This is a genomic window from Brevibacterium sp. SIMBA_078 (assembly GCF_046534565.1).
Classification (GTDB): domain Bacteria; phylum Actinomycetota; class Actinomycetes; order Actinomycetales; family Brevibacteriaceae; genus Brevibacterium.
The window spans coordinates 400,855-747,229 of sequence record NZ_JAWRYQ010000002.1 but is presented as its reverse complement, the minus strand read 5'-3'; the positions used below and the strand labels follow the sequence as shown (position 1 = coordinate 747,229).

General features: G+C 64.4%; 322 protein-coding genes, 2 tRNA genes, 1 pseudogene and 1 riboswitch (1 of these 326 cut by a window edge). Of the genes and pseudogenes, 191 read left to right on the top strand and 134 right to left on the bottom strand.

Annotated elements, in window-relative coordinates; genetic code table 11:
- Positions 1 to 220: 220 nt before the first annotated feature.
- On the bottom strand, positions 221 to 886 hold the full coding sequence (locus SB749_RS11755; protein WP_410710492.1) for a GNAT family N-acetyltransferase: 666 nt from the start codon (positions 884 to 886) through the stop codon (positions 221 to 223).
- Positions 887 to 1,012: 126 nt separating this feature from the next.
- On the opposite strand from SB749_RS11755, the gene gdhA reads away from it, so the two are divergent.
- On the top strand, positions 1,013 to 2,359 hold the full coding sequence (gene gdhA / locus SB749_RS11750; RefSeq protein WP_410710491.1) for an NADP-specific glutamate dehydrogenase: 1,347 nt from the start codon (positions 1,013 to 1,015) through the stop codon (positions 2,357 to 2,359).
- A gap of 147 nt (positions 2,360 to 2,506) precedes the next feature.
- Here gdhA and SB749_RS11745 read toward each other — a convergent pair whose 3' ends face one another.
- On the bottom strand, positions 2,507 to 3,022 hold the full coding sequence (locus tag SB749_RS11745) for a flavin reductase family protein (RefSeq protein WP_410710490.1): 516 nt from the start codon (positions 3,020 to 3,022) through the stop codon (positions 2,507 to 2,509).
- Between the two features lie 31 nt (positions 3,023 to 3,053).
- Here SB749_RS11745 and SB749_RS11740 point away from each other — a divergent pair, with 31 nt between their 5' ends.
- Both SB749_RS11740 and SB749_RS11735 read left to right on the top strand, forming a co-directional pair.
- The gene (locus SB749_RS11740; protein WP_035320920.1) at positions 3,054 to 3,308 is read left to right on the top strand and encodes a DUF3039 domain-containing protein; all 255 of its coding nucleotides are present in this window, start codon (positions 3,054 to 3,056) and stop codon (positions 3,306 to 3,308) included.
- Positions 3,309 to 5,102: a DEAD/DEAH box helicase gene (locus tag SB749_RS11735; protein ID WP_410710489.1), complete on the top strand. Its 1,794-nt coding sequence runs from the start codon at positions 3,309 to 3,311 to the stop codon at positions 5,100 to 5,102.
- Positions 5,103 to 5,214: 112 nt separating this feature from the next.
- On the opposite strand, the gene SB749_RS11730 is transcribed toward SB749_RS11735, so the two are convergent.
- Positions 5,215 to 6,534 (bottom strand): nicotinate phosphoribosyltransferase, encoded by a 1,320-nt coding sequence (locus tag SB749_RS11730; protein WP_410710488.1) that lies wholly within the window; start codon positions 6,532 to 6,534, stop codon positions 5,215 to 5,217.
- Between the two features lie 52 nt (positions 6,535 to 6,586).
- Here SB749_RS11730 and clpS point away from each other — a divergent pair, with 52 nt between their 5' ends.
- From clpS to SB749_RS11680, 10 genes are all read left to right on the top strand, one after another.
- Entirely contained in the window at positions 6,587 to 6,892 is a 306-nt protein-coding gene (gene clpS, locus SB749_RS11725) for an ATP-dependent Clp protease adapter ClpS (RefSeq protein ID WP_101545203.1), read from the top strand.
- Between the two features lie 3 nt (positions 6,893 to 6,895).
- A complete protein-coding gene (locus tag SB749_RS11720; protein ID WP_173157875.1) occupies positions 6,896 to 7,474 on the top strand; it encodes a DUF2017 family protein in 579 nt (192 codons plus the stop codon).
- Positions 7,471 to 8,292, top strand: a complete 822-nt coding sequence (locus SB749_RS11715) for an MBL fold metallo-hydrolase (protein ID WP_410710487.1) — start codon at positions 7,471 to 7,473, stop codon at positions 8,290 to 8,292. Before SB749_RS11720 ends, SB749_RS11715 begins: the two co-directional genes overlap by 4 nt.
- Before the next feature lie 58 nt (positions 8,293 to 8,350).
- Complete coding sequence (gene rph, locus SB749_RS11710) at positions 8,351 to 9,073, top strand: ribonuclease PH (RefSeq protein WP_410710486.1); 723 nt, start codon at positions 8,351 to 8,353, stop codon at positions 9,071 to 9,073.
- Positions 9,070 to 9,675: an RdgB/HAM1 family non-canonical purine NTP pyrophosphatase gene (gene rdgB, locus SB749_RS11705; RefSeq protein ID WP_410710485.1), complete on the top strand. Its 606-nt coding sequence runs from the start codon at positions 9,070 to 9,072 to the stop codon at positions 9,673 to 9,675. Before rph ends, rdgB begins: the two co-directional genes overlap by 4 nt.
- Positions 9,676 to 9,801: 126 nt before the next feature.
- Positions 9,802 to 11,307: an ABC transporter substrate-binding protein gene (locus SB749_RS11700; protein WP_410710484.1), complete on the top strand. Its 1,506-nt coding sequence runs from the start codon at positions 9,802 to 9,804 to the stop codon at positions 11,305 to 11,307.
- Between the two features lie 12 nt (positions 11,308 to 11,319).
- Complete coding sequence (locus SB749_RS11695) at positions 11,320 to 12,267, top strand: ABC transporter permease (RefSeq protein WP_410710483.1); 948 nt, start codon at positions 11,320 to 11,322, stop codon at positions 12,265 to 12,267.
- A gap of 134 nt (positions 12,268 to 12,401) precedes the next feature.
- On the top strand, positions 12,402 to 13,217 hold the full coding sequence (locus SB749_RS11690; RefSeq protein WP_410710507.1) for an ABC transporter permease: 816 nt from the start codon (positions 12,402 to 12,404) through the stop codon (positions 13,215 to 13,217).
- Positions 13,168 to 14,985: a dipeptide ABC transporter ATP-binding protein gene (locus tag SB749_RS11685; RefSeq protein ID WP_410710482.1), complete on the top strand. Its 1,818-nt coding sequence runs from the start codon at positions 13,168 to 13,170 to the stop codon at positions 14,983 to 14,985. The genes SB749_RS11690 and SB749_RS11685 overlap by 50 nt, the downstream gene beginning before the upstream one ends.
- Positions 14,986 to 15,034: 49 nt before the next feature.
- Positions 15,035 to 16,453 carry an amidase gene (locus SB749_RS11680; protein ID WP_410710481.1) on the top strand — a complete coding sequence of 473 codons (1,419 nt, stop codon included), beginning with the start codon at positions 15,035 to 15,037 and terminating at the stop codon, positions 16,451 to 16,453.
- 136 nt (positions 16,454 to 16,589) lie between these two features.
- On the opposite strand, the gene SB749_RS11675 is transcribed toward SB749_RS11680, so the two are convergent.
- Complete coding sequence (locus tag SB749_RS11675) at positions 16,590 to 18,401, bottom strand: hypothetical protein (RefSeq protein WP_410710480.1); 1,812 nt, start codon at positions 18,399 to 18,401, stop codon at positions 16,590 to 16,592.
- Positions 18,402 to 18,516: 115 nt separating this feature from the next.
- On the opposite strand from SB749_RS11675, the gene SB749_RS11670 reads away from it, so the two are divergent.
- Positions 18,517 to 19,824: a DUF6350 family protein gene (locus SB749_RS11670; RefSeq protein ID WP_410710479.1), complete on the top strand. Its 1,308-nt coding sequence runs from the start codon at positions 18,517 to 18,519 to the stop codon at positions 19,822 to 19,824.
- Positions 19,825 to 19,941: 117 nt separating this feature from the next.
- On the opposite strand, the gene SB749_RS11665 is transcribed toward SB749_RS11670, so the two are convergent.
- The gene (locus SB749_RS11665; protein ID WP_101545186.1) at positions 19,942 to 20,394 is read right to left on the bottom strand and encodes a hypothetical protein; all 453 of its coding nucleotides are present in this window, start codon (positions 20,392 to 20,394) and stop codon (positions 19,942 to 19,944) included.
- Between the two features lie 102 nt (positions 20,395 to 20,496).
- On the opposite strand from SB749_RS11665, the gene purN reads away from it, so the two are divergent.
- The 4 genes from purN (at position 20,497) to SB749_RS11645 (ending at position 23,375) form a co-directional block, all read left to right on the top strand.
- Positions 20,497 to 21,120, top strand: coding sequence for a phosphoribosylglycinamide formyltransferase (gene purN, locus SB749_RS11660; RefSeq protein WP_410710478.1), 624 nt, complete (start codon positions 20,497 to 20,499; stop codon positions 21,118 to 21,120).
- 48 nt (positions 21,121 to 21,168) lie between these two features.
- Complete coding sequence (purH, locus tag SB749_RS11655; RefSeq protein ID WP_410710477.1) at positions 21,169 to 22,713, top strand: bifunctional phosphoribosylaminoimidazolecarboxamide formyltransferase/IMP cyclohydrolase; 1,545 nt, start codon at positions 21,169 to 21,171, stop codon at positions 22,711 to 22,713.
- A gap of 1 nt (position 22,714) precedes the next feature.
- Positions 22,715 to 23,056, top strand: coding sequence for a hypothetical protein (locus tag SB749_RS11650; protein WP_410710476.1), 342 nt, complete (start codon positions 22,715 to 22,717; stop codon positions 23,054 to 23,056).
- 136 nt (positions 23,057 to 23,192) lie between these two features.
- On the top strand, positions 23,193 to 23,375 hold the full coding sequence (locus SB749_RS11645; RefSeq protein ID WP_139469677.1) for an antitoxin: 183 nt from the start codon (positions 23,193 to 23,195) through the stop codon (positions 23,373 to 23,375).
- A gap of 188 nt (positions 23,376 to 23,563) precedes the next feature.
- On the opposite strand, the gene SB749_RS11640 is transcribed toward SB749_RS11645, so the two are convergent.
- Both SB749_RS11640 and SB749_RS11635 read right to left on the bottom strand, forming a co-directional pair.
- Positions 23,564 to 26,107 (bottom strand): UvrD-helicase domain-containing protein, encoded by a 2,544-nt coding sequence (locus tag SB749_RS11640; protein WP_410710475.1) that lies wholly within the window; start codon positions 26,105 to 26,107, stop codon positions 23,564 to 23,566.
- A 121-nt stretch (positions 26,108 to 26,228) separates the two neighbouring features.
- Positions 26,229 to 26,621 (bottom strand): hypothetical protein, encoded by a 393-nt coding sequence (locus tag SB749_RS11635; RefSeq protein WP_410710474.1) that lies wholly within the window; start codon positions 26,619 to 26,621, stop codon positions 26,229 to 26,231.
- 64 nt (positions 26,622 to 26,685) lie between these two features.
- Here SB749_RS11635 and SB749_RS11630 point away from each other — a divergent pair.
- From SB749_RS11630 to pth, 6 genes are all read left to right on the top strand, one after another.
- Positions 26,686 to 26,757, top strand: a tRNA-Gln gene (locus tag SB749_RS11630).
- A 32-nt stretch (positions 26,758 to 26,789) separates the two neighbouring features.
- On the top strand, positions 26,790 to 28,247 hold the full coding sequence (glmU, locus tag SB749_RS11625) for a bifunctional UDP-N-acetylglucosamine diphosphorylase/glucosamine-1-phosphate N-acetyltransferase GlmU (protein ID WP_410710473.1): 1,458 nt from the start codon (positions 26,790 to 26,792) through the stop codon (positions 28,245 to 28,247).
- Positions 28,240 to 29,211 (top strand): ribose-phosphate diphosphokinase, encoded by a 972-nt coding sequence (locus SB749_RS11620; RefSeq protein ID WP_025777652.1) that lies wholly within the window; start codon positions 28,240 to 28,242, stop codon positions 29,209 to 29,211. Before glmU ends, SB749_RS11620 begins: the two co-directional genes overlap by 8 nt.
- A gap of 144 nt (positions 29,212 to 29,355) precedes the next feature.
- Positions 29,356 to 30,372, top strand: coding sequence for an alpha/beta fold hydrolase (locus SB749_RS11615; protein ID WP_410710472.1), 1,017 nt, complete (start codon positions 29,356 to 29,358; stop codon positions 30,370 to 30,372).
- Between the two features lie 148 nt (positions 30,373 to 30,520).
- A complete protein-coding gene (locus SB749_RS11610; protein ID WP_410710471.1) occupies positions 30,521 to 31,165 on the top strand; it encodes a 50S ribosomal protein L25/general stress protein Ctc in 645 nt (214 codons plus the stop codon).
- Positions 31,166 to 31,353: 188 nt separating this feature from the next.
- Entirely contained in the window at positions 31,354 to 31,953 is a 600-nt protein-coding gene (gene pth / locus SB749_RS11605) for an aminoacyl-tRNA hydrolase (protein WP_410710470.1), read from the top strand.
- Positions 31,954 to 31,978: 25 nt separating this feature from the next.
- Here the strand turns inward: pth and SB749_RS11600 are convergent, their stop codons facing one another.
- Both SB749_RS11600 and SB749_RS11595 read right to left on the bottom strand, forming a co-directional pair.
- Complete coding sequence (locus SB749_RS11600; RefSeq protein ID WP_410710469.1) at positions 31,979 to 32,695, bottom strand: rhomboid family intramembrane serine protease; 717 nt, start codon at positions 32,693 to 32,695, stop codon at positions 31,979 to 31,981.
- Positions 32,696 to 32,810: 115 nt separating this feature from the next.
- Positions 32,811 to 34,289 carry an arylsulfotransferase family protein gene (locus SB749_RS11595; RefSeq protein WP_410710468.1) on the bottom strand — a complete coding sequence of 493 codons (1,479 nt, stop codon included), beginning with the start codon at positions 34,287 to 34,289 and terminating at the stop codon, positions 32,811 to 32,813.
- A gap of 98 nt (positions 34,290 to 34,387) precedes the next feature.
- Here SB749_RS11595 and mfd point away from each other — a divergent pair, with 98 nt between their 5' ends.
- The 5 genes from mfd to eno all read left to right on the top strand — a co-directional run bounded on the left by mfd (position 34,388) and on the right by eno (position 41,063).
- The gene (gene mfd / locus SB749_RS11590; RefSeq protein ID WP_410710467.1) at positions 34,388 to 37,990 is read left to right on the top strand and encodes a transcription-repair coupling factor; all 3,603 of its coding nucleotides are present in this window, start codon (positions 34,388 to 34,390) and stop codon (positions 37,988 to 37,990) included.
- Between the two features lie 120 nt (positions 37,991 to 38,110).
- Positions 38,111 to 38,305: a CsbD family protein gene (locus tag SB749_RS11585; protein ID WP_410710466.1), complete on the top strand. Its 195-nt coding sequence runs from the start codon at positions 38,111 to 38,113 to the stop codon at positions 38,303 to 38,305.
- A gap of 61 nt (positions 38,306 to 38,366) precedes the next feature.
- Positions 38,367 to 38,867, top strand: a complete 501-nt coding sequence (locus SB749_RS11580) for a MazG nucleotide pyrophosphohydrolase domain-containing protein (protein WP_410710465.1) — start codon at positions 38,367 to 38,369, stop codon at positions 38,865 to 38,867.
- A complete protein-coding gene (locus SB749_RS11575; protein ID WP_410710464.1) occupies positions 38,864 to 39,706 on the top strand; it encodes a tyrosine-protein phosphatase in 843 nt (280 codons plus the stop codon). The genes SB749_RS11580 and SB749_RS11575 overlap by 4 nt, the downstream gene beginning before the upstream one ends.
- Positions 39,707 to 39,782: 76 nt before the next feature.
- Positions 39,783 to 41,063: a phosphopyruvate hydratase gene (gene eno / locus SB749_RS11570; protein WP_264801084.1), complete on the top strand. Its 1,281-nt coding sequence runs from the start codon at positions 39,783 to 39,785 to the stop codon at positions 41,061 to 41,063.
- 487 nt (positions 41,064 to 41,550) lie between these two features.
- Here eno and SB749_RS11565 read toward each other — a convergent pair whose 3' ends face one another.
- Positions 41,551 to 42,558 (bottom strand): DUF559 domain-containing protein, encoded by a 1,008-nt coding sequence (locus tag SB749_RS11565; RefSeq protein ID WP_410710463.1) that lies wholly within the window; start codon positions 42,556 to 42,558, stop codon positions 41,551 to 41,553.
- Positions 42,559 to 43,070: 512 nt separating this feature from the next.
- Between SB749_RS11565 and SB749_RS11560 the strand changes: the two genes are divergently transcribed.
- From SB749_RS11560 to SB749_RS11540, 5 genes are all read left to right on the top strand, one after another.
- Complete coding sequence (locus SB749_RS11560; protein ID WP_410710462.1) at positions 43,071 to 43,565, top strand: septum formation initiator family protein; 495 nt, start codon at positions 43,071 to 43,073, stop codon at positions 43,563 to 43,565.
- Positions 43,565 to 44,092: a DUF501 domain-containing protein gene (locus SB749_RS11555; protein ID WP_410710461.1), complete on the top strand. Its 528-nt coding sequence runs from the start codon at positions 43,565 to 43,567 to the stop codon at positions 44,090 to 44,092. The genes SB749_RS11560 and SB749_RS11555 overlap by 1 nt, the downstream gene beginning before the upstream one ends.
- An 8-nt stretch (positions 44,093 to 44,100) precedes the next feature.
- Positions 44,101 to 45,048, top strand: coding sequence for an exopolyphosphatase (locus tag SB749_RS11550; protein ID WP_410710460.1), 948 nt, complete (start codon positions 44,101 to 44,103; stop codon positions 45,046 to 45,048).
- The gene (locus SB749_RS11545) at positions 45,045 to 46,289 is read left to right on the top strand and encodes a S8 family peptidase (protein WP_410710459.1); all 1,245 of its coding nucleotides are present in this window, start codon (positions 45,045 to 45,047) and stop codon (positions 46,287 to 46,289) included. Before SB749_RS11550 ends, SB749_RS11545 begins: the two co-directional genes overlap by 4 nt.
- A 91-nt stretch (positions 46,290 to 46,380) precedes the next feature.
- A complete protein-coding gene (locus SB749_RS11540; RefSeq protein ID WP_410710458.1) occupies positions 46,381 to 47,754 on the top strand; it encodes an NAD(P)/FAD-dependent oxidoreductase in 1,374 nt (457 codons plus the stop codon).
- 161 nt (positions 47,755 to 47,915) lie between these two features.
- Here the strand turns inward: SB749_RS11540 and SB749_RS11535 are convergent, their stop codons facing one another.
- The gene (locus tag SB749_RS11535) at positions 47,916 to 48,521 is read right to left on the bottom strand and encodes an NAD(P)-dependent oxidoreductase (RefSeq protein WP_410710457.1); all 606 of its coding nucleotides are present in this window, start codon (positions 48,519 to 48,521) and stop codon (positions 47,916 to 47,918) included.
- Positions 48,522 to 48,635: 114 nt separating this feature from the next.
- Here SB749_RS11535 and SB749_RS11530 point away from each other — a divergent pair, with 114 nt between their 5' ends.
- The gene (locus SB749_RS11530) at positions 48,636 to 49,025 is read left to right on the top strand and encodes a winged helix-turn-helix transcriptional regulator (RefSeq protein ID WP_410710456.1); all 390 of its coding nucleotides are present in this window, start codon (positions 48,636 to 48,638) and stop codon (positions 49,023 to 49,025) included.
- Here the strand turns inward: SB749_RS11530 and SB749_RS11525 are convergent.
- Positions 49,013 to 49,492, bottom strand: a complete 480-nt coding sequence (locus tag SB749_RS11525; protein WP_410710455.1) for a hypothetical protein — start codon at positions 49,490 to 49,492, stop codon at positions 49,013 to 49,015. The two genes, SB749_RS11530 and SB749_RS11525, sit on opposite strands and share 13 nt — an antisense overlap.
- Before the next feature lie 71 nt (positions 49,493 to 49,563).
- Here SB749_RS11525 and bioB point away from each other — a divergent pair, with 71 nt between their 5' ends.
- Genes bioB through bioD form a run of 4 tightly spaced genes read left to right on the top strand, consistent with a single transcriptional unit; the run spans position 49,564 to position 54,059 of the window.
- The gene (gene bioB, locus SB749_RS11520; protein WP_410710454.1) at positions 49,564 to 50,784 is read left to right on the top strand and encodes a biotin synthase BioB; all 1,221 of its coding nucleotides are present in this window, start codon (positions 49,564 to 49,566) and stop codon (positions 50,782 to 50,784) included.
- A gap of 13 nt (positions 50,785 to 50,797) precedes the next feature.
- Positions 50,798 to 52,123, top strand: coding sequence for an adenosylmethionine--8-amino-7-oxononanoate transaminase (locus SB749_RS11515; RefSeq protein WP_410710453.1), 1,326 nt, complete (start codon positions 50,798 to 50,800; stop codon positions 52,121 to 52,123).
- Positions 52,120 to 53,253 (top strand): aminotransferase class I/II-fold pyridoxal phosphate-dependent enzyme, encoded by a 1,134-nt coding sequence (locus tag SB749_RS11510; RefSeq protein WP_410710452.1) that lies wholly within the window; start codon positions 52,120 to 52,122, stop codon positions 53,251 to 53,253. The genes SB749_RS11515 and SB749_RS11510 overlap by 4 nt, the downstream gene beginning before the upstream one ends.
- Positions 53,250 to 54,059: an ATP-dependent dethiobiotin synthetase BioD gene (gene bioD, locus SB749_RS11505; RefSeq protein ID WP_410710451.1), complete on the top strand. Its 810-nt coding sequence runs from the start codon at positions 53,250 to 53,252 to the stop codon at positions 54,057 to 54,059. Before SB749_RS11510 ends, bioD begins: the two co-directional genes overlap by 4 nt.
- A 68-nt stretch (positions 54,060 to 54,127) precedes the next feature.
- On the opposite strand, the gene SB749_RS11500 is transcribed toward bioD, so the two are convergent.
- Positions 54,128 to 54,204 (bottom strand) — tRNA-Leu (locus tag SB749_RS11500).
- Positions 54,205 to 54,294: 90 nt separating this feature from the next.
- Here SB749_RS11500 and SB749_RS11495 point away from each other — a divergent pair.
- Together SB749_RS11495 and ppk2 are read left to right on the top strand one after the other, a co-directional pair.
- A complete protein-coding gene (locus SB749_RS11495) occupies positions 54,295 to 55,581 on the top strand; it encodes an MFS transporter (protein WP_410710450.1) in 1,287 nt (428 codons plus the stop codon).
- 66 nt (positions 55,582 to 55,647) lie between these two features.
- Entirely contained in the window at positions 55,648 to 56,550 is a 903-nt protein-coding gene (gene ppk2 / locus SB749_RS11490; protein WP_410710449.1) for a polyphosphate kinase 2, read from the top strand.
- A gap of 307 nt (positions 56,551 to 56,857) precedes the next feature.
- Here the strand turns inward: ppk2 and SB749_RS11485 are convergent, their stop codons facing one another.
- From SB749_RS11485 to SB749_RS11465, 5 genes are all read right to left on the bottom strand, one after another.
- Positions 56,858 to 58,048: a TIGR01906 family membrane protein gene (locus SB749_RS11485; protein ID WP_410710448.1), complete on the bottom strand. Its 1,191-nt coding sequence runs from the start codon at positions 58,046 to 58,048 to the stop codon at positions 56,858 to 56,860.
- A gap of 71 nt (positions 58,049 to 58,119) precedes the next feature.
- The gene (locus SB749_RS11480) at positions 58,120 to 59,046 is read right to left on the bottom strand and encodes an AEC family transporter (RefSeq protein WP_410710447.1); all 927 of its coding nucleotides are present in this window, start codon (positions 59,044 to 59,046) and stop codon (positions 58,120 to 58,122) included.
- Between the two features lie 123 nt (positions 59,047 to 59,169).
- Positions 59,170 to 59,487 carry a hypothetical protein gene (locus SB749_RS11475; protein WP_229663872.1) on the bottom strand — a complete coding sequence of 106 codons (318 nt, stop codon included), beginning with the start codon at positions 59,485 to 59,487 and terminating at the stop codon, positions 59,170 to 59,172.
- A 71-nt stretch (positions 59,488 to 59,558) separates the two neighbouring features.
- Positions 59,559 to 59,906: a DUF202 domain-containing protein gene (locus SB749_RS11470; protein ID WP_410710446.1), complete on the bottom strand. Its 348-nt coding sequence runs from the start codon at positions 59,904 to 59,906 to the stop codon at positions 59,559 to 59,561.
- Positions 59,906 to 60,298, bottom strand: a complete 393-nt coding sequence (locus tag SB749_RS11465) for a YidH family protein (RefSeq protein WP_264801104.1) — start codon at positions 60,296 to 60,298, stop codon at positions 59,906 to 59,908. Before SB749_RS11465 ends, SB749_RS11470 begins: the two co-directional genes overlap by 1 nt.
- A 51-nt stretch (positions 60,299 to 60,349) precedes the next feature.
- On the opposite strand from SB749_RS11465, the gene SB749_RS11460 reads away from it, so the two are divergent.
- From SB749_RS11460 to hrpA, 3 genes are all read left to right on the top strand, one after another.
- The gene (locus SB749_RS11460) at positions 60,350 to 60,937 is read left to right on the top strand and encodes a DinB family protein (protein ID WP_410710445.1); all 588 of its coding nucleotides are present in this window, start codon (positions 60,350 to 60,352) and stop codon (positions 60,935 to 60,937) included.
- Between the two features lie 183 nt (positions 60,938 to 61,120).
- The gene (locus SB749_RS11455) at positions 61,121 to 62,443 is read left to right on the top strand and encodes an Nramp family divalent metal transporter (protein ID WP_410710444.1); all 1,323 of its coding nucleotides are present in this window, start codon (positions 61,121 to 61,123) and stop codon (positions 62,441 to 62,443) included.
- Between the two features lie 51 nt (positions 62,444 to 62,494).
- Complete coding sequence (gene hrpA, locus SB749_RS11450) at positions 62,495 to 66,802, top strand: ATP-dependent RNA helicase HrpA (RefSeq protein WP_410710443.1); 4,308 nt, start codon at positions 62,495 to 62,497, stop codon at positions 66,800 to 66,802.
- A gap of 224 nt (positions 66,803 to 67,026) precedes the next feature.
- Here hrpA and SB749_RS11445 read toward each other — a convergent pair whose 3' ends face one another.
- Complete coding sequence (locus tag SB749_RS11445; protein ID WP_410710442.1) at positions 67,027 to 67,395, bottom strand: hypothetical protein; 369 nt, start codon at positions 67,393 to 67,395, stop codon at positions 67,027 to 67,029.
- Between the two features lie 162 nt (positions 67,396 to 67,557).
- On the opposite strand from SB749_RS11445, the gene SB749_RS11440 reads away from it, so the two are divergent.
- The 11 genes from SB749_RS11440 to SB749_RS11390 all read left to right on the top strand — a co-directional run bounded on the left by SB749_RS11440 (position 67,558) and on the right by SB749_RS11390 (position 80,351).
- Positions 67,558 to 69,150, top strand: a complete 1,593-nt coding sequence (locus SB749_RS11440; protein WP_410710441.1) for a peptide chain release factor 3 — start codon at positions 67,558 to 67,560, stop codon at positions 69,148 to 69,150.
- 152 nt (positions 69,151 to 69,302) lie between these two features.
- The gene (locus tag SB749_RS11435; protein WP_101545123.1) at positions 69,303 to 70,388 is read left to right on the top strand and encodes an inositol-3-phosphate synthase; all 1,086 of its coding nucleotides are present in this window, start codon (positions 69,303 to 69,305) and stop codon (positions 70,386 to 70,388) included.
- A 288-nt stretch (positions 70,389 to 70,676) separates the two neighbouring features.
- Complete coding sequence (locus tag SB749_RS11430; RefSeq protein ID WP_410710440.1) at positions 70,677 to 72,260, top strand: AbgT family transporter; 1,584 nt, start codon at positions 70,677 to 70,679, stop codon at positions 72,258 to 72,260.
- A 217-nt stretch (positions 72,261 to 72,477) separates the two neighbouring features.
- Positions 72,478 to 73,260, top strand: a complete 783-nt coding sequence (locus SB749_RS11425) for a Bax inhibitor-1/YccA family protein (protein ID WP_410710506.1) — start codon at positions 72,478 to 72,480, stop codon at positions 73,258 to 73,260.
- 217 nt (positions 73,261 to 73,477) lie between these two features.
- A complete protein-coding gene (locus SB749_RS11420; protein ID WP_410710439.1) occupies positions 73,478 to 74,374 on the top strand; it encodes a dihydrodipicolinate synthase family protein in 897 nt (298 codons plus the stop codon).
- Positions 74,371 to 75,888 (top strand): aldehyde dehydrogenase family protein, encoded by a 1,518-nt coding sequence (locus SB749_RS11415; RefSeq protein WP_410710438.1) that lies wholly within the window; start codon positions 74,371 to 74,373, stop codon positions 75,886 to 75,888. Before SB749_RS11420 ends, SB749_RS11415 begins: the two co-directional genes overlap by 4 nt.
- Before the next feature lie 53 nt (positions 75,889 to 75,941).
- Positions 75,942 to 76,268, top strand: a complete 327-nt coding sequence (locus SB749_RS11410) for a hypothetical protein (protein WP_410710437.1) — start codon at positions 75,942 to 75,944, stop codon at positions 76,266 to 76,268.
- Positions 76,269 to 76,291: 23 nt separating this feature from the next.
- Positions 76,292 to 77,866: a molybdopterin-dependent oxidoreductase gene (locus tag SB749_RS11405; protein WP_410710436.1), complete on the top strand. Its 1,575-nt coding sequence runs from the start codon at positions 76,292 to 76,294 to the stop codon at positions 77,864 to 77,866.
- Between the two features lie 145 nt (positions 77,867 to 78,011).
- Positions 78,012 to 78,218, top strand: coding sequence for a hypothetical protein (locus SB749_RS11400; RefSeq protein ID WP_167194909.1), 207 nt, complete (start codon positions 78,012 to 78,014; stop codon positions 78,216 to 78,218).
- Positions 78,215 to 79,753 carry a sodium/proline symporter gene (locus SB749_RS11395; RefSeq protein WP_410710435.1) on the top strand — a complete coding sequence of 513 codons (1,539 nt, stop codon included), beginning with the start codon at positions 78,215 to 78,217 and terminating at the stop codon, positions 79,751 to 79,753. The genes SB749_RS11400 and SB749_RS11395 overlap by 4 nt, the downstream gene beginning before the upstream one ends.
- Position 79,754: 1 nt before the next feature.
- Positions 79,755 to 80,351 (top strand): hypothetical protein, encoded by a 597-nt coding sequence (locus tag SB749_RS11390; protein WP_410710434.1) that lies wholly within the window; start codon positions 79,755 to 79,757, stop codon positions 80,349 to 80,351.
- Positions 80,352 to 80,367: 16 nt separating this feature from the next.
- Here SB749_RS11390 and SB749_RS11385 read toward each other — a convergent pair whose 3' ends face one another.
- Positions 80,368 to 80,790: a VOC family protein gene (locus SB749_RS11385; protein WP_410710433.1), complete on the bottom strand. Its 423-nt coding sequence runs from the start codon at positions 80,788 to 80,790 to the stop codon at positions 80,368 to 80,370.
- Positions 80,791 to 80,808: 18 nt separating this feature from the next.
- Between SB749_RS11385 and SB749_RS11380 the strand changes: the two genes are divergently transcribed.
- Complete coding sequence (locus SB749_RS11380; protein ID WP_410710432.1) at positions 80,809 to 81,708, top strand: DUF6597 domain-containing transcriptional factor; 900 nt, start codon at positions 80,809 to 80,811, stop codon at positions 81,706 to 81,708.
- 85 nt (positions 81,709 to 81,793) lie between these two features.
- On the opposite strand, the gene iadA is transcribed toward SB749_RS11380, so the two are convergent.
- The 7 genes from iadA to SB749_RS11345 all read right to left on the bottom strand — a co-directional run bounded on the left by iadA (position 81,794) and on the right by SB749_RS11345 (position 89,919).
- Positions 81,794 to 82,948 (bottom strand): beta-aspartyl-peptidase, encoded by a 1,155-nt coding sequence (gene iadA, locus SB749_RS11375; protein WP_410710431.1) that lies wholly within the window; start codon positions 82,946 to 82,948, stop codon positions 81,794 to 81,796.
- A 51-nt stretch (positions 82,949 to 82,999) separates the two neighbouring features.
- Positions 83,000 to 83,836 carry an ABC transporter ATP-binding protein gene (locus tag SB749_RS11370; protein WP_410710430.1) on the bottom strand — a complete coding sequence of 279 codons (837 nt, stop codon included), beginning with the start codon at positions 83,834 to 83,836 and terminating at the stop codon, positions 83,000 to 83,002.
- Positions 83,833 to 84,624 (bottom strand): ABC transporter ATP-binding protein, encoded by a 792-nt coding sequence (locus SB749_RS11365; RefSeq protein WP_410710429.1) that lies wholly within the window; start codon positions 84,622 to 84,624, stop codon positions 83,833 to 83,835. Before SB749_RS11365 ends, SB749_RS11370 begins: the two co-directional genes overlap by 4 nt.
- Positions 84,621 to 85,553, bottom strand: a complete 933-nt coding sequence (locus SB749_RS11360) for an ABC transporter permease (protein WP_410710428.1) — start codon at positions 85,551 to 85,553, stop codon at positions 84,621 to 84,623. Before SB749_RS11360 ends, SB749_RS11365 begins: the two co-directional genes overlap by 4 nt.
- Complete coding sequence (locus SB749_RS11355) at positions 85,550 to 86,662, bottom strand: ABC transporter permease (protein ID WP_410710427.1); 1,113 nt, start codon at positions 86,660 to 86,662, stop codon at positions 85,550 to 85,552. Before SB749_RS11355 ends, SB749_RS11360 begins: the two co-directional genes overlap by 4 nt.
- Before the next feature lie 2 nt (positions 86,663 to 86,664).
- Positions 86,665 to 88,227, bottom strand: coding sequence for an ABC transporter substrate-binding protein (locus SB749_RS11350; protein ID WP_410710426.1), 1,563 nt, complete (start codon positions 88,225 to 88,227; stop codon positions 86,665 to 86,667).
- A gap of 210 nt (positions 88,228 to 88,437) precedes the next feature.
- Complete coding sequence (locus SB749_RS11345) at positions 88,438 to 89,919, bottom strand: malate:quinone oxidoreductase (protein WP_410710425.1); 1,482 nt, start codon at positions 89,917 to 89,919, stop codon at positions 88,438 to 88,440.
- Positions 89,920 to 89,983: 64 nt separating this feature from the next.
- Here SB749_RS11345 and SB749_RS11340 point away from each other — a divergent pair, with 64 nt between their 5' ends.
- A complete protein-coding gene (locus SB749_RS11340; protein ID WP_410710424.1) occupies positions 89,984 to 90,895 on the top strand; it encodes a LysR family transcriptional regulator in 912 nt (303 codons plus the stop codon).
- 3 nt (positions 90,896 to 90,898) lie between these two features.
- Here SB749_RS11340 and SB749_RS11335 read toward each other — a convergent pair whose 3' ends face one another.
- From SB749_RS11335 to SB749_RS11325, 3 genes are all read right to left on the bottom strand, one after another.
- Positions 90,899 to 93,034 (bottom strand): iron ABC transporter permease, encoded by a 2,136-nt coding sequence (locus SB749_RS11335; protein ID WP_410710423.1) that lies wholly within the window; start codon positions 93,032 to 93,034, stop codon positions 90,899 to 90,901.
- A gap of 3 nt (positions 93,035 to 93,037) precedes the next feature.
- On the bottom strand, positions 93,038 to 94,081 hold the full coding sequence (locus SB749_RS11330; protein ID WP_410710422.1) for an ABC transporter substrate-binding protein: 1,044 nt from the start codon (positions 94,079 to 94,081) through the stop codon (positions 93,038 to 93,040).
- A gap of 85 nt (positions 94,082 to 94,166) precedes the next feature.
- Positions 94,167 to 94,991, bottom strand: a complete 825-nt coding sequence (locus SB749_RS11325) for an ABC transporter ATP-binding protein (RefSeq protein ID WP_410710421.1) — start codon at positions 94,989 to 94,991, stop codon at positions 94,167 to 94,169.
- Positions 94,992 to 95,113: 122 nt separating this feature from the next.
- On the opposite strand from SB749_RS11325, the gene SB749_RS11320 reads away from it, so the two are divergent.
- Together SB749_RS11320 and SB749_RS11315 are read left to right on the top strand one after the other, a co-directional pair.
- Positions 95,114 to 96,247, top strand: coding sequence for a metallophosphoesterase family protein (locus tag SB749_RS11320; RefSeq protein ID WP_410710420.1), 1,134 nt, complete (start codon positions 95,114 to 95,116; stop codon positions 96,245 to 96,247).
- Positions 96,244 to 98,847, top strand: coding sequence for an AAA family ATPase (locus SB749_RS11315; RefSeq protein ID WP_410710419.1), 2,604 nt, complete (start codon positions 96,244 to 96,246; stop codon positions 98,845 to 98,847). The genes SB749_RS11320 and SB749_RS11315 overlap by 4 nt, the downstream gene beginning before the upstream one ends.
- A gap of 21 nt (positions 98,848 to 98,868) precedes the next feature.
- Here SB749_RS11315 and SB749_RS11310 read toward each other — a convergent pair whose 3' ends face one another.
- From SB749_RS11310 to SB749_RS11295, 4 genes are all read right to left on the bottom strand, one after another.
- Positions 98,869 to 100,587, bottom strand: coding sequence for a class I adenylate-forming enzyme family protein (locus tag SB749_RS11310; RefSeq protein ID WP_410710418.1), 1,719 nt, complete (start codon positions 100,585 to 100,587; stop codon positions 98,869 to 98,871).
- A gap of 85 nt (positions 100,588 to 100,672) precedes the next feature.
- A complete protein-coding gene (locus tag SB749_RS11305; RefSeq protein WP_410710417.1) occupies positions 100,673 to 101,878 on the bottom strand; it encodes an acyl-CoA dehydrogenase family protein in 1,206 nt (401 codons plus the stop codon).
- An 83-nt stretch (positions 101,879 to 101,961) separates the two neighbouring features.
- Complete coding sequence (locus SB749_RS11300) at positions 101,962 to 102,756, bottom strand: SDR family oxidoreductase (RefSeq protein WP_410710416.1); 795 nt, start codon at positions 102,754 to 102,756, stop codon at positions 101,962 to 101,964.
- Positions 102,753 to 103,775, bottom strand: a complete 1,023-nt coding sequence (locus SB749_RS11295; RefSeq protein WP_139907412.1) for a phosphotransferase family protein — start codon at positions 103,773 to 103,775, stop codon at positions 102,753 to 102,755. Before SB749_RS11295 ends, SB749_RS11300 begins: the two co-directional genes overlap by 4 nt.
- Positions 103,776 to 103,951: 176 nt before the next feature.
- Here SB749_RS11295 and SB749_RS11290 point away from each other — a divergent pair, with 176 nt between their 5' ends.
- Complete coding sequence (locus SB749_RS11290) at positions 103,952 to 104,923, top strand: NADPH:quinone oxidoreductase family protein (RefSeq protein WP_410710415.1); 972 nt, start codon at positions 103,952 to 103,954, stop codon at positions 104,921 to 104,923.
- A gap of 12 nt (positions 104,924 to 104,935) precedes the next feature.
- On the opposite strand, the gene SB749_RS11285 is transcribed toward SB749_RS11290, so the two are convergent.
- Positions 104,936 to 106,102: an acyl-CoA dehydrogenase family protein gene (locus SB749_RS11285; RefSeq protein ID WP_410710414.1), complete on the bottom strand. Its 1,167-nt coding sequence runs from the start codon at positions 106,100 to 106,102 to the stop codon at positions 104,936 to 104,938.
- 230 nt (positions 106,103 to 106,332) lie between these two features.
- Between SB749_RS11285 and SB749_RS11280 the strand changes: the two genes are divergently transcribed.
- Positions 106,333 to 106,971, top strand: coding sequence for a TetR/AcrR family transcriptional regulator (locus SB749_RS11280; RefSeq protein ID WP_410710413.1), 639 nt, complete (start codon positions 106,333 to 106,335; stop codon positions 106,969 to 106,971).
- Between the two features lie 42 nt (positions 106,972 to 107,013).
- On the opposite strand, the gene SB749_RS11275 is transcribed toward SB749_RS11280, so the two are convergent.
- The 9 genes from SB749_RS11275 to SB749_RS11235 form a co-directional block, all read right to left on the bottom strand.
- Positions 107,014 to 107,181, bottom strand: coding sequence for an ATP-binding domain-containing protein (locus SB749_RS11275; RefSeq protein WP_410710412.1), 168 nt, complete (start codon positions 107,179 to 107,181; stop codon positions 107,014 to 107,016).
- A gap of 33 nt (positions 107,182 to 107,214) precedes the next feature.
- Positions 107,215 to 108,630: an NERD domain-containing protein gene (locus tag SB749_RS11270; protein ID WP_410710411.1), complete on the bottom strand. Its 1,416-nt coding sequence runs from the start codon at positions 108,628 to 108,630 to the stop codon at positions 107,215 to 107,217.
- A gap of 131 nt (positions 108,631 to 108,761) precedes the next feature.
- Positions 108,762 to 110,144 carry an MFS transporter gene (locus SB749_RS11265; protein ID WP_410710410.1) on the bottom strand — a complete coding sequence of 461 codons (1,383 nt, stop codon included), beginning with the start codon at positions 110,142 to 110,144 and terminating at the stop codon, positions 108,762 to 108,764.
- A gap of 302 nt (positions 110,145 to 110,446) precedes the next feature.
- The gene (locus SB749_RS11260) at positions 110,447 to 111,292 is read right to left on the bottom strand and encodes a transporter substrate-binding domain-containing protein (protein WP_410710409.1); all 846 of its coding nucleotides are present in this window, start codon (positions 111,290 to 111,292) and stop codon (positions 110,447 to 110,449) included.
- A 352-nt stretch (positions 111,293 to 111,644) separates the two neighbouring features.
- Entirely contained in the window at positions 111,645 to 113,102 is a 1,458-nt protein-coding gene (locus SB749_RS11255) for an amino acid permease (protein WP_410710408.1), read from the bottom strand.
- 162 nt (positions 113,103 to 113,264) lie between these two features.
- Entirely contained in the window at positions 113,265 to 113,990 is a 726-nt protein-coding gene (locus tag SB749_RS11250) for a DeoR/GlpR family DNA-binding transcription regulator (RefSeq protein WP_410710407.1), read from the bottom strand.
- Between the two features lie 66 nt (positions 113,991 to 114,056).
- On the bottom strand, positions 114,057 to 115,103 hold the full coding sequence (pdxA, locus tag SB749_RS11245) for a 4-hydroxythreonine-4-phosphate dehydrogenase PdxA (protein WP_410710406.1): 1,047 nt from the start codon (positions 115,101 to 115,103) through the stop codon (positions 114,057 to 114,059).
- Positions 115,104 to 115,168: 65 nt separating this feature from the next.
- On the bottom strand, positions 115,169 to 116,578 hold the full coding sequence (locus tag SB749_RS11240) for a four-carbon acid sugar kinase family protein (RefSeq protein WP_410710405.1): 1,410 nt from the start codon (positions 116,576 to 116,578) through the stop codon (positions 115,169 to 115,171).
- Entirely contained in the window at positions 116,575 to 118,020 is a 1,446-nt protein-coding gene (locus tag SB749_RS11235; protein WP_410710404.1) for a GntP family permease, read from the bottom strand. The genes SB749_RS11240 and SB749_RS11235 overlap by 4 nt, the downstream gene beginning before the upstream one ends.
- A 333-nt stretch (positions 118,021 to 118,353) precedes the next feature.
- Here SB749_RS11235 and SB749_RS11230 point away from each other — a divergent pair, with 333 nt between their 5' ends.
- Both SB749_RS11230 and SB749_RS11225 read left to right on the top strand, forming a co-directional pair.
- A complete protein-coding gene (locus SB749_RS11230) occupies positions 118,354 to 119,148 on the top strand; it encodes a MerR family transcriptional regulator (RefSeq protein WP_410710403.1) in 795 nt (264 codons plus the stop codon).
- Positions 119,149 to 119,225: 77 nt separating this feature from the next.
- On the top strand, positions 119,226 to 119,939 hold the full coding sequence (locus tag SB749_RS11225; protein ID WP_410710402.1) for a CPBP family intramembrane glutamic endopeptidase: 714 nt from the start codon (positions 119,226 to 119,228) through the stop codon (positions 119,937 to 119,939).
- Between the two features lie 30 nt (positions 119,940 to 119,969).
- Here the strand turns inward: SB749_RS11225 and SB749_RS11220 are convergent, their stop codons facing one another.
- Positions 119,970 to 121,031 (bottom strand): 2,3-butanediol dehydrogenase, encoded by a 1,062-nt coding sequence (locus SB749_RS11220; protein WP_410710401.1) that lies wholly within the window; start codon positions 121,029 to 121,031, stop codon positions 119,970 to 119,972.
- A gap of 214 nt (positions 121,032 to 121,245) precedes the next feature.
- On the opposite strand from SB749_RS11220, the gene SB749_RS11215 reads away from it, so the two are divergent.
- Positions 121,246 to 123,390, top strand: a complete 2,145-nt coding sequence (locus SB749_RS11215) for a heavy metal translocating P-type ATPase (RefSeq protein WP_410710400.1) — start codon at positions 121,246 to 121,248, stop codon at positions 123,388 to 123,390.
- 92 nt (positions 123,391 to 123,482) lie between these two features.
- Here SB749_RS11215 and SB749_RS11210 read toward each other — a convergent pair whose 3' ends face one another.
- Complete coding sequence (locus SB749_RS11210) at positions 123,483 to 124,442, bottom strand: VOC family protein (RefSeq protein WP_410710399.1); 960 nt, start codon at positions 124,440 to 124,442, stop codon at positions 123,483 to 123,485.
- A 184-nt stretch (positions 124,443 to 124,626) separates the two neighbouring features.
- Here SB749_RS11210 and SB749_RS11205 point away from each other — a divergent pair, with 184 nt between their 5' ends.
- Positions 124,627 to 125,142, top strand: a complete 516-nt coding sequence (locus SB749_RS11205; RefSeq protein ID WP_410710398.1) for a hypothetical protein — start codon at positions 124,627 to 124,629, stop codon at positions 125,140 to 125,142.
- On the opposite strand, the gene rraA is transcribed toward SB749_RS11205, so the two are convergent.
- The 5 genes from rraA to SB749_RS11180 all read right to left on the bottom strand — a co-directional run bounded on the left by rraA (position 125,133) and on the right by SB749_RS11180 (position 129,121).
- On the bottom strand, positions 125,133 to 125,621 hold the full coding sequence (rraA, locus tag SB749_RS11200) for a ribonuclease E activity regulator RraA (RefSeq protein WP_410710397.1): 489 nt from the start codon (positions 125,619 to 125,621) through the stop codon (positions 125,133 to 125,135). The genes SB749_RS11205 and rraA overlap by 10 nt on opposite strands.
- 38 nt (positions 125,622 to 125,659) lie before the next feature.
- Positions 125,660 to 126,682: a D-cysteine desulfhydrase gene (locus SB749_RS11195; RefSeq protein WP_410710396.1), complete on the bottom strand. Its 1,023-nt coding sequence runs from the start codon at positions 126,680 to 126,682 to the stop codon at positions 125,660 to 125,662.
- 83 nt (positions 126,683 to 126,765) lie between these two features.
- Positions 126,766 to 127,206, bottom strand: coding sequence for a hypothetical protein (locus SB749_RS11190; protein ID WP_410710395.1), 441 nt, complete (start codon positions 127,204 to 127,206; stop codon positions 126,766 to 126,768).
- A gap of 211 nt (positions 127,207 to 127,417) precedes the next feature.
- Entirely contained in the window at positions 127,418 to 128,725 is a 1,308-nt protein-coding gene (locus SB749_RS11185; RefSeq protein ID WP_410710394.1) for a dicarboxylate/amino acid:cation symporter, read from the bottom strand.
- Between the two features lie 168 nt (positions 128,726 to 128,893).
- On the bottom strand, positions 128,894 to 129,121 hold the full coding sequence (locus tag SB749_RS11180; RefSeq protein ID WP_096641259.1) for a hypothetical protein: 228 nt from the start codon (positions 129,119 to 129,121) through the stop codon (positions 128,894 to 128,896).
- Positions 129,122 to 129,325: 204 nt separating this feature from the next.
- Here SB749_RS11180 and SB749_RS11175 point away from each other — a divergent pair, with 204 nt between their 5' ends.
- Positions 129,326 to 131,152, top strand: coding sequence for an acyl-CoA dehydrogenase (locus SB749_RS11175; protein ID WP_410710393.1), 1,827 nt, complete (start codon positions 129,326 to 129,328; stop codon positions 131,150 to 131,152).
- A 6-nt stretch (positions 131,153 to 131,158) separates the two neighbouring features.
- Here the strand turns inward: SB749_RS11175 and SB749_RS11170 are convergent, their stop codons facing one another.
- Entirely contained in the window at positions 131,159 to 131,893 is a 735-nt protein-coding gene (locus tag SB749_RS11170) for a phosphatase PAP2 family protein (RefSeq protein WP_410710392.1), read from the bottom strand.
- A gap of 460 nt (positions 131,894 to 132,353) precedes the next feature.
- On the opposite strand from SB749_RS11170, the gene SB749_RS11165 reads away from it, so the two are divergent.
- Complete coding sequence (locus SB749_RS11165; RefSeq protein WP_410710391.1) at positions 132,354 to 133,562, top strand: acyl-CoA dehydrogenase family protein; 1,209 nt, start codon at positions 132,354 to 132,356, stop codon at positions 133,560 to 133,562.
- A gap of 199 nt (positions 133,563 to 133,761) precedes the next feature.
- Here SB749_RS11165 and SB749_RS11160 read toward each other — a convergent pair whose 3' ends face one another.
- Entirely contained in the window at positions 133,762 to 135,078 is a 1,317-nt protein-coding gene (locus SB749_RS11160; RefSeq protein ID WP_370036210.1) for an MFS transporter, read from the bottom strand.
- A 313-nt stretch (positions 135,079 to 135,391) separates the two neighbouring features.
- Between SB749_RS11160 and SB749_RS11155 the strand changes: the two genes are divergently transcribed.
- The 4 genes from SB749_RS11155 to SB749_RS11140 all read left to right on the top strand — a co-directional run bounded on the left by SB749_RS11155 (position 135,392) and on the right by SB749_RS11140 (position 139,316).
- Complete coding sequence (locus SB749_RS11155; RefSeq protein ID WP_410710390.1) at positions 135,392 to 136,240, top strand: methylenetetrahydrofolate reductase; 849 nt, start codon at positions 135,392 to 135,394, stop codon at positions 136,238 to 136,240.
- A gap of 12 nt (positions 136,241 to 136,252) precedes the next feature.
- Positions 136,253 to 137,128 (top strand): formyltetrahydrofolate deformylase, encoded by an 876-nt coding sequence (gene purU / locus SB749_RS11150; protein ID WP_098730745.1) that lies wholly within the window; start codon positions 136,253 to 136,255, stop codon positions 137,126 to 137,128.
- Between the two features lie 124 nt (positions 137,129 to 137,252).
- Entirely contained in the window at positions 137,253 to 138,656 is a 1,404-nt protein-coding gene (locus SB749_RS11145; RefSeq protein WP_039207262.1) for a vanillate/3-O-methylgallate O-demethylase, read from the top strand.
- Between the two features lie 78 nt (positions 138,657 to 138,734).
- Positions 138,735 to 139,316 carry a PadR family transcriptional regulator gene (locus tag SB749_RS11140; RefSeq protein WP_098730746.1) on the top strand — a complete coding sequence of 194 codons (582 nt, stop codon included), beginning with the start codon at positions 138,735 to 138,737 and terminating at the stop codon, positions 139,314 to 139,316.
- A 60-nt stretch (positions 139,317 to 139,376) separates the two neighbouring features.
- Here SB749_RS11140 and SB749_RS11135 read toward each other — a convergent pair whose 3' ends face one another.
- The 6 genes from SB749_RS11135 to SB749_RS11110 are packed head-to-tail and all read right to left on the bottom strand — an operon-like array spanning position 139,377 to position 147,106.
- Entirely contained in the window at positions 139,377 to 140,261 is an 885-nt protein-coding gene (locus tag SB749_RS11135; protein WP_410710389.1) for an amidohydrolase family protein, read from the bottom strand.
- A gap of 42 nt (positions 140,262 to 140,303) precedes the next feature.
- Positions 140,304 to 141,263, bottom strand: a complete 960-nt coding sequence (locus tag SB749_RS11130; RefSeq protein ID WP_410710388.1) for a 3-hydroxyacyl-CoA dehydrogenase NAD-binding domain-containing protein — start codon at positions 141,261 to 141,263, stop codon at positions 140,304 to 140,306.
- A gap of 5 nt (positions 141,264 to 141,268) precedes the next feature.
- Positions 141,269 to 143,335 carry an acetoacetate--CoA ligase gene (locus tag SB749_RS11125; RefSeq protein ID WP_410710387.1) on the bottom strand — a complete coding sequence of 689 codons (2,067 nt, stop codon included), beginning with the start codon at positions 143,333 to 143,335 and terminating at the stop codon, positions 141,269 to 141,271.
- Between the two features lie 2 nt (positions 143,336 to 143,337).
- Positions 143,338 to 144,162 (bottom strand): crotonase/enoyl-CoA hydratase family protein, encoded by an 825-nt coding sequence (locus SB749_RS11120; RefSeq protein WP_410710386.1) that lies wholly within the window; start codon positions 144,160 to 144,162, stop codon positions 143,338 to 143,340.
- Positions 144,159 to 145,736 (bottom strand): acyl-CoA synthetase, encoded by a 1,578-nt coding sequence (locus tag SB749_RS11115; protein ID WP_410710385.1) that lies wholly within the window; start codon positions 145,734 to 145,736, stop codon positions 144,159 to 144,161. The genes SB749_RS11120 and SB749_RS11115 overlap by 4 nt, the downstream gene beginning before the upstream one ends.
- Positions 145,733 to 147,106 carry an MFS transporter gene (locus SB749_RS11110; protein WP_410710384.1) on the bottom strand — a complete coding sequence of 458 codons (1,374 nt, stop codon included), beginning with the start codon at positions 147,104 to 147,106 and terminating at the stop codon, positions 145,733 to 145,735. Before SB749_RS11110 ends, SB749_RS11115 begins: the two co-directional genes overlap by 4 nt.
- Positions 147,107 to 147,255: 149 nt before the next feature.
- Between SB749_RS11110 and SB749_RS11105 the strand changes: the two genes are divergently transcribed.
- Positions 147,256 to 148,053: a PaaX family transcriptional regulator C-terminal domain-containing protein gene (locus tag SB749_RS11105; protein ID WP_410710383.1), complete on the top strand. Its 798-nt coding sequence runs from the start codon at positions 147,256 to 147,258 to the stop codon at positions 148,051 to 148,053.
- Positions 148,054 to 148,274: 221 nt separating this feature from the next.
- Here SB749_RS11105 and SB749_RS11100 read toward each other — a convergent pair whose 3' ends face one another.
- Positions 148,275 to 148,940, bottom strand: coding sequence for a response regulator (locus SB749_RS11100; protein ID WP_410710382.1), 666 nt, complete (start codon positions 148,938 to 148,940; stop codon positions 148,275 to 148,277).
- Positions 148,941 to 149,008: 68 nt separating this feature from the next.
- Positions 149,009 to 150,430 (bottom strand): sensor histidine kinase, encoded by a 1,422-nt coding sequence (locus SB749_RS11095; protein WP_410710381.1) that lies wholly within the window; start codon positions 150,428 to 150,430, stop codon positions 149,009 to 149,011.
- 159 nt (positions 150,431 to 150,589) lie between these two features.
- On the opposite strand from SB749_RS11095, the gene SB749_RS11090 reads away from it, so the two are divergent.
- Positions 150,590 to 151,405, top strand: a complete 816-nt coding sequence (locus SB749_RS11090; RefSeq protein WP_410710380.1) for a DUF4352 domain-containing protein — start codon at positions 150,590 to 150,592, stop codon at positions 151,403 to 151,405.
- A 2-nt stretch (positions 151,406 to 151,407) separates the two neighbouring features.
- Here SB749_RS11090 and SB749_RS11085 read toward each other — a convergent pair whose 3' ends face one another.
- The gene (locus SB749_RS11085) at positions 151,408 to 152,196 is read right to left on the bottom strand and encodes a fructosamine kinase family protein (RefSeq protein ID WP_410710379.1); all 789 of its coding nucleotides are present in this window, start codon (positions 152,194 to 152,196) and stop codon (positions 151,408 to 151,410) included.
- 44 nt (positions 152,197 to 152,240) lie between these two features.
- On the bottom strand, positions 152,241 to 152,984 hold the full coding sequence (locus SB749_RS11080; protein WP_410710378.1) for a 3-keto-5-aminohexanoate cleavage protein: 744 nt from the start codon (positions 152,982 to 152,984) through the stop codon (positions 152,241 to 152,243).
- Positions 152,985 to 153,165: 181 nt separating this feature from the next.
- Here SB749_RS11080 and SB749_RS11075 point away from each other — a divergent pair, with 181 nt between their 5' ends.
- Together SB749_RS11075 and SB749_RS11070 are read left to right on the top strand one after the other, a co-directional pair.
- The gene (locus tag SB749_RS11075; protein ID WP_410710377.1) at positions 153,166 to 154,200 is read left to right on the top strand and encodes a formylglycine-generating enzyme family protein; all 1,035 of its coding nucleotides are present in this window, start codon (positions 153,166 to 153,168) and stop codon (positions 154,198 to 154,200) included.
- A 78-nt stretch (positions 154,201 to 154,278) separates the two neighbouring features.
- The gene (locus SB749_RS11070; protein WP_410710376.1) at positions 154,279 to 155,784 is read left to right on the top strand and encodes an acetyl-CoA hydrolase/transferase family protein; all 1,506 of its coding nucleotides are present in this window, start codon (positions 154,279 to 154,281) and stop codon (positions 155,782 to 155,784) included.
- A 30-nt stretch (positions 155,785 to 155,814) separates the two neighbouring features.
- Here SB749_RS11070 and SB749_RS11065 read toward each other — a convergent pair whose 3' ends face one another.
- Positions 155,815 to 157,080 carry an SLC13 family permease gene (locus tag SB749_RS11065; RefSeq protein ID WP_410710375.1) on the bottom strand — a complete coding sequence of 422 codons (1,266 nt, stop codon included), beginning with the start codon at positions 157,078 to 157,080 and terminating at the stop codon, positions 155,815 to 155,817.
- 311 nt (positions 157,081 to 157,391) lie between these two features.
- Here SB749_RS11065 and SB749_RS11060 point away from each other — a divergent pair, with 311 nt between their 5' ends.
- The 5 genes from SB749_RS11060 to SB749_RS11040 all read left to right on the top strand — a co-directional run bounded on the left by SB749_RS11060 (position 157,392) and on the right by SB749_RS11040 (position 162,593).
- Positions 157,392 to 157,871 (top strand): YybH family protein, encoded by a 480-nt coding sequence (locus tag SB749_RS11060; protein WP_410710374.1) that lies wholly within the window; start codon positions 157,392 to 157,394, stop codon positions 157,869 to 157,871.
- Positions 157,868 to 159,241, top strand: coding sequence for a purine-cytosine permease family protein (locus SB749_RS11055; protein ID WP_410710373.1), 1,374 nt, complete (start codon positions 157,868 to 157,870; stop codon positions 159,239 to 159,241). Before SB749_RS11060 ends, SB749_RS11055 begins: the two co-directional genes overlap by 4 nt.
- Positions 159,242 to 159,385: 144 nt before the next feature.
- The gene (locus SB749_RS11050; RefSeq protein ID WP_410710372.1) at positions 159,386 to 160,666 is read left to right on the top strand and encodes a sensor histidine kinase; all 1,281 of its coding nucleotides are present in this window, start codon (positions 159,386 to 159,388) and stop codon (positions 160,664 to 160,666) included.
- Complete coding sequence (locus SB749_RS11045) at positions 160,663 to 161,313, top strand: response regulator transcription factor (RefSeq protein ID WP_410710371.1); 651 nt, start codon at positions 160,663 to 160,665, stop codon at positions 161,311 to 161,313. Before SB749_RS11050 ends, SB749_RS11045 begins: the two co-directional genes overlap by 4 nt.
- A gap of 122 nt (positions 161,314 to 161,435) precedes the next feature.
- The gene (locus SB749_RS11040) at positions 161,436 to 162,593 is read left to right on the top strand and encodes a fatty acid desaturase family protein (protein ID WP_410710370.1); all 1,158 of its coding nucleotides are present in this window, start codon (positions 161,436 to 161,438) and stop codon (positions 162,591 to 162,593) included.
- A gap of 84 nt (positions 162,594 to 162,677) precedes the next feature.
- On the opposite strand, the gene SB749_RS11035 is transcribed toward SB749_RS11040, so the two are convergent.
- The gene (locus SB749_RS11035; protein ID WP_410710369.1) at positions 162,678 to 163,505 is read right to left on the bottom strand and encodes a hydrolase; all 828 of its coding nucleotides are present in this window, start codon (positions 163,503 to 163,505) and stop codon (positions 162,678 to 162,680) included.
- A gap of 105 nt (positions 163,506 to 163,610) precedes the next feature.
- A complete protein-coding gene (locus SB749_RS11030; protein WP_410710368.1) occupies positions 163,611 to 164,795 on the bottom strand; it encodes an ABC transporter permease in 1,185 nt (394 codons plus the stop codon).
- A 91-nt stretch (positions 164,796 to 164,886) separates the two neighbouring features.
- Here SB749_RS11030 and SB749_RS11025 point away from each other — a divergent pair, with 91 nt between their 5' ends.
- Positions 164,887 to 165,489: a TetR/AcrR family transcriptional regulator gene (locus SB749_RS11025; RefSeq protein ID WP_410710367.1), complete on the top strand. Its 603-nt coding sequence runs from the start codon at positions 164,887 to 164,889 to the stop codon at positions 165,487 to 165,489.
- Between the two features lie 31 nt (positions 165,490 to 165,520).
- On the opposite strand, the gene SB749_RS11020 is transcribed toward SB749_RS11025, so the two are convergent.
- From SB749_RS11020 to SB749_RS11005, 4 genes are all read right to left on the bottom strand, one after another.
- Positions 165,521 to 166,267, bottom strand: coding sequence for an MgtC/SapB family protein (locus tag SB749_RS11020; protein ID WP_410710366.1), 747 nt, complete (start codon positions 166,265 to 166,267; stop codon positions 165,521 to 165,523).
- 114 nt (positions 166,268 to 166,381) lie between these two features.
- The gene (locus SB749_RS11015; RefSeq protein WP_410710365.1) at positions 166,382 to 167,116 is read right to left on the bottom strand and encodes a DsbA family protein; all 735 of its coding nucleotides are present in this window, start codon (positions 167,114 to 167,116) and stop codon (positions 166,382 to 166,384) included.
- Between the two features lie 43 nt (positions 167,117 to 167,159).
- Positions 167,160 to 168,236, bottom strand: coding sequence for an Rv2578c family radical SAM protein (locus SB749_RS11010; protein ID WP_410710364.1), 1,077 nt, complete (start codon positions 168,234 to 168,236; stop codon positions 167,160 to 167,162).
- A gap of 61 nt (positions 168,237 to 168,297) precedes the next feature.
- Positions 168,298 to 168,828: a flavin reductase family protein gene (locus SB749_RS11005; protein WP_167195074.1), complete on the bottom strand. Its 531-nt coding sequence runs from the start codon at positions 168,826 to 168,828 to the stop codon at positions 168,298 to 168,300.
- A gap of 294 nt (positions 168,829 to 169,122) precedes the next feature.
- Here SB749_RS11005 and SB749_RS11000 point away from each other — a divergent pair, with 294 nt between their 5' ends.
- From SB749_RS11000 to SB749_RS10975, 6 genes are all read left to right on the top strand, one after another.
- Entirely contained in the window at positions 169,123 to 170,454 is a 1,332-nt protein-coding gene (locus SB749_RS11000) for an MFS transporter (RefSeq protein WP_410710363.1), read from the top strand.
- Positions 170,455 to 170,517: 63 nt separating this feature from the next.
- Positions 170,518 to 171,897: an LLM class flavin-dependent oxidoreductase gene (locus tag SB749_RS10995; RefSeq protein ID WP_410710362.1), complete on the top strand. Its 1,380-nt coding sequence runs from the start codon at positions 170,518 to 170,520 to the stop codon at positions 171,895 to 171,897.
- Positions 171,898 to 171,985: 88 nt separating this feature from the next.
- Positions 171,986 to 173,269 (top strand): MFS transporter, encoded by a 1,284-nt coding sequence (locus tag SB749_RS10990; RefSeq protein ID WP_410710361.1) that lies wholly within the window; start codon positions 171,986 to 171,988, stop codon positions 173,267 to 173,269.
- A 113-nt stretch (positions 173,270 to 173,382) separates the two neighbouring features.
- Positions 173,383 to 174,873: an MFS transporter gene (locus SB749_RS10985; protein ID WP_410710360.1), complete on the top strand. Its 1,491-nt coding sequence runs from the start codon at positions 173,383 to 173,385 to the stop codon at positions 174,871 to 174,873.
- 375 nt (positions 174,874 to 175,248) lie between these two features.
- Positions 175,249 to 176,724: an NCS1 family nucleobase:cation symporter-1 gene (locus SB749_RS10980; RefSeq protein WP_410710505.1), complete on the top strand. Its 1,476-nt coding sequence runs from the start codon at positions 175,249 to 175,251 to the stop codon at positions 176,722 to 176,724.
- Between the two features lie 13 nt (positions 176,725 to 176,737).
- Entirely contained in the window at positions 176,738 to 177,556 is an 819-nt protein-coding gene (locus SB749_RS10975; protein WP_410710359.1) for an aspartate/glutamate racemase family protein, read from the top strand.
- On the opposite strand, the gene SB749_RS10970 is transcribed toward SB749_RS10975, so the two are convergent.
- On the bottom strand, positions 177,454 to 178,221 hold the full coding sequence (locus SB749_RS10970) for a GntR family transcriptional regulator (protein ID WP_410710358.1): 768 nt from the start codon (positions 178,219 to 178,221) through the stop codon (positions 177,454 to 177,456). The genes SB749_RS10975 and SB749_RS10970 overlap by 103 nt on opposite strands.
- Before the next feature lie 13 nt (positions 178,222 to 178,234).
- The gene (locus SB749_RS10965) at positions 178,235 to 179,908 is read right to left on the bottom strand and encodes a DUF885 domain-containing protein (RefSeq protein ID WP_410710357.1); all 1,674 of its coding nucleotides are present in this window, start codon (positions 179,906 to 179,908) and stop codon (positions 178,235 to 178,237) included.
- A 118-nt stretch (positions 179,909 to 180,026) separates the two neighbouring features.
- On the opposite strand from SB749_RS10965, the gene SB749_RS10960 reads away from it, so the two are divergent.
- The 3 genes from SB749_RS10960 (at position 180,027) to SB749_RS10950 (ending at position 182,890) form a co-directional block, all read left to right on the top strand.
- A complete protein-coding gene (locus SB749_RS10960) occupies positions 180,027 to 181,223 on the top strand; it encodes an MFS transporter (protein ID WP_410710356.1) in 1,197 nt (398 codons plus the stop codon).
- Positions 181,224 to 181,335: 112 nt separating this feature from the next.
- Positions 181,336 to 182,133: a carbon-nitrogen hydrolase family protein gene (locus SB749_RS10955; RefSeq protein WP_410710355.1), complete on the top strand. Its 798-nt coding sequence runs from the start codon at positions 181,336 to 181,338 to the stop codon at positions 182,131 to 182,133.
- A gap of 61 nt (positions 182,134 to 182,194) precedes the next feature.
- Positions 182,195 to 182,890, top strand: a complete 696-nt coding sequence (locus SB749_RS10950; RefSeq protein WP_410710354.1) for a TetR/AcrR family transcriptional regulator — start codon at positions 182,195 to 182,197, stop codon at positions 182,888 to 182,890.
- 37 nt (positions 182,891 to 182,927) lie between these two features.
- Here the strand turns inward: SB749_RS10950 and SB749_RS10945 are convergent, their stop codons facing one another.
- Together SB749_RS10945 and SB749_RS10940 are read right to left on the bottom strand one after the other, a co-directional pair.
- Positions 182,928 to 183,308: a hypothetical protein gene (locus SB749_RS10945; protein WP_410710353.1), complete on the bottom strand. Its 381-nt coding sequence runs from the start codon at positions 183,306 to 183,308 to the stop codon at positions 182,928 to 182,930.
- Positions 183,305 to 184,885, bottom strand: a complete 1,581-nt coding sequence (locus SB749_RS10940; RefSeq protein WP_410710352.1) for an acyl-CoA carboxylase subunit beta — start codon at positions 184,883 to 184,885, stop codon at positions 183,305 to 183,307. The genes SB749_RS10945 and SB749_RS10940 overlap by 4 nt, the downstream gene beginning before the upstream one ends.
- Before the next feature lie 67 nt (positions 184,886 to 184,952).
- On the opposite strand from SB749_RS10940, the gene SB749_RS10935 reads away from it, so the two are divergent.
- Together SB749_RS10935 and SB749_RS10930 are read left to right on the top strand one after the other, a co-directional pair.
- Positions 184,953 to 185,825 (top strand): biotin--[acetyl-CoA-carboxylase] ligase, encoded by an 873-nt coding sequence (locus SB749_RS10935; RefSeq protein ID WP_410710351.1) that lies wholly within the window; start codon positions 184,953 to 184,955, stop codon positions 185,823 to 185,825.
- Positions 185,825 to 187,555, top strand: coding sequence for an adenylate/guanylate cyclase domain-containing protein (locus SB749_RS10930; RefSeq protein ID WP_410710350.1), 1,731 nt, complete (start codon positions 185,825 to 185,827; stop codon positions 187,553 to 187,555). The genes SB749_RS10935 and SB749_RS10930 overlap by 1 nt, the downstream gene beginning before the upstream one ends.
- A 137-nt stretch (positions 187,556 to 187,692) precedes the next feature.
- Here the strand turns inward: SB749_RS10930 and SB749_RS10925 are convergent, their stop codons facing one another.
- The 3 genes from SB749_RS10925 to SB749_RS10915 form a co-directional block, all read right to left on the bottom strand.
- Complete coding sequence (locus tag SB749_RS10925) at positions 187,693 to 190,455, bottom strand: DNA topoisomerase (ATP-hydrolyzing) subunit A (RefSeq protein ID WP_410710349.1); 2,763 nt, start codon at positions 190,453 to 190,455, stop codon at positions 187,693 to 187,695.
- A gap of 147 nt (positions 190,456 to 190,602) precedes the next feature.
- A complete protein-coding gene (locus SB749_RS10920) occupies positions 190,603 to 191,157 on the bottom strand; it encodes a TetR/AcrR family transcriptional regulator (protein ID WP_410710348.1) in 555 nt (184 codons plus the stop codon).
- Positions 191,158 to 191,434: 277 nt separating this feature from the next.
- A complete protein-coding gene (locus tag SB749_RS10915) occupies positions 191,435 to 194,107 on the bottom strand; it encodes a GNAT family N-acetyltransferase (protein ID WP_410710347.1) in 2,673 nt (890 codons plus the stop codon).
- A gap of 80 nt (positions 194,108 to 194,187) precedes the next feature.
- On the opposite strand from SB749_RS10915, the gene SB749_RS10910 reads away from it, so the two are divergent.
- From SB749_RS10910 to manA, 9 genes are all read left to right on the top strand, one after another.
- Positions 194,188 to 194,775 (top strand): DUF5998 family protein, encoded by a 588-nt coding sequence (locus tag SB749_RS10910; RefSeq protein WP_101546592.1) that lies wholly within the window; start codon positions 194,188 to 194,190, stop codon positions 194,773 to 194,775.
- Positions 194,775 to 195,965 (top strand): alkaline phosphatase family protein, encoded by a 1,191-nt coding sequence (locus tag SB749_RS10905; RefSeq protein ID WP_410710346.1) that lies wholly within the window; start codon positions 194,775 to 194,777, stop codon positions 195,963 to 195,965. The genes SB749_RS10910 and SB749_RS10905 overlap by 1 nt, the downstream gene beginning before the upstream one ends.
- A gap of 53 nt (positions 195,966 to 196,018) precedes the next feature.
- Complete coding sequence (locus tag SB749_RS10900) at positions 196,019 to 197,290, top strand: methyltransferase (RefSeq protein ID WP_410710345.1); 1,272 nt, start codon at positions 196,019 to 196,021, stop codon at positions 197,288 to 197,290.
- Positions 197,291 to 197,356: 66 nt separating this feature from the next.
- Positions 197,357 to 198,559, top strand: coding sequence for a 5-(carboxyamino)imidazole ribonucleotide synthase (locus tag SB749_RS10895; protein WP_410710344.1), 1,203 nt, complete (start codon positions 197,357 to 197,359; stop codon positions 198,557 to 198,559).
- A 77-nt stretch (positions 198,560 to 198,636) separates the two neighbouring features.
- Positions 198,637 to 199,164 carry a 5-(carboxyamino)imidazole ribonucleotide mutase gene (gene purE, locus SB749_RS10890; protein ID WP_410710343.1) on the top strand — a complete coding sequence of 176 codons (528 nt, stop codon included), beginning with the start codon at positions 198,637 to 198,639 and terminating at the stop codon, positions 199,162 to 199,164.
- A 38-nt stretch (positions 199,165 to 199,202) separates the two neighbouring features.
- Entirely contained in the window at positions 199,203 to 200,351 is a 1,149-nt protein-coding gene (locus SB749_RS10885) for an acyl-CoA dehydrogenase family protein (RefSeq protein ID WP_139470308.1), read from the top strand.
- A 346-nt stretch (positions 200,352 to 200,697) separates the two neighbouring features.
- Positions 200,698 to 202,218, top strand: a complete 1,521-nt coding sequence (locus SB749_RS10880; protein WP_410710342.1) for an LCP family protein — start codon at positions 200,698 to 200,700, stop codon at positions 202,216 to 202,218.
- A 265-nt stretch (positions 202,219 to 202,483) separates the two neighbouring features.
- Positions 202,484 to 205,258: an NlpC/P60 family protein gene (locus SB749_RS10875; protein WP_410710341.1), complete on the top strand. Its 2,775-nt coding sequence runs from the start codon at positions 202,484 to 202,486 to the stop codon at positions 205,256 to 205,258.
- A gap of 292 nt (positions 205,259 to 205,550) precedes the next feature.
- Positions 205,551 to 206,870: a mannose-6-phosphate isomerase, class I gene (gene manA / locus SB749_RS10870; protein WP_410710340.1), complete on the top strand. Its 1,320-nt coding sequence runs from the start codon at positions 205,551 to 205,553 to the stop codon at positions 206,868 to 206,870.
- 302 nt (positions 206,871 to 207,172) lie between these two features.
- Here manA and SB749_RS10865 read toward each other — a convergent pair whose 3' ends face one another.
- The 4 genes from SB749_RS10865 to SB749_RS10850 are packed head-to-tail and all read right to left on the bottom strand — an operon-like array spanning position 207,173 to position 210,470.
- Positions 207,173 to 207,835, bottom strand: coding sequence for a 3-oxoacid CoA-transferase subunit B (locus SB749_RS10865; protein ID WP_410710339.1), 663 nt, complete (start codon positions 207,833 to 207,835; stop codon positions 207,173 to 207,175).
- Positions 207,836 to 207,847: 12 nt separating this feature from the next.
- Positions 207,848 to 208,618: a CoA transferase subunit A gene (locus SB749_RS10860; RefSeq protein WP_410710338.1), complete on the bottom strand. Its 771-nt coding sequence runs from the start codon at positions 208,616 to 208,618 to the stop codon at positions 207,848 to 207,850.
- On the bottom strand, positions 208,606 to 209,298 hold the full coding sequence (locus SB749_RS10855) for a hypothetical protein (RefSeq protein WP_410710337.1): 693 nt from the start codon (positions 209,296 to 209,298) through the stop codon (positions 208,606 to 208,608). Before SB749_RS10855 ends, SB749_RS10860 begins: the two co-directional genes overlap by 13 nt.
- 44 nt (positions 209,299 to 209,342) lie before the next feature.
- Positions 209,343 to 210,470 carry a coenzyme F420-0:L-glutamate ligase gene (locus SB749_RS10850; RefSeq protein WP_139470278.1) on the bottom strand — a complete coding sequence of 376 codons (1,128 nt, stop codon included), beginning with the start codon at positions 210,468 to 210,470 and terminating at the stop codon, positions 209,343 to 209,345.
- 349 nt (positions 210,471 to 210,819) lie between these two features.
- Here SB749_RS10850 and SB749_RS10845 point away from each other — a divergent pair, with 349 nt between their 5' ends.
- The 3 genes from SB749_RS10845 to SB749_RS10835 are packed head-to-tail and all read left to right on the top strand — an operon-like array spanning position 210,820 to position 215,809.
- Positions 210,820 to 211,260, top strand: a complete 441-nt coding sequence (locus SB749_RS10845) for a WhiB family transcriptional regulator (RefSeq protein ID WP_276330045.1) — start codon at positions 210,820 to 210,822, stop codon at positions 211,258 to 211,260.
- Positions 211,257 to 214,355, top strand: a complete 3,099-nt coding sequence (locus SB749_RS10840; RefSeq protein ID WP_410710336.1) for a glycosyl transferase — start codon at positions 211,257 to 211,259, stop codon at positions 214,353 to 214,355. Before SB749_RS10845 ends, SB749_RS10840 begins: the two co-directional genes overlap by 4 nt.
- Positions 214,352 to 215,809, top strand: coding sequence for a DUF5719 family protein (locus tag SB749_RS10835; protein WP_139470282.1), 1,458 nt, complete (start codon positions 214,352 to 214,354; stop codon positions 215,807 to 215,809). The genes SB749_RS10840 and SB749_RS10835 overlap by 4 nt, the downstream gene beginning before the upstream one ends.
- A 101-nt stretch (positions 215,810 to 215,910) precedes the next feature.
- On the opposite strand, the gene SB749_RS10830 is transcribed toward SB749_RS10835, so the two are convergent.
- Positions 215,911 to 216,273, bottom strand: coding sequence for a metallopeptidase family protein (locus SB749_RS10830; protein WP_410710335.1), 363 nt, complete (start codon positions 216,271 to 216,273; stop codon positions 215,911 to 215,913).
- An 88-nt stretch (positions 216,274 to 216,361) separates the two neighbouring features.
- Between SB749_RS10830 and SB749_RS10825 the strand changes: the two genes are divergently transcribed.
- The 3 genes from SB749_RS10825 (at position 216,362) to ahcY (ending at position 219,847) form a co-directional block, all read left to right on the top strand.
- Entirely contained in the window at positions 216,362 to 216,718 is a 357-nt protein-coding gene (locus SB749_RS10825; protein ID WP_139470312.1) for a DUF3499 domain-containing protein, read from the top strand.
- Complete coding sequence (gene manB / locus SB749_RS10820; protein WP_410710334.1) at positions 216,715 to 218,199, top strand: phosphomannomutase/phosphoglucomutase; 1,485 nt, start codon at positions 216,715 to 216,717, stop codon at positions 218,197 to 218,199. The genes SB749_RS10825 and manB overlap by 4 nt, the downstream gene beginning before the upstream one ends.
- Positions 218,200 to 218,386: 187 nt before the next feature.
- A complete protein-coding gene (gene ahcY / locus SB749_RS10815; protein ID WP_410710333.1) occupies positions 218,387 to 219,847 on the top strand; it encodes an adenosylhomocysteinase in 1,461 nt (486 codons plus the stop codon).
- 125 nt (positions 219,848 to 219,972) lie between these two features.
- Here the strand turns inward: ahcY and SB749_RS10810 are convergent, their stop codons facing one another.
- Complete coding sequence (locus tag SB749_RS10810) at positions 219,973 to 220,797, bottom strand: RDD family protein (RefSeq protein ID WP_248284099.1); 825 nt, start codon at positions 220,795 to 220,797, stop codon at positions 219,973 to 219,975.
- Between the two features lie 113 nt (positions 220,798 to 220,910).
- Here SB749_RS10810 and SB749_RS10805 point away from each other — a divergent pair, with 113 nt between their 5' ends.
- Complete coding sequence (locus tag SB749_RS10805; RefSeq protein ID WP_410710332.1) at positions 220,911 to 221,909, top strand: stage II sporulation protein M; 999 nt, start codon at positions 220,911 to 220,913, stop codon at positions 221,907 to 221,909.
- Positions 221,910 to 221,950: 41 nt separating this feature from the next.
- Here the strand turns inward: SB749_RS10805 and SB749_RS10800 are convergent, their stop codons facing one another.
- From SB749_RS10800 to SB749_RS10780, 5 genes are read right to left on the bottom strand one after another with little or no spacing between them, the layout of a single operon-like run.
- Positions 221,951 to 223,237: a DUF58 domain-containing protein gene (locus SB749_RS10800; RefSeq protein ID WP_410710331.1), complete on the bottom strand. Its 1,287-nt coding sequence runs from the start codon at positions 223,235 to 223,237 to the stop codon at positions 221,951 to 221,953.
- Positions 223,238 to 224,323 (bottom strand): AAA family ATPase, encoded by a 1,086-nt coding sequence (locus tag SB749_RS10795; RefSeq protein ID WP_410710330.1) that lies wholly within the window; start codon positions 224,321 to 224,323, stop codon positions 223,238 to 223,240.
- Complete coding sequence (locus SB749_RS10790; RefSeq protein ID WP_410710329.1) at positions 224,320 to 225,579, bottom strand: DUF4350 domain-containing protein; 1,260 nt, start codon at positions 225,577 to 225,579, stop codon at positions 224,320 to 224,322. The genes SB749_RS10795 and SB749_RS10790 overlap by 4 nt, the downstream gene beginning before the upstream one ends.
- On the bottom strand, positions 225,576 to 226,304 hold the full coding sequence (locus SB749_RS10785; RefSeq protein ID WP_410710328.1) for a DUF4129 domain-containing protein: 729 nt from the start codon (positions 226,302 to 226,304) through the stop codon (positions 225,576 to 225,578). The genes SB749_RS10790 and SB749_RS10785 overlap by 4 nt, the downstream gene beginning before the upstream one ends.
- Positions 226,301 to 227,350, bottom strand: coding sequence for a hypothetical protein (locus tag SB749_RS10780; protein WP_410710327.1), 1,050 nt, complete (start codon positions 227,348 to 227,350; stop codon positions 226,301 to 226,303). Before SB749_RS10780 ends, SB749_RS10785 begins: the two co-directional genes overlap by 4 nt.
- 332 nt (positions 227,351 to 227,682) lie before the next feature.
- Between SB749_RS10780 and mtrA the strand changes: the two genes are divergently transcribed.
- From mtrA to secA, 7 genes are all read left to right on the top strand, one after another.
- Complete coding sequence (gene mtrA / locus SB749_RS10775; RefSeq protein WP_264801242.1) at positions 227,683 to 228,363, top strand: MtrAB system response regulator MtrA; 681 nt, start codon at positions 227,683 to 227,685, stop codon at positions 228,361 to 228,363.
- Positions 228,360 to 230,303 (top strand): MtrAB system histidine kinase MtrB, encoded by a 1,944-nt coding sequence (mtrB, locus tag SB749_RS10770; RefSeq protein ID WP_410710326.1) that lies wholly within the window; start codon positions 228,360 to 228,362, stop codon positions 230,301 to 230,303. The genes mtrA and mtrB overlap by 4 nt, the downstream gene beginning before the upstream one ends.
- The gene (locus tag SB749_RS10765) at positions 230,300 to 232,030 is read left to right on the top strand and encodes an LpqB family beta-propeller domain-containing protein (protein ID WP_410710325.1); all 1,731 of its coding nucleotides are present in this window, start codon (positions 230,300 to 230,302) and stop codon (positions 232,028 to 232,030) included. The genes mtrB and SB749_RS10765 overlap by 4 nt, the downstream gene beginning before the upstream one ends.
- A 138-nt stretch (positions 232,031 to 232,168) precedes the next feature.
- Positions 232,169 to 232,891 carry a ComF family protein gene (locus SB749_RS10760; RefSeq protein ID WP_410710324.1) on the top strand — a complete coding sequence of 241 codons (723 nt, stop codon included), beginning with the start codon at positions 232,169 to 232,171 and terminating at the stop codon, positions 232,889 to 232,891.
- 66 nt (positions 232,892 to 232,957) lie between these two features.
- Complete coding sequence (hpf, locus tag SB749_RS10755) at positions 232,958 to 233,620, top strand: ribosome hibernation-promoting factor, HPF/YfiA family (protein ID WP_410710323.1); 663 nt, start codon at positions 232,958 to 232,960, stop codon at positions 233,618 to 233,620.
- Positions 233,621 to 233,706: 86 nt separating this feature from the next.
- Entirely contained in the window at positions 233,707 to 234,948 is a 1,242-nt protein-coding gene (locus tag SB749_RS10750) for a winged helix-turn-helix domain-containing protein (protein WP_410710322.1), read from the top strand.
- 54 nt (positions 234,949 to 235,002) lie between these two features.
- The gene (gene secA / locus SB749_RS10745) at positions 235,003 to 237,693 is read left to right on the top strand and encodes a preprotein translocase subunit SecA (RefSeq protein WP_410710321.1); all 2,691 of its coding nucleotides are present in this window, start codon (positions 235,003 to 235,005) and stop codon (positions 237,691 to 237,693) included.
- 18 nt (positions 237,694 to 237,711) lie between these two features.
- Here secA and SB749_RS10740 read toward each other — a convergent pair whose 3' ends face one another.
- Both SB749_RS10740 and SB749_RS10735 read right to left on the bottom strand, forming a co-directional pair.
- On the bottom strand, positions 237,712 to 238,182 hold the full coding sequence (locus SB749_RS10740) for an Rv3235 family protein (RefSeq protein ID WP_410710320.1): 471 nt from the start codon (positions 238,180 to 238,182) through the stop codon (positions 237,712 to 237,714).
- Positions 238,179 to 239,075, bottom strand: a complete 897-nt coding sequence (locus SB749_RS10735) for a hypothetical protein (RefSeq protein WP_410710319.1) — start codon at positions 239,073 to 239,075, stop codon at positions 238,179 to 238,181. The genes SB749_RS10740 and SB749_RS10735 overlap by 4 nt, the downstream gene beginning before the upstream one ends.
- Before the next feature lie 149 nt (positions 239,076 to 239,224).
- On the opposite strand from SB749_RS10735, the gene SB749_RS10730 reads away from it, so the two are divergent.
- Entirely contained in the window at positions 239,225 to 239,740 is a 516-nt protein-coding gene (locus SB749_RS10730; protein ID WP_410710318.1) for a hypothetical protein, read from the top strand.
- A gap of 37 nt (positions 239,741 to 239,777) precedes the next feature.
- Here SB749_RS10730 and SB749_RS10725 read toward each other — a convergent pair whose 3' ends face one another.
- The gene (locus SB749_RS10725) at positions 239,778 to 239,999 is read right to left on the bottom strand and encodes a helix-turn-helix domain-containing protein (protein WP_025780784.1); all 222 of its coding nucleotides are present in this window, start codon (positions 239,997 to 239,999) and stop codon (positions 239,778 to 239,780) included.
- 159 nt (positions 240,000 to 240,158) lie between these two features.
- Between SB749_RS10725 and SB749_RS10720 the strand changes: the two genes are divergently transcribed.
- The 3 genes from SB749_RS10720 to SB749_RS10710 are packed head-to-tail and all read left to right on the top strand — an operon-like array spanning position 240,159 to position 242,570.
- Positions 240,159 to 240,806, top strand: coding sequence for a flagella basal body P-ring formation protein FlgA (locus SB749_RS10720; protein WP_410710317.1), 648 nt, complete (start codon positions 240,159 to 240,161; stop codon positions 240,804 to 240,806).
- On the top strand, positions 240,806 to 242,083 hold the full coding sequence (locus SB749_RS10715; protein ID WP_410710504.1) for a CpaE family protein: 1,278 nt from the start codon (positions 240,806 to 240,808) through the stop codon (positions 242,081 to 242,083). Before SB749_RS10720 ends, SB749_RS10715 begins: the two co-directional genes overlap by 1 nt.
- Before the next feature lie 10 nt (positions 242,084 to 242,093).
- A complete protein-coding gene (locus tag SB749_RS10710) occupies positions 242,094 to 242,570 on the top strand; it encodes a DUF6912 family protein (RefSeq protein ID WP_410710316.1) in 477 nt (158 codons plus the stop codon).
- Positions 242,571 to 242,590: 20 nt separating this feature from the next.
- Here the strand turns inward: SB749_RS10710 and SB749_RS10705 are convergent, their stop codons facing one another.
- A complete protein-coding gene (locus SB749_RS10705) occupies positions 242,591 to 243,055 on the bottom strand; it encodes a DUF2505 family protein (RefSeq protein ID WP_410710315.1) in 465 nt (154 codons plus the stop codon).
- A gap of 141 nt (positions 243,056 to 243,196) precedes the next feature.
- Here SB749_RS10705 and SB749_RS10700 point away from each other — a divergent pair, with 141 nt between their 5' ends.
- Positions 243,197 to 248,077, top strand: coding sequence for an NAD-glutamate dehydrogenase (locus SB749_RS10700; RefSeq protein ID WP_410710314.1), 4,881 nt, complete (start codon positions 243,197 to 243,199; stop codon positions 248,075 to 248,077).
- Between the two features lie 236 nt (positions 248,078 to 248,313).
- The gene (locus SB749_RS10695; RefSeq protein WP_410710313.1) at positions 248,314 to 249,831 is read left to right on the top strand and encodes a sensor histidine kinase; all 1,518 of its coding nucleotides are present in this window, start codon (positions 248,314 to 248,316) and stop codon (positions 249,829 to 249,831) included.
- Between the two features lie 238 nt (positions 249,832 to 250,069).
- On the opposite strand, the gene SB749_RS10690 is transcribed toward SB749_RS10695, so the two are convergent.
- A complete protein-coding gene (locus SB749_RS10690; RefSeq protein ID WP_009374875.1) occupies positions 250,070 to 250,318 on the bottom strand; it encodes a WhiB family transcriptional regulator in 249 nt (82 codons plus the stop codon).
- Positions 250,319 to 250,601: 283 nt separating this feature from the next.
- Between SB749_RS10690 and SB749_RS10685 the strand changes: the two genes are divergently transcribed.
- The 4 genes from SB749_RS10685 to SB749_RS10670 all read left to right on the top strand — a co-directional run bounded on the left by SB749_RS10685 (position 250,602) and on the right by SB749_RS10670 (position 254,432).
- Positions 250,602 to 251,153 (top strand): gamma carbonic anhydrase family protein, encoded by a 552-nt coding sequence (locus SB749_RS10685; RefSeq protein WP_410710312.1) that lies wholly within the window; start codon positions 250,602 to 250,604, stop codon positions 251,151 to 251,153.
- Between the two features lie 114 nt (positions 251,154 to 251,267).
- Complete coding sequence (locus SB749_RS10680) at positions 251,268 to 252,692, top strand: NAD(P)H-quinone dehydrogenase (RefSeq protein ID WP_410710311.1); 1,425 nt, start codon at positions 251,268 to 251,270, stop codon at positions 252,690 to 252,692.
- A gap of 121 nt (positions 252,693 to 252,813) precedes the next feature.
- Positions 252,814 to 253,155 (top strand): YciI family protein, encoded by a 342-nt coding sequence (locus SB749_RS10675; protein WP_410710310.1) that lies wholly within the window; start codon positions 252,814 to 252,816, stop codon positions 253,153 to 253,155.
- Positions 253,155 to 254,432 carry an RNA polymerase sigma factor gene (locus SB749_RS10670; protein ID WP_410710309.1) on the top strand — a complete coding sequence of 426 codons (1,278 nt, stop codon included), beginning with the start codon at positions 253,155 to 253,157 and terminating at the stop codon, positions 254,430 to 254,432. Before SB749_RS10675 ends, SB749_RS10670 begins: the two co-directional genes overlap by 1 nt.
- A 73-nt stretch (positions 254,433 to 254,505) precedes the next feature.
- Here SB749_RS10670 and SB749_RS10665 read toward each other — a convergent pair whose 3' ends face one another.
- The 3 genes from SB749_RS10665 to SB749_RS10655 form a co-directional block, all read right to left on the bottom strand.
- Positions 254,506 to 256,317 (bottom strand): acetyl/propionyl/methylcrotonyl-CoA carboxylase subunit alpha, encoded by a 1,812-nt coding sequence (locus SB749_RS10665; RefSeq protein WP_410710308.1) that lies wholly within the window; start codon positions 256,315 to 256,317, stop codon positions 254,506 to 254,508.
- A 123-nt stretch (positions 256,318 to 256,440) separates the two neighbouring features.
- Positions 256,441 to 257,178: a Maf family protein gene (locus tag SB749_RS10660; protein WP_410710307.1), complete on the bottom strand. Its 738-nt coding sequence runs from the start codon at positions 257,176 to 257,178 to the stop codon at positions 256,441 to 256,443.
- A complete protein-coding gene (locus SB749_RS10655) occupies positions 257,175 to 258,206 on the bottom strand; it encodes an SGNH/GDSL hydrolase family protein (protein ID WP_410710306.1) in 1,032 nt (343 codons plus the stop codon). Before SB749_RS10655 ends, SB749_RS10660 begins: the two co-directional genes overlap by 4 nt.
- 64 nt (positions 258,207 to 258,270) lie before the next feature.
- Here SB749_RS10655 and SB749_RS10650 point away from each other — a divergent pair, with 64 nt between their 5' ends.
- Entirely contained in the window at positions 258,271 to 259,677 is a 1,407-nt protein-coding gene (locus tag SB749_RS10650; protein ID WP_410710305.1) for an AI-2E family transporter, read from the top strand.
- A gap of 52 nt (positions 259,678 to 259,729) precedes the next feature.
- On the opposite strand, the gene greA is transcribed toward SB749_RS10650, so the two are convergent.
- Both greA and SB749_RS10640 read right to left on the bottom strand, forming a co-directional pair.
- Positions 259,730 to 260,224, bottom strand: coding sequence for a transcription elongation factor GreA (greA, locus tag SB749_RS10645; protein ID WP_101546580.1), 495 nt, complete (start codon positions 260,222 to 260,224; stop codon positions 259,730 to 259,732).
- A gap of 258 nt (positions 260,225 to 260,482) precedes the next feature.
- Positions 260,483 to 260,908: a DUF4307 domain-containing protein gene (locus SB749_RS10640; protein WP_410710304.1), complete on the bottom strand. Its 426-nt coding sequence runs from the start codon at positions 260,906 to 260,908 to the stop codon at positions 260,483 to 260,485.
- A gap of 123 nt (positions 260,909 to 261,031) precedes the next feature.
- Here SB749_RS10640 and mca point away from each other — a divergent pair, with 123 nt between their 5' ends.
- Both mca and SB749_RS10630 read left to right on the top strand, forming a co-directional pair.
- Positions 261,032 to 262,042: a mycothiol conjugate amidase Mca gene (gene mca, locus SB749_RS10635; RefSeq protein ID WP_410710303.1), complete on the top strand. Its 1,011-nt coding sequence runs from the start codon at positions 261,032 to 261,034 to the stop codon at positions 262,040 to 262,042.
- Positions 262,039 to 262,422, top strand: coding sequence for a hypothetical protein (locus SB749_RS10630; RefSeq protein WP_410710302.1), 384 nt, complete (start codon positions 262,039 to 262,041; stop codon positions 262,420 to 262,422). Before mca ends, SB749_RS10630 begins: the two co-directional genes overlap by 4 nt.
- A 113-nt stretch (positions 262,423 to 262,535) precedes the next feature.
- Here SB749_RS10630 and trhA read toward each other — a convergent pair whose 3' ends face one another.
- Positions 262,536 to 263,321: a PAQR family membrane homeostasis protein TrhA gene (gene trhA, locus SB749_RS10625; protein WP_410710301.1), complete on the bottom strand. Its 786-nt coding sequence runs from the start codon at positions 263,319 to 263,321 to the stop codon at positions 262,536 to 262,538.
- A gap of 103 nt (positions 263,322 to 263,424) precedes the next feature.
- Between trhA and SB749_RS10620 the strand changes: the two genes are divergently transcribed.
- Together SB749_RS10620 and SB749_RS10615 are read left to right on the top strand one after the other, a co-directional pair.
- A complete protein-coding gene (locus SB749_RS10620) occupies positions 263,425 to 264,186 on the top strand; it encodes an isoprenyl transferase (RefSeq protein ID WP_410710300.1) in 762 nt (253 codons plus the stop codon).
- A gap of 211 nt (positions 264,187 to 264,397) precedes the next feature.
- Complete coding sequence (locus tag SB749_RS10615) at positions 264,398 to 265,705, top strand: PhoH family protein (RefSeq protein ID WP_139466815.1); 1,308 nt, start codon at positions 264,398 to 264,400, stop codon at positions 265,703 to 265,705.
- 80 nt (positions 265,706 to 265,785) lie between these two features.
- Here the strand turns inward: SB749_RS10615 and SB749_RS10610 are convergent, their stop codons facing one another.
- The 3 genes from SB749_RS10610 to glpX form a co-directional block, all read right to left on the bottom strand.
- Positions 265,786 to 267,189, bottom strand: a complete 1,404-nt coding sequence (locus SB749_RS10610; RefSeq protein WP_410710299.1) for a class II fumarate hydratase — start codon at positions 267,187 to 267,189, stop codon at positions 265,786 to 265,788.
- A 91-nt stretch (positions 267,190 to 267,280) separates the two neighbouring features.
- The gene (locus SB749_RS10605) at positions 267,281 to 267,907 is read right to left on the bottom strand and encodes a carbonic anhydrase (RefSeq protein WP_410710298.1); all 627 of its coding nucleotides are present in this window, start codon (positions 267,905 to 267,907) and stop codon (positions 267,281 to 267,283) included.
- A 60-nt stretch (positions 267,908 to 267,967) separates the two neighbouring features.
- A complete protein-coding gene (gene glpX / locus SB749_RS10600; protein ID WP_410710297.1) occupies positions 267,968 to 269,092 on the bottom strand; it encodes a class II fructose-bisphosphatase in 1,125 nt (374 codons plus the stop codon).
- Between the two features lie 198 nt (positions 269,093 to 269,290).
- Here glpX and SB749_RS10595 point away from each other — a divergent pair, with 198 nt between their 5' ends.
- Positions 269,291 to 269,860, top strand: a complete 570-nt coding sequence (locus tag SB749_RS10595; RefSeq protein WP_410710296.1) for a DUF4245 domain-containing protein — start codon at positions 269,291 to 269,293, stop codon at positions 269,858 to 269,860.
- A 39-nt stretch (positions 269,861 to 269,899) separates the two neighbouring features.
- On the opposite strand, the gene SB749_RS10590 is transcribed toward SB749_RS10595, so the two are convergent.
- Positions 269,900 to 270,139 (bottom strand): exodeoxyribonuclease VII small subunit, encoded by a 240-nt coding sequence (locus SB749_RS10590; protein WP_062861443.1) that lies wholly within the window; start codon positions 270,137 to 270,139, stop codon positions 269,900 to 269,902.
- A 52-nt stretch (positions 270,140 to 270,191) separates the two neighbouring features.
- On the bottom strand, positions 270,192 to 271,499 hold the full coding sequence (xseA, locus tag SB749_RS10585) for an exodeoxyribonuclease VII large subunit (protein ID WP_410710295.1): 1,308 nt from the start codon (positions 271,497 to 271,499) through the stop codon (positions 270,192 to 270,194).
- A gap of 91 nt (positions 271,500 to 271,590) precedes the next feature.
- On the opposite strand from xseA, the gene SB749_RS10580 reads away from it, so the two are divergent.
- Positions 271,591 to 272,607 carry a 4-hydroxy-3-methylbut-2-enyl diphosphate reductase gene (locus SB749_RS10580; protein ID WP_410710294.1) on the top strand — a complete coding sequence of 339 codons (1,017 nt, stop codon included), beginning with the start codon at positions 271,591 to 271,593 and terminating at the stop codon, positions 272,605 to 272,607.
- Between the two features lie 6 nt (positions 272,608 to 272,613).
- Here the strand turns inward: SB749_RS10580 and SB749_RS10575 are convergent, their stop codons facing one another.
- On the bottom strand, positions 272,614 to 273,810 hold the full coding sequence (locus SB749_RS10575) for a DNA recombination protein RmuC (RefSeq protein ID WP_410710293.1): 1,197 nt from the start codon (positions 273,808 to 273,810) through the stop codon (positions 272,614 to 272,616).
- A 72-nt stretch (positions 273,811 to 273,882) separates the two neighbouring features.
- Here SB749_RS10575 and ychF point away from each other — a divergent pair, with 72 nt between their 5' ends.
- A complete protein-coding gene (ychF, locus tag SB749_RS10570) occupies positions 273,883 to 274,968 on the top strand; it encodes a redox-regulated ATPase YchF (protein WP_410710292.1) in 1,086 nt (361 codons plus the stop codon).
- 23 nt (positions 274,969 to 274,991) lie between these two features.
- On the opposite strand, the gene SB749_RS10565 is transcribed toward ychF, so the two are convergent.
- Positions 274,992 to 275,381: a VOC family protein gene (locus SB749_RS10565; RefSeq protein ID WP_410710291.1), complete on the bottom strand. Its 390-nt coding sequence runs from the start codon at positions 275,379 to 275,381 to the stop codon at positions 274,992 to 274,994.
- Positions 275,382 to 275,545: 164 nt separating this feature from the next.
- Between SB749_RS10565 and SB749_RS10560 the strand changes: the two genes are divergently transcribed.
- From SB749_RS10560 to SB749_RS10535, 6 genes and pseudogenes are all read left to right on the top strand, one after another.
- Complete coding sequence (locus tag SB749_RS10560) at positions 275,546 to 275,827, top strand: type II toxin-antitoxin system RelE/ParE family toxin (protein WP_410710290.1); 282 nt, start codon at positions 275,546 to 275,548, stop codon at positions 275,825 to 275,827.
- Positions 275,814 to 276,116 (top strand): HigA family addiction module antitoxin, encoded by a 303-nt coding sequence (locus tag SB749_RS10555; protein WP_410710289.1) that lies wholly within the window; start codon positions 275,814 to 275,816, stop codon positions 276,114 to 276,116. The genes SB749_RS10560 and SB749_RS10555 overlap by 14 nt, the downstream gene beginning before the upstream one ends.
- Positions 276,113 to 276,571, top strand: a complete 459-nt coding sequence (locus SB749_RS10550; RefSeq protein WP_410710288.1) for a phosphotransferase — start codon at positions 276,113 to 276,115, stop codon at positions 276,569 to 276,571. The genes SB749_RS10555 and SB749_RS10550 overlap by 4 nt, the downstream gene beginning before the upstream one ends.
- A 103-nt stretch (positions 276,572 to 276,674) precedes the next feature.
- Entirely contained in the window at positions 276,675 to 277,268 is a 594-nt protein-coding gene (locus tag SB749_RS10545) for a hypothetical protein (RefSeq protein ID WP_410710287.1), read from the top strand.
- Entirely contained in the window at positions 277,261 to 277,701 is a 441-nt protein-coding gene (locus tag SB749_RS10540) for a HEPN domain-containing protein (RefSeq protein ID WP_410710286.1), read from the top strand. Before SB749_RS10545 ends, SB749_RS10540 begins: the two co-directional genes overlap by 8 nt.
- A gap of 25 nt (positions 277,702 to 277,726) precedes the next feature.
- Positions 277,727 to 277,911: pseudogene (locus SB749_RS10535) on the top strand (DUF933 domain-containing protein); the annotation flags it as partial.
- 453 nt (positions 277,912 to 278,364) lie between these two features.
- Here SB749_RS10535 and SB749_RS10530 read toward each other — a convergent pair.
- Both SB749_RS10530 and SB749_RS10525 read right to left on the bottom strand, forming a co-directional pair.
- Positions 278,365 to 279,405, bottom strand: a complete 1,041-nt coding sequence (locus tag SB749_RS10530; protein ID WP_410710285.1) for a methionine synthase — start codon at positions 279,403 to 279,405, stop codon at positions 278,365 to 278,367.
- Positions 279,406 to 279,422: 17 nt separating this feature from the next.
- On the bottom strand, positions 279,423 to 280,415 hold the full coding sequence (locus tag SB749_RS10525; protein WP_410710284.1) for a putative oxygenase MesX: 993 nt from the start codon (positions 280,413 to 280,415) through the stop codon (positions 279,423 to 279,425).
- A 123-nt stretch (positions 280,416 to 280,538) separates the two neighbouring features.
- On the opposite strand from SB749_RS10525, the gene SB749_RS10520 reads away from it, so the two are divergent.
- Positions 280,539 to 281,486, top strand: a complete 948-nt coding sequence (locus SB749_RS10520; protein ID WP_139907516.1) for a LysR family transcriptional regulator — start codon at positions 280,539 to 280,541, stop codon at positions 281,484 to 281,486.
- Positions 281,487 to 281,798: 312 nt separating this feature from the next.
- On the opposite strand, the gene SB749_RS10515 is transcribed toward SB749_RS10520, so the two are convergent.
- A complete protein-coding gene (locus SB749_RS10515; protein WP_410710283.1) occupies positions 281,799 to 282,653 on the bottom strand; it encodes an NAD(P)H-binding protein in 855 nt (284 codons plus the stop codon).
- A gap of 167 nt (positions 282,654 to 282,820) precedes the next feature.
- Here SB749_RS10515 and SB749_RS10510 point away from each other — a divergent pair, with 167 nt between their 5' ends.
- The 4 genes from SB749_RS10510 to SB749_RS10495 all read left to right on the top strand — a co-directional run bounded on the left by SB749_RS10510 (position 282,821) and on the right by SB749_RS10495 (position 286,031).
- Positions 282,821 to 283,414 (top strand): TetR/AcrR family transcriptional regulator, encoded by a 594-nt coding sequence (locus SB749_RS10510; RefSeq protein WP_410710282.1) that lies wholly within the window; start codon positions 282,821 to 282,823, stop codon positions 283,412 to 283,414.
- A 252-nt stretch (positions 283,415 to 283,666) separates the two neighbouring features.
- Positions 283,667 to 284,851 carry an alpha/beta hydrolase gene (locus SB749_RS10505; protein ID WP_410710281.1) on the top strand — a complete coding sequence of 395 codons (1,185 nt, stop codon included), beginning with the start codon at positions 283,667 to 283,669 and terminating at the stop codon, positions 284,849 to 284,851.
- Between the two features lie 255 nt (positions 284,852 to 285,106).
- Entirely contained in the window at positions 285,107 to 285,427 is a 321-nt protein-coding gene (locus SB749_RS10500; protein WP_410710280.1) for a DUF1801 domain-containing protein, read from the top strand.
- Positions 285,428 to 285,590: 163 nt separating this feature from the next.
- Positions 285,591 to 286,031, top strand: a complete 441-nt coding sequence (locus SB749_RS10495; protein WP_410710279.1) for a YtoQ family protein — start codon at positions 285,591 to 285,593, stop codon at positions 286,029 to 286,031.
- Positions 286,032 to 286,122: 91 nt separating this feature from the next.
- On the opposite strand, the gene SB749_RS10490 is transcribed toward SB749_RS10495, so the two are convergent.
- On the bottom strand, positions 286,123 to 286,596 hold the full coding sequence (locus SB749_RS10490) for a phage tail protein (RefSeq protein WP_410710278.1): 474 nt from the start codon (positions 286,594 to 286,596) through the stop codon (positions 286,123 to 286,125).
- Positions 286,597 to 286,770: 174 nt separating this feature from the next.
- Here SB749_RS10490 and SB749_RS10485 point away from each other — a divergent pair, with 174 nt between their 5' ends.
- Genes SB749_RS10485 through SB749_RS10475 form a run of 3 tightly spaced genes read left to right on the top strand, consistent with a single transcriptional unit; the run spans position 286,771 to position 289,170 of the window.
- Positions 286,771 to 287,742 carry an alpha/beta hydrolase gene (locus tag SB749_RS10485; RefSeq protein ID WP_410710277.1) on the top strand — a complete coding sequence of 324 codons (972 nt, stop codon included), beginning with the start codon at positions 286,771 to 286,773 and terminating at the stop codon, positions 287,740 to 287,742.
- A 34-nt stretch (positions 287,743 to 287,776) separates the two neighbouring features.
- A complete protein-coding gene (locus SB749_RS10480) occupies positions 287,777 to 288,304 on the top strand; it encodes a GNAT family N-acetyltransferase (protein WP_410710276.1) in 528 nt (175 codons plus the stop codon).
- Between the two features lie 2 nt (positions 288,305 to 288,306).
- On the top strand, positions 288,307 to 289,170 hold the full coding sequence (locus tag SB749_RS10475; protein ID WP_410710275.1) for a GNAT family N-acetyltransferase: 864 nt from the start codon (positions 288,307 to 288,309) through the stop codon (positions 289,168 to 289,170).
- Between the two features lie 6 nt (positions 289,171 to 289,176).
- On the opposite strand, the gene SB749_RS10470 is transcribed toward SB749_RS10475, so the two are convergent.
- The 4 genes from SB749_RS10470 to SB749_RS10455 all read right to left on the bottom strand — a co-directional run bounded on the left by SB749_RS10470 (position 289,177) and on the right by SB749_RS10455 (position 291,405).
- A complete protein-coding gene (locus SB749_RS10470; RefSeq protein ID WP_410710274.1) occupies positions 289,177 to 289,671 on the bottom strand; it encodes a mycothiol transferase in 495 nt (164 codons plus the stop codon).
- A gap of 68 nt (positions 289,672 to 289,739) precedes the next feature.
- Positions 289,740 to 290,183, bottom strand: coding sequence for an alternative ribosome rescue aminoacyl-tRNA hydrolase ArfB (gene arfB, locus SB749_RS10465; RefSeq protein WP_410710503.1), 444 nt, complete (start codon positions 290,181 to 290,183; stop codon positions 289,740 to 289,742).
- Between the two features lies 1 nt (position 290,184).
- Positions 290,185 to 290,790: a 1-acyl-sn-glycerol-3-phosphate acyltransferase gene (locus SB749_RS10460; protein ID WP_410710273.1), complete on the bottom strand. Its 606-nt coding sequence runs from the start codon at positions 290,788 to 290,790 to the stop codon at positions 290,185 to 290,187.
- A 33-nt stretch (positions 290,791 to 290,823) separates the two neighbouring features.
- Positions 290,824 to 291,405: a hypothetical protein gene (locus tag SB749_RS10455; protein ID WP_410710272.1), complete on the bottom strand. Its 582-nt coding sequence runs from the start codon at positions 291,403 to 291,405 to the stop codon at positions 290,824 to 290,826.
- A gap of 87 nt (positions 291,406 to 291,492) precedes the next feature.
- Here SB749_RS10455 and SB749_RS10450 point away from each other — a divergent pair, with 87 nt between their 5' ends.
- The gene (locus SB749_RS10450) at positions 291,493 to 292,179 is read left to right on the top strand and encodes an SDR family oxidoreductase (RefSeq protein ID WP_410710271.1); all 687 of its coding nucleotides are present in this window, start codon (positions 291,493 to 291,495) and stop codon (positions 292,177 to 292,179) included.
- 114 nt (positions 292,180 to 292,293) lie between these two features.
- Here SB749_RS10450 and SB749_RS10445 read toward each other — a convergent pair whose 3' ends face one another.
- Positions 292,294 to 292,932, bottom strand: coding sequence for a dihydrofolate reductase family protein (locus tag SB749_RS10445; RefSeq protein WP_410710270.1), 639 nt, complete (start codon positions 292,930 to 292,932; stop codon positions 292,294 to 292,296).
- Between the two features lie 120 nt (positions 292,933 to 293,052).
- On the opposite strand from SB749_RS10445, the gene SB749_RS10440 reads away from it, so the two are divergent.
- Complete coding sequence (locus tag SB749_RS10440; RefSeq protein WP_410710269.1) at positions 293,053 to 293,544, top strand: winged helix-turn-helix transcriptional regulator; 492 nt, start codon at positions 293,053 to 293,055, stop codon at positions 293,542 to 293,544.
- 11 nt (positions 293,545 to 293,555) lie between these two features.
- Here the strand turns inward: SB749_RS10440 and SB749_RS10435 are convergent, their stop codons facing one another.
- Complete coding sequence (locus SB749_RS10435; protein ID WP_410710502.1) at positions 293,556 to 294,416, bottom strand: sigma-70 family RNA polymerase sigma factor; 861 nt, start codon at positions 294,414 to 294,416, stop codon at positions 293,556 to 293,558.
- Positions 294,417 to 294,493: 77 nt separating this feature from the next.
- On the opposite strand from SB749_RS10435, the gene SB749_RS10430 reads away from it, so the two are divergent.
- The 3 genes from SB749_RS10430 (at position 294,494) to SB749_RS10420 (ending at position 295,782) form a co-directional block, all read left to right on the top strand.
- Positions 294,494 to 294,883 carry a DoxX family protein gene (locus tag SB749_RS10430; RefSeq protein ID WP_410710268.1) on the top strand — a complete coding sequence of 130 codons (390 nt, stop codon included), beginning with the start codon at positions 294,494 to 294,496 and terminating at the stop codon, positions 294,881 to 294,883.
- A gap of 103 nt (positions 294,884 to 294,986) precedes the next feature.
- Complete coding sequence (locus SB749_RS10425; RefSeq protein WP_410710267.1) at positions 294,987 to 295,319, top strand: VOC family protein; 333 nt, start codon at positions 294,987 to 294,989, stop codon at positions 295,317 to 295,319.
- A complete protein-coding gene (locus tag SB749_RS10420) occupies positions 295,312 to 295,782 on the top strand; it encodes an SRPBCC domain-containing protein (RefSeq protein ID WP_410710266.1) in 471 nt (156 codons plus the stop codon). Before SB749_RS10425 ends, SB749_RS10420 begins: the two co-directional genes overlap by 8 nt.
- On the opposite strand, the gene SB749_RS10415 is transcribed toward SB749_RS10420, so the two are convergent.
- A complete protein-coding gene (locus SB749_RS10415) occupies positions 295,772 to 296,674 on the bottom strand; it encodes a carbohydrate kinase family protein (protein ID WP_410710265.1) in 903 nt (300 codons plus the stop codon). The genes SB749_RS10420 and SB749_RS10415 overlap by 11 nt on opposite strands.
- A gap of 119 nt (positions 296,675 to 296,793) precedes the next feature.
- Between SB749_RS10415 and SB749_RS10410 the strand changes: the two genes are divergently transcribed.
- The 5 genes from SB749_RS10410 to SB749_RS10390 are packed head-to-tail and all read left to right on the top strand — an operon-like array spanning position 296,794 to position 301,559.
- Positions 296,794 to 297,252 (top strand): DUF2695 domain-containing protein, encoded by a 459-nt coding sequence (locus SB749_RS10410; RefSeq protein WP_410710264.1) that lies wholly within the window; start codon positions 296,794 to 296,796, stop codon positions 297,250 to 297,252.
- A gap of 27 nt (positions 297,253 to 297,279) precedes the next feature.
- Positions 297,280 to 298,440, top strand: a complete 1,161-nt coding sequence (locus SB749_RS10405) for a nucleoside hydrolase (protein WP_410710263.1) — start codon at positions 297,280 to 297,282, stop codon at positions 298,438 to 298,440.
- Positions 298,437 to 299,315, top strand: coding sequence for a histidine kinase (locus tag SB749_RS10400; protein WP_410710262.1), 879 nt, complete (start codon positions 298,437 to 298,439; stop codon positions 299,313 to 299,315). Before SB749_RS10405 ends, SB749_RS10400 begins: the two co-directional genes overlap by 4 nt.
- The gene (locus SB749_RS10395; protein ID WP_410710261.1) at positions 299,312 to 300,151 is read left to right on the top strand and encodes an energy-coupling factor transporter transmembrane component T family protein; all 840 of its coding nucleotides are present in this window, start codon (positions 299,312 to 299,314) and stop codon (positions 300,149 to 300,151) included. The genes SB749_RS10400 and SB749_RS10395 overlap by 4 nt, the downstream gene beginning before the upstream one ends.
- Position 300,152: 1 nt before the next feature.
- The gene (locus tag SB749_RS10390; RefSeq protein ID WP_410710260.1) at positions 300,153 to 301,559 is read left to right on the top strand and encodes an ATP-binding cassette domain-containing protein; all 1,407 of its coding nucleotides are present in this window, start codon (positions 300,153 to 300,155) and stop codon (positions 301,557 to 301,559) included.
- A 39-nt stretch (positions 301,560 to 301,598) separates the two neighbouring features.
- Here the strand turns inward: SB749_RS10390 and SB749_RS10385 are convergent, their stop codons facing one another.
- Positions 301,599 to 301,889: a YrhK family protein gene (locus tag SB749_RS10385; protein WP_410710259.1), complete on the bottom strand. Its 291-nt coding sequence runs from the start codon at positions 301,887 to 301,889 to the stop codon at positions 301,599 to 301,601.
- 109 nt (positions 301,890 to 301,998) lie between these two features.
- Here SB749_RS10385 and SB749_RS10380 point away from each other — a divergent pair, with 109 nt between their 5' ends.
- The 5 genes from SB749_RS10380 to SB749_RS10360 all read left to right on the top strand — a co-directional run bounded on the left by SB749_RS10380 (position 301,999) and on the right by SB749_RS10360 (position 305,133).
- Complete coding sequence (locus SB749_RS10380) at positions 301,999 to 302,640, top strand: hypothetical protein (RefSeq protein ID WP_410710258.1); 642 nt, start codon at positions 301,999 to 302,001, stop codon at positions 302,638 to 302,640.
- A 60-nt stretch (positions 302,641 to 302,700) separates the two neighbouring features.
- Positions 302,701 to 303,273 (top strand): DinB family protein, encoded by a 573-nt coding sequence (locus SB749_RS10375; protein WP_410710257.1) that lies wholly within the window; start codon positions 302,701 to 302,703, stop codon positions 303,271 to 303,273.
- Positions 303,274 to 303,286: 13 nt separating this feature from the next.
- On the top strand, positions 303,287 to 303,748 hold the full coding sequence (locus SB749_RS10370) for a VOC family protein (protein WP_410710256.1): 462 nt from the start codon (positions 303,287 to 303,289) through the stop codon (positions 303,746 to 303,748).
- An 82-nt stretch (positions 303,749 to 303,830) separates the two neighbouring features.
- A complete protein-coding gene (locus tag SB749_RS10365; RefSeq protein ID WP_410710255.1) occupies positions 303,831 to 304,511 on the top strand; it encodes a PepSY domain-containing protein in 681 nt (226 codons plus the stop codon).
- Positions 304,504 to 305,133 carry a thymidine kinase gene (locus SB749_RS10360; RefSeq protein WP_410710254.1) on the top strand — a complete coding sequence of 210 codons (630 nt, stop codon included), beginning with the start codon at positions 304,504 to 304,506 and terminating at the stop codon, positions 305,131 to 305,133. The genes SB749_RS10365 and SB749_RS10360 overlap by 8 nt, the downstream gene beginning before the upstream one ends.
- On the opposite strand, the gene SB749_RS10355 is transcribed toward SB749_RS10360, so the two are convergent.
- A complete protein-coding gene (locus SB749_RS10355; protein WP_410710253.1) occupies positions 305,130 to 305,774 on the bottom strand; it encodes a mismatch-specific DNA-glycosylase in 645 nt (214 codons plus the stop codon). The two genes, SB749_RS10360 and SB749_RS10355, sit on opposite strands and share 4 nt — an antisense overlap.
- A 23-nt stretch (positions 305,775 to 305,797) precedes the next feature.
- Here SB749_RS10355 and SB749_RS10350 point away from each other — a divergent pair, with 23 nt between their 5' ends.
- Positions 305,798 to 306,313: an SRPBCC family protein gene (locus SB749_RS10350; protein WP_410710252.1), complete on the top strand. Its 516-nt coding sequence runs from the start codon at positions 305,798 to 305,800 to the stop codon at positions 306,311 to 306,313.
- Positions 306,314 to 306,413: 100 nt separating this feature from the next.
- Here SB749_RS10350 and moeB read toward each other — a convergent pair whose 3' ends face one another.
- From moeB to thiO, 4 genes are all read right to left on the bottom strand, one after another.
- Positions 306,414 to 307,604, bottom strand: coding sequence for a molybdopterin-synthase adenylyltransferase MoeB (moeB, locus tag SB749_RS10345; protein WP_410710251.1), 1,191 nt, complete (start codon positions 307,602 to 307,604; stop codon positions 306,414 to 306,416).
- Complete coding sequence (locus tag SB749_RS10340) at positions 307,601 to 308,368, bottom strand: thiazole synthase (RefSeq protein WP_410710250.1); 768 nt, start codon at positions 308,366 to 308,368, stop codon at positions 307,601 to 307,603. Before SB749_RS10340 ends, moeB begins: the two co-directional genes overlap by 4 nt.
- Position 308,369: 1 nt before the next feature.
- On the bottom strand, positions 308,370 to 308,627 hold the full coding sequence (gene thiS, locus SB749_RS10335) for a sulfur carrier protein ThiS (protein WP_410710249.1): 258 nt from the start codon (positions 308,625 to 308,627) through the stop codon (positions 308,370 to 308,372).
- A complete protein-coding gene (gene thiO, locus SB749_RS10330; protein WP_410710248.1) occupies positions 308,624 to 309,781 on the bottom strand; it encodes a glycine oxidase ThiO in 1,158 nt (385 codons plus the stop codon). The genes thiS and thiO overlap by 4 nt, the downstream gene beginning before the upstream one ends.
- Positions 309,771 to 309,874: riboswitch (TPP riboswitch) on the bottom strand. (Overlaps the previous gene by 11 nt.)
- Positions 309,875 to 309,885: 11 nt before the next feature.
- Between thiO and thiE the strand changes: the two genes are divergently transcribed.
- Positions 309,886 to 310,569, top strand: a complete 684-nt coding sequence (thiE, locus tag SB749_RS10325) for a thiamine phosphate synthase (protein ID WP_410710247.1) — start codon at positions 309,886 to 309,888, stop codon at positions 310,567 to 310,569.
- Positions 310,566 to 311,531, top strand: coding sequence for a ketopantoate reductase family protein (locus SB749_RS10320; RefSeq protein ID WP_410710246.1), 966 nt, complete (start codon positions 310,566 to 310,568; stop codon positions 311,529 to 311,531). The genes thiE and SB749_RS10320 overlap by 4 nt, the downstream gene beginning before the upstream one ends.
- Here the strand turns inward: SB749_RS10320 and SB749_RS10315 are convergent.
- The gene (locus tag SB749_RS10315; RefSeq protein ID WP_410710245.1) at positions 311,485 to 312,708 is read right to left on the bottom strand and encodes a DedA family protein; all 1,224 of its coding nucleotides are present in this window, start codon (positions 312,706 to 312,708) and stop codon (positions 311,485 to 311,487) included. The two genes, SB749_RS10320 and SB749_RS10315, sit on opposite strands and share 47 nt — an antisense overlap.
- 153 nt (positions 312,709 to 312,861) lie before the next feature.
- Here SB749_RS10315 and SB749_RS10310 point away from each other — a divergent pair, with 153 nt between their 5' ends.
- Genes SB749_RS10310 through SB749_RS10300 form a run of 3 tightly spaced genes read left to right on the top strand, consistent with a single transcriptional unit; the run spans position 312,862 to position 315,997 of the window.
- The gene (locus tag SB749_RS10310; RefSeq protein WP_410710244.1) at positions 312,862 to 314,058 is read left to right on the top strand and encodes a sensor histidine kinase; all 1,197 of its coding nucleotides are present in this window, start codon (positions 312,862 to 312,864) and stop codon (positions 314,056 to 314,058) included.
- Between the two features lie 29 nt (positions 314,059 to 314,087).
- Positions 314,088 to 314,747: a response regulator transcription factor gene (locus SB749_RS10305; RefSeq protein ID WP_410710501.1), complete on the top strand. Its 660-nt coding sequence runs from the start codon at positions 314,088 to 314,090 to the stop codon at positions 314,745 to 314,747.
- Complete coding sequence (locus SB749_RS10300; RefSeq protein WP_410710243.1) at positions 314,744 to 315,997, top strand: alpha-hydroxy acid oxidase; 1,254 nt, start codon at positions 314,744 to 314,746, stop codon at positions 315,995 to 315,997. Before SB749_RS10305 ends, SB749_RS10300 begins: the two co-directional genes overlap by 4 nt.
- Before the next feature lie 7 nt (positions 315,998 to 316,004).
- On the opposite strand, the gene SB749_RS10295 is transcribed toward SB749_RS10300, so the two are convergent.
- A complete protein-coding gene (locus tag SB749_RS10295; protein WP_410710242.1) occupies positions 316,005 to 316,613 on the bottom strand; it encodes a TetR/AcrR family transcriptional regulator in 609 nt (202 codons plus the stop codon).
- 119 nt (positions 316,614 to 316,732) lie between these two features.
- Here SB749_RS10295 and SB749_RS10290 point away from each other — a divergent pair, with 119 nt between their 5' ends.
- The 3 genes from SB749_RS10290 (at position 316,733) to SB749_RS10280 (ending at position 320,786) form a co-directional block, all read left to right on the top strand.
- Positions 316,733 to 318,145, top strand: a complete 1,413-nt coding sequence (locus SB749_RS10290; RefSeq protein ID WP_410710241.1) for an FAD-dependent oxidoreductase — start codon at positions 316,733 to 316,735, stop codon at positions 318,143 to 318,145.
- Positions 318,146 to 318,251: 106 nt separating this feature from the next.
- Complete coding sequence (locus SB749_RS10285) at positions 318,252 to 319,730, top strand: amino acid permease (RefSeq protein WP_410710240.1); 1,479 nt, start codon at positions 318,252 to 318,254, stop codon at positions 319,728 to 319,730.
- 99 nt (positions 319,731 to 319,829) lie between these two features.
- Positions 319,830 to 320,786: an iron-siderophore ABC transporter substrate-binding protein gene (locus SB749_RS10280; protein ID WP_410710239.1), complete on the top strand. Its 957-nt coding sequence runs from the start codon at positions 319,830 to 319,832 to the stop codon at positions 320,784 to 320,786.
- Between the two features lie 49 nt (positions 320,787 to 320,835).
- On the opposite strand, the gene SB749_RS10275 is transcribed toward SB749_RS10280, so the two are convergent.
- Positions 320,836 to 321,294, bottom strand: a complete 459-nt coding sequence (locus SB749_RS10275; RefSeq protein WP_062861477.1) for an NUDIX hydrolase — start codon at positions 321,292 to 321,294, stop codon at positions 320,836 to 320,838.
- Between the two features lie 93 nt (positions 321,295 to 321,387).
- Between SB749_RS10275 and SB749_RS10270 the strand changes: the two genes are divergently transcribed.
- From SB749_RS10270 to SB749_RS10240, 7 genes are all read left to right on the top strand, one after another.
- Positions 321,388 to 321,876 carry an SRPBCC family protein gene (locus SB749_RS10270; protein WP_410710238.1) on the top strand — a complete coding sequence of 163 codons (489 nt, stop codon included), beginning with the start codon at positions 321,388 to 321,390 and terminating at the stop codon, positions 321,874 to 321,876.
- Positions 321,877 to 321,885: 9 nt separating this feature from the next.
- The gene (locus SB749_RS10265) at positions 321,886 to 322,674 is read left to right on the top strand and encodes an alpha/beta fold hydrolase (RefSeq protein WP_410710237.1); all 789 of its coding nucleotides are present in this window, start codon (positions 321,886 to 321,888) and stop codon (positions 322,672 to 322,674) included.
- A gap of 72 nt (positions 322,675 to 322,746) precedes the next feature.
- The gene (locus SB749_RS10260; protein WP_410710236.1) at positions 322,747 to 323,655 is read left to right on the top strand and encodes a sulfurtransferase; all 909 of its coding nucleotides are present in this window, start codon (positions 322,747 to 322,749) and stop codon (positions 323,653 to 323,655) included.
- The gene (locus tag SB749_RS10255) at positions 323,655 to 324,140 is read left to right on the top strand and encodes a SufE family protein (RefSeq protein WP_410710235.1); all 486 of its coding nucleotides are present in this window, start codon (positions 323,655 to 323,657) and stop codon (positions 324,138 to 324,140) included. The genes SB749_RS10260 and SB749_RS10255 overlap by 1 nt, the downstream gene beginning before the upstream one ends.
- Before the next feature lie 96 nt (positions 324,141 to 324,236).
- The gene (locus tag SB749_RS10250; RefSeq protein WP_410710234.1) at positions 324,237 to 325,304 is read left to right on the top strand and encodes an iron chelate uptake ABC transporter family permease subunit; all 1,068 of its coding nucleotides are present in this window, start codon (positions 324,237 to 324,239) and stop codon (positions 325,302 to 325,304) included.
- An 86-nt stretch (positions 325,305 to 325,390) separates the two neighbouring features.
- A complete protein-coding gene (locus tag SB749_RS10245) occupies positions 325,391 to 326,404 on the top strand; it encodes a FecCD family ABC transporter permease (RefSeq protein ID WP_410710500.1) in 1,014 nt (337 codons plus the stop codon).
- Positions 326,401 to 327,228, top strand: a complete 828-nt coding sequence (locus SB749_RS10240; protein WP_410710233.1) for an ABC transporter ATP-binding protein — start codon at positions 326,401 to 326,403, stop codon at positions 327,226 to 327,228. The genes SB749_RS10245 and SB749_RS10240 overlap by 4 nt, the downstream gene beginning before the upstream one ends.
- A 19-nt stretch (positions 327,229 to 327,247) precedes the next feature.
- On the opposite strand, the gene SB749_RS10235 is transcribed toward SB749_RS10240, so the two are convergent.
- The 3 genes from SB749_RS10235 to SB749_RS10225 are packed head-to-tail and all read right to left on the bottom strand — an operon-like array spanning position 327,248 to position 329,055.
- Positions 327,248 to 328,258 (bottom strand): DUF808 domain-containing protein, encoded by a 1,011-nt coding sequence (locus SB749_RS10235; protein ID WP_410710232.1) that lies wholly within the window; start codon positions 328,256 to 328,258, stop codon positions 327,248 to 327,250.
- Positions 328,259 to 328,579 (bottom strand): META domain-containing protein, encoded by a 321-nt coding sequence (locus tag SB749_RS10230; protein WP_410710231.1) that lies wholly within the window; start codon positions 328,577 to 328,579, stop codon positions 328,259 to 328,261.
- A complete protein-coding gene (locus SB749_RS10225) occupies positions 328,576 to 329,055 on the bottom strand; it encodes an META domain-containing protein (protein WP_410710230.1) in 480 nt (159 codons plus the stop codon). Before SB749_RS10225 ends, SB749_RS10230 begins: the two co-directional genes overlap by 4 nt.
- A gap of 246 nt (positions 329,056 to 329,301) precedes the next feature.
- Here SB749_RS10225 and SB749_RS10220 point away from each other — a divergent pair, with 246 nt between their 5' ends.
- The 9 genes from SB749_RS10220 to tpx all read left to right on the top strand — a co-directional run bounded on the left by SB749_RS10220 (position 329,302) and on the right by tpx (position 339,996).
- Positions 329,302 to 331,260 carry an LPXTG cell wall anchor domain-containing protein gene (locus SB749_RS10220; RefSeq protein ID WP_410710229.1) on the top strand — a complete coding sequence of 653 codons (1,959 nt, stop codon included), beginning with the start codon at positions 329,302 to 329,304 and terminating at the stop codon, positions 331,258 to 331,260.
- 266 nt (positions 331,261 to 331,526) lie between these two features.
- A complete protein-coding gene (locus SB749_RS10215; RefSeq protein ID WP_410710228.1) occupies positions 331,527 to 333,749 on the top strand; it encodes a S1 family peptidase in 2,223 nt (740 codons plus the stop codon).
- Between the two features lie 110 nt (positions 333,750 to 333,859).
- Entirely contained in the window at positions 333,860 to 334,075 is a 216-nt protein-coding gene (locus tag SB749_RS10210) for a hypothetical protein (protein WP_410710227.1), read from the top strand.
- Positions 334,076 to 334,117: 42 nt separating this feature from the next.
- Positions 334,118 to 334,936 (top strand): thioesterase family protein, encoded by an 819-nt coding sequence (locus SB749_RS10205; RefSeq protein WP_410710226.1) that lies wholly within the window; start codon positions 334,118 to 334,120, stop codon positions 334,934 to 334,936.
- Between the two features lie 107 nt (positions 334,937 to 335,043).
- Positions 335,044 to 335,415 carry a VOC family protein gene (locus SB749_RS10200; protein ID WP_264801362.1) on the top strand — a complete coding sequence of 124 codons (372 nt, stop codon included), beginning with the start codon at positions 335,044 to 335,046 and terminating at the stop codon, positions 335,413 to 335,415.
- Positions 335,416 to 335,470: 55 nt separating this feature from the next.
- The gene (locus tag SB749_RS10195; protein WP_410710225.1) at positions 335,471 to 335,989 is read left to right on the top strand and encodes a DinB family protein; all 519 of its coding nucleotides are present in this window, start codon (positions 335,471 to 335,473) and stop codon (positions 335,987 to 335,989) included.
- A gap of 44 nt (positions 335,990 to 336,033) precedes the next feature.
- Positions 336,034 to 337,041, top strand: coding sequence for a DUF368 domain-containing protein (locus SB749_RS10190; protein ID WP_410710224.1), 1,008 nt, complete (start codon positions 336,034 to 336,036; stop codon positions 337,039 to 337,041).
- A 115-nt stretch (positions 337,042 to 337,156) separates the two neighbouring features.
- Positions 337,157 to 339,355 (top strand): bifunctional metallophosphatase/5'-nucleotidase, encoded by a 2,199-nt coding sequence (locus tag SB749_RS10185; RefSeq protein ID WP_410710223.1) that lies wholly within the window; start codon positions 337,157 to 337,159, stop codon positions 339,353 to 339,355.
- A gap of 140 nt (positions 339,356 to 339,495) precedes the next feature.
- The gene (gene tpx, locus SB749_RS10180; RefSeq protein WP_139907565.1) at positions 339,496 to 339,996 is read left to right on the top strand and encodes a thiol peroxidase; all 501 of its coding nucleotides are present in this window, start codon (positions 339,496 to 339,498) and stop codon (positions 339,994 to 339,996) included.
- Between the two features lie 147 nt (positions 339,997 to 340,143).
- Here tpx and SB749_RS10175 read toward each other — a convergent pair whose 3' ends face one another.
- Positions 340,144 to 340,860, bottom strand: coding sequence for a PIG-L deacetylase family protein (locus tag SB749_RS10175; protein ID WP_410710222.1), 717 nt, complete (start codon positions 340,858 to 340,860; stop codon positions 340,144 to 340,146).
- A gap of 104 nt (positions 340,861 to 340,964) precedes the next feature.
- Between SB749_RS10175 and SB749_RS10170 the strand changes: the two genes are divergently transcribed.
- Positions 340,965 to 341,627, top strand: coding sequence for a hypothetical protein (locus tag SB749_RS10170; protein WP_410710221.1), 663 nt, complete (start codon positions 340,965 to 340,967; stop codon positions 341,625 to 341,627).
- On the opposite strand, the gene SB749_RS10165 is transcribed toward SB749_RS10170, so the two are convergent.
- From SB749_RS10165 to SB749_RS10150, 4 genes are all read right to left on the bottom strand, one after another.
- Positions 341,597 to 342,832: an NAD(P)-binding domain-containing protein gene (locus SB749_RS10165; protein ID WP_410710220.1), complete on the bottom strand. Its 1,236-nt coding sequence runs from the start codon at positions 342,830 to 342,832 to the stop codon at positions 341,597 to 341,599. The two genes, SB749_RS10170 and SB749_RS10165, sit on opposite strands and share 31 nt — an antisense overlap.
- A gap of 91 nt (positions 342,833 to 342,923) precedes the next feature.
- The gene (locus tag SB749_RS10160; protein WP_410710219.1) at positions 342,924 to 343,673 is read right to left on the bottom strand and encodes a hypothetical protein; all 750 of its coding nucleotides are present in this window, start codon (positions 343,671 to 343,673) and stop codon (positions 342,924 to 342,926) included.
- Between the two features lie 122 nt (positions 343,674 to 343,795).
- Positions 343,796 to 344,392, bottom strand: a complete 597-nt coding sequence (locus SB749_RS10155; protein ID WP_410710218.1) for a hypothetical protein — start codon at positions 344,390 to 344,392, stop codon at positions 343,796 to 343,798.
- Between the two features lie 201 nt (positions 344,393 to 344,593).
- The gene (locus SB749_RS10150) at positions 344,594 to 345,181 is read right to left on the bottom strand and encodes an HhH-GPD-type base excision DNA repair protein (protein WP_410710217.1); all 588 of its coding nucleotides are present in this window, start codon (positions 345,179 to 345,181) and stop codon (positions 344,594 to 344,596) included.
- A gap of 53 nt (positions 345,182 to 345,234) precedes the next feature.
- On the opposite strand from SB749_RS10150, the gene SB749_RS10145 reads away from it, so the two are divergent.
- The 3 genes from SB749_RS10145 to SB749_RS10135 all read left to right on the top strand — a co-directional run.
- The gene (locus SB749_RS10145) at positions 345,235 to 345,618 is read left to right on the top strand and encodes a YchJ family protein (RefSeq protein ID WP_410710216.1); all 384 of its coding nucleotides are present in this window, start codon (positions 345,235 to 345,237) and stop codon (positions 345,616 to 345,618) included.
- 195 nt (positions 345,619 to 345,813) lie between these two features.
- Positions 345,814 to 346,293, top strand: coding sequence for a DUF2087 domain-containing protein (locus SB749_RS10140; RefSeq protein WP_410710215.1), 480 nt, complete (start codon positions 345,814 to 345,816; stop codon positions 346,291 to 346,293).
- 59 nt (positions 346,294 to 346,352) lie between these two features.
- Positions 346,353 to 346,375 carry the beginning of a phosphoribosyltransferase gene (locus SB749_RS10135; protein ID WP_101544866.1) on the top strand. It continues 481 nt past the right edge of the window, so only the first 23 of its 504 coding nucleotides appear in the window; the start codon lies at positions 346,353 to 346,355; the stop codon falls past the right edge of the window.

Sequence of the window (346,375 nt, the reverse complement as noted above, 5' to 3'; positions counted from 1 at the left end):
CGGTAGCTAAGCCCATTCGCGCTGATGGTACTGCAACTTGGTGGTTGTGGGAGAGTAAGTGACTGCCGCAATATTTTTTAGTGGGGGAGGCCTCATCTGACCGTTTGGTCGGGTGGGGCCTTTCTTCTGTTCACGGGTGGAATGGTCGGGCCTATTGGTACGCGCTCTATTGCTACCTGGCGGGGGCGCAGCTACCTGGCGCGGGGTTGCTGCACCCCCGTCAGGTAGCAATTGTGAGGAAGGTTCGGAAGGCGTCGGCGCCGGTGACTTGTAGGTCACTGTCCGTGTGGACGTAGTTCTCGGAGTGGAGCACCATGTGATGTTCGGTGAGGACTGTGCCGTTCTGTCCGACTACGCTGCGATTTCCATTGGGAGAGTACCCGAGCTTCTCCGATACCCGCCGGCTGGCGTCATTGCCGTCGAAGTACGCTGTGTCGAATCGAGAGGCACCGAAGTATCTGGTGAAGGTTTCGACGATCATCCTCCGCATCCTGGTGCCGTATCCGCAGCCCTGTTCAGGCAGCGCCAACCACGATCCCGTCGAGACTGTCCCCGTCAGTGGAAACCGATGTCCATTCACACCCTGCACTCCGATCGCGCGGCCATTGATCCTGACCGTGAACTCGATCGTCCACTCATCAACGGAGAAGTTCGCCCGAGTGGACCAGTGATACTGAGCGAGGCTCCGTGCTACCTGCTCATCGGTGCCCGAATCCCAATTGACGAGGAACGCTTCGATTCCGTCACGTCTCACTCCGCCTCGCGCGATCTGTGCGAGTTCAGGAATATCGGCCTCTCTTACGGGCGAGAGCTCCATATCATCTGATCGCAGATGAAGTGCGAACGGCGGCCAGATCTCCGAGATGTCCATGTGCCTTGTGCCCATTCTTTCCTGTTCAGTGGCCCTGGAACTGCGCGGAAGTCTTATATCCCACTTGAAGTGACCGGACAACGCTGTCCATTATCTGGTCGCTTGGATTGTTGTTATGCGGGTCACGGTATGTTTGTGCGCATGAGTCTACATCCGTCACTGCAGCCAATCTTCGACACAGTTCTCCAACGTAACCCTGGAGAGTCGGAGTTTCACCAAGCGGTACAGGAAGTTCTCTATTCCCTGGGCCCTGTCGTGGACAAGCACCCCGAATACCTGGAACTCTCCGCGCTCGAGCGGCTCTGCGAGCCCGAACGCCAGATCATCTTCCGGGTCCCCTGGATCGATGACTCCGGAATCGTGCAGATCAACCGCGCCTTCCGCGTGCAGTTCAACTCGGCACTCGGCCCCTACAAGGGCGGACTGCGATTCCATCCCTCGGTGAACCTCGGCATCGTCAAATTCCTCGGCTTCGAGCAGATCTTCAAGAACGCCATCACCGGCCTGCCCATCGGCGGCGGCAAAGGCGGAGCTGACTTCGACCCGAAGGGCCGCAGCGACCGCGAAGTCATGCGGTTCTGCCAGTCGTTCATGACTGAGCTGTACCGTCACATCGGTGAATACCGCGATGTGCCCGCAGGCGACATCGGCGTCGGTGGTCGAGAGATCGGCTACCTCTTCGGCCAGTACAAGCGCATGACGAACTCCTATGAAGCAGGTGTGCTCACCGGCAAGGGACTGTCCTACGGCGGTTCCATGGTCCGCACCGAAGCCACCGGCTTCGGCGTCGTGTACTTTCTCAAGGACATGCTCGCCGCTGCGAAGAAGAACATCGACGGTCGCACTGTCTCGATCTCCGGATCCGGAAATGTCGCAGTGTTCGCCGCAGAGAAGGTCACGTCCTTCGGCGGCACCGTCATCACGATGTCCGATTCGGCCGGCTTCATCCATGACCCGGACGGAATCGACACCGAACTCGTCAAGCGCATCAAGTTCGAAGAGCGGGGCCGCATTTCCGAGTACGTCGCTCAGCGCGGCGGACGCGCGACCTATCACGAGGGCGGAAACGTCTGGGACGTCGAGGTCGACGTCGCACTGCCATGTGCGACTCAGAACGAACTCGACGGAGACTCGGCCGCGACTCTGGTCAAGAACGGAGTCATCGCTCTCGCCGAAGGCGCGAACATGCCCTGCACGCCGGAAGCCGTGAAGATCTTCTCCGAGGCCGGCGTCCTCTTTGCCCCCGGCAAGGCCGCTAACGCCGGCGGTGTCGCGACCAGTGCGCTCGAAATGCAGCAGAACGCCAGCCGCGACTCGTGGGACTTCGACTTCACCGAGGCGCGCCTGGCCGAGATCATGGGCGATGTCCACGACAGCTGCGCCGCCGCTGCCGACGAATTCGGCCAGCCCGGAGACTACGTCGCCGGTGCCAATATCGCAGGTTTCATCCGCGTCTCCGAGGCGATGCTCGCCCAGGGAGTCGTCTGATCGCCTGATCCGCCGTCGGTCGAAACTGACGACGAGACCTACAAGACAGACCCTGCTCATGATCGACGAGTATCTCCTCGAAGCTCGATGATCCGGAGCAGGGTCTCTGTCATACCTGGCGAGGTGGCGCCGAGACAGACGAGACGGTCAGCGTTGTCCGATGGTTCCGTAGCCTTTTCGCCAACGCAGAAGGGGCCGTCTCGTTCCCGCATCGGCGCCCGCCCCTATGGATACCACCTCGCCGACGACGAGATTGTGGGTCGCGACCTCGAGAACCTCGGTGAGTTCGAGCTCGAACCAGGCGATCGCCTCGGTGAGCACCGGCTGTCCGGCGTGCGGGGCGGGAACAGTATCGATGCCTTTGAGAGAACCGTACAGGGGTTGGCCCGAAGCGCCGAGGCGTTCGGAGATGTCGCGCTGATCGGAGTTGAGCAGCGAGATCGCAAAGTGGGAACTCGTCTCCAGAGTCTCCATCATCCGTGAGCCCGAATAGACGCTGACCGCCATCGTCGGCGGGTCGTACGACACGTCGAGAAACGAATCGACGGTGATCGCATGCAGGGCGCTGCCGCGGGTAGCGGAGACCACGGCGACCGCCGCAGCGATGTCGTCACTGAGCTCGCGGTAGCGTTCTGTGAGGGAATCGTCGTAGGCCTGGTCCATGACTCTCATTCTAGGGAACTACAATGGAGTCATGACCATTCCAGCTTCAGGCGGTTCAGCAACGATCGAGCGCGAGCAGTCCGAGCAGCTAGTCGAGCCCGGCGACCACGAGCGCTTCAGCCACTACGCGCCCAAGGACAAGATCATGGAGTCCATGGTGACCGGGACTCCGCTGATCGCCTTGTGCGGAAAGGTGTGGGTCCCCACGCGCGACCCCGAGCGGTTCCCGATCTGCCCCAAGTGCAAAGAGATCTACGAGACGATGTCCGAAGGACCGCAGGAGTAGATGTCCGCGGATCGTCTCCCAACAGCACCAGGGACCTCCGCGGCAGAACAGCTTCCACCGGCATTCCCCGAGCGCGCAGCGTGGGGAACGGCGGGAAAGCTGCGTGCCTGGCAGGCGGAGGCTCTCGAGCTCTACTTCCAGAAGCAGCCCAAGGACTTCCTCGCGGTCGCGACCCCTGGAGCAGGTAAGACCACCTTCGCTCTGCGGCTGGCGGCCGAACTGTTGGCCAGGCGAGTCGTCAACCGTGTCACCGTCGTCGCTCCCACCGAACACCTCAAGGTGCAGTGGGCCGACTCGGCGGCACGCGTGGGCATCAAGCTCGACCCGCACTTCAAGAACTCCCAGGGCAAACACGCACCCGGCTACCACGGCGTGGCTCTGACCTACGCGCAGGTCGCTGCCAAACCCGTGCTCCACCACAACCGGACGGCCGCCGGTCGCACTCTGGTCATCCTCGACGAGGTCCACCACGGAGGTGACGCCCTGTCGTGGGGCGATGCCGTACGAGAGGCCTTCGGTCCCGCGGTCCGCCGACTGTCCCTGACCGGAACACCGTTCCGTTCGGACACCTCACCGATCCCATTCGTCACCTACGCTCCCGACGAGAACGGCATCCGCACCTCGGTGGCGGACTATTCCTACGGCTACGGACGGGCGCTCAAGGACTCCGTCGTCCGCCCCGTCCTCTTCCTCGCCTACGCCGGCGCCATGACCTGGCGGACCAAGGCCGGCGACGAGATGTCGCACGTGCTGGGCGAGGAGACGACGAAGGACATCAACTCGCAGGCTTGGCGCACGGCCCTCGACCCGAAGGGCGACTGGATCCCGGCGGTCCTCAAAGCCGCCGATATGCGATTGACCGAAGTCCGACGCACCGTCCACGACGCCGGCGGCCTCGTCATCGCCACCGATCAAGAGGCGGCCCGGGCGTACGCCAAACGGCTGCACGCGATCACCGGTGAGAAGCCGACCGTTGTGCTTTCCGACGAGGCGGGAGCCTCGGAACGGATCGAACAGTTCCAGAATTCCACCGACCGGTGGATGGTCGCTGTGCGGATGGTCTCCGAAGGCGTCGACGTTCCCCGACTGTGTGTCGGCGTCTACGCGACCTCGTCATCGACGCCGCTGTTCTTCGCGCAGGCCATCGGGCGTTTCGTGCGTGCCCGCAAACGCGGCGAGACCGCCTCGGTGTTCCTGCCCTCTGTGCCCGTGCTGCTGGCCCTGGCCAACTCGATGGAAGCCGAACGAGACCATGCCCTCGATCGCCCGAAGAACGAGGACGAGAACGATGTCGTCGTCTTCGACGATCAGGCCATGGAGCAGGCGAACCGGAACGAGGGCGCCTCGTCGGACCAGCTCGGCTCCTTCGAAGCACTCGGCGCCGAAGCCCTGTTCGACCGTGTCCTCTACGACGGCGGTGAATTCGGCACCGGCGGAGCCATCGGCTCCGAGGACGAACTCGACTTCATCGGCATCCCCGGCCTGCTCGAACCCGATCAGGTGCGGGAGCTGCTGAGCACTCAGCAGGCCCGGCAGGCGAAGCGCAAAACAGCGGCGGCCCCTCCTGCCCCTGAGACGGAGACGAGCGAACTCGAACACCGAGCGATGAAGGAAGAGCGCAACCAGCTCCAGAGCCTCGTCGGCGCCTGGTCCAGACGCACCGGAACACCGCACCAGAACGTCCACGTCGAACTGCGCAAGGCATGCGGGGGACCGGCCGTCGCCCAAGCCACGCGGGAGCAGATCCAGGCTCGGATCAAGAAGCTGCAGGGTTGGTTCGTCGGCAAGAAGTGAGCACCGGATGTCGGCAGGGGAGACCTGGCGAGCGTGAGAACGACGAAGCCGCCGAGGCAGACAGTGCGTCTGCCTCGGCGGCTTCGTCGATTCGTGGTGGTCCGGCTGCGGGTCAGGCGGAGTAGAACACGGTGGGAATTGCGGGCTCGCCGTCCTGCAGGCGCCTGGCCGAACGCGGCAGCTCCGCCAAGGACTCGTCATGTCGGGCGCAGGCCTTCTTCACTCCTGCCGCACCGATGAACGACTCATCGACCTCACCGTCGACGACGAGATCGACGCTGAGCCGACGTCCTTCGCCGAGATCATCGGGCAGGCTCGGAATGCCGACGGCTTCCTCCACGGCGATCGGACCGTCGATGAGGCGCAGCGCCTCCTTGTGTCCGCCGCGTGAGGGCTTGCCGGAGGAGTTCTTGGCCACCGAGGTCCACTCGCCGGCCTCATCGGCACGAGCCACGAGCTTGTACACCAACCCGGCGGCAGGGGCACCCGAACCGGTGACCACCCGCGTGCCGACACCGTAGGAGTCGACGGGGGAGGCGGCCAATGCGGCGATCGCATACTCGTCGAGATCGCTCGTGACGGTGATCGTCGTGTCGCGGGCACCGAGGCGGTCAAGGCTCTCGCGCACCTCACTGGCCTGTTCGATGAGATCACCGGAATCGATGCGCACTCCGCCGAGGTTCGGCCCGGCCAGTTCGATCGCCGTGGTCAGCGCCTCCTCGACGTCGTAGGTGTCCAGGAGCAGAGTCGTATCGGTGCCCAGCGACTTCAGCTGAGCGGCGAAGGCCTCTCGCTCGGAATCGTGGAGGAGAGTGAATGAGTGGGCCGAAGTGCCGATCGTGCGCAGACCGTACTGCAGGCCGGCCGCCAGGTTCGACGTCGAGGCGAAGCCGCCGATGACCGCGGCCCGAGCCGCCGCCACGGCCGCATGCTCGTTCGTGCGTCGACCGCCCATCTCCGCGCAGGGCCGATCGCCGGCCGCCTGAGCCATGCGGGACGCCGCCGAGGCGACCGCACAGTCATAGTTCATCGCCGACAGGATGAGCGTCTCCAAGATGACGCCCTCGGCGAACGTCGATTCGATCGTCATCAGCGGTGAGCCGGGGAAGTAGATCTCTCCCTCGGCATAGCCGCGGATATTGCCGGAGAACCGATAGTCAGCCAACCAGTCGATGGTGCGCTTGTCGACGATGTTCTCCCTGCTGAGGAACGAGAGTTCGGCATCGTCGAAGCGGAAGTCGCGGATCATCTCGAGGATCCGACCGGTGCCGGCGACGACACCGTAGCGGCGACCTGCGGGAAGACTGCGGCCGAACACCTCGAAGAGGCTCTTGCGGTGAGCGGCACCGGATTCCAGGGCCGCCTGCACCATCGTCAATTCGTACTGATCCGTGAAGAAAGCCGTCGAATCGGTCCGTGTGAGATCACTCATAGGCGCGATCTTACGTCACGACAGCGTCAGTGTTCTGCCGTATGGTGGAAACGTGAGCAACCCAACGACACCAGTCCTGGAGCCGGAGGTCGACGTCCGACCCTCCGAGAACCTGGCCAAGCCCTGGCGGACCGTGGTCTTCAATGACCCGGTCAACCTCATGAGCTATGTCAGCTTCGTGTTCCAGACCTACTTCGGATACTCCGAGGAGAAGGCCCACTCACTCATGCTCGAAGTCCATGAGAACGGGCGCTCCGTCGTTGCCACCGGAGGCCGTGAAGCCATGGAACGAGACACCCAAGCGATGCACGAGTACGGCCTGTGGGCCGCGTGCCAACCCGATTCAGGATCCGACTGACACATGGCCGCTATCGACGCACGAGGGGACGATGTCGTCCTCACCCTGCAAGACAACGAACGCTCGCTCATGCTCACCGTCTTCACCGATCTCGCGGCACTCCTGGCCGAAGACAGTGACGGCGATGACGACCGACCGGACTCGGAGAACTGGGAAGCCCGGCTCGGACTCGTCGACCGTCCCCGTCCGGAGGACCCGGCGCTGCTGCGGCTGCTGCCCGACGTCGATCCCGAGGACGACGAGCGATCAGCAGAGTTCCGCCGCCTCACCGAGTTCGACCTCAAACAGGCCAAAGCACACAATGTGCGCATCGTGCTGCTGGGACTGAGCAAGGGCAATGACATCTCCCTGACACGGGACGAGGTGCTCGCCTGGATGAAGGGCCTCAACGACCTGCGACTCGTCCTCGCCGTCCGCCTCGGGATCGACACCGAGGAGGCGCAGGAGGAGAAGTACGCCCACCGTGAGGACCTCTCCGAATCCGAAGACCTCACCCTGACCCTGTACGACTTCCTGACGTGGATTCAGGACCGACTGACAACGACCTTGCTCGACCAGACGCAAGGGGATGACGAGATATGAGACTCACCGCAATCGGCACCGCAGGCTCCTTCCCGGGACGCGGCGCACTCGCCAGCTGCTACCTCATCGAAACCGATGAGGACACACCCACTCGCATCATCCTCGACCTCGGGTCCGGTGCGCTCAGCCCCCTGCAGGACACGATCGACACCGATCGTCTCTCCGGAATCGTGCTCAGCCACCTCCACCCGGATCACTGCATGGACATGACCGGCCTCTACGTCAAACACTGCTTCGACCCGAAGTTCTTCAACGGCGACATCTCCGACACCGGAACGATTCGCACACGCACCCCGGTGTTCGCTCCGGCCGGCGCGAAGGAACGCCTCTCCCGGGCCTATTACACGGATCCCGGAAAGTCCCCGGTCGCCAACGGGGGAGACGACTCGAACTTCGACCACGCCTTCGAGTTCACCGACATCGACCACGGCAGTCGGCACCAGATCGGTTCCCTGACCATCGAATCCTTCCTCGTCGACCACCCCGTCGAGGCCTACGCCCTGCGGATCACGGATGCGGCCGGCAAGGTCATCACGTATTCGGGCGACAGCGATGAGTGCGACAACCTCGTCGCAGCGGCGAAGGACGCCGACCTGTTCCTCTGCGAAGCCGCCTTTCAGGAAGACCGCGACACGGCGCGCGGCATCCACCTCACCGGCAAGCGCGCCGGACGGGTGGCGCAGAATGCCGAAGCGTCCGCGCTCGTGCTCACCCACATTCCGGTCTGGACCGACTGCTCCATCGTTCGCGGTGAGGCAGCCGGGGAGTACCGTGGACCCATCGAGCTGGCGAAGCCCGGAGCCACCTGGACCGTGTGAACCGGCGACGATCGCCGGCGACCAGCAGACACCCCCACCGAGACGAAAGAGGCAGACAGTGCGAGCAGACGGCCGTGCAGCAGACGAACTCCGTGAAGTCCGGATCACTCCGGACTGGATCAACACCGCCGAAGGATCCGCGCTCGTGGAATTCGGCAACACCCGCGTCCTCTGCGCGGCCTCGCTGACCGAAGGCGTGCCGCGTTGGCTCAAGGGCCAGGGCCGCGGCTGGGTCACCGCCGAATACGCCATGCTCCCGCGAGCCACCGATTCCCGCAGCACCCGCGAGTCGGTCAAGGGCAAACAGGGCGGACGCACTCACGAGATCTCCCGACTCATCGGCCGCAGCCTGCGCGCCGTCATCGACATGGACAAGCTCGGAGAGAACACCCTCGTCCTCGACTGCGACGTCCTCCAGGCCGACGGCGGCACCCGCACCGCCTCTATCACCGGTGCCTATGTGGCGCTGGCGAAAGCCATCGACAAGGGGCGCTCGACCGGGCTGATCCCCGCCGCCCACCAGCCGCTCATCGACTCGGTGGCGGCCGTCAGCGTCGGCATCATCGACGGTCAGCCCCTCCTCGACCTGCCGTACGTCGAGGATTCCCGCGCCGAGACGGACATGAACGTCGTCATGACCGGGTCCGGAAAGTTCATCGAAGTCCAGGGCACCGCCGAGGGAGCACCGTTCGATCGCGACGAACTCGCCAAGCTGCTCGATCTTGCCGGCCACGGGTGCACCGAACTCACCCGCATCCAGTCCGAAGTGCTCGCCGGATGACGACCTTCGTCCTCGCCACTCACAATGAGGGCAAGAAGCGCGAGCTGCTGACCATCCTCGGGCCCGTCCTCGGTGCCGACACCCAGGTGCTCACCGCCGCCGAGGCGGGACTCGGCGATGTCGCCGAAACCGGAGTCACGTTCACCGAGAACGCGCTGATCAAGGCGCGTGCCGCGGCCGCTGCGACAGGGCACACCGCCATCGCCGACGACTCGGGAATCAGCGTCGACGTGCTCGGCGGTGCACCGGGCATCTTCTCCGCTCGCTGGTCCGGCCGGCACGGAGACGATCGTGCGAACCTCGAACTCCTGCTCGCTCAGCTGGGCGACATCGCAGCCGAACACCGCGGAGCGCAGTTCCGCTGCGCGGCGGCCGCTGTGACAGCCGACGGACGTGAGTTCACCGCCGAAGGAGTCATGCCCGGGCGCCTGGCCACCGAACCCAAGGGCGAGAACGGCTTCGGCTATGACCCGATCTTCGTCCCCGAGGGTTCCGAACTCAGCGCCGCCGAGATGAGTGCTGAGGAGAAGAACTCACGCTCCCACCGCCGGTTCGCCTTCGACGCACTGGCCGCGATTCTCGCCGACGAATCGAATCTCTGAACCTCCTCCTCGAAACGCTCAGCATCTGAACACAGCCGCCTCACCAGCTGAGAACTTCGGATACACTGACGATGTTTGAGTGTTGGAGAACGACCCTCTTCGTGGTCGGCGAAATCGAGGAGAACAATGAAGACTCCGCGCATCATGACGTGGGTGGCGGCAGCAGCCGCCACGAGCCTGCTGATCACAGGCTGTTCGGCCGGAGCCTCCGACACCGGAGGCGATGCGCAGAAGAAGGACTCGATGACGATCGCCTTCACCGCCGAACCGGTCAACCTCGACTTCACCTCCACCTCGGGAGTCGCCATTCCCGAAGCGCTGATGGAGAACGTCTACGAATCGCTCGTCCGGCTGGACGGCGAGGGGGAGATCCAGCCCGCACTGGCCAAGGACTGGACACTGTCCGATGACCGCAAGACCTACACCTTCGAACTCCAGGATGGTGTGAAGTTCTCCAACGGTGCGGACTTCACCAGTGAGGACGTCAAGTACTCCTATGAACGAGTGCAGAAGGACTGGAAGAACGCGCTGAAGTCGAAGATGGACATCGTCGAGTCCATCGAGACCCCGGACGACTCCACCGTCACGATCGAACTGAAGAAGCCGTCGAACACCTGGCTGTTCAACCTCACCAGCCTCGTCGGAGCCGTCTTCGACACCGAGGGAACCGACGACCTGGCGAACGAAGCCATCGGCACCGGTCCCTTCGCGATCGAGAAGTTCACACGCGGACAGTCCATCGACTTCGCCGCCCGCGACGACTACTGGGGTGAGAAACCATCCCTGAACTCGGTCCAGTTCAAATACTTCAAGGACGCGGTATCGGCCTCGAACGCCCTGAAGTCCGGAGAGATCGACCTCGTCTCCAACCTCCAGGCACCCGAACTGGCCGGAGAGTTCCAGAGCGATGACTATCAGATCGTCTCCGGCACCACGAACGGCGAAGTCGTGCTGTCGATGAACAACGCCGAAGGCATCTTCAAAGACAAGAAAGCCCGCGAATCCGTGATGCACGCGATCGACCGCAAGGCCGTCCTCGACACAGCCTGGGCAGGATACGGCGAACTCATCGGCTCGATGGTGCCCCCGACCGATCCGTACTACGAAGACCTCACCGGAGAGTGGAAGTACGATCCGAAGAAGGCCAAGCAGCTCGTCGACGAGGCCGGGATCAAGGGGGAGGAATTCGCCTTCACCGTGCCGAACCTGCCGTACGCGAAGGCGATCTCCGAAATCGTCTCCGCACAGCTTGAAGAGGTCGGGCTGAAGGCGAAGATCTCGACTCAGGAGTTCCCGGCCGTGTGGTTGGACAAGACCTTCACCGAGCACGATTACGACATGTCGGTGATCAACCACGCCGAACCGCGCGACATTCTCACCGTGTTCTCGAAGGACTACTACATCGGCTACGACGATTCGACGATCAAGAAGCTGGCGGACAAAGCCGATACCGGCACTGAAGACGAGTACATCTCGGGAATGAAGAAGATCGCGCGGACGATCACCGAGGATGCCGCCTCGGACTTCCTGTTCCTGTTCCCGAATCTCGTCATCGCCAAATCCGATATCGAGGGGATACCCGCCAACCGCGTCTCCGACGCGTTCAAGATCGCCGACCTCAGCTGGGCCTGACCGCGAACGCCGATGCTCACCTACGCGATCAACCGCGCGATCCAGTTCGCGCTGTCCCTCCTCGTCGCCTCGGTGGTGATCTTCGCCCTGATGAGCCTGCTGCCGGGCAATGCGGCACAGGTGGCGCTGGGAACGAACGCCACCCCGGAGGCAGTGGCGATGCTCGAAGCCCAATACGGGCTTGATCGGCCACCTGCCATCCGGTACTTCGACTGGATGGGAGGAATGCTCACCGGAGACTTCGGCACCTCCTACGTCACCGGTGCCGAGATCACTCCCGTCATCGTCGACAGCGTCCAGGTCACGGCGATCCTCGTCATCGCCGCCATCGCCGTGTCCATCCTCATCGCCGTGCCGCTGGGCACCTTCGCCGCCCTCGAGCAGCGCAACTGGATCGGCGTGACGATCTCGGCGATCAGCCAGGTCGGCATCGCGATCCCGAACTTCCTGGCCGCGATCATCCTCGTCATCATCTTCTCGCTGACCCTCGGCTGGTTCCCGTCCCAAGGCTGGATGGCCCCGATCGAAGGCCTCGGAGGCTTCCTTCTCCGCCTCGTCCTGCCGGTCGTGTCGTTGGCACTCGTGCAGGCGGCGATCCTCACCCGCTACGTTCGGTCGGCCGTGCTCGATGTGATGCGGGAGGACTATATCCGCACCGCCCGCGCCAAGGGACTGACCAAGACGAAGGCACTGTTCGCACACGGCCTGCGCAATGCGGCGATCCCCGTCATCACCGTCGCGGGAGTCCAACTGGCCACCCTGCTGGTCGGGGCCGTGATCATCGAACAGATCTTCGTACTGCCCGGAATCGGCTCCGAACTCGTCCGCGCCGTCGCCAACCGCGACCTCGTGGCGGTGCAGGGAATCGTCATGGTCCTCGTCCTGCTCGTGCTCATCATCAACCTCATCGTCGACATCCTCGTGCCCGTCGTCGACCCCCGAATCAGGAACGCAGCATGAATCTGTCCCCGACCGGTGCCCAGAGCCCCAGCGGCCACGTCGATCCCGTCGCTCACGACGCGACCGACCCGACCGCCTCGGCGAAGATCGGGCCGGCCCGGTCCCGCAGGAGCGGACGGCGGGCGAACGCATCGATGGTCATCGGTGCAGGCCTCGTCGTGCTCATCGTCGGACTCGCCCTCATCTCCTTCGTGTGGACCCCGTACGACCCGACCACGATCGACCCCGCCGCCCGATTGCAGAGCGGCAGCCTCACCCACCCGTTCGGCACCGACACCTTCGGACGGGACACGCTGACCTGGGTGATGGTCGGGGCACGGATCACGTTGCTCGTCGGGGTCGTCGCAGTCGGCATCGCCCTGCTCATCGGCACCCCGATCGGAATCATCTCCGCCTTCTTCGCGAAGCAGCCGTGGGGAATGTGGATCGACGCGGTGATCATGCGGGCCAACGACATCCTGTTGGCCTTCCCCGCCCTGCTGCTGGCGATCATCTTCGCCGCCGTCTATTCACCGGGGACGGGCCCGGCCATGGTCGCCGTCGGCATCGCCGCGATCCCCGGGTTCGCGCGCGTCGCACGCTCCGGGACGCTGCAGGTGCTGGGCTCCGAATACGTGCGCGCCGCGCGAGCCTCGAACCGTCGGATCCCGGCCATCGCCGTCGTCCACGTGCTGCCGAACATCGCCGGAATGGTCATCGTCCAGGCGTCCGTGGCGTTCGCGATCTCCGTCCTCGCCGAGGCGGGGCTGTCCTTCCTCGGACTCGGCACCCAGGCCCCGACTCCGTCGTGGGGCCGGATGCTGCAGGAGTCCCAGCAGTACCTGTCCACCCACCCCGAACTCGCGCTGTGGCCGGGAGTGTTCATTGCACTCGCCGTGCTCGGGTTCAACCTCTTGGGCGATGGACTGCGCGACCGGTTCGACCCGAAGATGGAGGCCCGAGGTGCCTGAGAACCTGCTCGAGGTCCGTGACCTCACCATCACCCCTGCCGGAGCGGACGCTCCGGTGCTCCACGATGTCAGCCTCAGCCTGGCGCAGGGGGAGCGAGTCGGGCTCATCGGCGAATCCGGGTCGGGGAAATCGCTGACCGCCCAATCCGTGATGGGCCTGCTGCCCGAAGAGCTGAACGCCCGTGGCCAGGTGCATCTGCACGGGCATTCCGGGAACCTCCTTGAGTCGAACGAGAAGACCCTGGCCGGGCTGCGCTCGGACATCGTGTCCATGGTCTTCCAGGAACCCATGAGCGCCCTCAACCCGCTCATGCGCATCGGCGATCAGATCGCCGAAGTGCTGCGCATCCACGGCAAGGCGCCGAGAGGGCAGATTCCGACACGTGTGCGCGAACTGCTCCGCGACGTCCACATGCCCGACCCCGACAGCGCCCGGTTCGCCTACCCGCACCAGCTCTCGGGCGGGCAGCGGCAGCGCGTCATGCTCGCGATCGCTCTGGCCAATTCGCCGAGGCTGCTCATCTGTGACGAGCCCACCACCGCCCTCGACGTCACCGTGCAGAAGCATATGCTCGACCTCATCGCCGAAAGGGTCTCGGCAGTGGAGGCTGGGCTGCTGTTCATCACTCACGATCTTGCGGTCGTGGCCGGAGTCTGCGATCGGGTCATCGTCATGTACCGCGGCCGCATCGTCGAGTCCGGCAGCGTCGACGAGATCTTCACCGCACCCAAGCACGAGTACACGCGAGGGCTCCTGGCATCCTCGGATCTCGAAGCCACCGACGACCGCGGCCGACTCTTCACGCTCAAGACCGCGCTCGCCTACTCGGGGCCGCAGATCGGCGAAGCAGAGGCTTCGGCCGACGTGGGGGAGTCGGGGGATGACGGCGTCGGGGCCGCCTCGGCGAAGGATGACCACCGTACCGCCTCAGCGGGGGACGGCGTCGGGGCCGCCTCGGTGAGGGAATCGGCACCGCTCATCGAGGTCTCGGACGTCACCCGGGTCTTCCGCGGACGCGGACTCTTCGGCCGCAGACGATCGGACGTCACAGCCCTGGGCGGGATCGACTTCAGCGTCGCGGCCGGAGCGCGGCTGGGCATCGTGGGGGAGTCGGGATCGGGGAAGTCGACGCTGCTGAGCATCCTCTCCGGCCTCGACCGACCGACCACCGGGCATGTGCGCGTCGGTGACATCCGGGTCGAAGCTGCGAGCTCACAGGCTCTGCGCCGCCTGCGCGAGAACCTGCAGATCGTGTTCCAGGATCCGTTCGCCTCGCTCGACCCGCGGATGCGCATCGCCGACATCGTCGCCGAACCGCTCATCGCCGCCGGAGTCGACAAGGACGAACGCGCAGCACGGGTCGAGGAGATGATCGCAGCCGTCGACCTCGACAAGGACTCCCTGCGCCGGTACCCGCATCAGTTCTCCGGCGGGCAGCGACAGCGCATCTCGATCGCCCGGGCCCTCGTGACCAGGCCGCAGATCCTCGTCGCCGACGAACCGGTCTCCGCCCTCGACGTCTCGGTGCGTGCGCAGGTCCTCAACCTGCTCACCGACCTCGTCGACGAGTACGCGCTGACTCTTCTCTTCGTCTCCCACGACCTCGGCGTCGTCAAACACCTGTGCTCCGAGGTCATCGTCATGAGAGCCGGACAGATCGTCGAATCGGGTGCGACGGAGGACATCTACGCGAACCCGCAGGAGGAGTACACGCGGCGACTCATCGCCGCCACCCCGAGCCTGGCCGAAGCGCTCGCAGCCGGATAGACCGGCTCGCGGTCGGGACGCGACGAACCACCGAGAGAAAGGGCAGCATATGACCACATCGCTTGCCGACCGCAGTGCGGCCGAAATGGCAGCCGGATTCGCCGGCGGGGACTTCGACCCGATCGAGGTGCACTCCGCGGTCGTCGACCGCATGGATGCATGCGAACCGACCATCAACGCCCTGTTCCACCGCGACGACGAACGCTCCCGAGACGCAGCCGCCGCCAGTGCGGCACGCTGGCGAGAGGGACGCCCGCTGAGCGGCCTCGACGGGGTGCCCGTGACGATCAAGGAGAACATCGCCCGCCGCGGAGTCCCGCTGCCCAGCGGCCACGCCTGGGTTGAGATGCCGGTGGCAGGCCACGATGCCCCGATCACCGAGCGTCTCGAAGAAGCCGGAGCCGTCATCCTCGGGTCGACGACGATGCCCGACTGGGGAATGCTCTCCTCGGGAGTGTCCTCTCTGCATGGAATCACCCGGTCGCCGCTGGACCCGAGCCTGACGACCGGAGGGTCGAGCGCCGGAGCCGGAGCCGCGGCAGCCGCCGGATACGGGCCCATCCACATCGGCTCCGACATCGGCGGATCCATCCGCCTGCCGTGCACGTGGCTCGGCCTGGCCGGGCTCAAGCCCAGCTTCGGCCGCGTGCCGCTCGACGCCCCCTACCTGGGCAGATGCGCGGGACCGCTGGCACGGACGATGGCCGACGTCAAAGCCGCCATGGACATCATCTCCGCCCCGGACGATCGCGACTATTCGCGGCTGCCGCGCTTCGCCGCCGATGATGCGCAGTCTCTGCCGGGCAGCGACTCGGCCGAAGCCTTCGACCCACGGGGACTGCGCATCGGCGTGCAGCTCGACGCCGGGTGCGGGGTCGCCGCAGAGGCGCAGGTGCGCTCGGCCGTCACCGAGGCTGCCGAGCGCTTCTCTGCGGCCGGAGCCGAAATCGTCACGCTCGATCCTTTTATTGACGATGATCTGCTCCGCGACATGGATCTGTTCTGGCGGGTCCGGTCGTGGGCCGACCTCAAAGCGCTGCCCGTCGACGAACAGGCGCTCATCCTTCCCTATATCCAGCAGTGGGCACAGGACGGAGCCGATACCAGCGGAGTCGACCTGATGCGCTGCTATCACAGCGTTCAGGAGATCCGGCGGCGGACGACCGACGCCACTGCCGAGTTCGACCTGGTCATCTCGCCGACAGCTCCGGATGCGGCGTTTCCGGCCGAGCAGCCGATGCCGTACCCGCAGGTGCACGAACCGATGGGGCATATCGGTTTCACCATGCCGTTCAACATGTCAGAACAGCCGGCGGCGACGGTGCTGGCCGGATTCATGGACAATGGTCGGACCATCGGTGTGCAGATCGCCGGGCGTCGGTTCGCCGACGAACTCGTCATGGCCGCCGGTGCCTGGTTCGAAGCCGCGGCCGACCTCGAGCTGCCGACTCGGTCGGTCGGGGTCTGAGAGAACGACGACAGCGGGCCTGTGACGACCGGGAATCGGTCGTCACAGGCCCGCTGTGACTAGAACGCCGCCTCGGCGACGGTGGTGTCTCACCTCGGGGAGGTGGGGTGGACCGTGTCGGCGGTGGACCCTGGGATCAGAAGTCGAAGAATTCGACCGAGAGCTTGTCTCCGTCGATCTTCACGCTTCCGGACACCGACAGGGAGTTGCCGTTGGAGAAGTACGAGGAGCCGGCCCTCTTGCCGTCGACGGAGAAGTTGAACTTGCCGGGCTTCTCGGTGAAGAATGAGCCGGTGTTCGTGTCTCCGGCACCGAAGCTGGCCTTCACCTTCGGCATCTCCTTCATGTCCCACTTGGCGGTGTCCTTCTTCGCCAGATCATCGAGCTTCTTGTCCGAACCGCCGACGGGGATCTCGGTCGGGTCGTACTTGATGAAGTCGCACTTCGGCTCGATGCTCTTGTTGTCGAAGCACTTCTTGAGCTCCTTCTCGACCTGTTTCTGGACTTCCTTGTCGAAGGCGCCGGTCGGGGACAGATCGAGGTTGAGGGTGGTGGGCGACACCTGGCCCTTGTTCGGCTGTCCGCCGGGGGCGAAGGCCTTCGGGAAGTTCACCTTGGCCGTATCGGAAGCCTCGGAGATCCACTTGCTCTTCGGAATCGTGAAGTCGTAGCTGCCGGGGTAGACAGCGAACGACGTGGTGCCCGACTTCGCCTTGTAATCCTTGCCGTTGACTGCGAGACCGTCGGCAGCGGGAATATCGAGTGAGATGACGTTGAGGTCGGGGCCCTTCATCGTCCACTTGTCGAAGAACAGGTCCTGTTTGCCGTCCTTCGTCGCGGCGAGCTCCACATTGTAGGGGCTGCCGTCGAGCTCGTAGGACACGACGACGGTGCCCTTGTCCCCGTCGGTCTTCGAGGATTCGACCTTGGCCTTCTCGATCTTCGCCGATGAAGAATCGGTGAATTCCTTCTGCAACAGATCGAGGTTGGTGCCCTCAGGCCGTGTCGAAGGGGCGATCTTCTCCGCGGCCGCGAAATCACCCTTGTTCAGGGCTTCGACGTAGTCCTCGGCGACCTTGTCGGGTCCGTACTTGTTCTTGTTCACGCTGCCGACGACGAAGAACCCGACGAGGACGAGGACGATGACCAGTGCGACCGCGCCGAGGGTGATGAAGAGCGGAAGCTTGCTCTTCTTCTTATCGGGGCGATTCTCGGCACGCGTCGCGGTGCTCTGACCGCCGGCGAAACCCGGAGCCGGTGCCGGCTGCGGAATCGCCTGCGACGGACCGGATCCGGTCTGTTGGGCGTTCGGACCCGACCCCGTCTGGTACTGCCCGGACTGGTTCTGGGCGGAGTTGTACTGGCCCGGCTGGTTCTGAGCGCCGGGGTACGGGGGCTGATTCGACGCCCCGGGGTATGCCGCATTCGAATACTGGCCGCCTGGCTGCTGGCCGCCCTGCGGCTGAACGCCTTGCGGTTGAGCCCCGGGGTAGCCGCCGTTCGGCTGCTGCGGGCTCTGGTACTGGTTGTTCAGATACTGTCCGTTCTGAGGCTGGTCACTCGGAGACGGGGCACCGGGATAGTGGCCCGACTGTGGGCCGCCCTGACCATTCGCTCCGCCCTGCTGGCCGGAGTTGAAGGACTGAGCGTTCTGGGCGCCGGGGCCCGAATACTGAGGCGGTTCGTTCTGCTGAGAAGCAGCCGGAGCGACCGTCGGTCGCGACGGCGCATCGCTGTCCGGAGCTCCCAAAGGCGGTGCCTGGTCATCGGGTACCGAGGAACCGCTGCCGGACTGAGCCGGCCCGTCGGCTGCGGTGGGGGCGTCATCGGAGACCGAGTTCGGAAGGCCCTCATCCGTCGGCGGCTCCGACTCAGGCTTCGGTCCGCCGTTCTCCGGAGGCTCGCTCGGTGGTGGCGGGAAATTGGGGTGATCGTTCCCGTTGCTCATCGTGGGGTCATCCTTTGCGTGTACAAGCCTGTCCTGGCGCAATTGTACTTCCCGGAGCAGGGAATCGCGTGGTCAATACCGGGAAGCCGAGCCGGGTTAAGCGAAAATGGTCCTGATGCACACTTCTCCTCACCCTCAGCCCTACCGTCGGACGATCTTCGCCGCCCTCATGGAAGTCGTGAAGATCGACCTCATCGTCGTCCCCGCCGGATTCGTCGTCGCCATCGCTTTCTGGATCATCGGGCTCGGCTCGCAGCTGCCGTACTCGGCGATTCCCGAATGGGCGTTCGCACTGTGGGCGACGGTGTCAGGACTGAGTGTCTCGACCCTCGGATTCGACTTCTCGCTGGCGCCGAGCCTCGTGACTGTCGGCCTGTGGCTGCTGGTGGCAATGGGGGCCAAACGAGTCGCCCGCAGCACGGCAGCGGACAGCCCGACCGAGAGCGACGAAGATCCCGGCGGATGGTGGGCGCTCATGGGGACGGCTCTGGGCACTTTCGTCGTGGCTTACGCCGGTCCTCTGCTCGTCGTGGCGATCCTGGTCGGCCAGGCCACGGTGACTCCGCTCGGATTCCTTCGGCTCTTCCTCTTCCTCGTCACGGCTGTGGCGTGGGCCTTCATTCGGGTTCGAGGCATCGGTGACATCCCCGGACTGGCTGTGATCGCCGGCGACACCTGGATCGTCGCCGCCCGTCTCGCACGCCGGATGCTGTGGGCCGCTGCGGCACTCGGTGCGATCGTGCTCGTCGTCGGAATCGTGATCCGTTGGAGCGATGTCGCCGGCACCGTGCAGGTCTACAGCTCGCCGGTCGCCGCGGGCATCGGCCTCATCGTCGTTCAGGCGCTCTTCGCCCCGAGCATCGTCTACTCGGCCCTGTCGTGGTCCGCCGGGACGGGGGTGAGCATCGGTGGGGCCGGGGCGAGCTCTGCATTCATCTCCTCCACGGCACCCGTGCCCGATGTGCACGTGCTGAAGCTGCTGGAAGGTGACTATCCGGCGTGGACGGCGGCCGCACCGGCACTTCTCGTGCTGCTCGGCCTGCTGTGCGTCATCCTCGGCCGCGACCGAGCCCGCGACATCGCCGCACAGTCGTGGTTGGGACTGGGGCTTGCGATCGGGATACTGTTCGTCGCACTCGAGGTACTCGCACTGTTCGCCGGTGGGGCCTTGGGTCCGCTGGGTCTGTCCGGATTCGGACCCTCGGCACTGACGTCGGCGCTGGCGATCACGGGGTGGATCGCTGTGGGAATGGCCGCCGGCCTTCTGCTGATCAGACTCTCCGGCCTGCACACCGAGTATTCCGAATTCGATGAGGATGACGAAGAGGACGTGGACTACGAGGACGACAATGCGGGCGGGTTCGACGAGGACGATTCGGAACCGGTCGCCGACGACGTCGTCAGCGAAGACGAACCGCGGTAGACGAAGGAGCCGCCTCGGTGAGGGGGCAGACGTTGACCGGTGACGGGTCGGGCGTGAACCGAGGACATCCTCGGTGAAGGGATCAGCGCTGAATGATCGGGGCCGTCGCCCCGCGGATCACTTGGTGCCGGGCAGGTCGAGATCCTGGCCGGTGACCTGCTTGAACCAGTCACCCAGACCCGACTGATACTCACTCGAGCACGAGAGCTGCGCCTGCTGCGTGATCGCATCGCGCAGACATTCCTCATACTTCGACTGCACCGGCCAGAGGATGACCGAGGACATTGTGGAGAAGATGAGGTAGATGCTGAGCAGACCGCCGAGGATGCCCAAGGACATGTTCCGGCGCTGTTTGGTCTTGACGACGGCGACGATGTACTTCACCGACCAGACGACGGCGGCGATGGCGAAGCCGATGGCGGCGAGCTTGAACGGCAGCTGATACGTGAACGTCAGCACTGAGGCGAGGATCAGCAGTATCAGGACGAGCCCGTGTCGTGCCGGTGCGGCCTGTGCCTCCTCTTCGGGAGTCGGCGCCTTCTTCTCTTCGGTATTCTGCGGTGACGTCACCGGATCAGTTTCTCACAGTCGACTGACAAATGCCTCGGCGGGCCGTGTCCGCACGATGACAGCAGGGCATCGTCCATGTGCTGCAGACGTTAGACTGTGCGGGTGCGCATCGTTCTTCTGGCATCAGGATCCGGTACCCTCACGCAGTCCGTCATCGACGCCTTCGCCGACGGGACCCGCGGAGTCGACATCGTCGCCATCGGGGCCGACTCGGTCACCGCAGGGGTTCTGACCCGAGCCGAACAGCATGAGATTCCCTCCTTCGTCGTCCGGCCCAAGGACTTCGCCGATCGCGACGAGTGGAACCTGGCGCTGAAGGACACGGTGGCCGAGCTCGCCCCGGACTGGGTGGTCTCCGCCGGTTTCATGCGCATCCTCGGTCCCAGCTTCGTCGATGCCTTCCCGTCCCGGATCATCAACACCCACCCGGCTCTGCTGCCGTCGTTCCCGGGCGCACACGGTGTCCGCGACGCGCTCGCCCACGGGGTGAAGCTGACCGGCGGAACCATCCACCTCGTCGACACCGGAGTCGACACCGGACCGATCATCACTCAGTACGCGGTGCCCATCGGCGATGACGACACCGAGGAGACCGTGCACGAGAACATCAAGGCCCGGGAACGCGAAGAGCTCGTGCGCCTGCTGGCACATCTGGCCCACACCGACCTCGTCGTCGACGGTCGACATGTCCGCGGATATGTCGCCTCGGCGATGACCGCCCACTGACCCCGCCGTGAGAAGAACCGACCGGCAACCGAACCTCGAGGAGGATCTGTGACAGGAACCCGCGCGATCAAGAGAGCGCTGATCAGCGTCTACGACAAGACCGGGCTGGAGGAGCTGGCGCGCGGCCTCCACGCCGCCGGAGTCCAGATCGTGTCGACCGGATCCACGGCAGCGAAGATCGCCGAGGCGGGAGCCGCGGTGACGAAGGTCGAAGAGCTCACCGGGTTCCCCGAATGCCTCGAAGGGCGGGTCAAGACCCTTCACCCGCGCGTCCACGCCGGCATCCTCGCCGACTCCCGCAAGTCTGAGCACCTGGAACAGCTGTCCGAACTCGAGATCGAACCCTTCGACCTCGTCGTCGTCAACCTCTACCCGTTCGCCGACACCGTCGCGAGCGGAGCCGGCTTCGACGACTGCATCGAACAGATCGACATCGGCGGACCCTCGATGGTGCGTGCTGCGGCGAAGAACCACCCCACGGTCACCGTCGTGACCGATCCGGCCGACTACTCGGCCGTGCTCGATGCCGCCGCCGGGGACGGTTTCGATGTCGATGCCCGCCGCACCTTCGCCGCCCGCGCCTTCGCCCACACTGCGGCCTACGACTCGGCCGTTGCCTCGTGGTTCGCCTCAGAACTCGCCACCGATGAGAAGGCCGCATTCGCCGGCCTCACCGGAGAGAAGATCGCCGACCTGCGCTACGGAGAGAACCCGCACCAGGCTGCAGCCGTGTACTCCGACGGCACCGTCGGAATCGCGGGTGCGAAACTGCTCGGCGGCAAAGCGATGTCGTACAACAACTACACGGACACCGATGCCGCTATCCGCGCGGCGTTCGACTTCGAGCAGCCGGCTGTCGCCATCATCAAGCACGCGAACCCCTGCGGAATCGCCGTCGGAGAGACCGCTGCCGCAGCGCACAAGGCAGCCCACGAATGCGATCCGCTGTCGGCCTACGGCGGTGTCATTGCCACGAACCGCGAGGTCGATGCAGAGCTTGCAGCATCGATCAAGCCGATCTTCACAGAATGCCTGGCCGCTCCGTCGTTCAGCGCCGAGGCGCTTGAGATCCTCACGACGAAGAAGAACCTGCGACTGCTCGAACTCGGAGACATCGATGTGCCCGCCGCCGAGATCAAGCCGATCAGCGGTGGATTCCTCGTGCAGGACCGCGACGCCTTCCAGGCAGAGGGTGATTCCGTCGAGAACTGGACCCTGGCTGCGGGCCCGGCCGCCGCACCTGAGGTCCTCGCGGATCTCGAATTCGCGTGGAAGGCCGGACGGGCCGTGAAGTCCAATGCGATCCTGCTCGCCAAGGGCGGTGCCTCGGTGGGTGTCGGCATGGGCCAAGTCAACCGCGTCGACTCGGCGAAACTCGCCGTCGAACGCGCCGGAGCCGAACGCGCCACCGGTGCCGTCGCCGCCTCGGACGCCTTCTTCCCGTTCCCCGACGGTCTGCAGATCCTCATCGACGCAGGAGTCACCGCTGTGGTGCAGCCGGGCGGATCGATCCGCGACGATGAGGTCATCGCGGCCGCGGAGGCGGCAGGAATCACGATGTACCTGACCGGGAGCCGCCATTTCTTCCACTGAGATGAAGCGACCTCAACCCCGCCATGCACGGCGGGGGAGAGGACCGATCGCGAAGCGATGGATCTACTGGAAACGGCGATACGCGCATCCCACCCGGCGTGATTGGGTGCTGCTCGGCTGTCTCCTCGGAGTCGCCGCCGCCGCGGCGTGCTCCGTCATCGACTTCCGTCTCGGTGCTGTCGTCCTCGCCGTCGTCCCCGCCGGTCTCGCCGGGTTCCGTGCGATGCCGCCGCCGTGGACCGAGGTGTGGGCGAATCGGTCGAAGGCCGTCGACATCACGACCTGTCTGCTGTTCGCCGGACTGCTGGTCGGGCTGGCGTTCCTCGTGCCGCTCACCCGCTGAGGAGAATGTCTCTGCGAAGTCCTTTATGTGCATTGGCTGAGAAATAGGACGCACAGGTGTCGTCACGTCGGTAACAGTGGCAAGGTGAGTGGCGTCAGAGGTTCGCTTCGAACCTTTTCCGATGAAAGGAGACAGCATGGGACTCGACGATCTTACTAACAAAGCCAAGGACGCCTTGAATAGCGATAAGGGTGAAGAGATCAGCGACCAGGGCCTGGACAAGGCCTCGGACGCAGCCAACAATGTCACCGGTGGAAAGTTCGAAGACCAGATCAATCAGGGTCGCGACGGAGCCGATGACAAGCTCGGCAACGAATGATCTTTAATCCATAGCCTCGTCCGGCATGGATGAGCGCCGAGGAGAATGTGATTCTCCTCGGCGCTTTTTTATGCTCCGGCTAGGGTCAGGCGATATCAGTCATCGGGGTACGGGCGGCATCGCGGCGCCAGCGAACGGCTGGGCACGGTGGGTGCACAGTTCAGCCGTGCACCCACCCAGCAGTCGCCTCAGCTGAGTTTTTCGATCGGGGCGTATCGCAGCAGCAGTCGCTTCGACCCGGCTGAACCGAAGTCGACGACGGCCACGGTCTTGTCTCCGACGCCGTTGACCTCGGTGACGGTGCCGAGTCCGAAGGACTCGTGCGAGACCTTCTCCCCGACCTCGACGGAGATGACCTCACGATTGGGCCGGATCCGATTGGGGAATCCGGCGACCGGCGTCGACGAACTCGCATTCGAGCGCGAGCGGGAGCTGCCGCTGGACGACCGTGAAGACCCGAAGCTTCGTGATCCTCCCGAGTATCCGGACGAATAGCCGCCGGAGCCGAAACCTCCGGAGCCGAAGCCGCCCGAACCGAAACCTCCGGAGAAGCTGCCTGTGTTCTCCCAATTGATGAGGTTCTCCGGGATCTCGGACAGGAACCGGCTCGGCGGATTGTACTGAGGCTGACCCCACATGCTCCGAGTCTCGGCGCGAGTGACGAGCAGACGCTGCCGTGCGCGCGTGAGCCCGACATACGCCAGACGCCGCTCCTCCGACAGCTCCTGCGGATTCTCGAAGGAACGCGAATGCGGGAATCCTCCGTCTTCCAGTCCGGTGAGGAATACCACCGGGAACTCGAGTCCCTTGGCCGTGTGCAGGGTCATCAGCGTGACCTGACCGAGTTCGGCATCGGGGATCTGATCAGTGTCCGAGGCCAGAGCCACCTGTTCGAGGAACTGATCGATGGCGGAGGCTCCGACGCCAGGGGGCGTGGAGGCGTCGGCGGAACCGAGGTCATCACCGTTGGGATCGACCGCCTCGGCGGCGGTTTCGGTTCCTGTGTCTCTGGGTTCCGGGGCGGCGGTCGCCTCGGTGTCGGTGCCGTCGTCTGTGTCGTCCGGGGTCTCCGGCTCGGCAACCGCGGCGGCCTCCCGCGTGGCGACGAAATCCTCGGCCACGGCGACGAGTTCGGCGAGGTTGTCGACACGGGATTCGTCCTGAGGATCGGTGCTCTTCTGCAGCGATTCGAGGTATCCGGACTGTTCGAGGATCGCCTCGATGACCCGCGAGAGCGGGGAGGATTCGGCGGTGGAGCGCAGATCCTGCATGAGGTCGTAGAACTTCTGCACCGAGGTCAGGGCGCGCGAACTCAGGTGAGGGATCTCGTCGAGGCGGCCCAGCGCGGTGAAGAAGCTGATGTTCTCCCGGTCGGCGAAGTCGGCGATGATGCCCTCGGTGCGGTCGCCGATGGAGCGCTTGGGCACATTGAGGATGCGGCGCAGATTGACGTCGTCATCGGGGTTGGCGACGACGCGCAGGTAGGCGAGGGCGTCCTTGATCTCCTTGCGCTCGTAGAAGCGGGTGCCGCCGACGACCTTGTACGGGATTCCGGAACGGACCAGCGCATCTTCGATGGCGCGCGACTGAGCGTTCGTGCGGTAGAACACGGCGAAGTCACCGTAGGTGTACTTCTCCTCGTCGATGAGGTCATCGATGCGGTCGACGATGAACCGGGCTTCACCCTGTTCGTTCTCGGCGACCCAGCCGACGATCTGCTCGCCGGAGCCCTCCGAGGTCCACAGCTTCTTGTCCCGGCGGTCGTCGTTGTTCGCGATCACGGCATTGGCGGCGTCGAGGATGTTCTGCGTCGACCGGTAGTTCTGCTCCAACAGAATGGTGTCCGCGTTCGGGAAGTCCTTCTCGAACTCGACGATGTTGCGCACCGTGGCGCCGCGGAAGGCGTAGATCGACTGGTCGGCGTCGCCGACGACGGTGAGCTCGGCACCCGTCGGCCCTCCTGCGCCGTCACCGGCCAGCGCCTTGATCAGGGCGTACTGTGCGGGGTTCGTGTCCTGGTACTCGTCGACGAGGATATGGCGGAACCGGCGACGGTAGGAATCGGCCACCTCGGGGAAGGCGCCGAAGAGGTGAACGGTCTCCGCGATGAGGTCGTCGAAGTCGAAGGCATTGGCCAGGCGCAGACGGGAGGTGTAGCGCTTGAAGACGTCGGCGAGCACCTCATCGGCGGGATTGTTGGGCCGCGGGATGAAGTCGTCTGGGGTCTGCAGTTCGTTCTTGAGGTTCGAGATCCGGTGCAGGATGGCCCGCGGGGCGTACTTCTTCGTGTCGAGGCCGAGCTCCTTGAGGATCTGGGCGACGAGTCGCTGCGCATCCTGGGCGTCGTAGATCGTGAAATTCGACTTCATGCCCAGCACCTTCGCCTCGCGGCGGAGGATGCGCACACACGAGGAGTGGAAGGTCGAGACCCACATGGCGCGGGAGGCAGGGCCGACGATCGAGGACACGCGTTCGGCCATCTCTTTCGCAGCCTTGTTCGTGAACGTGATCGCCAGGACTTCGCCGGGATGGGCGCGACCGGTCGCCAAAGCGTAGGCGATGCGTCGGGTGAGCACGGTCGTCTTGCCCGATCCGGCCCCGGCGACGATGAGCAGCGGTGATCCCGTATGGATCACGGCCTCGCGCTGCCTGGGGTTGAGTCCGGTGAGGAGTTCGGCCGCCCGGGAGTCGGCGCCGGCGGCATGGTCGGTGTGTTCGGCTGCAGCAGTCATGTCGCCCCCAACGATACCGTCAGCCTCGGGCACGAGCTCACACCCCTCAGAACTACCTGACGGCGGCTCAGCAACCTCGCGCGAGGTTGCTGAGCCGCCGTCAGGTAGCAATTGGGGAGGGTCAGTGGATGAAGACGGCCGCGATGACGTTGATGACCGCGAAGGCCACCACCAGATGGGCCATGGTCGCCGACGGGTTCGCCACCTTCACGCCTGCACCGCCCTCAGCCGGGGCAGAAGCGGCGAAGGCCTTCTGCTTCTTGTTGCCGATGAAGGCGAAGACAGTGACGAGGATCGCCACGACCAGCTTGATGCCGATCTTCATATGGTTGACGTCGCCATCGCCCATCTCGGCGAGACCCACGAGCAGCAGGCCGGTGACCAGCTGCAGATAGGCGCCGTGCAGCATTCCCGGCATGACTTTGGGGGAGCGGATGACGGTGAAATAGCCACCGACGATGATGGCCATACCCAGCAGATGCAGGGTCAGAAGAATCTCGCGTAGAATTTCCATACAGTTAATCGTAGTGGCATGATGGTGTCTCGTGAGCGCGGGCCCCTCTACTGGTGCACGCTGTTCCGCCCTGGTGTAATGGCAGCACGCCGGCCTTTGGAGCCGTGCAGTATAGGTTCGAATCCTATGGGCGGAGCTGGCCCAACCCGACATGCGAAGGATTCAACTATGTCGCAGACTCATCCGACCGCCGTCATCGTTCTGGCAGCGGGCCAAGGCACTCGAATGAAGTCGGCTCTTCCCAAGGTGATGCATCCCATCGGCGGACGCTCCCTGCTCCATCACTCCGTCGCCGCAGCGGCCGGAACCTCTCCCGACCACCTCATCGTCGTCGTCCGCCACGAGCGCGATCAGCTCGTCGCCCACCTCGACTCCCTGCCCGTGTCCTCCCAGCGAACCCTGCTCATCGCCGATCAGGACGAGGTTCCGGGCACCGGCCGCGCCACCGAATGTGCGCTCGCCCAGCTGCCCGAGGACCTCAGCGGAACCGTCGTCGTCACCTACGGCGATGTGCCGCTGCTGACGACGGAGACCATCAACGGCCTCGTCGAGATCCACGAATCCAACGCCAACGCCGTGACCGTCCTGTCCGCCGAGGTGGACGACCCGACCGGATACGGACGCATCGTCCGCGACGCGAACGGTGCCCTGCAGCGCATCGTCGAGCAGAAGGACGCCGGCGAGACCGAACGGGCAATCCGTGAGATCAACTCCGGCATCTACGCCTTCGACGCCGCGGCGCTCAAGGAGGGCCTGGCCTCGCTGACGACCGACAACGCACAGGGTGAGAAGTACCTCACCGACGTCATCGGCCATTCCCGTGAGGCGGGCCGCCCCGTCGCCGCCACCGCCACCGACGACCTGTGGCAGGTCGAGGGCGCGAACGATCGCGTACAGCTGGCGAACCTCGGCAAGGAGCTCAACCGCCGGCAGTGCGAGAAGTTCATGCGTGCCGGTGTCTCCATCATCGACCCCGACACCACGTGGATCGACGTCGACGTGTCCATCGCCGCCGATGCGACGATCCTGCCCGGCACCCAGCTTCTGGGCGCCACCGACATCGGCGCCGGTGCCGTCGTCGGCCCCGACACCACCCTCAAGGACACCGAGGTGGGGGAGAACGCCAAGGTCGTGCGCACCCACGGTGAACTCGCCGTGGTCGGCCCGGGCGCCAACGTCGGACCGTTCGCCTACCTGCGTCCGGGCACCAAGCTCGGTGAGTCCGGAAAGATCGGCACCTTCGTGGAGACGAAGAACGCCGATATCGGCAAGGGTGCGAAGGTGCCCCACCTCTCCTACGTCGGCGATGCGGAGATCGGGGAGGGCTCGAACATCGGAGCCGCCTCGGTGTTCGTCAACTACGACGGCGTCAACAAGCACCGCACCGTCATCGGCAAGCATGCACGCATGGGCTCGGACAATATGTATGTCGCCCCTGTCACCGTGGGCGACGGCGCCTATTCGGGTGCAAGCACGACGGTGCGCAAGGATGTCCCTGCAGGAGCGCTGGCCATCTCGGTGGCCCCACAGCGCAACCTGGAGGGCTGGGTTCAGACAAACCGTCCGGGCACGCCTGCAGCGCAGGCGGCCGAAAACGCATCCGAAGGGGAACGGATCAGTGAATGAGATAACGACGGCGGGCGATAAGAAGCTCGTCTTGGTGAGCGGTCGGGCAAATCCCGAACTCGCCGAGCAAGTCGCGGAGAATCTGGGGACCGAACTCCTCCCCACCGACATCTACAACTTCGCGAACGGCGAGATCTACGTCCGCTACTCCGAGTCAGTGCGCGGCAGCGACGTCTTCGTCCTCCAGTCCCACTGCGCTCCCATCAACGAATGGCTGATGGAGCAGCTGATCATGGTCGACGCCCTCAAGCGTGCCTCGGCCAAGCGCATCACCGTCATCGCACCGTTCTTCCCGTACGCCAGGCAGGACAAGAAGCACCGCGGACGCGAGCCCATCTCCGCCCGCCTCGTGGCCGATCTGTACAAGACCGCCGGCGCCGACCGCATCATCACCGTCGACCTGCACACCGCGCAGATCCAGGGTTACTTCGACGGCCCCGTCGACCACCTCATCGCGATGCCGATCCTCGCCGGCTACGTCAAGGACAAGTACCCCGGCGACCTCGCCGTGGTCTCGCCCGACGCCGGCCGCATCAAGGTCGCGGAGAACTGGTCGAACTCACTGGGCGGAGTGCCGCTGGCCTTCATCCACAAGACCCGTGACATCACCCGACCGAACGAGACCAAGGCCAACCGCGTCGTCGGTGAGGTCGAGGGCCGCACCTGCGTGCTCGTCGACGACATGATCGACACCGGCGGCACCATCGTCCAGGCCGCCGATGCCTGCATGGCCGCCGGCGCCAAGGGCGTCATCGTCGTGTCCACCCACGCCGTGTTCTCCGGTCCGGCCGTCGAACGCCTGTCGAACTCCGTGGCCGAAGAGGTCATCGTCACGAACACTCTGCCGCTGAGCGAGGACAAGATCTTCGACAAGCTCACCGTGCTCTCGATCGCCCCGCTCATCGCTCGTGCCGTGCACGAGGTCTTCGAAGACGGATCGGTCACGAGCCTCTTCGAGGTCTGATCTCGAAGGCTTTGGCCCCGTGATCCGCGCAATCGCGCCGGATCTGATGCGCACCCCGAGTCGATGCGGCTCGGGGTTCGCATCGTCTGGACTGCCGTGAGGTCCTACACTGGAGGCAAGACTTCGGCGAAGGGATCAGGGACGATGTCCTCACACGATTACAACCGGTACCGCGTGGACGTCCCCGGCGGACAGCTGTCCGTGGGAGTGTGGGAGCCGGTGGCGAGCGGCCCCGGGCGTGTGCCCACCGTGTGCGTCATCCACGGCATCACCTCCAACCACCTGTTCTTCGCGGGCCTCGTCTCCGCCCTGCCCGGCGTCCGCGTCATCGGGCCCGACCTGCGCGGACGAGCCGACTCACGCACCCTGCCCGGCCCGTTCGGGATGGCCGCCCACGCCCAGGATGTCACCGCCGTTCTCGATGCCTTCGCCCCGGAGGGCCCGGTCACCCTGGTCGGGCATTCCATGGGCGGGTTCGTCGCCATGACCCTGGCCGGAATGTCGGATGAGCAGAACGTCGACACCGGCGCCGAGGCGGCCCGCCGTTTCCGCGGACCCGTCCTCATCGACGGGGGACTTCCCCTGCCCGTGGGGCAGCCCCACGGAGACGGCCCCGTCGATGACCTCAACGATGAGGACCTCGACACCGATGATCTCATCGCCGCCGTCCTGGGCCCGGCCGCCGAGCGGCTGTCGATGACCTTCGGCAGCGTCGAGGAGTACTTGGCGTTCTTCGCCGCTCACCCCGCTTTCGTCGACGGCCTCGACACCGTGGCGACCGAGAGCTTCGTCTACGATCTGGCGGCCAAGGACGACCATTCGTTCCAACCGTCGACGTCGGTGGAGGCGATGCAGGCCGATTCGGCCGACATGTACACCGGCTCCGCCTACCGTGATGCCCTGGAGACGATCATGGGCAGTGACGATTCCCAGTCCGAAGTGGTCTTCCTCTTCGCCGAGCGCGACCTCGTCGCCGCCGAACCGGGCCTGTACCCGCCGGAGACGACCAGCGACTTCGCTCGGCAATGGCCGCAGATGGACATCGTCGATGTGCAGGGGACGAACCACTACGACATCCTCCTCACCGAAACCGGAATCGATGCGTGCGCTGCTGCCGTGACCTCTCGGATTGGTGCCGAAACGGACGGTGCCGTAGAATAGTCGGGTTGCCTCGGCGAGGGAGACTGATGTCTCCGTGATCGACGCGGTCCTGCCCCACGAAACGAACCCAGAGGGTTCGTGATTCGCGTGGGTGCTCAGGCTGTTTCGCCGTGGTGCTCGAAGGTAAGTTCACCACGAAGGAGAGAAAATGGCTGACTTCAAACTTCTGGCCGAAGCTCGCAACGAGTTCGGCAAGGGCGCAGCGCGCCGCATCCGCCGCGCGGGACGCATCCCCGCTGTCATCTACGGCCACGGCGGAGACCCCGTGCACGTGTCCCTCGAGGGCCACGCCACTATGCTGGCTCTCAAGCACGCCAACGCGCTGCTCGAGATCGAAAGCACCGACGGATCGAAGAACGTCCTCGCCATTGCGCGCGACGTCCAGATCGAGCCCGTCCGTCGTGATATCGAGCACCTCGACCTCATCATCGTCAAGCGCGGCGAGAAGATCGAGGTCGACGTTCCCGTCCACGTCATCGGTGAAGCCGCACCCGGCACCATGGTGTCGCAGGAAGAGTCGACCATCGCCGTCAAGGCCGATGCGACCAAGCTGCCCGAGCTCATCGAGGTCTCCATCGAAGGCCGTCCCGCCGGCGAACACGTCCTGGCCGGTCAGGTCGAACTGCCTGCAGGCGTCGAGCTCATCGCCGACGAAGAGCAGCTCATCGTCAACGTCTCCGAAGAGATCGAGATGGACACCGAGTCCGACGCCGAGGAAGAGACTGCTGAAGAGTCGACCGAGGAAGAGGCCGCTGAGGAGTCCGGTGAGGAAGAGGCTTCCGAGGAGGAGTGATCTTCTCTCCTGACGGCACTCAACGTGCCGTGAGGAGCACTGACTGACTACGCTGTTCGGTGGGTCGCCTGTAGGGCGGCCCACCGAATGCGTTTCTCAAGCGAGAACCCGGCACGTGTCTCGCCCGGCGGCGAGCAGAAACTTCACCACCCGGTCAGCGGGCAAGGACAGGACGGACAAGGACGGCAATGTCGAACGAAGCATGGTTGGTCTTCGGACTGGGCAATCCCGGACCCAAGTACGAAACGACACGGCACAACATCGGACAGATGGTCGTCGCCGAACTCGCCTCCCGCATCGGAACCACGCTGACGCGGACGAAGCTGCGCGCGAACGTCGGCACCGGGCGGCTGTCTGGTGGCAGCGTCCCGGGACTGCCCGGTCCGCGGGTGGTGTTGGCCACCTCGACGGGATATATGAACGAATCCGGCGGACCGGTGCGCGCGCTGGCCGACTTCTACGGAATCGCCACCGACCGGATCATCGCCGTCCACGACGATGTCGATATCCCCTTCGACGCCATCAAAGCCAAGCTCGGCGGGGGAGAGGGCGGGCACAACGGTCTGCGTTCGATGACCTCGGTGCTGGGGACGAAGGACTATCTGCGGGTGCGAGCGGGAGTCGGACGCCCTCCGGGGAGACAGGACACCGCCGATTATGTGCTGCGCCCGTTCTCGAAGGACGAACGCACGACGCTGCCGATGTTCGTCTCCGACCTCGCCGATGCCGTCGAAGAGCTCATCGCCAAGGGGCTCACCGATATGCAGCAGAAGTTCCACTCCCGCTGATCAGGCAGCGGGCGCTGCCCGGGACTCAGGCGGACTTCTGTGTCTCCGGGCGGCGGTGCAGCCACCATGCGGCGAAGATGCCGCCGGCGAATCCGAACAGGTGGCCCTGCCAGGAGATGTCATTGGTCTGCGGCAGCATGCCGAAGATCATCGATGCTCCGTAGGTGACGAAGATGAACAAACCGATGGCGAAGTAGATGATCTTGCGCAGCAGGTCATCGGTGAACCAGGTGCGCAGCGCGAGGTAGCCGAAGAATCCGAAGACGATGCCCGACGCACCGACGATGTGCTGGCCTGGCAGTGTGGTCAGCCACGCCCCGAACCCGGAGCTCAGCGCGGTGATGCCCGTGACTGTCCAGAAACGCCGCTTGCCTTCGAAGGCAATGACGATGCCGAGGACGAGGAATGGGAAGGTATTGGCCAGGAGATGGCCGAATCCCGAATGCAGCAGCGGCGAGGTGACAAGGCCGTAGAGCGAGAGCGGATTCCATGACTGCAGACTGAAGACGTCGAGGTCGACCGGGAGGATCGTATCGACGATCTCGATGACCCACATGACGGCCAGGACGATCAGCACCGGAGCGAACCGGGAGAGCAGATGCGGCCGGTCGACGGTGGTGTTCAGGTGTGCAACCGGGGGATTCGCGGAACGGCCGGAGCGGGGAGATCCGGAGTCGGTGGAGTCGGGGCCGAAGAGGAGTCGGGATTCCTCGGCGGAGAAACGGGGGGAGTGGTCGGTCATGCTCCAATTGTGGGCGATGAAGATTGGAGAACCCCGAACATCCGGGGCCCCAGAACAATCGTGATCGTTCCGTTAGCCCCGTCATCGCCTCGAAATATTCTGCGCCGGGACCGAACTACTTGCTTTGGGATTCCGCTCTGGTCGACCCGAGTGACTTGCCGTCGGCGTCGAGAGCTTCGACGACGATCGTCGAACCGTTCGGGGTGATGTCCGCCGCCGTCTCGAAGCCGGTGCGCTCGACCTCGGTGTTCTCGACGAGGTGCTCCTCGTCGTCACCGCTGAGCACCCTCCATGAAGCCACCTCGGTGGCACCGTTCCAACTCATGTGCACCCGAGTGATGTCGGCCTGCGGCTGCGACTTCGTGGCGGTCGGGGGAGCGGTCGGCTGGGCATGCCAGTCGAAGCGATAGGCCCGGTAGTTCGAGCCGCCGGTGAAGGTGAGGTCGGCGAGCAGCTTCCCGTCCTTGGAGAACTCGGAGACGTAGGGCTCCGAACCCCAGCCGAGGACGACGTTGCCGTTGGGCAGCTCCTGGAAGTTGCCCTGACTGCCCGACGAACGGTCGTCGGGGGCGGGATACTCCGTGACCACCTCGGCGCGTTTCTTCTTCTCATCGACGTCGAGGCGCAGACCGCGGGTGTCACCGAGTCGAGGCGCCGCATGATTGTCGAACAGGGTCAGCGTGCCATCGGAGCGGCGCTGGGCATCGTGCTGCCAGGCGAACTGTGCGCCCTCGCCCATCTCGAAGTCCGAGGCCTTGCCGCCGAGGACCCAATTGAGATCGGCACTCTTCCGGTCGAGCTGGTACACCGCATGGGTATTGCGCGCCGAGACGAGGAGGGCCCTGCCGTCGTCGTCCTCGGACACGGAGTTGAGGTGGATGTAGTCGAAGGGCTCGTCCTTCGTGCCCTCACCCTCCTTGAGCTCCGTCTCGGTCTGGTCGATGGGCACGGCGTCGAGGGAGTGCCATTCGAACAGGGGATCACCGGTTGCGATGTCGACTTCCTGGACGATGCCCTCCCAGGCCCAGCCGTCCTCGTCTCCGCCGACTGAGCTGAGATCCGTCTGCGTCTTCACATAGGAGATGAGGAACATGGTGTCATCGGCGGTGATCGTCGTCTCGTGCAGGTCGGAGGTGTCCTTGGGGAGCTCCCCGCCCATGCCCACGCGGGCGATCTCCTGGTACGAGGAGTCGAGGACGACGACCTCACCGGCGGTGTGCGGGGTCTCGGCCAGTCCCTCCCACCAGGTGAGCACCGGTTTCCCCTGATATTCCTGGACGCGCAGGTCCCACAGAGCCTCGGCGTCGTCTCTGATCCACACCGGGTCCCCAGCGGAGTCGAGGATGAGGCCGCCCACCCAGGACTTGTCGTCGGTCTGCGTCTGTCCCTTCGGGGCGAGGAAGGTCTCCAGGTCGCCGTTGTCGTCGGGGAAGGCCCCGGAGTCGATATCGACCTTCGGCGGGGCGAGTTCGGGGCGGGAATGGAAGTCCCACCGTTCGGCGACTGCGATGTCGTCATCGGCATCGGCCGTGCACCCTGCGAGCAGGAGCGTCGCCGCAGCCAAACCTGCAAGGACGGTTCTCTTCATGGCCATATGCTCATCCTCACACGTTTTCGACTCCCGTGCTCCTCTGGCTCATCGGAACCGAGCACCGAATGGGTCGTGTCAGCCGCGTGGCCTAGACTGTTCGGGTGCTCAACGGACTCGATCTCACCCGCCGGAATCCCACCATCACCGAACTCGTCGCGGCCTTCAACGACGCGAACACCGACGGTGGCACGATCGATGCGATCAAGGGACTGTGGCCGTCGATCCTGCGCCGCACTGTCACCACCGATGGTGCCGCCTCGGCGCCTCAGCTCATCGTCACCGCCACGACACGTGAGGCCGAAGACCTCGCTCAGGCGCTGGCCGACTGGGTGCCGTCGGCGTCGATCGCGATCTTCCCCAGCTGGGAGACCCTGCCGCACGAGAAGCTGTCGCCGCGGTCGGACACCGTCGGCCAGCGTCTCGAGGTGCTGCGTCGCCTCGCCCACCCCACTCCCGGCCGGGAACTGACCTTCATCATCGCGCCCGTGCGCGCCTTCCTCCAGCCCCTGGCCAAGGGGCTCGGCGACATCGAACCGGTCGAGCTCGCCGTCGGCGACGAATACGAGATCGACGACCTCGCCGAACGACTCACCGAACTCGCCTACTCCCGAGTCGACATGGTCTCCAGACGCGGCGAATTCGCTGTGCGCGGCGGAATCGTCGATATCTTCCCGGCCACCTCGGAGCGAGCGCTGCGTGTGGAGTTCTTCGGCGATGAGGTCGACGAGATCCGCGAATTCTCCGTCAGCGACCAACGCTCCATCCCCACCGACGACGGTGACGAACCCCTGCGACTGTCGGCACCGCCGTGCCGGGAGCTGCTCCTGACCGATTCGGTGCGGAAGCGGGCCGCGGAACTCGCCGAGGATGTGCCCAGCGCCGCAGATATGCTCGACAAGATCGCCGGCGGAGTCGCCGTCGAAGGGATGGAATCGCTCTCCGCCGTCCTCGCCGACGGAATGGAGCCGATGATCGCTCTGCTGCCGGCCGGATCGAAGATCATCATCACCGAACCCGAACGCGTCGACGCCCGTGCCGCGGACCTCGTGGAGACGACGAACGAATTCCTCGAGGCCGCCTGGACCGGAGCAGCCGGCGGGGGAGAGACCCCGATCGACCTGTCTGCCGCCAGCTTCCGCACCGTGGCCGAGATGGCCGAAGGCGCTCGTCTCATCGGCCTGGCCTGGTGGGAGATCGGCGGATTCGCCACCGACGAGGAGCTCGCCGGTCCCGAGGAGAACATCTTCTCCGTCCCTGCCCGCATCCCGAAGGGCTATGCCGGAGACGTCGAGGCGATCCTCGCCGACGTCAAGGCACTCATCCACGACAAGTGGCGCATCCTCGTGCTCACCGAAGGCCAGGGCCCGGGCCGACGCATGGTCGAGGTGTTCTCCGAAGCCGGAGTGCCCGCCTCCTTCGTCGACGACCCGACCGATCTGCCCGAAGCCCTGGTGACCGTGACGACGGCCGCGTCCTTCGGCGGCTTCGTCTTCGACGATCTCAAACTCGCCGTGCTCACCGAGGCGGATGTGCTCGGTCGGGCTGCGGCCACCTCGACGCGGGATATGCGCAAGCTGCCTACCCGTCGTCGACGCAACCAGGTGGACCCGCTCAACCTGGCTCCCGGCGACTACGTCGTCCACGACCAGCACGGCGTCGGACGATTCGTCGAAATGACCCAGCGGACCACAGGGCGAGGTGCGAACAAGCACACCCGCGAATACCTCATCATCGAATACGCGCCCGCCAAACGCGGACAGCCCGGTGACCGCCTCTACGTTCCCAGCGATGCTCTCGACCAGGTCACCCGCTATGTCGGCGGGGAGAGCCCGAACCTCAACAAGATGGGCGGCGCCGACTGGCAGACGACGAAGGCGAAGGCCCGCAAGGCCGTCAAGGAGATCGCCGGGGAACTCATCCGACTGTATTCGGCCCGTCAGGCCACCGTCGGCCACGCCTACGGACCGGACACCCCCTGGCAGCGCGAACTCGAAGACGCCTTCCACTATGTCGAGACCGCCGATCAGCTGACCACCATCGACGAGGTCAAGTCGGACATGGAGAAGACCGTGCCGATGGACCGTCTGATCTGCGGCGACGTGGGCTACGGGAAGACGGAGATCGCGGTCCGTGCCGCATTCAAGGCGATCCAGGACGGCAAACAGGTCGCCGTGCTCGTGCCGACCACTCTGCTCGTCCAACAGCACTATGAGACCTTCGCCGAACGCTACTCGGGATTCCCCGTCACCATCGGCGCCCTCTCCCGGTTCCAGACCAAGCAGGAATCGGAGAAGGTCAAGGAGGATCTGGCCGCCGGCAAACTCGACCTCGTCATCGGCACCCACCGACTGCTCAGCGGCGAAGTGCGTTTCAAGGAACTCGGACTCGTCATCATCGACGAGGAGCAGCGCTTCGGCGTCGAACACAAGGAGACGCTCAAGGCACTGCGGACGAACGTCGACGTCCTCGCCATGTCGGCGACCCCGATCCCGCGCACCCTGGAGATGGCGGTGACCGGCATCCGTGAGATGTCGACCCTGGCCACACCGCCGGAGGAGCGGCACCCGGTGCTGACCTATGTCGGCAAACGCGAAGACAAGCAGATCAGGGCCGCGATCCGACGCGAGCTCATGCGCGAAGGCCAGGTCTTCTACATCCACAACAGGGTCCGCGATATCGAAGCCGTCGCCGGACACATCGCCGAAATGGTGCCCGAGGCGCGAATCGCCATCGCCCACGGAAAGATGAACGAGACCCGACTCGAACAGGTCATCGTCGACTTCTGGGAGAAGAAGTACGACGTGCTCGTGTGCACGACGATCGTCGAAACAGGAATCGACATCGCCAATGCGAACACGCTGATCATCGACAACGCCGACAAATACGGGCTCTCCCAGCTGCATCAGCTGCGCGGACGCGTGGGACGTGGACGCGAACGCGCCTACGCCTACTTCCTCTACCCGCCGGACACTCAGCTGACCGAGACCGCACACGACCGTCTGACGACCCTGGCCGCGCATACCGAACTGGGTGCCGGAATGCAGGTGGCGATGAAGGACCTCGAGATCCGCGGGGCCGGCAATCTGCTCGGCGGTCAGCAGTCCGGCCATATCGAAGGCGTCGGCTTCGACCTCTATGTCCGACTCGTCGGTGAAGCCGTGGCGAAGTTCCGCGGCGAGGAGACCGAACCCGAGGCTGACATGCGCATCGAACTGCCCGTCGATGCTCACCTGCCGGCCGACTATGTCGACCACGAACGACTGCGTCTCGAGGCCTACCGAAAGCTGGCCGCGGCGACCGACGAAGCACAGCTGCAGGAAGTCCTCGACGAACTCATCGACCGCTACGGCCCCTATCCGGAACCCGTCGGTGTCCTCGCCGATGTCGCCAGGCTGCGCATCCGCGCCCGTGCCTCCGGGGTCAACGACATCGTCATGCAGGGCAACTTCATCCGCTTCGGACCCGTCGAACTCTCCGACTCCCAGGTGGTCAGGCTCAAGCGTCTGTATCCGAAGTCTCTGCTCAAACCGGCACTGCGCTCGGTCCTCGTCCCGAAACCGATGGCGGGCACCGGATTCGACTCCAAGGAGATGACCGATTCGGACATCCTGCGGTGGGCACATCAGTTCCTCGACGCCATCCTGCCTGTTGTCGCGTCCGAAGCCACCGAGGTCAAGGAAGCCGGTGTCGAGAAGAACGGTTGAGAACTCTCCGACTGTTCTTCGCCGACCGGCCCACGAGCCGAGACTGTGGCGTAGAGTGCGAAGCGCGGAGGCATCCGCAGCAAGTGCATTTCGCTCAGCCGTCTGCGAAGGAGAATCACCATGGGTGTTGACGACAAGTTCGAGAACAAGGCCGAGGACCTCGGCGGTCGGGCCAAGGAGACCATCGGCGATGTGACCGGTGACGACGAGCTCAAGGCCCAAGGCGCCACCGATCAGCTCAAGGCCAAGGCCAAGGATGTCGGCGAGTCGGTCAAAGACTTCGGCGCATCGGTCAAGGACAAATTCTCGAAGTGATCGACGAATCGGCCCTCACCGCTTGTGGTGAGGGTCTTTCGTGCCGACAGGAGGGTGATTCGTGGGGGATCGTGACGGGCAGGAGTCGGTCGACCAGGGTGCAGTCGGACCGGGCGCGGGCCAGGCCGCACCAGAACTGCAGCCGGTGATCGAAGCCATGGCGACTCTGCGGCGACGCTGCCCCTGGTCGAGCCGGCAAGATCATCAGAGCCTCGAGAAATACGCACGGGAAGAGACCGACGAACTCATCGTCGCCCTCGAGGATTTCACCTCAGAACCCAGTGCTGAGAACCGGGCGGCCGTCGTCGAAGAGCTCGGCGACGTGTTCTACCAAGTGCTCTTCCACTCCGCCCTGCTTGATGAAAGCAGCGGGCAAGCCTACGGCCACAGCCTCGGCGCCATCATCGATGGCCTCGAGGCCAAGCTCATCCGCCGTCACCCCCTGGCCTTCACCGACGATCCCGGGGAGGAGATGGCATCTCTGGAAGACGTCGAACGCGAATACCGACGGATCAAAGCAGAAGAGAAGGCCGCGGTGCGGGGCGAGGATGGAACCCGATGAGTCTGGAGAGGCTCGAGATCGAAGGCACGTTCAACTTCCGTGACCTCGGCGGGCCCGCCACCGAGGCGGGGGAGAGCCGAGTGCGATCCGGGAAGGTGTTCCGCGCCGACGGTCTGGCGCACCTGAGCGATCGGGCGCGTGCCGAAATCGGCGAACTCGGCATCGGCACGGTCATCGATCTGCGCGATATCGGCGAGAGGGCGAAGCTGCCCGATGCGCTCGACGGCCTCGACATCCGACATATCGAGCTGCCCGTCTTCGACGACCATTTCTTCCCCAGCAGACCATTGAGCAGGGAAGAGATGAAGGCCGCCGCCGAGGCGACAGGAATGGATCTCAGTGACCGGAGCCTCAGCCGCATCTACGACCTCATGATCACGCACTTCGGCCACCGGCTGGCCGCCGCCGTCGACCTGATCGCCGATCACTGCAGCGAGGGCGTGGTGTTCCACTGCTCTGCCGGGAAGGATCGCACCGGAGTGATCGGAGCGTTCCTGCTCGACCTCCTCGGCGTGGGCCGACAGGAGATCGTCGACGAATATGCGATCACTTCCACCCACCTGTCCGGGGGTTTCCTCGAGGCGATCACCAGGAACTTCTCCGATGCCGGGATCTCCGGCAACCTCGCCGCGACCGCCACCGCTGCTCCTCCCGCACTCATGCACGAGGTCCTCGATCGGATCGAGGCCGAGCACGGGACCGCCTCGGCGAAGGTCGGGGGACAGCCAGGGGGAGTGGAGGCCTATCTGCTCGCGCACGGGATGGACCCGGCGACGCCCGAGCGACTGCGGCAATGCCTGCTCGAATCCGAGTCCAACCGGGGCTCGGACCGAGGGTGAGCCTGGGCGCGCGGTGCATTAAGCTGTCCTGCAGGCACATGTTCCCCATGTGAAACCAAACGCTAAGGAGTACTCAGTGGCCGAGATCGTTGCCGCAAATGCCCGTGAAATCCTGGATTCCCGGGGAAATCCCACCGTCGAGGTGGAAGTGCTGTTGGCCGATGAGTCCGTCGGTCGCGCCGGCGTTCCCTCCGGTGCCTCCACCGGAGAATTCGAAGCCGTGGAGCTGCGCGACGGAGATCCCGAGCGCTACCTGGGCAAAGGCGTCACCCAGGCTGTCGACGCTGTCGTCGACGAAATCCACGAAGTCATCGTCGGGCTCGAAAGCGACGATCAGCGTCTCGTCGACCAGGCGCTCATCGAACTCGACGGCACCGACAACAAGTCCCGCATCGGCGCGAACGCGATGCTCGGCACCTCGCTGGCCGTGGCCCGCGCAGCAGCGGTCTCGGCGGATCTGCCCCTCTACCGCTACCTCGGCGGACCGAATGCGCACGTCATGCCCGTGCCGATGATGAACATCCTCAACGGCGGATCCCATGCCGACTCGAACGTCGACATCCAGGAATTCATGATCGCCCCGATCGGCGCCGCCAGCTTCCACGAAGCACTGCAGTGGAGCGTCGAGGTCTACCACGCGCTCAAGGGCGTGCTCAAGGAACGCGGACTCTCGACCGGACTCGGCGATGAGGGCGGATTCGCTCCGAACCTCGACTCGAACGCCGCGGCGCTCGACCTCATCATCGAGGCCATCGACATCGCCGGGCACCGACCCGGACGCGACATCGCCGTCGCCCTCGACGTGGCGTCCTCGGAGTTCTACACCGACGGAGCCTACGAGTTCGAAGGCAGCAAGAAGACCGCCGAGGAGATGGCCGCCTACTACGAAGAGCTGCTGGCCAAGTACCCGCTCGTGTCGATCGAGGACCCCCTCGATGAGAACGACTGGGACGGCTGGGCGACCCTGACGGAGACGATCGGTTCGAAGGTGCAGCTCGTCGGCGACGATCTGTTCGTGACCAACCCCGAGCGTCTGCAGCGAGGAATCGACAACGCCACGGCGAACTCGCTGCTGGTCAAGGTCAACCAGATCGGCACCCTGACCGAGACTCTCGACGCTGTGTCCCTGGCGCAGACGAACGGCTACACCACGATGATCTCGCACCGTTCCGGCGAAACCGAGGACACGACCATCGCCGACCTGGCCGTGGCGACCAATGCCGGTCAGATCAAGGCCGGTGCCCCGGCACGTTCGGAGCGCGTGGCGAAGTACAACCAGTTGCTGCGCATCGAAGAGCAGCTCGGCGATGCCGCACGCTACGCGGGCCGCAGCGCCTTCCCGCGCTTCGAAGCCTGAGGCCAGCAGGGTCCTGAACTCCCCTAGGCGGGGCCGGGCGATCACAACGATCGCCCGGCCCCGCCTCGGTGTTTCCCGGTTCGGCTGTTCCCTCATCCAGGCTTCTCGCTTCGAGTCTTCCCGCCGTCGGGTCTTCGTCCATCCGGGGCTGCACTTCTCACCGCGAAGTCTCCTCATTGCGACGATTCTCCGCTGCAGGGCCCGGCTCTCCGCGCCACCATCTGTCACCGGTGGTCTCATATCCGCCGCTTGGGGGCTAAGTCACGCGTTCCTCGCAAATGGCACCGGTGCACCACTCTGACGAGTCACTGCGGGTGAGGGGCGGCCGAGCACCTGTAGGAATTGCCAGCAACGGTGCAGGATGAAACTCTCCGCAACGCGCCCTTTACGCCCAAATGCCTGACGCAAAGGGAGTGTGTGACAGCAACGGTGCACGATGTGCCTGCGGTTGGCGATGCATTGAGGGCATAGAAGACCGCGGCGGGAATCAGGCGGTGGCGTTCTGGGTACGGCGGATGACGCGGAGGATGTCATAGAACTTCGCCTCTTCGAACAGTTCCTTCCAACTGATCCGAATCACCTGCCAACCTTGGTCGCGCAGCCACTGCTCGCGGCGGCGTTCCTGTTCGAGTTCCTCGCGGGGGACACCTGAGCCCAGATAGAGCTTGCCGATGCCGTCGATCTCGACGATGAGACGAGCCCGACGGTGACAGAAGTCGACACGGATATTCCGGTTCAAGTTGTCGGCCCGGAACGTGACCTGCGGCTCCAGCCCCGTGATCCTGTGTTCGTAGAATCGCACCGCGGCGACCGCCTCGGCGGGTGATTCGCGACGTGAATCAGCCAGATCGATGGCCAATCGCACTTTCGCGGAACTGCGCTTCTCCAAGCATTGGGCGAACGTCGTGAGGATCTTCTCTCTGGTTGTCAGTTCGCGGTGCAGCGCATCATCGATCATCGGCACGGAGACGTCGAGATTGTAGCTGCGGGCGACGTCGATGAGTGTGCGTTCGAGCGTGGTCACCTCGGCCCCGTCGATCGTGGCGCGATGGTTCTTCGGGATGCGGCTGCCGCGGACGTGGATGGTCTTGAACTTGCGGTTGGTGCCGGGCCGGACGACCTCGACTTGGTGAGTGACAGGGTGGGAGATCGGCAGATTGTGGATGAGGGCCGCGGATATGTGCGAGAAGATCTCCGCCGGTGGATTCGGTTTCGCATCGTCGGTTCTCTGATCGGAACGTTGAGTGAAGTGAGCCATCACCGAGGCGCTGAGATCGTTGACCTCGTCCCGAATGTCTCCATGTTCGATGAAGACCTGGTGGATCTGCTCATCGATGCTCGCCCAGAGCGGGCGATGGAAGTCCAGCTCGCAGACACGGCGGACCAGATATGTGCCCCGTGACAGCCGCCGCAGACAGCACCTGCGGGCGCGCCTGATGTCGCCATGATTGAATCCGAGCCGAAGGATGTCATCGGTGCTCAATAGTTTATACATGCATCTAAAATGCATTAAACCACATCAAATGGCAACGAATGATTGCACGTCTGTGGATAACTGTGTGGATGGAGCGCTGATCGGGCGGAGCTTTCGCGAGATAACTGGTCGCAGGTCAGGTGATCGCCGGTGGCAACCTGCGGGCATCCGTCACCCGGAGGCGCATAGCCCACCGCAGGAGCGAGGTGGTTTGCTGCCAAGGGAGAGGGGTGCCGTCGTGGGTGTAGGAGCTGGGACTGCGGGGAGGGGGAAGCAGCAGAGGTGAGAGATGCCTGGGGGCGGCGAGGGTGAGAGATGCGTCAGCAGGTGTAGGAGAAGCGACTGTCGTGAGGATTCAGCGGTGAAGGTGAGGGATGCGCTGCGGCAGTCGGGAAGAACGTGAGACGTGATCGAAGATACGTGAGAATCGAACACGCCACGTGTCCGAAATCCTCGCGCAGGGAATGCGGACACGGCACACTTGGAGATGTTGCGACACTCTTCCCTGATCCCCAGTCGCAGAGGAAAGAAGCATGGTCCCGAGCAAGCCCAGACGAAGTGCCCCGAAATCGGCTCCTGGCAAAGCCACCCCTCGTCGACGCCCGAAACCGGTCATCGAAGCCGATGCCGGCATGGACGCCGAGGCGCGCGGCCGCCGCATGTCGGTGCGCACGGGCATCTTCCTTCTTGTCGTCGCAGCCGTCCTCCTCGCATTCCTCTCGCCCCTGAACTCCGCGCTCAAGCAGGCCCAGCAGATCGCGGCATTGAATAACGAGATCGAGACGACGAAAGCCGAGGTCAAGAGCCTCGAAGAGAAGAACGAGAACCTCAGAGACCCCGCCTACATCAAGCGCAAGGCCCGCGAAGACCAGTACTACGTGGAAAAGGGCAAGAACGCGGTCATCGTCACGAATCAAGAGGCCGTCGACGAGGAATCCGAGCCCGAACGGCCGGTTCGCAAGCAGGCCTGGTACCTTGAGTTGCTGGAGTCCATTCAGGAGACCGGCAACACCGTGGAGAAGAGCTGATGATCACAGAGTGCACCGAGGCGGATTTCGCTGTCCTCCAAGACCAACTCGGACGCATTCCCCGAGGCGTGGTCGGCATCGCCGCCCGCAGCGCATCCGGTGAGCCTCTCGTCGTCGCCACGGCTCCGCGCCTCGAGGACGGCACACCGTTCCCGACGACCTTCTACCTCACCCACCCCGCCTATGTGGCCGAATGCTCGCGGCTGGAAGCCTCGGGGATCATGGCCGAATGGACCACGGAGATCGGCGAAGACGACGAGCTCGCCGCCGCCTACGCCGCCGCGCACCGGGCCTACCTCGACGTCCGCTCTGAGATCGGTTCTGCAGCGGGCCTGGCGGAAGTCGAAGAGATCAAGGACTACTCCGCGGGCGGAATGCCGAACCGGGTCAAATGCCTCCACGCCCTCGTTGGCCACTCGCTGTCCGCCGGGCTCGGCGTCAACCCGATCGGCGACCGCGCACTGTCGTTCATGAACGATGTGCCGCCGCTGGCCGAGACCGCTGCCACCACCGAATCCACCGACTAGGACCTGCCATGCGTGTTGCTGTCTTCGACTGCGGGACGAACTCCCTGCGCCTGCTCATCGCCGATGTCGCCGCCGACGGCACCCTCACTGACCTGCGTCGCGAAACCCGGATCGTCCGCCTCGGCCAAGGCGTCGACGCCACCGGCGAGTTCGCACCTGAGGCGCTCGAGCGGACCTTCGCCGTGGCGAAGGAATTCGCCGAGGTGGCCGCCGAGTACCAGCCGGAGAAGCTGAGGTTCGTCGCGACCTCGGCCAGTCGCGACGTGAAGAATCGCGATGAGTTCTTCGCCGGGATCTTCTCGATCCTCGGCATCGTCCCCGACGTCATCGCCGGTAAAGAAGAGGCCCGGCTGTCCTTCCTCGGCGCCACTGTCGGCCTGACAGATGCTGATGGACCGTATGTCGTCATGGACCTCGGCGGCGGCTCGACCGAGCTCGTCCTCGGCCGAGACGATGTCCAAGCGGCAGTGAGCATGGACATCGGGTCGGTGCGTCTGACCGAAAGGCACATGCCGGTCGAAACCCCCAGCCAGGAGCAGATCCAGGCGGCTCTGAGCGATATCGACGCCCAGCTGGACCAGGCCGCGCAGATCGTCGACTTCTCCGCCCCGCGCACCTTCATCGGAGTCGCCGGCACCGTCACCACGATCACCGCAGGCATCCTCGGACTCGAGAGCTACCAGCGAGAGCGCATCCACGGAGCACATATCAGCGTCGCCGACGTCGCAGATGAATCCCGAAGACTTCTGGCGATGGACCGCCAGGCACGCACGGAGCTGCCGTATATGCATCCCGGACGCGTCGACGTCATCGGCGCCGGATCGCTGCTCTTCGCCAGGATCGTCGCCCGCTTCGACCAAGCCGTGGCAGCCGCCGGAGGCTCGCTGGATATTCGTATCTCCGAAACCGACATCCTCGACGGGACCGCGCTCGACCTCGCGCTGACGAGCTCGTGAGAGCCGCCGCGCGACTCCTCGCCGTCACGACCGTCGTCCTCGGACTCGTCGTCGGTACCACCCAACCCGTCATGGCCGCGCCGAAGGCCGGACCCGGCCAATGGTTCATCAAAGACTACGGAATCGACAAGGTCTGGAAGAAGTCCACGGGCAAGGGCGTCAAGGTCGCAGTGATCGACTCCGGCGTCAACTCCGACCACGAAGACCTCAAAGGCGTCGTGAAGAAGTCCAAGGACTTCAGCGGGCTGGGCAAGGACGGCAAGACCCCGCTCGGCGGAAAGACCACGATCCACCACGGCACCGCCGTCGCCGGCGTCATCGCCGGCCGAGGAGTCGGTGCCGGGCCGACCGGCGTCGCCCCGGACGCAGAGATCCTGTCGGCATCGATGTGGCTGGGCCCCGACCGCCCCAAGGAATCCGGATCGACTCGAGAACAGGCCGATGAGGCCATCAGATGGGCTGTCGACTCCGGTGCGAAGGTCATCAACATGTCTTTGGGATGGGACGATCCGGGCTGGCCCGAGAGCTGGGACGAATCCTTCGCCTACGCGTACAAGAAGGACGTGCTCGTCGTCGCCTGCGTCGGCAACGCTTCGCAGGGAGCGACCCAAGCGTGGTCGCCGTCGACGGTTCCGGGCGTCATCGGGGTGGGCGGACTCGACCAGAACGGGAAGGTCCTCGACGACTCCACCGCCCCCGGCACCGCCGTCGACCTCATGGGTCCGGCCAAGGACATTCCCATTCCGTACTACAGCGGCGGCTACGCCGAAGGCCAAGGCTGCTCCTTCGCCTCACCCGTCGTGTCCGGTGTGGCAGCGCTCATCCGATCCGAGAACCCCGACCTCAGCGCCGATGAGGTCCGAGCCATATTGCAGTCGAGTGCCAAACCGGTGGACGGTCACAAGGGCGTGAGCAAGAAGGGCAAGCCCGACCCGATCGTCGGCTGGGGGCGCGTCGACCCGCAGAGCGCCATCAAGGCGAAAGCGCCCAAGAACGTCGCCTCCGCCGAGGATGAGCTTGCAGACTGGGTGAAGATGCATCGCCGTGGAGATGCGAAGGCGGAGGAGACGGAAACCGCCGCCCCGGACGAGACCGAGAGCCCGAAGGCTCTCGCCCCGACCGATATCGTCGCCACGCAGTCGACGCCGATGCTCGGCTTCGCCGTCCTCGGTGCCGGAGCCCTGATCGCCGTGGTCCTCATGATCATCTCGATCGTCTCCTTCGCCCGCCGTCGCCACTGAGGCCAGGTGCAGAAACTGCTCTGATCTGGGGCGTTCGAGTCCGTGAGACAAACAATTAGTGAAAGTTTTCACAAGGGTCTAGCATGGGATTATGGCACTCATCAGAAACTCAAAACTGCGTCCACGAATCCTCGTCGTCGGTGGCGGCTCGGTCGGCCTGCTCGCCGCTCAGAATCTGCTGAAGAACCTAGGTCGGGGCGAAGCCACCGTCACCGTGGTCGATCCCAACCCGTACATGACCTACCTGCCGTTCCTTCCCGAGGTGGCAGCCGGATCGATCGAGCCTCGTCACGCTGTGGTGCCGCTGCGCCGCAACCTGCCGGGTGCCGAGGTCATCACCGCGAAGGTCACCTCGATCAACCACGCCGAGAAGTTCGCCACCATCGAACCCGAGAACGATGAAGCGTTCGAACTCGACTACGACCACATCGTCCTCGCCTCCGGTTCGGTTGCCCGTGCGCTGCCTATCCCGGGCCTGAAGGAGAACGCGATCGCGCTCAAGCGCATCGAAGAAGCTGTCGCCCTGCGCGACCACCTCCTCTCCCGCCTGGCCGACGCCGCTCTGATGGAGGACGACGAAGAGCGCCGCAAGGCTCTGACCTTCGTCTTCGTCGGCGGCGGATTCGCTGGCATCGAGCTGCTGACCGAACTCGAGGACATGGTCCGTTCGGCCATCGCACAGTACGAGACGCTGACTGAAGCCGATGTCCGCTTCGTCCTCGTTGAGGCCCTCGGCCGCGTCATGCCCGAGGTCGGCGAAGCTCAGGCCCGTTGGGTCGTCGAGCACATGCGCGAACGGGGAATCGACGTCTACCTCGAGACCTTCCTTCAGGACTGCACCGACAAGCACGTCAAGCTCTCGAACGGCGAAGAGTTCGACGCCGACACGATCGTGTGGTCCGCCGGTGTCAAGGCCAACCCGGTGCTCATCGACTCCGACCTGCCGATCAACGAACGCGGCAATGTCACCGTACGCGCCGACTTGCGGGTCGAGGGCGATGACGGTGTCGTCGAGGGCGCTTGGGCGGCCGGCGACAACGCCGCTGTTCCCGACCTGTCCGGCGGCGGAGTGGCAGGCTTCTGCGTGCCCAACGCTCAGCACGCTGTGCGCCAGGCTCCCGTGCTTGCTGCCAATGTGCTCGCCGCACTGCGTGGAGAGACCGAGTTCAAGCAGTACTTCCACAAGACCATCGGTACGGTCGCCGGTCTGGGTGTGTACAAGGGTGTTTCGCAGATGGGTGACTTCGAAGCCCGCGGACTCCTCGCTTGGCTCATGCACCGCGCCTACCACGGCTACGCCATCCCGACCATGGACCGCAAGGTCAGGGTCTTCGGCAACTGGTTCGTCAGCGCCGTCCTCGGCCGCGACGCCACGCCGCTGGCAGACCTCGATGTTCCGCGCAAGAACTTCGTCGAGGCTGCCAACTCGAAGCCGGCTCCGAAGAAGGAACCTGCCAAGGCTTGATTCGAGGCGGCCGGTGCCATCCGGTCACCTGTCCTGGTGAGACGACAGCGCCGGGGATGCATTGTGCATCCCCGGCGCTGTCATGTTCGCATGACCGCGAGCGACTGGCTTTCCTCTGGGTGTCAGGAGCCGCCGCGCATGGTCATCGACCGTCAGTTCGGTCAGTTCGCGACGGTGAACCGGACGTCGATGTGCTTCGGTTCAACGATCTCGTCGACCATGGCGACCGCGAAGTCCTCGGCCGAGATTGCGTCACCGGCCGGGACCTCCAGCTCGGTCTTGTACGAACCCGTGCGTTCCCCGGGGGCGATCTCCGGTGCGGGGGAGATGAGCGTCCAGGGCGACCAGTTGCCTGTCCGCAGCAGCTCGAGCGCTCGGGTGCCGGTCTCCGATTCGGCCTTGTAGCTCGCGGGGAAGCCCTCGGTGTCCTTGAGCATGGTGTCGCCGACCCACAGGGAACCGGCGCCGCCGACGACGAAGATGCGGGTGTTGCCGCTGTTCTCGGCCAAGGTCTTCAGGGCGTCGAGCCACTCCTGGTGGTCCCCGCCGGTGCGGCTGGGACCGGTGGTGGAGACGATGATGTCGTGTTCGGCGGCGATGCGGGCGTCGAACTCGGCATCGGCCATATCGCCCTTGATGCTGCGGGCGGCACCGGGCACGTCGGTGCCCGAGCGGGTGATGCCGGTGATGTCGAGGCCGCGGCCGGCCGCCTCGGCGGTGACGCGGGAGCCGATCATTCCGGATGCTCCGAAGAGTGCGATCTTCATGGTGTGTCCCTTTCTGCTGCGGCGTCGGGTTCGCGGCGCCGAGGTGGTTCCTGCTGTGATGACATCATGACACTATCGTTTGGAAAGGGAGTACCTCAAAGATACTATTGGGATATGAAAATCAGAGATTCTTGGGAAGGCGATGCCTTCGATCCGGAGTGCCCCACCCGAGTCATCCTCGATCGGGTCGGTGACAAGTGGACGGTGCTCATCATCGAGATCCTCGATGACAGCCCAAAGCGCTTCGGAGAGATCCGACAGGCGATCGGGGGCATCACCCCGAAGGTGCTCACCTCGACGCTGCGATCACTCGTCGCCGACGGCTTGGTGACCAGGCAGTCGTTTGGGGAGGTGCCCCCGCGGGTGGAGTATTCGCTCACCGATCTCGGTCGCTCGCTGCAGGCTCCCGTGACTGCGCTGCGGAGGTGGGCCGAGCGCAATGTCGCCGAGTTGATCGACAATCGTGATCGCCAGGCTGAGATGGATGATGCTCAGGCGCGCTGATCGGCCCTGCGGGTGAGTTCGCCGAGGACGGTGATGAGCTCTCTCAGGCGGCCCGCGGCGCGGTAGGTGCGCGGTGAGCCCGAGTAGACCCAGTTGTTCGTGATGATCGAGGCGCTGCCGTTGTTCGTCGCCACCTTGAACTCTCCGACAGCGAGCGTCGCGAGGTGATCCTCGACGAGGCGGCGCCGCAGCTCCGGTCCCATCTGCTCCCAATGATCGGCGGCCTCGAAATCAATGTCCGACCAGTCGGCTCCCGACTCGCGGAAGGCGAGAGGACGGTAGGGGGCGTCGATGCATGCGTTGAGTGACGGCGCCTCGGTGCCGATGTCAGGGCCGGAATCGGAGTCGTCGGCAGCGCTGTCGACGGCGATGAGCACGGCGGGCCCGGCCGCCTCGGCGAGGTTCGGATCATCGGTGCCGTCGACGAACCGGGGATGATCGCCGGCGGTGAGAAGTACGAAGGTCATAACACCATTCTGCCTGTTCGGGCGGAGAGTGTGATTTGGCACTCTATTGAACAGTGTTCAATAATGACAACATGGATAGCTATCAAACACTCGCCGAGCGCGTGCTCGCCGGCGATCCGGCCACCGCCTCCGATGCCCGCACGATCCTGTCGTCGTCCGACGAGGACCTCCTCGACCTTGTCGCCGCTGCCTCCCGGCTGCGCCGCGAACATTTCGGCAATCGCGTCAAGGTCAACTACCTCGTCAACCTCAAATCGGGACTCTGCCCGGAGGACTGCGGATACTGCTCGCAGCGATTGGGCTCAGAAGCAGACATTCTCAAGTACTCATGGCTGCCGAAGGATGAGGCGAAGCGGCAGGCGGAATTCGGTCTGGCAGGGGGAGCCTCGCGGGTCTGCCTCGTCGCGTCCGGACGCGGTCCTTCGAACCGGGACGTCGAGCGCGTCTCGGGGATGGTCGAGGAGATCAAGACATCCAGTCCCGACGTCGAGGTCTGCGCCTGCCTCGGGTTCCTCAAGGACGGTCAGGCACAGCGACTCAAGGACGCCGGTGTCGACGCGTACAACCACAACCTCAACACTGCCGAATCTCTCTACCCCGATATCTGCAGGACTCATACGTTCGCCGACCGTGTCGACACCGTGGACAAGGCGCGTGGTGCAGGGCTCTCCCCGTGCTCAGGGCTGATCGTCGGAATGGGGGAGACGGACGAGCAGATCATCGAGGCGATCGAATCGCTCAAGGCCGTTGACTCCGATTCGATCCCGGTCAACTTTCTCATTCCCTTCGACGGCACACCGCTCGAAGGAACCTGGACGCTGACCCCGCAGCATTGCCTGCGGATTCTCTGCGCCGTGCGATTCCTGTGCCCGGACCGCGAGCTGCGCATCGCCGGAGGTCGGGAGATGCACCTGCGTACGCTGCAGCCGCTGTCGCTGCATGTGGCCAATTCGCTCTTCCTCGGCGACTATCTGACCTCGGAGGGGCAGGCCGCCGAGGAAGACCTCGACATGATCGTCGACGGAGGCTTCGAGATCGTCGGAGCAGAGAGTGCCGAACGACTGCGTGATGAGCTCAAGGCTCACCGGGCAGCCCATCAGGCCGCCTTCGCCGAGGTGGCGCCCGGTGACATGAAGAGCGACGGAACGTCCGCTGAGGCAGCAAAGACCGCGAGCACCCTGCCGTGCGGCAAACCTCTGCCGACGGCTGGTCAAGAAGCCGACGACTCCGGAGTGATGATTCCGACGATCCGGCGCCGCGGCGCGGGCACAGAGCTCACACCCAATGTCTGAGGCGGGACTGCGGATGCCGACGAGCACGCTCGAGCGCGATTCCGGCCTGCTGTGGCACCCCTACGGTCCGCTCGACGCCGGCGCGCACTTCTCGGTCACCGGCGCAGATGGGCCCTATGTGGAGTTGCGCGATGCTTCGGGATCGACGCATCGCCTGCTCGACGGGATGAGCTCGTGGTGGTCGGTCGTCCACGGATACCAGCATCCGGTCATGGATGCGGCACTGACCACCCAGATCGGATCGTTCTCGCACGTCATGTTCGGCGGTCTCACCCATGAACCGGCCGTCGAACTAGCCGAGCGGCTCGTCGCAGTCACACCGGACGGACTCGACCATGTCTTCCTCGCAGACTCGGGTTCGGTCTCGGTCGAAGTCGCGCTCAAGCTCGCCATCCAATACCAGCTGGCCCGCGGCCGCGACCGCAGGCGCTTCCTTGCCCTCGAAGGTGCCTACCACGGTGACACCACCGGGGCGATGAGCGTGTGCGACCCAGTTGGGGGAATGCACAACGATTTCGCCGGGCTGCTCGCAACCCAGCTGTTCCTGCCTCGTCCGCCGTTGCCGGAGGCATCCGCTGCCGAGGTGCACGAATGGTTGGTCAAGGCTGAAAACCTCGTCGATGCGCACGGGGCAGAGATCGCCGGCATCATCGTCGAACCCCTCTTCCAAGGTGCCGGAGGTATGCGGCCGTATCACCCCGCCGCCCTGCAGTCATTGCGGCGGTTGGCCACCGAGATCGATGCCATACTCATCGCCGACGAGATCGCCACCGGCTTCGGACGCACGGGCTCTGACTTCGCCTGTCGGGCCGCGGGGATCACCCCGGACGTCATGTGCCTGGGCAAGGCTCTGACCGGCGGCTATCTCACATTGGCGGCGCTGCTGTGCAGTGGACCAGTTGCCGACGTCATCACCACTTCGTCCCATCGGGCGCTCATGCACGGGCCCACGTTCATGGCGAATCCCCTGGCGTGTGCTGCGGCAAATGCGTCGGTCGGCCTCCTCATCGATGACGAGACGAGCGGCTGGGAGCCGGCCATTGGACGGATCTCTCAGGCCCTCGAAACGGGCCTCGCTCCTGCCAGGCGGCTGGATCATGTCATCGAAGCGCGGGTGACCGGTGGCATCGGCGTCGTCGAACTCGACCGCCCGGTCGACGTGGCGCTGACCACGCGCATAGCCACCGAACACAGGGTATGGCTGCGGCCGTTTCGGCAGCACATCTATACGATGCCGCCCTATATCTCGACTCCGGCGGTGGTGGACACCATCACGACGGCGATTGTCGCGGCAGCCGCGGCACACGGGGACGGGTGTGAGTTCGAGGTTGCATCGTGAACGCGCTCTTCTCCCGCCTTTCCGCCGCCGCCGAGCGCCGAAGTACTGCCGGTCTTGATCGCAGTGACCTCGTGCTCGACGGACTCGACCTCGCCTCGAACGACTACCTCGGGCTCTCGGCGCATCCGCTGGTGCGTGCCGCAGCGATCGAGGAGATCGAACGCAGCAGCACCTCGGCCAGCGCATCGCGACTCGTCACCGGGACCACACACGTCCACCACCGATTGGAAGCTGCGCTGGCCGAACGGCTGCGGCACCCTGCGTGTGTGACCTTCTCCAGCGGCTACCTGGCTAACATCGCCGCCGTCACTGCTCTGGCCGGTCCAGATACTCTCATCATCTCCGACGCCCACAACCATGCGTCACTCATCGATGCCTGCCGTCTGGCAAAAGCTTCGACGAGCATCGTCGCCCACAACGACCTGGACGCCGTTGAAGCCGCTTTGGCTGGTCGTCAGCAGTCAGAGGCGCTTGTCGTCGTCGAATCTGTGTACTCCGTATTCGGTGACACCGCGGACCTGCCTCGTCTTCTTGACCTCTGCGTTCGTTACGACGCTCTGCTGCTCGTCGACGAAGCGCACGGGATCGGCGTGACCGGCGCCGAGACAGCCGTCGGAATGGGGGCGGCCGCCGCGGTGAGCGGTTGCCGCGACCGCCTCGTGGTCACAGCCACGCTGTCGAAAGCGCTCGGCGCCCAGGGAGGGGCTGTGCTGGGAGCCGGTCTCGTCCGAGATGCTGTGGTCAACACGGCTCGTACCTTCATCTTCGACACCGGTCTTTCCCCTGCCATGGCGGCCGCAGCGGGTGCGGCTCTCGACCTCGTTACCGCTGAGCGGGTGGCGTCGATGAAGGCGGCCCGCGCACAACTGGCAGCCGTGCTTGATGTGCCGGTCCCGGCCGGTGCCGTGCTGTCCGTTCCCATGCCGAGCCCGGAATCAGGCGTCCGGGCGCGCGAACTGCTGTGCGAGGAGGGCATCCTCGTCGGCTGTTTCCGCCCACCTTCGGTGCCCGACGGCATCACGCGTCTGCGGCTGACAGCTCGTGCCGGACTCAGCCCTGGGGATCTGGCCAATGCCTGTGAGCGCATTCGAGCGATCACCGAAATCTGCGCTGCGGAGTCGGTGGCATGATCCCGCGCTTTCTGCTCGTCACGGGAACGGACACCGGCGTCGGCAAGACCATCGCCACCGCGGCGTTGGCCGCGGCACTGAATGCGGCTGGGCGTCGAGTGATCATGTGCAAGCCGATCCAGACGGGGCATATCAGGGCCGACGACCCTGAACGTGAGCAGCTCGAGTCCGATTACAGCGACGTCGTCACAGAATCCGACGCGGAGGCAGTGGCTCGGCTGACCGGCATCCAAGCGTTCACGAACACTACCCTCCGCCTGCCGATGGCTCCGGTTCCGGCCGCCAAAGCCGAATGGGACGAGTTCAAGTCGGTCGATGATGAGTCAGTTGGCGCCGTACCATCCGGTCCGGACTCCTCAGGGGCCGACAGAGTCTCGAATCTGCCGAGCGCAGCCGAGCACGTGGACTTCATCTGTAGGGCACTCGCACGAACCGATGCCGACCACGTCCTCATCGAAGGGTCCGGGGGAGTCCTCGTCGATTTCGGAGAGCATACCGTCGCAGACATCGCAGCCGGACTGTCGGAAGGAGAGAACTCGGTCGGTGCCGCTATCGTCGTCCGCTCCCGCCTAGGGACCCTCAACCACACTGCTCTCACCGCTGAAGCCCTTGAGAGCCGGCGGGTTTCGACCACCGGCATCATCATCGGTTCGTGGCCCGAAAAGGCGTCTCCGGTTGACCGTGACAATTGGGCTGCACTGTCGGCGATGGCACCTGTCCTCGGAGCGATTCCCGCCGGAGTCGGAGACAGGCTCGATCGGAACGAGTTCTCTGCCCGGGCACCTGGGTGGCTGCGCCTGTCCTGATCGCAGAGGCGGTGAAGGAATCAGCCTGGTCCTCGCTGCGAAACGTCTCAGGTCAGCTCAAATATCTCTGGTCCCCCCAGTGGGACTCGAACCCACACTGAATCGATTTTAAGTCGACTGCCTCTGCCGATTGGGCTATAGGGGGAATGCTCAGAACACACTTTATCGGCAAAGCCCGGCCACCGCGATCTGAGACATCCCGCGGACGATCCGGTCACACGGCTAACCTGGAGCGATGACGACGAACGGACCCACCAGACAGGCCTGGGTGATCCTCGTCGTCGGCGTCCTCACGCAGATGGCGGCGACCATCGCGATCGCCGGACCCGCCTTCCTCATCCCATACATGCACTCCGACCTCGGGTTCACACTCACCCAGGCCGGCACCGTCGCTGCCGCACCGAGCTTCGGACTCATCCTCACCCTCATCGCCTGGGGCGCATTCGCCGACCGTTTCGGCGAACGTCTGGCGATGACTTTGGGGAGCGGGCTGACCGCTGCGTTCTCGGCCGCCGCTGTGCTCGTCGTCGACTCACCGATCTGGATGGTCATCGTCATCGCCGCTTCCGGTGCCGCGGCCGCCTCGGTGAACTCTGCATCCGGCCGCGTCGTCATGGGCTGGTTCCCCCGCCACCGCCGAGGACTGGCCATGGGCATCCGCCAGATGTCCCAGCCCCTGGGCACAGGCGTGGCCGCCGTGACCATCCCGGGGATCGCCGCGGCCGGCGGATTCCCCGCCTACCTGTGGTTCGTCGCCGCCGTAACTGGTGTACTCGCCCTCGTCTGCTTCGCCCTCATCCGCAACCCCCCGGACCCGACGCCCACCCGCGCCGAGGTGGCCGACCCCGACCGCGACACCGAACCGGAGACGGAACGCCACGGGCAGAACGAACCGGGCACCACCTCGGCGGGGGAGGGGAAGCCCAGCGCCGCCTCGGCGATCAATCCCTACCGCAGCGATTCCTTCCTGTGGCGCATCCATGCGGTCTCCGCGCTCCTCGTCGTCCCGCAGTTCGCGTTCTCCACCTACGGACTCGTCTGGCTCATCGTCGTCCAGGGGATCGGCGCGGGCGCCGCCGGAGCGATCGTCGCGATCGCGCAGATCGTCGGCGCAGTCGGTCGCATGGTCGTCGGCGCTCTCTCCGATCGCACGGGATCCCGCGTCGGCCTCATGCGCATCGTCGCCGTCGCGGCGGTGATCGTCGTCGTGGCCATCGCCATCCTGTCGCTGACGGAGCTGCCCGCCGTCGCCGCAGTCGTCTTCATCCTCGCCTCGGCCGTCTCCGTGGCCGACAACGGACTGGCCTTCGCCTCGGTGGCCGAAGCCGCCGGACCACGGTGGTCGGGCAAGGCGCTGGGAACCCAGAACACAGGACAGTTCGTCATGTCGGCCCTGCTCGGCCCCGGATTCGGTGCCCTGGTGACGGCATTCGGCTATCCGCTGTCCTTCGGACTCATCGCGCTGGCCCCACTATTGAGCGTCGGAATCATCCCGCGACGCGACGTCGATCGCATAACCTGATATTCATCTCGGCACATTATCGTGCACGAGGCACACCCGGTGTCGACAGCGAAAGGGAAGGATCTCGTGAACAATCTGTTCCAAGAGAATCTGCGGGAGTACATCGACAAACTCCGCCTCGAAGGGTACACCGTCGAGGACAGTCAGACCACGGATCCGCACCTCATCGACCCCATGGGCCGGGCCGTCGAAACCTGGCGGGAAGGGTACCCGTACGACGAACAGATGGACCGCGAAGAGTACGAACTCGAGAAGTACAAACTGCAGGTCGAACTGCTGAAATTCCAGTACTGGGGTCAGGACACCGGCGCCAAACACGTCATCGTCTTCGAAGGTCGTGACGCCGCCGGCAAGGGCGGAACGATCAAACGCTTCACCGAACACCTCAACCCGCGTGCCGCCCGCGTCGTCGCACTCAACAAACCCTCCGACCGCGAAGCCGGACAGTGGTACTTCCAGCGCTACATCTCCCACCTGCCCACGAGCGGGGAGATCGTCATGTTCGACCGCTCCTGGTACAACCGGGGAAATGTCGAGAAAGTCATGGGATTCTGCACCGACGACGAATACGAGACTTTCATGGAACAGGCTCCCGTGTTCGAGAAGATGCTCATCGACTCCGGAGTCCACGTCACGAAGTTCTGGTTCTCCGTGACCCAGAGAGAACAGCGGACCCGGTTTGCGATCCGTCAGATCGACCCGGTGCGGCGGTGGAAGCTCTCACCGATGGATCTCGAATCCCTCGATCGCTGGGACGACTACACGGAGGCGAAGGAAGAGACTTTCCGCCGCACGGACACCGACCACGCTCCGTGGATCACGATCAAGAGCAATGACAAGAAACGCGCCCGCCTCAATGCGATGCGCTACTTCCTCAACCAGTTCGACTACGAGGACAAAGACCCGTCGGTCGTCTACGAAGCCGACCCGCTTCTGGTCCGCCGCGGCCGCGACGCCGTCGACGACTAGTCAGCAGTCGTCCACCGTCACCGAGGCGGGGGATCGGTGATCCGGGCAGCGTGCCTGTCTCCTGTGAGTGGTTCCACCGCGGAATCCGCTCCGTGATCGAGGTGAATTCACCCACAGGAGACGCCCCAGCCGAGACACGGTGATCGGGGGATCGGTGGTCTCGTCGAATGATTCCGGACAGGAATTCGGCCGGGTGGAAGGGGAAAGACCACCCGGCCGGAACCGTGGAGCGGGACTCGAACCCGCTGTGCAGTGACGTGCTGCTGTGCCGCCGGACGCCGATGCTCCGGACTGCGGCGAAACCGAATCAGCTCTCTGCTTCGGCGTCCTTCCGTGCCTTGCGCAGCGCCCGGCGCTTCTTGTGACCGGTGAAGCTGAGCAGGAAGAGGATGATCGCCAGAAGCACGAAGAGTCCGCCGCCGGCGATGCCCGCATCGACCCAGAACTGAGGGGGGAAGAGGCGGATGAGCGAATCATCGGCGTAGAACTCCCAGGTCCCATCGGCGAAGAACACCTTGTGGAAGCCGCGGAAGAAGCTGTCCCAGCCGAGGACGGCGACGACGGCGACAGCGGCCATGAAGATGATGCTGAAGATCGACCCCAGGCGCACGCCTGCATGGATGCCCGATCCGTTCTTGCGGCACATGTAGATGCCGAACAGCACGGATCCGATGATGCCGACAAGAGCCACGAGGTAGAGCAGCGAGATCAGACCCTTGACGTCAGCCATATGGCTGAGCTCGTCGGAGATGAAGATCGGCTCCCCGTTGGGCATGACGATATCGGCGAGGTAGCGCCGGGAATCGAAGTTGTGCAAGTAGTCGATGACATAGGTCCCGTAGTGCTCACGGTCGGCGGCACTGAAGCCGAACTGATCGGCCGGGAAGCCGGGCCGGAAGTACTCGAATTTGAGGAAGATCCCCGAGGCGACGAAGCGCACCGCCAGAGCCAACAGGACGAAGGGGGTGGCGAGCATGATCCAGATCGTGCCGATGACATCGAGCACGGACCGACGTCGTTCGGGCACCTCGGGGTCACGGGCATCGGTCGACGTCGCCGCCTTCGACACCGCAGCCCAATCGGCTTCGCTCATCACCGCGGTGCGCGCATTCTGCGGCACCTCGCGTGTGGCACCGGTAACGGTCGAGGATGATGCGCCGGTCGTCGATGCAGCGGTGGCCGAACCCGTGCCGGCGGACTTCTGCGCGGCGGTGTGTTCGGCGGTGCGCGTGCTCGCGGTCGCGGGCTGAGAGGCAGGATTCGTCGAATGGGCGGGAGTCACCCTCACCGGGCCCGTCGAGGGCTTCGCGTCCGCGGAATGCTTGGGGGCATCCTCGGCGATGGGATCCGTGATCGGATCAAACGCCTCGGTGTCGGTCGAGGGATCATTGGCCGCCTCCAGAGGGGCCTGCGACTGCTTATCGGCAGCACTGGCAGACCCTGAACTCATCCGCCTGCTCAGGAGGTCTTCGGTCTCGTTCTTCTCGTCTCTGGACACATCCCCATTGTCAGTGACCACGGGGTCCAAGCCCGGGAGGACACGCCACGGCGGCGGATTTCGCCGGGTCGCTAGCCGAGGAGGGCGGCGATGATGACGAGAGCCGGAACGGACAGGACCGTGGTGATGAAGACGGCATCGCGCATGAGCGCCTCGGATTGTCGGTACTGCATCGAGTAGATGTAGACGTTCTGTGCGGTCGGCAGGGCGGAGGTGACGACGATGGCGAAGAGGTCGATCCCGTCGTAGCCGAGCAGAGGGCCGCCGATGGCCCAGGCGATGACCGGCTGAGCGATGAGTTTGGCGCCGGTGATGTAGCTCAGCTGTGCGCGGCTGCCCTTGACGGGGATTCCCCACCCGTCCTTGAGCGAGATGCCGAACGCCAACAGGGCACCCGGGACCGCGGTCGCGCCGATCATGTCGATCGGTTCGAAGACGAATCGCGGCAGCTCGAAGCCCGTCGCCGAGGCGGCCACACCGGCTGCGGCTCCGAGGACGATGGGGTTCTTGAGCACTTGGAGGACTGCGGAGTACCAGTGCGAATCATGCTGCTTCTTGCCCGCTCCGTCGAGCACGGCCATGCCGATGGGAGCGAGGACGAGCAGCTGGAAGAGCAGAACCGGGGCGACATAGCCGATGTCGCGGAGGACATAGGCGGCGATCGGGATGCCGAGGTTGCCGATGTTGACGTAGCTGGTCGCCCACGCGGAGAACATCGCCTCACCCGTGCTGCGCTTTCTGATCCACTTGGTGAGGACGAACAGGGCGGCACCGACGATGAGTGCGGACCCGCCGGTGGCGAAGAGGGCGGTGTTGAAGATCAGCCCGAGGTCGGTGTCGGCGACGGTGACATAGAGCAGGGTCGGGGTGCCGGCGTAGAAGACGAGCTTCGCGATGACCTGCTGGCCGTGGGGACCGAGAACTCCGGAGCGGCCGAGGACGAACCCGACCAGAATGACACCGGCGATGACGGCGAAACCTTCGAATACGGCCAGCATGGGCTGCTCGGGTCCTCGCTTCCTACGTCTGGGAGTGCTGCGGTCGGTCTGGTGCGGCTGGTGTCAGTCCCGAAGGGCGGGTATCGGTGTGGGACGGCTAGGGTCGGAGCCGTCGGGTCAGGGTCAGTCCGCCTCGGCGATATCGGAGACGACATAGGAGGCTGCGGCGCTGACCGCACTGACGGCGAACACGGCCGGCCATGCGCCGATCTTCTTCGCCAGGGGATGGGAGGCGCCGAACCCGCCGAGGTAGGCCAAGCTCAGTCCGGTGGCGGCCGGCCAGCCCTTCTTCACATACCAGGAGCGGGCGGCGTAGGCGCCCGCTGCGGCGAGGACGACTCCGCCGAGGGGGCGGATCCCGGTCTCGCGGGCGGTGAGGAAGCCGCCGATGAGGCCGACGGCGACGAGCGGGGCGGTGGAGACTTCGCGTGCATCCTTCATACGGACCAGTTTAGGCGTGCAGGTCAGCGGACCGGACGGCGGTCTCATAACGAGGAACGAGAGGTGCGGTCTCAGAACAGGCTGATCTTGATCACCGAGGCGACGCTCAGCACCGAAATGAGGCACACCGAGGTGGTGAGGAAGATGACCGCCCACGGCGACGGCCGGCCGCGTTCGGCCCGAATCGAGACCGAACCGAGCCGGTAGCGCCTGACCTGCATGGCGATGGCGACGATGGCCATGCCCATGCACACGACGAAGAGCGCCACCGACCAGCCTTGGAAGACGTTGATGAAGCGCATGAAGATGAGGCTGACGACCGTCATCGTCAGACTCGTGCGCAGCCAGGATTGGACGGTGCGTTCCGGCTGCAGAGCCGGATCGTCATGCGGCTGCGGTCGCGGTGAGCGGGTCGGCATCACAGCAGGCCGGCGAACACCAGGACGAGGAGACCGGCACCCAGCGCCGAGGCGAGGCTGACGATGGGGATGATGAGCGGCAGCGGCAGCGAGGTCTTGCGACGCATCGCCGATTCGATGCGATGCCAGCGGACGGCGGCACCGGCGGCGAGGATGAAGCCGATGACCATGAGCACGATCGACAGGGTCGCCCGCAGACCGGAGCCGAAGATCTCCGAGGTGAAGGCCTCGACGGCGATTCCGCCGCCGATGAACGCCAGCGCGGTGCGGATCCAGGACAGGAAGGTCCGCTCGTTGGCCAGGGTGAAGCGAGGATCGGGGTCGACTCCGTCGGGGAAGACCCGTCGGGCGATGCGACTGCGGGAGTCCTGCGATGAATTGTTCTCACTCACCCTTCGAGGATAGCCGTAGACGGCGCAGAGATGGTGTGGAAGCCTGTGCTCATGAGCGACGACGAGACGATGAAGTCCTTCCTGCAGCAGTCCCTGCGCCGCGGTCGGACGAACCTGCGATGGAAACTGTCCGGACTCGACGAAAGATCGCTGAGGTGGCCGCGCACCCCGACCGGATTCAACCTCCTCGGTGCGCTCAAACATATGGCGCAGGTCGAGATCGTCTACTTCGGCGACACTTTCGGCCGCGCATGGCCGAACCGGGAAGAGGTCGTCACCGATGCGGACATCGACCTCGATCCGCAGGCAGACTGGTGTGCGACCGAGTCCGAGACGACCGCGTATCTGCTCGACTTCTACACCCGCGTCGCCGACTTCGCCGACGAGACCATCGACTCGCTCAGCCTTCATTCGCCGGGACGGGTGCCGCATTGGCCCACGGGCCGCGACGAGACCACCTTGGGACAGATCATGGTCCACGTCCTCGTCGACCTGACCCAGCACCTGGGCCAAGTCGACATCGTCCGGGAAGGCATCGACGGGTTCGCCGGACTCTCGGAAGGGGCCCCGAACCTGCCGGAGGACTTCGACCACGACGCGTATCTCAAACGTCTGCGAACAATTGCCGACCGCTTCTGAGCGGCGGGCCGGGGTCGGCCGTCGCGAAGGGTGGTGACCGATGACACGACAGCGCCGGTGTCACCTATTATGACTGTGGACATGCTGAGACCGCTGCGCCGCCGATATGCGGGAGAATCCGATGGAGGATCCCCGACCACACGGTGAGTCGGTGCGCGGCCGACGATGAAAGCGAATATCTCCATGAGTGAGCAGTCGAACGGTTCCGGCCCCGGCGACGCGGGCGACGCAGAGACCGTTTCCGGAATCGAAGAGGCCTCCGGCCCGGCCAAATGGAAGGTCATCGGTCCCGGCCTCGTCGTCGCGGCCACCGGCGTCGGCGCCGCGGATATGGTGGCGACCCTGGTGGCCGGCAGCCAGTTCGGCTACGGACTGCTGTGGGCGGTGATCGTCGGCGTCATCCTCAAGATCGTCCTCGTCGAAGGAGCCGGCAGGTTCAGCCTCGCGACCGGAAAGACGATCTTCGAGGGGTGGCGATCGCTCGGCCGCTGGACCACGTGGTACTTCGGGCCGTACATCATCATCTGGGGCTTCGTCTACGGAGCCACGGCGATGAGCTCTGCGGCGCTGCCGCTGGCCGCGCTCTTCCCCGGCCTCAACCTCACAGCGTGGTCGGTGCTCATGGGCCTGGCCGGCTTCGCCATGGTGTGGTTCGGCCGCTACGCCGTGTTTGAGAAGATCACCGCCGTCCTCGTCGGGATCATGTTCATCACCGTCGTGGGGCTGGCGATCATCGCCGCCCCGAACATTCCCGATATGCTCACCGGACTGATCCCGATCATCCCCGAAGGCGGAGTGATCTACACGCTCGCGCTCGCCGGAGGCGTCGGCGGCACCATCACGCTGGCCGCCTACGGCTACTGGCTGCGTGAGAAGGGCTGGCACACTCCGAAGTGGATGCGGGTGATGCGCATCGACAACTCGATGGCGTACGTGATGACCGGCATCTTCGTCATCGCCATGCTCATCGTCGGCGCCGAGGTGGTCCGGGCCGCGGGCGTCTCGATCTCTGCCGAGGACAAGGGACTGCTCGACCTCGCAGACGTCCTGAAAGCCCGCTACGGCGAGGTCGTGGGCATCGGCTTCCTCGTCGGATTCTGGGCCGCTTCCTTCTCCTCCATCATCGGAGTATGGAACGGAGTGTCCCTGATGTTCGCCGACTTCTGGGGGCATATGCGCAAGAAGCCGGGCGGACACCCCGACACCCTGACCGGCGGCAAGTACTTCAAGTTCTATGTGCTGTGGCTGACGTTCCCGCCGATGCTGCTGTTCATCCTCGGCAAACCGATCGGCCTCATCCTCGCCTACGGCGTCCTCGGCTCGCTGTTCATGCCGTTCCTCGCCGTCACCCTGCTCGGCCTCCTCAACGGCAAGAAGATCCCGAAGGAATGGGCGAACAAGCTGCACACGAACATCGCTCTGGCGATCACAGCACTGCTGTTCATCATCCTCGGCGTCCAGCAGCTCTACTCGGCGCTCGCCCCTCTCTGGGGCGGCGGGGAGTAACCCGCCTCGACGGGGCCGGGCCCGGGCATTGCCGCTAAGCTGGGAGACGCAATGGCAGAAGAGAACCCGACCCCGTCAACCACTCCAGCGAACACGAATCCAGGACGGCCGCCTCGGCGCGGGAAGAACGGACGTGGGCGTTCGCAGCAGCGACGCAGAACCACGGCAGCACACCATCAGCAGCGCCGAGCCCGGCTCAAGGACGCCCGCGCTGCCCATCCGGTCGCCGTCACCTACCCCGAGGATCTGCCGGTCACCGCGGCAAAGGACGAGATCGCCGAGGCGATCCGGGACAACCAGGTCGTCATCATCGCCGGTGAGACGGGATCGGGAAAGACCACCCAGCTGCCGAAGATCTGCCTCGACCTCGGCCTCGGGGTCGACGGACTCATCGGCCACACCCAGCCCCGGCGCATCGCCGCCCGGACCGTGGCCGAGCGCATCGCCGACGAACTCGACGAAGAGCTCGGCAGCACCATCGGCTACCAGGTGCGGTTCACCGCGCAGGTCGCCGATTCCACCCGGGTGAAGGTGATGACCGACGGCATTCTGCTGTCCGAGCTCTCGCGCGACAAGCTGCTGCGAGATTATGAAGTCATCATCATCGACGAGGCACACGAACGCAGCCTCAACATCGACTTCCTCCTCGGCTACCTCAAAGAAGTGCTCGACCGACGTCCCGACCTCAAGGTCATCATCACCTCGGCGACGATCGACCCCGAATCGTTCTCCGCTCACTTCGATGACGCTCCGATCATCTCCGTCGAAGGCCGCACCTTCCCCGTCGAGGTCCGGTACCGGCCTCTCGGGGACGATCCTGCCGATGACGACGTCGACGGTCCCGGCGAATCCGGGAACTACGAAACCGGAGTCGAGGAGCAGACCGACGGAATCATCGCCGCCGTCGACGAACTCGCGGCCGAGGCACCCGGTGACATCCTCGTCTTCCTCTCCGGTGAACGGGAGATCCGCGACACCGCAGATGCCCTGACCGACCACCTGCGCAGACGTCCGCGGATGAGCAATTGGGAGGTCGTGCCGCTGTTCGCCCGACTCTCGGCGGGGGAGCAGCAGAAGGTCTTCCAACCCCATTCACGACCCCGCATCGTCCTGGCCACGAACGTCGCCGAAACCTCGCTGACGGTGCCCGGAATCAAATACGTCATCGACGTCGGCACCGCCCGCATCTCCCGCTACTCCAACCGCACCCGAGTGCAGCGACTGCCGATCGAGCGGATCTCCCAAGCAAGTGCGAACCAGCGCAAGGGCCGCTCGGGGCGCACCAGTGACGGCATCTGCATCCGCCTGTACTCGGAAGGCGACTTCGAGTCACGTCCCGAATTCACCGACCCGGAGATCCTGCGCACGAACCTCGCCAGCGTCATCCTGCAGATGGCCTCACTGGGATTCGCCGCAAGCGATCAGGAGATCCTCGACTTCCCGTTCCTCACCCCGCCAGAGGCCAGAGCCGTCCGTGACGGACGGACGATGCTCACCGAACTCGGGGCGCTGACCAGCGACTCGGCAGGGAAGATCCACGTCACCGAGATCGGTCGGAAGCTCACCGTGCTGCCGATCGACCCCCGCCTGGCTCGGATGGTCATCGCCGGGGCAGAGGCCGGCTGCGGGGGAGAGGTCACCGTCATCGTCGCCGCGCTGTCCATCCAGGACCCCAGGGAACGTCCGGCGGAGGTCCGAGCCGCCGCCGATGAGAAGCACGCCCGATTCACCCACCGGGGCAGTGACTTCCTGTCCTACCTCAATCTGTGGAACTACCTGCAGAATCTGCAGGCGGACATGGGATCCTCGAAGTTCCGTCGCCGCTGCAAGGACGAGTTCCTCAACTTCGTGCGCATCCGCGAATGGCAGGACCTCGTCGGTCAGCTGCGCTCTCTGCTCGGTTCGGCCGGCATTCGCATCGAGAAATCCGTCTGGCAGCCGGGCGGCGATGCCGACATGGCCGGATCCGCTCTCGATGGCGAGGGCGGCAAGGTGAATGCAGGGGGGCCCGGTGACGGTTCCGACCGCGGTCGAGGCGGTCGCAGCGGTCGTGGTCGTGAGGGTCAGAATGCTCCTGGCGGTCAGGGCACCCGTGGCGGTCGGGGCGAAGGAAGTGCTCAGGGCGGACGAGGTGCGAACGGCAAGATCGGATTCGCCGAACTCAGCGCCGCCAAACGCAGTGCGAAGAAGCAGGGCGCGACCGGTCCGGCCGGGGACACCGGGAAGCAGGTGGCAGCTGCCAAACTCGACCCGCATGCCGCCGCCATCCACCGGTCCCTGCTCACCGGTCTGCTGACGATGATCGGGTCACGGTCGGAGCGGCACAAGGACTATCAGGGAGCTCGCGGCACCCGGTTCGCGATCTTCCCCGGATCCGGACTCTTCAAGGTCAATCCGGACTTCGTGATGGCTGCCGAACTCGTCGAGACCTCCCGCCTGTGGGCACGCACCGTCGCCGCGATCGATCCGGACTGGGTCGTCGAAGCCGCCGGTGACCTGGTCACCCGCCAACATTCGGATCCGCACTGGTCGACGAAGGCCGGCGCGTCGATGGTCTACGAGAAGATCTCCCTCTACGGGGTCACTCTTGTCAGCGACCGTCGCGTCGGCTACGGCACCATCGACGCCGAGGCCGCCCGGGACGCGTTCATCCGCAAGGGTCTTATCGAGGGCGACTGGCACGAACGCTTCGGCTTCCTCGACCACAACGCGGCCGTCATCGACGAGGCCGAGGAGCTGGCGTCGCGGACACGGAACCGTCGCGTGCTCGACCAAGACGATGCCCTCTACGAATTCTTCGACGAACGGATTCCGGAGGGGATCACCTCGGCGGCGGATTTCCGGGGCTGGTGGAAGAAGCAGAAACGGCGGGACGCGCACCTGCTCGACCTCACAACCTCGGTGCTGCTCAGCGACGACAGTGAGGAGCTGACCGCCTCGGTGGCCTCGGATTTCCCGATGGAATGGGAACTGGCCGATGGCACGCGGGCGAAGCTGCGCTACTCCTTCGACCCCGGCAGCACTGAGGACGGGGTGACCGTGGAGATCCCCGCCGAGGCGGTGCCCGCGGTCGACGCGGACGAATTCAGCTGGCAGGTCCCCGGCCTGCGCGAAGAACTCGTCGCCGCCTATATCCGGTCATTGCCGAAGAGCAAACGCCGATACTTCGTTCCCGCTCCCGACGTCGCCCGCGAGATTCTGCCGGCGCTCACCCCGTACCAGGGAAGCCTGCCGGACGTGCTCGCTGCGTACTTGAGCGAACGCGCCGGCGGGGGAGGGCTGAACGATCTCGTGCCGATCACGGTCACCGCCGACGATTTCGACCGATCGCGGATACCCGCCCATCTGCGGCTGACCTTCCGGGTCGTCGATGGGAAGAAGACCGTCGGTCTCGGCGAGGACCTGGCTGCTTTGAGGACGAAGGCCACACCGCAGGTGCGCAAGGCCCGCCAGAAGCAGAGCGCGTTCACCCCGAAGACGGGTCTGACGGACTGGTCGTTCGGTGAGCTGGCCGATCCTGATCAGGCTGCGGCCGGCGTCGTTCCGGGCCTTGCGGACCGTGCGACATCGGTCGACCTCGTCGCCTTCGACACCGCAGTGCAAGCGCGCCTGGCCACGCGAGAAGCGATCATCACTCTGCTGGGCCAGCACACGTCTGATGCACTGAAGTACCTGCAGGACGGGCTGACCACTCAGGAGAAGCTCATCCTCGCCGGTCATCAGAAGACCGCCGACGAGCTGCTGGGCGGGCTGATTCGTGTCGGGGTCCGCGGTCTCGTCGTCGACAGGTTGGGGCCTGCCGAGACGTCGTGGGTGGCTACCGCCGATGAGTTCGCGCAGCTGCGCAAGGACGTCGACACCGGGCTGCCGCTGACCTGTTCATCGCTGCTGCCGTCGCTGATGAAGGCGCTGCAGGCGGCGACCGAGCTCGACAAACTCGTGTCGAGGGCCTCCTCGTTGGCGATCCTGTCGAACCTCGCCGACGTGCAGGCGTGGCGAGCCTCCCGAACGAGTGCCGCCGCCATTGCGGCGATGACTCCGCAGATGCTGCGTGAGCTGCCCCGCTGGGTACAGGCCGAAATGGTGCGCATCGGCGGAATGCAGGACTCGCCGATCCGTGACAAGCAGCTCATGGATCGAGTCACCGGCTGCAGCAGCGACGTGGTCAAGAAGATCGGCAACCGATTCCCGGCGCTGGCGAAGGCCGAGTGGTCGCAGCTGATCGTGTCGCTGCCTGCCGAATGGGTCGAGGTCGTTGTGATGCTCGAAGAGCTGCGAGTGTCACTGTTCGCGAATTCGCTGGGCACGGCACATCCGGTGTCGGAGAAGCGCATCGCGAAGGCCCTCGCCCAGCTCTGACCCGAGCATCCCTCACCGGCAGCGGCACAACACCGCGTTGCAGAGGGGCGTTGTGTCACGAAGAGTGACGGACGCGCGAGCACCTGTAGGAGAAGCCGCTTGCGGGAGGATTAGTCGCGAAGGGGTGGTTCTACCGCGACGGGTGGGGGCTGCGAGTCCGGGGCTCGCGAAAGCTGGAAGTCTGGATGGGCGGGGCTCAGCCGAGGCCGGCCCGACGGCGAAGGTCAGACGTCGGCGAAGAAGCCGCTGAAGAGCCACCACAGCGGCAGAGCTCCGGCGGCAAGAAGGGTGGCGACACTCCACCAGATGCGCCACTTCCACGTGCGACGGCGAGTGCCGATGAAGAGGAACGCGAGATAGAAGATGAGGCAGAAGGCCCCCGACAGGCTGAGCAGCACCATCCCGGCCGCCTCGGTGCCGGAGGTGCCGAGATCGAAGAGGTACTTCGTCGTCTGCGCGATCTGCCAGGAGAACCAGATCGCCGCGCACAGCAGCGGGACTCCCAGGACCCCCGCGATGATGAGCGGCAAGGCTTTGAGCCAGCGTTCCTTCGGCTCCGAACGGCCGGCGTATTCGACGAATTCCTCAGACATCGCACCCCAGCATATGGGCCGATTCCGACAGGACGCTGGATGCAACGCCCACAGGTCACCCCGCACATACGGTTCCGGGTACCGGACGCCCGCCACAAGCTGGCCCCACACTGTGACTGAGCGGACACGCCGGATGGGCGCGAAGAACGATAGGATATTGCGGTGACTTCTGGCCAGTATTCCGTTAAGGACATCCGACACGAGGCGTCCCGCCGCCGCACGTTCGCTGTCATCTCCCACCCCGACGCGGGCAAATCGACGACCACCGAGGCGCTCGCCCTCCACGCTCGCGCCATCGGCCAGGCCGGAGCCACCCACGGCAAAGCTGGTCGCCGCGCCACCGTCTCCGACTGGATGCAGATGGAGCAGGACCGCGGAATCTCGATCTCCTCCGCCGCCCTGCAGTTCGAGTACCGCGACGCCGTGTTCAACCTCGTCGACACCCCTGGCCACGCCGACTTCTCCGAGGACACCTACCGTGTGCTCTCCGCCGTCGACTGCGCCGTCATGCTCATCGATGCCGCCAAAGGCCTCGAGGCGCAGACGATGAAGCTCTTCGAGGTCTGTGCCCATCGCAACATCCCGATCATCACGGTCGTCAACAAGTGGGACCGTCCCGGCCTCGACGCCCTCGAACTCATGGACGAGGTCCAGCAGCGCACCGGCCTCCTGCCCACCCCGATCACTTGGCCCGTCGGCCAGTCCGGAGATTTCCGCGGAGTCCTCGACCGCACCAGCGGCGAGTACACGAAATACACCCGCACCGACGGAGGCGCCACGATCGCCGGTGAGGACACCTACACGTCCGAGGCGGCCGCCGACCTCGAAGGCGATGCCTGGACGACCGCTGTCGATGAGTCCGATCTGCTGGAGATGGAAGATCAGAACCACGACCAAAAGACGTTCCTCGCCGGCAAGTCGACCCCGGTGATGTTCGCCTCGGCCGTGCTCAACTTCGGCATCCACAAACTCCTCGACCTCCTCGTCGACCTCGCCCCGCCCGCCGAGGCCCGCCTGGACAAGGACGACCAGCCCCGCCCCGTCGACGATCCCTTCTCCGGATTCGTCTTCAAGGTGCAGGCCGGCATGGACTCCCACCACCGCGACCGACTCGCCTACATCCGAGTCTGCTCGGGGGTCTTCGAACGCGGAACCGTGCTCACCCACGCCAGCACCGGCAAACCCTTCGCCACGAAATACGCTCAGCAGGTCTTCGGTCGCGACCGCGATGTCGTCGACGAAGCGTTCCCGGGAGATGTCGTCGGATTGGTCAACGCCTCAGCCCTGCGCGTCGGTGACTCCCTCTACCTCGACAAGAAGGTCGAGTTCCCCGGCATCCCTACGTTCTCACCCGAACACTTCATGGTCATCCGTGCCAAGGACTCCTCGAAGTACAAACAGTTCCGACGCGGCATCGAACAGCTCGACCACGAAGGCGTCATCCAGGTGCTGCGCTCGGACCTGCGCGGTGATCAGGCACCCGTGCTCGGCGCCGTCGGGCCCATGCAGTTCGAAGTCGCCGAAGACCGGATGACCAACGAATTCAACGCTCCCTGCACCCTGGAGCGTCTCAACTTCTCCCTCGCCCGACGCACCACTCCCGAATGCGTGCCGACCCTGGCACGGGAACGCTCGGTCGAGGTCCTCCACCGTTCCGACGGAGAGCTGCTGGCGCTGTTCTCCGACCGGTGGCGGCTGCAAGGCGTGCAGAAGAACCACCCCGACCTGGTTCTCGAACCTCTGGTCGTCAGCTGAGACGAGCACTGCCGCGTTCGAAGGCCGGTGTCCGGCATTTTGACGCGGAGATTATTATGGATAGCTGGGGCCGAAGCGAAGCCCTACAGGGCCAACCGCCCGCGTGGGACATTCCCGCCGCTCGGTGAAACCCAAACAGACAAAGGAGAATTGTGGGAACGAAATCGATTCGAGTCGCGATTGCCGGACTGGGCAACTGCGCCTCGTCCCTGATCCAAGGCGTGGAGTACTACCGGAACGCGTCGCCCGGGACGAAGGTTCCCGGCCTCATGCACGTGGAGTTCGGGGACTATCACGTCGGTGACATCGATTTCGTTGCCGCCTTCGACGTCGACGGCAAGAAGGTCGGCGTCGACATCGCCGAGGCGATCACTGCCAGCGAGAACAACACCATCAAGCTCGCCGACGTGGAGCCGACCGGCATCGAGGTCCTGCGCGGACCCACCCTCGACGGACTCGGCGAGTACTACCGCGACACGATCGTCGAATCCGACCGCGAGGCCGTCGACGTCGTCAAGGCCCTCAAGGACGCCGAGGCGGATGTGCTCGTGTGCTATCTGCCCGTCGGTTCGCAGAAGGCCGTCGAGTTCTATGCTCAGGCCGCGATCGACGCGAAGGTCGCCTTCGTCAACGCCCTGCCCGTGTTCATCGCCGGCACCAAGGAATGGGACGAGAAGTTCCGTGCCGCTGGTGTCCCGATCGTCGGCGACGACATCAAGTCCCAGATCGGTGCGACCATCACCCACCGTGTGATGGCGAAGCTGTTCGAAGACCGCGGCGTCGTCCTCGACCGGACCTACCAGCTCAACGTCGGCGGCAACATGGACTTCAAGAACATGCTCGAGCGTCAGCGCCTCGAATCGAAGAAGATCTCGAAGACCCAGGCCGTGACTTCGAACACCTCCGCCCAGCTGTCCGACCGCGACGTCCACATCGGACCCAGCGACTACGTCGAATGGCTCGACGACCGCAAGTGGGCCTTCGTGCGCCTCGAAGGCCGCAACTTCGGCGACGCTCCCGTTTCCTTGGAATACAAGCTCGAGGTGTGGGACTCGCCGAACTCCGCCGGCGTCATCATCGACGCCGTGCGTGCGGCGAAGATCGGCCTCGACCGCGGAATCGGCGGTGCCCTCATCTCCGCCTCCTCGTACTTCATGAAGTCGCCCCCGGAGCAGCAGGACGACGACGCCGCCCACGAGGCCGTCGAAGCGTTCATCCGCGGCGACCTCGAGCGCTGATATCGCCGAGGCGGCCCACCCTGATCTGAGATGCTGAGTCGCCTGCCGGCTGAGAGGGCGCCGATCGCAGAATCTGCGGTCGGCGCCCTCGGCTATTCACTGCGGTCGGTGAGAACGGAACCGCAGGGCCACCTCGGCGAGGGAAGGATGCTCACGGCATCCGGAATATGAGATTCCCGTGACACAACGCCGATTGTCCATGACACTTGCTCCTTAAGGTGATCGCTCTCACAGGGGCGAGAACCTGCTCAACGCATTCGCAAGCGCCGCCCTGACCGAGGAGAACCGATGTCGAGCACCACACCTGCAACCGCAGAGAAGAGGAAAGACAGTTCCGAGCTGAGCTGGCTGATGCGCGTCCTCGTCATCATCGAGAAGGCCGGCAACAAACTGCCCCACCCGTTCTGGCTGTTCCTCTCGCTGGCCGTCATCGTCATGATCCTCTCGGCGATCTTCGCGTCCACCGGACTCAACGCCGTCAATCCGGCCACGGACGAGAAGGTGACGGTGACGAACCTCTTCTCCACCGAGTCGCTGCGTGAGATCGTCGCGGGAGCCACGAACAACTTCGTCACCTTCCCGCCGCTGGGACTCGTTCTCATCGTGCTCATCGGCGTGGCCGTGGCCGAGCAGTCCGGGCTCATCCCGGCGATGCTGCGCGGAACCATCGCCGGTGCTTCTCCGAAATGGATCACGTTCATCGTGGCCCTGGCCGGAACCGCCTCGTCGATCGCCTCGGACGCGTCCTACATGATCATGATTCCGCTCGGCGGACTCGCGTTCAAAGCCGTCGGCCGCAATCCGCTGCTCGGCTGCCTCGTCGCCTATGCCGCGACCTCGGGAGGCTATTCGGCCGCGCCCATGGTCAACTCGCTCGACACGATCCTCGGCGGCCTGTCGACCTCGGCCGCACAGATCATCGACGCCGACTACTCGGTCAGCCCGGTCGCGAACTTCTACTTCAACTTCATCTCCATGTTCGTCGTCGCCGCCGCGGTGACCCTGGTGACCGAGCTGGTCCTGTCCAAGCGAGCCGACCAGATCGAACTCGACGAGGAGACCGACGACGATCCGGACAACTTCGACGTCAAGATGGCCCTCGACGCCCACGAGAAGCGCGGGATCATCATCGCCGTCGTCGCCATCGTCATCTGCGCGGCGGTGCTGTTCGCCCTCGCCTGGCCTGCCGGATCGTTCCTCCGCGATGAAGCCGGAGGCTTCGGTCCTGAATCGGGTCTGATGGCCGGAATCGCTGCGATCATCGGCTTCGGCTTCTTCATCGTCGGCATCGTCTACGGCTACGCCACCGGATCGATCAAGCACACCGCCGATATCCCGGAGATGATGGGCAAGGGGCTGCTGCCGTTCGTGCCGGTGATCGTCCTGTTCTTCGCTGCCAGCCAGTTCCTTGCGCTGTTCAAGATGTCCAACCTCGGCGAGATCTTGGCTATCAAGGGTGCCGAGGTCTTCGGCGCACTCAACACCGGACCGTTCGTCATCCTCGTCGGCGGGTGGCTGCTCGTGGCACTGGGCGCACTGTTCCTCACCTCAGGTTCGGGGCTGTGGACGCTTATGGCACCGGTGCTCGTCCCGATGTTCATGCTGCTGTCGATCTCCCCGGAGACCACACAGGCTCTATACCGCATCGGTGACTCGACGACGAACATCATCTCCCCGATGAGCCCGTACTTCGTCGTCGTCCTCGGCTTCATCCAGCGATACAAGAAGGATGCCGGCATCGGCACGGTGCTCTCGTTCACGATCCCACTGTCCTTCGCCATGTTCATCCTCTGGGGACTGCTGTTCTTCGTCTGGTGGGCCACCGGAATTCCGTGGGGACCGGGCTCGGCCACTCACTATCAGATGGGCTGAGCCGATCACCGGATGGGCCGATGCGGGAATTCTCCCGCCTGATCAGGTGTTGTCCACCACAGCATCACGATCGTGCAACGTCGGACGCTGCAGGCGGGAATCCTCAGTTCCCGTCCAGACCGTCCGGTTAGACTGTGACTGTGAACGATCATCCGCGCAGCCTCCCGGCTGCGCACCTTCTACTCAGATCGAAAGGATCTCGACCGTGAGTAACCCCATGATGAACCGGGCGATCAACCAGGGAGCCCAGGCCGGACGCAACCAGCCGGTCATGTCCGATCAGGAACTCAACAACCTGTTCAACCAGCCTGCCGCGGAGAACCGCAACGCAGGCCCCCAGGTCGCCGACCGTGCGATGACCTATGACGATGTGATGATGAAGACCGGTGTGCTCTTCGCCATTCTCCTCGCAGGTGCCGTCGTCGGCTGGCTCGTGCCGATGCTCGCCCTCCCTGCGATGCTCATCGCGCTCGTCCTCGGCCTCGTCAACGCCTTCAAGAAGGAACCGAGCAAGGCTCTCATCATCGGCTACGCCGCATTTGAGGGTGTCTTCCTCGGCGGAATCTCCGCGATCTTCGAGTCCATGTACCCGGGCATCGTCGTTCAGGCCGTGCTCGCCACCTTGAGTGTCTTCGGCGTCATGCTCGCCCTGTTCAAGTTCAAGGGCGTGCGCTACGGCTCCAAGATGATGAAGTTCATGGTGATCGCCGTGGGCGGCTACGCGGTCTTCTCGATCATCAACTTCTTCTTCGCCATGTTCACCGGCTCCGGCGGCGCCCGCAGCATCGAGATCTTCGGAATGCCGCTCGGAATCGTCATCGGCATCGTCGCCACTGTGCTCGCTGCCATGACCCTGATCATGGACTTCCAGATGATCGAAGAGGGCGTGAAGCACAAGATCCCGGAGAAGTACTCCTGGATGTGCGCCTTCTCGCTCATGGTCACCCTCGTGTGGCTCTACATCGAAATCCTGCGCCTCATCTCCTACTTCAGAGACTGAGAGACGTGACCGTCCCACGCACGTGGGCTGCGGCCGAACGCTGAACGAAGGGCGGATCCCCAAGGTGGGGGTCCGCCCTTCGTCGTGCGTTGCGAACTGCCCATTGCTTGTGATCACTTTTCTGCCTATCGTCTGAGGTACCGACGAGAAGCGTCGGCGGACCGTCTTCATCGATGAAGCGCGGTCCAAGGACCTCATGGCCTGAGAGGACGATTCGATGACGAATCCGATGCGCGGTGTGTTCGCCGTTCCGACGACCCCCTATTCCGACGACGGAGACCAGAACCTCGACGCCCTGGGCGGTCGCATCGAGGAGGTGCTCGCCTCAGGAGTGACCGGGCTTCTCGGCCTCGGCGCTACGGGGGAGGCGCTGGCACTCAGCGCCGCCGAGCGGGAGGCACAGATCAGGACCATCGTCTCCGCTGTCGACGGCCGGGCGCATGTGGTCATCGGCTGTATGGCCTACACTCCGGCGCAGATGTCGGCCCAGATCTCGAATGCCGCCAGCTGGGGCGCCGACGCCGTCATGGTCACTCCTCCCTTCTACGGCGGACTCGAACCCGATGCCGTCATCGCCGCCCTGCGACCGGTGCTGACCGAGTCCGCACTGCCGGTCATGGTCTACAACAATCCCCACTCCACCGGCACCGATCTGCTCCCGGACCACCTCGCCGGCCTCCAGGACACCGGCCGACTCTGGAGCGTCAAAGAGACCTCCGGCGAAGCCACACGGATCCGGGAGCTGCGCGACCGCCTCGGTGACGACACCGAGATCTTCGTCGGGGCAGACGGCATCGCCCTCGAGGGCTTCGCCCAGGGCGCCAGCGGCTGGGTGGCAGCCTCGGCGTGGCTGCTGCCCGATCACTGCCAGAGACTGTGGGAGTTGGCCGACAGCGGTGACTGGGCCGGAGCCGTCGACCTGTGGAGAAGCCTCGGGCATGCCCTCGGACTCATCGAGGGCGACTCCGCCTTCATCTCACTCATCAAACGGGCGCTCACCCATTCCGGCCGGGAACAGGGACCCGTGCGTCCACCCCTGCCGACCGCCGACACCGAAGCACTGGCGTCGCTGCTCGACGCGATCGCCGAACTGGAGAGGAAACCCGCAGCATGAGCACTACGACTTCAACTGACAGCACCCTCATCGACCGTGGCCGAACCGCGCTGCGGGACATCATCGACGGCGACTTCGGACAGTGGATCGGCGGCCGCGCCGTCACCGGCACCGGCGACGAGATCGGTCTCATCTCACCGAGCGACGGAACAGTGATCGGAAGCCTGTCCGCGGCGAGCGTCGAGCAGCTCGATGACACCGTGGACACAGCGCGCACGGCCTTCGACGAGGCCGACTGGGCAGGAGACGCGAAGCTGCGGGCGCGAGTGCTGCGTCGCCTCGCCGACCTCGTCGAAGCCGATGCCGAAGAGATCGCCTACCTCGACGGCATCGAAGCCGGGAAGGTCGCCCTCGGCAGCGTCGACGAAGACGTCCCCGACGTCGCCGCGAACCTCAGACTGAGCGCCGACCTCATCTCCCGCGATGACGGACGCTACCTGCAGATTCCTGACGGCTGGGGCTGGGTGACGAAGGTGCCCAGCGGAGTCGTCGGTGCGATCCTGCCGTGGAATTATCCTGTGGCCATGCTCGGCTGGAAGGTCGCCCCGGCGCTGGCCGCCGGCAATGCGATGGTCGTCAAGACCTCTGAGGATTCGACGCTCAGCGCCCTCCACCTCGCCAGGCTCGCCACCGAGGCAGGGGTGCCCGACGGCATCGTCAACGTCCTCACGGGCACCGGCTCAGGCATCGGCGCCGCGATGGGCCTGCACAACGACATCGACGTGCTCACCTTCACCGGTTCGGGACCCGTCGGCAGGTCCCTCCTCGAGTCCTCGGCCCGGTCGAACCTCAAGAAGGTCTCCCTCGAACTCGGCGGACGGGCCGGCTACATCGTCGACTCCGCACACGCCACGGACTTTCCCGCCATCGTCGCCGACATCGCCGGTGCGTCCTTCGGCACCAGCGGCCAGAACTGCACCGCCGCCTCGCGGGTGATCTACGTCGGCGACGATGACGAGCGGTTCGCCGAGTTCCGCACCGCACTCATCACCGCGACCGAGGCACTCACCGTCGGCGATCCGTTCGCTGCCGAAACGGACGTCGGACCGGTGATCAATGCTCGCGCGCGCGACCGCATCACCTCGTGGGTCGACGAAGCGGTGGAGAAGGGAGCGCGAATCCTCAACACCCGTGCCGACGTCCCCAGCACCGGCACCTGGTACCCGCCGACCGTCATCGAGAACGTGCCTGACAACAGCGAACTCGGCCGCGGAGAGATCTTCGGCCCCGTCACCCAGCTGCTGCGACGCACCGACAGAGACGACGCCGTCGACCTCATCAACGGCGAACCCTATGGGCTGGCCTCGAGCGTGTGGTGCGAGGACATCGCCCGAGTCCGATGGTGGGCCAGCCGGATCCGCGTGGGCACGCTCGCCGTCAACGGCTACAGCGAAGGCACCGAAGCCACTCCGTTCGGCGGAATGCGACAGTCCGGATTCTGGGGCCGCGACAACGGCCCGGAAGCGCTGGAGACCTATCAGGAGACCATGACCGTATGGGTCGCCGACTCCTGAGCATCGTCTGAAGTTCCGCCGCGGCCGCCACTCCTGAGGACTATCATGGGTCCATGACCACAGCAGCGGCGGAACTCGAGACCGAGGTGCGTCGTCTGCGGATCCGAATCATCTCCCTGACCACTGCCCAACTCGACGAGGCGGCCCCACCGGCGTCGAGCAGACGTGCAGTCATCCGTGAGGCCCTGGCCGAATTCTCATGGATCGGATCCGAGGCCCGGCCGGTCCCCGAACTCGGAGATCAGAACCTCGCGGACCAGGTCGTCGTCCTCCTCGAACACGGACTTCGTTCGGCGCAGACCCTGCCCGAACCCGATCGCGAGAACCGGATCAGCACCCTCACCGAGGCGGCCGTGCGCCTGCGTCGAAACCTGGCCTGAGCATGGGGGAGACGGAGGGTCTGGTGGGGAGCACTCAGCGCATGTGGCCGTCCGTGCTCGCCGGGGTCGTCGCGACGCTCATCTATTTCGGCGCGGCCGAACTCATCGCCCGCAGCCTGGACGTGGCGTCGGCCCCTGCTCTGCTCATCGGCCAGGCGCTCATCCCGCTGATGCCGACCGTGCTCATCAAGTCCGCGATCGCGGTCTTCGGCACTCACGACAAACTCGCCCTCGCCATCACCATCGTGGCAGGAGGGGCGGGGTGCGGTGCGATCATCGGGTGGATCGGCGCTCGCCGTCGCGCTCTGGCGCTCGTCCTGCTCATCGGTTTCGGGCTGCTGCCTGCCGTCGTCGGCTTCAGCTCCGGTGCCGGGCTTGTGGCCACCCTGCCGAGCCTCGGCGGAATCGCCGCCGGGGCCGCAGCCTTCCTCGTCCTCCTCCACCTCGCCGAGGCTCCGACTCGAGCCGGACAAGGCACGGCCGGCACGCCCTCGGAAACCACGTCATCTCCGACCCGACCCGGGCGGAGGGCCTTCTTCGGGCTGGCCGCGGGACTGAGCGCGGTCGGCATCTCCGCCGTCGCGGCCGGACAGTCCGCGGCCACACTGGCGCGCAGTGCGGCAGGAACGGTGACGAAGCTCGTCCTGCCACGGCCGGCCGCCTCGGCGCCGGAGATCCCCGCGGGCGCCGAACTCGACGTACCCGGACTGACCCCGCTGGTCACGGAGACCTCTGACTTCTATCGCATCGACACGGCGCTGTTCCCGCCGTCGATCGATGCGGGAACGTGGATGCTGCGCGTCCACGGAATGGTCGAGAACGAGTTCACGATCTCCATGGCCGAACTCCTCGAACTTCCACTCCAGGAGCATTATGTGACCCTGGCCTGCGTCTCGAACGAGGTCGGCGGCGATCTCGTCGGCAATGCGAAATGGCTGGGCTATCCGATCCGGGATCTGCTCGCCAGGGCGAAACCGCACGCCGGCGCGGACATGGTGCTCTCGGGCTCCGATGACGGATTCACCGCCTCCACCCCGCTCGAAGTGCTCACCGATGACCGGGCGGCCCTGCTGGCCGTGGCCATGAACGGCCACGCCCTGCCACGCGACCACGGATACCCGGCCCGGCTGGTCGTCCCGGGACTCTACGGGTACGTCTCGGCCACGAAATGGGTGACCGATATCGAGGTGACGAGGTTCGCGGACAAGGAAGCATATTGGACGACCCGCGGCTGGTCCACCCACGGACCCGTGCTGGTGGCCTCCCGCATCGATGTGCCCCGCCCCGGCGCCACCGTTACGCCCAAGAGCGGCGACCGAATCGTCACCGCAGGCATGGCCTGGTCGCAGCACACCGGCATCGAGAAGGTGCAGGTGCGCATCGACAACGGGGACTGGACCGAAGCGGAACTGAGCGAGGAACTCACCGCCGATACGTGGCGGCAGTGGCGGTGCGAGCACACGGGACTGAGCACGGGCACGCATACCGTCAGCGTCCGCGCGATCGACCAGGACGGAAACGTGCAGACCTCGGAGCGCAGACCCGCCATTCCCGGTGCCGCGACGGGACTCCACGAACGCCAGTTCACCGTCGAATGACGCCGCGCACCAGGTGGGAAAGGACTCGAGTCTGACCAGCACTTCCCACCATGCGAGCCCGGTGCGGCAGTCTCAGGCTTCTCGCGATACGTTGTAATCTCACTCACAGAAGCTGTTCTACTTACGTCACAACGAGGTGGTCAACGTGTTCGGTCTCCCGACGGCGACGGTCGTCATCATTGTCGGCATCCCTGCGATCTGGGTGATCTACACCCTTGTCTTCGTCTTCCTCTCCCGCGGATGGAAGGCCGAGGACGTGGCCGAGGATCAGGCACTGGCGCGAACCGCGAACGGCACGGACGGACGAGACGGCGGGGCCGCCTCGGCGAACGGGAACGGGGGAGCGGCATGAACATCGAAACCTGGTTCCTCGTCATCTACTTCGTCGCCATGGGCGGGATCGGCGTGTGGACGCTCAAGATCGGGTCGAAGGGCAGCGAGGGATATCTGCTGGGCGGCCGCAGCTTGGGCGCCGCGGTCACGGCTCTGCGTCTGCAGTCGTCGTCGATGTCGGGGTACATGTTCCTCGGTGCGGGATCGCTGGCCTATACGAAGGGCTACTTCTCACTCTGGTACGCGATGGGTGACATCGGCGGCGGCGTCCTCAATCTCTCGATCCTGGGCCGGCGGATGCGCAAGCTCTCGCAGATCCTCGGATCGCTCACATCGATCGAATACCTCGAACATCGGTATCCGTCGAAGTGGATCCGCGCGATCGCCGCACCGGTCGCGCTGTTCTGCATCTTCTTCTATGTCATGAGCCAGTTCATCGCCGGCGGACGCGGCCTCGAGATGGTCACCGGCGTCCCCTACGCCTGGGCTCTGCTCATCGCCGTCGGCGTCATCGTCTTCTACACCTTCCTCGGCGGCTACCTCGCCGTGGCCTACACCGACTTCGTGCAGGCGATCATCATGCTCATCGGCATGGTGTGGATCCTCATCGCCTGTCTGCAGGCCGTGGGCGGATGGACGGCCGGCAACGAGGCGGTCGGGCAGATCAATCCGAACCTGCTGACCATGTGGGGACCCGATGGAATCGAATCCGTCCAATGGGGAGTCATCGTCGGCGCCGTCCTCGTCTTCTCCATCGGCTATATGGGCTGGCCGCACGTCAACGTCAGCCATATGGCGATGAAGCGGCCCTCGGTGGCCAGGCGCGCCAGCCTCTACGCCACCGGGTTCAACCTGCTGTTCATCCCGGCCCCCTATATCGTCGGCATCATGGCGCTCGTCCTGTTGCCGACCCTGGACAACCCGGAACTCGCGGTCTTCCAAGTCGCTGACACGGTGCTGCCGGACTTCGCCGTGGGCATCGTCATGGCCGGAATCATGGCCGCGATCATGTCCACCGCGGACGCTCTGCTGCTGCAGTCGGGCACGATCGCCAGCCAGGACCTGTTCCAGCGCTTCTTCAAGAAGGACATGTCCGACCAACAGTCCGTCTGGGTCTCGCGGTTCACCGTCCTCGTGCTGGCGATCATCGGCTACTTCGTCGCCGTGAACGATCCGCCCGCAGTCGCCGAGGTGGTCATCTTCTCCACCACGGTGCTCGGCGCCGCATTCGTCCCCGTCTACATCGCCGCCGCGTGGTGGAAGAAGGCGAACGTGCCCGGTGCGATCACCTCGATGATCGCCGGCACCGTGTCCTCCGTCGTCTGGCAGCTCACCGGACTCGTCGACGTCACCGGAATCGACCCCATGGGAATCGGCATCGTGTGCTCGACGCTGGCTCTCATCCTCGTCTCCCTGGCCACCCAGCGTTCGCATCCGGTGCCTGCCCACGTGCTTGAGGCCATGAAGGAGACCGACAAGATCGGTGCGGTTCCCGCGCACATGCTCACCGGTCAGAACGATTCCCTGGCCGGTCAGGTTCCGAAAGACGCCTGAGATGAGTGCTGAGATCGGAACCGGGCACCCGGTCGGCCCGGACCTGCAGGTCGAGGATCCGGTGCGAATGGAACCGCACGTCACCACCGCCGAGGCGCTCGCAGCCTTCCAGCGCAAGCTCCCGGGCGCTGTCGCCGAGGCGAGAATCGTCCACCATCCGTTCTGGTGGGCCGCCCTCGATGTGCACACTCGTGGATTCTTCCGTCGGGGTGCGGCCGGGCCGGGGCAGCGCATCGACGTGCTCGTCAATGCGGTGTCCGGGCGGGGCATGATCGCGGACTTCACCCCTCGCGGCGCCTCCGCGGACCCTGAGGAGTGGTCGAGTCTGATCGGCGAGCAGGCGGGACCGCTGCCGAGCCCGGGGGCGGCCGAGCGGACCGCACGATCATTGGCCCGTGCGAAGGTCGTCAAGACGGTCAAACTCGGGATGGGCATCGACATCACGCCCGCCGACGGTCTGCGCGGTGTGCTCAAACCTAACTGGATCGTCACCGGAGGGAATGAGAAGCATTCGGCGACGATCCTCGTCGATGGTCTCGACGGGTCTCACTACATCGTGCGGGTGGACAAGGCAGGGCGGAGCCGAGAGATCGGCTGAACGACAGCCGGGATGCTCAGCCCCAGTTCTTGGCGTCCGTGATGCAGAACGGATGACCGGCCGGGTCGAGGAGCACGACCCAGGTCTCGCCCGGCTGCGGTTCGGCTCGGGAGGCACCGAGTGCGACACAGCGATCGGCTGCCGCTTCGATGTCATCGGCGGCGAGGTCGAGGTGGAACTGCTTGTGTCCGTCGTCGGGCCATCTCGGTCGCTGATAGTCCGGGATCGTGCCGATGCCCAGGGCATGGCAGGGGCCGGTGAGCATCGCATAGTTCTCGTCCGAATAGGCGATGGGCCAGCCGAGGACGGCGGAGTAGAACTCTCCGAGAACGGCTGCGTTCGGGGCGTCGAGGGTGACCATCGCCAGAGTGGCGACAGGTGCTGTGGCGGAGTTGTCGGCGGTGGCAGCCGCGGTGTCGGTCTTCTGTGTTTCAGTCATGTCTGACATTCTTGTGCCATGGACGACGACGTCACTAGGAAAAATGCGTCACTGCCGCAGCACTTCTTCGGACGTGTGCTCAAACCGGGGGAAATGCTCGAGCATGCGCGCTATTCGTCCGTTCGTGTCGTCGCCGAGCGCCTGCGCCCCTTCGTCAAACGCTATTGGGCCGTCGAATGGGATCTGCCGGAGGGCGAGAGCTATCAGACGGCGACTTTGTCCGAACCGACCATCCATCTGACCTTCGAGTTCGGCAACAGCCGGCGGGCACACGTGGACGGCCCCGGGGCATGGGTGACCGGTCCGGTCACCAAACGGCGCTTCGATGTGGGAATCTTCGGACGCGGCGGAGTCTTCGGCGTGAACTTTCAGCCGGGTGCGACACTGGCATTCTCCGAGGAGAAGCCGGCGAGCATCCGTGATTCGACCGTCCCTGCCGCACTGTGGTTTCCGAGGTTGGATGCCGACCTCGGACTGACCGAGATGTTTGCGCAGTCTCAGAGATCCGGGGCGCCCGACTTCAGCGAACTCGCCGCTTCGGTGGAAAGCTGGCTGCTGTCCTGGCGGCCGCAGATGACCCCGTCGTTCGAACGGCTGAAACGAGTGCTCGACATCCTGTCCGATCCCGAAGTCGTGAGCCTGAAGATTCTCTCGGAGAGAGCCGATATCGGTGAGCGGACGCTGCAGCGGATATTCGCAGACTTCTGCGGAGTCGGAGTGAAGAAGGTCTTGGCCAGGGCGCGGATCATCGACACGGTCGCAGCGATCGACCGCGGGTGGGACGGAACTCTGGCCGACCTCGGCGCACACTTCGGATGGTTCGACCAGTCGCACTTCAGCATGGATTTCGTTCGCGTCACCGGTTTCAGCCCCGCCGAGTACGCGCAGCGGAAGTCCGCGCGGGTCACGCGAGGCTGACCGGGGACAGACCGACCAAGTCACCGGCCTCGCCGCGCGGGCGGGCGAACGCCTCAGCGGTCTGGTCGGTGCGGTCGGTACCGGTTCAGCGTGGCGTCTGATCGAATGTGCTTCTGACCAGCAGCTCGCCCCTGCTGATGGTCGGCCGGCCCAGTGCGAAACCGTGCTCGATGGAGTGCCTTTCGTCGACGAGCAGCAGATCGGCGTCACAGCCCGGACGGATCCGTCCCTTGCGTGGGAGCTTCAAGGCGTCTGCAGTGTTGGCGGTGACGAACGAGAGGACCTGCGACAGAGGCAGGCCGCTGGAATCAGCGCACGCCCACACCTGGTCGAACAGCGTCGACTGGTCTGCCACCTGCAGTTCCGTCAGGCGTCCCTGAGCATCGAACTTCGGCAGGCTGCCGTTGGCGTCCGAGGACAGGGTGAGCCGGTTGAGACTGCCGCCGAATTCGACGAACTTCTTCACCGCTTCGACGGTGGACGCTCCGGCGGTCATGTCGACGAAGGCGCCTCTGGCCGCGAGGTCGACCGCCTCGGCGATGAGCTCGTCATCACGGGTGATGTGGGTGGCATACACGGCGGGCGGGGCAATCGGATAATCGTCGAGGAGCCGAAGAAGGGGCGCGAGCCGAGTCGAATGCGATCCGACGTGGAAGTGAGTGACACCGGCCTTTCCGCTGAGCAGGCCTCCGACATGGCATTGGCTGACGATATCGGCGAGGTCTTCGATCGTCGGTTGGAACGACCGTCTTTCGGAGATGGCGATCTCGCCGGCCCCGATCACCTTGTCGATGAGGACGATATCGTCAGCGACGGAACCGGTGACGGTTCGTGCCGGAAGCTGGTAGCTGCCGGTGTAGACGAAGGTCGTGATGCCCTCTTCTTCGAGGCCTCGTGCTTTGGCGAGGAGACCGCGGTGAGAGCGGGTGATGGAGTCGGTGCCGAGGCAGCCGACGACAGTGGTCACTCCTGCGCGGATGATGTCGCCGATGTCGATCTCGGGAGTGCGCGTCGCGTATCCGCCTTCGCCTCCGCCTCCGATGATGTGCACATGGGGGTCGATGAAACCGGGTACGGCAGTCAGCCCGTCGGCCTCGATGATTGCCGAATCCGGCAGTTGCGCGACTATGTCGCGATCCACCTGGCCGAGGTGGGCGATACGTGAGCCCTCTACGAGGATGTCGCGCACTCCGAGCGGTTCGGGCGCACAGATCTCCGCCCCGCGAATCAGGATGACCATGACTCTCGTGTCCTTTCGATGCCGCTTCGCGTCCGCCGGCTGCTCGGCAGGTCAGTCGCTGCCGGGGATGATCCCCTTGCCGTCGACCTTGGGAATCGCGGCCAGCAGCTTCTTCGTATACGGGTGCTCCGGGTCGTTCCAGATCTGGTCGGTCGGAGCGACTTCGACGATGCGTCCGGCTTCCATCACTGCGACCCTGTCTGCAATATCGCGAACGACCGAGAGATCGTGGCTGATGAAGATCATCGAGGCACCGGAGTCGATGGCGAGGTCGCGCATCATGCGAGCGATCCGTGCTTGCAGGAACGCATCGAGTGAGGCGATGGGCTCATCACCGACGAGCACTTTCGGGCCTGCAGCCAGGGCCCGAGCGATGGCGATACGTTGTCTCTGTCCGCCGGAGAACGAATGCGAATAGCGCTGGGCGGAGTCGGCCGGCAGGTCGACGGCTTCCAACAGCGATTCGACGGTCCACGTGCCGTCAGGGTTGAGCGCCAGCGCATCGTCGAGCTGGTCGCGGATCCGCCTGCGCGGATTGAGCGACGCGTAGGGGTTCTGGAAGACCATCTGAATGCCGAGCAGTTCCTTCGCTCTCTTCTTCAACCCGAGCGCTCTGACCGGATGACCGTCGAAGGTGATGGAGCCGTCTGCCGGCTTCTCCAACCCGCAGATGAGTTTGGCCAGCGTCGATTTGCCGCAGCCGGATTCGCCGACGAGCCCGAGCACTTCCGAGCGACCCAGTTGCAGAGACACTCCGTTGACGGCGCGGAAGCGGCCGCCGCCGTCGAGTTTGTATTCGCATGCCACTGAATCGAGTTCCAGGAGCGGAGCACCTGATGCGGGGGAGTGAGCGGTGGCGGCGGCCGGGGCCTGGTCGATCGACGTCATGGGGAGACCTCCGCTCCTGGCAGCGATTCGATGAGCGAACGCGTGTATTCGTGTTGAGGAGCGGTGATGACCGCCTCCCGTTCACCGGTTTCGACGACGACTCCGTTCTTCATGACCACGATGGTGTCCGCGACCGAGGAGAGCACTCCGAAGTCGTGGGTGACCAGCAGCACGGCGAGGTCGAGATCGTCGCAGAGTTCACGCAGCAGCCGAAGGATGCCTGCCTGCACGGTGACATCGAGTGCTGTGGTTGGTTCGTCGGCGATGAGCACCTTCGGATCGCAGATGATCGCCGAGGCGAAAGCGATTCGCTGCAGCTGTCCGCCGGAGAACTGGTGCGGGTACTTCTTCACCGCCTCCTCCGGGTGCGGCACCCTGGTTCGGCCGAGGATCTCGACGGCTTTGGCCAGGGCAGCTGTCTTCGACACTTTCTGGTGGTGTCGAAGGTGGTCGGTGATCTGGTCGCCGACTGTGAGCATGGGATGGAACGCCGAGGCCGGATCCTGAAAGACCATCGACAGCTGCACTCCGCGCAGGCGGTTGTGCTGCTTGGCAGGCATCCCCACCAGTTCGACCCCGTCGAAATCGATGCTTCCGCTCAGCTCCGCGCCCGTGGGCGAGAGTCCCATGACGGCCAGACCGGTCTGGGTCTTGCCGGACCCAGACGCACCTGCCACACCGGTGATGCGACCTGCTTCGAGGTCGAACGAGACGTCTTTGAGGATGTGGGTGGTCTTCTTGCCTGCAGTGACCGACAGATTGAGGTCTCTGATGCTGATCATGCTCATGAGGTCGTCTCACCGACTTCCTGGGCGGTATGGGGATCGAGGGTGTCGCGCAGACTGTCGCCGATGAAGTTGAACGCCATGACGATGGTGAGGATGCAGAGGCCGGGGAAGAAGGCGATCCACCAGGCAGCGAACTGAGAGACGCCTTCGCTGATCATTGCGCCCCAATCGGGGGTCGGCGGAACGGCACCGAGAGACAGGAACGACAGTCCTGCCATGGTGAGGATCGCCGAACCGACATCGAGGGTGGCGAGCACGACGACGGGAGAGATGACGTTCGGTGCAATTTCGCGGGCCAGTGATCTGCCCGCGCTGAATCCGAGCAGGCGTCCGGCGATGACGTACTCACTGCCCCGCGCGGTCATCACCAGCGATCTGGTGACACGCGCGTAGGACGGCCAGGAGACGAGCAGGATCGCGATGATCGCGTTCTTCAGGCCCGGGCCGAGGGCGGCTGCGATGACCATGGCGAGGATGATCGTGGGGAAGGCGAACACCAGATCGGCGATGCGCATGATGATCTCGTCGACGGCTCGACCGAAGTATCCGGCAATGGCACCGAGCACCGAGCCGAGCAGCGCCGAGCAGATGACGACGAACACCGCGGCGGGCAAGGTGGTGCGGGCGGCAACGAGGATGCGGGAGAGCACGTCTCGGCCCAGTGTGTCGGTACCGAGCAGATTCTCCCCGTTGGGAGCCGAGAGCCTCGGAAAGTTCTGCGCCAGAGCATCGAACGGGGCCAGCAGCGGTGCGAAGATCGCTGCGATCAGCCAGAGCGCGAGTATTCCTGCGCCCACGAACCCCAGGGGAGTGCGCAGGGCTTTCGGGAAGCGGATCTGCCACCTTTTGAGTCCGGGGTCGACGGGATCGCGGCGGACCGCCTCGGTGGTGGGGGCATTGGTGGGTTGCTTCGGGGTGCCGATGCTCATCTCACCCTCACCCTCGGATCCACGAAGCCGTAGATCAGGTCGACGATGAAGTTCACGAGGATATAGACGATGCCGATGACGAGGCCGACGCCCATGATGACGGGCAGGTCGAGCGTCGTCGCTCCGCGGTAGGCATACTGGCCGAGTCCGTTCCAGGCGAAGACGGTCTCAGTCAGCACAGCTCCGGAGAGCAGGGAGCCGAATGCCAGACCGACGACGGTGATGATCGGGACCAGCGCACCGCGGAAGATGTATTTGAAGACCACTGTCCGTGCCGGCAGCCCTTTCGCCTTCGCGGCGGTGACGTAGTCGAGTCTGATGATGTCGAGGACGCTCGAGCGGCTGAACCGTGTGAGCAGGCCGATGGTGAAGAGGGCGAGCACGCACGACGGCAGAATGAGGTGGCCCAGCGCATTGGCGAAGGTTGCCATCTGTCCCGCCAAGAGGGAGTCGAGCGTGTAGAGGCCGGTCACTTTCGGCGGCGGGGTGATCCACGGGTCGAGTCGTCCGGCGCCGGGGACGACTCGAAGTTTGAAGAAGAACACGAAGTAGGCGACGGTGGCGATCCAGAATGTCGGTGCCGAGATGCCGATGAGGCTGAGGGTGCGGATGGCGTGGTCGACGAGGCTGTTCTGTTTGAGAGCACTGAGCAGACCGAGCAGGAGTCCGAGGATCACTGAGATGAGGATCGCCCCGATGCCGAGCTCGATCGATGCGGGGAAGACCTGCCCGATCGAGGCGAGCACGGGTGTGCGGGTCTGATTGGAGACTCCGAGATCTCCCTGCAGCAGATTGCCCAGGTACGTGAAGTACTGGACGAGGAGCGGTTGGTCGAGTCCGAGCTTCTCCCGTGTCTGCGCGACGATCTCGGGATCTGCCGCGGCCCGGTCGCCGAGGATGGCGGCGACCGGGTCGGTGGGCACGAGGTTGGTGAGCAGGAACGTCACCACGGTCACGCCCCAGATCAGGATGAGCGAGATCCCGATCCGAATGAGGATGAACCGGAGCAGAGGGTGGAGCTTCGGCGGTTTGACTCGCTGCGCCGCGTCCGTCTCAGCAGTTGCGGACGCGGCATCAGCATCGTGAGGTGCTGTGGTGGCTTCCGCCATCCTCACTCTGCCTTTGCGAAGTCGAACGAGATGTCGGCGTTGGAGACGAACTTCTCAATGCTCGAACCGACGGCGACGGTGCTGACCGGCTGGACAAGCGGGATCCACACCGCGGTGTCGGTGGTCGCCTTGAACAGCTTCGCGTAGGCGGCATCGCGCGCATCACCCTTCGCCTTGGCCGCTTCGTCCGCGAGCTTCTTCAGCTTCGGGTCGGCGCTCCAGTTCACGCGATCGGCAACGTCGCCGCCGGGAATGAAAACGTTGTAGTTCGTCGGATCGGGGAAGTCCGCACCCCAGGTTCCGATGCCCATCGGCTGTTTGGCCGAGCGGAAGCCGTCGAGCTGAGTCGAGCTCGGGGCAGGTTTGAGATCGAGGTTGATGCCGGCCTCCTTCAGCTGCGCCTGCAGGGTTTCGGCCAGCTGTGCGAGGTCGACTCCGTTGACAGCCTGATCACTCGAGTAGTGGAAGGGAACCTTCTCTCCGTCGTAGCCGGCCTCCTTGAGCAGCTTCTTCGCCTTGGCGAGGTCACGTTCGGGAGCCTCGTCCTTCGGGACGGCGCCGACGAACTCGTTCGGCACGAGACTGGCCATGCGCTGGGATCCCTTCCCGGCGAGATCGATGAGTTTGTCGTAGTCGATCGCCGCCATGACGGCCTTGCGGAAGTTCGGGTCTGCTGCGGGGCCGCCGATCTTCTCATCCGTGTTGTTGAAGATGTAGAGGCTGCGAGTCGAGGGCAGGCTGGAGATCTTGCCCATCGATTCATCGATCTGCTTCGCCTGATCGGCGTTGAGGTCGTAGGCGACCTGAGCCTGGCCCGACTGGATGTCGGTCAGCTGGGTCTCGGCAGAGACATTGCGCAGGACCACTCGCTTGTACTTCGGTTCCGGACCGTTGTAGTGCTCGTTCGCGGTCAGCACGACCTGGCTGTCGGCGTCGTACTTCTCCACCTTGTACGGTCCCGAGCCCTGCGAGTTCTCATTGAGGAACTGTTCGGCTCCGTCCATCTCATCGGTGGTTCCCTCGTTCTCCTTGACCACCTTCGAATTGACGATGCCGATCGAGGAGTTGGGGAGGATGTAGGGCAGTGCAGGGTTGGGTTCTTCGCTGGTGAGCGTGACCGTCTTGTCGTCGACCTTCTTCACCTTGACCCCGTCGAGGAAGAACGAAGGGTTGCCTTTGATGCCCTGCAGCCGTTCGAAGGAGAAGACGATGTCGTCGGCGGTGACGGGGTCGCCGTTGGAGAATTTCGCATCCTCGTCTTTGAGGGTCAGCGTCATCTCCTTGTTGTCCTCGGACATTTCGAAGGAGCAGAGGCCATCGGTCGGTTTGGTGAGGTCACCGTCCTCGAATTCGAGAACCGTCTGGTAGATGGCGCTGTCGATCGTCGAACCGGTGAATTCGAATTGTCGGTGCGGGTCGATCGTCTTGAGGTTGAAGGCGGTCTCGGCCACGATCGTGTCGCCGGCGCCGCCTGCTTCGTCGGAGCCGCTGCCGCAGGCGGCGAGTCCGGCGGTCAGTGCGAGGGTGGAGCAGATTGCGACGAAATTGCGGGTCAGACGCCTCATGTGTGATCTCCCTAACGGTAAGTGTTGTGAGTCACATTAGAGTCGAAATGCCTCCCATGCAATTCAACCTGCCACAAAGCTGAAGGATTTCCACTGTGCACTTCCGCCAACGTCCCGGGCCGCGAAATGAGATCTCAGATCTGCGGCTTCAGACGGTGGCTGTTTTCCTCGACCGACGCGGGGCAAGCCCGCAGCGGAAGACCGCGCGGGTCACCCGAGGCTGACCGGGGACAGACCGAGCGCCTCATCGGTCGTGGCATGGGAGCGGGCGACCGCCTCTGCGGTCCAGTCGGAGCGATCGAGGTCGGGGACCGCCTCGGCGATCTGGGACTTCCAGTCCCCGTGCCATTGGGCGGGGAAGGCCTGCTTGAGCAGATCGACCATGATCGGCACCGCCGTCGATGCGCCGGGGGAGGCCCCGAGCAGACCCGCGATCGAGCCGTCGGCGGAGACGACGAGTTCGGTGCCCTGCTGGAGGACGCCGATCTTCTTCCGATCCGGTTTGACCAGCTGGGCCCTCTGCCCGGCCGGCAGCAGGGTCCACTCATTGCGTCGGGCCAGCGGCAGATAGCGTCGCAGCTGCGCGAACTTCCGCGACGGGCTGGCGGCGAGCTCCTTGACGAGGAACGACACGAGGCTGAGGTTCTGCAGACCGGCGGCCGCGATGACGTGCAGGTTGTCGGGCCGCACCGTCGCGAAGAAGTCGGTAAGGCGGCCGTGCTTGAGCAGCTTCGTGCTGAAGGTCGCATACGGACCGAACAGCAGATGCTCCTTGCCGTCGACGACTCTGCGGTCCAGATGCGGCACCGACATCGGCGGGGCGCCCACATCGGCCTGACCATAGACCTTCGCATCATGGCGGGCGACGACCGCCGGAGTCGAGCACCGGTAGAAGGCGGCCCCGACAGGCAGAACCGCGTAGCCGCGGACTTCGGGGATCCTCGCTTTCTGCAGGAGTCGCAGCGCGAAGCCGCCGGCCCCGACGAACACGGTCTTCGCGTGCACGGCGAACTGTCCCGCCGGCGTCGAACCGCTGACCGTCCAGCCCGATACGCGCGATTCGAGCCCGGTCACCGTGTGACCCGTGCGCACCTCGGTGGACCCGATGTTCAGCAGCGCCGACGTCAGAGCGCCGAAGTCGACGTCGGTGCCGCGCGGGTGCCGGGCCGCCGCCATGGGCTCTTCCGTGTCGGCTCGTCCCTCCATCGTCAGGGGAGCCCACCGGGCGATGGTGTCCAGATCCTCTGTGTACTCCATTTCGGAGAACAGCGGGTCGGCTTTCAGGGTGTCGACGCGTCGACGCAGGTAGGTGACGTCCGTGTCCCTGAAGACGAGGTTCATATGTGGGGCCGAGTGGATGAAGTCCGCCGGGTCGAGGAGTCCGAGTCGGACGAGGTGGGCCCACCATTGTCGGGTGAGGTGGAACTGTCCGGCGATCTCTGCCGGTTTCGCGCCATCGGCAGGATCAGGCATGTAGTTGAGTTCGCAGTACCCCGAATGCCCGGTGCCGGCATTGTTCCACGGGTCGCTGCTCTCTCCGGCGATGTCCTCGGCCTGCTCCAGAACGAGGATCCGCAGATCGGGATCGAGCAGAGTCAGCATCGAACTGAGAGTCGCGGACATGATGCCCGCGCCGATGAGGACGACATCGGCGTCCGGCAGCTGGTCGGTGTGCTTGGGGTTCGCAGTCATATTCTCACCATGCGCCCCCATGAATCATCCGTCCAATGAGCGGTTGGAACTGTATCATCCGAATATGGAACGACCATCCGATTCCCGCACGGCGCCGCCGACGGCGCTGCGGGAACTCGTCGAACTGGCCGATCAGGACGGGCATCTGACCGAGGCCGCCGCCGCCCTCGGAATACCCCAATCCACGATGAGCCGACGTATCCGCGCCCTCGAAAGCCACCTCGGGGTGCCGCTGACTGTTCCGCGCGGACGCGCCATCGGTCTGACGACGGCGGCACTGGATCTCGTGGCCGCGGTGCGTGCCCCGCTGACGGAGATCGAAGCGGCGCTGGTCGATCTCGCCGAGGCGGCCGATCCCGAGCACGGCACGATCCGGTTCGGATTTCCGCTGACGATGGGAGCCGGCGAGGTTCCCGACCTGCTTGCGGCCTTCAATCGGGCTCATCCCGGCATCCGCCTCGATCTCAAACAGGCCCACGGTGCCGAGCTCGTCGCTGATCTGCAGCGGGGCACTCTCGATCTGGCGATCATCATTCCTCCGCCGCCCGAGGTCAGCCACGAGGTGCTCGCACGGCAGACGATCATCGCGGCGCTGCCCGAGGTGCACCCGCTGGCAGGCGTCCGCAGCATCACCCTGGATCGGCTGGCAGACGAGGCATTCATCGCCACCCCTGCGAGTTACAACCTGCGGGTGCTGACCGACCGCTGGTGTCGGGCCGGCGGATTCGAGCCGGAGGTGAAGATCGAGGTCACCGAGTTCTCGACGATCCGCGAATTCGTCGGCCGCGGAATGGGGGTGGCGTTGATTCCGCCCGCGGTGCGTCCGGTCGACGGAATCACCGAGGTGGCTCTGGACGGATTCGACTATGTCCGTGAGATCGCGCTGTGCTCGGCCGTGCGCCGACCCGGTCGGGTCGTCGAGCGCCTGCGCGACTTCATCCGCGAGCACGCGGCCGCGTGGACGCGCGGGGACTGACGGTCACGCGCGGGTGCGTGCCAGCAGGTAGACGAAGTACGGGGCGCCGATGAGGGCGACGATGAGACCGGCCGGTATCTGCGCCGGAGCGATGACCGTGCGCCCCACGGCGTCGGCGACGACGAGGCCCACGGCTCCGAGCAGCATCGCCGTGGGCACGACCCGGATGTGACGGGCGCCGACCAGGGCGCGCGCAGCGTGCGGGGCGACGAGGCCGATGAATCCGACGACGCCGACCGCCGATACGCTCACCGCAGCGAGCACGGCCGCGGTGATGAGCACCGCCAGGCGCACCGGTTCACGCGGAACCCCGACCAGCCGTGGCGTGTCATCGTCGAGGGCGAGCAGGTCGAGCTCGCGCGTCCACACGAACGCCAGCGGCACGGCGACGAGCAGGGCGAGGGCGACCGGAGCGATGTCCGCCCACGCCCTTCCGTACGTCGATCCGGACAGCCAGGTGAAGAGAGCAGGCGTGTCCCAGGGGTTCGCCCGGACGAGGAACAGCGTGGTCAGGGCGGTGAACCCGAACCACAGGCCGATGCCGATGAGGACGAGACGATCGGTATTCATTCCGCCCCGCCACGAGAGCCCATAGACGATGGCGAAGGCGACCAGGGCGCCCACGATGCCGACCGCAGAGACGAGCCCGACCCCGGCGCCGGGGATGAGGGTGACGACGATGACGGCACCCAGCCCGGCTCCACCGGTGATGCCGAGCAGGCCGGGTTCGGCCAGAGGGTTGCGCGCACTGGCCTGGACGAGAGTGCCGGAGAGTCCCAGCGCGGCACCGGCGGCCAGGGCAGCGGCGACGCGGGGCGCCCGAGAATCGAAGGCGAAATCGATGACGGGTGCCGCCCGGTCCTGGAACCACAGCAGCACATCGCCGAGGAGGTAGAACCGTTCCCCGGTGAGCAGACCGATCGCGGCGACGAGGACGAGGACCACGACTCCGATGCCGATGACGAGGGCCGCTCGTCGCGGACCGACGACGGTCGAATTCGCCGCCGAGGAGGCCGCCGCCGGTGATACCGTGCGCATCGACCGTGCCAGCAGAACGAGGACGATCGCCCCGAGCACGGTCGTCGTCACTCCCGACGGGAGCGTGATCGCCTCGGTGGCGCCGACGATCGCGCGCAGCAGGGCATCGGCGACGATGACGATGATCGCACCGATGAGACCGGCGGCGGGAAAGAGCACGGCATGACGGCCGAGGCTCGGTACGACGCGGGCGAGGAGTCGGGCGATGACCGGGGCACAGAGGCCGACGAAGCCGATCGGACCGGCCAGGGTCACCGCAGTGGCGGTGAGCATGACGGCGAGGAGGATCCCGATGGCCCGCGTCGACCTGACCGGAACCCCGAGCACCGAGGCAGCGTCGTCTCCGAGCCCGAGCAGGTCCAGACGCCTCGACAGCAGGATCGCACCGCCGGCGATGACGACGATGACGGGAATGCTGCGCAGGGCCGCGCTGCCATCGAGCTGATTGAGAGTGCCCGAACCCCAGGAGAAGAGACTCGTCGTCTCTTCGGCGAAGAGGATGAGCAGAGTCGATGTCGCCGCCTGAAGCGCCATCGCCGTGGCCGTGCCCGCCAGCACGAGACGAGTCGTCGACGCTCCCGCGCCTCCGGCCAGGCCGAGGACCAGGGCTGCGGCAAGCAGGCCGCCGAGGAAGGCGACCCCTCCCGAGGCCCAGATCGGAATCGCGATGCCGAAGGCGGTGACCACGGTGACGGCGAAGTACGCACCGCCGGTGACCGCCAGCGTGTCCGGCGACGCCAAGGGGTTGCGCGCCAGTGATTGGAACAGGGCGCCGGCCACACCCAAGGCGAGGCCGACGAGGATGCCCGCCCCCACGCGCGGCAGCCGGGACCCCAGCAGGATGTCACGGGCGCTGGGGCCATCCTCGGCGGGGGAGAGCGTGTCGGTCGCGGCCGTGAACAGTTCCCTGATGCCGATGCCCGAGGTTCCCTGCGTGATATGCCAGGCGGAGGCGATGACGAGGACGGCAACGAGGCCGAGCAGCGCGGCGGCGGTCGACAGGGCGCCGACGACTCCGCGGCCGCGGACCGGAACCATGGTCGGTTCCGGTGCCGCAGCCGTCTGCTGGGAGGTGTTCGGACGGGTCAGGGGAGAGGCCACGGTCTACTTGGTCAGTGCGTCGACGTAGGCGTCGAGGGCCTGCTCGGACGACTTGGGTCCGCCGAAGGTCCAAATGCCTGCCGGGAAGGCCGTGGTGCGGTCGTCCTTCACTGCGGGGATGTTCGCCCAGATGTCGTTCTTCTTCAGCAGCTCCACATAGTCCTCGGACTCAGGGTCCTCGGTCCCGGTGTAGAAGAAGTTCGCGTCACCGACCTTCGAGATGCCTTCGATATCGGTCTGTCCGAGGCCGTACGCGGGGTCGACCTCACCGGTCCACGCGTTCTTCAGGCCCAGCTCCTCGCCGAGTTCGCCGATGAGCGAACCCTGGCCGAAGGGACGCAGCGCCACGTTCGAACCGTTGACCCAGCCGTCGAAGTAGACGAATTCGGTGGTGGCCGGGTCCGCCTCGGCGATGGCCTTCTTCGATTCTTCGAGCTTCGCATCGAAATCTCCGAGGACGGTGTCGGCGCGCTCGGTGCGACCGGTCGCCTCGGCGACGGTGGTGAACGTGTCCTTCATGTACTTGACGGGATCCTTCCCGTCGGCGCCGGCCATCGCCATCACGGGGATTCCCTGCTTCTCGAGCTGACCGACGATCTTGTCCTTGCGGTTCGTCGTTTCGATGATGACGAGATCCGGATCGGCGGACAGGATCGATTCGACGTTGGGTTCCTGGCGAGTGCCGACGTCGGTGGTGGAGTCGGGCAGCTTCTCTGCCGTGTCCCAGGTGGTGAAGCCCTTCGCATCGGCGACGGCGGCGGGATCGACGCAGAGGGAGAGGAGATCCTCGGTGTACTGCCATTCCAGGGAGACGACCTTCGCGGCCGGCTTGTCCAGTTCGATCTCGTGGCCGGTGTCGTCGGTGACGGTGACCGGATCCGCCGAGGTGGGGCTCGAGTCGTCCGTGCACGATGCGGAGGTCTGTCCCTTCGCATCAGCAGGAGCGTCGGTATCGGTGGTGCCGCATCCGGTCAGGGCCAGTGCGCAGACCGCCGTTGCCGAGGCGAAGGCGGCGAACGAGGTGCGCGACAGAGGAGTTCTGGTCATGGTGTTCTTTCTGTGAACCGATCGGCGATCGGAGATGAGGTGGTGCGATTTCTGGGTGTGACTGTCAGAAGGTGGGGTGGTGCGCTCAGAGGGCTGCGGCCGGGCGACGAGTCCGTCGGTGGAGGGCTTCGACCCGGACCAGGCCGGTGTCGGCATCGATCCGGGTCGAGATGGGCAGCCCGTAGACCTCGCTCAGCGTCTCGGCGGTGAAGACGTCTTCGCAGGTGCCGACCGAGCGGATGCGCCCCTGTTCGAGCAGGACCACGTGATCGGCGACGGTGGCGGCATGTTCGAGGTCATGGAGGACGACGCCGACGGCGATGGAGTGGTCGTCGGCGAGTTCACGTATGAGGTCGAGGATCTCCGCCTGGTAGCGCAGGTCGAGATGGTTCGTCGGTTCGTCGAGCAGGAGGACTCCGGTGTCCTGGGCCAGACAGGTCGCTAACCAGACGCGTTGGAGTTCGCCGCCGGAGAGCTGGTCGACCGGACGGTCGGCCATCACCATGGTGCCGGTGAGGGAGAGTGCGCGATCGACAGCAGCGCGATCGACGTCGGTGAGCCCGGCGAAGCGCTTACGGTGCGGGTGGCGGCCGAAGGTGACGATCTCACGGACGCTGAGACCCGACGGATGCGGGCGCGACTGGGACAGCAGGGTGACGAACCGGGCGAACTCTCTGGCCGTCAGAGTGCTCGACGGAGTGTCTGCGTCAGCCTCGGTGATGACGACATCGCCCGAGGTGATCGGGTGCAGCCCGGCCAGTGAGCGCAGGACGGTCGACTTGCCCGACCCATTGGGTCCGAGCAGGGCGGTGACCCGTCCGGGGACGATCGTCAGGCTCACGTCATGGACGACCTCGGTGCGGTCGTAGCCCAGATTGAGGCCGGTGGCAGTCAGTGCAATCGCGTTCACAAATGATTAGCCTAACCTAAGTCGACGCTTGAGGGTATGTGTGTGGTGCAGATCACTTGTGTCAGCGCCTGCCGATAGTGTGGGCCTGCGACCGTAGGATGGGACCGATCGAGGAGGAGCAGATGAGATTCATCGCCACGGGGGACTGGCAGCTCGGCATGACCGCGCACTACCTCAGCGACGAGGCGCGCCCGAGGTTCCACCGCGCACGCCTCGATGCCGTGGCTCGCATCGGTGCGCTCGCCGCCGAGACGGGCGCGGAGTTCGTCCTCGTCTGCGGAGACGTGTTCGAAACCAACCAGCTCGACCGCGCGATCATCGCCCGGACCTTCGAAGTCCTCAACGCGTTCACCGTGCCGGTCGTGCTGCTTCCCGGCAACCACGACCCCTTGGACGCCGCATCGATCTACGACTCCCCAGCCTTCTCCTCGCGAGTGCCCTCCCATGTGCATGTCCTGCGCGACAGCGACCCCTTCACCGTCGTTCCCGGGGTCGAGATCATCGGCGCCCCATGGTCCTCCAAACATCCCCAAGGGGATCTCGTCGCCGCAGCGACGAAAGACCTCGCCGAGGTGGCGGCCGGTGATATCCGGATCATCGCCGGCCACGGAGCCGTGAGCGTCCTCGACCCCGATCGGGAATCGCTGGCCACAATCGACACCGACCATCTGCGGGCACTGCTGCGCGACGACCGTGCCCAGTTCGTCGCACTCGGCGACCGACACGCAACCTTCGAGGTCGCCGACCGCATCTGGTACCCCGGAGCACCGGAGGTGACCTCACGGCGGGAGACCGATCCGGGCAACGTGCTCCTCGTCGACATCGACGCCGACACCCACCGGGCCGAGGTCGAGAAGATCCACGTCGGCACATGGGCCTTCACCGTCATCGAAGCCGACCTCAACTCCGCCGAGGATGTCACCGAGTTCGAAGAGCAGATGAATGCCGTTCCCGACAAGGACCGCACGGCGGTGTGGCTGATCCTGCGCGGCACTCTGCCGACGGCGGCGAAAGCCCGACTCGACGAACAGCTCGACCATTTCTCCGACCTGTTCGCGCTCGTCTCACTCTGGGAGCGGCACATGGACCTGGCCGTCGTCGCCGCCGACGACGACTTCGCCGATCTCGGACTGAGCGGATATCTGCAGGAGACTCTTGACGAGCTCTCCGCACGAGCCACAGCAGACGACGACTCAGCAGTCACGGCCCAAGACGCACTCGGCCTGCTCTTTCGATTCGCCAGGAGCGGCTCATGAGACTCCATTCCATCCGCCTCATCGACTACCGCGCCATCAGCGACGCCACCGTCGACTTCAGCTCCGGGGTGACGATCGTCGAGGGCCCGAACGAGGTCGGGAAGTCTTCGATCCATCAGGCCATCACACAGCTGCGCGAGGACAAGGACAGCTCCCGCAAGGCCAGCGTCAAAGACACCCAACCGGTCGGCTCCGATGTCGGTCCGCAGGTCGAACTGCACCTGAGCACCGGGGACTACGAACTCCGATACAGCAAACGCTGGATCAAACAGCCCTTCACCGAGCTGAGCGTTCTCAAACCCGTCCCCGAACAGCTCAGCGGCAGCGAAGCACACGAACGGTTCTTGGCGATCCTCGACGAAACCGTCGATGTCGACCTGCTCGACGCCCTCGACGTCGCTCAGGGACGCAGCCTCGATCAGGCCTCCCTGGCCGAGATCAAGGCACTGCACGGTGCTTTGGGCGAGGCCGGGGAGGAACCGGCTGACCACGATGCCTTCCTCGACAGAGTCGAAACCGAATACCTGAGGTTCTTCACGGCAAAGGGCAAGGAGACGGGTGAGCTGCGCAGACTCACCGAAGAACTCCCCGGTGCCGAAGAGCAGCATCGTGAACTGAAGGCGCGCAGCGCCGATATGGACGGGCTCGTCGACCGGCATGCCCGAGCAGCCGAGAGGCTGACGAATGGGCGCACTCAGCTGGCATCGGCCGTGACCGAACGCGAAGAGGCTGAACAGGCTGTGCAGTCCGTGTCCGGGCTCAAGGCCGAACTCGATCGAGCTCTCGAACGCGCGGGCGTCGCACAGAGAGAACGTCAGCGTGCCGAGGAGGCGCGAGACCGACGTCAGGCACTCATCACCGAGGTCACCACGGCCGAAGAGTCGGTGAAGACTGCCGACGATGCACTCAAGACGGTCACGACCGCACAGCAGGAAGAGGACTCGTCTCTCGCCGAGGCGCAGAAGGGCCTCGAGGCCAAACAGGCCGCACTTCTCACCGCTCAGGTTGAAGCGAAGACCGCAGCCGCCGATCTCGCTCGGGCCCGCGCACGCAGAGAGGTCGACACTCTGCGGAAGAGGCTGGCCGACATCCGCGACCAGGAACGCAGAGCAGCCGAGGCGAAAGTGACGATCGGGTCGATCACCGTGACCGCGAAAGACGTGGAGAAACTCGGAGGACTGTTCACCGAGCTGCGCATTGCGCAGAACGCGAAGACCGCGGCCGCCGCACAGATCGTCGCCCGCCGCCTCGGCGATACCGCCGTGAGCATCGACGGAACCGATGTGCCCAAGGGGTCCGCCGAGGAATTCGCCGTCACCTCGGACCTGCAGATCCTCGTCGACTCCGTCGTCGACATCACTGTGCGACCGGGACAGTCACCAGCCGAACTCGACCGGGCCCTCGACTCCGCACAGACCTTTCTCGATGCGGAACTCGACCGGCTCGGCGTGACCTCCCTAGAACAGGCACGCGAACGCAGCGAGGTGCGCACCGATGCCGAGGCCGTGCTGGCCGAAGCCTCATCGACTCTGCGGGTGCTCATCGGCGACGACGACCGCGACGGACTCGATGCCGCGCTCACCCGAGCCGAACACGTGGCGGGGGACCCCGCTGATACCACCGGAACCGCCGCATCGATCGACGACCTCGAAGCACTGGTCGAATCGACGTCAGCAGCCGTTGACGATGCGACCGCGCAGGTCGAGACGGCTAGGACCGTGCTCGAACGCATTCGCACCGACCGGGATGAGGCACGGGTGTCAGCCGTGCGTGCACAGTCGACGCGCGAACAGGCGGCGACGACGCTGCAGAACCTCAGCACCCGCCTGAGCATGGACAGGGAAGCGAACTCCGATGAGTCCCTCGACGAAGCACTGACCGCTGCCACGGCGACACAGACACAGGCTGAGGACGAAGCCGCTGCCGCACGCTCCGCATACGAGGCCGCCGACCCCGAGACTCTTGAGATGCGACTGCAGAACGCTCTCCAGCTCGTCGACAGCAAACAGAAGCAGCAGGAGAAGGACCGGCAGGAGGTCGATCAGCTCTCGGCTCTCATCGATGACCGTGCGGCCGAGGGCATCTACGACAAGCTCAAAGCTGCAGAGCAGAACGTGGAGTCCATTCGGTCGAAGCAGGCTCGCATGCAGCGGCAGGCAAATGCGATCCGACTGCTGCGCGACACCGTGCTCGCACACAAGGAAGAGGCTCAGCGGAGGTACGTCGCCCCGTTCAAGGAGGCGATCGAGAAGCTGGGTCGGGTGATCTTCGGTCAGGGACTGTCGGTGGAGATCTCCGAGAATCTCGAAATCGTCTCCCGCACGCTCGACGGACGCACCGTGGCCTTCGACGCGCTTTCGGGCGGGACGAAGGAACAGCTGGCGCTCATCGGGCGACTCGCCGTCGCCACCCTCGTCGATGCGGAAGCCGGAGCACCGGTCATCCTCGACGATGCCTTCGGCTTCTCCGATGAGCAGCGCCTGTCCGCCCTCAACGTCATCCTCGGCAATGTCGGCCGCACGGCCCAGGTCATTCTGCTCACCTGTCAGCCCGACCGCTTCGCCTCCATCGGCGGCGCCGAAACCGTCAGCCTGGGCTGAATCTCAGCCCCGACCTCAGCCTCAGTCGGCAGACCCCGCTGCCGCTTTGGTTGCCTGGGCGGCTTCGACGGCATCGGCGCGGATGGTCCGCCGCAGGATCTTGCCCGAACTCGTCTTCGGCAGCTGATCGATGAACGTCACCTGGTGCGGAGCCTTATAGGAAGCGAGCTTCTGCCGGCAGAATGACATGATCTCCTCAGCGGTCGCCTCGGCGCCGGGCTGCAGGGTGACGAACGCCGACACATCCTCGCCGCGGTAGTCATCGGGGATGCCCACGACAGCTGCCTCTTGGATGGCAGGGTGCATGTAGAGCACATCCTCGACTTCCCGCGGCCAGACTTTGAAGCCGGAGGCATTGATCATGTCCTTCTTCCGGTCGACGATGAACAGCCACCCGTCTTCATTCATAAACCCGACATCGCCCGTGTGCAGCTCGCCGTTGGGGATCTGCTCTGCGGTGGCCTGCGGGTTGTTGAGGTAACTGGAGACCACTTGCGGTCCGGAGATCGCAACCTCTCCGACCTCCCCGGGGCCCACGGGCTGACCGTCGTCATCGAGGATGCGGATCATCACATCCGGCTGCGGAAGACCGCAGGCGAGGTTCCCGCTGTCCGGGTCGACCGGGGCTTGGAAACCATGCGGCACGGTGGCGACCTGAGCGCAGGTCTCCGACAGGCCGTAGCCCTGACCGACATAGATCTCGGCACGCTCTTCGAACTTGTTGACCAGTCCTTCGGGCAGCGGTGCACCGCCGGACATGAGGGACTTGAAAGATGCGAACTTCTCGGCGCTGAAGTCGGGGTGCGCCATCATCGCCGTATATATCGTGGCCGGGCCAGCCATGTACGCAGGCTTCTCCCGATCACACAGAGCGATGAGCGAACCAGGTTCGAAACGATAGTTGAGGATGAGCCGGGCACCACCGGCCACAGCCGCAAGGAACTGGCAGATGAATCCAGTGATGTGGAACAAGGGAGCCAGTGAGACGTAGCCGTCGCCGGGACCCAGGATCGGGTTGCGCAGGCAGTAACGCGAGTTGCTCGAGATATTCGCATGAGTCGCCGCCGCTCCCTTCGACCGTCCCGAGGTGCCTGACGTGTAGGCGATGAGACCGAGGTCCGACGGAGCAGGGGAGTGCGGGGTGAAATCGGTATCGAGGTAGCCCTCCACCGCCTCTGCGAACGCGAAACGTCCCTCGGCGGGCGGCAGCTCCTCGAACCGCGGAAGCTTGTCGAACATCGCATAGATCGCATCAGGGCCATCCGCCTGGAAGCTCCGGTCATCACTGAGCACAACCAGTGGCAGGTCCGCCGTATAGTCCTTGACCCGGTCGAGATAGGCGGCCTGAGAGACGATGAGTCCCTTGACCTCGGAATCGGCGAAGATGTGATCGAGCTCGCCGCGGTACATGGGGTTGAGGGGGACGACGGTGCCTCCGGCCTTCCAGATCCCATAGGTGGAGATCACGAACGCGGGGGTGTTCTGGTCATAGATGCCGACACGGTCGCCGGGCTTGATCCCGTGGGCCGAGAGGAAGGCAGCGAAAGCCGTCGACCAGCGGTCGAACTCCGCCCAGGTCAGGGTGAATCCGTAGTAGTTGATGCCTTCCTCGTCGCCACGGGCGTCGACCGTGTCAGCCAGATCGGCCAAGGGCGTGGAATCCCGCAGGACATAGGGCTCCTGAGCGAGATCGCCCAAAGTGGTGATCCATGGGCGCTCCTCAAACCAATTGTTCGTCATTGAACATCCTTTCGCAGGCTGTGCCAGGCCCGTGCACTCTGCTGCGGGCGCGGTGGGGTCTCACTGTATCGCGGAAGAGTCGACCTCAAGCGCGGTATTTCCTGATCTCATTGCGGGCGATAGAGCGCTTGTGCACTTCATCCGGTCCATCGGCCAGACGCAGGGTGCGCATATGCGCCCACATCCGGGCCAGTGGGAAGTCCTCGGTGACTCCGCCGCCGCCGTGGACCTGAACCGCCCGATCGATGACCTTCAGCGCCATCGTCGGTGCGACGACCTTGATCTCAGCGATCTCGTTCTTCGCCACCTTGTTGCCGTACTTGTCCATCATGTCCGCGGCGTGCAGGGTCAGCAGGCGAGCCTGATCGATTTCGATCCGGGACTCGGCGATCCAGTCCTGGATGTTCGCCCGGTTCGACAGCTTCTCACCGAAAGTCACGCGGGATTCTGCGCGCTTGACCATGAGTTCGAGCGCCCGCTCGGCGGCTCCGATGGCACGCATGCAGTGGTGGATCCGGCCCGGACCCAGGCGCGCCTGACTGATGGCGAAGCCTTCGCCCTCGCCCTTGAGAATGTCCTTGAACGGCACGAGCACGTTCTCGAAGACGATCTCGGCATGGCCCTCCCGGTCGGCGTAGCCGTATACGGGCAGGTTGCGCACCACGGTGACTCCGGCGGCATTGATCGGCACGACGAGCATCGACTGCTGACGGTGCACCTCGGCGGTGGGATCGGTCTTGCCCATGACGATGAGCACCCGGCAGTTCGGGTGCATCGCGTTCGACGCAAACCACTTGCGGCCGTTGAGCACGAATCCGTCGTCGGTGCGCTCCATGCTCATCTCGACGTTCGTCGCATCGGAGCTGGCCACGGCCGGCTCGGTCATGGCGAAGGCCGAAGCGATCTCACCCTCGAGCAGGGGCCGCAGGTACTTCTCCTTGTGGTCATCGGTGCCGAAGACCGTGAAGACCTCCATATTGCCGGTGTCCGGCGCATTGCAGTTGATCGCTTCCGGGGCGATCTCCAGGCTGCGTCCGGTGATCTCGGCCAATGGAGCGTATTCGAGGTTCGTCAGCCCGGGTCCCCATTCCGGGTGCGGGTGGAAGAGGTTCCACAGGCCCTGCTTCTTCGCTTCGGCTTTGAGGTCTTCGAGGATCTGCGGCTGTGTGTGGGGGCTGGCCGCCGCGGCCATCTGCTCGGCGTAGACCGGCTCGGCCGGGTAGACGAATTCGTCCATGAAGGCGTTCAGACGCTCCTGATACTCGCGTCCGCGTTCGCTGATTTCCAACACGTGGGCTCCTTGCTTCTCGGTGGGTCTCACACTGCTGTGAGGTCTGGTCTCGGGCGAGTCTCACTCGTTGGTGGGGCTCGGTGTCACTGTTCGCTGAGTCGGGATTGGTATCGGGACATTCCGCGCAGCCAGCGGTCGTAGTCGCTGCCTTTCATCCGGTACATCTCGAGCACTTCGGGGTGCGGCAGGATGAGGAACTGCTCGTTCTCGACGGCGTCGAGGACGATGGCGGCCACCTCGGCGGGCTCCAGGACGGTCCCGGCTGAGGTCACGGCCCTCTGGGCGGCGCCGCCGGCGGATCCGGCGTCGTCGAGCAGATTCGTGTTCACTCCCATCGGGCAGACCACCGAGGCGCGGATTCCGTCGTCGCGATAGGTCATGGCCAACCATTCCGCGAATCCGACTGACGCATGCTTGGTCACCGAATATGCGGCCGAGCCGATCTGCGTGAGCAGCCCTGCCGCCGAGGCGGTGGCGACGAAATACCCGGAACCGGCCTCTTGCCAACGGGGGACGAGTGCCTGCGCGGCGCGGACATGGGCGCGCGTGTTGACGTCGATGATCGTGTCCCAGTCGGCGTCGGATTCTCCGAGCATCGCCGGACCGATGATTCCGGCATTGGCGAAGTAAAGATCGATCCCGCCGAGGCTGTCGTCGGCAGATTCGATGAGCGCACCGATTCCTTCGACCGATGACACGTCGCCTGTCCACGCGAATGCCGAGGTGCCGAGTACGGCGGCGGTGTCGCCGACCGTGGGGGAGAGGTCCGCGAGAACGACTGACGCACCGCGTTCGATGAGCTCGGCGGCCAAAGCGGCGCCGATTCCACCGGCGGCCCCGGTGACGACCGCACGCTTGCCGACCAGGGATGAGGTCATGATCTCTCCAACAGGTCGAGGGCTTGGCGAGCGAGGTCTTCGACCCCGGCTCCGGCCTCTTCCGGGTCGAGATCGAGGTCGCCCATCTTGCCTGTCGCCAGTCGTGTGTAGACGCCTTCACGGATGCAGGCCAGTTTCCACATCGCGAACGCCGAGTAGTAGCTGACATCGTGGACTTCGTGCCCGCTGACTTCCTGATAGCGGTCGATGAGTTCGTCTGTGGTGGGGAAACCGTCGTCGGCTCGGGGCACCCAGATGCTGGTGTACTGTTCGGGCACCGTGAGCATGGCGACGAAATAGCCGAGGTCGGTGAGCACCTCGCCGATGGCTGTCAGCTCCCAGTCGACGACGGCGTTGACCGACCCCGACGGCGCGAAGATCATATTGTTCGGTTTGAAGTCCCCGTGTGCAATTCCCACGGGCGAGCCCGCAGGGTCGGGCATGGCCTCGCGGAGGACATCGTGGACTTCGTGGATTGTCGGAGTCTCGCGCATCGCGATCTTCTCGACCTGCCCGATCCAACGACGCAGCTGCCGGTCGATGAGTCCGCCGGGTCGACGCAGATCGGACAATCCGACAGCATCGACGTCGACGGAATGGATCGCCGCCAGCGCGTCGACCATGCCGAATGCACAGTCGCGGCGGTTCTCAGGTGGGATGGACTCCCACTCGGTGGGAGTGTTGATCGGGAATCCCGGGCAGTGATCCATGAACACGAAGGGCACATCGAGGACCTCGGGGTCGTCGACGATGTCGAGGACGGTCGGCACCGGAACGTCACTGTCATTGAGCGCTGCCATGATCCGGCCCTCGCGGGCGACATTGTGAGCGCTGCCGCCCTCGTGGCCCAGGGGAGGGCGGCGCAGGACCCAGCGTGGGTTGCCGTCGACGAGGATGGTGAACGTCAGATTCGACCGACCGACCGACATAACTTCGACGTCGAAATCGCTGATCCCGAATCTCCGCTCGATCCATCTGCCGATGCTGTCCGCATCGAACCCTGCCGGTGATTGTGTCATCCTTGACCTTCCCGAGTGAACAGTCGTTCAGTAGAGTTCACAGTATTCATCCCGAGCGGGGGAGTCAAGCCGTGAAAGTGATCACGGTCATAGCCGCTCGGTGTGATAGAGGTGAGAAGACCGCCGACACCGGAGCTCGAGTGTTCCGTGTGCGTCACAACGATAGCGAGGAAACTATGAAAGCCATTCGCGTCACCGCTCTGACCGGCCCCGCTGATGTGGAGCATCTCGATGTGGAGCGCCCGTCGCCGGGGCCGGGCCAGGTGCTCATCAAGGTCGCATATGCCGGCGTGACGTTCCCCGAAGTCCTGCAGACTCGCGGAATGTACCAGGTCAAGCACGACCTGCCCTTCACTCTGGGTTCCGAGGCCTCCGGCGTCGTCGCCGAGGTGGGTCCGGACTCCCGCTACTCCGTCGGGGACCGCGTTGCTGCGATCACCGGAAAGGGTACCTTCGCCGAATACCTCGTCGCCGGTGACGAGGCCACCGTGAAGGTCCCGGATTCGGTTTCCTTGGCCGATGCCGCAGGCATGCCGATGAACGTGCTCACCGCTGACTTCGCACTGCGGGTGCGCGCGAATGCCCAGCCTGGCCAGAGCCTCCTCGTCCACGGAGCCGCAGGCGGTCTCGGTTCGGCCGCAGTGCAGCTGGGTCTGGCGATGGGCCTCGAAGTCATCGCCGTCGTCTCGACCCAGGCGAAGGCTGAAGCGGTTCGCGAGATCGGCGCCACGCATGTCGTCCTCGCCGACGGCTTCAAGGACGCGGCGAAGGAGATCTGTCCGGGCGGCGTCGATTTCGTCTTCGACCCCGTCGGCGGCGACCGATTCACCGATTCGACACGAGTGCTCGCTCCGTTCGGTCGGCTTCTCGTTCTCGGCTTCACTGCCGGTGAAATCCCCTCGATCAAGGTCAATCGCCTGTTGCTGAAGAACATCTCTGTCGACGGCGTCGCTTGGGGCGCGGCGGCCTGGGGTCACCCGAACTTCATTCACGAGCAGTGGGACGCCGTCCTCGGGCACGTTGCCACAGGTGACCTCAACCCGCGCATCCACGCGAACTACCCGCTCGCCGAGGCCTCCTCGGCGATCAGGGAACTCGACGGCCGTGCCGTGATGGGCAAGGTCCTCCTCGAAGTCGCGGGAGAGTAGCCGCAGGCGTCATCACCTCTTGCGGTGGCGCTTGGCGATATCGCGTCCGATGAGTTCCTTCATCACTTCATTCGCTCCGCCGAAGATCGCCTGGATGCGGTTGTCCTTGTAGGCGCGAGCGATGGGGAACTCGAGCATGTAGCCGTAGCCGCCGAAGAGCTGCAGGCAGCGATTGACGACCTCGATCTCGAGGTCCGAGCCCAAGTACTTCGCCTTGGCGGCGTCGACCGCAGTGAGTTCGCCTTCGTTGAGAGCCAGGGCACAGCGGTCGACGAACGCCTCCAGGGCGTCTACTCGGGTTTCGAGCTCGGCGAGTTCGAAACGGGTGTTCTGGAAGTCGCCGATGGTCTGACCGAAAGCGGGGCGGTCGAAGACGTACTCGGCCGTCCATGCCAGCGCTGCCCGCGCCGATGCCAGGGTTCCCGATCCGATGAGGAGGCGTTCGGTGGGGAGGTTGACCATGAGGTGGATGAACCCCTGATCGAGTTCGCCGAGGAGGGCATCGGCCGGCACCCGGACATCGGTGAACGAGAGTTCGGCAGTGTCCTGGGCGTCCAGGCCGAGCTTTTTCAGTTTGCGGCCCTTCTCGAACCCAGGTGTGCCTGCCTCGACGATGAACAGCGAAGTGCCTTGAGACGCCTTCGCCTCCGGGTTAGTGCGGGCGACGACGATGACGAAATCACAGTGGATGCCGTTGGTGATGAAGGTCTTGGCGCCGTTGATGATCCAATCGTCGCCGTCGCGGACAGCCTTCGTGGTGATGCCCTGCAGATCCGAACCGGCATCCGGTTCGGTCATGGCGATCGCCCCGATCATCGCGCCCGAGGTCAGTCCAGTCAGATACTTCTGTTTCTGCGCCCGAGTGCCCAACTCCATGAGATAGCCGGGGACGATTCCGTCTGAGACGCCCCAGCCGCTCGTGGCCGCACCGACGCCACGGCGGGCGATCTCTTCGGCTCGCACCATCTCGAACCGGAAGTCGGAGACGCCGCCACCGCCGAACTCCTCGGGGATGGCCAGGCCGATGATGCCCGACTGCGCTGCCTTGCGCCACATTTCCCGATCGACGAGGTGGTTCTCCTCCCAATCCTCGAAGTGGGGGACGACTTCGCGGTCGAGGAACGCAGCGACCGATCCTCGGAATGCCTCGTGATCCTCGTTGTACAGATTCCTCTTCATCGATTGCGTCCTCTTCTCAAGCAGTGGTTGTCGCTGGGCGGGCAGACAGGCCGGTCTTCGGGCCGAGGCGATGATGTGTGCCCGGTCACTGAGCGTGCGTTCAGTCTGGCATCCGCCTGAAAAACAGTCAATACAGACTGGATCTGTGAGATAGTCGGAAGCAGCCCGTTTCGACCGCAGTTCTGCGGTGTCGAACAGCTCCAGAACGGAACACGGCAGAAGGGGATGCGATGGATGCCGGCAACCAGGCCGAACGCACTGCGCGCTCACGCGACCTCATCCTCGATGCCACGATCGAATGCCTGCTGCGCGAAGGATATGCGGCGACGACGACGGTGAGAGTCCAATCGATCGCGGGGGTGACTAGGGGGCGTCTGCTCCACCACTTTCCCTCAAAGCAGGATCTGCTCACGGCTGCAGTCAGCCGCCTCGGCGAACAGAGACTCAGCCTACGGCTGGAGGACCAGGACGACGAATTCGGTCGGATACTGGAAACGGAACGACCCGACGCCGCCGACGCCAGAAGCGATTGGGCGATTCGGACCCTGTGGACGGGGCTGATGCACGGCAGCTTCTTCTCTGCCCTCGAACTGTGGACGGCTTCGCGCACCGACGATGAACTGGCCGGAAACGTCCGTGAGCACGAGAAGATCGTCCTCGACCGCGTCAGGGACAATGCCCGTGAGCTCTTCGGATCGGCGGTCACGCGGAACCCGGAGTTCGATGAGGTCTTCACGATGATCTTCGCGAGCATGCGCGGAATGGCCGTGACCTACACCTTCTCCCGACGTGACCCACACCGGGAGCCGATGCTCACCACCTGGCAGCGGACCGCGCGAACCCTGCTCTTGGGTGCGGCACCGGACTGAGATCGCAGACCCACCGACGAGAGCCGGTGAGAAGCTGAGCGATCAGTTGTCGTAGATCTCGTCGAAGATGGTCAGGTCGCCGACGACGATGAGCTTCGTCGTCGCTCTCGACATACCGACGTAGAGCATGTCGATGGCCCGCTGGGGGTCTCTGAACCCGTTGAGGCTGAGCACCACGGCGGGCCTTTCGAGTCCTTTGAATCCGAGCACATGCCCGTAGAAGACGTCCTCTTCAGCGAAGAACTAATCCCAGTAGGCTGCGATCCCTTCGCTCTCCACGATGTTCTTCTGCTCCGGATGCCTGGATCCGGTGGTCAGCAGCGCGACCTGGCCGGCGTTCCACCCGGCATCCATGAGTGCTTCGACCTGCCCATCCGCTTCGGCTACGGCATCCTCGAGGCCGACGTCGATCCACTCGATTTCGTCGCCGGGTCCGTTGCGTGCGATCGGCGGTTCCAACGCGAGGTCGGCGATTCCGGCGACGATCTGGGATGAGTTGCGCAGATTCTCGTCGAGCTGGATGGGGTTCATCGTGATCGGTGATGCGCCGTGACGGTCGAAGATCCGTTGGCGCTCATCGGTGAAGACGTAGAGGGTGTCGGCAAGCTGATTGCGCAGGCAGGATTGGACGGCTTCCCACCACAGCAGGCTGAAGTCCTGGCCTTCGTCGATGACGATGGCGTCGAAGAGGCTCTTGCGCGGACGCTCGTCGGCGAGTTCCTTGAGCATCGTGGGCAGTCGCTGTTCCCAGTACTCCGAGTCGTCGTCGCTGCCGGTGGGCGCACCCCAGCTGATGGGCAGGTCGTGGAAGAGCCCAACGAACGCGGGCCGGTCGACTTCGGGCCATTGTGCGGTGAAGAGCTGGAGGAAGCGGCCGAGCCCGCGGGAATAGCACATGAGGGCGACCTTCTTCCCCTCCTGCGTCAGCGCTCTGGCCTTGAGCAGGGCCAGATAGGTCTTGCCCGATCCTGCACCGCCGCTGATCTCGGCACGATTCTGGTGGCGGAGGATGCGGATGAGCTTCGCCTGCTCACGGCTGAGGGCATCGGCTCGGTCAGAGATTTCGGAGGCTCTGAGCTTGAGATTCTCCACCGCCTGGTTGGTCCTGCGGAGGTTCTTCAGCACGAACTCGTGGCCGGCCGTGGGGTCGTGGCGTTCGGGGTCGAAGTCGAAGCGCAGCTGAGTGGCGATCTTCGATGCCAGGGAACCGATCTCGGTGCCGTCGACGAGCTGACGCCTCGGCGCGTCCGGCTGGTCCCAGTCGCTCGGCAGTTCCGTGTAGGGGAGGACCGCAAGGTGGCTGATCGGTCCGGGGAGGCGGGAGAGCCGCGGGCGCAGATAGTCCACGAGGGTGTGCTTGGCGATCATCGCCTGCTCGAGGGGAGAGGTGGGCAGTCGGTTTCGCTTTCCCTGGGCGCCGGAGGTGAACCAAGCGCCGTCGACGACGTCGACGCGTCCGCCTTTGACCTCGACGACGGCGATGCCGGCGCCCGGCCACAGGATGAGGAAATCGATCTCGACATCCTTGTCATCGCCGGTCAGTCGTTGACCATGGATGATCGCCGCTGCATCGGGCAGCTGCCGGCACAGAGCATTCCACACGAGCTCCTCGGCCGTAGATCCATTGAAATCTGGCTGTTCGGGAATCAACGTGACCATGACACGAGATTAACCCAGACTCAGTCGCAGAAGACCGGCGACACTGCAACGGAAGTTCCGCTGTAGTGCCGCCGGTCTGCTCTGCCGTAGGTGACGCGTCACTCAGATGCGGTCACGAGGGGTCCGGACGGTCATTTCGCGTCGTCGACGAGCTCCGATTCGTCGAGGATGACGTCCGCGCCGGTCTCGGGGAGGCCGCAGCCGCGCAGCGAGGCACCGTTCGTCTCCTTCATGAAGATCGTGGCAATCAAACCGATCGCGCATGCAGCCATGACGAGGTAGGCGGGAATGATGGTGTTTCCCGTCGCGCCGATGAGTCCATCGCTGATCGAGGGGGCGGTGCCACCGAACAGTGCAGTGGAGACGTTGTAAGAAATAGCGAAGCCTGCGAAGCGCACAGGTCCGGGGAACATCGCCGGGAACGTCGCCGAGATGGTCGAGATCTGCGGGATGTAGAGGACACCGAGGACGGCCAGTCCGACGAGTGCCCACACGAAGCCATTGGCCATGAGCATGAACATCGGAATCGCCGCGACGAAGAGGCTGATGAGCGAGAAGTACCAGACGGGCTTGCGCCCGACCTTGTCCGAAAGCATTCCGCCGAACGGGATGAGGATCATCATGAATGCCTGGGCGAGGAACATCACGGTCAGTGAGGCGTTCGCGCTCATGCCGACTGGGTTCTGCAGGTAGGTGGGCATGTAGGACAGCAGCGTGTAGTTGACCACGTTGACCGCGACGACCATGCCGCCGAGGACGAGGAGCTGCTTCTTGTAGTTCGCGAACAGGGTCGCGAAGACCTCCTTGACGGACTTGCCTTGATCGCTGTTGTCCAGCTCTTCATAGACAGGGGATTCGTCGAGCTGTGAGCGCAGGTACAGGCCGACGACGCCGAGCACACCGGCGAAGACGAACGGAATCCGCCATGCCCAGTCCGTCATCGTCTGTTCGCCGAGTCCGAGCTGCAGAAGGAGGACGAAGAGCGAACCGGCGGCCATTCCGGCCAGAGTGCCGAATTCGAGGAAGCTGCCGAAGAATCCGCGCCGGTTGTCCGGGGCGTATTCGGCCATGAAGGTGGCGGCACCACCATACTCACCGCCTGAGGAGAAGCCTTGGATGACGCGGAGCAGAACGAGGATGATGGGTGCGGCGACGCCGATCGTGGCGTAGGACGGCAGCAGCGCGATGCAGAATGTGGAACCGGCCATGAGCAGAATCGTCAGCGCCAATACGCGTTTGCGGCCGAGGCGATCGCCCATCGGGCCCCAGATGATCCCGCCGAGTGGGCGGAAGATGAAGGACACGGCGAACGTCAGCAGCGCCATCAGCTGAGCATGCTCGCCGGGGAAGAAGTGCTGAGCGAGATAGGTCACTGAAACGGCGTAGAGACCGTAGTCGAACCACTCCGTCGCATTGCCCAGGGCGGAGGCGGCGACGGCCTTGCGGACCGTCTTGAGATCAGGTTCGGGCGGGGAAGCAGGTGATGCGGATCCTGAGGTATAGGGAATACTCATGAATTCCTCCAGTCATGTGGACCACAGTCGAAGTGATCCTTCATTCGAACCGAAGCCACGTTACGAGCCAGTGCTCAGCTTCTCAATCGAAGAATCCTGTCAAATCATCGGCGTGTCATTAGGAGAATATTCGGTTTTGGCGTATCTGACCTGGAAGGACGCTCTGCGTCGTCAATATCGGAGCGGCAAATCTTCTTCACAGGGAACAGTGAAGTTATCGTTATGGCAATCGGGTTGACAGAAAACTTAATCAATGACCGAATTTGTCTGTGCAAGCGAAAAGAGTAGTCTTCTCTTTCGAGCTATCCGAACCATTTCTTTTCGGCCCCGGCATAGGTGCCGTCATGCTGGGTGATACGCAGCCAAGTGTTGAGGTATTCAAGCATCTGGTCGTCGCCTGAACGTATTGCATAGCCCTGTTCGTTGAAGTTCAAGGGTTTGTCCGGGTTGACGGCGCAGAGTTCCGGTTCTTCATGGGCTACCCACTTGGTCTCTGGTGCGTCGGTCACCATGACATCGGCCTCGCCTTTGATGATCTGGTCGAAGATCGTATTGTTGTCGTCCCATTTGATGACCTTGGCCTCGGGAAAGTGCTCCGCGGCGAACTCTTCGTTGGTGCCACCTTTTGGCGTGATGACTTCAACATCGTCATCGTTGATCTTGTCAATCGAGTCGTACTTGTCCACCTTCCCACACTGGGTGATGGGAGTCTTACCGTCCTGCGCGGTCGGATCCGACATATACAGTTGTGCGGCCCGCTCTGTGGTGATAGAGAGCCCTCCCATGCCTATGTCGCACGCGCCTTTTCGAATCTTAGATGGGAATTCGTCCCAGCCGATTTTGACGAATTCTGGTTTCGCGTCGAGGTCGTCGGCGAAAGTGCGACCCATGTCGACGTCAATGCCCGACCATTCCTTCGCCTTCGGGTCGAAATAGGTGAAAGGACGGTAGTCCCCGGTAGTACAGATCTTCACGACTCCCGACGATTCGATTCGGTTCAATGTCGGAAAAGACCCCTGCGACTCTGCCGGCGTCGAATCTTCGGCTGCGTTCTGATCGGATGCGCCAGTTGATGTACACCCGGCAAGAGCAAGTGCGACCGCACAGAATCCAGCGATGGTGGGAGCGAACTTACTTGTGAAATGCATGACTTCGATGTCCTAGATGTGGCTGGCATGCCGGTTCGGCGGTTCATGTCTGAGTAAAGTCTAGCCCGATGCATCGGGGAGACGGGTTAGTCTATCTGCGGTCAGGAAGGCGACCGATCTCATCCGCATGGCAGTTCCCACCTCCGCCGATGCCGGTGCCCATAGCCGACGGCCGACGGCACCTGCACCGGCTCATCCGGTGGACGATACCCTCATTTTTGCGCCGAGCGCCGTAGATCGGATCGAAAACGTCGAGATCAGATGAATGAGTGGAGGGAACGCGCATATGCACGGTCCCTTCACTCAATCGACTCAGGCCGAATGGCTCAGATGTCCGAACTGCGGTGCTGGATCAGGAGGCCGCAGATTCCTCTACCGCGGCTGCTGCACGCTGATCCATCGCCGGAGACGTATCGATCCCGCGAGCGTTGAGGCGACGCTTGACGAGCGGCCACACGGCGAAGAGCACCGCAGTGGCGACTAGGCTCGTCCACACCTGTGCCCGGCCGTCCTCGCTGAGGAGCATGATGATGACGACGCCGATGACGACGATGATGAGGAAGATGTTGAGGATCGGCGTCAGCCACGATTTCAAGGTCAGAGCTTCTCGCTCGGCCGGGCTGAGTTTGAGTCGCATGCGCCACTGGGCGAGGGCAATGAAGACATAGACGAAGAGGGCTACGAGACCGCCGGAGTTCATGATGAAGTCGAAGATCCCCGACGCCGGGACGGTGAAGTTGGCGACAACGGCCGCCAGCGCACCGAGGCTCGAAGCGATGAGAGCTGCCACCGGGACGTTCGTCTTCGAGCGCTTGCGGATGAGCGCCGGCGCATACCCTTTGTCGGCCAGGGAGGCGAACATGCGGGAGGCCGAATAGAGGCCGGAGTTGAGCACCGAGATGACAGCGGTGAACAGGACGATTGTCATGATCGCCGAGGCACCTGGCAGACCGAAGAGACCGTAGACATGAGCGAACGGAGCGATCGTATCGGGATCGGGCAGCTCATCCCAGGGAACCGCGGTGACGATGATGAGCACGCCGCCGACGAAGAACAGCATGATCCGCCAGATGACGGTCCGGGTGGCCTGGTTGATGCCGCGAGCCGGATCGACTGACTCGGCCGATGCCATGACGGCGATCTCGGTGCCGAAGTAGCTGAAGATGACGGTGGCCACGCCGATCATCACGGCGCTGAAGCCCATGGGCATGAAACCGCCGTGGTCCCACAGGTTGGATACGGAGTTCGTCGCGTTGGGCCAGGCGCCGAGCACGAAGAGTGCACCGACGATGAGGAAGACGACGATCGTGATGACCTTGATGCTCGCGAGCCAGAACTCGACCTCACCGAAGACGCGGACCGAGAGGACGTTCGTGCCGATGAAGACGATGACGAGGAGGAGGGACCAGAGCCAGGTGGGAATCGCGGGGAACCAGCCTGACATGATTCCGCCGCCGACGACCGCTTCGTAAGCGATGACGCCGACCCAGAAGTACCAATACAGCCAGCCGACGAGGTAGGCGGCCCATCCGCCCAAGGACTCGTTCGCGTACTCCATGAAGGAGCCGACGGCAGGTCGTCGTGCCGACATCTCACCGAGCATCCGCATGGCGAGGAAGACGAGAAGTCCGCCGATGAGATAGGAGAGGATGGCAGCCGGTCCCGTCGAGCGGATGACGTTTCCGGATCCGACGAAGAGGCTTGCACCGATGATGCCGCCGAGCGTGATCATGGTGATGTGCCGGTTGCGCAGCTTGCCGCCCCCAGCGGCGTTGTCAGTGTCAGCACCCGAGTTGTGGGGTTCGCTCATAGAGCTTTCTCCTTGTGAGACCAGGGCTCGGATTTCGCACGAATGCCGAGCCTCCAGGCAGTCACTGTTGAAACTGCCTCCGGGATTCTACACAGAAGTCGCGAGAATCAGATGTCGTCGATCACACGGTGGTCGGCGAATGGAGTCGTCAGCGCAGTATTGTCAATCGTGCCGGTGGGACGCGTGCTCGTCGATCCACGTCCAGCCGGGCGGCATCGGTGCCCAGGCGGCGACATCGCGACCGGATTTCGAACTGTCGGCGAGGACGACGACTGCTCCGGCACGCTCGGCGATGAGCTCTTTCGTCCGCGCTTCGTCGAGACTCGGTTCGCCGAGGCCCCGTGCCGGATCCACGGCATCGGCGCCGAGGAATGCGATGTCGACATGGATGCGCGACAGCGCATGATCGGACAGCGCGCCGGTGGTGCCGTGCGACAGTGTCGAGACTTCGCCGCCGACCATGATCACTGTGGGGCCGGCGGGGTGAGCCAGAGCCAGCGCGATCTCGAGTCCGCGAGTGAACACGGTGAGCTCTTTGCGGTCCCTGATCCGCTCGGCCAAACGCACGGTCGTCGAACCGGCGTCGAGGAAGACGGTGCGCACTCGGGCGTCGTCGAGTCGTTCGAGCGCTCGTGCGGCGATCATGTCCTTCGCCTCCGCCTGCTGCTCCATCCGCTCGCCCAAAGGCGGTTCGACATAGCCGGCGGCTGTGGCTCCGCCGATGGTGCGGATGATCTCGCCGTCGGCGGCCAACTCACGCAGGTCGCGGCGGATCGTCGATTCCGAGGTCTCGAGTTCCTCGGCCAGGCGAGGGATGCTCCACGAACCAGTTTTGAGCAGGCCGAGAATGGCTTCGCGGCGGCGCTGGGTCCCCGAGCGGATCGCCATCTGTTCTCCCTCTCCTTCGGCAGTGATCCGGCCGCAGCGACGCCGCGGCCGGAGATACGACTCAGCCTACTGCGGCAGGTACTCCGCGCGGATGCCGTCGACGAACGGAGCGTAGCCGATGGCCGCGCGGTAGGCCGAGCGCATGGTGCCCGCATCGGCGATTCCCTGACCGGCGATGTCGAAGGCGGTTCCGTGATCGACGGACGTGCGCAGGATCGGCAGTCCGACGGTGACCGAGATGGTGCCGTCGAAGTCGAAGGTCTTCGATGCGATGTGCCCCTGATCGTGGTACTGCGAGAGGATTCCGTCATAGCGGCCGGTCAGCCCTTGGTGGAAGACAGAATCCGCCGGGATCGGTCCGGCGACTTCGAAGGCGCCACCCGCATTGACCTTCTCCACGGCCGGGCGGAGGATCTCGATCTCCTCGTCGCCGAAGGCACCGTTCTCGCCACCGTGGGGGTTGAGCGCGGCGACGGCCAGTCTCGGCGAGGCGACGCCGTAGAGCTGGAGGGCACGGTGGGCGCGTTCGATGGAGTCGATCTGTGTGTCCACGGTCAGGGCGTCGAGAGCCTTGCGCAGGGACATGTGGCGGGTGGCGAAGAAGATCTGGAGTTTGTGGTCGGGGACCTTCGTGTTCTCCACGACGAACATCGTGTCCTGCTTCGTCACTCCGGTCAGCTCACCGAGCATTTCGGTGTGCCCGAGGTGCTGCGAACCGGACTTCCATACGGCTTCCTTGTTGATGGGGCCGGTGACGATGCCGGCGATCTGCTGATCCATGGCCGCCTTGGTGGCGAGCTCGATCGCGGCCACCGAAGCCTTGCCGGCGCGGGCATCGACGACTCCCCAGTCGGGAAGGTCATCCCCGAGAACGCCGATATCGAAGACGTCGATGACGCCTTCACCCGCCGACGGGGTCGACCAGTCGGAGATGGAGCGCAGTTCGACGTCGAGTCCGAGGACGTCGACGGCCCGTTTCATCACGGCCAGATCCGCCACAGCGATTCCGTGCTGGTCGTCTCTGCCGGCGAACTCCGCAAGCACCGTGGCGGTGATCTCCGGTCCGATTCCGACCGGGTCACCCACGGTCACGGCGAGTGCTGGTGCTGTCATTTCTGTCTCCTCAGATGGTTAGGATGGATGTCGGTGGGTGGGGTGGTGGGGTCGTCGTGCACGATTCAGTCTCGCCTGACGCGAGTAGTCGTCGACAGGAATTCGAGGCAGTCGACGGCGGTGCCGGTGTCGCCGATGAGCCCGCCTTTCGTGACGATCGGCAGTCCGTCAGCGCTTCCGCCGACGAGGCGACCGCCCACGGCCAGAGGCACGATCTCCTTGTCGATCTCCATCCCCATCGCACCGAGCTCGCGCATCACCGTGGCGGTGACGTCCCCGCCGGTGGTGTAGAGGCCGGAGACCGGGATGGCGGACATGATCGCCGAGGCGATCACTGCCAGGCGCCGTGTCGTCTCTTCGGATTCAGCATCGGTGAGGTCGCGCAGGTCGCTGGTCTCGAGGACGGTGGCGATGATGATCGCCCGCGCCGAGGCGGTCCGATCGATGAGGCCGAGTGTGGCCTCGACATCGGGCAGTCCCGCATCGTCCAAAGGTGCGCGCAGGACCGTGATCGTGGGGTCTTCGGCCACTGCTGCGAGCTGTGCACGGGTGACCTCAGTGGCCGATCCCGAAATGCCGAGCAGAATGCCGTCGGCGCGAGTCGGCAGCCGAGACCGAGCCAGGGCGAGGCTGCCCGGTCCGGGGTCGATGGTCACCCAGTCCAACCGCTCTCCGTCGGCCAGACCTGCCCGGTCACGGATGTCGGGGGAAGCCGCCTCGGCGAGTTCGTTGCTGATCTCGGCGATGACGGACCCGACGAGGTCGATGTGGTCGGTGGTCAGGGCATCGGCGATGAGCACGTCGGTCCCTTCTCCGATGGCGTCGAGTACGGCGGTGCGGATGGCGTCACGGCCGGCCAGCACCGTGGCGATATCGATGAGGCGGCTGGTGAGTTCCGTGCCGGCGGCGAGGATGTCCTCGATGACGGAGGTGCGCATGGGGGAGCGGACGTCATGGGCGAGCTCGGTGTGTTCGAGCAGTCGGCCGCCCAGCAGCTGTCGCCCCTGTACGGTGGTTCTGCCGGCGGCAGGGAACGCCGGCACGCACAGGCCGAGTACGCGATGCTGGGGACCGTCGGTCGCGGCGAGAGACCGTCTGCGCGCCGAAATGGCGGCGGCCGCTGCCGGTCCGACATTGCCGCGCAGGGTGGTGTCGATTCGGCATGCCACGAGGTCGACGGTCCCGGCGGATTCGATGAGTGCGGTGTAGAGCTCACTTGCCTGCTGTGCGGGCAGGTGCCGGGAGTCGGTGTTGACCACGACCGCGTCGAAGTCATCGAGCAAGCCGCTGAGGTCGACGCCGCCAGCCGGGCTGGTATCGGTGACGGTGATCGGCCGCAGCCCCGCCTCGGCGAACAGAGCTCCGCACGCATTTCCGCCGGTGAGGTCGTCGGCGACGATGAGGATGCGCGGGCTCGCCGGCGTCGAGGCGGCGGCTGCGGTCGTTTCGGAACCGGACATGTGGGAGGCGCTCATACGACCAAGTCGAGCACGAACAGCAGCGGAAGGGAACAGATCCACACGGCGGTGGTGATTCCCGACCAGCCCTTGATGGCGTTGATTCCGTCGAGGCCGGTGAACCGGGTGACGACCCAGAAGTAGGAGTCGTTGAAGTAGGAGAAGACCATCGAACCGGCGGTGCAGGCCATCACGGCCACGAGCGGGTCGAGCCCCAGCGGGGCGATGAGCGGAGCCGTCACCGAGGCAGCGGTGATCATCGCGACCGTGCCCGATCCCTGAGCCAGACGCACGAGCGAGGCGATGAGGAACGGGACGAGGAGGGCCGGCAGGCTGATCGAGGCGATCGCCTCGGCGAGGGCGTCACCGACGCCCGATTCGCGCAGCACCAGACCGAAGCTGCCGCCGGCGCCGGTGATGAGCAGGATGAGTCCTGCCGAGGCGGCGCCGTCGGCCAGCCAGCTCTGAACCTGATTGCGTGGGGTCACGCGGGGCAGAAGCGTGTAGACGGCGAGGACGAGGCCGATGATCAGAGCGACGACGGGGTTGCCGAGGAAGGCCAGAGGCGCGACCCAAGCGGAGGGCTCGTAGGCATCTCCGGCAAGTTCTCCCTGAGCGTTCTTGTCGATCGCCGTGCTCACGGTGTTGGCGACGATGAGCAGCAGCGGGACGATGAGGGGCAGGAAACCGAGGAAGGCGCCGGGCTTCTTACCGGTGCTCGGGGTGGAATCGGTGCCGGCGGAGTCTCCGCCTTCGGCGGTGAGGACGCTGCCGCCAGCGGATCCGGATGCTGTGTCGACGACCGCCTCGGTGTAGACATCATGCTTGACCTGGGCATTGAGGACAGGTTCGAGTTTCGGCCCGATCCAGCGGGCGTAGATGACGACCACGGGCAGAAGGATGACGGTGAAGACGATACCGGCGAGGATGACGGCGCCGATATCGGCACCGAGGATGCCGGTGGCCGCAAGTGGGCCGGGCGTCGGCGGCACCATGTGGTGCGTCAGCGTCATTCCGCAGCCGAGAGCCAGGGCGAGGGTGACATAGCCGCCCTTCTTCACGCGGGCGATCGAGCGGGCCAGCGGGTTCATGATGACGTATCCGGAGTCGCAGAAGACCGGGATGGAGACGAGGGAGCCGACGGTGCCCATCGCCCAGGGCTCCCGGCCCTTGCCGAAAGCGCGCAGGAAGGCTCGAGCCAATGAGTCGGCGGCGCCGGAGACTTCAAGGATCTTGCCGATGCCGACACCGAGACCGATGACGATGCCGATGCTGGCCAGGGTGTCACCGAAGCCCGTGGTGATGGAGTCGATGATGGAGAGCAGGTCCTGACCGGCGACGATGCCGGTGACGACGGCTGCCAGGAGCAGAGCGATGAAGGCGTCGAGCCGGGTCGCGAGCACGATGACGACGATCGTCGCGATTCCGGCGATCAGCGCCAGGATGAGTTGCAGGTCCATATGGTCCTCCGCAGTGAGGCCGGCTCAGGGAGCCAGGGTGTGTGGTTCTCAATGGCTTCGAGCTGACGTGCGATGCCCGCAAGGCAGTCGGCGATCAGCATCGAAGTTGAACAGTATGAGCAAGTATGTGTCATAGATGCGCATACATGCAATGTTGAGTGTGTGGGCGTGTTCCTCCTGGCTCGGTGAATGCACTGAGGAGCACGGTCCGGATAGGCTTCGTCACGAAGGCGCGAAGACTTCGTCGCGCGGCTCTGGCAGCGAACCGCTCGAACTCCGCGCAGTCGGATAGCCGGGAGGAGGCCGTCGCAGTTGGCATGGAGTACTCGTGAATTGGCGGATCTGGCCGGTACGACGGTCAAGACGGTGAGGCATTACCACGGTCGCGGACTGCTGGCCGAGCCGGAACGCGCGGCGAACGGCTACAAGCAGTACCGTGCCGAGCACCTTGTGCGGCTGCTGCAGATCAGGCGGCTGAGCGAACTCGGCTTCTCGCTCAACCAGATCCGTGACTTCGATCCGGCGTTGGACATCGATGGCTCCGGACCGACGGAGCGGGCCGGCGAGCAGGGCGCGGCCGTGGAACCGATGCATTCGACCCTGGTGGCGCTAGACGAGGAGTTGGCCGCAGACATCGCTCGCCGACAGCAGATGCGCGACGATATCGCCGCCATACTCGAGCACGGCATCGCCGTGGACCTTCCGAGCGGATTCGGTGCCGTCAGAGGCGCTCTCACCGAGGCGGATCGGGGGCTGCTGCTCGTCTACTCCCAAGTCCTCGACGAGAAATCGATCGCCTCGCTGAGAGCGATGCTCGCCGAAGTGAATTCGACCGAGGCATCTCGAGAATTTCAGCTCCTCCCCGCGGATGCGGACGAACAAGCGCGCAGGGAGCTGGCTCTGCGCTATGCTCCGCAGGTCAAGGCCATCGGCGAGAAGTACGGATGGGCGGATCTCCTCGACGACGTTCCGCGTCGGAAGCGCAGGCGGATGCAGCAGACGATCGGTGAGGCCATGGTCCGGCTCTGCAATCCCGCTCAGATCGACGTGCTGGTGCAGGTTGAGGAGATCAATGGGACGGCGGGCGAGGTTCGAGCACCGGCCGAGTCCGAAGAAAGTTCTGACTGAACCCTTGACCCTGCCCTTAGGGCACAGTTTCTGCTGGGGGTGTCAAGCAGTTCGGAGCACTACGGAAGGACCGAGTCATGCAACTCCAGATCGACACCTCAGTTCAATCGCCCAACCGGGCCAACCGCCCCGGCTGGTCCGAGATGATCGTCGGACTCATCGCCTATGTGTTCGCATTCGGTGTGGTCTTCCTCATCCTCAAGATGATCCCCGATGATCTCTCCGAGCTGGGCGGCGTCATTCAGCTTGCGCTGTCCGGGATCATGGGACTGGCCGCATTCGCCGCCGCCTTTGCGATCAAGCGCCGCGGACTCGCCGCCTTCGGGCTGCAGAAAGCGTCCTGGAAGTCGCTTCTCCTCGGAGCCGGACTCGGCGTGGTCTGCTGGATCCTCGGCGCGATCGTCTCGCTGATCACCTACTCGATCAACGGGGGAATCGAGAACGTGCAGGGCGACTATCAGGCTGCCGCCGCCGGTGGAGTGCTCGCGGTCATCGGCACGGTGATCATGGGGTCAATACTTACCCCACTCGGCGAAGAGCTCTTCTTCCGCGGTGTGCTCACATCGGGGCTGCTGCGGTTCGGGCCGTGGATCGGCATCGTCGTCAGCGCAGCGATCTTCGCTCTCGCTCACGGAATCAACCCCGTCCTTCCCGTTGCGTTCATCGTCGGAGTCATCAACGGAATTCTGTTCCACAGGACCGGATCGGTCTGGCCGGGAGTCGTCTCCCATGCCTTCAACAATGCCTGCGCGGCATTCGTCCCCGTGGTTCTTGCCGTTTCCCTGGGCTGACGGAGGGCTGGAGTGCTTCTCGTCGTGTGCTCAGCCACGCGGGTCGACGATGATCTTCACGTGCTGCTCGTTGTTGTTGATGAGTTCGTCGAAGCCGCCAGAGATGAGCTCATCAAGGCCGATGCGTGCGGTGATGAATGCCGAAAGATCGATGGTTCCGCTGGAGGCGAGTCTGATCGTCTCGGGATGGTCACCGGAGTAGCCGATCGTCCCCCTGAGGTCGATCTCTTTGAGGACAAGCTTCGGCATGTCGACTTCGGGCTTATGTCCCCAGATGGAGACGTTGACGATGACGCCGCCGGGTCGGACGGCGTCGATAAGCATGTCAAGCACTACGGGGACGGAGGAGCATTCGAATCCCACGTCGGCTCCTCGCCCACCCGTGCGCTCGCGGACGGTACTTGCGACGTCGGATTCACGCGGGTCGAAAACCTCGTCGGCAACTCCTGTCGACAGGGCCATTTCCTTCCGCGCCTCAGAGACTTCGGAAATGTAGACGGTCAGCCCCTTGGCTTTGAGGACGGCTGCAGTGAGGAGGCCGATCGGACCTGCGCCGCCGACAACGGCGATCTGGCCGGCTCCAGCTTCAGATCGCACAACTGCATGGTGCGCGACTGACAGCGGTTCGATCAGTGCAGCTTGATCGAGCGGAATGTCGCCGATGGGGTGCACCCAGCGACGCTGGACGACGATCTTCTCCGCCAGCCCGCCACCGCGGCCGCCGAGGCCGATGAAATTCATATCCTTTGACAGCTGATAGCTCTGGCCGGGGCCGGTGTCGACGTCGTCGGCAATGATGTAGGGCTCGACGACGACGTTCTGGCCGACCTCCAGATCGCTGACTCCGTCACCGAGTTCGGTGATCGTGCCGGAGAACTCATGTCCCATAGTCACCGGCGCGGATTCGCCGGAGATCGGGTGAGGGTGGCCCGACGGTGGGACGAAGATCGGCCCTTCGAGGTATTCGTGGAGGTCGGTTCCGCAGATCCCGCACCATGCCACGTCGATGGCGACCGTGCCCGGCAGCAGTTCGGGCTCTGGAATATCGTCGATCCGGATGTCTTTGCGTGCGTGGAACCGTGCTGCTCTCATGCTGAGTCCTTTCATGAGGCCTATATGAGCCGTTCGGCGTTCTTCGAGGCTAGAGCCCTTGCGCCATGAGAGCCAGGGTTGCATGGGATTGCACGTGAAGGGAATCACCGTTGATTTATACCCCAAGGGGGTATATGTTCGAGTTATGGACAACCAGCAGAATCATCAGCATATGCGGCCCGATGAAGCGGGGCATTCCGGGCATGTTGAGGCCATGGACCATACCGATCACGTTCAGCATGACCACGACGGACATGGCGAGCACTCCGGTCACGGGGGCCACCCGGGGCAGGGCGGCCACGGTGGCCACGAAGGCCACGAAGGCCACGGCGGGCACGAAGGGCATGCGGGTCATGGCGATCACGTCGCGCAGTTCCGCCGCCTGTTCTGGATCATGCTCGTCATCGCTGTGCCCGTCGTCGCATTCAGCCCGATGTTCGGCCACCTCGTCGGCTATGAGATTCCAGAAACCGGCATCCTCGGTGCACTCCGATGGCTCGCGCCGATCCTCGGCACCGTCATGTACGTCTGGGGCGGCAAACCCTTCCTGACCGGCGGCCTCGACGAGATCAAGGGGCGCAGCCCAGGAATGATGCTGCTCATCGCCTTGGCTATCACGGTCGCCTTCATCTCCTCCTGGGGCTCGTCGTTGGGTCTGCTCGATCCGCAGCTCGACTTCTGGTGGGAGCTGGCTCTGCTGGTCGTGATCATGCTCGCCGGTCACTGGATGGAGATGCGCTCTCTGGCACAGACCACCTCGGCGCTGGACAGCCTCGCCGCACTGCTGCCCGATGAAGCGGAGAAGATCGTCGATGGGGAGACGGTGAGCATCGCGCCGGGCGAGCTTGTCGTCGGTGACATCGTCCTCGTCCGTCCCGGCTCCTCGGTTCCCGCCGACGGTCGGATCATCGACGGTTCGGCCCATATGGACGAATCCATGGTCACCGGAGAGTCCGCCACGGTCCGACGAGGCGAAGGCGAACCCGTCGTGGCAGGCACCGTCGCCACGGATTCCGGACTCCGGGTCGAGATCACCGCGATCGGTGATGACACCACGCTGGCGGGAATCCAGAAGCTGGTCTCCGACGCTCAGAACTCTTCGTCGCGTGCTCAGCGCATCGCCGACAAGGCTTCGGCTTGGCTGTTCTGGTTCGCTCTCGGCGCTGCCGTGATCACCGCGGTCGTCTGGTCGCTCATCGGTATGCCGGACTCGGCGGTCGTGCGCACGATCACCGTGCTCGTCATCGCCTGTCCCCACGCCCTGGGCCTGGCCATTCCTCTGGTCGTGTCCATCGCCACCGAGCGCGCGGCCCGTGCCGGTGTCCTCGTCAAGGACCGGCTCGCACTCGAGACGATGCGCACGGTCGATTCCGTGCTCTTCGACAAGACCGGCACCCTGACGAAAGGTGAGCCGACGGTCACCGGCATCGAGGCTGTACCGAGCGCTGGGACCGCGCGGACCGAGGATGAATTGCTCGGTCTGGCCGCCGCGGCCGAAGCCGACAGCGAACACCCATTGGCCACCGCCATCGTCAAGGCAGCCGCTGCGCGAAGGATCGACGTGCCGACAGCGTCCGACTTCTCCTCATCACCCGCGGTCGGTGTCAGAGCCGTCATCGCTGGCGAAACGGTCGAGGTCGGTGGGCCCAGGCTCCTCGAAGCGCACAATGCCCCCGAGGCGAAGGCCGCGGGGGCCTGGAGAGCCGAAGGCGCCATCATCCTCCATGTGCTCGTCGACGGAGCCGTTGTGGGTGCACTGCGGTTGGCCGACGAAATTCGGCCGGAATCGCGCGATGCCGTCGATGCCCTCCACGCCATCGGCGCGCAGGTCGTGATGATCACCGGAGACGCCGAGGCGGTCGCGCAGTCGGTTGCCTCCGAGCTCGGCATCGACCGTGTCTACGCAGGTGTCCATCCCGCTGACAAGGCGGCGAAGGTCTCCGAGCTGCAGGGGGAGGGTCGCCGTGTGGCGATGGTCGGTGATGGCGTCAACGATGCGCCTGCTTTGGCGCAGGCCGATGTCGGCATCGCCATCGGGGCCGGAACCGATGTGGCCATCGGCTCTGCCGGAGTCATCCTCGCCTCCGACGATCCGCGTTCAGTACTCTCCATCGTCGAGCTTTCTCGCGCGACTTACCGGAAGATGAAGCAGAACCTGTGGTGGGCGGCCGGATACAACCTGCTGTCGGTGCCGTTGGCGGCAGGAATCCTCGCTCCCATCGGGTTCGTCCTGCCGATGAGCGTGGGCGCGATCCTGATGTCGATCTCGACGATCGTCGTCGCCCTCAACGCTCAGCTGCTGCGCCGACTCGACCTGCATCCGCAGGCGGCTGTCGAGCGAGTGCATTCCAAGAGCTGATCTCAGCGGAGGCAACTGAGGCGGGTGATGCCGATGAGCATCACCCGCCTCAGCGTGTTCTGACCGGTGGAGCTAATCGCACCGGCGGAGTGTCAGCGCGCCAGCGTCTCGTCGATGGAGCTGGTCCCGGTGGCCAGAGTGACCTGCGTGCCCCACGGGTCGACGACTCGCACCGAACGTCCGTCATCGGCGAAATCGAGGCTGTGCGCACGCAGACGCGCGACCAGGGCATCGAGATCCTCGCGGCCGGGAACGGTGATCGCCACGTCCCCGAGACCGAGGCTGGCCGCCCGCGGACCGGCACCGCGGCTGTTCCAGGTGTTCATGGCCACGTGGTGGTGGTATCCGCCGGCCGCAGCGAAGAGGACACCGGGCATCGACGACAGCGACGGCTCGAAGCCGAGGGCATCGACGTAGAATTCACGGGCCTGCGGAATGTTGCCGACCTGCAGGTGGACGTGGCCGACGATTCCGGGCTCGGTGGCGGTGTTCGCGAGGACGTCCTGGTTGAGGTGGCGTTCGAGGAAGCGGTTCGGATCGAGGTAGAGCGTGTCCATCTGGACCTCACCGTCGAGTGAGTGAGTCCATTCCGAACGGGCTCGGTCAATGTAGAGCTCGATGCCGTTGCCTTCGGGGTCGGTGAAGTAGAAGGCCTGGCTGACCAGGTGATCGCTGGAGCCGACGAAGGTGCTGTTGGTGTTCTGCGCGGCGTGGGCGACCGTGGCTGCCAGAGCTTCCTTGGTGTCGAACAGGAACGCGGTATGGAAGAGCCCGGCCTGCTTGGGGTCGACGCCGGGCAGGTTCGGGGCAGCCACGAGTTTGACCAGGGGGGTGGTGCCGCGACCGAGCACGCGGTGGACCTCGCCGTCGCGAGAGGTCTCCTCGAGGGGCTTCATGGCGAGGGCGTTCGAGTAGTAGTTCGACATCTTCTCGAGATCGCCGACGCGCAGGGTCACGGCGTCCATTCCGGTTGCCGCGCTCAGTCGCCTCTCATCGACGGCGGGAGTCTGCAGGTCGGTGGAGGTCGGTGCCTGGGTGGGTGTGGTGGTCATGCTGTTCTCCTGAACGGATCGGCTGTTGTCTCGAGTGTAGATCAATTTAGTTTAAGATTCAACTAACAGAACGAGGAATCTGTTCCCGATCGGCGCCGAGGCGACTCGGATCCCTCTTGAGCACCGCGATCTATGCAATCGAGGCGATGCGGTACCAGCACGCGCCCGCCGATAGGCTGGTGCCATGAGGTTCGAATCGAAGTCCGCCCCTGCTCTCACCATCGCTGGGCTCCTGACCGCAGCACTCATCAGTCTCAGCGGCTGTGGCTCCGATTCCGGCTCAACATCGGATCCCGAAATGACGCCGACGGCGACACTGGATGTCGTAGAGCAGGGTTTCGATTCCCTCGACGAGCTCTCGGATTATGTGGGGCAGTCCTTGGACGGGGTCGAGGTGAGTCTCGAATCTGAGACGAACCCCGACTTCAACCAGGAGACCGAACCCGAACGCCTCCATGTCCACTTCGCCTCGACCGAGGACAAAGTCAAGGACTTGGAAGCCACGGCGTTCATCGTCCAGGCGACGTCACGGGCGGGCTTCGACTATGACATCCTCGTGGTCACCGGGGTCGTGTCGGCAGGGGAGTGGGCGTACCTCTACGACCGGTCGACTGTCGAGCAGCTCACCGCTGATGGTCAGATCGATGTTGCCGACATCTGGGACTCCGCCGAACAGAGCTTCGACACCATTCACCGCTGAGTCTCTGCCGCCTGCTTCTCGACGGCGACACCGTCGGCATCGGCGAAGATCATCGCTCCCGGGCGGATCGGCGCGCCGCCGATCTCCACGGTCACGTCGATCTCACCGGCACCGTCCTTCGCGCTCTTGCGCGGGTTGCTGGCCAGAGCCTTGATCCCGAACTCCATCTCGGCCAGTGCCTCACGGTCGCGGACGGCACCGTTGATGACGACACCGTTCCAGCCGTTTCGGACTCCCGCCTCGGCGATCATGTCACCCATGAGGGCGGTGGCGATCGATCCGTCACCGTCGATGACGAGCACGGCGCCGTCGCCGGGCTGGTTGAGTGTCTGCTTGACCAGTCCGTTGTCCTGGAAGCAGCGGATGGTGCGGGCCGGTCCGGAGAACGACGTTTTGGCACCGAAATCGCCGAAGTTCAGGGCGATCGAATAGAGCTCGTCGCCGCGTTCGTCCCACAGGTCTGCTGTCGAAACTGTCATCTGTGTGCCTTCCGTTGGTGGTGGGAGCTGAGTGGTGCTCAGGCGAACGCCTGGGCGCGGGCGTAGAGTCCGGGGACTCCGCCGGAGTGGATGAAGACGACCTTGTCCTCGGAAGAGAAACGGCCGGATCTGATGAGGTCGATGAGGCCAGCGGCTGCTTTGCCGGTATAGACCGGGTCGAGGACGATGCCCTCGGTGCGGGCGAAGAGACGCACAGCCTCGACCATCCCGCGGGTCGGCAGAGCGTATCCCGTCCCGACATAGTCGCCGAGTCCCACTGTGGCGTCGCGAGGGACTGGGGTCAGATCGAGGAAGTGCGCCGTGGAATCGACGAGGTCGACGATCTTCGGTTCCTGCTCCGCCTGTGTCCGGCTGACGTTGATGCCGATGACCGGGTCGTCGCTTCCTGCGCTGTGGAGGCCGACGATGAGTCCGGCCTGCATTCCGGCCGAACCGCTGGGCGTGACGATCGTGGGCGAATCCAGCCCCGCCTCGGCGAATTGGTCGAGGATCTCAACAGCACAGTCGACGTAGCCGAGCGCACCGATCGGATTCGACCCGCCCACCGGGATGACGTAAGGCTTCCTGCCCTCGCCGCGCAGCTTCTCGGCCAGATTCTCAGCCTCTCCGAGGAGGTCGGCCCCGTGGCCGAGCACCGTGACCGAATCCGCGCCGAGGAGGTCGAAGAGCAGGAAATTTCCCGTGTACTCCGGCGGGTTCGACCCTGCTGGGCCGAGGGTGCTGCCGTCAGGTCCGAGGTCCTCTTCGACGATGAGGTGACAGTCGAGACCTTCGACGCGTGCAGCCGACAAGGTCAGCCGACAGTGATTGGACTGCACTCCGCCGACGGTGATGAGCGTGTCCGCGCCCTGATTCAGGGCATCGGCGATGAGGAACTCGAGCTTGCGCGTCTTGTTGCCGCCCTGGGTCAGCCCCAGCTGGTCATCGCGTTTGATCCAGATCTGCGGTCCGCCGACCTCGGCGGACAGGCGCTGCAGATGTTGGAGGGGCGTCTGACCCTCGGTGTAGCTGCGGCGTGGGACTTCGTTCAGTGCGACCATGATTCCCGAGTCTACCGAGCTGGTCAGCCTTGCTGACAAGACGCCGACCAGAATTCGGGCAACGGGACGGCACCAGGTCGCCCTCAGCCGACGAACTCGACCTCTCGGACAGCGTCGCCGTCCTTGCCCGCGGCGGCCGCGTTTCTCACCGTAAGGTTCATGACGTCATATGTGTCCAGGTTCGTGTAGGACACCCAGGTGTATCCCTTGCCGGAATCGGCTGACGTGCGATGCCAGCGTTTGGCGTGACCGTCGTTGTGCTCGGCGAGGGCCGCGACGACGTTCTTCGTGGCGAGCTGATCCACGACCACGGCATCACCGATGCCGTAGGCGGTGATCAGTCTGTCCGCGTAGTTGACAGCACTCTTCGGGTGTCCCGAACTCTGGGGTGCCTGAGCGGCACTGGATTCGGGTGGGGAATCGGCGGAGGCCGATGCCGGACCGACTGCGAGACCGAGGGACACGAGGCCGGCAAATGCGGCGACGCCCCACTTTGCGGCGCGAGTGCTGATGAAGGCGGGCATGGTGACTTCTCCTCTTCCAGATCAGGAACATTGCTGGAATCGAGTATCGTCAGCCCAGGTGAGAGCCACTTGCTCGAATCTGAACAGAAGCTGAGATGCCGAGTCGCAAATGCGGAAGTTCTATTGCGTTCCTATGACATCTCCGAGACATTCGGCCAGAAGGAGCCTTGTCTGAATCTACGAGCTCGGGAGTGTGACAGATTCACTGAGCTTACGGAACCGAATCGTGATCCCTGTCGGTCTTGTCCATCCAGTCCTTGCCGTCGAGGATGCGGGCGACCATCATCGAACTCGCCTGATCGCCGACAGCATTGACCGTGGTGGCCGGAGGATCGATGACGGTTCCGATGATCTGGATGATCGGCAGCGCCGCGGCCGGGAAACCGTAGAGGGTGATGATCATGAGCTCGCCGATGAAGCCGCCGGAGGGGATTCCGGCCATGACCATTCCGGCCAGCAGCGCCACGGCGATGCCGATGAGGATGTTCTCCAGAGTGAAGAAGTCGCGCTGGAACACGGCAAAGAGGAACGCGATCTTGAGGATCGCCGACAGGCTCGATCCTTCCATGTGGATCGTGGCACCGATCGGCACGATCGTCTCCCGGATATCCCGTGGAACTCCGATCTTCTCTCCGGCGCGCAGGTTCGCCGGGATCGCCGCCACCGAGGAGGACGTGCCCAAGGAGATCGCCGTGGGTTCGAGGATATTGCCCCAGAACCGAGCGACGCCTCGGCGGCCGCCGGCGAGGAAGGAGTAGAACGTGAACGCCAGGATGAAGTAGGCGATCGCCACCGGGTAGTAGACAAGGAAAGCGCGAACATAGTCCCCGACGAGCTGGGAGCCGAGGTCGCCGATGAGAGCGGCGAAGTAGGCACCGAGGCCGATCGGGGCGTAGTACATGACGATCGAGGTGAACTTGAGGAACACCTCGGTGCCGGAGTTGAGGAACTGGGCGAACGGCTTGCCCGCGTCGCCGATCCTGCTGGTGGCGAAGCCGACGATGACGGCGAACACGATGAGTGCGAGCACGTGCTCGGCGGAGAGGATCTTCGAGAAGTCGTCGACGACAACGGTCTGGACGAGCTGGTCGCCGATGGACCCGACGTCCTCGACGTTCTTCGGCTCCTGCATCTCCACCTGGACGCCGTCCGTGGCGTTGAAGATGCGCAGTGCGGCGACCATGACGATGGAGGCGATGATGCCGGTGACGGCGAAGACTCCGAGCATGCTGCCCATGATCTTGCCCAGTCGTGCGGCCGAGGACATTCCCGCGACCGCAGAGGCGATGGAGAAGAACACGAGCGGCACGACGAGAGTGAACATCATGTTGATGAACAGCGTGCCGAACGGTTTGATGACTGTGGCACGTTCCCCGAAGACGAGGCCGATGATCGCTCCGATGACCACTCCGGTGAGGATGAAGAGCGGGAAGCGGTAATTGCGGAGGATCCGCAGGAAACCCGACGACTGCGGCTTCGAATCGGTCGCCTGGGTGGGAGAGGCAGCAGAGGAGGGCATAGGCTCTGCCTTTCATTTCAGCATCGTTGTTCCGCCGACTGGTCGGCGTGGCATCATGGCCCTGGCGATCCTACCTGGGACACAGAGAAACTCGGCACGCGGATAGCCGTGTACCGGGCTGTTGATGTTCGGTCGAGCAGACGAATCAGCTCTCAGGCTGATCGATGATCAGTCGTCGTAGCTCGAGTGGGATTCGTCGACAGCGAGATGAGAACCGTCGGGATTGCGGTAGAGCTTCACTCCCTCGTGTTCAGCCGTGGCTTGCAGCCGTTCTTCGGAGCTGTCTTCTCGGTAGCCGACCTTCTGCCCCTGGCCGATGTTGGCGCTCTTGAACGCCTTCGAGAACTTTTCGATCGTCTCGGCCAACTTCGACGATCGATGCGTTTCTGCGGTCATGATCTTTCGCCCCATTTCCACGCAGATTGTAGAGAGAATTATAGCTCTCGCGGGGGCCGCAACCCAGGGATGAGGAGCGTTTGGCGGACCTCACAAGTGGTCAATAGCCAAACCCTTGCACTGTGAGAAGGTGAATCGCTTTACTTAACGAACGTTTAGCTTTAGTTTGGTCTTGTGACTGAACAGAGCAAAGGCAATGGCGTCTTGACGACTGCGACAGAATCCATCCTCTCCGCCAAGGACATCGAGTTCCAACTCTACGACTGGCTCAAGGTCGACGAACTCTGCGAACGGCCTCGCTTCTCCGACCATTCGCGTGAGGTCTTCGACTCCGTGCTCGACGCCAGCGAGGAGCTTGCCAAGGAGCGGTTCGCGACCCATGCACGCAAGTCCGACCTCAACGAACCGACCTTCGACGGAACTGCGGTGACGCTGATTCCAGAGATCAAGTCTGCGCTTGACCAGTTCGCCGGCATCGGCCTGCTGTCGGCGACGATGGATGAGAGCGTCGGCGGAATTCAGCTGCCGCAGACGGTCGCGAAGGCCTGTTTCGCCTGGTTCCAGGCGGCCAATATCGCGACAGCCAGCTACCCGATGTTGACCATGGCCAACGCCAATCTGCTGCTCGAGTACGGTACCGAGGAGCTGATTGAGAAGTACGTTGTGCCCGAGCTCGACGGCCGCTTCTTCGGCACCATGTGCCTGTCCGAACCCGATGTCGGCTCCTCGCTGGGAGATGTCACGACGAAGGCCGTTCCGGATCCTGCCGGTGGGGGCAACGCCTTCCGCGTCCACGGCACGAAGATGTGGATCTCCGGCGGCGATCACGAACTCTCGGAGAACATCGTCCACCTCGTCCTGGCCCGTGCCGAGGGTGACCAGCCAGGGGTCAAAGGTCTGAGTCTGTTCCTCGTCCCGAAGTACCTCGTCACCGACGATGGCAGCCTCGGTGAACGCAATGATGTCGTTCTGTCCGGGCTCAATCACAAGATGGGGTGGCGCGGAACGACGAACACTCTGCTCAACTTCGGTGAGGGCACGCATACGCCGGCCGGTTCCGCTGGTGCTGTGGGCTACCTCGTGGGGGAGCGGGGCAAGGGTCTGGCCTGTATGTTCCACATGATGAACGAGGCTCGCATCGGTGTCGGAGCCGGTGCGGTTGGACTGGGGTACCACGGGTACCTCGATGCCCTCCGCTATGCCCGCGATCGCCGCCAGGGTCGTCCCGACGGTGCGAAGGGATCCGATGGTGAGCCGATCCCGATTGCGGAGCACTCCGATGTCCGGCGCATGCTGCTGTCGTCGAAGAGCTACGTCGAGGGCGGGCTCGGGCTCATCCTCTATGCCGCACGTCTGCTCGACGAATCCGAAACTGCTGATTCCGAGGCCGAGCGTGATCGTGCGGCACTGCTGCTCGATGTGCTCACCCCGATCGTCAAGACCTGGCCGAGCGTGTGGTGCCTGAAGGCCAACGACCACGCCATTCAGGTGCTCGGCGGAGCCGGATACACTCGCGATCATGACGTCGAACAGCTCTACCGCGACAATCGACTCAATCCGATCCACGAGGGCACGCACGGCATTCAGGCCAAGGATCTCCTCGGCCGCAAGGCCATTATGCAAGGCGGGGCCGGTCTGCAGGTGCTGCTGGAGCAGATGCGGGAGACCCTCGCCGAGGCGGCCGACCGCTCCGATTGGTCCGCTGAGACCGCGGCGCTGACATCAGCCGTCGAGCGTATCGAATCCGTGACCGCCGCAGTGTGGTCGAGCGGGGATCCAACGGTGGCACTCGACAATGCGTGGACCTATTTGGAAGCAGTGGGCCACACGGTCATGGCGTGGCTGTGGCTTCAGCAGGGAATGGCTGCCGAGGTGACCATCGATGAACGTGGCGACTCTGCTTTCCTCAAGGGAAAGATCGCCGCGGCGCGGTATTTCTTCACCCACGAACTGCCGCAGACCGGCCCATGGTTCGATCTCGTGGAGAGCAGGGCGACGACATTCACGGACCTCGACGACTCCTGGCTGTGAGAGCCGTCAGGTTCTGGGGTCAGGTATTCGCTTGTCGGCGATGATGAGCAGTCGTAAGAAGAATCCGCCGATCAGCAGACCTCCGATGAGGTCGGTGGCCCAGTGCCAGCCGAGGGCGAAGGACACGACCACGGAGTTCACGCTGACCGCTGCGACGCCCCAGCACAGCAGGCGCACGGTTCTGGTAGTGACGTTGCTGTAGGTCGCGATGAGGTAGGCGACCGCTCCGTAGATGAGTACGGCTTCGGCCGCGTGCCCTGACGGGTAGCTGATTCCGCGGCCGCCGATCTCGATGAGACCGCCTTGGAAGAACCGCGGGTCATGCAGTGTGGTCGCCGGTCGGGCGAGGAGGACCTTGAGTGAGCCGATGCCGAGGTAGAAGGCTGCTTCGACGGCGATCGCGAAGACGATCGGTCGCCAGGACCGACGTTTGCGCGACAGCACGATCGCGGCGATCGCCAAGACGGGAAGACAGACCGCCTGGCCTGCAATGGGGTCGAGGATGTGCTGAACGAACCAGACGAGATCGGGTTCGAAGAGGTAGAGCCACCGTCGATTGAGCTTGTAGTCCCAGACTCGCAGCGGACCGGCTGCGGCGAATGTGACAACGATGAAAGCGGCGCCCAAGACCCAGAATGAGGTTGCCCAGGACAGCAACCCCTGTGCTCGTTCTGTCCACTGACTGCGATCTGAGGGGTTGCTGATCAGCTTCTCGGATTCCACATAGGGTTCAGCAACCATCAGAGTCGATTTTAGACGGAGTCGACAATCACTTCTGCGGTGAGGGATAAAGAAACGGTGAATTTTGTTCTCTATCCGGTGGTTGCCTTCGACTGCAGCACCTGATGCTGCTCCGCCGCGAACTCAGGTTGCTCGGGAGCGAATCCACTCCTGCGCCAGCGTGTCGTAGCCCGGGTTTCGTCCTGCAAGAGTTCCGAACACTTCATGGTGGGAGGTGCGGTACTAGGACGCAGGCGGCAATTCTGCTCAAATTTCGTCGAGAGCGCGAACTGACCTGCCGGAGATGACTCATTGAGGTTGGCGGTCTGGGCGAGCAAGGTGAGCCGATGCCCGCTGGGATTTGGAACTCGTCAGGTGTACATGTTCGCATTTCCGGTTTATTTCTCAGAATTATTCTGCTTTTGGTTTCATGTGAACCCACTCACACTGGACACAGACCTAAGGAAGGAAGTACTGCAGAATGCCGATCATCGACTCGGAGACGACTATCGGACTTGATCCGTACGGGTTTGCCTCGATGCATCTGAGCCAGGCCGCAAGAGACACACTCGATAATCTACGTGCGGTACTCGCAGAGGAGGTAGCTCCGCTGATGCCTCGGGCCTGGGAATCGGCGTCGATGCCGCCCTCTGTACGCGAGACCCTGGCGTCACTTGACCTCATGCGGCCCGAAGGCGTCGAGGAAGTCGAAGCCGATTCGAGTATGTTCTCCGGCTTCCGTAACTATGTCCTCGCACGCACCGACGTGTCTGTGGCGACGATGTACAACGGCCAGTCTGGACTCTTCCGGGCCACTGTCCGCCACGGCGGCGCGCCCGAGCAGGTCGTAGACCTCGACCCGAAGGTGCGTTCCTTCGCGCTCTCAGGAGCCTTTGCTCTGACCGAGCCCGATCACGGGTCCGACATCGCCGGAGGTCTTGCCACCACGGCGCGATTCGACGAGGAAGCAGGCAACGGCGAAGGCCGGTGGATCATCGACGGCGCGAAGCGATGGATCGGAGGCGCGGCGACGGCGGACCTGATCGCGGTCTTCGCCCGCGACGTCGCGGACTCCCAGGTCAAAGTCTTCCTGGTACCGCGTGCCAGCTGGGGTTTGAGTATAGACACCATGGTCGGCAAGGTCGCTCTGCGTCCAATGGAGAACTCTACGATCAGGTTTGCAGGTGTAGAGGTCCCCGAATCGGCCCGACTGCGTCAGGTGAATTCCTGGCGCGACGTCAACCGAATTCTGCGTGTAATGAGATCGGATGTGGCGTGGATCGCCACCGGTCTGCAGGCGGGAGCCCTTGACGCCGCCCTGGCGTATGTGAAGAAGCGTGAACAGTTCGGCCGTCCGGTCAGCGGCTACCAGCTGGTCCAGGAGAAGCTCGCTCGGATCCTGGGCAATCTCACTGCATCCTTGGGTATGGTCGTCCAGCTTTCGGCACAGCAGGACGCCGGCAACTACGTCGATGTGAATTCTGCCTTGGCGAAGATGCAGACTGCTCGCATGGCGCGTGAATCCGTGGCGCTGGCTCGAGAGGTCCTCGGGGGCAACGGGATCCTGCTCGAGAACGACGCGGCGCGATTCTTCGCCGATGCTGAGGCCGTCTATTCCTATGAGGGTACCCACGAAGTCACTGCGCTCATCGTCGGACGGGCGCTGACGGGGGAATCTGCATTCGTCTGAGCTGCAGACGTGTTCGCCTCGCAATTCCCGGGGCGGCGATGCGATTCCCTTGGTGGGCTCCACTCTCCGGCGAGGACTATGGAAGTGGTGGTCAAGTCATGCCCGGTCCATCCGCACACAAGAGTTGGCAGGGGCCGACAACCTCGATGTCGGCCCCTGCGCCTGCGTTTGATTCGAACTTCTGAGGAGGAGAAACTCCCTAGGGGGCAGAGCTGGTCACGGGCTCCGGCTTTCGATTCGCCTCGACATCGATGCCGCGCATGCCGAGCAGCGCGAGCGCAGCCAGTAGCAGGATGGCGCCGACGAGCACGTAGATTGCCTGCGGGCTCCAGCCTCCGTCGAGCAGAGCGCCGGTGGCTGTCGGAGCGATGATGGCACCGAAGCGTCCGATGCCGATTCCCCAGCCTGACCCCGTCGACCGCATCGACGCTGAGTAGGACTGTGGTGTGAGGACATAGAGACCGGCGATGCAGCCGTTGGTAAACATTCCCACCAGCACACCGAAGATGATGACGATCGCCAGCCACTGTGCAGTGAAGACGAAGACCGCCATGAATATCGCGGCCAGGACAGAGAAGCTCATCAGGACGGTCCGGGTCGACCAGCGTGAGGTGAAGAGTCCGAAGACCACCGAACCGATGGCCCCGCCTACAGTCAGCCCCACAGTGACAACCATCGACAGTGACTCGCTGAGCCCTGTCTCATTCATCAGCCGTGGAGTCCACGAGTTGACGAAGTAGAACCCGAACATGACGATGAAGAAAGTAGCCCAGACGACGAGGGTAACTCGACGATTGCGGCGGTTGAGCAGTGAGCCCACACCTTTGCCGGTGCCTGCACCGGATTCCATATCCGATTCTGTTGCAGAGAGGTCGACCGGTTCATTGTGTCCGAGTTTCGCGGCGATGGTGTCCAGCCGCTTCTGCGCGTTGACCGGCCTCTTGTTGTAAAGGTACGACGCGGACTCTGGCACCAGCCAAATGACGAAGACCAACGACACAATCGTCAAACTGCCGCCGAAGACGAAGACTGACCGCCATCCGAATGCTCCGATGAGGCTGATCATTATGCTGCCGCCGACGGCAGCGCCGATCCCGTAGCCGGCGGCGTAGATGCTGATCGCCAGACCGCGACGGCGACGCGATGCGTATTCGGCCGAGATGACGTTGGTACTGACCAGGATGCCGCCGATGCCCAATCCTGTGATGACGCGCCAGAGCCCGAGCTCAGCAGCCGACGATGAGGTGGCGGTGAAGAACAGCCCGACGGCGTTGACGCCGAGCGCGATCATCATCATGTTCTTGCGTCCGATCCGATCGGCGACCGGACCGAGTACCAGTGCGCCGACCGCCATGCCGAGGAGTGCCGCGCTCATGACAAGTCCCAATGTGGTCCCTGACAGGGCGAATTCGTCGCTGACTTCGTTCGACGTGAATGAGATGGCCAGGACGTCGTACCCGTCGAGTGCATTGAGGAAGGTGCAGATTCCGACGATCAGCCATTGATAGGCCGACATGTGAGAGTTGTTGATTCGTTCTCGTAGATCCACGCATTTCTCCGATTCAGATATATCGGCTGGAGCCGCCTCGCTGCGACATACCTATACCGATAGGCAAATGGTGATGTGGTGCACACTATCAGCGTCCTTTTGCGTCGGCAATGCCCGACTGTCGTCTGTTTGCCTCTGCGGGTGGTGTCGACGACTCCTCTCCATGCGGGTCAAGCAGGAATCGATTGCCTGACGATTTACCTATGGACATAGGTAAGTGCCTATGCATATAGTGATCTGGAGAACACGAAGCAGTGTTGACGAAAGGACTTTCACCGTGGTGTCACTTACTGCAACGGGCCTACTGGACGACTTCTCGCTTGAGATGACTGGGAAGGACATTCCCAATCTCAGAGAGGCAGCCCATGCGATCCCGCAGCGGACTCGGATCAATGTCACCTTCCTCGGCAATGAAGATCTCCCGATGCGAGTCGAGGCGTCGAAGGCCGTCGCTGATATGGGATTCGTTCCGGTTCCGCACATCTCCGCCCGTCGGCTCAAGTCCGAACGGGAGCTCAGAGATTTCCTCGATGCGCTGCAGCAAGTCAATGCGACGAATCATGTATTCGTCGTCGGGGGCGATCCCGCTACGCCGGAAGGTCCCTACGAGGACTCGCTGTCGGTTATTCGTACCGGAATCCTGCAGGATTATGGCGTTGCCGAGGTCGGCGTCGGCGGCTATCCCGAGGGGCATCCCGATATCAGCGACGACGATCTCTGGTATCACTTGGACGCAAAGACGTCTGCGTTGGCTGAACAGAATCTGGACCAGGTTGTGCTCACCCAGTTCGCATTCGACGCGCAGCGCGTCAGCGAATGGGTCAGAGATGTTCGCAATCATGGCATCGAGTCGGTCATCCGGATCGGCACACCTGGTCCGGCGGGTATCAAGAGACTCCTCGGCTACGCCCGACGATTCGGTGTGGGAACGAGTGCCGGAATCGTCAAGAAGTACGGATTCTCACTGACGAATCTCGTCGGCACCGCCGGTCCAGACAAGTTCGTTCGAGACTTGTCTGACCGGGCTGAGGGGCTGGAATCACCGGAGACCCTGAAGACGCACTTCTATACCTTCGGCGGACTGCTGGCCACCGCCGAGTGGGCGCACAAGTTCGCCGATGAATCGTGAGGTGGTGATCAAATGACCGACCTCGCCGAAAAACGCAAAGACTACGCAACCCTGATCGTCACCGGCCCCGATCAATCGGGACTGGTATCAACCGTCACTTCGCTCATTGCCCGAAACAACGGCAACATAGTCTCCCTCGACCAGTACACGACCGATCCGGAAGGCGGGGACTTCTTTCAGCGCGTCGTCTTCCACAAGGAGGGGCTCTCTGCCGCGGTTCCTGAAATTCAGACGGACCTTGCGTCCACTCTCAATCCCCTCGGAGTGCAATTCCGCCTTGTGGAGCAGAAGGCTCTCAAACGCATGGCTGTGCTCGCCTCGAAGAGCGATCACTGTCTGCTCGAACTGCTGTGGAGGCATCAGCGCGGTGAGCTGCCGGTCTCGATTCCCCTGGTGATCTCGAACCACACCGACGTCGCCGAGGCAGTGCGAAGCTTCGGTGTCCCGTTCTTCCACGTACCTTCGCAGGGGCCGGACAAATCCGCAGCAGAAGCACGCATCATGGAGCTGCTGGCCGGCAACGTCGATCTCGTCGTCCTTGCCAGGTACATGCAGATCCTGTCCGAGTCGTTTCTCGATGATGTCGAAGTTCCTGTGATCAACATCCACCATTCGTTTCTGCCCGCGTTCATCGGAGCAGGGCCATACCGGAAAGCCAAGGAACGTGGTGTGAAGCTCATCGGTGCGACCAGCCACTACGTGACGAAGGATCTCGACGAGGGTCCGATCATCGAACAGGATGTCACCCGAGTCGACCACACGATGACTTCCGGAGACATGCAGGCGAGAGGCGCCTACGTGGAACGGGCGGTGCTCTCGAAGGCAGTACGACTGCACGCCGATGACCGCGTTATTCGGCATGGCAATCAGACCATCGTGTTCGACTGATCTGAGGTCTGTGGCCATGTAGGTCGAAGTCGGCCACATCAACGCATCAATTCCCGACCAACACCAAAGAAGAACGGATGTTTCAGAACGGAGCATCCTTGACAACAAGAGAGGTTCATCGACGATGACTGACAATCTCCAGCAGATTCTCGACAAGAACAATCCTGTCGAACTGCTCCGCAACTCGCAGATCGGATCCTATATCTATCCTGTCGTTCCTGCGGACTTCTCGAACTGGATCAAGGAACAGCGTGCTTGGCGAGAAACGGCTGTCCTCTACGACCAGTCGCACCACATGGACAATGTCTTCTTGCGCGGTTCGGACGCCATCAAGCTGATTTCCGACACCGCAATCAACTCGGTTGCGAAGTTCGCTGTCAACAAGGCCAAGCAATACGTGCCGACTACAGCGTCGGGACACGTCATCGGCGACGGAATCCTCTTCCACGAAGCAGAGAACGAGTACGTCTACGTCGGTCGTGCGCCGGCGTCGAACTGGCTGATGTTCCACGCGGAGACGGGCGACTATAAGGATCTCGACATCGAGGTCGACCGTCGATCGCCGTCGCGTCCCTACGGTGATCCCGTCAGCCGTCGCTACTACCGCTACCAGATCCAAGGCCCCAAAGCGTGGGACATCATCGAGAAGCTCAACGGCGGACCGTTGGAGAAGATCGGCTTCTTCAATATGGCTTCGATGACCATCGCCGGTAAGCAGGTGCGCACACTGCGTCACGGAATGGCAGGCGCTCCCGGCTTGGAGCTGTGGGGACCATATGATGACCACAAGGTCATTCGCGACGCTATCGTCGAGGCCGGCAGTCAGTTCGGCATGCTCCAGGTCGGTTCGCGCGCCTACCCATCGAATACCCTCGAATCGGGATGGATCCCCTCCCCGCTGCCCGCGATCTACACCGGCGAGGAAGAACGGACATTCCGCGAATGGCTCGGTGCCGACAGCTACGAAGCGACCGGAACTCTTGCTGGTTCGTTCGTCTCCGAGAACATCGAAGACTACTATCTGACGCCTTGGGAACTCGGCTACGGATCGTTCGTCAAGTTCGACCACGAGTTCATCGGCCGCAGCGCCCTGGAGAAGATGGATCCTGCCGCGCAGCGCAGGAAGGTCACCCTCGCGTGGGACGCTGACGATCTCGGCAAAGTGCTCTCTTCGCCGCTGAACGTTGATGGTCCGAACTACAAGTACTTCGACCTTCCGCTGGCGAACTACGGTTCAGCCAATTACGACAAGGTCATCGACGCCGACGGCAACACGGTCGGCTTCTCGATGTTCACCGGCTACTCGGCGAACGAGCGTCGGGGGCTTTCCCTGGCAGTCGTTGATCCTGACGTTCCCGAAGGCGCCGAGCTCAAGGTCGTCTGGGGCGAACCGGACGGCGGGACCACCAAGGCTTCCGTCGAGCCACACGAGCAGACTGAGGTTCGCGCGGTAGTCAGCCCCGTGCCGTACTCGACTGTTGCGCGTCAGACCTATCAGGGAGGATGGCGTACCGGCTACAAAGCCTGAGAACGGTAATGTGAGAGGGTCCGGGCTGAACAGCCCGGACCCTCTTCGTCTTCGGATAAACAGAACAGGACCAACGAGATGAGTCTACGAAGTGCCATCCTTGCGCTTCTCCGGATCGAACCGATGTCGGGCTACGATCTGGCCAAGCAGTTCTCACAATCGGTGGGCCACGTCTGGCATGCACCTGACTCGCAGATCTATCCGGAACTGCGCAAGATGGCCGAAGAAGGGCTCATTCTTCCCGAAGAGCAGACGCGTGGAACCGCTGGGATGCGTCGGATGTATCACGTCACCGAGGCAGGAGAGGAATCGTTCCTCGAGTGGATGAATTCTCCTCTGAAGTATCAGCGCACACGCGATGCTTCTCATCTGAAAGCCGCCTACCTCGAGTCCGCGAACCACGAAGCGCGGATTTCCTTCCTTCGCAATCACATCGAAGTATGGACGGGTGAACTCGAGTACATCGAAGACGAGATCGCCAATATCGATGCGCTCGAATCCCCGATGCTCAACCGTCGACTTGCGGTCACAGCCGACAAGGACCGTGAGATGACGATCGGCTACAAACGGTTCGCCTACGAAGGACTGGCTGATCGAGCCCGCAGCGAGATTGAGTGGGCTCAGCGAGGGCTGAAGTTGACCGAGCACCTCGATGGGTGAAGGTGAGCTTCTCGACCGATAATTGTGTCGATCGGGTCCGACAGCAGCCTGGTTCGACTCTCACAGGCTCAGTACGCGCAGAGCATTCTCCTTCATGATCAGCGGCACTGCGTCTTCCTTGACACCCAGCTTCTCGAAGTCGTTGATCCACCTCTCGGGAGTGATGAGTGGGAAGTCGGAGCCGAAGAGAGCCTTTTCCTTGAGCATCGATCCGATAGCCCGGGTCAGCTGTGGCGGGAAGTACTTCGGCGACCATCCGGAGAGGTCGATGAAGACGTTGGCCTTGTGGGTGGCGATCGAGATCGATGCGTCTGCCCAGGGCACAGATGGGTGAGCGAGGATCATAGTCAGATCTGGAAAGTCTGCGGCGACGTCGTCGAGGAGCATCGGGTCCGAATACCTCAGCTTGATCCCGCGGCCTCCGGGCAGCCCGGCGCCGATTCCGGTCTGGCCGGTGTGGAAGAGCGCGACGAGTTCGTGCTCGGCACATGCCTCGTAGATCGGGTAGTAGGCGGAGGCGCTCGGATCGAATCCCTGCAGACTGGGATGGAATTTCATGCCTCTGACTCCGTAGTTCGTCGCGAGGTCATGGATGCGGCCGACCGCGTCGGCAGGCTTTCGAGGATCGACAGATCCGAAGGGGATGAGGACGTCGTTGTGTTCCGCGGCCTGCTCGGCGATCATCTCGGATGAAACCGGCGGATGCCCGCCGAGCGCTGTTGTGGCGTCGACTGTGAAGATCACTGCCGCCATCTTCCGTTCGCGGTAGTAGTCGGCAAGATCAGCAACAGTCGGGGTGCGTGGAACCGATGCCCGAAAATAACCCGCAGAAGCGTCGAGGAGCTCTTGGTCGAGCGAGGTGTGTTGGTGGGCGTCGGCTTCGACGTGGGTGTGGACGTCGATGGCAGTGATCGCCTCGGTGTCGATGGCTGGTTGGTAGATCATTGGTGTCTTTCCTCGTGACGGTGTGAACAAGGGCTGTGCGATTCAGGGAAGCTCCTCATAGCGATGCTTGAGCTCGAGCAGGCGGATGAGCATCTCATCGCGTTGGCGAGCGATGGCGGCGGAGTCTCTGCCCACGAGTTCGTCGTCGACTCCGGCAATGAGTTTCTCCTTGAGGCCTTCGTCGAGATGCACCTGCTTGAGGTCGTGCATCCAGACCTCTTGCGGTGGTCCGAGATGGTCGAGGACGTGACGCATCCCGCCGATGCCGCCGGACAGCGCCTGCTGAGCCAACGGCCCGAGGATCGCCCATCGCAGCCCGGGGCCGTATGAGATCGCGGTGTCGATGTCTGACACAGAGACCACGCCCTCATTGACCAATGAATAGGCTTCCTGCCACAACGCAGCCTGCAGACGGTTGACTACGTGGCCGGGGAGCTCGGCTCGAACGAGGATGGGTTTCTTCCCTATGGTCCGGTAGATCGTCAGAGCCCGGTCGACGAGCGCGGGGGAGGCTCCGGGCGTGGGGACAACTTCTACCAAGGGGATGAGGTGGGCCGGGTTGAAGGGGTGCCCGACGATGATGCGGCTAGGAGCTTTTGTCGCTTCTGCTGAGATCTCGCTCGGGGCGAACCCCGAAGTCGACGAGGCGATGATTGTCGCCTCGGGTGCCGCTGTGTCGATCTCGGCAAGCATCGCCTGCTTGACCTCGAGGCGCTCCGGACCGTTCTCCTGGACGAAGTCGACTGAGCCGACCGCCTCGGCGATGGTGGGGGCAAAGGTCAGACGGTCCAGTTGCGAGTCTCTGACTCCGGTAGTCACCTCGAGGTTGCTCTTCACCTGCTCAAGCAGTCGTTCCTCGGCTCCTTCAGCAGGGTCGAAGGCGGTGACGCTGTGCCCTGCGGCGAGGAAGCCCGAGACCCAAGCGGCCCCTATTACTCCGGTGCCGACGACGGCGATAGCGAATTCTTCACGAGTGTCATTCGACGACTCTGTGTTCTCCACAGCGTTCATGCTGAATCCCTTTCCCTCCGTACTTCGGCGAAAGCGACGTACTCGTCGAGCGAGTTCGGATCCTGTAGAGCGCCGGGGCTTGCGACCTCGTCGAGTGCGGCACCCTGGACGATGCGTTTGACTGGGACTTCGAGCTTTTTGCCCGTGCGCCCGAGCGGCACCTTCGTCACCGGAACGATCTCGTCAGGAATGTGCCGTGGGGAGAGTCGGGTCTTGAGTTCCCTGCGGACGCGCATTGACAGCTCACCTGTTAAAGGCACGCCGGATTCGGTCTGGACGAAGACCACGAGTTCTCCCATTCCGCCGTCGGGATCCTCCAGATGGATCACCAGGGAATCGGCCACTTCGTCGAGCGTGTCGAGGACGGAATAGAAGTCCGCAGTGCCGAGCCGCACCCCGCCGCGGTTAAGGGTAGCGTCGGATCGGCCGGTGACGACGACTCCGCCGTCAGAGGAGAAGCGCACCCAGTCGCCGTGCTGCCAGACGCCGGGAAACTTCTCGAAGTATGCTTTCTCGAATCGGTCGTCGCCGTCCGCTCCCCAGAAGGTCACGGGCATGGAGGGAACCGGCTCGGTGATGACGAGCTCTCCGAGTTCGTCGAGGACCTCCTGGCCGTTGGAGTCGTAGGCTTTGGCGGCAAATCCGAGCGAGGGCGCCGTCATCTCACCGGAGTACACCGGGGCCAGTGGTGAGCCCTGGAGGATTCCGGTGCACACATCGGTGCCGCCGCAGCCAACATTGACCAACACATCCTGCCCGAACTGCTCCACAAGCCATTCGAAACCCTCGGCCGGAAGCGGCGAACCGGCCGCGCCGAACTGTTCGACGGTGGCCAGATCGAAGTCCTCCCCGGGGCAAATGCCTTCCTTGCGTGCGCTCATGATCGCTCCGGGAGCCATACCCATGAGCGTAGTGCGAGCTTTCGCCGCAATGCGCCAGAGCTCCTTCGAATCGGGGTAGTTCGGGTTGCCGTCGATCATGACTATCCCCGAGCCGACGACGAGCCCGCCGACCAGAGCGTTCCACATCATCCACGCGGTCGTCGAGAACCAGCAGAACTGGCTGCCCGGGCCGAGGTCGAAGTGAAGACCGTGGTTCTTCAGCGTCTCGAGCAGGATGCCGCCGTGGCTGTGCACTATGGCTTTCGGCTTCCCCGTTGTTCCGGATGAGAAGAGGATGAAGAGGGGGTGATCGAACGGGACCGGCTCGAATTCGAGTCCGGTGAGTGCTGTGTCCGGTGAACTTTCGTCCGTATTCAACACATCGACTCCCGCAGAAAGGGCCCCTAGCTCCGCGTAGTCGACGACGGCGATCGGATGGTCGAGTCCGGTTCCTGTGATGAAAGCGTCGCGAAATCCTGAATCGAGACTGAACAGTCCGTAGTCGACGTGTACGAGGTGAGTAAGGGTCGGTAAGGCGGCGACCACCTCGGCGAGTTCGTCGGAGCGTTCAACGTCCTTGGCCCCGTATCTGTAGCCGGAGATCGCCAGCAGCACAGTGGGCTCGACCTGGGAAAAGCGGTCGATGACCGACTGGGTGCCGAACTCGGGGGCGCAGCTGGCCCAGATCGCGCCGAGACTCGCAGCGGCAAGGAACGCCACGAGTGCCTCGGGCTGGTTGGGCAGGTAGCCCACGACACGATCTCCTTTGGTCACACCGAGTGAGATGAGACCGGAACGGACCCGAGCGACCTCGGCGCGCAGTTCGTCGAAGGTCAAGGTGAAGTCGTCGCGTGTCTGGGAGACCGCGGTGACCGCGAGGTCGGCCGCCTGCTCGGGGGCGCCGAGAGAGTGCTCGGCATAGTTGAGCGTGGCACCGGTGAACCATTTCGCATGGGGCATGACACGTTCCTCGAGCACCGATTCATACGGTGTGTGGCTGGAAACGTCGAAATAGATCCACACGGACGCCCAGAAATCCTCGATGTCGGTGACCGACCAGGTGTAGAGCTCACTCCAGTTGGTGAGAGACATTCCGTGCTTTTCGTTCACCCAGGACAGGAAATCGCCGATCCTGCTGTTTCCGATTGCGTTCGAGGGGACTTCTCGAATGATTGACGACATGTTCACTTCCTCACCTTGGGGCCGGTGCCATCGAGAAAGGCACGCATGAGCTCCTTCGCCTCGGTACTTGACTGGGCGACGGAGGCCATGAGCGCCTCCAGCATGTAGCCTTCGTCGCGGCCGGTTTCTGCGATGCGCGGCAGCGCTTGGGTGATTGCATAATTCGTGACCGGGGAGTTCGACGCGATCGACGCCGCAAGTTCTCTGGCCTTGGCCGGTCCTTCACCGCCGGGGACGCAGTAGTTGACGAGCCCTATGCTCTCGGCCTCGGCAGCGTCGAACCGGCGTCCGGTGAGCATCATGTCCTGGACTCGGCTGAGTCCGATGAGACGGGGCACCCGAACCGAGGCGCCTCCGCCGACGAAGAGTCCGCGTTTGCCCTCCGGCAGGGCGAAGTATGCGGACTCCTCGGCCACCCGCAGGTGCGCTGCGGTTGCGAGTTCGAGGCCGCCGCCGATGACTCCGCCCTGGAGTACGGCGATGACGGGGATCTCGGATTCGGTGATCGCATTCATCGTCGCGTGCCAGGAACGTGAGTGGTGGAGTCCTCCCACAGCGTCTCGCTCGGCCATCTCGGAGAGATCGAGGCCCGCACAGAAATGCTCGCCGACGGAAGTCAGCACGATGGCTGAAACGTCGGGTGGGGTGCGGAAGAATTCGCCGAGCGCGGCGACCGTCGCATCGTCGAGGGCGTTGCGTTTGGCAGGCCGATCGAGGGTGAGGACTCCGATGGCGCCCTCGGCGGTGAACCGGAGGGACTCGGAGCTGTCGGTCGACTTCGGCTGTTCGGAGACGTCGGCGAGGTGGGATGAGGGGAAGTGTGTCATTTGTGGTCCTTCGGTGGTGCGGATGATGCTGGATTCTTTGCGGTTCTGGCCGTCGGTGCGGGACTCGAGTGTGCGCCGAGCGCATCTCCGCTGCGCAGGGAGACCTTGTGTATCTTGCCCGAGCCGGTGCGTGGGAGTTCGTCGACGAGGCTGAAGTACTTCGGCACCTTGTATTTGGCAAGGCGGGCGAGCAGGAAGTCGCTCAGTTCATCCGGCGTCGGCCGGGTCTCCGACTCAGCTGCGACGATGAAGGCATGGCCGACCTCGCCCCACCGCTCGTCGGCTGCGGCGACGACCGCAGCTTCGCTGACACCTGGATGCTCGAAGAGAGCAGACTCCACCTCGGCAGGATAGACATTCTCTCCACCGGAGATGAACATGTCCTTGAGCCGGTCGACGATGAAGAGGAATCCGTCGTCGTCGAGGTAGCCGATGTCGCCGGTATGGAACCACCGGCCTGGGGAGAACGCCTGATCGGTGGCATTCGGGTTGTTCCAGTAGCCATGGGTGACATTGGGGCCACGAGCGACGATTTCGCCCTTGACTCCGGGGGAGCAGGAATTTCCGGAGACGTCGCGGACTTCGACTTCGGTGAATGGCACGGCACGTCCGGCCGATCCTGCCTTGTCGAGGGCGTGCTCAGCAGGCAGGAAGGTGCATCCGGGGGAGGTCTCGGTGAGTCCGTAGCCTTGGCAGAACATGATGCCCCTCGCCTGGTAGCTCTTGATCAGGGAGACAGGGATCGGGGCACCGCCGGAATTGACGAATCTCAGCGACGACAGGTCAGCACTCGCCCATCTTGGTGATTGCAGCATGTCCGCGAACATTGTTGTGACCCCTGCCATCCAGGTCAGCCCCTCGTGTTCGACGGCGTCGAAGGCGCGGTCGACGTCCCACCGAGGTTCGATGAGCATGTGTGACCCACGCAGGTAGCTGGTCATCACCTGCTGGTTGAGGCTGATGACGTGAAAGAGCGGCGCAGTGACAAGGGTGACGTCGTCGGTGGTGAGATCCGTGTTGAGAAGGAGATTGAATGAATTCCACATCAGGTTGGCGTGGGAGAGGACCGCGCCTTTGGGTCGCCCGGTTGTCCCCGATGTGAAGAGCAGGAACGCCGGGTGGTTGCCGTCGACGTCGGCTGACGGCAAGAGCGAACCCGTCGACGAGGCGGGCGTATCTTGCCACTGCACCTCTTCCTGGACCACATTGGTTTGCAGCCCGGCTGCCGTCTTGGCCGATTCGGGCGCTACGTACAACAGAGACACTTCTGTGAGAGTGAGCTGGTAGTCGAGCTCGGGCGGCGCTAGTCGCCAATTGAGTGGGATGAAGATCGCGCCGAGGCGGAGGCAGGCGAGCAGGACGATGATTAGGGCGGGGTGGTTGGGGCCGAGGTAGGCAACGCGGTCACCTCGACGGACTCCCTGAGCGTGCAGCTCTGCCGCGCAGGTCAAGGTGCGTTCGTGCATTTCGGCGTAGGTGTATTGGACACCGGCGAAGGTGATCGCTGGCTTGCTGCCGTGGTCGATGGCCTGGATTTCAGAGAGCCGGGTCAGAGTGGGGTGGGAGAAGGTCACAGGGATTCTCCTTCCGTTGCTGCCGGCGGAGTGCCGGTTTCGGTGCTGGGTTGCGTCTCGCCGGGGCTCTGTTCTGACAGGTTCCGGGATGTCGTCTCGCCGAGCCTCCAGATGCAGAGGATGCTGATGGCGGCGACGACCGCGATGACGATCGATAAGGGGATCGTGGAGGGAGAATCGGTCGAGCTCATGATTGCGGCGAACAGGACAGGCGAAATGCCTGCGCCGATTCCGGCGATCTGGTAGCCGAGGGATGCCCCGGTGTAGCGGTGCTCGGTGTCGAAGAGTTCGGAGTAGAGACCGGCCAAAGGTCCATAGATCATCGGGTGGATGACGCCCTGGCCGATGATCATGCCGATGGTGATGATGAGGCCGTCCTTCGTCTCGATCATCGGGAAGAGAACGAAGCTCCACACGGCAATGAGTACGGCACCGGCGACGACCAGTGGTCGACGGCCGATCGTATCGGACAGTCGGGACCAGCCGATGATGCCGAAGATCGCGAAGAACGAGGAGAATGACAATGCGTTGAGTATCGTCTGCTGTTCGATGCCGATCTGCACGCCGTAGGCCACGGAATAGGTAGTCAGCAGGCCCTGGAACATGAACGCGGACAGGCCGACTCCGACGGCGAACAGCAGGGTCACAGGCTGCCCGCGCAGAGCCGCGATGATCGGAATGCGACGGGTGGGCGTGCGTGCCTTCGCCGCGAGGAACTCAGGAGATTCGGCGACAGCGGAGCGGACGATGATGCCGACGACGAGCAGAAGGATCGAGGCGAGGAACGGCAGTCGCCAGCCCCAGGCGATAAAGGCTTCGGGGCCCATGATCGCCAACACTGCGGCGATGACCAGTGCAGAGACAAGTTGCCCGGTGGGCGCGCCCGCACTGGTGAAGCTGGCCCAGAAGCCGCGGTTCTTCGTCGAGTGCTCAGCGGACATGAGCATGGCTCCGCCCCATTCGCCGCCGATTGCCACGCCCTGGACGACGCGGATGAGGATGAGGAGAACTGGACCGATGAGGCCCGCCTGCTCGTAGGTCGGCAGCAAGCCGATCGCCGTTGAGGCGATTCCGATGGTGAACATGCTCAGCACGAGCATGCGTTTTCGGCCGAGTTTGTCCCCGAAGTGCCCGAAGACGACGCCTCCGAGGGGACGGGCCAGGTAGCCGGTGGCGAATGTGGCCAGACTGGCGAGAGTGCCGACCGCAGGGGAGAGGTTGGAGAAGAACACGTCCTTGAATACGAGGGCGGCGCAGACCGAGTAGACGAAGAAATCGTAGTATTCGATGACGCTGCCAAGGTACGCCGAGGCGGCAGCTCGCTTGAGCATCGGTGTTGATTTGCTTGAGGTGGAGTTCGCGGAAGCCATGTAATCCTCGCTGACTGAACGGCTCTTTTGGCTGAAGGTTTGATCGGCGGTGATCGAACCGGTTCGATACTATGCAATGTGCAGACGGAGCGTCAATAGATTGCGGTATATATGCGCTTTCGAGTGGAGGGTGCACATAGAATCGGGGTATGGACTTTCGCCCGCAGTCGCTTTTCTTCGCCCTCGTCGGTGAACACCTGCTTGGATCGACTCGTCCCCTCAGTGGAGCTTCGATCGTCTTCGTTATGAATAGGCTCGGCGTCGGTGAGACCGCAGCGAGGTCGGTGCTGCAGCGAATGACTGCCAAGGGATTTGTATCCCGTCACAAGGAGGGTAGGAAGACGTTCTACGCGTTGACCGAGACCGGGTCTCAGATCCTCGGTGAAGGTGGCCGCAAAATGTTCACGGGATGGCGGTCACAGGACTGGGATGGCGCTTGGACGATGGTCAGGATTCAGGTGCCTGAGTCGCGGAGATCACTACGGCAGAAGATCTGGTCCCAGCTGTCGTGGGCGGGTTTCGGTCAGGTCGACGGCGGCACTTGGGTGGCCCCGGGGGAGCGGGAGCTGATGTCTGTGCTGGACGCCGAGCAGCTCGAAGTCTCCCCAATCGTCATCTGCGGCCGACCTCAACCTCCTACGACTGACGACGACCTTGTGGGGGCCTTCGATCTTGATGCTCTCTCCGCTGAATACGCTGCTTTCGGCGACCGGTGGCAGGTTTTCGACTCCGACGCTATGGCGCCAGTGGAGGCTTTGGTGGCGCGAGTGAAGCTGCAATGTGAATGGCTGGGCCTGACCCGGTTGGACCCGCAGCTGCCTGCCGTCCTCCTGCCGCAGGATTGGCCCGGAACGATGCAGGCTCAGTTGTTCGGCGAGCTCGACCAGCGCCTTGGCAAAAGAGAAGCGCCTGTCCTCGACGACTTCTTCGCCGGCACGCTCGAGTAGACGCGCCCTGATGAAGGTTCTGCCGATGTAGTCCTATCGTCTCCGGTCAGATCCACTCCTGCGCCAGCGCGAATTCGATGAGTGCCTGCACCCTAGGCGCGATCGTGGAATGCGCAGGCCAGGTGGCGAACGAAAATGAGCAGAGTGCCGGGACGTGGCGGATCGCGCAACGCTGAATCGGCCGAGCCGAACCTGCTGGGGCCGGGCAGGCCGGGGGAGCGTCAGTTCCTCTGAGCTCTGACGACCATCGTGGCGATGCGCACGCGATTGTTCGTGTCCAGTTTGACGTTGATCCGGTTGAGGTGAGTCTTGACCGTTGCCAGACTCATGAACGTCTCCTCGGCGATCTCCTGATTCGACAGGCCGTCGGCCACGAGTTCGGCGATCTGCCGCTCGCGGTCGGTGAGCCCTGCTAACAGCTCCACAGCCTCCCGCTGCAGGCGATGATCGGAGTTCGACCTGACCTTGGCGATGACCTGTCGCATCGACTGCGGAGCAAGAATGGGCTCACCGGCGTGGACCTTGCGTACCGCAGCGGCGAGATCCACAGGGCCGATGTCCTTGAGGAGGTATCCGGCGGCACCTGCCTCGAGAGCCCTGAAGAGGTAGTCGTCGCTGCTCATGCTCGTCAGGGACACCACTTTCGGCGGCCGGACGCTGTTGAGCAGACGCTGGGTGGCTTCGATCCCGCCGATTCCCGGCATCCGTATGTCCATGAGCACGACATCGGGATAGTGCAGAGACGCCTTCTCGATGGACTCTTCCCCGCTCAGCGCCGAGACGACGACGTCGATACCGTCGGCGGCCTGGAGGATTCCCCGGATCCCGGTGATGACCATGGGATCGTCATCGACGACCATGACTCGGATCGGGGCGGCTTGGTTCATGATCGTCACAATACCCGAGGCCCATGACACGGACCGGCGCGGCGCGGAAGTCCCTGTTCCGCATCGCCTCAGGTCTGGGGTGAGAGGGATCGAAAGCACACCTGGACACGGAACTCATTGCCGAACACCCCGATCGACGCTTCGCCGCCGAACATCTCGGTGCGCTCGCGGATGCCGACCAGACCGGATCCCGATCCGGTCGATCCCAACTGAGCGTCCTGCGGACCCGGGCGGTGACCGGCCGGTCCCGGTCCGTGATCGGGCGCGCCGGCACCGGCCCCTCGCGCCGGTCCCGGCGCATATCGTGGGCGCGGCGGAACATCGACTGGGCCTGGAGCGCTGGGGAGCGGATTGCTCACCGAGATCCGGATGCCGCGGGCCGCCGAGACTGCGATGTCCACCGTCACCGGCAGATTCGGCGCATGTTTCATCGCGTTCGTCAGTGCCTCCTGGACGATTCGATAGGCCGCACGGTCGAGCGCGGGCGGGCACGAGTCCACGTCCTGGATGACGATGAGTGGACGGATGACCGTGCCGGTGGACGCCACGGAGGAGATGAGTTCGGGAATCGCAGCCATCGTTGCGCGGCTCGGAGGGGACGAGTTCTCATGGCCCGGCCGCGGATCAGCCAGATCGCCGTTCCTCACGCCACCCACCAGATGACGCAGATCCTCCAGTGACGCGCGGGCCTCCTCCCGCAGAGCTGACGCCGTCGAAGCGACCTCGGGGTCGGTCTGTGCTCCGACCTCAAGGGCGCCGGTGTGCAGCGAGATCACCGATAGGCGGTGGGAGAGCGTGTCGTGAAGTTCGCGTGCCAAGAGCTCTCGTTCGGACTGCCGCGCGATCTCGGCCGTGAGCGACTCATTGCGCTGTGCTTGCCGTTCGGCGATCGACTCGACCGCTCTCATCCTCCGCGTCCGACGCAGAAGTGCGCCGACCCCCAGCGCCGTACACAATCCGATGACGCCGGCTGCGATCGTGATGATTCTGATCGCCAGGTGCGAATCCTCCGGAGGGATGGTCGCCTCGAGTCCCGTGACCTGTGCCGGGTCGGGCAGGAAGAAGATGCTGAACGGATTGTGCTCCGGCGGTGCCAGACACATCCTCACCGTGGAGAACGCCATCAGTCCGGTACTCACCGCCGAGGCGATGATCGCCTGCCGCCGGGGTGTTCGGATGACGAGGTGGAAGACCGCAATGAGGAGCATCAGCGCATCGCCCCACCCCGCTGTGAGCAGTGCTCCGGCGACGAAGGGCACCCAGGGCCATCTGTGTCGGAGGAAGACGAGTCCCCACACGAGGAACAGCAGCAGGACGGCCACGAGCCCCGTGTCATTGAGTTCCCCGTCGGAGAAAGCCCAGGCGTTCGCGGTCAGCGCCATCGACGAGGTGAAGAACCCGAAGAGATAGGCGATGACACCGATGAGGATGCTGCCGGCGATGCGCACACCGCGCGGGATCCTGCGGCGAGGGACGGTTTGTTCTGACACAAGAGAATCGTAACCGCGGGGGCTGACACGCGTAGTCCGCCTTCAGGCTGGAGGAGGTCAACCGATCGGCTGGCAGGATCCAGCCCGAGTGTGGACGCGCTGAAGCGCGGACGGGACGAAGCTGGAGCAGTCAGCCAGATCCAGCTTCGAAGGAGCGTCATGTCCCATCCCCAGAATCCCCAGAACACCCCGCAGCAGCCGCAGTCTCCACAGCCCCAGCATCAGTGGTCCCCGCAGCACCAGCCCCCTCACAACGCCCAACACCAGACCTCGCCGCAGAACTTTGGCCCCCAGCAGTGGGGACCGGCACAGAACGCACCGGCCTACGGGACCGGCGGCTACCCGCAGCAGCCCTACGGTCAGAAGCCGCCGAAACAGAAGAAACCGCTGCTCAAACGCTGGTGGTTCTGGCTGCTCGTCGTCATCGTCGTCATCGCCATTGCCAGCGCGCTCGGCGGCGGGGGAGAGGACACCGGCACATCGGAGAGCGGCTCGTCCGACGCCCAGCAGTCGGGGGAGTCCGCGGAGAAGAAGCCAGCGGAGAAGGAGGCTGCGGACAAGGCCGCGGAGGAAGCATCTTATGGAATCGGAGACACTGTGGCTGCCGATGACTGGGAGGTCACCGTCGCCAAGGTCGAAGACGGAGTCTCACAGGTCGGCGACGAATTCCTCAACGCGCAGGCTCAGGGACAGTTCGTCCAGATCGAACTGTCGGTGAAGAACACCGGATCGGAACCGAATTTCTTCTTCGAAGACGACATCAAACTCGGTGATGATGCCGGCAACACCTACTCTGCCGACTCAGAAGCCGGTATCTATGCGGCCGAGAACAACATCCTCTTCCTCGAAGAGATCAATCCCGGAAACACCGCCGACGGCGTCCTCGTCTTCGACGTTCCCGAAGACGTCGATCCGAGCAAGCTGACCTTCGCCGGCGGACTGTTCTCCGACCCGGTGGAGATCTCCTTGAAGTGACCTCACCGGTCCAGCTGTTCCGCCCGGGCGATGATCGACCGGGCGGCACGGACCGTCTGTCCGAGGAATCCGCGTCCGAACAGTCGGATATGAGCGAGCAGAGCGAAGAAGCTGTGCGCCGGCAGGTCATCCCGCCACCCGTCCGGCATCGGATGGGTCTGTTCGTAGCCGGAATAGATCTCGTCGAGATGTGCGGTTCCGAAGAGGCCGAGCAGGGCGAGGTCTTCCAGCCGGTGACCGCCGTGCGCGGCCGGATCGATGAGCGTCACCCCGGTCGGTGTCCACATGAGGTTTCCCGCCCACAGGTCCCCATGGATGCGCGCAGGTGCCTCCTTGCCTTCACCGCAGATGCCGGCGAAGGCGCCAGACGCGATGGCATCGATCGCCGAGGCGACCGTCGCCCGGTCCTCACCTCTGAGATCCCCGGCAACCGCAGTGACCAAAGGACGCAGACGCTGCTCGACCCAATAGTCGGTGAAGTCGTCGACGGACTCGGCAGGCACCTCGAAGGGACTGTCGAGGGGGCCGAAGAATGACTGTGGGGTCGGTGACCAACCGAAACCGGGAGCACCCGCATCGTGGAGCCGGGCGAGGGCACGACCGAAGGCGGCGGCCGCCTCGGCGTCGGGACCGGTCTCTCGGAGGCGGCGCAGCCGCAGAAAATCCGGCCCGTGCTCGAGCACTTCGACGACCGAGGCCACGCCTGGTTCGGCCAGCCACCACAGCCCGGCGGCCTCGGCCGCGAAGAAGCCGTCCGGGGCGGACTTCCGCAGTTTGAGGAAATCAGTCATGGCCACAGGTTAGTCGGGGGAGCCGTTGTCCGTGTGTCCTCGGGTCAGGTTCCGAGCTCGGCGAGGAGACCGGCGGCAACTGCAACGAGCTCTCCGTTGCCGGCTGCCTGAGTGCCGTCGATGAGGACCGGAGTGTCCTCCAAGCCAGTGCGGATACCGTGGCCGCGCCTGATGGCTCGGGCATTGACGACCCAGGAGGCGATGCCCTCCCCATGGTGGACCTGCGGCAGTTCGATGCCCGCATCGGCAAGGACCCGTTCGATCGCGGCGGCCTCAGCCAAGGCGCGATCCGGATCGGTGTCCGTGGGTTCGACGAGCACGCGTTCGCAACGGGCCGCCACGCCCGAACCGACGAATGACGCTGCATTGTCGACGCTGAGCAGACCTGCCTCGATTCGGACACCCCGCTCGATGAGCAGCTCGCAGACTTCGCGAATTCCCGACTCACCTTGATTGGCACTGACCAAGTCAGGCAGCTCCGTCCATTCGCCGATGAGCGTCAGACGGACCTGCGGATCGGGTTCGATCTCGGCTGCGGTGCTCAAAGAGATCGGAATCCCCGGGCACGCGGCACGCACCTCACGAATCGTGGCCGAGACCGGTTCAGCATGAAAGGTCTGCCGGCCGGTCGCATCGAAGGGATGGAGGTGGATGACCTGAGCACCTGCTGCCACGGCGGCGGCCGCCTCGGCGGCGATGGACTGCGGTGTCCGCGGAGTCGCCGGGTGGTCGCGATCACCGTTGAGGGCGGCATGCAACAGCGGTTCGTGCGAAGCTGATCCGTTCATCTGGCCACTGTCTCGCATTCGTGACGTCGAGTACAGGTTCTCGCGGCAGGACCGTGAGAAGTCAGCCTCTTCACCTGACCGGCAGGTTCCGAACTGTCCCCAGCCCCGGCCGAGGTCATAGGGTGATCCCAGAGCCCGCCCAGCATCGAGGCGGACCTGGAGAGAAAAGGGGCGCCCACACGTGACGAAGAACGGAGATCACGCCGCCGCCGAAGCGCAGAACGGCCACTCATGCTGCGCTCCAGCGACCAACCGCGCCGAGGCGGGGGACAGCCAACCAATGGATCTTGCGGTTGGTCGTGCCGTGAGTTCCGAGTCGAACCTTGAGTTCAGCTTCGATTTCGTCGCCGTCGGCGGCACCTTCGATATGGGAGATCCTTTCGGCGACGGGCATCCCACCGACGGTGAGGGACCACGTCACCGCGTGGACCTCACCGAATTCGAGATCGCGACGACGAGCGTGACGAATGACGACTTCGCCCGGTTCGTCGCCGACACCGGGTTCGTCACCACCGCGGAGCGTTTGGGCACCTCGGCGGTCTTCGCCATGCTCTTGGAGACCAATCCGGGAGCAGAGGCTCACATCCTCGGTCAGGCTCCGGGCGTGCCCTGGTGGGTCGAAGTCTCCGGGGCGAGCTGGGCCGCGCCCGAAGGTCCAGGGTCGACCATCGACAACCGAAGAGACCATCCTGTCGTGCACATCAGCTGGGACGACGCCCAGGCCTATTGCGCCTGGTCCCGGACACGGCTGCCGAGCGAAGCCGAATGGGAGCTCGCTGCTCGCGGGGGCCTCAAGGGACGCCGCTATCCGTGGGGCAATCGGCTGCTGCTCGACGGGGAATGGAACTGCAATATCTGGCAGGGCGAGTTCCCGCGTACGAACACCCTCGACGACGGCTTCATCGGCACCGCACCGGCCCGACACTTCGCGCCCAATGGGCTGGGCCTGTTCAACACCGTCGGCAATGTCTGGGAATGGTGCGCCGACTGGTTCGCCCGCGACTACTACCAGCATTCCCCGCAATCCGATCCCCAGGGTCCGGACATCGGAGACAAGCGGATCATGCGCGGAGGATCGTTCCTGTGCCACGACTCCTACTGCAATCGCTACCGGGTGGCCGCCCGCTCCTCGAACACTCCGGACTCATCGGCGTCGAACATCGGATTCCGAGTTGTCCGAAACCTCGGCCGGGACACTGCCTCGAGCAGGGAATGAGGCGGAGCCGACCCCGCAGTCCTCGGGCGGTGGGGCCACCTCGTTGAGTGAGGTTCCTTGCCCGATAGACTGCGAGTCATGTCGAGAATCAACTGCCCCGAACTGAGCACGAAGACCGTCACTGCTGAGGCAGCAGCCCGCCATATCGACAATGGCCAACGCGTGGCGATGAGCGGTTTCACCGGTTCCGGGTACCCGAAGGCAGTGCCGGGGGCGGTAGCCGCACGCGCTCGGGCCGCCCACGATCGGGGTGAGGACTTCCGCATCGAACTGTGGACGGGAGCATCGACGGCGCCGGAACTCGACGGGGTACTCGCCGAAGCGAACGCGGTGAGCAAACGGCTGCCGTTCCAATCCGATCCGGCGATGCGGGCCTCGATCAATTCGGGTGACACCGCGTATGTCGACACTCACCTCAGCCATTCGGCTCAGCAGGCGTGGTTCGGGTTCTACGGCAACCTCGACGTCGCCGTCGTCGAAGTCGCGGCGATCCTGCCCAACGGTCTGCTGGTTCCCGGCAGCTCGGTCGGGAACTCGAAGACCTGGCTCGACCTGGCCGATAAGGTCATCCTCGAAGTCAATGACTGGCATCCGCGCGGGTACGAAGGCTTCCACGATGTCTACTACGGAACCCGGCGTCCGCCAGAGCGGCTGCCGATCCAACTGCTCGAGCCGATGCAGCGCATCGGTGACCCCTATCTGCGCGTCGACCCGGCGAAGGTCGTCGCCGTGGTGGAGACGAACGCTCCGGACCGGAACCTGCCGTTCAAACCTGCCGACGAGGACTCGAAGGAGATCGCCGGCCACCTCGTTGATTTCCTCCGTCATGAGATCGCCGCAGATCGGCTGCCGCCGGAACTGCTGCCGCTGCAGTCAGGCGTCGGCAATGTCGCCAATGCGGTGATGGGAAATCTCGCCGACAGCGAGTTCGAGGGACTGACCGCCTATACGGAAGTCATCCAGGACGGAATGCTCGACCTCATCGACAGCGGAAAGCTCACCTCGGTGTCGGCGACGGCGTTCTCGCTCTCGGCCGAGCGGGCAGAGGATTTCAATGACCGGATCGAGTCGTACAAGGGCAGGATCCTGCTGCGCACTCAGGAGATGTCGAACCACCCGGAAGCCATTCGCCGCCTCGGCATCATCGCCATCAACGGAATGGTCGAGGCCGATATCTACGGCAACGTCAACTCCACGCATGTGACCGGTTCGTCGATCATCAACGGCATCGGCGGCTCCGGTGACTTCGCCCGCAACGCCTACCTCAACTTCTTCGTGTCGAACTCGCAGGCCAAAGCGGGAGCGATCTCTGCGATCGTGCCGTTCGCCAGCCATATCGACCACACCGAACACGACACTCAGATCATCGTCACCGAACAGGGCCTGGCCGATCTGCGCGGACTGCCTCCGGTGGCCAGGGCACGGAAGATCATCGACAACTGCGCCCACCCGGACTACCGAGATCGCCTCACCGACTACCTCGAGCGTGCGATCACGGCGAACCCGACCGGTCGGCATACCCCGCACATCCTGGCCGAGGCTCTGTCCTGGCATGAGACGTTCCTGTCGACCGGGCATATGTGAGAGAGCGCGGGTTCCCACGACCCCGACTGCTCAGCCGCTGATCACGGTCGGCGCTGCGGCGACCACCCAGGCAAGTCCCGGTCCGATGAGGCACATGAGGCCGGCGTAGCCGATCATCTGTCTGTAGTAGCGGTCGCGGATGCTCGGATGGACATTGGCCAGGAGCATCGCGCCGTTGGTCGAGAACGGACTGATATCGACGATGGTTGCGGCGATCGCCAGCGCCGCGACGAACCCTCCGACATGCACGTCGCCCGACTCGAGGAACGGCACTGCCAGGGCGATGACGACGCCGATGATCGCCAAGGACGACGCCAGCGCAGAGATCAGACCGGACATGTAGAACAGCAGCAGAGCCGCCAGCAGAGGGACGCCGATCGCTGAGATGCCCGCCGAGACCCATTCGACGGTTCCGGCCTCCTGCAGCACGGCGATGTAGGTGAGCACTCCGCAGATGAGGATGACAATCGACCATGAGACCTTCGACATGGCGGCCTTGCCGGCGGCAGGGTCGATGACGGCGAGCACAACCGAGATCGTGATGGTCACCAGGCCCACATCCCAGCTGAAGATGATCACAGACAGTGCCATCGCGATGAGTCCGATCAGGGTCGGGAGCTGAGAGCGTGTGAGACGGATGGTCGTCCCGCGCTCGGACGCGGCCTCATGTTCCGCGAGACCGTCGTCGGCGGCGGTGCGCAATCCCGGCCGGCGACGGAGGACGAACCAGACGACGACCGCGAACACGGTGTTGAACACCAACGGGGCGAGGAACAGTGTCAGAGGGGTCGGGATGAGATCGTTCTTCGTCAGATAGTCATTGATGAAGATGCCGTAGACACTGATCGGAGAGAAGGCCCCGGCCAGTGCTCCATGCACGACCAGCAGACCGACCATGAACTGATTGATCCGATGCCGGCGTGCGAACGACAGCGCCAGTGGAGCGATGATGGCCACAGCGAAGAGCGCCCCCAGCGAGATGAGTATCGCCGTGAGTGCGAAGAAGATCCAGGGCATGAGCCCGATCCGCCCGCCGACGAGCTTCACACACCAGCGGACGATCACTTCGATCGCGCCGTTGTTCTGGGCGAAGCCGAAGAGGTAGGTCAGACCGACGAGCGTGAGGAAGAGGTCGACGGGAAAGCCTGCCAGGAACTCTTCGGGTGCCTGGTGCAGGACGAGGCCGCCGACGCCGGCGGCTGCGATGAAGCCGAGCAGGCCCATATTGATGTCCCGCCAGGTTCCGATGACGAACATCAGTCCGAGGACGATAACGCAGATCAGTTCTGCACTCATGGGTTTAGCTTCTCCTTCGAACGTCAGCCGGCGAATGTCCGGCGGCACAAGGGCACGCGACACAAATTAATGCATGTCACCTGGTGCGATCAGGTCCATTCGGCATATGAACTCACAGCGACACTCAGCGGAAGGACTCCGCCGCCGATTCGCCGTCTCGTATAAAGGAGAGCAGAATTCGTCCATCGCGGATAGTGCGGACGATCACAGACTCGTTAGTGTGTCATTCAGCTTCATCGGGCCGCACGCGAATCACTTGGACTCAACGCGGCCTCCTCCGTTTCTCAGTCTGCGAAAGGTCGCCGTCGATCATGAACGAATCCACACCGGAGCCCAGCGAATCAGATGTGCTCACGGCCGCCTCGGCGATCGTCGATGCCTTCGCCGCCACGGACACTCAGTCGTACTTCTCCCGATTCGCCGAGGACGCCTCCTTCGTCTTCCACCCCGAAGCGCGACGCCTGAACACTCGTGCGGAATATGAAAGGGAGTGGGCTTCGTGGTTGGCCGACGGCTGGTCAGTGGCCGCCTGCGCCTCATCGGACCAGCTCGTCCAGACTTTCCCCGGCGGAGCCGTGTTCTCCCACACCGTCGATACGACCGTGAACACCGCAGACGGGCGGGAATCATACCGGGAACGCGAATCGATCGTCTTCCGCCGCCTCGGTGACGGTGAACTCATCGCCATCCACGAACACCTCTCCACGGTCCCGGACCCTGCCGACGGCTCGTCACCGACTGAGGCCGGTGCCGCCGAGAGCGCACCCGACACCGAGGAGGTCGCGCAGTGAACTGGTACCGCCGTTTGGAACAGCGATTGGAATCCGGCCACGATTCCGGAGTCATCCGCGGCTCCCTGAGCGGGGGACGGATGTTCATGATCTGGCTGGCCGCGAACCTCGTGGTCACGACCCTGTTGACCGGAACCCTGTTCGTCCCCGGCGTCGACTTCACCACAGCGGTCATCGTCATCATCGTCGGCACGATCATCGGCACCATCGTGCTCACGCTCATCGGCAACATCGGCACCCGCACGGGCCTGGCGACCATGGCCATCACCCGCGGTGCCTTCGGCGCCAAGGGCAGCTTCCTGCCGGTCGCCGCCAACGTCATCATCCTCATGGGGTGGAGCTGGGTGCAGGCTATGCTGGCGGGAATCAGCGTCAACTACGTCGTCGCCCAGACGACGGGATTCTCCAACCCGATCCTCTTCTCCGTGCTCTGCCAGGCGCTCGTTGTCGGACTGGCGATCCTCGGCCACGAAGGGATCGAGAAGGCCGAACCCTGGTTCGCTCTTCTCATCCTGCTGGTCATGGCCTACGTCTTCGTCATCGCCTTCACTGGACACTCACCCGACGAATACGCAGGAATCGAGAGCCTGCCGGAACTTGAGTTCACTCCGGTCCTCGCACTCGATATCGTCATCTCCACAGCCATCTCCTGGACCGTGCTCTCCGGCGACCTCAACCGATTGGCCGGGACTCAGAAGGCCGGAATCGTCGGATCGGGTCTGGGCTATCTGACCTCAACCGTGCTGGCCATGCTGCTGGGTCTCACCGCGTTCAGCTTCATCCTGCTCGACGGGGGAGACCCGGCCGAATTCGACCCGACGGTCCTGGCCGCGGAATTCGGGTGGGCACTGGCCATCGTCATCTTCCTCTCGGTCATGGCCACGAACACGATGGTCGTCTACGGAATGGTCAACTCCGTCGTCGGCGCACAGAGCAGGACGAAGCTGAAGTTCCTGCCGACGGCCCTCATCCTCGGCGCGATCTCGATCATCGGTTCGACCTGGCTGGCCTTGCTCGACCAGTACACCGACTTCCTCACGATGATCGGGGCGTTCTTCGTCCCCGTCTTCGCCATCCTCATCGTCGACTACTACATCATCAAACGCGGTGCCTACTCACCCGACATCCTCAAGGACTCCGGCGGCCTCTACTCCTACACCCGCGGAGTCAATTGGGCGGCCGTCGGTGTGTGGGGCCTCGGGGCACTGGCGTCCTATGTGCTCACCTACGCCTATCCGAGCCCGATCGGAGCGACGATTCCGTCCTTCGCCATCTCATTCGTGGCCTACCTCGCGCTGTCCTGGGGCAGCCGTGCGAAGTTCGCAGGAACTCGACATGCGCACCTGTCCGACGGGATCCGCGGAAGCTGAACGCGGCCTGTCTGTTTACGGTCGTAGCCTGACCACCATGTGCCGTTCCCAGGTGATGAAGCAGTCCACACGCTATGATCGCACCGGTCGGCCGGAATCACAGAAGGGAACCCGGTGTCTGTGATGGTAATCTTCGACAGGTTCATGCCACCGAACCGTCGACTCAATCCCGAGGCGCTGGCCTGGGTTGCGGTGATCGTTCTCGCCATCGTCATGCTCGCGGTGGAATCGTCGATCGCCGTCTCGGTCAACGAGGCCCCCGTCGCACTGGCCTTCGTCGTCACCATCGTCCATGTCGGGTCCATGCCACTGTCCATGCTGCGACCGCTGTTCGGCACTATCATGTCGATCGGCGCCTGCACGGTGCTGCCGCTGTTGGGGCCTCACGTGTCCGGTGTGCCGTGGCCGTGGATGGTTCCGATGATGATCACGCAGATCGTCATCATCCTCATCATCGGACTCCGGGCCCACTGGGGAGTGGCCTTGGCCGCACTGCTCGGCAGCATCGGGGGCTCGGCAGCCGCGGTGCTCATCACTCATCTGCTGGTGGCAGACACCCGTACCGACGGCGCAATCGTCAACATCCTCATCTACTCCTGCATCGCCGGCGGCGTGTATCTCGCCGCAGTCATCGTCCAGCAATGGCAGCTCATCCGCTCCCAACTGGTCCAGGAGAAGGAGAACACCGCGGAGGAGCACTCCAAACGCGTGACCATCGAGGAGAAGGCGCGCATCGCCCGGGAACTCCACGACATCGTCGCCCACAGCATGTCGATCATCAACATCCAGGCCTCCAGCGCGCCGTTCCGCCATGCCGGAATCGACGCGGAGGTGGCCAAAGAGTTCGAAGACATCTCCACTTCCGCCCGCACCGCGCTGACAGAGATGCGCGGACTGCTCAGCGTCCTGCGCAACGATGAGGGCGGAGGCGAACTGGCACCGCAGCCGAAGTTCTCCGAGATCGATGCTCTCATCGAGAAGGCCCGACAGGCCGGAGTGCAGGTCAGCGTTGAACGCAGCGGCGAACCGATCGACCACCTCATGCGCGACAGCACCGGACTCGCCGGCTACCGCATCATCCAAGAGGCCCTGAGCAACGCGATACGCCACGCCCGCAACTCCGCCATCGCCATCCGCATTCGTGGGGCCAGCTCAGCCGTCTGGATCAGCGTCACCAACGACCACGGCGACGGTCCCAGCGAAGCGGCGAAGCACGACAAGCACGACCGGCAGGGACTGATCGGCATGCGCGAACGCGCAGCCTCCGTCGGTGGCGAGATCCGCAGCGGAGCCACCCCCGAGGGAGGCTTCGAAGTCGAAGCAGTGCTGCCGCTTTCGCCCCGCGGACGCCCGACCGACGACAGCGAACCGAGCGCCGACACACCGGTCACGGACACTTCGGTCACGGACAAGGAGACCCCATGATCAGGATCGTCATCGCCGATGACCAAGCGATGGTGCGAGCCGGCTTCGCCGCGCTGCTGAGCGCTCATGCAGATATCGAGGTCGTCGGACAGGCCGAAGACGGTGCACAAAGCGTCGATCTCGTCGCCGACCTTGCCCCCGACATCGTCCTCATGGACGTCCGGATGCCGCTCATGGACGGAATCGAAGCGACTCGCACGATCGTCGCCGCGAATGCCGCGACCCGGATCATCATGCTCACCACCTTCGACATCGACGACTATGTCTTCGACGCCATCCGTGCCGGGGCCAGCGGATTCCTCCTCAAGGATGCTCCGCCCGCTGAACTCGCCGAGGCGGTCCGCATCGTCGCGGGAGGCGAAGCGCTGCTGGCCCCGAGCGTGACCAAGCGAGTCATCGAGCACTTCGCTACCGGTGGGAAGACGGCCAACCGCACAGCGCTGCCCGAACTCACGGACCGGGAACGCGAGATCCTCATCCAAGTCGCACGCGGAGCTTCGAACACAGAGATCGCGTCGAGCCTGCACATCGCGGTGCAGACCGTGAAGACCCACGTCTCCCGGATCCTGTACAAACTCGATGCCCGCGACCGCGCCCAAGCAGTCATCGCCGCCTACGAATCCGGTCTCGTCATTCCCAACAGCTGAGTCCGAGCGCTCGTCTTCGTCTCGCACCCCCTACCCGAGTAGGGGGTGAAGAACGGCTCCCTGGGGTGACGAAAAACCGGGCGGATCTCCATACGGTGGGAACCATGAACCCGTCTGACCTCATGACAACTGAACCGACTTCCCCAGCTGCGACGCCGTTGTCGACTCCGGCACCGGATCGCGCGTCCCGGGCCGAGGTGCTCGAACGCAGGCGAGCGAAGAGGGGAACCGCCGAACAGGAATTCACCAGCGACTTCAGCGCGCTGATGGCTCAGGTCAAGGAAGCGGGACTGCTGGCCAGGCGGCCGGGTTGGAACACGCTGCGCTTCGTCCTCCTCGGGCTCGGCTACGTCGCATCTTTCGCCATGCTCTTCCTCATCGGTGAGAGCTGGTGGCAGATGGCGACCGCAGTCGTCTTCGGCGCGCTGTTCACCCAGACTGCCTACGTCGCCCATGACGCAGCACACCGACAGATCTTCACCAGCGGGAAAGTGGGGGAGTGGGTGTCGACGATCATCGGCAACCTCTTCATCGGACTGAGCTACGGATGGTGGCTGAAGAAGCACAATGCGCTTCACCACGCCAATCCGAACAAGGCCGGAGTCGACGGAGACATTGCTCCCGGCGCACTGGTCTTCACTCCTGAGGATGCACGTGAACGCACAGGCCTGGCCAAATGGTTCGCAGCACGTCAAGGCTGGTTCTTCCTGCCGCTGCTGACCCTGGCCGGCCTCCAGCTGCACGTCGAATCCGTCAAGGCCATCGTCCGGGGACAGTCGTCGATCAAACGTCGTTGGATCGAAGGCGTCTTCATCGGCATCCGCCTCATCGGTTTCCCCGCGCTCGCCATCTGGGCGGCAGGTCCCCTCATCGGCAGCGTCTTCTTCCTCGTCCAGCTCGCCGTCTTCGGCGTGCATATGGGCGGATCCTTCGCTCCCAACCACAAGGGTCAGCCGATCGTTCCCAAAGACGTGAAGATCGACTTCCTGCGCCGTCAGACGCTGATGTCACGCAATATCTCCGGCGGTCGCTTCATGGGATTCCTCATGGGCGGTCTGAACTATCAGATCGAACACCACCTGTTCCCCAGCATGCCGAGCGTCAACCTGCACCGGGTGCAGCCGATGGTCCGCGAATACTGCCGCCAGAAGGACATCACCTACACCGAGACGACTCTGCTCGAGTCCTACAAGATCATCATCGCCTACCTCAACCGGGTGGGCCTCGGCGAAGCAGACCCCTTCGACTGCCCCGTCACCGCGCAGTTCCGGTCTCGCTGACTGGCGGGGCACATTCAGTTGCGGTCCCGCAGGCTGAAGGCCTCACAGTCACCTCCAGCGCTGCGGGCCGGACGAGAAAGAAGCTCAGGTGAGCCGATCGTGTTCACCGGAGACCCATTCGGCATAGCGCTCGGCCGACGTCTGCACCGCTGAGTGAGCTTCGGAGGCGATCGACTGGCCGAAGTTGCCGTACATGCGGTCGAAGTCGAGATCGTTCACCGAGGCTGCGATGCGCCGAACGACTGCCGCCGACAGCGGCAGGTAGTTCGGGAAGCTGCGCATGAATGTCACCCATCCCGACCGCGCCACCGGACCGATGGAATCTCCGCTGAGCATGACCCCGGTGCCGTCGGCGCCCGTCCATACCGCTACAGCGCTGCCCGGGAAATGACCGCCGGTGCGTCGGAGCCTCACTCCGGGGACCGGTTCCGCCTCGTGGAAATAGGGGCAGATGGCCCGCCCGGTCCGCTGCACCCAGTCGAGATCGGCTCGGCACACGAAGACGGGGGCATCGTCGAAAGCGGCACTCCACTCCAACTGGGTGCCGAACATATGCGGGTGGCTGGCGGCGATGCCGGCGACTCCGCCGAGGTCACGGACCGCTGTAACCGCCTCGGCGTCGATATAGGCGGGCACGTCGAAGAGCATATTGCCGGCATCGGTGCGGGCGAGATAACAGGTCTGGCCGATTCCGAGCTTCGGTTCGACGCGGATGGCGAAGAGGCCGGGTTCGCGTTCGGAAATGGTGAGGCGGTGGCCCTCGGACTCGAGTTCCGTCCGCGTCGTCCACTGCTGGCCGGAGGCAGGGACCCACTGCCGGTCATCCTCGCAGATCGGGCACAAGTCGGGCAGAGGGGGCGTCGTCTCCACCCCGCAGGTGCGGCAGATCGTCACATCGGATAATGCCACCATGTCATCCTCTCGGTCCCACACGTGAAACCACAGACTCCCACCGAGCCTAGTCCTCACATGAAGTGAAGACCAGGATCGGTGGGAGTCCCACCGCTGCGCGGCCCGTCAGTGTGCGGCGGCGTGCGCCTTCCTGTGGGCGATGACATGGCCGACGAGGATGAGCGCGATGCCGCCGGCGAGCCAGGCGCTGAGCACCCACCACTGGAGCGACATGGACGCGTCCGGGAAGTAGGAGAAATTGCGCAGGAGCGTGCCGGCCGCGCCCGGGACGAAGAACTGGCCGATGTCACCCCAGGAACCGGCGAGGAACTCCTTCGGCTGGTTGAGCGAGGCGATCGGGTTGCCGATCAGCATCGTCAGCACCGCACCGATGGCGATGCCGGCAGGACCGATGAGCGAAACGAAGCCGTTGATCAGCCCGACCGTCGCCGCGATCGAGAGCCCGATCGCCAGTGCGTTGAGGCCGAAGTTCCCCTGCAGGATCCCGAACCAGGTCTGCATGATCAGCGCCAGGGCCAGTCCGCCGACGATTCCGTAGACGACGGTGCCGACCAGGCGCATCCGCCGCGAGCGGATGCCCATGCTGGTGAGCACACCTCCGACGATTCCGCCGAGGGTCAGGGGCAGTCCCGCGATGGCCAGTCCCGCGCCGGAGGGATCGTCATCGGAGAGCGGAACGACGTCGGTGATCTTCACCTGCGGAATCTCCATCGCCGAGGCGCCCGGATCGGCGCCTTCTCCCGCCGGGTTGCCCTGGGGTGGGGCCTGGCCGGCGGCCGCGGCTTCGAGGGCCTTCTGCATCTGCTCCTGCATCTTCTTCGTGCCTTCCTGAAGGCCCGAGATCGCCTGCTGGTCGATGTTGTGCTGCATCTGGGTGCCGATTCCGCTGAGCTGCTGCGCGACTGCTGGGGAGGCGGCCTTGGCGATGAGGATCTCCGGTTCGTCCTCGAGGACGAAGGCTCCGTAGACCTCACGCTCCTTGATGAGCTGCACCGCCTCGGCGCGGGAATCGACGCGCTTGAGATCGAGCATGCCGTCGGGGGCGTTGCCGGAGATCCGGTCGATCTGCTCTTCATCACCGACGGCGGCGATCGGCAGATCCTTGGGACCCGAGGTCACGGTCGGCCAGCTGAAGGCGAGCAGTACGAGGCTGACGACGGCTGCGGCAAGGACGGCGACGAGGACGGCCCGTCCGAACTGCGGGGGAGCATCCTGGGCTGTCGTCGCCGGTGTCGTGCTCGCGGCCGAACGGTCGGCCGCGTCTTCTCGGCTGAGTATCTGGGTCGGCATGTCTGTCCAATCATCGAAAACGAATACTCGTTCATTATGAAACCATCGGCTAGGATATATCAAGAATGGCCATTCGTTTTTAGGGGGAGAAGTGCCGAAGGTCACCGAGGAGCACAAGGCCGCGATGCGTACCAGGATCCAGGATGCGGCTCTGACATGCTTTGCCCGCAAAGGATTCGCCGGTGCGTCGATGGCCGATATCGTCAAGGAGGCGGGGCTGTCGGCCGGAGCCGTCTATGTCTACTATGCGTCGAAGGCCGACCTGATGATCGACGTCGCCCGCCGGGTGATGGGGCCGCGCATGGCGGTGCTCGATGCAGCCAAATCCGGTGGTGAGGTGACGGCTCCTGCGGAGGTGTTCGTCGAGATCATCGATTCACTGCTCATCGACAACCCGTTCTCACCGGTGATGGTTCAGGTGTGGGGTGAGTCCTCCTACGACATGGAGTTCGCGAATTTCGCCAGGGGTACCTTCGAAACGCTCATCGCAGAGTTCACCGACTACCTCGCTCTCTACCTGCAGGACCAACGGGGAGTGGATGCAGAGACCGCGCGGGCTCGGGCCGCGGTTCTGGTGCCCGGCCTGCTGGCCATGATCCAGGGCGCAGTCGTCCAGTCGACCGTCTTCGGCGAACCCTCCAGAGTGCGAGTCCGTGCCGGAATCGAAGCCGTGCTCTCCAGCATCGAGTTCTGAGTCAGCGTCGACTTCTTCGTTCCTCCGCTGCTCAGACGGAGTCGCCGTCGTCATCGACCGAATGGACGCGGTCTTCGCGCATGCTCACCGTTTCGACTCCGTTCAGCTCCATGAGCGGGGCCACAAGCAGGTGCAGGGGTCGCTTTCCGTCGAATCTCACGTCGACCTGGACCATCCGCGTCCCGTCGGCGGACTCGAACCGCCGCGAATCGACGATGGTGTTCTTGAATCCCATTTGGCCGGCGAGGGCGAGGATCTCGCGGAGGACTCCCGCTCCGTCGCGGTAGGACACCCGCAGCAGTTTGCGGTGGTCGCTGTTGGGGATCTTGCGGATCAGGGGAGCGATGACGAAGAGCGTGAACAGGTGGAGGGCAGTGAGCATCGTCGCCAAGAGCAGCATCCCGGCGCCGCAGGCCATACCGACGGCGGCCGTGACCCAGATCGTCGCGGCAGTGGTGAGCCCGCGGACCATGTTGCGTCCCTTGAAGATCACTCCGGCGCCGAGGAAGCCGATGCCGGAGACGATCTGCGCGGAGATCCGTGAAGGATCGAGGCGGACGTCGTTGTCGAGCACGCCTTCGAACCCATAGGCGGAGATCAGCGTGAAGGCGCAGGTGCCGATGCCGACGAGCACGTGGGTGCGGTAGCCGGCAGCCTTCTGCCTGAACTGTCGTTCGAAGCCGATGAATGAGCACAGGACGAAGCTGGCCAGCAGCAGACCGGCCTGGAGCAGTCCTGCGCTGCCCAGGATGTTCTCAAACGACGAGGAGTTGACCATAGTTACTTCACCATAGCCCCACCCAACCCCCTAGTTACTACCTGACGGCGGCCCAGCAACCTCGCGCGAGGTTGCTGGGCCGCCGTCAGGTAGCAATTAAGGGGAGGGGGGCTTTTAGTGGCAGCCGTCCGGGCCGCAGACTGCGCCCTCGGTGAGTTCATCTGCCTTGTCTTTGTCGGTTGACTGCGGAGGGCCGGCGAGCACGGTGAGCTTCTGGCCCTCATCCCATGCCGTCTCGAGGGCCTGGGTGAAGACGTCGGCCGGCTGTGCCCCGGAGATGCCGTACTTGCGGTCGATGACGAAGAACGGGACGCCGTTGGCGCCGAGCGAGCGGGCCTCATTGATATCGGACCGCACCTCCTCGGAGTACTCATCGGTTGCGAGGACACGTCGGACTTCGTCGGAATCGAGGCCGATCTCACGCCCCACCTCGGCGAGATAATCGATGTCACCGATGTCGCGCCCCTTCTCGAAGTGCCCCGACAGCAGAGCTTCCTTGGCCTGTGACATGAGCCCGTGGGTCTTGGCGAAGTGGAGGAAGCGATGGGCGGTGAAGCTGTTGGCCACGACGATCGAATCGAAGTCGTAGTTCAGGCCGACTCCGGCAGCCTGCTCTGTGACATGGTCGAACATCTGCCGCACCTGAGCGGCGGGCATGCCCTTCATCTGGCTGAGGTATTCGGTCTCGGTGCCGTCGAAGTGATCGGGCAGGCTCGGATCGAGCTGGAAACTGCGCCATTGGACATCGACGTCGTCCCCGTGAGCGAAGCCATCGAGGGCATCCTCGAAGCGACGTTTTCCGATATAGCACCAGGGGCAGGCGATGTCCGACCAGATCTCAATCTTCATATGAGTGCCAACCGCGCCCGACGCGCGGATATTCCGGTCCGATTCAGAACAGCGCCTGCTGCGCCGGGGCGGCGAACTGCTGGGCCGGTGCCGTCTGCAGGTTTGTCTGATGCGGGGTTCGGTTCGATTCCCTGCGTCCGCGCATCAGGGAGGTCGCCGGGTAATCGTCATCGCTGCGGCCTCGCAGTCCGAAGCGGTCGATGAGCGGGTTGATGCGCTCACCGAGCCATCGTCGATACTCCTTCGACACGTAGGGGGACCGGGCATACATCGTGCGGTAGCGGGGGAGGAGCTCGGGGTGTTCGCGTTCGAGCCATTCGAAGAACCATTCGCGGGCGCCTGGACGCAGGTGCAGCGCCCCGTAGACGACTCGTTCGGCACCCGCGTCCTTGATTGCTCGGAGTGCGGACTCGAGGTGGTCGCGGGAGTCGGTGAGCTTCGGCATGATCGGCATCATGAAGACGGTGACGTCGAATCCGAGCTCGGCGGCCGCGCGTACGGTGGCCAGTCGGGCCTTCGTCGTCGGCGTGCCGGGCTCGATGCTCTGCTGCAGGGCGTCGTCGTGGACGGCGATCGACATGTTGATCTCCACCGGAGCGTCTTCGGCGACGCGGGCCAGCAGCGGCAGATCGCGGCGCAGCAGTGTGCCCTTGGTCAGAATCGACATCGGTGTCGACTGCTCGGCCAGGGCAGTGATGATTCCCGGCATCAGGCAGTAGCGGCCTTCGGCCCGCTGATAGGGGTCGGTGTTCGTGCCCAGGGCGACATGGTCACGCGCCCACTTCGGGCGTGCCAGTTCGGCGGCGAGGACTTCGGCGACATTGACCTTGACGACAACCTGGCGATCGAAGTCCGTCCCGGAGTCGAGATCGAGGTAGCGGTGGGTGTTCCTTGCGAAGCAGTACACGCAGGCGTGCGAGCAGCCGCGGTAGGGGTTGACCGTCCAGGAGAACGGCATCGAACTCGATCGCGGGACGCCGTTGAGAGCGGACTTCGCCAGCACCTCGTGGAAGGTGATTCCTGAGAATTCCGGCGTCTGCACCGACCGGATCAGTCCCTTCGTTCCGAAGAGGACCGGGGAGCTCGAGCCGGTGCCGTCACTCACTTCGTTCCACCGCATGACTTCATTCGAACATGAGTTCGAATCAGAGTCAAGGGTGGGGCGCCGTGGTCAGGCAGGGTCAGGAGACGCGCAGGCCTTTGAACTCGCTGCGGTGGAAGACCAGAGCCTCGGGTCCGTCGTCGTTGCGGGTGCCGAGGATCTCGAGCAGGGCCACGGTATGGTCACCGGCTGCGACCTCTTCGTAGAGACGAGTCCAGAGGAATGCGGAGCTGCCGGGGATCGTCAGTCCGCCTCCGGCCGTGACTTCGGGGCTGACGCCGGTGAAGCGTCGGCTGCGGTCTTTCGCTGCCAGCTGCCTGGCCAGGTGCTCCTGGTCGGTGCCGAGCAGGGAGATCCCGAGCTCGGGCGCCCGGCGCAGGGTGGGCCAGGTGGTCGATGAGTTCTGGATCGCGACGCTGACCAGCGGTGGGTCGAGGGAGACGCCGACGGTGAGGGTGGAGGCGACGAGGCCCAGGGGCGCCGCATCGACCTCGGCCCCGATGAAGGCGACGCCCTGAGGGAAGTGGGAGAAGGTCTCGCGGAGGGTCTCAGGTGTTGCGGGGGTCACCGGTGCCGGTGCTTGTGTGGTGGGGTCTGCCAAGAGTGTCATTCCTTCACCTCTGTCTTCGTGCGGTCGTCGGAGTCTCGGGCGCCTGCTGATCTGTTGAGCAGACAATGTAGACGAGGCCGTCTGCGCGTGCCTATGAAGTCGATCATTGCAAAGCGGAAGCGTTTCCGTCGTGGCCAAGGTCATACGAAGACGACTTATGACCACATATGACGCTGAGCGTCAGGACGTGACACAAAAGCGCCGGTGACGGCGACGTCCGGGCATAGATTGCTCAGCGAAACACGGACTCGTCTGGCCGCGAGCCGCCCGAACCCCGCCGCAGAGGAGCATCACATGACGCAGACTTCGGTCACCGCACCGAGAACCCAGGACCCACCGCAGCGGCTCCTGTCGGGAAAGAAGCGGGTGCTCGCCTCGGCCTTCGCCGGAACGACGATCGAGTGGTACGACTTCTACCTCTACGGCACCGCAGCAGCCCTGATCTTCAATGTCCAGTTCTTCCCCAGCCACAGTGAGCTGGGCAGCAGCCTCGCCGCCTTCGCCAGCCTCGCCGTCGGCTTCTTCGCCCGACCACTGGGCGGCATCATCGCCGGCCATCTCGGCGATCGGGTGGGCAGAAAGGCTCTTCTCGTCGTCTCCCTGCTGTCCATGGGAATCGCGTCGACGCTCATCGGACTCGTCCCGAACTTCAACGCGATCGGCTGGTGGGCAGCTGCTGCCCTCGTCGTCCTGCGCATCGTGCAGGGACTCTCAGCCGGAGCGGAATGGGGCGGCTCGGCACTGCTCTCGGTCGAACACGCACCGGCGAGCAAGCGCGGACTGTTCGGCTCCTTCACCCAGATCGGCTCCGCCGCGGGAATGCTTTTGGCCACCGGCGCCTTCTTCACCGTCCAGAGCCTGCTCACCGACGAACAGTTCGAAGCCTTCGGCTGGCGCATCCCCTTCCTCGCCTCCGCTCTGCTCGTCGCGCTGGGACTCTGGATCCGCCTCGGCGTCTCCGATGCTCCGGAATTCCAGGAGCTCAAGGCCTCCGGCAACGTCGCCAAGGCGCCCCTGCGCGACGTGCTGACCAAACACCCACGGGTCCTCCTCGTCACCATCGGACTCCGCCTGGCGCAGAACAGCGTCTTCTACCTCATCACCGTCTACATGCTCAGCTACCTGTCGGAGAACCGCGGCGACTCGACCTCGGGTGTCACGGCCGTCATGATCGCCTCGGCGATCGGACTGTTCACCGGGCCTCTCTGGGGGTGGGCCTCGGACAAGGTCGGTCGCAAACGCGTGAGCATCGGCGGCATCATCGGCGTCGCTGTCTTCGGCTGGATCTTCTTCGCCTTCCTCGACTCGGGCCCCTTGGCGTTCCTGCCCATCATCGTCATCCTCGGCATGAATCTCGCCCACGATGCGATCTACGGCCCGCAGGCCGCGTGGTTCGCCGAACAGTTCCCCATCGAGGTCCGCTACTCGGGCGTGAACATGGGCTACCAGCTGGGCACCGTCATCGGCGGCGGAATCATGCCGATGGTCGCGGCCCTGCTCTACGTTGCCGGCGGCCACTCGCCGTGGCTCATCTGCGGCTATCTCACCCTGTTGTGCGTCCTCTCGCTCATCGCCGCCATCGGCGCAAAGGATCCTGCCCGAGCGCTCGCCCGCACCGCGGCCTGAACACCCCCGCCGATACGTCGGCCCGCACTCATTGCACCACCACACCGAACACAGGAGACTCCCATGACGAAACCGATCCTGCTCAATGCCTTCGACATGATGACCCCGGTCCACCAGTCGCCCGGACTGTGGCGCCATCCGGAATCGAGAGTCGACGAGTTCACCCAGCTGTCCTTCTGGACGGACCTGGCCAAGACCCTCGAGGACGGCGGATTCTCCTCTCTCTTCCTCGCCGACATCCTCGGCGTCTACGACGTGTACGGCGGCAACGCCGATGTCACGAACCGTGGGGGAGTGCAGTTCCCGCTGCTCGACCCCCTCGTCGCAGTCCCCGCTATGGCCGCAGCCACGACGACGTTGGGATTCGGGGTGACCGCCTCGGTGACCTATGAGAAGCCCTACCTGCTCGCCCGCACCCTGACCACTCTCGATCACTTCACGAACGGGCGGGTGGCCTGGAACATCGTCACCAGCTATGTCGACTCCGCCGCCCGCAATCTCGGGCTCAAGGGCCAGATCCCGCACGATGAGCGCTACGACCGGGCCGATGAGTTCATGGAGGTCATGTACAAGCTGTTCGAGGGCTCGATCACCCCTGACGCGCTCAAAGCCGATGCCGACGCCAACGTCTTCGTCGACCCGAATGAGGTCCACGACATCGGCCACGACGGCAAGTTCTTCACCGTTCCCGGTCAGGCGCTCGCCGTCCCCGGACCGCAGGGCACCCCGCTGCTCTTCCAGGCCGGTGCGTCCAAGCGCGGCCAGGAATTCGCACTCGACCACGCCGAGGCGATCTTCTTCTCCGGACCGACCCCGGAGATCCTGCGCAGCTGGGTCGACAAGGTCCGCGACGGACTCGAAGAGCGCGGACGCGCCCGTGACGCGGTGAAGATCTTCGCTCTGGCCACCGTCATCGTCGACGACACGGACGAAGCCGCCGAGGCTCGCCTGGCCGACTATCGCCGCTACGTCGACACCGAATCCGCGCTGTCCCTGTTCGGCGGATGGACCGGGGTCGACCTCTCGGGAGCTGACCCCGAGGACACCCTCGAATACGTCTCGACCGAAGCCAACCAGTCGGCGCTCGCCTCCTTCACCACCATGGCCGGAGACAAACCCTGGACGATTCGGGACCTCGCGGAGTTCGTCGCCCTCGGCGGACGCGGACCGGTCATCACCGGATCACCGGAGACCATCGTCGACGAATTCGAACGCTGGATGACCGAAGCCGATATCGACGGATTCAACATCGCCGCGGCCGTGCGCCCGGCCGATGCCGAACGCTTCGCGAAGTATGTCTCACCCGAACTGCGCCGCCGCGGACTCCTGCCCGCACCGACCGCAGGTGCCACGGTCCGCGAGCAGCTCACCGGGGCCGGCCCCCGCCTGGCCGAGGACCACACGGGTGCCCGGTACCGCCTCGGCGAGGGTGCCCGCGTCTGATCGGACGGGCCCGACGAATCGGAGAACGGCCGTGAGGCATAATGGTCTGCGGCCGTTTTCCAATCCGCGAACCGAACTGAGACCGCGAATGAGTGCATCGACTCCGCTGACCACCACTGATCATTCGGACGATCGCGGATACCGGCGCAGAGCGCTCGTCGCCGCGGCTGTCGGCTATGGACTCGACGGCTTCGACCTCCTCATCCTCAGCTTCGCCCTGTCGGGCATCATCGCCTCATTCGGGCTCAGCGACGTCGAGGCCGGGTCCCTGTCGACGATCACTCTGCTCGGCGCCGTGGTCGGCGGAATCGTCTTCGGTGCCCTCGCCGACCGTCACGGACGGGTACGGGTGCTCACCTGGACGGTTCTCATCTTCGCGGTGTTCACCGGACTGTCGGCATTGGCGCAGGGGTACTGGGATCTCGCGGCCTACCGGTTCATCGCCGGAATCGGAATCGGCGGTGAGTTCGGCATCGGCATGGCCCTGGCCGCCGAGGCGGTGCGTGCCGACCAGCGAGCGCGGGCCACATCATGGGTGGGAGTGGGGTTCCAGCTCGGCGTGTTCGCCGCAGCCGTCGTCTCGGCTCCCGTCATCGCCCTGTGGGGCTGGCGGGCACTGTTCGTCATCGGACTTGTGCCCGCAGTCTTCGCCTTCGTCATCCGTCGCGGAGTCGAGGAGCCGGAGACCTTCGTTCGGGCCCGGGAACACGAGCAGACGGAGGCCGAAGCCTCCCGTGGGAACCTCGATACGAACGGAGCGCCGACCTCCTTCGGTGCGAAGATCGCCGCTCTGTTCAAGGATCGGGACACGGTGAAGATCACCCTGGCCCTGACGATTCTCACCAGCGTGCAGAACTTCGGCTACTTCGGCATCATCACCTGGCTGCCGAACTACCTGTCCGAGCAGATGGATCTGGGAGTCACCAAGGGTTCGCTGTGGACGGCGGTGACGGTCATGGGAATGCTCGCCGGGATCCTCATCTTCGGCCAGGTCGCCGACCGCCTCGGTCGACGACCCGCCTTCTGGATCTTCCAGGCCGGAGCCATCGTCACCATCCTCGCCTACAGCCAGTTCACCGATCCGAGCGCTCTGCTGGCCGGCGGATTCTTCATGGGCGCCTTCGCCAACGGAATGCTGGGAGGCCATGGGGCGCTGCTTGCCGAGCTCTATCCCACGGCGATCAGGGCGACGGCGCAGAACGTCATCTTCAACATCGGCCGTGCCATCGGGGGACTGGCCCCGGTCGTCATCGCCCTTCTCGCAGGGCATCTCGGCTTCGGCTTCGCTCTGGCGCTGCTGCCGATCATCTACCTCATCCAATTCCTCGCTATGTTCCTCATTCCGGAGCGCCGCGGCCACCGCCTCGACTGAGTTGTGAATCCGAATGCAGCGTGCCAGGGTGCGCTGTGCCTGCCCCGGTGTTCGTGACGAGCTGTGACGTCAAGTGACAGCGCGCGGCCGCCGCGACACCATACTTGTCGACTGTGACTTCGACAGATCCCGCCGCAAACACGGCACAGACACCCTCCGCGGTCGCTCGGAACGGGCAGGCCGGAATGCAGACTCCGCGCATCGTCTCCTCGGCGGCCGATATCCATTCGATCCTCGCTGAATTCGGCTCGCAGGGGACGAAGACGACGGCGGTGATCATCCTCGCGCTCGGCGGGATCTTCATGGACGCCTACGACTTCTCCTCCCTGGCCTTCGGCATCACCGCCATTCAGGAGCAGTTCGGCCTCAACGGCTTCATGACCGGACTCGTCAACGCCTCGATCATGGTCGGTGCCGTCATCGGCGCCCTCTTCGGCGGCTATCTCGTCGACCGGTTCGGGCGGTACCGCCTCTTCATGGCCGATATGGTCTTCTTCGTCGTCGCCGCCATCGGCTGCGCCGTGGCACCGAACGAATGGGTCCTCATCGCCTTCCGGTTCGTCATGGGCATCGGCGTCGGACTCGACCTGCCGGTGGCGATGGCCTTCCTCGCCGAATTCTCCAAGCTCAAAGGCAAGGGGAACCGCTCGCAGCGGGTCAACGCCTGGTCTCCGGCCTGGTACTTCGCCACCGGTATGGGCTACGTCATCGTGCTCATCATCTTCATCACCCTGCCCTACGACCAGCACGACATTCTGTGGCGCATCGTCGTCGGCTTCGGTGCCGTGCCCGCGCTCATCGTCCTCCTCGTCCGTCGCCGCTACCTTGCCGAATCACCCGAATGGCTGGCCAACCAGGGCGATCTGCGCGGCGCCGTCGAAGTCATGCGCAGCCATCACAACCTCAATGTCGAACTCGCTCCCGAAGGGGAACGCGAGGTCGCGAATGCCTCTGACAGTTCGGTAAAGGGCGGACGGTGGGCCGGGTTCGCCGAACTCTTCTCCCCGCGCTATCGGGTCCGCACGATCGTCGCACTCTGCGTCTCCGTGTTCTCGACATTCGGGTACAACGCAGTCGCTTACGGTACGCCGCTCATCATCACCACGCTCTTCCAGCAGACTCCGCTGATCACGATCATCGCCTCTCTGGTCATCAACCTGGGCTTCGGTACGCTCGGCGGTCTGTTGGGCATGAGCATCGTCAACCGCTTCGGGACTCGGAAGATCACCCTGTTCGGATTCGTCATCCAAGCCGTGGCGCTGGGAACGCTGGCCCTTGTGGGCATCCCGAACGGTGCTCTCGTCCTCGTCGCAGTGGCCATGCTCGCGGCCTTCGTGTTCGCTCAGGCCGGGGGACCGGGGGCGAACCTCATGAACTATGCGACCCTGTCGTATCCGACGCGGCTGCGCGGAATCGGCATCGGGTTCAACCAGTCGGTCCTGCGTGCCTTCTCGATCGTCTCACTCATCATGTTCCCGATCCTTGCGGCTTCGCTGGGCACAGGAGTGTTCTGGATCGTCGCCTGCGCACCGCTGGCGGGCGCGATCGCCGTCGGCATCGTCGCTTGGGACCCGACGGCCAAGGACGTCGAGCACGAAGCCTGAGGCCCGCGGCCGGGGGCGACTGCCCAGAGCAGCGCACTTCGCGTATGACGAGCCGGAGCGGTCATGACCAGCGGGAACGGTTACGTCGGGGATGAATGGTATGCCATCGATTGAAATGCTCGTTCGGCCGATCCGCAACCGCGCTCCTGCACGGCCCGGATGCGGTTGCGAGCCGCATATGCAAGGGCTCAGCGAAATCGCCCGCCTCGACTCATTGCCAGCGACGTGTGAGCTGGGTTACTCTGAATCGGTCAGATGAACGGTGCCACAGGGCTGAGTTTACTTTTTTGGTATCCCAGTTTGGGCTTTGACCGGATCCAAGGAGTGGACTGCATGAGGAAGACCGAATCAGCGGAGGCGCCAGTGCCGACCCGCATGGGGCCCAGCCCCGAACAGTTGGCGGCCCATCGCATCAGTCCGCGCTTCTACAACGCCGATCTCGCCCCGTCCCGCAAGGAGGGGCGCAGCTGGACGGCCTACAGCGTCTTCACCCTGTGGGTCAACGACGTGCACTCTCTGGGCAACTACGGCTTCGCTCTCGGACTCTTCGCACTCGGCCTCGGAGCCTGGCAGATCCTCGTGGCCTTCCTCGTCGGTGCGGCTCTGCTGTTCTTTCTGCTCACCCTCTCCGGTTTCATGGGCTACAAGACGGGCGTGCCCTATCCGGTGATGAGCCGGATCTCCTTCGGCATCCACGGGGCCCAGCTGGCCGCCTCGGTGCGGGGCATCGTCGCGATCGCCTGGTTCGGCATCCAGACCTACCTGGCCTCGAGCGTCCTCAACGTCATGCTGCTGACGATGTTCCCGGGACTGCAGTCATGGGCCGATGCCGAATTCCTCGGACTCTCCGGGCTCGGCTGGTTCTCCTTCACCTTGCTGTGGGTCATCCAAGTCATCATCGTCAGCTACGGGATGGAGATGATCCGCCGCTACGAAGCCATCGCCGGACCGATCATCCTCGTGACCTTCCTCGCCCTGGCCGTCTGGATGCTCATCCGCGTCGACTTCTCCATCGCGTGGTCGACCGACAACGCGCTCAGCGGTTGGGAGATGTGGGCGCACATCTTCGGCGGCGGCGCGCTGTGGGTGTCCATCTACGGCACCTTCGTCCTCAACTTCTCCGACTTCACGAGGGCCGCGAAGAAACGCGGTTCGATCGTCGTCGGCAACTTCTGGGGCATCCCGGTGAACATGCTCGTCTTCGGACTCGTCGTCATCTCGCTGGCCGGCGCACAGTACAAGATCGACGGCACCGTCATCACCTCACCGGCCGATATCGTCCAGTCGATCGGCAGTCCTGTCCTGCTCGTGCTGGCTTCCCTGTCGCTGCTCCTGCTCACCGTCGCAGTCAACCTCATGGCGAACTTCGTCGCCCCGACCTATGCGCTGACGAACCTGTTCCCTCGCCACCTGAACTTCCGCAGCGCCGCCATCATCTCCGCCGTCATCGGCTTCGTCATCCTGCCCTGGAATCTGTATGACTCACCGGTGGTCATCGTCTACTTCCTCGGCGGACTCGGCGCCCTGCTCGGACCCCTGTTCGGCGTGATCATGGTCGACTACTGGGTGGTGCGCAGAACGAAGGTCAATGTGCCCCAGCTCTACACCGAAGCCGGCGACGGTGAGTACTTCTACCACCGCGGAGTCAACTGGCGAGCCATCGGAGCCTTCATCCCCGCCTCGGCGATCTCACTGGTCTTCGCACTCGTCCCCGCGTTCTCCGGCATCTCCGAGTTCTCCTGGTTCTCCGGGGCCGCAATCGCCGCGCTCATCTACTTCGTCATCGCCCGCCGCGACTTCACCTTCCGTGAGGTCGACGGTGAGGAGATCGCCGTCCCGACCCACCACTGATCGGAGCCGAATCGTGAGAATCCTCGTCGTCAACGTCAATACGACCGAGTCCATGACCGAGGGCATCGCCCGCGTGGCACGGCAGGCCGCCTCGGCGGGAACCGAGATCATCGGGCTGACCCCCGAATTCGGAGCCGAATCCTGCGAAGGCAACGTCGAAAGCCATCTCGCGGCGCTCGGCGTCATGGACGCCGTCCTGAAATATCCCGGCGAATTCGACGCCGTGATCCAGGCCGGGTACGGAGAGCACGGCCGCGAAGGCCTGCAGGAGCTGTTGGACGTGCCCGTCGTCGACATCACCGAGGCGGGGGCGGCCCTGGCGATGTTCCTCGGCCGCCGCTATTCCGTCGTCACCACGCTCGACCGGACCGTCCCGCTCATCGAGGACCGGCTCCTGTTGGCCGGGCTCGACTCGCACTGCGTGTCCGTGCGGGCTTCGGGAATGGCCGTGCTCGAGCTCGAGGAGAATCCGCAGGCCGCGATCGAGGCGATCACCGATCAGGCCGCCGAGGCGGTCGACCGTGACCGTGCCGAGGTCATCGTTCTCGGCTGCGGTGGGATGGCGGAACTCGGGGCGACGATCACGGAGCGCTGTGCCGTGCCCGTCGTCGACGGGGTCGCTGCCGCCGTGCGCGTGGCCGAATCTCTCGGCGGTCTGGGGCTGAGCACCTCGAAGGTGCGCACGTATGCGCCTGCCCGTGAGAAGAAGCTCAGCGGCTGGCCGCTCGGTCAGTCGACGTCGGCCGGATCCGCTGCGTTGGGCTCTGCATCCTCTGCGGCCGGGACCGCGGCGGACTCGGCGTCGGGTTCGGCGGCAGCAGGTTCGGCGTGAGCCTCCTCGGGCTCGGACTCGGCCAACCGCTTCGAATGCTTGTCGTGCTGCTCCTGGCTCGTTCCCAGATGACGACCGGCCAGCGACCCGGCCAGAGTCTGATCCCGGCGGGCGATGGCGTCGAAGAGCTCGGCATGCTCGGTGGCGACGACGGCCAGGTCATCATGCTGACTCAGCTGCCACCGCATCCGTGAATCCAACAGGGCGCCGATCTCGCCGAGGAGCTCATTGCCTGAGAGTTCGGTGACGATGGCATGGAATTCCGCGGCACACCGATGGGCACCGGCGACGTCCCCGGCATCGGCGAGCTCCCGGCCCTTGAGCATCGTGCCCTCCAGTCGGGCCAGGCCCTCGCGGGTATGGCGCTGAGCGGCGAGCTCGAACGAGAGGACGTCGAAGACCGTGCGCACCTCGTTGAGGTCGGCGATGTCGCTGGGGGAGAACTCCCTGACCGTCGACCAGGTGTTGGGACGGTTCGTCACCAGCCCTTCCGAGGCGAGTTTCTTCAGCGCCTCGCGGATGGGCACGCGGGAGACGCCGAGCTCGGTGGCGAGGTTGCGTTCGACGAGCCGTGAACCCGGTCGGCGGTGGCCCTCGATGATCTCATTGCGCAGCGCCTCGGTGACCCGCATGGTCTCCGACTGGGGACTCTCGGCAGACTTCATCCGGTCCCTCACCTCACTGTGAGCGCTTCATGGCACGGCCCAGAGCATCGAGCCCGACCGAGCCGAGACCCAGCGCCCGGGTGTGGAAGTCCTTGAGATCGAAATCGGCACCTGCCGCAGCCTTCGCTTCATCACGGTACCGCTCCCACAGCCGCTGACCGATCTTGTAGCTCGGTGCCTGCCCGGGCCAGCCGAGGTAGCGGTCGAGCTCGAAGGCCAGGAACGACCGGTCCATGGCCACATTGTCGGTGAGGAACTGCCACGCCTTCTCCCGGTTCCAGATCCCGCCGCCGAGGCTCTCAGGTGCCTCGAGGCCGAGGTGGAAGCCGATGTCGAGGACGACACGGGCGGCACGCAGCCGCTGCGAATCGAGCATGCCGAGGTAGTCGCCGGGATCGTCGAGGAACCCGAGATCGGCCATGAGCTTCTCCGCATACAGCGCCCACCCCTCACCGTGGCCGGAGACCCAGCACATGAGGCGGCGCCAGCGGTTGAGGGTGTCGGAGACGTAGGTGGCCTGACCGACTTGGAGATGGTGGCCGGGCACACCCTCGTGGTAGACGGTGGTCTTCTCCTGCCAGGTGGCGAAGTCCGTGACGCCATCGGGCACCGACCACCACATGCGGCCGGGGCGGGAGAAGTCGTCGGTCGGGCCGGTGTAGTAGATTCCGCCGGTGGCCGAAGGCGCGATCATGCATTCGATCGTGCGCACGGGTTCGGGAATGTCGAAATGGGATCTGCAGAGTTCGCGGATCGCCTCATCGGCCACACCCTGCATCCAGTCCCGCAGCGCCTCGGTGCCGTGCAGGGTCCGCTGCGGGTCGTTGTTGAGAGCGTCCATGACCTCGAACAGGTCGGCGCCGGGCATGATCTTCTCTGCCACTTCGCGTTGCTCGGCATCGATGCGCTCGAGTTCTTCGAGGCCCCAGGCGTAGGTCTCGTCGAAGTCCACCTCGGCACCGAGGAAGTCCCGGGAATACAGCGCGTATGCTTCGCGACCGCACGCCTCGTCGTCGCCGGCGGCGGGCAGCACCTGTTCGCCGAGGAATTCGGCCAGGTCCGAGGCGGACTTGCGGGCCGCCTCGGCGTGGGTGTCGAGATCCGAACGCAGAGCGTCGGGAACATCGGCACCGGCGACGAGACGATCGAAGTTGCTGCCGGGCTCGGCCAGGGCACGGGCCTGGTCGATGACCTTCTCGACCTGGATACGGGCGGCGACGCGACCGTTGTCACGCGCCATCGCCAGGGACTCCTGGTATCCGGCCAGCGAGCCGGGCACGGCAGCCAGGGTGGTCGAGATCGTCTCCCAATCGGACACGGTCTCCGTGGGCATGAGGTCGAAGGCGTCGCGGACCTGCTGCAGCGGCGATTCGATGACATTGAGGCTGGCGTGCTTGATCCCGGCGGCGAAGTAGTCCCGGTCGACGCCGAGGCGATCACGCATCGCATCGATGGTCACGAGGTCGACATCGTCGAGGTCGGAAGAGTCCGCGACATCGTCGAGGCGAGCCAGCGTCCGGACGGTGACGTCATTGAGCGCGGAGAGTCCGGCCGGTGAGAAGTCGTCGAAGCCCTGTGCACCGTCGAGTCCGAGGTAGAGGGCGAGGGAGGGGGAGAGGGCGAGCATGTCATCGACGTAGTCTTCAGCGACCGCATCGACGGCGGAAGGGGTTCTCTTCACAGTCATGATCACCACTCTATCGCGAGCTGAGTCACATCCGCGGTGGACCGGACCACGCAATCGCTGAGAACCCGCTAATGTGACACTGTTCCCTGCAGGCAGCAGAAAGTGAGACCGATCTCCAGTGGCACGAGCGAAGCTGTGGACGAAGGACTTCATCGTCGGAATCGGGCTCAACCTCTCGATGTCGATGGTCTTCTATCTGCTCATGACGTCGATGGCCGGATACGCGGTGGCGCGGTTCTCCGCCGGTGAGGCCGCGGCCGGCTTCGCCTCCTCATCGTTCGTCGTCGGTGCCGTGGTCGCTCGCGTGCTGACGGGCAAGTATCTCGACTTCATCGGGCGGCGCAAACTGCTCATCATCACCATGGCAGTCTCCGTGCTCGCCTCCCTGGCCTATATCTTCGCCGGCGACCTCACTCTGCTCCTGACGCTGCGCATCGTCCACGGAATCGCCTTCGGCGCCGGGAACACGGCGATCATGACGGCCATCCAGAGCATCATTCCGGGCTCCCGCAGGGGAGAGGGCACCGGATATTTCGGCACGGCGACGACCCTGTCTACGGCGCTCGGACCGTACCTCGGCGTCATTCTGCCCCGTGAGTTCGACTTCGTCATGCTCTTCGTCGCCTCGGCGTTCATGTCCGTCCTCGCCCTCATCTGCTGTTTCCTCATCCGGCTGCCCGTGCAGGAGATCAGCGACTATCAGCGGCGCACGAAATGGCATCTCAAACTCGGCACCCTCGTCGATCGGGACGGGCTGCGGATCGGCTCGGTCATGCTTCTGGCCGGTATCGCCTACGCAGCGGCGCTGGTGTTCCTCGCCGGCTATGCGGCCGAACACGGCGTCGCCTCCGCCGCATCCCTGTTCTTCGTAGCCTTCGCCGTGGCCTCCCTGTTCGCCCGTCTGTTCGTCGGACGCCTGCAGGACACCTTCGGTGACAATGCGGTGATCTTCCCCGTCTTCATCGCCGATATCGCCGGCAACGTCCTGCTGGCGCTGTGGCCGACGTTGACGGGGATCGTCCTCGCCGGAGTGCTCATCGGTCTCGGCTTCGGCTCCCTTATGCCGTGCATGCAGGCCATCACCGTCAAGTCCGTGCCGATGAGCCGTGTTCCCGTGGCCACCGCGTCGTTCTTCCTCCTCCTCGACGCAGGGTCCGGCATCGGACCAGTCGTCCTCGGATTCCTCTACCCGTTCACCGGCGGAAACGGAATGTTCCTGGTCTGTGCCGGGCTCGTCGTGGTCGCCATCGGCGTGTACGTGTGGGTGCACGGGCGTCGCCGAGGCGGTCGTCCCGGCCGCGAATACCTCACCTGATCCCTCCCCAATTACTACCTGACGGGGGCCCAGCAATCTGGCGCCAGGTTGCTGGGACCCCGTCAGGTAGTAATTGGGGAGATAGGGTGGAGGGAACGACTGGAGGATGAGAATGAAGTTCGCGCTCGCTCAGATCAACACCACCACCGAGGTGGCCGACAACCTTGAGAAGGTCCGTTCCTATTCCCAACGGGCCGCCGCGGCCGGTGCACGGTTCGTCGTCTTCCCCGAGGCAACGATGTCGGCGTTCGGATCCGGCCTACGCGCCATCGCCGAGGCGCACTCCGAGTCGTGGCGGGCCGCGCTGAGCGAGCTCGCCGCCGAGACCGGAATCACCGTCGTCGTCGGCGAATTCGCGGCCACGGACGATAAGGTCATCAACCTGCTCGCCGTCTATTCCCCTGACGGCCAGCGCAGCGACTATGCGAAGATCCACCTCTACGACGCCTTCGGATTCAAGGAGTCCGACACCGTCGAAGCGGGGGAGGAGCCGGTGCTCTTCACCATCGACGGCGAGGACATCGGTCTGGCCCTGTGCTACGACATCCGGTTCCCGAAGCTCTTTGCAGAACTCAGCCGGCGGGGCACACGCCTCACCCTCGTCGCCGCCTCCTGGGGTGCGGGACCGCGCAAGGTCGAACAATGGGAGATCCTCGCCCGCGCCCGTGCCCTGGACTCGAACATGTTCATCGCCGCTCTCGGCCAAGCCGATCCCGAAGTGACCGGCGTCGCGGTTCCGAAGAAAGGGCCGACCGGGGTCGGCCACAGTCTGGTCTCCGACCCGCTCGGGAAGGTGCTGAACTCACTCGACGGCGCCGAACGACTCGAGATCGTCGAGATCGACCTCGACGCTGCCGACACTGCGGCGGAGACGGTCCCGGTGCTCACGAACGCGAAACTCGGGTACTGAGTTTCGAGACGGTCGCTCAGCGCATTTCCGGTGAAAATGCGGCGACTGCAATACTGTTCTCATGAGTTCCGATTCAGAGGTCCAAGCGTCGCCGCCGGTTGAGGGGCTGCGCGAACGCAAGAAGCGTGAGCGCGGGCAGGCTCTGCGTCGCGCCGCCGTCGACCTCGCCCTGGAGAAGGGCTATCACAATGTCACTGTCGAAGACATCTGTGAGCGCTGCGGAGTCTCCCGGCGAACGTTCTTCAACTACTACTCATCGAAGGAAGAGGCGCTGCTCGGCCGCGTCGACACGGTCTTCGACGAAGAAGACCAACCGGCCATCGAGGAGTTCGAAGCTGGGGGACCCTATGGTCGCCTCGTCGCCGATCTCGAACATCTGCTCGCATTCATCGTCGCCACACGGATGAAGAAGCGGGAGGATACGCACCAGTATCACATCATGCTCAAACGGGAACCGTCGCTGATTCCGCTGCAGATGTCTCGGATGGGCACCAGCGAACGGCTCTTCCGGCAGATCATCCAACGTCGACTCGACGGGTCCGCTTCGGCGCCGATGGATGTCATGGCGGCTCACTCCGGTGACAGTTCCGATGACGACACCGACGTCTCACCGCGGGCCGAAGCTGTCGCCGCCTTGGCGATGATGGCGCTCAAGGCGACGTTCACCCGGATGCGGTTGGTCGACGGCGATCCGGGACCCGTGGTCGACAGGCTCTTCGACGAACTGCGCGCACTCTTCCGCGAAGAAGATGACTAGAGAAGAAGCCGAGTAGGAACTGAGGGTCGGCGAGGCCTCAGCGACCCAGGTGCTGGTCCCAGGTCTGGGGGAGGCGCTTGCGCACATTGCGGCGCGGAGCCCGGAAGCCCGCCCGGTCGCCCTTGCGGGTTTCGGACTCGGCTTCCGCGCTGGCTTGCTGGGCCGCATAGGCGATCGCCACCTGACGGATCGCTACGACCGCGGCGACAGCAGCCGCGCTGGCCATCTCGTCGCTGATCGGTTCGCCGTCATCGGCGCGTACCTGTGAACGTCCCTCCACGGAGGGCACCCGCAGGGCTCCGTCTGAGGCTGAGGCACCGCCCTCCTCGGCGGAGGTATCCTCCCCGGGGACGGCCACCTCGGGGTCGACTTCGCCGGGCAGGTTCGCCTCGGCGTCGGTCTGCAGATCATCGCTCATAGGGGGATGTTACCGTGCTTGCGCGCGGGAGCGTCGACGTGCTTGTTCTTCAGCGCGCGCAGGGAACGCACGATCCGGCTGCGGGTCTCGCTCGGCTTGATGACAGCGTCGATGTAGCCTTCCTCGGCGGCCAGGTACGGGTTGAGCAGCGCATCCTCGTAGTCCTGGATGAGTTGGGCACGTGCCGCTTCGACATCCTCACCGGCCTCTTCGACGGCCTTGAGCTTGCGGCGATAGACGATGTTCGCCGCACCCTGGGCACCCATGACCGCGATCTGCGCGCTCGGCCAGGCGAGATTGATGTCGGCACCGAGCTGTTTCGACCCCATCACGCAGTACGCGCCGCCGTAGGCCTTGCGGGTGATGAGGGTGACGAGCGGAACGGTGGCCTCACCGTAGGCGTAGATGAGCTTGGCGCCGCGGCGGATGATGCCGCCGTACTCCTGATCGGTGCCCGGCAGGAACCCGGGCACGTCGACGAAGGTGAGGATCGGCAGGTTGAAGGCATCGCAGAGGCGCACGAAGCGTGCGGCCTTCTCCGAGGCGTCGATGTCGAGGGTGCCGGCCAGCTGCATGGGCTGGTTGGCGATGACGCCGACACTCACACCTTCGACGCGGCCGAAGCCGGTGACGACGTTCGGTGCGAAGAGCTCCGAGACCTGCAGGAAATCGCCGTCGTCGAGGACCGTGGTGACCACGTCGAGGATGTCGTAGGGCTGCGAGGGCGAATCCGGCATGAGCGTATCCAGCGCTTCGTCCTCGGGAGTCACCGACAGATCGGACTCGAACTCGTCGGCATCGGCCGGGTCGAGGTTGTTCTGCGGCAGGAACGAGAGCAGATCGCGCACATAGTTGAGCGCATCGTCCTCGTCGGAGGCCAGGTAGTGGGCGTTTCCGGATACGGTGTTGTTCGTCCGTCCGCCGCCGAGTTCCTCATGGCCGACGGACTCTCCCGTGACGGTCTTGATGACGTCGGGGCCGGTGATGTACATGTGGCTGATCTGATCGACCATGATCGTGACGTCGGTCAGGGCGGGGGAGTACACGGCGCCGCCGGCCGAGGGGCCCATGATGAGTGAGATCTGCGGGATCACTCCGGACGAGGCGACATTGAGGCGGAAGATCTCGGCGAACAGCGCGATCGATCCGACGCCTTCCTGGATCCGGGCGCCTCCCGAGTCGTTGATGCCGATGATCGGGCAGCCGAGCTTGAGAGCGAGCTTCTGCACCTTGACGATCTTGCGGCCGTTGGCTTCGGCCAGGGATCCGCCGAGGACGGTGAAGTCGTGAGCGAAGACCGCGACGGTCTTGCCTTCGACCGTGCCCAGTCCGCAGACGACTCCGTCACCGTCGGGGCGGTTGTCCTGCATCCCGAACTGGTGATTGTGATGGCGGGCGAATTCGTCGATCTCCTGGAAGGAATCGGCGTCGAGGAGGGCGTCGATGCGTTCACGGGCGGTCTGCTTGCCGCGCTTGTGCTGGTTGTCCACCGAGCGCTGATTGCCCGTGTGGGCTGCTTCTCGGCGCTGGGTGAAAGCGTCGATGCGCTCGGCTGTGGTCCGTGGAGTATCCGTCATGTCTCCACAATAACGATGACGTGAGACTTCGTTGTGCACTCTCACCAAAAGAATCTAGAGTGGACTGGTGAACAGCCAACACAATTCCCTCCTCGTCGACGTCGACTCAGTGCGCCGCACCGTTGCGGACCGTGGTCTCTCGCTCCCGCCGCTGATCTGGGACGATATCTGTACGTCGACGAATGACGAACTTGCGCGAATGGTTCGAGAAGGAGCCGACGCCGGTTCGCCCGTGGCCGAATTCACCATCCGCGGCAGCGACTTCCAGAAGGCCGGGCACGGCCGACTGGGCCGGACCTGGACGGTGCCCGCCCGCCGGTCGCTGACGTGGTCGATTCTGCTCACACCCCCGCCCGGGTTCTCCCAGTGGGGATGGATCCCGCTCATCGCCGGTGAGGCCGTGCATTCCGCCGTCACCGAGGCGGGGGTGCCCGCCGCGATCAAATGGCCCAACGATGTGCTCACCGCCGAGGGCAGGAAGCTGTGCGGGATCCTCGCCCGCGTCGAACCCCTGGCCGGCGGACCGCAGATCGTGTTGGGGATGGGGCTCAACACCCGGTTGGAGCCTGCCGATCTGCCGCGCGAGGACGCGAGCTCACTGGCGATCGAAACCGGAGTCGACGGTTCAGAAATTGATCATGAAGCGTTGCTAGTCTCGATTCTCGGCACACTGATCCCCTGCTACAGAGAGCTGATCGACTATGGAGATGAGGATTTCCGCGACAGCCGCACAGCGCGGAGAGTGCGTGATCATATGGTGACGCTCGGATCGAGGGTTCGGGTGGAGAAGCCCGACGGTTCCGACATCATCGGCACCGCCACGGGCCTGGACACCGGAGCCGACCTCATCATCGACGATCGGGTGTGCTTAAGCGCCGGAGACGTCCACCACCTGCGTCCCGCCGCGTCCCCGACTGCTGCGGAGAGGAGCGAAGACTGATGGCGGTTTCGGACTTCACCGCCGGATTCGACATCGTCGAACCGGAGCGGCTGGGCACGCCCGAGGTCGGAGACGCCGCTGGCACCTCCGCGGAGGCTCGGCCGGCCGAAGCCGGCACTCAGTCGCACAGCGACACGCCCCGGTCCGCCGACGCGTCACAGTCGAATGCTCAGTCCCAGGCCGATGTCGCACCCCGATCGGAGACCGATGCCGCATCCTGGTCGGAGTCGGAGAGCCGGTCCGACCATGATTCTTCGCCGAGCCCGGATCCGAAGGACGACGGTGAGACCTCGTCGAGCGCCGAGGCGGACAACCGGTTCCCGGACACCCTCCCCGAGGAGGCAGCCGAGTCGAGTGCGGGAGATCCGTACGATGACGTCGACGGTGACGACGAGCCTGTCGGCGGCCTGACGGGATCCGCTCCTCAGGCAGGAGAGGTCGGCGCACAGCTGGCCGACGAACTGACGGCTGAGCACGGCGCTTCCTCCGCGGTCCCCGCGGAGCCTGCCGATGCTGATGCGGCCGATGCCGACCCGGACATGGATGTCGACGAGGACTTCTTCAGCGGACTGCGCGAGGACCCGCGCACTACAGCGCTGTCGATCATCGACGAGGACGACGCCGATGGAGCTTTCGACGCGGACGGTCCCGACTTCGACGACACGACCTATGAGACCCGAACCGCGGCCGAGCGACTCGAAGAGATCCTGCTCGAGGGCAAGCGCGTCCTCGACCGACGGGAGGCCGCGAAGCTCGGGGGGATCTCCACGGTCTCGGCCCGGAAGATGTGGCGGGCCCTCGGCATGTCCCAGGCGAAGCCGACGGACAAGGCCTACACCGTCAGCGATGCGCACGCCCTGCGGATCTGGGCCAAGCCCGTCGCCGACGGACTCATCGACCAGACCACCGCGCTGTCCCTGGCCCGGGCGATCGGACAGACGACGGACCGCCTCGTCGTCTGGCAGATGGAGACCCTCGTCGAATTCCTCACCGAGGAGAAGGGACTGACCGACCCCGAAGCACGCCGGGATGCCCTGGCCGTCGTCGAAGAGATGATCGACCCGCTGCAGAAGATGCTCACGTACTCCTGGCGGCGCAACCTCGCCGACGTCATGGGCCGTCTCAACGTCAACGTCTCCGACGGGCTGGCCATGGACAACCGGCAGGGCTGGTACGACTCCTCGATGCCGTTGGCCCGTGCCGTCGGATTCATCGACCTCGTCTCCTTCACCCGCCTTTCACAGAAGATGGAGCCACGGCAGCTGGCGGACATGGTCCAGGAGTTCCAGGGCATGGCCTACAACATCGTCGCCACCGGCGGCGGACGGGTCATCAAGACCGTCGGCGATGAAGTGTTCTTCGCCGCCTCGACACCGCTGGCCGGCGCCGAGATCGCCATGACGCTGATGGAGCGCGTCACCGCTGCCGAGGACCTGCCCCAGGCGCGCGTCGGCTTCGTCTGGGGCCGGGTGCTCTCCCGCCTCGGCGATATCTTCGGCTCCAGCGTCAACCTCGCCGCCCGGCTGACGGCGGTGGCCGATCCCGGAACGATCTTCACCGACGAGGAGACCGCGCGAGTGCTCTCGGCATCGGATGACTACGTCTTCGAACCGCGCGATTCGATTTCGCTGCACGGACTCGGCGAGACCGCCATTGGCGAGATGAAGCGCGGCACCGCAGCCAAGATGCGCCTCGACCTCGACGACGATCCCGAGAACTCAGACCAGTGACCGGCTGCACCGGCACCTGACAGCACAGGCGATCGACAGCGCAGCCCAGCACCGAGGTGCTGGGCTCAGCTGTCGATTCGGCCGACGGGCCGAGTGGTTCGCCGAAGCAGGGTCCTCCCTCAGGGCTGGCCCCGCGCTCAGAACAGGGCGGAGTCGTCGTCCTCGTCGTCATCGTCGTGGGAGACGATCACTGCGCCTTCGGTGTCGAACTTCGACCGCGCGATCTCGTCCTTGGCCTCATCGAGGTCGAGATCGAGCTCATCGAAACTCGTCGCCAGTCCCTGCTGCCCCCGCTGCTCCTTGCCTGCGGATCGCTTTCCGCTGGACTTCGGTTTCTTGTCTCCGGTGCCGGACGCAGAATCCGCGTCAGCCTCGGCGTCGGCTGATGCCTCAGCCGATTCGTCGCCGTCGGCCGCCGGGGAACGGTCGTGGGATTCGGCGCCGCCGAGGCGGGGCAGGGTGCCGATGACATCGATCTTCGACTCCAACGGTGATCCCGTCCCGTCGCGACGGGACAGTTCGGCCGGAAGCGTGCGGGCACCGCCGGCGGTGGCCGCAGCCTGCGGAGAGTCGCCGACCCAGGCCAGCGACAGTTCGGTTTCGCCCTTGAGGAACTTGTGGGCGCGCACCCCGGAGGTCGCGCGGCCCTTTGTCGGGAACTCGGAGAATTCGCTGACCTTGATCGACGAAGACGGGGCACCGTAGAAGTTCTCACCGCTGGCGATCGTGACGACCGCGAAGCTGCCGAGCTCGGCATCCGCGGCACCGTCCTCGTCGGTCTTCGCCGCCTTCGGGGTCATACCGAAGAAGATCACCTTCGCCTCGGCGGCCACCTTGATTCCGGCCACGCCCGAGGCGTTCCAGCCCTGTGCGCGCAGACCGGAGGCGTCGAAGGCGAGCAGCTGAGCATTCGAGGTCACGAACACGGAGAGGGAATCGTCGATGTCCTCGGGCTGGGCGACTCCGACGACGGAGTCCTTGCCCTTGAGGGTGATGGCTTCCCATTCGTTCTTGTTCGGCCGACCGGCCACCGACACGCGTTTGACGACGCCGTCGGCGGTGCCGAGAACGAACTCGCGGTCGAGGTCGACGAGACCGATGATCTTCTCGTTCTTCTCCAGCGCCGCATATTCGGCGATCTTCACACCGCCGGCGACATTGGGCCGCGCCGCGGCCGGCGGCAGGGCAGGCAGATCGACGACGTCGACCATGTGCAGTCGACCGGTGGTGGTGATGGCGCCGACCTTGCCCTGAGTGGTGGTGACGATCTCCGAGACCAGCGCGTCGTGGCTGGAGCGGCGACCCTCTCGTGCCAGCGGAGCGGCATCGGAAGTGCGCGCAATGCGTCCGGAGGTCGACAGCAGCACCCGGCAGGGAGAATCGGCGATCTTGAGGTTCGTCGGAGCCTTCTTGCCCTTGGCCGTCAGCTCCTTCATCGAGCCTTCGATGAGGACGGTGCGTCGCGGAGAGCCGATGACCTCGGCAGTGGACTCGAGTTCCGAGGCGACGAGTTCCCGCAGCTTCGCCTCATCGGCGAGCAGAGATTCGAGGTAGTCGATCGTCTTCTTCAGCTCGTCGCGTTCGGCTTCGAGTTCGAGACGCGAGAACTTCGTGAGTCGACGCAGCTGCAGATCGAGGATGTAGGTCGCCTGCAGCTCGGAGAGCTCGAAGACGTCCATGAGGCGGGTGCGGGCAGTGGCCGCATCGTCCGAGGAGCGGATGAGCTGTATGACCTCATCGATGTCGAGGATCGCAATGAGCAGACCTTCGACGAGGTGGAGCCGATCCTTGGCCTTGCGCAGCTGGAAGACCGTGCGCCTGCGCACCACGTCGATGCGATGGGAGAGGTAGACCATGAGCAGCTCGCGCAGTCCCAGGGTCCGCGGCTGTCCCTCGACAAGGCAGACGTTGTTGATGCTGAACGATTCCTCGAGGGGGGTCTGGCGGTAGAGCTCGGCCAGCACGGCCTCGGGGTTGAAGCCGTTCTTCACACCGATGACCAGACGCATGCCGTTCTTGCGATCCGAATAGTCATCGATCGAGGCGATTCCGGACAGCTTCTTCGCCCCGACCGCGTCCTTGACCTTCGATACGACCTTCTCCGGTCCCACGAGGTAGGGCAGCTCGGTGACGACGATTCCCTTGCGGCGGGCACTGATGTTCTCGATGGACACAGTGGCGCGGGTGCGGAACGTGCCGCGACCGATCTCATAGGCTTCGCGCACTCCGTCGAGGCCGATGATCCGCCCGCCGGTGGGCAGATCCGGGCCGGGGATGAAGCGCATGAGCTCCGAGAGTCCGGCATCGGGATTGCGGATGAGGTGGGCGCAGGCGGCGATGACTTCGCCGGGATTGTGCGGGGCCATGTTCGTGGCCATGCCGACGGCGATGCCCGAGGCGCCGTTGATGAGCAGATTCGGGAAGGCGCTGGGCAGGACCTCGGGCTGAGTGAGCGTGTTGTCGTAGTTCGGTACGAAGTCGACGACGTCTTCGTCGAGCCCGGCGATCATGTGCATCGACGCAGTCGTCAGTCGAGCCTCGGTGTAGCGCGGGGCAGCGGGACCATCGTCGAGGGAGCCGAAGTTGCCGTGGCCGTCGACCAGGGGCACACGCATGATGAAGCCCTGACTGAGGCGCACGAGGGCGTCATAGATCGCGGTGTCGCCGTGCGGGTGGAGCTTGCCCATGACATCGCCGACGATGCGGGAGGACTTCACATGTCCGCGGTCGGGGCGCAACCCCATATCGCCCATCTGGTAGACGATGCGACGCTGGACGGGTTTGAGGCCGTCCCTGGCGTCGGGCAGTGCGCGGGAGTGGATGACCGAGACCGCATATTCGAGGAACGAACTCTCCATCTCTGAGGAGACGTCGACTTCGATGACTCTGCCTTCGGGCATGGAACTCCTTTGACGCACGAACTGTTCGATTCGAACACCCGCCCCCGCCGAGGCCTGACCTCAGCGGGGGAGGGCACCCGTCGATTCTAGCGTTCGATTTGCGCTCTCCGGCTCAATCGAGCATTCCCGGAGGGTCCGTGTCGAAGTTCAGGCGCTTTCGCGGCTGCCGCGCAGCCACTGGAAGAACTCCCTCATATAGGCCTCGACATGTGCACGATCAGCCGTGCCGGCGACGAGTTCGCTGACCATCATGCCCGCGACCGAGCTGTTGACCCGCTCCGCGTACTCGGCGTCGATGCCGGCGAAGCGCATAATGAATTCCCTGATCGCACGGAGGTTCTTCTCCTTGGCGATCACTGCCTCCGGCGGCAGCGCCGGATCCAGGCTGAGCATCATCATCGTGTAGAACCGATTGCGATCCGTGGTCAGCCAGTTCATGCAGAAGTCGATGGCGACCTCGATCGCGTCCGCGCCCGGAGCGCGCATCAGCTCCGGCAGACGCTCGAGCTGCTGGGAGTTGAGTTCTCCGATGCGCTCCATGATTCCGGTGACCAGGGCATCGCGGGTGCGGTAGACATTCGAAGTCGACCCCACCGGCAGTTCGGCCAGTGCATCGACTGCCCGATGGGTGAGCCCGCGGACTCCTTGTTCGGCGACTACGGCGATCGCGGAGTCGGTGACGACGTCTCTGCGCGAAATCATGACTGTGAGGCCTCGCTCTCATGGGACACCCGCTGACCGCGAATGCCTGGGACGGTGGATGACCAGTGACTGGTCACAGACAATGGCCGCCGGAGCGGCCACTCATTAAAACACGAATTCATAACATTTCGTGGTGAACGGATACAGACACTACCTGTCAAGTCTGCGAATTGGTATAGGACGCGCCAATATGCCGCTGTGACAGTGAAATTCGAAGACGGCCTGCGGCGGGTGTGGATTCTCCTTTCAGCTGGGAGCGTCTCCGCACCGAACCGTCTCAGCTCAGCAGGCGACGGGTGCTGTCGATGCGGGTGGGGTCGGGCAGCAGATCGACACGGGCGCTGAGCACATGCCCCTCGGTCTCCGTGGCGATCATCGGATGGATGACGAGTTCGAGGATCTGCGGATGACGTTCGACGAGCACCGAGAGCCTTTCGAGGACGTCGATGAGCGGGTCGATGTTCATCGGCGGAAGACCGCGGTAGCCGAACAGGCGCGGGGAGGCCTTGACCGTGCGGATCATGTCTTCGGCCTCCCGATCCGTCAGCGGCGCGACCCGGTGCGAGACGTCGCCGAGCAGCTCGGTCGTGTCCCCGGCCAGAGAGAAGGACAGCAGCGGTCCGAGGAGGGGGTCCTCGCCGGCGCGGATGACACACGGGACACCGTGGGGGGCCATGGCCTGAACGTCGACGAGGGGCTCGTCGTCGCCGATCACCTGCGTGATGATCCGCTGCACGGCAGCGAAGTCCTCGGCCAGTTCTTCGGGCGAATCGATGTTCAGGCGCACCCCGCCGAGCTCCATGCGGTGCCGGAGCACGTTCGTCACCGCCTTCAGCGCCACGGGATAGCCGATCTTCTCGGCGGCGGCGAGCCCCTCGTCGACCGAGGAAGCAGCGATATAAGGCAGGACCTCGATCCCGTAGGCGCGGAGCAGCTCTCTCGTGGCATCGCGTTCGATGCGAACCGGTGTGCCCAGCGGCGCCCCGTCGAGAGCCGAATCGATGATCGAACGCACCGCTTTGTCGTCGATGTCGTCGAGTTCGACGTACCGACCGTGGTCGGCGGCGCGCCAACGCGAGTAGTCTGTCGCCCTGGCCAGCGCCCACACGGCATCCTCCGGGCCGATGTAGCTAGGCACCGTGCGGGAGACGCGGTTGCCGTCCTGGTCCTTGAGGTAGCTGGTCAGTTCGTCGCGGACACCTTGAATGCCGAGGAAGCAGGCCACAGTGGTCTTCTCCGACTGTGCGGCGGCCTCGGACAGCAGCGCGGCGATCTCCGACTCCTCAGCTCCCGCCGACGGGGTGAAGGTGACGATGACCGAGTCGACGTCGTCGCGGGCATACATCGCATCGAGTTCGGTCCGGAAGGTCTCCGCATCGACCTCGGGGTGCAGGGACACGGGCTCGGTGTCGACGCGCAGACCTTCGGAACGGGCGCGCTGCATGATCAGGGTGCTCATCGCCGCGGAGTTGCCGATGACACCGACCCGGCGGCCCGCCGGCAGCTTCTGGGTCGAGAACACCTGGGTGAGGTCGAAGAGCTGGTGGATCGTATCCGCGCGGATCACTCCCGCCTGCTCGAGCACCTGGTCGAGGGTGTTCGGCGCCAGCGACGAGGTGCGCACGATATGCCCGGGCGGCAGCTCCCGCCCCGTGAGGTCGGACTTGATGACGACGACGGGTTTGACGCGGGAGACTCGACGGGCGATGCGCGAGAACTTGCGCGGGTTGCCGATGGATTCGAGGTAGAGGCCGACGGTCTGCGTGGCCGGATCCTCCTCCCAGTACTGGAGGAGGTCGTTGCCTGAGAGGTCGGCACGGTTGCCTGCGGAGACGAAGGTGGAGATTCCCAGTCCGCGGGTCTTCGCTGCCGCGAGCAGGGCGGTGCCGAGGGCTCCGGACTGACTGAAGAGCCCGAGCGTTCCGGAAGCCGGGAGGAACGGGGCCAGAGAGGCGTTGAGCGAGATCTCGGCGGCCTCGTTGACCAGTCCGAAGGAGTTCGGCCCGACCACGCGCATTCCGTAGGCGCGGGAGGTTGCGACCATACGGCGCTGGAGTTCGGCCCCTTCGGGACCGGTCTCGGCGAATCCGGAGGAGATGACGAGCACGGCTTTGACCCCGTGCACGGCACAGTCCTTGACCACCTCGGTGACGGATTCGGCGGGCACGGCGATGACCGCGAGGTCGGCCTTGCCCGGCAGATCGGCGAGGCTCGGATAGGCCTGGACGCCGGCGATCTGATCGGCTTCGGGGTGGACGACCCACAGGTCGCCGGTGAACTTCGCGGCCGTGATGTTGCGGATGAGCAGATGGCCGGTGGAGTTGCGTTTGCGGCTGGCGCCGATCACCGCCACCGAGGCGGGGTGGAGGACCATGCGCACGCTCAGGGCCTCGGCCCTGTGTTCCCTGGAGGCCTGGACTTCGATGGACCGTGCCGTGGGATCGATGTCGAACTTCACGGCCACGACACCGTCATCGAACCCGCGGGAGACCTCGTAGCCGGCGGCCTGGAAGACCTGCAGCATCGACCGGTTCTGGGGCAGCACCTCGGCGGTGAAGCGCTGGATCCCCGATTCGCGCGCGGCCGCGGCCAGGTGCTCCAGCAGGATCGAACCGACGCCGCGACCCTGGTGGGCGTCGGCGATGTTGAACGCCACCTCGGCGTCGGTGTCGCTGATCCGATCGAAGCGGCCGACGCCGATGATGTCGTCGCCGATGAGCATGATCAGCGCAACTCGGTCGTGGTGGTCGACGGTGACGAAGCGGTCGAGGTCGCGTTTGGGAAGCCGGGGCAGCGGAGCGAAGAAGCGCAGATAGACGGACTCCGGCGATTGGGCCTCGTGCATGCGGGCCAGAGCAGCGGAATCGTCAGGGGTGATCGGGCGAAGGTGGGCGGTGCCGCCGTCGCGGAGGACGACATCGGCTTCCCACCCGGCAGGATAGTCTTCCATGGTCCCAGCATATGCGTCGGGCGTCCGGATATGGCCGACCTCGCTGGGACAAGTCAGAGGAGTGGGGCACAATGGTGGGCATGGCATTACCCGAAGTTCTCGTTCACGATCTGCAGTCGGCCGGCTACTATCCCCAGCTCACTCAGGGCATCCTCGCCGACTCGCTCTACGACGAACCGGTCTTGGCCCACTTCGTCCACATCGACACTCATGTCGACATCGAATCCATCCACCGGCATGTCACCGCCTTCGTCCTCACCGAGACCCGCCTCCTGCTGGCTCACGTCGATGACGATCCGAACGCGGAACCCGGCGCCAAACCCCGCGCCGTCACGAGCAGCGAGGACATCGAACTCGATCGCCTGGGCACCGTGATGGTCGGCCGCACCTTCGCCGATCCGGCCGCCTACAAGCCCGGTGACAAGCCCGTCGAAGTTTCGCTGACCATGTCGTGGGGTGCGTCGAAGCGCATCGAGGCCTTCCCCGAGACCTGCGGAGATCCCAACTGCATGGGCGATCACGGATACGGCGGATCGATCTTCGCCGAGGATGTCATGCTCCGGGTCTCGGCCGAGGCCGAAGGGCAGGCCGCCGTCGACAGAATGGCCGACTTCGCCGGGAAGCTGCGCGCCGCAGTCTTCCATGCCCGGCTGCGGTCGCGCCGCTGATGAGCGAGGACTCGACGAGTCAAAAGCAGCAGGACCCATCCGGTGCTGAGCCCTTGGGGCCCCCGGACTATGCGGGTCCCATGCTCTCCGATGTCGTTCCCGCCGCGGCGCTGAGCCTCGGTGCGGCCGACGCCCTCGATGCGCCGATGTCCGATCGTGCACGATCGCTCGGACTCGACCGGGAGTCCCGGGCGACGATCGTCGTGCTCATCGACGGTCTCGGGGAGCAGCAGCTGCGCCGCTACAGCGGATACACTCCCTTCTTCCGCTCGCAGGCCGGAACACGCCGTACCCTGTCCGCCGGATTCCCGTCGACGACGGCGAACTCTCTGTCGTCGTTGGCCACGGGCCGCCTGCCCGGCGCCCACGGCGTGGTCGGCTACCGCGTCCTCGACCCGGAGAAGGACGCGGTGTTCAACCAGCTGACGTGGAACCTCGACGTCGACCCCGTCGCCTGGGTCCCCGATGCGACGCTCTTCGAACGCCTCGCCGATGCCGGAATCGATGTGGTCAGCCTCGGAGAGAAGAAGTTCGCCGGACGCGGCCTCAACCGGGCCTCGCTGCGCGGCGGCAGATTCCGGGACTCGAAGACCCTGGAGGAGCGCTGTGCCCAGGCCCTCGCCGAGGCGAGGGCTCCGGGGCGCCGCCTCGTCTATCTCTATTGGGGCAATCTCGACAAGACCGGTCATGTGCACGGTGCGGATTCCGCCGCCTGGACCGAAGAACTCGAACGCGTCGATCTGGCCCTGTCCCGACTCGCCTCCGACCTGCCGCACGACGCGACCATGCTCATCACCGCCGACCACGGCATGGTCGACGTCGACCACGAACGCCGTTTCGACCTCGCTGAACTCCCTGAGCTCAAGGCCGGCCTGCGCCACGTCGGCGGAGAGCCGCGCGCACTGCATCTCTACGCCGCTGAGGGCGCGGAGGCGGACGTGCTCTCGGTCTGGCACGAGACGCTCGGCGACCGCGGGCTCATCCTGCCGAAGGCCTCGGCGATCGACCGCGGCTATTTCGGTCCAGTCGCCCCGCACGTCTATCCGCGGATCGGGGATTTCCTCGTCATCTGCACCGATGGCTTCGCCGTGGTCGATTCGGACGTGGAATCCGCCTCGGCGCTGGCCCTCATCGGTCACCATGGTTCCACCACGGAGCAGGAGCTGCAGATCCCGCTGCTCGTCGTGTGAGCGGTGCAGACTGCAGCTGAGATGACCCACTACCGACCTTCTGGGAGCACCCGTTGACGACGATCCGCTGGACCGAGGACGGCATCGGCCGCGCAGCCGACTGGCATTCGGAGAACGGGGCGCCGCCTCCCGCGACTGTGCAGATCATCGGAGACGAGACAACCGCCGACGAAGCCTGCCGATCGGCACGCGCCGGAGTGGGACTGCTGTGGCGCGGAGACTTCCACAATGGCCGTCAACTCGTGCAGGCGATGAGCCGTCGGCTCAGGGGCGACCGAGGCGGAAACCGTGAAGCCACCGGGGGTCGACGTTCCGGCGGCCGTCGCGGCGGCCGGGGCCGATCCCGCGACAGACGGGGCAGAGACCAATTCGTGGGATCCGGGGACAGTGATGGCCCTGCTCTCGACCCCGCTCTGGCATTCTTCGCCGAACGTGACGCCATCGAGCAGCGGGCCCGGCTGCTCGGCAGAGTCGTCGTCGAGCTCGGCCCTAACTTCGACCTCGCGCTGCGCCGTGCCCCCGACGTCGCCGCGGCCTGCCGCGCCGCCTACGGCCCGGCCGACGGACCGGTCTGCGTGTCGCTGACCGAACTCGGCGGAGTGCTCAGCGCTTATGAATGGCAGCTGCGAGGAGTCGAGATCCCGGCTCTGGGCGATTCCGTCCATCCGCGCTACGGCGTCTTCTCGCCTGTGCGGGGAGAGTACCTCGATCTCGTCGCGCAGACGCCCCTGCCGTGGGCAAGGAAGGCCGGTTCGGTTTCGCCCGGCACGGATTCCGCGCAGCCGACCGGCACCGCATTCGACCTCGGAACGGGGACCGGAGTCCTCGCCGCGATCCTGCTGCGGCGCGGTGCTGCGACAGTGGTGGCCACCGACATCAACCCGCGCGCCGTCGCCTGCGCCAGTGAGAACCTCGACCGTCTCTGTCCGGGTGCCGATGTGAGCGTGATCGAGGCCGACCTGTTTCCGCCTGGTCGTGCCGACCTCATCGTGTGCAATCCGCCGTGGCTGCCGGCCCAGCCGACCTCGGCACTCGAGATCGGCATCTACGATCCGGACTCCGCTGTCCTCCATCGCTTCATCGAGAGGCTGACCGACCACCTCACACCGGCTGGGGAGGGATGGCTGATCATCTCCGACCTCGCCGAACGATTGGGCCTCCGGCCCTCAGGTGAGCTCCGCGAACGCATCGAGGCGGCAGGACTGCGCGTGCTCGAACGCATCGACACTGTGCCCCGCCATCCCCGCGCCGCTGATACCGCCGACGCGCTCCACGCTGCCCGCAGCGCCGAAGTGACCTCACTGTGGCGGCTGGGACTGAGATGAGCTGCCGACCGCTCGGCCGATCCACGATATGACCGCAGTCGATCCGCGACTGGCGCGGAAGATAGGATGGAGAGCGTGACTTTTCCTCGAATCGGTGTCATTGGCGGCGGTCAACTGGCACGCATGCTCGCCCCCGCCGCAGAAGCTCTCGGCGTCCGCTTCTCCGTTCTTGCGGAGACCGCCGACGCCCCCGCCACACAGGTCATCAACGAGGTGACCGTCGGTGACTATACGGACTATCCGACGCTCAAGGCCTTCGCCGAGACCGTCGACGTCATCACCTTCGACCACGAACACGTCCCACCGGAGCACCTGCAGGCCCTCGTCGAGGCCGGACACGCTGTGCGCCCCGGACCCGATGCCCTCATCTTCGCCCAGGACAAGATCCGGATGCGCAGAAGGATGGACGAACTCGGTCTGCCCAACCCCGCATGGGCGGAGATCACCTCGGCAGCCGATGTCGAAGAGTTCGCCGCTCGCGTCGGATACCCCTTCATCCTCAAGACGCCCCGCGGAGGCTATGACGGCAAGGGAGTGCGCGTCATCGACAGCCTCGACGAGGCCGTCGAGTGGCTGAACGAGGTGCCCCAGCTGCTCGCCGAGGAGAAGGTCGACTTCACCCGGGAGCTCGCCGTCATGGTCGGTCGGTCCCCGATGGGGCAGACCGCGGTGTGGCCGGTCGTCGAGACCTGGCAGCAGAACGGCGTGTGCAAGGAGGCCATCGCCCCGGCTCCCGATCTGGCTGATGAGAAGGCGCGGGCCATCACCGAAGCGATCCTCACCGTCGCCGGCACCCTCGAAGTCACCGGCGTCATGGCGATGGAGATGTTCGAGACGGCCGAGGGCTTCCTCATCAACGAATTCGCGATGCGTCCGCACAATACCGGGCACTGGACCCAGGACGGAGCGGTGACGAGCCAATTCGAGCAGCACCTCCGTGCGGTCCTCGACCTTCCGCTCGGCAGCCCCGCGGCACGGGAGGACGTGTCCGTGATGGTCAACATCCTCGGCGCCGATCACGAGGACCTCTATCAGCCGTACCTGCACGTCATGGCTCATGATCCGGCGGTCAAGGTCCACCTCTACGGCAAGGGAGTGCGCCCGGGCCGGAAGGTCGGCCACGTGAATGCCTACGGCGACGATCGGCAGCTTGTGCTCGCCCGTGCGCGGCATGCCGCCGATTTCATCGCCGGCGTCGACGTCGATCCGCATCCGCAGATGCCCACTCCGGAGAACCTCCGGGCCGAGGACGAACCCGGCGCACGCTGAGTCCCGGCCCGACTGCACCCCGGACCCACCCGACACCCATCCGCGGGTGTCAACCGCCTGCAACGAAGGAAGCACAGATGACCACAGCGAATGAAGGCTCCACTGACACGGCGGCTCCGGTCGGCATCGTCATGGGTTCGGACTCGGACTGGCCGACGATGAAAGCCGCCGCCGACGCCCTCGACGAACTCGGCATCGAATCGAGCGCCGAGGTGGTCTCTGCCCACCGCATGCCAGAGGACATGGTCGACTGGGCGAAGTCCGCGGCCGCTCGAGGCGTCCGGGTGATCATCGCCGGAGCCGGGGGAGCGGCCCATCTGCCCGGAATGATCGCGTCGATGACCTCGCTTCCGGTCATCGGAGTCCCCGTGCCCCTGAAGTACCTCGACGGAATGGACTCGCTGCTGTCCATCGTGCAGATGCCCGGAGGGGTTCCCGTGGCCACCGTTTCGATCGGCGGCGCCAAGAACGCCGGCCTGCTGGCGGCGCGCATCCTCGGGGCCGGTCAGGGCGCCGAAGCCGAGGCTGTGCGCACGCGTCTCGACGACTATCGGAGCCAGCTGCGGCAGGTCGCTCTCGACAAAGGCCGGACACTGCAGGAATAATAGGGCTTGCTGAACGTTTGATAAGTCTGAGGAGAATGATGTTCGACCTGTACCAGCCCAGCGAAGAGCACGAAGAGATCCGCGCCGCGGTCCGCAACGTCGTCGAGAAGAAGATCGCGCCGTTCGCGGCCGAGGTCGACGCGGACTCCCGCTACCCGCAGGAGGCGCACGACGCCCTCGTCGAGACGGACTTCTTCGCCGCGCACATCCCCGAAGAGTACGGGGGCATGGGCGCTGATGCGCTGGCAGTGGCGATCATCATCGAAGAGGTCGCACGCGGCTGTGTCTCGTCCTCGCTCATTCCGGCTGTGAACAAACTCGGCAGCATGCCCGTCCAGCTCGGCGGCAGCGAAGAGATCAAGAAGAAGTACTTCCCGTCCGTGGCCGCCGGAGAAGCCGGATTCTCCTACGGGCTGTCCGAGCGCGAAGCCGGATCCGACACCGCATCGATGAAGACCCGCGCCGAACGCGACGGCGACGACTGGATCCTCAATGGTGTCAAGACCTGGATCACCAACGCCGGAGAATCCGAGTACTACACGGTCATGGCCGTGACCGACCCCGACGGAGCCCGTGGACGCAACATCTCCGCCTTCGTCGTCGAGAAGTCCGATGAGGGCTTCACCTTCGGTGAGAAGGAGCGCAAGCTCGGCATCAAGGGCTCGCCCACCCGCGAGCTCCTCTTCGACAATGTCCGCCTGCCCGGCGACCGCATCGTCGGTGAGCCCGGGGAAGGGCTGAAGATCGCCCTGCGCACCCTCGACCACACCCGAGTCACGATCGCAGCGCAGGCCGTCGGCGTCGCCCAGGGCGCGCTCGACTACGCCCTGGCCTACGTCAAGGATCGGCAGCAGTTCGGCAAGTCGATCGCCGATAATCAGGCGATCCAGTTCATGCTCGCCGATATGGGCATGAAGCTCGAGGCCGCACGCCAGCTGACCTACACGGCTGCCGCCAAGAGCGAACGCGGTGATGAGGACCTCACGTACTTCGGCGCCGCGGCGAAGGCCTTCGCCTCCGATGCCGCAATGGAGATCACCACTGACGCCGTGCAGCTGCTCGGCGGTGCCGGCTACGTCGTGGACCACCCGGTCGAGCGGATGATGCGCGATGCGAAGATCACGCAGATCTACGAAGGCACCAATCAGATCCAGCGCATGGTGATGGGACGCAAACTCCTCGCCTGAACCGGGTCCGAGGTCTGAGCTGCCGGCCGCACATGGTCAAGGCCGCTCGGTGTCGGTCGGTCCGCTTCGAACGGGCGCTGCGGATTCCCCAGACGGGAGTCTGCAGCGTCCGTTCTTCTGTCTGTGAAGAATCGCACACGCGACGAATCCGACATGCGCGGCGCGGATGTGCCGGAATCGATGGTTCTCACGCGACACAATAGGTGAACACAGTGGACTCTGAAGTCTCTTTGGCACAGTTGTCTGCTGTGGACATCCGCTGGGGCGATGCGACCTGTGTGTGGCCACCCGCGGACGTCGATGTCGGAAGCAGTCCGTGAGCAGAGCCCGAAGCGAAGGGAAGTCAGTGGCCGAAACGAGATATGTGGACCCGATCCGCCACCCGTCGTATGCTTCGCAGCCGACGCGTGATGTGCGGGCGTGGCTTCTGCTGCTCGTCACGGCTCTCGTGCCCGGGGGAGTGCAGCTGCTCTTCGGTCACCGCCGCTGGGCGAAGATCTCTCTGTCGATCACCGCCATCAGCTGGATCCTGGCCCTGATCGCTGGTGTGATCGTCCTCATCAGCCGGACGTTCCTCTTCACCATCGGCACGAACCCCTTCATCCTCACCTTTCTGACCATCTGGGTGCCCATCATCGCGATCAACTGGGCGGTGTGCCTGTTCGACACCCTGCGCCGCATCCGGATCGTCACGATCTCCCGAAGGGCCCGCAAACGCTTCGTGGCGGCCTTGTGTGCCCTCCTGCTCATCGTCGTGGGCCCCTTGGCCTGGGGGACGACGATCCTCAACTCGCAGCGCGGACTGATGAGCGACCTGTTCGCCTCCGGCAAAGCACTCAAACCCGTCGACGGCCGATACAACATCCTGCTGCTGGGTTCGGACGCCGGAAAAGGGCGGACGGGAATCCGTCCGGACTCGCTGTCGCTGGTCTCGATCGATGCGAAAACCGGCAAATCCGTCATCATCGGCCTGCCTCGAAATATGGAGAACGTGCCGTTCCCCGATGACTCTCCGCTGCACAAGCACTACCCGCAGGGATACAACTGCGGCGACGAATGTCTGCTCAACGCCGTCTTCCAGCAGGGCGAGCAGCACAAGGACGAGTTCGAGGACCCGAAGACGGCCGGCGAGCAGGCGACGATGGATGCGGTCTCGGGTGCCACCGGACTCGAGGTCCAGTACTATGCGATGATCAACCTCAAGGGATTCGAGAACCTCATCGACTCCCTCGGCGGAATCACTCTCGTCTCCGGCAAGCGAGTGCCGATCTCGTCGAAGGTCGATCCGAACACGGGCGAGCACGGGCCGGTCAAGGGATGGATCGAACCGGGCAAACAGAAGCTCGACGGCTTCCACGCGCTGTGGTTCGCCCGCTCCCGAGAGTTCTCCAGCGACTACGAGCGGATGGTCCGCCAGCGCTGCGTGCAGACAGCGATGGTCAAACAGCTCGACCCGGCCACCGTGCTCACCCGCTACCAGTCGATCGCGAAAGCCACTCCGGGGGCCGTGTCGACGGACATCCCCTCGTCTCAGGTGGACTCGTTCGTCGACCTCGCGCTCAAGGTGAAGTCGCAGAAGATCGAGTCCGTCGACCTCACCCCGCCGCGCATCACTCCATCACAGCCCGACTTCGATGTGGCACATCAGCTGGTAGCCGATAAGATCGAGGAGTCGTCGAAGTCCTCCGAAGAGGACAAAGGCGCGTTCTCGGTTCCCGGAAGCGACCTGTCAGCCGCTGCCGGAGTCGATGCGGGACTCGATCCGAACCCCGGTTCAGGGCCGCAGCTGCTTGCACAGGGTGCCGGTGACACCTCTGCTGACAACGGCGAAGAAGCCGACGCAAAGGCGATCTGCTACGTGCCGTGAGGCGCCGCTGTGGGGTCGGTCGTGATGAGGCCAATGACCGAATCGGTCGATCCCATGACGATTCCGGGAAAATCTTTTGCTCGGTGTGTCCCTTGCCAGTACTGGGAACCACACTCGTGTAATTAGAATATTCTGCTCTGTGGCTAGTCTGACACGCCGAAAATGTGTAACAATTTTGAGATGTTGGGGTTGCCCACCGTTCTGCCAACGGTGAAGGGGACCTCGAGGCCTGAACTTCCCTGTCTTCCTCGAAAAGGCTGTAACGATGAAATATCTATTGCCCACTGTTGCGGGCTGCGCTTCTATTGCGCTGGTCGGCACCTTAGCGGTCACGGCACCGTCGGCTTCCGCAGCCACGACGTCGCCTGATGTGTCCAAAGAGGCGCTGAACGTCAGCAAAGAGGGACTCAACGTCCCCGGTGCCCGCGATTCCAGTGATTCCACCGCCACTGCCGCCAACCAGAGCGCCACGAGCAATCTGCCGAATATCTTCAAGTCGCAGACTGCCCTGGCCTCGGCCAAGGTGCCCGATATCGTCAACGCTTCGGCGTCGGCATCTGCGGCTTCGGTCAACAACGTCTCCGCCGGACTGACCTCCGGAGCCGACGAGGCCGCGCCGTCCGAGGGATCGGCTCCGTCTGAGACCGAGCAGACTCCTGCCGAGGGCGCAGAGACCGAGACCCCGAAGTCCGAGGACGAGGACGCGAAGGATTCGTCCGACGAGTCGAAGACCGAGGGCGAAGACGACATCTCCGGTTCGGTCCGTCAGAAGACCGAAGACGGAGTGAACATCGCGCTCATCTCCGATGTCCTCGACGTTCCCGCGAACAACCCGAGCCTTGTCGGCTTCACCTTCTCCGAGTCGAAGTCCAATATCCGCATCCAGGTCCGCACCAAGCAGGGTTCTGAATGGGGCAATTGGGACACCCTCGACGAAGAGCAGCAGGAAGAAGCCCAGAACAAGGGTTCGGAACCGATGACGGTGTCGAACGCTTCCGCTGTGCAGATGCGCATCCTCGGTGACTCCGCACCGAGCGAGGCCGAACTCGTCCTCGTCGATCCGAAGCGGGACGCCGGCGACGCTCAGGCCGTCGCCGAGAACGATCCCGTCGAGCTCGACGATCAGGTCAGCGGCGACTCCGCCGGTGCTGAATCCGCGCCGGAGCAGTCGACCGAGGACTCGACCGACGCCGAGGCGGCATCCGCAGAGAATGTCGACGCGGCCGCCGGTGCGACGGTGACCAACCAGAACTACGTACCCGGATCGTCGTCGGTGGACACCGTGGCGAAGAAGGTGTCGAAGCCGAAGATCGGCTCGCGCAGCTCGTGGGGTGCCAAGGCCTACCGCGGCAGCCCCGACTACGCCAGCGGCATCAAGCAGGCCGTGGTCCATCACACCTCCGGCTCGAACAGCTACTCGGCCGCCGACGTTCCCGGAATCATCCGCGGTATCCAGGCCTACCACCAGCAGGGCCGCGGCTGGAACGACATCGGATACAACGTCGTGGCAGACAAGTACGGCCGCCTCTGGCACGCCCGCGGCGGTGACGTCGAGAAGGCCGTCATCGGCGCCCACGTCGCCGGACACAACACCGGAACCTTCGGCATCTCCGTGCTGGGTACCTACAACAGCGCGGCCCCGCCGAAGAAGACACGCGATGCCGTCGCTTCGGCGATCGCCTGGAAGTTCTCGATCAACGGAATCTCCAAGGCGACGAAGTCGAACCTCGTCGGCCACCGCGATCTGGGACAGACCGACTGCCCCGGTGACGCCTTCTACGCCAAGCTGGGTGAGATGCGCTCGACGGTCAATTCGATCCTGAAGACCGGCGAACAGCCCAGCGACAGCAAGGACGACGACAAGTCCAAGGACGACGACAAGAAGACCGAGAAGCCGAAGGCAAAGACCTCGATCGAGAAGTACGCCGAGAAGAACAAGCTCGGCAAGGCTCTCGGCAAGGAATACGACGTCAAGGGCGTTTCTGGTGCCAAGGCACAGAAGTTCGAGAAGGGCACTGTCTACTGGTCCAAGAAGACCGGTGCCTACCACCTGTCCGGAGCGATCGCTTCGGCGTACAAGGGCGATGCAGTCACCGACTTGGGGCTGCCCACCTCTGCGGAGAAGGGCGGCCTCAAGGGCGGGGGCGTCGCACAGCGCTTTGAGAAGGGCTCGTTCTACTGGTCGAAGAACACCGGCGCTCACTACACCTCCGGCACCATCATGAAGTACTGGGGTGACAAGGGGACCGTCAAGGGTCACCTCGGTTACCCCAAGTCGGACGTGGTCTACAAGAAGGGCCGCGGTGAGCAGCTCTTCGAAGGCGCACGTCTGGTCTGGGCCGAAGGCTACGGAACCACCGAGTTCTCTCCCAAGGGTTCGATCGCCGGCGGAGTCAGCGACGACAATGCTCCGGGCGGTACACCGCCGCCGGGAGACGATTCCACCGATGACAAGTCGCCTGCAGACTCCGGGGAAGGTTCTGCAGACGACAAGGACTCGAAGGACGACAAGTCCAAGGATGACTCCAAGAAGGACGATAAGTCCAAGGACGATTCGAAGAAGGACGACAAGTCCAAGGACGATTCCAAGAAGGATGACTCCAAGAAGGACGACAAGTCCAAGGACGATAAGAAGAAGGACGACGACAAGAAGAAGGACAAGCCGTCCAAGGCCGAGAAGATCGCGGCCCAGCGTGCGTCCATCATCAAGGATGCGAAGGCCAACCTCGGCGTCAAGTACGTCTGGGGCGGCACCTCGCCGAAGTCCGGCTGGGACTGCTCGGGTTACACCCAGTACGTCTATGGCAAGAACGGCATCAAGCTGCCGCGCACGACCAGTCAGCAGCGTTACGCCGGCAAGGAGATCTCGCTCAAGGACGCCAAGGCCGGCGACCTGATCTGGATCCCCGGTCATATCGGAATCATCTCCGAGACCAAGGGCCAGATGTACGATGCCGGCTCGACGCGGACGAACACGACGAAGCGCAGCTACAGCTGGATGCTGAACCGTGGAGCCAAGGTCATCCGCGTAGTCGGCTGACACCAGGTATCGAGGACAGGGCGTACAGCGCCTGCCGGCCAGTGCCCCGAGGGCGATCCCATTGTGTGGATCTCCCTCGGGGCACTGTCTGGTTTCCCGGACGATTCCGGAGGCGGCAGAGACCGGGCCATATGTATCTGCGCAGGTGACAAGCGGTGAATAGATTGTGACTTCGGCTGAACAGTCAGTGAAGTGCCAACCCCGGCCACGACAGCCGGGCTAGGCTGGACTGAGCACAACCGGAGAACACCGGATGTGAATCCGACTCGATCCTGTCAAAAGGGGGCCCGCAGTGCATCGTCTGCACAACACGGTCAAGAAGTTCGAATGGGGCAGCACCGACGCGATTCCCGCGATCCTCGGCACAGTCCCGGACGGCACCCCCTGCGCGGAACTCTGGCTCGGAGCCCACCCGGTCAGCCCCTCTCGACTCGACGTCGGGCACACGCCGTCCCAAACTCCGCTGGAACGGCAGAACCGCCTCGGCGGGCAGCAGACGACGGGCGGCGTGGCGACCGAGACCGAGCCTCGGCTCGGACCCAACCTCATCGAGTACCTGGCGGGGGACCCTGAAGGTCTGCTCGGCCATGACTCCCTCGACTCTTTCGGAGCGCGACTGCCGTTCCTGCTCAAGGTGCTCTCGGCGAGCAAGGCTCTGTCGATCCAGGTGCACCCGAACCGCGAACAGGCCCGGGCCGGGTTCGCCGCCGAGGAAGCGGCCGGACCGGCGCTGGACGCTCCCGACCGGAACTTCAAGGACGCCTCGGCGAAACCGGAGCTCATCTACGCACTCACCGACTTCCACGCGCTCACGGGATTCCGCCCGCGCAAGGCCGTGCGAGCCACGTTCGAACGGATGCTCTCCCAGCCGCTGACTCCGCAGTCCCTGGACGTGCTCGGAGCGATCATCGCAGCGCTGAAGTCCTTCAGCGAATCCAAGGCGCTGTCTCGCGTCGTCGAAATCATCCTCAGCGATCCGCGGACGCCCGGGCTCGTCGACGAGGTCGCCGCCCACGGGATCGACGAACTGCCGGTCGGACACATCAGCCGGTCAGGCAGTGCGGTCGACCCAGCGCAGACATTCTGCGAACTCGTCACCGACTATCCCCATGACCCTGGCGCGCTGGTCGGACTCATGCTCAACCGAGTTCACCTGCAGCCGGGAGAAGCGCTGACCATGGACGCCGGAGTGCTGCATGCCTACCTCTTCGGAACCGGCATCGAGATCATGGCCTCGAGCGACAACGTCGTGCGCGGCGGGCTGACCTCGAAGCACGTCGACATCGAACAGCTGTCGAAGATCACGGAGTTCCGCGCCGGTGCACCTCGGATGGTCGAACCCGATCACTCGGGAATGCTGCTGGGACCCACCGATGACTTCGCTCTGCAGGCACTGCGGTGCCCGCGCACGACGACGGTGGAACGGCGCGGTGCGGCGATCGTGCTGTGCACCGCGGGAATTGTCACACTCAGCTCGCTCGGCTCGACGCTCACCCTCGAACGTGGGCAGAGTGCCTTCATCGCGGCCAACGAACCGACGGTGACGGCCGATGGCCACGGCGATGTGTTCGTGGCGACCACCGGACTGAATTCCGGAGCTACCGGCCGCTGAATCTGTCTGCTGTCTCACCCCTGCGAACCGGAGCGCAGGCTCCCTCAAACAAGCTTGTTGGGTCGATCCACGGCGATTTCTTCAACGAAACCACCGTGGGTCGACCCAACAATCTGTGTTTCCAACGGTGTCAAGCAATGTCCGACGCCACTGACGGACGAATCCGGTGTTCGGCGCCCGCGAATACCGGCGCGCTGACGGCAGAACACAGAACAGTGGTCACGGCCGGATGCTTCTGAGTTCTCAGAGAGCATCCGAACGTGACCACTTCTCACGCAGTGCCTCGGCCGATCACCTCGGAATCAGGCGGCGACCTCGATGGTGGGGACGTCGGCGGGGACGAGCACCTCGGCGCCGGTCTTCTCTTTGACTTCGTCGACGGCCACGCCCGGGGCGAGTTCGACGAGGGTGAACGCGTCACCGCTGACGTCGAGCACGGCGATATCGGTGATGATGCGCTCGACGACGCCCTTTCCGGTCAGCGGCAGTTCGCACGACTTCAACAGCTTGTGCGAACCGTCCTTGGCGACATGGTCCATGATGACGATGACGCGCTGGGCACCGTGCACGAGGTCCATTGCGCCGCCCATGCCCTTGACCATCTTGCCCGGGATCATCCAGTTCGCGATGTCGCCGTTCGTGGCCACCTGCATGGCGCCGAGGATCGCGGCGTTGATCTTGCCGCCGCGGATCATCCCGAAGCTCGCCGCCGAATCGAAGTACGCGGCGCCCGGGTTCATCGTGACGATCTCCTTGCCCGCGTTGATGAGGTCGGGGTCGATCTCATCCTCGGTCGGGTACGGGCCGACGCCGAGCAGGCCGTTCTCCGACTGGAGCACGAGGTGGACACCCTCGGGTAGGAAGTTCGGTACCAGGGTCGGCATGCCGATGCCGAGGTTGACGTAGCTGCCGTCTTCGAGTTCCTGGGCGGCACGGGCCGCCATCTGATTGCGTGTCAATGACATTTCTGTGTCTCCTCAGGCTTCTCGTACGGTGCGCTTCTCGATGGGCTTGTCCGCCACCTGTTCGGGCGTCAGCGGCACCACGCGGTGGACGAAGACGCCAGGCACGTGGACCATGTCCGGGTCGATCTCGCCGGGTTCGACGAGCTTTTCGACCTCGGCGATGGTGATGCGAGCCGACTGTGCGGCCGGGGGATTGAAGTTCCGTGCCGAGGAGTGGAAGACGAGGTTGCCGTGCCGGTCACCGATGGCGGCGCGGACAAGTGCGTAGTCGGGAGCCAGTGACTTCTCGAGGACGTATTCCTTCTCTTCTCCGAAGGTGTCGAAGACCTTCGTCTCCTTGGCCGGAGATTCCTTGACGACGTTGCCGTCAGAGTCGTACTTCCAGGGCATGCCGCCCTCGGCGACCTGCGTCCCGGCGCCCGTGATGGTGAAGAAGCCGGGGATGCCGGCGCCGCCTGCGCGCAGCTTCTCCGCCAGGGTGCCCTGCGGAGTGAGTTCGACCTCCAGTTCACCGGAGAGGTACTGACGGGCGAATTCCTTGTTCTCGCCGACGTAGGAGGCGATGATGCGGCGGAGTCGTCCGTCGGCGAGCAGAATGCCCAGTCCGCGGCCGTCGACGCCGGCGTTGTTCGAGATCACCTCGAGGTCTTTGGCTCCCTGGTCCTGGAGAGCCCGAATGAGGAATTCGGGCACGCCCACGACACCGAAGCCGCCCACGGCGATCGATGATCCATCTGCAATGTCGGCCACCGCTGCTGCGGGGGTATCAACTACTTTGTCCATGTGCCCAGTGTGCCATGGACCACTCCCAGCCCGGCGGCCAGGTCCGTGATGCGAGCATCGTCGACTCTGTTGGTGAGCAGGACCTCACCACCGCCGAGGAGGTGCTGCAGAAAGCGCGGCCACTCGCCCGGCAGCGGGGTCGAGTTCGAGGCGAGCAGTCCCTGCGGACGGGCTGCGTCGGTCGACTCGGACTTCGTCCAGTCGATGACCTGACCGTCCACTTCGAGGATTCCCGAAGCGTCGAGGCGGCGCGCAGCGACATCGGGGTAGGCGCGGATGGCGGAATTGACGTCGACGAAGTCGGCATCGACCGGAGTGCTCAGCGCCAGGGCCGGGGGATTGAAGACGAAGACCTCGACGGCGTCGGACACCTGGTCATCATCCTCGTGGCCGAAGGGAACGAGGGCCATGAAGTCCTCGTCCGGTGCCTCGTTCGCGATGACGACGCGGCCCCCGGCCAGCAGGACACTGAGGACAGAGACGAGTTCGCGCCAGTGCAGGCCCTCTGGCAGAGGAGCGAAGAGAGTGAACTCCGGTCCGAGGTCGTAGTCGCCGAAGAGGCCGACTCCCTTATTCACCCAGTTCGAGACGACCGGGCCGGTGAGGTCGAGGCGATCGAAATCGGGTCCGCGCCAGATGAGGACGGGCCCGCCGGTGCGCGCGATGACTGAGAGATCCATATCCGCTTCCATGATTGTGTTCCGAATGCAGCCTGTCGGGAGGGTCAGTGAACGATGAGGCCGATGTCGATCGTCACCCCGCGGGGGAAGGCCCCGAGCTCACCATCGACCCAGTGATAGCGCGTGGAGGCGCTGAGATCCTCGGCGAAGAGGGCTGTATGGAGGCGTTCGACGAGAGATCCGAGCCCGACCATCGCCTCGAGCAGGGGCGGGCCGCCCGATTGGGCGGTCGCCGGCGAGTCAGAGGGGCTGAGCGTGATCCGCGATCCCGACCCCTCGATCCGCATCCGCCACGCCGCATGGCCGGGAGTCCGCGACTGCCCGGCGCGGACGACGCGGATCGCTCGAGACACCCTTTCGAGGATGTCGTCGCTGTCGTCGCCGGCAGGGGCGCTGCCGGGCAGGTCGGTGACTCCCAGACCGCGCTGAATGGCTTCGACATGGCCGTGTCGGAACCAGTCCTCGCCGAGGTCGCGGGAGAGCGCACGGGCGCCTTCGTCGCCGTTGTCGAGGTATCCGCCGGCTCCGCGGACCAACGCCATGGGCAGTCCGCGGGAGGAGCCCTTGACCAAGTCGGCTGCCGCTGCGATCTCATCGGCGATCGCGCGCACGGTCACCGTCTGGACGCGCCCGTCGTCGTCGGGGCGACCGCGCTGGTCGTCGAGGCCGGAGAACCCGGACAGGCCGATGGCGATATCGCCGACCCCGACCCGCCACGGCCGTGAGCTCGTATCCGAGATGACCAGACCGATGCGCACCTCGAAGGCCTGTTCGACCCGTCGGCGCAGGCCGTCGGCGGACCGGTCGCTGTCGAGTGGGTGGAGGATGACGGCACCGCCGGAGTTCGACTGGTCGAGGCCCGCTGCGGCCTGGACGGTGCCTGCCGGGGTGCGCACGATCTGGACGGTGGTGCCGGAGCGATAGGAGCGTTCAGCGACCAAGTGGGTGCCGGTCTCCGCGACGAGTTCCTCGAACTCGGCGCGATCTGAGACCGTGCGCAGGCGTCCCTCGGCCTTGGAGACGACTTTCGAGGCGACGACGAGGATATCGCCGTCCTTGAGGTCGATGCGGTTGCGCCGGAGGGCGTTGATGAGGATCGCGGAGAGGTCGGAGCCCGACGCGATCTCTTCCTCGACGGGAGGCGCGTAGACGGTGAGCAGACGGTCATTCATGCCGGGCCACCGGTGATTCCACTCTCATCTCTCCATAATCCCATTGTGGGTGCCCACTTTCTAAATTCTCCAGGTTTGCTCAGGCGAATCCCACAGGTTGTGCCTTATGACTGGGCCGTGACCTATATATGGGGTTACGGGCGCGTGTGCATGTGAACGCATGTTCGAATAGCGTCTCACGGGGTGTCTCGATACTCCATAAGGGCTTGACGGGGCGGTAATGACACGCGTGTAATTTATACCTAAGGGGAACGCGCCGAGCAGGGATCCTTCAGGATTCGACCGTACATCGGACTGATCGCCTCAGTCACGGTACTGGACCTGCTCGAGCGTGAGAAAGGGGAAAACCGTGCAAAGTGCACAGAGAGAATGGCGGGAGAGAGAAGACTTCACCGCCGCACCGGGAGTCACCTCCCGCCGTGCCGAAGACTGGTTCATCGAACCGGGAGCACGTACACCCGAGACGCTGCCGGATCCGCTGGCCGTCGATCCGAGTGATCTGACGCCGCTGCCGCCGGACAACTCCGCCGTCTCTCCGCTGTCCCTGCTGCTGGGAGCCGCAGACGACGGCGAACTGTCCTGGCAGGACCAGGCCCTCTGCGCTCAGACCGACCCCGAGGCGTTCTTCCCGGAGAAGGGCGGATCGACTCGTGAAGCCAAGCGGGTCTGCGCCTCCTGCGACGTCCGTTCCGAATGCCTCGAATATGCGCTCGCCAACGATGAGCGCTTCGGCATCTGGGGCGGAATGTCCGAACGCGAACGCCGCCGGCTCAAGAAAAAGGTCGTGTGAGGCAAGCCGTCACCATCGTCGTCTCCGGCGACGATGCCAGCAAGGTCGAGCTCGAAACAGCTCTGCGTCCGCACTACCCCGAGATCCCCGTGGTGGATCTCGGGGGGCGGACGGTCCGCGAAGCCGGTGAGATGCCGGAGATCGCGGAATCGGATTTCCTGTGGTTCCTCACCCCTGACTCCCGTCCCGAACCAGACTGCCTCGATGAGCTGCTCGACGCCATCGGGGAGACGGAATCCATCGCCGCCGTCGGACCGAAGCTCATATGCTCCGGGCGCATCGTCTCCGCCGGAGTGAGCACCACCTCGGCGGGGGAGCGCTTCAACCCCGTCGGCTCCGGGGAGATCGACCAGGGGCAGCGCGACAGTCAGATCGAAACACTGGGTCTCGACCTGCCGGGCCTGCTCATGGCCACCACCGAACTCGAGCGCATCGGGGCACCGTCCCGAGTTCTCGGCCCCGCCTATTCCGGTCTCGAATACTCCCGTCGTCTGCGCGACCTCGGCGCCCGCGTGCTGCTGGCCCCGCGCGCGCGGATGGAGATCTCGGCTGCGTCCGCTGCCCGACTCGGCTCCTCGCCCCACCCACCGAGGTCGAAGACTCAGATCCGGACTGAGCAGCGCTACCGCCTCAGCCTCGCCGGTCAGGGGCTGGTCTCACTGTTCTGCTTTCTGGCGCTCGGCCACCTCGGCCGCATCGTCGGCGGGCTGCTGTCGAACAACTTCCGACCTGCCGGGTGGCACTTCGGTGCGCTCATCGGTCTTCCCGCGGATGTGTCGACGACCGCCCCGCTGAGACGCGCCAACGCCCGTCGCAACCGTGTGGCCAGACGATCGAACACCGGACATGTCGCCGCGCTCTACGCCGATGACGAAGAACTCGCCGTCCAACGCCGGACGATGAGCGGTGAGAGCTATGACTCTCGCCCGGCCGAGGTTCCCACCGGCGGTCCCGACACCGATGCCGAACTCAACCCGGTCGGCGACACCGAAGAGGCCATCGACTCCTTCTCCCGTCTGGAGATCTCCGGCGGTTCCAGTCTGCTGCGGGCACCCCTGACCTATGTGATCCTCGCCGCCGTGGTGATGAGCGGGGTCATCAGCTTCCGACTCTTCGGCCCCGGCCACCTCGCCGGCGGCGCCCTGGGTTCGACCGGCATCGGCTTCGGCGAGATCGTCGACCGTCTCCTCGGGCGTCACCTCGACGTCTCGACCGGTGCGGCGGTGCCGGCCGACCCCTACCACCTCGTCCTCGGCGTGCTCTCCCTCCTCTTCTTCGGCCATGTCGATGTCATGGTCCGCTCCCTGCTGCTGGCCGCGCCGATCCTGGCTGCCATCACCGCGTACGCGGGCGCGGGGAGTGTGCTGGCGCGGCGGTGGGTGCGCGGCTTCGCCGCACTGCTGTGGATCGCGTCTCCGCTGTTCACGGCCGCGCTGTCGGACGGCCGCCTCGGTGTGATCCTCGTCTGGATCTGTGCACCGCTGGCGGTGCTGACTCTGCGCCGCAGCCTGACGACCGGATCGATCGCCGCGGCAGCCGGCACCGGCCTGCTGCTGTTCGTCATCACCGCAGGCATTCCACTGCTCCTGCTGGCCACGGTCCTCGGCACCGCGGTGCTTCTGGTGGCAGGTCGCGGTCTCCGCCATCTGTGGCTGCTCGCCCCGACCGTGTTCCTGGGCTGGGCGTGGCTGTGGGCCGTCGGCCGCGAGCCGGGAACTCTTCTCACGATGCCCGGGCAGACCACGGCCACCGAGTCCGCCCCGACCTATCTGCTCGCCGTCGGGTTCCCCGCTCCGCTCGACATGTCCTGGCTGACGAAGCTGATCTCAGATCTCGGCTTCGGCGGGGTCTCTGCCGGCACCCTCGAGCTCTGGGCTCCGGTCCTGATGCTGCCGATGCTCATCCTGGCCTTCTTCACCCTCATCGAGGCCCGGCTCGAACTCTCTCGCCTGACCTGGGCGGTCGGACTCTACGTCGGCGGTCTCATCCTCGCCGCGATCCAGGTGCATCTGCCCGCGGAGACGGGACCGTTCCACCTCATCGCCTCATACCCCGCAGCGGGACTGACCCTGGTCAGCCTGGGATCGATCCTGCTGCTGTCCCTCGGCGCCGACCGCACCGTCGGTCGCCGCCCCGGGCGCAGCCGAGACACCGGTTCGTCCTCTGCGAAGAGTTCGGCCAAGGGAGCCTCCGCGGCATCCGGCCGGCTGCCGATGCGCGGCCTTGTCGGACTCGTGACCGTAGCGGCCATCGGGCTCATCGCCATCGGCGCCGGACGGGCCACATCCTCGCCCGAAGCGGTCACCGCGACCTCAGACAGCAACGTCCCCGCACTGGCCGCTGACCGCGCCGCGGGGGAGACCCAAGCTCGCACCCTCCGCCTGGACAATGTCGACGGAGAAGTTCTGGCCACCCTCATCGCCTCCGCCGACGGCACGGTGCTGGGCACATCGACGGTGACCTCGGCAGAAACCGTGGGAGGGTGGCCGTGGCAGCGCCGCCCGCTGCCGATCACCCCCGACCAGGTGCTCGTGGCTCAGGCCGCGTCCGCGCTCTCGGCCGATGACTCCGGTGACCTCGGCAGCATCCTCGGTGAACTCGGAGTCGATTTCGTCCTCGTCGGCCCCGATGCCGGCAGCCTGACCAACTCGGTATCCGTCTCCGAGGGCCTCCTGCCGGTCGGACCGACCTCGTCCGGACAGCTGTGGCGCGTCGACAAACCCTACAGCGGCCGATTCCTCATCCGCGACGCCGAAGGGAAGGTGTCAACGGCGGCGATGAAAGGCACCACCGCAACGGTGCCGTCCGGTCAGGAGGGGCGCACCTTGACCATCGCCGATGCAGCGCACGGCATCACCGCAAGCATCGACGGTGAGCCGCTGCCGCAGCCGAAGCCCGGCGAAGAGGCGTGGGCAAGCGAATTCGACCTCCCCGCAGCCGGGGGAACGGTCGAGATCTCGCTGAACTCACCGCTCTACCCGATCGGCGTCATCGTCGGATGGGTGCTCGGACTGCTCAGCCTCATCGTCGCCATCCCCTTCGGCCGGGCGGGGAATGTGACGCGGAAGCCCGGCCGTGAGGAGCAGAAGGCATGAAGCACCAGCGCAGCATCGTCACCTTCGCGGCCATTGCCGTGCCCGGGGTGCTCGTGGCCATGACCTCGTTCCTCACCCCGCTGACCCCCGGCACGCTGGACCGCAGTCCGGAACAGGTGCGCATGCCCACCGCGGATACCCGCGTCGTCTGTCCCGGCCCCCTGCTCACAGCCGGAGAAGCCGAAGGCACCGATGCCGAATTCGTCGACGACTCGAAGGTCTCAACCCGTGTCGTCTCCGCCTCCGCACCGATCGGAGCCGCAGACGGTTCGACCTCCTCGGCTCGTCTCCAGGTCGCCGATCTCGGCGGTTCGATCGACTTCGACAATCCCTCCGGCCAGGGTTTCGTCTCCGGAGACGACAGCATCGACTCGACGAAGCTCGTCACCGGTTTCGCCCGCCCCGGGGCTCCTGCCCTGACGACCGGTCTCGAAACCGTCGAAGGCAGCTCCGGTGACCTCACGGGCCTCGCCACCCTCACCTGTGCCCAGGCATCGAGCAGCTTCCGGATCGTCGCGGGATCCGGAGCCACAGGTTCGAACTCGCAGCTGCTGCTGAGCAACCCGGGAGACGTTCCCGTCCAGGCGAAGGTTGCCCTCATGACCCCGGGCGGCGAATCCGCCGAACCGACTGAACTGAGCATCAAGGCAGGTCAGCAGCGTGCCGTCCCGCTGGGTGGTCTGGCTGGAGGGGCAGAGGCTCTTGCCGTCGACGTCACCGTCGACGGTGGAGTCCTGGCCGGTTCCGTCCAGGAGACCGTCCTCGACGGACTCAAGCCGCAGGGCATCGACCTCGCGGCCGGTGGGGCAGGAGCCGATCGCCAGCAGGTGCTCACCGGGCTCAGCGGCAAAGATGTGCGAGTCCGGGTCGCGAACCCGAGCGGTGACCTCGCCGAGGTGTCCCTGAAGGCGTACGGGCCGGACGGAGAGATCGACATTCCCCGTTCCTCGATGACCGTCGTCGGTCGCGGGGTCGCCGAGGCCGACCTCGGGGATCTCGACGCCACGAGTCTCGTCGTCGAATCCTCTCAGCGCGTCCAGGCCGGAGCCTTCATCGGCAAAGACGGTGGGAAGGGAGCCGCCGACTTCGGCAGCATCCCGTCGACCGACTCCCTCGCCGAGACCCAGATTCTGGCGCTTCCTCGCACCGGTGAGTCCTCCCTGAACCTCTCTCCCGGTCAGGGACATGTGCAGGTGCAGGGAATGCTCGACGACGGAACGCTGACCGATCCTCAATCGATCGACCTCAACCCGACGGGAACGACCGTGCTCAATCCGAGCGACGTCTCCGAGGAGTCGGTGCGCGCACTCGTCCTCAAGGGATCCCAAGCCTCGGGCTCACAGTCCGATGGGGTGCATGCGACCCTCGTCGTGACCACCGAGGACGGAATCTCCACGGTCGTCCCGGCGCCTGCCCCGGCAGGCGTGGCCTACCGGGATATCCGGCTCGGCTGAGGTCTCGTGCTCGGAGCACACGTGAACGGGAGTCCCGCGAACCGAGCACCTGTGAGCTGAGCTTCTGCGGTGTTGGCGGATCTCAGTTGGAACAGTCGATCTCAGGTGCGACGGAGGATATCGACCTGATCCGCCACCACCTCGGCGATGAGTGCATCCCGGGCCTCAGCACCGGCATGATCTTCGATCACCCGTCGATAGAGGACGATATGGGTGGGACGGTCCCCGGCCGCCGGGAACACACGGCCGAAGCTCGGTTCGGTCGAACTCGCCGGCGGCACGGAATCGACGGCCAGCACCACCTCGGCGAGGAGAACGGGTTCGTGCCTGCGCATGCGGGCGAATTCGGCGGCCGCGACCTTCGCAAAACTCTCCGCCCGACTCAGCCGCGCGGGCACCTCGGCCCGGTGCAGCGGAGACCGCAGACCCCGCCCATGTCGGTCGCGATGTCGCCTTGGTCTCATAGCACTTCATTCTACGGGCGGCGCCGCCGTGCCTGAGCGAATCGGCAGGGCGCGGCGTGTAGAGTGTGGGACTGTGTCAGCCGTGAGAATGTGTTCAAAAGTCAGCTGTTCGCGCCCCGCCGCCGCCACCATGACGTACGTGCACGCCGATGCGACCGTCGTCATCGGACCTCTGGGCAGGCGCGCCGAACCGGGCGCTCATGACCTGTGCGCCGAACATGCGGCGAAGCTGACCCCGCCCGTGGATTGGCAGCTCATCCGGATCGACTCCGGGCAGGCCCCGCCCGAACGCAGCCATGACGACCTGCTGGCGATCGCCGACGCCGTCCGCGAAGCCGCCGATCGTGCCGATCAGACCCCGGCCCGGACCGCACCGGGACCGGCCGACGATCCGGCCGCCTCGGGACGTCGACACGGTCACCTGCGCATCATCGGCGACTCATGAGCCACCGAGAGCCGAGCTCGACCCGAATCGAACCCGCACAGCAGATCCTGATCGACTCCGAACTCGGACAGGCCCGGACGGCCGCCCTCGACGCCGCCGTCGGAGCCTATGACATCCGCGGTCGGATTCCCGACCAGCTCGACGACGACATCCTGTTCGCCCTCGGTTGGGCCACGGCCCGAGCCATGGCAGAGATCCACACCGCCACCGAGGTGGTCATCGGCCACGATATGCGCCCGAGCTCCCCCGGATTCGCCCACTCCTTCGCCGCGGGAGTCGACGCTGCCGGCTCGACAGCCGTCCTGCTCGGCCTGTGCTCGACCGATCAGCTCTACTTCGCCTCGGGCATCTTCGATCTGCCCGGAGCCATGATCACGGCCAGCCACAATCCCGCCGACTACAACGGAATCAAGATCTGCGGACCCCGCGCCGCCGGAGTCAGCCTGGCCTCCGGACTCTCACGAGTCAGAGAACTCGCGATCACCGCACCGCAGACCGACGGCCGGACCATCGCCGAAGACGAGACTGCCGCATCCCGGATGCGGGAACAGTACGCGGCACGGATCCGCGAACTCACCCACGTCGATAAGGTCACGGGACTGTCGATCGTGCTCGACGCGGGAAACGGAATGGCCGGGCGCCTCCTCGGGGAGGTCTTCGGCACGGACGCGGGAGCTGCCTCGGTGCCCTTCGACGTCATCGGCCTCTTCACCGAGCTCGACGGGACCTTCCCCAACCACGAGGCGAACCCGCTCAAACCCGAGAACCTCGTCGACGCGGCACGCGCTGTCGTCGACAACGGCGCCGATCTCGGTCTCGTCTTCGACGGGGACGCCGACCGCTGCTTCTTCATCGACGAGACCGGCGCGACGATGTCGGCCTCGGCCGTCGGCGCACTCGTCGCCGAACGCGAGATCGCACGGGCCCGGGCACTCGGCGACGACCGACCCACAGTCATCCACAACCTCATCACCTCCCGCAGCGTGGCCGAGACGATCACCGCCGCCGGCGGACACGCACTGCGGTCGAAGGTCGGCCATTCGGGAATCAAGACGCTCATGCGCGAAACCGGAGCCGTCTTCGCCTGCGAACACTCGGCTCACTTCTACTTCGATGAGTTCTTCGGGGCGGACTCGGGGATGCTCGCCGCCTGTCACCTCATCGCCGCCCTCGCCGAGTCGCGCGCCCCCGCCTCCCGGCTGGTTGCCGACTATGACCGGTTCGTGCAGTCGGGGGAGATCAACTTCACCGTCGCCGATCCCGACGCTGTGCTCGCCGACTTCGCCGCGCATGCCGGCGAGTTCCCCGAGAACACCGTCGACGACCTCGACGGAATCGGCCTGCAGGGTGCGGATTGGTGGGTGAACCTGCGCAAGTCCAACACCGAACCCCTTGTCCGGCTCAACGTCGAAGCGGCCGATTCGCCGCAGGTGGACGCGCTCACCCGCCAGGTCACGGACTTCCTCAACGCTCGGGCCTGAAGCTGGATCGACGGCAGCCGGTTCTCTGCTTCCGTTTCTCGGCAGTAGTGCGGTAGGGCAATAGGGCGGTAGGGATATGACCGTTCGCTGACGGTCTTCGCTGTCCGCAGAACGAGCATGACGCGACAAGCCGCCTGCCCGGCAATAGACTCGAAGCCGATCAGACAGCCCGCCGTATGGAGGTACCGTGCTCGATTCCACTGACTTCAAGGTCGCCGACCTCAGCTTGGCCGAGGCCGGCCGACACCAGATCCGCCTCGCCGAAAGGGAGATGCCGGGCCTCATGGCGCTGCGGGAGGAATACGCCTCGACGGCTCCGCTGGCCGGGGCCCGCATCGCCGGCAGCCTGCACATGACCGTGCAGACCGCTGTCCTCATCGAAACCCTCGTCGCACTCGGTGCAGACGTCCGGTGGGCCAGCTGCAATATCTTCTCCACGCAGGACGAGGCCGCCGCGGCCGTCGTCGTCGGATCCGGCACCCCTGAGGCCCCGGCCGGCGTCCCCGTCTTCGCATGGAAGGGCGAGACCCTCGAAGAGTACTGGTGGGCCGCGGACAAGATCTTCGACTTCGCGGACGGACCGAACCTCATCCTCGACGACGGCGGCGACGCCACCATGTACGTGCTCAAGGGCACCGAATTCGAAGCCGCTGGGGGAGTGCCGACCGCCGGCGCCGAGGACTCGGAGGAGTTCAAGGTCCTGCTCAAGCAGATCGCCGCGTCCATCGAGGCGGCCCCCGGACGCTTCGCCCGTCTGGCCGCCGGAATCAAGGGCGTGAGCGAGGAGACGACGACCGGAGTCAACCGCCTCTACCGCCTCGCCGAACAGGGAACTCTGCCGTTCCCCGCCATCAACGTCAACGACTCGGTGACGAAGTCGAAGTTCGACAACCGCTACGGCATCCGCCATTCGCTGCCCGACGGACTCAACCGCGCCACCGATGTCCTCATCGGTGGAAAGATCGCCGCCGTCATCGGCTACGGCGACGTGGGCAAGGGTGCCGCCGAGGCGCTGCGCGGGCAGGGTGCGCGCGTCATCGTCACCGAGATCGATCCGATCTGTGCGCTGCAGGCCACGATGGACGGCTACCAGGTCGACCTCCTCGCCGAGGTGGCTCCCCACGCCGACATCATCATCACCACGACCGGAAACACCCGGGTCCTCGACGTCGATGTGCTGCAGACTCTCAAACCCGGGGCCATCGTCGGCAACGTCGGCCACTTCGATGAGGAGATCGACCTGGCAGGGCTGTCCCGCCTGCCCGGAGTGGAGAAGATCGAGATCAAACCGCAGGTCCACGAATGGAGTGTGCCCGTGCCCGCCGAGGCGGGACTCGGCCGCGACCGCACGGACTTCCTCGTCCTCTCCGAAGGGCGCCTGCTCAACCTGGGCAACGCCACCGGTCATCCGTCGTTCGTGATGAGTGCGTCATTCAGCAATCAGGTGCTCGCCCAGATCGAGCTGTGGAACGCCCATGATGACTACGGCAACTCGGTGCACCGGCTGGCGAAGGAGCTCGACGAGAAGGTGGCGCGCCTGCACCTGCCGGCTCTCGGGGCGAAGCTGTCGGAACTGAGCAAGGAACAGGCCGAATACATCGGCGTCGACGTGGCAGGACCGTTCAAACCCGAGCACTACCGGTACTGATCGAGCACTGCCGGAACTCTTCGGCCCGGCGGCGGAGTGGGCGAACCCGGTCGAGGTCGAGGTCCGCTCCGCCGACCGGTGGCAGTCGAGCCGCCTCGTCAGCGGCGGGCAGTCAGCCTGAGGCGTCAGCGGCGGGTGAGGCTGAGACCGTGGGGGAGCGTGTCGACCCCGGACCGGAATGCGTTTGCACGGTCGGTCCTTCGGCGCTGCTTCTCGACTTCGGCGATGCGCTGCCGATGGATGACCGCGGACAGGAACTGTTCGGGAAACGTTCCCTCCGGCGGGGCCGGAGCCACATAGGGATTGAGCTCGGTGGCGAGCTCGATCGCTCGCTGCCACCTCGACTCCGCACCGAGCTGGGGCGCCATGGCGAGGAACGCGACGATGCGCCGATGCAGACCATCGGGGATCGCGGTCACGTCGGTGCTGTTCAGCCACTCGTGCAGATGAGGGGCCACATGGGTGTGCATGGGCGGCAGAGGTCGGCTGCGTTCGCTGACGGCGATGGTTCCGGCCAGATAGTCGCCGAGGCGCTTGGCCTGCGGTGAGAGGAGACCGGACAGCGCCGCGATGCCGCCGCCGCTGGAGACGATCTCGAACGGAAACAGCAGAGCGCGGATGAAGGAATGGCGCAGCCGGACCGCGCCGCCGTCGTCGCGGACCACACGCAGCCCGAGGATGAGCTTGCCCAGCGAGCGACCATGGCTGAGCACTTCGACGAGCATCGGCAGCAGCACGAACACGAAGATCGTCATGACAGTCATGAGCGAACCGAGGAGCAGCCCGTTGAGATCGAGCACCTTGAGCATGAGCCAGAACATGGCGATGAGCAGACCGATATTCACCAGCGAATAGACGATGTAGTCGATGAGACAGCTCAATGCCCGCGCCGCGAGAGCGGCCGGTTGGACATTGAGTTCGACGGCTTCACCGGTGATCAGAGTACTCACCCGACCATCGTGTCATATCGCCGCGTTCCGAGGCAGTCGTTTCGCCGAGAGCATGCCGTGAGCCTCTCGCCGCGTCGGAGGTGCTCATGCGTCGTCTCCGATAGGGTGGAGGGATGGATCCGAACCTGCTGGCCCAGCTGCATGGTGATGACTGGCTGGAGCTCTCGGCACTGGCGAAGAAGAACACGCTGAGACCCGAGCAGACGACCCGTTTCCTCGAGCTCTACCGGACCGCGTCGAAGGATCTGTCGCGGATCACGACGGTGGCCCCAGACTCTCTCGAAGCCGCTCGGCTCTCGGCGATCGTCCACCGCTCCCGCAACCATCTTTCGTCCGTGCCCAGCGGAGGACTGTCCGGGTTCGCACGGTTCTTCGTCATCAGTCTGCCGCTGTCGCTGTACCGGCTGCGGTGGGACTTCGTCATCGTGGCCGCCGGATTCCTCGCCGTCGCCGTCCTGTCGGGCATCTGGGCGGGAACGCACCCGGAAGTGCTCGAGACCTTCGGGGATCGAGAGTTCCGACGTCAGTTCGCCGAACATGATTTCGTCGACTACTACAAAGAGAACCCGAACGGCTTCTTCGCCGTCGGCGTGTGGACGAACAACGCGTGGATCGCCGTCCAGTTCGTCCTCCTCGGCATCACCGGCGGCTATGTCATCGTCGGACTGTTCTCGAATGCCGTCAACGTCGGCTTCTCCGGGGCGATGATGTTCGAGTTCGACCGGGCCTCCGACTTCTTCCTCTACATCCTTCCGCACGGGATCCCGGAGATCAGCTGCATCATCCTCGCCGCTGCCGCAGGTCTGCGTCTCTTCTTCGCCTGGGTGGTGCCGGGCTCCAGGCCGCGTCGCGACAAGCTCGCCTCCGAAGCTCGGTCACTGCTCGTCGTCGCCGGCGGTCTCGTGCTGCTGCTGTTCGGTTCGGGACTCATCGAGGGCTTCGTGACCCCGAACCCGATTCCGCCGGCGGTCAAGATCGCGATCGGCGTGGCCTATACCGCCGCGGTCGTCGTCTACGCGTGGCACTTCGGCAAGCGCGCCGCCGCAGCCGGACTCAGCGCCGATCTCGACGAGCATCTGGCCGGATACTCGGTCATCTCCACCGATCGCTGATCAAGTTGTCGCTGACAGTTCGCCGCTGAGCGGGGTCGCGGTCACAGGCCGCCGGTGACCTTGAGTCGGATGTAGAGATCGGCCAACGCTCCGGGAAGCTTCTCCGGCAGAGCCTGGACGCAAGCGACACCGAGTCCGCGCAGCCGAGACTGCAGCGACGCCGCTGCGAGCATCTCGGCCTCGGCGGCCGCCGCCGTATAGACGTCGTCGACGTCGCCGCGCCGGGCAGCCAGAACCGCAAGCGCGGGATCTTCGACTCCGGCGACGACGACCCGGTGGTGAGTCGTGAGAGTCGGCAGCACGGGCAGGATGTCCTCGGCGATTGTCGCCTCATCGAGCTGAGTGACCAAGACGACGAGCGCCTGCTGCCGGGAGGTCTGCAGAACCGCCGCGGCGATCGACTCCCAGTTCGTCTCGTAGAGCTCCGGGTACACAGGCGTCAGCGCCACCGACAGGTCATGGACCGGATCATGAGCCCGATGGCTCGACGCGACGGCCCGCACCCGGGCATCGGCGACGATGACATCGACCCGATCGCCGGCACCCGTGGCCAGAGCCGTCAGCAGCAGCGAAGCCTCGAGCGCGGCGTCGAAGACCGTTCCCTCGCCACAGCGACGGGCGGCGAACCGGGAAGAATCGACGACGATGACGACGCGACGATCCTTCTCCGGCCGCCAGGTCTTGACCACGAGGTTCTGCGCGCGGGCGCTGGCCCGCCAGTCGATCGACCGGACATCGTCACCGTCGACATAGTCGCGCAGCGAATCGAATTCCGTGCCCATCCCGCGGATCATCACCGCCGACCGTCCCTCGAGCTCCCGCAGCTTCTGCTTCTTCGACGGCAGCTCACGCCGGGACACGAAAGGAGGCAGAACACGCACAGAGGCGGGAACATCGATGCTCTTCTGCCGCTGGACGAGCCCGAGCATGCTGCGACTGCGCACGGTCACCAGATCGCCGGGCAGCGCGCCTCGTCGAGTCGGCTCCAGCTCGGTGATCACCTCTGTCTGCTCACCCGGTTCCAGCACGTGACGAGAACGAGTCTCGACCGCCCCGGCACTCGGTGCCCAGGCGTCGCGGACGTGGAGGCGCAGCCGGCGGCCGGTCCCATTGATGAGAGTCAGCGTGCTGTGGGTGCTGTCGCCGAGGCGGACCATCGGTCCCGGTGTGCGCTGGACTTCCAACCCGTGGATCCGGGGGACGAAGAAGAAATCGAGAACCGCTGCCAGGACGATCACCCCGGCCACGATCATGGCAGTCGGCCATGAGGGCACCAGCATGATCGGCACGAGACCGAGAAAGGTGAGCAGGAACAGTCGGGTGGTCATTCAGCGGGGCACTTCGGTGGTGGCGATGATCGAATCGAGGACCTGACCGACGTCCAGACCGTCCATCTGCGCCTCGGGGCGCAGGATGACCCGGTGCGACAGAGACATATGGGCCAGAGCTTTGACGTCATCGGGGGTGACATAGTGCCGACCGCTCAGCCACGCATGAGCGCGGGCGGCTCCGAGCATCCTCGTCGCTCCGCGAGGTGAGACGCCCAAGGCCAGGGACGGGGTCTGGCGGGTGGCTCGGGCGAGGTCGACGATATAGGTGATGATCTGCGGGGCGATGTAGATCTTGGCGATGGCTTCGCGGGCCCGGCCGATGAGTTCGGCATCGGCGACCGGACGCAGACCTGCCGCGGCCAGGGACCCGGCGTCGAAGCCCCGGGCATGGCGGTCGAGGATCTCGAATTCGTGATCCCGCTCGGGCAGGTCGAGGACGAGCTTGAAGAGGAACCGGTCGAGCTGAGCCTCCGGGAGCGGATAGGTGCCTTCGTATTCGACGGGGTTCTGGGTTGCTGCGACGAGGAACGGTTCAGGCAGCTTGCGTGAGTGTCCACCGACGGACACCTGATGCTCCTCCATCGCTTCGAGGAGGGCCGACTGGGTCTTCGGCGGGGTGCGGTTGATCTCATCGGCGATGAGGATGTTCGTGAAAACCGGGCCGGGACGGAATGAGAAGTCCGAGGCGGAAGCATCGTAGACCAGCGAACCGGTGACATCGCTGGGCATGAGGTCGGGAGTGAACTGCACGCGGGAGCTGTCCAGGCTGACCGCGGCGGCGAAGCTGCGCACGAGCAGAGTCTTCGCCACTCCGGGAACCCCTTCGAGAAGCACGTGACCTCGGCACAGCAGTGCGATGAGCAATCCCGTCACTGCCTGGTCCTGGCCGACGACGGCCTTGGCGATCTCGGTGCGCACACCGGTGAACGCCTCCCGGACCGGGTCCGGCTCAGCCTGCGGCGTCTGCACGCTGCCCGCGGCGGAGGTCTGCGGCGCGACCGGCTCCTGGGGCCGTGGTGCGGCCGGCGGCTGAGGGGCAACCGGTTCCTGAGGGTTCGTGGGGCCCTGGGGCGGCTGGGTCATGGGATCTCACTTTCGATCTGGGTGAGCTGATGGACGAGTTCGGTGAGTTCGGCGTCGGTGTGAGCCGACGCGGAGACGAAGACATGGTGGAGACGGCCCGGATCGGCTCCTGTGACGGTCGCGATGCGAGCGATGATGTCGGGGGTGCGGGCATCGGAGCTGAGGCCCAGTCGTTGGGCGATGCGCAGCAGTGCTCCGGCCCGCAGAGTGTGCAGCGCGCCGTCGCGATCGTGGCTGCGCGAGCTCAGGGCGGCCCGGCCGTACACGGTCTCCACTGCCGGCACGATGACCGGCAGACGTTCGAGAGCCAGCGGCCCGAACCGGCGCCCGATGACGAGCAGCAGGACGAGCAGGCAGGGGACCAGCCACAGGACTCCGGCGAGGAACCAGCCGGGCACGAAATCGATCGTCGACGGAGGCGACTGCTCCTGCCCAGAACCGTCGATGGTCGGATAGTAGACGACGAGGTTCTGCGTCTGGGACAGCTGCGAGAGCACGAGGGAGGCATTGCCCTCTTCATCGATGTTCTCGTTGGTCACCCAGTCGGGGTTGCCGAGCACGGTCAGCGGAACGGAACCGCCCGAATCGGTGACGAACTGTCCGCGCGCAGACCCAGGGGCCACCTCGGTGCCGTCGATCTCAGCGACCCCGGGGCCGGCGAACGGGTAGCAGGCGGTGATCCCCTCGGTGCCCTTCGTCGTCTCCGCGTATTCGACCTCGCCGGTGGACACGGCACCGGCGCTGCGGGCGATCGGGGAGTCGCAGGACGGCGCGGACATGGCCTCCGGATCGGCCAACGGGCTGAGATTGTCGTTGACGGTGATCCGGTCGGTGAACTCCGACACCGTCGGACCGGGATCGATGAGGACGAGGCGGTTGCCGTGGGTGCGCAGAGCATATTCGAGGCCGGCGATGTCTCCGCGTGACAGCGCCGCGGCGTTCGCGGGAATGAGCAGGGTGGTGTCGGGCCGGGCGGCGGCCGAGCGGGCCTGCTCCTGATCCTCGGTGGTGGTGACATCGACGTCATGGTCGCGCAGGGTTTCGACGAGCGCCTTCGTGCCGGTGCGCTCAGTCGAGTCATAGTGCAGGGGCTCTGCGGACTCCTCGTCACCGGTCAGCAGCACGAGCACGATCACCGTGAGGAGGATGACGAAGGCCGCGACGATCCACACCGCAGCCGACCGCAGACGAGCGCGCAGCGGAATCCGCGAGGTCGACCGGGTGCCGCGGGCGGCGACATCCAACTGTGCGCTCATACGGCTGCCTCCCGGCGGACCGGCACTGCGCTCAGCGTCCGGTCGAGCGTGCACAGATCCGCATAGACCTCGCCGAGGCTGCGGTCGGCACGTGCCTTCGCCGCGGTCTCCTCCCCGTAGCGGAGGTCGTTGAAGACCTCGGCCACATCGTGGACGGCGGGTCCGTGCTCGGGCAGGGCCGCCTCGGCGGAACGAGCGATCTCACTCGCCGTAGCCGAGGACTCGAGCGAGACGATCTGCTTGACGGACAGGACCGCGAAGATCGCTCGGGATTCGTCGATGACCGCGGTCTCGAAGTCCCCGGCTCGGGCGGCCCGGGCCGCGCTCTCGCGCCACGGGCCCGGTTCCGGCTGGGAGACGACGGGATCGAATGCGGACAGCGGGACGCCGACGCGGCGGAATCCGGCCCGACGCACGCGCCAGACGATGAGGGCGACGATCGCGGCGAGGCCGAGGACGACGACGATGAGCAGCCAAGGGGAGTTCGCGCCCAGGGCGGCGCTGACGAGCGAATCCCACAGGGAGGACAGCCACCGGCCGATCCGTTCCAAGGGGGTGAGGTCGTTGGCGGCGTATTCCGGTTTCGAGAGTTCGTGCTCGACCCATTCGCGGCCGGTGTCCCGGTCGATGTTCGCCGCGGCGGCGCGAAGCTGTGCCGCGCCCGGCTGGGATGACGCGGCGGTGTGGAGGTGGCCGGCCGCCTCGGTGATGGGGGAGAGGATCATCGGTCCTCCTCGGCGCGGATGAGGACGAGGTCGAGCCCCTCCGAGCGCATCTGCTGATCGAAGAAGCAGACCGTGACCAGGCAGGCGAAATAGGCGAAGAGGACGGCGGAGGAGATGAGCGTGAGTGCGAGCAGCAGACCCACGGAGACGATGGCGATGCCCGCCTGCGCCGTCGTCGACTCGGCGGTCGTCGTCATGCCGACGCCCAGGAGAACCGAGATGACGAACACGATCGGGGTGATGACGAGCTGGACGAGCTGATTGGACAGGAAGTAACCGAGCGCCAGCTGGCCGAGCATGCGCCAGAAGCCGCGCCCGGTCAGTTTCCAAGAACGTCGGATTCCGGCGCGGATGCTCAGGTCCTCGACCGCGATCGCCGAACCGAGGAACGCTAAGCGCAGGTTGACCCAGATGAGCGCGACGAACCACAGCAGGGCGGCCAATGCGGCCCAGACGAAGGCGAGGATCGCCGAATCGGCGCCGAGGAACAGCAGCGTCGGGGCGGTGAGGGCCAACAGCAGTCCGAGGTTGATTCCGCTCATCAGCAGGGTGGCCAGGATGAGGCGCAGGCGGCGACCGGACAGGGACTTCCACGCCATCGACAGTGTGGTCCTGCGGGCGCCGAAGGAGGCGCGGGTTCCGGTGGCGATGATGCCGGAGAGCAGATGGGCCAAACCGAGGCTGAGCAGGCTCAGAGCGACCGATCCCAGCTGGGCCAGGGCGATGAAACCGGAGGCGGCATCTTCGTTGCCGCTGAGGTCGTTGAAGAACGGCAGGAACTGCACTGCGATGAGGGCGCCGATCGCGGTGAGCAGCAGGCTCCAGAGGGAGAAGACGATGAGAGAGGAGCCGATGGACAGAGCCGGGACGAAACGCAGCAGGCGGAATCCCGAATCCAGCGCCTCGATGAAAGTCAGCGGACGTTTGGGCAGGAGACCGTGTGGGGGAGGCGGCTGCCACCCGCGGGAGGGCGGGGACGGTGAACGCCGCTGCCACCGGCCGGTGTGCCAGTCGACCTCCGAGGTCCATGCATTCGTCTGTCCCATCACGCCAATCCTGCCATGATTCGCCGGCGAGTGCCGAGAGGCCTCCCTGTCGGATCAGGTGCGCGTCGGCCCTGTCGATCCTTGGCGTTCGGGGGCGGTCCGGGGACGGACTGCAGGACGGTCTGAGGGGCGGCCTGCAGTGAGGTCGGGAGGCTGGTTCCGGCGGTCGGTCGCGGGTCGTTATCGATTCTCTGCAGGGGGCGGTGCGGGGCAGCGGCAGAAGCGTCGGCCGCTGCTGTCGCCGGATCCGGTGCATGAGGCAGTCGACAACGCCCGATAGGCTAGGAGTGTCGAGAACCGAAGAACACGCGAACATAAGGGACAATGGGAGCATGAACGCTCGAATCCTCGTAGTTGATGATGACACGGCTTTGGCCGAAATGATCGGAATTGTGCTCAAAAGCGAAGGCTTCGAGCCCTTCTTCTGCGCCACCGGAGACCAGGCCTTCGAAGAGTTCCAGAAGGTCAATCCGGACCTCGTGCTCCTCGACCTCATGCTGCCCGGCAAGGACGGACTCGAAGTGTGCCGGGAGATCCGTGAGATCTCCACGGTGCCGATCATCATGCTCACGGCGAAGTCCGACACCGTCGATGTGGTCCTCGGCCTCGAATCCGGTGCCGATGACTATGTGCCGAAGCCGTTCAAGCCCAAGGAGCTCATCGCCCGTGTCCGCGCTCGGCTGCGGATCTCCGAACCGCAGGCTCCCGAGCTGCTGACAGTCGGCGACGTCGTCGTCGACGTCGCCGGCCACACGGTGACCAAGGGCGGATCCCCGGTGTCGCTGACCCCTCTCGAATTCGATCTCCTCGTTGCGTTGGCCCGCAAGCCGTGGCAGGTGTTCTCCCGCGAGACCCTGCTCGAAGAGGTGTGGGGCTACCGTCATGCCGCCGACACCCGACTGGTCAATGTCCATGTGCAGCGTCTGCGGTCGAAGATCGAACGCGATCCGGAGAAGCCGGACATCATCGTCACCGTCCGCGGCGTCGGCTATAAGGCCGGCCGAGCCGCGTGACTTCCGAGTCAGCCGCGGGCGGACCCGTCCGCACCGCAGCCTCGGCACTGAAGACGTTCTGGAACTTCATACTCCGATCGTTCAGCCACTCCCTGCAAGTCCGCATCGTCGTGCTCACGATCGTGCTCACCTCGGTGGCGATCTTCGGCGTCGGAACCTATATGTCCCAGCAGATCGCCCGCGGTCTCTTCGACACCCGCCTGGATTCCCTGTCCTCTCAGACCCGGTCGATCCTGGCCGAACTGCGCTCTCTGGCCCCCGTCGACGGGCAGGCGGTCACCCAGGACACGCTGAGTTCGCAGCTGTCATCGATCTACAACCGTTCGGCCGGGTCGGTGTATTCGCTGACCCTGCAGCCGAAGGACCCGAACTCCTCTTTCTCGACGATCACCGCCGGCGGGTCGAACGAGGACGGTGAGGCCCCTCAGGTGCCCGTCTCCGATGAGCTCCGCGACGCCATCCGCAAGGCCCCGACCGACGACAAGCTCTACCAGTCGGTGAGCCTGCCCGACGGGACCGGACCCGGTCTGCTCATCACTCAGGAGCTGCAGATCCCGGGTGCCGGCCAGTTCCAGCTTTACTACCTCGGTGACCTCAGCGAACAGCAGGACACGCTCAACTTCGTGCAGCGGTCGATGTTCGTCGCAGCCCTCGTCCTCGTCGTCCTCGTCGGTGCCGTCGCCTGGATCGTCACCCGACTCGTCGTCACCCCGGTGCGCACCGGTGCTGAGGTGGCCAGGCTCATCGCCGATGGTGACCTCGACGAACGCATGCCGGTCCACGGCAACGATGAGATCGCCGTCCTCGGTGAGAGCTTCAACGATATGGCCGACACCCTCCAGCACCAGATCGAGCAGATGGAACGGCTGTCGGTGCTGCAGCGGCAGTTCGTCTCCGACGTCTCCCACGAACTGCGGACGCCCCTGACGACGATCCGTGCCGCCGCGGACCTCATCTACGATTCCCGCGACGATCTCGATCCCGTCACCGCGCGCAGCGCTGAGCTGTTGAACTCGCAGGCTGAGCGGTTCGACAATCTGCTCTCCGACCTGCTGGAGATCTCCCGCTACGATGCTGGTGCGGCGGCGCTGGTGCCCAAACCCGTCGATATCGGCGCGATCGTGACTTCGGTGATCGAAACCGTGTCGATGGTGGCCGAACAGATGGACACAGCCATCGTCGTCCACGCCCCGTCCTCCCCGGTCATGGCCGAGGTCGACCGGGTGCGGATCACCCGGATCGTGCGCAATCTCGTCGTCAACGCCATCGAACACGGTGAGAACAACCCCGTCGACGTCTATGTCGCCTCCAACGCCGAGGCAGTGGCCGTGAGCGTGCGCGACCACGGAGTCGGCATGAACGAAGAGCAGGTCGAGCACGTCTTCGACCGGTTCTGGCGTGCCGATCCGGCACGCAAGCGCACCCTCGGCGGGTCGGGTCTGGGCCTGGCGATCTCGCTCGAGGACGCGCACCTGCACAACGGCTGGCTGCAGGTCTGGGGCAAACTCGGCGAGGGGTCGTGCTTCCGGCTGACGATTCCCCGGCGCCCCGATCAGGAGATCACCTCCTCGCCTCTGCCCCTGCCGCCTCGCGATGCGCAGATCCGCGGTTCCGCGCTCGTGGCGGGACCGCTGTCCTCGGACGGCTCCGTCCGCATCCAGACCGGGTCGATCCCGATCGTCGTCGAAACCGAGCCGGAGATGCTCGGAGACAGCCACGAAACCGTCGCCGAGGCGGCCACGCGGTCGTCATCGTCCGAGACGAGCACAACGGTCGCCTCGTCAGCGTCGGCCGATGAGCCGGACGCCGAGGAAGCGGACATCGCCGCGGTCAACGGCTCCGAGACAGACGCGGGCGAAACAGGGGAGCGATCCACCGACCCGCGTGATCCGGACCTGGACGGTGACGGCATAGACGACGGTGAAGGAGGGCGGTCATGATGCGCACGAAGCACAGAGGGCTGCAAGTGAAGACCATGCTGATCTCCGTGTTCACGGCCTTGACCCTCGTCGGCTGCTCGTCGATCCCGACGTCATCACCTGTCGGCCATATCGAAGACGACTCAGGGGATGCGAGTGCGAACAACGCGCGGATCCCTGACGGTCCCGAACCCGGCGACAGCCCATCGGACATCGTGCGCGGATTCCTCCGGGCAGGAGCGGGCACCGGCAACAACTTCTCCGTGGCTCGGTCATTCCTCACCGAAGGCGAGGCACAGGAATGGAGCCCGCAGGAATCGGTGTCGGTGCTGTCCAATGACACAGACCTCGACTCCCTGAACGTCGGGACGACCTCCGATCAGAAGACGATGAGCATCTCGCCTCCGGTCGTCGGTCTCGTCGATTCCTCCGGAGTGTACACCTCAACCGAACCGGGCACTCGCTCCTCCCTTGAATTCTCGCTGCGGCAGGAGAACGGGGAGTGGAGGATCTCCTCGGCGCCGGACGGCCTGCTCATCAGCCAGACCGATTTCCGCACGATCTTCCTCAACTATTCGCTGCAGTTCTTCACCTCCGACTATTCATACCTCGTCCCCGACTCCCGCTGGTTCCTCAGGTCCTCCTCGACTCCGACAGTGCTGATGAACGAGCTGCTCAGCGGACCCGCCCCCTACCTCTCGGGAGCGGTGATCACGTCGATCCCCGATGGTGCAAAGCTCAGCGATTCGGATTCGAACGTGGTGACGATCGAGAACGGCGTCGCACATGTGGCCTTGGGGCCGCAGAACCCGGCCCCGTCCGACCGCGAAAAGGGACTGATCCGTCAGCAGATCGCGACCACCCTGCAGGTCATTCCCTCGATCTCGGCAATCGATCTGAGCATCGGCGGACAGACGGTTCCGGCCAGCCTGCAGCCGAAGACCGACACGTCTGTCCAGGTGGACGGGCCTCCCGTGGTCCTCGCCGACGACCACCTCTCCCGGGTCTCGGGCACGACCGTGGCCAAGGTCGAGAACAGTCCGAATCTGAAGAAGGCGAAAGCGAGCGATCCCGCGGTGTCTTTGGACGACTCGCTCTACGTCTATCTGGCCGACGACGGCAAGCAGCTCATGCGGTTGAAGTCCGACGCCGTCGACGCCACTCCGATCCTTAAGGGCAAGAAGCTCGTGCGACCCAGCATCGACCGCTTCAACACGACGTGGACGGGTGAGGCCGAGAACAAGGGCGAGCTCAAGGCTGTCGGGCGTGACGGCAAATCCTCCACCGTCGCCGCCGATTTCCTCAATGGTCGGCAGCTCATCGATATCGAGGTCTCCCGAGACGGCACTCGTGTCGCTCTGCTCAGTCGGAACAAAGGGGAGCCGGATCGCGTCGATGTGGTCGGCATCCCCAGGGACAAGGCGGGCAATCCGTCCGGACATGTCTCCGAAACGCCGATCGAAGTGGGTGCGAACTTCGACGAGATCAAGGACGTCTCATGGGCTGGTTCGACGTCTCTCGTGGCTCTGGCCGCTGAAGAAGGCCCAACTGCGCAGCCGTTCCGCATGGGAGTCACCGGACCTGCCGAACAGCTCGGCGAGGTCTCGGACGGAAGCCGCATCGCCGGCGGAGTCGACGGACGCTCGATCCTGGTGACCGGTTCCGATGGCGCACTGTACAGCTACAACTCGAACGCGTGGCAGAAACTCGTCGACGTCGAAGCGAAGGATCCCTCCTATCCCGGCTGACCCACGCAGCAGTGCCTGTCCCTGCTGAGCCACGGAGACATTCCGTTCCGTGCTGAACCGTCGGTCGGCGGTGCGTGGCTGCTTCGGAGGGCAGCAACGTGCCGTCGCACTGGTGTGGGCATGGAGTAGATTGCTCCCATGGGGTTGCTCGGGGAGTTCGGCGAACTGCTCCTGCCTCGTCGGTGTGCCGGGTGCGGGCGGGAGAACGTGTCCCTGTGCACCCGCTGCCTGCAGCTGCTCGGTGGGATCCCACGGGCGATGGAACCACGCTACGGCACGATTCCGATCGTCGGGGTCTGCGAATACAACTCGCAGATCTCGAAGATGGTCGTCGGCTTTAAGGACGACGGGCGCCGGGACATCCTCGATCCCTTGGCCCTGGCGCTGACCCGGTCGATCGTCGCCGCCCTCGATCTCATCGCCTACGCGGGTGGGGCGATCCGGCTCTTTCCGGCGCCAAGTTCGGATCGGGCCAGACGTCGTCGAGGCGGATCGCATACGGCGGCCCTGGCGAATCGGGCGAAGGAACTGTCGCCGGAGCTGCCTCTGGAAGTCCACGATGTGCTCGCGGCGAAACGATCGCGTGACCAGGTCGGACTCGGGGCGATCGAGCGGGCACAGAATGCGCAGCGGACCCAATATCTGGACCGGAGGAGAATCGCTGAGATCTCGGAAGCCGGTCCCGTGTCGGGCACCGAATCCGCGCCGACGGACCTGCTCATCGATGACTTCTCCACCACCGGCGCAACCTTGGCAGAAAGCGCACGTCTGCTAGCATCGGTGCAGATCAGACCCGCTGTAGGAGCTGTTCTCGGTCTCGGTCGCGGGGGCACTCGATTTGTCTCTCCCTTTACTGTATAACGGTGTTTACCCATCCAAGGGCATGGGATCGGATGAATCCGACAAGCGAGTCGCTAAGGACACATCATGGATATTGTTGTCAACGGCCGTCAACTGACCATCTCCGACAGCTTTCGAGCCCACATCGAGGACAAGATCGCCAAGGTCGAGCAGCTTGCCCCTCGCGCTCAGCGTGTCGAAGTGCATGTCACACACGAGAAGAACTCCCGCCAGCCCGAGACGAGCGAGCGAGTTGAGCTCACGGTAGTGGCGAAAGGGCCGGCAATTCGGGCAGAGGCCATGGCAAGCGACAAATATGCGGCACTCGATCTGGCATGGGCGAAGCTCGTCGAACGACTGAGGCGAGCGAGGGACCGGCACAAGGTGCCGCGGTCGGGACACCACCGCAAGGAATCCACCGCCGAGGTGCTGGCGAAGATGCCGGTGGCCGAACCGATGGTTCCCGATGCGGACGCAGACGATTCGAAGTCTGCAGCTGACCAGAGCGTCGATCAGACGAACGGTCGCATCAAGGCCGAAGGCGATTCGCCGGTGGTGCTGCGAGAGAAGACCTTCACCGCCTCGCCCATCGGCATCGAAGAGGCGCTGAACAGAATGGAACTCGTCGGACACGACTTCTACCTGTTCATCGACGAAGAGTCGAGCAAGCCGTCCGTCGTCTATCGCCGTAAGGGCTGGAGCTACGGAGTCATCGCCCTCGACCACGACCTCGAAGAGGCCATCGACTGACCAATTACTACCTGACGGCGGCCCAGCAACCTCGCGCGAGGTTGCTAGGCCGCCGTCAGGTAGTAATTGGGGTATAGCGTTGGGGTATGCAGAGGATGACACGGGCCGCGGCCCGCAGGACGGCGATCACAGCGACGGGGCTGGACAGACCGCGACCGGCAAAGGTCACCGCTCGACACCTCAAGACTGTCTTCGCCACCATGGGACTGACCCAGATCGACTCGGTCGCCAGAGTCGTCCGTTCCCACTATCTGCCCTTCTATTCCCGCCTGGGGCCCTATCCGCGGGAGACCCTGGACCGTCTCTTCTACTCTTCTCCGCGCATGGGCGTCGAGTACTGGGCACACGCCGCGGCCTTCGTGCCGCCGCAGACATGGAAGCACTTCGCCCGCGCCCACAGCGAATGGTGGCGCAACGACTTCGGACAGCGCCACCCGGAGACCGGCGAGGAGTTCCGAAACCTCCAGACTCGCGTCCTCACCGCCCTGTCCACCCGGCCGATGACGGCACGGGAAGTCGCCGAGGTGGTCGACCACGACCTGCCGGAGATCCACCGCGGGCACTGGGGCTGGAATCCCAGCCAGGTGAAAGTCGCCCTCGAAGCGCTGTTCGCCGGTGGAGTCATCAGTGCCTCCGGACGCAACGATCACTTCGAACGCATCTATGCTCTGGCCCGAGACGTCTCACCCGAGCTGCCGCAGCTGCGGCTGAACTACGGGCCGCCGGATGATCCTCGGCTGGGGCTGGACCCGAATGCGGAGCTGCCTCGCGGAATATCCGGGGTCGAGAACAATGTCTTCGAACTCACCCGTATCGCGGCACGTGCCCTGGGCATCTCCCGGCCCGAGGACATCGCCGACTACTTTCGGCAGCGGCGGGCACCGACCGACGCCGCCATCACCGAACTCATCGCTTCGGGCGAGCTGCGCGAAGTCGACGTCGAAGGTATCCCCGCCCTGAAATGGCATGAGGCTCGGACCCCGCGCACCGTGAATGCTCGAGCGCTGTTGGCACCGTTCGATCCTTTGGTCTTCTACCGGCCGCGCATCGAATGGCTCTTCGACTTCCACTATCGGATCGAGATCTACACCCCGGCCGCCAAGCGTGTGCACGGCTACTACGTCACTCCGTTCCTTCTCGGTGATCGCCTCGTCGGGCGAGTCGACCTGCACAGGGACCGGGCTGCGGGAATCCTGCGTGCTCACCGGGTGACATGGGAGCCGGGGGAGGAGCACACCACCGAGCTGGCCGAAGAGCTCACGACGATGGCTGAGTGGCTGGGACTGACTGCCGTGGACCTCGAAGGTACTCACCTGCCATTAAGCTAGGGGCTATACAGTCGTTCGAGTCGTTGTCCGGCAGACATGCCGATTAGGAGAAAAGTGGCTAATTTCCTCGAGAAGCTTCTGCGCACAGGTGAAGGCAGAACTCTGAAGAAGCTCCGCCGATACACGGATGCCATCAATCAGCTGTCCGATGAGTTCAGCGAGATGACGGACACCGAACTGCGGGAGGAAACCGGCCGGTTCAAGGAGCGCTACAAGGACGGCGAGAGCCTCGATTCCCTCCTTCCCGAAGCCTTCGCCACCGTTCGCGAGGCCTCGAGCCGGACTCTGGGTCTGCGGCACTTCGACGTCCAGCTCATGGGCGGCGCCGCCCTGCACCTGGGCAACATCGCCGAGATGAAGACCGGTGAGGGCAAGACCCTCGTCGCCACGGCCCCGGCTTACCTCAACGCGCTCACCGGCGATCCGGTCCACATCATCACGGTCAACGACTACCTGGCCACCTACCAGTCCGAGCTCATGGGACGCGTCTTCCGCTTCCTCGGTATGGAGACCGGCTGCATCCAGGCGAATATGCCTTCGGATCTGCGCCGCAAGCAGTACGCCGCTGACATCACCTACGGCACGAACAACGAGTTCGGCTTCGACTACCTGCGCGACAATATGGCCTGGTCGGCGGACGAGCTCGTCCAGCGCGGCCATGCCTTCGCCATCGTCGACGAGGTCGACTCGATCCTCATCGACGAGGCCCGTACCCCGCTCATCATCTCCGGTCCTGCCGAAGGCGATGCGAACCGCTGGTACGGCGAATTCGCCAAGGTCGTTAAGCGTCTGAAGACCGACCGCGACTACGAAGTCGATGAGAAGAAGCGCACCGTCGGCGTCCTCGAACCCGGAATCGAACGTGTCGAGGACTACCTGGGCATCGGCAACCTCTACGATGCGGAGAACACTCCGCTCATCAGCTTCCTCAACAACGCCATCCGCGCCAAGGAGCTGTTCAAGAAGGACAAGGACTACGTCGTCCTCGACGGTGAAGTCCTCATCGTCGACGAGCACACGGGCCGTGTGCTCAAGGGCCGCCGCTACAACGAGGGCCTGCACCAGGCCATCGAGGCGAAGGAAGGGGTGAAGGTCCAGGCAGAGAACCAGACCCTGGCGACGATCACCCTGCAGAACTTCTTCCGCCTCTACGAAAAGCTCTCGGGAATGACCGGTACGGCTGAGACCGAAGCCGCGGAATTCATGTCGACCTACAAGCTCGGTGTCGTGCCGATTCCGACGAACAAACCGATGCAGCGCGTCGACCAGTCCGACTTCGTCTACAAGAACGAGATCGCGAAGTTCGACGCCGTCGTCGACGACATCGTCGAACGCCACGAGACCGGACAGCCCGTCCTCGTCGGCACGACGAGCGTCGAGAAGAGCGAATACCTCTCGAAGCATCTGGCCAAACGCGGGGTCAAGCATGAGGTCCTCAACGCGAAGAACCACGCCCGTGAGGCCTCGATCGTGGCGATGGCCGGCCGCAAGAACGCCGTCACGGTGGCCACGAACATGGCCGGACGCGGTACCGACATCATGCTCGGCGGAAACGCCGAGTTCCTCGCCGTCGCGGAAATGGAACGTCGAGGTCTCGACCCCGCCGAGAACGAGGACCAGTACGAGTCCGAATGGCCGGAGGTGCTCAAGGCCGCCGAGGACAAGGTCAAGGAAGAAGCCGAAGAGGTCGTCGAGCTCGGAGGACTCTATGTGCTCGGCACCGAACGCCACGAATCCCGCCGCATCGACAATCAGCTGCGCGGACGCTCCGGCCGCCAGGGAGACCCCGGCGAATCCCGGTTCTACCTGTCCCTGACCGATGACCTCATGCGGCTCTTCGGCTCGGGGGCCGCCGAACGGATTATGGCCACAGCGAACGTGCCCGATGATGTGCCGCTGGAATCGAAGATGGTCTCCCGTGCCATCCTCTCGGCCCAGTCGCAGATCGAGCAGCGCAATGCCGAGCAGCGCAAGAACGTGCTCAAATACGACGATGTGCTCAACCGTCAGCGCACTGTGATCTACGATGAGCGCCGCCGAGTGCTCGACGGCGCCGACCTCGAAGATCAGGTCGCGAACTTCCGGGAAGAGGTCATCGATGCCTATGTCGCCCAGGCGACGACGGGACCGGTCGAGGAGTGGCAGGTCGACGAGCTCTTCGAGGCTCTCGGCAAGATCTACTCACCGTCGATCACTCCCGAGGACCTCGCCGAGGAACTCGGTGGCCTCGGCAATCTGACGAAGAACCGCCTCAACCAGGAGATCCAGTCGGACATCGCACTGTTCTACTCCCAGCGCGAAGAGGAACTCGGAGAGGACGCCACCCGCGAACTCGAACGCCGTGTGGTGCTCTCTGTCATCGACAAGCGCTGGCGTGAGCACCTCTACGAGATGGACTACCTCAAGAACGGCATCGGACTGCGGGCGATGGCCCAGCGCGATCCGCTGGTGGAATACCAACGCGAGGGCTTCGAGATGTTCACCACCATGCAGGACGGGATCAAGGAGGACGTCGTCCGCCTGACCAACACTCTGCAGGTGCAGGTGACCTCATCGGCCGGCTCCGATGGGGACGAACCCGAGGTCGAGGTCGACGCTGAGGAGCTGCGTCACAAGACTCCCAAGATGCAGCTGTCGGCGCCGTCCGAGGGCGGTTCCGCTTCGGTTTCCGAATCCGAGGACGAAGACGAACCGGCTCCGGCCAATCGCGCCGAGCGTCGCGCGAAGAAGAAGGCCAAGAGCTGACATCGAGCCCACAGAGGCTCACATCGTCTGCAGCGCAGTCAGCGTCCACCGGGTGGTGAGCAGTTCCAAGCGGACTGCCACCGCCCGGACGCGATTGGCGGCGGCGACGATGACCGTGACCTCGGCGATCTCGGGACTGATCTGACAGACGTGTGCCGTTCCCGGCCGCACCGTCCGGGCTCCGGGAGCGGTCGCCCTGTGGGGTGCCACCTCGGCGCGCAGCTGACAGCGGTGGTCGATCTTCGCCAGCAGCTCCGGTTGGACCCATCTGGCGATCGTCTCGCTGCGTCTGACGCCGGAGAGGACTTCGAGGCAGGCTACCGCCAACGAGGTGGCCGTGGCCGCGATCCGCGCCCGATCGTCCGCAATGTCCTGGCCCCGGACCTGCCCGCTGACCCGGCGAGTGGGCGATGCCGTGGACGACGGTGCGACCTCTCGCCGAGGCGGTGCCGACGCCTGCGGCCGAGTGAGGGTGAGTGGGGCGGTCATTTCTGGATCTCCAATCTCTGGCCAGCGATGATGAGGCTCGGATCGGGTCCGATGGTGTCCTCGTTGGTGGAATAGACGTGCGCGACGAGCTGGGGGATCTCTTCTGGGGTCTCGGCCAGATCGGCAGCGATCGACCACAGGCTCTCGCCTTGAGCCACAACATGTGTGGCGGTTCCAGGATCCGCAGGCTCGGCGGCATCGTCACCGTCGCCTGGCTCATTCGGCTCCCTGCTGTGGTCGGATTCGCCTGACCCCTCCGTCGGCCCGTCCGACGACCCGTCCGACGGCGGGTCGGTCGGTGGTGCTGAAGGCGCTCCGTCTGCGGGCGGCTCTGTGGGCCAACCGGGATCGGGCGGGCGGACTCGGTCGGGTGGTTCGGATTCCTCACGCGGCTTGGAACCGTCTGGCGGCTGCTCATCCTGAGACCGTCCCGCATCGTCGGAGGAGTCCGCAGAGCGCTGATCATCGTCGATCGTCGGCCAGCCGGGATCGGCAGGGGCGGACGGAGTATGCGCAGATGGTGCAGCGACGGAAGGAGCCTGTGCGGACGATGTGGGGTCAGGGCCGGGACCAGCGAGCGGTGCCGCTTGAGCGGAGTGGACCACGAGGCCGGCAGAGACGATGGCAAGAACACTCGACGCGAGTATCCGGGGCATTGCCTTGACGACCAATCCGGCAAGCGCCGAACGGAAACGGCCGGTGGGAAGGACCTGCAGCAGCAGGGCCAGAAGAGAGATGAGCCCGATCCGTGCGAACAGGAGCGATCCGGTGCCGATCATGACGATGACGACGACGTCGCTGGTCGTCCACGGCTGAGGAAGCCGCTCCCACGCAGCGGCGAACGAACCGAGCACAACCAGCCACGAACTCGCACATGCGATCAAGAGATACATCTAGACATCCTCCATTGGATATTGAACATAATGATGCCGTTAGATGTTATTTGATGTCAATGGATCAGCTCTAACTACATGACTGTAGTTCGGTGCGTCTTCATTTCAAGTCTTGAAAGTGGACTACAGCTGGGGCAGGCTTGGCAATCATGGACGATCGCATCGATGCATTCCTGGCGGATATCGAAGCCGCCGACACGGCGGCGCAGGCGCACGTCAGGAGAGGCGAATTCGGTGACGAGGTGGCCGGTCAGGCTGCCGAAAGGACTCTGCTCGAACGGATGCGCGGGACGCTGGGATCGACGGTGCAGGTGACGATGCCGGATCGGGATATCACGGGGACGGCGTGCTTCCTCGGTCGGGACATCATCGTCCTCGCCGGAGTCGAAGTCTCCGTCATTGCGATCAGGGCTGTCCGCGGATTCAGACTGACCGCGAGAGTGCATCGGTTCGACGCCGGAGGGCTCGAGAAATTGGGTCTGGGATCGGCGCTGCGCCGCTGGTCAGCCGCCTATGAAGAGGTGTCGATCGATGTCGCCGACCGTGCGGGCAGCATTCGGGGGCGATGCGCACTCGTTGCTTCCGACTATGTCGAGATCGCCGGCAGGATCATTCCCTTCGCGGTGATCAACGCCGTCCACGCCCGGACGAATCCCTTCGGATGACTCGTCCATGATGGAGATCAGAGCCGAAGCGAGTGGGTCAGTCCTCGATGGAACCGGTCTTGATCTGGTACTCGGTGCGCTCGTACATGCGCTGGATATACGCTTCGATCTCGGACTTCTCGACCCGCCACTGGCCGCGCCCTCCGACTTTGATGGCGCGGAGATCGCCGGAGCGGACCAGGGCCCGAGCCTGTGCGATCGAGACATTGAGCAGCTCGGCCACATCGGTCAGCGGCAGGAAGCGACTTTCGACGGCCATGAGGTGTCTTCTCCCATTCCAAATGTCCATCTGCCACCAGATGTCCATCTGCTTGTTGGTGCATTTGGCCAAAAACCTTGCTTTGGCATCATTTGATGCCCAATATTATCACTGAGAAGCAGTTTCTGTCAGTGAAACTTCTGCGAATCTGGAGATGCAATGGAGCTCTCGAAAAGAATCCGACGCCCCCGCTGGACCGATGCGCGCCTCCTCGTCGGTGCGATGCTCGTCGTCCTCGCGGTCGTCGGAACCTACCTGCTCGTCACGTCGGCGAACTCGACCACCCGGGTCTGGGCGAGCGCACGCGCACTCGTCCCCGGTGAGATCCTCGAGCCGGCGGACCTCACCGTCGCCGAGGTCAATCTCGCCGATCTCGGCAAGAAGTATCTCTCTGCCGATTCCGAGCTGCCGACGAATACGAGCGTGCGCAGCGTCGTGGCGGCGGGGGAGCTGCTGGCCGCCTCAGCGGTGGCGCCTGTGTCCGAACTCGAGGGGCGGGTCGTGGCCATCGACATCGCCGGCTCGGTCCCGAGCGTCGTCGACTCGGGCAGTCTCGTCGACGTCTGGGCGCAGCCGGAGCAGAACGGCCTCGACGATGACGGTACACCGCCGGAGCAGATCGTCGATTCGGCCCCGGTCGCTCACATCAATCGAGACGTCGGCAGCTTCGGGGCAGGTGACGGCGCCCGCATCGAAGTGTTCGTCGGCTCGGTGGACCTGCCCGGCGTGCTTGCCGCCCTCGACGGACGCAGCGTGCTCTCCGTGGTCGGTGCCCCGTCCGTTCCCGCCGATGAGGGCGAGCAGTGATGACACAGGTCCTGCTGGCGGTCGACTTCGAATACGACCTCATCCTCTTCGAGCTGCTCAGCGAGATCGACGACGTCACGATCGTCGCCCGCCCCGCCGACGAGGTGGAGCTGCTGGCGCACTGCCGCACCGGCGGAGCCGATGTCGTCATCATCGGGCGCTACTTTCCCGGCCTCGATGCGGAGGTGGTTGCCGCGATCACGGCCTCCGGCGCCAAGGTGCTCGGCTTCGGGGACGACGCTCACGCCCTTGAAGCAGTCGGCATCAGCGCCGTCGTCGCAACGGAGGTCGACGCGACGACGATGGCCGCGGCGATCGACGACCTCCGCGCCTCCACCGTGGTCCCGCCGCGCCCGATGACGCCGCCCGGGCCGGTCGGAGGAGCGGGAGTGATCATCACGGTCTGGGGCACCGGTTCGTCGCCCGGACGCACTCTCACTGCCGTCAACCTCGCTGATCAGGCCTCCCGTCAGGGCAAGCGCAGCGTCGTCGTCGACGCTGACACGGTCTCCGGCATGGTCGCGTCGACCCTCGGGCTGACAGAGGAATCCTCGCATCTGGCCAGTCTCTGCCGGTCGCAGTCGGACCCGGTGGGGCGCCTCGGCGCGCATGCGGTGCCGCATGCATCGATCCGTGAGAGCTTCCATGCGGTGACCGGGCTGACTCGGCCCGAGCGGTGGCCGGAGATCCGCGCCTCCGTCCTCGAGGCTGTGCTCAAACGTCTGGCCAAGGTCTACGACGTCGTCATCGTCGACGTCAGCGACCGCATCGATCCGGATGACGACCTCGCCGACCCCTTCTACGACCGCCACTGCGCCACTCGTGCCGCGCTCGAGGCTGCCGATATCGTGCTCGTCCTCGCAGCGGGGGAGCCGATCGGCCTGCAGCGCCTGGTCGAACTCCTCGGCACGCCACGGGCCGAGTCAGTGCGCGAGAAGATGCGGCTGGTGATCACGAAGGTACGCTCGAGCGCGGTCGGCCATCCCGCTGAGGAGCGGATCAGTGAAGTCCTCGACCGATTCGTCCGGGTCGCTCCGGACTTCATTCTCAGAGATGACCGGCCCACGGCCGATGCCGCGATGCTCGCCGGCCGGACCCTGCACGAGCAGAATCCCCGGTCCGTCCTCGTCGGAGACCTTGCAGCGATGATCGACGAGCTCCTGCCGGGCCGCCGCCGGTCCCGCAGATCCGTCGGAGGCCGTGACCGTCGCGGCTCCGGTCGCCGCGGACGCCCACAGAAAGTCAGGGTGGGCCAGGGGAGCGGACCACAGGACTAGGATGAGGGGCATGGCCATTCGCTGCTACATTCCCACCACCCTGACCGCGCTGCGTTCGACGCTGACCGACGCCCGCGCCGTCGCCCCCGACGCTCAGGGGCGCAGCCTGCGCGGTGAGGAGTTCGAATCCGCTGAATTCGACGCCATGTGCATCGCCGCGGCCCTGGCCGCGAACGCGGTGTTCGCACCCGCTGAAACCGAGACCGGCACCGAGGCGGCTCCCGAGCGGCGAGTCATCGTGGCCTATGATGCCCCCGAGTCCAGCCCGGCCGAACCGCTCACCGAGGGCTTCGAGCTCTTCACCCTTGCCGAAGTCGACATGGCCCGGATTGCGAGCTTTCATCTTGACGAAGACGCGGTCTGGGAGGAGGCGGTGCAGCTGGCCGAGGACGCGGACTCCAGCGCAGCCGAGGACCACCTTCGCGCTTCCGATCTGCTGTGGTACGACTCTTCCGAATTAGAGCAGCTGCTCGGCGACCGGGGCTGAGCCGACGTCGGCCGTCGGTCTCAGGCGGATTCGAACCGGCGCAGCCGGTCGCTCAGTCGCTTCTCCAGGATCGGGACCACCGCCTGTTCGATCATCGCGCCGAACATCGGGATCGACGAGCTGATCTCGGCATGAGCGGCCAGCTTCATCACTGACTCGGCCTCGCGCAGCTCGAGGACCGCATCGATCTCGACAGGGACGCCTGCGGCACGTGCGGACATGCGGATCTCTGCCTCATCGCCGAGGACATCCCCGGGGATCATGTACACCTCGACCAGCACGGTGTTATCCGGAAGCCGAGAGGCCAGAGCCGCCGGAAGCTCGGCCTTGGGCATCGGGGTCCGCACGGTCATCTCCGTGTCGGGGTCGATGTATTCGGCACTGGCGTCGGAGCCGAGCTTCTCCCATACGTCGGGATCGGCGAGTTTGGCCAGGAATGTCGACAGATCAACCGAATATTCATGATTGAGAGTCAGAGATCGCATAGCTCCAGTTTGCCAGCGAATGAACCCTACTTCACCGTAGGCCGCTCGGCGTGCCTTTCTCGATATTTGGGCATAGTGTGGGGAATGACGATTCGACGTCGAATCGCATGACGAATGCTCGTTGATCATAGAGGTGAAACAGTGACTCAGGTCTCAATTTCGAACGTTGCAGAAGAGTGGAGAAAGCAACGGGGGCAATCGGCTCCCGACAACTTCCTCGATGCGTACTATCCCCGGTTCGAATCAGGGGCCAGCGATCCCGAGGCCTACGCGGCCGCGGCGGCCCGTCACTTCGCGCTCGGCACTGAATACGACGGTGAGCGTCCGGCGATCGCGATCTACAATCCGAGCGTCGACTCGCCGGAATTCAGCGACAACCATACGGTCATCGCCATCGTGCTCGCCGATATGCCCCATCTCGTGTCCTCGATCGTCAGCGACCTCGCCGCCAACGGCAGAGCCATCCGCCGCGTTCACCACCCGATCATCACAGTCACCGGCAACGGCCCGGACGAGAAGATCCTCTCCCCGGCAGAAGCCCCCGCGCTCAGTGCAGACACGGCGAGCATTCCGACGGTCTCCGAAGCTCCTGCCGACAGCGAAGACGGCGCGCCACAGCAGCAGTCCTGGATCCGCCTCGAGATCGACCGCATCTCCGAAAGCGACTTCGACGCACTCGAAGAGCGCCTGCGCGGAGTCCTCGACTATGTGGCCGCTGCAGCGCGCGACGCCCAGGCGATGGCCGCGAAGGCCAAGGACATCGCCGCCGAGCTGAGCGCACATGCGCCGCGCCCGGAGCTGGCTTCTGAAGCCGAATCCGCCGCCGCCCTGCTCACCTGGCTCGACGGACACTTCACCTTCCTCGGCTACCGCGAATACGACTACACCCACGACGCCGAACACAGCAGCCTCGAACCGATCGAGGACACCTCGATGGGCATCTCGGCCCTGCGCCCCCTCGTGAAGTCACCGCTCAGCCGGGCGGTCGCCGACAAGGCGCTGGAACCGCATGTGCTGGTGCTGACGAAGGCGAACTCCCGCTCCCGCGTCATCCGCTCCTCGTTCATGGACTACATCGGCGTGAAGACCTTCGACGCCGACGGTGAGATCGTCGGCGAGCGTCGCTTCGTCGGAGTGTTCAAACCCGAGTTCTACAACGACAGCGTCCTCAACATCCCGGTCATCGACCGGAAGGTCGCGAAGATCCTCTCGGCCAGCGGATTCCCCACCGGATCCCACTCGGCCAACGAACTCCTCGGAGTCCTCGAGAACTATCCCCGCGAGGACCTGCTCCACGAGGACACCGAGGAGATCTATGACGTCGTCATGGAGATCGTCGACATGCAGGAGCGCCGGGAGTCCCGCGTGTTCGTCCGTACCGACCCGTACCAGCGCTTCGTCTCCGTCATCCTCTACCTCCCGCGCGACCTCTACAACACCGACGCCCGAGTGCGCGTGCAGGAAGTGCTGCGCAAGTTCTACAACGCCGACAGCGTCGACTTCGATGTGCTGCTGAGCGAATCGGCGCTGGCCCGCATCCACTTCGTGGCCCGCGTCGCCCGTGACTGCGAACTGCCGCAGATCGGCGCCGACGAGGTCGAGGCCCGCATCGTCGGAGCCGTCCGCTCCTGGTCCGAAGACGTCCACGCGTTCCTCGTCCCTGCCGAGACCGGCGACTCCGGCGCCTCGCATGCCCGGGCCGACCTGTGGTCGAAGGCGTTCCCTCCCAGCTACGGCGAGCATCACACCCCCGCCGAGGCGGTCGCCGACGTCGGTCGGTTCGAAGCCCTCGACGCCGGTCAGGGTCCGGCGGTGCGCCTCTACCGTCCCGAACAGGGCACAGATGCCTCCGTCCGCCTCGTCCTCTACCGTCATGACCGGGTCAGCCTGTCCGAGGTCCTGCCCTTCCTCACGGCTTTCGGTGCCGATGTGGTCGACGAACGTCCCCACGAACTCGACCTCGCCGACGGAACGCATCGGTACATCTACGACTTCGGACTCAGCTTCTCCGAAGAGCTGGCCGATGACGACTACGACCGCATCGCCGAGGCCTTCATGGCCGGCTGGGACGGCAAGAAGGAAGCGGGGGTCTTCGACCGCCTCGTCGTCGCCGGACTCTCCTGGCAGCATGTGACGATCATCCGCGCACTGGGCAAATACCTGCGCCAGGCGGGCTTCACGTATTCCGACGCCTATGTCGGTGAGGTCTACAGCGACAACCCGCAGATCTCGAAGCTGCTCGTCGACTACTTCTCCGCCAAGTTCGATCCCGACGTCGACGACGCCGGACGCGAAGCGACGATGACCGAGATCGACGACGCGATCGAAACCGCCCTCAGCGAAGTGGCCAGCCTCGACGCCGACCGTGTGCTGCGCTCCTCGCTGGAACTGCTGCGGGCGACCCTGCGCACGAACTACTACATCGACGAATCGGGTGCCCTGCCCACGGCCCTGGTGCTCAAGATCCGACCCGACGAGCTCAGCTTCGTGCCGAAGCCGAAGCCGGCTCTCGAGATGTGGGTGTATTCCCCGCAGGTCGAAGGCGTGCACCTGCGCTTCGGCACCGTCGCTCGCGGAGGGCTGCGCTGGTCGGATCGTCGCGATGACTTCCGCACCGAGGTCCTCGGCCTTGTCAAGGCACAGATGGTCAAGAACGCCCTCATCGTGCCGACCGGGGCAAAGGGCGGCTTCTTCCCGAAGCAGCTGCCGCCGATGAGCGATCGGGACGCCTGGATGGCCGCCGGTCAGGCCGCCTACGAGGTGTTCATCGAAAGCATGCTCGAGGTTGCGGACAACCTCACCTATGGCAGCGACGACTCCAGCGTCGTCGTCCACCCCGACCGTGTGGTCCGCCACGATGGAGACGACTACTATCTCGTCGTCGCCGCCGACAAGGGCACGGCACGGTTCTCCGATGTGGCCAACGCGATCGCCGAACGCCGAGGATTCTGGCTCGGCGACGCGTTCGCATCCGGCGGATCGGTCGGCTACGACCATAAGGCGATGGCCATCACCTCCCGGGGCGCATGGAAATCCGTCGAACGCCACTTCCGCGAACTCGGACTCAACACCGCAGCCGAGGACTTCACCGTCGTGGGCATCGGCGATATGAGCGGCGACGTCTTCGGCAACGGCATGCTGCGCAGCGAGCATATCCGCCTCGTCGCGGCCTTCGACCACCGGGACATCTTCCTCGACCCGAACCCCGACGCCGCTCGCAGCTTCGTCGAACGCCAACGGCTCTTCGACCTGCCGCGCTCGAGCTGGCAGGACTACGACCGGGACCTCATCTCCTCAGGCGGCGGAGTCTTCTCCCGGTCGGCGAAGTCGATCGACCTCAGCCCCGAAGCCGCCTCGGTGCTCGGAGTCGAACCCGGGAAGCGCAGCCCCGCCGACCTCATGTCGGAGATCCTCAAGGCACCGGTCGACCTCGTCTACAACGGCGGTATCGGCACTTACATCAAGGCCTCGAGCGAGAGCCACGCCGATGTCGGCGACAAGTCCAACGATGCCATCCGCATCGACGGTGCCGATGTGCGGGCGCGAGTGATCGGCGAGGGCGGCAACCTCGGTGTGACACAGCTGGGACGTGTCGAGGCCGCGCTGGGCGGCGTCGAGGTCAACACCGATGCCGTCGACAACTCGGCCGGCGTCGACAGCTCCGACCATGAGGTCAACATCAAGCTGCTCCTGCGCACGCTTCTGCACAAGGGAGCCTTCGCCGCGGAAGAGCGGGAGGCGGTTCTGCACTCGTTCACCGACCAGGTCGCCGACCGGGTGCTGGCGAACAACTACTCGCAGAACGTCGTCCTCGGCGAGGCTCGGGCCCAGACCGAATCGATGTCGGGCACCTACGGGCGGCTGCTGAACTACCTGGAGAAGAACGCCGATCTCGACCGGGCGGTCGAATTCCTGCCCAACGCCGACGAACTGGCCAAACGCGAGTTCAGCTACTACGTGTCGCCCGAACTCGCCGTGCTGCTGGCCTATGTGAAGATGCACGCCGCCGACGAGGTCCTCGCCAGCACCGTGCCGGACGAGACGTGGATGCGTCGCGAACTCGTGTCCTACTTCCCGGACGCTCTGCAGGAGAAGTACGGCGAGCTCATCCCCGAACACCCGCTGCACCGGGAGATCGCGACGGCGAAGCTCGTCAACCGGCTCGTCGACCGCGGCGGACTGACCTACATCTACCGGATGCTCGAAGAGACACCGGCGTCGGTGCCGCAGATCGCACGCGTGTTCGTCGTGGTCTCGGAGATCTTCGGCCTCGATGACTTCTTCGAGGCCGTGTGCGCACTCGACAACCGGGTGACGACCGAGGTGCAGGTGAAACTCCAGCATGACTATGTGCGCCTGCTCGATCGCTCCTCGCGCTGGCTCGTGCAGCAGGCGCCGGACAGCCTCGACGTCGATTCCGGCATCGAGATGTACGGCAAGGTCGTCGAGGCCCTGCGCTCCCGGGTCCCGGACCTCGTCGACGGCTACGATGCCGAGACAATGCAGGCGAAGGCGCAGAGCTACATTGACGAAGGTGTGCCGAGCGAACTCGCATGGCGCTCCGCCGCCTTGCTCGACGAGTTCGTGCTGCTCGACATCACCCAGTTGGCCGCTCGGGCGAACGAATCCGCCGAGGATGTCGCAGAGGTCTACTACGCCGTGAACGAACGCTTCTCCGGCTCGCAGATCCTCACCCTCATCGGTGAGCTCGATCGCAGCGACCGCTGGTCGGCGCTGGCCCGCGGATCCATGCGTGACGACTACTACGCCGCGATCCTGTCGGTGACCGGAACGGTTCTGGCTGCCACGGATTCGCCGATCTCCGGAACTCCGGACGAACGGGCGAAGCAGCGCCTGTCCGAATGGATCGAACGCAATGAGACCGTCGTGGGGCGGGTGCTGGAGACGACGGAGACGATCCTCGGACTCGACTCCGTCACCCAGGCGCCGCTGTCCGTGCTGCTGCGTTCGCTGCGGTCGATGGTCCGTTCTTCCGCCTGGGAGAGCGAACACAACGGCTGAGGCTGATTCCGGTCGCGGTCGACACCATGGTCGGCCGCGACCGGCAGGGCACACCTGATCGGTTCGACGGCCGTGGCCGTCAAGGCGACCACGATCGGCCGGTCAGTCGGGATCGTGCGGGCACAGCCGCCTCGGCGGGTCCGAACCCCGACCGGTTAAGTGATAGCGTCTGAACATCGACATCTCAGCAGATCCGCGGACGACGCGGGTCTGCTGATCTCACCTTGGAGGAACGTATGGTGCTCAACGAACTGCTGGCGGCCGAGGGCATCACGGATGAGTCAGACGTCGAACACATCCATCTGCTCGTCGGGGACTGGCAGCTGTTGGCGGACCTCTCCTTCGCCGATCTCGTGCTGTGGGTGCCGTCGCCCAACGGCGCCTACACGGTCCTGGCACATGCCCGATCGACGACCGGGGCGACACTGTTCAACCGGGACCTGATCGGAGCACGTGCGACCGGTCTGGAGAAGGAGCTGCTCGACCAGGCCAGCAGCACCCGCAGCTATGTCACCCACGTCGCCGCGGCCCGAGAGATGGGAATCAGTGCCGGGTCCTCCGACGTCGACATCCTCGCCGAGGCGGTGCCGATTATCCGCAACGGCGAGGCCATCGCGCTCGTCGTCCGGTATTCGGAGGAGGTCCGACGCAGAGGTTCGTCTCGCCTGGAGAAGTACTACCGGGAAACGGCGATGGCTCTGATGCGGATGATCGTGCAGGGAACGTTCCCCGATCGCGATGCCCCGTCCGGGGCCCGGCACGGCGAACCGCGAGTCGGCGACGGCATCTTCATCCTCGACCGCGATTCGCATGTGCAGTATGCCTCCCCGAACGCCGTATCGCTCATGCACCGGCTCGGCTACGGAGGAGAGATCGAAGGCAGCTATCTCTCCGAGGTGGTCTCGAACCTCAGTGCAGAGCTGCGTCAGGTCGATGAGACCCTCCCGCTTGTGCTCACCGGGCGTGCCCCGTGGCGGACCGAACTCGAAGTCGGGCGCACGAGTGTGTCCCTGCGCGCGATTCCGCTGACGGACGAGGGCGAGCGGGTCGGTGCGATCGTCCTCGCCCGTGACGTCTCCGAGATCCGTCGCCGCAAACGTGAGCTGCTCTCCCGCGACGCGATGATCAAGGAGATGCACCACAGGGTGAAGAACAATCTGCAGACCGTGTCCGCACTGCTGCGGCTGCAGACCCGCCGCATCGACAGCCCCGAGGCCAAGGGTGCGCTGACCGAGGCGATGCGACGGGTCTCGATCATCGCCGTGGTCCACGATGTGCTCAGCCAGGGCGTCGAATCCGAAGTGGACTTCGACGAAGTCGTCGACAAGGGACTGCGTCTGACTCCCGAGCTGACCAGCCCCTTGGTGCATATCGAACTCAAACGGTGCGGAAGCTTCGGCACCATCTCCTCCGCCGATGCCACCTCCCTGGCGCTGGCCATCACGGAGCTGATCACGAACGCGATCGAACACGGATTCCCCACCGAGAACCTGGAGAGCCTGGAACCGGGGGAGACGCTCAACGGCCATGTGTGGGTGACCCCGGAGCGCAACGGCGATCATCTGAGCGTGACGATCGCCGATGACGGCATCGGTTTGGGGGAGACGCAGAACCCGGGCAATGGCCTGGGCACGCAGATCGTGCGCACCCTGGTCTCGGCCGACCTGGCCGGTTCGATCCAATGGCAGGCGCGCGAAGGCGGCGGAACAGTCGCCGTCCTCGACGTTCCGCTGCGCCCGGACTCCTACGACTGAGCGAAGCCCATCGGACCGAGCCGGAGCTGCCAGGTTCCGGCGCCCCCTAAAAACCGAGTCGGTCGATATTCGGCCGGGCGCCCGGCCGGACGCCCGTCCGCACACACGACTGAGTCCCTTGTTCCGACGACGATCATTCGCCGTCGGGACAAGGGACTCAGTCTTCGGAGCAGGAGCTCTTGGTGATTCAGTTATGGCTTCGGCAGTCCGGGGGACCGCCTCCGCGGTGGCCGACGCTTCAGCCTGCGCGGCGGGCACGAGCGGCGCGACGCTTGAGAGCGCGACGCTCGTCCTCGCTCAGACCGCCCCAGACTCCGGCATCCTGACCGGATTCGAGGGCCCACTGAAGGCAGGTCTCTGCAACTTCACAACGGCGACAGACAGTCTTTGCTTCCTCAATCTGGAGCAGCGCGGGTCCGGTGTTGCCGATCGGGAAGAAGAGCTCCGGATCCTCATTGAGGCATGCTGCACGGTGTCGCCAATCCATGGTGACCTTTCGACGAATTCAGTGAACGCGGTTGCCTACGCCCGAATTCCGGGCGTGCAACTCTCACAGTCAAGGTTCACATAACGCAATTGGGCGCACAAGGGTCCGGCAGTGTGAAATTTCTGACAAGAATTTTCCCCATTGTCCTGCTATGAGGGCGATCGCGCAAATCGGTCCGCGATTCGTCTTTTCGGGCCTGTCGGAGCGTCTCCGCCTAGACTGTCAGGCACATGCAGACAGCAGGTGAATGCACCCAGACATCTTGTGAACCAATGGAGGATTCATGACCAACGATCTCGCCAGCCCCCGCATCGTCTCCGTCGGCGGCCACACACCGCAGATCGACCCGGAGGCGTTCGTCGCAGCCGGTGCCACTCTCGTCGGAGATGTGCACGTGAAGAAGGGCGCCAGCGTCTTCTACGGCTGTGTTCTGCGCGCCGAAGCCGCCCCGATCACGATCGGTGAGGACTCGAACGTGCAGGACAACACCGTCATGCACACCGACGCCGGCAAACCCGTCGTCATCGGCGCCCGCGTCTCCATCGGCCACCAAGCGCTCGTCCACGGTGCGATCGTCGATGATGATGTGCTCATCGGCATGCACTCCACAGTGCTCAATGACGCCTATATCGGCAGCGAGTCCCTCGTCGCCGCGGGCGCCGTCGTCCTCGAAGGCACGCAGATCCCCGCACGGTCGCTCGTCGCCGGTGTGCCTGCGAAGGTGCGCAGGGAGATGACCGACGATGGAGTGGAGAAGGTCCGGCAGAACGCACAGTCCTATGTGCGTCTGTCGACCCTGCACAAGGACACCGCCGAGGTGGTCGACCCGAGCTGATCGGACCGCAGCCGGACCGATTGCGGACCGGCCCGAACCGGTCCCAAAGGAACCATTCGGTCGGTTCCCAGGGGGCCGTTCGCAAGCATCGTGGCGATTTGAGACAATCTGTATGTGAACACTGAATTTGATTCCACTGCAGATCGCGTCGTCATCATCGGCGGCGGCCCCGGCGGCTACGAAGCCGCGCTCGTCGCGGCTCAGCTCGGTGCCGATGTCATGCTCATCGAGCAGAATCGGTGCGGTGGTTCCGCCGTGCTCACCGACGTCGTGCCATCGAAGTCGCTCATCGCCACCGCGGAGATGATGGACGAGATCGAGCGCTCCGACGGGCTCGGAATCCGGATCGCGAACACCGAGGACACCGAGGCAGTTGCGCGCCGAGTCACCGCTGACCTCGAAGCTGTCAACAAGCGCATCCTCTCCCTCGCCGACGCTCAGGCCAACGACATCTACGAAGGCCTCATCCGAGCCGGTGTCAAGGCCATCCAGGGCACAGCGACCCTGGCCGGTCGCGACCAGGTCCATGTCGTCGAATCCGGCGGCACCGAGTACACCCTCGAGGCCACCACGATCCTGCTCTCGGTCGGCGCCCACCCGCGTGAGCTGCCCAGTGCACAGCCCGATGGCGAGCGGATCCTCACCTGGACTCAGCTCTACGACCTCGACGAACTGCCCGAGCACCTCATCGTCGTCGGCTCCGGTGTCACCGGTGCCGAGTTCGCTTCGGCCTACCGGGCATTGGGCACCGAGGTGACCCTCGTGTCCTCGCGTGAGAAGGTCCTGCCCGGCCAGGACGAGGACGCAGCCGATGTGCTCGAGTTCGTCTTCCGCAACAAGGGCATGAATGTCCTCTCCCGCTCCCGCGCCGCCTCGGTGACCCGCACCGACGACGGAGTCGAAGTGGTGCTCGCCGATGGTCGCCGTGTCGAGGGATCCCACTGCCTCATGGCCGTCGGTTCGATTCCGAACACCGAAGGTCTCGGCCTGGAGAAGGCCGGTGTCCGGGTCAGCGAATCCGGACACATCGTCGTCGACGGTGTTTCGCGGACCTCTCGGGCCGGAATCTACGCGGCCGGTGACTGCACCGGTGTGCTGCCGTTGGCCTCGGTGGCGGCGATGCAGGGGCGGATCGCCATGAACCACGCGCTCGGCGACGCCGTGCAGCCGCTCAAACTGCGCAATGTCGCATCGAACGTGTTCACCGCACCCGAGATCGCCACCGTCGGCTTCACTCAGCAGAACTACCGCGAGAACCCGACGGACATCGACACCGTGATGCTGCCGTTGGACACGAACCCGCGCGCCAAGATGCTCGGCATCGAGGACGGCTTTGTCAAGATCTTCGCTCGGCGCGGATCCGGCTCCATCCTCGGCGGAGTCGTCGTCGGCCCCCGAGCCAGTGAGCTCATCCTGCCGATCACCATGGCAGTGGAGAACCGGCTGACCGTCGATCAGCTCTCCGCCTCCTTCGTCGTCTACCCTTCGGTGAGCGGTTCGCTGACCGAAGCGGCACGGAAACTCCACCGTCACCTCTGAATAGTCGAATCGACGATCGCAGCAAAGTTTTTCTCCGCAGCTGTCGATCCGGTCGCTCCTCGACCGTCATCATGGTGTCAGGCCGCCCGGCATGACATGAGGAACGACGAAGGAGAACGACATGAAGTACGCACTTCTGCTCATGGGACGCACACAGGATCCTGACTGCGGTGAGGACGGCGGAGCGGATCCAGCCGAATTCATGGCATTCGACAAGGAGATCAGCGAGGCGGGGATCGTCGTCGGCGGCTTCGCCCTCGAGGGACCCGAACTCGGGGTGCGGGTGAGCGGATCCGGAGGCGAATCGCTTGTCACCTCGGGCCCGTTCGCCGAATCGAACGAGTTCGTCGGCGGCAGCTACGTCATCGACGTCGCCGATATCGACGAGGCGATCGCCTGGGCGAAGAAGAGCCCCGGAGCCAAGGCCGGACACATCGAGATCCGTCCGGTGGCCGACTACTGATGGATCCCGACCCCGATGCGGCCGCCCGCGTCCTCAGCGCCATCGGCGAGGAGGACTACGGGCGGCTGCTCGCGGCGCTGGTCACCCGGTTCCGTGACTTCGATCTCGCCGAGGAGGCCCTCCACGACGCCGTGCTGCGCGCGGTCGAGACATGGCCGGGCAGGGGAGTGCCCGAACGCCCACAGGCGTGGCTGATGGCCACGGCGAAGAACCGCGCCATCGACCTCATCCGCTCCGATGACGTGCGCACCCGGCACCTCGCCCGCCTGCGCATCGAGGACGAGCTGCGTCCGGGCGACCACGACGATCACGCGGAGCGCCTCGGCGAGGAGATGGATGCCGCGGATCTGCCCGACGAGCGCCTCGGACTGTTCTTCACCTGCTCCCACCCGACTCTGCGCGAGGACGAACGCATCGTGCTCATCCTGCGCTTCCTCTCGGGGCTGACCGCCGCCGAGGTGGCCGCCGGGTTCCTCATCGAGACCGCGACGATGCAGCAGCGGATCGTCCGTGCCAAGCAGCGGATCCTCAAGACCGGGATTCCCTTCGGCCGCCCAGCGCCCGATGAACTCGGCGACCGGCTGCCCGGAGTGCTGCGCGTCCTCTATCTCATCTTCACTCAGGGCATCAACGCCACTGCAGGACCCGCACATTCTCGAGTCGATCTGCAGCACGAAGCCATCCGGCTGACCCGACTGCTCGTCGGATACCTGCCCGAGCAGACCGAAGCCCGTGGCCTGCTGGCTCTGCTCCTGCTCACACGGGCACGTGAGACCGCTCGTGTGACGCCGGATGGCAGGCCGGTGCCGCTGGCCGAGCAGGACCGCAGCCTATGGGACTCACGCCTCATCGCCGAAGGGACCGGACTCGTCGATGCGGCCGCCGGCGAATCGGGAGCCGGGGCTTTCACCATCCAGGCGGCGATCGCGGCCCTCCACGCCGACGCCGCGCGATTCGCCGACACGGACTGGAAGCAGATCCTCGTGCTCTATCGGATGCTGTCCGACCTCGAGTCGTCGCCGGTCGTCGCTCTCAATACCGCGATCGTCCTCGGACAGGTCTCGGGTCCCGAGGCGGCCATGAGCGCCCTCGACGAACTGGCCGACGATCCGCAGCTGCTGCGTTACAGGCCCTTCCACATCGCGCGGGCGATCACCCTCGACGAACTCGGTCGCACAGCGGAGGCCGAGGACGCCTATGCCGCGGGTCTGGAATGTCCCGGCAACGATGCGGAATCCGAATACATCACTGCCCGGATCACCGATCTTCGACGGTGATCCGGGCAGGGACTTCTGTGTTCGTGACTCCTGACCGCAGGCCGGAGCGAACGGAGGCAGGAGCGGGAGCGGCTCAGGCGGCGAAGCGGATGATCGCCTCACCGGACTTCACCGGGGCGCCTGCGTCGACGAGCACCTCGGAGACGGTGCCGGAGTGGCCGGCCTTGAGCGGCTGTTCCATCTTCATCGCCTCGATCACGGCAAGGGTGTCACCGGCTTCGACGGTGTCACCGGGGCTGACGGAGACGGAGACGATGGTGCCCTGCATGGGAGCGTTGAGCGCATTCGAGTCGTCGGCGATCTTCGCGCCCTTGCGGCTGCTCAGCCCGCGCTTGCGCCGCGGCACGCTGGGGCTGGGAACATGACCGAGGTCCGAGATGACGTCCTTGGGGACCGAAACGGTCATGCGGCGGCCATCGACCTCGACCACAACGCTGAAGCTGTCGGTTGCAGTACTCATCTGTTCTCCTAGCTGTGGATCGACAAGCGGATTGACGAAAGCGGTTTCGAGCCAGTTGGTCCAGACCTTGAAATCGGTGGCGAAGGCCTGTTCGTTCACGAGCACCCGATGCAGCGGCAGCAGCGTCGAGACACCCTCGATGCGGTATTCGGACAGGGCCCGGCGTGCTCGGGCCAGGGCCTCATCGCGGGTGGCGCCGGTGACGACGAGCTTGGCCAGCATCGGGTCGAAGTCCGTGCCGACGACGCTGCCTTCGCCGATGCCGGAATCCAGACGCACTCCGGGACCCGAAGGCGCACGGTAGTTCTTCACCGCGCCGGTGGCGGGGAAGAACGTCGTGGGGTCTTCGGCGTTGATGCGGAACTGGAAGGAATGTCCGCGCACGGCAGGGAATTGGTCGGGCAGGGCCTCGCCCGAAGCGATGCGCACCTGCCAGCCGACGAGGTCGACCCCGGTGACCTCCTCGGTGACGGTGTGCTCGACCTGGATGCGCGCGTTGGCTTCCATGAAGATGATCGTGCCGTCCTCGCCGAGGAGGAACTCACACGTCGCGGCGCCGACGTAGCCGACGTGGGCGAGCAGGCGTGCCGAGGCTTCGGAGACGATGCGCTCCTGTTCGGCGGTGAGGAACGGAGCGGGTGCCTCCTCGATGATCTTCTGGTTGCGGCGCTGCAGAGTGCAGTCACGCGTGGACACGATCCGCACATTGCCGTGGGCATCGGCCAGGCACTGGGTCTCGAGGTGACGGGGGCGCACGATCTGCTTCTCGATGAGGCACTCACCGCGTCCGAATGCGCTCTGTGCCTCGCGGGTCGCCGCAGTATAGGCGGCTTCGAGATCCTCGGCAGCAGCGCAGGCGCGGAAACCACGCCCGCCTCCGCCGTGGACGGCCTTGACGACGACGGGGAACCCGATCCGGTCGGCCACCTCGGCGGCCTCTGTCAGATCGGCTACGGCGCCGTCGGAACCGGGTGCGACGGGAGCGTCGACGGCCTCGGCGACGGCGCGGGCTCCGGACTTGTCACCGAGGAGTTCGATCGCCGCCGGGGGAGGACCGACCCAGATCAGCCCGGCATCGATGACGGCCTGCGCGAACTGTGCGTTCTCGGCCATATAGCCGTAACCGGGGTGGACGGCATCGGCGCCGGAGCGCTTGGCCAAGGCGAGGATCTTCTCGATGTCGAGATACGTCTCCCCGGCTCCGGAACCGTCCAGCAGCCACGCGTCGTCGGCGAGTTCGACGAAGTCGGCATCGGAATCGGCGCGGGTGTACACGGCGACGGCCTTGATGCCGAGGTCGTGGGCGGCCCGGATGATGCGCAGAGCGATCTCACCGCGGTTGGCGATGAGGACTCGGCGGACGGCCCCGGTCGGAACAGTGGTGCTCAGTGCCGAGGTCGTGGAGTCGGGGAGGACTGTGGTCATGGTGCTCCTTTGTATGATCACAGAACAATTTAGAGAACAGCACCAAGGGTTTGTAGGACAGCGATAAAAAATTGGGACGAGAACTTCAATGTCCTCGGGCGTGTCACCGGACCAGGGTCGAGTCTACCGCTTGAGAGCCCACAGATCGGGCCAGAACAGGCCCATGTCGGTGACCAATTCGCGTACGACGGGCAGACTGAGTCCGAGCACGGTGAGATGGTCGCCGTCGAGCCGGTCGACGAAGGCCCCACCATAGCCGTCGATCGTCAGCGCCCCGGCCACGTGGAAGGGCTCTTCGGTGGCGATGTACGCTTCGAGTTCCTCCGTGCTGGGTGCGCCGATGAGCACCGAGGTCGCCGACCGCTGCGAGCGCAGAGCGCTGAGATCGAAGGGTGCCGAGTCCGTTCGATCGGCACGGGCGGGGCTGTCACCGCTGCTGTCAGCTCCCGTTCGTCCGGCTGTGCCGTTCGCCGGCTGTGTCCGCGTGAGCACGGCGACCGTATGGCCCGAATGGAGCTGAGTCCATTGACCGGCGATCGCCGACCACACGTCGCGAGTGCGTTCGGCCGTTCCCGGTTTGCCGATGGCCTGTCCGTCGAATTCGAGCAGGGAGTCCCCGGCGATGACGACCACGGTGTCCGCGCCGTGAAGTGTCGGGGGAGCAGACGCGATGATCCGGTCGATGACCGCACGAGCTTTCGCCTCCGACAATGCTGTCGTGAGTTCGCCGACGGAGCCGGTGAAATCGTCCTCGATGGCACGTTCGTCGACCTCGGAGACGATGATGACCGGGTCGATTCCGCCGTCCCGGAGGATCTGGCGACGTGAAGGAGACTGGGAGGCGAGGACTACGGGGATCACGAGGCGGCTTCCGAACGATTCGGGACCGTTTCGGTGCCGGCGTCTTCTGTCACTGCCGCTTCTTCGGCATCTGGCTGCGCCTCGGGGTCGGTCTGGGTCTCGTCATCCGAATCGTTCTGGGCAGCAGATTGCGCCTCGGCGCCGGGGACCAGTTCGTGTCTGCGGGCGGTTTCGCCCTTCTCGGGGATGTCGAGGCTGCGGTCGACGATGATCGGTGCATCGATGCGTTCGGCGATTGCGGCCAGTAGGGTCGAGGACAGTTGCGCATAGCCGAGTTCGCTGGGGAATCGGCCCGAGTCGTTGAGCAGAGACCGGCGTGTCGTTCCGCTCAGCGATCCGGTCGACCGCAGCGGGACCGCACGCGCGGCCAGGGCGGCCAGCCATTGAGAGCCGGCGAGGACCCGCGAGGTCCGGCGCAGCGACGTCTTGAGCGGATCGCGCAGTCCCGGCAGACCGCCGAGATTGGGGCAGACGAGAACGAACACGGTGTAGCGGCCCTCGCGTTGGAGCCGATTGATGGCCTGATTGAGCACGGGAACGCCGATGGTTGCCTGGATCGGGTGGATGATGTCGCCGGTGCCGATCGAGATGATCGCGAACCGACGGTCCTCGGTCCAGTGGTCCGAGAGCTGGCGGGAAAGCCACGGCGAACGCAGGACTTCGTCCACCTGTCGATGCAGATCATCCGACAGCGCCGAGGGGCGGGCGGTCGTCTGGACCCGGACGGTGGTGCCGAGTATCCGCGCAAGTCCGCGGCCGATGAGAGTCGGGGGTGCCTGCTCCGGGTCGACATCGACCCCGCACAGCCAGGAGTCGCCGATGATGGCCAGCGCCGCGGAGTCGTCATCGTCGTTGTCACGTGGGGCGGCGATCGCCTCGGTGAAGGTGGAGTAGCGACGGTTCTTGTCGTCGTCGAAGGAACGGCGCAGCGACCCGGCCTGATGGCGGAGCAGTCCCGCCGCCGAGGCACCCGCGCCGACGACGGTCGCCCCCATCGTCGCCAGCGTATAGATCAAGCGTCTTCCCACTGATTTCCCTCCTCCGGCGTCATCATTGCACCTTTGTCAGTGCATCAACAACTATTGTTGAGTCATGAGCGAAAACGATCAGCAGCATCCTCCGAACCGATTCCGAGGGGCATGGGAGGCGTTCCGGCGCGGACGCGAGTCCTCCCGCTCCGAGTCCGAACCCGAGGTGACCCCGTCGCAGGCGGTCAGTCCCGAGGAGATCGCACTCAGCCGAATCGAAGCCGAGGCCAAACCGTATGTGGCTCCGGGTCTCAAGCTCGCCGCCGCGTGGTCGTGGCGGTCGATCGTCGTGCTCGTGGCGATCGGTGTGGCCCTGTGGCTGCTGTCGAAGATCTCCAGTGTCGTCCTGCCGGTGCTCATCGCTCTGCTGCTGGCAGCGCTGCTCGCGCCCCTGACCGGATGGCTGCGGAAGAAGGGCATGCCTCGAGGCGGGGCCGCGGCGATCTCCTTCATCGGGTTCATCGTCGTCGTCCTCGGACTCTTCGGCCTCGTCGGTCAGCAGATCTATTCCGGCATGCCCGACCTCGTCAAACAGGTCATCGCCGGTGTGTCCGGAATCAGCGGCTGGCTGGCTTCGAGTCCCTTCGGCATCGACGCCACGACGCTCTCGAGCTATATCGACGAAGCTATCAAGACCGCGACGAACTTCTTCCAGAACAACAGCAGCCAGCTCCTCGGCGGTGCCCTGGAAGCCACCTCCTCGGTGGGCACCTTCCTCACCGGTATGGCCGTGTGCCTGTTCGCGACGTTCTTCTTCCTCTACGACGGACAGAACATCTTCAGGTGGGTGATGAACCTGCTGCCGGTCCCGGCCCGTCCCGTCGCCACGGGAGCCGCTCTGAAGGGGTGGACGACCCTCGTGCAGTACGTGCGGGTCCAGATCCTCGTCGCCGCTGTCGACGCGATCGGCATCGGCATCGGCGCAGCGTTCCTGGGGATCCCGCTGGTCATCCCCATGACGGTGTTGGTCTTCCTCACCTCGTTCGTCCCCGTCGTCGGAGCCATCGCCTCCGGTGCGGTCGCCGTGCTGGTGGCATTGGTCTCGAACGGTCTGGTCAGCGCGGTCATCATGCTCGCGGTTGTCATTGCCGTCCAGCAGATCGAAAGCCAGGTCCTCCAGCCGTTCCTCATGGGCAAAGCCGTGTCCGTTCATCCGCTGGCTGTGATCCTCGCAGTCACCGGCGGCGGCTTCCTCTTCGGCATCGTCGGCGCTCTCTTCGCCGTTCCCCTGGTGGCCGTTCTCAACAGCGTCGTCAGCTATATCGTGCGCACGAACGCCGGTGATTCCGAGGACACGGAGGACGACCCTGAACGTGACCCGGACGAACGCGAGGCCACAGCGGTCCTGGAGACGGCGAAGGAACGGCTCACCGATGCCGTCCACGAGTCCGCGGAAGACGAACGTGCATCAGGTTCCGGTTCGAGCGACTCCGGCGTTTCAGGAACGAAGGGCTCGCCTGATCCGGAGTGAATAGAGAAGTGGGCGGGTGCGATCGCACCCGCCCACTTCTAATCGGTCTCGATCAGCCGGTGAAGGCTTCGACGGAATCGACCTTGACCTCGATGGTCTTGCCGTTCGGAGCCTCGTATGAGGTCTTGTCGCCGGCCTTGACACCGAGGACAGCCGCTCCGAGCGGGGACTTCTCCGAGAAGACGTCGATATCGGAGTCTCCGGCGATCTCGCGGTTGCCCAGCAGGAATCGCATGGAGTTGCCGGCGACGCTGGCGGTCACGACTGTTCCGGGCGCCACGGTCTTGCCGTCGCTGTCGCTGGAGCCGACCTTCGCGTTCCGCAGCAGCACCTCGAGCTGGCGGATGCGTGCTTCCTGTTTGCCCTGCTCATCACGCGCTGCGTGATAACCGCTGTTCTCCTTCAAGTCACCCTCGTCGCGGGCGGCTTCGATCTTCTCAGCAATCTCTGCACGACCCGGTCCGGAGAGATGCTCGAGTTCCTTCGACAGGCGGTCAAAGGCTTCCTGGGTCAACCATGTCTCTTCCTGGGTGACTTCCTCGGTCATGACTTCTCCTTCTTCGGTCGGTGCACTGACGGGCGTGTCAGGCAACGAAAAAAACCGGGCGTATGGGCACGCCCGGAAGTTGAATGAAACTACAGTGTAACGCATCTGCGGAGAAAAACGATGAGTTCGATCACGTCCCCGGCGGTGAGTCGGAGCTTCGCGACCGCTAGATGCGTCCTCGTGCGAGAACTATTCGAAGGTTCTCTAGACCCGACTCCTGTGCTTCCACCAGGCGACCGTTGCGGTCGAACGTTCGGCCTATTCGAACCAGCAGGAGTCGACGTGGCCGGAGGCGGCCAGCTGAGTCGTGGCCAGGTCCACATCGAGGCGCTTCGGCGAATTCGGATCGGCGTTCGGATCGGCGGGAACGGTCACCTCGGTGAAGCCGACGATCGCTTCGTGCTCATTCGTGGCCTGGACGATGCAGTGCACGCCGCGTTTCTGATCAGGAAATATTCCGACGGTGACGCGCGTTGAAGAATCGTCGACAACCGAATAGTCAAGAGTGCGCGGTGTTGTGGGATTCGTCTGCGGGCGGAATGCCCAGACGGCGATGACGGCGACCACCATGGCGAGGACGACGACGGCGATGATCTTCGCCCGACGGCTCAGATTCCGCTTGGGTTTGCGAGTTCGGCCGTAGCGATCGTCGTGCAGTGGTGGTGCCACTGTTACCTCAGTCATTGAATTCCTCTTTAAGTACTTCGCGCACTAATCTAGAGTAGTCGATCCTCTGCCGGCGATCATGTCAGCCGCAGCGCCGGCAGCAGGTGGCCACCAGGCTGAATCGAAAGGGACATTTAGGATATGACTTCGCTTCCGTACCATGGGCTGCGCCTGTTGGCCGTCCATGCCCACCCCGACGACGAATCCTCCAAGGGTGCGGCAACGAGCGCGAAGTACGCTTCACTGGGTGCCCGGGTGCTCATCGCCACCATGACCGGTGGCGAGGCCGGTGACATCCTCAACCCCGCTCTGCTGCAGAGCCCGAAGGCCAGCCGCGACATCGCCGGTCTCCGTCGTGAGGAGATGGCGACCGCTGCCGCAGCCCTCGGCGCCGAACATGTCTGGGTCGGTCACGTCGACTCGGGACTGCCCGACGGCGATTTCGACAACCAGACTCCTCCCGGATGCTTCTATCGGGTCCCCGACGAGGTGGCGATGCTTCCCCTCGTGCACATCATCCGGACCTTCCGTCCGCAGGTGGTGACCACCTACGACGAGCTCGGCGGATATCCTCACCCCGACCACATCAAGAACCACGCCGTGACCATGGCCGCCGTCGAAGCCGCCGCAGATGCGACCTCGCATCCCGAGCTCGGCGAACCGTGGCAGGTGCAGAAGATCTACTTCAACCAGGACCTGTCGGCGAAGAAGTGGATCACGATCCACGAGAAGATGCTCGAGGCGGGACTCGAGTCCCCGTTCGCCGACCACCTCGAGGATTTCAAGAAGCGTGACAACCAGCGCCACAACTGGCTGAGCACCCGCATCCCCTGCTCCGAGTTCTTCTCCGCCCGTGATCGCGCGCTGCTCTCCCACGCCACTCAGATCGACCCCGAAGGCGGTTTCTTCTCCGCGTCGCGCAAGGCAGCTCGCACGTATTGGCCGACAGAGGAGTTCGAACTGGCTCTTGACCTCACCGGTCGTGAGCCGCTGAACCGGGAGCTGGACTTCCAGGAGACCGATCTGTTCGCCGCCGTGACCTTCGATGACGGACGTCGCGTTCCCGATGAGGGAATGCTCCCGGACTCGCCGGCCGCCGAAGACCTCGACGCTGATTCCGCCGTCCCGACCGAAAGCGACACCCGCGCATGATCTTCGCGTCCTCTCCAGCCCCGACTCCGGACGGAGGCACACCGGACCCGGATCTGGTGACGCCCGGAACCATCGGCTTCCTGGCCACCCTCGCCATTGTCATCCTGACGATCTTCCTCATCCGGGACCTCATGCGTCGTGTCCGTCGGGTGCGGGCGCACTCGAGCGCCAGCGACGCCTATCCGATCCCGCTGCGCAGGCATGTGGTGCCCAACCAGTCGAAGCTCTCAGGGCCGGAGACACTCGAAACGGAGACCGTTGACAGCGAATCCGACGCAGCCGTCGACACCGGACCGTCCGATTCAGATCGCCGAGGCGGCTCGACGGAGGAGCCGATCGATTCCTCCGAGCCCTCCGACGAACGGAATGAACGAGCCTGAGGCTCTGAATCCTGAACCCTGAACTCTGGGGCCCGAGGTCCTGACCTGACAGACAACGGCGCGATCACCGATCGGTGATCGCGCCGTTGTCTGTGGGCTCAGTCGAATGGAGCTCAGTAGGCTGCGACGGCGGCGATGATGAGCGCAGCGAGGTGGCAACCGTAGCCGAGGATCGTGAAGATGTGGAAGATCTCATGGAAGCCGAGCCACTTCGGTGAGGGGTTCGGCCGCTTGATCCCGTAGATCACCGCGCCGGCGATATAGCACACGCCGCCGAGGACGACGAGGAGTCCGACAGGGAAGTTCGTGTCCCAGATCTGGGGAATGTATCCGACTCCGGCGACGCCGAACCCGACGTAGATGGGGACGAAGAGCCACCTCGGCGCGGTGGTGAAGATCGTACGGAAGGCCGCGCCGAGTGCGGCGGCACCCCACAGCACGGACAGCAGGAGGACTGCCTGGTCGGTACGGAGCATCAGCACTGCCAACGGTGTGTACGTGCCGGCGGTGATGAGGAAGATATTCGCGTGGTCGAGCCGCCGCAGGACGAGGCGGACGCGGGTGCGCCAGCGGCCGCGGTGGTAGACGGCGGAGGTGCCGAAGAGCAGCATGCCGGTGACGGCGAAGATCGCGGCGGCGATGCGCGACTCGATGGTCGGGGAGATGATCACCAGGGCCAGGCCGCCGAGCATCGCCAGAGGGAACGCCCCGGCGTGGAACCAGCCGCGCAGCTTCGGCTTGACCTGTCCCGCCAGCTTGGTCAGTTCGGCGCGCAGTGCTGAGCGGCGACGGGCGATGCGGTGGTCGTCGGCGGGCGGACCATCATCCGCACCTGCTGAACCGACCGGACCGGAGCCGTCGGGAACGACCGGAGAGGAATCGGTGAGCGAAGCATTCATAGCTCCATAGTAGCCAGCGGACCTGAGGCCTCATTCAGCATCGTCGGCTAGTAGTCTGTACAGTATTCGAACCGACCAACGACCCATGTGGAAGAGGACAGCTGTGGCGCGACCCGTGAACCTGCTCTATCGGCTGTACGAGCGACGGCTCAAACGTGAGCTCGACAAGTCGGTTCCGGTTCCTCGTCACGTCGGAGTCATCACCGACGGCAACCGTCGATGGGCCAAGGAGTTCGGCGCGACGACCGCTGACGGTCACCGTGCCGGAGCGGCGAAGATCGTCGAGTTCCTCGGCTGGTGCCACGAGATCGATGTCGAGATCGTCACTCTCTACGTTCTGTCCAAAGAGAACCTCGCCCGGTCGGCAGAAGAGGTGTCGATCCTTATCGAGATCATCTCGGATCTGGTGGAGAAGATCGCAGCTCTCGACGGAGTCGGCGTCCAGCTCGTCGGTGATCTCGACATCGTTCCCCCGGATCTGCGTGCCCGCCTCGAAGCGGTGACGACGACCGAGGACTGTGGAATGCGCGTCAACGTCGCCGTCGGCTACGGCGGTCGGCAGGAGATCGTCAATGCGGTGAAGTCCCTGCTGCGCACACGGACCGACAACGGCACGGACCTGGAGTCGATCATCTCCGAACTGTCGCCGGAGCAGATCGGCGAACACCTCTACACCAAGGGCCAACCCGATCCCGACCTCATCATCCGCTCCTCGGGAGAGCAGCGACTCTCCGGGTTCCTCATGTGGCAGAGTGCCTATTCGGAGTTCTACTTCTGCGAAGCCTATTGGCCGGACTTCCGCCGCACGGACTTCCTCCGAGCTGTGCGCGACTACGGTCTGCGGCAGCGCCGCTTCGGCAAATAGACCGTACCCGCCGCCGGTGAGACCTACCGGTCGTCTGACGGCGGAATCCCGCATTCACTCGAAGTTCATGACCCCGACTTGCCCGAGCACGCGTGCCGCTACCGCCTGCGGGGGCGAACCGGGTTAGGTTGGCTGTAGTTGGTCGACACCAACCCGAGATCGGGGGATGTCAGAACCGGATCTCGGCGGAACTCACGCCTCAGAGGTCCTCATGGCTGAAAAAGTCCACACCTACGTTCTCGACACCTCGGTGCTGCTGTCGGATCCCGGAGCACTTCTGCGCTTCGCCGAACACCACGTCGTCATCCCGCTCATCGTCGTCTCCGAACTCGAGGGCAAACGCAATCATCCCGAACTCGGATTCACCGCGCGCAAAGCCCTCCACATCCTCGACGACTTCCGTTCCGACTACGACCGATTGGATCAGCCCATTCCGGTCGGTGATGCTGGCGGAACACTGCGGGTCGAGCTCAACCACATCGACGCCTCCACGATGCCGGTCGGCTTCGACCGGACGGAGAACGACACCCGCATCCTGGCCGTGGCCCGCAACCTCTCTGCCGAAGGCTGTGACGTGGTCGTCGTGACCAAGGACGTGCCGATGCGAGTGAAAGCTTCGGCCCTGGGTCTGCACGCTGAGGAGTATCTGGCGGAGCTTGCCGTCGACTCCGGGTTCACCGGGATGAGCGAGCTCGGCCTCGACGACGAGCAGATGAGCGAGTTCTACGATTCGGGGTCGGTCGTCACCGAGGATGTCTCCGACGAGGTGGTCAACACCGGGGTCGTCATCACCTCACCGCGCGGATCCGGACTGGGACGGGTGCGCAGCGGCAACCGAGTGTCGATGGTGCGCGGGGATCGTGACATCTTCGGCGTCCACGGACGGTCGGCGGAACAGCGGATCGCCATCGACATGCTGCTCGACGATGCCCTGGGGATCGTGTCGATGGGAGGGCGAGCCGGCACGGGGAAGTCCGCGCTGGCCCTCATGGCGGGTCTGCAGAAGGTGCTCGAGGAGAACAAGCACTCGAAGATCATGGTCTTCCGTCCCCTCTACGCCGTGGGCGGGCAGAACCTCGGTTACCTGCCCGGCAGCGAAGGGGAGAAGATGAACCCCTGGGCGGAGGCCGTGTTCGACACCCTCAGTGCGCTGGTGAGCAAAAACGTCATCGACGAGGTGGTCAACAGGGAGATCCTCGAGGTGCTTCCGCTCACCCACATCCGCGGACGGTCCCTCCACGATGCGTTCGTCATCGTCGATGAGGCACAGTCGTTGGAGCGCAATGTTCTGCTGACCGTGCTCTCACGCATCGGAATGAACTCGAAGGTGGTGCTCACCCACGATGTCGCCCAGCGCGACAACCTGCGAGTGGGCAGGCATGACGGAGTCGCCGCGGTGATCGAGAAGCTCAAGGGCCACGAACTGTTCGCGCACGTCACGCTGACGCGGTCGGAGCGGTCGGAGATCGCCGCCCTGGTCACCGATGTGCTCGAGGAATTCGACCCGTTCCGGTCCTGAGCCTCTGAACGGATCGACAGCGTGAAACGGCGCCCGGACGAAATCGTCCGGGCGCCGTTGCGATCTGTCAGATCGGAGGCTTACTTGTAGCTGCCGATCATCGTGGTGACGTCGAGGGCCTTGTCGAGGTCAGCCTCGGTGATGGAGCCGTTCTCGACGAAGCCGAGAGCGATCGTGGCTTCCTTGACGGTCATCTTGTTGGCCACGGCGTGCTTGGCGATCTTCGCCGCCGCCTCGTAGCCGATGACCTTGTTCAGAGGGGTGACGATGGAGGGGCTCGCCTCGGCGAGGAAGCGGGCACGCTCCTCGTTGGCGGTGAGTCCGTCGATCATCTTCTCGGCCATGACGGTCGAGGCATTCGCGAGCAGGCGGATCGATTCGAGCAGGTTCGAGGCCATGACGGGGATGCCGACGTTGAGTTCGAACGCGCCGTTGGTCGACGACAGCGACACGGAGGTGTCGTTGCCGATGACCTGGGCTGCGACCTGAATGGTGGCCTCGCAGATGACCGGATTGACCTTGCCGGGCATGATCGACGAACCGGGCTGCAGGTCGGGGATGGCGATCTCGCCGAGGCCGGTGTTCGGTCCCGAACCCATCCAGCGCAGGTCGTTGCAGATCTTCATGTAGCCGTAGGCGATGGTCCGCAGCTGACCGGAGGCCTCGACGAGCCCATCGCGGTTGGCCTGGGCCTCGAAGTGGTTGCGAGCTTCGGTGATCGGCAGTCCGGTCTCCTCCGCGAGGATCTCGACTACGCGTGAGGAGAAGCCGTCGGGGGTGTTGATGCCGGTGCCCACAGCGGTTCCGCCCTGCGGGACCTCCGCCACGCGCGGCAGGGAAGCCTCGATGCGCTCGATTCCGTAACGGACCTGAGCTGCGTAGCCGCCGAACTCCTGACCGAGAGTCACCGGAGTGGCATCCATGAGGTGGGTGCGTCCGGACTTGACGATGGAGGAGAACGCCTTCGCCTTCTTCTCCAGCGAAGTCGCCAGGGTGTCCATGGCCGGGATGAGCGTGTTGACCAGGGCCTTGGTCACGGCCAGGTGCACCGAGGTGGGGAAGACGTCGTTCGACGACTGCGAGGCGTTGACATGGTCGTTCGGGTGGACGTTGACTCCGTCGGCTTCGAGCGCCTTGGTCGCCAGCGAGGCAAGGACCTCGTTGGTGTTCATGTTCGACGAGGTTCCCGAACCGGTCTGGAACACGTCGATGGGGAAGTGGGCGTCGAATTCGCCTGCAATGACCTGATCGGCGGCGTTCTGGATGGCTGTGGCGCGGGCTTCGTCGAGCACGCCGAGTTCGGCGTTGGCCTTCGCCGCGGCCTTCTTCACCTGTGCCAGTGCGGCGATGTGGGCTGATTCGAGGGTCTTGCCCGAGATCGGGAAGTTCTCGACGGCACGCTGGGTCTGTGCGCTGTAGAGGGCGTCCTTGGGGACTTTGACCTCGCCCATGGTGTCGTGTTCGATGCGAAATTCTTCGGTCATTGTTGTCCTTTCCGTTGGGTGCCTGGGAAATGATTGCGGAGCTCAGGCTCGTTGGGAGACTGAACGGCTGACCACCGAAGTGGCCGGTCGCTCAGGAAGCATAGGTGGAGACCGCGGCCTCGTCGCCTCCGTACTGCGCGACGACCGTGGTGTGGCCGTCGTGGAGTTGGTAGGTGAGTCCGACGATGATGAGTCGGCCCTCGTCGACGGCGGTCTTGATGATCGTGGACAGCTGCATGATCTTGTCGACCGTGTCCATGGTGTTCTGACCGACGGTCTCGTTGATCGTGGTGCGCCCGTTCTTTCGGGCCCGGGCCACCGTCGGCAGGATGCGGGCGACGACGTCGGAGATGAATCCCGGGGGAGTCTCACCTGAGTCGTATGCGTTGTAGGCGGCGGTCACGGCCCCGCAGCTGTCGTGGCCGAGCACGACGAGCAGGGGAGTGCCGAGCATCTCGACTCCGTATTCGAGAGACCCCAAGGTGACAGGGTCGACGACCTGTCCGGCATTGCGCACGACGAACATGTCACCGAGGCCGACATCGAAGATCATCTCCGCGGCGACTCGGGAATCCGAGCAGCCGAAGAGAGTGACGAACGGGGTCTGGCTGCCCGACAGCGACTCACGTCGTGCCGTGTCCTGGTTCGGGTGCTGAGGGACATCGTCGACGAAACGCTGGTTTCCCTCGAGGAGTCGCTTCCACGCCTGATTGGGCATTGCTTTCGCACCTGCTTCCGAGTTGTGTGTATCGCGCCCGGGACCGGGTGCGTTTGGAGGTCAGACCAGTCCGCGGCGTGCGGCTTCTTCGGCGGCCTCCACGTAGGAGTGGGTCTTCGCGGCCTGGTGCTCGGCGAAGACCTGACGGACGGTTCCCGACTTCGACCGCATCACCAGGGAATGTGTGGTGACGTGGCTGCCCTGGAACTTCACACCGTCGAGCAGGTCGCCGTTCGTGATGCCCGTGGCGACGAAGTAGCTGTTGTCACCGGTGACGAGGTCGTCGGTGTTGAGCACCTTGTTGACGTCGAGGCCGGCCTTGGCGGCGGCTTCGCGTTCGGCGTCGTCCTGCGGCCACAGACGGCCCTGGATGACTCCGCCGAGTGCCTTGATGGCGCAGGCGGTGATGATGCCCTCGGGGGTGCCGCCGATGCCCATGAGCATGTCGACGCCGGTTCCCGGACGGCAGGCGGCGATGGCTCCGGCGACGTCGCCGTCGGTGATGAGCTGGATGCGGGCTCCGGCGGCGCGGATCTCATCGATCATCTGCTGGTGGCGGGGGCGGTCGAGGATCATCACCGTGACCGAGGCGGGATCCTTCGTTCCCTTCGCCTTGGCGACGCGGCGGATGTTCTCAGCGATCGGCAGACGCAGATCGACGGCGTCAGCGGCATCGGGTCCGGTGACGAGCTTCTCCATGTAGAACACGGCAGAGGGGTCATACATCGCACCGTCTTCGGTCACAGCCATGACAGAGATCGCATTGGGCATGCCCAGAGCGGTCAGGCGAGTGCCGTCGATCGGGTCGACAGCAACATCGCAGTGCGGTCCGCCGCCGTCGCCGACCTGCTCGCCATTGAAGAGCATCGGAGCTTCGTCCTTCTCACCCTCGCCGATGACGACGGTGCCGGCCATGCGGACGGTGGAGATGACATTGCGCATCGCGGCCACGGCTGCTCCGTCGGCTGCGTTCTTGTCGCCGCGGCCGACCCAGGGGGCGGCGGCGATGGCCGCGGCCTCGGTGACTCGGACGAGCTCCAGAGCCAAGTTGCGGTCGGGAGCATCCGACTCGACCTGAGCCTTCTGCGACCATGAGTCGGTCACTGCGACAGGCGGAGCCTCCTCATCAACTCGTCCTCGGTCATGGTGAGATTTCACGTCAACAGGCTCATTGGAGTCACTCATGCTTCCAATTGTGCCACCCCTGTGATCGGGGTCGCGACAGCGGTGCCTGCTTGTGGCCGCAGTCACGTCCTCGGACCGGAATTGGCCCTTCGCGCGCGAGCCGAGGACAATGGCGGTGTGAATGTCCGAAATGCTGCCGACGAGACGGGTACTCGAACGGTCGTCGACGAGACGACGCCGAGTCCTAGGGGAGAGTCCATGGCTGATGAGTCCGGAGTGATGCTGCCGGGTTCCCGGGAAGAGATGCGCTTCCTGCGCAAGAACTCGAACTGGGTCAATATGGTCATCGCGATCCTCGCCTGTCTCGCAGTCGCCGTCGGGATCCTGTTCCTCGCCCCGCAGCCCGAAGTCGACTCAGAACGTGTCGTCGACTATCAGGGGATCGCCGAGCAGTCCCAGGGCAACGCCGAGTTCGACCTCATCGTTCCGCAGATCCCGCGCGGATGGACGTCGAACGAGGCCAGCCTCGATCGTATGGGCGACTCCGAATACACCTCGTGGTACATGTCGTTCATCGGCCCCGACGACCAGTGGGTGAGCATCGAGCAGGCCGAAGCCAGCGCGAACTGGGCGAAGCGGAAGACCGACGAGGCTGTCGCTGCCGAGAAGGTGACAGTCGGCGGTGCTGACTTCCAGATCTACCGCACTGAAGAGGCGAAAGAATACTGGGTCACGCACAAAGGCGATATGTACGTCGTTCTGACTGCCACCGCTGCGCCGGACACCGTCAACAGCTTCGCCGATCAGGTGGCCGCCGAACTCAAGTGATCGCGGCGGCCCTGGCTGAACTTCGGCTGACCCGGAGACCTATTCGGTGTCGTCCGAGGTCTCCTCACGGGCCTTGTCAAGGCGCTCCCGCGCTCCATCGAGCCACGACTGGCACCGGTCGGCGAGAGCCTCGCCGCGCTCCCACAGCCGCAGTGACTCTTCGAGCGGCAGGTTGCCGGTCTCCAAACGCTTGACGGTCATGACGAGTTCTTCGCGGGCCTGCTCGTAGCTGAGCGTGCTGATATCGGGTTGGTCCTGTTGTGTCGTCGGTTCGGTCATCGGTGTCTCCTTCGCAGAGTGTGTGGAACGTGTACAGAGTGTGGAAACGTGGTCAATCGTCGGTTGTCGGTTCGCCGGTCTCCGGAGTGACCTCGGTGATATCGGCGTCGAAACGACCGCGAGCGACCCGGACATGGACGCTGTCGCCGGCGGCGACCTCGGCGGCGTTGCGAACGGCCTGACCGTCGTCGGTCTGGACCACGGCGTAGCCGCGCTCCAAGGTCCGCAGGGGAGAGAGGGACCTGGCTTGTGAACGGAGATGCTGGATCTCGTTCTGAGCCTGGATGAGCAGTCCGTTCGTCGCCTGCAAGCTGCGGCGGCGGATCGTCGTCAGTTCGTTCTCATGCGCGGTGATCATCGTCTGCGGTTCGGCAAGCACGGGCCGTGAGCGCACGGCGGTGAGCATCTCCTGCTCTCGGTCGAGGATGCGGTTGACGGCGGCATCCAATTCGGCACGAGCACGCAGCAGATTCATGCCTTCTTCGGCGACGTCCGGCACGATCCTCTTCGCAGCATCCGTGGGTGTTGACGCCCGCAGGTCCGCGACGTCATCGAGAATGGGCCGGTCGGCCTCGTGCCCGATCGCCGAGACTACCGGTGTCTGCGCGGCTGAGACGGCACGGACGAGGGCTTCGTTGGAGAACGGCAGGAGGTCTTCCATGCTGCCGCCGCCGCGGGCGATGACGATGACATCGATCTGCGGGTCCGCATCGAGCTCGGCGAGGTTCTTCATCACTCCCGGCACGGCATCCGGTCCCTGCACGGCACAGTTGCGGACTTCGAATTCGGCGGCAGGCCAGCGCAGATGCACATTGCGGATGACGTCCTTCTGCGCATCCGAATCCCTCCCGGTGATCAGTCCGATCCGGTTCGGCAGGAACGGCAGGCGCAGCTTCCGGTTGGGATCGAAGAGCCCCTCGGCGCCCAGCTGCTTCTTCAGTCGTTCGAGGCGTGCGAGGAGTTCACCGAGGCCGACGGCGCGGATATCGTTGGCCCGCATCGTCAGCCGGCCGGTCTTCGTCCAGAAATCGGCTTTGAGATTGGCGACGACGTGGCTGCCCTCGGTGAGAGGAGCCCCGGTGCGGTCGAGGACGTTCTTCCAGATCTGGACCGGCAGAGACATCTCGACATCGGTGTCGCGCAGGGTCAGATAGCTGGCCTTGCCGCGATGGTTGAGCTCGACCACCTGCCCTTCGATCCACACGCTCGACATGCGGTCGATATAGGACTTCATCTTCGAAGACAGCAGACTCAGCGGCCACGGATTCTCCGCCGTGGTCTCGGCTGCGGTGGCGGCGAGCTCTTTCGGCTCGGCCGTTTCGCCGAGCGTGCCGGGAGTGCCGGAAATTCTTTGCGCCATTTAAGTCCCCTTCCGAATCCCAAGCCTAACGAACGGCACTGACGCAGCCCATTCCTGGCCGCAGTCGATGCCTCCGGCTTAGACTGAACGGGTGAGCGTCGTTTCAGTACCTGCCCCGACCATTCCGCGCCGGCGTCTGGCACCTGGCGAGATCCGCACTCCGGTCAATGCTGACAAGAGGGTGCTGCTGGCCGCACCGCGCGGCTACTGTGCCGGCGTAGATCGTGCCGTGATCGCCGTCGAACGCGCCCTCGAGCACTTCGGCGCACCGATCTATGTCCGCAAGGAGATCGTGCACAACCGGCATGTCGTCGAGACCTTGTCCGAACGCGGGGCCGTCTTCGTCGATGACACCGCTGAAGTCCCGGAAGGTGCTCGGGTCGTGTTCTCCGCCCACGGAGTCTCACCGGCCGTGCACATCGAGGCTGCCCAGCGTTCGCTGTCGACGATCGATGCGACATGCCCGTTGGTGACGAAAGTCCACAAGGAGGCCATCCGGTTCGCCCGGGACGGCTTCCGCATCCTCCTCGTCGGCCATGCTGGACACGAAGAGGTCGAAGGGACCATGGGAGAGGCCCCGGACCATATCACTCTGGTGCAGAACCCCGAGGAGGCGCGCACCATCGAGGTGCCTGACGCCGAGAAGCTGGTGTGGATCTCCCAGACGACACTGAGCGTGGACGAGACGATGGAGACCGTCGAGATCCTGCGTAAGCGCTTCCCACATCTGCAGAACCCACCCAGCGATGACATCTGCTATGCCACACAGAATCGACAGGTTGCAGTGAAGAAGATCGGGCCCGAAGCGGATCTCGTCATCGTCGTCGGGTCGGCGAACTCCTCCAATTCCGTCCGCCTCGTCGAGGTCGCCCTCGAACACGGGGCGAAGGCGGCTCACCGTGTCGATTTTGCTCGTGAGATCGACGAGACGTGGTTCCACGACGTCGCCACCGTCGGAGTCACCTCCGGGGCGAGCGTTCCCCAGAACCTCGTCCAAGACGTGTTGCACCTGCTGGCTGACTACGGTTTCGACACCGTCGAAGAAGTCGTCACTGCCGAAGAGGACCTCATCTTCTCGCTGCCGAAGGAACTGCGCAAACTCGGCTGACGATCCTCAGTCCGTCCCCGTCTGCCGATCACGCAGATGAGTCGGTCCGCGATCATCGAAGTCCATGGCTCGCGGCCGACTGAGCTCCTCGGCGCTGACGCCCCGAGCGCGAGTATCGAGTTCGGCCACGGCATCGAGCTCATCGGCGACGATGCCGGTCGACGGGAACTTCCTCGCGGTGACGAGGAACCGGGACTCCAAGGACGAGACGAACCGGTTGTAGTCCTCGACCGACCGATCCAGACTGGCACCCATCCGAGACACATGAGACACCAGCGTGCCGACGCGTTCGTAGAGTTCCGTGCCCAGCCGCAGCACTTCGGCCGCCGAGGTGGACATGTCGGCCTGCCGCCAGTTGAGTGCCACGGTCTTCAGCAGCACCAGCAGAGTCGCCGGTGATGCGAGGACGACGTTCTTGCCCAGCGCATGGTCGATCATCTTCGGGTAGCTTGCCGCAGCTGCCGAGAGCAGCCCGTCGGTGGGGACGAAGCAGACGACGAAGTCAGGGGAGGAGTCGAACGCCTTCCAATACTCCTTCGACGCCAGAGCATCGACGTGGCGCAGCAGCGCACGGGCATGGTCCTGACCGCCCGTGCCAGAGTCGGCCGCCTCGCCGGAGTCCTCGTTCATCCGCGCCGACAGAGGAGTCTTCGCATCGATGACGATCGTGCCGCCGCCGGGCAGACGGACGACCATATCGGGGCGGTGGCGCTTACCATCACGGTCGGCGCTGACCTGGGTGTCGAAGTCGACGTGGGGGAGGAGACCGGCATATTCGACGATGCGTCTGAGTTGGACTTCGCCCCAATCTCCACGATGGGTCGTCGAATTCAAAGCGTTGGCCAGTGACCCGGTGGACTCCTGGAGACGGAGGTTCTGTTGGCTGAGGTGCCCGATCTGAGAGTTCAGTCGGGTGATCTGTTCGATCTGCGTGCGGTCCTGAGAGTGCAGGTTCTCCTGCAGATTCTTCACGCTTGCCGCCAACGGCCCGATGGCCGCGGTGATCTCACCGGCCATCTGAGCGTCGGCCTCGAGATCTTCTGTGCGCTGGGACAGGATGCGTGATGTGGTCTCGGCGCGAGTGAGTCTCTCGAGGTACCGGGACCGTGTGAGGGTACGTCCGAGGAGGAACCCGAGGGCGGCGGCGAGGACGATCGCCACGATGAAGCCGATGATGACTGCGGCAGCGGGGAAAGCATTCATGGTCCCAGGGTGACAGAGGGCACTGACACGAGAATTCGAGGACCACCTCGGCGACGGCTAGACTTGGATACCGTGGCTTTGACTATTGGAATCGTGGGACTGCCCAATGTCGGCAAGTCGACCATGTTTAACGCACTGACCAAGAACCAAGTTCTCGCGGCGAACTACCCGTTCGCGACGATCGAACCGAACGTGGGCGTGGTCCCTCTGCCGGACGAGCGGCTGACGCGACTGGCGGAGATCTTCTCTTCCGAACGCATCCTCAATGCCACCGTCGACTTCGTCGACATCGCCGGCATCGTGCGCGGCGCCTCTGAGGGCGAGGGCCTGGGCAACCAGTTCCTGGCCAACATTCGTGAAGCCGATGCCATCTGCCAGGTCATCCGCGGATTCGTCGACGACGACGTCGTCCACGTCGACGGCAAGATCAGCCCAGCCGATGACATCGACACGATCAACACCGAACTCATCCTCGCCGACCTGCAGACGCTGGAGAAGGCGCGGCCGCGGATCGAGAAGGAAGTCAAGGGCAAGCGCGCACCGGCCGAGCAGCTGACCGCGATCGACGCCGCCACTGAGATCCTCGAAGGCGGGCGGACGCTCTACCAGGCGATGCAGGCCGACAAGTTCGACGTCAGCGCCCTGCGTGAGCTGCAGCTGATGACGGTCAAGCCCTTCCTCTACGTGTTCAACGTCGACGACGAGGTGCTCGCCGACGAGGACAAGAAGAACGAGATGCGCGCCCTCGTGGCACCGGTCGAAGCGATCTTCCTCGATGCGAAGTTCGAGTCGGAACTCGCCGAGCTCGACGAAGAAGAGGCCCGGGAGATGCTCGAATCGACCGGTCAGGAGGAGAGCGGACTCGACCAACTCGCCCGCGTCGGCTTCGACACTCTCGGTCTGCAGACGTATCTGACTGCCGGTCCCAAGGAATCCCGTGCGTGGACGATTCCGAAGGGCGCCACCGCCCCCGAGGCGGCCGGAGTCATCCATACCGACTTCCAGAAGGGATTCATCAAGGCCGAAATCGTGTCCTTCGATGATCTCGATGCGAACGGTTCGATGGCTGCCGCGAAGTCCGCCGGCAAGGTCCGGATGGAAGGCAAGGACTACATCATGGTCGATGGGGACGTGGTGGAGTTCAGGTTCAACGTATAGCCTCCTGTGGCTTGAACGTCTGGTCAGTTCAGGGCCTGCACGACCTGAACCAGGTGCCCATCGGGGTCCTCTACCCAGGCGATGAGTAGCCGGTCAAGCCACGTCTCCGGTGACTTGATTGGCTTCGCGCCGAGATCGATCAGCCGGGCGTAGCCTGCAGGTACGTCGTCGGTCCAGAGGATCACCGCCGCGCGCTGGCCATTGGCGATCGGGTTGAGGCTGTGGTCTTCGCGGGTACTGGTCTCCGTCGCGAGTCCGATCCGGTACCCGTCCAAGACGAGGTCGACGTGAATCGGTGTTCCGGTACTTGGAGTGCGGAATGCCTCTTTGAAGCCGAGCGCGTTGTAGAACGCGGCAGCGCGGTTGATGTCGCGCGTGAACAGGACGATCTGTGGCGTTCGGAAGAGTGCCATCCGTCAATTCTTCCGTACCCCGGGTTGTGCCGCAACGAGTCACCTTCCGGACACGGGCTCAGTGCTCTCGCCGAGCGTCCGCAAAGGTTGCTCTGTATCGGGACGTGGTCGAGTTCGGGTTTAGCGTCTAGCGTTAATGACGTTATTCGTTATACACTGATCTCGTGATCAGATCGTTCGGCAACAAGGAGACCGAGCGGCTGTGGCGTCGTGAGCGCGTACGGTCGATAGATCCGAGGATCCATCGAGTCGCATTACGCAAGCTTCGTCAGGTGGGAACGGCGAAATTCCTCGAGGATCTACGCGTCCCGCCCGGCAATCGTCTCGAAGCTCTGAAAAGCGATCGAGCTGGGCGGCACAGCATCAAGATCAACGACCAATGGCGCATCTGCTTCGTGCGGACAGACGCCGGACCGGAGGAGGTGGAGATCGTTGACTGCTACTGACAAGATCGACCCGATCCACCCTGGGGAGGTCCTCATGGAGGACTTCATAGAAGGGTTCGGGATCACTCAGAACAAGCTCGCCGTGTCCATCGGTGTCCCGCCTCGGCGGATCAACGAGATCGTGCACGGCAAGCGCGGGATCACTGCGGACACCGCGCTGCGACTGGCGAAGTACTTCGGCACGTCGGCGGAGTTCTGGATCAACCTGCAGAGTCATTACGAGCTCGAGCGCGCGGAGGACCAGGCAGGTGAGCAGATCGCTTCGATCGTTCCGCTGCAGGTGGCGTGAACGGCGAGCACTCCGATCTGCTGGTCAGGGCGACGGAAGAACCGCTGGCGGATGGTCATGGAGGTCTCACGCCCTGGAACCTTCTGCTGGGTGAGCGCTGGGTATTTATCGACTGGGATGGTGCGGCTGCGGGTACCCGGTTGTGGGACCTGGCGTACTCCGCGCAGGCCTTCACGCTCAACGACACGTCTGTTGATCTCAACGTGGCAGGGCAGTCACTCCGCGCCTTTGTTGACGGGTACCGTGCGGAGGCGGAGCTGCTCAGCGTTATTCCTGACGTGTTGGCGCAACGAACCTGGGCGATGTACGAGATGCTTGGAGATGCTCATCGCGACGGAGCGGAGCCTTGGGGGACCACGTTTCTGAACGGCCACGGCGATCACTGGCGAGCGGTGGCTGAATATGTGGAGCGCGGAGTAGAGGTGTGGGGCGATGCCATCCGAGTCGGTCCGTGATGGTCGTCCGTGCCGGAACTCGGTGGAGTTCCGGTCCATCGAGTGATGCCCACACTCTTGCACTCTTGACTCTTCCTATAAGTGGAAGATATCTTCGTGTTCTATGAAGAATATCGCACCGCAGCTGACGCCTTTCGTGCGCTCGGATGCCGTTGGGGCGATTCTGGCCGAGACTCTCGGGCACCCTGAGCGGGAGTTTACGCTGGCAGAACTTGGGCGGCGCACGGACACGAGCGGCCCGGTCGTGCACCGCGAAGTGGGGCGACTGGTCGACTCCGCCGTGCTTCGTGACCGGTATGAGGGGCGAAACCGTCTCGTGAGTGCGAATGCCGACCACCCATTGTTCGCTCTGATGCGAGATCTGATCGCGGCGACCTACGGGCCGGTGCCGGTCTTGCGTGAGCTCTTCGACGGGATCGACGGGGTGGAGGAGCTGCTGATCTACGGATCTTGGGCCGCGCGCCGGTCCGGGGAAAGCGGTGAGTTTCCCAACGACTTAGACGTCCTCGTCGTGGGGGAGGCGCCGCGGAGGACGCTCTCGGGGATTGCAGCCGAAGCAGGTGACAAGCTCGACTTGCCCGTGAACATCACGCGTATCGCACCGGTTGACTGGAGCGCTGAGGACCCGTCGCCGTTCGTCTCGACGATTCGGTCACGCCCCTTAGTCGATGTGAGGTCCGGTGAGATCCTTGCCTGAGATCGTCAATCAGATGCTCGTGAACCGAAGACTGGAGCGTGTGGAGCGGAATCGCGAGCATGCGCTGGCTGTGGTCGTGACCGCAGAACGCCATATCCGTACGGCAGAGCTGCTTGCTGATACCGACGATCACGCGATGGCGTTCACAGCGGCGTACGATGGTGCGCGCAAAGCGCTCGTCGTGGTTCTTGCCGCCGAAGGGTTCCGTGTCCGACCCGTGGGCGGAGCTCATCGCAACACCGGGATCGCGGCAGCGGGCTTCGTCAACGGCAGTTCCTTGGGCGAGTTTGAGTGGATGCGTCAAGTTCGCAACGCGACTGAGTATCCCGACGACGATCGACCGACAGCGACGAACCAAGACGTGGCTGAAGCGATCGTCGCGGCCGTTCGGATCGTCGATGTCTGTGCCGAGTACGTGCGTGGCGACGGGTAGTCGACGAATTTGGGTGCAGTTATTCGCTCGCATCGGCTTCGACAGCCTCAGTCGGCAGACCTACCTGACGGCCGGGCCTAAGGAATCCCGTGCGTGGACGATTCCGAAGGGAGCCACCGCACTGAGGCGGCCGGAGTCATTCATACCGACTTCCAGAAGGACTGCAACATGGTCGACGGCGACGTCGTGGAGTTCCGGTTCGACGTCTAACGCAGCTGACTGACTCCGTCATGCGCTGGGTTCGATATCAGATCACTCGGCGGTAAGAAGACCGAGTGCATCTGGCATGAGCAGTTACGACAAAACGCATTGAACGCGCAGAACAAGCTCGCCGTGTCGATCGGAGTACCGCCGCGACGCATCGACTAGCTGCGTCGTGAGCGTCGAGCGCTGCGCGACAAGATCTCTGCGACCACACCTCCTCGTAGTCGCGCAGCCGTTCGACTCGTCGCGGAATCCGGTCTGCCGAAGGTTCCGCTTCAACGTCTGAGGCAAGCGTTGATAGGTGGGCGATCTCCGTTCTGCCCTGCGTCTGCGGCAGAGACTGGGGCACTGTGGCAACGACAGCTTGAGCTGTCAGTGCGCTTCCCGGGCTCAGAACGCTCGAATCATTGCGGAGAGACCCGACGGCTCGGGACATGGGCGGATGGAGTGCGGCGGCGGTCAGCCCCTTGACGCAATCAGTTCCTCGCGGACGATCGCTGTTCCTGCACTCAAGGCGCTCATCTTCGCGAGGGCGACGTCGCGCGCGAAAGGGGCCATGCCGCAGTTCGTGCTCGGAATGAGCTTGTCAGCGTCGGCGAACTTCAGTGCCTTGCGCAAAGTGGTGGCGACCTCCTCCGGTGTCTCGATGGTCTCATTTGCCACGTCGATGGCGCCGAGCATGACCTTCTTGCCGCGGATCAGTTCGATGAGGTCCATCGGGACATGGGAGTTGTGGCATTCGAGCGAGACGATGTCGAGGCTCGAGCGCTGCAGGAGGGGGAAGGATTCCTCGTACTGGCGCCACTCGGACCCGAGGGTCGTTTTCCAGTCGTTGTTCGCCTTGATCCCATAGCCGTAGCAGATATGCACTGCGGTCTCGGCCCGCAGACCTTCCGCTGCCCGTTCGAGCGCGGCGACTCCCCAGTCCTTCATCTCCTCGAAGAAGACATTGAATGCGGGCTCGTCGAACTGGATGATGTCCACTCCCGCCGCCTCCAGATCCTTTGCCTCCTGATTGAGGACCGTGGCGAATTCCCAGGCCAGCTTCTCGCGGCTCTTGTAGTGGTCGTCATAGAGTGTGTCGATCATCGTCATCGGCCCCGGCAGCGCCCACTTGATCGGCTGATCGGTCTGCTGGCGGAGGAACTTCGCATCGTCGATGAAGACCGGTTCCTCACGGCTCACGGCGCTGACGACTGTGGGTACGCTTGCGTCGTAACGGTCGCGGATCCGAACCGTCTTGCGCTTCTCGAAATCGACTCCGCTGAGATGCTCGATGAACGTCGTCACGAAGTGTTGGCGGGTCTGCTCTCCGTCGCTGACGATATCGATGCCGCGGTTGGTCTGCTCATGAGTCGAGATGCGCAGGGCATCGCGCCTGCCCTCGAGCAAGGCATCGCCCTGGAGGTTCCAGGGAGACCAGAGGGTTTCGGGCTGCGCGAGCCAGGACGGCTTCGGCAGACTGCCGACGATTGAGGTGGGCAGCAGCGGCTGGGTCATCGTTTCTTCTCCTGCGGTCATGCGACTGGGACGGGTCGGTCGGACGCCCACTGCTCGAGCATCTCTCGGTGCGGGTTGACGAAGAACTTCTCCGTGAACTTTCCCTGTCTGGTGCCGAGCTGGTTGCGTTCGACGCGATCATAGGTGACCGGCATCTCCGAGAAGTCGTGCCGGTCCAGCGTCGGCCGGTAGACCTCTCCGGCGGCGGTATTCGCGTTGTAGATCTCGGGCCGATAGATCTTCTGGAAAGTCTCCATCGTGCTGATCGTGCCGATGAGCGCCAGATCGGAATAGTCGCCGAGGAGGTTGCCGCGATGGTAGAAGGCCAGCGGTGCGACGCTGCCCGGCGGCATGAAATACCTCACCTGGAGTCCCATCTTCGCGAAGTAGTCATCGGTCAGCGAGTAATCGTCCTGCTGGTATTCGAACCCGAGAATCGGGTGGTGATTCTCGGTCCGACGGTACGACTTGCTTGTGGACACGCTGATGCAGATCACGGGTGCCGTCTGGAACCGTTCCCGATAGGCGGCAGAGTCGAGGAAGTGTTGGAATAGTTTGCCATGCAGATCACCGAAGTCATCGGGGACCGTGAACTCGGTTGCGGCCTCATTGGCAGCCGGCAGCCGCACGCTGAAATCGAAATCGCGGACGAAGGACGAGAAGTTGTTCCCCACGATCCCGGGATGACGTTTTCCAGTCAGTCTGTCGATGATCTGGATATCCAGGACTTCGAGCAGGGGGAACTCCTGTTCCCGGCCGCCCGAGGTGAAGTGAAGCCCTCCGGAGACGATGTCGAGTTCGAGGACATAGCGATCCCGATCGGGATTGTCCCAGGACGCGAGTTCGTTGAAGCGGCGATTGATAATGCTCAGAGCAGTGCGGAGGTTCTGCTGACGGTCCTCGCCCCTGGCGAGATTGGCGAAGTTCGTCGTCGCTCGGGTGCTCTCTGACGGCGAGTAGTCCTCGTCGAATCGAGTCGTGGTGATGCTGAATGAGAACTCAGGTGTCATGGAGGTCCAATTCGGTGGGTGTGCGGCCGGTTGTGGTCGCTGGCATGTCTGTGAGCCATCCTGCCCGTCCCCGGTGGTCATCGGGTAACTCGGGGGAACTATGGATTCCTATAGCCTTGATCTATGTCTCGAGGCCTGAAGAACATCACGCTGCTGCAACTCCAGTACTTCATCGAGGTCGCATCCGAGGGGTCGATCACCGCCGCCGCCGATCTCCTCTATGTCTCTCAGCCGACCATGTCTGCTGCGATGAAGGACCTGGAGACCCGTGTGGATCGCGCTCTGCTCGTCCGATCCGCTCGCGGGGTGACTTTGACTGACGACGGTGTGGAGTTCCTCGGCTATGCCCGGCAGGTCGTCGAACAGGTGGAACTGCTCGAACAGCACTACTTAGGGCGCCCACCGTCACGGCGTCTGCTCGGAGTCTCGGCGCAGCACTACTCGTTCGTCGTCGATGCTTTCGTTCGGATGGTCAAGGCCAGCGATGCTGCCGAGTACGAGTTCTCACTGCGAGAGACGCGTACCTGGGACATCATCGAAGACGTTCGCACGCTCCGCAGTGAGCTCGGCATCCTCTACCGCAACGACTTCAACAGGAAGGTCATCGACAAACTGCTGCGAGATTCGGGGCTTGCATTCCACCCGCTCTTCCTCGCCTCCCCGCACATCTTCATCTCTCGTACGAACCCGCTTGCCTCCCGCCACCGCGTCACCCTTGACGATCTCGCCGCCCTGCCGCGGCTCACTTTCGACCAGGGGGCGAACAACTCGTTCTCCTTCGCCGAGGAGATTCTCTCCACCCTGTCGAGCAAGCAGGAGATCCGGGTTTCTGACCGTGCGACCATCTTCAACCTCATGATCGGTCTCGACGGCTACACCATCTCGACGGGCATCATCAGCGACGATCTCGATCCGGCCATTGTCGCGATTCCACTCGAGGTCGAGGAACGCATCGAGATCGGCTGGATCGATCATTCCGGGATCCCGCTGACCGAACAGGCGCAACGCTACCTCGACGAAGTTCGGGCCGTCGTCGGCGGTTTCGGCATTGCGCTGCTCGATCAGCCGTGACCGAGGACAGCGCCGAGGCGGTCTCGAATAGCCGACGACTCGCTGCGCCCCTCGTTTGAAGACCACCTCGGTGCAGGGGCCGTGCTCTCTGGGGTTGCAGATCGCGGAACCCGCGAGGCGATGAGCCCTGGGGCCACGGCTGTCGCCGACCTACTCGAGCCAGCGAGGCCGCGTCTGACTCAGGCCCTGGCCGTATGCATCGGGGATCGAGAGCTGGAAGCGATGAGATTTCACTCCGACGTCGATATGACAGCCTCGTTGGACGTCTCATGGGTGGAACTCAGATCCGACGTCTAGCGGAGGGTGACCGTGTCACCGAGTATCGAGACCTTTCAACTGATCCGTGATGCTGCGGGGGCTGCGTCCCAGGAAGCGCGTGAGCGTGGGGTCCGAATCAGAGAAATGCCCGCTCCTCGTTGCCTGGAACATCGACAGGGTGAAACGCGCGACCTCCTCGGGCGTACCGCGGGAAATGGCGTCGGCCACCCACTTCTCGTCGTCCACGACGACGCGCTCGATTCGGCGTCCGGCGATCTCGGACGCGGAAGCGGCGAAATCCGCGAGGGTGACCGGCTCGGGCAACGTCAGGTCGATCGGGCCCTCGAACGGTTCATCCGCAGTCAGAACCGCAGCGGCGGCCTCCGCCGCGTCGCGGCGATCGATCCAGGAAAATGGTCCATCGGCGGGCATGGCGATCTCGCCGGTTTGCTCCCACGCACCGAGCAGCTGAGCCGGGTCTCCGTAGAAGCCGTTTCGCAACGAGGTCCAGGCTGCTCCCGATTCTGATAAATACTGTTCCGTGGCCGCATGGATTCCGAGCGGCGGGTAGGGAGTGTCGAAGCCTGCTCCGTGGGTGCTTGTGTACAGGATCCGCTGAGCCCCTGCATCGACGGCTGCGTCGATCGCCCTGCGGTGTTGTGCGACGACGTCGGCAGTAAGGTCGCTGGAGGACACCAGGAGAACCTGTTCGGCGTCCGCGAATGAATGGCGCAGAGCTGCTGGATCGTCATAGCTCCCCTGCCGGACGCGGACTCCTTGAGCGGCCAAATGGGTCGCACGCGAGGGATCGCGGACACTGACGCCGATCTGCCCAGGCGGAATCCGCTTCAGAAGATGGTCGAGAGTAGCTCCGTTGAGAGTGCCTGTCGCTCCGGTGACGATGATCATCTGACATTCCTTTCGTATGAACTGTGAGCTGACAGCGTGTTTCGTGCGCACGTCAGAGCTGCTGCAATGGCTGAAGTTGACCCGTGGGGTTAATTTGTGTGGTCCCATCCTGCACTAACTTGACTGCTATGATCAAGTTATTTGTCACCGCGGGAGGGAGCGTCATCGTGTCTGATCCAAGTGGTGTGAAGTCTCTCCGCTCGGATGCTCGCCGCAACGTCGACCGGATTCGACGTGCGGCGGCCCAGGTGTTCCGGGAGCAGGGGTTCTCTGCGCCCCTCGAGGAGGTCGCCGCTGTTGCAGACGTGAGCAAGGCGACGATCTTCAATCGGCTCGGCGGGAGAATCGGCTTGATTGATGCTGTCATCGACGAGGTTGTTGCGGTGGAACTGCGGACGGTCATCGAGGAGATGTGGTCCATCGACGAGATCCGAGAACGTATCCGCTCGTACATCTATGCGTTGCGTGACCTGCAGTATCGAGTTCCTGCGGTCAACGATGTTCTCCTCCAGCAGTATCGCGACTCCGAGCCGTTGCTGGCCCTGTGCCATGCCGGAACGGAATTCCATGACAGCCTTGTCGCTCAGGGGCACGCCGCCGGCGTATTGGTCCCCGACTTCACAGCAGAAGACTTCCAATCACTTGCCCGCGACAATGCTCTCGTCCTCAAACACGGGGGCCGACCGCCTCGAGCCGACTATGACCGCCGAACCGCATTCCAGCTCGGTGGGATCTGCAGATCGTCCAGCGTGCCCGACTAGCCTCGCGACCTCGATGAGGCTGACTCAGTGCAGGGAGTCTCCGCTAAATTCCGCTGCGCTCCCAGGGCCGTGGTCGCAGGCCGATTCATCTAGGTTGTGAGAATCGGACTGCGTTAGAGTGGCCCCTGGCGTCAGGAGGTGACCGCCACGATGAGATCTGCTGCAGAGGGAATCTCAACCCGAAAGATCGGAAGGCGAGGACCGAAGTTGACAGCCAGTAAGAATTCGTCACAGCCCGCGGTGCCTCAGCGCGTGACCAAAACAGTTCGGGCAACGGGCCTCATCCTCGCGCTCGTGCTCGGTGCGATCGCTGCGGTCATCGGCCTGGCATCGCTCGTTCCCGGGCTTGGCCCAGTCAGTTCCGCCGCTGCTCGGTTTGCGCCCACGATCGCGCCGATGGCGACTGTGGTCGGAGCGATTGTGTTTGGGTTGGGAATCGTCTGGCTGCGCCGAGGCCGTCGATGGACCGGAGCTGCAATGACAGGATTCGGAGTGGTGAGCACGATCGCGAATCTGGCGGTCGTCATTGTGCTCCTCGTTGCCATCACCTCGGCCGGTGGTTCGGTGAACCTGTTCACGGCGACGTTCGGGCTCTCGGCGATCGACTCGGCATCGCCTGATCGCAAGGAAGTGTACGACCAATCCAGCTCGGGCGATGACCTCTCCGTATCGATCTACGAACCGGAGAGAACGAAGGGGTCGGCCCCGACGATCATGTACGTCCACGGAGGCGGTTGGATTGCAGGCGAACCGGACGCAGCGAGTTCAGAGCTCCGTGAACTCGCTGATCACGGCTACCTGGTCGTATCGGTCGAATACGAACTCGCTACCCTGGATAACGCAACCTGGCAGAGCGCACCGTCGCAGGTCGCATGTGCGGCAAGCTGGATTCAGACCCACGCAGACGCGATCGGTGCGGATACCGATCGGCTTGCGTTCTGGGGCGAGAGTTCGGGCAGCAACATGGTCGCCAATACCGCTGGTGCCGCTGCGCAGGGCGACGCCGAATCGTCCTGCGGTGGGACGGTTCCGGTTCCGGCGGCGGTGATTGCCGACTACCCAGCGTTCGACGTGACGGGTCTCTACGAGAACGCACCCACCGGGCCAGGTGCGGGATCCGGCACGCGCCTGTTCGCGACCAGTTACACGGGTGGCACACCGGAGGAGTATCCGGAACGCTATGTAGTGGCCGATTCCGTTACGCATCTGAAAGCACCCGCGCCGCCGATGCTCATGATGACAGCGATGCGAGATGACGTGATCACCCCAACCGACCAGCTTTCATGGGCCGAATCGGCCCGAAGTCGTGGAGTCGACGTCAAAACCGTGAAAGTTCCCCTCGCCAATCATGCGTACACGCAGAAGGCGAAGAACTCAATCGGCAGCCAGGGACACCTGAGCATCGCAGAGGCCTACTTGTCCGAGCAGCTTCGCTAGGCACACGTCTATTGTGGATCTCAGCTGCCCGGGCGGGGAGGCGTCGATGCAGGTATCGTGGAAACCGGCAGTCACGTACGGTTGCCAGCACTTCCAGGTACCTAAGCCTGAATCATTGCGGAGAGCTCCGGTCGGCCCGGAACATGTCCAGATGGGGTGCGGCGCATTTCTGCGCCGTCTTCAACCGCCGGTGCGACACACCGGCTGACGTAAGGACATGACATCACGACCAAAGACGAGAAGAACCTGTCCCAGGTGACCGCCAAGATCGCGAAGATGGACGAGCCGGAGCGATCGCTCATGCAGCGAGTGCACGAGATCATCGTGACCGTCGCCCCGAGTCTCAAACCGCGGATCTGGTACGGCATGCCGGCCCATGCTCTGTCCGCGAGCACTCCTGCACTGGTGGCACTGCGCAATGACGAGCGGATCAACCTGGCCCTCACGGAAAAGGTCGAACTCACCCCAGCCGGTGGTTCCGACGGAACGCTGATGCCCGCCGCGTGGTACTTCGAGACCATCGACGAGGCCGCCGAGAAGCGCATCGCCGAGATCGTCAGGACGGCAACCTCCTGACGCTGACGATCGCCGGGGCCGAGCCCGCAGACGTCACTTCGTGCGATGTCTGTGACTGGGGCTCGGCCGCGCGGTCGGCGCTGAGCGTCTGACCTCCGATTGGCTATGGTGGTGCTTGAAGGGAAAGCAGTTCCATCTGCCATAAGTCTGAGGAGTGATCGACATGAGTTTCTCTGTCTACCTGTCCGGTGAGATCCACACCGGGTGGCGCGATGAGATCAAGCGCGGCGCCGAGGCAGCGGGTCTCGACATCGAATTCACCGCACCCGTGACCGACCATCCCGCCAGCGATGCTGCTGGTGACCACCTCGGCGAGAACGACAGCTCCTACTGGCGCGACCACCAGTCGTCCAAGGTCAATGCCATTCGCACTAGGACGCTGATCGAAAAGGCCGATCTGGTCGTCGTGCGTTTCGGGGATAAGTACAAGCAATGGAACGCCGCCTTCGACGCCGGCTACTGCGCAGCACTCGGCACACCCTATGTGACCCTTCACGATGCCGACATCGTGCATCCGCTCAAGGAAGTCGATGCCGAAGCCAAAGCCTGGTGCCAGACAACCGATCAGGTGGTCGAAACCCTGAAGTATGTCCTCAGAGACTGATCCTCAAAAAGGCTGAGCTCGACGAGCTGAGGCCGCGAATGACCGGATGGGAACCGATCGTTCGCGACCTCTGGCCTTGCGCGTCGTGACGCTATGGCAAGGGATGATCGCCCTTGATCTTGAAGAAGGATCCGCGGATCTCTCCGGCGAGCTTCGACTTCTGACGGGCGAACTTGAACGCCGACAGCTCGGGAGGAACGTCCATCCCTTCCGAAAGCTTGAAACCGACGGCCCGTTTGCCATCGTCTGCTCGCGTCCACAGGACATTGACTGCGAGCCCGGACTCATAGAAGACGTGCACCCAATAGATGCCGTCGACATCATTGACGCTGACTTCGAGAGCCGGCGAAGTCGGCACGATCTCACGCTCGCAGGCTAGGATCTCCTCCACCCAGTCCAGTGCCTCCTGTGCCTCGGCGGCCGGGGCCACTGTGAACGTGTGCTTGTACTTGTTGGAGAAGTACCGCGCCTCGTTGGCACGCAGACCAGCCAGCGCCTCGGCGACGGGGGAGGATTCGAGTCCCGCGGTGGAGACATCGGTGAATGAAACGGCTTCGAACGGCATGGGTCAAGGATATGCCCGAGGTGTTCGGCCGTACACGTCTGAATGCGAGAGTTGCTTGCCGATCCGTACAGAGTCGAGGTCCGAGACCTGCGATAGAGTATCGGCATCTCGGCGATTGTTCTGATTGCTATGGAATCTCGGTGTAGACGACGCAACTGACAAAGGAGTCCGGCTTTGGCCCTGCACGAAATCACTTTTCCCTCGAGCAACAACCGCGACACGATCAATGCTTGGCTCTACACTCCGACGACAGCCCCGAACGCCATGGTGCAGATCATCCACGGACTCGGCGAGCATTCTCGGCGCTACCTCCACCTCATTACGCCCTTGCTCGACGCAGGATTCGCCGTTGTCGCCGACGACCATGCCGGTCACGGACGTACGGCGATGGAATCCGGCATCTGGGCCGATGCCGGAGACGAGGCAGCCCGCGTCATCGTCGATGACGAGCTGACTCTGCAGGCGAAAGCCCGCGATATCCTCCCCGGAACGCCCTATATCGTCTTCGGCCACAGCTGGGGGTCGATGATCGCACGGGGAATGGCCTCACGTCCTGAATCCGAATTCACGGGTCTGGCTCTGTGCGGCATCGCCGCCCAGTGGCAGGGGATCGAGCGCGTCATCGACCGCAAGGACCTCGCCGAGGCGGCCACCGGCGACGACCGCGCGGACCCCGTGCCGGGCCACCTCGTCGATCAGTTCTTCGATGGGTTCCTCGACCGCTGTGGTCCCGATGCCGGCCCCACCTCCTGGGTCGCCCTCGACGAGGCGGTCGTCTCCGATCACGGCCGTGACCCGTTCAATAATTTCGGTGCGCCGATGAGTGCGCGATTCCTGCAGGGATTCGTCGATCTCTACGACGAAGCCAATGCCGAGACGTGGTATGCGACGATCCCTGCCGCTCTGCCGGTGCTCATCATCGCCGGTGACCAAGACCCCGTCGCGAACTACGGCGAAGGCGCCTACCACGTGGCCAACAGGCTTCGGGAGACCGGCCACGCCGACGTGCGCACCCGCGTATTCGCAGGAGTCCGACACGAAGTCCACAATGAACCGACCACCCGCGCCGAGGTGGAGGCGGAGATCGTCGACTTCGCTTCCCGCGTCAGCAATCGGCCACGGCCCGATCGAACGAACGAGAGCTGAATCCGTGAACCCGGCAGAGAGCTCGAACTGCAGCGTGAATTGGCCACAGGCGACACCCATCGTCACCGACAGGTTGCAGCTTGAGCCGCTCGAAGTCCATCATGCGCCGGAGATGGTGGAGACACTGTCCTCACTCGACCTGTACACCCATATCGGTGGGACGAGCCCGAGCCTGTCCGAACTCGAACGACTCTATGCACTCCAATCCGCAGGTGCCTCACCGACCGGTGACGCCGGCTGGCTGAACTGGATCGTTCGCGAAACGGCTGAGTCCGCTGCAGTCGGATATGTCCAGGCCACAGTGACAAGAGCCGAAACCGGTTATCAAGCCGACATCGCTTGGGTCATCGGAGTCGACAGCCAAGGGCAGGGATTCGCCACCGAGGCGGCCCGAGCCATGGTCGATTGGCTGGCGGATCACCTCGTAACTGTATCGCAAGCGGCCATCCAGCCTGACAACGCCGCCTCCGCCCGAATCGCTGATCGTCTCGGACTGCAACCGACCGACGAGATCGACGACGGTGAAGTCATCTGGCGCGCAGAGGCGAGGACAGAGGAATGACCATGTTGACACCGACTACGACGGACCTGCCGGACATCATCGACACGGTCACGTCCTGGCAGCGCGAAGGACTGCCCATCCAGGTTCATCCCGGCGACCTCGGCTGGTACCAGCGCTTCGGAGCCGAAGCGCTCGCCTCGGCCCTGAGGGTGTGGACGGTCGGTGACGAACCCGCGGCCGTCGGATTCCTCGACGAATCTGAACTCATCCGAATGGCCATCTCACCCGATCACGCCGATGACCGAGCGCTCGCTGAGGCGATCCTGGCCGACCTCAACGGAGACCTCACCGAACTGCTGCCGGCAGGGACAGGCATCGTCGAGGCCCGGTTCGGATCCGCCCTGCAACATACCCTCACCGAGGCGGAATGGGGATCTGACGAACCGTGGACCACTCTTCACCGAGACCTGAGCGAACCGATCCCACCCGTTACCCTGTGGATCGAAACGGTTGACCCCGACAGAGCAGATAACCGTATCGCCGACCGTATCGCGGTCGAATCCTCGGCTTTTCCAGGGTCCTCATTGACCGCGGACCGTTGGCGATCCATGGCCGACGGTCACGCTTACAAGCAGGCCAAATGTCTCGTCGGCTTTACCGCCGACGGCGCTCCAGCCGGTGCCGCAACCGTCTGGTCGGCCGGAGCCGGACGTCCAGGCATCATCGAACCACTCGGCGTCCACAGCGACCACCGGGGTCACGGATTCGGAGTCGAGATGACACTGGCCGCGGCCACTGCGCTGCGCGGGACGGGAGCCTCGAGCATCACCGTTGCCACTCCGTCATCGAACACCGCCTCAGTCGCCACCTACCGTGCGGCCGGGATGAGCATCCTCGGCGAAGTCAGGGATTTCTGTCGACCCTGAACCGAATCAAACAGTCGCACCTGCGATGAACGCCGCCTGCGCGACATGCTGGATCGCATCGTCGATGATCGAGACCATGCGAACTCCGCGAGTGACTGCCGGCGTCCAGTTCTCGTCGATGACTTCGTCGAAGTCATCCTCGGAGAGCGTCTTTGCATAGTCGGTGAACGCGTTCAGAGTAGCGGCGAGGTAGTCGACGAGCAGCTGTTGATCGTCGACCTTGATCTCTGCCGCCTGTTCGGGACTCTGTCCGTAGCCGAAGGTCTCGCCGATCTCGCCGAGATCGAACCGGTTCCGGAAGTCCTCCCACTGCTCGGGCTTGCCCGTGAGGGCTGAGAGCTGCACATCGATCTCTCGGCCGCTGTGCCAGAGCAGCCAGGCGATGGAATTCGGATGACCGCCGAGGTGGCTGTTGAGCTGTTCGGGGGAGAGGCCGGGCAGAGCTTGGGCTGCCTGGCGAGGACGCTGGGACAGGTCGGTGAGAATGTCAATGCTGTTCATATCGCCCATTCTGCTCTTCACAGCAACCGCTGTCACCACCGCCCATCAACCGCTGTCACCACCGGGGCTCAATCGAGACGGGGCCTGCGACGGTTGCGTTTGATCTCTGAACGCCGCTGTTCGGTCCGGACTCGGCGACGACGGGAATTGCGGGACGGCTTCGTTGCTCGCCTCTGCACCGGCGGAGCCAACGCTTCCCGCAGCAGCTGCGCTAGCCGTATGCGTGCGTCCTGACGATTCTTCAGCTGTGACCGCTGCTTCTCCGAAGTCACGGTCACCACAGTGCCCGACAGACGTGGTGCCAATCGACTGAGCACCCGCTCGCGTTGGACCTCGGTGAGGAAACTCGCAGAGGCCAGGTCGAGGCTCAGCTGCACCCGTGAATCGGAGGTGTTGACGTGCTGGCCACCCGGGCCGGAAGACCGGGAGAACTGTTCGGACAGGTCGGATGCGGGGATGACCAGCCCGGCGGGGATACCCGGCCCGGCGGGGACGCGCAGATCACCGTCCATCTCAGTTCGGCTCCGCTTCGCCTTCGCGATCGTCACCAGCGGAGTCTTCTTCGCGCAACCTCGGCGTGACCTGCAGGTGCGGTCGGATTCCACGCTTGTCGGCGTAGAATTCGCGGATCCGATCCATGTCCGCGGCGATGTCGCCGCTCATCTCCAGGGTCGGGCCCAGCCCCGTCGTCCGGGTCGCGGTATCCAGGTAGCCCAACGTGACGGGCATTCCCGTTGCCATCGCGATGCGATGGAACCCGGACTTCCAATGAGTATGCCCGCCGCGGGTTCCGTCTGGAGTGATGACGAGAGCGAAGACCTCCCCTTTACGCATACGGCCGACCACCTCGTCGACGATCTTGCTCGGATCCGACCGGTCGACGGGTATCCCGCCGAGTCCGCGCATTATCGGCCCACGCCATCCGGTGAAGAGGGAATGCTTGCCCAGCCAATGGACATCGACACGAAGGCGCCACGCGATCGCGAGCATCACGACGAAGTCCCAATTGGAGGTGTGGGGTGCCCCGATGAGGATCGTCGGACGATTCGGGGCGGGCTCGGTGACGAGCTTCCACTTGCTGAACGACCAGAAGGCGCGGGCGAGGAGGCGTCGGATCATGATCTCAACAGTAAGGCACGCGCATGTGCGGGCCTATCGGGGCCCATGAAGGCGCGGTGCGAAACGGGCGTGTGCGGCTTTCAGGACCGGGAAGAGTCGACGGGGACTGAGGACAAAACCATTCCTGACGAGTAACCGCGGATGATGCCCGCGCCCGAGTCGTCGACGGGTCGCCTCCTCGGTGAGGATATACGCCGCGGCCTTGAGGCCACGGCGTGCCGCCTTTTCGAACACGATCGCTTCGATATCCTGCCACGGCAGCAGCGTGCCGGGCAGTACCTGATCGCGCCGTGCCAACGCGACGCCGGCGGGGGAGAGGACGAGGGATTCGCGCCTGCGCATTCGCACGAACAGACCGATCGGTGCGACGACCAGGCACCCGACGATGCCGATGACCAACGCCCACATGCGCAGGTTGATGATGATCAGCCACGGGCTGCGCCAGTCCTCGATTGTGGCGGTGACGACGTAGATGAAGAAGGCGAGTAGACCGATGCCGATGACGAGCGCGACGAGCAGACCAAAGAGGACCTGCCGATTCGAGGAGGGGATGACGACCTGCTGTCCACGGTCGAGCCGACGCACGACTGCGGCAGGGGAGAGATCGTCGGTCATGGACATCAGAATACCGGCGGCACGGAATAATTACGGCCGACCTGTCGCTGTACCGGACACCAAGCATCACCGACAACGGAGGTAGATATGTCTGATTCAGCTCGTGTCGTCATTCTCGGCGGCCATGGAAAGATCGCACTCCTGGCAGCACCCAAGCTCAAGGCCGCAGGTTTCGCCGTCGATTCGGTGATCCGCAACCCCGACCAGTCATCCGATGTCGAAGCCGCAGGGGCCAACCCGGTCGTCCTCGACATCGAAACCGCCGACACTCAGGCGCTCGCCGACCTGTTCGCAGGAGCCCAGGCGGTCGTCTTCTCCGCCGGAGCCGGCGGCGGCAGCCCGGAGCGGACGAAGGCCGTCGACCTCGAAGCAGCCAAGCGATCCATCGACGCAGCCGAACAGGCCGGGGTCAAGCGCTTCGTCATGGTCTCCTATGCCAGCGCGAGTGTCGACCGTGACCGTGTCGACCCGGAGAGCTCCTTCTACCCCTACGTGCAGGCCAAGAGCGGTGCCGATGAGCACCTGCGAGCAAGCTCGTTGGACTTCACGATCCTCGGACCCGGCGGTCTGACCCTCGAGCCCTCCAGCGGCAAGGTTCTCATCGCCGATGCGGCCGGCGACCTCGATGGGCAGACACCGGCCGACGATGTGCGGGTGACCTCACGCGACCTCGTCGCCGACGTCATCACCCATGTCCTCGCTGAGTCCGCTGCGGTGCGTGAGACCGTGAACTTCTACGACGGGCAGACCCCCATCGCCGAGGCGATCAGCTGAGCTGAATAGTCACACGGGCTCAGCCCCAATCGAACCCGCTGGCCTGTCGTCTCCGATCGGAGACGACAGGCCAGCGGTCTTTCGATCGAAACAGTCTTGTGCCGCGCGTGAAGTTTAGCCCTTTCGATTCCACAGTTGATGGGTCAGACCACTGGCCGTGGTGATGGTCTCGATCGTGAAATCCTTCTCCAATCCCTCGAGTCCTTCCCAGAGCCAGACTCCGCGGCCGAGGGTGACGGGGACGATGACGAGGTGCATGAAGTCGAGGAGGCCGGCCGCAAGGAACTGTCTGACCATCGAAGGACCGCCGCCGATGCGGACATTGCCGCCGTCAGCGGCGGCGGTCGCCTCGGCGAGGACATCGGCTGGGGAAGCATCCACGAAATGGAAGCTCGTGCCGTTGTCGAACTCCATCGGCTCCCGCGGATGATGAGTGAGAACGAAGCACGGAGTCTTGAACGGCGGTTCCTCACCCCACCAGCCGCGCCAGCCGTCGTCGGGCCACGGCCCTGTCTGGGGGCCGAACTTCTTCCGGCCCATGATCTCGGCTCCGATGCCCTGCCCCCACATGGCGAACAGAGCGCGGTCTGCGGTCACCGGGGCGTTGACCTTGTCCACTCCCTCGATGCCGCGGCCGTCGAAGAAAGAGAACAGTGCTTGGGCTTCGCCGATCGGCTGGTCGAAGGTGACGAACTCGCCGGCAGCGAAGCCGTCGAGGGAGACGAAGAGGTTGTTGACACACGCTTTGGCCATGAGCACTCCAATGTGATGGTTCGGCTGATGTCTTCAGTCCGACGGATGGCGGCGGTTCCGGAGAAGTGGACCCAGTGTAAGATTAAGTAGTTTCAGAATGCAATCACTGGAGGTGGGGCGATGCCTGCACAGCCGCGTTCAGGATGTGCGATCAATGCCGCCGTCGAGGTCCTCGGCGACAACTGGTCGCTCATCGTCCTGCGCGACATCATCTTCGGCAATCGTCGGCACTTCCGCGAGCTGCTCACCCACAACAATGAGGGCATAGCCTCGAACATGCTCGCCAGTCGTCTGCGGAAGCTCATCGACGAAGGGCTGCTGACAAAGGCGGAAGCCCCACGCGGGCAGCGAGCCGAATACTCCCTCACCGAGGCTGGAATCCAGACTCTGCCCGTCATGGTCGCCCTCGGAACGTGGGGAATGACCCACCGGGAGACTGCACCGGAGCTGACGATCCGATCCAGAATCATGGCCGATGACCCCCAGCTCGTCGCCGGCCTCATGGATGAACTTCGGGAGACCCACCTCGGGGTGCCGCGCCCGAATCCTGACGAGCCGCGTTCCTCAGAGCAACTGCAGGCCGCCTACGAGGCGGAGATCTCCGGAAGCTGAATTGGGTGGGGCTACTGCTCAGGCGGTCTCAGTCGCTCCAGCAGCTTCCTTGAGGTGATCGAGACGATGCCGATCATTCTGCCGTCTGCCACGGTGCATGCCATGAGTCCCAAACGGTGACCGCTTGCGGTCAGAACGAGCAGACCCGGCTCGCCGTTGACGTTGACCTTTCGAACTTCGATCCTGTGCGGATCGCCGCGGCGAATCGCTGCGAGCACCTCGTTCGCACCCATCCGGACCATGTGGCCGCGGGTGTTGCTGCGGTGCCACGTCAGTCGCGGGTCGAGAATGTGCAGCAGAGCGTCGAAGTCTCCATGCCGTGCGGCAGTGAGGAACGCGTCGACGACAGCACGACGCTGTGAGAGTTCTCCGGACGGTCGTGGTGTGACCTTGACCTTGCGTCGGGCCCGACTGGCGGCCATCTTCGCAGCAGCTTCCGAGGATCCGTTGACGGCCGCGATTTCGGCGAAGGGCACTGAGAACATGTCATGGAGGACGAAGGCGACTCGCTCCTCCGGACGCAGTGAATCGAGCACGATGAGCATAGCTGGTCCGAGCGAATCCGACAGCGTCGCATTCTGCTCGGGAGTCGGGTCGTCCTCGTCGACGATGGCTTCGCTGAGCCAGGCATCAAGCGACGATTCTCCCCGAGTGGCGCGTCGGCGGAGCGCATCGAGACAGATGCGACCGACGACCCTGGTCAGCCACCCGGCGAGATTGTCGATGGACTCCGGGCCGTTCCGCTCCCAGCGGAGCCATGTCTCCTGAACGGCATCTTCGGCGTCCGAGTGCGAGCCGAGCACTCTCGTGGCCAACGCGGTGAGGCGAGGGCGATGAGCTTCGAACTCTGAGGTCGAAGATGACTGCGCGATGGCTGTTACCTTTCCTGGCGGCGGTGCGTCATCAGAGCGAGAGTCCGACCGGGCTCTTTCGGCAAAGGAGAATTGCAATGATGGACATCGTACTATGGGTCGTCGCCGCTGCTATGGCAGTGGCTTTCGGTATCGGCGGAGCCTCGCAGGTGATCCTGTCCAAGGAGAAGTATCGGGCGCTGGCCCGCAGCCAGCACTGGGTGGACGATTTCGGTTCGGGACATATCAAGGCCATCGGAACCATTAAGCTCCTCGGCGTGATCGGACTGATCGTGCCGCCGCTGGTGGGGATCCTTCCGGTTCTCTCGCCGATCGCGGCGTGTGGACTCATGCTGGTGATGGCTGGGGCGGCGACGACCCGATTTCGGCGCAGCGAATGGGGCCTGATGATGGGGGACACCGCATACCTGCTGGTGTTTGCGTTCCTCGCATGGGGCCGGTTTGCGTTGGCCCCGTTCGGGGGCTGAGCTGAGCGTCGCTCTTGTTCCCGGGGCCGATGTGTGCTTCCATGGAATAAGTGATTGCAGAATGCAATCACTCGATCTCGAGACTGATCCCGAAGGAGCGATCATGATCACCGGACTCATGGCCAATATCGTTGTCACCGGCGAGAAGGAAGCGACCGAATGGTATTCCCGACTCTTCGAAAGACACCCGGACAGCAAGCCGATGGCGGGGCTGGCCCAATGGCTCTTCGACGAGAGTTTCGGAATCCAGATCTGGCAGGACCCACAGCGAGCCGGACGCTCCAACGTGGTTCTCGACGTGGACGACCTCGACAAGATGGCCGAGCATCTGCGAGCGGCCGGAATCGACCATGACGAACCGTCCCCAGGCGGCGGACAGCGCATCCTGCCGGTCACCGATCCGGACGGAAACCAGGTGGTGTTCTTCGGTGAGTGAGGCAGCATCTGACCAGGGGGCGCCGGTGACCGCGACGATCAGCCTCGGCGCTGATTTCGAGCATCCGGTCTCGACGGTGTGGAACGCCTTCGCCGATACGGACCAGCGCGTGCAGTGGGGTGTCCCCGCGGGAGAGGAGATGGTCTGCGACATCGACGAATTTCGTCCGGGCGGATCGATCCGTGCCCGCTGTGGGTCACCGGGAGAACTCGAGTTCGTCTCCACCGGGCAGTACTGCTCATTGGAACCGGAGCGTCACATCGTGACCACCGAGACTCTCACCAACGACGATGAGATCCTCTCGACGGCCATCATCACCTGGACCCTGACCGCCATCCCGACAGGCACCCGGGTCGAGCTCGTCGACCAGGTCGTGTCCTTCGTCGGTCAGGGAATGATCGACGGACACCGCAACGGGCACGACATCTGCCTGCGACAGCTCGGCGAATTCCTCAGTTCGTGAGGTCCCCGGCCCACGGCAGATCCGCACCCTCACGGCTGACCGTGATCGCCGCAAGCGCCGATGCACGATCTCCCAGGGCCGCGAGTTGTGCCGTGCTGAGATCGGACACAGCGTTCTCCTGAGCATGCAGGTCGTGGATGAGCGAGACCATGAACGTGTCCCCGGCCCCGATCGTGTCTTTGACTTCCACCTTCCTTGAGGTCACCGATGCCCGCGCCGAGGCGGTCGCTACGATCGCACCCTCACCACCGCGAGTCATGGCGACCAGATTCGCCCCGAGGCTGAGAAGACGGTCGACCTGTGCGGTCTCGTCGAGATCGGGATAGAGCCAGTTCGCATCAACGTCGCTGAGTTTGAGAACGTCGACTCGACGAGCCAACTCCTCGAATCGCGGCAGCGCATCGTCGCGGGAGCCGATGATCGACGGTCGGATATTCGGATCGAAGGAGATGAGCGGACGAGGATGCGTACCGGAAGCCCCGGTCGCAGAGGCGAGGACATCATCGATGACTGCGGAGCCGGGCGACAGGAATGCCGCAATCGAACCGAAATGCACAACAGAGCGTGGTGCCTCCGTGAGCAGGGAAGAGTCAGGATCCCACCGCAGGTGGAACTCGTACTCGGCGGAGCCGTCATCGGCGAGGCGAGCCAGCGCTGTGGACGTGGCGCCACGTGGTGAAGCGAGCACGGCGACCTGAGACTTCTGAAGATGAGCGAGAAGGAATCCGCCGTGGAAGTCATCACCGACATCGGTGAGGAACTCGACCTCGACGCCGAGGCGGCCCAGGCCGAGAGCGACATTGGCTGGAGCTCCACCCGGTGCATAGCGATCGGGAGCGCCGGGCGTGCTGACGATGTCGATGAGGGCCTCACCGATGACGAGAATGCTCATGGGAACGATTCTAAGGTGAAGAATCATCTCCGGCTGTGACCTGCAGAAATAGGACTAAAATCGGGGAGCGATGTGAAGTCGCATCGTTTCGTGTCAGTGCCGTCTGGAACTGTGTGGTCATGGACAAGAACACCATTGACAACGACGTCAGAACGATCATCGACGAGGAGACCGCCCGTGTCTTCGCCCCGCGCCCCGGCGAATGCCTGGCCTGCTACGTGTTCCGACAACTCGGCGAATTCGGCTGCAACGGCACACACCGGTTCGCGGAAGGCTTCCGCGACCGTACGGCTCCACGCGCCACGGCACTGCTCGCGCGGCTGAGCAGCATGGGTGCCTGCTGCTGTGACTGTGAAATGTTCCTCAATGCTTTCACCCTCGCCGCCAAACCGTGGATCACCAGCATGCCGTTCGGTGAGGTCATCGGCACTCCCTTCGGCAGTGAGGAGGCCATCGACATGAGAGAAAGGTTCGGAATCGACGAACCTCCCTCGACGAAGCTCTACCTGTGCTGTCGACTGGTGAGACGGGGATCGACCCAAGCCTGCGGAAACTGGGCCCGCATCCGACGGTGGTGACACAGCCGGGTCCGGCAGAATGGGACCATGTCATCCACTCTGCCGCTCTTCCTCGACTGCGACCCCGGAATCGACGATGCTATTGCACTGGCCTACCTGTGCTGCCAAGACGATGTCGACGTTGTCGGCATCGCCGCGTCTGGAGGCAACGTCGCCACTGCACAAGTCGTCGAGAACACCCGCGGGTGGTTGTCGCTGGCCGGACGCAGCGACATTCCCGTCCACGCCGGCCACAGTCTTCCGCTGGCACGGCAGGTCCTGCAGACGGATCCGCAGGCATCGGAGACGGCAGCGGGCGAAGCCGTGGAATATGCCGACCTCACCCATGGCGAGACCGGGCGGGGATATGCGCGGCTGCCGGCCTCGAGCACGCCGGTGAGTTCGGCAACGGCGGCTCAGGCTTGGGTTGATGCCGCCCACGCCCATCCCGGACAGCTCCTCGGTGTCGTCATCGGTCCGGCCACGAATCTCGCGCTGGCCCTCGAAATCGACCCGGATCTTCCGAGTCTGTTCAAACGGCTCTTCATCATGGGCGGAGCGTTCAACTACCGGGGCAACACCCATCCGACGACGGAATGGAACGTCACCTTCGACCCCGAGTCCACCGCCCAGGTGCTCGCCGCTTTCGACCGCACCAATCAGAAGGTGGGGCTGGCACAACTTCCGGTCATTGCCCCGATCGAAGCGACCGAAGCCGTAGAGATGACACCCGAGCGGCTGACCACCATCCTTGACGGAGCCTCTGCCGATGGTGCCGATGACCGCTGGCAATCAGCACTCGCAGAACTGGCCGAGGCGCTCCGGTTCTACTTCGAATTCCACGAATCCGATGGACTCGGCTACCTCGCCCACATCCACGATCCCTTCGTCCTCGCCTGTGCTCTGTCCTGGGCTCGGCAAGACACCACAACGTCGTCCGGAACAGAGCCCGAAGGATCGGACTCCGACGCCCGGGAGCCGTCCGCCCCGGTGCCCGTGAGAGGAGCTGCGGGGGCCCTGCCATGGGCGTCGACGCTGTGGGCACCTGTCGATGTCGAACTCACGGGTACACTCACACGAGGCGAAACCGTCGCCGACTGGCTGGGGCGGTGGGGCCGCCCCGTGAACGCAGAGATCATCCGCGCCATCGATGCCCCCGCATTCCTCGACCACCTCAGCACCACCCTGATGAAAGGACCACCCGCATGACCGCACATTCCAGTCCGTCTGGGCAGGGGCCGACCACCACGGTCGGTCCCGGACAAAATCGCAACCGCACTCTTCCCCTCATCCTCACTCTGCTCGGCACGCTCGTCGTCATAGGCACCTACGTCGCCGTACTCCTCACCCAACCCGCCAACCTCGGCGTCGACCTCGGATACACCACTCTGTGGGTCATGCTCGGCTATCTCGGTGGAGGCATTCTGCTCGCCGCCGGCACCCTCCCGCTCATTCCCCGCAGCGTTCTCGCGCTCATCCCGGTCGCCATCGCCCTCAACGTCGTCATCGGGCAGGTCATCGGCAACTACACACCCGTGCCCCTCTATCTCGACTCCATCGGAACCGTGCTCATCGGCGTTCTCGCCGGTCCCGCAGCAGGTGCCTTCACGGGAATCGTCTCGAACCTCATCTGGGGCGTGACCCTGAGTCCCAGCGTCATCGCCTTCAGCTCCGGGGCCGCCTTCATCGGCGCCGCCGCCGGCTGGGCAGCAAGGCTCGGAGTCTTCCGCACACCCTGGACCGCGGTCATCGTCGGCGCCGTCGCCGGTGTTCCCGCCGGTGCCATCGGAGCACCCGTCGCCGCTTATGTCTTCGGCGGCGGGCTGGGTGCCGGCACCGGGGGAGTCGTTGCGATCCTCCAAGCGGCGGGCCTCGAGATGTTCAACGCCACCTTCGCACAGAGCATGGTCTCCGACATCGTCGACAAGGCGCTCATCTTCGCCCTCGCCTATGTCGTCATCCGGTCGCTGCCCAAACGCATCGTCGGTCGCTACGAGTTCGCCGCCCACAGTCGCCCCCGGACGAAGAAGACCGACGGCCCTGATCTGACCAAACAGGCCGAATCGGCACAGCCTGCGGAATGAGTCCCGCCTCTTCCGACACGCACACCGCCGTTGACGCGGCTGAGGCTCACCGCCGGAAACGTCGTCTGCACCCGGCCACGGAATTGATCATCCTGGCCTGCAGCCTGCTTCTCGTCTTCGGAATCCCCTCTCCGATCGTGCCGGTCATCATCCTGACCGGCACGGTCGTGACCGTGACAGTCTCACCCGTCGTGCGACTGCGGGCATGGGCGATGACGGTGGGTCTCCTGTGCCTGCCGACTCTGGTTGTGCTCATCGTCGTGCAGGGGCTGTTCTACCCCGGCACCGATGTGCATGTGCTCTGGCAAGCCGGACCCGCTCGCCTCAGCGTCGAAGGACTGAGCATCGCCGTCCAGATCTGGCTGCGGGTGAGCGCCTTGATCGGGCTGTGCACGCTGTTCGGCCTGGGCGCCGACTCCGCTCGCCTCTTCGACGGTCTGCGTCGACTTCGTCTGCCCTCGGCAGTCGCCTATATGTGTGCCTCTGCCATCGGTCTCATCCCAATGATCGGCGCCCGCACCCGACACATCATCGAAGCCAGACGGGCGCGAGGCTGGGCCACCGACTCCTGGCGGGTGCGCATCCGACTGCTGCCGGGAATCGTCGCAGGACTCGTCACCGCGATCCTGCTGACCGTCGACCAGCGTCACGACGTGCTCGAATCCAGCGGACTCGATTCGGATGGGACCGCGACTGCGCTTCAAGACCACACGGACGGGACAGGGCAGAGTCTCCTGCGGATCCTGACTCCGCTCGTGACCATCGGACTCATCGTCGCCTCGGTGATGGGAGTCCTCCCGCTGCCGGGCGCCGCGCAGCTGATCGGCGGTGCCTGAGATGACCGTTGCGATCACGGACGCGTGGTTCACCTATCGTGGAGAGGATGCTGCCGCGCTGAGCGGAATCACTTTCGGCATCACCGGTGGAACCAAGACCGCAGTGCTCGGACCGCTCGGATCGGGAACGTCGACTCTCTGCCGCCTGTTGGCCGGACAGCTCGTCTCCCGGGGAGCCCTGACCGGCACCATCGACCGGCACGGAACCGTGGCGCTGCTCGGCGATGACCCGGAAGCGCAGCTGAGCGGAATGACCAGCCACGTCGGTGACGAGTCGCAGCTGGCGTGTCGACTGCACGGGTATGACCCGGCCGATGCCCACCGCCGCGCCCGGAACCTGCTCGAGCTCCTCGGCGTCGGAGACCTGTGGAACCGACGGCTGGACACGCTCTCCGGCGGGCAGAGGCAGCTGGTCGCGGTGGCACGGATCCTCGCACCCGGTCCCGACCTGCTCGTTCTCGACCAACCAGCAAAGTCCTTGGATCCGCAGATGCGTGTGCGTCTGGCGACAGTGCTGCAGGAGTTCTGTGATCGGGGAGGGGCCGTGCTCATCACCGGTCATCAGACTGACGAACTGACCCGGATCTGCGAAGAGATCCGCTTCCTCGACGCAGGTCGGCTGCAGACGGCGACTCCCACGGCTCGATCCGGCGGGATCTGGGACAGCCGCCCGAACGATGAAGCGACCCTCTCGGCGATGCCGAGGTCACTGGCAGATCCGCTGCTCACCGTTCGCGACCTCACCGTGGATCGGGGAAGCAGCCGCATCCTCGACGGCCTCGATCTCGATCTGCGGCCCGGCGAACTCACCTCAGTCACCGGAGCCAACGGGGCCGGCAAGTCCACGCTTCTGCGGGCCCTCCTCGGCCTGCTCGACCGGTCGGCGTCCGTGACGGGCACGATCACGGTCAGCCGCCTCGGCGAGATGATCCGATTGGACACCCTGCCCGCCCACGCACGCAGTGCTCACCTCGGATGGGTGGGACAGGATCCGGGCCTGCAGCTCTCCGCCGCCACAGCGGCACGCGAACTGCTCCACGCCGTGCCGCTGCCGCCGCATCGACGGCGAGACCGAAAACGAGTGCGCAGCCATCGCCAGGCAGACGCAGACTCCGTCCTCGCCGAGGCGGAACTGACCGAGGTCGCCGACGACCATCCCTTCGACCTCGATGTGGCCAGGCGCAAAGACATCGTCATCGCCTCGGCGCTGATGACCGAGGCGACGGTGCTGCTGCTCGACGAACCGACGATCGGGCGCGACCACGCGGCAATGACCCGGCTGAACGCGATCATCGAGTCGTTCCTCAACCGTGGCGGTGCCGTTCTGGCGACGACACACGACCAGCGCTGGGCGAACGAGTTCGCGCACCGCAGACTGCGGCTGACCGACGGGCGAGCCCGGTCATGATGGAATGGCGGACGGATACTTGAGAGCGGATGACAGCGGTCAGTAGTCGAAGGAGTCGTCTCCGGCGGCCGCGGGGCTGCGCAGCCTCTGCAGGTGCAGATGCCTGATGAGGCGGATGACCGGGCGAATGAGCATCTCGACACTGCCGATGACGAACAGCCAGGTTCCCGAATAGGTCAGAGTTTCGGAGAAGAACATGAAGCTGCCGATGAGGAACCACAGGCCGATGAGCACATCATTGGCGATGCTGATGACCTGGTAGCGCTGCCGGATGACGAGTTCCTCCCGTCCGATCCGCAGATGAAGATCCGGATTGTGCTCGGTCAACACTCTCTCCTTTCCGCTGAATCCTTCTCACATCGAGCCTACCGCCGGCGTCCGGGCACGGACTCCGACCGGGGACGAATCTCGTGTCAGGGGCTGCACCTACCGTGAGGACATGGACCAGAAGTCGAAACCAATCGATTCCCACGCTGCCGAGTCGTTTGACCGTCACCTGCCGATGCCATGGGACGAGCTGCTCGCCGCTGTTCGTCGATCCCCGCAGCTCTCCGCCGTGGAGGCGGCCCGCACTGTGAGGCAGCGGTCCGATCTCACGACCGACGGTCTCAGTACTCTGCCCGCGGCGAGCCCACCCACCTGGGATGGACTGCACACAGCCATCAACACGCTGCACCGGAAGAACCTGCTGCCGGACGACCTTCCGCACACCCGCAGCCCCTCCGTCATGCTCACCCATCTCCTCAACGAACTCGCCCTCATCTTCACCGGCCACCGCAGGCTAGGGCATGACCACGGTGCGGCGTCGGCCGAGCCGAGGAATGAGGGCGCGCAGGTGCGTTTCGAAACCGAGTGCATCACCTGGCTCATCACCGGACGACTCGGAGTGAGGGCCGCCGCGACAGGATCACTCAAGGGCTATCTCAAACACGGAGAGCTCATTCCCGAGTTCTCACGAGACCGAGTGCTGCAGACCGTCGACACGATCGAGGGACTCTTCGGAGGTGCGGTCGCCTTCGGGACCACGATCCGCGAGGAGATGCCCAGCTTGTTCGAACTCGATGGCAGCCTGGCTGTCTGAACCCTGACAAATCATCCGCGACCCTGGTACTCAGCCACCCACCGGAGCAGAATGACCACCATGTCCACCTCACCACAGCGTTGGAGCATTGCCACCGTCTACCCCGATATGTGGGTCGATCCCGACGACGATCCCCGCAACTCCGACGGACACAGTCCCGACGGAGAACTCGCCACACTGCTGAGCTACCTGCACGACTACCGGCTGACTCTCAATCTGAAATGCCAGGGGCTCACCCTCGAGCAGATGATGAAGCTCTCCGTCCCACCGTCGACGATGTCGCTGCTCGGGTTGGTCCGACACATGACCGAAGTGGAGCGAGACTGGAGGAATTGGATCACCGACGGCGAACCCGAACCCCCGATCTACGGGAGTTCGGACGACGCATTCGACCTCAGCGATGCTTTGTCCCATCCCGACGAAACCGTCCTCACCGATGCCTTCGCCCGGCTGGAACAGGAACAGGTCGCCACTGACGCCGAAGTCAGCAGACACGACGACCTCGGCACACACGTAGGCCGAGAAGACATCGCGGTGCGCGAATTCCTCGTCCACCGCATCGAAGAATATGCCTGCCACTGTGGTCACGCTGATCTGCTGCGTGAATGCATCGACGGCAGAACCGGACAATAGGGAGCCACCGATCATGAGCCGAATAATCCAGGTCACCGTCGACTGCCACGATCCCGAAAGGCTCGCCCGCTTCTGGGCCGAAGTACTCGGCTACATCATTCCGGGTCCTCCCGGAGTGAGACTCGGTGCCGACGACGATCCCCTCGTCGCTTGGAAGGAGTTCATCGCCGGTCTCGGCATCGAACTCAGCCCCGAGAACATGCGTGCCGCCATCGAAGACCCTGAACAGGTCGGTCCCCGGGTCTTCTTCCAAACGGTGCCCGAGCCCAAAACGGTGAAGAACCGCGTGCACCTCGACGTCCGTGCCGCTCCGGGACTTGACGGCGATGAGCGGATGGATGCACTCGAAGCAGAATGCACCCGACTCACCGAACTCGGAGGCGCTCGGTTGCGCCGAGTCGATCCGGACCCGCCATTGGAACACGGCTTCATTGTCATGGCCGACCCCGAAGGCAACGAATTCTGCCTTGACTGACCACCAGAATCGAACCGTTGCCCAGATGAGATTGTTCTCAGAAACCACTGGTGAGAGGCGTTCCCTTGCTAGCGTGGCGGCCATGAAGACGAATCGCATGGCAATGAGTACAGCGGCCGGACTTGCAGCACTCGCTCTCGGCCTGGCCGGGTGCGGCGGAAGTGATTCCGGAAACGGAGGCGATGAGGCGCAGGACTCGCCCGCGGCAAGCGAATCGGCCGAGGCCAGCCCTGCCGGAGGCGAGGACCAGAGTGGCGACGACCAAGGCGACGACGGTGATGAAACCAAGTCGGCAGAGGAATCGTCCGGGAAAGGCCTGAGCGCCGGCGCCGACCTGAGCAAGGAATCGCCGGCCATCAGTGCCGAAGACGCGATCAAGACAGCCGAGGAGGAAGTCGCGGACGGAATCGTTCACGGCATCGAGCTCGACTGGGACGACAAAGACGGGGCTTGGCGGTACGAAGTATCCATCCTCGACGGAAACACCGACCATGACGTCGAGATCGACGCGGAGACCGGGAAGATCGCCGAACACGAGCAGGACTCGACCGATGACAAGGAGAAGGCCATCGACCTCAACGACCCTTTGACCTTCGACGACGCTCTCAAACGTGCCCAGAAGGAAGCCGACGGAAAGCTCGTGAGCTGGAAACTCGAATTCGACGACGGCAAACAGGAATATCAGTTCGACTTCGAGAACGGCGGCGAAGACACGGAAGTCACCGTCGAAACCGATTCCAAGAGAGTCAGCGTCGATGACTGACACCGGTCGTCTCACGGTCATCGCCGGACCCATGTTCTCCGGAAAATCCGAAGAGCTCATGCGCAGGGTCCGGCGGGCCACGATCGCTGGAATCGATGTCCTCGTCGTGTCCCACTCACTCGACACTCGCTCGGACATCTCCACGATCACCTCCCACACCGGGGTGAACATCCCCGCAGTTCCGCTCGGAGACGTTTCATCCCTCGCCGAGGCGGCCCGACAGAAGGACTATGACCTCATCGCCATCGATGAGGCGCAGTTCTTCGGCCCGGAGCTCGTCCCCGCCGTCGAGGACCTCCTCGGACGGGGCCTCGATGTCATCGTCGAAGGACTGTGCGTGACCTTCGACGGGCAGCCGTTCGAACCGCTGCCCAGCTTCATGGCCGTGGCTGAGGAGGTCCTGAGACTCACCGCGGTGTGCACAGTCTGTGGGAAGGACGCTGTGTTCCACCAGCGCTTGGAACAGACGGAGAGCTCGAACGGATCAGACGCAGCACAGACAGCTCAGTCACCCGAGGCGACTCTCGCCGCGACAGCGATCGATGCCAGCCATATCGGTGGGCTGGATGCCTATGTCGCTCGTTGCCGCCAGCACTTCACCGGAGCCGGCCCAAGGGCTTAGCCGTCGATGCTGTTCCAGACCTCATTCCAGATTCGCGCGAGGTCTGGTATCTGATAATGGGCGTTGAGGCCGCTCGGCTGCGGAACCACGTGCAGCGCGACCTCCGCCGGCCATCCCTCGATCTGCGTCGTATCCTGCCGACCGAGTTGAGCCTTCGGCACCTGAAAGCCGGTGCGGAACGCTGTGATCCCGGCGATTGCGACCGCTCGGGGCCTGATATCGGCAAGACGCTCGACGAGGTGGGTCGCACCTTCACGCAGCTCTTGCCGGGAGAGTTCGTCGGCCCGGACAGTGGCTCGCCCCACGAGGTTGGTCAGACCGATTCCACGACTGAGCAGCTGCAGTTCATCCGCAGGCTCCAACCCACACGAGGCATCGACCTGGTGATCGGTGAGACCCGCCTGGTGCAGAGACGGCCAGAAGCGGTTGCCAGGTCGTGCGAACGGCGCATTCACTGCGGCCGTCCACAGCCCCGGGTTGATGCCGACGATGAGCATCTTCAGCCCGGAGGAATCGCTCGGCAGAATATCGTCGATCGCATTCGGGTCGTCCGTGGCGAAAGCCGCAAGATCGTCCTTGGTCGGTTTGCGACCGCCCAGAGGGGATGGCCGACGATTGCTGACGAAGTTGTCCTTACTCACATCTTTCACACTACCGTCGGACCATGAGCTACGAGCATGTGACCCCGCAACCCGGAGAGTCCGCACCCTTCCATTTCAACGACCGCTGGATCACCGACGCCGGCATCGAATCGGTGTGGGCGGTTCTGGAACAGGTCGATGAGTGGCCCGGGTGGTGGCCGGGACTGACAGCAGCCGAAAGGGTCGGGGCCGCACAGGCTGACGTTGATGCCGCCGATCTGCCGGTGACCCCAGGCAGCCGAGCCCGCCTTCTGGTCCGAGCGCCGATCGGGTGGTCTCTCCGCTTCTCCATCGAAGTCGACGAGGTCGATGCACCCCATCACATCCGGTTCCGGGCGGAAGGTGACCTCTGCGGCGAAGGCCGCTGGACTCTGACCGCCTCCGAGGGTGTGACGACAATCGATTCTCTGTGGTGTGTGACGACGAGCAGAACGATCATCAGAGCGATGCGACCGCTGTCCGGACTCATGCACGGAGCTGTGATGAGAGCCGGCGAACGGGGACTCCGTCGGCGACTGTCAGGACTCAACCGCCACTGATCCGAACCCCTCAGGTCACCCGAAACTCGAAAACGACGCCGCCGGTGACGTTAGTTTCGAGTTTCGCGTGACCTGAGCTCGTTTCGCGCTGCCGGAGGCTTCAATCCTGCTCGGCCCACGCATCGATGCCCCCGGCAAGGGAACGCAGACGGACTCCGGTCGGGACCGATCCGGACAGAATCCGGACGGCCTCGGCCGATCGGGCCCCGGACTTGCAGTGGAAGACGATGTCGACAGGCGCCTCCGGCCGGACTGAAGCACCGACCAGCGACTGGAGCGCCGGCCACCCGCCGTCTCGGAGGCCGCCGAGGGGCAGGTGGAGTGAGCTGGGGATGGCCGCCAGCTCACGTTCCCAGTCCTCCCGCACATCGACGACGAGCACATCGTCTTCGACAGACAGGAAATCGGCGACGTCGATCTCATCCGGGCCAGGCTCTGCCACGCCGTCGGCGTCGAGGTCCACAGCACAGGCGGCAGCCACTTCGGTGAGGTCGGTGACCGGGGGACGGTCGGGATCAGGGGAGAATCGCAGGGTCGAGTACTCCCCGGTCAGCGCTTCATAGCGCAGGAGCCGACCGATGCATGGGGCACCGATGCCGCAGATGAGTTTGATCGCCTCGGTCGCCATCGCCGAGCCCACGGTTCCGCACAGCACTCCCAGGACCCCGCCCTCCGCGCAGTTGGGCACCGAATCGGGTTCCGGGATATCCGGGAACAGGTCGCGCAGCATCGGCCCGTGACCGGGAACGAACGTGCTCACCTGACCGGCGAAGCGGAAGATCGTGCCCCACACCAGCGGGGTGCCGGTGAGTTCGGCGGCATCATTGGATAAGTACCGGGTGGCGAAGTTGTCCGCCCCGTCGAGCACGACATCGTGTTCAGCGAAGAGACCGAGCGCATTCTCCGGGCTCAGCCGGTGCTCGATCGTGCGCACCTCGAGGTTCGGATCGAGCCGGTGCAGGGCATCGGCGGCAGAGGCGACCTTCGGTCGGCCCACATCGGCATCCCGGTGGATGATCTGGCGCTGCAGGTTCGAGGCCTCCACCACGTCATCGTCGATGATCGTGATCGACCCGACCCCGGCGGCCGCCAGATAGTTGAGGACCGGGGCCCCGAGACCGCCGGCCCCGATGACCAGCACCGAGGCGGCCCGCAGACGCCGTTGTCCCTCGAGTCCGAAACCCGGCAGGCTCAGGTGCCGGGAGTAGCGTTCCAGCTCCGTCCGGGACAGGGATTCCACGGGGTCGACGAGCGGAGGCAACGATGTCGGAGTGGTGGCAGCGGCGGTCATTGTGCTGCGACCATTCCGTCGAACGGCGATGACGCCAATGCCAACGGTCGTTTGGGAATCCTCCCGGCACCGCCAGCGAGATGCCCGGCCTCGACGGCCAAAGCCATCGCCCGGGCCATGGCGTGAGCATCGTGGGCGCGGGTGACGGCCGAGGCCAGAAGTACCGCGGTGCACCCGAGCTCCATCGCCAGAGCGGCATCGGAGGCGGTGCCGACACCGGCGTCGAGGATGACGGGCACCTGTGCACGGGAGACGATGGTCTCGATGTTGTGAGGGTTGAGGATGCCCAGCCCGCTGCCGATCGGAGCTCCGGCCGGCATGACCACAGCCACACCGGCGTCCTCGAGACGTTTTGCCAGGGCCGGATCGTCGTTCGTGTAGGCGAAGACCGTGAACCCGTCGAGGACGAGTTCCTCGGCTGCGGCGAAGAGTTCGATGGGGTCCGGCAACAGGGTGTCCTCATCGGCGATGACCTCGAGCTTCACCCAGTTCGTCTCCAGAGCCTCTCGAGCCAGTCGGGCGGTGAGCACGGCATCCCTGGCCGTATAGCAGCCGGCCGTGTTCGGCAGCACCCGAATACCCAGACGCTGGAGCATGGTGAAGACCGAGTCCCGGGACTCAGCGTCGAAACGGCGCATCGCCACAGTCGTCAGCTCGGTTCCCGAAGCCACGAGTGCGTCTTCGAGGATGCTCAGGGAACTCGCCCCTCCCGTGCCCATCACGAGGCGAGACGACATCTCCACATTATCGATCGTCCAGGTCATCTCAGCCTCCCTGCACAGCGGTGACGATGTCGACGGTGTGCCCATCGGCAAGGGTGAGAGAGGACCAGGTGCCGCGACGGATGACTTCACCGTCGACGGCCAGGGCGATGCCCAATCGTCCACCGTCGGCCGCTGTCCCATCGGGATTCAGTTCCCGTCCGGTGACCTCGGCGACGAGGTCGAGCGCCGAGGTGGCACCCGACAGCTCATGGCGATCGCCATTGAGGACGATGGTCGGTGAGTGGTCGCGGTCGGTCATGAGATGCTCCTCATCGGGTAGGCAGTGGTGTGTTCTGTGGTGAAGCGGTGCGGGGACACGGACTCGAGCGCCCCATCGGGGGACCAGCCGGAATCGACGCCCAAGGTGATCTCGGCGCCGAGCCGGCCACCGAACGGGGCCAAGAGGATGCCGTGGCGGAAATACCCTGTGCTCACGATGCAGCCGGGATCGATGCGGCCGATCATCGGCAGATCGTCGGGCGAGCCGGGTCGGGCACGGGTGGTGATATCGGTGATCTCCGCGTCGAGGATTCCCGGGACCAATCGCTGCCCGTCGGCGAGCAGTCGGTGGAGCGCCCCGGCCGGAGTGCCGGAGAGTCCGTCCTCACGCGAACTGGCACCGAGCACGATCTCGCCATCGGGGCGGGGGACCAAATAGACGGAGCGACCGTTGACCAGCCCGCGGATGGTTCGGCTCAGCAGCGGAGCCGCCTCGGCGGGGGCGCGCAGTCGCAGAACATCACCCCAGACCTCACGCAGAGGCAGCTGTGGGGCACCGACGATCGCGGACACAGCGCTGCCGGCGCAGATGACCACCTGATCGGCCTCCAGCCGGCGGCCGTCGCCCAGCTCGACTCCCACAGTCGTATCGCCGTCCTTGACCAGTCCGGCCGCGCGCTGGCGAACGAAGCCACCTGAATCAGAGGACAGGACAGTCAGCAATGCGGCAGTGAGCCGACGGGGGTCGATCGAGTGATCGCCTGGAATGTGCACGGCCCCGGCCACGGCAGGCGACAACGACGGCTCAACCCGGCGGGCAGCGCTGCCGGTGATGAGCTCGGTGGCGAAACCGGATCGGGATTGTGCATCGCGCAGCTCCCGCAGAGCTTGCAGATCAGCTCGGTCACCGGCGCACACCAATGTGCCGGCATCCGAAAAACCGAGATCGCTGCCGGCGGCGCTCGCCACCTCGGCGGAGAACTGAGGATACATCTGCGCGGAGGCCCGCATCAGCGGGTACAGGGGAGTCTGCCCCCAGACCACCTCGGCGGCGGGAGCCAGCATCCCCGCAGCAGCATGGCTCGCACCCTGGGCGGGCGCAGGATCGATGATGGTGACTTCGGCGCCGAGGCGGTGCAGATACCAGGCCGTGGACAGGCCGATGATCCCGGCGCCGACGACAATGACTCTCACAGCTTCTCCCTCCGGCGGCATGATCCGCATCAGGTCTGACGGTCGGCTCTTACGCCCTCTCAGCCTCGTTGGGAGGCTCCCGCGAACTCCTCTACTCTATGACCATGACCACACAGATGCCACCGCGCACCGCAGCGCGGCAGACGAAAAGAGCCTGGAGAGAGGCCCGACTGGCGGAGGCGAAGCTCTACCTGTGCACCGATGCCCGGACCGGTCAGGACGACCTCGCCGAGTTCCTCGACGCCGCCTACCGTGGGGGAGTCGACATCATCCAACTGCGGGACAAGAGCCTCGAGGCCCGCGCCGAGATCGCGGCCTTGGAGGTCCTCAAAGATGTCGCCGCCGATCACGACAAGCTCTTCTCAGTCAATGACCGTGCCGACGTCGCGCTGCTGACCGACGCCGACGTCTTCCACGTCGGTCAAGGCGACCTCACCAGTGCTCAGGCCAGGGCCGTGCTCGGACCCGATGTCATCCTCGGTCGCTCGACGCATTCCCGCGAGCAGGCGCTCGCCGCCGAGGCGGACCCGGAGACCGACTATTTCTGTGTCGGGCCGGTCTGGGAGACCCCGACGAAGCCCGGCCGTGCTTCTGTGGGGACGGCTCTGCTGACCGCCACCGCCGCCAAGGCGGCCAAACCGTGGTTCGCGATCGGTGGTATTGCGACCGGGGAGAGGCTGGACGCGATCCGTCAGGCGGGCGCGAGGCGTGCCGTCGTCGTCCGTGCGATAACCTCGGCTGAGGATCCCGCTGCGGCCGCGCGGGAGCTCAAGGAGGAGTTGGAATGACCCAAGCAGCTGACAGCGCATCCGACGGAATCAGCACTGGTGCCGACCTGTCGATTCTCATCGCCGGGGCGGGGGCCACCGGCGGAGCGTTCGGCACCTATCTGCAGGAGGCCGGACGTGATGTCACTTTCCTGCTCCGGCAGGCACGGGCGGAGACGGTCCGCGCGGAGGGACTGCGCTTCACTGCACCCGGTGATGATCGGACGAATCAGGTCGATGTCATCACCGCTGAGGAGCTCGCAGCCGCACCACGAACTTTCGACCTCGTCATCGTCGCGGTCAAAGCGGGTGGACTCGACTTGGTCATCGCCGATATCGGACCGGCTGTCGGCGAACAGACGACGATCATCCCGTTCCTCAACGGCATGGCTCAGATCGAGAAGCTGCAGAGCAGATACCCCGGACAGGTGCTCGGCGGGTTCGTCAAGATCGTCGGCACAATCAGGGACGGAGCTGTCGTCCAGCTCACCGACATGGCCGTGATGACTATCGGAGATCTCCACGGCGCTGAAATGCCCACACGCATCTCCGAAGCGCTCGATGTCCCCGGTTTCAAACTGCAGACCGTCGACGGCATCATCGATGGGCTGTGGGAGAAATGGATCTTCATCGCCGCGGCGGGAGTCGTCACCTGCCTGTTCCGCGCCCCGGTCGGAGCGATCATGGAAGCCGGCGGCAGGTCGCACGTGCATGCCATCGTCGATGAGCTCGAAGCCGTGGCGGCTGCGGCCGGACACTCGGTGTCGGAAGCCTCCCACACCATGACAATCAAGATGCTCACCGAGGATGGTTCGGCCTTCACCTCATCTCTCTACCGGGATGTGACGGCAGGGCTGCCGAGCGAAACGGAGCACATCCTCGGCGACCTGTCGCTCAAGGCGGAGGAACTGGGAGTGGCGACTCCGCTGCTCGACCTCACGCTTGTGCAGCTGCGGGCAGGGGAAGCCCAGAAGCGGCTCTGACTTCGGCTGTGCCCGTGCGCAGCATCGCCAGATACGGCTCCTGCGGCTGAGTGTGTTCGACGTCGGACGAACCGTGCGCGGCGGTGAACGTGACCATGGGGACGCCGTCGACATCATCGAGGACGAGCAGCGTCTCGTACCCGCCCGGACCCAGCGAATGGGAGCTTCCTGTCGGCAGGTCGAAGACGAGGCGTTCCACCGGACTGTCCGGTTCGGGTGGGCGGTGCATCTCCTGTGCCGCCACATCGGCGAACTGTTCGGCGGTGATGAGGTAGGCCTTGGCGGGGGTCGGCCCCGGGACGGAATGATCGTAGAAGGCCATGCCGCCGCCCCACACCTTGGACTCGCCGGCGAAGTAGATCGTTCCGGGCAGTTCGATCCCTGCCTCGGCGCGGGGCAGTGTTCCGTCCCTGGCACCGGGGTAGGTCACCATCGCCCCGGGCGGTCGCCCGCCCTGCAGATAGCAGGAGAGCCGATCGCGAGCCATGTTCGATCCGTAGCTGACGTACCACACATATGTTTGAGACATCCCTGCCATCGTGACATCTCGGTCTTGGAATTTGGTGAACCGGTGACGTGCGCGTCCTCTGCCGCGCCGGCGCAATCGGCGGACGAGCTCGGCGCTGCCGGTGATGGCCAGGGCGATGCCGATGCCCACGGCGACTCCGAGCAGCGGCCGGTCCTCGAAGACCATTCCCCCGATGAGTCCGATCACCGTCGAATAGAGCGCCCAGGCGAGGCTGCCGATTCCGTCCCAGAGCAGGAAGGTGCGGATCGGGAACCCGAGCAGACCGGAGCCGATGGTGGCCAGGCTGCGGCCCCCGGGAACGAATCGGCCGGCGATGAGCACGGTCCCGCCTCGGCGAGAGAAGACCGTGTGGGCGGAGCCAAGCAGGTTGGCGATGCGAGTCCACCGCCGCCATCGGCCGACCCCGGTCGCAGCGAATCGGCCGACGAGGTGAGCTGCCAGATCCCCGAGGAGAGCCCCTCCGGCAGCGGCGAGGACGAGCCCTGCCGGGTGAGGGTGCCCCATCGCGGCGAAGGTTGCAGCGGTGATGAGCAGGGTCTCCGACGGCACAAGCGGCACGAGCGAGTCCAGTGCCGCGGCCACGGCGATGAGCAGGTACACCCACGGAGAGGTGAGGGTGGCGGTGAGCAGCTCGAGTGCGAGATCCATACTCATCCACGCTAGGCACAAGGCGGCAGGGCCGGTACGCGGTCGGGCGCACGGTCAGTGCGGCCGACCGGCAGCCGCCATTGCGGAAAACCGGAATCCGGGAGTGCGGCCGAACCCCTGGGAGGCGGCGACGGGCGTTGCTACGATCGACTTATGCCCTGGCCGAGCGCGCTGTCCACCCGCCTTCCTCCTGAAGTACGGATGTTCACCGCGCGGTGGGCGCGGTCCGTGCTCGCCGTCGTATGGGGCGGTCTGCTGTGTCTGCCGCTGCTCATCGCCTCCGTGCTTCCGCCCACTTCACGCATGGCCGCGAAGGTGCGGAGCTGGGAACTCGCTCGGCATTCTCGCGGGTTCGGACTCGTCCTCGCCGACGAGCCGACCAAACGTCGATTCCTGCTCGGCAACGGCCTGGTCGCCGCACTCGCCATCATCCCCACCGCGAACCTCCTCGGCGGCTTCTTCGTCGTGACTCTCGGATCCCTCTTCCAAGGATTCTTCATCGGGGGAGCTGTCAACATCGGGTTCGATATGTGGTCGATCTCCCAACCCACGCTCTTCGTCGGTGTCCTCTATGGGGCGGCGAACCTCATCGGCGCCGTCGCCCTGGCCGAGGCGGCAAGTTGGGCACATGGTCGCATCGATGCGCGTTTCGTCGAGGTGGAGCGTCCCTTCGCCGTGTACACCCGCATCAGCGAGCTGCTGACGACCCGCCGTGGAGTCGTCCTCGCCATCGACGAGGAACGACGTCGGATCGAACGGGACCTGCACGACGGCGTACAGCAGAACGTCGTCTCTCTCTCCGTGCTCATCGCCCGAGCCAGGCGTGCCTCTGACCCGGCGAAGTCCCAAGCGCTGCTCGACGATGCGCTGGTTCAGTCCCAGGACCTCATCGACGAGATGCGCGAAGTCGCTTGGCGGGTCTATCCCACAGCGCTGGACGAACATGGTCTGAGAACCGTCCTCGAGAGGATCGCCGGTCGCAGTCCCATTCCGCTGACCCTTGTGACCGTGCCGGAAGGCAGATTTTCACCCGCAGCGGAATCCGCCGCCTACTTCGTCGTCCGTGAAGCCGTCACGAATGTCGTCAAACACGCCGAGGCGACCGCGATCACGGTGAGCATCGTCGCCGAGGCCCGGACCGCGTTGACCGTGACCGTCTCCGACGACGGTGTGGGCGGAGCCGATCCGCGCGGGGGAGGGCTCCAAGGGCTCACACGGCGGGTCGGAGCGCTCGACGGGAGTCTCGAAGTCGACTCCCTTGAGGGCGCAGGCACCACAGTGACCGCCCGGATCCCGCTCGGGACCGACGCACAGGACGGCAGCACGACGAAGGAGAAGAGACAGAAGTGATCACGACAGAAGTCCAGCCAGAGAACCGGATGCGCGTCGTCCTCGCCGATGACGCGGTGCTGCTGCGAGAGGGTGTTCGCAGTCTGCTCGAAGACGAAGGGATCAGCGTCGTCGCGTCCGTCGGAGACGGAGGGGAGCTGCTGCGGGCGGTCGCCGAGCTGCGGCCGACCCTGGCGATCGTCGATGTGCGGATGCCTCCGACTCACACCACCGAAGGACTGGAGGCGGCGTTGGCGATCAAACGTCGCTTCCCGGATATCGGAGTCCTCGTCCTCAGCCAGTACGTGCTGTGCGAATATGCGACCGAGCTGCTGAGCACCGAATCAGTGGGCGTCGGCTACCTCCTGAAGAACCGGGTGACCGACATCGACCGGTTCCTCGAGTCGGTACAGCGAATCGCCGAGGGCGGTACGGTCATCGACCCCGACGTCGTCCGGCAGCTGCTCACCACCTCGGAGAGGCAGAACACGCTGTCGACCCTGACCCCGCGCGAGAGTGAAGTGCTCGAGGCCATGGCCGAAGGGCTGTCGAACCGGGGAATCGGCGAACGCCTCTTCGTCTCGGTCAGCTCCGTCGAAAAAGCGATCAGCTCCATCTTCGATAAACTCGGCCTCCAGGCAGGAGAGACCACGAGCCGCCGTGTCGCGGCAGTGCTCGCCTACCTCAACCGAGAACGAGGAGAGAGATGAAGCGCCGACTGCCCGATCTGAAAGAACTCGCCCCCTTGCTGCAGTTCGACCTGCCCCGACTCGACCGGGTCGCAGCCAGATTGGAGTCGGCCGCAGACACCTGGGACCTTCGCCTCATCGCCAAGCGCGTAACACCGACCGCGCCGTTCGACTATGTCGACGGTGCCGCTCTGGACGAGCGGACCTTGGCGAAGAACCGTGAAGCGCTCGGCAACGTTGAGCTCCTTCCGCGCATCCTCCACGGCGTCGACGCGCCGGATACGTCGACGACGATCGCCGGTGCCCGGGCCAGGCTGCCCTTCGGCATCGCTCCGACCGGCTACACCCGCATGATGCACTCCGAAGGCGAGGTCGCCGGAGTGCGTGCCGCAGCCAAGGCCGGAATCCCGTTCTCACTGTCGACGATGGGCACGACCTCGGTCGAAGACGTCGCACAGGCGGCACCGGACTCCACCCGGTGGTTCCAGCTCTACCTGTGGAAGGACCGGCAACGCAGCCTCGACCTGATCCAACGAGCCGCCGCCAGCGGATACGAGACCCTGCTGGTCACCGTCGACACTCCGATCACCGGTCAGCGTCTGCGCGATCACCGCAACGGTCTGACGATCCCGCCCCGGCTGACGCTGGGAACCATTCTCGACGCCTCCTACCGTCCCGGCTGGTGGTTCAACTTCCTCACCACCGAACCGCCGAAGTACGCATCGCTGTCGAACACCTCCCAGTCCCTGGCGGAGATGACGAAGACGATGTTCGATCCCACCCTCGACCTCGATGACCTGCGATGGATCCGTGAACAGTGGAACGGACGGCTGTTCGTCAAGGGGATCCTCACCGCCGAAGATGCCCGGCGAGCTCAATCCATCGGAGCCGATGGACTCGTAGTGTCCAACCACGGCGGCCGCCAGCTCGATCGGGCTCCGGACTCGCTGACCTCACTGGCCGAAGTCCGTGCAGAAGTCGGACCCGAGATGGAGCTGATCTTCGACTCCGGGATCATGTCCGGCACCGATGTCGTCACCGCGCTGTGCGCCGGAGCCGACTTCGTGCTCATCGGCCGGGCGTACCTGTACGGGCTCATGGCCGGAGGCCAACGCGGAGTCGAGAAGGCAATCGAGCTCATCGGACAGGAGATCCTCACCGCCATGGGGCTCATGGGAGCCCGCAGCATCGCCGACCTCGGTCCTGACCTCGTCCGCGGGCTGCCTCAGGCACCGGCCACGGACCGGGAGCTGCGGACCGACTCTGTGTGAGCCTGTCTCAGGCACTCAGCAGACGCGTGAGCAGTCTGAACTGATGGGTTGAGATCTCCTCCGGGCCGACTGCTGCGCTATCGCTCTCCGTGAGGTGCAGAGCCCGTTCGTCGAAAGTCCGGAGAAGCGAGAACACTGCCGTGGTCTGGAGCTCAAGCGGACACTCAACATCGATCGCCGCGGCCTCACGCCCGACGATGAGCACAGCGCGCACCCATTGTTCGACCCGATCGGCGAGCTCCCGGACAGCGAGGCTGTCCGAATTCGCGTAGACGATGTGCCACAGGAATGTGAGCTCTGTGCTGCCGGGCCACGTCTGCGCTATGTCATCCCAGACCTTGCGCGCACGGTCCCAGAACCCGTCTGCGAAGCTGCCCGGGTCAGGCGGGGCCCAATACCGGCCGGCTGCTGCAGCGAGATCGGTGACGACGAGGGCGAAGAGGTCGTCCTTCGAGTCGACGACATGGTAGAAAGAGCTCTTGCTCATCCCGCAGGTGGTGATGATGCGATTGAGCGATGCCTCCTCGAACGTCCTCGAAGCGAATTCTCGCGCGGCGGCTTCGATGAGCGCAGCACGCTTCTCGGGGCGCATACGCGCCAACGCAGTCTCGGACACGACGTCAGTCTAGCAATCCTCGGCACCCTTCTGGACCATGTGGTCCACTCGGTGCTACCGTGTGTGGACCAGTCGGTCCACAATGGCCTCGGCAAATCGGTCAGACGGGGAGTCCACGCATGATCATCGCGGCAACGGTCAATGAGCAGCTGAAGCACGTGAACACGAACGAGCCGCGCATCCTCATCGTCGGAGCCGGAATCGCCGGAGTAACCCTGGCGCAGCTGCTCCGGGGTCGCGGGATGCACCCGATCCTCATCGACCGGTCGGCCGATTCCGGCCGGATGATCGGTGACAATCGTGCCGGATATATGCTCGCCCTCATGCCCATGGTCGATCCCCTCATCGAAGAACTCGAGTGCCGGGTGGCCTACCTCGAAGCCAGCGTCGGCATCGATCGCTATATCGCCCATGCACATACCGGGAAAGTCCTCCGACAGGACCACCTCGGTGATCTTCTGGCCCACTTCGGCGACTATCGCGGAATCTCCCGCTCGGCGCTGCTCGACGTGCTCACGGGCGGGGACTGCCCGATCGCCTTCGGCACCACAGTGACCGGTCTGTCCGACGACGGCGGCACCGTGACACTGGCCCAAGCGAGCAACGGCGGACAGCGCTATGGAGAGCAGGAACAGAGCCGTGGCCAGGAAGAAGTGCTCGAATTCGATGCCGTCGTCATCGCGGACGGAATGAATTCCCGCACCCGCAGGCTCGTGTCCGCTGGGCCTGCCGTGACCGCCGAGTCCGGCTCAGGTAAGACTGCCGCTGTGGTTTCCGGGAGGCCCTCGTCAGAGTCCGCTGTGGACACGACATGGGGCGGATGGGTCTGCTGGGCCGAGGCCGATGACGATCAGGGCGCCGTCGATGAGATATGGGGCGATGGATTCTTCCTCGGCATGTATCCGGTCAAGGGCGCCATCGGAGTCTTTCTCGGCTGTCCCGACGCCCGGCAGTCGCTCGGCCCCCGGCGGTTCGCCGCCGAGGTCCGCAGTCGACTCACGGTGATGACTCCGCGGATCGACGCCTGCCTCACCGCGGTCGAAGAGGCCGAAGCGACGTTCTTCTGGCCGCTGCGGGATTCTCGGGCGCAGCGCTGGAGCCGTGGTCGCACCGTTCTGCTCGGCGATGCGGCGGCCGGATTTCTCCCCACTGCAGGAATCGGCGCCGGAATGGCGATGGAATCAGCCGGAGTGCTCGCCGAAGAGCTCTCTGCCCTGACGACTGGGCCAGGTGCAGTTTCAGGCGGGGGCGTCCGAACCGGGTCCTCAGGCGCTGCAGGTCCAGTCGTAATCCCATTCGAGGGCGGTCCAGACGCAGCTTCCTCAACGGTCGCCGCGCTCGAACGCTTCGAGACCCGCCAGCGGTCGCGAGTCGAAGCCGCTCATGACAACTCGCGGTCCCTGGCGCGACTGATGCTCGGCCGGTCCCGCCTCCTCGCCTTCGCCCGCGACCAGGCGTTCCGCTTCATCAGCATCCGCACCGCGCTCAAACCGATACTGCAGCTGCTCGAATCTCCGCCGAAGAGGATGTGACCCTCCTCCCACCCTGCATCCTCATCGGCCGCGGACGCCCCCGATTGTGGTAGGAATGGCCAGGGTCCTCGTGCACGGACCTGCCGAACCACGAACGAGGATGACCATGGGAATGCCAGCCGCCTCGGCGAACGAAGAACGCCGACTCCGACGGGGACTGAAGTCCCGCCACCTGCAGATGATCGCCATCGGCGGTGCCATCGGCACCGGGCTCTTCCTCGGTTCCGGCGGTACGATCTCACAAGCCGGCCCCGGCGGTGCCCTGCTGGCCTACGCCGCGATCGGCATCATGGTCCTCTTCGTCATGCAGTCCCTCGGCGAGATGTCGACCCACCTGCCGGTGGCCGGATCGTTCCACACCTACGGAACCAAATACGTCAGCCCCTCGTTCGGCTTCGCGATGGGCTGGAACTACTGGTTCAACTGGGCGATCACCCTGGCCGCCGAACTCGTCGCCGCCGGCGTCATCATGTCCTTCTGGTTCCCCGACGTGCCGTCATGGATCTGGGCGGCGGTCTTCCTCATCCTGCTGGCCGGGCTGAACTTCCTGTCCGCGAAGGCCTTCGGCGAAGGCGAATTCTGGTTCGCCGCCATCAAGGTCACAGCCGTATTGGCGTTCCTCGTCCTCGGTGTGCTCATGATCGCCGGCATCCTCGGTGGAACCTCACCCGGAGTGAGCAACTGGACGACGGGAGAAGCTCCGTTCGTCGGCGGCTGGATGTCCGTCATCAGTGTGTTCATGATCGCCGGATTCTCGTTCCAGGGAACCGAGCTCGTCGGCGTCACCGCGGGGGAGTCGGAGAACCCGCGCAAGGACATGCCGCGCGCCATCCGCACCGTGTTCTGGCGCATCATGCTCTTCTACATCGGCGCCATCGCCGTCATCGGCTTCCTCCTGCCCTATACCGACCCGTCGCTGCTGGCCTCGGCGAACAACGAGGACATCACGGCCTCACCGTTCACCCTCGTCTTCGAACGCGCCGGAATCGCCGTGGCCGCCGGAATGATGAACGCCGTCATCCTCACCGCCATCCTCTCCGCCGGCAACTCCGGCCTCTACGCCTCCACCCGCATGCTCTACGCCATGGCCAAAGAGGGAACCGCGCCGAGGCTGTTCGCCCGTCTCAACGAACGCGGAGTCCCCGTCATGGCGCTGCTGGCCACCGCCATGATCGGCCTGTTCGGATTCCTCACCGAGATCATGGGCGACGGTGGGGCCTATACCTGGCTGATGAACGTCTCCGGACTCTCCGGCTTCATCGTCTGGGTCGGCATCGCATGGTGTCACTTCCGGTTCCGCCGCGCCTATGTGCGGCAGGGGCACAGTGTTGCGGACCTGCCCTACCAGGCGCCGCTGTTCCCGATCGGGCCGGTCATCGCGCTCATCATGCTCATCGTCGTCATCATCGGCCAGAACGTGCAGGCCATCGTCAACGGCCAGCTGCTCCAGGTGGCCAGCGCCTATGCCGGGCTTCCCGCGTTCCTGCTCCTGTGGGTCATCCACCGCATCGTCACCGGCCGACGCTCACGCATGGTCGCCCTCGATGACATGGACGTCGAGGGACTTGAGATCAAGGCGTCCTGACCCGGGGGTCGCTTCTCGCCGAGGCGGCCTCGCGGTGGGAATCACACCACCGGAGAAATGAGTTAAGCTAGGCTCGCCTAACTACTCAAGAAGGATTCCATGCGCCGTATTCTCGCCCCAGTGATTGCCTCTGTCCTCGTCCTCGCCGGCTGCGGCGGAGGAGGGGGCACAGCCGAGGAAGCCTCGGGTCCCACCGTCGAAACGAAATTCGGCGCCGTCGAGGTGCCTGCCGATCCGCAGAGGGTCGTGGCTCTGGGGTGGGGTGATGCCGAGACCGCGCTGGCGCTCGGCGTCCAGCCCGTCGGTGCCTCCGACTGGGTCGAATTCGGCGGCACGGGCGTCGGCCCCTGGGCCGAGGATCTCTACGACGAAGCTCCGGAGATCATCGAGACGATGGAACCCGACTACGAGGCCATTGCCGCGCTCGAGCCCGACGTCATCCTCGATACGAACAGCTCCGGAGAGAAGAAGCGCTACGACCGCCTCTCCGAGATCGCTCCGACGGTCGGAGTTCCCGAAGGCGGCGACAACTACCTGACGACGATGGACCAGCAGGTCGAGCTCGTCTCCCAGGCACTCGGCAAGGCCGACGACGGGAAGAAGCTGCTCGACGACCTCGACAAGACCTACGCCGATGCGCGCGAAGCTCATCCGGAGTTCAAGGACAAGTCCGTGACCGTGGCAGCGAAGACCTCCGAGGGCTGGGGTGCCTATGTCGAGGAGTCAGGTCGTGTGCAGGTCATGGAGCAGCTCGGCTTCAAGCAGTCCGAGACGATTGCGGGAATGAAGGCCGAAGGCTTCTCCGTTCCGATCTCCGAGGAGAACCTCGATCAACTCGACGCAGACCTGCTTCTGACGTTCCCGATCTACATCGAGGACAAGGAAGTCACCGAGGATGCTGCCTACAAGCGCATCCCGGCCGTCGAAGACGGACACGACTTCGTTCTGACCAAGGACAACGACGACATCCGCAAGGCGTTCTCACTCAACTCGATCCTCTCGGCCGAGTACACCGCGGAGCAGCTCCCGGGACTCATCGCCGACAAGGTGAAGTAACCGACTGACGAGCGCTGCTGCGCGCCCCTGCGCAGAACTTAAGCAGAACTCACACGGCGGCACGCCACGCATCGAGGCCGAGGTCGATGATGCGGGCGTGCCGCACACTTTGCAGCGAATCGATCGGCAGCCATTCCGCCCGATCCGTCGTCCCATCGACTTCGAGAGTGCCCAGGGTGCCCCCGATGATCCGAGCCTCATAGACGACGCGGGCTCCTTTGAAGGGGCGAGCCGTCGAGTCGCCGAAAGCCGGATTGCGACGTGACTCCGTGAATGAATGTGTGGTCAGGGGGCGGACCAGTTCGGCGTCGAAGCCGGTCTCCTCCTTGATCTCCCGGATCGTGCCCGCTTCGATGCTCTCGTCGAACTCGATTCCGCCGCCGGGCAGCGTCCAGATCGCGTGCAGGCGGTCCTTCCCGCCGTTGAACCAGCTGAGTAGGATTTCGTCGTCGTCATTGACGATGACCGCGTAACCGGCAAGTCGAGTGTCGTATTCGGAGAAGTGCATGACCTCACCCTACCCGCGTCGACACCGGTCACCGATGAATGAAGTCGGCACGGATCTCTTGTTCGGCGGCACGCGGATGCATACTGTGAAGACATGAGCGAACAGCCGCAGACGCCGAACGACAGGCTCGTCCGTACCCGCACGATCCCCGCCTCCGTCGACCAGATCTTCACACTGCTGTCCGACCCGCGACGCCACCATGAGACCGAACCCGGCGACTGGGTCCGCGGCGCCATCGACGGCGCCCCCATCACGGAAATCGGCCAGGTGTTCTCCATGGACATGTATCTCGATGTCGTGGGCGGGGCCTACCGCGTCGACAACACCGTCACCACCTTCGATCCTCCGCACGCCATCGCCTGGGACCCCGGCCAGGCCGACGAATCCGGCCGGATCGTTCCGGGAGGGTGGAGATGGCGCTACGACCTCACTGCGTCCGACGCCGGCACCGAGGTGACTCTGACCTATGACTGGTCCGCAACGACCGAAGCCACCCGGGAGGAATTCGGCGGCTTCCCTCCGTTCCCTGCCGAATTCCTCGACGCCTCACTGGAGAGCCTCGAACGTGCCGTCACGGGCTAGGCTGGGATCGTGACCACCATCAACAGCACTCGAATCGGCGAATCCGGGCGCCTGGTCGTCTTCCTCCACGGCCTGTTCGGCCGAGGCAAGAACTTCACCCGCATCGCCAAGGACATCGAGCCCGAATTCTCCAGCCTGCTGATCGACCTGCCCAACCACGGCGAGTCCGAATGGACCGAGACCTTCGACTATGTCGAGCTCGCCGATGCCGTGGCAGCCCATATCGCCGAGGCGGTCGACCCCGACGATCAGCCCGTGCACCTGGTCGGACATTCCCTCGGCGGAAAAGTCGCCATGGTGCTCGCCCTGCGCCACCCGGAACTCATCGACCGCCTCGTCGTCGTCGACATCGGCCCCAACGCCGGCGGGTCCACCGGAGTCTTCGACCATCTGCTCTCCAGCCTCGCCGCCCTCGACCTCGACCGGATCGAATCGCGCACCGACGCGGATGAGGCGCTTCGGGACCCGATCCCCGAGGCCGCGATCAGGGGATTCCTGCTGCAGAACCTGCGCCCCACCTCGGCGGGGTATTCCTGGCAGCCCAACCTCGCGTTGCTGCATTCGAGCCTCGACGTCATCGGGGGCTTTCCGGACATGGGCGATGCCGTCTTCGACCATCGGGTCCTCTGGATCGCCGGTGAGAGATCGGACTATGTCGACCGTGCCGACCTGCCGCAGATGCGCAGCCTGTTCCCCCGCACCACCCTTCTCACGGTCAAGGGCTCGGGACATTGGGTGCATTCGGAGAAGCCGCGGGAGTTCGTCTCAGCACTGACGGCATTCCTCAGCCGCCCCTGAAAAGGAATATGCTGAACGCGCTCGACGTTGCCACAGCGAGCACAATTGGACCCAAACTCTCAGGAGGAATGCGTGAGCACTTCGATCCCGGCCGATCCCGCAGAGAAGTTCGCCGAATACGCGGACGGAACCCGACTGGTCAGCACCGATTGGGTCGCTGAGCATGCAGGCGATCCCGGACTCGTCATCGTCGAAAGCGACGAAGACGTGCTGCTCTACGAGACGGGGCATATTCCCGGAGCGGTCAAGGTCGATTGGCACACGGAACTCAACGACCCGGTCACCCGTGACTACGTCGACGGCGAAGGATTCGCCGCACTCATGTCCGCCAAGGGCATCTCGCGCGATGACACCATCGTCATCTACGGCGACAAGTCCAACTGGTGGGCCGCCTACGCGCTGTGGGTCTTCACTCTCTTCGGCCACGAAGACGTCCGCCTCATGGACGGCGGTCGCTCGAAATGGCAGGCCGAGGGCCGCGAATTGACCACGGACAAGCCGCAGCCTGTGCCCACCGAATACCCCGTCGTCGAACGCGACGATTCAGTCATCCGCGCCTTCCTGCCCGAGGTCCGCGACAGCCTCGGCGACCTGCCGCTCATCGACGTGCGCAGCCCGGAGGAATACACCGGCGAACGCACCCACATGCCCGCCTACCCGGAGGAAGGCGCACTGCGCGGTGGCCATATTCCCGGCGCGAAGTCGATGCCCTGGGGCAAGGCAGCCAACGAAGACGGCACCTTCAAGTCCGCCGCCGAACTCAAGGAGCTCTACACCGAGCAGGCAGGGCTGGGCACCAGCGACGAGGTCATCGCCTACTGCCGGATCGGCGAACGCTCCAGCCACACCTGGTTCGTCCTCAAGCACCTCCTCGGATACGAGAACGTGCGCAACTACGACGGCTCCTGGACCGAATGGGGCAATGTCGTCGGCGTGCCGATCGTCACCGGAGCCGAGCCCGGAGAGGTGCCCGGACGCTGATGACCGAGACGACGACGCCCAAGACCGACGATCTGCCGGAGGCGCTGGCAGAGATCGTCACGGATTTCGCCGAAACCCCGGCCGACGAGCGCCTCCAGGTGCTGCTGGAGTTCGCGACGGACCTTCCCGACCTGCCGGAGAAGTACACGGACCATCCGGAGCTGCTCGAGCCCGTGCCCGAATGCCAGTCACCGATCTTCCTCGTCACCGAGGTGGCCGACCCCGAGGCGGGGGAGCGGGCGGAAGTGCGCCTGCACTTCTCGGCACCTCCGGAAGCACCGACCACGCGCGGCTTCGCCGGGATCCTGCACGAAGGACTCGACGGAGCCAGCGCCGAGGCGATCCTGTCGGTTCCAGCCGACCTGCCCCTGCGGCTGTCGATGTCGGAGATCGTCAGCCCGCTGAGGCTGCGCGGAATGAGCGGAATGCTCTCGCGGATCCAGCGGCAGGTGTCCGAGAGGATCGGCAAGATCACAGCCGAGTGAGATCTCTTTCGCTTGGCTGAGGTGGTCCAGTGAGTTACAGTGTGGTTAGCCTGCCCTTAGTCACTTGACCGCCACCTCACTCAAAGGACCACCTCGATGACCGGTTCCGCCACCTCTGCCGAGGCGAAACCGCATACCGACACCGGTCATCCGACCGGTGGGAGCCTGCGGACCAGAAGAGTGCTGGGGCTGGTCGCAGCGATCATTGCGCTCGTCGTCGTGATCGCAGCCTCCCTGGCGATCGGCGCCAGGGATATGCCGCTCTCGGAAGTCCTCGCAGCCCTGTTCGCACCCACCGGCAGCGACGATCAGCTCGTCGTCCTCGAATTGCGCCTGCCGCGGACCGTGCTCGGCATCCTCGTCGGCATGGGATTGGGCCTGGCCGGCGGTCTCATCCAAGCCCTGACGCGCAACCCCCTGGCCGATCCGGGAATCCTCGGTGTCAACGCCGGTGCGTCCTTGGCGATCACGATCGGGGTCGCATTCTTCGGGATCTCCTCGATCACCGGGTACATCTGGTTCGCGTTCGCAGGAGCCCTCGTCGCCACCGTCGGCGTCTATGTCATCGGGTCCGCGGGTCGCAGTCGCACGGTCGATCCGATCCGCCTGACTCTGGCCGGAGTCGCCGTCGCCGCTGTGCTCACCGGACTGACCAAAGCGATCCTGCTGACCAACGAACGCGCCTTCGACGCCTTCCGATCCTGGGACGTCGGCGCAATCGCCGGCCGCGATTTCGATACGATCACCACGATCCTGCCGTTCATGGTCATCGGCACTGTGCTCGCACTGGCACTGTCCCACTCACTCAACGCTGTGGCCCTCGGTGACGACCTGGCCGCCAGCCTCGGCACCTCGGTCAACCGCACCCGAGTGCTCTCCATCCTCGCCGTGACCCTTCTTGCCGGAGCGGCCACGGCCGCTGCCGGACCGATCGGATTCATCGGCCTGATGATTCCGCACATCGCCCGGTGGATCGTCGGTCCCGACCAGCGTTGGATCCTCGGCTACTCAGTCGTCCTGTCACCCATTCTGCTCTTGGCCTCTGACGTCATCGGCAGAGTCGTGATGAAACCCGGCGAACTCCAAGTCGGAGTCGTCACCGCGTTCGTCGGTGCTCCGGTGCTCATCGCCCTTGTCCGTCGAAAGAAGGCGAGCGGCCTGTGAAGACCACCCACCTCGCGGTTCCCGACCGCAGCCTCACCGCGCACCCGCATGCACTGCCGGGGGAGAAAGTCGACTTCGGCCGGCCCATGCTGCGCATCTTCGGATTCCGCATCGACCTGCGGGTCGTCATCACTGCCGGAATCATTACTCTTCTGGCACTGGCCTGCGGTTTCGCCGGTCTTATGCTCGGCAAGTTCTCGCTGACTCCGACCGAAGTGTTCCAGGGCCTGTTCGGTGCCGCCGAGAAGCGCATCGTCAACACCGTCGTCGGGGAGTGGCGGGCACCGCGCATCATCGCCGGCATCGTCCTCGGTGCCGGACTCGGAGTCTCCGGAGCCGTGTTCCAATCGCTGACACGCAATCCTCTCGGCTCTCCGGACATCATCGGCTTCTCCACCGGTGCCTACACCGGCGGCATCGTCACGATCATCGTCTTCGGCACGAGCTTCGTCTCCACCGCGGCGGGCGCGATCATCGGCGGGCTTCTGACCGCCGTGGTCGTCTACCTGCTCACGTGGAAGGGCGGGGTGCAGGGCTTCCGGCTCATCATCGTGGGCATCGCCCTGACGGCGATGCTCAACGCCTTCAACACCTGGCTGATCATGCGCGCCGATCTCGAGCTCGCCATGGCCGCTGCCACCTGGGGTGCCGGCACCCTCAACGGAATGGGCTGGTCGACGATCGCACCGGCGGCTGTGGCCACGATCGTCCTCGGCCTGGCCTGCGGACTCTTCTCCCGAGATCTCGGCACCCTGGAACTTGGCGACGATACGGCGAAGGCCCTGGGCGTACGCAACGAGCCCATCCGTGCCGTTCTCATCGTCATCGCCGTCGCCCTCGTCGCCGTGGTCACGGCCGCAGCCGGACCTATCGCCTTCGTCGCCTTGGCCGCACCGCAGATCGGGCGGCGGATCGCGCGGGCACAGGGCACCAGCCTGTTGACCTCTGCGGCGGTCGGAGCGCTGCTCCTCGTCGCCGCGGACCTCATCGCCCAGCATGCGTTCGGTGACATCCAGCTGCCCGTCGGCGTGATCACCGTGAGCATCGGCGGCATCTACCTCATCTGGCTCCTCATCCAAGAAGCTCGGAAGGCATCATGAGCATTCCCCACCCTGCAGGTGCAGCGTCACCGCTGATCGCCGAGAGCCTCGATCTGGCCTATGACCAGCGCCAGATCGTCAGCGATCTCGACGTGAGCATTCCCGACGGAAAGTTCTCGATCATCGTCGGCCCCAACGCGTGCGGCAAATCAACCCTGTTGCGGGCCCTCGCGCGATTGCTGCCGCCGGCGAAAGGAACTGTGCTTCTCGATGGGAACAACATCGAGAAGATGAAGACGAAGAAGATCGCCCAGCGGTTGGGTCTTCTCCCGCAGTCGTCCATCGCCCCGGACGGGATCACGGTCGCCGAGCTCGTCTCCCGCGGTCGCCATCCGCATCAGTCTTTCCTGCGCCAGTGGACCGACGCCGATGAAGCGGCTGTGCTGTCGGCGCTGCGGGCGACGAACACCGAAGATCTGTCCTCGCGGCTCGTCGACGAGCTCTCCGGCGGTCAGCGCCAGCGCGTCTGGGTGGCCATGGTGCTCGCCCAGGAGACATCCCTCCTCCTGCTCGACGAACCGACGACCTTCCTCGACGTTGCCTACCAGATCGAGCTGCTTGACCTGTTCTCCCAGCTCAACCACGAATACGGGCACACGCTGGTCGCCGTCCTCCACGACCTCAACCAGGCCTGCCGTTACGCTGACGAGATCATCGCCATGAAGAACGGTTCGATCGTCGCTCAGGGTGCTCCGGAGACGATCATCACCTCGGAACTCGTCAACGAGGTCTTCGGCATCGACTGCACAGTCATCGACGATCCGGTCACGGGTGCTCCGATGATCGTGGCGGGAGCGCCGAAGAAGACCTTCGCTCAGCGCTGAGCCGGAGTCGACCGGACGACTACGTTCGGGACTGATCTGAGTGCGGCCCCGCCTCGGCGGGCGCGTGCGTCCCATCCGAAGTGCTCTTGCGTTTGAAGAGCGCTTTGACGCCGAAGATGATGCCGACGACGATGCCTCCCCAGATCGCACCGAGGATGAGGGAGAAGAACGTGTTGACGAGCCATCCCAGGAAACCGCCGATGACCGCGATCGCGGCGACGGGCTCTTCGAGGTGGTGGACGAAGCCGTAGAGGGCGTGGAAGCCGAGCTCATCGGTGCCGACGAGGATGATGTGGCCTCCGACCCACAGCATGGCGAAGGTGCCCACGACGGAGAGCAGTGCGAGCAGCTTCGGCATAGCCTCGACGAGGAACCGTCCGAACTTCTGCTGCCCGGGCGCGTCCTTCTTCGCCATATGCAGCCCGATGTCATCCATCTTCACGATGAGCGCGACGACACCGTAGACACCGACGGTGATTCCGAGACCGACGATAGCGAGGATGATGGCACGGCTGGTCAGGGACTCGCCAGCCACCTCGTTGAGGGCGATGACCATGATCTCGCAGCTGAGGACGAAATCGGTGGTGATGGCCGATCGCACAACTTTCTTCTCTGCCGCCTTGCCATCGGTTGTCTGCTCTGAGGCCGGGGTGTCTTTCTCGTGGTGGGCGATCCAACCGAGTTTCTCGAAGACCTTCTCGGCACCCTCGTAGCACAGGTAGGTGCCGCCGATCATGAGCAGAGGGGTGAGGAGCCAGGGCAGAAATTGGCTGAGCAGCAGAATGATCGGGAGGATGATGACGAGCTTGTTGAACAGTGATCCCAGGGCGATGCGCTGGATGATCGGAAGCTCGCGCTTCGGGTCCACTCCTTCGACGAACTTCGGTGTCACTGCCGCATCGTCGATGACGACGCCCGCGGCTTTGGCACTGGCTCGCGATGCACCCGCGGCGACATCGTCGAGGCTGGCAGCCGAAAGCTTGACCAGCGCGGCCACATCGTCGAGGAGCGCGATCAGACCCCCGGCCATCTAACGACCGCCGAGCTTGTGAGTGGTGCCCGGGGGCTGACGGTGAAGATCACCGAGGTGGTTGTCCGCAGCATCGAAGAGCTGCAGACGATCGCCATCGGGTTCGACCCTCCTGGCTTTGGGAACCCAAGTGATCATTCCGGGAGCGGCCTTGAGCGTCATCATCGAGGACTTGATCATCAAACCCTCGGGTTCAGCCGACCACGAGGTCACAAGGTTGTTGGCGCCGTCGCTGCCACGCAGTGAGCCGTCCTCGGAGAATTCGAGGAAGGCCCGTTCGTTCGTCTCGGCAATCCAGCGGCCGATGAGTTCTTGTGTCATTTGTCTTCCTTCTCCAGTCCGCCGATGACTTTTCCGTTGCTGTCTTTGACCTTCATGACATTGCCTTCGATAGTCGCAGTTGAGGCTTTGCTCAGCCATGTGTCGACGCCGGCGCAGGCTTTCTGGGTCGACATGAAGGAGTCGATGGCGATCTCGTCGCCTTCGACTTTCCAGCTGGTGACGATCGCGTTGCAGCCGTCAGAGCCTTCGAGCGAGCCGTCTTCAGCGAATTCGAGGAACGGATCGCCCTTTTCCGGTGAGGTCCACTTGCCGGTGGGATCCAGCTTTGAGGCGTCGTCGCTGGGTGAAGTGGTTTCGCTGGATTCGGTAGGGGACGGAGAGCTTGGATTCCGTGGGTCGTTACCGGTGTCACAGGCTGCCAATGGCAGGGTGAGAGCAAGGGCAGCAAGTCCGAGCGCGAGCCTCGAGGTGGGTCTCGTAGGGGCCAGGGTGCGAAGCATTGTGTGGTTCGGCATGCCCCCGATCATAACGGCACCGTTTTCGAGCGGCCTGGCAGAACACAGGACAGCTTGTGCAGTCCGACTTCTGTAAGTTGTGTTCACCTGCGACATTGATGGTTTTTGCATTGCGTCGTGATCAAACCGTAACCTTTCACACGGTTGGAAATCTGACGCCGGAAGCATGAACCGCCGAGTCGCGGCGAAGCCTGTTGACGGGGTCGGGCAATCGAAGCATCGACAACGATCAAGGGAATCAACCTTATGCAGAAGAAACTCGTGCAGAGTTCGCTGGCCATCAGCGCCGCTGCGGCGCTGGGCCTGAGCGGCGCGCTCGTCGCCTCGCCGGCGATGGCTGACAACGCCCCGCAGAAGCTGGACCTCCAGAGTGAAGCTCACGTCCAGAAGGCACTTTCCGGCATCGAAGGCGTCAACGCCTACGGCACCGACGGCGGCGAGCTCAGCATCGGCGTTGCCAAGAAGACCGACGAGATCAAGAAGCTCGAAAAGAAGTACCAGAACATCAAGGTCACCGAGGGCATCAAGGAACTGAAGCCCTACGCGAAGAATGACCTCGTCGGCGGTGCCGGCTACCTGGTCAAGGCTGGCGAGGGGGGCGGAGCCTGCTCGACCGGCTTCTCCGGCTGGGACGGAGACGGCAAGCCTGTCGTCCTCACCGCCGGACACTGCTCGAAGATCATCAACGAGCAGACCAACGAGTTCGACGGCGACACCACTGTCGATCAGACCGAGAAGCCCTCGATCTCTCAGGCGAACGGCGGCGAAGGCTTCCAGGCCTCCGGCAACGGCGTCATCGGCAAGTGGGGCTTCGCCAACTTCGGCGGCGACCTCCTCGAAGGTGCCGACCAGGACAAGTGGCCTGAGCCCAGCGAGTCCGACATCGACTTCGCAGTCATCAACGTCGACGAGTCGAAGTACAACGTCAAGAACGGCATCACCGACTGGTCGACCGCCGATTCGGACGATCTGGCCAAGTCGACCACCGAGATCACCGAGGTCGGTGCGCACAAGGACGGCGCGATCAGCAAGTCCGGTCGCACCACCGGTAAGACCGACGGCGAAGTTCTGCCCCGCTCGGAGTACGACTTCGACTACCAGAATGTCGGCGGTCGTTGGGTCCACGGATTCGGCGTGACCGCTCCGATCGACAAGCCCTTCTCGCAGCCGGGCGACTCCGGTGGCGGCGTCTACCAGGGCAACACCGCTGTGGGTGTCATCTCCGGCGGCGGTGACCTCGATGCGAACACCTCGTTCACCTGGGTTGCCGACCTGGACCACTCGCTCGAGGAGTCCGGCACGGACTTCAACCTTGAGAAGCCGGGCGAGGAGACCCCTGAGGCTCCTGCTGCGCCGAAGGCCGAAGACCAGACGATTGAGCCTGAAGGCAAGATCAAGGGCAAGGCCGAGGCTGGCGCCAAGGTCGAGGTCAAGTGGGAAGCCGCTGAAGGCGAAAAGGGCGCCCAGGCAAAGCCACAGGCCGAGAACGGTTCTGAGACCGTCACGGCTGACGAGGACGGAAACTTCTCCGTCGAAGGCCCCAAGGCAGAGGGTGACTACAACTTCACTGCGACGGCGATCGTCGATGGACAGGAGTCCAAGACGACTGAATTCGATGTGACCGTTGAGAAGGACGAGTCCGAGACTCCTGCTCCTGCCGAGCGTGAGATCGGCATCGATCCCAAGCAGATCGCCGCTTCCGACTTCGTGAAGGAAGACAACGGCGTGACGATCACGGTCAAGGGCTTCGACGAGGGCGAGAAGGTCAACCTCGAGGTTGCCAGCGGACCCGAAGGCGTCGAAGGCATTGAGCTGGAAGAGACCGCCAACGAGAACGGTGCTGCCGCATTCTCGATCTACGGCACCAGTGCCGAGAACCCCGAGGCCTACCTCGGCAAGTACGACGTCGAGGTCACCGGCGCCAACGACACCGAGGACGAGTCGGCACTGACCGGTTCGTTCGAGGTTGTCGCTGACGAAGACGGATCCGGCGGCGGATCCGGCGGCGACGATGACGGAAACAACGACGACGGCAACGCCGATGGCGGAGCTGGCGACGGAAACGACGATGACGGAAACGGTGACGGCGGTTCTGACCTGCCTCGCACCGGTGCCGAGCTGACCGGCTTGGCTGCCGGAGCCGGACTGCTCCTCGTCGGTGGAGCCGCAGTCGTTCTGACAATGCGTCGCAAGAACAACAACTGAGTGCAGGGATGCTGACCGTCTGACGGTCTGCTGAGCTGGCACTGACGATGCCCCCGGTCTTCTGACCGGGGGCATCGTATATTCACGACGACGATGCAACGGTGGATACCAGCAAGTCGCTTTGTACATCTCCTGAAGTTTCGGTCATTAAGTTCACAGTTTTGGGCGTACTTTTTTGGTAGTTCCTGAGAGCGGCCCGTAACCTTATCGTGACTTAGGTCATCAACTTGTGACATTGATCCCTCACTACAGAGAGACAACAACTTATGCAGAAGAAACTCGTACAGAGTTCGCTGGCGTTGGCAGCAGCGACAGCACTCGGCCTGGGCGGCGCGTTCGTCGCGGGGCCTGCGGCAGCCGATTCACCGAAGACACTTAAAGTCCAGACCGAGGCGCAGATGCAAGAGGCCGTGGGCACGTATCTTGCTGGTGATGACGGAAAGCTTCCTGAGGAAATTGGCCAGATCGGGTTCAAGGCGAACACTCTCCATATTGGAGCTGTCGAGAAGACTGACGCTGTCGAAGAACTGGCGAAGAAATACGACAACGTTGAGGTGCAGATCGGACCGGAGTATGCGTCGTTTGAGGCGCAAGGGAAGAAGGACCTCGTCGGCGGTGCCGGTTATATCACCAAAGCTCCTCATGGACCCGAAGGTGCGGGCGGAACATGTTCGACCGGATTCGCTGGCTGGGATAGCAGTGGCAAACAGGTAGTTATCACTGCCGGTCACTGTGCAGAAGAACTCGAAGAAGACGGCACCAGCTTAGGCACCGCACCGCTCTGGGACATGGAATTGCCTTCCAGTGCCGAAGCGGCCGGTGCAGAGCAGTCCGTGCTTGCTGGTGTTGGTGCGCCAGGCAGCTGGGGTAAGCACCAGTTTGGTTATGTATCTGATGCCGATACGCCTCCCGCCGGAAGTGAAGCGGAGGCCATCGATATCGCGAGCATCGATGTTGCAGGTGATTTCACCACAAAATCTGAGGTCACTACCTGGGATGATTCGGCCATCGAGGCCGACGACCTCTCGTTGAAGACGGTCCCTGTCAACAAAGTCGGGAACCCCACCAGAGGTGCAGCAGTTACCAAATCGGGACGGACCACTGGGGTCACTCACGGAACCGTTGCTCCTGCGGAGGGCGAGCTGGATTACGCAAACGTCAGTGGTCATCTCGTTCATGGCATGAAGGTTATTCCTGACGGTGAGGCTTTCTCAGCTCCCGGCGATTCGGGCGGAGCTGTCTATCAGGGTGAAACGGCTGTGGGCGTCATCTCAGGCGGAAATGGCTCGGTTAGCTGGGTCTCCGACCTCAAGTACTCGCTCGATCAGGCTGGTATCGATTTCCAGCTGACCAAGCCGGATGACGGCGGCGACGACGCTGGCAAGGATGCAGATGCCGGTGCTGAAGCCGATGGTGGTTCGGCGGCTGAGGGTGCCGAGGCTGAGAAGGACGGATCGGCCGCTGCTAACGGCGAAGATGCAGATGCTTCGGCCGCCGCAGAGGGCGACGATGCCAACGCATCCGATAACGCTGACGCCGACGCCAAGGAAGCTGATGCTTCGTCCGCTGCAGAAGGCGACGACGCTGAAGCTTCGGCTGATGCAGACGGCGCAGAAGCAGATGCTTCCGCTGCCGCAGACGGCAAGGATGACGAAGCCGATTCCGACGCCGATGGTGACGAGAAGCCTGAAGCTCCCAAGGTCGGAGACCAGACGGTCGTCGAAGGTGGAAAGATCACCGGCAAGGCTGCTCCGAACGCTGAGGTGAAGCTGACCTGGAAGCCTGCGGGCGATGCGCAGGCAGGTTCTTCCGCTCAGGCTGCACCGGCTGAGGGAACCACGAGCGTCAAGACCGATGCTGACGGTAACTTCACCGCTGAGGCTCCGGGCGAAGCTGGCGACTACGCCTACTCCGCCACGGTTACCGCTAACGGACAGACCTCGGATGCAGCCAACTTCATGGTGACTGTCCAGGCTGCCGAGGCCGAGCGCAACCTGACCGTCGAGCCGAAGGAGATCTCCGCTTCGGACTTCGTGAAGGAAGACAAGGGCGTTCAGATCACCGCTGAAGGCTTTGAAGAGGGCGAGAACGTCACCCTCGAAGTTGTTGCCGGTCCTGAAAACGTCGAGGGCATTACCCTCGAGGAAACCGCTAACGCTGACGGAGTCGTCGGATTCTCGATCTACGGCACCAGCGCCTCGAACCCCGAGGCCTACCTCGGTAAGTACGACCTCGAGGTCACCGGCGCCAACGACACCGAAGACGAAGATGCCCTCACCGGCTCCTTCGAGGTTGTTGCCGACGAAGACGGCAACGGCGGCGGCGACGACGGTGACGACAACGGCAACGATGATGGAAACGGTGACGGCGGCGGATCTGATCTGCCTCGCACCGGTGCCGAGCTGACCGGCCTGGCTGCCGGAGCCGGACTGCTCCTCGTCGGTGGAGCCGCTGTTGTTCTGACCATGCGTCGCAAGAAGAACAACTGAAACATCCTCAGGCAGTCTCTCGCTGACTGAATAAGTGAAGGTGCCCTTGACCGTATGGTCTGGGGCACCTTCTTTATCCTCGGACGATAGAGCGACAAAGGAGTCCAGCCATGGGCCTTGAAGATGATCCATTCGACTACCAGGTCACCAAATCCGGCATCCTCCTCATTCGCCGCGGCGGCCGCACCGTCATGGAGCTCGGCGGCAAGAAGGCTGCCGCACTTATCCCCAAACTCGGCCGAGATGACGACACCGACCAGCAGCTGTTGGCACGGGCGACAGGAAACTATCGCCACGGCAACGAACGACAGTCTGGTCGGCATTGAGTCTGGCTGGACGTTCGTTCAGTTGTTGGTAACGTATGTGATATGAGTCAATCGACCGTCAGTGAGTTCTCACAGGCCACCGCAGTCACCCGACAAGGCGACCACAGCTTCACCGCCGACCTCGACGCCGGCTGGAAAGTCGCCGGAGCCGTCAACGGAGGCTACCTCCTCGGAGTCGCCGCTCAAGCCCTGCGGGCCGTCAACCCGAGCACCCCGGACCCCCTCGTCATCTCCACTTTCTATCTCGGACCGAGCAGAGAAGGTCCGGTCGACATCACTACGCGCTCACTGCGCGAAGGCCGATCGACGGCGAGCTACGGCATCGAACTCTCCCAGAACGGGGCACCCACGATCTCGGCGATGGCCACGATGGGCAACCTCGGCGAGCTTCCCGACGATGTCGGCACGACAGCCACGCCGCCCCAGCTGCCCCCACCGGAAGAATGCGTCGGTGTCGCCGAAGCCAGCGAGGACTTCAAGAAGGCGGCGCCGCTCATCGAACGGTTCGATATGCGCCTCGACCCGGCTACCGCAGGATTCGCGGTCGGCAAACCCAGTGGTCGCGGAGTGCTGCAAGGTTGGATTCGGTTCATCGACGGGACCGACCCGGACCCGCTGTCATTGCTGACTTTCCTCGACTCGTTTCCGCCGGTGATGTTCGACCTCGGTCGCTTCAACTGGGCGCCGACGATGGAACTGACCGCACACGTCCGCGCCCTGCCCGCTCCCGGCTGGATCAGCGCGCGACTGTCCACTCGGAACATCGCCGGCGGAATGTTCGAAGAGGACTGCGAACTGTGGGACTCGGCCGGTCGCCTCGTCGCTCAGTCGCGGCAGTTGGCGCGCCAGCCCCGCGGGTGACGCGACGATGACGGCGGATAACCGCCGATGACGGCTTCGACGTGTCGTGTCAGTGGGGTGCTCTAGAGTCGGGTCAACACCTATCCGACTGCGAAAGGACCGCGCTCATGGCGTCGCTGGCATCTTTGAGCATCACCTTCGACTGCCTCGATGTGGAAGCACAATCGATCTTCTGGGCAGACCTTCTCGGTGCCGACATCGATCCCGGCGCCAACGAGTTCGTCGCGAGCATCGGGGGAGTCCACAACAGCGAGTCACCGACCCCGGGAATGCTCTTCCTCAAGGTCGACGAACGGGCAGAAGGGAAGAATCCGCTGCACATCGACCTCGACGATCCGGACTATCCGGCGGACGTCGACCGCGCGGTCTCCTTGGGCGCACAGAAGCTCGCGTCTTTCGACGAGTATGGGATCGAATGGACGACTCTGAAAGATCCCGAAGGAAATCTCTTCGACATCGGTCGGCGAAAACTAGACTGAACCTCATACGCCTGGTTCGAACATCAGGCCGTCTGCATGATCAGAGAGGCTCAGCATGACCCTGCCATTGACCGATCCGAGCAACTCCCCGAACGAACGTCGTGGGCTCGAAGAATTCGTCGAGTACTTCCGACAGGTGATCCGTCGCAAGGTCGATGGGCTGACGCCCGAGCAGCTCGACCACACCGTGGCCTCATCGTCCCTGACGATCGGCGGCATCCTCCGTCATCTCACGCTCGTCGAGGAGAGCTGGTTCGTCGAAGTACTGCAGGGCCGAGAGCTGGGGGAGCCGTGGTCGGGAGTCGACTGGGCCTCCGACCGCGATTGGGACTTCGAGTCCGCGTCCGGAATGACCGCGGACGAGCTCCTGGCCGACCACGAGCACGCCTGTGAGAAGTCACGTGAAATCCTCGCCGAGGTGGCCGACCTCGACACCCTCACCGAACGAGGTAACCGTGACAAAGAGAAATTCAACGTTCGCTGGATCCTCATCCATCTCATCGAAGAATACGCACGACATGCAGGTCATGCGGACATCCTGCGCGAAGACATCGATGGTGAGATCGGCGACTGAGCCGCGACTCATCTGCGTGGAGTGGATCAAATAAGCTGGGAGGTATGACGAACACCCCGCCGACCGATACCAACACTGCGCCGAAAAGATCCAAAGCGCTCCTCCCGCTCGACCTGATCCGCGGTTTCCTCATCGGCAGCGCCGAACTCGTCCCCGGAGTCTCTGGGGGAACCATCGCTTTGGTCACCGGAGTCTACGACCAGCTCATCGACTCCGCAGGCCACGTCGTTGCGGCAGCGAAGACTCTCGTGACAGGACCGAACCGTGTCGCGGGAGCGCTGGCAGAGCTGCGGCGCACCGACTGGTTCCTCGTCATTCCTGTTCTGTTGGGCATGGCCGCGGCAGTGTTCACCATCGCCGGTGTCATGGAAGGCTTCGTCACCGGCAACCCCGAACTCTCACGCGGGCTGTTCTTCGGACTCGTCGCCGCGAGCATCGCGGTGCCGTTGCGGATGCTGCCGGCACGGTCCTCGCGACAGCCCGCGCTCCTCGGTATTCTTGCCTTCATCGCCGCCGCCGCTCTCGCATTCTGGATGACGAGTCTGGCCGGAGGGGCAGACGTGGAGAACCCGCCGCTCATCGCAGTCTTCTTCGTCGCCTCGATCGCCGTCTGCGCACTCGTCGTTCCCGGAGTATCCGGATCGTTCTTCCTGCTGGCAGTCGGCATGTACTCGACGACGCTGCGCGCAGTCGACGCCCGTGATTTCGGGTACCTCGGAATCTTCCTGCTCGGCGCGATCCTCGGCCTGGCGGTTTTCGTCAATATCCTCAAGTACTTCCTGCACAACCACCGGTGGTGGACTCTCATCGTCATGGCCGGCCTGATGTTCGGGTCCCTGCGTGCGCTCTGGCCCTGGCAGTCTTCTGCCGAGGTGGGCGCCGACGGTGAAGAGCACGGAGCGGGCGGCCTGCTGGCCCCCGTTGATCCGGTACTCGGTCCGATCCTGCTCGCGGTCCTCGGCGCGGCGGTCGTCGTCATCCTCATCATCGTCGAATCGAAATTTGCGTCTGCGAAGGGTGAGGCAGGTGGAGCCGATTCCGCCACAGCGTGAACGCAAGAGAATTTGTGCAAATTTCTCTCAAGATCCATCCAGAAAACGATCAGCGTCCACTAGGGTAAGAGAGTTGGATCACTTTCATCCTCTTTGACCAGTCTTCTGGAGACTCATGCGTCTGCGCACCCTGACCTCGTCCACACTCGCCCTCGCACTCATCATCACCGGCCCTGCAGCCGCCTCCGCGACCGGCCTCGGCAGTGCCGATGCCCCCGCCAGCTCTCAGGCGGCGACGACCGGAGAACTGACACTGTTGGCGACCACCGACGTCCACGGCAACGTACTCAACTGGGACTACTTTGCGAACAAGCCCTACCCGGCAGGGGAGGAGCTGGGCATGTCCCGAGCCTCGACTCTCATTAAGGGAGTGCGTGAGGACAAAGGTGCCGATTCCGTGCTCCTCGTCGACAACGGTGACACGATCCAAGGCAATCCTTTGGCCTATTACTTCGCCAAACAGGAACCGATCACGACGAGCGGCCCAACCCACCCGCTGGCCAAGACCTACAACCACCTGGGATACGACGCGCAGGTCGTCGGCAACCACGAATTCAACTACGGCCTCGATCTGCTGGCCACCTACCGCGACCAGGTCGACTTTCCGCTGCTCGGAGCCAATGTCATCGACGATGCCGACGGACAGTCCCATTTGGACCCGTATGCGATGGTGGAAAAGCAGGTCGATGGTGAGACGATCACCGTCGGTGTGCTCGGCGTGACCACTCCCGGCAGCCGCATCTGGGACAAGAACAATCTGTCCGGGAAGGTGCACTTCGACGATCCGGTCGAGACGGCACAGAAGTACGTGCCCGAGATGAAACAGAAGGGCGCAGACGTCATCGTCGTACTGTCCCACTCTGGCAAAGATCCGAAGGGACAGAGCTGGGATCCGGACCAGCTGCAGGAGAACGTCAGCACTTCGGTAGCGAAAGTGCCCGGAGTTGATGTCCTCGTCGCCGGCCATACTCATCAGAACGAACCCAGTCAGGTCGTGACCCGTGACGACGGCACCCAGGTGCTCATCACCCAACCGAACTATTGGGCACGGTCGGTATCCGAGGTGGGACTGCCGATCAACCTTGACACCCACCACGTCGACTGGGGCGAGACCACGCCGCACGCAGATGCTCTTGCCACCCAAGGGGAGGTCGCCGAGGACCAGGAGATCAAAGACCTTGTCGATGAGCAGCACCAGACCACGATCGACTACGTGAACACGAAGATCGGATCGGTCACCGAAACGTTGTCGGCGAAGACCTCCTACTATGAAGACACGGCAATCCTCGACTTCATCTCCCACGTCCAAACCGAGACGGTTGAAGAAGGGCTGAAGGGAACGGACTATGCCGATCTTCCCGTGATCTCGCAGGCGTCACCCTTCAGCCGCACCGCAGAGTTCCCCGCCGGCGACATCACGATCCGAGATGTGGCCGGACTCTACGTCTACGACAACACTCTTGCCGGAGTCGAGATCAACGGTGCTCAACTGCGCGACTACCTCGAATACTCGGCACGCTATTTCAAACAGACCGATGAAGGTGCCGAGTTCGACCCGGTCGACGGCACGAACGCGATCGACGAAGTCTCGGAATCTCCGATCCCGGACTACAACTACGATGCTCTGGCCGGAATCGACTACGACATCAATGTCTCCAAACCGACCGGGGAGAGGATCGAAAACCTCACGCAGGCCGACGGCAGCGAAATCGGAGACGATGACCGGTTCATCCTCGCCATCAACAACTATCGTCAGTTCGGTGGCGGCGGCTACCCGATCGACGGACTCAAAGAGGTCTACAACGAACAGGTCGAGGTGCGTCAGGCACTTATCGACTGGGCGGAAGAGAAGCAGATTGTCGACCCCGCCGATTTCTTCGACGAGAACTGGCAAGTCGTCACCAGCAGCCGCGCGCCCGGCGGAGACGATGACGATTCCGGCGACAGCGAGGATTCCGACAGCTCCGGCGAAGACACTGCCGAGGCAGGCTCGAATGCGTCCGCTGGAGCCGAGTCCGCTGCCGGTGGGGCCTCCGACGGCGCGGGTTCCGGGAGTGCTGGAAGCGCTGACGGGGAGGACAATGCCGGAGAATCAACATCCGAGAACGACGGCTCGACGAACAGTGCATCGGACGGCAATTCTGACGGCGGCGACGCCGACGGCCGTGAAGCTGACGGTTCGGCAACCGGTGCAGGTGGCGGGGCCGACCTGCCGCGGACAGGCCTCGAGCTTGCCACAAGCATCGGCATCGCTGCTGCGATCATCGCACTCGGTTCGGCACTCGTGGTCGTCTCACGCCGCCGTCGTCGCTGAGCGGCAGTCTGCCACCGGTGGGAATCAGCGGTCCGAGAGGCGGTCGAATGACCGGTCTGCATTCACCAGGTTCCCCTCGGCGCCGTCTCACGTAGAGTGAGAGTGACAGCAGTCAGCTCTGAAGAAGGAGAGAGTCAAGCATGGCCAACACAGCATTTCAGGGATCTCCGGTCAAGACCGTCGGCGAACTGCCCGCAAAGGGCGAACAGGCCCCGGCATTCAGCCTCGTCGGCGCCGACCTCGGTGATGTGAACTCACAGGACACCTCGGGCAAGCGTGTCGTGCTCAACATCTTCCCCAGCCTCGATACGGGAGTGTGCGCCGCCTCGGTGCGCAAATTCAACGAACTCGCCTCCGGCCTGGAGAACACCACTGTTCTCTGCGTGTCCAATGACCTTCCGTTCGCCCAGGCTCGCTTCTGCGGCGCTGAAGGCATCGAGAACGTTGTGACGGCGTCGGGATTCCGCAGCTCGTTCGGCAAGGATTTCGGAGTGACTATGGTCGACGGTCCGCTCGCCGGTCTGCTCGCCCGGTCCGTCGTCGTCCTCGACGAGAAGGGCACCGTGACGTACACGCAGCTCGTTGACGAGATCACCACCGAACCCGACTACGATTCGGCAATCGCAGCTCTGGGAGCCTGATCTTCTCCCGCGAGTCGAAGGTTCGACTCGTGAAGTACGAACCGGGTGGGACGCACACGCGTCCCACCCGGTTGTTCTCTATCAGCAGCGTGCCGGTCGAAGTGGTTCGGAGCACCGGCTGCTGGCAAGGAGCAATTGGCGAAGTGCTCACATATCGACGACTGTGATCGGTAAGGCGTAGTCGACGCCGGCGAGTTCTCCACCGCTCGTGGCGATGCCGGGGATCATATCCTTCGGCGCCGGATGATCACTGAGGGCGTCCAAATAGACCTTGTGCGCCTCAAGCGATCGCACACCACGATCGACGTGCGCAGCAGTGAGCGCCACAGCGTGGGTGGGCTGGGCGCCGTTGATGAGCAGCCGGTCGGCTTTCCACGCTTCAAGTCCCTCGTCCTTGAGGTCGGTGAAGACCCAGGGATTGTCGGCATCGCGAATGGCATCGACAGTGGCAACGCCGGCATGGCGATGGTCAACATGATTGAGCCCCCACTGCACTTGGAGGTCGAAGGTCGTCACGACAACCGCATTCGGGCGGAACTCGCGGATCTTCCGCGCGATTGCCCGACGCAACTCGTGCGTGGGTTCCAGCAGACCATCCGGGAAATCGAGGATCTCCAGATCGTCGACCCCGACGATATTGCATGCACGACGCTGTTCCTCGGCGCGCAGCGGTGCCACTTCCTCCGGGCTCATGTCCCGGATACCTGCTTCCCCTCGGGTGAGCAGAAGATAGGCGACTTCTTTGCCCTCATCGGTCCATTTCGACACGGCTGCCGAACCCCCGTATTCCATATCGTCAGGGTGGGCGACCACGCAGAGCACACGGTTGATATCGGAGTCATCGAACAGCGGGATCTCAGTCATGAGTCCAGGCTAGGCGGCAGTTGACACTTGCGCCAGAGGCCGGGGACGACCAGATGATTGGGTACGATGTGGAGGACCCACCGATCGAGTGAAGGCAGACAATGATGAACAGACCACTCGTAGCGGTGACGCTGGCCCTGGGCCTGACTCTCAGCGGATGTTCGGCATTCCGGGTCAGCAGCTCCGAAGATGCGGGATCCAAACCGGCGAATGTGGGAATCGGCGACGGACAGTCGCCTTCGCCGACGGCAACCGGCCCGACGATTCCCGACGGGATGAGCGAGACCACTGTCGACCTGGGCGGACAATGTCCCGTCGAAGTCAGTTTGGCCTTGGGCGCCGACTGGGCAGATGGGTCCGGCTACGACGGATACCGGCTCTATGAAGCCGAATCGGGCGCGATCATCACTGTCAACTGCATTGCTGACGACGAGTCGTCACCTCAAGATTTGGTGGACAAGGCGCGGGAGAGGATGTTCAGCACGTCGGGATCGTCCATGACCAGTGAGGCCACCGGATCACTCAGCGGTGGAGAGTACTGGGTCTTCCACGGCACCTTGGCACCCGATGACATGCGAGCTGTCGACAAAGAGGACTCCGTGATGTTCGGTGCAGTTGCCGGAATATCTGTCGACGGTCGGCTCTTCAAGGTCAGCGTCGACATGCTTGCGCAAGCCGATGACACAGAGGCTCAAGACCAGTTCCGACAGATGCTGCCGACGGTTCGCTTTGGCGATCAGGTGCTCAAAGCCCCAGACCTGCGCTGAGGCTGCCGACTGCCAGACATGCGTTTGAGCAGTTCTCGGGCCGCTATCCTTCCGGCCCTGGTCGCGCCGACCGTGGAACTGGCTGATCCGTAGCCGACGAGGAACAGCCGTGGATCGTCTTTGACCGCGACCTCGGTTTCCATGGAGATTCCGCCGTCTGGTGTGCGCAGGCGCAGCGGTGCAAGGTGTTTGAGTGCTGCTCGGAACCCGGTGTTCCAGAAGATCACGTCGACCTCTTCGACACGGGGTTCGTCGAACGGCGCCCATGAGTCGGGCACTGCCAGGTAGTCGCTGGCCGAAGGACCCAAGCCTTCCGACGTGGTCGGAAGCTCAGTGTCGCCGAGTCCGGGGAAGTGGACGCCGTGGGGAAGGATGCGGTCGAACATGCCTCGAGACACCAGAACTCCTGAGTCGATTCCTTCCCGGAACTCTCTGCGGATCGGCAGGCCAGTCGTGCGGACGACGCTGGCTGGGGCCAGACCGGACAGAGTTCGTTCGCGAACGGCTCGTTCGACCTCAAGTCCCCATTGGCCGTCGAATTCCCTGGACGTGAAGTTCGGTGGACGGCGTGTGGCCCAAAGAGTGTCGGTCACTTCGGCGAGTTCGAGGAGAAACTGCGTGGCGGAGATTCCACCGCCGACGACGAGCGTGCGCAGTCCCCGGAAGTCCTCGACGTCACGGAAGTTCACGGTATGCAGCTGGTGGCCCTCGAACTCCGCGATACCGGGGACGAACGGGACATAAGGCTGGGTCCACGTGCCGGTCGCGTTGATGAGGTAGTCGCTGGAGAGCGTCACGTGTTCACCGTCGACGGTGGCAGTGATGGTGAACCGTCCCTGTCCGGGTTCTTCGGACCGGACGGTGTCCACTTCAGCCGGGCGGATGACGCAGAGTTCCAGTTCGCGTTCGAACCGGGAGTAGTAGTCGGACACCACCTCCGAGGCGGGGACGTTCGGGTCGGGACGTCCGAGAGGAAACCCAGGTAGGTCGGAGATGTGGTTGGTGGTCCCCAGGGTCAATGAGTCCCACCGTTCTCGCCAGGCACCACCGGGGCCGTCTCCGGCATCGAGGATGATGAAATCTTTGCCCGGTGCGAGACCGTCGCGCCACAGGTAATGTGCCGCGGACAGTCCGGCTTGGCCCGCGCCGATGATGACGATAGGCCAATGAGAGTCGATCAGGAGCTCGTTGATTCGGCACACCATGGGGCCATTGTTTCAGGTTTCTCTCGTCAAGGGCTCACTGATCATGGCCAGGCGATAGGAAGACGGTTTCCTGCTGGAGATGGCTGCGGACTCACCGGGCAGATCGGGCACAGTCCGGCCCGCGGGGATTGGAATAGCAGTCTTCGTCGACAAGGTAGCGGTGATATCGGTAGACCTCGATGCCGATGTCGTTGCTGGCGACGTGTGCGAATCCGTCGATAGGGAGCCAGGGTCCGCCGTCGACTGAGAATTCTCCGCTGAATGTCGCGGTCATCGACGCGGATACCTTGCCGGATTTTTGGTATTCGTGTCCGATCTGGGGTGTGCCGCCGGGCAGGGGCTTCAAACCTTTCGCAGTAGTGGTCGTGCCCGAGCCGTCTCCGAAGTCCCAGTTGAATCGTTCTGGCGTGACTTTTACCTTGACTGCGTAGGTCAGCAGGGTCATGTCGATATAGCTGACGTCGATGTCCGTCCAGAAGGCGGCTGGTTTGCCGACGACGGCCCAATCCTTCGGCCAGGCATAGATTGTGGGAGCCGGTATGTCGAAATTCTGGAACTGCGATTCCGGGATGTGCGTCGGGGGATCGGGCCGAGCCGGAGCGCCGCCGCCACCGCCCCCTCCGCCACCGGGGCCGGGCTCACTCACACACAGATAGCCGACGTCTTCCGTCGGACAGTCAGGCTGTCCGCCGCCTCCGCCGGGACCACCTCCGCCAACGGATCCACCGCCGCCGTTGCCGCCTCCACCAGAGCCGCCTCCACCAGAGCCGCCACCGCCGGAGCCTCCGCCTCCGTCAGATCCCCCTCCGCCCGGAGGCGGTTTGGGCGCCGGGGGCTTCACCGCTTCACATCCGCTTGTGTCGCCAATCGTGCAACCTGGTGCCGCCTCCGCCGGCGGAGGAAACATGAACAGGCAAATGGCGACGATTGCAAAACAAAGAATGCTGTGGGAAGACCTATTTCCTAACAACGTCGTTCCCAGAGAGTTTGCTGGTCGACTTTCCAGCTTTCGTCATCTAACAGAATGGTGTGTTGCATCGTCACTTTTCCATCAGGATTCAAAGTCGGAGTTTGACCTGCCGGCGTCATTGTCCACTTAGAGGTGTCAACACAAAAGTTCACCAGGACCGAGCCAGACTTCGCTGTCTCGTCCAATTTCGTGACTTCGAATACTTCGACCTTCAACGGTTCGATTTGCCCCTCAAAGGTAGCCTCGTCGGCGGCTACTGATTTGGCTTCAGTCTGAATTGACTTAAGCGCATCGCCGGATGCGAAATTCGGAAAGTCATCAGCTACCTCGGACTTCCCGGAATACGCTTCATTAATGGCCTGAATGAAGTCGTCGAACGCAACCAACGCGCCCTCGACGGCCTTCTTTTCCTCGTTGTCGAGGTCAAGGTCTGTTTCGTAGTCGGGGATGGCCACCTCGGCGGGGTTATCGGTCGACCCTCCGTCGGGCTGCTGCGCGGGCAGGGTCGATGTCGGCGCGGCTACCGGAGAATTGTCGGCACAGCCGACGACCGAGACCAAACTCAGAGCGGAGAAAACGGCAACGAACATTTGGGCAGGTCGACGATTCGGTCGGGACGATCCAGTTCTCATTCCACGCCTCTGTGGTCTGCAACTGCGGCGCGACCCCGTCGGCCGACACCCGGATTCCCTACATTATTCGACAGGCACGCTTTTTAGAACAGGCGAAGTCGAATCTGTGGATAACTCACGTCGGAGTGCGTGGAAGCATGAAACTCTCGGCGACTGCGGCTACTTGTTCGCGGCCTTTGCCGCCTTAGCCGCGGCCTTCTGCTGCTTCTTGAAAGCACGCACCTCTTGCAGAGTGACGTCATCGACGACGTCGGCGATCGAACGACGAGCATCCGCGTCACCGTAGTCACCGGCCGCCTCCTGCCAGCCCTCAGCCTGGAGTTCGAACTGCTTGCCGAGCAGCGCTAGGAAGATCTTGGCCTTCTGATCACCGAATCCGGGCAGCTTTTTGAGCCGTTTGAGGACTTCGGCGCCGCTGGGGTCACCCTCAGTCCAGATCGCCTCGGGCTTTCCGTCGTACTCGTCGACAATAGCTGCGGCCAGCTTCTGCACCCGGCCAGCCATCGACTTCGGGAACCGGTGAACCGCGGGCGTCTGCGCGAAGATGTCGAGGAAATCATCCGGGTTCATCTCAGCGATTTCGTCGATATCGAGCTTGCCCAGCCGATCTGCCAGCTTTGCCGGCCCGGCAAAGGCGCTCTCCATGGTCACCTGCTGGTCGAGCAGCATCCCGACGAGCAGGGCGAAGCGGTCTTCGGCCAAGAGTTCATCGGCCTTCGGATCTCCAGACAGGAACAGTGAAGTCATGACTCCATCTTCGCACGCCCGCCACTGCAGTCCACTGCCGATATCATCGACAGATGATCTGCCCCTGCTCCGGAATGCCTCCCGGCGCCGCCTACGACGACTGCTGCCGCCCCGCCCTCGACGGTGAAACCTGGCCCACCACCGCCGAGGCGCTGATGCGCTCTCGCTACACCGCCTTCGTCCGCGGCAACGAAGACCACCTCTTCCGCACCTGGCATGCCAAGACCCGGCCCGACGATGTCGGCGTCGATGACGCCACCACGTGGCTCGGCCTCGAAATCGTGTCCACCACGGGCGGAGGAGTCGACGATGCCACCGGCACCGTGCACTTCCGTGCGCGATTCCGGGACCACCTCGGCGATCATGTCCTCGAAGAGAACTCCTCCTTCGTCCGCCGTGCCGGGCGGTGGATGTACCTCGAAGCGCTCGAGAGCTGACAACCGGCAACGGCTTCGAACGCCGACCACTGTGTCTATACTGGTGTTCGGCGCATCCAACGCCCAGCCGAGGTCGTGTTCCCAGCACACCGACCGCATGGCGAAGGGGAGAGAATCCTCGGACGAAACCGGCACGGTGATTTCCTGACCAGGTTTCGTGCTGGGGGAGACTTGGTCGTTTGAGGAAGTGACACCATGACCAAGGACAAGGATTTCAAGAAGCTCGTTCGCACGCGGATGACCGAAACTGGTGAGAACTACACCACGGCCCGCACCGCGCTGGTCGCCGCGAAGCAGGGGCCAGGATCCAACAGAGACTCCCGCGCCGAATCCGTCATCGCCCCGGAGATCGCACGGTTTCGGGCGAAGACACTGAAAACGTTCATGCCGGACGGCCACATCGTCGCCATTCCGACGAAACGACGCGCCCTCGTGCTCGTCCTCATCGAGGTCCTCGCTGCCCTGGACCCAGACCAGGTCTACGACGAGAAACGGCTCAACGGCCTCCTCGGGGAATTCCATCCGGACTTCGCCCTGCTGCGTCGCGAACTCATCGACTACCGCCTGCTCGAACGCAATGCCCACACGGGGGAGTACTGGGTCAACCCGAACCCGCCCACCCATACCGGATCACAGGCGCAGGAGATGGCCGGGCTCGAAGTATTTCTGCGCTGAACCGGCGACAGCGTATCCTTGAAGCTCGAACCACAAACGGGCAGACACGAGGAGCATCCATGGCCTATCACGCCGATTCGAC

What these genes read in the sequence shown, in the direction of transcription:
- SB749_RS11755 (WP_410710492.1), bottom strand. Translation starts at nt 886, where the DNA reads ATGGGCACAAGGCACATGGACATCTCGGAGATCTGGCCGCCGTTCGCA.
- gdhA (WP_410710491.1), top strand. Translation starts at nt 1,013, where the DNA reads ATGAGTCTACATCCGTCACTGCAGCCAATCTTCGACACAGTTCTCCAA.
- SB749_RS11745 (WP_410710490.1), bottom strand. Translation starts at nt 3,022, where the DNA reads ATGGACCAGGCCTACGACGATTCCCTCACAGAACGCTACCGCGAGCTC.
- SB749_RS11740 (WP_035320920.1), top strand. Translation starts at nt 3,054, where the DNA reads ATGACCATTCCAGCTTCAGGCGGTTCAGCAACGATCGAGCGCGAGCAG.
- SB749_RS11735 (WP_410710489.1), top strand. Translation starts at nt 3,309, where the DNA reads ATGTCCGCGGATCGTCTCCCAACAGCACCAGGGACCTCCGCGGCAGAA.
- SB749_RS11730 (WP_410710488.1), bottom strand. Translation starts at nt 6,534, where the DNA reads ATGAGTGATCTCACACGGACCGATTCGACGGCTTTCTTCACGGATCAG.
- SB749_RS11720 (WP_173157875.1), top strand. Translation starts at nt 6,896, where the DNA reads ATGGCCGCTATCGACGCACGAGGGGACGATGTCGTCCTCACCCTGCAA.
- SB749_RS11715 (WP_410710487.1), top strand. Translation starts at nt 7,471, where the DNA reads ATGAGACTCACCGCAATCGGCACCGCAGGCTCCTTCCCGGGACGCGGC.
- rdgB (WP_410710485.1), top strand. Translation starts at nt 9,070, where the DNA reads ATGACGACCTTCGTCCTCGCCACTCACAATGAGGGCAAGAAGCGCGAG.
- SB749_RS11700 (WP_410710484.1), top strand. Translation starts at nt 9,802, where the DNA reads ATGAAGACTCCGCGCATCATGACGTGGGTGGCGGCAGCAGCCGCCACG.
- SB749_RS11695 (WP_410710483.1), top strand. Translation starts at nt 11,320, where the DNA reads ATGCTCACCTACGCGATCAACCGCGCGATCCAGTTCGCGCTGTCCCTC.
- SB749_RS11690 (WP_410710507.1), top strand. Translation starts at nt 12,402, where the DNA reads ATGGTCATCGGTGCAGGCCTCGTCGTGCTCATCGTCGGACTCGCCCTC.
- SB749_RS11685 (WP_410710482.1), top strand. Translation starts at nt 13,168, where the DNA reads ATGGACTGCGCGACCGGTTCGACCCGAAGATGGAGGCCCGAGGTGCCT.
- SB749_RS11680 (WP_410710481.1), top strand. Translation starts at nt 15,035, where the DNA reads ATGACCACATCGCTTGCCGACCGCAGTGCGGCCGAAATGGCAGCCGGA.
- SB749_RS11675 (WP_410710480.1), bottom strand. Translation starts at nt 18,401, where the DNA reads ATGAGCAACGGGAACGATCACCCCAATTTCCCGCCACCACCGAGCGAG.
- SB749_RS11670 (WP_410710479.1), top strand. Translation starts at nt 18,517, where the DNA reads ATGCACACTTCTCCTCACCCTCAGCCCTACCGTCGGACGATCTTCGCC.
- SB749_RS11650 (WP_410710476.1), top strand. Translation starts at nt 22,715, where the DNA reads ATGAAGCGACCTCAACCCCGCCATGCACGGCGGGGGAGAGGACCGATC.
- SB749_RS11645 (WP_139469677.1), top strand. Translation starts at nt 23,193, where the DNA reads ATGGGACTCGACGATCTTACTAACAAAGCCAAGGACGCCTTGAATAGC.
- SB749_RS11640 (WP_410710475.1), bottom strand. Translation starts at nt 26,107, where the DNA reads ATGACTGCTGCAGCCGAACACACCGACCATGCCGCCGGCGCCGACTCC.
- SB749_RS11635 (WP_410710474.1), bottom strand. Translation starts at nt 26,621, where the DNA reads ATGGAAATTCTACGCGAGATTCTTCTGACCCTGCATCTGCTGGGTATG.
- glmU (WP_410710473.1), top strand. Translation starts at nt 26,790, where the DNA reads ATGTCGCAGACTCATCCGACCGCCGTCATCGTTCTGGCAGCGGGCCAA.
- SB749_RS11615 (WP_410710472.1), top strand. Translation starts at nt 29,356, where the DNA reads ATGTCCTCACACGATTACAACCGGTACCGCGTGGACGTCCCCGGCGGA.
- SB749_RS11610 (WP_410710471.1), top strand. Translation starts at nt 30,521, where the DNA reads ATGGCTGACTTCAAACTTCTGGCCGAAGCTCGCAACGAGTTCGGCAAG.
- pth (WP_410710470.1), top strand. Translation starts at nt 31,354, where the DNA reads ATGTCGAACGAAGCATGGTTGGTCTTCGGACTGGGCAATCCCGGACCC.
- SB749_RS11600 (WP_410710469.1), bottom strand. Translation starts at nt 32,695, where the DNA reads ATGACCGACCACTCCCCCCGTTTCTCCGCCGAGGAATCCCGACTCCTC.
- SB749_RS11595 (WP_410710468.1), bottom strand. Translation starts at nt 34,289, where the DNA reads ATGGCCATGAAGAGAACCGTCCTTGCAGGTTTGGCTGCGGCGACGCTC.
- SB749_RS11585 (WP_410710466.1), top strand. Translation starts at nt 38,111, where the DNA reads ATGGGTGTTGACGACAAGTTCGAGAACAAGGCCGAGGACCTCGGCGGT.
- SB749_RS11575 (WP_410710464.1), top strand. Translation starts at nt 38,864, where the DNA reads ATGAGTCTGGAGAGGCTCGAGATCGAAGGCACGTTCAACTTCCGTGAC.
- SB749_RS11565 (WP_410710463.1), bottom strand. Translation starts at nt 42,558, where the DNA reads ATGTATAAACTATTGAGCACCGATGACATCCTTCGGCTCGGATTCAAT.
- SB749_RS11560 (WP_410710462.1), top strand. Translation starts at nt 43,071, where the DNA reads ATGGTCCCGAGCAAGCCCAGACGAAGTGCCCCGAAATCGGCTCCTGGC.
- SB749_RS11555 (WP_410710461.1), top strand. Translation starts at nt 43,565, where the DNA reads ATGATCACAGAGTGCACCGAGGCGGATTTCGCTGTCCTCCAAGACCAA.
- SB749_RS11550 (WP_410710460.1), top strand. Translation starts at nt 44,101, where the DNA reads ATGCGTGTTGCTGTCTTCGACTGCGGGACGAACTCCCTGCGCCTGCTC.
- SB749_RS11540 (WP_410710458.1), top strand. Translation starts at nt 46,381, where the DNA reads ATGGCACTCATCAGAAACTCAAAACTGCGTCCACGAATCCTCGTCGTC.
- SB749_RS11535 (WP_410710457.1), bottom strand. Translation starts at nt 48,521, where the DNA reads ATGAAGATCGCACTCTTCGGAGCATCCGGAATGATCGGCTCCCGCGTC.
- SB749_RS11530 (WP_410710456.1), top strand. Translation starts at nt 48,636, where the DNA reads ATGAAAATCAGAGATTCTTGGGAAGGCGATGCCTTCGATCCGGAGTGC.
- SB749_RS11525 (WP_410710455.1), bottom strand. Translation starts at nt 49,492, where the DNA reads ATGACCTTCGTACTTCTCACCGCCGGCGATCATCCCCGGTTCGTCGAC.
- bioB (WP_410710454.1), top strand. Translation starts at nt 49,564, where the DNA reads ATGGATAGCTATCAAACACTCGCCGAGCGCGTGCTCGCCGGCGATCCG.
- SB749_RS11515 (WP_410710453.1), top strand. Translation starts at nt 50,798, where the DNA reads ATGCCGACGAGCACGCTCGAGCGCGATTCCGGCCTGCTGTGGCACCCC.
- bioD (WP_410710451.1), top strand. Translation starts at nt 53,250, where the DNA reads ATGATCCCGCGCTTTCTGCTCGTCACGGGAACGGACACCGGCGTCGGC.
- SB749_RS11495 (WP_410710450.1), top strand. Translation starts at nt 54,295, where the DNA reads ATGACGACGAACGGACCCACCAGACAGGCCTGGGTGATCCTCGTCGTC.
- SB749_RS11480 (WP_410710447.1), bottom strand. Translation starts at nt 59,046, where the DNA reads ATGCTGGCCGTATTCGAAGGTTTCGCCGTCATCGCCGGTGTCATTCTG.
- SB749_RS11475 (WP_229663872.1), bottom strand. Translation starts at nt 59,487, where the DNA reads ATGAAGGATGCACGCGAAGTCTCCACCGCCCCGCTCGTCGCCGTCGGC.
- SB749_RS11470 (WP_410710446.1), bottom strand. Translation starts at nt 59,906, where the DNA reads ATGCCGACCCGCTCACCGCGACCGCAGCCGCATGACGATCCGGCTCTG.
- SB749_RS11460 (WP_410710445.1), top strand. Translation starts at nt 60,350, where the DNA reads ATGAGCGACGACGAGACGATGAAGTCCTTCCTGCAGCAGTCCCTGCGC.
- SB749_RS11455 (WP_410710444.1), top strand. Translation starts at nt 61,121, where the DNA reads ATGAGTGAGCAGTCGAACGGTTCCGGCCCCGGCGACGCGGGCGACGCA.
- hrpA (WP_410710443.1), top strand. Translation starts at nt 62,495, where the DNA reads ATGGCAGAAGAGAACCCGACCCCGTCAACCACTCCAGCGAACACGAAT.
- SB749_RS11445 (WP_410710442.1), bottom strand. Translation starts at nt 67,395, where the DNA reads ATGTCTGAGGAATTCGTCGAATACGCCGGCCGTTCGGAGCCGAAGGAA.
- SB749_RS11430 (WP_410710440.1), top strand. Translation starts at nt 70,677, where the DNA reads ATGTCGAGCACCACACCTGCAACCGCAGAGAAGAGGAAAGACAGTTCC.
- SB749_RS11425 (WP_410710506.1), top strand. Translation starts at nt 72,478, where the DNA reads ATGATGAACCGGGCGATCAACCAGGGAGCCCAGGCCGGACGCAACCAG.
- SB749_RS11420 (WP_410710439.1), top strand. Translation starts at nt 73,478, where the DNA reads ATGACGAATCCGATGCGCGGTGTGTTCGCCGTTCCGACGACCCCCTAT.
- SB749_RS11415 (WP_410710438.1), top strand. Translation starts at nt 74,371, where the DNA reads ATGAGCACTACGACTTCAACTGACAGCACCCTCATCGACCGTGGCCGA.
- SB749_RS11410 (WP_410710437.1), top strand. Translation starts at nt 75,942, where the DNA reads ATGACCACAGCAGCGGCGGAACTCGAGACCGAGGTGCGTCGTCTGCGG.
- SB749_RS11395 (WP_410710435.1), top strand. Translation starts at nt 78,215, where the DNA reads ATGAACATCGAAACCTGGTTCCTCGTCATCTACTTCGTCGCCATGGGC.
- SB749_RS11390 (WP_410710434.1), top strand. Translation starts at nt 79,755, where the DNA reads ATGAGTGCTGAGATCGGAACCGGGCACCCGGTCGGCCCGGACCTGCAG.
- SB749_RS11385 (WP_410710433.1), bottom strand. Translation starts at nt 80,790, where the DNA reads ATGACTGAAACACAGAAGACCGACACCGCGGCTGCCACCGCCGACAAC.
- SB749_RS11380 (WP_410710432.1), top strand. Translation starts at nt 80,809, where the DNA reads ATGGACGACGACGTCACTAGGAAAAATGCGTCACTGCCGCAGCACTTC.
- iadA (WP_410710431.1), bottom strand. Translation starts at nt 82,948, where the DNA reads ATGGTCATCCTGATTCGCGGGGCGGAGATCTGTGCGCCCGAACCGCTC.
- SB749_RS11370 (WP_410710430.1), bottom strand. Translation starts at nt 83,836, where the DNA reads ATGACGTCGATCGACCAGGCCCCGGCCGCCGCCACCGCTCACTCCCCC.
- SB749_RS11365 (WP_410710429.1), bottom strand. Translation starts at nt 84,624, where the DNA reads ATGAGCATGATCAGCATCAGAGACCTCAATCTGTCGGTCACTGCAGGC.
- SB749_RS11360 (WP_410710428.1), bottom strand. Translation starts at nt 85,553, where the DNA reads ATGAGCATCGGCACCCCGAAGCAACCCACCAATGCCCCCACCACCGAG.
- SB749_RS11355 (WP_410710427.1), bottom strand. Translation starts at nt 86,662, where the DNA reads ATGGCGGAAGCCACCACAGCACCTCACGATGCTGATGCCGCGTCCGCA.
- SB749_RS11350 (WP_410710426.1), bottom strand. Translation starts at nt 88,227, where the DNA reads ATGAGGCGTCTGACCCGCAATTTCGTCGCAATCTGCTCCACCCTCGCA.
- SB749_RS11345 (WP_410710425.1), bottom strand. Translation starts at nt 89,919, where the DNA reads ATGACTGCGAACCCCAAGCACACCGACCAGCTGCCGGACGCCGATGTC.
- SB749_RS11340 (WP_410710424.1), top strand. Translation starts at nt 89,984, where the DNA reads ATGGAACGACCATCCGATTCCCGCACGGCGCCGCCGACGGCGCTGCGG.
- SB749_RS11330 (WP_410710422.1), bottom strand. Translation starts at nt 94,081, where the DNA reads ATGACCAGAACTCCTCTGTCGCGCACCTCGTTCGCCGCCTTCGCCTCG.
- SB749_RS11320 (WP_410710420.1), top strand. Translation starts at nt 95,114, where the DNA reads ATGAGATTCATCGCCACGGGGGACTGGCAGCTCGGCATGACCGCGCAC.
- SB749_RS11315 (WP_410710419.1), top strand. Translation starts at nt 96,244, where the DNA reads ATGAGACTCCATTCCATCCGCCTCATCGACTACCGCGCCATCAGCGAC.
- SB749_RS11310 (WP_410710418.1), bottom strand. Translation starts at nt 100,587, where the DNA reads ATGACGAACAATTGGTTTGAGGAGCGCCCATGGATCACCACTTTGGGC.
- SB749_RS11300 (WP_410710416.1), bottom strand. Translation starts at nt 102,756, where the DNA reads ATGACCTCATCCCTGGTCGGCAAGCGTGCGGTCGTCACCGGGGCCGCC.
- SB749_RS11295 (WP_139907412.1), bottom strand. Translation starts at nt 103,775, where the DNA reads ATGACACAATCACCGGCAGGGTTCGATGCGGACAGCATCGGCAGATGG.
- SB749_RS11290 (WP_410710415.1), top strand. Translation starts at nt 103,952, where the DNA reads ATGAAAGCCATTCGCGTCACCGCTCTGACCGGCCCCGCTGATGTGGAG.
- SB749_RS11285 (WP_410710414.1), bottom strand. Translation starts at nt 106,102, where the DNA reads ATGAAGAGGAATCTGTACAACGAGGATCACGAGGCATTCCGAGGATCG.
- SB749_RS11280 (WP_410710413.1), top strand. Translation starts at nt 106,333, where the DNA reads ATGGATGCCGGCAACCAGGCCGAACGCACTGCGCGCTCACGCGACCTC.
- SB749_RS11270 (WP_410710411.1), bottom strand. Translation starts at nt 108,630, where the DNA reads ATGGTCACGTTGATTCCCGAACAGCCAGATTTCAATGGATCTACGGCC.
- SB749_RS11265 (WP_410710410.1), bottom strand. Translation starts at nt 110,144, where the DNA reads ATGAGTATTCCCTATACCTCAGGATCCGCATCACCTGCTTCCCCGCCC.
- SB749_RS11260 (WP_410710409.1), bottom strand. Translation starts at nt 111,292, where the DNA reads ATGCATTTCACAAGTAAGTTCGCTCCCACCATCGCTGGATTCTGTGCG.
- SB749_RS11255 (WP_410710408.1), bottom strand. Translation starts at nt 113,102, where the DNA reads ATGAGCGAACCCCACAACTCGGGTGCTGACACTGACAACGCCGCTGGG.
- SB749_RS11250 (WP_410710407.1), bottom strand. Translation starts at nt 113,990, where the DNA reads ATGGCGATCCGCTCGGGGACCCAGCGCCGCCGCGAAGCCATTCTCGGC.
- pdxA (WP_410710406.1), bottom strand. Translation starts at nt 115,103, where the DNA reads ATGACAGCACCAGCACTCGCCGTGACCGTGGGTGACCCGGTCGGAATC.
- SB749_RS11240 (WP_410710405.1), bottom strand. Translation starts at nt 116,578, where the DNA reads ATGAGCGCCTCCCACATGTCCGGTTCCGAAACGACCGCAGCCGCCGCC.
- SB749_RS11235 (WP_410710404.1), bottom strand. Translation starts at nt 118,020, where the DNA reads ATGGACCTGCAACTCATCCTGGCGCTGATCGCCGGAATCGCGACGATC.
- SB749_RS11225 (WP_410710402.1), top strand. Translation starts at nt 119,226, where the DNA reads ATGCAACTCCAGATCGACACCTCAGTTCAATCGCCCAACCGGGCCAAC.
- SB749_RS11220 (WP_410710401.1), bottom strand. Translation starts at nt 121,031, where the DNA reads ATGAGAGCAGCACGGTTCCACGCACGCAAAGACATCCGGATCGACGAT.
- SB749_RS11215 (WP_410710400.1), top strand. Translation starts at nt 121,246, where the DNA reads ATGGACCATACCGATCACGTTCAGCATGACCACGACGGACATGGCGAG.
- SB749_RS11210 (WP_410710399.1), bottom strand. Translation starts at nt 124,442, where the DNA reads ATGACCACCACACCCACCCAGGCACCGACCTCCACCGACCTGCAGACT.
- SB749_RS11205 (WP_410710398.1), top strand. Translation starts at nt 124,627, where the DNA reads ATGAGGTTCGAATCGAAGTCCGCCCCTGCTCTCACCATCGCTGGGCTC.
- rraA (WP_410710397.1), bottom strand. Translation starts at nt 125,621, where the DNA reads ATGACAGTTTCGACAGCAGACCTGTGGGACGAACGCGGCGACGAGCTC.
- SB749_RS11195 (WP_410710396.1), bottom strand. Translation starts at nt 126,682, where the DNA reads ATGGTCGCACTGAACGAAGTCCCACGCCGCAGCTACACCGAGGGTCAG.
- SB749_RS11190 (WP_410710395.1), bottom strand. Translation starts at nt 127,206, where the DNA reads ATGCCCGCCTTCATCAGCACTCGCGCCGCAAAGTGGGGCGTCGCCGCA.
- SB749_RS11185 (WP_410710394.1), bottom strand. Translation starts at nt 128,725, where the DNA reads ATGCCCTCCTCTGCTGCCTCTCCCACCCAGGCGACCGATTCGAAGCCG.
- SB749_RS11180 (WP_096641259.1), bottom strand. Translation starts at nt 129,121, where the DNA reads ATGACCGCAGAAACGCATCGATCGTCGAAGTTGGCCGAGACGATCGAA.
- SB749_RS11170 (WP_410710392.1), bottom strand. Translation starts at nt 131,893, where the DNA reads ATGGTTGCTGAACCCTATGTGGAATCCGAGAAGCTGATCAGCAACCCC.
- SB749_RS11165 (WP_410710391.1), top strand. Translation starts at nt 132,354, where the DNA reads ATGCCGATCATCGACTCGGAGACGACTATCGGACTTGATCCGTACGGG.
- SB749_RS11160 (WP_370036210.1), bottom strand. Translation starts at nt 135,078, where the DNA reads ATGTCGGCCTATCAATGGCTGATCGTCGGAATCTGCACCTTCCTCAAT.
- purU (WP_098730745.1), top strand. Translation starts at nt 136,253, where the DNA reads ATGACCGACCTCGCCGAAAAACGCAAAGACTACGCAACCCTGATCGTC.
- SB749_RS11145 (WP_039207262.1), top strand. Translation starts at nt 137,253, where the DNA reads ATGACTGACAATCTCCAGCAGATTCTCGACAAGAACAATCCTGTCGAA.
- SB749_RS11140 (WP_098730746.1), top strand. Translation starts at nt 138,735, where the DNA reads ATGAGTCTACGAAGTGCCATCCTTGCGCTTCTCCGGATCGAACCGATG.
- SB749_RS11135 (WP_410710389.1), bottom strand. Translation starts at nt 140,261, where the DNA reads ATGATCTACCAACCAGCCATCGACACCGAGGCGATCACTGCCATCGAC.
- SB749_RS11125 (WP_410710387.1), bottom strand. Translation starts at nt 143,335, where the DNA reads ATGTCGTCAATCATTCGAGAAGTCCCCTCGAACGCAATCGGAAACAGC.
- SB749_RS11120 (WP_410710386.1), bottom strand. Translation starts at nt 144,162, where the DNA reads ATGACACACTTCCCCTCATCCCACCTCGCCGACGTCTCCGAACAGCCG.
- SB749_RS11110 (WP_410710384.1), bottom strand. Translation starts at nt 147,106, where the DNA reads ATGGCTTCCGCGAACTCCACCTCAAGCAAATCAACACCGATGCTCAAG.
- SB749_RS11105 (WP_410710383.1), top strand. Translation starts at nt 147,256, where the DNA reads ATGGACTTTCGCCCGCAGTCGCTTTTCTTCGCCCTCGTCGGTGAACAC.
- SB749_RS11100 (WP_410710382.1), bottom strand. Translation starts at nt 148,940, where the DNA reads ATGAACCAAGCCGCCCCGATCCGAGTCATGGTCGTCGATGACGATCCC.
- SB749_RS11090 (WP_410710380.1), top strand. Translation starts at nt 150,590, where the DNA reads ATGTCCCATCCCCAGAATCCCCAGAACACCCCGCAGCAGCCGCAGTCT.
- SB749_RS11085 (WP_410710379.1), bottom strand. Translation starts at nt 152,196, where the DNA reads ATGACTGATTTCCTCAAACTGCGGAAGTCCGCCCCGGACGGCTTCTTC.
- SB749_RS11080 (WP_410710378.1), bottom strand. Translation starts at nt 152,984, where the DNA reads ATGAACGGATCAGCTTCGCACGAACCGCTGTTGCATGCCGCCCTCAAC.
- SB749_RS11070 (WP_410710376.1), top strand. Translation starts at nt 154,279, where the DNA reads ATGTCGAGAATCAACTGCCCCGAACTGAGCACGAAGACCGTCACTGCT.
- SB749_RS11065 (WP_410710375.1), bottom strand. Translation starts at nt 157,080, where the DNA reads ATGAGTGCAGAACTGATCTGCGTTATCGTCCTCGGACTGATGTTCGTC.
- SB749_RS11060 (WP_410710374.1), top strand. Translation starts at nt 157,392, where the DNA reads ATGAACGAATCCACACCGGAGCCCAGCGAATCAGATGTGCTCACGGCC.
- SB749_RS11050 (WP_410710372.1), top strand. Translation starts at nt 159,386, where the DNA reads ATGCCACCGAACCGTCGACTCAATCCCGAGGCGCTGGCCTGGGTTGCG.
- SB749_RS11045 (WP_410710371.1), top strand. Translation starts at nt 160,663, where the DNA reads ATGATCAGGATCGTCATCGCCGATGACCAAGCGATGGTGCGAGCCGGC.
- SB749_RS11040 (WP_410710370.1), top strand. Translation starts at nt 161,436, where the DNA reads ATGACAACTGAACCGACTTCCCCAGCTGCGACGCCGTTGTCGACTCCG.
- SB749_RS11035 (WP_410710369.1), bottom strand. Translation starts at nt 163,505, where the DNA reads ATGGTGGCATTATCCGATGTGACGATCTGCCGCACCTGCGGGGTGGAG.
- SB749_RS11030 (WP_410710368.1), bottom strand. Translation starts at nt 164,795, where the DNA reads ATGCCGACCCAGATACTCAGCCGAGAAGACGCGGCCGACCGTTCGGCC.
- SB749_RS11020 (WP_410710366.1), bottom strand. Translation starts at nt 166,267, where the DNA reads ATGGTCAACTCCTCGTCGTTTGAGAACATCCTGGGCAGCGCAGGACTG.
- SB749_RS11015 (WP_410710365.1), bottom strand. Translation starts at nt 167,116, where the DNA reads ATGAAGATTGAGATCTGGTCGGACATCGCCTGCCCCTGGTGCTATATC.
- SB749_RS11010 (WP_410710364.1), bottom strand. Translation starts at nt 168,236, where the DNA reads ATGCGGTGGAACGAAGTGAGTGACGGCACCGGCTCGAGCTCCCCGGTC.
- SB749_RS11005 (WP_167195074.1), bottom strand. Translation starts at nt 168,828, where the DNA reads ATGACACTCTTGGCAGACCCCACCACACAAGCACCGGCACCGGTGACC.
- SB749_RS11000 (WP_410710363.1), top strand. Translation starts at nt 169,123, where the DNA reads ATGACGCAGACTTCGGTCACCGCACCGAGAACCCAGGACCCACCGCAG.
- SB749_RS10995 (WP_410710362.1), top strand. Translation starts at nt 170,518, where the DNA reads ATGACGAAACCGATCCTGCTCAATGCCTTCGACATGATGACCCCGGTC.
- SB749_RS10990 (WP_410710361.1), top strand. Translation starts at nt 171,986, where the DNA reads ATGAGTGCATCGACTCCGCTGACCACCACTGATCATTCGGACGATCGC.
- SB749_RS10980 (WP_410710505.1), top strand. Translation starts at nt 175,249, where the DNA reads ATGGGGCCCAGCCCCGAACAGTTGGCGGCCCATCGCATCAGTCCGCGC.
- SB749_RS10970 (WP_410710358.1), bottom strand. Translation starts at nt 178,221, where the DNA reads ATGAAGTCTGCCGAGAGTCCCCAGTCGGAGACCATGCGGGTCACCGAG.
- SB749_RS10965 (WP_410710357.1), bottom strand. Translation starts at nt 179,908, where the DNA reads ATGACTGTGAAGAGAACCCCTTCCGCCGTCGATGCGGTCGCTGAAGAC.
- SB749_RS10955 (WP_410710355.1), top strand. Translation starts at nt 181,336, where the DNA reads ATGAAGTTCGCGCTCGCTCAGATCAACACCACCACCGAGGTGGCCGAC.
- SB749_RS10950 (WP_410710354.1), top strand. Translation starts at nt 182,195, where the DNA reads ATGAGTTCCGATTCAGAGGTCCAAGCGTCGCCGCCGGTTGAGGGGCTG.
- SB749_RS10945 (WP_410710353.1), bottom strand. Translation starts at nt 183,308, where the DNA reads ATGAGCGATGATCTGCAGACCGACGCCGAGGCGAACCTGCCCGGCGAA.
- SB749_RS10940 (WP_410710352.1), bottom strand. Translation starts at nt 184,885, where the DNA reads ATGACGGATACTCCACGGACCACAGCCGAGCGCATCGACGCTTTCACC.
- SB749_RS10930 (WP_410710350.1), top strand. Translation starts at nt 185,825, where the DNA reads ATGGCGGTTTCGGACTTCACCGCCGGATTCGACATCGTCGAACCGGAG.
- SB749_RS10925 (WP_410710349.1), bottom strand. Translation starts at nt 190,455, where the DNA reads ATGCCCGAAGGCAGAGTCATCGAAGTCGACGTCTCCTCAGAGATGGAG.
- SB749_RS10920 (WP_410710348.1), bottom strand. Translation starts at nt 191,157, where the DNA reads ATGATTTCGCGCAGAGACGTCGTCACCGACTCCGCGATCGCCGTAGTC.
- SB749_RS10915 (WP_410710347.1), bottom strand. Translation starts at nt 194,107, where the DNA reads ATGGAAGACTATCCTGCCGGGTGGGAAGCCGATGTCGTCCTCCGCGAC.
- SB749_RS10910 (WP_101546592.1), top strand. Translation starts at nt 194,188, where the DNA reads ATGGCATTACCCGAAGTTCTCGTTCACGATCTGCAGTCGGCCGGCTAC.
- SB749_RS10905 (WP_410710346.1), top strand. Translation starts at nt 194,775, where the DNA reads ATGAGCGAGGACTCGACGAGTCAAAAGCAGCAGGACCCATCCGGTGCT.
- SB749_RS10895 (WP_410710344.1), top strand. Translation starts at nt 197,357, where the DNA reads ATGGAGAGCGTGACTTTTCCTCGAATCGGTGTCATTGGCGGCGGTCAA.
- purE (WP_410710343.1), top strand. Translation starts at nt 198,637, where the DNA reads ATGACCACAGCGAATGAAGGCTCCACTGACACGGCGGCTCCGGTCGGC.
- SB749_RS10885 (WP_139470308.1), top strand. Translation starts at nt 199,203, where the DNA reads ATGTTCGACCTGTACCAGCCCAGCGAAGAGCACGAAGAGATCCGCGCC.
- SB749_RS10875 (WP_410710341.1), top strand. Translation starts at nt 202,484, where the DNA reads ATGAAATATCTATTGCCCACTGTTGCGGGCTGCGCTTCTATTGCGCTG.
- SB749_RS10865 (WP_410710339.1), bottom strand. Translation starts at nt 207,835, where the DNA reads ATGTCATTGACACGCAATCAGATGGCGGCCCGTGCCGCCCAGGAACTC.
- SB749_RS10860 (WP_410710338.1), bottom strand. Translation starts at nt 208,618, where the DNA reads ATGGACAAAGTAGTTGATACCCCCGCAGCAGCGGTGGCCGACATTGCA.
- SB749_RS10855 (WP_410710337.1), bottom strand. Translation starts at nt 209,298, where the DNA reads ATGGATCTCTCAGTCATCGCGCGCACCGGCGGGCCCGTCCTCATCTGG.
- SB749_RS10850 (WP_139470278.1), bottom strand. Translation starts at nt 210,470, where the DNA reads ATGAATGACCGTCTGCTCACCGTCTACGCGCCTCCCGTCGAGGAAGAG.
- SB749_RS10835 (WP_139470282.1), top strand. Translation starts at nt 214,352, where the DNA reads ATGAAGCACCAGCGCAGCATCGTCACCTTCGCGGCCATTGCCGTGCCC.
- SB749_RS10830 (WP_410710335.1), bottom strand. Translation starts at nt 216,273, where the DNA reads ATGAGACCAAGGCGACATCGCGACCGACATGGGCGGGGTCTGCGGTCT.
- SB749_RS10825 (WP_139470312.1), top strand. Translation starts at nt 216,362, where the DNA reads ATGTGTTCAAAAGTCAGCTGTTCGCGCCCCGCCGCCGCCACCATGACG.
- manB (WP_410710334.1), top strand. Translation starts at nt 216,715, where the DNA reads ATGAGCCACCGAGAGCCGAGCTCGACCCGAATCGAACCCGCACAGCAG.
- SB749_RS10805 (WP_410710332.1), top strand. Translation starts at nt 220,911, where the DNA reads ATGGATCCGAACCTGCTGGCCCAGCTGCATGGTGATGACTGGCTGGAG.
- SB749_RS10800 (WP_410710331.1), bottom strand. Translation starts at nt 223,237, where the DNA reads ATGACCACCCGACTGTTCCTGCTCACCTTTCTCGGTCTCGTGCCGATC.
- SB749_RS10795 (WP_410710330.1), bottom strand. Translation starts at nt 224,323, where the DNA reads ATGACCCAGCCGCCCCAGGGCCCCACGAACCCTCAGGAACCGGTTGCC.
- SB749_RS10790 (WP_410710329.1), bottom strand. Translation starts at nt 225,579, where the DNA reads ATGAGCGCACAGTTGGATGTCGCCGCCCGCGGCACCCGGTCGACCTCG.
- SB749_RS10785 (WP_410710328.1), bottom strand. Translation starts at nt 226,304, where the DNA reads ATGATCCTCTCCCCCATCACCGAGGCGGCCGGCCACCTCCACACCGCC.
- SB749_RS10780 (WP_410710327.1), bottom strand. Translation starts at nt 227,350, where the DNA reads ATGGGACAGACGAATGCATGGACCTCGGAGGTCGACTGGCACACCGGC.
- mtrA (WP_264801242.1), top strand. Translation starts at nt 227,683, where the DNA reads ATGAACGCTCGAATCCTCGTAGTTGATGATGACACGGCTTTGGCCGAA.
- SB749_RS10765 (WP_410710325.1), top strand. Translation starts at nt 230,300, where the DNA reads ATGATGCGCACGAAGCACAGAGGGCTGCAAGTGAAGACCATGCTGATC.
- SB749_RS10760 (WP_410710324.1), top strand. Translation starts at nt 232,169, where the DNA reads ATGGGGTTGCTCGGGGAGTTCGGCGAACTGCTCCTGCCTCGTCGGTGT.
- hpf (WP_410710323.1), top strand. Translation starts at nt 232,958, where the DNA reads ATGGATATTGTTGTCAACGGCCGTCAACTGACCATCTCCGACAGCTTT.
- SB749_RS10750 (WP_410710322.1), top strand. Translation starts at nt 233,707, where the DNA reads ATGCAGAGGATGACACGGGCCGCGGCCCGCAGGACGGCGATCACAGCG.
- SB749_RS10740 (WP_410710320.1), bottom strand. Translation starts at nt 238,182, where the DNA reads ATGACCGCCCCACTCACCCTCACTCGGCCGCAGGCGTCGGCACCGCCT.
- SB749_RS10735 (WP_410710319.1), bottom strand. Translation starts at nt 239,075, where the DNA reads ATGTATCTCTTGATCGCATGTGCGAGTTCGTGGCTGGTTGTGCTCGGT.
- SB749_RS10730 (WP_410710318.1), top strand. Translation starts at nt 239,225, where the DNA reads ATGGACGATCGCATCGATGCATTCCTGGCGGATATCGAAGCCGCCGAC.
- SB749_RS10725 (WP_025780784.1), bottom strand. Translation starts at nt 239,999, where the DNA reads ATGGCCGTCGAAAGTCGCTTCCTGCCGCTGACCGATGTGGCCGAGCTG.
- SB749_RS10720 (WP_410710317.1), top strand. Translation starts at nt 240,159, where the DNA reads ATGGAGCTCTCGAAAAGAATCCGACGCCCCCGCTGGACCGATGCGCGC.
- SB749_RS10715 (WP_410710504.1), top strand. Translation starts at nt 240,806, where the DNA reads ATGACACAGGTCCTGCTGGCGGTCGACTTCGAATACGACCTCATCCTC.
- SB749_RS10710 (WP_410710316.1), top strand. Translation starts at nt 242,094, where the DNA reads ATGGCCATTCGCTGCTACATTCCCACCACCCTGACCGCGCTGCGTTCG.
- SB749_RS10705 (WP_410710315.1), bottom strand. Translation starts at nt 243,055, where the DNA reads ATGCGATCTCTGACTCTCAATCATGAATATTCGGTTGATCTGTCGACA.
- SB749_RS10695 (WP_410710313.1), top strand. Translation starts at nt 248,314, where the DNA reads ATGGTGCTCAACGAACTGCTGGCGGCCGAGGGCATCACGGATGAGTCA.
- SB749_RS10690 (WP_009374875.1), bottom strand. Translation starts at nt 250,318, where the DNA reads ATGGATTGGCGACACCGTGCAGCATGCCTCAATGAGGATCCGGAGCTC.
- SB749_RS10685 (WP_410710312.1), top strand. Translation starts at nt 250,602, where the DNA reads ATGACCAACGATCTCGCCAGCCCCCGCATCGTCTCCGTCGGCGGCCAC.
- SB749_RS10675 (WP_410710310.1), top strand. Translation starts at nt 252,814, where the DNA reads ATGAAGTACGCACTTCTGCTCATGGGACGCACACAGGATCCTGACTGC.
- SB749_RS10670 (WP_410710309.1), top strand. Translation starts at nt 253,155, where the DNA reads ATGGATCCCGACCCCGATGCGGCCGCCCGCGTCCTCAGCGCCATCGGC.
- SB749_RS10665 (WP_410710308.1), bottom strand. Translation starts at nt 256,317, where the DNA reads ATGACCACAGTCCTCCCCGACTCCACGACCTCGGCACTGAGCACCACT.
- SB749_RS10650 (WP_410710305.1), top strand. Translation starts at nt 258,271, where the DNA reads ATGAGCGAAAACGATCAGCAGCATCCTCCGAACCGATTCCGAGGGGCA.
- greA (WP_101546580.1), bottom strand. Translation starts at nt 260,224, where the DNA reads ATGACCGAGGAAGTCACCCAGGAAGAGACATGGTTGACCCAGGAAGCC.
- SB749_RS10640 (WP_410710304.1), bottom strand. Translation starts at nt 260,908, where the DNA reads ATGACTGAGGTAACAGTGGCACCACCACTGCACGACGATCGCTACGGC.
- mca (WP_410710303.1), top strand. Translation starts at nt 261,032, where the DNA reads ATGACTTCGCTTCCGTACCATGGGCTGCGCCTGTTGGCCGTCCATGCC.
- SB749_RS10630 (WP_410710302.1), top strand. Translation starts at nt 262,039, where the DNA reads ATGATCTTCGCGTCCTCTCCAGCCCCGACTCCGGACGGAGGCACACCG.
- trhA (WP_410710301.1), bottom strand. Translation starts at nt 263,321, where the DNA reads ATGAATGCTTCGCTCACCGATTCCTCTCCGGTCGTTCCCGACGGCTCC.
- SB749_RS10615 (WP_139466815.1), top strand. Translation starts at nt 264,398, where the DNA reads ATGGCTGAAAAAGTCCACACCTACGTTCTCGACACCTCGGTGCTGCTG.
- SB749_RS10610 (WP_410710299.1), bottom strand. Translation starts at nt 267,189, where the DNA reads ATGACCGAAGAATTTCGCATCGAACACGACACCATGGGCGAGGTCAAA.
- SB749_RS10605 (WP_410710298.1), bottom strand. Translation starts at nt 267,907, where the DNA reads ATGCCCAATCAGGCGTGGAAGCGACTCCTCGAGGGAAACCAGCGTTTC.
- glpX (WP_410710297.1), bottom strand. Translation starts at nt 269,092, where the DNA reads ATGAGTGACTCCAATGAGCCTGTTGACGTGAAATCTCACCATGACCGA.
- SB749_RS10595 (WP_410710296.1), top strand. Translation starts at nt 269,291, where the DNA reads ATGGCTGATGAGTCCGGAGTGATGCTGCCGGGTTCCCGGGAAGAGATG.
- SB749_RS10590 (WP_062861443.1), bottom strand. Translation starts at nt 270,139, where the DNA reads ATGACCGAACCGACGACACAACAGGACCAACCCGATATCAGCACGCTC.
- xseA (WP_410710295.1), bottom strand. Translation starts at nt 271,499, where the DNA reads ATGGCGCAAAGAATTTCCGGCACTCCCGGCACGCTCGGCGAAACGGCC.
- SB749_RS10575 (WP_410710293.1), bottom strand. Translation starts at nt 273,810, where the DNA reads ATGAATGCTTTCCCCGCTGCCGCAGTCATCATCGGCTTCATCGTGGCG.
- SB749_RS10565 (WP_410710291.1), bottom strand. Translation starts at nt 275,381, where the DNA reads ATGGCACTCTTCCGAACGCCACAGATCGTCCTGTTCACGCGCGACATC.
- SB749_RS10545 (WP_410710287.1), top strand. Translation starts at nt 276,675, where the DNA reads ATGAAGAATATCGCACCGCAGCTGACGCCTTTCGTGCGCTCGGATGCC.
- SB749_RS10530 (WP_410710285.1), bottom strand. Translation starts at nt 279,405, where the DNA reads ATGACCCAGCCGCTGCTGCCCACCTCAATCGTCGGCAGTCTGCCGAAG.
- SB749_RS10525 (WP_410710284.1), bottom strand. Translation starts at nt 280,415, where the DNA reads ATGACACCTGAGTTCTCATTCAGCATCACCACGACTCGATTCGACGAG.
- SB749_RS10520 (WP_139907516.1), top strand. Translation starts at nt 280,539, where the DNA reads ATGTCTCGAGGCCTGAAGAACATCACGCTGCTGCAACTCCAGTACTTC.
- SB749_RS10515 (WP_410710283.1), bottom strand. Translation starts at nt 282,653, where the DNA reads ATGATCATCGTCACCGGAGCGACAGGCACTCTCAACGGAGCTACTCTC.
- SB749_RS10495 (WP_410710279.1), top strand. Translation starts at nt 285,591, where the DNA reads ATGAGTTTCTCTGTCTACCTGTCCGGTGAGATCCACACCGGGTGGCGC.
- SB749_RS10490 (WP_410710278.1), bottom strand. Translation starts at nt 286,596, where the DNA reads ATGCCGTTCGAAGCCGTTTCATTCACCGATGTCTCCACCGCGGGACTC.
- SB749_RS10475 (WP_410710275.1), top strand. Translation starts at nt 288,307, where the DNA reads ATGTTGACACCGACTACGACGGACCTGCCGGACATCATCGACACGGTC.
- SB749_RS10470 (WP_410710274.1), bottom strand. Translation starts at nt 289,671, where the DNA reads ATGAACAGCATTGACATTCTCACCGACCTGTCCCAGCGTCCTCGCCAG.
- arfB (WP_410710503.1), bottom strand. Translation starts at nt 290,183, where the DNA reads ATGGACGGTGATCTGCGCGTCCCCGCCGGGCCGGGTATCCCCGCCGGG.
- SB749_RS10460 (WP_410710273.1), bottom strand. Translation starts at nt 290,790, where the DNA reads ATGATCCGACGCCTCCTCGCCCGCGCCTTCTGGTCGTTCAGCAAGTGG.
- SB749_RS10455 (WP_410710272.1), bottom strand. Translation starts at nt 291,405, where the DNA reads ATGACCGACGATCTCTCCCCTGCCGCAGTCGTGCGTCGGCTCGACCGT.
- SB749_RS10450 (WP_410710271.1), top strand. Translation starts at nt 291,493, where the DNA reads ATGTCTGATTCAGCTCGTGTCGTCATTCTCGGCGGCCATGGAAAGATC.
- SB749_RS10445 (WP_410710270.1), bottom strand. Translation starts at nt 292,932, where the DNA reads ATGGCCAAAGCGTGTGTCAACAACCTCTTCGTCTCCCTCGACGGCTTC.
- SB749_RS10440 (WP_410710269.1), top strand. Translation starts at nt 293,053, where the DNA reads ATGCCTGCACAGCCGCGTTCAGGATGTGCGATCAATGCCGCCGTCGAG.
- SB749_RS10430 (WP_410710268.1), top strand. Translation starts at nt 294,494, where the DNA reads ATGATGGACATCGTACTATGGGTCGTCGCCGCTGCTATGGCAGTGGCT.
- SB749_RS10425 (WP_410710267.1), top strand. Translation starts at nt 294,987, where the DNA reads ATGATCACCGGACTCATGGCCAATATCGTTGTCACCGGCGAGAAGGAA.
- SB749_RS10415 (WP_410710265.1), bottom strand. Translation starts at nt 296,674, where the DNA reads ATGAGCATTCTCGTCATCGGTGAGGCCCTCATCGACATCGTCAGCACG.
- SB749_RS10410 (WP_410710264.1), top strand. Translation starts at nt 296,794, where the DNA reads ATGGACAAGAACACCATTGACAACGACGTCAGAACGATCATCGACGAG.
- SB749_RS10405 (WP_410710263.1), top strand. Translation starts at nt 297,280, where the DNA reads ATGTCATCCACTCTGCCGCTCTTCCTCGACTGCGACCCCGGAATCGAC.
- SB749_RS10400 (WP_410710262.1), top strand. Translation starts at nt 298,437, where the DNA reads ATGACCGCACATTCCAGTCCGTCTGGGCAGGGGCCGACCACCACGGTC.
- SB749_RS10395 (WP_410710261.1), top strand. Translation starts at nt 299,312, where the DNA reads ATGAGTCCCGCCTCTTCCGACACGCACACCGCCGTTGACGCGGCTGAG.
- SB749_RS10390 (WP_410710260.1), top strand. Translation starts at nt 300,153, where the DNA reads ATGACCGTTGCGATCACGGACGCGTGGTTCACCTATCGTGGAGAGGAT.
- SB749_RS10380 (WP_410710258.1), top strand. Translation starts at nt 301,999, where the DNA reads ATGGACCAGAAGTCGAAACCAATCGATTCCCACGCTGCCGAGTCGTTT.
- SB749_RS10375 (WP_410710257.1), top strand. Translation starts at nt 302,701, where the DNA reads ATGTCCACCTCACCACAGCGTTGGAGCATTGCCACCGTCTACCCCGAT.
- SB749_RS10370 (WP_410710256.1), top strand. Translation starts at nt 303,287, where the DNA reads ATGAGCCGAATAATCCAGGTCACCGTCGACTGCCACGATCCCGAAAGG.
- SB749_RS10365 (WP_410710255.1), top strand. Translation starts at nt 303,831, where the DNA reads ATGAAGACGAATCGCATGGCAATGAGTACAGCGGCCGGACTTGCAGCA.
- SB749_RS10360 (WP_410710254.1), top strand. Translation starts at nt 304,504, where the DNA reads ATGACTGACACCGGTCGTCTCACGGTCATCGCCGGACCCATGTTCTCC.
- SB749_RS10350 (WP_410710252.1), top strand. Translation starts at nt 305,798, where the DNA reads ATGAGCTACGAGCATGTGACCCCGCAACCCGGAGAGTCCGCACCCTTC.
- moeB (WP_410710251.1), bottom strand. Translation starts at nt 307,604, where the DNA reads ATGACCGCCGCTGCCACCACTCCGACATCGTTGCCTCCGCTCGTCGAC.
- SB749_RS10340 (WP_410710250.1), bottom strand. Translation starts at nt 308,368, where the DNA reads ATGACCTGGACGATCGATAATGTGGAGATGTCGTCTCGCCTCGTGATG.
- thiS (WP_410710249.1), bottom strand. Translation starts at nt 308,627, where the DNA reads ATGACCGACCGCGACCACTCACCGACCATCGTCCTCAATGGCGATCGC.
- thiE (WP_410710247.1), top strand. Translation starts at nt 309,886, where the DNA reads ATGACCACACAGATGCCACCGCGCACCGCAGCGCGGCAGACGAAAAGA.
- SB749_RS10320 (WP_410710246.1), top strand. Translation starts at nt 310,566, where the DNA reads ATGACCCAAGCAGCTGACAGCGCATCCGACGGAATCAGCACTGGTGCC.
- SB749_RS10315 (WP_410710245.1), bottom strand. Translation starts at nt 312,708, where the DNA reads ATGGATCTCGCACTCGAGCTGCTCACCGCCACCCTCACCTCTCCGTGG.
- SB749_RS10310 (WP_410710244.1), top strand. Translation starts at nt 312,862, where the DNA reads ATGCCCTGGCCGAGCGCGCTGTCCACCCGCCTTCCTCCTGAAGTACGG.
- SB749_RS10305 (WP_410710501.1), top strand. Translation starts at nt 314,088, where the DNA reads ATGCGCGTCGTCCTCGCCGATGACGCGGTGCTGCTGCGAGAGGGTGTT.
- SB749_RS10300 (WP_410710243.1), top strand. Translation starts at nt 314,744, where the DNA reads ATGAAGCGCCGACTGCCCGATCTGAAAGAACTCGCCCCCTTGCTGCAG.
- SB749_RS10290 (WP_410710241.1), top strand. Translation starts at nt 316,733, where the DNA reads ATGATCATCGCGGCAACGGTCAATGAGCAGCTGAAGCACGTGAACACG.
- SB749_RS10285 (WP_410710240.1), top strand. Translation starts at nt 318,252, where the DNA reads ATGGGAATGCCAGCCGCCTCGGCGAACGAAGAACGCCGACTCCGACGG.
- SB749_RS10280 (WP_410710239.1), top strand. Translation starts at nt 319,830, where the DNA reads ATGCGCCGTATTCTCGCCCCAGTGATTGCCTCTGTCCTCGTCCTCGCC.
- SB749_RS10275 (WP_062861477.1), bottom strand. Translation starts at nt 321,294, where the DNA reads ATGCACTTCTCCGAATACGACACTCGACTTGCCGGTTACGCGGTCATC.
- SB749_RS10270 (WP_410710238.1), top strand. Translation starts at nt 321,388, where the DNA reads ATGAGCGAACAGCCGCAGACGCCGAACGACAGGCTCGTCCGTACCCGC.
- SB749_RS10255 (WP_410710235.1), top strand. Translation starts at nt 323,655, where the DNA reads ATGACCGAGACGACGACGCCCAAGACCGACGATCTGCCGGAGGCGCTG.
- SB749_RS10250 (WP_410710234.1), top strand. Translation starts at nt 324,237, where the DNA reads ATGACCGGTTCCGCCACCTCTGCCGAGGCGAAACCGCATACCGACACC.
- SB749_RS10245 (WP_410710500.1), top strand. Translation starts at nt 325,391, where the DNA reads ATGCTGCGCATCTTCGGATTCCGCATCGACCTGCGGGTCGTCATCACT.
- SB749_RS10240 (WP_410710233.1), top strand. Translation starts at nt 326,401, where the DNA reads ATGAGCATTCCCCACCCTGCAGGTGCAGCGTCACCGCTGATCGCCGAG.
- SB749_RS10235 (WP_410710232.1), bottom strand. Translation starts at nt 328,258, where the DNA reads ATGGCCGGGGGTCTGATCGCGCTCCTCGACGATGTGGCCGCGCTGGTC.
- SB749_RS10230 (WP_410710231.1), bottom strand. Translation starts at nt 328,579, where the DNA reads ATGACACAAGAACTCATCGGCCGCTGGATTGCCGAGACGAACGAACGG.
- SB749_RS10225 (WP_410710230.1), bottom strand. Translation starts at nt 329,055, where the DNA reads ATGCCGAACCACACAATGCTTCGCACCCTGGCCCCTACGAGACCCACC.
- SB749_RS10220 (WP_410710229.1), top strand. Translation starts at nt 329,302, where the DNA reads ATGCAGAAGAAACTCGTGCAGAGTTCGCTGGCCATCAGCGCCGCTGCG.
- SB749_RS10215 (WP_410710228.1), top strand. Translation starts at nt 331,527, where the DNA reads ATGCAGAAGAAACTCGTACAGAGTTCGCTGGCGTTGGCAGCAGCGACA.
- SB749_RS10210 (WP_410710227.1), top strand. Translation starts at nt 333,860, where the DNA reads ATGGGCCTTGAAGATGATCCATTCGACTACCAGGTCACCAAATCCGGC.
- SB749_RS10205 (WP_410710226.1), top strand. Translation starts at nt 334,118, where the DNA reads ATGAGTCAATCGACCGTCAGTGAGTTCTCACAGGCCACCGCAGTCACC.
- SB749_RS10200 (WP_264801362.1), top strand. Translation starts at nt 335,044, where the DNA reads ATGGCGTCGCTGGCATCTTTGAGCATCACCTTCGACTGCCTCGATGTG.
- SB749_RS10195 (WP_410710225.1), top strand. Translation starts at nt 335,471, where the DNA reads ATGACCCTGCCATTGACCGATCCGAGCAACTCCCCGAACGAACGTCGT.
- SB749_RS10190 (WP_410710224.1), top strand. Translation starts at nt 336,034, where the DNA reads ATGACGAACACCCCGCCGACCGATACCAACACTGCGCCGAAAAGATCC.
- SB749_RS10185 (WP_410710223.1), top strand. Translation starts at nt 337,157, where the DNA reads ATGCGTCTGCGCACCCTGACCTCGTCCACACTCGCCCTCGCACTCATC.
- tpx (WP_139907565.1), top strand. Translation starts at nt 339,496, where the DNA reads ATGGCCAACACAGCATTTCAGGGATCTCCGGTCAAGACCGTCGGCGAA.
- SB749_RS10175 (WP_410710222.1), bottom strand. Translation starts at nt 340,860, where the DNA reads ATGACTGAGATCCCGCTGTTCGATGACTCCGATATCAACCGTGTGCTC.
- SB749_RS10170 (WP_410710221.1), top strand. Translation starts at nt 340,965, where the DNA reads ATGAACAGACCACTCGTAGCGGTGACGCTGGCCCTGGGCCTGACTCTC.
- SB749_RS10165 (WP_410710220.1), bottom strand. Translation starts at nt 342,832, where the DNA reads ATGGTGTGCCGAATCAACGAGCTCCTGATCGACTCTCATTGGCCTATC.
- SB749_RS10155 (WP_410710218.1), bottom strand. Translation starts at nt 344,392, where the DNA reads ATGTTCGTTGCCGTTTTCTCCGCTCTGAGTTTGGTCTCGGTCGTCGGC.
- SB749_RS10150 (WP_410710217.1), bottom strand. Translation starts at nt 345,181, where the DNA reads ATGACTTCACTGTTCCTGTCTGGAGATCCGAAGGCCGATGAACTCTTG.
- SB749_RS10145 (WP_410710216.1), top strand. Translation starts at nt 345,235, where the DNA reads ATGATCTGCCCCTGCTCCGGAATGCCTCCCGGCGCCGCCTACGACGAC.
- SB749_RS10140 (WP_410710215.1), top strand. Translation starts at nt 345,814, where the DNA reads ATGACCAAGGACAAGGATTTCAAGAAGCTCGTTCGCACGCGGATGACC.